This is a genomic window from Dysosmobacter sp. Phy (assembly GCF_054476235.1).
Genome location: NZ_CM136997.1, coordinates 2,033,812 through 2,477,462, shown reverse-complemented (window position 1 = coordinate 2,477,462; position 443,651 = coordinate 2,033,812). Strand labels below are relative to the sequence as shown.

The following is a 443,651-nucleotide window of genomic DNA, read 5'->3' as shown; positions in this document are numbered from 1 at the left end:
TACTCGATGCTGCCGAGCCGCCCGTTGGCGTTACGGACTCTTTCACGGATAATGTACCCCGCATCCTCCAGCTCCCGAACCGTAGCACAAATACTGTCCACTCCATCCCGGCATATCCGGGCAAGGCCTTTGGTGGTGTAGTCCCAATCCTCCGGCAAAGACAGCATGAGGGACAGCAGCCCCTTCGCTTTCAGCGACAGCGCCGTGTTCCGCAGATGATGGTTTGCCATCACCGTGTAGTCGCGGGTTTTCTCAATGCGAAATACCGCCATAATCTCACCTCCCTCCGGCGGTCTGGAAAAGTGTTCGTTTTCGGGGAAAAGATGACCTCTGTATCCAACGGATACCCGAAGGACAAATCACCTGCGCCTGCTTTCCAACAGACAGCACAGGAAGAAAATAGAGGGATTTTCGCCCCTAATTGGCACACTAAATTTTAGGCGTAAAAAAGGGCGGCTGCCTTAAAACAGTCGCCCTAATGTGGGGAGATATACAAGATATTTTTCTGTTCGGATGCCCGAAAACCATTGATATTACTGGGTTTTTCAAAAAGTTCTGTATCGCCACTCGTACCAGTCAGAGTGTCCAGATTTGGGCACTCTGATTTTTTATTCCTGTTTTGTTGCGGCACTCCAAACCGATCTTCCTCTGTCCGTCTGTTGCCGGTTTTGTTCCTTTCAGCAGACGAATATCCCATAACCGCAAGCCAGCTTTCCGGCACACCTGTTTAAAAGCGCTGCATAACTGCGTTCATACCGAAACTTTTCCAGGAAAACACGCTCGATGAAATATATGGAAAGAAAAGGCCTTAAGGTTTGCTAAGATTTGCCCACAAAGCGGCGGGAATATGCTACAATAGGCCGAATTTTGCGGTTATTGCCGCAACAGGAGGTTATTATGGTCAAAAAAATTCCACCGCTGCACAGTCTGACTTGGCTGTGGGGCAGCCTGCTTGCATACAGCTTTCTGTTCGGGCTCCTGCAAAAAATCCTGTTCTTCATTCCCGGAGTGTCGGAGGGTACCGTACTGCTCCTCAGCAGCACGGTATCATCGGCGGTCCCCTTGATCTGGTCCGCCTCAACAACAGGCGGCGGAACTCCGCCCTTTCCCGCCTCTAAAGCCTCCCCGGGGCTGCTGGTCTTTCTCATGAGCATATCGCTGAGCGGTAATCTGGCCATCTCGCTTTTTACGCCGGTTTTGGAACAAATATGGAAACTGGTGGGCTTCACTGCCCTGCCCGCAGGAGACGCAACCGCCACACCGCTGCTGGTACTGTACATCTGCGTGGTCGCCCCTATTTTAGAGGAGCTGGTCTACCGGGGGGTGGTACTGCGCCGCCTGCTGCCGGGCGGAGAACGGCAGGCAATTTTACTGTCGGCCCTGTGCTTTGCGTTCATGCATCACGATCTCTATCAGGGGCTGGCCGCCTTCTGGGGCGGCCTGATCTTTGGCTACGCCGCCCTGCGCCATGGGCTGCGGGTCTCTGTCGGCCTGCATGTCGCAGGGAACTCCATCGCCATGGCGCTGACGCTGCTGCAGCAGGCCGGCGCTCCCGGCGACCTGGCTGCTCTGGCCGCGGCGGCCGTACCGGTGGTGATTTCAGCCGCAGGAATCTGCCGTCTGATGCTGAAGAGACGGCGCCAAAGCCCCGGAACAGGCCCATCCGGAGGGAACGGCGATATATGGCGCAATCCCGCCCTGTGGGTACTGCTGACCTTTGAAACGGTCTATCTGATCGCGGCCTCCTTCTCCCGCCTTTGATCCAATCGCAGGCGCAACTCTGCACCGGATGTTGCGCTGCGAAAGGATTGCCCCGCCTGCCGGCGCAGTCCATGGCTCCGCGCCCTCTTTCGGGCATAAAAACCGGGCGGCTGGTCCACACTAGCTTCATCTCAACGAGGGGGCTGAAGTTTCCATGGTTGAACAAGACACCGTCAAGCTGCTGCGGGAATGCGACGCCGGCGTCAAAATGGGCATCGCGTCCCTGGATGATGTTCTGGAGCAGGCGCACAGCGCCGCTCTCCGGCAGTCTCTCATCCAGTGCAAAAGCGCCCACAGCCAGCTGGAAAACGAGATCGAGTCGCTGCTGGACCGCTATCACGACGACGGCAAGGAGCCGAATCCCATTGCCAAAGGGATGTCCTGGATCAAGACCAACGTGAAAATGGGTATGGACAACTCGGATCAGACCATCGCGGAGCTGATTACGGACGGCTGCAATATGGGCGTCAAATCGCTGAACCAGTACCTCAATCAATACAAAGCGGCGGATGAGGTCTCCAAGGACATCGCCAAACGGCTGATCCAGCTGGAAGAGCGGCTGGCCGTGGACATCCGCAAATTTTTATAGTGCGCGGAGAGAGCTCCGTCTCTTCTCTCAAAGCAGAATGACAGCCGCGCGCCCGTCGGAAAAATCTTCCGGCAGGCGCGCGGCTGTTGTCAGCACTGGCAGAATCCGGATGCGGACCCTTACGGCAGGATCATGTCGATCCCCTGCTGCAGCGCCTCGGCGCTGAGGGCGCCCACGCCCCGGGCCACGGCGTAGCCCTCGGCGTCGATGAAATAGGTGGTGGGCAGCGAATAGGCCCCGTAGGCCAGGGCGGCCTCGCTCTCCGTGTCGTAAAACACCGGGAAGGTGAAGCCCTGCTCTGCCACATAGGCCGAGGCGGTGTCCACGGTCTCCCGGGACCCGTCGGTCATGTTGATCATCAGGAACTGGACGTCCTCCCCCAGCTCCTGATGAGCCGCGTCAAAGTCCGGCATCTCGCTCTTGCAGGGGCCGCACCAGCTGGCCCAGAAGTTCAGCACCACCGGCTTTCCCGCGTAGTCGCTGAGCCGGACGGCGTTGCCCTCGGCGTCGTAGACGGTGAAGTCCGGCGCCAGGGGCTGCTCCTCCGTCTCATCGGCCTGACCGGCCTCCTCCGTCTCCTGTGCCGCCAAGGCCCCGGTATCCACCCCGGCGGACAGCCGGCCGTACAGCACATAGGCCCCGCCCATGACCAGCACCAGCGCCAGCAAAATCAAAAAGAGCGCTCTTTTTCCTCGCATGTCCATTCCTCCTCAGCTCAGCAGGTTCAGCAGACGGCCCATGGTGCCGGTGGCCATCAGGACACCGATGGCGATCAGCAGTCCGCCGCAGATCTTGTTGATGACGCCGTAGTGGCTCTTGATGAAATTCAGCGCGGATTTCAGCCGGTCGATCAGCAGCGCGCTGAGCAAAAACGGGATCCCCAGGCCCAGGGAGTAGACCAGCAGCATCCCCATGCCCTCCAGCACATGGCCCCGCTGGGAGGCCAGGATCAGCGCCGATCCCAGGAAGGCCCCCACGCAGGGGGTCCAGCCCACGGAGAAGATGACGCCGAACAGCATGGCGGAGAAGAAGCCCAGGTCCCGGGTGTCCACGCTCCGGCTGCTGCCCCGGAACAGGTTCACCTTCACAAGGCCCAGGAAGTGGAGGCCGAAGAAAATCACGATCAGGCCGGAGACGATGTTCACCGCCGTCTGGTGGCTTTTGAGGAAGCCGCCCACGGTGCCCGCCAGGGCGCCCATGGCCACAAACACGGCGGTGAAGCCCAGCACGAAGCCCAGGGCGTTGGTCAGGGTCCGCCGGGTGCTCCGCTGCCCTCCCCCGGCGAAGTAGGACACGTACACCGGCAGCATGGGCAGCAGACAGGGCGAAATGAAGGTGATGACGCCCTCCAGAAAGGAGATCAGGTACTGCATCTCACCGCTCCCTTCCCGCAGCGGCAAATAACGCGGAGCAAATCCGCAGGAATGATTCGATCTGGCGCATGATGTGGTCCTCCTGTTTGGAATTCCCCGGCGGCGCCGGGGGAGTGTGTTCAGTATATCCGATGAAGCCGGAATCTTCTGTGATGATATCACCTTTTGACATCCCATGCAAATTCCGCTATACTGGCTCCAGGAAAAAAGGAGGCGGCAGGATGGAACTTTCCGGAGGATTTCCCATCTGGGATAAACTGACGGCACAGCAGCGGGAGACCCTCACCGCTGCCGCTGCGGTGCGCTTTGCCAAGCGCGGCACCCTGCTCCACGGGGGCAGCAGCGACTGTCTGGGACTGCTGGTGGTCCGGGAGGGACAGCTGCGGGCCTATATTCTCTCGGAGGAGGGGCGGGAGATCACCCTCTACCGCCTGTTCCAGCGGGACATCTGCCTGTTCTCCGCCGCCTGCGCCATGGGCTCTTTGCAGCTGGACATCGCCCTGGAGGCGGAAAAGGACACGGAGTTCTTCCTGATCCCGCCGGAGGTGTACCGCTCCGTCATGGAGGCCTCGGCCCCCCTGGCCAACTACACCAACACACTGATGGCGGAGCGGTTCTCCCAGGTGATGTGGCTGATGGAGCAGGTCATGTGGCACAGCTTTGACCGGCGGCTGGCGGCCTTTTTGCTGGAGGAGAGCGCTCTGGAGGGCTCCGCCCGCCTGGAGCTGACCCACGAGCGGATCGCCGCCCACCTGGGCACCGCCCGGGAGGTGGTGACCCGGATGCTGCGCTACTTCCAGAGCGAGGGGCTGGTGCGCCTGTCCCGGGGCGCGGTGGAGCTCACCGACACCGCCGGCCTGCGCCGTCTGAGCGCCTGATGCGCGTCCCCGCCCGCCGTCCTGGCGGCCGGGGACGTTTTTCGCCGCCCCGGCCCGCTTGGGGCGCTTTTCCTTGACTTCGCCGCCGCCAGGGCGTATCATCGGGCCGGACGGGAGGGATACGCCCCTACCCTGCTGATGTTGGGAGGCGGTCTCTTGCAGCTTTTCATCCTGCTCTCCGGCAGCTTTTTGGCGGCCATGATCTCCGGCGCCGCGGGCTTCGGCGGGTCTCTCCTGCTGCTGCCGGTGGCCTCGGCCTGCGTGGGCGCCCGGACGGCGGTTCCGGTGCTGACCATCGCCCAGCTGATGGGCAACATCGCCCGGATGAGCGCCGGCTGGAGTCAGATCCGCTGGCGGGAGGCGGGGCTCTTCTCTCTGACGGCCCTGCCCCTGGCGGCCCTGGGCGCCCTGGGCTTCACCCTGCTGCCGCCGGAGGCGGTCAGCCGCTTTGTGGGCGCGGCGCTGATATTGCTGGTGGTGCTGAAGCTGGCGCTGAAGAAGGAGCTGCCCCGGGGCAGGGGAACGCTTTTGATCGGCGGTGCCCTGACCGGCGGGCTGTCGGGTCTGTGCGGCAGCGGCGGGCCCATCGGCGCGGCGGTGTTTTTGTCCCTGGACCTGCCGCCGGTGGCTTACATCGCCAGCGAGGCGGCCACCGCCACCGCCATGCACATCCTCAAGATCTTCGTTTACAGCAAGCTCTCCGCCCTGGACGGGCGGGCGCTGCTGATTGGCCTTGCCATGGGCGGGTGCATGGTGCTGGGCACCTACGCCGCCCGCCGCTTCATCCGCGGCATGGACAAGGGCCGCTTTCAGCGGTACGTGGCGGTGCTGCTGTGCGCCGTGGGCGTGTACATGGTACTGACCGGCGGCGGCTGAGCCGTTCCATCAAAAGAGCCTCTGCCGGTCCGGCAGGGGCTCTTTTCTCTTCAGTCCCGGCGGAGGAAGTACCGCACGAACACCACACCCAGCAGGGCCGCGATGCCCATGTACGCGTTCAGCAAAAACAGCTCCGCCGTCCCCTTGCCGCCGCCCCAGTTGTCCTGCACGGAATCGTCCCGGTACTCCTCCGTCACGTCCCGGCCCTCCCGGTCCAGCAGCGCGATCTGTGTATACGCCGCCCGGGCCTCCGTCTCCTCCGGGATGCCCAGGTCTTTTTTCAGCTCCGCTTCCCCCAGGAGCCACAGAAAATCCGGCTCCGTCACCGGATAGGTCTTTTCATAGGGGGACAGGGTCTTGGCACCGTTCAGCGCCATGTACCAGGTGACCCGGATGCCGTAGATCTCCCGGCAGGTGTCTCCCGCCAGCAGATAGAGCGCCGTCCCGTCGCCTGCCGTCAGCTCCGTCTCCAGCACCCCCGCCGTATAGGGGAAGGGGGCCATGGAGGCGCTCAGAGTCCGGTACTTCCCGTTCCACCCTCTCTCCAGGCGGACCACACCATGGACCCGGTCGGCGTTGTCGGCGGCATAGGCCACATACAGCTCATTGCCCCGCGTCCGGGCAGCGAGGACCCGCAGGGGCGTATCCGGCTCGATGCGGTGGGAGCTGGTGCTGTCCGCCGGTGAGGGGATGTAGTCCTCCACGGCCGCCAGCCAGCCGGCCTCCGTATCGGGATAGTGGTACTCCCGGTCATAGAGCCACCACATGCACCACAGCGCCACCAGCGCGGACAGCAGCGCGGCGATCAAACGGGTGCGCCGGACCCGCCTGAGGAACCGCAGCGCTCGCCGGGGCGCCTGCCGCAGGGGGACATCCTGCCGCATATGAGCCTCCATCTCCCGGCAGGCGGCGCACTCCGCCAGATGGGACCGCACCTGCTCCGCCGTCTCCGGCTCCGTCAGCTCCTCCACATAGGCGGGCAGCAGATCCCGCACCACGCAGCAGTCCAGTTTATTGCCCTCCATGTCCGTCACCTCCCATTTTCCGCGCCAGGGCCTCCTTGCCTCGGTAAAAGCGCACCCGGGCCCATACCTCGCTGCGGCCCAGCAGGTCCCCGATCTCCCGGAAGGAGAACTCGCCTGCCAGGCGCAGATAAATGACCTCCCGGGTCTCCGGATCCAGCCGCTGCATGGCCCGGTACAGGGCCAGCCGTTCCTCCCGGCTCTCCAGCTCTGCCGCAGGATCGTCCGGGGCTTCCAGCCGGCTCAGTGCCTCCTCTTCCAGCGGCGACGCCCGCTGGCGGCGCCGGCACTCTGCAAACCACAGCCGCTTGGCAATGGCACACAGCCACACCAGAGGCGTGCAGTCGCCCCGGAAGGTATCCAATCCCCGCAGCGCCTGACAAAAGGTCTCCTGGGTCAGTTCCTCTGCCGTGTCCGCCTCTCCGCACAGGGAAAACAGATACCGGTACACGCTCTGTGCGTGCTGCTCATAGAGGTCCTCCCCCCGGTGGGCCATGTTCCATCACCTCCGTTCTGTCTGTTAGTTGACGGGGCTGTGCATTCGTTACAGCTTTTTTCGCGTCTTTATCGGGTGCTGCCGCACATCCCGCAAAAAGCGGGCCGTTCCGTTTGGAACGGCCCGCTTTCAGGCTTTGTAAAGGGAATTTACTTGGCAGCCTTGACGGCCTTGATGGCCTCGATCAGCATGGGAGTGACCTTGAACAGGTCGCCGCAGATGCCGTAGTCGGCGATCTCGAAGATGGGAGCGGTGTCGTTCTTGTTCACCGCGATGATGCACTCGGAATCCTGCATGCCGGCCTTGTGCTGGATGGCACCGGAAATGCCCAGAGCGATGTACACCTTCGGATGCACGGTCTTGCCGGTCTGGCCCACCTGGTGGTCGGCGGACAGCCAGCCGGAGTCGATGGTGGCACGGGAGCCGCCAACGACGCCGCCCAGCACCTCAGCCAGCTCCTCAGCCAGCTTGATGCCGCCCTCGACATCCTTGCTGATGCCGCGGCCAACGGACACGATGTAGTCGGCGCCGATCAGGTCCACCAGCTTCTTGGCGGCCTTGACCACCTCGGTGACCTCGGTGTGGATGTCGGCCTCGGTCAGGGAGAAGGCGGGCTTGACGATCTCGCAGGCGTCGGCCTTGGCCTGATCGAAGGGGTTCTTCTTCATGACGCCCGGACGCACCGTCGCCATGCAGGGACGGAAGCGGGGGCAGATGATGGTGGCCATCAGGTGACCGCCGAAAGCGGGACGGGTCATCTTCAGGTTCCGGTCCTCCATGTCCCACTTGGTGTTGTCCACGTCCAGAGTGGAGGACTCACGCAGGAACTGGATGTAGTTGGCCACATCCACGTCCAGGTGGGTGCAGTCAGCGCACAGGCCGGTGTGCAGACGGGCGGCGCACCGGGGGCCCAGGTCACGGCCGATGTTGGTGGCGCCGATCAGGAAGGCCTCGGGCTTCATCTCCTCGATGACGTCGCAGATGACCTTGGCATAGGCGTCGGTGTTGTACACGGCCAGCAGCGGGCTCTCGCACACGATCACCTTGTCGGCGCCGTAGCCGCCCAGCTCCTTGGCAACGCTCTCGATCCCCTCGCCGCCCAGCAGCAGGCCGCACAGGTTCACGCCCAGCTCGTTGGCCAGGTCGCGGCCCTTGGAGATCAGCTCGAAATCGGTGGGCATCAGCTTGCCCTCGCGCTGCTCACAGAACACCCATACGTCCTTGAAAGCAGCGATATCAGCACTGTTGAAATTAGACATCGTTTCTCTCCCCCTTCTCAGATGATGTGCTTCTTGGCCAGGATCTCAGCCAGCTGCTCGCAGGTGGCCTTGTCCGCACCTTCCAGCATCATGCCGGCACCCTTCTGGGGCGGGGTGAAGCTCTTGAAGATGTTGGTGGGAGAGCCCTTGAGGCCGATGGTGGTGGCGTCGATCAGAGGATCGTCCTTCAGAGCCTCGTAATCGTAGGTGGTCAGGGGCTTGCCATAGGCCTCGAACACGCCGCCGACGCTCATGTAACGAGGAGTGTTCAGCTCCTTGATGCAGGTGATCAGGCAGGGGGTCTGGACCTTGATGGTCATGTAGCCGTCCTCCAGCATGCGCTTGACGGTGATGGTGTTGCCGTCCTTGACGATCTCGGCGGCGTAGGTCACCTGAGGCAGGTGCAGCTTCTCGGCGATCTGGGGACCGACCTGAGCGGTGTCGCCGTCGATGGCCTGCCGGCCGCACATGACGATATCGTCGGCCTCCACGCCGATCTTGTTGATGGCGGCGGCCAGGATCTGGGAGGTGGCGTAGGTATCGGAGCCGCCGAACTCGCGGGCGGACACCAGGACGGCCTCGTCGGCGCCCATGGCCAGAGCCTCACGCAGCATGCCGGCAGCGGGGGCGGGACCCATGGTGACCACGACGACCTTGCAGCCGGTGGCGTCCTTGAGCTTCAGGGCGGCCTCCAGGGCGTTCATGTCGTCGGGGTTGGTGATGGTCTGCATGGACGCACGGTTCAGCGTACCGTCGGGATTCACCGCCACCTTGCCGGAGGTATCGGGAACCTGCTTGATAGAAACAATGATCTTCATTTTAACCTTTACCTCCTATGTTACTTCACGCCCAGGTGGCTGGCGATGACCATGCGCTGGACCTCGGATGTACCCTCGTAGATCTCGGTGATCTTGGCGTCGCGCATCATGCGCTCCACGGGATACTCACGGGTGTAGCCATAGCCGCCGAAGAGCTGGACGGCGCGGCGGGTAACGTCGGAGGCAGCCTCAGCTGCGAAGAGCTTGGCCATGGAGGCGTCCATGGAATAATCCTCATGGAGCTGCTTCTTGCAGGCGGCGGCATAGACCAGATACTGGGCAGCCTGCATACGGCAGTGCATGTCGGCCAGCTGGAACTGGGTGTTCTGGAACTGGCTCAGGCGCTTGCCGAACTGCACGCGCTCCTTGGTGTACTTGACAGCCTCGTTCACGGCGCCCTCGCCCAGGCCCAGGGCCTGCGCGGCGATGCCGATACGGCCGCCGTCCAGGGTCATCATGGCGATCTTGAAGCCCTTGCCCTCTTTGCCCAGCAGGTTCTCCTTGGGGACGATGCAGTCCTCAAAGATCAGGTCGCAGGTGGAGGAGCCGCGGATGCCCATCTTCTTCTCGTGCTTGCCGGTGGAGAAGCCGGGGAAGCTCTTTTCCACGATGAAGGCGGAGATGCCGTGGTTGCCCTTGGACTTGTCGGTCATGGCGAACACCACGAAGGTGTCGGCCACGTTGCCGTTGGTGATGAAGCACTTGGAGCCGTTGAGGACGTAATGGTCGCCCTCCAGCACGGCGGTGGTCTGCTGGCCGGAGGCGTCGGTGCCGGCGTTGGGCTCGGTCAGGCCGAAGGCGCCGATCTTGCGGCCGGAGAGCAGGTCGGGCAGATACTTGCGCTTCTGCTCCTCGGTGCCGTGCTCAAAGATGGGGGCGCAGCACAGAGAGGTGTGGGCGGAGACGATAACGGCGGTGGTGCCGCAGACCTTAGCCAGCTCCTCCACGCACATGGCATAGGACAGAACGTCGCCGCCGGCGCCGCCGTACTCCTTGGGGAAGTAGATGCCCATCATGCCCAGCTTCGCCATCTTCTCCACGGTCTCCATGGGGAAGCGCTCCTCTTCGTCGATCTCCTCGGCCAGGGGCTTGACCTCATTCTCGGCAAACTCCCGGTACATCTTACGGAGCATCAACTGCTCGTTTGTCAGATGAAAATCCATTACCATTTACTCCTTTACTTCTTTGCTGAGGCGGTTTACTTGGAATAATCGTAGAAGCCCTTGCCGGTCTTGCGGCCCAGCAGGCCACCGCGGACCATCTTCCGCAGCAGCAGGGCAGGGCGATACTTGGAATCGCCGGTCTCGTTGTACAGGGTCTCCATGATGGCCAGGCACACGTCCAGGCCGATGAAATCGCCCAGAGCCAGGGGGCCCATGGGATGGTTGGCGCCCAGCTGCATGGCCTTGTCGATGTCCTCGACGGAGGCGACGCCGGTCTCCACCAGGCCAACGGCCTCGTTGATCATGGGGATCAGGATCTTGTTGACGACGAAACCGGGAGCCTCGGCGACCTCAACGGGGTCCTTGCCGATCTCCTTGGACAGGTTGTAGATGAAGTCGAAGGTCTCCTGGGTGGTGTTGGCGCCCCGGATGATCTCCACCAGCTTCATGCTGGGCACGGGGTTGAAGAAGTGCATGCCGATGACGGGGTGATTCAGGCCGTTGCCCATCTCGGTGACGGACAGAGAGGAGGTGTTGGTGGCGAAGATGGCCTCGGGCTTGCACATGGCATCCAGCTCGCCCAGCAGCGCCTTCTTGGTGGCCATGTCCTCCTTGACGCACTCGATGATGAGATCGGCGTCAGCGCAGGCGGACTTCTCCTCCACCAGCACGTTGGCAAGCAGAGCGTCCACGGCCTCCTGGGTCATCTTGCCCTTGGCCACGCGCTTGGCAAGAGACGCAGCCAGCTTGTCCTTGTGCTTCTGAGCGGAAGCGACGGAGCTCGCATACATCAGGGCGGTGTGGCCCTTGGCCGCAAAGACCTGCGCGATGCCGCTGCCCATGGTGCCAGCGCCAAAAATAGCAACCTTCATGATAATTCCTCCTGTATTTTGTTTCATTTTAAATGGACTGGTTCATGCCATTGGTTTTCCGGGGTTCTGCAGGGGAAATCGAGAGCAAACGCCGACATTGCTAATTTACTCACAATGTCTATTATAGGTGGCCGTAATCCATTTATCAAGTCTAAATTGCTGCCGGACCCCCTGTTTTTTGCTTTTTTACACTTCCGACAAAATACTCGTTAAATTTTATACAATTTTGTTAAGGTATTAACAGGATGCCTCCCGCAAAGCCCGCCGGCAACGGGGGTGCGGGGCGGAAAAATCCATTTACACCGTCCGGTTCCTGTGGTAGAATAGGCGGGACACCACAAGTTCTTGTGGAATATGACGATCTCACCGCCGGCGGGCCGGGAGGGTTCCCCTCCCCTGCTCCGCCGGCGCGCGGACCTGGGAGGGCCCCTTATGCGGATGCGAAAGAAAAAGAACCTGATCCCCCGGATGGAGCGCTGCGGCGACCGTCTGATCCGGGATCCCTACGACCGGCGGGGGCACTGGCGGGACCTGATGCCCCAGGCAAAGGAAGTCTGGCTGGAGCTGGGCTGCGGCAAGGGCCGCTTCACCGCCGGCACCGCCGCCGCGGCGCCGGACGTGCTGTATCTGGCGGTGGAGATGGTGCCGGACGCCATGGTGGTGGCCATGGAGCGGTGCGTCAGCGCCGGGCTCACCAACACCTTCTTCGTGGACGCCAACGCTGACCAGCTGCCGGCCTTCTTCGCCCCCGGCGAGGTGGACCGCATCTACATCAACTTCTGCGACCCCTGGCCCAGCAACCGCCACGCCAAGCGGCGGCTGACCCACGGCAACTTTCTGCGGCTGTACCGCCAGGTGCTGAAGGAGGGCGGCCAGATCCACTTCAAGACCGACAACCGCCCTCTGTTCGAGTTCTCCGTGGAGGAGCTGCCCCGGTTCGGGTTCGAGCTGTCCGAGGTATCCTGGGACCTCCACGCCAACGGACCCGTGGGCATCATGACCGACTACGAGGCCAAGTTCTACGACCTGGGCCAGCCCATCCACCGGTGCGTGGGCACCATGGTGCCCTGGGTGGAGCCCTTCCCCACGGAGATCAAGACGGTGAAAAACCGCTGGCTGGACACCTTCGCCGCCGGCGTGTCGGAGAAGGACCTGGGCGAGCGGGTGCTGGCGGAGGGGAATTTCCTCTGGCACCTGTTCTCCTGGGAGCTGGTGCCCCACCTGACCGGGGACGCCGCCCAAAAGGCCCTGGCGGAGCATGCCGGAGAGGAACTGTACCTCTTCTATTATGAGTACCCGCCGGAGGGCGCGCCTCTGGTGCGGCGCGTCAGCGGTCCGGCGGACCTGCCGCCGGAGCAGGACAGCCTCATGGGCGCGGACTGGTACGTGGTGGACAAGGACTTCACCTGGACCTACGCCCACACGCACGAGGACAGCTGCGGCCCCTATTTCTGCACGGCGCCCCAGGCATAAAATAACGAACGCGCTTCCCCGGCGGGGGAGCGCGCTTTTCATTGCGCAGAAAATGCCCCGCCCCAATACAGGGACGGGGCATGAAACGCCACGGTATGGACTTACGCCTTCTTGGCGATCTCGGTCAGCTGGGTGAAAGCGGCGGGATCGCTGATGGCCATTTCGGAGAGCATCTTGCGGTTGATCTCGATGCCGGCGACCTTCAAACCGTGCATGAAGCTGGAGTAGTTCATGCCGTTGAGCTTGCAGGCGGCGGAGATCCGGGTGATCCACAGGGAGCGGAAGTCACGCTTCTTCAGCCGGCGGCCGGTGTAGGCGTAGCTGAGGGACTTCATCACCGCCTGGTTGGCAACGCGGAAATGCTTGGACTTGGAACCCCAGTAGCCCTTGGCCATCTTCAGGGTCTTATTTCTTCTCTTGCGCGTCATCATCGCGCCTTTAACTCTAGCCATTGTAAAAGCCTCCTATTTGAAACGTCTCGTTATCTTACTTGTAGGGGATCATCTTGCGGACGGCGTCCATGTTGGTCACGTCCGCATAACCGCCGGCGCGCAGACGACGAGTGCGCTTGGTGTCCTTCTTGGTGAGGATGTGGCTCTTAAAGGCCTTGGCGCGCTTGACCTTGCCGGTCTTGGTGAGGTTGAATCTCTTCTTTGCACCGCTATGGGTCTTCAGCTTAGGCATCGTAATAGCTCCTTCCGTGTGTTTGAAAATCTCAGGTATTATTTGTTGGGCTTGGGAGAGAGGAAAATGGACATCATCCGGCCCTCCAGCTTGGGACTCTTGTCCAGATTGGCGGTCTCGGCACATTCAGCGGCAAAGCGCTCCAGCAGATCCCGGCCAATGTCGGTGTGCGCCATCTCGCGGCCCCGGAAACGAACGGACACTTTGACCCGGTTGCCGTCGGCGATGAACTTCTGCGCGTTCTTGAGCTTCGTGTTGAAGTCTCCAACGTCGATCCCCGGAGACATCCGGATCTCCTTGATCTCCACCACATGCTGGTTCTTTCTGGCCTCTTTTTCCCGCTTGCTCTGCTCGAACCGGAACTTGCCGTAATTCATCAGCTTGCAGACCGGGGGAACGGCCTGGGGCGAGATCTTCACCAGGTCCAGACCCTGCTCATCGGCGATCTTCAGAGCCTCTGCCGAGGACATGATGCCCAGCTGCTCGCCCTGTTCACCGATCAGACGGATCTCCCTGTCGCGGATGTCCTCGTTCAGTTCATGCACTAACTTAGCTATGGTCGAAGCACCTCCATTCAAAAATCACAAAACGCGGATACCATCCTTGGCATCCGCGCAACAACAAACCACCTGTACGGCGGTCTGATAACGACGTTGTTGACCTCTTTGCCTTGGGCGGGAGGTGAGGCGGATGCGATCAGCCTTCTTTGTTTTGCTGATTTAGTATACCAGGGACAGTTCCGTTTGTCAACCATATTTTTTTCCTGGAAGGTGAATATTTTCCGCCGGTCCGGCCAGAATACATCCGTACTCAAACAGGCGAAAGGAGGTGTCCCCATGCCCAACGAGAACCGGAACAACAACCAGAAGGAAAACCGCACCCAGAACCAGCAGCCCCAGAAGGAAAACCGCAATCAGAAGGAGAACCGCAAGTAACCACTCCCCTTCCCTTTTGTGAACAGCGCCCGGAGGCGATACCTCCGGGCGCTGTCTGTTCGCGCTCACCAGTTGAAGCGGATGTTGGCGTCCACCTTGGTGGTCCTGCCGTCGCCGATGCCGGCGATGGCGCAGCTGCTGGAGAACTGCCAGTAGTCCATCCGGTAGTAGAGGGTCGGGTACAGCTTTTCAGAAGAGGCGCTCTTGTACTCGGGATACCAGCTCAGGTACGGTGCCAGGGCGCCCTGGTCGTACTTGACATAGCTGACGTACTGCCCGGCGTAGACCATGGCCTTGTAGCCGGCCTCCTCGATCCGCCGGCAGAAGGCGATGGCGCAGGCGGTGGCCATCTCCGGCGTGGTGCCGTAGACACGGTAGCTGGAGTCGTGCATCTCCCAGTCGTAGGCCACGGGGCCGTTGATCTGGTGGCCCTCCAGCAGGCTCAGTACGAAGTCCGCCTCCTCGATGGCCTCCTCCACGGTGATGGCCTGGGCGAAGAAGTACACGCCGGTCTGGATCCCCGCCGCCATGGCGCCCTCGATGTTCTGCTTGTAGAAGGCGTCGGCATGGATGGCACCGGTGGAGGTGCCCCGCAGGCCGATGCGGACCATGGCGAACTCCACGCCGTCGTTGCGGACGGCCTGCCAGTCGATGGTGTTGTTCTCACACTCCCGGTTCTGGTAGGCGGACACGTCGATGCCGAAGCTGGTGGAACAGGCTCCGCCCACGTACATCAGCCGGTCGGGATGGACCGGATCCCAGATAAAGTCGTTCTGGGCAAAGCGGTTGGGCTCCACGCCCGCATAGACCGGGTACTGCTTGCCGCTGTATGTGATGTACTCCCCGGTGGTGGGAGAGGGGGTGTAGACCTCACTGGGCTGGATGCCGGCGGACGGCTGCTGGCCGGTGGACCCGCCGGGGGTCTGCTCCGGCTTGGAGGTATCGGCGATAACGGTGAGTTCCACATTGCTGAAGTTTCGAACCGTGCCGCCCACGGTCACATATTCCAGCACCACAGGTCCGGTGACGCCCGGTGCCACGATCAGATCGCCGGAGATGGACATACCTTTTAAATAAGCGCCTTCGCTGGCGTTGATCATCAGCGTCCCCTCCACCGGAGCGGAGTAGACGGCGGAGGTCTGCACCAGCACCGTGACCATGTTGTTGAGGATGTTGACGATCTCCGCCCGGGTGATGGGCTCCGTGGGACGGAAGCGGCCGTCGGCACAGTCGGTGATGTAGCCCCGGGCGGTCATCTCCGCCAGCGGCGCCTGAGCATAGGAGGCGATATCGGCGGCGTCGGCATAGGGCAGCGCCGTGGAGGTGCCGGTGACGTTGAAGGCCCGGGCGATCATGGTCACCGCCTGCTGGCGGGTGATGGTGTCCCCGGCCAGAGCCTGGCCGTTGTTGCCCAGATACACGCCCGCTGCGTGGAGCTTGAGGATCTGCTGCTCCCAGTAGGTCCCGACGGTGTCGGAAAAGGTCTCCGCCGGGGAGACGGCCTGGTACTTCAAAAAGCGGTCCAGAATACCGGCGAAAGCGCCCCGGGTGATGGAGGCGTCGGGCCGGAAGGTGCCGTCCTCATAGCCGTTGATGATGCCGTACTGCTCACTCCACTTGGTAATGGCCCCCTCGGCCCAGTGGCCGGCGGTATCGGTGAAGGCGGCCTTCGCCGGTACTGCCGTCAGCCCCGCCGACAGGGCCAGGGCGGTCAGCGCTGCCAGAATTCGCTTTTTTCTCATGCTCTTCCGTGTCCTTTCGTCATCATTCGACGCTGCGCGCCTGAAAAAAAGGGCTTCTCCCGGAGGAGAGCCCTCATTGGAACTGGTTTACATATTATCATAGCCGCTTTTCCCTGTCAACCGCAGACGCCTCTCCGTCGGAGATTTCCAGGGAAAAGATGCGAAAACGATGCAAAAAGCCGCCCGCGCAGAAAACGCGGGCGGCTTTTGGGCTTATTCCACCGTGACGGACTTTGCCAGGTTCCGGGGCTTGTCGATGTCGCAGCCCCGCTGCAGCGCGCCCCACAAAAGCGCCGCTTTTGCGGGGACCCCGCATGGAACTCAAATCGGCCGAAGTGAATTCGCCCGATTTCAAGGTTTTGCTCCGCAAAACGCTTGACGCGCCATCCGGCGCGCTGTGGCGCTGCGGCCTTCGGCTTATTCCACCGTGACGGACTTTGCCAGGTTCCGGGGCTTGTCGATGTCGCAGCCCCGCTGCAGCGCGCCCCACAAAAGCGACGCTTTTGCGGGGGCCCCGCATGGAACTCAAATCGGCCGAAGTGAATTCGCCCGATTTCAAGGTTTTGCTCCGCAAAACGCTTGACGCGCCACCCGGCGCGCTGTGGCGCTGCGGCCTTCGGCTTACTCCACGGTGACGGACTTTGCCAGGTTCCGGGGCTTGTCGATGTCGCAGCCCCGCTGCAGCGCCACGTAGTAGGAGAACAGCTGCAGCGGCACCACGCCCAGGGAGGGCTGCAGGACCGGATGCACCTCCGGCACGGCGATGATGGCGTCGGCGTTCTTCTCCATCTTGGACCGGAAGGCCTCGGTGGTCAGCGCCAGTACCTCGGCGCCCCGGGCCTTCACCTCCACCACGTTGCTCATGGCCTTGTCGAACAGCGGCGCATAGGTACCCAGGGCCACCACCAGCGTCCCCTCCTCGATCAGGGAGATGGTGCCGTGCTTGAGCTCGCCGGAGGCGTAGGCCTCGGAGTGGATATAGCTGATCTCCTTGAGCTTCAGGGAGCCCTCCAGGCCCATGGCGTAGTCCAGGTTCCGGCCGATGAAGAAGATGGAGTTGTGATTGAAGTACCGGGAGGCAAAATAGGGGATGTCCTCGGTGTGATCCAGGAACTGCTGCATCAGGTCCGGCAGGGTCTGGACCTGGGAGACGATGGTGTCGTACTCCTTGGGATCCACGGTCCCCAGCTTTTCCGCCAGGTACAGGCCCACCAGGTCCATCAGCACCAGCTGGGTGGTGTAGGCCTTGGTGGTGGCCACGGCGATTTCGGGGCCGGCCCAGGTGTAGAGCACGTCGTCGGCGTCCCGGGCGATGGAGGAGCCCACCACGTTGACGATGGCCAGGGTCCGGCCGCCCCGGCGCTTGGCCTCCCGCATGGCGGCCATGGTGTCCAGAGTCTCGCCGGACTGGCTGATGACGATGACCAGGGTCTTTTCATCCACCAGCGGGTCGCAGTAGCGGAACTCGCTGGCCAGCACCACCTCCACCGGGCGGCGCATCAGCTTTTCCCAGTTGTACTTGCTGACCATACCCACGTGATAGCTGGAGCCGCAGGCGATGATGAAGATGCGGGAGATCTCCCGGACGTAGTCCTCGGGCATGTGCAGGTCGTCCAGCACCACCCGGCCGTCCCGGATGCGGGGAGAGATGGTCTTGCGGATGGCCTCGGGCTGCTCCATGATCTCCTTGAGCATGAAGTGGGGGTAGCCGCCCTTCTCGGCGGCGGACACGTCCCAGTCCACCTGGCTGTGCTTCTTCTCCACCGGCACCAGCTCGTCGTCGAACACATCCACGGTGTCGGCGGTCAGGACGGCGATCTCGCCGTCGTCCATATAAGTGACCTCCCGGGTGTACTTCAGCACGGCGGTCACGTCGGAGGCGATATAGTTGCCGCCCTTGCCGTAGCCGATGATGAGGGGACTGTCCTTCCGGGCGGCGATCAGGGCGTTGGGATAGTCGGCACAGATGATGCCCAGGGCGTAGGAGCCCTCGATCCGGCGCAGGCAGCGGCCCACGGCCTCCAGCATATTGCCGCACTCGTTGTAGTGGAACTCCAGCAGCTGGGCCACCACCTCGGAGTCCGTATCGGAGTGGAAGGTGACGCCCAGCTTCTGCAGGTGCTCCTTCAGCTCCAGATAGTTCTCGATAATGCCGTTGTGGACCAGGGCGATCTGGCCGTTCTCGCTGACATGGGGGTGGGCGTTGGCGTCGTTGGGCTCGCCGTGGGTGGCCCAGCGGGTATGGCCAATGCCCAGAGTGCCCTCCAGATCGGCGCCGCCGTGGATCATGTCGGAGAGCACCTGGAGACGGCCCTTGGCCTTTTTCACCTGGAGGCCGCGGGTCTCAGAGCGCACCGCCACGCCGGCGGAGTCGTAGCCCCGGTACTCCATCCGGGCAAGGCCCTCCAGCAAGATCGGGGCGGCCGGCTCCCGGCCCACAAATCCAATAATTCCGCACATATCAAAGAATTCCTCCTGAATATTCAAAACTTCATTTCGCGGGGGCCGGACGCGCAGCCGTCCCTTCCCCTTCCGCGGTCGCGGTCCCTTTGTTGCGCGGTCGCCCGCGTTTTTCCGGACCGTGTCACGCGCCCCGCGGGCGCGGAGGGGCATCCGCCGAGTGGTTCGATACTCCCCTCTCCTCGTCATCCTGTAAAGGTTTTATCCATTACAGGACCAGGCGCTGTTGATGGGCAAGCCCATAGTCCTCCTTTCCTTCTGCGCTTGTGGTGAGATATGAAAACGCCCCTGTGGGGCCGTATCCCCGTATGGAAATTTCCCGCCGGCACATACTATCCGGCAGGAGGTGACCGCCTGTGATGACCGCCTTTGCCCGCTCCTGCATCCTGTACTTTCTCATCATGATCGGCCTGCGGCTCATGGGAAAGCGGCAGATCGGCGAGCTGGAGCCCAGCGAGCTGGTCCTGACCATGATGATCTCGGACCTGGCCACTGTCCCCATGCAGGACTTCGGGATCCCGCTGCTGGCGGGCGTGGTGCCCATTTTGACGCTGCTGTCCCTCTCTCTCCTGTTAAGTCAACTCTCTTTACACCATTTGCGGCTCCGGGCCTTGATCTGCGGAACGCCCGCCATTCTCATCGAAAAGGGCCGCATCTGTCAGTCGGCCATGCGGAAAAACCGCTACACCCTGGACGAGCTCCTGGAGGAGCTGCGGGAGCAGGGATACAGCCGGGTGGCGGACGTGAAATACGCGGTGCTGGAAAACTCCGGCCAGCTGTCGGTCTTTCCCTGGACGGCCCAGCAGCCCCCCACCGCTCAGCAGCTGGGGCTGGACCTCAAGGACGACGTAACGCTGCCCACGGTGCTCATCAACGACGGCCGGCTCCTCCGGCAGAACCTCGCTGCCTGCGGCCGGGACGAGCAGTGGCTGAAAAAGCAGCTGTCCCGGGAAAAGGCCGCCTCCCCCCGGGAGGTGTTCCTGATGACCCTGGACGAGGACGGCACTGTATTCTGCGTGAAAAAGGAGCCGACGCCATGAAAGCCTACCTCAAGCCTCTGGCGGTGCTGGCGGCCATCCTGGCCTTCGCCCTCTGGAACGGCGCCGCCATGACCGCCCACACGGACCGCTGGCGCGCCCAGGTGGAGCAGGCCGACGCCCTGGCTCAGGCGGAGGATTGGAGCCGGGCCGTGGAGATCCTGGCGGACAGCTACGCCGACTGGTCCGGCAAGCAGACCTACCTCCACATCGTCACGGAGCACGACGCCGTGGACGACGCCGAGGCCATGTACCGGCGGGCCCTGGCCTTTGCCGCCACCCGGGAACTGACGGAGTTCCGGGCGGAGCTGGCGGACCTGCGGGATCAGCTGCGCCTGCTGGCGGAGATGGAGCGGCTCAATGTGAAGAACGTCCTGTGACTGTCAGCGGTTGTCGGCCAGGAGCTTGTTCAGCTCCGCCATGAAGGTGTCGATGTCCTTGAACTGGCGGTAGACGGAGGCAAAGCGCACATAGGCCACCTGGTCCACGGCCCGCAGCCGCTCCATGACCTTCTCGCCGACGATCTCGGTACTGATCTCCCGGTCCATGGAGTTTTGCAGGTCCTGCTCGATCTCCGCGGCAATTTTCTCCAGCTCCGCCAAGGGGACCGGCCGCTTCTCACAGGCCCGGATCATGCCGCCCAGGACCTTGCGCCGCTCAAAGCTCTGACGGCTGCCGTCCTTCTTCACCACCACCATGGGCAAACTCTCCACCGTCTCATAGGTGGTGAAGCGCTTGCCGCAGGACAGGCACTCCCGCCGGCGGCGGATGCTGCTGTTCTCGTCGGCAGGGCGGGAATCGATGACCTTGCTCTCACTGTATCCGCAATAGGGGCATTTCATGGCTGACCTCCCGATGTTCGCCGGCGGGCGCCGGCGGTCTCGCTCCGGGACGATCCGGAGCGGCCCGGACCAAGCGGCCGCTCCGCCGGTGGGGCGGAACGCAACATATGGTGGCCGCTTCTGCGTTATTATACCACACCTTTTTTTAATATGGTATACATAATTTGCGTCCGGCACATCTTTTTCCTGATTTTCACAGCACCGGCCGCTCCCGGCTGTCAAAGGCATACACCCAGTACCGCTCACCCCGAACCCGGCAGGGCCTGGCGAAGCAGAACAGGCCCGTCAGCGGCACCGGCCGCCGGGGGTCATAGGGCACCGCCAGCAGCAGCGTCTGCCCCTCCCGCCGCCACAGAAGGCCGGGGACCTCCCGCAGTCCGCGGCGCAGCCAGGGGGAGCGGAACAGCGCCTCGGCCTCCGCGGGAGCCCAGTCCCCCGCCGCCTCCTCCGGCGGCGAGGCGGGCCGCACCTCTCCCCGCAGCAGCCGCCCCGCCGGGGCGGTCATCCGGTGGGAAAAGCGCCGCCGCAGCACCGCCGCGTCCCCCTGGGGCTCCAGGACCCCCAGCCGCAGCTCTCCCCGGTCCCCTACGGCCCAGGCGCACCAAAGTCCCTCCCCCGGCAGGGCGCAGCGGACGGAAAAGCAGGTGTACAGCGCCTCCCGCTCCGCCGTCAGCTCGCCCACGGACCGCTCCTTCCACAACAGCGGAAACTTGTCCATACCCCCGCTCCCTTCCGCGAAAACGCCCGTCTGCGCAATCCTATGCGCAGACGGGCGCGGGTATGCCCACACGCGGTCAGGCGATGGTATAGCTTCCCCGGACCAGCAGCTTGGTGGTGGCGGCGGTGGCCTTGACGCCCCGTCCCTCCACGGTCATCATATACAGGTGGTTCTGCACCAGAGCGGCCCCGCCGGCCAGGGTGGTGGCGGCGCTCTCGTCGATCAGGCCCGGGCTGGAGGGGGCCACGCAGGTGGCGGTGCCCACCCGCAGCATCACCTCGCAGCCGATGTCTCCGGTGAGAACCTGGCCGCTGGAGAGGGTCACCACCGTGAAGACGGAGGCCGTGGTGGTGCCGCCGGAGGTAGTCTGGCCGCCCAGCTGCTGGACGATCTGACTGTTGCGCTGGGCGATCTTGGCGTCCACCTTCTCCAGGATCTGTCCCAGGAAGGTGTCGTTGAGGTAGCTGAGGGTCACCAGGGGATCCTGGGAGGACCCGGCCTCCGCCGCCAGGGACACGGTGCAGCTGAGCACCAGGCTCAGCGCCAGCATGGCCGCCATCCGCAGATACCAACGATTTTTCTTCATATGTACCATCCTTTCCGCCCGACGCCGGGCCTGTCCGCCTTTGCGGCAGAAGGCCGCCGCGCCGGGTAGACGCTTATTCTGACGTTCCCCTGAAAAGGGGCCGCCCTTTTCAGGGGAACCATCTCTCAGACCAGCTGGTCGTGAGGCAGTCCGAAGCTCACTGCGATCGCCAGGTCCACCCGCTCCATCACGCCTTCCTCCACATGGCCCATTTTCTCCCGCAGCCGCTTTTTATCCAGGGTCCGCACCTGCTCCAGCAGGACCACGGAATCCCGGCTCAGGCCGCAGCTCTGTTCCACGGGGAGGTCGATATGTGTGGGCAGCCGGGCCTTCCCGGTCTGGGAAGTGATGGCCGCCGCGATCACGGTGGGGCTGTAACGGTTTCCGGTGTCGTTCTGGATGATCAGGACCGGCCGGACGCCGCCCTGCTCACTGCCGACCACCGGGGAGAGATCGGCATAGTAAATATCGCCGCGCTTGACACTCGTATCCACAAAGTTCACACTCCGCCGAAATGAAGTACCCATCACCGGACGCTCTGTCCGGTGAGGCCACTTTCATTCTCCCACGCAGGATCGGAATTTATTCCGTCAAGTGGGTAAAATTCCGGCGTCCTCGCCCCGCAGTATCCTATGCGGCGGCGGTGCGAAGTGTGACTTTACTGGAGGCGCAGGGCCCGTTCCACCACCTGTCCGTCCCGCAGGTAGACCCGGGGCACCCGCTTGCTGACGGCGCAGAGCAGCTCGTAGGAAATGGTGTCCAGCAGCTGCGCCAGATGGTCCACGCTCTGGCGCCGGCCGAAGATCTCCACCTCGCTGCCCACCTTCACGTCGGGCAGGCCGGTCAGATCCACCATGGTCATGTCCATGCAGATCCGACCCCGGATGGGGGCGGGCCCCTGGTCCGTCACCACGGCAAGGCGGTTGGAAAGCCCCCGGAACAGCCCGTCGGCATAGCCGATGGGCAGCACGCCGATGCGGGCCTTGTCCGCCGCGCGGTAGGTGCGGCCGTAGCTGATGTCGGTGCCGGGGTCGAAGATCTTGATGGTGGAGACGCTGGACTTGAGGGTCATCACCGGCCGCAGGCCCAGCCGCTTGGCGTCGGCTCCCACGCCGTACAGGGCGATGCCGGGCCGGACCATATCCAGGTACATCTCCGGATACCGGGCCAGGGCGCCGCTGTTGGCGCAGTGGCGGATGGGGAAGGTCCGCCCCCGCTCCGCCAGGGCGTTCACCACCCGCAGGAACAGGGCGAACTGCTCCCGGGTGTAGGCCTCGCTGTCCGTATCGTCCTCGTCGGAGACGGCGAAGTGGGTGAAGATGCCCTCCGCCTCCAGCCCCGGCAGGGCGCAGGAGGCGGCGATGGCCTCCACGCCGCCGTCAAAGTGTTCGTCCCGCACCAGGAAACCCAGCCGGGACATGCCGGTATCCACCTTGATGTGGACCTTCAGCCTCCCGCCGCAGGCAGACGCCGCGGCATTGTACTCCTCCGCCTTGGCCCGGGCGGACACCGCCTGGGTGATGTGGTAGCGGATCAGCTCCGGCACCATCTCCGGCGGGGTGTGCCCCAGGATCAGGATGGGGGCGTCGATGCCGCCGTGGCGCAGCTCCCGGGCCTCGTCCAGACTGGACACCGCCAGGTAGTCGGCCCCCAGCTCCTCCAGTTGGGCGGCCACCTGGATGGCACCGTGGCCGTAGGCGTCGGCCTTCACCACGCCCAGATACCGCACGCCGGGCCCCGTCAGCTCCCTGGCCCGGCGGTAGTTGTGGGCCAGGGCGTCCAGGTCGATCTCCGCCCAGGTGCGCCGTAAGATCGTATCTTCCATACTTGTTGGGTCACCTTCTGACTGTATGTGCCTCTCAGGCGGCGGGAGAAGCCTCCTGCCCCGCCTGATCGTCGGCGTCCATTGTATCATAAAAGAGGAACTCCGTAAAGTCCGCCGTCAAAATGATTTCGTCCTCCACGGCGATCTCCCCCCGGACCGGGGTGCCGTCCTCCGTGCGGAGCCAGACCGTGGAGAGGATCTTCCCGTCCTGGGGACCGCTCTGGTCCACGGTCAGCCGCAGGCAGGGTGTGCCGTTCCAGTCCTCGGTGTTCTCCTCCAGCAGCCACCCGTCCCGCAGGGCGCTCATCAGCCGGGGCAGGCAGGCAAGAGGGCTCACCTCCTGGGAGCTGAGCGTCCCGGCCCCCAGGCACAGGTCCTCATATTCCAGGGACAGTTCCTCCCCGGTGATGACCGCCCGGACCCCGGCGATGGTCTCCGGAGAGAGCACCTCCACCGTGGTCTCCCCGCCGGGGACGTAGGTGCACAGGACCTCCGCCTGCCACAGCTGCTCCCCCTCGCTCCAGGCGACCTCCGCGGTCATCTCGCAGCCCGCCATGTCGGCGTAGGGCCGGCGCAGCGACGCCGCGTCGGGCCCGGCTTCCCCGCCCGCTCCGCCGCAGCCGGCCAGCAGCAGGCACAGGGTCATCATTGGTACGCACATCCACTTGCGCACCCGCAAAACCTCCGTTACTCCAAAATCTCCCGGAATGCCTCCGGCAGGGCGGACACCACGTCCTCCGGGGCGGCGCCGTAGGCGGTGAGCCGCCCCTCCGCCACTTCCCCGGCGCGGCCGTGGAGCCACACGGCCCCCGCCGCCGCCTGGACCGCCGGGGCCCCCTGGGCCAACAGGGCGGCGATGAGCCCCGTCAGCACGTCGCCGCTGCCGCCCTTGGCCAGGGCGGAGGTGCCGGTGGTGTTCACCAGCACGTTGCCCGCCGGCGACGCCGTCACCGTCCGGTGGCCCTTGAGCACCAGCACGCAGCCGTGGGCGGCGGCGAAGTCTCTGGCGGCCCCCACCCGGTCCCCGCCGGTCAGGTCCCCGCCGATCCGGGCGAACTCCCCGTCGTGGGGCGTCAGCACCGTGATCCGATCCCGCCGGGCGTCCAGTACATCCATATGCCCGGCCAGGGCGTTTATGCCGTCGGCGTCCAGCACCACCGGGCACTGCGCCTCCGCCAGCAGCGCCCGGGCCAGCTCCGCCGCCTCCTTCTCCCGGCTCAGGCCCGGCCCCAGGGCCAGCACGTCGCACGCCTTCACCCGCTCCCGCAGTTCCTCCAGGGCCTTGCGGGACAGCGCACCGTGCCTGTCCTCCAGGGGGAAGGGCATGGCGCCGGTGCACTTGGCGGCCTCCACGGCCCAGATGGCCGCCGGCACGCCCAGGTACACCAGCCCGGCGCCGCCCCGGACCGCGGCGGAGGCCGAGAGGTACGGCGCGCCGGTGTAGCCCACGGCGCCGCCTGCCACCAGCACCTTGCCGAAGGTGCCCTTGTGGCCGTCGGCCCTCCGGGGCGGCAGGGCCGCCCGGACGAAGTCCCGCTCCACGGTCTGGGCCGGGCACCGGAGCCCGCGCACCAGGTCCGCCGGGATGCCGATATCGATGACGTCCACCCTGCCGGAATGCAATGCCCCGTCCCCCGCCGCCTGGCCGATCTTGGGCAGGGTGAAGGTGACGGTCCGGTCCGCCCGGACGGCGGCGCCCAGGATGCGGCCCGTGTCCGCCTCCACGCCGCTGGCGATGTCGGCAGCCACCACAGCCCCCCGGCTTTCGTTCATCCACCCGATGGCGGCGGCATAGGCGCTGTCGGGGGCGACGGGACGGCTGAGGCCCACACCGAAGAGGGCGTCCACGCACACGTCCGCCCCCAGCACGAAGCGCCGTTGGTCCGGATCCGCCGGATCGAAGGGCTCCAGCTCCACGCCGCACTCGCTGAGGCGCCCCGTCTCCTCCAGGGCGTCGGGAGTCAGCTTTTCATAGCTGCCCGCCAGAAACGCCCGGACCCGGACGCCCTTCAAAAACAGATGCCGCGCCGCGCCGATGCCGTCCCCACCGTTGTTCCCGGCGCCGCACAGCACCGCCGCCGTGCACCGGCCCGGCCGGTCCGGCAGCAATTCCAGCGCCGCGCCGGCCACCGCCTTTGCCGCCCGCTCCATCAGGCCGATGGAGGGGATGCCCCGGTCCTCGATGGCCTGCCGGTCCAGTTCCCGCATCTGGGCGGATGTGGTCAGTTTCATAGGGTGGCACCTCCGTTTTTCATGATCGTCTCTGCACACATTATAAAAAAACGGCACTGTCTTTGCAATCCCTCCCGGCCGCCCGGCAAAAATTGACGACGGGGGGATTTTTCTCTTGCATTTCCCAACTTTCTGTGCTATAAGTGGTAATTGTATCAGCGATGAACGGGAAAATGACCGTGAAACGCCGCCAAGAGAGGGTCGGTCACCGGCTGCGAGCCGACCTGCGGAACGTCCGGCCTGGTTCGCCCGGGAGCCGCCGTGGAGACACGGACGGGTGCCCTCCGTTACCGGGGCGTCAAGTGCGCATGGGGAGCCATGCGAATTTGGGTGGTACCGCGGAAGCTTCGCCTTTCGTCCCAACGGGGACGGAGGGCGTTTTTTTGTTGCCCGCCCTTCCCCTCACATCACGAAATCCTTGAAAAGGAGTTATCAGGAATATGAAAGAACAACTGGAAGCCATTCGCAAACAGGCCCTGGCGGACTTTGCCGCCGCCGGCGACGCCGCCGGACTGGACGCCCTGCGGGTGAAGTACCTGGGCAAGAAGGGCGAGCTGACGGCTTTGCTCAAGCAGATGGGCAAGCTCTCCGCCGAGGAGCGGCCCGTCATGGGCCAGCTGGCCAACGCCGTCCGGGCCGACCTGGAGTCCGCCCTGGAGGCCCGGGCCGCCCAGCTGGAGGAGGCGGCCCTGGAGCAGCGGCTCCGGGACGAGGCCCTGGACATCACCATCCCCGGCAAGGCTCCCAAGCTGGGCCGCCGCCATCCCATGTACCAGGCTTTGGACGAGCTGAAGGACATCTTCATCTCCATGGGCTTCACCGTGCTGGACGGCCCCGAGGTGGAGCTGGCGGAGTACAACTTCGACCGCCTCAACGCCGAGGAGGGCCACCCCTCCCGGGACTGGTCCGACACCTTCTACTTCGACGCCGACAGCCGGGTGATGCTCCGCTCCCAGACCAGCCCCATGCAGGTCAGGGCCATGGACTCCATGGAGCTGCCCATCCGCATCATCGCCCCCGGCCGCGTCTACCGCAAGGATGAGGTGGACGCCACCCACTCCCCCATGTTCCACCAGGTGGAGGGCATGGTCATCGACAAGGGCGTCACCATGGCGGACCTGAAGGGCACGCTGAACACGCTGGTGGAAAAGCTCTACGGCAAGGGCACCAAGACCCGCTTCCGCCCCCACCACTTCCCCTTCACCGAACCCTCCTGCGAGATGGACGTCCAGTGCCACAAGTGCGGCGGCGTGGGCTGCCCCACCTGCAAGGGCGAGGGCTGGATCGAGCTGCTGGGCGCCGGCATGATCCACCCCAAGGTGCTGAAGATGGCCGGCATCGACCCGGAGGTCTACTCCGGCTGGGCCTTCGGCATCGGTCTGGAGCGCACGGCCATGCGCCGGTTCAAGATCGCCGACCTGCGGCTGATCTTCGAGAACGACGTGCGGTTCCTGGAACAATTTTAAAGAGGGGTCTGCGTCCCCCCTTTAGATTCCCCCCACCAGTGACGTCGGTCACTGGTGCGCGCGCCCCAAGGGCGCGCAGGTCGGGGTATTTTCGCCACGTACACGCCGCGGCGAAAATGATTTGAATTTCTTCGCGCGGGGCGCGGAGAGGCGGAACGGCAGGTTTCGCCGATCAATCTGAATATGTCCATCCCAATGGAAGGAGTTTCAATATGTTATTAAGCAGAAAGTGGCTCAGCGAGTTTGTGGACGTTGACGCCAATGACAAGGAATTTGCGGAGGCCATGACCCTGTCCGGATCCAAGGTGGAGGTCACCGAGGACCTGGGGGCCGAGATCTCCAACGTGGTGGTAGGCCGGGTGCTCTCCATGGAGCGCCACCCGGACAGCGACCATATGTGGGTGTGCCAGGTGGACGTGGCCCAAGACCAGCCGGTCCAGATCGTCACCGGCGCCTGGAACGTCCATGTGGGCGATCTGGTGCCCGTGGCTCTGCACAAGTCCACCCTCCCCGGCGGCAAAAAGATCGAGAAGGGCAAGCTGCGGGGCGTGGAGTCCAACGGCATGCTGTGCGGCCTGTACGAGCTGGGCCTGGACGAGCGGGACTTCCCCTACGCCGCCATCATCCCCGCCGCCCTGCTGAACGACTACAAGCCTCTGGATCCGGCCAAGCCCTCCATCCCCGCCGATGTCCAGCCGGGCCACAAGATCTACGGCCCCGTGGTGGCGGCCGGCGTCAAGGAGGTCATTCCCCACCAAAACGGCTGGACCGTTACTCTGGACCTGGGCGACGGTCACATCGCACCGCACGACACCGCACTGCCCAACATTCACGTCGGCGACATGGTCGCGTACAACACCGACAAGGCACTGATCTGCACCCTGGCCGATCTCCACGCCCAGCAGGCGGAGTTCCCCCACTGCATCCCCGACGGCATTTTCATTCTCCGCGAGGACTGCAAGCCCGGCGACGACCTCAAGCCCGTCATCAACGCCGACGACCACGTGGTGGAGTTTGAGATCACCCCCAACCGGCCCGACTGCCTCAGCGTCATCGGCCTGGCCCGGGAGGCGGCGGCCACCTTCGACAAGCCCCTGCAGCTCCACGAGCCCGTGGTCAAGGGCGGCGCCGAGGGCGTGCTGACGGACCTTCTGGACGTGGAGACCCCGGACGCGGACCTGTGCCCCCGGTACACCGCCCGGATGGTCCGCAACGTGAAGATCGCCCCCTCCCCCAAGTGGATGCGGGAGCGGCTGCGGAGCATGGGCGTGCGCCCCATCAACAACATCGTGGACATCACCAACTACGTCATGCTGGAGTACGGCCAGCCCATGCACGCCTTCGACTACCGCTATGTCAAGGGCGGCAAGATCATCGTCCGCCGGGCCGCCGACGGCGAGGAGCTAACCACCCTGGACGGCAACGTCCGCAAGCTGACGGGCAACATGCTGGTCATCGCCGACGAGACCCGGGCCGTGGGCCTGGCGGGCGTCATGGGCGGCGAGAACAGCGAGATCGTGGCGGACACCGCCGACGTGGTGTTCGAGTCCGCCTGCTTCGACGGCACCTGCATCCGCAAGACCGCCCTGGCTCTGGGCATGCGGACCGAGGCCTCCGCCAAGTTTGAAAAGGGCCTGGACCCCCTGAATACCCTCCCCGCCGTCAACCGCGCCTGCGAGTTGGTGGAGCTGCTGGGCGCCGGTGAGGTGGTGGACGGCATCATCGACGTGCTGAACTTCGTGCCCCAGCCCCGGGTGCTGAAGCTGGAGCCGGAGAAGATCAACGGCCTGCTGGGCACCGACGTGGCAAAGGACGAGATGGTCCGCATCCTCCGGAAGCTGGACTTCACCGTGGAGGGCGATCAGGTGACCGTTCCCTCCTGGCGCGGCGACGTGGAGGGCATGGCGGACCTGGCGGAGGAAGTGGCCCGGTTCCACGGCTACAACAACATCCCCGTCACCCTCATGCGGGGCCAGACCACCCTGGGCGGCTTCGGCGCCGAGGAGCTGCTGGAGCGCCGCTGCGGCGCTGTGTGCCGCGCCATGGGCTATGACGAGATCATCACCTACTCCTTCATCTCCCCCACCCAGTACGACAAGATTCTCTGGCCGGCGGACTACGCCCGCCGGGAGTCCTTCAAGATCCTCAACCCCCTGGGTGAGGACACCTCCATCATGCGCACCACCACCCTGCCCTCCATGCTGGAGATCCTGACCCGGAACTACAACTACCGCAACCAGGATGTGAAGCTCTACGAGGTGGGCCGGGTCTACCTGCCCGGCGGCGAGGACGGCCTTGCCGACGAGCGCAAGGTCCTGACCCTGGGCGCCTACGGCGGCGATATGGACTTCTACGCCATGAAGGGTACCATCGAGGCCATTTTGAAGGACCTGCGGGTGGACGAGATCCGCTTCCAGGAGCCCACCGGCGCCCCCAGCGACGCCTCCTACCACCCCGGCCGCTGCGCCACCGTCTGGGCGGGCAGCAGCTGCATCGGCATCTTCGGCCAGATCCACCCGCTGGCGGCCCGGAATTACGGCGTGGACACGGAGTTCTACTGCGCGGAGCTGAGCCTGGACCAGCTGGGCCAGGCCCAGGGTCCCGATCCCGAGTACGTGCCCCTGCCCAAGTTCCCCGCCGTGGAGCGGGACATCGCCGTGGTCTGCGACAAAACCGTCACCGTGGGCGCGCTGGAGGACTGCATCCGCAAGGGCGCCAAGGGCCTTTTGAAGGACGTGGCCCTGTTCGACATCTACACCGGCGCCGGCATCCCCGAGGGCAAGAAGTCCGTGGCCTTCAGCCTGACCCTCCGGGCCGACGACCGCTCCCTGACCAGCGAAGAGGCGGACGCGGATGTGAAGAGCATTCTGGAGACGCTGGAGAAGGACCTGGGCGCCGTGCTGCGCTGAGGCTGCCGCCGCCTCTTCGGGGCCCCCGCACCGCGGGGCGCGCGTCAGCGCGTACAAGCGTCCCGGCCTTGCCGGGACCTTGGCGCCAGGCGGAATTCACTTCCGCCGCGCAAGTGCCGGTGGGCCCCCGCAAGCGCCCCGCGCTTGCGGGACCGGCGGATGCGGATGTGAAGAGCATTCTGGAGACGCTGGAAAAGGACCTGGGCGCCGTGCTGCGCTGAGGCTGCCGCCGCCTCTTCGGGGCCCCCGCACCGCGGGGCGCGCGTCAGCGCGTACAAGCGTCCCGGCCTTGCCGGGACCTTGGCGCCAGGCGGAATTCACTTCCGCCGCGCAGGTGCCGGTGGGTCCCCGCAAGCGCCCCGCGCTTGCGGGACCGGCGGACGCGGACGTGAAGAGCATCCTGGAGACGCTGGAAAAGGACCTGGGCGCCGTGCTGCGCTGAGCGGCATCCCTCTGCGGAAAATCTTTTGTAAATTTCCCCGGGAAACGCTTTACAGCCTTTCAAAAAGCGAGTATACTAGGTCTTGTATTGGGGCTGGCTTTGCCTCACAAGAAAGGCGGTGTCTGCATGGACGATTTTACCCGGAAATTCAATATTGCGATGGAGAAGGACGCGGAACTCCACCAGATCCTGTCCACCGTCTATCAGGCACTGGAGGAGAAGGGCTACAATCCCATCAACCAGATCGTGGGCTATATCCTCTCCGAGGATCCCACCTATATCACCAACCACAACAACGCCCGGACCCTGATCCGCAAGATCGACCGGGACGAGTTGCTGCAAGTGCTGGTGCGGAAATATCTGGGCCAGTGACCGTGTAAGATCCGAAACCGGGGAGGCAGCAGTCTCCCCGGTTTTTCCTGCGGTCCCCTCCGCCCCGCCTGTTTTCGCCCCATGCCCGCCGGCCTGTGCGCCTCTTTGCAAAACGCGGAGGGCGGTATCCTCCCCTTTCCGCACTTCTTGACATTGCCGCCGCAGTGCGGTAAAATTTTTCCACCATCGACACAACAGAGGAGAGAGAAACACAATGGGTTATATCATTGCCATCGGAGCGTACCTGCTCCTGCTGATGATCTACGGCATGGTCATCGCGCACAAGAAAGTCAAGACCGCCGACGACATGGTCACCGGCGGCCACCGCATTCCCTTCATCGTTCTGGTGGGCACGCTGCTGGCCACCTGGTGCGGCGGCGGCGGCATCACCGGCTCCGCCAGCGTGGTGTACACCGGCGGCCCCTGGGTGGGCCTCATCACCTTCGCGGCGCCCCCCATCGGCATCATCCTGCTGTACTTCATCGCCGGAAAGGTCCGCAAGTCCAATAAGGTCACAGTGCCGGAGATCATGGAGGCCCGCTACGGCAAGGCCGCCAGCATCATCTCCGCCCTGTGCGTCATGCTGGCCTACGTGGGCGTGCTGGCCACCCAGCTGAAGGCAGCGGCGGACATCATCGTGCTGCTGTGCTCTTCCAGCGGTGTGGAGATCTCCCACGGCGTGGCGCTGGCCATCTGCACCATCATCATCGCCGTGATCACCGTGGGCGGCGGCCTGGTGTCCGTGGCCTACTCCGACGCTGTCAGCGCCCTGCTGATGGTGGGCGGCTTCTTTGCCGCCATCCCCATCCTGATGGCGGCAGCCTCCGCCCAGGGCGCTACCCTGCCTCCGGAGAAGATGACCCTTACCGGCGGCATGTCCGGCTGGGAGCTGCTGGGCTACTTCCTGCCCTCTCTGGCGCTGATGCTGGGTGACCAGAACATGCTGCAGCGGTTCGCTTCCGCCAAGAACAGCGACGAGGCCAAAAAGTCCAACATCGGCATGTTCATCGGTGAGATCCTGGTCATCATCAGCATCGTGCTGATCGTCACCCAGGCGGCCAAGCTGTATCCCACGCTGGAGACGCCCTCCAACGTCATCTTCCAGGTGGCTGTGGATTATCTGCCCCTGGTATTCGGCGCGCTGGTGATGTGCGCCTGCATGGCCTTCATCGTCACCACGGCGGACAGCTATCTGCTCTCCTCCGCCACCAACCTGACCAACGACGTCTATCAGCGGTACATCAACACCAAGGCCACCGACAAGCAGAAGATGCTGGTCCTGCGGGCTACCATCGTGGTGTTCAGCTTCATCGCCGTGGCGCTGACCCTGTACTTCCCCACGGTGCTGTCCCTGCAGATGACGGCATATACCATGTACGGCGCCGCCATCACCCCGGCCATCCTGTTCGCCCTCTTCTCCAAGAAGGTGACCCCCGCCGGCGGCATGGCCGGCATCCTGGTGGGCGGCCTGGCCACCATCATCTGGACCCTGATGGGCACGCCCTACGGCATCCAGTGCGCCATCGTGGCGGTGCCCGCCTCGGTCATCGCCATCCTGGTGGTCAGCGCTGTGACCCGGTGCAACGATCCCAAGCGGTCCCTGGAGGCCCTGTACCAGGACAACTGATCCCACGCGGGGCGGAAGACGATCTTCTGCCCCGCTTTTTCTTATGTGCGGACATCCGCAACGACTGAAAGGAAAGTGAGGAACACACCATGGAAGATCCCCGTATTCGAAAATTCGCCAAGTTCCTGATCCGCAGCGCCGTGGGCCTGGAGAAGGGCGAGAAGATCCTGATCGAGCTCCACGGCAGCGAGACGGGCCTGATGAAGGCCCTGGTCCAGGAGGCCTACGCCGTGGGCGGCAAGCCCTTCATCCACATCTTTGACTACACCGTGGAGGGCGCCCTGGTCCAGGGAGCCGACGACGCCCACATGGAGGAGATCGCCGCCTATGAGCTGGCGCGCATGAAGGACATGGACGCCTATATCGACATCCGCGCCACCCCCAACATCAGCGCCTGGCACAACGTCTCCGACGAGGCCCAGCGCCGCTACCGGCAGTTCTACTGGGGTCCCATCCACCTGGCGGAGCGGTGCAACCACACCAAGTGGTCCGTCCTGCGCTACCCCAACGACGCCATGGCCCAGCTGGCCGGCATGTCCACGGAGGAGTATGAGGACTTCTACTTCCGGGCCTGCCTGGTGGACTACGACAAGATGGGACGGGCCATGGAGCCGCTCCAGAAGTGGATGGCCCGGACCGACAAGGTCCATATCCTGGGCCCCGGCACCGACCTGACCTTCTCCATCAAGGGCATTCCCAGCTTCGGCATGCACGGCAACCGCAACATCCCCGACGGCGAGATCTACACCTCCCCGGTCCGGGAGTCCGTCAACGGCCGCATCACCTACAACTGCCCCTCCCCCTACGACGGCTTCTTGTTCCGGGACGTGTGCCTGGAGTTCCGGGACGGAAAGATCGTGGAGGCCACCAGCAACAACACCCCCTACATGAACGAGATCTTCGACATCGACGAGGGCGCCCGCTACGTGGGCGAGTTCGCCTTCGGCGTCAACCCGGTCATCACCAAGCCCATCGGCGACATCCTCTTTGACGAGAAGATCGCAGGCAGCTTCCACCTGACCCCCGGCAACAGCTATGACAACGCCTCCAACGGAAACCACTCCGCCGTCCACTGGGACCTGATCCAGATCCAGACGCCGGAGTACGGCGGCGGCGAGATCTGGTTCGACGACGTGCTGATCCGCAAGGACGGCCTCTTCGTGCCGGAAGAGCTGCAGTGCCTGAACCCGGAAAACCTGCTGTCCGACAAAGAATAAGGAGGGACTTCTCGTGGACAATGTTGTGGACCGCCTGATCCGCTACGCCAAAATTTATACCGAGAGCGACTACCACGCCCCCGCCGACGCCGCCCCCAGCACCCGGCGCCAGTTCGATCTGGCCCATCTGCTGGTGGAGGAGCTGCGGGGCCTGGGCGTGGACAACGCCCGCTGCGACGAGACCTGCTACGTCTATGCCACCATCCCCGCCACGCCGGGCTGCGAACACCTGCCCGCCATCGGCCTCATCGCCCACATGGACACCACTCCCGACATGACCGGCAAGGACGTCAAGCCCCAGGTGCTGCACTACGACGGCGGCGACCTGGTGCTCAACCGGGAGCAGAACATCGTCATGGAGGCCGCCAAGTTCCCCGAGCTGCAAAAATTCGTGGGCCAGGATCTGGTCTGCACCGACGGCACCACCCTGCTGGGCGCCGACGACAAGGCCGGCGTGGCCATCATCCTCCAGGCGGTGGAGGAGCTTCTGGCCGAGGGCGCTCCCCACGGCAAGCTCTGCCTGGGCTTCACCCCCGACGAGGAGATCGGCCGGGGCACCGACCACTTCGACGTGGCCGGCTTCGGCGCCGACTTCGCCTACACCCTGGACGGCGGCGACATCACCGACTATGAGTACGAGACCTTCAACGCCGCCAAATCCGTGGTCACCATCAACGGCTTCAGCATCCACCCCGGCACCTCCAAGGACAAGATGAAAAACGCCATCCTCATCGCCCAGGAGTTCAACGGCCTGCTGCCGCCTCTGGAGACCCCGGCCCACACCGAGGGCTATCAGGGCTTCTTCCACCTCCAGGAGATGCACGGCGTGGCGGAGAAGGCCGTGATGGAGTACATCGTCCGGGACCACAGCATGGAGCGGTTCCTCCAGCGCAAGGCCGCCCTGGATCAGGCCGCGGAGCAGATCGACCGCCGCTACGGCCCCGGCACCGCCGTGGTGGACACCCGGGACCAGTACTACAACATGTATGAGGTGCTCAAGGATCACATGGAGATCGTGGCCCTGGCGGAGGCGGCCATGAAGGCAGCCGGCATCGCCCATCCCACCCACTCCCCCATCCGGGGCGGCACCGACGGGTGCATGCTGACCTACAAGGGCCTGCTGTGCCCCAACCTGCCCAGCGGCGGACACAATGCCCACGGCCGGTTCGAGTTCGCGCCGGTGGAGTCCCTCAAGACCGGCGTGCGGACCGTGAAGGCCCTGGTGTCCCCGGCGCTGGTGGAAACTGTGATCTTGAAAAAGGAGGAGAACTGAACCATGTATGAAAAGCGCATCCAGCGGGTTCTGGAGGCCCTGGAGGCCATGGGGCTGGAGCAGATGATCGTCTCCGACCCGGACAGCATCTGGTATCTCACCGGCTACTATGTATACCCCTTTGAGCGGCTTTTCGCCCTGTACCTGCGGCGGGACGGGAACCACAAGCTGTTTTTGAACCGTCTGTTCCCGGTGCCGGAGGCGCCCTGGGAGCAGGTGTGGTTCTCCGATACCGACGATTACCTCTCCATCCTGGCCCAGCACGTGGACGGCACAAAGCCCATGGGCGTGGACAAGGACTGGCCGGCCCGGTTCCTGCTGCCTTTGATGGCGGCCCATCCGGGGTGCCGGTGCGTGGTGGCCTCCGACTGCGTGGACGACGCCCGGGCCTGCAAGGACGCGGCGGAGCGGGACTTGATGCGCACCGCCTCCGCCATCAACGACACCGTCATGGAGCGGGCCATGGCCTTCATCCGGGAGGGCATGACGGAGCGGGAGATCGCCGACTACATCGTCGCCCAGTACGCCGTGGAGGGCTGTGACACCATGGCCTTCCAGCCCATCGTCTCCTTCGGCGCCCACGCCGCAGACCCCCACCACGAGGCGGACCAGACCCGGCTGAAGGCCGGAGACTGCATCGTCATCGACATGGGCTGCCGGAAGGACCGGTACTGCTCCGACATGACCCGCACCTTCTTCTGCGGCCAGCCGGCGGCCAAGCACGCCGCTATCCACGATCTGGTCCGGGAGGCCAACGAGCGGGCCGAGGCCCTGATCCGGCCCGGCGTGCCCCTGCGGGACCTGGACAAGGCCGCCCGGGACCACATCGCCGCCGCCGGCTATGGGGAGTTCTTCACCCACCGTCTGGGCCACTTCATCGGCCAGACCGAGCATGAGAAGGGCGACGTCAGCTCCGCCACGGACCTGATCGCCAAGCCCGGTATGGTGTTCTCCATCGAGCCCGGCGTATATCTGCCCGGCGAGTTCGGCGTCCGGGTGGAGGATCTGGTGCTGGTGACGGAGGACGGCTGCGAGATCCTCAACCACGTGGACAAGCACTGGCGCAGCGTTGGCTGACCGGCACTATTTCAAAAAAACAGCGGACGGCGAAACTGCCGTCCGCTGTTTTCTTTTTTTCAGGCCTCCGACACCAGCCGGTCCAGATCCGCCTGGGCGGCAGAGAGCTGGTGCTCCGCCTCCGCCAGCTCCCCGTTGAGCCGGTCCTGGATGCCCCGGATGCGGCTTTGCAGGCCGTACATCTCGTTCTGGGACCGCTGGATCTGATCCCGGACCATCCAGTCGCTGAAGATGTTGTCGAAAAAGATATCCACCGCCTGCATCATGCCGCCGGGCCGGACGTCGAACTGCTCCAGCCGTTCCACATCCGCCAGTTCCGCCTGATAGCGGCGCAGATCGCCCCGCAGCGCTTCGATCTGATTCTGGGCCTCGTCCAGGCGGCTGTACTTCATCATATCCGCCACCAGGCCGCCGCCCAGGAGATCCCAGGTGCTCCAGCCGCCGGCACTGTCCAGCTTGTCAATGGCCCCGCTCAGCCGCTCCAGAACCCGGTCGCCGGCGGTCAGCGCCTCCCGCAGCTCCCGGCGGCGGGCGATCAGAGCGGCGATGCGGTTCTCCAGACTGCCGATCCGCTCCCGCAGATCCGGGTCCGCGGCTTTCAGCGCCTCCTGACGGCTGCGGAGGAAGGCCTCGTACCGCTCCGGACAATCCGCCGAGGCCCGGATGCGGTCCTGGCAGGCCTCCAGTTCCCGCTGTACCTCCTCCAGCTGCCGCTGGGCGCTCTGGTACTGCAAGCGGGCCGCCAGGGCCTCCGCCTCCTCCTGCTCCAGCCGCTCCTCCTTCCGGCCGGTGAGGCTGGCCAGCAGAGCGGACAGACTCGCCCCCTCCAGCCGGTCCACGTCGGCCTGCTCCTTGTCCCAGGCCTGCCGCAGCCGCTCCGCCTCCCGGCGGCACTGCCACTCCTGCTGCCGCAAAGTCTCCAGCAGGGCCTGGTCCCGCCGCAGAGCGGCCAACTCCTCCCGCAGGCGGGCCAGCTCCTGCCGCGGGTCTGTCAGGTGCTCGGTCATCGTCCTCTCCTCCTTGTCGTCCGCTCATCATTTTTCATCCGATTGATTTAACGCTATTGTAGCACTCCGGCAGCTATTTCGTCGTTACAATTCTGTGACAAGCAGATTTTTCCGGCGAAAAAACGGAATATTCCCCTTTCTTCGAGTCAAACTAGGCTCGCGATACCCAGCAAGAACCCAAACAACAAAACCGATGATTTAGGAAAAGGAGAACATCAACATGTCTGCTAAGAATAACAACAAGATCAACGTCCCCGAGGCCCGTGCCGCTATGAACAAGTTCAAGATGGAGGCCGCCTCTGAGGTGGGCGTCAATCTGAAGGAAGGCTACAACGGCGACCTGACCTCCCGTCAGGCCGGCTCCGTGGGCGGCCAGATGGTCAAGAAGATGATCGAGTCCTACGAGAAGAGCCTGTAAGCTCCCTCTGAACCCAAAAAGGCGGCCCGGCAAATGCCGGGCCGCCTCAGCGCGGCGAAAAAACTTTTCACCGCGCTGAGCAAGTTTTTTGAACCTTCAAAAAGGTCAAAAAACGGATGATTGAAAACGAAAGACACCCCTCCTGGGTTTCTTTCGTAGCTATCTTCCTTCCCGTTGCGTAAGACTTTCTTTTCCCCCCGGATAGACCAAGGCGGCCCGGCAAATGCCGGGCCGCCTTTACGCGCATAACCCATACGGGATTCAGTTGGTGGGAGCGGGACCGATGATGTTGGCCCACCACTCTTCCTGGCTCCCGCCGGTGCCGTCTCCGCTCTCCGGCGTCTGATTGGCCGGATTGTTGGGGTCGTCGTCGATAAAGGGCGCGTCGGGGTCATTGGGGTCCACCGGGACGTTGGGATCCACCGGAACCACCGCCGCGGTGGTGTGGACAGGGCATCCGCCGCTCTCTTCCGCGGCCTTTTCCAGCGAAGAGATGAGATAGGCGTCGTCGTCGGCCTTAATGCTCTCGCCGTAGTCCTCCCGCACATAGTCCAGATAGCCCTTCTGCACCACAGAGGTCTCCGGACAGAATTCACCGGCCAGGCAGTTGCCCTCGGTGCAGATGTTCACCAGTTTGTGGAGCGTGCACTCCTCTTTTGGCTCTGTCCCGGTAGCCACCGTCACCTGAACGGCCCGGTCACCCCGGGAATCGGCGTGGCAGGCGTCGGTACAGAGCAGGCCGCTGTCGGCACAGATGGTGACCGTGGTCAGGCCGGTGGAGGGCTTGGCAAAGGACTTATTCTCCAAATCGGCGTGGACCTGCTGCATCACCTGCTTCCACAGCGACGCCGCCGGGTTCACAGAGTAGCTGATGCGCTCGTTCTCCTTGTAGCCGACCCAGACCGCCGCCACATAGTAGGGCGTGTAGCCCACGAAGTAGCGGTCGAAGTTGTCGTTGGTGGTACCGGTCTTGCCGGCGATGCTCATGCCGTTGAAGCGGGCGGCACCGCCGGTGCCGTTGCTGACGGCCTTTTGCAGCATGGTGGTCATGAGGTACGCCGTGGACTCCTTCATAGCCACGTGCTGTTCGCCGGTGTTCTCCAGGATCACTGTGGAGTTGTCCTCACCCAGTACCTTGAGATAGGTCTTGGGCTCGTTGTAAATGCCGCTGTTGGCGAAGGAGGCGTAGGCCGCCGCCATCTCCACGGTGGAAAGGCCGTAGGTCAATCCGCCCAGGCCCAGAGGACTCACATCCATATCCTCGGGCGACAGACTCAGCCCCAGCTTCTCCGTGGCAAAGGCGTAGGCGTTGGTGACGCCGCCCTTCTGGAGCGCCTGGACCGCAATGGTGTTGATGGATTTCTGGATACCCATGCTGACGCTGGTCCAGCCGGTGTAAGTGTTGGGCGAGTTCTTGGGCCAGGGAGACCCGTTCATCAGCTGGACAGGATAGTTGTCAAAGGTGGTGCCGGGATTGATGGCACCGGAGTCCAGCGCCGGGGCATAGGCCGTCAGGGGCTTGATGGAAGAGCCGGGCTGCTGGATATCCGTGGCGTAGTTCCACAGGAGGTTGCCCTCCTTTGGACCCATATCGCCCACCATGGCCACGATATTGCCGGCATAGGGGTCGATGATGGTGATGCCGGAGTGGATCAGCTGGCCGGAGGCGGAGGTCAGATTGTTCAGACTCCCCCGATCCTCATAGACCGACTCAGCGATGGACTGGATCTCCGGGTCCAGCGTGGTGTAGATGTGATAGCCGCCGTTGTAGAGGAGCGTCTCCGCCTCCTTGGTGGAAATGCCCTTCTCCTCCACCAGGTCCGCCGTCACGTCCCGGATCACCTGATCCACGAACCAGGAGTTATACATGCTCTCTCCGGTGGCCTCCGCCACCACGTCGTCGGCGGAGGTGGAGCCGTCGGTGAACTGGAGGATCTCATCCTTGGCGGCCTGCGCCTGCTCCTCGGTCAGATAGGTGCTCCAGCTCTCCGGGTCGCTCAGGTCATCCTTCATGGTAGCGGGGCCCTTGACCTCCGCCATCTTGTTGAGAATGTTCTCCTGGCGCTCCTTGTTCAGTTCCCGGGGCGTGGTGGTGGTTCCATCCTCCCGGGTGATGGTGATGTCGTACATGGGGCCGTACATGGAGGGGTTGTTGGTGATGGCAATAAGGCTGGCGCACTCCGCCACGTCCAGCTCGCTGACATCCTTGCCGAAGTAGAACTGCGCGGCGGTCTGGACGCCGTAACAGCCCTGACCCAGGTAGATGAAGTTGAGATAGAGCTCCAGAATATCCCACTTGGTATAGTTCTTCTCAAACTCCAAGGCGCGGAAGATCTCCCGGACCTTCCGGTTGACGGTGCCGTCGTTGTCCTTGGTCATGTTTTTGAGCACCTGCTGGGTGATGGTGGAACCGCCGAAGGTATCCTTCGTGTCGGTCACCAGGTTCACCGCGGCGCCCAGGGTCCGTTTCCAGTCCACGCCGTTGTGCTCGAAAAATCGCTGATCCTCAATGGCCACCGCCGCCTGCCACAAAGCGTCCGGCATGTCCTCGATGTCCACCCAGATGCGGTTTTCCGTGCCGTGGATGGTCTGATACTCCACCCACTCCCCGCTCGCCTTATCCTGATAATAGATAAAGGAGCTGTAATTCATGGTGTAATCGTCGGCGTTCACCTGGAGCACCGGAGTCAGCGTAGTCTCCGCGTACTTCATAAAAATCCAGGCCATCATGGCCGACGTGCACACGCCGATCAGCACCAGCGTCATCAGGACGAACAAGAACCGCTTGACGATTCTTCCCGCGCCGCCGCGCCGCTTGGGCTTGGGCTCCCGGCGGGGCGGCGTTTTGGGCGCTTCCTCCCGTCTGCCGTGTTCCATGGCGGGCACCTCCTTCTTTCGTGTGATGTTTGCGAAAAAGCGTTCTGCCGCACCGCCGCTCCGGCGGCCGCATAGGCTCACAACTCGCCATAATACTTACTATTGTACCACCGCGTGTCAACACTGAAAAAGTCGCTTTTTATCGGTAAAAAGTTCCCACTCCCTGCAATTTTTTTCTTTTTGGCCTGGAAAATTCCTGCTGATCCATGCATCTTTTCGTCATTTTCCAAAGTTCCCCCCCTTGCAATCCGGTGCGAACTCGTGTAAAATGACAATACCCAAGAAGAGAAGGAGGACCGACCATGAGCGAAGAGTTCGGCCCCACGTTCATCACCGTTACCGACGAGGATGGGAAAGAGCTGGTGCTGGAGTTTGTGGATACCCTGGAGCACAACGGCCAGACCTACCAGGCCTTTTTCCCCGCCGAGACCGAGGGCGAGAATGAGGACGACCCGGACAACGGCCTGGTGATCCTGAAGGTGATCCACGAAGACGGGGAGGACCTGTTCTCCACACTGGACAGCGACGAGGAGATCGACACGGTCTACGAGCTGTTTATGGAGCAGCTGTTTGCCGACGAGGAGGAGGACCCCTCCTGAGCGGAGGATCGTTTTTGTTGTATGATACCCTGCGGGGTGCGTGATAGGTCTTTTTTTAACCCACATTTCGTTATAAGGGATGCCAGATCAGTTCGTGGTTCGCAGGCCTCCCGGCTGCCGTCTGCGGCTGGAAGTTGGAAGCGATAAAGCGCGCTGGAGGCAACCCACCTGGCCGTGAAGGTGCAGGTTATAACGAGCCCTACACGGCCGCCGCGGGGTGTCTTTATGCGAAGCAGCAACGCTGCTTCATTTTTTTGTCATTTTTCCTCCGCTCCCCCTGCTTCCGCCCCATATTTCCTCGGCTTTCCGCCGGGAATCCACATTTTCCACTTGCACAATGGCGCCATATCCGGTATAATGTGCAAGTGCGTAATTTCCGGATCCACGCCGCCCTTCGCGGCGGCGCACCGTGCACTTGAAAACTTGAGAGGACTGAACACAAATGAGCGCATCGAGAGAAAAGAAGAACCGTCAGGATCAGGCCGGCTCCGGCTGGGTCGATCCCAAGACCGCCCGGGAGGCCAAGCAGCGCAAGGAAGAAAAGCGCAACAACCTCCTCTACGGCACCATTTTTGTGATCTTCCTGCTGGTGGCCGCGGCCGCCATCGTCTGGAAGTCCAACATCATCCAGCGGACTGCCACCGCCGTCACTATTGACGGAGAGAAGTACACCGCCGCTGAGGTGAACTACTACTACCAGAACCTCTACCAGACCTTCCTCCAGAACAATTACAGCTATCTCAGCTATATCGGCATCGACACCACCACCTCCTTGAAGGACCAGACCGTGTCCTCCATGGGCACCATGTTCACCGGCGCTGAGGAGGGCACCACCTGGCACGACTACTTCCTGGACCAGGCCCTGGACCAGATGGCCGACACCCAGGCTCTGGAGGCTGCCGCCGAGGCCGACGGCTACACCTGGACCGAGGAGATGCAGGCCAGCCTGGATGAGTCCATGGAGGCTCTGTCCTCCAATGCCGCCACCTACGGTTATACCGAAAAGCAGTATCTCAGCATGATTTTCGGCAGCACCATGACCAAGAGCGTCTATGAGGAGCAGACCAAGCGCTCCATCCTGGTCAGCAGCTATATCACCGACTATCAGAACTCCCTGACCTATACCGAGGACGAGCTGGAGGAGGCCTATGAGGCCGACCGCAACAGCTACGATCTGGTTTCCGCCCAGTATGTCCGCGTCAGCGGCGCCGCTGCCACCACCGATGACGAGGGCAACGAGATCGAGGTCACTGAGGAGATGTCCGCCGAGGCCATGGCTACCGCCAAGGAGATTGCCGACCAGATCTATGCTGACTGGCAGGCTGGCGGCGACCTGCAGGAGCTGGCGGACGCCAGCGAGGGCAGCGCCACCTATACCGACACTGACAGCGCCACCTATGCCAGCTCCACCCTGAACGACTGGCTCTTTGACGACGCCCGCGAGGCCGGCGACTCCGCCGTGCTGGAGGACGAGTCCGGTTCCGCCTACTATGTGGCGGTGTTTGAGAGCAAGTCCCGCAACGACTACGACACCGTGGATGTGCGCCACATTCTGATCCAGCCCGAGGCCAGCGAGCTCTCCAGCGACGACGAGGGTTACGAGGACGATGTGGCCGCCAAGAAGGCCGAGGCTCTGGAGAAGGCCGAGGCCCTGCTGGAGGAGTGGAAGGCCGGCGAGGCCACCGAGGACTCCTTCGCTGAGCTGGCCAAGACCAACTCCTCCGACGGCTCCGCCTCCGAGGGCGGCCTGTACACCGAGGTCTACAAGGGCCAGATGGTGGCCGAATTTGAGGACTGGTGCTTCGATCCCGCCCGTCAGGCCGGCGACACCGGCGTGGTGGAAACCACCTACGGCGCCCATGTCATGTACTTCGTGGGCTATGACACTCCCTACTGGCAGGTCCAGGTCCGGAACAACCTGCGCACGGACGCCGTGAACCAGTGGTACGAGGAAAAGACCGGCGAGCTGACTGTGGAGCAGGGCTCCGGCATCAGCTACGTGGGCTGAGCCTCCGGTCCACCGGGATCAGACAGATGACGACCCGCGGCCGGCTTTGAAGCGTTTCAAAGCCGGCCGCGCTTTTGCCCTTCTCACAGGGCCGAACTCCGGGAGGTATGACCGTGGAACACCCCTTTCTGCGCAATGAAATGATATGGGGCCAGGAGGCTCAGGCGCGGCTGGCCGCCGCCCACGTGATCCTCTTCGGCCTGGGCGGCGTGGGCAGCTACGCCGCCGAGTGTCTGGCCCGCTCCGGCATCGGGGAGCTGACCATCGTGGACAGCGACACCGTGGCCCTGACCAACCTGAACCGGCAGCTGGAGGCTCTCCATTCCACCCTGGGCCAGCCCAAGGCGGAGGCGGTGGGACGGCGGCTGCTGGACATCAACCCCGCTCTGAAGCTCCACGCGGTCCACGGGCTCTACGATGCGGCCCACCGGGACCGCTTCTTTCCGGAGGGCTGCCGGTACGACTACATCGTGGACGCCATCGACCTGGTCAGCTGTAAGCTGGATCTGGCAGAGACCGCCCGGCGGCTGAGCATCCCCCTCATCATGGCCCTGGGCACCGGCAATAAGCTGGATCCTGCCCAGCTGCGTCTGGCGGACATCGCCGAGACCTACGGCTGTCCCCTGGCCCGGGTCATGCGCAAGGAGCTGCGCCGCCGTGGGATTGAACACCAGCGGGTGGTGTTCAGCCCGGAGGAACCCCTGTCTCCCGTCTCCCAGCCGGAGGCACCTCCGCCGGGGCGGCGCAGCGTTCCCGCCAGCAACCCCTGGGTCCCCGCTGCCGCCGGACTGCTGCTGGGCAGCGCCGTGGTCCGGGACCTGATCCAACAAGAAAGAGAAGATCGACTATGCTGACTGGTACCATCGTCAACGCCCTGGCCATTCTGGCCGGTTCTGCCGCGGGCCTGCTCATCAAATGGCTGGCGGGCAAATTTTCCAGCTCTCTGATCGGGGCCAACAACCTGGGGCTGCGGCTCCAGGACATCATTATGAAGGGCGTGGCCCTGTGCGTGCTGTACATCGGCATCGACGGGTGTCTGGCCGGGGAAAACACCCTGGCGGCCATCCTCTCCATGGTCCTGGGCGCCGTGATCGGCGAACTGCTGGACCTGGACCGGCGGATGCACACCCTGGGCGACCTCGTGCAGAAAAAGACGGAGAACCTGATCCAGCAGGACGGCGGCGCCTCCGTGTCCGAGGGCTTTGTCACCGCCAGCCTCCTGTTCTGTGTGGGGGCCATGGCCATCGTGGGCTCCCTCCAGGACGGCCTGACCGGAGACCACACCACCCTCTTTGCCAAATCCCTGCTGGACGGCATCAGCGCCGTGGTGTTCGCCTCCTCCCTGGGGATCGGCGTGGCCTTCTCCGCCGCGGCGGTGTTCCTGTACCAGGGCGCCATCGCCCTGATGGCCTCCTTCATCTCCCCCTTCCTGGGGGAGGCGGTGATCGCGGAGATGACCTGCGTGGGTTCACTGCTGATCATCGCCCTGGCGCTGAATATGCTGGGCATCACCAAGATCAAGGTCATGAACCTGGTACCCGCCTGCATCCTGCCCATCTTTTTGTGCATGGTCATGTGAGGCGTATATACGGAAAAAAAGAGACGGCGCTGCCGTCTCTTTTTTTCCGTGGATCAGATGCCGTTGAGGGCCGTCACCAGCGTCTCCATAGCCTGCTCGGCCTGCCCTGGCAAATACAGCACATCGACGGAGTAGAGCACCTGTTCCCTGGCGAGGAAGCCGCAGGCCATGCCGCCGCCCTGCCGGCTCTGCGCAAGGACGAGCTGGGCGGTCTCCCCGCCGGCGGTGGAGATCGTCTCCTGCTCTATGACCTCCAGATCGTAGAAAAAGTAGCAGTTGCCCCGGTCCTCGGTGCAGGACTCCGTAAAGAAGGACGCCGTATACGTGCTGACGGCAGGCGTATTCTGGTAATCAAATCCTGCGGAGCTGCCGCCGGCACGAAGGCTCACCTGCGCCACCCTTCCGTTTTCCAGCGTCACCGTCACGTCGGTCTGGCCTGCCGGACCGGACGCCTCTACGCCCGCATAGGCCATCGCCTCTTCCCAGGTGTCAAAGGAGCGATACCGCTCCCCTGCGGCGGCATCCTCCAGCAGCTGGTCGGAAAACGCCTCTACCGGCGTGTCCTCCACCTGCCCCGCCACCTGAAAGACCGCGTCCGCCTCTGCCGTCAGCTTTCCGGACGACGCATAGGTCTCCGGGTCCGCCGCATCCAGCATCCGGATCTCCACCCCGCAGAACACCGCCACCGCCGTGCCCGCCAGCAGCAGCGCCGCGCAGGCCGCGATCACCGCCGGCCGTCTCCAGATCCGCCGCTGCCGGGGCGTCTCCGCCGCCGCCTCCAGCATGGCCGGATCCACATGGCTCAGCGCCTCATACAAGTCCTGCCCCCTCATTGCCAAAGCCCCTCCTCCTGTAAAAATGCCCGCAGCTTTTTGCGGGTCCGGTGCAGCGACATTTTCACCTTGCTCTCGCTGACGCCGCAGGTCTTTGCCACCTCTCGCACGCTCTCGGCGTACCAGTAACGCCGCAGGAAGAACCGCCGGTTCTCCTCCCCCAGGCCCGCCAGGAAGCGGCCCAGAGCCTCGCTCAGCGCCCGGCTGTCCGTCTCCCGCTCCCGCTGCCGGTCCGGGATGCACTGCTCCAGCTCCTCCGTCAGGGCCACCACCTCGCCCCGCCGCTTGGCGGCCCTCTCCCGCTCCAGGTATGTCAGGGCCTTGTTCCGGCATATGGCGGCCAGGTAGGCGAACAGATACACCGGCTCCTCCGGCGGGATGGCATTCCAGGCGGCGAGGTACGTGTCGCTGACGCACTCCTCGGCGTCCTGGGGACAGCCCAGCAGCCGCCCCGCCAGGGTCCGCAGCCGGGCGCCGTAGCGCTCCTCCAGCGCCGGAATGGCCCCCTGGTCCCGCTGGCGAAGCAGCGCCAGGATCTCCCGGTCCTCCATGGCCTCACCTCCCTCTCACCCTTATAGACAGGATTTTACCCCGGACAGTCACTCAATGACACTCAATTTTTTGCAGATTCCTCGCCCTTATGAAGCCGGGGCGTACATCCCGCGACCGCTCGGCAGTGCTCCGTTGACTTTGCATACCGCGTATGATAAGCTGGGGCAATCACAGGGCGAACTTGTGAAGGAGGGCTCTGCCATGAGCTTGAAACCCGCCAGAGCCCTTCTGCTTGCTTTTTGCGGTTTGATGTGCATTTCCCTTCTGCTCTGTTCTGCCACCAAGGAAGTCTGGCTGGGATACCTGGGAATCGGATTTGCTATGATGGGCGCAGCCCTCTGGGTGATTTTCGGCCGCTGTCCCAGCTGCGGGCATTTTCTGGGGCGGATCTATGGGCGATACTGTCCTCATTGTGGGGCGAAGATTCCGTGGTAATCCCGCTGTTCTCTCTGACAGAGAAACCCCTCCTGACTGGAATGGCTTCCGTCAGGAGGGTCCTTTTTTTGCAGATTCTATGCTGTCTGCCTAAGTTCAGTTCAACGGGATCTCCACATCCCCGAAGCGGAGGGCCGCGACTTTGCTCAGGTCCACCGGCATCCGCCAGTACCAGACGCTGCTCCACTGGGTATACGCCTCATCCCGGAAGCGGCTGTTACCGCTGGACCAATTCACCGTACTGCCATCCTCCAGCACCAGGGCACACTTGGAGGGTGTCCATTCCTGATCCTCCGCAGGCTGGACGTAAGAGATATCCGTGGCGGTAATCTTCACATCCCGCAGAGAGATGGTCTTTGTCTCCCGGGTCTCCAGCTTCTGGGCGGGTACTGAAATTTCCTCCAGGGTCAACACGCTCCCAAGCTCCCCGGCCTCCAGGGAGAACGTCAGGGTCCAATGCCCCTCCGCCAAGGTCACGTCCTCGTCGCCGCTCTCGGTCATATCATTGCACACCAGGTCGTCCAGAAGCAGCGTGGCCTGCCGGGACTGCGTCAGCAGGGAGGTCTGCCCCGCAAGGTCAATGGTGTACCGGACCAGCAGGGTCAGCGCACCGTCCTCCGTGACGCCGCCGTAGGGGAATTCAAAGCCATACCCGCCGGGGGTCTCCACCTCGTCCGGGTCCGGGTCCAGCGTCAGGTCGATGCTGTCAAAGTGGTATCGGAGGGCGGAGTCCTCCGCATATTCCCCACTGACCTTCAGCAGCATCCAGACCGTGCTGTTCCCCACGGTGACGGAGTCAACCGTCACCGTGGTCCCATTCTGGGTGTCACTGACACCCACGGGCCGCGTCAATTTGTCGATCAGAGCCAGCTGCTCCGCGTCCATGGCCGTCCCGGTGGTCTCCTGCCACTCCTGGGCGAACCAGCCCCGCAGGGTCCCCGGCATGCCCACGGCGGCCACCGCCGTGCCCGCCAGCACCACCAGCACCGCCGCGGCCAGCAGCGTCTTTTTTGGAAGGCGCCGCCGGGCGGGCCTTTGTTCCATCTTCGTCATCCGCGTTACCTCCTCACGCAAGCGGCTGGAGGAGCGCACCTCGTCAAACATCTCCCGATACTGTCGTTCCATGGTTCATTCCTCCAATTCCTGTTTCAGCTTCGCCCGGGCCCGGGCCAGCCGGGTCTGGACGGTGGAGGGATTCAGCCCCATCAGCTCCCCCACCTCCGCCACGGCGTAGCCCTCGAAGTAGTAGAGGTACAGGGGCAGCCGGTACTTGGCCGGCAGGGCCATCACCGCCTGGTACAGCTCCCACCGCTCCGGTGTGGAAAACGCCGGTTCCCGGCAGCTCTCCAGGGGCACCGTACGCTTGCGCCAGGGGCTTCGGGAGAAGTCCCGGCACACGTTCAGCGTCACCCGCACCAGGAAGTGGCGCAGGTGCTCCTCCCCTTCAAAGTCCGTGTCGGCCCGCCACAGCCGCAGCATGGCCTCCTGGGCGGCGTCCTCCGCGTCCTGGGGATGGCGGAAATAGTTCAGCGCGATGCGGTACACCATGTCCAGGTATCGCTCCGCGGCGCGGTGGAATTCCTGCTCGGTCAGCATGGGCGTCTCTCCTTGAAAAGCTTTTCACCTGTAATACGGAGGGAACGGGAAAAATATCTCACGGAAGTATGCGCGGAACCAAAAAAATTCCCTGCCCGGGTGGACAGGGAATTTTTTCAGGTTATGGAAGTAACTTACTTCAGCTCGACCTTGGCGCCGGCCTCTTCCAGCTGCTTCTTCAGAGCCTCGGCGTCGTCCTTGGACACGCCCTCCTTCAGGGTCTTGGGAGCGCCCTCGACAGTGGCCTTGGCCTCGGCCAGGCCCTGGCCGGTGATCTCGCGGACGACCTTGATGACCTTGATCTTGGCAGCGGCGTCGAAGCCAGCCAGGACCACGTCGAAGGAGGTCTTCTCCTCAGCGGCGGGAGCGGCAGCGCCGGCAGCGGGAGCAGCCATGGCGGCGGCAGACACGCCGAACTCCTCCTCCAGAGCGTGCACCAGCTCGCTCAGCTCCAGAACGGTCAGGGCCTTGATCTCTTCGATCATAGCAGTAACTTTCTCAGACATGTTAGTTAGCCTCCTGATTGTAAAATTTAAAAATAGATGTTGCCGGCCGGATTACTCGGCGGCGGGAGCGGGGGCAGCCTCCTCAGCGGGAGCGGCCTCCTCGGCAGCGGGCTCGCCGTTCTTCTCGGCGATCTGCTTCAGGACAACAGCCAGGCCGGTGATGGGCGCCAGCATGGTGCCCAGGAACTGGGCCTGCAGCACGGGCAGAGCGGGAATGGAAGCCAGGGACTGGATAGTGGCCAGGTCCACGGGCTTGCCCTCCATGAAGCCGCCCTTGATCTCAAACTTGTCGTTGAGCTTCTTGGCGTAGTTGCTCATGACGCGGGCGGGAGAGACGACATCGCTGTCGCACAGGGCCAGAGACGTGGTGCCGTTGAGCAGACCGTCCAGCTCGCTGAGGCCGGTGTTGTTGAACGCGAAGCGCAGCAGCGTGTTCTTCACAACGGCGTAGTCGATGCCGTTCTCGCGGCACTCCCGGCGCAGCGCGGTGTCTTCTTCAACGGTAATACCCTTGTAGTCGACAATCACGCCCGCCTGGGCCTTCTGGATCTTCTCGGTCAGCGCGGCGACGATGGCCTGCTTCTCGGATAAGACCTTTGCGTTGGGCATTCTTGTGTTCACCTCCATAGGAATTGTAGGTGCGTTCTAAAAAGGAAACCGTCCTTATGCCGCAAAGACACAAGGACGGATAGCAAATCATGTTTGCCGCCCTCGGCAGGACTTACGAGGGTCACCCCTCACCTGCTGTCTTTGGAACGCATCTAATATTATATTCAAGGGCATCACAAATGTCAACCCTCAAATATCATTTTCCCCAAAAAGTTCCCGCAAATCGGGAAAAGGGGCCAGGGGAAAACCTACGGTTTTCACCGGTTGATTTGCCGAAGGCAAATCAAGAAATTCAAATCATTTTCGGCAGGACACCCTCCAGAGGGGGCCTCTCTTGCCCCGTTGGGGCAATTCACCTTCTGCGCCTGCCGAAAATACCCCGACCCGCGCGCCCGAGGGGCGCTCACACCAGTGACCGACGTCACTGGTGGTGGGGTGGTTCGGAGGGGAGCCTGCTCCCCTCCGAGAGTCCTCAGATCAGCTTCGCAGTGTTCATCTTCACGCCGGGGCCCATGGTGGAGGCGGCGACGCAGCTGCGGATATACTGGCCCTTGGCGGCGGCGGGCTTGGCCTTGACGATAGCGCCCATGAGGGCGTTGTAGTTGTCGGTCAGCTTCTCGGGGCCGAAGGACACCTTGCCGATGGGGCAGTGGATGATGTTGGTCTTGTCCAGGCGGTACTCGATCTTACCGGCCTTGACCTCCTTGACGGCCTTGGCCACGTCGGGGGTGACGGTGCCGGCCTTGGGGGAGGGCATCAGACCCTTGGGGCCCAGGACCTTACCGAGACGGCCCACCACGCCCATCATGTCGGGGCTGGCGACCACCACGTCGAAGTCGAACCAGTTTTCCTTCTGGATCTTCTCCACCATATCCATATCGCCCACGTAGTCGGCGCCGGCCTCACGGGCGGCGTCAGCCTTGTCGCCCTTGGCGAACACCAGCACGCGGACGCTCTTGCCGGTGCCGTGGGGCAGCACGATGGCGCCGCGGACCTGCTGGTCGGCGTGCCGGGAGTCAACGCCCAGCTTCACATGCAGCTCGACGGTCTCGTCGAACTTGGCGCTGGCGGTCTTGCAGATGAGAGCCATGCCGTCGGCAGCATCGTACAGGGTGTTCTTGTCGATCTGCTTGGCACTTTCCTGATATTTCTTGCCTCTAAACAATGTTACTTCCTCCTCATAGTGGTTCTTCGGAATTGTTTCCTCCCACTGTATGGAGCGGCTGGAACCCGCCGCTCATTGGGTTGATGTCAGATCTCAGTCGCCCACCACGACGCCCATGGAACGGGCGGTGCCGGCGATCATGCTCATGGCGGCCTCCAGGCTGGCGGCGTTCAGGTCCTTCATCTTGATCTCGGCGATCTTCTGAACGGAAGCCTTGGAGATGGTGGCCACCTTGGTCTTGTTGGGGACACCGGAGCCGGACTCGATGTTGCACTCCTTCTTGATCAGGACAGCGGCGGGCGGCGTCTTGGTGATGAAGGAGAAGGAACGGTCGGCGTACACGGTGATGACCACGGGGATGATCATGCCGTTTTCATTCTTGGTGCGCTCGTTGAACTCCTTGGTGAAGGCGGCGATGTTCACGCCGTGCTGGCCCAGAGCGGGACCGACGGGGGGCGCGGGAGTCGCCTTGCCAGCGGGGATCTGCAGCTTCACATAACCAGTAATCTTCTGTGCCACTTCAGTAGCACCTCCTAAATCTATAAATGTGGTGTGGGACAGGATGTCCGTCCTTGGCGGGGCTTGAGGCCCCTCCCACTGTTGCCGGGACCGCCCGGCGGCGCCCCGTAGGGCGCGGGATGCTCAAAATTTGCGTCAGCTCTGGACCTCGACCTGGTCCAGCTCCAGCTCCACCGGGGTCTCCCGGCCGAACATGGAGACCATGACGCTGACCCGGTTCTTCTCGGGCTCGATCTCCTCCACCACGCCGGTAAAGCTGGCGAGGGGGCCGTCCACGATCCGGACGTGGTCGCCCACATTGTAGTTGACCACGATCTCGTGCTTCTCCATACCCATGGCAAGCACCTCTTCCTCCGTCAGGGGGATGGGCTTGTTGGCGGAGCCCACGAAACCGGTGACGCCGCGGACGTTGCGCACCAGGTGCCACGTGTCGTCCGTCATGACCATCTTCACCAGCACATAGCCGGGAAAGACCTTCCGCTCCACCTCTTTGGTGGTGCCGGACTCCGTGACCTCGGTGACCGTCTCCAGGGGGATCTCGATCCGCAGGATCATATCCTCCATGCCGCGGCCGTTGACGAATTTTTCAATGCTGGTCTTGACGGCGTTCTCATAGCCGGAATAGGTATGAACGACATACCACTTCGCGCTGTCTGACATACCGTCCGCTCCTTAACCCAGAACGCTGATGATCATCTGGACGGCGGTGACCGCCACGAAATCGAAGATCCAGATGCAGGCGCCGATCAGCAGGGAGCACAGCAGCACCGTGCCGGTGTTGGCCATCACGGTCTTGCGGGTAGGCCACACGACCTTCTTCAGCTCGCTTTTCATCTCGCGGAACCAGAGGCCGCGGTCCTTCTTCTTCTTGACTTCTTCTGCCATTTACGTTACACGCCCTTTCCTTTTTTCGTAAGTGGGATCACTTGGTCTCGCTGTGGAGCGTGTGCTTCTTGCAGAAGGGGCAATACTTGTTCAGTTCCAGCTTGTCCGGCGTGTTCTTCTTGTTCTTCATGGTATTGTAGTTTCTCTGCTTGCACTCGTTGCATCTCAAAGTGACTTTCACGCGCATCTAACGGCACCTCCTTATTATTGGTATCCTTCCCGGCTGGCCGGGGATACCGACTGCCTCCCTGCGTTGGAAAAGGCGCCTCTTGCCGCGGCTGAAAAGCGAAAAAAGCGCACAACAAAAAAGCCCTTTTTCACAGGTAACAAAGATTGTAGCACAGTTCCCGCCGCCGGTCAACTGTTTTTTCCGAAAAATTGTCAGACTTTTCAGGGTCTTTCCAGAGGGCCGGAAAAGTCCGCCAAAACCGCCTCTACCTGCGGACGCGGCAGCGTGTCCAGGGGCACCGGCAGCAGCGGAGACGCCCCCCGGGGCGAGAGCTCCCTTACGTACCACAGCACGTCGTGCCAGTCTCCATTCTTATAGCCTGCCCGGTCCTGTACCGCCAGCAAACGAAAGCCCATGGCAGTGTGGAGGGCCTGGCTGGCGGGGTTGGGAGAGGTCACCAGGGCGTGGGCCGTCAAGACTCCCTGCATGGTCAGAAGTTCCATCAGCGCCCCGTACAGCCGCTGCCCCAGGCCCCGGCGGCGGACCGCACGGTCCAGGTACACCGACAGCTCCGCGTTCCACTGGTAGGCCGCCCGCTCCATGTGGCGGTGGGCGTAGGCGTAGCCCAGGATCTGCCCATCCTCCTCCCACACCAGGTACGGGTATATCTCCAGGATGCCCGTGATCCGGGCGGCGAATTCCGCCTCGGTGGGCAGGGTATATTCAAAGGTAATGGATGTATCGATATACTGGCCGTAGATGGCCAGCAGTGCCGCCGTGTCGGCGGTGGTTGCCATGCGGATGCCCATGGGCGGGTCCTCCCTTTCCACACATGAAAATATACTTCCCCGTTTTACCACAGTCCGGCCGCCAATGCAAGCGTCTTGCACCGGGGCGGGGGGTGTGGTATCATGAAACCGACCTACCCGCGCCCACTGGAAAGGAGGCCCGCCATGAGACGGCACATCCTCCCCCTGCTCCTGGCCGCCGCGCTGCTGGCGGCCGGCGGCTGCACTTTGCGGGCCCCCGCTCCCCCGGAGCCGGAGGAGCCCGCGGAAATCATACAGGATACGCCGGAAATCCCGCCGGAGCCAGCTGATCCCGCGCCGGATGCGCCGGAGCCCGGCGACTTCGTGCGGGTCCGGGACTACCTGCCCCAGGTGGGCGTGGACCTGCGCTACGCCGGGACGGACAACTTCACCGGCCAGGTCATCTACGGGTTCACCGACGCCTGCCTCCGGTACGGCACCGTGGAAAAGCTCTCCCGGGCCCAGGAGGCCCTGGAGGAACAGGGGTTCTCCCTGCTGATCTGGGATGCCTTCCGGCCCGTGGAGGCCCAGTTCCGCCTCTGGGAAGTCTGCCCCGACCCGGTGTACGTGGCCGATCCCGAGACCGGCTTCTCCTCCCACAGCCGGGGCAACACCGTGGACGTGACCCTGACGGACCTGGAGGGGAACGATGTGGAGATGCCCAGCGGCTTTGACGACTTCTCCCCTCTGGCGGACCGGGATTACAGCGATGCCTCTCCAGATGCCGCCGCCAACGCAGCGCTGCTGGAGGACGTGATGGAGGAATGCGGCTTCCGGCCGTACAGCGGCGAGTGGTGGCACTTCACCGATACCGACGACTACCCCGTGGAGGAGGACTTCTTCCCGGGCTGAGAAAGGAACGAGCAACTATGCGCATCATGGCCATCGACTACGGCGACGCCCACACCGGCGTGGCCGTCTCTGACCCCACCGGCTTCCTCACCGGCTTCACCACCGTCATTGACGCCTACCGCCCGGAGGCGGTGGCGGAGCGGATCGCCGCCCTGGCGGCGGAGCACGGGGCGGAGGAACTGGTGCTGGGCCACCCCATCAACATGGACGGCACCCAGGGCCCCCGCTCCGAAAAAGCCCATGCCATGAAGGCGCTGCTGGAGCAGGCCACCGGCCTGCCGGTGGTGCTGTGGGACGAGCGGCGCACCACCATCGACGCACACCAGATCCTGATGGGCGCTGGCAAAAACGCCAAAAAGCGCAAAAAGGTGGTGGACGCCGTGGCGGCGTCGCTGATCCTGGAGGGATACCTCACCTATAAAAAGAGCCACGGATAAGGAAGAGCGGCGGCCCGCTGGGCCGCCGCTCCGTCTGTTTTTGCCCGTACCGCGAGGCTCTCACATCCGCTTCTCATAGTAGAGGTTGGTGCCCAGCAGGATCAAAAACGCCGCCAGCAGCACCAGACACAGCGTCAAAAGCGCCGCGGCCACCAGCTGGGAGCGCCAGAGCCCGTAGGCCGCCATCAGCGCCACCGCCGCCAGCATGCAGCCATCCACCAGCAGCTGATACGCCCGCCAGGCGCTTTTGCGGCTTACCGCCCGGTCCCGCTCGTCAGGCGCCGCGGCACGGCACATCTGCCGGTCCGCGGAGCGGACGAAGTCCGCCCATCCCAGCGCCAGCATCAGCACCATGCTCACCGCCAGCTTCACCGAGACGCCCCGCAGCGCCATGGTCACGCCGCAGGCAGCCGCCAGGATCACGCATATCAGTCCCCCGACAAAGCTCCTGCGGTCACAGATCTTCTTCATATTCCCGGTCCTCCCGTTCCCTGTTCTCCGCCAGGCAGTACAGATCCTCCACCGTGGTGCCGAACAGCTGCGCCATCCGGTAGGCCAGCAGCAGCGAGGGGTTGTACTGCTCCTTTTCCAGGGAGATGATGGTGCGGGCAGACACATGGACTGCATCCGCCAGCTGCTGCTGGGTCATGCCCGCCGCCGTGCGCAGCTCCCGCACGCGGTTTTTCACGGCGCATCCCTCCCCTTTCCCTGTTTATGAAGTTTCCTTCACGTGAAGTTTGCTTCATATTACACCCATACCGCCTTTCTGTCAAGCCCCGGAGCGACGCGGCCGGACAGAAAAAAAGGCCGCCCGGCGGGCGGTCTTTTTCTCTCGCTGTCTCAGGCGCTCCGGTCCCGCTGCCACAGCAGCGGTTCGAACATCCGCTCCAGGGCCTTCACCGCCTCGGCGCCGCCCTTGACCAGCACGTCTCCCTGCCCCGGCAGGCTGCTGAGCATGACGCTCTTCTCCACGTGCAGGTCCGCCTTGAGCTGCTCCAGCATGGTCTGCCGGGAGGCGGACTTCTCGTAGACCTTCAGATAGCTGAACCCCGGGTACTCCGGCGCCGCGTCCAGCCGCACCTTCACCTGCTCCGTCAGGCCCGCCGCCGCCAGGGCATCGTACAGGGCCCGGATCCTCTCTGTCCGGTCCACGCCCATGAGGTAGAGGATGGGGCACTCCTGAAAGTACTCCCGGCTGACATAGTTGCGGTAGGGGGACACCCGGCACTTCTCGTACACGTCCCGCTCCGCCTCGTTGCGCAGCTCCCCGTAGTAGATCAGCAGCACGTCGTCCTGGACGCCATTGAGGAAGCAGTGGACCCCCTGCTCCTCAAAGACCCGGCAGCAGGCCATGGCCAGGTCCTGGGGCAGCAGCAGGGTGTGAAGAAAGGTCTTTTTTTCCAGGTCAAACATGGCGGCGCCGTCCATGACGATCACCGGCAGCCGCAGCCGCAGACCCTGGGCCGCCTCCCGGACGGAGGCGGGGGTCCGGACCGTGGACACGGTGAACAGCAGACCGGCGTCCAGCATCCGGTTCAGCCGCACCCGGCTGGCGGGCGCCAGGGTCTCGCCGCCCACATCCATCAGCACCCCGTCCAGCCCGGAGACGAACAGGGTGTCCCGGCACTTGCGCCGGGGCAGCTGGAAGGCGTTGACGCCGATGCCCACGGCGATGCCCAGCAGGGTCTCCACCACGCGGTTCCACACGAAGATCCAGGGGTTGGGGTCGGTGATGTGGGTGACGGTGATGCTCAGCAGCACCACGCAGGAGAGGGACGCCGCGTTGGCCGCCTTCAACGCCACGGACCCCCACAGGGTGGGCAGGATCAGCGCCGCGATCAGCACATAGCCCGCCAGGGTCCCCCGGATGTCCAGCAGGTAGACCTCGATCAAAATGGCCAGAGCGCCGGCGGCGGAGCCGATGAAGGTGCCGGTGATCCGCTGGAGAGCCATGCGCCGGGTGTCCTCCACATAGGGCTGGACGCACAGCAGCGCGGCGATGGAGGAGTAGATCCGCATCTCCTCCCGGTTCACCAGCATGGACACCAGCAGGCAGATCAGTACCGCCGCCGCGGACTTCACCATCCGCAGTCCCACATGGGGCAGAGCGTGGTCGTGCATAGGCCCTCCCTTCTCTCAGTCCTGGTCCCGCTCCACCTTCTCCGGCGGCCGGTCCAGCTGCCAGGGGTCGTGGAGCAGGGCGTGGAGGCAGCGCATGGCGGCGGCGTAGTAGAAGCCGTCCACGATGCGCTCGTCGGTGACGTAATTGCAGTCCACATACTTGCGCAACACCACGGTGCCGTCCCGCCGGGTCTCGTAGACCTTGCGCTTGCGGCCCATGGAGCAGAACACCGGCACGTTGCCGAAGTCATAGAGATGGTGGTAGATGGGCGGGATGCCCAGCGACGCCATAGAGGTGATGTACAGCGACCCGTGGAAGGGGGACAGGTCCGTCAGGGACCGGGGCAGGCAGCCGAAGTAGTCCGCCGTCTGCAAGATCGTCACCAGGGCTTTCAGGGCCAGTCCCGGCACCAGGTTGAAAATGCCTGCCAGGGCGTCGAAAGAGGTGTCCTGGGGGGCGTTTTTCACCTCCAGTACCTTTTCGTGGAACCGGCGGTAGACGGTCTCCGCCGTGTCGGCGGCGTCAAAGGTCACCTTGATGACCGTATCCGGGGAGTCCGTGGACATCTCCTTCTTCACAGTCATGTTCACCTGGATCTCCCGGTCCCGGGCGTAGATCTTCTGCCCGGCGATGAAGCGGTTGAGGCCCGGATAGGCGGCGCAGGTGCGCACGTAGGCCGCCAGCAGCGCGTGGAGCAGGCCGAAGCCCTCCAGTCCCGCCTGGCGCTTTTCCTGGATGTAGCGCTCCAGATTGGTGACCTCCAGGGTGTCCTCCAGGAAGTTCTGGGAGGTGTTGCGGGTCTTCATGATGTAGGGGGACACGGAAAAGATGGGCGACAGGGTCCGCACCCGGCGGCCGTCGCTGCGGTCCCCGAAGCGGCGGACATACTCCCCCTCCGCCGGGATATGGCGCCGCATCCCCAACGAGGCGCACAGCAGCGACGCCATGCAGCACAGCACGCTGACCTCCGGCAGCCACGCGTGGAGGGGCCAGCCCTGCTTGCCCAGCAGATCCTCCACGATCAGGTGGTACAGCAGCGGCAGGCCGAAGAGGAACCAAAGGGGGATCTGGGTGGGCACCCGGCCCGTCACCGTGGCGGTGTACAGCACGGCCACCAGGGCATACAGGCACAGGCACAGCACCGTGTGGATGAGGGAGGGGAACGTGAATGCCTTAACGGCGAAAAACACGCACCCCAGCCACACCGCCGCGGCGGTGCGGTAGATCCGGTCCCGTCCGGAACCCAGAAGCGTCAGCGCGAACAGCACGTTTGCCGCGATAGGCAGGAGGATTTGGAGCCAGAGCGTCGGGCGGGAGACCGCGACCTCCCCGCAGGCCCAGACGATGCGCACCACTGCCGAACAAACCATCAGCAGCGCCGACAGGACCGCCGGGAAACTCTGCCCCGGCAGCCGGTAAACCACTCGTTTCGACATATTCATAAAAATATTATATCACAATCTGGGAAATTTGGGAAGAAAGGAGAGGCTCCCTCTGGCTTTTTTGCGCCGGGCGCTGTATAATATCCCACGGCGGCCCGCCCCGCCCCTGATCCAAACACCGGAGGGATGACCCATGGATATTCCGCTGATCCTGTATATCTTCGTCTGCATCACGGTCTCGTTCATCATCAAGGGCCTGGTGGGCTTCGGAGATCCCCTGCTGTACACGCCGCTGCTGTCGGTGTTCCTGCCCAACAGCACCATCACCCCGGGCATGCTGCCGGTTTCCCTGGTGCTCAATGCCCGGGTGGTATGGAAAAACCGCGCCCACTTCTCCCCCCAGCTGGTGCTGCCCATCGCCGCCTTCGTGATGCTGGGCATCATCCCCGGCACGCTGCTGCTGCGCTACGGCTCCCCCTCCGTGCTGAAGCTGCTGCTGGGTCTGGTGATCATCGCCATGGGCGCGGAGATGCTGACCCGGAAGCCCGGGACCGGAAAGCCCAGCGCCCTGCTGCGCAGCGTCATGTCCTTCCTCTCCGGCGTCACCGCCGGGCTCTTCGGCATCGATCTGCTGTTCCTGGCCTATCTGGAGCGGGTGACCCAGCGGCGGGAGGAGTTCCGGGGCAATGTGTGCTTCGTCTTTATCATCGAGGGCGTGTTCCGCACCGTCCTGTACATCTGGAGCGGGATGTTCAGCCGGGAGAGCCTGCTGCTGAGCCTGATCGCCCTGCCGGCCTCCCTCCTGGGCATGGGGATCGGCGCGCTGCTGGACAGACGGGTCAGCGACCGGCTGTCCCACCGGTTCATCATCTATGTGTTCATTCTGGGCGGCGTCAGCACCTCCGTGTACGCCCTGCTGCAGCTGCTCTGATAAAAAGAAAAGAGGGCCCCGCGGCCCCCGGTAAAACAGCGCGCCGTTCCGAAAGGAACGGCGCGCCTCTTTTTATTCCTTCACAGTGCCGTCGGCGTTGAACACCGGCAGCTTCTCCAGGAAGCGGATATCGGAGCGGTCCGCCGCGGCACCCTCGGCCAGCACGGCCACCCGGCCGGTCACGGTGCCGCCGGCCTGCTCTACCAGAGCCTCCATGGCATGGAGGGAGCCGCCGGTGGAGATCACGTCGTCCATCAACAGGACCCGCTTGCCCCGGATCAGGTCCGCATCGTCCCGGCCCAGGTACAGCGCCTGCTCACCGGCGGTGGTGATGGACTTGTCCACCACCCGCAGGGGATCCGGCATATAGGCCTTGGGGCCCTTCCGGGCGATGAAATACTTTGCCGCTCCGGACTGACGGGCCATCTCATGGATCAGGGGGATGCTCTTGGCCTCCGCCGTCAGCATGTAGTCATAGCTGTCCGCCGGGACCAGCTTCAAAAGTTCCCGGGCACAGGCCACGGTCAGCTCCGCGTCGCCGAAAACAATGAATGCACCGATGTACAGATCATCGGTGACCTTACAGATGGGCAGTTCCCGTTTCAATCCCGCCACCGTCATGGGATAGGTATGCATAGCCGATCCTCCCTCAATGTGTTTCCTCACAGAACATAGGGCGCCCGCAGGCTGCCAGAAATATTATACAATGCCTGCCGGGAAAGTCAAGGATGAGCCGTGGGAATCTCACGCAGCCGATGTCTGTTGTCTGATGCCAGCAGATTGCACAAAACAACAGGTTCTTTTTTTCTGTCAAACGGCATGTAATTGTTTGATTTGCCGAAATCAGCCCTTGTTTCCGGTTAAGATTCGTGCTAAACTATCTAATAGAAGGTTACAGGAAAAACGTGCGCGACCAGCAATCGCCAAATTTGAGGAGGTTATCGCATATGAACGCCTATCTTGCCAGTGTGATTGAGAACGTCAAGACCAAGCATGCGGGCGAGCCTGAATTTGTCCAGACCGTGGAGGAGGTCTTTTCCTCCCTGGAGCCTGTGATCGAAAAGCATCCGGAGTATGAGAAGGCCGACCTTCTGAACCGGATGGTGGAGCCGGAGCGGATGTTCACCTTCCGCGTGGTGTGGATGGCCGACGACGGCTCCTGGCATACCAATATCGGCTACCGCTGCCAGTTCAACGGCGCCATCGGCCCCTACAAGGGCGGCCTGCGGTTCCAGAAGAACGTATACCCCGGCATCATCAAGTTCCTGGGCTTTGAGCAGATCTTCAAGAACTCCCTGACCGGCCTGCCCATCGGCGGCGGCAAGGGCGGCTCTGACTTCGACCCCGCCGGCAAGTCCGACGCCGAGGTCATGCGCTTCTGCCAGAGCTACATGCAGGCGCTCTATCGCTATATCGGGCCCGACGTGGACGTGCCCGCCGGCGACATGGGCGTGGGTGCCCGGGAGATCGGATATCTCTACGGCGAGTACCGCCGCCTCAAGGGCAGCTTTGAAAACGGCGTCCTCACTGGTAAGGGCTTCTCCTACGGCGGCAGCCTGATCCGTCCCGAGGCCACCGGCTACGGCGCGGTGTACTATCTGGAGAACGTCCTCAAGCACGAGGGCGAGGATATCAAGGGCAAGACCATTGCCTGCGCGGGCTTCGGCAACGTGACCTGGGGCATCTGCAAGAAGGCCACGGAGCTGGGCGCCAAGGTGGTCACCCTCTCCGGCCCCGACGGCTACATCTACGATCCCGACGGCGTGGCGACGCAGGAGAAGATCGACTATCTGGTGGAGATGCGCGGCAGCGGCCGGAACCTGGTGAAGGACTACGCGGACAAGTTCGGCGTGGAGTTCCACCCGGGCGAGAAGCCCTGGGGCGTGAAGGTGGATATCTGCATGCCCTCCGCCATGCAGAATGACGTCCATATGGAACACGCCCAGAAGATTGCCCAGGCCGGCGTGAAGTATTACATCGAGGTGGCCAACATGCCCACCACCAACGACGCGCTGAAGTTCCTGATGGACCAGCCCGGCGTCATCGTGGCGCCCAGCAAGGCCGTCAACGCCGGCGGCGTGGCGACCTCCGCCCTGGAGATGGCCCAGAACAGCGAGCGGCTGGTGTGGACCGCCGAGGAGGTCGACAAGCAGCTCAAGCAGATCATGAACACCATCTATCAGATGAGCGTGGACGCCGCCGAGAAATACGGCCTGGGCTACAACCTGGTGGCCGGTGCCAACATCGCGGGCTTCCAGAGAGTGGCCGACGCCATGATGGCCCAGGGCATCTTCTAAACGCTTCCCCCAAACCTGTTATGGACCGCAGCCGGGCCGCCCCGAAAGGGGCGGCCCGGCTTTTGTACGCCTCTTGTCCGCCGATCCCCCGGGGCGTCCTGTGACTTTGTCACGGTCCCGGACGGAGGCGGGCGCATATAATGGGACCATCAAGTTTGGGAGGGCGTTTATGGAGACGAGACAGCGGAGACGGCGGAAGGCCTTTGTGGAGGAGCGGGACTGCGTGGCCTGCGGGTGCTGCGTGAAGGTGTGCCCCCTGGGGGCCATCTCCGTGCGGCGGGGCGTGGCCGCCCAGGTGGACGTGGAGAAGTGCGTGGGCTGCGGCAAGTGCGCCCGGGAGTGCCCCGCCTCCGTCATTTCCATTCAGGAGGTGCAGGTATGAGCAGGCACTGGTACGACTACCTTTGGATAGCGTCTCTTACTTACCTGGTTTTGGGCTTTTTCAACATTCTCTTCGCCTGGCTGGGACTGCTGTGCTTCTTCATCCCGCTGCTGATCGCCCTGGTCAAGGGCAGCAAGGGCTACTGCAACCGCTACTGCGGCCGGGGGCAGCTGTTCGCCCTGCTGGGCGGGCGGCTGGGCCTGTCCCGGAAGCGGGACATCCCCGGCTGGATGAAGAGCAAATGGTTCCGCTACGGTTTCCTCATCTTCTTTTTCATCATGTTCTTCCAGATGCTCTGGACCACGTATCTGGTCTTTTCCGGTGCGGCGGACCTGCGGCAGGCGGTGACGCTGCTGTGGACCTTCCGTCTGCCCTGGCACTGGGCCTATCACGGCACGCTGCTGCACCCGGGCGTCGCCCAGTTCGCCTTCGGGTTTTACAGCGTGATGCTGACTTCCACGGTGCTGGGTCTGGTGACCATGGTGCTGTTCAAGCCCCGCAGCTGGTGCGTCTACTGCCCCATGGGCACCATGACCCAGCTGATCTGCAAGGCAAAGAGCGGAAAACAGTAACGCTCTATACACAACAAGGAAGCGGGCGGTCCGCCGGGGACCGCCCGCTTCAAAAACGCCCCGGGACGCGAAAGCGCCCCGGGGCGTTCGGTTTATTCCACTACCACGCCGTGCTCGGCGAAGGCTTTGAGCAGCAATTCCATGTCGGAGGGGATGGAGATGGGTTCCCCGGCGGCCTTGATGGCGTTGGCCACGTCCTTGAGGCCGTTGCCGGTGACCACGGACACCACGGTGTCGTCCTTCCCGATGACGCCCTGCTCGCAGAGCTTCTTCACACCGGCGGTGCCGGTGACGCCGGCAGGCTCGCCGAACACGCCGCAGGTCCGGCCCAGCAGCTGCTGGGCGGCCATGATCTCCTCGTCGGTGACGTTGACGGTGAGACCACCCGACTCCCGGATGGCCATGAGGGCCTTGTCGGCGTTGCGGGGCACGCCCACGGCGATGGAGTCGGCCAGGGTGTTCTCCTCCGTGGGATGCCAGGGCTCCCCGGTCTCGATGGCGCGGTTCAGGGGGCAGCAGCCCGCCGCCTGGGCGGAGATCAGCCGGGGCAGGCGGTCGATGAAGCCGATGGCGTACAGGTCCTTGAGGCCCTTCCAGAGACCGGCGATGGTGCAGCCGTCGCCCACGGAAATGGCGATGTAGTCCGGCACCTGCCAGTCCAGCTGCTCCATGATCTCCAGGGCCACGGTCTTTTTGCCCTCAGAGAGGTAGGGGTTGATGGCGGCGTTGCGGTTGTACCAGCCCCACTTGTCGATGGCCTGCTTGGACAGTTCAAAAGTCTCCTCGTAGCTGCCCTGGACGGAGATGACGGTGGCGCCGAAGGTCATCAGCTGGGCCACCTTCCCCTTGGGGGCACGGGAGGGCACAAAAATATAGGTCTTGAGACCTGCCGCCGCGGCGTTGCCCGCCAGGGACGAGGCGGCGTTGCCGGTGGAGGAGCAGGCGATCACCTTGGCCCCGGCCTCTCTGGCCTTGGCCACGGCCATGGCGCTGGCCCGGTCCTTGAGGGAGGCGGTGGGGTTCTGGCCGTCGTCCTTGACCCACAGCTGCTTGAGGCCCAGCTGCGCCGCCAGACGGGGCTCCTCATAGAGGGGGCTCCAGCCCACCCGCAACGGCGTGGGCTCGGTGGTCTCCTCGATGGGCAGCAGCTCCCGGTAGCGCCACATGGTCCGCTCCGCCCGGGCCGCCAGCTTCTCCTTGGTCAGCTGAGACTTGATGTAGTCGTAGTCGTAGGTGATATCCAGGATGCCGCCGCACTCGCAGGTGGTGAGGTCCGGCGTGGCCGGATAGGTCTTGCCGCACTTGACGCACTTGCCGTATAAGACGTTTTTCATAAGGTTACTCCTCTTTTATAACTCGATCATCTTCCGGAAAATTTTTGAGTGGATTCGTATGCTGGAAAGTATCATTTCTTATTCTGTAAGCGCATAAATGCGCACCACGCCAAGGCAGGTACCGTCAAAACCAGCCAGCACAGTGCCCCAATCCGGGCCTTATCCTGCTGTTCCTCCGTCGGTACCGATTCAAATGAGCCGTGAAACAACCAAATCAGGCCAAACAGCACCAAAAAGCCAACCAACATGATGGAGACATCCCAGAAGGCCCGCTTCCACGGCATTCTCCTCATACATACTCCTTCCTCCAAAAGAAGCAGAGGGCGGGGCAAAAGCCCCGCCCCTGAGGCGTTCTCTGTGCGCTTTTACAGGTTCTTCAGCAGTCCGGTGGCCTCGTTGAACTCGTTGATGAGGTCGTCCAGATCCTTGGCCTGCTTGTGGACGGCGTCCCAGGTGCCCTCGGTGTCGTACCACAGGGCGTTGAGCTCCTTCACGTCCCGGGCCTGCTGCTCCACCCAGGTGTAATACTTGAGGTTGTGGACCCGCTTGCGGTCGGCGTAGGTCAGCTCCATCAGGTTGTCGGTCTTGAGGCCCAGCATATGCAGGGCGTGGTCCAGGGCCGCCTCATGGGCGTTGTAGGCGCCATACTGCTCATTGAGCTCGTCGATGCGGCTGCGGTACATGACCGCGGAGTCGGTCAGGACCGTGCCCACCACATCGTGCTCGGTCAGCTCGTAGTACTTGGCCATCTTGATGCAGCACAGGACATTGGCAATGCCGGAGATGCCAAGCCACGTGAGCTTCTCGATCAGCGCGGGGTCCAGCTTCAGAACATCCTTCAAATAGGCCTGGCCCTCGGGGGTGTTGAACAGGCGCAGCAGGCGCTGGGAGTCCTCGTCGTCGATGGCGATGGCCATGTCGGTGTTCTTGACGTTGTGGATCCAGGGGATGTGCTTGTCGCCGATGCCCTCGATCCGGTGGCCGCCGAAGCCGTTGTTGAGAATGGTGGGGCACTGGAGCGCCTCGCCCACGGCCAGCTTCAGGTGGGGATACTTCTCCTTGAGCAGGTCGCCGGCGCTCATGGTGCCGGCGGAGCCGGAGGTGAAGGCAGCGGCGGCGAACCGGTCTCCGGGGCGTTTGATGGCCTCGAACACGTCCGCCAGGGCGTTGCCGGTGACATTGTAGTGCCACAGGGGATTGCCCATCTCCTCGAACTGGTTGAAGATCATGTACTGGGGATCCTGACGCAGCTCCCAGGTCTTGTCGAAGATCTCCTTGACGTTGGACTCGCAGCCGGGGGTGGCGATGACCTCGGCGCCGATCTCGTGGAGCCAGTCAAACCGCTCCTGGCTCATCTCCGCCGGCAAAATGGCAACGCCCTGAGCGCCCAGCAGCGCGGAGTTGAAGGCGCCGCCGCGGCAGTAGTTGCCGGTGGAGGGCCAGACCGCCTTGTGGATGTTCACGTCAAACTGGCCGGTGACCAGACGGGGGGCCAGGCAGCCGAAGGAAGCGCCAACCTTGTGGCAGCCGGTGGGGAACCACTTGCCCACCATGGCAATGATCCGGCAGGGCACGCCGGTCAGCTCGGAGGGAAGCTCGATGTAGTTGGGCACCGCCTGGAAAAGGCCCCCGCTCTCCTTGGCCTCGTTCTTCCAGGTGATACGGAACAGGTTCAGAGGATTCACGTCCCACAGGCCCACGTTCTTGAGCTTTTCCTGGATCTTCTCGGGGATGGTCTCCGGGTGCTCCATCTGCGCGATGGTAGGAATGATGATGTTGTTCTCCTTCGCCTTGGCAAGGTTGTGCTCCAGGCCCGTCTTGTTGATAGTCAGATCGATCATACTTCACTTGCCCTCCTGTTGTTTCGTGTCGATATAGGAATATAAGGTGTACTTGGAGATGCCGAAATACTTGGCGATCTTGTCGCCGGACTTGGTGATGAGGAATGCCCCGTTTTCATTGAGGAACCGGATGGCCTTCACCTTATCCTCCTTGTTCATCAGCGCCGCGGGCTTGCCCACCAGCGACACCGACTGCTGGATCAGCTCCTCCAGCAGGTCGCTGACGTTGACGATCCGCTCCGGCTCCGGCTGGGGCTGATCCCCGGTGGACACCAGCTCATGGAGCGCGTCATCCACCATCAGCAGGCGGGAGATGTCGTAGTTGATGGCCAGGATGCCGGACACCTTTCCCTTGCTGTTGCGGATATAGATGGTGGAGGATTTGAGGATCTTCCCATCCGGAGTCTTGGTCAAATAGCACAGGTGGTCCCTGGGCTGGGGATCGTTGGTGGCCAGCTGTTCGATCACCACATAGGAGGCCCCGTCGCCCACCTTCCGGCCGGTGACGTGCCCGTTCTCGATGGCCACGATGGTATGGTCCGCATGACGGCTCAGGTCGTGGACCACCACCTCGCAGCTGCTGCCGAACTGCGCCGCGATGCCCGCCGCCACCTGCTTGAGCAGTTCCAGTTTTCCGCTTTCTATGGAGCGCCCCTCCTTTTCGTGTTTTTTCGTAAAATACATCCAATAAACCATTTTCATCATACCACAGTTTTTTCGGAAATCAACCACTTTTTCAAAAAAATTTTTTGGTTTTCAAATTTTTTGTTTGACAAGTGAATTTCTTATGCTATGATAGAGACAGATAGAGGAAGAACCAACCAGGGACAAACCATACATACATTATTTTAATGGAGGGCAGCGTTATGGATTTCGAAGCGATCAAGCGTGCGGCAGAGGGCTACAAGGCGGAGATGTCCCGCTTCCTGCGGGATATGATCTCCCACCCCAGCGAGAGCTGCGAGGAGAAGGACGTCGTCATGTGCATCAAGGCCGAGATGGAGAAGCTGGGCTTTGACAAGGTCGAGATCGACGGCCTGGGCAACGTCATCGGCTGGATGGGCGACGGCGAGAAGATCATCGCCATCGACTCCCACATCGACACCGTGGGCATCGGCAACATCAACAACTGGGAGGCCGACCCCTACAAGGGCTACGAGACCGACGACGTGATCTACGGCCGCGGCGGCTCCGACCAGGAGGGCGGCATGGCCTCCGCCGTGTACGGCGCCAAGATCATGAAGGATCTGGGCCTGATCCCCGCCGGCTACAAGATTATGGTCGTGGGCTCCGTCCAGGAAGAGGACTGCGACGGCATGTGCTGGCAGTACATCGTCAACAAGTACTTCTCCAGCAAGGAGGAGGCTCAGAAGAAGATCGAGTTCGTCATCTCCACCGAGCCCACCGACGGCGGCATCTACCGCGGCCACCGCGGCCGTATGGAGATCCGCGTGGACGTGAAGGGCGTCTCCTGCCACGGCTCCGCTCCCGAGCGCGGCGACAACGCCATCTACAAGATGGCCGACATTCTCCAGGACGTCCGCGCCCTGAACGAGAACGACGACGCCGACGCCACCGAGATCAAGGGCCTCGTCAAGATGCTCAACCCCAAGTACAACCCCGAGCACTACGAGGACGCCCGCTTCCTGGGCCGCGGCACCTGCACCACCAGCCAGATCTTCTACACCTCTCCCTCTCGCTGCGCCGTGGCGGACAGCTGCGCCATCTCCATCGACCGCCGCATGACCGCCGGCGAGACCTGGGACTCCTGCCTGCAGGAGATCCGGGACCTGCCCTCTGTCAAGAAGTACGGCGACGACGTGAAGGTCAGCATGTACATGTACGACCGTCCCGCCTGGACCGGCACCGTCTATGAGACCGAGTGCTTCTTCCCCACCTGGATCAACAAGGAGAGCGCCGCTCACGTCCAGGCTCTGATCGACGCCCACCACGCCCTGTACGGCGACGAGCGCATCGGCCACGCCGACGCCGAGCCCAAGTACGACGCCATGCACCTGCGTCACCGTCCCCTGACCGACAAGTGGACCTTCTCCACCAACTGCGTGTCCATCCAGGGCCGGTACGGCATCCCCTGCGTGGGCTTCGGCCCCGGCGCCGAGTCTCAGGCTCACGCCCCCAACGAGATTACCTGGAAGCAGGATCTGGTCACCTGCGCCGCCGTGTACGTGGCCGCTGTGAACCTCTACAAGGAGGAGAACAAGACCGCCGACGTCACCGAGTTCCGCCAGAGTCTGACTGATAACGTCATCCAGTGAGACGTTCTCGAGGGGGAGCAGGCTCCCCCTCGACCTCCCCCACCACCAGTGACGCCGCGTCACTGGTGTGTGCGCCCAAGGCGCACGGGTCAATGGATTTTTGCCACGTACACGCCGCGGCAAAAATGATTGAACTCCCTTGATTTGCCTGCGGCAAATCAACCGGGAGAACCCTTAGGTTCCCCCTGGCCCCCCTCCGGAGAAAACGGGGCGGAGATCCACATACCGGCCATTTGCTGTAATATTCACTGTAATTACATACTTGATAAGGAGAGCTGACTATGTCTAAGACCATCGAGCTGGCCAAGCATCTGGAAACCCTGCACATCAACAACATGTACAAGTCCGACTTCTACTGGACCTGGGACAAGACCGACGAGGAGCTGGACGCCATCTTCACCGTGGCCGACGCCCTGCGGGACCTGCGTGAGCGCAACAAGTCCACCCGGATCTTCGACTCGGGCCTGGGCATCTCCATCTTCCGCGACAACTCCACCCGCACCCGCTTCTCCTTCGCCTCCGCCTGCAACCTGCTGGGCCTGACCGTCCAGGATCTGGACGAGAAGAAGAGCCAGATCGCCCACGGCGAGACCGTCCGTGAGACCGCCAACATGGTCTCCTTCATGGCCGACGTCATCGGCATCCGGGACGACATGTTCATCGGCGAGGGCCACAAGTATCAGAAGACCTTCATGGACGCCGTGAAGGAGGGCTACCGCGACGGCATCCTGGAGCAGCAGCCCACCCTGGTGAACCTGCAGTGCGACGTGGACCATCCCACCCAGTGCATGGCCGACATGCTGCACATCATCCATGAGTTCGGCGGCGTGGAGAACCTCAAGGGCAAGAAGATCGCCATGACCTGGGCCTACAGCCCCTCCTACGGCAAGCCCCTGTCCGTGCCCCAGGGCGTCATCGGCCTGATGACCCGCTTCGGCATGGACGTGGTCCTGGCCCATCCCGAGGGCTATGACGTCATGCCCGAGGTGGAGGAGATCGCCAAGAAGAACGCCGCCGCTACCGGCGGCAGCTACAAGAAGGTCGCCACCATGGAGGAGGCCTTCGACGGCGCCGACATCGTCTATCCCAAGTCCTGGGCTCCCTTCGCCGCCATGGAGCAGCGCACCAAGCTGTATCAGGCCGGCGATCAGGCTGGCATCGACGCCCTGGAGAAGCAGCTGCTGGCTCAGAACGCCCAGTTCAAGAACTGGAGCTGCACTGAGGAGATGATGAAGCGGACCAAGAACGGCAAGGCCCTGTACATGCACTGCCTGCCCGCCGACATCACCGGCCTGAGCTGCAAGGAGGGCGAGGTGGACAACTCCGTGTTCGACCGCTACATCAACCCCCTGTACAAGGAAGCCAGCTACAAACCCTATATCATCGCCGCCATGATCATGATGAGCAAGGTGAAGGACCCCGTGTCCGCCCTGATGGCTCTGGACGGCGCCGACAAGCGCAAGCGCTTCTAAGATTCTGAAATATTTTCGAGACTTTTCGGTTTTGGCGGGAATAGCATGCTTATTCCCGCCAAAACTATCAGATAGTCTGACTATGTAAAGGGGATACACCATTATGGGCAAACGGATCGTCATCGCCCTGGGCGGCAACGCCCTGGGCAACAACCTGCCGGAGCAGATGGCCGCCGTGAAGCACACGGCCAAGGCCATCGCCGACCTGATCGAAGAGGGCCACGAGGTCGTGGTGGCCCACGGCAACGGCCCCCAGGTGGGCATGATCAACATCGCCATGACCACTCTGTCCCGCGAGGACAAGAGCCACCCCATCGCCCCCATGTCCGTGTGCACGGCCATGAGCCAGGGCTATATCGGCTACGACCTGCAGAACTCCCTGCGGGAGGAGCTGCTGGACCGGGGCATCCACAAGCCGGTGGCCACCATCCTGACCCAGGTCCAGGTGGACCCCCAGGATCCGGCCTTCCAGAACCCCACCAAGCCCATCGGCACCTTCATGACCGAGGAGGAGGCCGAGGAGATGCGCCGCCGCGGCAACGCCGTGATGGAGGACGCCGGCCGCGGCTGGCGCCGCTGCGTGGCCTCTCCCAAGCCCAAGGCCATCGTGGAGATCGAAACCATCCGGGCCCTGGTGGACGCCGGACATGTGGCCGTGGCCTGCGGCGGCGGCGGCATCCCGGTCTACAACACCGAGGGCAACCACCTCAAGGGCGCGGGCGCTGTCATTGACAAGGACTTCGCCTCTGAGCTGCTGGCGGAGGAGCTGGACGCGGACGCACTCATCATCCTCACCGCCGTTGAAAAGGTGGCTGTCAACTTCGGCAAGCCCGACCAGCAGTGGCTGGACCACCTGACCCCGGCCGAGGCCAAGAAGTACGAGGCGGAGGGCCAGTTCGCCCCCGGCTCCATGCTGCCCAAGGTCCAGGCCGCCGTGAAGTTCGCCGAGTCCAAGCCCGGCCGCACGGCCCTGATCACCCTGCTGGAGAAGGCCAAGGACGGCATTGCCGGAAAGACCGGCACCTCGATCTCCCAGTGATCTGCGCCGCCCTCCGGGCGGAAAGGTCGATCTGTGAGATTTCTACAAGGAGAGCGGATCATCCGCTCTCCTTTTTTGTTTTTTCAATTTATTTTTTGTCGATTTTTAACAAAGGTTAACCTATCTGAACGGATTTTTTATGGTCCATCCAACGATAAAAATCAAAAATTTAGTTGAATTTTTTTCCGGGAACTTGTATGATGTCAGTAGGCAAAGTCATCCCTGTAAGTCCCTACAAGCTGTTCCAACGATTTTGAAGGAGGAAAACAGAATGAAGAAGTTTCTTGCACTGCTTCTCGCCCTGCTGATGGCGCTCTCCCTGGTAGCCTGCGGCGGCGGGGACGACACCGCGACTGAGGAAGAAACCACTACGGACGACACCGCCACCGAGGAGACCGCCGTCGACGTGAAGATCGGCCTGATCTGCGTTCACGACATCAACTCCGGCTACGACGCCGCCCACATCGAGGGCCTGACCGCCGCCTGCGAGGCCATGGGCATCGACGTGGACAGCCAGGTGATCATGAAGTACAACATCGCCGAGGACCAGAACTGCTACGACGCCGCCGTGGACCTGGCGGAGCAGGGCTGCAACATCATCTTCTCCGACTCCTACGGCCATCAGACCTACATGCTCCAGGCCGCCCGTGAGTACAGCGATATCACCTTCGTCTCCTGCACCGGCGACCAGGCCGGCGTTGCGGGTCTTGACAATTTCAAGAACATCTTCCCCTACACCTATGAGTCCCGCTATGTCTCCGGCGTCGTGGCCGGCATGAAGCTCAAGGAGCTGATGGACGCCGGCACAGTCACCGATCCCTATGTGGGCTACGTGGGCGCCTTCCCCTACGCCGAGGTGGTCTGCGGCTACACCGCTTTCCTGCTGGGCATCCAGTCCATCGTCCCCGAGGCCCACATGGACGTGCAGTACACCAACTCCTGGTATGATCCCGTGGCTGAGGGCGAAGCTGCCAACACCCTGATGGCCCGCGGCTGCGTCATCATCGGCCAGCACGCCGACTCCACCGGCGCTCCCTCTGCCGTCCAGGAGGCTCTGGACAAGGGCACCGTGGCCTACTCCGTGGGCTACAACATCGACATGCTGTCCGTGGCTCCCACCGCCGCCCTGACCTCCGCCCAGAACAACTGGTCCGTCCTGTACCAGGCCACTCTGGAGAAGTTCGTGGCCGGCGAGGAGATCCCCGCCGACTACGCCACCGGCATTGCCGACGGCGCCGTCATGATCTCCGCTCTGGGCGAGAGCTGCGCCGAGGGCACTCAGGAGGCCGTTGACGCCGCCTGGGCCGGCATTACTGACGGCAGCCTGAAGGTGTTTGACACCTCCAAGTTCACCGTGGGCGGCGAGACCGTCACCGAGTATGAGGTCAACTTCTCCATCATCGACTTCGCCACCGGCGACGTGGTGTTCGAGGGTCCCACCGAGAACGTCATCGCCGACGGCGCCTTCCAGGAGTCCGTGTACCGCAGCGCTCCCTACTTCGACCTGCGCATCGACGGCATCACCGAGCTCAACAACAACTAAATTCCGACCGAAAAGGGGGCTGCCCTGGGGCAGCCCCTTTTTCCAAACTCCCTTCGCGGCAGGCAGGCCGCCGGGGTCTTTTCCCTTTTCTTTTCCCTCCGGAGGGCACGCCTGAACTAAAAGAAAGGAAGATTCGCTTGGAACAAACCTACGCCATTCAAATGAAGCACATCACCAAGCGGTTCGGCAAGGTGGTCGCCAATGACCACGTCTCGCTGGACATCAAACGAGGAGAGATCCTGTCTCTGCTGGGCGAAAACGGCAGCGGCAAGACCACCCTCATGAACATGCTGGCCGGCATCTACTTCCCCGACGAGGGCGAGATCCTGGTGAACGGCCAGGCCGTCACCATCGCCTCCCCCAAGGACGCTTTCGACTGCGGCATCGGCATGATCCACCAGCACTTCAAGCTGGTGGACGTGTTCACCGCCGCGGAAAACATCGTCCTGGGCCTGGAGGGCAGGCAGAAGCTGGACCTGAAGGCCGCGGCCGCCAGGATCAACGAGATCTGCGACAAGTACGGCTTTGTGATCGACCCCAATAAAAAAGTCTACAATATGTCCGTCTCCGAAAAGCAGACCGTGGAGATCGTGAAGGTTTTGTACCGGGGCGCGGACATTCTGATTTTGGATGAGCCCACCGCCGTGCTGACCCCTCAGGAGACGGACCGGCTCTTCGACGTCATGCGCAACATGAAGGCCGACGGCAAGGCCATGGTCATCATCACCCACAAGCTCAACGAGGTCATGGAGGTCTCCGACCGGGTGGCGGTGCTGCGCAAGGGCCAGTACATCGGCGACGTGGCCACCGCCGACACCAATCCCCAGAAGCTGACCGACATGATGGTGGGCCACGCCGTCACGCTGAACATTGACCGGCCCCTGGTGGAAAACCGCCACCTGCGGCTGGAGGTCAAGGACCTGACGGTGCTGAGCGCCGACGGGGTCAAGGCCCTGGACCACGTGTCCTTCGAGGCCTTCGGCGGCGAGATCCTGGGCATCGCGGGCATCGCGGGCAGCGGCCAGAAGGAGCTGCTGGAGGCCATCGCCGGCCTCCGCCCCACCCAGCCCGGCTCCCACGTCATCTACCATCCCCCCGCGCCCGACGAGCCCATCGCCGGCACCCACGCCCCCGTGGACCGCGCGGGCGAGGAGCTGCTGGGCAAGACCGCCCGGCAGATCCACAGCATCGGCGTGTCCATGGCCTTCGTGCCGGAGGACCGGCTGGGCATGGGCCTGGTGGGCTCCATGGGCATGGTGGACAACATGATGCTCAAGACCTACCGCTCCGGCGCCGGTCCCCTCCTCAACCGCAAGCCCCCCCGGGAGCTGGCGGAGAAGGTGAAGACGGAGCTGGACGTGCTGACCCCCAGCCTCAACACCCCTGTCCGCCGCCTCTCCGGCGGCAACGTGCAGAAGGTGCTGGTGGGCCGGGAGATCGCCCAGGAGCCCTCCGTGCTGATGACGGCCTACGCCGTCCGGGGCCTGGACATCAACACCTCCTACACCATCTACAACCTGCTGACGGCGGAAAAGCTCAAGGGCGTGGCCGTGGTCTACGTGGGCGAGGATCTGGACGTGCTGCTGGAGCTGTGTGACCGGATCCTGGTACTCTGCGGCGGACAGGTCAGCGGCGTCGTGGACGCCCGGACCACCACCAAGGAGGAAGTGGGTCTGCTGATGACCAAGTTCAGAAAGGAGGGCGCGGCGGTATGAGCCAGGTCAAGCAACACAAGGAGCCTCTGCTCCGCATCGCCAAGCGGGACGCCATCGCCACGCCCAAGGCGTGGGGCATCCGCGTGATCGGCGTGATTTTGTCCCTGGTGGTCAGCGGCCTGTTCATCTTCGCGGTCACCAAGCTGAACCCCGTGCAGGTGTATGAGGCCATCTTCGACGGCGCCTTCGGTACGGAGCGCCGGTCCTGGGTCACCATCCGGGACGCCATGATGCTGCTGTGCATCGGCGTGGGCCTGGCCCCCGCCTTCAAGATGAAGTTCTGGAACATCGGCGCCGAGGGTCAGATCCTCATCGGCGGCGTCATCACCGCCGGCATCATGCGGGCCTACGGCAGCGCGCTGCCCACCCCCGCGCTGCTGGTGGTCATGGCGGTGGTGAGCCTGCTGTGCGGGTGCCTCTGGGGCGTGATCCCCGCTGTGTTCAAGGCCGTCTGGAACACCAACGAGACCCTGTTCACCCTGATGATGAACTACGTGGCCATCCAGATCACCAGCTACTGCGTGGCCATGTGGGAAAACCCCATCGGCTCCAACACCGTGGGCGTCATCAACCAGATGACCGGCTACGGCTGGTTCCCGGCGGTGCTGGGCCAGAATTATGGGCTCAACGTGATTTTGGTGCTGGCCCTGACCGTGGGCATGTACATCTACCTCAAGCACTCCAAGCAGGGCTATGAGATCTCCGTGGTGGGCGACTCTGAGAACACCGCCCGCTACGCCGGCATCAACGTCCGGAAGGTCACCATCCGCACCATGGCCATCTCCGGCGCCATCTGCGGCCTGGCAGGCTTTATGGAGGTGGCGGGCGTCAGCCACACCATCTCCACCGCCACTGCCGGCGGCCGGGGCTTCACCGCCATCATCGTGGCGTGGCTGGCCAAGTTCAACACCTTCGTCATGATCCTGATCTCCTTCCTGCTGGTCTTTTTGCAGAAGGGCGCCATCCAGATCGCCTCTCAGTTCAACCTCAACGACTACGCCTCCAACATCATCACCGGCATCATCCTGTTCTTCATCCTGGGCAGTGAGTTCTTCATCAACTACCGGGTCATCTTCCGTGGCAGAAAGGAGGCCGAGGAAAAATGAATGAAGTGGTCATCCGTCTGCTGCAATCCTCCATCTGCTTCGGCACCGTCATCATGTACGGCGCCATCGGCGAGATCCTGACGGAGAAATCCGGCAACCTGAACCTGGGCGTCCCGGGCATCATGTACCTGGGCGGCATCTCCGGTCTGGCGGCGGCCTTCTTCTACGAGGGCAGCACCGCCTCTCCCTCCGCCATCCTGTGCGTGCTGATCTCCCTGGTGGCGGCCTTCGCGGCCTCGGCCCTGGGCGGCCTGCTGTACAGCTTCCTGACCATCACCCTCCGGGCCAACCAGAACGTCACCGGCCTGACCCTGACCATCTTCGGCGGGGGCCTTGCCAACTTCTTCGGCGGCAGCCTCAACACCATGGCCGGCGGCGTGGGCCAGATCTCCGTCTCCGCCACCAGCGCCGCCTACCGGGCCACCATCCCCGGCCTGTCCGGCCTCGGGGTCGTGGGAAAGCTGCTGTTCAGCTACGGCTTCATGGTGTATCTGGCCATCATCATCGCCGTCGTCATGCACGTGTTCCTCAACCGCACCCGCCGGGGCCTGAACCTGCGGGCCGTGGGCGAGAACCCGGCCACCGCCGACGCCGCCGGCATTGACGTCACCCGCAACAAGTACCTGGCCACCTGTATCGGCGCCGGTATCTCGGGTCTTGGCGGATTGTACTACACCATGGACTACATCAAGGGCACCTGGGCCAACGACGGCACCATCGAGTCTCTGGGCTGGCTGGCCGTGGCCCTGGTCATCTTCGCCACCTGGCGCTCCGTCAACGCCATCTGGGGCTCCTATCTGTTCGGCTTCTTGTTCTGGGTATACCTCATCATCCCCGGCCTGGCCCGGAAGGACATCGAGCTGTTCAAGATGCTGCCGTACCTGGTCACCATCGCGGTGCTGATCATCACCTCCCTGCGGAAAAAGCGGGAGAACCAGCCCCCCGCCAGTCTGGGCCTTGCCTACTTCCGGGAGGAACGCTGACCCACGCAAAAGAGAGCCGCCGCAAGCGGCTCTCTTTTTTTGCGCCAAAGGGGTTAAAACCGCCGGGCGCCGGGCATCCTCTCTTCAGGACTGTTCAAAACGTTCACAATTTCTTTGCGGATTGTTCACGGAGCCGCTGGAAATCTGTGCTACCGTAGAGAAAAAAAGGAGGGGACACCATGAAACGGCTGCCGGAACGCAGGCTCGCCTATCTGCGGGAGCTGCGCTATGCCCTGTGGGTACCGGTGTATCTAATCTGCTTCTTCCTGCTGGAGCGGCTCATCACCGACGGATACTGGGCCACTCAGCTGCCTCTGGACCGGCTGATCCCCTTCTGCCCGCCTTTCGTGGTGTTTTACTGCCTGTGGTATCCCCTGCTGGTGGCCGTGGGCCTGTATCTGCTGGCGGCGGACCGGGCCGGGTTCCGGCGGTACATGGCCTTCCTGGCGGCCAGCTTTTTCCTGAGCCTGCTGATCTGGTTCCTGCTCCCCAGCGGCCAGGACCTGCGGCCGGACCTGACGGGCCGGACGGATCTCTTCTCCCGCTGGATCGCCGCGCTGTACACCGTGGACACCAACACCAACGTGTTCCCCTCGGTCCATGTGGTGGGGTCCATCGGCGCCGCCTGGGCCGTGTGGGACTGCCCCTCCCTGCGGCGCCGCCGGTGGCCCGGCGTCGCCGCCACGGCACTGGCCGTGTTGATCTGCCTGTCCACCGTGCTCATCAAGCAGCACTCCCTGCTGGACGCCGCGGGCGGCGCGGCTCTGGCGGCGGCGGTGGGCGCGGCGGTCTACCACCGCCAGCTGGTCCGGATCCGGCGGCGGGTCCGCGCCAACCTGCGTCTGCGGCGGGCGGCGGACGGCGCATGACGTCCTCCCCTGTTCCGATCCCGCATCCTGCGGCGGAACGGAGGCTGTATATAGAAAGAAGCGGCTGACGATCTCGTCAGCCGCTTCTTGTTGCCTGTTCTCCCTCACGCCCCGTGATTGCGGGCGGCGGTGAGGATGTTGGCCATCAGCATGGCCCGGGTCATGGGTCCCACGCCGCCGGGGACCGGGGTGATGTAGGAGGCCTTCTCCGCTACGGCGGCGTAGTCCACATCGCCGCAGAGCTTTCCCTCGGCATTGCGGTTCATGGCCACGTCGATGACCACGGCGCCCGCTTTCACCATATCGGCGGTGACCAGGCCCACCCGTCCCACGGCGGAGACCAGAATGTCCGCCTCAAGGGTGACGGCCGCCAGGTCCGGCGTCCGGGAGTGGCAGACAGTCACGGTGCCGTCCGCCTGGGTCAGCAGCATGGCCATGGGCTTGCCCACGATGTTGCTGCGGCCCAGCACCACGCACCGCTTCCCCGCCGGGGAAATGCCGTACTCTCTCAGCATCTCCATGACGCCGGCAGGGGTGCAGGGCAGAAACACCGGCGCGCCGATGGACAGCCGCCCCACGTTCACCGGGTGGAAGCAGTCCACGTCCTTGTCCGGGGCGATGGCGTTCAGGACCGCCTCCTCATCCAGGTGCTTCGGCAGGGGAAGTTGACATAAAATCCCGTCCACCGCATCGTCCCGGTTGAGCCGGTCCACCAGGGCCAGCAGCGCCTCCTGAGAGGTGCCGGCGTCCAGCTTGTGCTCAAAGCTGAGGAAGCCGCACTGGGCGCAGTCCCGCTCTTTTCCGTTTACATAAACACGAGAGGCCGGGTCGTCTCCCACCAGGATCACCGCCAGGCCGGGCCGGCGCCGCAGGCCCTCCGCCGCGGCCGCTGTCCGCTTTTTGACCTTCTCCGCCAGGGCCTTTCCGTCAATGATGGTCGCCGCCATGGGTGCCCTCCTTCTCCCGCTCGTCCGCAGAGCCGGCGGGGACTTCCTCCGCTTTGCTCTCCGGGGCCTCGGAGAGCTCCTCCGCGGGGACCGCCGCCTCGCCGGAGATCACCTCTTCTTTTGCAGAGGACGGCTGATCCGCCTGGGTGGAAGTCACCTCCGTCTCTGCAATCACACCGACGGGGTCGTTCTCACCGGCCTCCATGGCTCCGGCCACCTCGGCCTCCAGGGCGGCTTCCTCCGCCGCACGGGCCACCACGTTCACCAGCAGGTCCTCGGCGCTGCGCTTTTTGATCTTGATGTTGTAGAACAGCATCACCGCCGCCACGACCACCATGACCATGCTCAGGGCCTGGGACACCCGGATGGGAGAGCCCATAAAGGTCCAGTCGAAGAGGTACAGGCTGTCGGTCCGCAATCCCTCGATCCAGGCCCGGCCCAGGCCGTACCACAGGAAGTAGAACCAGGTGTTCTCGCCGTCGAACCGGCGGCCCTTGGAGATGATGAACAAAATCAGCATCAGCCCCACGAAGTTCCACAGGCTCTCATAGAGGAAGGTGGGGTGCACCTCGATGGACTGATAGCTGCTGATCCAGATCTTCATCCGCCAGGGCAGGTCCGTCAGTCCGCCGAAGGCCTCCCGGTTGATGAAGTTGGCCCAGCGGCCGATGCACTGGCCCGTCAGCAGTCCCAGCACCGCCAGGTCCGTCATGGCCCAGAAGTTCAGCTTCTTGTGCCGGGTGTAGAAGAAGGCCACCAGCACGCCGGCGATGACCGTGCCGTAGATGGCAAGCCCGCCGTCCCAAATGGCGATCATCTCGCCCCAGTTGAGGCTGCCGTCGGCGTTACGGTACAGGTCCAGGTAGAAGATCACGTAGTACAGCCGGGCGCCGATGATGCAGCAGGGCACCGCCCAGAGCACCATGTCCAGCACATTGTCCTCCGTGAGCCCGTAACGCTTGGCCTGCTTCATGCACAGCAGCAATCCCGCCAGCATGGCGATGGCCAGAATGATGCCGTACCAGTAGATCCCGTGGCCGATGTGGATGGCGATGGGGTCCGGATTGAACTCCCAATCCCCAAAGAGGCCCGGGAAGCTGATGGGCATGTCCGTTAAACCTTTCAAGATCAAGTTCCTTCTTTCTCTGTGTCTGCGCCGTCCCTGGGCGTGATCTCACTGAGGACCGCGCGGTCCTCGGTGATGTTGCGGGCCAGGAAGTCCGCGATGTCCTCCTTGCCGATGGTGTCGAACACCTGGGGGAAGCGGAGGGGATCGTAGCCGTGGAAATAGCCCTCGGTCAGCGTCACGGCGATGTTCTCAAAGGAGTTCAGGCCCCGCAGGTTCTCGCCGAAGGCGGCCTTGCGCACCCGCTGGTAGAAGTCCTCGTCGATGCCCTCCGCGGTGAGCCGCCGGGCCTCCTTCCGGATCTCCGCCGCCACGGTGCGGGCGTCCTTGCTGTCGCCGCCGGCGTAGAGGTAGGCAACACCTGGCATCATCTCGAAGGCACCGCCGAAGCTGGTGTTGATGAGGCCCTGGTCGTAGAGCCGGTGGTACAGGGGGCTGGAGTCCCCCAGCAGGATGTCGCAGGCCATGTCGCCGATGGCGGCCAGGCGCAGATACGCCTCCCCCTCCGGCGCCGGATCGCACTTGAAGCCCGTGAGGAACTGGGGCGCAGCCACCTCCATGGCCATGGCCGTCTCCTTCTCCGCCACGGCGGCGGGCTCCTGGCCGTAGTCCCGGGGGATCACGGGGCCGCCCTCCCGGGGCAGGATCCGCCGGGCCAGGTCCACCACGTGGATGGGATCCACGTTCCCCACCACCGTCAAAATCATGTTGGAGGGGGTGTAGAAGGCCTTGTGGCAGTCGTAGAGGGTCTGGGCGGTGATGTGGGAGATGCTCTCCACCGTGCCGGCGATGGACTCCCGGGCGGCGTGGGCCTGATACAGGGCCTTCATCATCCGGGTGTAGAGCTGCCAGTCGGGGTTGTCCTCGATCATGCGGATCTCCTGGCCGATGATGCCCTGCTCCTTGGCCACGCTCTCGTCGGTGAAGTAGGGGATGGAGACGAAGGAGAGCAGGATCTCCAGGTTCTCCTCAAACTTCTCCGTGGAGTCGAAGTAGTATCCGGTCATGGCGTTGGAGGTGAAAGCGTTGGGCTCCGCCCCGTTCTGGGCCAGCTGCTGGAGGGCGTTGCCCTCCTTGGTGTCGAACATCTTGTGCTCGAGATAGTGGGCGATGCCGGCGGGGGTATCCAGCCACTTGCCGTCCAGGCAGAAGCGGGTGTCCATGCCGCCGTACCGGGTGGCGAAGAAGGCGTACTTCCGGGCGTGCTCCGGCTTTGGCACCACGCAGATCTGGAGGCCGCTCGGCAGCTTCTCCCGGTAGACGGACTCGCCGATCCGCTCGTAAAAGGTCTGCTTCATTCCGCGGCCTCCTTTCCCTTGAGGAAATACACGGTGTCCAGCCCCACGGTCTCCATGGCCCGGAACACCCGCTCGTCGGTCACGTCCCGCAGCTGGGCCGCCAGATCCTCCGGAGACTCGGTCTGCCCCGTGGCCGCCTGGCCCAGGTAGAAGTTCTCCAGCTTGCCCTGGGAGTCGCCCATGGAGGCGTAGGCATTGAGGAGGGTGGAGCGGGCGCCGCCCATCTCCCAGTCCTCCAGCCGGCCCTTCTGCACCGCCTCCAGCTGGCGCAGGATCTCGTCATAGGCCCGCTGGTAGTCCGCGAACTCGATGCCGGAGGACACGGTGATGAGCCCCTTCTGCCGGTGATAGGCGGAGGAGGCGTAATAGCACAGGGACAGCTTCTCCCGCACGTTCAAAAACAGCTTCGAGTTGCTGCTGCCGCCGAAGAGGGTGTTGCCCAGCAGCAGCGCGGTGTGGTCGCTGCTGCCGCAGGTGAAGCCCATGCACAGCTTGCCCTGGGTCACGTCCAGCTCCTCGGTGATGGTGCGGACCTCCGCCCGGGCCGGGTGAGGCGCGGCGGCGGCGATGTCCCGGATGCCGTCCCGGGGGAGCGTGGCAAAGGCGTTGGCCAGAGCCCGGCGAACCCGCTCCAGCTGGGCGCTGCCGATATAAAAGAGCTCCAGCCGGGCGGTGGAGATCAGCTCCCCGTACTGGGCGTAGAGCTTTTTCATCTGGAGCTTCTCCGCCGTTTTCTCGTCGCCCAGGCGGCTGACGCCGTAGGGCTCCCCGGCGCACATCTCCTGGAGCAGCCGGGCGGCGGCGTAATCCCGCTTGTCGTTGATCTGGCTGCGGATGGCGTCGATCAGGTTGGTTTTTTCGCTGTCAAAATAGGCGCCCACAAACCGGCCCCGCTCGGTGACCGGGTCGCAGATCAGCTCGCCCACCAGGTCCGCCGCAGGCTCCAGCAGCTTCTCCCCGCCGGGGGCGAAGCTGTCGTCGATGAAGCTGGCCACAAAGCCCACGCACTGGTTCTCGCCCTTTTTGCGGATGGTGTACTCCACGCTGGCGCCGTACAGCCGGTCCAGCTGGGCGGACAGGGTCTCCAGGTCCGGATAGCGGACCGTGCCCCGGCGCAGCACCGCCGGCAGCAGCGCCCAGGCGGAGGCCGTCTCCTGCCGCAGGGGCGTCACGAACTGGGCGGAGAGCAGGCTGGTCTTGAATTTTCGCGCCGGCAGGTACGTCAGATAGACGCCGTCCGCCAGCTGCACTCTCGTTGCTTGCAAGGTCTCAACTCCTTTGGGGAGGGAAGGGCCCTCCCGTTTCAACAGGGATTTCAGAACATATAGACGATATTATAGTATATCTTCCCTGATAATTCAAATTCTATTTTTCCGCGTCCCCCGGGGCTTGACGCCGGGCCGGCTTTCCGCTACAATAGCACCCGGGAATGAAGTTCTCCCGCGGCGGGCCGATGGCCCCCGGAACCGCTTTTGAAAGCTGATGACTTCTGTGATGATTTTCGTCGCAGGAGGCATCGGCTTTTTGCGTCGTAAGGGAGGAAATTTGATATGGTCACATCTCTGGCGCTCATCTTTTTGCTGGGCCTTGCCGCGGCGGCGGTCTGCCGCCGGGCGGGGCTGCCCCGGATCATCGGGATGCTGCTGACGGGCATCGCCCTGGGCCCCTTTGCCCTGGACGCCCTGGCCCCCAACCTGCTGGCGGTGTCCGCAGACCTGCGGCAGATCGCTCTCATCATCATTCTCCTGAAGGCGGGCCTGTCCCTGGACCTCTCAGAGCTGCGGGCGGTGGGCCGGCCGGCGGCCATGATGTCCTGCGTGCCAGCCTCCTGCGAGATCCTGGCCTTCGTGCTCTTCGCCCCGTCCATCCTGGGCGTGGACCGGGTGGAGGCCGCGGTCATGGGCGCTGTGCTGGGGGCGGTGTCCCCGGCGGTGGTGGTGCCCCGGATGGTGGAGCTGATGGAGGCCCGCCGGGGCACCGGCAAGGGTATCCCCCAGATGATCATGGCGGGGGCCTCCTGCGACGACGTGTTTGTCATCGTGCTGTTCTCCACCTTCCTGGGGATGGCCCAGGGCGGCGCTGCCGACCTGGGTGCTCTGGCGGATATTCCGGTGTCCATCGTTCTGGGCATCATCCTGGGCGCCGGAGCGGGGTGGCTGCTCAGCGCCTTTTTCGAGACCGCCTACGCCCGCCGCAACTATGTCCGCAACAGCATGAAGGTCATCATCGTCCTGGGCGCCGCCTTTTTGCTGATGGCGGTGGAGACCTGGGCGGAGCCCGTCGTCTCCGTCTCCGGGCTGCTGGCAGTGGTGGCCATGGCCTGCGTGCTGCGAATTCGGTGTCCCCAGCCGGTATCCCGGCGGCTGTCGGAAAAGTTCGGCAAGCTGTGGCTGGCGGCGGAGGTGGTGCTGTTCGTGCTGGTGGGCGCCGCCGTGGACGTGCGCTATACCCTCGCCGCCGGTCCCGCCGCCCTGGCCATGATCTTCCTGGCTCTGGCTTTCCGGTCCCTGGGGGTGCTGGCCTGCGTGGCGGGCACGGCGCTGAACCGGCGGGAGCGGCTGTTCTGCGTCATCGCCTACCTGCCCAAGGCCACGGTCCAGGCGGCCATCGGCTCCGTGCCGCTGGCGGCGGGCCTGCCCTGCGGAGCGCTGGTGCTGTCCGTGGCGGTGCTGGCCATTCTGGTGACGGCGCCTTTGGGCGCCCTGGGAATGGACATCGGCGCGCCCCGGCTGCTGACGGTCAGCCCAGAAGCCGCAGGAAGTTCTCCCGGGCGATCAGCGCCCGCTCCCGGGCCGTCAGACCCATCCGCTCCAGACAGTCCAGCAGGTTCCTGACCTGCCCGGCGTCCTCCACCCCCTCCGCCGACTCGTTGCCGGGCCCCATGAAGTGGCAGAAGTCGAAGCCGCAGCCCACGTGCTCCACCCCCATCACCTCGATCATGCGGGCCGCGTGGCGGGCCAGGGTCTCCACGGTCTGTCTCTCCCGGTCGGCGTGGACAAAGCCGTGGTAGCTGTTGAGCCCCACCACGCCGCCCCGGTCCCGGATGGCCCGGAGCTGGTCATCGGTCAGGTTCCGGCGGACATCGCACAGCGCCCGGCAGTTGGAGTGGGAGGCGATCACCGGGCCCTGGGAGGCCTCCAGCAGGTCCCAGAAGCTCTTCTCCCCCAGATGGGACACGTCCGGCACCATGCCCAGGCGCTCCATCCGCCCCACCGCCTGCCGTCCCAGGGCCGTGAGGCCCGTGTCCGGCGCCCCGGCCCCTGCGGCCAGGGCGTTGGATTCGTTCCAGGTCAGCATGGCGGTGCGGACGCCCAGGGCGGCCAGGCGGTCCAGGCCGCTCAGGTCCGTGCCCAGGGGCGCCAGGCCCTCCACGCCCAGAAAGACGTAGATCTGCTCGGCGGCGCGGGCCTCTGCCGCCTCCGCCGCGGTGCGGACCAGCCGGACCTCCCCGCACTCCGCCATCTCCTCCCGGGCGCAGGCGAGCATCACCTCCAGCCGCTGGGGCGCCGCCTCCGGCGCGGCCCAGGCGGTGTCCCGCCAGAAGGTCTGGCCCTGACCAATTCCCGTCCAGAGGGACAGCACCAGCCCCTCCACCCCGCCCCGGCGGAGCCGGGCCAGATGATACCGCTCCAGCACGCGGCTCTCCCCCGCAAGGCGCCGGCAGGTCACGTCGTACAAAAGATCCGAATGGGCGTCAAATACCATGGTCTCCCCTCCTGTTCCGCTCCATTCTATGCCGCCTCTGCCCTGCCCGCAAGATTTTTTCAGGCGGGCAGAATTTTTTTGGATTTTTCCCCACTTTCCCCTTGACTTTTCTGCCGGTTTCCTGTAAACTGATTGTCGTTGTAAAGCGGTATAACTTTACAGAAGGAGGCGGTCCCATGAAAAATCAGACCTACCGCATGACCATGCTCTTTGATTTTTACGGGGAACTGCTGACCGAACGGCAGAAGGAGTTCTTCGACCTCTATTACAATGAGGACCTGTCCCTGGCCGAGATCGCGGAAAACGCCGGCATCTCCCGTCAGGGCGTCCGGGACGTGATCGTCCGGGCGGAGGGCATCATGCAGGAGGTGGAGGACAAGACCGGCCTCATCCGCCGGTTTGAGGCCCAGCGGGCCCATCTGGACGCCATCGCCGCCGCGGCGGCGGAGATCCGCACCATCAACTACCGCCAGTACGAGGACCAGCGGCTGTCGGAGCTGACGGATCAGATCCTGGAACAGACCAGTGCGTTGAAGGAGTAACCCATGGCATTTGAGGGACTGACCGAAAAACTGAATGCCACGTTCAAGCGCCTGCGGGGCAAGGGCCGCCTGACGGAAAACGACGTCCGGGAGGCCATGCGGGAGGTCCGCCTGGCCCTGCTGGAGGCCGACGTCAGCTACAAGGTGGTCAAGGAGTTCGTCTCCACCGTCACCGAGCGGGCCGTGGGCTCCGATGTGCTGGACAGCCTGACCCCCGCCCAGCAGGTGGTGAAGATCGTCAACGAGGAGCTGACGAACCTCATGGGCGGCGGCACCGCCCGGCTGGCCTCCGCCAATAACGGTCCCACCGTTGTGATGATGGCGGGCCTCCAGGGCGCCGGCAAGACCACCACCACCGCCAAGCTGGCGGGTTTATTGCGGCGGCAGAACGGCAAGCGGCCCTTGCTGGCCGCCTGCGACGTGTACCGGCCCGCCGCCATCGAGCAGCTCAAGGTCGTGGGCGGACAGCTGGACCTGCCCGTCTTTGAGGAGGGCCAGGGAGACCCGGTACAGATCGCGCAGGACGCCCTGCGCCACGCCCGGGACCACGGCAACGACATCGTCTTTCTGGATACCGCCGGCCGTCTCCACGTGGACGAGGAGCTGATGGACGAGCTCAAGCGGATGAAGGCCGCCGTCCATCCCAACGAGATTTTGCTGGTGGTGGACGCCATGACCGGCCAGGACGCCGTCAACGCGGCCGCCGCCTTCGACGAGGCGCTGGGCATCGACGGCGTGGTCCTCACCAAGCTGGACGGCGACGCCCGGGGCGGCGCGGCCCTCTCCATCCGGGCCTCCACCGGCAAGCCCATCAAATTCGTGGGCACCGGCGAGAAGCTGGACATGATCGAGCCCTTCCACCCCGACCGGATGGCCTCCCGGATCCTGGGCATGGGCGATATGCTCTCCTTCATCGAGAAGGCCCAGCAGAACTACGACGAAAAGCAGGCCGCTAAGCTGGAGGAAAAGCTCCGCAAGAACCGCTTCACTCTTCAAGACTACTACGAGCAGCTCCAGCAGCTGCGGGGCATGGGCGACCTGAGCCAGATCGCCGGGATGCTGCCCGGGGGCCTGGGCAAACAGCTCTCCGGCGCCAGCATCGACGAAAAACAGATGGCCCACACCGAGGCCATCATCCTCTCCATGACTCCCCTGGAGCGGGAAAATCCCCAGATCCTCAACGCCAGCCGCAAGCGGCGCATCGCCGCCGGCTGCGGGCTCCAGGTGGTGGATGTGAACCGCCTGCTCAAGCAGTTCGAGATGATGCAGCAGCTGACCAAGCAGCTGTCCAAGGGCGGCCGGTTCCCCGGGATGCCGGGGCTTGGCAGCCGGATGCACGGCTTCGGCCGGAAGAAGCGGTTGAAATAACAGCGGTCCCCTTTGATACGGATATAAGTGCTCTCGCATTTATAGATACAAAAACTTTTTTACATTTCGGAGGTAACAATCATGGTTAAGATCAGACTGCGCCGCCTGGGCGCCAAGAAGGCTCCTTTCTATCGTGTCGTCGTCGCCGACTCCCGCTTCCCCCGGGACGGCCGCTTCATTGAGGAGATCGGCACCTACAACCCCTGCGTCTCCCCCGCTGAGATCAAGATCGACACCGAGCGGGCTCAGGCCTGGATCAAGTCCGGCGCTCAGCCCACCGACACCGTCAGAGCTCTGCTGAAAAAAGTAGAGGTCCTCTGATCCGGAGGGCGGATCATGAAAGACTTGCTGCTCTATATCGCCAAAAACCTGGTCGACGATCCCGACGCCGTCTCCGTTACGGAGGTCCAGGGCGCGCAGGAACTGACGTTGGAGCTGCGCGTCGCCCCTGACGACATGGGCAAGGTCATCGGCCGGCAGGGCCGCATCGCCAAGGAGATCCGGACGGTGATCCGGTCTTACGCCCAGCGCACCGGCGTAAAGGTTTCCGTGGATATCGTGGACTGAACCAATCTGTCCGGCCCGTTTTCGTCTCAGCCGGACGCGGAAGGAGGGCGCCCCAGGCACCCTCCTTTTCTCACTTTTCCCTGCCGCAGCCGGACCGCACACGCCTCTCCTCCCCTTCCGGCGCGCCCACCAGTTTCCTCCATTACCTGCGGCGAGAGGATCGTTTTTTGAGATCCCCGCCGGATCGGAGGCCCCATTGTCTACTGAAAGAAAGAAAAAATTCATTGTGGATGTCCTGTATCTGGCGCTGATCCTGGCACTGGGCTACCTTTTGCTGCAGTATGCGCTGCCGCTGCTGACGCCCTTTGCCCTGGCGTTCGTCATCGCCTATCTGCTGCGGCGGCCCATCGTGTTTCTGTCCCGGACGCTCCATGCGCCAAAGGGGCTGACGGCGGTGCTGCTGGTGGTGCTCACCTACGGGATCATCGGCCTGCTGCTGACCCTGGCGGGTATTCGGATCGGCATTGCCGTCACCTCCCTGGTCCAGCAGATCCCCTCTCTGTATACCTCCTACATCCTCCCGGAGCTGACCGATATGTTCACCTGGCTGGAGGACCTCTTTGCCCGGCTGGACCCCTCCCTGCGCTCGGCGCTGGAGGAGCTGCAGGCCCAGCTGATGGATGTGCTGTGGCAGCTGGTCTCCGGCCTTTCGGTGCTGGTGATGGGCGGCGTGTCCGCAGCCACCTCCCTGGCCGCCTCCCTGCCGGGCTTTTTGATCCGGCTGCTGCTGATGGTGATTTCCACCTTCTTCATCGCCGTGGACTATGACAGGATCGTGGGATTCTGCCTGGGCTGCCTTCAAAGCAGCACCCGGCGGGTGGTCCTCCAGATCAAGTCCTATGTGGTGGGCACGCTGTTTGTGTGCATCCGCTCCTACGCCCTCATCATGTGCATCACGTTTTTGGAGCTGTCCGTCGGCCTGAGCCTCATCGGCGTGGAGCGGGCCATGCTGGTGGCTCTGCTGATCGCCATTTTCGACATTCTCCCCGTGCTGGGCACCGGCGGCATCATGATCCCCTGGGTGATCCTCTCGGCGCTGCAGGGGAACTTCTCCCGGGCGCTGGCGCTGCTGGTGGTGTATGTGGTCATCACTGTCATCCGCAACATCATCGAGCCCAGGATCGTGGGCAAGCAGATCGGCCTGCATCCGGTGCTGACGCTGATGAGCATGTTTGTGGGCACCCATCTTTTCGGCGTGACGGGCCTGTTCGGCCTGCCGATCCTTCTGTCCCTGCTCCGCTACCTCAACGACACGGGGACCATCTCTCTGTTCCCCGTTTTCGCCGAGGCGGACGCCGCCGGGGATGAGGCTCCCTAGGAAGCGCGCAGGCGGGGCGGTTCGCCCCGCCTGCCGTTGCCTTCCGGGCGCCGCCGCTCCGGCCTCCACCTTTTGTAAAGGAGTATCCCATGAAACTGGAAATCATCAACGTCGGCCGCATCGTCGGCGCCCACGGCATCCGGGGCGAGGTCCGGGTCCAGCCCCGGGATGGCGACCCGGCCTTTCTCACGCAGTTTTCCACCTTCCTGCTGAAGGGCCAGCCCGTCTCCCCCACCGCCAACCACGTCCACAAGAGCCTGGTGCTGATGAAGTTCCCCGGTGTGGACGACATGAATGCCGCTCTGGACCTGCGGGACCAGGACCTGTATATCCGCCGCGCCGACGCCCATCTGCCGGAGGGCGAGTGCTTCGACGACGAGCTGCTGGGCATGACCGTCTGCAACGCCGCCACCGGCGAAGAACTGGGCGAGCTGGTGCGGGTGGACCCCTACCCCGCCCATAAGGTCTACACGGTCCGTGGGACCCGGGAATACCTGATCCCGGCAGTGAAGGGGGCCTTCATCCAGTCGGTGGATCTGGAGCAAAATCGCATGGAGGTCCATGTGTGGGAGGGGATGGCCACCGATGAGAATTGACATCCTGACCCTCTTCCCCGACTCCGTGGACGCCATGCTGAACGTCAGCATCCTGGGCCGGGCCCAGGAGCGGGGCCACATCGCCATCCAGTCCCACCAGATCCGTGAGTATACCACCAACAAGCAGATGCAGGTGGACGACTACCCCTACGGCGGCGGTCGGGGCGCCGTCATGCAGGCGGACCCCCTGTACCGCTGCTGGAACCACGTGGTCACCACCTACGGTCCCGGCCGGACCATTTTCATGTCCCCCTGCGGCCGGACCTTCACCCAGGCGGTGGCCCGGGAGCTGAAAGAGCGCTACGACCACCTGATCCTGGTGTGCGGCCACTACGAGGGCGTGGACCAGCGGTTTTTGGACGAGTGCGTGGACGAGGAGATCTCCATGGGCGACTTCGTCCTCACCGGCGGGGAGATCCCCGCCATGGCAGTGTGCGACGCCGTGTGCCGCATGGTGCCCGGCGTCCTGCCGGACGAGGAGTGCTTCCAGGAGGAGTCCCACTGGAACGGCCTGCTGGAGTACCCCCAGTACTCCCGCCCCGCCGTGTGGCACGACCGGGCAGTGCCGGAGATCCTGCTCTCCGGGGACCACGGCAAGGTGGCTGCCTGGCGGAAGAAGGAGAGCTACAAGCGCACCATGGCCCGGCGGCCGGACCTGTTCGCCCGGTTTGACGAGAGCCAGCTGACCACCAAGGCCGAGCGGAAGATCCTGGCCGAGGCCAAGGCGGAATTTGCCGCGGAGCAGGAAGCAGCGCCGGAAGAGGTCTGATTCCCCCACTTCCCATCCAAATATTTAAAGAGGCGGAGCCCAAGTGCTCCATCTCATAGGGAAACGAACTGAACCCCCAGGGGCACTACCGGTACGGAGCAAATGAAACAGCCGCAAGTCATCGAACGATGACTTGCGGCTGTTTCATTTTCAAAGAACTTCTCCCACCTTAGTCAACATAGAATCCAGATTGCAGTATAGAATCGAGCATTTGCATACGGGTAGTAGGAGCGAACTCACGCACCTTGCGGCACTGGACCCTAAAGGTGATGTCACCTCAGTGATCGATGTTTTTATGGGTGCTGCGGCTCAGCAGCTTCACCTGTGCTAAACACACACCCCCGGCATTCTGCCGGGGGTGTTGGCATGTCCCGCTTGAGCTATGCGCTGGTCACTCGTATGCCAGTGCTGTCATGAACGACTGTAAAGGAGAGGGTCTGATAGCCAGGCACCGTAATCTCTACAGCATAGCTTTTCCGCTCTTTAAAGCAGTCTTCATGGTAGTCCATGAAGCAAAGCTGGTCGGGATGCAAACTGGAACTGTCTTCTTCAACCCTATATTCCAGTCCCTCTCCCCAGGAAAATCCGGCTTTTGTGCAAGGTTTTCCATCGATCGTTACCGTCATGTTCTCTTGGCTCAGATATGTATGCAGGGCATCTGCGCCAAATTCAGGATGAAAGGAAAGACGGTAATATATCTCCCACCCATAAAACTCATCGATCTCGTTCATAGCCTGGGGTTCTGGAGCAGCATTGCCTTCCGGCTCCGGTGTGGGCTCCTGCTCGGTTTCTACAAATTCGATCTGATACTTACTGGTGAGCTTAAATGTGATGGTACCGGTACCATCTGTCAGCTCAATGATGCTGACATCCTGCTTATCCAGCGTTTTGCAGCCTAAATAGATTTCCTGTCTCGCCGAATTAACATAGAAGACATTATTGCAGTTTACTTCATAGGCATATTCTGCCTTGGTATAGACGGTATTATTTACCTTCAGTGCAGTAATGGTGTCCATCCAGGCCATGACCTCTTCCCGGTCATAAGCCGCATAATTCAGCTTAGAATCATACCGGTAATAGCGTGCCGCCACCGGCAGATTCTCACGAGGATCAAAGCTGGATACATCCGGAGTCTCGGACTTGGTGATGGTTACGGTCAGGGGGCTGTAGCCACCCACCTTGTCGATGACGATGGTGTTTTCACCGTTTGCAAGGCCGTCGGCTGTCAGCAGCAGCATACCGTCCTCCACAGAGAAAGCGTGCTTATGGGAGGTGGTAAGAGCCGCCTGATAAGTGTAGTTCACAGTATCTTGGCCGTGCTGCACGGAAACCTGTGTAAAGGCGTCCACTCTGCCCAAATACTGGGCAACATCATCTCCGGACAGATGGATCCGATAGTGATCGGGCTTTCCGCTCATGGATGCAACCGGCTCGGTGGAAGAAACCGCAGGGGGATCGGCAGGATCTGGCATGGTATCTCCATCGGTGATGACCGCATATCCGGTGACCTTGTCCACCAGGATTTTTACCGGGGAATATCCCTCCAGGGTGATGAGGATCTGGTTGACATCCTTGGTAAAGCCGTCGGGATGGAGGTACAGTACCGGTGCACCGGAATTCCTGCTGTCCCAGCGGAATTCATGTGTCTGAAGCGTGTTGGATGTAGTTTCCTCCGTGTACTGTGTCCCATTGACGGTCAGCTTGTAGTTTTTGAGACGCCATGTACCGGCAGCTTCTGTCAGTGCAATGCGATAGCTTCCGCTTTCCACATCCCGGGAGCCTGCTGCCGTATGGACTCCCAGGGAGGGCAGAGCGCCTGTCAGTGTGACCTCAGTCTGGCGCATACCGTAATACCGGGCGGTGACACGAACGGTATACACGCCGTTTTGCTTAAAGGCGCCGGGCTGGATGCCAATGGAGGTATTGCCGCTGACGGTATACCAGTCGTTGCTGGAATCACCGCCCTGCTCCTTGGTAAGCAGCTGGATGACTTCTCCCTTGGGGTCTACCAGCTCTACCTTTTGCAGATGCTTCATAAAGTCGCCCTGGGTGTTGGTCAGGCGAACAAAGACCGACTCACTGTGGGTAAACTCGTCTTTCCTTGCCTCCAGCCCCACGTTCTGTTCCAGATCCTTGCCGTAGACGATGTTGAGATAAATGCGGCGGTATCCGTCGGCATCCAGAGTGATGCGTCTTGCACCAAATCCGAAGGATTTAATAGCGTCACCGCGAATCATCAGCTGTTCGCCGTTGATTGTATAGTCTACATCCTCTTCCAGACGGGGATACTGGTGGTCGTCTATCATGATGCCGGTGACTGCATTCAGATAGGCGGCATCCGGGCAGGACAGGATCAGATCCTCGCCTTCCTGTACCAGCGTTCCGTCCACCGGCTCGCCCGATGCATCGACGCGGGTCAGCGCAGGAGGACGCTTACCCAGATAGACGCCGCCCATCTGAGTCTCACCCAGCAGTCCGTCTTCCAGTACCTCCTTGATGGCATAGGGATTGCCACCGTTGAGCACGCCGTGTGCAGCATAGGCCTCAAAAGTCAGATATTTGCCAGCTTGTTTGGCCTGCTGTACCGCATTTATGTAATGCTGCCAGTCGTAGCCGTGGCGGCGGTCGGCGTCGTACACTGCGTCATGCTTTCCACTCATCATCTCACTCCAGCGTTTGTGAATGCTGGCGGTTGCGGCAGTGCCAAGTCCCAGTTTGTTGAGGATCATGGCATTGCTCAGCAGATCTTCATTGAACAGCAGATTGGCCGGCATAACCTGACTGCCTACACCGCCTCCGCCACTGCTGCTGGTGGCATGGGTCACGGCATCCACATGGGAAGTAGCCGCAGGCGTTACGGCAATGGGCTTTCGATCCTCATATCCTGGGATCGGCTCCCCCTCCTCCATCTCAAAGGTGCAGGACATATCTTTGAATCCGGTAGAATGGACTGTCAGCGTATAGGTTCCCAGCTGGGTAAACAGTGCCTCATCGCTGTCGTTATACAGTACAAACAGGTTGCCAATCAGATACCAGTCTCTGATCACGGTCAGGGCGCGGACGGTGCCGTCGGGGTAGGTCAGCTCCGCTGCATAGGCCGGCATCAGCACGCCGTAGGTCATATCCGACACATCAAAAAATGCCTTGGGCTCCGTTGTCCACACCGTGTCAAGCTGTGGCTTGATGGTGGGAGCTTTTTCATTTACCACATGGATGGGGACAAGGGCCGTGTCCTTGCCGGCGGCACGGACACGGACGTAGTACCGGCCGTTGGTGTAAAAATTGGTCTGCCCCAACGGAATCGTCAGCTTGGCTGCGGTACGGGTTCCGTTATCGGTTGAAACATCTTTTTCCAGCGTATATTGCAGGGCATCGTTGAGCAACCGTTTGTTCTCATCAAAGGATACCAGCTGGACACTGTTGCCGCTGTCGGAGGAAATGGCGTCTACCCAGGCCTTTTCGTCTTCGCTCATGTAGGAAAAGAAGATCTCAACTGATCCGCTGACGCCGTAACCGCCGCCGTCGGTTTCCTTCAGTATGGCGTTTGGCGAATAGTAGGCCGGGATGCTGCTAAGCTCCTGCTCCCCTTTGGGGGCAAAGGTGGTTCGGTCCGGGGAGACCCGGATGTTGCCGTTGTTGTCGTAATTGGTGAGATGGTAGTCCCAGATATACAGGGAATCATGTCCCATCAAATCGGCGGGGGCAGCCAGTGCCGTTCCGCTGACCAACGCACACACCAGCGTCATCGCCGCAGCTGAGCGGCAAAGCTTTTTTTTATTCATGCGTCCTGTCCTCCTTTCGCCTGTCCCAGGGGATGCACCACCAGAGTCTGCTGTTTGCCATCGGTCCGGCGTGTGACTGTGATGGTATGGGACTCATTCAGCTTCCAACCATTTTCAGGCTCCCACTTGACGATCCGGCCGCTGTGATCCACTTTACGCAGCGCTGCTTCGTCCACGGCCGTTCCGTCTATGGCTACTGTGTAGTCCGTTACGGTTGAGCCCTCTGCAAAGGTAAGTACCACATATTGGGCATAGGACAGATCGATCATACGGGCAGTGCAATACTGCGTGGTCTCGGTCGTTCCTGTGTCGCCTGGATGTGAGGAACTGCCACTTCCGGCGTTTCCGCTGTTCCCGCCGGAAACACTGCCGGAGGCGGTGGTTTGCACTGTCTGTCCGGCGGAGATTTGTTTACCGCCTACAGTGACACCCACAACATCTTTGGAAACCACTACTTTCGTATTGGGCGTGGCAACTGCCAGATTATCTGCATTGGCTTGTACGGTTTTCACCGTGCCTTTGCCATCTACCCGTGCAGAGGGACCGTTTACCGTGAGATGATCCACCTGGGCGCCCTTCTCTACGGTAATCTGGACATCAGAGGCTGCTTCCGCAATGTGCAGAGCTCTCACCTTACCGCTGCGCACCGTTATGGAGGCTGTGCCAGCCACATGGACTTCATCCATATCACCTTCCACAATCAGGGCGCTATGGACTTCAACAGGACCCAAAGAGCTGTCCTTTGTCACAATACGAGTGGGCGTGTTGGCGTTGGTCAGCACCACACCATCGGCAACCTCGACACCGGTCAGATAAATTGATTCCTCGCCGCCTCCACGTACCAAAAGTCGGCCCTGTACCTTTACCTGCTCCAGCGTGATTTCTCCGGCTCCCAGCCCATCACCCAGTACCAGATCACCATCTACGGTCAAATCACGCAGAGTCGCTCCTGCTGTCCGAACCATCAGATTTCCAGCTTCCGCCTGCGTCACCGTTTCAGGCATACTGACATACATTCCTACCAGATTACACATTACCTGTGCAAATTCAGCCCGGGTAATGCCGCTCCGGGGATTCAGTTTGCCGTCAGCACCATGAATATATCCTCCCTCAACGAGGGCCGCAACGCTGCTTTGAGCCCAAGGGGATACCCGGTCACCATCTGAAAATGCATTCAGATGCGCAGGATTACCTGCCGGCATCAGAAAAGCCCGTGCAAGGACGGTAAACGCCTGTTCTCTGGTAATCTCTGCATCAGGGAATAGCTGATTGCCGCTTCCTTGAAAAGTACCCATCTGTACCGCTTTGGCCATTTCCGTATAATACCATGCCTGGTCCGGTACGTCTGTATAAGCGTCAAGAGATGCCATTGCCGATGCCCCAAAGGCGCGATTTACAATTGTAGCCATCTCAGCCCGGGTCAGTTTACCATTACCGTTGATTTTTCCACCGGTACCCGTCAAAAGCCCATCCTCTACGGCACGCGTCAAAGGTGCTGCGGACCAATCCGATGGAAAATCTGAGAAATCAACTGCGGCTACATGTGATTGCAGCGCCAGTGCAGTTGCCAACACCATGAGCGCCCACTTTTTTTGCTTCAACTGTGTTCCTCCTTCAATACTCATGCTACTTCATACTTTTTGCCAAAGGTTCTACACCCAAATGTTGCATTGTGATAGTTAGCAATGACTAACCGCTTTGCATGCTACAAAGTATAGCATTTGAAAGGAGTCTTGTCAATCTCTTTACGGTACGATTTTTATTGCATTGCACTATGAGCGAACATCCACATCAGGTCCTCTGGGGAAGCGTAAATCAAAATCGGCTTCTTCTTCTCCCTGCTCCAATGCGTCGCTGAATATCTCATGGACATGGATCAGCGAAACAACTTCACAGAGAAACCGCTCTGCCAGTTCTTTTTTGTTGAGCCAGGTGATCTGCGGCGGCACATAGTAACCGGAATCAGCCTCTGCATCCGTCCTGGCCCTGTGAATGGCTTTCTGGATGGAGAGCCACTGACCGTAAGCGCCGCCGTTCAACTGCTTTTTCAGTTTCCGGATGGCGCTTTTGTATGCTTTCTCCGCACCGCTGGGGCCGTTATAGTTGAGCCGGATGGCCAGTTCCTGAAAGGTCATGCCCTGTTCGTTGGGCTGACCGATTCCCAGATAATAGCGCACCAAATTCAGTTCTCTGGGGCTCAGAATCTCCTCCATACGCTGGAGGATCAGCGTCCGGCGCATGAAGCGGTCGTAGACCCTGGCGGGGTCACCTCCACACCCCAGGTCAAAGACACGCTCGCCCAGAGCCTCGATCTGAAACACGGTGCGGTATTCTTCCAGCAGACGCTTGGCTACTTTGACGGAGACTTCCAACTTCTCTTGAATGGCAGTCAGCAAATCTTCTTCGGCACCCTCCTGCTCGTGTGTGGCATAGAGGAACGCCACCTGGCGCAGCTGGCGGTAACGGTCCAGCGGGAGCGACAAGGAGAAAGAACCCTGGGCGGCGCAGTCCCGCATGGCCGTCTCAATAGCGGAGGTCGCATAGGTCAGCAGCTTAGTCCCCATGGATGGGTCAAACCGCCGCGCCGCGTCCAGCAGTGCCAGCGCCCCCTCCTGCTTGAGGTCGTCCACCAGAAAGTCCTGAGAAAACTGCTCGCAGTAGCTTGTGGCCAGCATGGTCAGGTATCCCTCATTCTGGGAAAGCAGGAGCGGTGCGGCCTGCGGATCGCCGTCCTGTATGCGCTGGGCCAGTTGCTCGTTGCTGGGGCAGGGAGTGTCACAGTGGTACATGCTCATGGCCGGTTCTCCCGGGCAATGCGCGCTCTCGCCTGAACATAGATCGATTCCTGCTCCATGTCCTTTGCATAGCCGTTGGCAGCATAGTCGTTATCCATGAGCGCCTTATCCCGCAGGCTCTCCGCTACATACAGTGCTTCATTGCGCAGCTCGTCGGAGATCTTTCCTCTCTGGTGATGCTTGCGGATGGTGTTGGTGCGGGTGGTGAACAGGCGGTAGACCGGGTGCTGTTTGTTTTGCTCCTTCTGCCGCATCATGGCGCCGTACTGCCGGCAGGTCATGCGGGGATCCTGGGGCGCAATGCCATCGCAGTATTTTGGCATATGGCCGTTGGTGGTGAGAAAGTATGTTCCACAGCCACAGCACCGGCTGGGCGCATGGCCGTGCTGCAGTCCGTTCATCAGATCAAAGATGTAGAAGCTGATGACATGGTCAAAGAAATACCGGTTCACAAATACGGTTTCCTTTTCCTGTTTCGGATGTCGGGCAAAGACATAGGAGGATCTCAGATCCGGCGTGATGGTAAATGGCTCAATATCCGGTACCGGCAAATCACGCATCATATTCCAGAACCATTCGCTGTTGAAGCAGTCGTGGGCAGCCATGGCAAAGAAGGTCTCTGTCCGTTTCTTCAGCCGCCGCAGATAGCCCTCCTCAAAATATCGTGCCGCCACGGCGAAGTGCTGGATGCCCAGGGGGATACTGAAGGCAGCGACCAGATAGCGGAAGAAAAATTCCCGGACGGGCGAAGCCGGCTTCAGCAGGTCGTTGTGGGACGCCGGGGAAAACAGCACCTCCAGTGTGTGCTGTTCCTGCCCTTTGTCCATCAGGCTGTACGGCGGGCAGTGCCACAGGGCGTCCAACAACTTCTCCAGAGAGGCGCGGGTCCCGTCCAGCAGGTTGATAAATTCACCTCGCCCGGCCAAAGCCAGGGCCTCCACCTGATGGCTGATGGCACCGCCGTGGGTGACCAGTTCTCGTATGGTTTCCTCGGGAACATTCAACAGTTCGGCGGCAAAGTGGCCGGCCGGGTAGACGGTCTCGTTGAAAAAGATCTGATCCTGCCAGACATCCATTGTCAGATGCAGAAAATTGTTGTTCTGCCTGATTCCCAGTGGCATAGGGCCACCTCCTCTGTCCTATATCTGTTTTCTGCCTGTCTTGCGATATTCTCATTTTATCAAAATTCCCCCAATAATCAAGTGAAAGGACAAGAGCCACGGTGGCCGCGTGGTCTCTGTCCTTATCTTTTTACAAGGGGATGATCCTATGAGTAAAACAAAACGACTGCAAACCATTGACGGCGAGAGCCTGATGAGCCTGCCGCTGACGCCGCTCAACTTCGTGGTAGACACGCTTCTGTCTCAGGGGCTGCACCTCCTGGCCGGCTCTCCCAAGGTGGGCAAGTCCTGGCTGGCCCTGTGGCTGTCCGTCATGGTGGCCAAGGGCGAAACCGTCTGGGGGATGTCCGTGAAGCAAGGTACCACCCTCTATCTCTGCTTGGAGGATTCCGTTCTCCGTATCCAGAACCGGCTCTTTGAGATCACCGAGGACGCACCAAGCAGCGTCCACTTCTGCACGGAGTGCGCCCTCATTGGACAGGGGCTGGAGGAGCAGGTGGAAACATTCCTCACCGCCCACCCGGACACGGTACTGGTCATCATCGACACGCTGCAGATGGTTCGTCCAGCTCGTGACGCAACCTACGCCAACGACTACCGCGACCTCTCTGCGCTGAAACGGATCGCAGATGCCCACGGCATCGCCATCCTGCTGATTCATCATCTGCGCAAGGAAACCGCTGACGATGTGTTCAACCGCATCTCTGGTACGACTGCTATCAGCGGTGCGGTGGATTCCAGCTTCACGCTGGTGGAGGAACGGCGGGGCAGCGGCAGAGCAAAGCTCTCCTGTATTGGCCGTGACATTGAATACCGGGAGCTGACACTGGAGCGCAACGGTGAAAATGTATGGGAACTGGTGTCGGACAGCCGGACACAGCCGGAGCTGCTGGGCGACCGTATCGTTTATCTCCTCTCCGAACTGATGAGTGACCGAACTGAATTTATCGGCACTCCCACAGAGCTGTCTGAACGAATCGACCCTTTGGGTGTGGAGCGTATCTCGCCCAAGAAAGTGTCCAGACAGATTCTGCAAAACCTGGACGCACTAAGGAAAATCGGCATTTCTGCTGTGGTGCGCCGCAGCAACGGAAAGCGGCTCATTGAGCTGCACCGTGCCGAAAGTGACGATACCCAGGGTATCCCGGCGGTCGACCCTGTTGACCCTCTCGGGGTGCTGTGCGGCGATTTGCAGGCGGTTTCCAGGTGCGGCGAGTAAACTCCCGCAAGGCAAAAGAAACGCCGTGTGGGGCCGTTTGTGGCTGAAGGTGGAACGCGGGTGTTTGGCGCGGGAGAATCACCTCCTTGGAGGTGGCCAGCATCGCGTTTGTCTGGTCACCGGCAAAGCCGCCGCCCGCCTTCCGCATAATTTCCGGGCAGAAGCCCGGGCCCACTTTATCTGCAATATGGAGGAAACGACATGAAAAAGGATATCAAGTTCAGTACCCGGATGGCATCCGCAGACCGGGAGGCCATCAAGGAATTGGCGAAACGCTCCGGAATGTCCATGAGCGACTATGTGACAGCCTGCTGTCTGGGAAAGCAGGTTGTGGTCGTCGATGGACTGAAAGAAGTGCTCAAGGAGCTGAAGTCCATTGGCAGAAATCTGAATCAACTCGTCACCCTGGCGCACATGGGGCGCGTCACGGTGGTCAATCTGGACAGTGTGCGCCAGGCGTTCTCTGAACTCTGCGCTGCTGTCCGGTTGATCCTGGAACGAAAGCGGTGGTGAGGAATGGCGATCATCAGCTTCACCAACTACAAGCGGGGCCAGACCACCGGATGTATGGGAGCCGTAATGCGGTACACCATGCAGAACAAGAAAACTGAGTTCGAGGGGCAGCAGTTGATCACAGGCATCAACTGCCAGCCGGAATCTGTCTACGCGGACTTCATGACTACCAAGCGGCTCTATCACAAAACCGATGGCGTGCTGTTCTACCACATGGTGCAGAGCTTCCCGAAAGGCGAAGCGGTCGACCCGGTCACCGCTCATGCGGCGGCGCTGAAGCTGGCTGAGTACTATGAGGGATATGAAGTTCTGGTCTGCACCCACACAGACCGGGAACACATCCATTCCCACTTCCTCATCAACTCCGTCAACTTCGATACCGGAAAGAAACTGCACATCGCAAAGGAGCAACTCCAGCAACTGAGGCAGCGCAACGATCAGGTCTGCATGGAGTTTTCTCTCCCTGTGTTCCAGCCTAAAGACAGGAAGCAGAAAACCAAGACCATGACAGTCGGTGAGTATCACACCGCGGCCCGTGGCCAGAGCAAGAAGCTGCAGCTCATGAATCTCATCAACGTCTGTATGCGCCACGCCTCCACCCGTGAGGAATTCATTGCACTGATGGAGAGCGAGGGCTGCAAGGTCTGCTGGGAAACCTCCCGGCGGAACATCACCTACACCACACCCAGCGGCTGGCAGTGCCGTGACCGCCTGCTGTTCGGGGAGAAATATCTGAAGGAGAAGATGGAATATGAATTCAGGATCAGAGCAGAAATTATCCATGGACGAGCTGTTAGAGAAGAACCGGCCCGCGCAGATGGTACAGACCACGCCGCAGCCCCCGGCACAAGAGCCGACACCGCCTCCCGAAGTGCATCCCACGAAAGCGGAGTGGGAGGATCTGCTGAGCGACCTCTGCGCACTGGGGTACCACACCGAGAGACAGACTGGCTATCTGAAGAAGGTCAACGAACTGCTTGTGCAGCTCCCGAACCGGACGCAGATGGACGAACTGCTGAAAGCGGTGAAGCATCTGGAGCAGATGAGCGAACAGGCTGGGAAGCGGAACGAGAAGCGTTTTTCTCTGCCCAGTATCAGGCTGCCCAGACTGAGTCTGCCGGACATTCCATGGACCAGTCTGCTGTTGGGACTGGCGGCCCTGGCGCTGACTGGGCTGGTGCTGTGGGTGGTGTGGTCCAGCTTGGACACGCTTTGGAGCGCGGCCAGGGGCCTGCTCCCGTGAAGGATGCCACCACGCACTACCACGCAGACAGCAAGGCCCTCCGGAAAGAACGACAAAAGAAAATCGCCCTCGGTCACAAGGAGGACGATCACGAAGAAGAACAGACTTGGCAGCAGACCATGTGACGGTCTGCTTTTTTGTTGCCCGAATTGGTTTTGGGAGAAAGGAACGCTATGAAAAGTGAATTCGAAGTGTATATGGAGACAGGTATTCTGGGTGGTTATATTCCGGAGCGAGCGATCGGCTACCGGGATGAAAATACAATCACGCCAATCTACCGGGATACATCTTATCACGAAACAGAACATGGTATGGAACTTCGCCGGGAGATGATCGTGGGCGGACGAACATTCTTCGTCCGTTCCATCTTCTCTACCGCAGAGGAAGCAAAAACGCCTACGGAGCAGATGCTGCAAATCATCGACAGTGATTTAGAAAAAGGTTCGCTTTGAGGATAGACATTGGGCAGGAGATACGGTATGTTTGTTGTTACCGTATCGGCTTGCCCGGAAAGGAGTAGCAATGGCAAGCAACGAAAAATATACCGTCCTCTATGGCCGACTGAGTCAAGAGGATACGCAGAAAACAAATAAGACGGATGACTCGAACAGTATTCAGAATCAAAAACTTCTGCTGGAGAAGTATGCAGCCGAGAAAGGATTCACCAACACCCTCTTCCTGTATGACGACGGTTACTCTGGAACGAACTTTGCTGGGGTTAGATAGCGATACTTTTTACATCTACCATGTTGCGGCGGTCATGGTTGACAACTTGCGTCGGCTCCTGCTCGGTATCAACCTGTCCGACAAAGCTATAATGGATTTCGATTTTCCGGGTGTTGGTTTCCCGGTCTAATTCATGTATCAAAATACGGTCGATAAACTCATGGACGTTTTCATAGGTCAATTCCTGTATGTCGCTGTATTTCCCGACAATCTGAATAAACCTTGATATATCCCTTTTTCGCTCGGTAACGGTTGCGATCTGCTGTTGTAACTCGTCTATCCTTGCGGCAAGGGATTTCTTTTCGTCCTCATAGCCGGAAGTTAGAAACACAAACCGTTCATCTGTCAGTCTGCCTAATGCGTTGTCCTCATACAGCTTGCGGAAAAGCGTGTCAAGTTCGGTCATACGCGCCTGTGCTTTGAAAAGTTCCTTTTGCTGCTGCGCTAATGCCTTTCTCGCTTCCATGTCGCCGTACTCGGTAGCTTTACAGATAAAGTCCTGTTCGTGTTCCTTAACATACCGCAAAACCCGCCGCATATCTTCCAGCACTAAATCAAGAAGTACGTTTTTGCGGATATAATGAGAGGTACACTCGCTGCCTGTCCTTGCCCTGTTGCGCCATGCGCCGCAAGAATAGGAAAACTTGCGCGGCTCGATATTTACGCCCTGTTGGTAATACATCTTATGTCTGCAACCAGCGCAAAACAGCAAGCCGGAAAAAATATCAATCTCCGCTGCTTTTGTCGGGCGGTGGCGGGTAGCAATCCGCTTTTGCGCAAGTTCAAAGGTTTCCTCGTCAACAAGCGGCTCATGGGTGTTTGGGAAGAAATAGCGTTGTTCTTCTTCGTTCTTCCGGGTCTTTTTCGACTTGTAGGATACCTTGTGAGTTTTCGCGGTTATGGTATGCCCTAAATATTCCTGCCTTGCTAATATGTCATAGAGCGTTTTGTCCGGCCAAGTATAGGGGGCGATCATTGCCCGCTGATACCGCGCCTGTCCTGTACGCTGATAGCGCAACGCTCCAATCGTCAAGACTTTGTTTTCCGCAAGCCATTTTTGGATTTCGCACATACGCACGCCGCTAACAAACATAGCGAAAACCTGTTTGACAATCGGCGCGGTTTCCGGGTCGGGTATAAGGTGGTGGCGGTTGTTCGGGTCTGGGATATAGCCGTATGGATATTCCCCGTTGACGCGCTCGCCTTTTTGCGCCTGTGCCTGTTTAACTGCGCGGATTTTCTTGCTTGTGTCGCGGGCGTAAAACTCGTTAAACCAGTTCCGCAAGGGGGTAAACTCGTTATCCTCCCGCGCTGTGTCAACTCCGTCGTTGATCGCGATATAGCGTACTCCGTTTTCGGGAAATACAATCTCTATGAGTTCGCCCGTTTTCAGATAGTTTCTGCCAAGACGGGAAAGGTCTTTGGTAATGACCGTCGCCACTCGTCCGGCTTCCACTTCCTGCAACATCGCTTGCAGCCCCTCGCGCTCAAAACTCACGCCGGAAAATCCGTCGTCCACAAAAAACTTTGTGTTCAAAAAATGGTGTTCGTCCGCATAGCGTTGAAGTATCATTTTTTGGTGCTGTATGCTTCCGCTTTCTCCGGCTTGCATATCCTCTTGACTTAAACGGCAGTAAAGGGCGGTGATTTTATTCGACTGTAACATTAGTCCTCCTTTCCGACAGCCGAATAAACAGGTATAATGTGTTGCTATCATTATACCATATCCCGCCGCCTAATGCACTACTCGGACGCTAAAAATCCCGGATTTCCGGGCTTTTTCTGCAAATCCTTTACAATGAGTTTCTCAATCTTTTTATGGATTGTATCGGTTGCCTTTTCACTCGGCAACGCTTGAACAAGATAGGTGATTTTCCCTATTTTGCGTTCGGTTGTAATTGTCTGTTTTTTATCCATTAGAAAAACCTCCTTTTCCTGTATGGATAAACTATATTCGTCAAAAGGCAAAAACGGGCGGTTGTTAGCTGCAACCTCACGGGAGTTTCACCCCGGCCCATGCTTATGGGTGCGCCGCGCAATACTTTGAGGGTGTTCAACGCGGGAGTATCATTGTGCCGCCTTGTATGTCGTCGCCCACAAGCTGCTAAACCTGTTTTACGGCGCGGTAGTTCTCGCTCGGCTTTTCCCCTATGGGGAAAAGCTGTCATGGCGTACCCGCCGACTGGCTCGGTACAGACGGAATGTACCCGTTTGCCTGTTATGCTGCGCACCAAAGGCCGCTTTCTTTGTCAAAGAACAATAGGCTTTGTCGGCCTGCAAAAGCACATCAACAGCGGATATGCTTTTGCGGAACGACAAATAGCCCATAACGGGAAGCGTGGAAAGGGGACACGCTCCCCGCATGGGCTAAAAGATTATCCTACATGAAAAGCAAGGGTGCGGGTAATAAGGCGCACTTGCAGCCTGTTACGCATTTCCTCGTCCACATAGGAATAGGTATTGCCCGCGTCGTCTTTCAGCGTGCGGGTACAAAGTTTCGCTATGTAACCCTCGTAGTGCTTCAAGATCGCGCACATGGCGGTTGTGTCGCCGTTTGCCGCTGCGGAAATGACAGGGAACGGCAACAGATTTTCAGACTTCCTAACGGTATTCATCATCTGCTTTTCCCTCCAAATACTGTTTGATTTTCGCAAGCGCGGATTTCCTGTGCCGGAAAACCGTCGTGCGTACAACATTCAGCAGTTCGCCAATTTCCGCGTCGCTCATATCCAAGAAGTAGGACAAAAGGATAATGTCGCGTTTCCTTTCGGGCAAAGCGTTAAGGGCTTCGGCAAGCAGTTCATTTTTGACGAGTACATCAAAGCCGGACACTTGAAAACGGAAATAATCGCTTTCGTATTCGTCCGTTGTGAAAAGCTGCGCGAGTTCGCTTTCGCTCAAATCCGAAAAAGTAACTTCGCGTGCTGCGCGTTTCGCAAGAGTGCGGCGGTGGCTTTTCGCTTCGCCGACCAAAGTTTTCTTTGCTAATGCGTCGTACTGATGTTGTATTCTTTCCTTGTCGGAAGAAGATAGCTCCATAGAGTTCACCTCCTTCCCGCGTGGAGTAGAGGACGGGAGTTAAGGGCTTGTCCTCTCTGCCCCTTTCGCTCCGTACCCGTTCGGGAGATGGCTCTTGAGTGCGCTTTTCAGAAAAAAGTTGAAAAAAGCAAAATGCGCCCGTCCGCAAGACGCGGACGGGCGCAAAGGAAATGTAAGCAGTAGCTAAATGTATTGACAGTTCACATTCATAGCCGGAATATCCCGCTTGCGGAGCATAGCTTTTTTTGACCGCAAAGCATTAGGCGGGTTACAGTAAATAAAAATGGACACGGCGATACCTCCCCGATACCGCCGTATCCTTAAAAAAGGGCGACTTTAATACACTACCCGCAATCCATTCTATAATAGGGAACAGCGGCTTTTGCGCAATATTAAATAAAAAAGCCGATAACACATAGGTTTTTTGACCTAATGCGTTATCGGCTCTGCGTCTATGCGTCTGGCACTTTTAATCATTTTTTTTTGAATTTATTATATGTGTTAGCTAACTGTCCACAAGCCGCGTTAATCTCTCTGCCATGAGAAACTCTCATAGTAACTTCAAGTCCTGCTTGCTCTAATTGATGTTTGAATGCAACTATTTCCCGTTTCTGTGGTGCTTTAATTCTTGAATTGCTTGTTGGGTTGTATTGTAACACGTTAATCATAACTTTTTTGCCCCGAAACCATTTTGCAAGTTGTCTTACATCTGAGGGCCGGTCATTTATACCCGGTAAAAGCAAATACGCAAAGACAATTTTGCGATTATGCCTTTCAGAATAGGATAAGGCTTGCTTAACAACATCTTCAATAGCATATATGCGCATGTGAGGAATAATACGATTTCTTGCAGATTGTGTTGCTGCGTGTAAAGATATTGTCAACTGAATTTTAAGATGTTCCTCGCGCAATTTTTTTAATTGATCGACCGGACCAACTGTTGATATGGTAATGCCGTCGGTTGGAAAGTTGAGCCCATATCTATCTCGGAGAATATGGATTGCTTTTATCAAGTTGTCATAATTGAATAAAGGCTCTCCCATACCCATAAAAACGATACGGTTTACTTTTCGACGCAACAATATAATCTGTTGTACGATTTCTGACGATGTTAGATTACGAACAAAGCCATTTCGCCCGGACTCACAAAAAATACAACCAACAGGACAACCGACTTGTGTGCTCACGCAAACAGTTCCACCATCTCGCCGCTTGATAAAAACCGTTTCAATGTATTTGTTGTCTTTCAGTTCGTAAACATACTTTTCAGTATCACTGCTTTTGCAAATATTTTTTACCAACATTGATAGATTTTTTTTGCGTGGTAATTGCTTATATAATTCTTCATATAAGGCTTTTGCTTCATTCTCGCCAATAACTTCCGACATTTCTTTGTAAGTAAATCCGTATGGATCATTCCGTACTTCCGCAGGCGTATATTTAGGTAAACGTTTCATTTTTATATCCTTTCTTCTAAATAATAAAAGTTTGTTTTTCTGTATTTTTGATTACAATCTCTAATTTTTCTACATCAATGATATGCGTCAATTTGCATTTAGGGCAGAAAAGAGGAAAATCTTTTAATACAGTATTATGAAATACTTGAACTCTCGTCTTTCCGTTACAAATCGGACATTTTATCCAATATTTTTTAAGCATTATATTTCACTCGTCCTTTTTACACAAAAAAATGCAGGTCAATCCTCAACATGAGCATTGACCTGCATTTATAATGCACAGAGCAGTACAACAAAACTAAGGCATAGCTTGCACTATGTCTATACTATATCTATACGTCGTTAGTTTTTTGTATAGCATCCGCAAAATAAGCATGACAAAAAAGCCCATGTTGAAAATGGGAAAATCCTTTTTTTCAATGCTTATCTAATACGCATGCTATGCAACATAAACGCCGCCTCCTTTTACATAAATTTTATTTTATCAGAAAATCAGTCTACTGTCAATACACAACAGGAAGTATTTAACCTAATGATATGAATTGTGTGGACATATCCAAAAAGAAAGGTGAACTGTAAAATGTAACAGGGTGAATGAAAATGGCAAAAAGACCCGTACCATTGTACGACTTTAAGGCTTTCGGGGCAGCTATAAAAGCCGCGAGAAATGAATACGGCGAGAGCCGCAAAAAGGTAAGCGACGAGTTATATATTTCCCCGCGCTACCTTGCGAATATCGAGAACAAGGGACAACAGCCGAGTTTACAGGTATTCTATGACCTTGTAACCCGGTATCATATTTCGGTAGATCAATTTTTCTTCCCGAACAGCAATGCGGAGAAATCCACCGGGCGGCGGCAGCTTGACGCGCTGCTGGACGGTATGAGCGATAAAGGCATACGGATTGTAACCGCAACAGCAAGGGAGATAACGGAAGTCGAAAAAGCAGAGGATTAACCTCACAATATGAGAAATCGGGAGATTGCAGCGCATGGCGGCTGCAATCTTTTTTTGCGTCCAAAATCAAAGGAACGCGCAACAAATACCGCCTTTCGGTGGGGGTATGGAGTAGATAGCAAGCACAGCAAACGAGTACCCGTTTGCGGAAAATGCTTGTTGGGATAATCCCAAACCCTTATACCGAAAGGCGGTGCGGAAATGGAAAACCGAAAGAGAAATATACAGATGAAGTTTTACGTTACGGAAGAAGAAAAGCGGCTGATCGACGAGAAGATGAAGCAGCTTCCCATAAAGCAGTATGGGGCATACTTCCGTAAAATGGCGATAGACGGGTATATTCTTGTCGTTGACCGAAGCGACACAAAAGCATATATCCGGGAACTGCAAGCGGTGAGCCGGAACATCAACCAAATTGCAAAACGCGCCAATGCGACGGGGACGGTTTACAGGCAGGATATAGAGGACATTAAAAAGGCGGTGGACGAGATATGGCGGTTACAAAGACGCACCCTATTAAATCAACCTTAAAGGCTGCGATAGACTATATCTTAAATCCCGAAAAGACAGACGGGAAGCTGCTTGCGTCCTCTTTCGGCTGCGGGCTGGAAACCGCCGATATTGAGTTTGCATGGACGCGGGAAGCTGCCGGAGATCGCGGCACACATTTAGGGCGGCACTTGATACAATCCTTTGCGGTGGGAGAAACCACACCGGAAGAAGCGCACAAAATCGGCATGGAACTTGCCGGGGCGGTATTAGGCGGCAAGTATGAGTTTGTTTTGACAACTCACGTCGATAAAGACCATCTGCATAATCACTTGATTTTCAACGCGGTTAGCTTCGTTGACTACAAAAAGTACCATTCCAACAAGCAAAGCTATCACTTTATCCGGCGCACCAGCGACAGGATATGTAAAGAGCATGGGCTATCCGTCGTCGTACCGGGACAGGACAAGGGAAAAAGCTATGCAGAATACACCGCCGAAAAGCAAGGGACAAGCTACAAAGCAAAGCTGAAAACGGCGATAGATACTCTCATTCCCCAAGTGAAAGATTTTGACGAACTGCTGCGCCGCTTGCAGGAAATGGGGTATGAAATCAAACAGGGCAAATACATTTCCTTTCGCGCTGCCGGACAGGAACGGTTTACCCGCACAAAGACGCTCGGCGCGGCCTATACGGAAGAAGCGATAAAGGAGCGTATCAAGGGCGTGTATGTTGCCAAAACAAAAACGCTGCGGGAAGATAAGAAAATCCGGCTTGTCGTCGATCTTGAAAACAGTATCAAAGCCCAACAGTCGGCGGGCTATGAACGGTGGGCAAAAATCCATAATCTGAAACAGGCTGCTAAAAGCATGAACTTCCTAACCGAAAACAAGATTGAGTATTATAGCGAACTTGAAAGCAAGATAGCCGATATTATGACCGCTCATGACGCGGCGGCAAAGGCGGTTAAGGAAGTGGAACAGCGTATGTCTGATTTGTCGCTGCTTATCAAGCACACCACCACATACCGACAGTTAAAACCGATTTACGATGAATACCGAAAATCGCCGGACAAGGAAAAGTATCTGCGGGGGCATGAAAGCGAAATTATCCTGTTTGAAGCTGCGGCAAGGGCATTAAAGGAAATGCAGATAAAGAAGCTGCCCGATCTCGCCGCGCTGCGCAAGGAGTATAGAAGCTTAAACGACAGGAAAACCAAATTGTATGAAGATTATCGGCAAGCCAAGAAGCAAATGCAGGAATACGGCGTTGTCAAAAAGAACGTCGATAGTATTCTTTACCCGTCCCAAAGCAGGGCGCGGGAGCAGGAGCGATAAGGCGCAAAACATGGGGTGGCAAGTGGAATGTTAAGGGCTGAAAACGCCTGTGTTTCTGCGGCTTCCAGCGCATGAAAACGACATAGACGATAAAGTATATTCAAACCCGCAAAAACGGCTTTCTAATTGTCCACGCAAGGACAAAAAAAGAACAGGGGCGCGGTGCCGGAAATCGGCAACCGCGCCCCTGTTCTCTATGGGCTATTCCTCGTCGGTCAAGATAAACTCCCTTTCGGAAAACTCGCTGTCCGTCATGGCTTGCAGCTTGTTCACCGCTGCGGCGGCAAGCTGGCGCATATCCTCGTCCATGTAGGGCATGGCGGCAAGGATATTTTCAAGCGTTGTTTCCCGGCTGTCCTCGGCGTAGATCGCAACAATGTTTTCTTCCTCAATGGTAAAGCGGGTATTCATGCTATCAAACCTCCAAATCCTTTTTATGCTCTTTCTGTTTATCTTTCGGCTGCTGCGCCGCCTGTTTCTTGTATTCGTCCAGCTTCTTCAAAATGGACGGTTTTTTCTGCGGCTGTTCCCGTTTCTCGGCTTTTACCGCTTTTGCAAGGTCGGTAACGGAAATCGCTTCCCCCGCCTTTGCCCGCTGCTCAAAATCTGCAACGGTGGGCGTTTGCGGCGTATTGTTGATAAGCCCGTCAAAATTGTTGTCGTTCTGCTCTATGGTGTCCTCGACGTGCTTTAAGGGATTATCCCGCTGCGGCTGCTCGGCGGCTATGGCATAAGCCTGTGTGCCATTCCCCATAATGAGATACTTCCCGTCCTCCGACGCATGGTGAAAACCAAATCCCGCCGCTTCGATCTGTTCACGGCTCATATCGGTAATATGAAAATTGCCCCTCGGCGTTCTAACGGTTTCACCCGTCAAAAGGCTGTCGGGGGTCGCTTCCGGCTGCTGCTTTTCAAGCTGCCCGTCCTTGTAGGAATATCCTTGCGCCGCGATTGCTTCAAGGGTCTTGCCCGTAACGTCGCCATAAATCCGCTTGTCTGCGTCAACCAGCATTTGCAAAGTGTCTTGTACGGTGTCGGACAAGGCTTGCTGCTGTTCGGGCGGCAGCTTGTCAAATACGGGGGTCTGCTGCTCCTGCAAAAACTCCGGCACTTGCTGAAAACCGATACTGTCTACATAGTGGGCGGTGTCCTCGTCGTTCTGATGAAGCACAACAATGTCGGAAACGGAAAGGCTATGCCCCTTAAAGTCGGCGGGGTGGTCGATATTAAACCTTTCCCAAATGTCGCCCAGCGTCATATCCTTTGTAAGCGGTGCAGTATAGACGAGTTCATAATTTACCCGGTCAATGGTAAGTCCAGCCGCTTGCAGACGGTCATAAGGCTCAAAGCGCAAGTCCCTTGTTTCGTCCCCGCGCTTTAACTGATAAATGGAAAAGGTATCGCCCTGCTCCTGCTCGGCTTGCCGCTGCTGCTGCAACTCGGTAAAATGCCCCTCAATCTCGGTAATGAGTTCCTTTGCGGTGGTCTGTATTGTTTCAAGGGACGCTTTTAACTCGGTCATTTCCTTGCCGCTGCTCCAACCAGCCACATAGCCGAAAGAGTAATCGGAAGTATCAAGGCCGAAATGCTGGCAAACCGTATAAGCGACGCTTTCCGCTTCTACCTCGCAGGTATGGCGGTCAACGCGGTTTTGCTGCTCCGGCGGGGCGTTTAAGTCTACGTCGTGCAGCTTCGCATGGGCGATTTCGTGAATGGCGGTCTTTACCGCCTGTAATTCACTCACGCCCTCTTTGATTGCAATACGCTTGTCGGTCAAACTGAAATACCCATTTGCGCCGTTTGTGATCTGCTCAAATGCAATCGGGACGGGGGACGCTTTTTCAAGGGCGGCGAAAAAATCCTCGTACTGCTCCACATCGGCAAGCAGCGGTTTAACGGAAAGGTCGGGAAACTCCTTGCCCTCGGTCTGCGAAATATCAAAGACGGTTATAACCTTAAAGGCGGGGACGGTGATTTCCTTTTCTTCCTTTACCACTTTTCCCTCGCGGTCAAGCATGGGCTTTCTCGTTTCGGGGTCGATTTTATCAACCAGCTTTTTCACCTTGTAGGGCGCGGGGGCAAAGATTTTAATGCCTTTCTCGCCTTTCTTTACATGGCGGTCAAACTCCTTTTCCCATTGACGGAAGCCCATTACCAAATTGCCGCCCTGCATAGCAATTAGGATAGTGTTATTCAAACTATAATCATGGAACTTTGACATAGCGGTTAGAAACTCTTTGTAGCGGTCGCTGTCAAAAATCGCCTGTACGCCCTGTTCCAAACGCGCGGTGATCTCCTTTACCTTTTCGGCGGGCTTTTCGGAAGTAAGGATAATGGGGACGACGGGGCGGGGCTGCTGCGGCTCTGCGGCCTGTGCGTCTGCTTGCTGCGTTTCGGCTGCGTCCATATAGGCTTTGTCCTGTTCGCCGCGCTCCGGCTGCGGGTAACTCATAATGCGGTATTCTTCCGGCACTTCGCGCCCCTCAAACTGCCGTTCCCACTCGTCGCCGCTTTCCACGATATAGCCGTACTCGGTAAACGCGCCTTTTTCCTGCGCGGCAGCGTTCCTGCCAAAAGTAGAAAGGTCAATGCCGCCTTTCCATTCTTCGGGCATTTGTACCATGCCGGATTGATTTAAGTAATAGTCGCCCAAATCGTGGTAGTTATGTACTTCGGGGATATGGACGTAAAAATCCACGTTGTAGGTGAAGTCAATTACCTGTCCAATATTTGCAAGCCCGTTTTTCTGCTGCAAAGCTGCGTTCAGCTTGCCAACCTCGGCGGGGTCAAGCTGTTCGAGCCGCGCCGCAAGAAAATTGAGTTCGTCCACGTCGGCGGCGCATACCATTTCATAAGGCAAGGCAATATGTTTCTCCGGGTCGTCGGAATAGCCGCGAATGGAAAAATCCTGCGGGTTGTCGGCGGTAATGCCGACGTTCCGCATAGCTTCGTGCAACTGCTCCTTTGTGGCGGGCATATCCAACCAATAGCCGCCGGGGTCGCCCGCGTCAAAGCGGCTGCGGTTGCCTATCATAATAGAAAACTGTTCGCTCATGTGTTCACGCTCCTTTTCCTGCCCGGTATTTTCGGGGATAGCTGCCGCCTGTTGCTGCTGCGGGGGTTCTTCGCCCTCTATGGTGTAGTCCGGCATGAGCATACCGTTTACTTTGAAATAGTCGGCGTACTCCTGCGGGATAGGCGGGGAGATTTCCGTAAACAAGCGGTCATACGCTTTGATACGCCCATTCAGATACTTTTCCATAGCTGCCTTGTCGGTGAAAACCTTTCTATCTTGTCCGGCAATCTTCGCTTGGGTTCTGCTTGGGCTGTTGGTGCGCACGCTCCATGTAAGCGTCCATGAATACGGGATAGATTTCTGCGCTTCTTTGTCGTAGCGGGTATTCTCGTAAATGTAGTAATTCATCTGATATACCCGATTGCTGCGAATATGGCGGTTATGCTCGGTGGTCTGCCACTCGTTAGCGGTGTGCTGGACGTGCGGCGTTCTCACATATTCAAGTGTTTTATCCAGCAAAAGCGTTCTTCCCGCCTGTTCTTCCCATGCGGCGGCGCGTTCTTTAAGGTCGTCAAAAATCGCCTGTTCTGCCGCCGCGCTTTCGCTGCGCATGGAAAGTAGCTGCGCAATCGGCAAGGAAGCATAAGGGGCAATCTCCCTGTCCTTTGCTTCAAAATATATCCGGCGTTCTATCCGCATGGTTTCGGCGGCTTCTAATTTGTCATGGTCGTATGAGGAATACGGCATATTCTTTCATCACGTCCTTTCTCGGTCATATAAGGGTTTGGGACTATCCCAACAAGCAAAATGCCCGCGCTCTCTATGGGAAGCGCGGGCATTTCTCGCAAACGGGTACTCGTTTGCTGTGCTTGCTATGTAGTTGTTTTTATCCGTAAACGCCTGTTTCTCTCGCTTTGGGCTTTCTGTCTGCGGCGTATCTTTGCCGCGCAATCGGGGCAGTATTTCGCCCGGTTGCTGCCCGCCGCAAACGTGCTGCCGCATACCGCGCAACGCTTCAAATCGGTTTCCCCGCTGCGGGTGATCTGTTCGCAAAGCTGCCTGTCGGCGGGTAATACCGCTTCGCGGAAATAGCGGCATAGCAGCGAATAGCTGATACTCTGCACACAAACGCAAGTTTCCCCGTCGTCCAGCAGCAGACAATTCCCGCAATCGTTGTTTGCACAAGCGGCGCGGGTCATTTTCTTTACGGCGCGGTATTGCTTTTCATCAAGCCTTATCATTTTCGGTTCTGCTCGACGCGGAAGTTTACATACTTGCCGCCTGTGTCGGCAAGCAGCACAACTCCGTCAAAGGTCTTTCCCGTCTTGGTCGAGTACATACCTTTGATTTTTACCTTTCCGTCTTTCAAAAGGGCGGCGGCAATCGCCTTTGTGAAAGCCTTTTTGCGCTGCTCAAAAAAGCGGTCATTCTTCCACATCACAAAGCTGCAAGCCCTGTCGGAGCAGTAAAAGTTTTTCTTGCCCTCGTAAACCGCCGCGCCGCAACGGGGGCAAGTGCCGATTGCTTCCCGCTGCGGGGTAAACAGCTTCGCTTTATCCTCGGAAATCGCGGAATAGGTCTTGACAAGCCCCGCTGTCATTTCCTCAATCCCGCGCATGAAGTCGGCGGGGCTGTCGCTGCCCTTTGCAATCCCGGTAAGGCGCGTTTCCCATTCTGCCGTAAGCTGCGGGGACGTAAGGCTGTCGGGCAGAATAGCGACAAGGTTATACCCGTCCTTTGTGGGGATTAGCTTTTTGCCCTTGCGCTCGGCAAAGCCCGCGCTAATGAGTTTTTCAATGATACCCGCCCGCGTCGCGGTGGTGCCTAACCCTTTGCGCTCCGCGTCCTCCGGCGTGTCCTCCTTTCCCGCACTCTCCATAGCCGAAAGTAACGTATCTTCGGTAAATGCCTTTGGGGGCTGCGTGTAACGTTCGGAGATCTCCGCTGCCGGATTGTCAAAGGTCTGCCCCTCGGCAAGCGGGGGTAAAACCGCTTCCGGCTCTGCGTCCTCGTCCTGTTCCCCGGACGCGGCGCGGGATAGTCTTTCAATCTCGCGCCAACCCTCGCAAAGCGTCGTCCTGCCCTTTGCGGTAAAGGTATAGCCGCCGCAAGTGAAAACCGCCGTAACCGCTTCATACTCATAGGGCGCGGCAACGGCGCAAAGCAGTTTTGCGCACACAAGGGTCATTAGCTTTTTCTCACTTTCGGCAAGGGAAGAAAAGCCCGTTTTCACAAACTCCGCTGTCGGCAAAATGGCGTGATGGTCGGTTACTTTGCTGTTGTCGCAAATCCTCGCAAGGTCGGCTTGCAGCTTCACGCCCTGCATAAAGGGGAGAGCAGCGCAAAGGCCGGTGATAAGTTCCTTTGTGCTGCCCTCCATATCGGAAGTGATATATTTGCTGTCGGTGCGGGGATAGGTCAAAAGCCGTTTTTCATAAAGGGCTTGCGCATAGTCAAGGGTCTGTTTCGCCGTAAACCCATACAAACGGTTTGCTTCCCGCTGCAAGGCGGTGAGGTCAAACAGTTTCGGCGGGGCTGCGGTCTTTTTCTCTTTTTTAAGGGAAGTACAAACGGCCTGCGATTTCTCGCAAGCCGCTTTCATCTGCCGCGCCGCCGCTTCGTCGTCCTGCCTTTCGGAAAGGGCGGCAACGCCGCCAACGTCCAGCCGGACGACATGATATTTCTCTTTCTTAAAGCTGCTGATTGCATAGTCGCGGTTTACCAGCATAGCAAGGGTGGGCGTTTGCACTCTGCCGACATTCAATGTTTTATGGTAGAGGATAGAGAAAAGGCGGGTCGCGTTAATGCCAATGAGCCAATCGGCCTTTGCTCTGCAAAGCGCGGATTGATAGAGGTTGTCATAGCCGCGCCCGTCTTTGAGATTTGAAAAGCCCTCGCGGATTGCACTTGCTTCCATGCTGCTAATCCAAAGGCGGGAAAAGGGCTTTTTGCAATTCGCCTGTTCATAGACAAAGCGGAAAATGAGTTCCCCCTCGCGCCCGCTGTCGCAAGCATTGATAATCTCGGTAACGTCGCTGCGGTGCATAAGGTCTTTGAGAATGGAAAACTGCTGCTCCTTGCCGCTGGCAACAATAAACTGCCACTCCTGCGGGACAATGGGAAGATCGTCGTACTTCCATTTACGGAATTGTTCATTGTAGGTCGCCGCGTCTGCAAGGCTAATCAAATGCCCGATACACCACGACACAAGGTAGCCGCCGCCCTCAAAATATCCGCTGCGCTTTTCATTCGCGCCCATAACGGCGGCAATCGCCGCCCCGACGCTCGGTTTTTCTGCAATTACAAGTTTCATAGATTATCGTCCTCCTGCTCGGTCTGTTCGGTTTCGACTACTTCCGTTTCCTCGTCGTCCTCGTCAAAATCAAGGTCGTCAAGGCTGCTGCTGCCTTTCGCCGCGTCCTTTTTGGGCTTCAAAATCTTAAAGTAGTAGAACGCGCCGCCGCCCGCTGCGGCAACAAGCAGCACGACAAGCAGAATACCCATGCCGCCGCCTTTTTCTTCTTCCGGCGGCTGCTCGGTTTCTTCCGGCTCCGGCTCGGCTTCCACACCCGCGCACTCGCTCATGTTGACGCTGCAAACCGGGCAAGCGGTGTTGACGCTTCCGGCAACGCATTTATCGGTGCAGCTACAAACGGGGGCTTCGGTCTGCCCGTCCTCCATAAGGGCGGTTAAATCCGCTTCGTCCACTTGGTTAAGGAAATGGACGGTATTTTCCCCGTCCTCGGCGCGGTCAATGATGATGTAAAAATAGTTGCCACTTTTGGTAACGACGGTGATAAACTGCTTGTCGCCGGACGCTTCACCCGTTATATCGTCCACAAGGGACATATTCCCGTCCGGGGTAAGGGGCTGCGGCTCATAGCCGCCCGTCGTTTCTTCCGGCTCGGTTTCCGGCGCGGGGGTTTCCTCGGTTACGGGGGTAGGCGTGTCGTCGCTTTCATCGCCACCGCCCGCATAAGCGGTAACAGAAAAGCCGCACATGATAACCAGTGCGGCAAGCAATACGGTAAACTTTCGGATTATCTTTTTATTCTTCATTGTCGTTGTCCTCCTGTTCGGCGGGGTAAGTGGCTTCCGGCTGCGGCAAGGTGATTTCGCCGCTGGCGTAAGCGGAGAGGAACGCGGCAAGCTGCGTCCCGTCAAGGTGTACCGCCTTTACCATTTGCACGATCTGCGCGTTTTCTTCCTCGACTTTCTGCGCTTCAAGGTCTTTCAGCTTCTTTTGCTGTTCAAGGATTTTTGCCCTCGTTTTCTCAATATCCCTTTCGATACGGTCAAGTTTCGTGTTCGCCATAGTCATTTACTCCTTTCCAAACTGTTCTTTCCATGAATAGCTGCGCCCCAATCCCTTAACGGTTTTAAGATAGGGCATAGCGTTTTCTTCCAAAGTCGCCGCCCGGTTAAATAGATCGGGATAGTGTTCTTTGAGATATAAAATCTCTTGTTTCTTCATGCTCGGACAAAAGAAACAGGACGATTTACCCGGCTGCGGCAATCCTGCCGCTTTGATTTCCCGGATACAATCGTCCCTGTTCCAGCCCCATTCTTCAATGAGGGGGTAGCGGTTATGATATTTTTTGTCGGCTTCGTTGTACTTGCGGGAATGTTCATACCGTTTCACTTCTCCCGCGTCATAGCCGATATAGCGGTTGACTTTCTCGCCGCGCTGCCATACTTCGCGGCAAGGCGCATAGTGGTTGCAAAACTTTTCCTGCGGTGCGATTTTGTGTTTCTGCGAACAACGCTTATGCCCGTAGGCAATCGACGGGAGCGTATGAGAGCGCAAGCACTCGGTTTCAAGAGATAGGCGGTTGCCGTAGCGGTCAACATACTGCACAACGGTAATCTGCGGCATACCGTGTTCCGCAAGCCATTGATTGATTATCTCGATAAATTGATAGGTATGCGGGTGTTCCGCGCCCGTATCGGCAAAGGTGATAAGGTCAATCGGGATTTTGTGCTTGTATAGGCCAATAAGTAAGGCGGCACTATTCGTGCCGCCGCCAAAAGATACAATATTCATTTTTCAACTCCTTTTAATTGTAATTTAACCGCCCGTAGGCGTAAAAGTGGGATTGCCAATAGCTGGTGTCCAGCTTTGAATACTGGATAGGGTCGCCACAATGCAGCATGACGGGGCTTCCGTCCCCGTCCTCGCCCACATAAATCCCCACATGGGAAACGCCGGGGGTGTCGTATGTACCCGTAAAGAACACCAAATCCCCCGGCTGCGGGTTAGAAACAGGGGTTGAGATGTTGTAAAGCCCTTGCGCCCCAAGTCTGCCCGTATTGTATAGGCCGCTGTTCGTCAACACATAACTCACAAAGCCGCTGCAATCAAAAGAGGTTTCCGGGGTGCTGCCGCCCCACACATAGGGAAAACCGACGTATTTATCTGCTTCCTCCATGAGCCGCGCAAACTTTTCATCGGAACCCAGCAGCGCGGCGGGTACTTCATAATCGGCGGGCGGGTTTTCATAGTATTTAGACACATAGCCGGATTGCGGGAAAAGGTCGGGTCTGTTTCCCAGCGACGACATATACATAGCGTACATGGATAGCTGTTCTTCGCCCATGATGTAAACGGGGACATGGGAGAGGTTGAAGTTTTCCAAATCCACATGAAGAATGTAATAGTTATAGGGGACTTCAACCGTATAGGGGTTGCCCTCGCTGTCCGTCCTTGTTTCGGTGCGGTAGCGTACCTGTACTTCTTCCTCGACCGTCAAGATATACTGTTTCTCAAAGAGCATTTCAAGGGTGCTTTGCACTTCATCGAGTGTAAACACGCCCTCATGCCACGCGGAAAGGATAGAAATTAGCACATAGGGGTCATGCTCGATCTCGTCCGCGTTTACCCGGTATTCGTCATAGCCGGGGTATTCGCTTTCGATATTGTCCAGCATATCTTGTAACTCGGCTTCCATAGCGGCATACGCGCTTTCCGCGCCCGTTATATCCGCGTCCTCGGAGAGATAGGACGACGCAATCAAGCCGCTGCCGCTGTTGCCGCCAAAGAGGGAGCAAGAGGACAGCCCGCCGAAAAGCAGCAGCACGATAAAGGCAATCCCGCCCACAATCAAGCAGCCTTTCCAATGCCGGACAACAAAGAACGTCGCCCGTTTGGTTTCCTGCGCGGTTTTCTTCGCCGCCTTTGCGGTGGCTTCAGCGGTTTTTTTCGCTTTGCCGCCCGCTTTCAGCGTTTTTGCATACTGCTTTTTAATGCGCTGCTTCTGCCAAAAACGGGAAATGGGGTTGGAGTGCGCAAGCGCGGGGTTATCGTGCAACGCCTTTTGATAGAGAAAATCTGCGTTTGCCTTTACCGCTTGTTTTTCCGCTGCCGCCGCTGCCCGGTAGGGTTTCAGCTTATGGCGGCGTATGCCGCCCTTAACTGCCCGCGCCGCCATGCCGCCCGCTTTCTCTCCGGCAAGTTCTACCCGGTGCCCGCTTTCCACACCGACGTTTTCTTTCTCTACCTCGTAGATTTTCCCATGTACGGTACTGTTTAACTCCTGTGCCGGACGGGATAAGGGGTTATGCCGCAACTTGCCGTTTGGGGGCTTATCCGTCTTTTCAAAGGAAAGGCGCGTCTTTGCCTTGCCTTTCGCTTCGTCAAAAACGCGCTCTTTCTTGATTTTGGTCTGCTTGGGGATAGCCGCCCGCGCTGCGTCTAAACAGTCTGCCGCCTTATCCGATTTCTTGATCGCTTTTTGAAGTTCCGGCGTTGCCCGTTCCGCTTCGGAAAACTGCAAGCGGGAAGAATGGGTTTTAGGCTGCGTCGCGTCAAGGGCTTTTTTCTCCGCGCCTTTTGCTGCGTGTCGCTCAATCTCTGCGCCGATATGCTGCACAACCTTTTCCGCTGCCACCCCTGCGGGGGCTGAATAGTTTTCTTCCTGCGGCCTTTCGCTGATACTGGACGTTTCGCCCGTCGTGAGGTTTTCCGCAACCGCACCGTCGCGGGTCATTTTTTGCGTTACCTTGTCGGGGGCTTTCAGTTCCTTGCTCAATCTTCATCACCTCCAATCCGCTGTTTTGCAAGTTCGCAATAGTCGGGGTTTAACTCAATGCCGATATAGCGGCGGTTAAGCCGTTTTGCTACCATGCCCGTCGTGCCGCTGCCGAAAAAGGGGTCAAGGACAATCCCGCCGATGGGACAGCCCGCCAAAATGCACGTTTCCGCAAGTTTCGGCGGGAACGCTGCGAAATGCCCGCCATGATAGCCGACATTGTTAATCTGCCAAACGTTGCGGCGGCTGCGGACGGGAGAAATCAACTCGTCGGCGTATGCGCCCTTTTCGCGGGGGCGGTTGATTTTCTGCGGTTGGTTTTGCCCCGGAACAGTAACGTTATACTTATTTCCTTTGCTAACTCCGCTTTTCAGCCGCCCCGCCGTTGTGGGGGCTATCGGCTCGGCTACTGCTTGCCAATCGTAATAATACTTCTTTGACTTGGTAAGCAGAAACACATATTCATAGCAGCGGGTCGGCCTGTCCCGCGTGCTTTCCGGCATGGGGTTTGTTTTGTGCCAAATGATAGAACTGCGCAAATACCAACCGTCGCCCCGCAAGGCGAGGGCTACAAGCCACGGAATACCAATTAAATCTTTGGGCTTGCAGCCGGGGGCGCGGTGGTTAAACGCCACTTGCTGCCCGTTCCTGCCTTTGGGGTATTTGGGGTCTTGGTGGTCGGCTTTGCTGCCTGTGCCGCAATAAGTGTCCGCGATATTCAGCCAACAAGTACCCTCCGGCGTAAGCACCCGCTTTACCTCATGGAATACCGCCGTAATACGGGAAACATATTCCTCCGGCGTTGCTTCCCGTCCGATCTGCCCGTCTGCGCCGTAGTCCCGCAAGGCATAGTAGGGTGGGGACGTTACGCAACAATCAACTGCATTTTCCGGCAAGGTTTGAAGCACCTGCAAGCTGTCGCCGCAATAGATTTTGTCCATTTCTATCCTCATGCCGACACCTCGCCGGGTTTGGTCGTCATTACACGATAGAGTTCCGTATCTTGCGGGAAACGGTCAATAAAGGGCAAAATCACGTTGCCATAGAAGATAAGCCCCTCGCCCGCGTCGGAATGGGTTACATAGGTCATTTGCTGCTGCGAAATGTTAAGCTGCTTTGCAAGGATTTCCCTGTCGCCCTGGGCTTGGTTGAGCATATACACAAAATCGCTGTTTTCAAAAATGTTCTCCACCTCGCGGGACGATAACAAATCTTTCACGTTTTGGGTGATACCTGTCGGAATACCGCCCCATTTTCTAAAACGCTTCCAAATCTCAACGCTGTACGCTGCGGTCTGTTCCTCTTTGAGCAGCAAATGAAACTCGTCGATATAGTACCGCGTCGCCTTGCCTTCGCTGCGGTTTATGGTAACTCTGTTCCAAACTTGATCTTGGACAATGAGCATACCGAGTTTTCGTAGCTGGGTGCCGAGTTCTTTAATATCAAAGCAGACAAGGCGGTTGTGAATGTCAACGTTTGTTTGGTGGTTAAACACGTTCAAACTGCCATTTACATAGAGTTCCAATGCCGACGCGATACGCTGCGCTTCCTTTTCCGGCTGCTTCTTGATTTCATTGTAGAGGTCGCCCAAAATCGGCATATTCTCCGGCTTCGGGTCTGCAAGGTAGCTGCGGTACACGCTGATAACGGCGCGGTCAATCAAAGTCTTTTCAACCGCTTCCAGCCCGTTTTTGCCGCCCATAATCAACTCGCAAAAGGAAAGGATAAAATCGCTCTTTAAGGCTATGGGCGTGTCGCCCTCGCTGTAATTGAGGTTTATATCCATCGGGTTAATGTACTGCGTGCTGTTCTGCGAAACCTTGATAACCTGCCCTTTCAGCCGTTCCACAAGGGGGTAATATTCCGCTTCCGGGTCGCAAATGATAATATCGTCTGCGGTAATGAGAAAAGCGTTGGTGATCTCGCGCTTTGCCGAAAAACTCTTGCCGCTGCCGGGTGTGCCGAGTATCAAGCCGTTAGGGTTCTTCAGCCTTTTCCTGTCGCACAAAATCATGTTATTCGATAATGCGTTTAAGCCGTAATACAACGCTTCGCCGCTTTGGAACAGCTCTTGTACCGTAAAGGGGACGAAAATGGCGGTGCTGGAAGTCGTCAAGCCCCGCTGGATTTGGATTAGGTTTTCGCCCAATGGGATAGAGGACATAAGCCCCTGTTCCTGCCGGTAGTCAAGGCGGGTGAGCATACAGTTGTATTTCTGTGCGATACTTGCGGCCTGAAATACGTCGTTGTCCAATTTCTGCTTTGTGTCTGCCACATTCAAAACTAACAGCGTAAGCAAAAACATTCGCTCGTTCCGGCTCTGCAAATCCCGCAAAAGGTTTTTCGCTTCGCCGCCGTAGGTGGCAAGGTCGGACGGAATTATATCCATATCGTAGCCGCTGCGGATTGCCTTTTTCTGTTCCTCGATTTTCATACGGTCAAGGTCGGTGATTTTCCGCTTGATCGTCTTGATCGCTTCGTTGTGGTCGATACTCTGAATGTGCAGATTGACGACAATCCCGTTTTCCGCTTCCATGAAGTCGGCAAGCATACGGTCTGAAAGTTCCGGCGCGGCAATCTGCAAAAAGGAAACCGCGCCAAACTTCCCGCCCATTTGAAACATTCGCCCGTCGCCAAAACGGAAAGAGGACGGGGCAATAAAGTCTTTGACGGAAAGGCCGCTTACGGGTAGCCATTCCCACGCAAAGTTGAAGCGTTCCCCGTCCGGGTGGAAAAGCCCATGCAGCACTTCAAGCCGCTGCTTCCCGTCCAATACCCGCGCCGCCGCGCCGATCACCTTAAAATGGTTGAGGGTGTCCGTTTCGATACGGGCAAGCCGCGCCCGCGCCGATTTAATATCTTTTGCTTCAATGGTAAAGGTGAGAAACTTTGTCTTGATAAGCCCGTTGTTGCCGCGTTCAAGCTGTGTTTGCAGCATTTCGGTGTATTCGGCTCTGATACTGTCAAAGTCGTCATTCTGTGGGGCAATCGTGATACTGCTCTTGAAATCCTCCTTGTTCGCATGGCGGCTGATTAAGGAAAGCTGCACACTGATAGAAGCGTCAAAAGAGTTATACATATCGCAAAGGGCTTCAAAAATGGCGGTCTTGTCGTCCGGCTGCGCAAGCTGATAGTTAATATCTTCAAACTCAATGCACTTGGAATACCGCCCGTTTGCAAGGCGGCAAATCCCGTCCTTATACATTCGTTCAAACGGTATGCTGTCCTGCGCCGTATGGGGCTTCCCGTCGCCCTTTGACTGCCGGATAAGCGCGTCGATCTGTTTCTTTTCCTGCCGCGTAAGTTTACGCTTTTTGTTTTGGGTCTTTCCCTTTTCCTTTGACAATCGCCCGTACCTCCTTATCTAATCGCTCCTGCCGCGCAAGGGCGGTATAAAAATTGTTGGTCTGATAAGGTCGCTCTTTGGGGCGAAGAAACTTCACTTCCACAAATTGCCGTATAATCACTTCCAGCGGTTGCCCGTTCTTCTCGTACATAGCGAGTAGGAACATGGGCAGCATGGCAAGCACCATGCACAAAGCCGCCGTTGTCGTTCCCGCGCTGTCCTTTGTCAAAAAGAATAGCGGTAGCCCGATAGCCACCGCCGCGCCGAAACAGAGTAATTGTCTTTTGGTAAGGTTGAACATTACCTTGCTCTTGATTTTGGTTAAATCCTTTGGGACGGTTACATACGCCATTTCAAACCTCCTTTCCGGCAAACCGTATGTCGCTTTTGATTTCATTTCCCCATACGTCCCAACCAGGGGTATGCTGCCTTGCAAACAGTTCAATACGCGGTAGGTCGCCCATAAGGGCAAGTATCTTTTCCCGCGTTATATCCGGCTTTTTGCTGTGCTGCTCAACAGGGGAAATAATAAATTGATGTACCTTGTTTGATTGTCGCTTCGGGTGTCCTTTGGTAGCAAGCAAGCAGATTTCCGCATTTCCTCGCGTCCAAAAGCCCAAGCCATAAAACCAAGTGGGCGATTTCCGATTTTGCTTTAACCATACAAAGGCAACGGATTTATAGGTAAATCCCCAAGCCTTGATTAACTGCAACGCTTCTTTAAGCTGCGGGAACGTCGCCCATAGGAATAAAATACAGTCCTTATCCGCAATTTCTTTGACGGGTAAAGCGCAAAGTTCCTCAATACTCATAGTGGGATAGTGCTTTTCCGCTGCGCCCTGTACCTTGCTTCTCGCGTATCTCCAAGGGGGATCGGCGTAAATGATTTTGTATTTCTTCATCTGCACCCCCTTAATGCGCGCTGAATACGGATTTTGCAAGGCTTCCCGTTTTGAAAAGCGTAAAACACAAGAGGACGGTATAGCCCATGCAAGACCAGATCGCGCCGGATATGTCATCGGTTGCTGCGATTGTCTGTATCAAAACCGCATAAATACCGACGCACACAAGAATTAGAAAAGCCTGAAAACCGAGGGCAAGCAAGGATTTTAAGTAGTTCTGTCCCATGCCGCCCCATTCACGATTTACCATTGTCGCAACGGGGATAGGGGCGATACTCGTTACAAGGTATATTTCAATCATGCGCCCGTACACCACCAGCATGATACAGATAGACAACGCTTTCATGGTAAGCCCCACAAAGAGTGATTGAAACCATAGCCCCAAAAGCCCGCCGACGCTCATAGCGTCCAGCTTTGCTTCTATATCGGTGATAACGGTTGCAATATCTATGCTTGTGTCGGATATGATAACGCCCGCGCTGTCGTTGACGACGCTCTGTGTAATGTCAAATACGCCCATGACGATGTTCCAAGTATTTGTTACCAGCAGCACCGCAACAAAGGTTTTGAAAATCCACTTGAAGAAAATCCAAGTGTCGAGATCGTGCAGATTGTTTTTCTCAATTACAAGCTGGATTAGTTCGTAGCACATGACAAAGGTAATGATAACGCCCGCAATCGGCACAATGACGTTTTCCGATAGGCTGCGTATCATATTGAATATGCCCGCGTTCCACCCGGCGGGGGTTGTGCCGACTTGCGTTGCGATTTCTCCAACCTCTGTATTTACGCTGTCGAACAGCCCGGAGAGATTAGAGAGTATTCCGTCTGTCAAAATGCCGCGAAACCAATCTTCAATCATCTGCCATATCAAAAGCTAATCCCTCCTTTCCCGCGCCCTCCCGCGTGAAGCGGGAGAGCGCGGCGGGTAGTGTTAGTTTGTGGCATTATCCAAACAGGCCGGAGAGCAGCGGGACAAGGGTAAGGCCGATAAGGGCAACGCCGCCGCCCGCCATCAACTGTTTCATGCCCTGCGACTTCGCGCCGGGGTTATCGTTGCCGTACCCCTCCATGAGGTTAATGCCGCCCCAAATGCCAAGTCCTGCGCCAAGCGCGATTACCAAAGTCTGCAATACGTCAACTGCGCTGTTGAAAAAATCCATATAAACCTCGCTTTCTGCCGCTAAAACGGCTCAAAAAATGTTGTTGGAAATAAAAATGCCGCCGTTTTTATTCGGCGGCTGCGTCCTCGTCGGACAAATCTATTTCGTATATGTCAAAGGGTTCGTCGGGCTTTACGATTGCCGGACGGGTGGACATATACCGTTCAACGTCAAAAGCGTTTTTCTTGTCGAAGTCGGAAAGGTATTTGTAGTTCGGGTGCTGCGTTATATCGTACTTATCGCTGAAAAAGGGGCGCACGCCGCGCAACTGCAAAATACATTTTCCTCCGTCCATAACTGCGATTTCGTCCTGTGTCATCAACTCCTTTCCCAATTTCTGATAATTGAGGCCATGAGAAACCTGCGTGCCGCGATTTTCGGAAGTGTTGAAACTGTCGATTGTTTCACGTCCCAAGTTCTCCGAAATATCCTTTGCATTTTTCCCGCGCCCTCCCAAAAACAAGGTGCTGTCGGCATTGTCAAGTATGATTTCTGCCGCGTCCTTGTAAATGGCTTTTAGCTGGCTCTGCGATTGCAGAATGATAGAAGCCGAGATTTCCCGGCTGCGGATTGTGGCAATCAATTTTTCAAACTGCGGGATTTGTCCAATGTTTGCAAACTCGTCTAACAGGCAGCGAACATGAACCGGCAGCTTGCCGCCGTATTCGTCGTCGGCCTTGTCGCACAAGAGATTAAATAACTGCGATTGCAGCATAGCGATAACAAAATTAAACGTGCTGTCCGTATCGCTCATAATCAAAAACAAAGCTGTTTTTCTGTCGCCTAACGTGTCAAGTTCTAATTCGTCGTAGGACATAAGATCGCGCAATTCCTTTATATCAAAAGGAGCGAGCCTCGCACCGCAAGAAATGAGGATTGATTTTGCGGTTTTGCCCGCCGCCAATTTATATTTTCGGTACTGCTTCACCGCGAAATGGTCGGGGTCGCGTTCTTCCAAGTCGGCAAACAGCAAATCGACGGGGCTTTGATATTCCTCGTCGTCCTCGCGGGCTTCGCTGGCGTTGATAAGTTCCAACAGGGTAATAAAGTTCATTTCCTCGGCGGGGGCTTCGTACCAGATGTAGCCCACCAACGCGCAATACAAAAGCCGTTCTGCCTTTACCCAAAAATCCTCCGCGCTTTTTTCTCCCTCACCTTTGGTATTCGCTATCAACGTATTTACCAGCTTCAAAATATCTTTCTCGCTGCGGATATACACAAAGGGGTTGTAGTGCATAGATTTTTTGAAGTTAATCGTATTCAGTACCTTAATGCGGTAGCCCGCCCGTTGCAGCAGCTTCCCGCACTCAATCAAAACCGTACCTTTCGGGTCGGTTAAGACGTAAGAGGAATGAAGCTGCATTAGATTAGGTTTGACAAAAAATCTTGTTTTTCCGCTGCCGCTGCCGCCGATCACGACGACGTTCTTATTTCTCGCGTACTTCGGCTGCTTCGGGCGGCTGTTCATGGTAAGCCGTTCCGTCTGCGTCAAAATGATGTTGTTTTGGAAATCCGGGTCTATGTAGGGCTTTATATCTTCGGCGTTTCCCCATCGGGCAGAGCCGTACTCCGCGCCCTTGCGGTATTTCTTCGCGTTTTTCCCTTTGACATAGACTATCAAGCGGATAATCACCGCACCGACAATGCCGACAAGCAAATCCAACGGGTAAACGCTCGGCAAGGCGTTTTCAAAGGCTGCGGAAAATCCTTGTGTGATATTCAGTATCTTTGCAGAAATATCCGCGCCGGGGGCAAGCCGCACCGCCTGTCCGACTTTATCAAAGAGATAGACAAAGAACACATAGGGGATATTCGGAAGTATCAGCTTTTTGTAGTTGATCTGCTTCATATCTCGCGCCCCCTGTCCATTTTCTTTACCTTGTCGCGGGCGGCGTTAAGCTGCTTCGCCTTGTCCTTTGCAGCGGCAAGGGCTATGCGGATAGAGGGCTTTTTCTCCCGGTTCAGCTTCTTTGCGGAAAACTCTTGAAACGCTGCGGTCATAACGTCCGCGTCCCGGCCTTTGAAAAACACAAGGTAACGGGTCTGCTCGCCCTTAACCTTTTTTAGCGAAAAATCTATGTTGTATTTCTTCGCCGTACTCTCAAAGGCTTTAATATTGCTGTCGGTGATCTCGATGTTGGAAACACCCGCGTTCTGCTTCATAAGCTGCCGCATGGTCTGTTTCCCATGCGCGGGTTTGCTTTTCTGCTCCAAAAACTTTTGGATTGCTTTCTGTAACGCCTGTTCGGTAAGCCGCGCCGCGCCTTTTCCCACTTTGACGTATAGGGCAATCGTTTTTTGGGTTACTTCCTCCTGCAAGGTATCAACTCCTTTCCCGGTAAAGTGCGGCTATGCTCATTCGCCGCCGTATAAGTCGTGATTGACAAGGGCGGTATAGTAGCTGTCAATGGTACTCGGCGCGTTGAACAGCACCGCTTTTAGATACTGCTTGATGTTGCGCACTTTGGTTGTGTTCTCCCTCATGCAATCCAAAACAAACTCAATATGGCTGCTGTTCAGCTTCAAAAACTTGGATTTCACCAATTCGGCGGGGTAGTCGTCCCCGGCAATACGGATTGTCTTTCGGGCTGTGCAGACGGTTTCCAGCATAAGGTCAACAATCTCGTCCAAACGGTCTTTGTCAATTTTGCAGTTTTGAATGAGATGGTCGTATTCGATATTGTCCTTGATAATCTCCCTGTAAATCTCTACTGCGCTATTGCTTTTCGCTTCCGTTCTTTTCCTTTCCGGCGGCGTAGCCGCTTCGCCATGCGCAAAGGGCAAGGGGTTTAGGGAATGGAAAGGAATGGAATCGGTACTTGATAAATCAGTAATTGATTGTTCTTTACTTAATATATCTTTATTTAATTGCGTTGGATTTTCCAACGTAGGTTTTTCCTGCGTAGGTTTTTCCAACGTTGGATTATCCAATGTTGGATTTTCCAATGTAGGTAAATCCAATATAGGCGGCTGTCCGCCGCTGGTAGCTGCTTCCGGCTCTCGCGGCTGCGGCTGCTCGTATATGACGTAATCTGCGCCCCGCAAGCGTCCCTTTTCGTCGCGCTCCCGGCTGCGCACGATATATCCGGCTTTTTCGAGTTCCTTTACCGCTTCGCGGATTGCGTCGATCTTCTCCCGGTTGATATGGGATAAGCCCGCAAGGGTATAATCCCAATCTTCGGGCAGCGAAAGCATTTGCGACAACAAGCCCTTTGCCTTTAAGGACAATTCCTTGTTTCGCAAGTGGTGGTTGCTCATAACGGTATATCCCGTATTTCGCTCCACTCTGAAAACTGCCATATTTCCTCACTTCCTCTCTTGGTATGCGTGGACAATTAGAAAGCCGTTTTCGGCTGTTTTGGTATTGCAATATGCCCTTTGCCGTTTTCGCGTCTGCAAAGCCGCATGGCACAAGGGCTTTTGCCCGTCTATTTGTCCATGCTGGCGTGCGTTTTCCGCGTCCTTTTGCCGGGGCAATAGGGACACTCTTTGAAAACGCAAAACTCATATTTCCACCCGGGGCGGTAGAAACGGCAAGTGCCGCAATCTTCATCATCTCCGGCACAACCGGATTGATAGCGGTCAAATCCCGGCTTCTGCTGCATGAGCAATTCAAACGCCCGCTGCTTGCCCTTTGTGAAATACATTCCGGCTGCACCTCCTTTCCTGCGGGCATAAAAAAACGGCGTTACTTTCTCCCCCAAAGGGGTTAAGGTAACGCCGTTTGTGTGCGTATTCAGTTTTTAACACATTCCCTGTCTATCCGCTGTCCGCAAAACCATTGATTTTATTAGCTTTTTGCCGCTATCGCTATCACACCTCATTATTCAACCGCCCTGGCTGGCAGCAGGTCATGGAGCTGATGGAAAACGGTCAGGTGGAAACACTGATCGTCAAGGACATGTCCCGACTGGGCCGTGAGTACCTTCAGGTAGGTCAGTACACGGAACTCATCTTCCCAAGCTATGGTGTGCGCTTTATCGCCGTCAACGATGGCGTGGACAGCCTGTACGAGTCCACCAATGACTTCACGCCCTTCCGGAATCTGATGAACGAGTTCTATGCCAAGGACTGTAGCAAGAAGGGACGCTCTGTGGTTCGTCTCAAGGCTGAGACTGGCGCCAGGGTCTCCTCCCGACCCCGCTATGGGTATATGAAGGACCCGGCAGATCCCAAACGACACATGGTGCCTGATCCTGAGACTGCTCCGGTAGTACGGTACATCTTTGACCTCTGCGTTTCTGGAAAGGGTCCTGCCCAGATCGCAAAGCAGCTCAAGAAAGATAAAATCCCCACGCCTGGATATTCCTACTACCAGAAGCACGGAGTAGAGCTGACCGGAGTGGACATCACCCAGCCATACAACTGGTCCACCAACACCGTCGCTGGCATTCTGGAGGATGAGACTTACCTGGGTCACACCATCAACCTGAAGTCCACCACCCTGTCCTTCAAGAACAAGAAGCGCATTGAGCGTCCCGAGTCTGAGCAGCTCCGCTTTGAGAATACGCATGAAGCACTGGTTACGCAACAGACCTGGGAAATCGTACAGGATATCCGCAAGCACAAACGGCGCAGAGCCAATATGGCTGAGCAGAATATCTTTTCTGGACTGGTCTACTGCCTGGACTGCGGAGGCACCATGGTACTGCACCGGGCGCACACCATGGATGCGGTGAAAAACAACTTTATGTGCTCCACCTACAAGAAGAAAGGCAAAGACATCTGCTCCGCTCATTACATCCGGGAACAGGAACTCAATGCTATCCTGTTGGATGACATACGCCGTGTCACGCACTTCGCTCGTCAGAATGAGCTGCGGTTTGCGGAGCATATCCGCAAGAAGCAGGGCAAGGAGGCACAGCAGGAGATCGCTATGCTCCAAAAGAAGATCGACACCATGCAAAAGCGCCAAGCCGAGCTGACGAAGCTGTTCAAACGGCTCTACGAGGACAGTGTACTTGGACGCATCCCGGACGAGCAGTATCGCATCCTGTCTCAGGAGTACACCACCGAGCAGAAAGAGATTCAAGAACAGCTCCCCGCCATGGAAGTAAGGCTTCAGGAACTGAAAGACTCCAGCTCCAATATTGCCCGGTTCATTGAGAATGCCAAGCGATACAGCGAGATCCCGGAGCTGACTGCTGAGATCCTGCGCATCTTCATCAAGCGAGTGGAGGTCGGTGAGCGTGCGGAGAAATACTCCCGCACAGCACCGCAGGAGGTACGCATCTACTATCGTGACATTGGCCTGGTGGATGAACTGCCTGAGAATGTAGCTGATTCCTTGAAAGAAGAAATCCCGAACGAAGTCGCATGAGCAGAAAAAGGAGGCTGTGCCTAAACACAGCCTCCCTCCACAGGAACAAATATTAAGTTATATGGGTAGGTTCACAAATTGTCCCTATGGAACGCCGGAGAATGCTCCGCCTCTTTTTTGTACTAAAATTATTTACAAATATTTAATCGTTTTCTATTAAATTTTCCATATTTTTTCAGAAGTTATTGACAGAGAAGCAAAAGAACGCTATCATCAGGGAAAAAGCGCCCCGCGCCGCGGGGCACCCAAGGGATAAAAGGAGGACTCTCCATGGATCAGCAACTCCATCGGATCGGAATATTGACCAGCGGCGGCGATGCCCCCGGCATGAACGCCGCCGTCCGGGCCGTGGTGCGGACGGCCCTGGACCAGGGCATCAGCTGCGTGGGCATCCGGCGGGGCTGGAACGGCCTGATTGCCAGCGACTTCGTGCCCCTGGACGCTTCCAGCGTCAGTCATATCATCGACAAGGGCGGCACCATGCTCTACACCGCCCGCAGCCAGGAGTTCATGACGGAAGAGGGCCGGGACAAGGCCCTGGCCACCTGCAAGCTGCTGGGGCTGGACGCCATCGTGGCTGTGGGCGGCGACGGCACCTTCCGGGGGGCCCTGGCCCTGAGCCGCCAGGCCGCCGCCAGAGGGTACGGCAGCCTCCGGGTGGCCGGCATCCCCGCCACCATCGACAACGACATCGGCTGCTCCCACTACACCATCGGCTTCGACACCGCCTGCAACACCGCCGTGGAGTGCATCGACAAGCTGCGGGACACCATGCAGTCCCACGAGCGCTGCTCTGTGGTGGAGGTCATGGGCCGCCATGCAGGACATCTGGCGCTGTATGTGGGCATCGCCGTGGGCGCCACCGCCGTGCTGATCCCGGAGCGGCCCGTGGACTTTGACGCGGACATCGTGGAAAAGATCCGCCGGGCCCGGCTGGCCGGCACCACCCATTACATGGTGGTGGTGGCGGAGGGCGCCGGCAGCGCCGCCGAGATCGGCGCGCGCATCCACGAGGAGCTGGGTCTCGACCCCCGGGTGACCGTGCTGGGCCACATCCAGCGGGGCGGCTCCCCCACCGTCCGGGACCGGGAGACCGCCAGCCGCATGGGCTACGAGGCGGTGATGGCCCTGGCAGCCGGCAAGGGCAACTGCGTCATCGCCACCAAGGACGGCCGGATCGTGGATCTGGACATGGAGGAAGCCCTCCAGATGAAAAAGCCCTTCCCCATGGAGCGCTACCAGGTCCTGGAGGCCCTGACCCTCAGCGGCAGCCGCTGACAGCGCCATACATAATAAAAAAGGAAGGCCGCGTATGCGGCCTTCCTTTTTTGCGTTCATCAGACGGTGGGATACTCGCCATCCCACAGCACCTTGCGGAACTTCATGGGGTCGGTGTTGCCCTCGGTGGAGAACAGCAGCACCTGGCTGAACCGGTCCAGGCCCAGGTGATCCCGCAGGTCCTTGTACTCGTCGGTCTCCATGATGGCAGCCAGCAGACCCATGCCCACGGCGCCGGACTCGCCGGAGATGACGGTGGGATCGCCCTTGACAGGCACGCCCAGCATCCGCATGCCCCGGGCGCTGACCCAGTCGGGGCAGGAGACAAAGGCGGAGACGTGGTTGCGCAGGATGTCCCAGGAGAGGATGTTGGGCTCGCCGCAGGCGAGGCCCGCCATGATGGTCTGCAGATCGCCGTCTACGATGCGGGGATTGCCGTCGCCGGCCAGAGCGCCCTGGTACAGGCAGTCCGCCGCCCGGGCCTCCACCACCACGAACTTGGGGGGATCATTGGGGAACAGGTTGGTGAAGAAGCCCACCACGGCGCCGGCCAGAGAGCCCACGCCTGCCTGGACGAACACGTGGGTGGGGCGGTTGATGCCCATCTGCCGCAGCTGGTCGGCAGCCTCGCCGGCCATGGTGCCGTAGCCCTGCATGATCCAGGAGGGGATCTCCTCGTAGCCCTCCCAGGCGGTGTCCTGCACCACCACGCCGTGCTTGGTTTCGGCGGCCTCGGCGGCAGCCATGCGGACGCAGTCGTCGTAGTTGACCTCCTCGATGGTCACCTGGGCGCCTTCCTTGGCAATATTGTCGTAGCGGGGCTTGCTGCTGCCCTTGGGCATGTGGACTACAGCCTTCTGGCCCAGCCGGTGCGCGGCCCAGGCAACGCCACGGCCGTGGTTGCCGTCGGTGGCGGTGAAGAAGGTGGCGTGGCCGAACTCCCGGCGGAAAGCCTCGCTGGTGAGATAGTCATAGGTCATCTCGCTGACGTCCCGGCCCATCTCCTTGGCGATGTAGCGGGCCATGGCGAAGGAGCCGCCCAGCACCTTGAAGGCATTGAGGCCGAAGCGGAAGGACTCGTCCTTCACGAACAGGCCGCCCAGGCCCAGATACTTGGCCATGCCGTCCAGCCGGGCCAGGGGCGTGATGGAGTACTGGGGGAAGCTGCTGTGGAAGAAGCGGGCCTTGGCCACATTGGCCAGAGACATCAGCTCCAGGTTCTTGTCCTCGCTCTTGGGCATGCGGTTGGCGGTCCATTTGATCTGCTCTTTCATCGTCATCACCTGCATACAAAAATTTTTAGCCAGAAAAACTTTTTGTTTGATTTCTTAAGGCCATCATACCACAGTTCCCTTGGAAGTCAAGGGCTTTCGGGAATTTTTCCCGATGGGAGGAGAAGATTTTTCCCGGGGCTTGACAAATACCCCCCATGGGTATATACTGTGTCTCAGATAAAATACCCCCCAGGGGTATTCCCTGGAGATCGGAGGTCCCCATGCGGGAAGAGCGCTATGACATCAGCGGCATGCACTGCGCGGCGTGCAGCGCCTCGGTGGAGCGGGTGACCCGGAAGCTGCCCGGCGTGGAGCGCAGCGACGTGAACCTGACCACCGGCGTCATGACCATCTGCTACGATGAAACGCAGGTGACACCGGAGCAGATCGTGGCCAAGGTGGAGAAGGCTGGCTTCGGCGCCGCTCTGAAGCCGGAGCGGCGGGAACAGGCGGCGGCCGCGGCCCCTGCCCAAGAGAGCGGCGAGGAGGCGGAGCTGAAGCGGCAGAAAACGGAGCTAATCGTCTCCGCTGTGCTGTCCGCGGCGCTGCTGTACGTGTCCATGGGTCAGATGCTGCCCTTTGGCCTGCCGGCCCTGCCCCTGCCGGACATCGTGTCCATGCACACCCACGGCGTCAACTTCGCCCTGGTGCAGCTGCTGCTGGCGGTGCCGGTGCTCTACTGCGGCCGGCGGTTTTTCACGGGCGGCTTCAAGGCGCTGTTCCACGGCAATCCCAACATGGACTCCCTGGTGGCCATCGGCTCCGCCTGCTCCTTTGTGTACAGCGTGGTGATGACCTTCCTGATCTCCGACAATCCCGGGCAGGTCCACAGCCTCTACTACGAGTCCGCCGCCGTGGTGCTGACCCTGGTGTCCCTGGGCAAATTCCTGGAGAGCCGGAACATGCAGAAAACCAAGGGCGCTATCACCGCCCTCATGCGCCTGGCGCCGGACACCGCCATCCTGGCGGACACGGGCCGGGAGGTGCCCACCTCCTCCCTCCAGGTGGGCGACGTGGTGCTGGTGAAGCCCGGCGCCCGGATCCCCGCCGACGGCGCCGTCACCGGCGGCGAGAGCAGCGTCAACGAGGCCATGCTGACCGGCGAGAGCCTGCCGGTGGAAAAGGGAACCGGCAGCGAGGTCATCGGCGGCAGCGTCAACCTCAACGGCGCGCTGTATGTGAAAGTCACCCGCACCGGTGAGGACACCACTCTGGCCCGGATCATCCGCTTCGTGGAGGACGCCCAGGGCCGTAAGGCCCCCATCTCCAAGGTGGCGGACCGGGTGGCCGGGGTGTTCGTGCCGGTGGTCATGTCCATCGCGCTGATCGCCGCCGTGGTCTGGGCCATCGCCGGGCAGGAGCTGCCCTTCGTGCTGCGGGTGTTCACCTCCGTGCTGGTGATCGCCTGTCCCTGCGCGTTGGGTCTGGCCACGCCCACCGCCATCATGGTGGGCACGGGACTGGGCGCCAAACACGGCATCCTGATCCGCTCCGGCGAGATCCTGGAGATCACCCACAGCGTGGACACGGTGGTGCTGGACAAGACCGGCACCGTCACCGAGGGCACCCCCGCCGTGACGGAGGTGGTGCCGCTGGGCGGCGCGGAGGCGGAGCTGCTGGAGGTGGCCGCGGCGGTGGAGGCCGTCAGCGCCCACCCGCTGGCCGCCGCCATCACCGCCTACGCCCGGGAGAACGGCTTCGTACCGTCCGTCCGTCCGGAGGACTTTGAGAACCTCTCCGGCCGGGGCCTCCGGGCCCGGCTGGACGGCGCGGAGGTCCTGGCGGGCAACCGCCGCCTCCTGGAGGAGGGCGGCGTGGACGTCTCCGCCCTCGCGGAGCAGGCAGACCGCCTGGCCGCCCAGGGCCAGACCCCCATGTACTTCGCCCGGGACGGACGGCTGCTGGGCCTGATCTCCGTGGCGGACCCGGTGAAAGACACCAGCGCCGCCGCCATTGCCAAGATGAAAGAACTGGGCATCCGCACCGTGCTCCTCACCGGCGACAACCGGGCCGCCGCTGACCACATCGGCGCCCTGGTGGGCGTGGACGAGGTGATTGCCGAGGTGCTGCCGGAGGAGAAGGCCGGAGTGGTGGAGCGGCTCCAGGCCCAGGGCCGCACGGTGATGATGGTGGGCGACGGCATCAACGACGCCCCTGCCCTCACTGCCGCCACCGTGGGCTGCGCCATCGGCAGCGGCAGCGACATCGCCATCGAATCCGCTGATATCGTGCTGATGCGCTCGGACCTCCAGGACGTGCCCCGGGCCCTGCGGCTGAGCCGTCTGACCCTGCGGGACATCAAGGAGAACCTGTTCTGGGCCTTCTGCTACAACACCGTCGGCATCCCCATCGCGGCGGGGCTGCTGGTCCCCTTCGGCGGCCCCCTGCTCTCCCCCATGTTCGCCGGAGCGGCCATGAGCCTCAGCTCTGTCTGCGTGGTGGGCAACGCCCTGCGGCTGAGCCGGGCCAAGCTGTGACGCCGCACCTTGGAGAAAAAAGGAGGATCGCTATGGAACACGAGATCACCCCCCCGGCGGAGGAGTGCCTCTGCCGCCACAAGCACCGCCAGCAGGCGGAATACGACGCCCTGATCCGGCGCCTGAGCCGCATCGAGGGCCAGGTCCGGGGCGTCCGGGGCATGGTGGAGAAGGACGCCTACTGCGTGGACATCCTCACCCAGGTGTCCGCCATCCAGTCCGCCCTCAACGCCTTCTCCCGGGAGCTGCTCAGCAGCCACATCCACACCTGCGTGGTGCAGGACATCCAGTCCGGCAAGCTGGAGGTGGTGGACGAGCTGGTGACCACCATCCAGCGCATGATGCGCTGAGCCGCGTTTCACCGTCATTCATTTATTTGATATAGGAGGAATTTCAAATGACTGTCATTTCCGTCCCCGACATGATGTGCGAGAACTGCGTCAAGCGCATCACCAACGCCCTGACCGCCGCCGGCCTGAAGTTCCAGGTGAGCCTGGAGACCAAGACCGTCACCATCGACGGCTGCGACAACTGCGTCAAGACCGCCCTGAGCGAACTGGAGGACCTGGGCTTCACCCCCACCGTGGCCTGACCCGGTCCCTCCTGCCGCCCCGACAGAGTCGGGGCGGCTTTTTTCGTTTCCAGGTGTTATTTTTTTGTTACACTTTTGTATTTTTGTGGAAATCGTTTTTGAGAAGGAATTGTCGAAAAAGTGTCCGAGGTGGGAGACATAACATCTGTTTCCCGGCAAAAACTTGACAAGAGTGGGAGTTGGGTGTATACTAACCCCAGTTTTCCAAACGGTAACAAAAGTTACAAAATGTTTTTTCTCTGAGAGAGCCTTGTATGGGCTCTCCTCATTTGGGAAAAAATGAGAGAGAGGAAGACTATTCAGGAGGTAACACTTTGAACAGAACAAACCTGCTCAAAAAACTGCATCACCTCAAGCGGCGCTATGGCCTGCCCCTGTTTGTGGCGGCCACGGTGGTGAGCGTCAGCTGGATCACCATGGATCACGCCAACGCTCTGTATATTCTCACCGGCGCCGAGGACTCCGCCATCATTCTCGATGACGCGTCCTCCCAGGTCAGGGAGATCTCCTCCCAGCTGGTCTACTTGTCCAGCGGGCAGGAGGGTTACGATCTGACCCTGACCTCCAAGCAGACGGTGGTGGTCCGCCACAACGGCGAGGTCCTCACCACCCAGGCCCGAAGCGAGACCGTCTCCAAGCTGCTCAGCCGTCTCCACATCACCCCCGGCCCCCTGGAGATGGTGGCCGTGGACGTGTCCGGGGATCAGGTAGAGGTCACCGTGGGTTCGGAACTGACCTACTATGAGGAGGTCACGGAGGATGTGCCCTATGAGACCATCCGGGTGTCCAACCCCTCCATGAAGGAGGGCACGGAACAGGTGGTCCAGGAAGGCGCCAACGGCGTGCGCACCTCCATCTATGAGATCGTCTGGTCCAACGGCCAGGAGCTGTCCCGCCAGTTCGTGGAGGAGCTGGACAGCACTGTGGTCAATGAGATCATAGAGTACGGCACCGCCTCTGAGACTGCAGCCAACATCAATGAGGGCATCGCCAGCGTGGCGAAAAATGCCGACGGCAGCGGTACCCTGACCCTGACGGACGGCACCGTCCTCTCCTTCTCCGGCGTCAAGTCCATGACCGCCACCGCCTACACCGCCGGACACGGCGGAGCGGACTACACCACCGCTACCGGCACCTTCGTGCGGGTGGGCACCGTGGCCGTGGACAAGAGCGTGATCCCGCTGGGTACCCGGATGTATATCGTCTCCAACGACGGCTCGGTGGTCTACGGCCTGGCCGTGGCCGAGGACACCGGCGTCCGGGGCAACATCGTGGATCTGTACTACGAAACCTATCAGGAGTGCATCAACTTCGGTCGGCGGGGCTGTACCGTCTATATCCTGGAGTGATCCTCCCCGATGCAGTTTTCTCCCCGGCAGCTTTGGCTGCCGGGGAGTTTTTCTGTCCGCGGCGCTATGCAACCGGCTCCGTTTCTGGTATACTGTACTCAAACAGTCCACTTTACGGAAAGGCGGAACCACCATGAACCTCTGTGACCGCGACGAGATCCGGGCCCTGCTGGGCCGCCACGGATTTCACTTCTCCAAATCCATGGGCCAGAACTTCCTCATCGACCCGGCGGTACCCGCCGCCATCGCGGAGGCCTCCGGCGCCGACGGAAGCTGCGGCGTGCTGGAGATCGGCCCCGGCATCGGCCCCCTGACGGCGGAGCTGGCCCAGCGGGCCGGAAAGGTGGTGGCCGTGGAGCTGGACCGGGCGCTGCTGCCGGTGCTGGCGGAGACCATGGCCCCCTTCCCCAACGTGGAGATCGTGCCGGGCGACGTGCTGAAACTGGACCTCAATGCCCTGGCGGCGGAGAAGTTCGCCGGCCTGACCCCCATGGTCTGCGCCAATCTGCCCTATAACATCACCACGCCGGTGCTGGAAAAGCTGGCACTGACAGACTGCTTCCGCGCCGTCACCGTCATGATCCAGCGGGAAGTGGCCCAGCGGCTGTGCGCGTCCCAGGGCTCCGGCCAGGGCGGCGCCTTCTCCTTGTTCCTCCAATACCGGATGGAGACGGAGTACCTCTTTGACGTACCGCCGGAGAAATTCCTGCCGCCGCCCAAGGTGACCTCCGCCGTCATGCGCTGTGTCCGCCGGGACCAGCCCGCCGTGACCGTGGCCGACGAGGACTTCTTCTTCCGCTGCGTCCGGGGCGGCTTCCTGCTGCGGCGCAAGACCCTGGCCAACTCTCTCTCCTCCGCCCTGCCCGGCATCAGCCGCCAGCAGGTCCAGCAGGCCCTGGCGGAGTGCGGCCTTCCCGCCGACGTCCGCGGCGAGCGGCTGACTTTGGAGGAATTTGCACGTCTATCGGAGATTTTGTCAAAATTTTTGATATAATCACGAAAGCAATCGTTTTTTTGCTTGCATTTTTAGGAAATCCGCTGTATAGTAAGTTTTAACTATCGAATTTCCAAACCTTAGAAGGAGGAGTTGTTATGTCTACCAAAGCCTATTATCCCAGAACCGAGATCGGCCCCGGCAAGGTGGGGTTCTCCAAGACCCGCTCCATCATCGAGGCCCCCTTCTACGGCAACAACGTCATCAAGGTCAACACCCTGCGTGAGGCCTATGAGCTGGCAAAGAACTCCCCCGGCACCGTGGTCACCGACATGCCCGTCTACCGGGGCGAGGAATTCGGCCTGGAGCCGGACGCCAAGGTCCTGCTGTTCAACGACGGCTCCATCACCGGCCGGTACGCCCCTGCCCGTCGGATCACCGGCAAGGAGGGTGTCAATACCGCCGCGCTGGACAAGATCCTCATGGACGCGGTCTACGACACCCGCTGGAAGACCATGTACCACGCCCAGGTCTACATCGGCCTGGATCCGGAGTTCATGGTGAAGGCCCACCTGCTGATCCCCGAGGGGGAGGAGAACCTGCTGTACAACTGGATGCTGAACTTCCAGTACATGTCCGATCAGTACACCAAGATGTACAAGGCCTCCAAGCCCATCGGCGACGGCAAGGAGCCCGACGTGTACATCTTCTCCGATCCCCAGTGGACCGGCGCCCCGGGCCAGGAGGCCGTGTGCGACCCCAAGTGCCTGTGCTACTTCAACACTGACACCAACTGCGCCGCCATTCTGGGCATGCGCTACTTCGGCGAGCACAAGAAGGGTACGCTGACGCTAGCCTGGGCCATCGCCAACCGCAACGGCTACGCCTCCTGCCACGGCGGCCAGAAGGAGTACACCCTGGACGACGGCAGCAAGTACGTGGCGGCGGTGTTCGGCCTCAGCGGCTCCGGCAAGTCCACCCTGACCCACGCCAAGCACGACGGTAAGTACCCCTCCATCAAGGTCCTCCACGACGACGCCTTCATCATCAACACCGATACCTGCGCCTCCATCGCCCTGGAGCCCACCTATTTCGATAAGACCTCCGACTATCCCGTGGACGCGCCGGACAACAAGTATCTGCTGACGGTGCAGAACTGTTCCGCCACCCTGGATGAGGACGGCAAGGTCGTCTGCGTCACCGAGGACATCCGCAACGGCAACGGCCGGGCCATCAAGTCCAAGCTGTGGTCCCCCAACCGGGTGGATAAGATCGACTCCCCGGTCAATGCCATCTTCTGGATCATGAAGGATCCCACCATCCCCCCCATCGTCAAGCTCAAGGGTGCCTCCCTGGCCTCCGTCATGGGCGCCACCCTGGCCACCAAGCGCTCCAGCGCCGAGCGGCTCAAGGAGGGCGTGGACCCCAACGCCCTGGTGGTGGAGCCCTATGCCAACCCCTTCCGCACCTATCCCCTGGCCAACGACTATGAGAAGTTCAAGAAGCTGGTGGCGGAGAAGAACGTGGCCTGCTACATCATCAACACCGGCGACTTCATGGGCAAGAAGGTCCAGAAGGAGGACACTCTGGGGATCCTGGAGGCCGTGGTGGAAGGCAAGGCCCAGTTCAAGCCCTGGGGCCCCTTCGAGGATATCGAGATCCTGGAGTGGGAGGGCTTTGTGCCGGACCTGACCGACAAGGACTATGTGGCCCAGCTGAAGGCCCGGATGCAGGACCGGCTGAACTATGTCACCGGTCTGGAGAGCGCCGAGGGCGGCTTCAACAAGCTCCCTGCCGACGCCGCCGACGCCATCCGCAAGGTGGTGGACGAGGCCAACAGCCTGTAATATCGCTCCCCATATATGCCAAAAGGCCGCTCCGTTTCACGGAGCGGCCTTTTCCTGTTCAATCCTCCGCCGTTCCCAGGGCGGGATAGGGGCCGTAGAAGGAGGCCAGGGCGTATCCGGTGTCCGTCTCCAGGAGGCGGGCGGCATAATAGCTGCCGTCGGCGCGGCAGGCGACGTACCGGTCCTTCTCATACCGCTCCTGGGGATCTGCCGCCACCGTCAGCACCTGTCCGTCGCAGAAGAGGGGCAGATCGTCCCAGCAGGTGTTTTTCAGCCACTGCTCCGGGGCTGTGATGGAGGCGGGCAGATGGCGGGCCTGGGAAAAAACCAGGGGCGACCAGTCCGCCTCCTCCTTCCAGACGATGGAGAAGCCGGAGAGGAAGCCCTCCCCACCGTACCGCTTTCCCCAGGTCACATTGTAAAAGCAGTTCTCCCCATCCTCTGTGTAAAAGCCGACTCCGTCCTTTCCGGCGGCGCAGAGGGCACACTCCAGCTTCAGCCCCGTCAGGTCGTACAGGGTCTGGAGGGCCAGCAGCGCCTGCTGGCGGTGGGTGGTGCGGACTGTGCCGTTGTCAATGACCGTGTCCGGGTCCTTCCCGTCGGAGATCTCCGCTTCCGTCAGAAAGGTCAGCGCCGTGCCCGCCGCGTCCGGGTAGTCCCGGAGGGAGAAGGACAGGACCGGCTGGCGCTTCAGGCAGTTCTCCTCCAGCAGATACCGGGCCATGACGGCGGCATCGTCCGTGACCACGAAGCCCTCCTCCGGGGAGAAGCTGAGGGGCACGGTGCCATAGCCGTCCTGATCCAAGGTGTAGGCCACGCAGCGGCCGGAGGCGGTGGTGTCGTAGATGGTCCAGGCCATGGGAAGGCCGAAGGTGGTCACCACCTCCAGCTCCCCGTCGCCGTCCACGTCACACTCCTCCGCCGCGCCGGTCCCGCTGGCGCTCAGCAGCAGGCGGACTATGCCGGTGTCCACGTCCGCGGTGAAATACCAGCTCATCACGCAGGCCGCGCCGCAGGAGAGGCTGATCTTCCAGCAGTCATACCCCAGGACGTTCTCCACATACGCCGCATCGTCCAGGCCGTCCCCCACATAGTGGTTGTAGCCGATCAGGCTGCCCAGCTGCACCGGCTGATCGTCGAAAATGGAGCGAAGATAGCTGGCGTACACCTCATAAAAAACGGTGTTGTTCTCCTTGATGGGGTTGGCCCGGACAATCTGCAGCCAGGAGGAGTGGGGAAACTGGTCGATAAACACCGTCTCCGCTGTTCCGCCCTCCGCTGTCGGAGCATCGACCCCGCTGCCGGCGGAGAGGGGAATATCCCCGAAGTCCTCCACCTGTTTCGCGGAGAGTTCCAGCCGCTGCGGGAACATATAGGAGGTGTCTGCGGGAAGCAGCTGTTCCTCCTGCTGTGCCGCCTCCCCCTCTGGGACAGGGCCCAGTAAGCACCACAGCAGGACCCCGTCCGCTGCCAGGGACAGGCACAGCAGCACCGCCAGGACCGCTGCCCGCCGCCGCCAGCGCCGGGCAGCGCGCACCGCCGGGGCCTCCTGCTCCGCGGCCCTCTCCGCCGCTGCGGCGGCCCAGGCCTCCGGTGGGATGCCCAGCACCTCCGACAGCCCCGCCTGCTTCTCCGCCGTGGGTCTTGCCTTGCCGGCCTCCCACTTCCCCACCGCCTGACGGCTGACGCCCAGCCGCTCCGCCAGCTGCTCCTGGGTCATAGATGCAGCCTCCCGGCCTCGCCGGATCAATTCCTCACAGGTCAAATACGCCGCCTCCCCGCTGTTTCTGGCCTCCAGTATAGCCCGAAGCCGGCGTTATGACAACCAACCGGAGGCAACTTTCGCCGGTTGCCCCGCATTTTTCTAAAAAAACACACCGCCGGACGAACCGGCGGTGTGTTTCTCTGCCGTTGCAGAATGCACTTATTGCTCCGCAGGCGCTTTTTTCGCCCGTCGCCGGGCGTCCAGGGCCTGCTCCATCTCCTGGATCAACCGGGCGTGGAACCAGCAGGCGGTGTAGCACACTGTCAGCACCACGTCGAAGTCGAACCAGGCCACCAGGCACTCGGTCCCGGCCTCCAGGGTCTCCTCCGCCGCCACCTTCTCCAGGCGGTTGGTCCGGGCCGCGCCAAAGAAAAACCCCGGGCCGGCGGTCTCGCCGGTGTCCAGTCTCCCCGTGCCCCGGAGGAGGCACCCGATGCGGCCCCGGGTATCCCGGCGCTGCCCCGGAGCCAGGGTCTCAAATTCCAGGTCAAAGCAGCTTTGCAGCACCTGGTCCGCCCGCTGGGGCATCCAGGGAAAGCAGCCGCTTGAGGCAAATACAGACGCTTCTTCCATGGCCGCTCCTCACACCCGGTCGGGGAACTTGGCGCAGAGCCGGTCCAGCTCGTCGATCAGTTCCGACAGCTGCTGCCGGGTGAGGACGCACTCGATCTCGGCGGTGTCCTCACCGTCCATGGTGTTGGGCAGGAAGAAGCGGACCCAGGTCCGGAAGGCGTCCTCTCCCTCCGCCCGGAGGTCCAGGGAGAAAAAGGGCTCCACGAAGTCGCTCTCATAGGCGGTCTTGATGCCCGCCCGGACCACCTTCAGCCCGGCGGTCATCTCCCGCAGCTCGTAGGTCAGCAGACAGCTGTTGGAGTCCTTGCGGATGTCGCCGTCCTCGGTCCAGGTGCAGCGCAGCACCAGCCAGTTGCGGTCGTCACTGTCGGGGGCGCCGCCGTCGGCGGGCAGCTCATAGTTGAATACCTCCAGCTTCAAACTGGAGTCCTGATTTTGAAACAGCATGGGGGCTCCTTTCGCGGGTCAGTCGTTGTGGTGGACGGCGTAGAATTCGTCGTAGTCCTTCAGCATCTTCTGCAGCAGGGTCGGGGTGTCCAGCCCGTAGGGACAGCGGGACTTGCAGGCGTCGCAGTGGATGCAGTTCTCAATTTGGTGCATCTTGGCGTGCCACTCATCGCTCATGTAGGGCTGATAGGGGGAGCGGCGCAGCAGGGCGCTCATCCGGGCGGCCTGGGGGATGTCGATGCCGACGGCGCAGGGCAGGCAGTAGCCGCAGGAGCGGCAGAAGTCCCCGGCCAGCTCCTGCCGGTCCTTGTCGATGACCGCCTGGAGCTCCGGCGTCAGGGCCGGGGGATCGGCGGCCAGAGCCAGCCACTGGTCCAGCTCCTCCTCCCTCTGGATACCCCAGATGGGCACCACGGTGGGATACTGCTCCATGAAGGCGAAGCAGGCGGCGGCGTTGTTCAGCAGGCCGCCGGAGAGGCCCTTCATGGCGATGAAGCCCATGTCCGCCGCCTTGCACTGCTCCACCAGCTCCAGATCCTGGGGCGCCGCCAGGTAGCAGAAGGGAAATTGCAGCGTCTCAAAATTGCCGGAGGCGATGGCCTCCCGGGCCACGCCCAAGCGGTGGTTGGTGATGCCGATGTGGCGGATGTAGCCCTTCTGCTTGGCCTCCAGCACCACGGAAAAGACGCCGTCGGGGTCGTTGATGTCCGGCAGAACGGCGGGATTGTGGAACTGGAACAGGTCGATGTAATCCGTGCGGAGGCTCCGCAGGCTTTGCTCAATGTGGGCTCGGACCGTTTTTTTATCTTTTCCGGCACTCTTGGTGGAGATCACCACCTGGTCCCGGATGCCGTTCAGGGCCTCGCCCAGCTTTTCCTCGCTGTCGGTGTACATATTGGCGGTGTCGAAGTAGTTGATGCCGCCATCCACGGCCCGGCGGACCAGCTTCACCGCGTCCGCCTTGGGGATCCGCTGGATGGGCAGGGCGCCGAAGGCTGTCTTGGTGACGTACAGCTCCGTGCGGCCCAGTCTGACTTTTTTCATGGTCCTCTCCTCTCTCCGCCGCCGGGCGGCGGTGTTCCCCTCTGGATGCCGCCCTCTCCGGACGGCTGCTTGACAGTTGTTATTCTATCATATTTTTCGGCCTTTGCAAATTGGCCTCCGTGTGATAAGATAAAAAAAGAGCCCGGTCCGGGCGGAGAAAGGGAGGGTATCCCATGGACAAGGACCTGCATCTGAAGCTGACCATCCGCATGTACACCGATGACAACCAGCGCTGCTTCGGCCCCGGCATCGCCACGCTGCTGGAGCGGGTGCGGGTACACAAGTCCCTGCGGGCGGCGGCGGCCTCCATGGAGATGGCCTACTCCAAGGCCTGGCGCATCATCCGCACGGCGGAGGGCGTGTTCGGCTGCAAGCTGCTCTCCTCTACCATCGGCGGCAGTCACGGCGGCGGCGCCGTGCTGACTCCCCAGGCAGAGCGGCTCCTGGCGGCCTATGCGGACTACCAGGCCCAGGTGGAGGCCTTTGCCCAGGAGAAGTTCCGGGAGTCTTTCGCCTTTTACAAGGAACTGGACAAGGATCTGTGACGGCAGAAACGGCCGGCCCTCTTTTGAGGACCGGCCGTTTTTTGTTTCGGGCTGCGCTCAGCCTTGGGTGGGATCCACCTCAGTGGGGCTGGAGATGGGATACTCCTTGTGGGCCACCATAGCCTGGATCAGCTCCACGGTACGGCCGAGACCCAGATAGCTGCTGTTGATGCAGAAGTCGTAGCTGTCCACGGCGCCCCACTTCTGAGAGGAGTAATACTCGTAGTAGGAGGCGCGGCGCTTGTCGGTCTTGATGATCAGCTGGCGGGCCTTCTCCGGCGTCAGGTTCTGACGCTTGGCCACCCGTTCGATCCGGTCCTCCAGAGGCGCGCAGATGAACAGGCTCAGCAGATTGGGATTGTCCGCCAGGGCATAGTCCGCGCTGCGGCCAATGATGACGCAGGGGCCCTGATCGGCGATGTGGCGGATGGTGTTGAAGGTGGCCAGATACACCTGCTGCTCCAGAGAGTCCCCGGCGCCGGCGCCCGGCAGGGAGAACATATAGGAGTCCATGGCGATGGAGTACAGCAGGCTCTTGGGCCGCTCGTCAAAATTTTCAAAGATCTTCTCGCACAGACCGCTCTTCTTGGCCGCCTCCTGAAGCAGCTCCTTGTCGTAGAAGGGGATGCCCAGCTCCTTGGCCACGCGGATACCCACTTCCTTGCCGCCGCTGCCGAACTGTCTGCCGATGGTGATGATGGTTTTCATAGAGAACCCTCCTCTCTTCAGTTTTATTATAATCCTTTTGGCGGGAGCCGTCAAACAAAAATGGGGAGGCCCCTTCCGGGGGCCTCCCCTGTTGAACCGTTTCAGCTCTGGGGCAGTTCCTTGCCCAGGCGCTTGTACATGGTCTTTTTCACCGCCCGCAGGATGTTCTCATAGCCCGTGCAGCGGCACAGGTGTCCGGAGAGCAGCTTGCGCAGCTCCGCGTCGGTGTACTCCTTCCCGCTCTCCAAGATCTCCCAGGCGGTCAGGATGAAGCCCGGGGTGCAGAAGCCGCACTGGATGGCCGCCTCCTCCACGAAGGCCTGCTGAATGTCGGAGAGCTCGCCGTTGGGCCCCAGAAGGCCCTCCAGGGTGGTGATGTGCTTGCCCTCGGCCCAGACTGCCAGATAGATGCAGGAGTTGAAGGCCTCCCCGTCGATGATGACGGTGCAGGCGCCGCACTCCCCCACCTCGCAGCCCTTCTTCACAGAGGTCATGCGGTAGTCGTTCCGGAGCATATCCGTCAGGCTGGCCCGGACATCCACCGTCCGCTCCACAGCCTTGCCGTTGAGGGTGAAGTGGACCGTCTGATACTGCATCACATGATTTTCCATTACAGCGCACCTCCCGCCCGTTTCACCGCTTCAATAAAGGCCCGCTTGGCGCTCTCCACGGCGATGTGCATCCGGAAGTCTCTGGCGGCGCGCCAGGAATCCCGGGGATTGATGTCCTCCTTCACGGCCTGGCCGAACCGCTCCGCCAGGTCCTCCGAGACCATCTGGCCGGCGGCCAGGGCCTCTGCCGTGGCCGCCCGCAGGGGCACGGGGCCCGCCACGCCGAAGGCCACTCTGGCCCGCTCCACCGTCTTTTTGTCGGCGGAGAGGCGCACGTTGACGGAGGTCCCCAACGTGGCGATGTCCATGGCGTTGCGCATGGCATACTTGATGTAATAGCCGTGGGTATTCTCGTAGCTCTCCCTGGGGATCAGGATGGCGGTCTGGATCTCCCCCTCCCGGATATCCACCTTGCCGGCCTTGATGTAGAAGTCGTGGATGGGCTGGTGGCGGACGCCGTCAGGCCCGGTCAGCTCCACGATGGCGTCATAGGCGTGGAGGGTGGAGGCGGAGTCGGCGGAGGTGACGCCGTTGCAGGTGTTGCCGCCGATGGTGCCGATGTTGCGGATCTGGGGGCCGCCCACCTGGTCCACGGCCTCCCCCAGCACCAGCAGGTACTGCTGGATGAGGGGGTCCCGGGTGATGTGGGAGAAGCTGGTGAGCGAGCCAATGCGGATGGTGCCGTCGGCCTCCATGGTCACGCCCCGGAGCTCGTCAAGGCCGTAGATGGAGATCAGCTCCTTGCCGGCCCGCTTGCCCTCCCGCATCTGGACCAGCACGTCGGACCCGCCGGCGATGATCTGGGCCTCGGGATGGGCCAGGCGGAGGGCCACGGCGTTGGCCACAGACTGGGCCTGATACAGTGCTTTCATGTCATACATACGTGGTTCCCTCCCTTATTCTGCAATGAGTCCGGCTTCCTTGAACTTCCGGTACAGCACATGAGGCGTGATGGGGCAGGCGTCGAAGGCAACGCCCGTGGCGTCCAGGATGGCGTTGCGGATGGCCGGCGCCGGCGAGCAGGCCGGCGGCTCGCCCAGGGCCTTGGTGCCGTAGGGGGACGTGGGCTCCGCATTCTCCACGAAGCCCGCCTGGAGCGTGGGGTGGTCCATGAAGGTGGAGAGCTTGTAGTCCAGCAGGTTGTTGTTCAGCGGCTTGCCGGTCTTTTCGTCGAACTTCAGCTCCTCGCTGAGGCCGTACCCGATGCCCATGGACATGCCGCCGTGGACCTGGGCCTCCGCCAGGGCGGGGTTGATGAGACGGCCGCAGTCGTGGACGTTGACGATGTTCAAAAGCTTCACCTTGCACATGGGGATATCCACCTCCACCTCGGCAAGAGAGCAGCCGAAGGAGTAGGCGTTGGACTTGATCTGGGCCGTGGTCTCGGCGGTGATGTGCTGGCTGTGCTCCGTAGAGTACAGGCTCTCGGTGGCAAGATCACCCAGGGACTTGAGCACCCGGCCGTCGCTCTTGCGGACGATCTGGCCGTCCACCAGGTCCAGGTTGCTCACCGGCATCCGGGTCTGCTCGTGGGCGATGTCCAGGATCCGCTCCCGCAGGGCCTTGGCGGTCTGGACGATGGAGAAGCCGCCGATGTAGGTCTGCCGGGAGGCGTAGGCGCCGGTGCCGTAGGGCGTGATGTCGGTATCCTGGGAGGAGACCACGTGGACGTCGCTCAGGGGCACGCCCACCGCGTCTGCCACCATCTGGGAATAGGCGGTGTCGCAGCCCTGGCCGATCTCCGTCTCGCCGGTCTGGAACTGGAGGGAGCCGTCCTGGTTGAGCACCATGCGGCAGGAGGAGGACTCCAGAGAGATGGGCCAGACAGCGGTGTTATACCAGAACACCGCCATGCCGATGCCCCGGCGGACGGGGCCGGTCTGGTTTTTATACAGTTCATGCTTACGGTGGTAGTCGATGGCCTCCATGCCCTTGTCCAGGCACTGGTTGAAGGTGTCGCTGTACAGCTCGTTCTTGGAGAAGGCGTCAGTGTAGCCCACGGGCATCAGATTCTTCCGGCGGAAGTCCTCCGGCTCCATGCCGAGGCGTAAGCAGATATCGTCGATGTGGCTCTCCCCGGCGAACATGGCCTGGGGGATGCCGTAGCCCCGCATGGCGCCGGCTGCGGGGCGGTTGGTGAACACGCTCCAGCAGTCGCACTCCACGTTGTCGCAGGGGTAGAGCTGGGGGAAGGCGCCCATGCCCTTGGCCACCACGCCGTGGCCGTGGGAGGCGTAGGCCCCCTGGTTGGAGAAGGCCTCGAACTTCCGGGCCACCAGGGTGCCGTCCTTGCGGACGTAGGAGATGATATGGGTGCGGATGGCGTGGCGGACGCGGTTGGAGACGAAGGTCTCCTCCCGGCTGCACTCCAGCTTCACCAGGCGGCCGCCCACCTGAGTGGAGAGCCACGCGCAGAGGGGCTCGTACAGCGCGTCCTGCTTGTTGCCGAAGCCGCCGCCGATGTAGGGCTTGATGATGCGGACCTTGCCCCAGGGGAGGCCCAGTGCCTGGCCCACCACCCGGCGGACGATGTGGGGGATCTGGGTGGAGGTCACAACCACCACGCGCCCGGCCTCCATATAGGCAAAGCAGCCGTGGTTTTCGATGTGGCAGTGCTGGACGGTGGGGGTGTCGTACCAGCCCTCCACCTTGATGAGGCCCGGCTCCTGGCGGGCGGCCTCATAGTCGCCCTTGCGGATGCCGGTGTGGGCCAGGATGTTGTTGGGGTACTTCTCGTGGAGCTGGGGCGCGTCGTCAGCCATGGCCTTCTGCACATCCAGCACGAAGGGCAGCTCCTCGTACTCCACCTTCAGCGCCCGGACCGCCTGGGCGGCGGCCACCTCGTCCTCGGCCACCACCGCGGCCACCTCGTCGCCGTAATAGCGGACGTGGCGGTTCAGCAGCAGCCGGTCGGCCACATCCTGATGGGCTGGGTCCGTGGACCAGGGATGGCCCGCCGTGGGGAAGGGGATGTCCGGCACGTCAAAGCAGGTGAGGACTTTGACCACGCCCGGAACGGCCTCCGCCGCGGCGGTGTCGATGGACTTGACATAGCCGTGGGCGATGGTGGAGTGACAGATCTTCACTACCAGGGCCTCCCGGCCGCAGAGGTCGTCCATGTACTTGGCGCGCCCGGTGGCCTTTTCATAGGCGTCCACCCGGACAACGCTTTTGCCGACACTGTTGCTCATAGGGGTTTCCTCCTTTTTCAATGGGAAGTTTCAGCCTGGCCGTTGACTGGGCCGGGCGAAAGCGGATATACTAACACCAGCGAGGTGAGGTACACAATGGAGCAGAGGCTGAAACTGGGCTGCGTGGTCATGGCTGCCGGCAGCGCCACGCGCTTCGGGGCCAACAAGCTGGCCGCCCAGCTGCGGGGCCGCCAGCTGATCCTGCGGAGCCTGGAGGCCGTGCCGCCGGAGGCCTTCTACAAGACCGTGGTGGTGACCCAGTACCCGGAGATCATGCGCCTGGCGGCGGATTTCCACTTTGCGGCCATCCTCAACGATCAGCCCCAGGAGGGCCTCAGCCACACCATCCACTTGGGGCTCACGGCCCTGCGAGACTGCGACGGCGTGCTGTTCCAGGTGTCGGACCAGCCCCTTCTGCGGCGGGAGAGCATCCTGGCGCTGACGGAGCAGTGGCGCCTGCGGCCGGAGGGCATCGCGGCCCTGGGCCACGGCGGCGTGCGGGGCAACCCCTGCATCTTCCCCGCCGCCCTCTTTCCGGAGCTGATGGCGCTCACCGGAGACCGGGGCGGCAGCGCCGTGATCCGCCGCCACGAGGAATTGCTGACGCTGCTGGAGGTCGCCGCGCCGGAGCTGAGCGACGTGGACACCGCGGCGGCGCTGGAGGCGCTGGAGCGCAGATCGGTCGATTAAGGGAGCGGACGGGAGGTTTCCGTCCGCTCCCCAATTTTGCAGCTATTCCAGCAGAAGCGACATATAACCGGGGATGCCGGCAAGCACCATGGGAAGCCCCGCCAGAACTGCGATCATATTCACCGCCGCGATCAGCCAGGGCAGCCGGTCCCGTTTCCGGCACCGCCGTCTCATCCTCCACAGCCAGACCGCGCTCATGACCGTCCCGGCACCCATCAGCGGGAGCACCAGGACCGAGAGGACAAACATGCCCTCGCCGTCGGACGCGGCAGACCCGCACAGGAGAAAAAACAGCACCCATGCCAAGGGGACCACGCAGGCGCTGGCCGCTCCCCAGCACAGAAACCCCTTTTGGCTCATACCGGCAGCATCACTTCCGGCTGTACGGCGTCCCCTCCAGAGGCAGGGAGTTGCGGCGGATGCCGTCGTAGCGGTAGTAGGCGTCCGCAATGGCGGGAGCCGTGGGGATGGAGGTGATCTCGCCGACACCGATGGCGCCCATGGCCACGTTCAGTCCGGCCTTCTCCACCACGATGGGGGTCAGCTCGGGGATCTGATTGGCCTTGAACAGGCCCAGCGTACCAAATTTGGCGGTGGGCTTGCAGTCCGTCAGGGGGTATTTCTCCGTCAGGGCGAAGCCCATGCTCATGACCACGCCGCCCTCGATCTGGCCCTCCACGGACAGGGGGTTCACGGCCTTGCCCACGTCGTGGGCCGCCACGATCTGCTTGATGCGGCCGTCGTCGTCCAGGATGCAGACCTGGGTGGCGTAGCCGTAGGCGATGTGGCTGACGGGGTTGGGCACGTCGGCGCCCAGGGGATCCGTCTTGCCCAGGTACTCGGCGTAGAACTCCCGGCCGTTCAGGCCGTCCAGTCCGCCGCTCTCGGCCAGGGCCGCCTTCAGGTCCTGGCAGGCCCGGCGGCAGGCCTCGCCGGTGAACAGGGTCTGGCGGGAGCCGGAGGTGGTGCCGGAGTCCGGCGCGGCGTAGGTGTTGGACCGCTCGTAGACGATCCGCTCCGCGTCGATGCCGGTCTGGTCGTAGACGATCTGGGTCAGGACCGTACCCAGGCCCTGGCCGATGCAGGAGGCGCCGGCAAAGATGTGCACCTTGCCGTCCTCCACCACCAGCCGGACGCGGCCGGTGTCGGGGATGCCCACGCCCACGCCGGCGTTCTTCATGGCGCAGGCCAGGCCCACATATTTGTTGGCGTCCACATAGGGCTTCACGGCCTCCAGGGTCTCCACCAAACCGGTGGACTCGTCCACGATCTGCCCGTTGGGCAGCTCCTGGCCGGGGCGGATGGCGTTGCGGTAGCGGATCTCCCAGGGGGAGATGCCCACCAGGTCCGCCATCTGGTTGAGGAGGCTCTCGATGCAGAAGCAGGTCTGGGTCACGCCGAAGCCTCGGAAGGCACCGGCGGGGGGATTGTTGGTGTAGAAGGCCCAGCCGTCGATCTCGAAATTCTGATAGTTGTAGGGTCCGGCGGCGTGGGTGCAGGCCCGCTCCAGAACGGGGCCGCCCAGGGAGGCGTACGCGCCGGTATCGGCGATGACCTCTGCCGCCACGCCCTGAATGATGCCGTTTTCATCGCAGCCGATGGAGAATTCCATCTCCATGGGATGGCGCTTGGGGTGGATCAGCAGGCTCTCCGCCCGGGTCAGCTTGACCTTGACGGGCCGCTTGGTCAGATAGGCGATCAGGGCGGCGTGGTGCTGGACCGTCACGTCCTCCTTGCCGCCGAAGCCGCCGCCCACCAGGCAGTTGCGGACCTTCACCAGCTCCGCGGGCAGGCCCAGCATACCCATGATCTCATGCTGGGTGTCGTAGGCGCCCTGGTCCGTGGAGAGGACCATGACCCCCTCCCCGTCCGGATACGCCACGGCGCACTCCGGCTCCAGGAAGGCGTGCTCCGTCCAGGGGGTGGAGAAGCGCTGAGTCAGGATGTGCTTGGACTTGGCAATGGCCTCCGCCGGGTTGCCCCGCTGGATGTGCCGGTGGGCCATCAGGTTCCCGTCCCGGTGGACCAGGGGCGCGTCGGTCATCATGGCCTCCCGGGGGCTGCGGACCATGGGCAGCTCCTCATAGTCCACCTTGATCAGCGCCTTGGCCTGGGCCAGGATCTCCTGGCTCTCGGCGGCCACCAGGCAGATGGCGTCGCCCAGATAGTGGGTGATATCGCCCACGGCGATCATGGTGTCCCAGTCCTTTTTCAGGTGGCCCACCTTGTTCTCACCGGGAATGTCGGCAGCGGTCAGCACGCACACCACGCCGGGCAGTGCCTTGGCCTCCTCCGTGTGGATGGCCAGGACCCGGGCCCGGGGATAGGCGCTGCGGACGGCGCTGCCGTAGATCATGCCGTCCAGATACACGTCGTCGGGATAGACGCCGGTGCCCGTGACCTTCTCCCGCACGTCCACCCGGGGGACCCGGGCGCCGAAGGACCAGTCCGAAGAGGCCTGGGGGATCTCCCCGGCCCGCAGCGCCTCCGCCGCCAGCAAAATGGCGTCGATGATCTTCACATAGCCGGTGCAGCGGCAGATGTTGTTGCGGATGGCATAGGCCGCCTCTTCCCGGGTGGGATTGGGGTTGCTGTCCAGCAGGGCCTTGGCGCACATGACCATGCCGGGGATGCAGAAGCCGCACTGCACCGCGCCGGCGGTGCCGAAGGCGTAGGTATAGAGATCCTTCTCAAAGTCGCTGAGCCCCTCCACGGTGAGGACGGTCTTTCCCTCCAGCTTGTCGGTCTGGGGGATGCAGGCCCGGGTGGGCTTGCCGTCGATCAGCACCGTGCAGGTGCCGCAGGCACCCTCGCTGCAGCCGTCCTTGACGCTGGTCAGGTGCAGCTCGTCCCGCAGGTAGCGGATCAGCTTCTGATTCTTCTCGACCGATACGGTTCGGCCGTTTACGGTAAATGTCGCCATGGCAAAATACCTCCTAAACTGCCCGTGCCCGCCCTCGGTCCCACGGTCCTGCTGTCGGAAAGGTCGACCTTTCCTGTGTCCTTATTATACAATAAAACAGGGGGCGATGCAACAAAACTTTGGGCGGTACGCTATTCTATCTGGGGGATAACGTCTCGGCCGACGGCAGCTGCCATCCCACTGCCAGAGCCCCCTGCCGGACGGTAATCCGGGCCTTGGGCTCCAGGATGTGGTTGCTGACGCCCAGGGGAAACGCCGCCGTCAGCACGGCGTCCCGCAGGGGATACTGGACCCCCTCCTCGTCCACGCCGGAGGCGTCCGCCCCCAGGCAGAAGGCCGACAGCAGGCCCCACTCCACCGTCCGCTCCACGGTCAGGGTCTCGTTTTCGATCACGGTCCAGAGAAAATCCCGGTCGTACATCCACCCCCGGGCACCCCGGCGCCGCAGATACAGCAGCGACTGGAGGTTGGCCAGGGTGTGGTCAAGCCGGGCGCCGCCGGTGCCGCCGTAGAGGAACACCTCCCGGCAGCCCTCCTCCAGGGCAGTCTTGACCGCCAGCATGGTGTCCGTGTCATCCTTCTCCACCGGGGAGCGGACCACATTGGCAAAGTCCGCCGGCTGCTCCATGGAGTCAAAGTCCCCCAGCAGCAGATCCGGCGTGATCCCCGCCGCCCGGCAGGCCCGGTAGCCGGCATCGGCGGCGATGACCAGATCGCCGGGTGCAGGGGGCAGGCGCAGGCCGTAAAAGGTGCCCGCGGCGAAAATAAAGCAGCGTCTCATGGCGTCACATCCTTGTATTCCGTTCTTTTGCAACAGTGTACCACAGTTTGTCCGCCGGAGCAATGAAAACGGGCCCCGCCGCAGCGGGGCCCGTTGGGACGGGACTACTGGATGTGCTCTTGACAGCAGTCGTCCAGCACCCGAAAGCCCATTTCCTCCGGCGGAGCCACCGGGAAGGTGGCCACAGACGCGTCGTCGAAAATGGGGCAAAGCCGCTTCTCCGGCTCCAGCCGCAGACACGGCATCTGTCCGGGGCGTTTTTCCGGTTTTTTCAAGGCACTCACCCCGAAAACAGTGTGCGCCCTTTTTGTCGATTTATACAAAACAACGCCGGCGGCACAGGAGCCGTCCTGCGCCGCCGGGCACTTCCGGCTCCGGTCTGTTTTCAGGCGCGCTCCATCAAGCGCAGTCCGTCCTCCTTGTCGCCGGCAATCAGCAGATGGGAGTCTTTTTCAAAGCGGTAGGTGGGATCCAGCAAAGGCTCCACCTCATCCCCGGTCTTGACGCCCAGGATGTTGACGTTGTAGCGGCGGCGTACATCCACCTCCACCACGGTGTGCCCCTCCCACTGCTCCGGGGTCTCGATCTCGAACACAGCGTATTTGGGCGTCAATTCGAAGTAGTCGAACACATTGTTGGCGGAAAAACGCATAGCTACCCGGTGGGCCATGTCCATCTCCGTGTGGATCACATGGTCGGCGCCGATCTTCTTCAAAAACTTGATCTGCTGCTCCCGGTCCGCCCGGGCCACCACATACCGGGCGCCCAGGTCCTTGAGAATGGCGGTAGCCTCCAGAGAACACTGAAAGTCATCCCGGACACAGACAAAGCAGGCGTTGAAATTCCCGATACCCAAAGACGCCAGCACCTGCTCGTCCTGACAGTCTCCCACGCAGGCGGCCGTTACAGTTTTTGCCAGACGGGCCACCCGCTCCTCGTCCCGGTCCAGCACCATCACCTCATTGCCCAGCTCTTGCAGCCGAATCGCCAGATGGCGGCCGAAGCTGCCCAGGCCGATCACCAAAAAGGACTTCATATCTGCTTCCTCCCTATTTTATCCGATCAGGATCTTCTCCGGTACGTTGCGCACCTTGGCCTGGGGCCGGTCCCTGGTCATGGCCATGGCCACAGACAGGCTGCCCACGCGGCCGGCAAACATCAAAAGCGTGATCGCCACCTTGGAGGCGGTCTTTAAGGTGGGCGTCACGCCGTGGGTCAGGCCCACAGTGCCGATGGCCGAGACGGCCTCGAACAGGGCGTCGTCCACACGCACCCCCTCCACACACAGCACCAGGCAGCCCAGCAGGCACGTCAGGCCGAAGATGCTGACTGAAGAGAACGCCTGCTGGATGGTATCCTCATCCAGGCGCCGGCGGAACACGTTGACATCGTCCTTGCGCAGCATCCTGGCCCGGATGCCCAGCAGCAGCACCGCAAAGGTGTTGACCTTGATGCCGCCGCCGGTGGAGCCGGATCCGGCGCCGATGAACATCAGCGCCATGCTGATCAGCACGCCCGCCTGGCTCAGGGCCATCAGATCCGCGGTGTTGAAGCCGGCAGTGCGGCAGGTCACTGACTGGAAGGCCGCCATCAGCAGCCGCTGCCCCGCAGGGACGCCGGCAAAAGCGTGGTCTCCCTCCACGACATAAAACAGCGCCGTGCCCACCACCAGCAGCACAGCGGTGCCGGTCAGCACCAGCTTGCTGTGGAGCCGGTAGCGGCGGAAATCCAAGCGGTGGACCAGCACGTCATCCCACACCAGAAACCCAATGCCCCCAGATATGATCAGTGCCATGATCACCAGATTCAAAAGGGGCTCACCGGCCTCCGTGGTCAGAGAGGCGCCGGTACCCAGCAGGTCAAAGCCCGCGTTGCAGAAGGCCGACACCGCATGGAATACCGACATCCAAAGTCCCCGCCCCACGCCGTACCGGGGACAGAACCAAAGGGCCAGCAGCACCGCGCCGCTGCCCTCGCAGGCGGCGGTCACCGCCAGAGCCCGGCGGGTCAGCCGCACCACGCCGCCCACCTGAAGAGCACCCACGGTGTCCATCAGCACGGAGCGCTGATGCAATCCGATGCGCCGGTGAAGCAGGATCGCCACCAGAATGGAGATCGTCATAAAGCCCAGGCCGCCAATCTGAATCAGCAGCAGAATCACCGCCTGGCCGAACAGGGTGAACTGGGTCCAGGTGTCGTAGAGCACCAGGCCCGTCACGCAGGAGGCGGAGGCGGACGTAAACAGCGCGTTGATAAACGGGATGGACTCCCCGGACCTTGAGGAGATGGGCAGCATCAGCAGCACCGCTCCCGCCAGGATCAAACAGGCGAAGCCGATGGTCAATGTCTGAACAGCATTGAGATGAACGCGGCGGCGAATCATAAGCACCTCCGAAAACGCGCAGAGCGCGTGTGGCCCCGATGCGGGGCGCGGGGACGGCGCGGCTACGCCGTCCCCTCTTTACACTGTGGGTATTATATCCCCCCGGACATGGTTTTGCAATGATGAGACGCGTAAAAAAAACGCTCTCCCGAAGCGGCATATAAAAAAGAGGGCGGCGGGCAAGTCCCGCCGCCCTCCGCAGCTCACGGATCCAGATATTCCGTTCGGAGCAATTCCGTGGGGATCAGCACAAAGGGCGCCTGGTCCGGATCGTCCTGCCAGTATGGCATGCAGCAGATCCCCGCCTGAACGCCGAAAGCCTCCATCTGCGCCGTCAGGCTCCGCAGCTGATACTGGGAAACGCCCCGCACTTCAAAACGGTCCCTGTCGGGCAGCTTCTCCAGCAGCTTTTCCGCCATGGTCCGGGAATAAAAAAGCGGCACCACCGGCGGCTTTTCTCCCGGCAGAGCATAATAGGTCCCGGTGACCTCGTCCTTCCGTACCTCCATCAGTGTCCAAAAGGGCGCGCCGCGAACGGTTTTGTCCGGGAGAAAACCGTTTTTGATCACGCCCGCCACGATGGATGTGAAGGTGGGCAGATCTTTCTCCTCCAGCAGCTCGATCCCCTTTCCCCGGGCGTACTGCCGGGCGCCCGCCTGATAGCCGGACCGGGACACCATCATGCCGGAGACCCAATTCAAATCCTCCAGCTTTCCGCAAAAATCCCGCACCTCTCCAACGGTGACCGGGGTGCGCCAGTCCTTGCACTCAATGGCCACGGCGTGCTTGAGATTGAGATGGGTAAATTCATAGTAGACGTCAAACTCATGCCGGGCGCCGGTCTTTCCCACAATGGAGACATTGGTGGGCACCAGCGTCCCCTCCTCCATGAACTCCAGCAGCTTTTGATAGACGAACTGCACGTAGCTCTCCAGGGATCGTCCCGCTTTCATGGCCGCTCCTTCCCCGGGTCCCATCCGCCGCACTTCGGACGGGCACTCCGATCAAATTTTCTCATAGGCCTCCAGGTGCTCCCGCAGCCGTTCCACAGCGCCGCACATCCGCATCTGGCTCCATCCCAGGCTGCTGCGGGCCTCTTCCAGGGAGTCCCGGTCCAGCAGGCAGCGGGCCAGGTCATGGAGGTCCCTGGGCAGACGAAACAGGAAATCCCGAAAGGCGGTGCCGTTGGTGAAATCCCCCTGCACCGGAAGAAAGTCTCGGAGCGTGGCGCCTTGCTCCCCCAATGGGGCATCCATGGAGAGCATCTGGTAAAGATAGAGGCTGCGCACCCGCTTTTCCCGCTGGATGGCCCGGTTCATGCGGGAGACAGCACGAGGTCAGAACAGCGCTCCGTTCCAGGGCTGCCTGTGGCTTTGGTGCAGTTCCTCAAAGGCCTCCCAGGCGGCAGAGCGATACTCCGGATCTCTCGGATCAATGCAGTTTTCCGCGCAGAGATCGCTGACCAGACAGTCCACCCACTGGATCTCCAGCTGTGTCAGGCGGCGCATACGTCTCATCTCACGCCTCCTTCTTCTGCCGCTTGGCGGCGGCCTGCCGGGCAGGGCGAACCGGCGGCGCACTGAGCCCGTCATAGACGCCCAGCCACCCGTGCAGATCCTCCCGCCAGACAAACTGGTAGGAGATCGGCGGTTCCAGCTTCCGCTGCCGCAGCAGGTCCCCGAGAGGGTGGTGCATCCGGACACCGTTGGGCGTAAACGTTAAATTATAGGGCTCCTCCAGTCCCAGAAACAGCTGACGGCCGTCGGGGCTGATGCGCAGGCGGAAGCCCGGGCAGTCCTTGGTCTTTTGCCGGAAGGCCTCGTTCTGCATCAGCTGGTCCTCCTTGGAGATGGACAGCCGGCAGATGTTCTGGCAGGACTGGGGCGGCGGGACCTCTTCAAATGCCGAAAGGTCCGCGGGAATATCAAACAGCATATCGCGCAGCGCCTCCTTTCATCCAGAAGTGCAGCAGAGCGTGCGGCTGCGCGATAGGATGATATCGCATAAACTTTGTCAAAATTCCCGGAAAAGGGTCATGAAAAGAGGAAATGTATTTAAAATTTCAGAATTGATATAATAAAATGTTATGCTTTTCCCCTTACCAGCAATTGTCCACTTCCTGCCGTCGGCATATCTCCGGCAAAAATTCCGGGCTTTGTAGCACCGCAGTCTCCCCGCAGGTTTCCCCACGGAAAAAAAGATAAAACTTTTTAAAAAAAGTCCTTGACAAAAAGCTGCATTTCTGTATAATAATATCTGTTCGACAGGACACAGCGGGTTTGTGTAAAGGTAGCACAGCAGACTCTGACTCTGTATGTGAGGGTTCGAATCCTTCACCCGCTGCCAAGTAAGTTGACCGGCTTCGAAAGAAGCCGGTCAACTTTTTTCTGTCCAAAGTCAGGCAGGGCCGCCGGAGGATCCGATGCCCGCGGAAGATCTGTGCACGAGCGCCAAAAATGCCAGGAAGCAGGGGGCAGGGCGATATACGCCTGCTCCCTGCTTCCATTCTGTATGTACCCACTGAAAAAGCGCCGCGATGCGCAATGAAACCGCTTCACCGGTCTTTGCGGCCGCCGCCCAGGAGCCCCCGCAGGAAGCCGCCCTTTTTGCCGCCGGCGCCGGCCAGGCGGTCCGCCGCCTCCCGGGCGCCCTCGTAGTCCTGCTCCGCCGCGGCCGCGTACAGCTCCCGGGCGCGGACCGGATCCTGGGGCACACCCTTGCCGTGCTCATAGCACCAGGCCAGGTTGTACTGGGCCCGGGCGGAACCGGCCTCCACCGCCTGGGTGTACCACTTCACCGCGTCGGCCCAGCTCTGCGCCACGCCTACGCCGGTCTCATAGAGATACCCCAGGTTGCAGGCGCCCACCGGGTCCCCCTGCTCCGCCGCCTTGCGGTAGAGCCAGGCAGCCTTGGCAGTGTCCTTTGCAACGCCCCGGCCGAACTCGCAGCAGACGCCCAGGTTGCACTGGGCCCGGGAATAGCCCTGGTCCGCCGCCGCCTTATACCAGCGGGCAGCCTCGCCCCAGTTCTGCTCCACACCCCGGCCGGACTCGTACAGATAGCCCAGATTGCACTGACCGGCGGCGTCCTCCCGCTCGGCGGCCATCCGGTAGAGCTCCGCCGCCCGGGTCAGGTCCTCCGCCACGCCCTCGCCGTTTTCATAGCACACGCCCAGGTTGCACATGGCGGGGACGGAACCGGCCTCCACGGCCTTTTCATACCACGCCACCGCCTGGGCGGGGTCCCGCTCCACGCCGATGCCGCGCTTGGCGCACACGCCCATGCAGAACAGGCCCCGGGCGTCCCCCTGCTCCGCCGCCTCGGCGTACCAGTGGACCGCCCGCTTCTCGTTTTTCTCCACGCCCTTGCCGTGCTCGTAGCACCAGCCCAGGTTGCACTGGGCCCGGGGCATCCCCTGGCGGGCGGCGGCGCCGTACCACTTCACTGCCTCCGTCCAGCTCTGCTCCACGCCCCGGCCGATCTCATAGAGGAAGCCCAGGTTGCACTGGCCGGCGGCGTTCTCCCGGTCCGCGGCCTTCCGGTAGAGCTCCGCCGCCTTCTCCCAGCTCTGCTCCACGCCCTCGCCCCGCTCGTAGCACACGCCCAGGTCGCACATGGCGGCTGCGGAACCGGCCGCGGCAGCCTTTTCGTACCAGCGGACCGCCTCGGCCGCATCCTGCTCCACACCCAGGCCGTAGTCATAGAACCGGGCCACGCTGAACAGGCCCCGGGCGTCTCCCTGCTCTGCGGCCTTTCGATACCACGCCAGGGCCTGGGCAAAATCCTGCTCCGTGCCCTTGCCGTTTTCCAGGCACCAGGCCAGATTGCCCTGGGCCCGGACGGAGCCGGCCTCGGCGCCGCGGCGATACCAGCTCACCGCCTCCGTCCAGCTCTGCTCCACGCCCTCGCCCACCTCGTACAGGTAGCCCAGGCAGCACATGGCGTCCTCGTCTCCCAGCTCCGCCGCGGCGCGGTAGAGCCGGGCGGCCTCAGTCTTGTCCACCGGGACGCCCCGGCCCCGCTCGCAGCAAAGACCCAGGCACAGCAGGCCACGGGGATACTCCTGCTCCGCCGCGGCCCGGTACAGCCGGACCGCCGCCTCCAGGTCCTGTTCCACGCCCTCGCCGTGCTCATAGCACCAGGCCAGGTTGCACTGGGCCCGGGGATAGCCCTGCTCCGCCGCGGCCCGATACCAGCGGATGGCCTCGGCCCAACTCTGGTCCACGCCCTGGCCGCTCTCGTACAAAAAGCCCAGGCAGCACTGGCCCGGCGCATGGCCCTGCTCCGCCGCGGCGGTGTACCATTTCACCGCCTGGGAAAGGTGCTTTGCAATGCCGGTGCCGAACTCCAGACACCGCCCCAGCTCCGTCTGGGCCGCGGGATACCCCAGCCAGGCGGCGGACTGATACCACTTGGCGGCCTCCTGGTCGCCCTGGTCCACGCCGTCACCCCGGCGATACATCTCCCCCAGCAGGAACTGGGCCCGGGGAAAGCCCTTCTCCGCGCCCTTGCGGAAGCACTCCAGCGCCTTAGCCGGGTCCCGGTCCACACCGGTGCCGCTGAGATAGCAGTAGCCCAGATTCGTCAGGGCGGGCAGATAGTCCCGGGCGGCGGCCTGGGCGTACAGCAGCACCGCCTGGGTGGGGTCCGCCGGCACGCCGGTGCCGCTCTCCAGGCACCAGGCCAGATTGGTCAGGCCCAGCAGGTCATCCAGAGCGGCGGCACGCTGGTAGCAGGCCAGGGCCTCGGTGCCCTTGTCCTCGTCCACGGCCCGGTTGCCCAGCTGCACCCAGTCGGCACCGGTCAGCTCCTCCTCCGGCAGGGAGAGGAAAAAGGTGCCCCCGCACCGGGGACACACGTCCGGCTCCTCCTCCGCCATATAGCCGCAGTCGGGATTTTCACAGCGAAAATAATTCATAGACGTCACTCCTCGTTTCCATCGGCGTCCTCCGCCCCGGTCCCGCCCAGGGGATCACCGGGAAAGTCGTAGTAATCCAGGAAAGAATGGGCCGCGCCCCGGTACTTGAAGCCGGGAAAGGTGTCCAGCTGGACGCCGTGGACGGCCCGGAACATACTCTTTTCAATGTTGGGGTTGCCCTGCTTCAGCTGCCGCAGCAGCACCTTCATCTCCTGGCGCTTGCTGTCCCCCACGCCGTCCTCCGCGGCGTCCCGCCCCTCGGTGAAGCGGCAGGCGCACTGGAGGAAGCGCAGGTGGTTGTAGTTCTTCCAGGCGATGATGGCGTCCTCGTGGACGCAGTACAGCGGGCGGATCAGCTCCATGCCGGGGAAGTTCTTGCTGTGGAGCTTGGGGGGCATGGTCTGGAGCTGCGCCCCGTAAAAAAGGCCCAGCAGCGTGGTCTCCAGTACATCGGACATGTGATGGCCCAGGGCGATCTTGTTGCAGCCCAGCTCCCGGGCCTTGCTGTACAAAAATCCCCGGCGCATTCGGGCGCAGAGATAACAGGGGTTCTTCTCCACCTGGACGGTGACGTCGAAGATGTCGCTGTCAAAGATGGTGATGGGAATGCCCAGCCGGGCTGCGTTTTCCTCGATCAGCGCCCGGTTGGCGGCGTTGTACCCCGGGTCCATCACCAGAAAGGTCAGGTCAAAGGGCTGCTCCGTGTGGCGCCGGAGCTCCTGCATCAGCTTGGCCAGGACCATGGAGTCCTTGCCGCCGGAGATGCACACGGCGATCCGGTCCCTCGGCTCCACCAGCTCATACCGCTTCACGGCGGCGATGAAGGGGTTCCAGAGGCTCTTGCGGTAGGTTTTGATGAGACTGCGCTCGGCAATCTCCTGAGGGGTCAGTTCTCGGGCCATGAGGTCCTCCGTTTTTCTCAAATCGTTCCCCGGCCCGCGGGCCCGGGGATATTACAGCCAGATGGCGAACAGCCGCAGCAGCGAGGCGAAGAACCGCCGCAGCCAGGGCCGCTTGTTCCACTCCTCCAGAGTGTACTGCGCGCTCTGGGCCATGACCTGGTCCAGATCCTCCAGCAGCTCCTCCACCACCGGCATGTGGTAGAGCAGCACGCCGCACTCATAGTGGAGCTGGAAGGTGCGGTAGTCCATATTGGTGCTGCCGATCAGGGCCACCTCCCGGTCCACCATGACGCTCTTGGCGTGGAGGAAGCCGGGTGTATACCGGTAGATGCGCACGCCGTGGCGCAGCAGCTCGCCCCAGTAGGTCTCCGCCACCACATAGGCGTACTTCTTGTCCGGCACCGCCGGTACCAGCAGCCGCACGTCCACCCCGGCGTCCGCCGCGATGCACAGGGCCTGCTGCATGGACTCCTCCACGGCGTAGTAGGGCGTGGTGATATACAAAAACCGCTTGGCGGAGGAGATCAGCTGGAGATACGTCTCCTCGATGGGGTTGTCCGGATTGTTGAGGGGGCCGTCAGTGAAGGGCTGGCACCAGCCGGGTCCGCCCTCGGCCACGTGGCGGGGGCGGTAGTAATCGTCCTCGTTGGGCAGGGTGCGGCCGATCATCTTCCACATCTGGATAAACTGGGAGGCAAAGCCCCAGGCGCCGGCGCCCTCGATACACACGCCGGTGTCCTTCCAGTGGCCGAAGCGCACCACCAGGTTGGCGTACTCGTCCCCCACGTTGATGCCGCCGGTGTAGGCCCACTGCCCGTCAATGACAGCGATCTTCCGGTGATCCCGGTAATTGAAGTAGATTCGGTTTACATAACGATGCACCGGGTTGAATACCTCTACCTCGATGCCCGCATTCTGCATGGCCTGGAGGGTGTCGTCGGACAGCCGGGTGAGATTGCCGAAGTCGTCGAAGATGATGCGAACCTCCACTCCGGCGGCGGCGCGCTCTTTCAGCACGGCAAACATCTCGTCCCAGATCCGGCCCTCGGCCAGGATGTAATACTCCAGGAAGATATAGACCTCCGCCCGCTCCATCCGGGCGATCAGGTCCCGGAAGAACTCCGCGCCGTCGGAGAAATACCGGGCCCGGGTGTTGCGGTAGAGCAGAAAGCCCCGGCGCTGGAGATAGGAGGCCAGGCGCCCCCAGGCCGGGGACTGGCGGCTCAGGCGGGCCACATTGTTCCCGCTCTCCATCCACACGCTCTCCCGCTCCGTGGGCGGCGCGACCTTGCGCAGGCTCAGATTCTTTGCCTGGTGAGTTCCGCCCCACAGGCAGAAGAGGATCATGCCCGACACCGGCAGCGCCAGCAGCAGACACATCCAGGCCAGCTTGTAGGAGGGGCTGCCCGGCCTCTGGTATACCCGAATGGCCACCAGGGCACCGGCCAGGCCCAGCACGAAATAGGCATAGTTGGCCTGCTCCCGCAGGAACCGGGTCAGCAGCAGCGTGGTGGCGATCTGAGCGATCACCGTCAGCGCGCACATGGACAGGCTGGTGGCGGCGGAGATTCTCCGTTCGGTCCGCTCCTGGGTATGGGGCAGATTTCTATGCATGACCTTCACCTCCCGGTGTGTGCAGTCTCAGCAGCTTATCGTAGTATTATACCGAAAACGACGCTGCTGTTCAACCATGATTCTCAAACGAATCACCCCCGCGGGCCGCAGCATACGCGGTCCGCGGGGGCTCGGTTTCACCGGCTCTGGCGCAGCAGGGCCTGCTTGATGTCCCAGAGCTTCTGGCTCAGGTCCACATAGTAGGTGTGGGGATTCTCAAAGCGCTTCACCTCGTCCCACAGGGCATCCGCCTGCTCCCGGCAATAGGCCTGGATCGCCTGGAGGGAGGGCCGCTCATAGACCAGCTTTCCGCCCTGGAACACCGGCACCTGCAGGGGCCGGACGACAAAGTCCGTATAGGTCTTGCGCTTCCAGGTGGCCCGGGGATCGAACAGCTCCAGAGGCTGCTTGTCGTCCACAGTCTCGTCGTACACGGCGATATAATCCGCCTCCGCCTTGCCGGTGACCCGGTCAAAAATGCGGTAGACTTTCTTAAAGTGGGGCAGGGTGATCTTGTCCACATTCTCGCTGACCTTGATCTTGGGAACGACGGTCCCCTTCTCATCCTCCACCGCCGCCAGCTTGTACACGCCGCCGAACACCGGCTCGCTGCGGGCGGTGATCATCCGCTCGCCCACGCCGAACAGGTCGATCTGCGCTCCCTGGCGCAGCAGGTCCTGGATGATATACTCATCCAGGGAGTTGGAGGCGGAGATCGCGCAGCCGGTCCAGCCGGCCTCGTCCAGCATCCGCCGGGCCTCCCGGGTCAGATAGGCGATGTCGCCGGAGTCCAGCCGGATGCCGCACTTGGTGATGCCCCGGGGCCGCAGGACCTCGTTGAAGGCCCGGATGGCGTTGGGCACGCCGGATTTGAGAACATTGTAAGTGTCCACCAGGAGCGTTGCGTTGGTCGGATAGATCTCACAGTACGTTTTGAAGGCCTCGTATTCCGACGGGAACATCTGGACCCAGGAGTGGGCCATGGTGCCGCCGGCGGGCACACCGAAGAGCTGGTCGGAGATGGTGCAGGCCGTGCCCTTGCAGCCGCCGATAAAGGCCGCCCGGGCGCCGGCAATGGCGCCGTCGGTGCCCTGGGCCCGGCGGGAGCCGAATTCCAGCACTGTCCGCCCCTGGGCCGCCCGGACGATGCGGTTGGCCTTGGTGGCGATGAGGCTCTGGTGGTTGATGGTCAGCAGGGTGAAGGTCTCGATCAGCTGGGCCTGGATGGCCGGGGCCCGGACCGTCACCACCGGCTCCCGGGGGAAGATGGGCGTCCCCTCGGGAATGGCCCAGATGTCGCCGGTGAAGCGGAAGTCCTTCAGATAGCGCAGGAATTCCTCAGAGAACAGTCCCTTGCTCCGCAGGAATTCGATGTCCTCCTCGTCAAAGTGGAGATCCAGAATATAGTCGATCAGCTGGTCCAGACCGGCGCAGACGGCAAAGCCGCCCTTGTCCGGCACGGTCCGGAAGAACACATCAAAATAGGTGATCCGGTCCTGAAGGCCCGCCTGGAAATAGCCGTTGCCCATGGTCAGCTCATAGAAGTCGCACAGCATGGTCAGATTCAGCTTGTCTTTGCTCTGCATGGTACGCACCTCGAATTTCTTCAGTGATGGGGATGCTGTTTTCTCGATTATAAGCGGACGGGGCGGGAATTGCAACGCTTTTCCCAAAAAACTCGTCAAAAATTTATCAATTTCCCGTTGACAAGCCCTCTCCCCTCCCCTATGATGAGAGCAGCAACAGGCGGTACAGCCGCCGGAAGGATGGGAATTTCATCATGGATGTGATTTTAGGCATTGACATCGGCGGCTCCACCACCAAGATCGTGGGGCTGGACACCCGGGGGAACGTGCTGTCCATGCTGCGGGTCCGGGCCGAGGACCAGGTCACCAGTCTGTACGGTGCCCTGGGCAACTACCTCACCAGCAACCGCCTGGCCCTGTCGGATGTCAAGCGGGTAGTGCTGACCGGCGTGGGCGCGTCCTATGTGGAGGGAGACATCTACGGCCTGCCCACCTATAAGGTGGACGAGTTTTCCGCCAGCGGCACCGGCGCCCTGGCCCTGTCGGGCCAGTCCTCGGCGGTGGTGGTCACCATGGGCACCGGCACCGCCTTCCTCCACGCGGGACCGGAGGGCGTGCGCCATCTGTGCGGCAGCGGCATCGGCGGCGGCACTCTGGGCGGGCTGTGCCACAAGCTGGTGGGCATGGAGCGCTTCGGCCAGATCAAGCGCCTGGCGGAGTGCGGCAATCTCAAGCAGGTAGACCTGACCATCGCCGATATCTCCAAATCCGCCGCCGACAGCCTCCACCCCGACATGACCGCCGCCAACTTCGGCAACCTGGCCGAGGACGCCTCCCCGGCGGACCTGGCGGCAGGGGTGGTGAACCTGGTACTCCAGGCCATCGGCACCATGACGGTGCTGGCCTGTCAGAGCAGCGGGGCCGATACGGTGGTCCTCATCGGCTCCATGACCACCCTGCCCCAGGCGGAGACCAACTTTCAGCTCTTTGAAAAGCTCTATGGCTTCCGCTATATCATTCCCGAAAACGCCACCTTTGCCACCGCCATCGGCGCGGGGCTGTGCAGCCTGCGGAAAAAGGCGGTGGAGTGATGGAGGGGCCGGGCCTGTGGCCCATCTACCACCCCCGGATCCCGCCGGTGCTGCGGCACCTGTCGGCCACGCCGCCCATGGCGCGGCTGCGCCATGTAGGGATGAACTGCGGCTGCGAGTACACGGACTTCCCCCGGTTCCGCCATCTCGCCCCCTACTCCCGGTTCCGCCACAGCGTGGGGGTGGGACTCATCGTCTGGCACTTTACCCATGACGCTGCCCAGGCGGCGGCCGGTCTGCTCCACGATATCTCCACTCCGGTGTTCGCCCATGTGGTGGACTTTCTCCGGGGCGACCACCTGACCCAGACCGCCACGGAGCATGGCACCGCCGCCCTGATCGCTGCCTCTCCGGAGATCTGCCGGGTACTGGCAGCCCACGGTCTCACACCCGAGCAGGTCTGCGACTACCACCGCTACCCCGTCGCCGACAACGACGCTCCCCGCCTCTCGGCTGACCGGCTGGAGTATACCCTGGGCAACGCCGTGAACTACGGCTTTCTCTCCATGAACCGTGCCCGGGCCCTGTACCGGGACCTGACCGTGATCCCCAATGAGGACGGCGCGCCGGAGCTGGCCTTCCGCACCCGGTCGGCCGCCTCCGCTTTCACGGCGGCGGCGCTGAACTGCGCCCGGGTGTATGTGGCCGACGAGGACCGCTTCGCCATGGAGGCACTGGCGTGGCTGCTGCGCCGTGCCCTGGACCGGGGCGTACTGGATCCGGCGGACCTGATGGCCACGGAGCCGCAGGTCATCGCCAAGCTCCTGGCCGACCCGGTCTGCGGGCCGTTGTGGAGCCGGTTCCGGTCCTTTGCCCGGCTGCGCCGGGCGGCGGAGCGGCCGGCTGGAGGCGAGTGGTACCAGGTGGCGGCAAAGCTGCGGTGGATCGACCCCCTGGCCGCCGGCGCGGGCCGGGTCTCCCGGTGGGACACGGACCTGGCGGCGGAGATGAAGGCCTTCCGCCGGACGGATTTCAGTCCGTGGCTCTCCGGCGAACCGCAGAGGTAACCCCACATTTAGCAGTCAGCAAACGCAAAAAAGCGGCGGCGCCTTTCGGCGCCGCCGCTGATGGTCTCCGGATTATTCCTCGTCCTCGGGCTCCTGGGGCTCTTCCTCCATGCCGGTCAGATCGAACTCCAGCTTCTCGCCGCAGTTGGGGCAGATCACCTGGCCGTCCTCCAGCACGGACTCGTCGAAGTAGATGGTCTCCTCGCAGGTGGGGCAGGTAGTGGCGTAGCAGTCCTCGTCCTCATCCAGCTCGTCGTACTCGTAGTCGTCCTCATCCTCGTCGTCCTCGTCATCCTCTCCGAAGACCACGTCCTCCACGTCCTCCAGATCGTCGCTGACGGCGTCCAGACCGTCGCCCAGCTCCTCCTGAGCGTCCTTGAGATCCTCGATCTCCAGGGCCATGTCGTCCAGCACGTCGATGATGGCGGAGAGCAGCTTGCCGATCTTCTTATCGGTATCCAGTTCCATGCCCTCGGCCAGGCCCTTGATATAAGCGACCTTCTCAGTGATTTCCATAGCGGTAGCTCCTTTCATATTCAAGCTTTGCAGGCACTTCACCTGCGGTGTGGGAAAGGGGGGACGAAAGTCCCCCCTTTTTTACATTACTCCTTGCTGCGGCCCAGATACTCGCCGGTGCGGGTGTCGATCTGGATCTTCTCGCCCTCGTTGATGAAGATGGGCACCTTGATCTCGGCGCCGGTCTCCAGGATGGCAGACTTGGTGACGTTGGTGGCGGTGTCGCCCTTCACGCCGGGCTCGGTCTCGGTGACCACCAGGTCCACGAAGTTGGGCACTTCCACGGTGAACACGCTGCCCTTGTAGCTGAGCAGAGAGCACATGGTGTTCTCCTTGACGAACTGGAAGGCGTCGCCCAGCACGTCCTTGTTCAGGGGGACCATGTCAAAGGTCTCGGGATCCATGAAGTAGTACAGATCGCCGTCATTGTAGCTGTACTCGGCGTTCTTCCGCTCCACAGCCACCTGCTCGAACTTGGCGCTGGGGTTGAAGGACTCCTCACGGATGGTACCGGAGATGACGTTCTTGTACTTGGTGCGCACGAACGCGGCGCCCTTGCCGGGCTTGACGTGCTGGAAATCCACGACCAGCATGGGCTTTCCGTCCATCTCAAAGATCATACCCTTGCGAAAATCGCCGGCAGTAATAGTAGGCATTGATTTTTCCTCCTCACAAATCTACGAGAAAACGACCTGCGGGAGGACATTTTCTCTGTTTTTTGATCGTTCTACAAAATACCGTAGATATTTTATCCTATGTTGTCCGCTATTGCAAGTATTTTTCAGCGGTTCTCCCGATTTTTTCCGCCGCTTTTTTCCATCCGGCGGCGGCAGACGGCCTTGAAGGGAGCCTGGAGGGCGTGAAGCACCTTCTGCCAGGCCGTCACGGCGCCGCCGGCAGGCTCCACCATCAGCGCCAGAACGCCGCAGCGGTTGGCGGCCAGCATATCGGTCAGCAGCTTGTCCCCCAGCATGGCAGTGCGGCGCCGATCTGCCCCGGCCCTGCGCATGGCGGCCTCCAGTCCCTTGGGGCTGGGCTTGCGGGCGTGGCCCTGATAGGGCACCCCCAGCTCGGCGCAGAACTCCGTCACCCGGCGGCCGGAGCGGTTGTTGGAGACGATCATGAAATCGATCCCCTCCGCCTCCAGGGCTGCGATCCAGGTCCGCAGGGCCTTGTCCGGCCGGCGGACGGACTTGGGCGCCAGAGTGAAATCCAGATCGCTGAGCAGCAGGGTGATCCCCTGCCGGGACAGCCAGGCGGGATCGACCTGGTCATAGCGGTCGAACAGATGGTCCGGGATCAGAGAAACGGGCATAGGCGGCTCCTTCATCGCATACTCTGCTTGTAGTATACCAGCTTCGCGGAAAAACCACAAGGGGGGAGATCGTTTGCAGGTGTATCTCGCCGTCACGCCGGGACAGCTCCAGGAGGCCGCCCGCCACTGCCGGAACCTGGCCCATGTGGCCTACCGGGTGGGAGAGGGCTCCGTGCTGCTGCGCCAGAGCGTGCTGCTCCAGGCCAGGGGCGGTCTGCTGGCCGTCACCGACCAGGAGGCGCCGCCCATCGACGACCCGGAAAAGCTCTCCGCTGCGGCGGTCCGGGAGTGCGGCCGCCGGGGCTATACCGGCGTGCTGCTGGACTTTCAGTCCCGCTCCCCCGACCGCCTGGCCTTCGCCCGGCAGCTGGCCGCGGTCCTGACCCAGACCCGCCGCACGCTGTATGTGCCGGAGGAGTATGGCCCGGCGGTGCCCGGCGCCGTGACGCTGATCTGCACGGCCCTCTCCGGCGGGGACTTCGCCCAGCGGCTGCGGGAGGCGGCCTCCGCCGCCGGCGGCGCCGGGAAGCTGGCTCTGGACGTACAGCGGCTGCGGATGGACTTCACCCTCCCCGCCCGGACCGGCGAGGGCCGGCCTCTGACGGCGGAGGAATTCCAGGCCCTGACAGAACGGGAGGACCCGGCGGTGTTCTTCTCCCAGGAGCTGTGCGCCCGGTACTTCACCTACACCCACGAGGGGCAGACCCATTTCGTCCTCTTTGACGACGCCGGGACCATCCGGAAGAAATTGCAGACCGGCACCGCTCTGGGCTACGCCGCCGCCTTTTTGATGTTTCCCGAGGTCCGGGACCTGCTGGACGATCTGTTTCCCCTCCGTCCCGGACGCTGAACGCCCGAAACCGCGGCTCCTTCAGCGGCTCCTGTCCCGGCAGAATGAACCCCCTCCCCGCACTCTGGCCGGTGCGGGGAGGGGGCATTGCATGTATGGTCTCAGCCGTTCATCAGCATCCCGCCGTCACAGTTGAGGTTTTCGCCCTGGATGAAGCTGGCCGCGTCGGAGGCCAGGAACAGCACCGCGGAGGCCACCTCCTCCGGAGCCGCCGGCCGGTGGAGGGACATGGCCTCCAGGACTCTCTGCTCCTTTTCCTCCGTCAGGATGCTGACCAGGGGCGTCTTGGTATAGGCCGGGCAGAGGCTGTTGCAGTAGATGTTCTTGCCGGAGCCCGCCTTGGCGATGCTCTTGGTCAGGGAGATCACGCCCGCCTTGGCGGCAGCGTAGGCCGCAGTCCCCAGGTAGCCGCCGCCCACCTTGGCGGCGATGGAGGCCACGTTGACGATCCGTCCGCCGCCGTTTTGCGCCATGTGGCGGAAGAGGATCTGGCTGGCCAGGAACACAGCGGTCAGGTCGATGGCGATGACCCGGTTCCACTCCGCCAGGGTCAGCTGATCGAAGTCCGCCACACTGACGATGCCCGCGTTGTTGATGAGGATGTCCACCCGCTGCTCCTCCACGATCTGTCCGAACACCCGGGGCACCTGCTCGGCATCGCCCAGATCCACCGTGTAATACACCGCGTTTCCCAGCTCCTCGCAGGTCTTTTTTGCCGTCTCGGGATTGATATCCACGATGACCACCTTTCCGCCCAGGTCCACGAACTGTCTGGCGATCGCCTTTCCGATCCCCTGGGCCCCGCCGGTAATGATCCCGGTCTTTCCGGCAAAGGACACGCCGCAAAGATCCATACTGATGCCTCGCTTTCTTTTTGATTGAATGGTTGAACCATTTGACAAAATAGTAGTCCAACATCGTTTCCCTGTCAATGCGCAGAATCCATGATTCCCGCCGTGTTTTCTGCACAAAATCACGAAGATCCGGTGCGAGCTCCCGGCGTCTGCCCCCTCCGCCGCGCCTTGACGGGGTTCGGAAAACATGGTACATTACAAGAAAAACGACGGAGACAGGAGGTGGCGGATACGGACATGCAGGCATTCTCTCCGGCGCAGACCCAGAAGGCGCCCGACGTGATCTATGACCAGATCTACCAGCGGATCGTCAGCGGAAAGCTGAAGCCGGGAGACCGGCTGCCCTCCGAGCGGGTCCTGGCCGAGCAGTTCCAGCGCAGCCGCCACATCATCCGGGAGGCCCTGCGGATGCTCCAGCAGGACGGGCTCATCACCATTGAGGTGGGCAGCGCCGGCGGCGCCATCATCCAGGGCATCTCCATCGACATGCTCTCCGCCCCTTTGAAAAAGTACCTCTCCAGCGGAGACCTGGACCTGCGGGAGCTGACGGAGTACCGCTATCTCAATGATTTCGGCTGCGCCCGTTTCGCCGCCCTCCACCGCACGGAGGCGGACATCCGGGCCATGGCGGAGGCCCTGGAGCGGGTGAAGGCCAGCATCGAAAATGACGACGCCTTTTTGCAGCACGACATCGACTTCCACCATGCCCTGGCGGCGGCCAGCCACAACCGCCTGGCCATTCTGGTCAACGACGCCGTCATCCTCCTGGCCACCGAGCGGGTGGAGCGCTCCGTACGCACCGCCTCCCGTCAGCAGCGGGCGGAGCTGAACCGGAAGATCTACGAGAGCCACAACCGCATCTTCCAGGCCGTGGTGGCCGGCGATGTGGCGGAGGCCGGCCGCTGCGCGGACGCCGTGGTGGACCTGTTCCGCGCCCAGAACCCCGCTTCCGGCACGCAGAACAGGATACTTGACTGAACAGCGTCCGGGCTGTACACGCTGGCAGATCGCGCTGCAAACCGTCAGCCGCCCGCCCCGGTCCAAAAAGATCCGGAGCGGACCGTCCTCCCCCGGCAAACAGGAAAAACCAGCACTGCGGCTGAGCAATCAGCCGCAGTGCTGGTTCGTTTTTGGTGGTACCAAAGGCAACCCCCGGCTAAGCCGGGGGTAAAAAATAGCTTAAAGCGAGGAGAAAAGTAGAAAAAGAAAAAACTCCCTGATAAGGTAGAAGTGGTTTGCCGACCACACAACTACGATAACAGGGAGGTCTTCATCGTGAAAGACAAAGACATAAGTAGTTTAGAGCATACGAGTTGGAGATGTCAATATCACATCGTATTTGCACCAAAATATCGGAGGATGGAGATATATGGACAAATAAAACAGGATATAGGAGTGATATTGAGGAAACTGTGCCAGCAGAAGGGGGTAGAAATAATAGAAGCCAGAGCGTGTCCGGATCATATCCATATGCTGATAAGTATCCCACCCAAGTACAGCGTGTCACAGATTATGGGGTATTTAAAGGGGAAGAGCAGTCTGATGATATTTGACCGACATGCGAATCTAAAATATAAGTATGGGAATCGGCACTTTTGGGCGAGAGGATATTATGTGGATACAGTGGGACGGAATAAAAAGCAGATAGCAGAGTATATCCGAAATCAACTGGCATCGGATCAAATAGCAGACCAGATAGGGCTGAAAGAGTTTGTTGACCCGTTTACGGGTCGCGAGAACAAGAAGGCATAAGAGGAACCCCTTAAGGGGTAGCCCGAGAAAGAAATGCAGTCGGCAAACCTTTCGGGGCCCCTTAAGGGGCTTCGTCCGTATCTGGCCCTTATAGGGCCTACTCAAGCCTCCGGCTCAGCCGGAGGTTTTGACTCACCCGTACGACACATGAAAGGATCCGGGCAGAGCCTGCCCCGTCTCACATGGCGGCGTTGATGGCGGCGATGGCACCGTCGGCCACGGCAGTGGCCACCTGGCGCACCTGCTTGACCCGGATGTCTCCGGCGGCGTAGACGCCGGGGATGGACGTCTCCATCTTCTCGTTGGTAGGGATATATCCGTCCTCCAGGGCCAGCTCCGTGTAGAGGGACGTGTTGGGGGTCACGCCGGCGTAGACGAAGATCCCACAGCCGGGGTCCTCCACGGTCTCGATGGTACCGTCGTGCTCATTGGCGATCTCCAGCCGCTCCACCCGGGTCTCCCCATAGACGGCGCGGAGCCGGGAGGCCAGCCGCAGGGAGATGTTTCCGGCGGCGGCCACTTTCTGGCGGAACTCGGCGATGCAGCCCAGCTGGTCCTCGAAGTGGATGATGGTCAGCTGCTTTGCAAAGGAGGCCAGGTACAGCGCCTCCTTCACGGCGCCGTCGGCGCCGCCCACCACGTAGACGTTTTTGCCGGTATAGGCGGCGCCGTCCCGGGCGGCGTTCATGCCCATGCCCCTGCCGGCCAGCTCCGCCTCGCCGGGGATACCCAGCTTCCGGGGCGTGCCGCCATTGGCCAGGATGATCCGTTTGGCTTCATAGGTGCCCTTGTCGGTGACGACGGTCTTGACCGCCCCCGTCAGCGTCACGCCGGTGACGTCGGCGTAGACGATCTCCACCCCGGCCCGGAGGGCCTGCTCCTTCATGCGGGCGGCAAAGGTGGCGCCGGTCTCCTGGGTCTCGATGGCGGTGTAATGGGTGACAGTGGACACCTTGCCGATGATGCCGCCCACCTGGGCCTTCTCCAGAACCAAGGCCCGTTTGCCCCGGCTGACGGCGTAAATGCCCGCGCTGATGCCCGCGGGACCCGCTCCGATGATGAGGATGTCGTACATAGCGATCCGCTTCCTTTCTGTTTTTCAGCGATGTGGAAAAGTTTTACAGGAGCCCCTGGAGATGCTGCATGATGAGGCTGGCGCAGGTGATGCCCGCCCAGCAGCAGGCGCCCATGAAGATGGGCTTGCCGCCGGATTTCACCAGCTTGACGATGTCCGTATTGAGGCCGATGGCCGCCATGGCCAGGATGATGAAGAACTTGGACAGCTCCTTGAAGGGCTTGAACACGCCGGCGTCTACGCCGGACATGGTGGCCACGGTGGTGATAACGGAGGCCAGGACGAAGAAGAGGATGAAGAAGGGGAAGATCTTCTTGATGTCGAAGGAGCCGCTGGAGGCGCCGCCGCCCCGCTTGGCCTGCCAGGTCCTCCAGACAGCCAGCACCAGCGTGATGGGGATGATGGCCAGGGTCCGGGTCAGCTTGACGATGGTAGCGTACTCCAGCACCGAGCCGTTGGTGCCGTGGAGAGTGTCCCAGGTGGAGGCCGCCGCCGTGACGGAGGAGGTGTCGTTGATGGCAGTGCCGGCAAAGAGGCCGAAGCCCTCGTTGCTCATACCCATGGCGCCGCCCAGGGTGGGGAAGGACAGCGCCGCCAGGATGTTGAACAGGAAGATCACGGAGATGGCCTGGGCGATCTCCTCATCGTCGGCTCCGATGACGGGAGCGGTGGCGGCGATGGCGCTGCCGCCGCAGATGGAAGAGCCCACACCCACCAGCACGGAGATATTGGCGGGAATCTTCATCCACCTGCGCAGCAAAAACGCGATCACCAGAGATATGGTAATCGTGGTGCAGATAATGGGCAGGGACCGGGCGCCCACCTTGGCAATCTCGGAAAGATTCAGTCCGAAGCCCAGCAGGATCACCGCGTATTGCAGGATCTTTTTGGAAGTGAAGGCGATGCCGGCCTGGTAGCGGGTACGGTCCCGCAGGATCAGGGACACCACCATGCCCAGCAGGATGGCGATGACCGGTCCGCCGATCACCGGGAAAGCGCGCCCCAACAGCCAGCTGGGGATAGCCAGAACCAGGCACAGCAGCAGTCCGGCTCCCGTTTTTTTCAAAAAGTTCATGTGATTCCTCTCTCTTTCTCAGCGTATTGGGCTTGTCTGTTCTTGATTATAGCCCGGTTTATTGATAAAATAAAATGAAGAATTATTATATATCAATAATTTTACATAATAGGTGATGTGCAATGCTGGATCCGCGCTGGAACACATTTCTCACTCTGTGCGAAACCATGAACTATACCCGCGCAGCGGAGCGGCTGTGCCTGACGCAGCCCGCGGTGACCCACCATATCCACTATCTGGAGGCGCACTATGGCTGCCGCCTCTTTTCCTACGAGGGGAAAGTCCTGAGGCTGACAGAGGCGGGGGTCCGGCTGCGGGAATTCACCCGCTCCATGGCCTATAACAGCCGGAAGATCGAAACCGTCATGGCGGCGGCCGCCCCCATCTCCCTGCGGGTGGGCGCCTCCAAAACCATTGGGGAATACGTCATTGCCCCGCAGGTGGAGCGTTTCCTGCGCTCCCAGCCGGAGGCCTCCTTTTCTCTGTTGGTGGACAATACCCAGGTGCTGCTGCAGGCGCTGGAGGAGGGCCGGCTGGACTTTGCTCTGGTGGAGGGCTACTTTGACCGCAGCCGCTACGATGCCCGGCTCTACCGGCAGGAGGCGTTTTTCGGCGTCTGTGCCCCCGACCACCGGCTGGCAGGCCGGGCGGTGGCGCTGGACGAGCTGGCCGGTGAGCGGCTGATCCTGCGGGAGCCGGGCTCCGGCACCCGGGCCATCTTCGAGGAGGGCCTCCACCGCCGGAACTGCTCCCTGGACAGCTTCCCCGGCGTGGTGACCATCAGCGATTTTTCCACCATCAAATCCCTGGTGGCAAATGGGCTGGGCATTTCTTTCCTGTACGCACCGGTGGCGGCCAGGGAGCTGACAGCAGGAACTCTGGCCCGGTTCGATCTGGCGGAGATCCCTATGAGCGGGTCATTCCACTTTGTGTGTCTCAAGGACAACCTCTTTGCTGCCAACTGGATCCACTGGATGGAGTAAACGCATCCTTGCCGGACCTCGCAGCAGCTGCTCTGCAATCCAGCCGGCGAAATCCCAGATCTTTTAATTTCAAAAGGTATCCTTTGAAATCTCCGGCAGAAAAAGCCATCGCAAGCAGTTTGCTTGCGATGGCTTTTGTTATGTCTGCACGCTCTATAATACGGTCAGCCAGCCCCAGTTCTGCGTGAAGCAGCGCGCTTTTGCAACGTACAAGCGTTTTGGCAGCCGTCAAAGCCTTTGCGGAGGGCAAATTCATTCCATCTGAGCCGTTCAGCGCCCGGCTGAATTCAAGCCAGTGGCCTACAGAGTCGGAGTCTTCAGGCGGTCAAACGTGAAACCGTTGGGGCCAATGGTTTTGTGGGTTTTGGACAGATTTGCAAGGTTTTACAGAAAATCCCCGGAGGCATTGCGAAGCAATGCCTCCGGGGATTTTTTCGATAGTAGTCAAATAGTAGTCTGCGTCAAAGGCGGAACAGTTCGGACCTCCGGCTCTATTTCATGCTTCCAGATAGCGCTCAGCCAGGGCGGTAAGGGGTCGATATAGCGATGCTGATATCCGCAACGACCTGAGCCGCCTGCGCGTCATCGTACATGTGAGCGGTGATATTGCGGGAGGCCAGCATATCCAGCCAGACCTGCTGGTCACTGATGATCTGCGCGGCATAAGCGGCCTTGAATACCTGCTTGGAGAAAACGATCCCGCTCATGTCGGCCCCTGGTCTTCCAGGTATTCCCGCAGGAACTTCTAGGCCAGCTCAAAGGTGAGCTCAAAACGCTGGATCACGCCGTTACGAATGACGGTGGAGTCCGAATTTTGGGCGAAATCGGACAGGGCCTCCCTGAGCCGCTCTACAGCCTTGCGGTAATTTTCAACTTTCTGCAGCATAAAGGATCACACCGTCCTTTTCGATGTTCGATAAGAATTCAGAGTCCATATCAGAGGCCACATGGACGATATCCAGCATCAGGAGCGTCGGGAGGTCCTCCGCATCCAGCCAGAAGGAGGTCCGATTTTCCGGGGGCATTCCGTACACCGCCAGGTCAATATTGCTGCGCTCACGGAAATCCCCCCTGGCCCGGGAACCAAAGAGGACCAGCTTCCGGGCTCCATACCGGCGGGCCAGCTCACCGAGCTGACGATAGATCTGTTCCATGGATACCTCCTTGGCCGCTCCCCTGCCGGGCAGTATTTTCGCTGTGAGGGAATTCTCTGTAGACATACACCGGGCAGTTAGATATCCTGCCGCGATCGCACCTGGAATGCCGACCATCTCGTTTTTGTTAACATAGCACAGAACAAACAGGAATAAAAGGCAATCTTCCCACAGGTACTGAAAATATCCTTTTTGCCACAGATGTCAGTAAATTCCGTTTATTGGCATAAACTCCCGTTGTCAGAGATTTTTAGCTTTATTTTAAATATGGAAGCAAACTGTAATGGCTATTTCCAATGAACTCTTGTCGTCAGTTGACACAAGGAGTCAATCCAAGTTGTGTTTTTTGTAATTCATAACTATCCCGAAAAACTCTTACCAAAATATTCTGTTATCGGGCTTCGGCTTGCCGCAAAGCAAGATCAGTTATGTGTTCAAGTTTTCTCACATATAGAGGGACACGGTTTAATCATCAACTGTTTTTTCTTGTGCCGGAAATTTAATTGGAATCTGAAACTTAACCAAAATTGTACTGTCACTATAATCATATATTGACGTTTTAGCCAAAACCTCTCCCAAATAATCTCCAGTAATTTGATAGTGATTATCTCGAATGAACAGGAGAAGTTGATCAAGCCCAACCGATTCAGATTGACCATCCAACGCGCAATAATTTCGATAAAGACACGCATAAGTCCCGGATTGCACAATTTTTTGAGGAAGTACAGTCTGTATAGGGGCATCTGTAAGAAGCAATGCTCCGTTACAAACGTACCTCCCTTCTATTAGATTCTGCTTTGTAATGGTACAGCAAGCCTGATACAGGAGGGAGGGAGAAAGATGATGATTAAGCAAAGTGCCTCTTATTTGACCTAAGGCCTGTTCCCAGGGTGAGCCGTTGGAGTAATCCTCTTTCAAATCATACGCATCAATTTGAAAATCAAGGGCAAAGCGCTTAGGAATAAATTCAATAAAAGCAGAATCCAAAACCGGTGGATTTCGCAGTTTTGCACAGCTATTTAGTTGCTTGATAAGAATATCCCGTGACGCCGTATCTTGAGCAATCTTCTCATTCAGTCTATCAATACGCTCGTTCAAAAGCGCTTCAAACAAGGACAGATCCTTTTGCTCAAGCATGGTTTTTATTTGCTGCAATGACAATCCCAGAGATTTCATTTGCAGTATTTTTTCCAAACGGGAGAATTGACTCTGTGCATAATAGCGATAGCCATTACTGTCGTTTATATACTGGGGAATCAACAATCCCATATCGTGGTATAGTCGCAGAGTCCTTGGAGAAACTTCAAAAAGTTCAGCCATTTCACCAATACTTATTTGTGTGTCTTTCCTTTGAAAATACTCCTTCAAAAATAAGCACTCCTTCCCTTCATATCTCTTATGATGCAGCAGCAAACTGTATTGATTATAAAACCGTGCCTATCTGGCTCGGCATTTGTAATCCAGGAATTTTTTACATTTTTAATAAAAACTTCTCCGCACGAAAGCGAATATTCTTACAGAGAAAAAGCACTTTAATCCTCACAAAAATTACCCATATTGAACCATTATAAGAACTTATTCTACAAACCGTTTTTTCGTTGTCCCACTCCGAAAAACTTTAACGCAGCGAGATAGGAAGGAAAGGTGTTTTCTCTGCGAAAGCACTTCACCGGCCACCAATTTACGCATTTTTTTGACAAATTAGAATAAATTCCCCCCAAATATTTGCGATTGACATTGACGCAATGTCAATCGCTACAATTTTCTTATAATCGGTGAACAAAAAGCGATTCATTGTTCAAATTATATACTGAATTCGCATTATTTTCACCGAAAAACACTTAATTTCAATTAGGAGGAACCGGACTACTATGAGAAATGCGAAATTTGACGGAGTCATGACGGCATTATGTACAATGTACAATCGTGACGGCAGTGTTAATGCAGACATGGTCAAAGCCCACACCGATTTTTGTATTCGGGGTGGCGTAAATACGGTACTTGCCTCCGCAGGTAGCGGTCAATACGTAAATATGACCGCGAAGCAGCGAGAAGATACAATTAAAGCTGTTGTAGAAGGCGCCGCAGGTCGCGTCCCTGTTCTGGCGGGCGTGTTGGAACCCGGTTTGGGCGCTGCTTTAGAAAATGCTAAGCTCGCAGAAGGATCCGGCGCAGAAGCCCTGGTAGTTCTTCCTCCCTACTACGTCACCGTCACACAGGAGGGCATTTATGATTACTTTGCAGAACTGGCGCAGACTGTCAGCCTTCCAATTATCGTGTACAATTATCCCGGGCGCATTTTAACCAACGTACTGCCTGAAACTCTGGCAAAAATGATGCGGGAGATCCCTTCGGTTATCGGCGTAAAGGAATGCTCTGACTACTCGCAATTCCTCAATGCCGTCCGCCTGGTCGGTAATGATGGCGCTGTATTCAGCGGCTCTGATCTGGCCTTTGCCGATCAGGTCCTAGCTGGCGCCAAAGGCGGCGTTATCGCTGCTTCCTGTGTTCTGCCGGCCGAGTACGCAAAAATTTTCCGCCTGGCCAAGGCTGGCGACACCAAAGGTGCCCACGATTTGATTTTCCGGTATTATGCCTTGGTAAAGGGTCTGTTTGGAAACGGCATGCATCCGTCTCCCCTCAAGTATGCTATGAGCCTGATGGGCCAGGAAATCGGTGAGTGGACCACTCCCATTTGTGAGCCTGATGACGCCACTAAGTCTTTGCTGTACAGTGAACTGGAAAAACACGGCATGCTGGCTCACTGATCCCTATTGAAAAGGAGCGACAATCATGAAGTCTGATCAACTGCCTGTCCTCGGCTTTCTTGGGGCCGGCGCTATTGTCAGCGCTATGGTGCGCGGATTCTGTGAGCGTGCGCAGGACACCCCCTATCACCTGGTCGTATCTGATATGCGCCCGGAAGCATGTGAAGCCCTGCGGAACCAATATCCCGAAAGAGTTTCAGTCGCATCCAGCCTGCAAGAATGCGTGAATCAATCGGATTGGGTTATAATCGCTGTTTGGCCCCAGGCAGGTGAAGAAGTAATACGATCCTTGCAGTTCCGCCCGGACCACAAAATCATTAACGTGATGTTCGATAAAACGGTGGAAGAAATTCGCAGTTGGATGAATACAGATGTCAGCATTATGCTGCACATGATCCCTGGAACATACCTAAGTTTCTACCCTGGCCCCATTGTTCAGTGTCCCGCCATCCCGGAAGCAGCCGAAATATTTGGCCACATCGGCAGAATTGTCAATGTAGACAGTCGTTATCAGGCCGCTGTATTTGGCTCTGTCACCGGTCTGTTCGCCCCTATTTTTGCCGTCATGGATCATGTAATTGATTGGGTCATTGCACAGGGTGTTCCCGCTGACGCAGCGACTACATATGTGACCAATATGTTTGCGGCCGTATGCCAAGAGGCCTGCGGAATGGACAAAGAGGGCGTGCACCACATGGCAACCGTCAGCACCCCCGGAGGAATCAACATGCAGGCGCTGGAACTGTTGGATGCCGCCGGAGCCTTCACCGCCTGGCAGCAGACGCTGGACCCTATTATGGTCCGCACGTCTTTCGGCATTTTCAAAGGTTGAAAGGAGCACGCACATGGAACACACCGTAGTTTTGATTCACCCTACCATCCATCAAGCTGGTGTTGATTATCTCAAGGAACGCTGCAAGGTCGTAATGGCCCCCGATGGGGAAGAATCTACATTAATTCGCGTAATTAATGAAAACCAAGCGACAGGCATGATTGCCCGCCTAGAACCAATTTCCCGTCGTATCTTTGAGTCCTGTCCTACCCTGAAAGCCATCCAGGAGCCCGGCGTCGGCCTGGACAATGTAGACGTAGTCGCCGCATCCGAAAACGGAGTCATGGCCCTCAATGTCCCTGATGGAAACTATACCACCGTCAGCGAACACGCAATGCTGTTTATCCTTGCATGTGCTCAGAACTTGTTGCGAGCTGACAAGAATGTCCGTATGGGAAACTGGAGTTATCGCGACACCAACCTTCCCTGTGATGTGCAAGGCAAAAGCCTTTTGCTTATTGGTTTTGGTCGTATCGGCAAAAGTGTTGCTGAGAAGGCCCGAGTTTTTGGTATGAATATACTCGCTTATGATGCTTATGTCCCCGCCGATGTTATGGAAGCACAGGGCGTCCAAAAAGTGAACCATCTGGAAGACGGCTTGCGGGTTGCGGATTTTGTCACGCTCCATCTGCCCCTCACCGATCAGACCCGAGGCATGATGAAAGCTGCTCAATTCCGGTCCATGAAAAAGACCGCCTATATCTGCAATCTTGGACGAGGCCCCATGCTGGATGAGGGAGATCTCTACCAAGCTCTCATCAATGGGGAAATTGCAGGCGCAGCACTGGACGTGTTTGACCCGGAACCCCCTTCTAAAGATAATCCTCTGTTCCAGCTGGACAATGTAATTGTTACACCCCACACAGGTGGAGACACTCTCGAGTCCAGAAAACGGCTAGCCATTATGGCAGCCAAATCTCTACTCTCCGCCATGGACGGTCAACCGCAGAAAGCCAACTGGGCAAATTGCCGCAATATAAAGCAATTAAGGACATAATCATTAACGCCGTCGTACAGGTACACAAGCGTTCTCTTTCCCTCAACCCTGCCAACTCTTTTATCAGACAACACCCCAAAAAATGGAGGATACATATGAAAAAGTTGATTTCTTCCGTAGTAGCACTATCACTGCTGAGTGCTCTTCTCACTGGCTGCAATGTTGTCACCAATACCCCTAGCAGCACCGTATCTACCCAAACCAGTGAGTCTTCTCAGCCTGCTGAGCCACTGGAAGGCGCTTCCATTGTTCTTCGAATGAGCCATGGCGACAATGACACCAGCATGCTAGAGAATACTTGGAATGCTTATGCCCGTGTATTCAAAAAGTCTTTGGAACTGTACTCTGGCGGTGAAATGACTGTTGAAATTTTCCCCAACGATCAGCTAGGCGGCACTACTTCCTGCCTGGAGCAATGCTCACAGGGCACGCTGGATATTGCACTGTCTGCATCCGTGGGTGCCCTGTCCGGTTGGATTCCTAATGCCTGCATTTTTGACATTCCCTATCTGATTGACGATATTGACGTGTGTAACCTCGTCTGCGACGGTGAAATTCTTCAAGAATTGAGTGCGGAACTGCAAGCGGCAGCCAACATGCGGCTTTTGACCATGGTTCAAACTGATTTCCGCAATGTGGACACATGGAAAGCCCCTGTGTATTCCATTGATGATATGGCTGGTTTGAAAACCCGCGTTCAGGAACTGGACCCACACATCGCCATGGTGGAATCCTGGGGTGCCATACCTACTTCTGTCGCCTTCACAGAGTTGTATTCCGCTGCCTCTACAGGCGTCATTGACTGCTTTGAAAACTGCAATTATACCTTGTTTATGAACAATCTATACGAAACCGTCAACTATATCACTGATACGCAGCACGCCGCAAATGTCTGCGTGTGCGTCATGAATGAAGACTCGTGGAATAGCCTGACGGAAGACCAGCAGGCCATTATCGAACGCGCAGCCAGAGACGGCAAGCGCGCAACCATGGGTGTTGTTACCGCCAACAATGTCAATATCATCAATCGTCTGGAGGAAAGCGGTGTAGAGATGATCTCTCTCACCGACGAAGAACGCCAGGCTTTTAAGGACGCATGTTCCGAGCAGGTGCAGAAAATCATTGATAGCACCATTGACTCAGATTTTTATGAACAGTTTATGCGTGCCTATGCTGATGCTGAAAACATACTTGGAAGGAATTAAGCCTGTGGATCTAGCGCCAATCATGGTCTGTTAGGAGAAAGAAAATGAATACTGTAAAAAAAATACAAAAGGGCATTTCAGTTGTATCGCTCTCCCTGGCATCTGTACTGCTTGCAACGATCGCGGTAGCCGTTTTCATTTCCGTACTGGGCCGCTATGTATTTGGAACTAACACCATGTGGGTAGAACAATACACTCGTTATGCTCTGATTTGGGCGGTGTTTCTCACCGGGAACGTTTTGATTCAGCAAAACGAATTGGTCCGCGTGGATTTCTTGGATCATCTCTATCCAAAAGCATTTATAAGAGGCCGGGATATTTTCTACACAATTTTGTTTGTCGGGATTCTTGTGGTTTTGTTTTGGTATGGCTGGCTACAGGCTGTCAGCTACTGGGGTGTCGCAATTTCCGGTTTTCCCCTGGACAAATTTTGGATCTATTTAAGCGTTCCTATTGGGGCTGCACTGATGTTGATTCAATATTTTTTAAATCTCATTGTTTTGTTTTTTGAAAAGAAAGGAGGGGCAGCAGAATCATGAGTGTTGCTTTAATCACGGTTATCGCCACTTTGTTAATTTTGCTGCTGATTGGTGCACCAGTCGTCATGGCTATAGGTACCGCCGCCATGAGTTATTTTTTGGTGCAACCCGATATGCTTAGCAATTTGATTATGTACGCTCACCGCATGTTTACCGGCATGGACAGCTTCATCTACATCTGTATTCCCCTATTCATGATTTCCGGTGAATTGATGGGCCGTACAGGTCTAATGGACCGTATAGTTAGTTTTTGTAGAATATTCGTTGGAAGGCTGCGAGGTGGCGTCGCATATGTGACGATTTTAGCCAGCATGATTTTCGGCTGCATTTCCGGTTCCGGTCTTGCCTGTATTGCCGCTCTTGGTCCCATTGAAATCTCCATGATGAAAGAAGAGGGATATAAAAAAGAATTTGCTGCAGCTCTCACCGCTACCGCCGCAATTCAGGGGCCGGTTATCCCGCCGTCTATTCCCGCTGTAATGTTCGCAGGCTTGGCGTCTGTGTCAGTGGGCTCTATGTTCACCGGATGCCTGGTTCCCGGCATTCTCTTGGGCGTGGCACAGATGATTGTAGTCGCAATTATGGCAAAAAAGTATGGATTTCCCAAAAGCGACGTGCACTATTCCAAGAAAGAAGCCTTGCAGATCATTTTGAATTCCTTTGGTGCGATTTTCATGGTACTGATTGTTCTCGGCGGCATTCTCTCTGGCGTTTTCACTGCTACTGAGGCATCAGCAATCGCAGTGGTCTATGTCCTGTTGCTGGATATTCTGATGTCACATAAATTAAAGGCAGCAGACATCTGGGCAGCTCTAAAATCCACAGCCAAAGGAAGCACCTCCATTTTTTTAATCATCGGTTTTTCTTCTGTCATCAGTTGGATTCTGGCAATGGAAAGTGTTCCTATCATGATCAGCAACTGGTGTACAGCAGCAAATATTTCTCCGTATCTTCTGCTGTTTATTTTTAATGTATTCTGCCTGTTCAATGGCATGTGGATTTCAGATTCGGCCCAATTGGTACTCTTTGCTCCGATTTTTGTCCCGATTTTCTCCAGCATGGGCGTGAGCCCTGTGCATATTGGAGTGGTCATGGTAGTTAATGTCATGATCGGCATGTTGACCCCTCCCTTCGGTATGGCACTGTATACTACCGCCAGCGTCAGCGGGTGTGATCTGAAAAAAATAGTAAAGGCATCCCTGCCGTTTACTGCTGTCTGCGTAGCCATTCTTTTCATCGTCACCTATTGTCCCACGTTGACGATTGCGTTGCCGCAGTTCTTAGGTTACACCACTTGAGTTATCCATTATCATTGGGGAACGCCATAGAGGTTTCGTCCTATGGCGTTCCTCATTTCGTCTTTTGCTCCTTTTGTCGTTACATCAGGCGCAATAAAGCTGGTTGCAAAGCCGAAAAGTAAAGACTTGTCTACCCACTTTCTATGAAGGGGATATTACACTTTCTTTGCCAAATACCAGCCAGTCTCTGAACCAGAGCAGCAGAGCAATTCCTCCGGAGTTCCAGCGAACAGCACCTCGCCTCCCTGTGTTCCTCCCCCCGGACCCATGTCGATGATCCAGTCTGCGGCGGCAATCAGCTCCATGCGGTGCTCTACTACTACGACTGTATTCCCGCGACTCACCAGCCGCCGAAGCAGTCCCAGCAGCTGCTTCACATCCTGGCTGTGGAGACCGGTGGTGGGCTCATCGAGCACGTAGATATTCCCCGTCTTATGCAACTCGCTGGCCAACTTCAGCCGCTGAATCTCTCCGCCAGACAGGGTGCTGGTGGGCTGCCCCAGCGTCACATAGCCCAAGCCCACTTCCCGGAGCGCCTGGAGTGGAATTCGGATGTTCGGCTGTTCAAAGAATGCCACCGCCTGCTCCACGGTCAGCTCCATCACCTGCTCGATCGTCTTCTCCCGATAGGTATAGCTCAGGGCGGTGGGGTTATACCTCCGTCCGCCGCATTCCTCACAGCGGATGGTCACCGGGTCCGCAAACGCCACATCCGGGGTGATCTCCCCCTTCCCCTTGCAGACCGGGCAGGCGCCTTTGGAGTTGAAGCTGAACCACTGCACACTGACGCGGTTAGCTTTTGCAAACAGCTTGCGAATCTCGTCCATCACGCCGGTATATGTGGCGGGAGTGGAGCGGGAAGATGTCCCGATGGGCCTCTGATCCACCACAACGGTCCGAGGATACCGTGCCACAAATTCATGGCAAATCAGGCTGCTTTTCCCGGAACCAGCCACACCAGTCACGGCGGTAAGGACTCCCTTTGGAATGGTCACCGTCACATCCTTCAAATTGTTCAGCGCCGCATGTTCGATCCGATATCCCTCGGTCCAGGGCCGGGGACGGGTATTGATGGCATACTGCTCCCGAAGAGATGCCGCCGTCAGTGTACTGCCATCCCACAGAGCCTGCACGGACCCCTGGTAAACGATCCTTCCCCCTTGCTCGCCGGCATTCGGCCCCAGTTCGATCACATGGTCCGCCAGCTCCAGGATCTGCCGGTTGTGCTCCACCACCAGGACCGTGTTGTGGTGGTCCCTGAGTTCCAACAGCAGGTCCCCGATGCGCCTGGCGTCCGCCGGATGCAGGCCCGCCGTGGGCTCATCGAAGATATAGGTGATGTTGCTGAGACTGCTCCCCAGATGCCGCACCATTTTCAGCCGCTGCGCCTCACCACCGGAGAGCGTGTCCGTCCGGCGGGACAGGCTCAGATAGTCCAGCCCCACTCGAACCATCCGCCGCAGGCACTGGAGGAGCTGGCCGGCAATGGGCCGCCCCAGGGAATCGTCAATCTTCTCCAGAACGCGGATCAGGTCGCTGACCTGCATCTTTTCGCATTCCGCAATGTTAAAGCCGCAGATCCGGGAGGCCAGTGCCTTGGGATTCAGTCCGCTGCCGCCGCAGGTGGGGCAGGGTGAGCGCCGCATGAACCAGGCCGCCTCTTCACGGACACCGCGCTGCAGCCCGGAGATGTCGCGGTTCAGGTACAGCCGGTTGAAACGGGAGACCACACCCTCGTAGGGGAGCTTTGACACCTGTCCGGTGTTGTTGCGGGCATAGTCCATGACCAGCGGCGTGTCCGGCCCGATCCGCAGGATCTGCCACTCCTCCTCGGTGAAGTCCCGCAGCTTCTTGTCAGGGTCCAGCAGCGGGTTGTTGTAGTAGTAAAAGGACTGCCAGCTCCCTGTGGAAAACTGACTGAAGCGAATGGCCCCTTCCCGAATGGATTTCTCCCGGTCAAACATCCTCTCCTCGTCCAGCTGGACCCGCACACCCAATCCGGTACAGTCTGGACACATCCCGTGTGGATGGTTCATGGAATAGGCCATGGAGCCTCCGGCGCTGGGCCGGCCCACTCTGGAAAACAGCAGACGCAGCAGCGGCGCAACGTCCACTGCCGTCCCAACCGTGGAGCGGGCGTTGGCGCCGATGGGTTGCTGGTCCACCACCACACAAGGGGTCAGATTCCGGATGTCCTCCACCGTCGGCCGTTCGTACCGGGGCAGTCGGTTCCGCAGATACAGCGGATAGGTGGCCTGCCATTGCCGTCCGCTCTCCGTTGCAATGGTATCAAATGCAAGAGAACTCTTTCCCGATCCAGAGACACCTGCCAGCACCACCAGCTTTTCCTTTGGAATCTCCACGTCAATGTGCTTGAGGTTGTTCACACAGGCCCCTTTGATCTCGATCTGTTCTCTATTCTGCATATTCTCCCCCTTATCCTCTCAACGATGCGGACTCTCCGCCCTGCCCGCAGGTAGGCGGGCAGGCACCGACCTCCGCCGCAAAATCAACCAATAGAGAATCAGCACCAACAAAACGCACACCCAGCTCACAGGGAACGAGGCGTACACCCAGGCCACATCCACCGTGCCGACCTCCAGAAGGGAGATCCAGGCCAGACGCACTCCGCAGGTCCCCAGCAGGTTGATGACCATGGGAGCCACCGACCTTCCGTATCCCCGGATCCCGCCCATGAGGACATCGGCGATCCCCCACAGGGTATAGACGGAGGCCACGGTCCAGAGACGGTGCACACCGGCGGCGATCACCGCCGGGTCCTCGTTGTAAAGAGCGATCAGTCGACCGGACAGCGCCAGAGCCGCACCGCTCTGGGCGATGCCCAGGAGCACCGTGCAGGAAAGGCAGATGCGCATGACCCTCCCGATGCGTCCGTGCTCCCCCGCCCCCAGGTTCTGGCCGGTGAAGGTCTGGCACGCCTGCTGAAAGGCGTTCATGGAGAGGTAGAGAAAGTTCTCCACGCTCATGGCGGCGCTGCATCCCGCCATCACCACGCTGCCGTAGGCGTTGATCGCCCCCTGTATGGCGATGTTGGCGATGCTGAACAGACTGGCCTGTATCCCGGCCGGAACGCCGATGCGGGCGATCTCCCACAGGCGCCGCCGGTCCAGACACAGCTGCCTCCAGGAAAAGTGGAAGGCGTCCCGCTCCCGGGACAGCGAGCGCAGGATCAGGCCGGCACTGACCCCTTGGCTGACCACCGTGGCCAGGGCCACACCCGCCACATCCATTTCCAGGGCGATGACAAAATATAGGTTCAGTCCCAGGTTCAGCACCCCGCTCAACAGCAGAAACAGCAGCGGCCGCTGGGTGTCTCCCTTTGCCCGCAGCGCAGCCGCGCCATAGTTGTACAGCATGGTAAAGGGCGTCCCCAGGAAGTAGGTGCGGACATAGAGCAGCGCCAGAGGCCGCACATCCGCCGGGACCGACATCAGCCGCAGCGCCGCGTCGGCGGCAAGGACCCCCACGCCCCCCAGCAAAACGCCTCCGGCCAACGCCAGGGTCACGGCGGTGTGCAGCGTCCGGGAGATCTCTTGGTCGTGCCCCGTCAGTCCCAGGTAATGGGCGATGACCACATTGACGCCCACGGACGCTCCGATCAAGAGGTTGACGAACAGCGCGATGATGCTGACGGTACTGCCCACGGCGGCCAGGCTGGCATGGCCGGCGAACCGGCCCACCACCACGCTGTCCGCCGCGCTGAAGAGCATCTGCAGGATGTTGGACGCCATCAGCGGAAGGCTGAATTGCAGGATCTTGCCCAGCAGCGGACCGTGGGTCATATCGATGGAAAACCGGTCCCTCATGCTCCCAGCCCCGCCCCGGAGAGCCGCCGCTCCGCCGCCTCCAGTGAGGGATAGCCGCAACGGTCGACCGTATCCTCCAGGATCATGCGGTTCATATTCCGCCCCGCTTTCCGCAGCTTTTCCACATAGGCGGCATACAGTCTCAAAGTCTCCACGGAGTAGGTCAGAAGTTCCCCCCACAGATAGGTCTCAAAGGAGGCGGCGTTCTGACGGTCGGCGGAGCGGGAGATGCCCCGCCCCCGGCTGGCCAGTACAGGGTACTGTGCGGCCAGTTCCTCCTGCCAGAGGACATGCTCCCGGCAGATCCAGTCCGCCAGCCACTCTTTTTCCAGAGAGGGCACCGGCAAAAAGCCCCGCAGCGCGGCGTACTCTGCCGGGCTGGTCCGCTCCATCATATAGGCGTATTTCTCACACAGCAGGTTCCTTCCCTCCGTCTGAGCGCTGCGCAAATCGTCCAGATAGCTGTCCAGCATGGGCTGGTTCCAGGCATGCATCTGACTGGTACGCATCAGGCGGAAGGTCTCCCAGTCATCCTGGCAGTGGGCACGACCGCCGCAGTTCTGGACCTTGTCCATCATCTCCCATTCAATGCTCAAAATGGTCCCGATGGTCTCTTCTCTTCTCTCCATAGTCTTCATTCCTCCATCACATGGCTCTTCCGCAGAACCGGATCATGGATCCCGTCCCGCACCTTCTCCGCATGGGGCAACAAAAAGTTGTCTCCTCCCGAAGACAATCCCTGTCTCCCCAGTTCCTCCGCTGTATTCCGGCAGATCGTCTCCACCAGTTCCGCCCGCTCCGGGCCGTCCGGCGCGGCCGCCAGCGCCCCGAACCGCTCATAGGCGTCCGGCAGCCGCTCCATGTCCCGCAGTCCCCGGTGCCGCCACTTGTAAAAGGGCGCGTAGCGGCGGTTCAGCAGGTACACCGCGGACATGGCGGCGTCCGTAAAGGCCGCCAGTGCCAGCTGCGCCGCCACCGGTTCCCCCCTCCGCAGGCAGCGGGGGTAATTGTACTGTCCGGCCTGGGCCATCACCGCCAAACGGGCCGCCAGCTTTTTCCGCCGCACATCCTCCGGATAGAAGGCGAGAAGGCGCTCCCGCACTGCGGAAAACGCCCCCAGAGGGTCCTGAAACACGGCACCGTTGACTGCCGCGGCCAGGAAGGCCTCTGGCGCCCGGCGCCACTGCTCCAGTGTCTCCGGCCCGTGGGGACAGCCTGTGTAGCGGGCGTACCAGCGCGGGATGCACAGGCAGCCCACCCGGTCTGCGCCGCCGGGCGTCTGCCGCCGCGGCGGCCAGCCCTCAAACGCGGGAGGAAGGGAGCGGTAGAGCTCCTGCACCGCCGCTCCCAGCTGGGCATGGTCCGTCTCCGTCAGCCAGATGCAGAAGCCGGGCCCCCAGTCGTGGTCCCGGGAGAGGGCATCGTCAAAACCGAAGCACTCGGACCCCTCGCCCGCCAGGCCCACCGCCGCCCGCTCCAGCGCCTCCGGCAGCCGCGCCTCAAACGCGGGCAGTCCCGCGCGCTTCCAGTAAGCCCGGGCCAGCGCGAGACCGTTCACAGGGCGGCCTCCGCCCGCAGGCGCCGCAGATCCTCGGCCACCGCTCTGGCGCGGTCGCTCTCCACTCCGAACAGGCGGGTGTAGACCGCCTCTGCCCGCTCCAGCGCAGCCACCGCGCCCTCCCGGTCTCCCAGCCGCTCATAGACCCAGCGCATGTTCTGACATGTGATCCCGTATTCCTCGTTCTCACCGAAAAACCGGCGGGTATACTGGGCGGACTGCCGGTACAGCGCCAGCGCCCGCCGCAGATCCCCCTGCCCGCACAGAAACCCCGCTAAGCTGTTCAGGACCGCCGCATAGTGGACCCGCTGTTCCTCCGGGCACTTTTCATATTCCTGCAGGGCCCGGTTCACGCACAGCAGCGCCTTGTCCCGGTCCCCGGCGGCCTGATACAGCGTGGTGAGGTTGTTGTAGGTGACGGCCAACTCCGCCCGTCGGTCCCCGCGCCCTTCCAGCCGCTTCAGCGCCCGGAGCAGATAGTCGATGGCCTTTTCCAGGTCCCCGGTCTCCCGGTATACCAGAGAGAGGTTGTTCAAAACGCTGGTATAGGCGTCGCTGTCCTCCAGGCCCGCCTGCCGGTAGCACTCTATGGCCCGCAGGAAAAGACTCTCCGCCTCCGAGGCCTTGTGCAGCAGGCGGCAGGTACCCGCCATGTTGTTGAGGACAGTGGCATAGCCCCCGCTATCCCGTCCCCGCAGTTTTCTAGCCAGGTCCTCTGCCCGCCGGAACGCGGAAAGGGACTCTTCATACCGGCCCGTGCCCCGGAAAAAGGAGCCCAGCTCATTCCAGACGGCCAGTTCCAGCGCCTGGTCCGTCTCCCCTTCCGCCCGGCAGAGGCTCTCTTGCAAAAACGCCTCCACGGCCTCAGGAAATCCCTGCCGGTAAACACTGTCCAACTGTTCAAAAAAGGGACTCAGTCTCTCTTCCATACCGGCTCCTCTCTCCGAAAACCCCTAGTTTTCTACAATTAGGAATTATAAGGAAACCGCAAGCCGGATGATTTGCATAAACTCATGTGATTTTTGCCTGCCGTCGGTACCCATGTGCACGTGAGAGATTGCAAAAAACAGACGAGGTCAGGCACACTCTCCCCTCCGGTATGCCGCTATAATCTTAAGTAAGCTGAATGGTCTGTTGCCGGCTGTTCCCATGCCGCGGCCATCTCAAACACACAGGAGGTCATGTTATGGAAAATTTTGAGTTCTACAGCCCCACTTACTTTGTCTTTGGCAAGGGCACCGAAAACGAAACCGGCAAATTCGTGAAGAAGTACGGCGGCCACAAGGTGCTGATCCACTACGGCGGCGGCTCCGTGGTCCGCTCCGGCCTGCTGGACCGGGTGAAGGCCTCCCTGGACGCCGAGGGCATCCAGCACGTGGAACTGGGCGGCGTCAAGGCCAGCCCCCACAGCGATCTGGTCTATCAGGGCATCGAGCTGGCCCGGAAGGAGGGCGTGGACTTCGTCCTGCCCATCGGCGGCGGCTCCGTTATGGACTCCGCAAAGGGCATCGCCCTGGGCGCCGTCTACGACGGGGATTTCTGGGACTTCTACTGCGGCAAGGCCGGCCCCGTCACCAAGGCCCTGCCCGTCGGCTGCGTGGTCACCATCGCCGCCTCCGGCTCCGAGGGCTCCACGGACTCCGTGGTGACTCTGGTCACCGAGGACGGCAAGCAGTATAAGCGCTGCGCCGACGGCGACATCCTGCGTCCCCTGTTTGCCATCATGAACCCTGAGCTGATGATGACCCTGCCTCCCTATCAGACCGCCAGCGGCATCGCCGACATCATGGCCCACTGCATGGAGCGCTATTTCTCCCACACCAAGGAGAATGAGCTGACGGATCGGCTGCTGGAGGCCGTGATGCTGACCATGATCAAAGAGGGCAAGCGCGTCATGAAGGACCCCTCCAACTACGACGCCCGCGCCAACATCATGTGGGCCGCCATGGTGGCGCAGAACAACTCCACCGGCGTGGGCCGTGCGCAGGACTGGGGCACCCACCACATGGACAATGAGATCGGCATCCTCTACGGCGCCTCCCACGGCGCGGGCCTGGCCCTACTGTTCCCTTACTGGATGGAATACGCCATGAAGACCCAGGGACCAGAGCTGTTCGTCAAGTACGCCACCCGGGTCTGGGGCTGCCAGAACGACTTCGAACACCCGGAAGTGACCGCCAGAGAGGGTATCCAGCGGTTCCGCGACTTCATGACGGAGATCGGCATGCCCGCCACCATCAGCGAGCTGGGCGGCAAGGAGGAGGACATCCCCGTCATGGTGGAGAATATGTTCTACGGCGCTCCCAACCACGGCAACTTCGTGAAGCTGACTCCGGAGATCGCCGCGGAGATCTACAAGATGGCTCTTTGATCCCATTGCCCATATCACTTCTCTTCTTTTTCATAAACAAGGCAGTCCAGGCAACCGAAGTTGCCTGGACTGCCTTTTATTGCGCCTCAGCGAGTTTCCGCTTTGCAGGTCTTCTTCCCCAGTTTGCCGATCCGGTCAGGGCCTCCCGCCCCTCCCCCGGGCGGACCGCCGAAGGGGCAGGAACCTCTTTGCGTTTCCGCAAAATGGGCTCTGCAAAATAGCAAAATAATTTTGCACAAACCCGCCCATGGCCGCCGCTGCCGCCGTCCGCCCCGCTCTCCCCCCGTTTCTCCGTTTTGTAAAAATGACTTTGCAGTTTCTCATGTGCGTCCTCCAAACAGCCGAGGCGCAGCACATATTTTGGTGTCTTTGCACAATTACCAGGCGCAGGCTATTTTCTTTTTTGTATTGTGGCACATTTTTTGCTACATAGTGTGGCAGTTGGGCGCCCCCTGAATGACCGCAAAAAAGGAGAAAGGCATCATGAACTATGCTAAACGTAAATTCAAACTCGGCATGCACAGCTACACCCTGCACCTCAGCGGCTGCGGAGAGAGCTGGGGTTTTCAGTCCTCCGGCGAGATCCATGCGTTTGAACGGGTTTTGACGCTGGATAAGCTGATGGAATTTGCCGTGCAGGAAGGGATCGACGTTCTCCACATCACGCTGGTGGATCTTGACAACGACACCTCTCCGGAGCATCTGGCCCATGTTAAGGAGCTGTCCGAGCATCTGGGAGTGGAGCTGGAGCTGAACGTCTCTTTCAACGCTCCCTGCGATCCCCGCGTCAACACTACCATCGATCAAGCCATTGAGATCGGCCACGCTATCGGCGCGAAGCTGGTGAAGTTCAGCACCGATGTAGAGCACGGAGAAAAGTTGTCCCATTCCTGCATGAGCCCCGAGGCTATGGCGCAGTGCGCCAAGCTGGTGACGGAATTCAAAAAGAATCTGCCCCTCATCAAAAAGTACAACATGAAGATCGCCATCGAGAACCACTGCGATCTGTGGTCAGATGAGGTCATCTGGATGGTGACGCAGATCGATCATCCCCTGGTGGGAGCCTGCCTCGACACCATGAACTCCCAAAATCTGATGGAGGGCATCGCCTCCTGCATCGAGAAGATGGCGCCCTACACGTATTGCTGCCACTTCTGCGACACCAAAATCATCGTTGATCCTGACGGCGTGCACTCCTACGGCTGCACTCTGGGCGAGGGCAGCATCGATCTGGTCCGGGTCATGAACACCCTTCGCCGTGTGGCGCCTCCCGAGCTGGACACCATTGACCTGGAGATTGAAATGCCCCTGTCCATGTACACCCTAGAAGAAGGCCGGGCAGAGGAGATCAAAGCCATGCGCAAGAGCATCCAGTATCTGCATGACGTATTGGACGTCGGTGTCCGGGGACGCTAAAATAGCTCTGCGGTATACACCGATGAACCTCAGCGTCGAAAAAATAAAAGAAAAGAGTAGAGAAAGGAAAAGGCTATGGCAAACTTTATCAATACATTGAACGGCCTTGTCTGGGCGACCCCTCTGATCGCATTGACCTTCGGCGGAGCCCTGCTCTATACCATCATCCTGAAGTTCTGCAATATCAAAAACGTCAAACTGCAGTGGAAGCTACTCAAATCTGGCGGCGGCTCTCAGGAGGGCATCTCCCCCTTTGAGACCTTCTGCTCCGTCGTGGCCTACCGCGTCGCCGTGGGCAACATCGGCGGCGTGATGGTGGCCATCTTGTACGGCGGCCCCGGCGCCGTGCTCTGGATGCCCATCACGGCCCTTGTGACCTCCGCCATCTCCTACGCGGAAAACAGCCTTGGCCAGGTCTACAAGGTCCGGATGGACGGTCAGTACCGCGGCGGCCCCTACTTCTACATGGCCAACGGCATCAAGTGGAAATCCCTGGGCAAGGCCATGGCGGTCATCTTCGCCTTGTTCGCCACCATCGGTGTCCCCTTCATGGTGACCGGCCCCAGCGCCAGCAACATCTCCATGGCGTTTGAAAACAGCCTGGGCGTGGCCCCGATCATCTCCGGTATCGTGATCGCGGTCCTGCTGTTCCTGGTGATCTCCGGCGGCATCCGCCGCATCGCCTCCGTCTCCACCATTATCGTCCCCTTCATGACGGTCGGCTACCTGCTGCTGACGATCATCACCCTGGTCGGCAACGCTTCTGCCGTCCCCGACGCCATTGCCACCATCTGCACCAGTGCCTTCAACGGCAGCGCCATGTTTGGCGGAATGATCGGCGCCGCTTTCTCTTACGGCGTCAAGCGGGCAGTCAACTCCTCCGGTGCCGGTTTCGGTGAAACGCCCGCCTCTGCGGCGGCGGCTGAGACGTCTCATCCCGCCACCCAGGGTCTGGTCACGGCCTTCTCCGTGTATATCGATGTTGCCGTCTGCATCTGCTCTGGCCTAATGGCCATCGTCACCGACTGTTTCAACGTTATGGGACCTGATGGCTCCACCTATCTCCACATCGGCGAGGGCTCCGCCAAGATGGCCGAGCAGGCCGCCACCAACACCGCCGGCGTCGTGTGGGTCCAAGAGGGTGCCAATACCGCCCTGCCCATCGGCGGCATCTTAGTAGCCATTATGCTCGCCTGCTTCGCATACTCCACTTGCATCGCATATTACTACGAGGGCGAGGCCGGCCTTGCCTACCTGTTCCGAAACAAATCTGCCGAATTCCGCAATAAGCTGATTTGGATCATCCGCATTGCAATGCCCATCTTCTTTGCGCTGTGGTCCGTTGTCCCTGCCTCTACTGTATGGGCTGTCAGTGAAATCATGTTCGGTCTGATGGCTTGGTTCAATCTGATTGCCTGCATCCTGCTGATCCCCACGGTCAAAAAGGTCAATGACGACTACTTCTCGCAGCGCAAGGCCGGGGTAGATGATCCCTATTTCGATCCCAAAAAGCTGGGCATTGAAAACGCCGATATCTGGCTGGACATCAATGCTGACCGGATCAAAGCTGGAAAATAAAGCAAACGAACAAATCTTGCATGTTTAAAAACAATATCGTACAATAAATTTCAACAAACTCTGTGCGGATGAGGGGGGGGGCGCGCCATGAACTGCAAGGATATTTTTGACGTTCTGTCTCAGTGCGGCCTTGGTGCGCTCCTACTCTCCGGCGACGGAAAAATCCTGGATATCAATATGGTTGGAGACCAGCTTCTCCTCGGAAACGGTAAGCTGATTGGGAAGTATCTGAGCCGCATCGCTCCGGCCCTCTGTGAGCCTGTCGAAAAAAAGAAATACGAGAATGTCGCTTTCGGGAAATATGTGATGCGTTGTCCTGCACCCCAGGCCAGTGATCTTCCGCTCCGCGCCCAACTAGTGGCCTTCCAGGATGCCTCCGACAGCGTACAGCGGGATATGCTGCTGAGTATCGTCAATCAGAGCACAGAGGGCGTAATCCTGTGTGACGAGAAAAGCAGGATCTGCCTTCTTAACGACGCTGCAGTCAAAATGGACTCCATCGTCGCCTCCGAGGTGATCGGAGACGACATCCGAAACGTCTACTTCACCCACGATCACTCCGATCTGCTTGTTCCCACGGTCATCCGCGACAAAACGCCCATGCGAAATGTCCGCCAGTACTACACCACCCGGTACGGCCGCGATGTGGACATCGTGTCCAACAGTTTCCCGGTCCTCCGAGGGGAACAGACGCTGGGTGGGTTCAGCCTCATGGAGGACTGGGCCATGGTGGATCAGCTGCACAAGCAGATCATCGACTTGCAGGAGAAGCTGACGGATCTGACCTCCTCGGGAAACAAGCGGAGCACCAAGAGCACGCTGACCGCGAAATACCATTTTCAGGACATCACTCATGTCAGCACGGCCATGCACGACCTCATCACCCACTGCAAGCAGGCCGCGAAATCGGACTCCTCCGTGATGATCTACGGCGAGACAGGCACCGGCAAGGAATTGATCGCCCAAAGCCTGCACAACGCCAGCAAGCGGGCAAACGGCCCCTTCCTGGCCATCAACTGCGCCGCCCTGCCGGAGCCTTTGCTGGAGAGCCTTCTGTTCGGCACGGAGCGCGGCTCTTACACGGGAGCGGAATCCCGGGCAGGCCTTTTCGAACAGGCCAACCACGGCACGCTTCTGTTGGATGAGCTCAATTCCATGAACATCAGCGTCCAGTCCAAACTCCTGCGGGTGCTGCAGGACGGGATGGTCCGGCGGGTGGGCGGCGTCTCCGAGACCCACGTGGACGTGCGGGTGCTCTCCAGCATCAATGTCCCGCCGTATCAGGCCATTGCGGAGGGAAATCTCCGCCAGGATCTGTTTTACCGTCTGGGCGTGGTGAACATCACCGTTCCGCCCCTGCGGGAACGGCGGGAGGACATTCCCCTGCTGGCCAAGCAGTTCATCATGGAGTTCAACAAAAAGCTGGGCAAAAACGTCTCCAACCTGCATCTGGACACCCTGAATCTGTTTCAGGAGTACCAGTGGCCCGGCAATGTGCGGGAGTTTCAGCACGTGATCGAGCACGCCATGAACATCATCCCCGCCGACTGCTCCGTGCTCACGCCGGAATACATCTTCATGCCGGCGGTCGTCCAACATCCTCCGGCGGCAAGCAGAACTCCGCTCCCGGGCACCCCTCAGATGCCGAAAAAGCGCGCTCCAGCGGAGGAGGTCTCCCTGAACGGTCATATGCAGAATGTGGAGCGGGAGGCGATCTGCAAGGTCCTTCAGGCCTGCGGCGGCAACGTGACCAAGGCCGCGAAGCTGCTGAAAATGAGCCGCCAAAGCCTACAGTACCGCATCAAGCGCTATCAGATCGACCTCCAGGAGCTGATGCGGGATGCTTTCCAAAATCTGGATTTTTAATGAATGCCTTTCCCTTTCACTGTGCGTGAAAACGCACACTTCCTTAAAGGAAGAGAGCTGATGCCGACACATCAGCTCTCTTCCGCATTTTTTCTCGACAACTGCGCCGGCGGCTCACCAGCCCAGCTTCGCCAGGAATTTAATCTTGCTTCTTGGGGCCATGGGCTCTCCGTTGTCCGGTGCGTCAGCCACCTCGGGCTCCGGCTCAAACATGCCGTCCGCCCTCCGCGGCCGCTTCAAAATAAATCGGATGAAGCCAAGCATGCAGGCCAGGCAGATGAAGCACATGGGGATGCCGGCAAAGGACTTGATGGTCTTGACGCCATCGATTCCACCCAACACAACAAATACCGCCGCCACCACGGCAAAAACGGTGCCCCAGAACAGCTTCATCCAAACGGGGGCCTCCGTGGTCTCATCGGAGTCGTCCATGCACATGCCGGCCAGCGTCACCGCCATGGAGTCGCACTGGGTGACGAGGGAGATCGTAATGATCACCAGCATGACGATCTTGGCGATCGTACTGATCGGCAGCACATCGAACAGCGCCAGCGTCAGCGCCTCGGCGCCCTGGGTGTTGTAGATGGTCAGGAAGTCCATGCTGCCCTCCCACAGCTGGGCATGTAGGATCGTGCCGCCAAAGACCGTGAACCAGACGATGCCGAACAGGGCGGGCAGCAGCCACTCGATCAGAACGAACTCCCGCAGCGTACGGCCGTTGGCGCAGCGGACCATGAACAGGCCCAGTAACGGCGCATAGGCCATCCAGTCCACCCACCAGTACATGTCCCAGTTCTGGGGCCACATACCCGCATCGGGATAGGGCGCGGTATTCAGGCTGTTGGCAAAGAACTCGGTGAAATAGCTGCCCAGGGTCTCCGTGAACAGGTTGCAGAGATAGGTGGTGGGCCCGGCCAGGAACACGAACAGCAGCAGGATGAAGAAGAGCTGAACGTTCCGGTTGGAGAGCCAGGTGATGCCGGCCCGCAGGCCGCTGATGGCGGAGGCGTTGTAGCACACGAACATCACGGCAATGATCGCCACGTAGATGATCATGCTGGGCTCGATGCCTGCAAACGCCTTGACGGCGGTGGACAGCTGCATGGCGCCGTATCCCAGGCCGCCCGCCACAGCGGCGGTCAGGGCGAAGGCGGACCAGGCGTCAAAGGCGTTGGCCCATTTGCTGTGGATCACATCTTTGCCGAAGATCGGGATCAGCATGGTGCTGGTCCGGAAGGGCGCCCGCTTGTTCAGGATCAGATAGGCCAGAATGACGCCGGTGACCACGCAGGTGGCGTAGGGCGTCAGGCCCCACTGCATGAAGCAGCGCACCATGCTCCAGAGGACGGCCCCGTTGCTGCCGGCCTCCAGGCCGGTATACGCCGGGGGCTCCATTGCAAAGATCAGCGGCTCCGCAGCGCCCCAAAACACCACGCCGGCGCCGATTCCGGTGCACAGTGAAATGCCGAACCACTGCATCATGGTGAATTTTGGCTTGGCATTGGGGCCACCCAGCTTTACTTTGCCCAGAGGCGTAACCATCACCACAACACAGAAAATGACCATGGCCAGGCACACCAGGCTGGAGAACCAGCCAAGGCCCCACATGGCATTGTTCATCACCAGGTTATACAGGACGTCGTAGAACGCCTCGGCATTGATGACGATCGCAGCCAGCATCAAGATGAACAGGACCACCGTCACCGACATGACGGACCATTTGACTTTCGCTTTCTCTTTCACTTTTTCTTCCTCCCTAAGTATTGGCAGTTTTCCGGGAATTTGCTTGATTCGACCCTCCTCCTATACGGTTGATTTTGTGTGCGGGGGGATGTGGATGAGATGAGAAAATAGGTATCGGGGCACGGCCGTCCGGCTCCAGCCCCGTTATCCCAGACGTTTGAAGCATGGGCACTCCCGGTAGGCCTTGGGGGTCATACCGGTGATCGAATGGAAGGCGCGGGTAAAGGTGGAATTGCTGCTGTATCCCACCATCACCGCGATCTCCATGACGCTGAAATTGGTCTCCACCAGCAGATCCTTCGCCCGGTTCACCCGGATGTGACGCAAATACAGGCTGGGAGAACAGCCGGTCTGCTGTTTGAACCAGTCGTTGTAATAAGTGACGTTATAGCTCTCCATCTCCGCCAGCTGATTGACGGTGATGGGCAGGTCATAGTGTTCTCCGATGTACCGAATAGAGGGCGCAGCGCAGTTTTCGCACAGTTTGCTGTATAAGTAGCTATAGAGGTGGCGGACGGACTTGCTGTCCGGGTTCTGCCGCAGTTCACTCTGGATCAGCTCCACCAGCTGGGTGATCTGGCCGTGCATGGACACCACGGTGGGATAGCACAGCGCCGCCACCTCCCGGTTGTCCAAGACCTCCAGCGGCAAATTGAGCACCAGCAGCCGCCCGCGGTAGTTGCAGCGGTGGTTCATGCCGGGCGGGACGAAAAACAGCTCCTGGAGCTTCACCTCATACTCCGTCTCCTCCGCGCGGATCCGCATGGTCTCCTGCAGAGGCACCAGGATCTGGGGATACGGATGGCTGTGCTCTCCCGTGCACTCCTGAAAGATCTGAATACAGACGTGCTCGCTCATGATGTTACCTCCTCGCTGCGCTCACCGTACGGTCTTCACATACCGCCGGACCACGTTCCGGCAGGCCTCCATCTGCTCCGGTGTGGGGGTGGGCACATGCCCCAGCAGATAGGGGCGGCCCAGCTTCTCGTAGGTCGCGGTGCCCAGCTTGTGATAGGGCAGCAGCTCCACATGGTCCAGCCAGTTCAGCCGGGCGCAGAAACGGCCGATGTCCTCCAGCTCCCGGGGATCGTCGTTGATCCCCGGTATGATGGGCGTTCGGACCACCAGGCGGGGGCATTTTTCCAGCTGATTGGTCCGCAGCAGATTGTCCAGGATCACCTGATTCTTGGCGCCGCAGTACTGCTGGTGCAGTCCGCTGCTGAAAAACTTCAGATCCACATAGGCGGTATTGATGTGGGGCAGAAGCGGCTCGATCTTCTCCCAGGGGGCAAAAAAGGAGGTCTCCACCGCCGTGTTGATGCACTCCATCCTGGCGTTCTTCAGCAGCGCCAGGGTGAACTCCGGCTGCGCCAGGATCTCCCCTCCGGAGAGGGTCAACCCCCCGGTGGAGATGAAGTAGAACAGCGAGTCCTTGCGGATCTCCCGCATCACCTCGCCCACGGTCATCCGGGCGCCGTAGGTGTTCTCCCCGGCCCTTTCCACCTGGAAGGACTGGCTCTCCGGGGTGGAGCACCACTGGCAGCGGAGGGGACAGCCCTTCAGAAACACCACGGTCCGCAGGCCCTCTCCATCGTGGATGGAGGAGCGCTCGATCCGCAGCACGACGCCCTCCCGGTCCTTGTCAAAAGTCTCCAGCATTACACGGTACGCCTCCTTTCCCATCGACGGGCTGCGCCATGTCAGGCGCGCGGCCCTTCTCCGGATATTCCTGCGGCCCCGGCTCCCCCAGCCGCGCCGCCCGGTCTCTGCGTCCGTAATACAAAAGAGAAAAAAGGGCGGACGCGATGCCAAACGACTCGCTGAGAACGCCGGAGTACGAACTGACATAGAGGTTGTAAATGATCCAGCCCGGACCGACAACGGCGATCTTTCCCAGACGGATGACCGTCTCCCGGCATGTCCAGTTGGTCAGGACAAAGAACACCGCGGCGACACACGGCAGCAGGCTGTACAGATCCTTCCACGTGGCCATGCAGGCAAGGGCGGCCAGCAGGCAGAACAGCCAGCGCCAGCCGGCCCAGGCAGCCCACTTTTTCCCGTTCATGAAAAACAGGAGCACAATGTTGCTGCAGACCGCGATGGCGATGTTGATGCAGCCGCTGTACGCTCCCAGCATCAGGAAATGGACGATAAACAGCCCGTTTCCCACCACCTGCAAAAACACGATCCAATTGCTTCTCTTACAGGCAAAGCTGCTGATGCAAAGGCCCATCCCCGCAAAGCCGATCACCTGCGTGAGTATATCGTACATATCGGATTCCTCTTCCAGAAAAAGTAAGGGCATCCCCGCCGCGGCCGTCCGGCCATTCTTGTGTCAACACACAGTCGCCGGGCCGGGGACCCGCCTGCGGAGGGGAGCTTCCTCTCCACAGGCACAGGTCCTCCCGCGGCAGGGACCCCTTACCGCAGTCTTATCTTCCGCAGCAGCCGCCGACCCAGCTGTTGATCTCCGTGCGGCCGATGATCTCGTCCTGGGTCTCCTTGCCCAGCTCCACAAAGAAGGCGGTGTAGCCGGCCACCCGGATCAGCAGATCCCGGTGCTTGTCGGGATTCACCTGGGCGTCGATCAGGGTCTCGCGGTCCACGCAGTTGATCTGTGCGTGATACACGTCCAGCATGCACATGGTCTTGAGCATATTCATGCCGTGGGCGATGCCGTCCTCGCCCTTGAGCATCTCCGGCTCGAACTTCATGTTCAACTGGGTGCCCTGGGTGAAGCGGGCGTGCGGGATGTGGCTGACGGACTTCAGCAGGGCCGTGGGGCCGTTGACGTCGGTGCCGCCGGTGGCGCCGATGCCATCGGTCAGCGGCGTGCGGGCGTTGCGGCCGGAGGGCAGGGCGCCCACCCACTGACCGATGGGCGTGTTGCCGGAGACTGGCAGCATGCCGCAGGTCATCTTGCCGAAGAGCGTATCATATTTCTCGAACTGATCCACCACATGGGTAAAGATCTCGCCTACGCAGAAGTCGGCCCGCTCATCGTCGTTGCCGTACTTGGGCGCCGCCAGGCACATGGCCTGTACGTCCTCATACCCCACGAAGTCGGCATCCAGCGCCTGGATCAGCCGCTCCATAGTCAGCTTCTTTTCGTCGTAGACCAGGTGCTTCACCGCTGCCACGGAGTTGATGATGTCCGCCTGGCCCACGGTAATCACGCCGCCGCCCACGGTGTACTTGGCCGCGCCCGGCTGGCTGTAATCCTTGCCCACCTCCATGCAGTGGGGGAAGCCCAGGGACAGCACCGGCACAGGGCGGTAGTTCATGCTGAGGTAGTCCAGCAGCTGGTTGCCGGAGGTGATCACATCCACGGCGTGGTCGATATGGGCCTTGACAGCGTTGAAGAAGTCGTCAAAGGTCTTGAAATCCCGTGGATTACCGGTGTGAACGGAGACCTGTTCGCCGGTGATGCGGCTGCGGCCATCGTTCAGGGCCAGCTCCACCATGGCGCCCATGTTGATGTCGGCGATGTCGGTGTATTCCTTCAGCTTGCCGGAGAGGTTGGTCTCCACACAGCCGCAGGGGTTCCAGTCCCAGGCCTCGCTGAGGGGAACGCCCTTGTTCAGCATCATGCGGATACCCACATCGTTGGCGTACACCGCCGGCATGGTCAGGCCCATGCCGATGCATTCAACTGCCTTATGCAGCAGAGAATCCGGGTTCTTGGAAATACTGTAGGTCACAGAGAGGTTGGGCTCTTTGAACTTTACGTCTTCTGTGGCCTGAATCATCATGTAGCTGAGCTCGTTGGTGGCATCGTTACCGTACTGGTCGATGCCGCCGCAGCTGGTCTGAACGGTGATGCAGTAGCCGGCCGCATACTGCGCAGTGACCTCGTCCTGGAACAGCGACATCTCCGCCACCTTGATCCACAGGCAGTCCAGCAGCTCCTGGGCGTCGTCATCCGTGAGGATGCCGGCGGCCTTATCGGCCTTGTAGTAGGGATACAGGTACTGGTCCAGACGGCCCAGGTTGTAGGATGAGGCGTTCTGCTCCATGTAGCAGGCGTACTCGTAGGACAGGATAGACTGGCAGGCCTCATAGAACGTGCGGGCGGGATGCTCGGGCACCCAGCGGCAGACCTCTGCGATTTTCAGCAGCTCCGCCTTGCGGACGGGATCGGCGCACTCCGCCGCCTTCTGCTCCGCCAGCTCCGCGTGACGGTGGGCCAGGTGGATGACGGCATCCGCCACCATGATCTCAGCGCGATAGAAGAAGGACTTCTCCAGGTCGCCGGGCACCGCGTCATCCAGCTTGGCCAGGGCCACCTCCGCCTCTTTCTTGATGCCGCCGATGCCCACCTTCAGCAGCCGGCGCCAGTCCACGGTGGTCTCTCCGTAGCCCCGGACGGCCTTGCGGTCGATGAAAATGATGCCGTTGGTGCGCAGGGTCTCCATATCCTTGGGGGCCATCAGCCGCCAGCGGTCCAGGACGCACTTGTTCTTCCAGTAGTCCTTGACCTCCTCCAGATAGATCTTCTTGCCCTCCTCGCTGAGATAGAACGGGTCGAAGGGGCGGGTGCTGATGGTATCCACTTCCTTCTCAATGACTCCAGAGGCGCTATCCGGGTTCAGAATACCCGCCCGGGGCTTGAAGCCCACGCCGCCGACCAGCAACTCGTGGTCCTGGATGTAGATCTGCTTCTTCTCGCAGGTCCTGGCATAACCTGTGGCCTTCTGAAGGATCCAGGGCTGACCCTCTGTCTCCTTGAATCCCTCAGTGACGTATTTGGCGTTGTAGACATCCATATCCACCCGGGTATTCAGATACTGCTGCCGCAGCGCCTCAATGCGCTCCATATAAGCTTTTGCCATGTCATGTTCCTCCCCAATCAATTATTCGGTTTTACCGGATTTCAGTTCTCTCTTTGTTGGCTGCTCTTTTCGCCATGATATTAAAGCAAAATATATGCCAAAATAGCAATCTTCCAATTTTTTACCGGACATGCCGCCTTCATTCCTGTGCAGTCTGTACAAACTTTGCCGTTCCTCTGCCGTTTTTGCCCAACTTTCGTCTGCAAGTTTTTCTCTTTCCCACAAAGGCGGGATCTCCGGCATCCAGCCCGCTCTCACCGGTGCAAAAAGGATGGGTGCAAACTTTTTTGCGGCTCTTTTGCACCCCCTGCAAAAAATATTTGCTCCCCACATTTGCCTTGTCACTTTTGCACAAGTTTTCTCTTCCAATCCTCTGCATCTGTCGTTTGATGGAACAACAGCGCTCTCCCGGGGGAAGGCCCCTCTGCCGGCCCTCTTCTCCTGCGCAAAAAAGTTCTGCGGACCGCGGCTTGCCGCGGTCCGCAGAACCAGGTATAAGGAGGTAAGGGGATTCAGATCATTTCGGGGTGAACACGCCCTGGCGCAGATAGGCCTGCAGCTGCTCATGGGTCATGTGGCCGATCTCCAGATAGTCCAGCGTGTACTTGCTCTGGCCGGCCAGATCCCGCTTGAGCATGGTGCTGGCCAGCAGGATCATGGAGTCGATGATGGGAGTCTCCACACCGTACTTCTTGCCCAGCTGGCTCATGAGATAGCAGCCCACGGGCACATCCTCGGTGATGTAGCGGTTCTCCAGATCGAAGGGACCGTCGCCGAAGAAGTTCTCATACTTCTCCGTGAAGGGAACGGCGAAGTCGGGGCCCATGTACTCCTTGCCGTACATGGTGGTACGGGAGAAGAAGTCCTCATAATTGACCGTGCACAGGCCCACTTCCATGGCCTTGGCCAGGGCCTTCTCCTCCTCCCAGAACCGGGCCTGGACCTCGGCGATGGCCGGGCACAGGGCGAAGCCGTACAGGGAGTAGTTCTTCTTCTCCTGGCCCAGGACAGTGTCGAAGTTCTGCATGACAGCGGCACCCAGGACGGCGCCGGGCACGTGGATGACCGGGTTCACGTTGGACAGGTTGATATCCAGCACGGTGTTGCCCCGGACGAAGCCGTGGTGGAACTCCTCGCCCTTCTTGGAGATGGTGACCTCGCCCTCTGCGTCCATGATGGCGCCGAAAGCGGGAATGTACCAGGCGGAAGCCATGAAGTCATCGGTGTCGGTATCGGGCAGAGCGCAGCCGCGGATGGTGGTGATGCGGTCCTCCACCTTGCACTCGTTGGTGACCACACCGCCACGGCGGACGACACGGATGCCGTAGGGGGCGGTGTACCAGGCGCCCACGATGACCTTCTTGGTGCAGCCCATCTCCCGCATCAGCTTCCGGCAGATGAAGGTGCCGCAGTTGTCAGGCAGGATGTGGATCACCTGGCCGTCCTCCAGCAGGGGGATCAGCTCGCGGAAGATGTCCTCATGGGCGATGGCGACGGCGGCCACGATGATGATGCCGGCGCCCTTGACGGCCTTGGCCATATCGTCGGTGGCCATGGCGATCTTCACCGTGCCCTTGCGCTGATAGCCGAAGTAGCTGAACTGGGCGCCGGAGAGGGTGATGCCGGTCTTCTCAATGTTGGTAAAGTTGATCTTGGCGAAGCGGGGCTGGTCCCACAGGCGGACCTCCTTGCCCTCCAGGGCGCAGTCCGCGGCCATGGTCTTGCCGACGGCGCCGGCGCCCAGGATCGCGATGGGCATATCCTTCAAATAACTCATATCCATAGTGACATCCTCCTTTAATTTTTCCGCTGGTATCAACGCCAGCGCTTGCTTGGTTTTCTGCTGCTCTCGTCCACTGAGGCCATTGTAGCTAAGGGCAAAACGCCGTGCTTTGCTGAATCTGTCTGGTTTTTTGCAGACTTTCGGATTGTTTTCCGCTGTTTTTCCGGTCCGCGCCCCCTCCATCTATAATAGAAGAACCGCTCCAGGGAACAGGACAGAAACAGCAAAAAACATGCGAAAAGAGGCAAATTCTCCTCTTGCCGCCTCCGATACAATGGAACCGGAAATGGACCGGCGGACCCTCCGCCTCTGTCCGCAAAGGAGTAACCTATATTGACACCTGACAAGGGGGAAATCGTATGGCAACTAAAATCGAGATCATGGACGGCAACCAGGCAGCGGCGTACATCTCCTACGCCTTCACGGAAGTGGCGGGCATCTTCCCTATCACGCCCTCCTCTCCCATGGCGGAGTACGTGGACGAGTGGGCCGCCAACGGAAAGGTGAACCTGTTCGGCCAGCCGGTCCAGGTGGTGGAGATGCAGTCTGAGGGCGGCGCCGCCGGCACGGTCCACGGCTCCCTCCAGTCCGGCGCCCTGACCACCACTTATACCGCCTCCCAGGGCCTGCTGCTGATGATCCCCAATATGTACAAGATCGCCGGTGAGATGCTGCCGGGCGTGTTCCACGTCTCCGCCCGCACCCTCTCCGCCCATGCTCTGTCCATCTTCGGCGATCACTCCGACGTGATGGGCGTCCGCAGCACGGGCTTTGCCCTGCTGGCCTCCTCCTCTCCTCAGGAGGTCATGGATCTGGGCGCCGTGGCGCATCTGACCGCCATCCACTGCCGGATGCCCTTCCTGCACTTCTTTGACGGCTTCCGCACCTCCCACGAGATCCAGAAAATCGAGGCCCTGGACTACGAGGACCTGCGTCCCCTGGTGGACATGGAGTCCCTGAAGGCCTTCCGGGCCCACTCCTTGAACCCGGAGCACCCCGCCACCCGCGGCACCACCGTGAACCCCGATATCTTCTTCCAGTGCCGGGAAGCCTGCAATCAGAAGGTGGACGCCATCCCCGCCGCCGTGGAGCAGTACATGGCAGAGATCAGCCGCATCACCGGCCGTCCCTATCACCTCTTTGACTACTACGGCGCCCCCGACGCGGAGCGGGTCATCATCCTCATGGGCTCCGCCGCCGAGACCGCCAAGGAGACCGTGGACTACCTGACCGCCCGGGGCGAGAAGGTGGGCCTCATCAATGTCCATCTGTACCGCCCCTTCTCCGCCGACCACTTCCTCGCCGCCGTGCCCGCCGCCTGCAAACGGCTGGCGGTGCTGGACCGGACCAAGGAGCCCGGCGCCATGGGCGAGCCCTTGTATCAGGACGTGTGCGCCGTCTATCAGCGCCGGAACATCCCCATGGAGATCGTGGGCGGCCGGTACGGTCTCTCCTCCAAGGACACCACCCCGGGCCAGATCCTGGCGGTGTTCGAGAACCTGAAGGCGGAGACGCCCAGGCACAACTTCACCATCGGCATCGTGGACGACGTGACCCACACCTCCCTGCCCGCGGCAGAGGAGATCGAGACCTCTCCCGCCGGCCAGACCAGCGCCGAGTTCTGGGGCATGGGCTCCGACGGCACCGTGGGCGCCAACAAGAACTCCATCAAGATCATCGGCCACTCCACCAGTCTCTACTGCCAGGCCTACTTCGTCTATGACTCCAAGAAGTCCGGCGGCCTGACCCAGAGCCACCTGCGCTTCGGCAAGGTGCCCATCCGCTCCCCCTATCTGATCTCCTCCGCGGACTTCGTGGCCTGCCACACCCCCTCCTATGTCCACAAGTACGACATGGTGAAAAACCTCAAGGAGGGCGGCACCTTCCTGCTCAACTGCCCCTGGGACCAGGCAGGTCTGGAGAAGAACCTGCCCGCGGCTATGAAGCGGGCCCTGGCGGCCAAGCACGCTAGGCTCTATACCATCGACGCCATCCGCATCGCAAGGGAACTGGGTCTGGGCAGCCGGACCAACACCATCCTGCAGGCCGCCTTCTTCACCCTCACCGGGGTCATCCCCATCGACCAGGCGGTCTCCGAGATGAAGGAGGCCATCTACAAGACCTACTACAAGAAGAAGGGCCAGGCGGTGGTGGACATGAACAACGCCTCCATCGACCACGGCATCAACGAACTCCAGGAGGTCCCCATCCCCGACAGCTGGCTGGACGCCCAGGACGCGCCCCAGGAGAGCAGCGCCCCCGCCTTCATCCAGGACGTGGTGGCTGTGATGAACCGCCAGGAGGGCGACAGTATCCCCGTGTCCACCGTGGTGAAGTACGGCATGGAGGACGGCACCTGGCCCGCCGGCACCTCCCAGTATGAAAAGCGCGGCGCCGCCGTGGAGGTCCCGGAGTGGGACCCTGCCAAGTGCCTCCAGTGCAACCAGTGCGCCCTGGTGTGCCCCCACGCCGCCATCCGGCCCATCCTGCTGGACAGCGCCGAGGAGGCCGCCAAGCCCGCGGGCTTCCGCACCGTGGACGCCAAGGGCATGGGCGGCAAATACACCTACCGGCTCCAGGTCTCTCCCTATGACTGCACCGGCTGCGGCAGTTGCGTGAACGTATGCCTGGCCAAGGAGACGGCCCTGACCATGCGGCCTCTGGAGAGTCAGCTGGATCAGGCGGACAACTGGACCTACGGCGTGGACGCAGTCTCCATCAAGACCGACGCCGTCAGCGACAAGAACGTGAAGGCCTCCCAATTTGCCAAGCCCTACTTCGAGTTCTCCGGCGCCTGCGCCGGCTGCGGCGAGACCCCCTACATCAAGCTGGTGACGCAGCTGTTCGGTGAGCGGATGTACATCACCAACGCCTCCGGCTGCTCCTCCGCCTACGGCGGCTCCACCCCCTCCTCCCCCTACTGCACGGACTGCAAGGGTCACGGCCCCGCCTGGGCCATGAGCCTGTTCGAGGACAACGCCGAGTACGCCTACGGCTATCTGCTGGGCCAGGACGCGGTGAAGCGGCAGCTGAAGGCCGCCGCGGCGGCCCTGGCGGAACGGGGCGTGGCTGCCGAAGCTTGCCAGGCATACCTGGACAAGGCCGATGACGCCGCGGTCTCTCGCCAAGTCAGTGACGCGCTGCTCTCCGCCCTGGAGGGCGACACCAGTGCCGAAGCCGCCTTCATCCGTCAGAACGAGGAGTTTTTGACCAAGAAGAGCGTGTGGGCCTTCGGCGGCGACGGCTGGGCCTACGACATCGGCTACGGCGGACTGGACCACGTGCTGGCCTCCGGCAAGGACATCAACGTGCTGGTGCTGGACACCGAGGTCTACTCCAACACCGGTGGCCAGTCCTCCAAGTCCACCGCCGCGGGCGCCATCGCCAAGTTCTCCGCCGGCGGCAAGGAGGTCAAGAAGAAGGATCTGGGCCTGATGGCCATGAGCTACGGCTACGTGTACGTGGCCCAGGTGGCCATGGGCGCCGACCCCAACCAGACCCTGAAGGCCATCCGGGAGGCGGAGGCCTATCCCGGCCCCTCCATCGTGATCTGCTACTGCCCCTGCATCGAGCACGGCATGAAGGTCAGCATGGGCCTGAGCCAGCTGGAGGAGAAGAAGGCCGTGGAGTGCGGCTACTGGCACCTGTACCGCTACGATCCCCGCCGGAAGACGGAGGGGAAGAATCCCTTCCAGCTGGATTCCAAGGAGCCCACCGGCGACTTCCAGCAGTTCCTGCTGGGTGAGAACCGTTACGCCTCCTTAAAGCTGGCCTTCCCGGAGAAGTCCCAGGAGCTGTACGAGAAGGCGGCGCGCGACGCGAAGGAGCGTCTGGAGAGCTATCAGCGCCTGGCCAAAGACTGACACCCATTCCAGAAAAACCAGAGGAGCCCGGAATCCGCCGGGCTCCCCTGCGATCTGATGATTTTCAGGAGGAAAAAAGAATGGCTTTGATGACCGCACAGGAATACGTTGAGAGCCTGCGCAAGCTGAACACCCGGGTGTACATGTTCGGCGAGAAGATCGACAACTGGGTGGATCACCCCATGATCCGTCCCTCCATCAACTGCGTCGCCATGACCTACGCCCTGGCTCAGGACCCCCAGTACGCGGAGCTCATGACCGTCAAGTCCAGCCTGACCGGCCACACCATCAACCGCTTCACCCACCTGCATCAGTCCACCGAGGACCTGATGAACAAGGTGAAGATGCAGCGCCTGCTGGGACAGAAGACCGCCAGCTGCTTCCAGCGCTGCGTGGGCATGGACGCCTTCAACGCCGTGTTCTCCACCACCTATGAGATCGACGAGAAGTACGGCACCCACTATCACGACAACTTCAAGAAGTTCCTGACCATGGTCCAGGACAACGACCTGACCGTGGACGGCGCCATGACCGACCCCAAGGGCGACCGGTCCAAGGCCCCCAGCCAGCAGGCCGACCCCGACATGTATGTCCATGTGGTGGAGCGCCGGCCCGACGGCATCGTGGTCTGCGGCGCCAAGTGCCACCAGACCGGCTCCATCAACTCCCACTGGCACATCTTTATGCCCACCATCTCCATGGGCGAGGCCGACAAGGACTGGGCTGTGAGCTTCGCCTGCCCCACCGACGCCGAGGGCATGTACATGATCTACGGCCGTCAGTCCTGCGACACCCGGAAGCTGGAGGAGAACGCCTCCATCGACGTGGGCAACGCCAAGTTCGGCGGCCAGGAGGCCCTGGTGGTCCTGGACCACGTGTTCATCCCCAACGAGTACATCTTCCTCAACGGCGAGTATGAGTTCGCCGGCATGATCGTGGAGCGCTTCGCCGGCTATCATCGCCAGAGCTATGGCGGCTGCAAGGTCGGCGTGGGCGACACCCTGATCGGCGCCGCGGCCCTTGCCGCCGAGTACAACGGCGTGGAGAAGGCCAGCGCTGTCAAGGACAAGCTCATCGAGATGACCCACCTGAACGAGACGCTGTTCTGCTGCGGCATCGCCTGCTCCGCCCAGGGCTTCAAGACCAAAGCGGGCAACTATCAGATCGACCTGCTGCTGGCCAACGTCTGCAAGCAGAACGTCACCCGCTTCCCCTATGAGATCGTCCGTCTGGCCGAGGACATCGCCGGCGGCCTGGTGGTCACCATGCCCTCTCAGACCGACTTCAACTCCGACACCGTGGTGGGCCGCAACGGCGAGACCATCGGCGAGATCTGCAACAAGTTCTTCGCCGCCCGCGAGGGTGTCAAGACTGAGGACCGCCAGCGCATCATGCGCTTCATCGAGAACCTGTGCCTGGGCGCTGCCGCCGTCGGCTACCGCACCGAGTCCATGCACGGCGCCGGCTCTCCCCAGGCCCAGCGCATCATGATCGCCCGCCAGGGCAACATCCAGGGCAAGAAGCAGCTGGCTAAGGACATTGCCGGCATCAAGGACTGAATTCTCTTCCCTCCCCGCAGAACAAGGGGCCGCCGGATACAGGAAACCTGTACTCGGCGGCCCTTCTTTGTTGATCACAGTTCCGGCTCACCCAGTAGCTTTTTCAAATCGATCTGATAGCGTTTGATGCGGTACTGCAAATTCTGGCGGCTCATATGAAGGCTCTTGGCGGCTGCGGAAATATTGCCGCCGCTGGCCCGCAGAGCCTGACATACGGCATGATACTCCATATCCTGCACAGCGCTGCTGAGGGAGTGCCGGACCGGTATTCCCTCAGGCAGCCGCCCATTTTCAGCCAGGATCAATTCTGGCAGATACTCCGGTGTGATGACAGACATGGTATCCGGCAGGACGTTCATGGCGTGTTCGATGGCGTGCTGCAATTCGCGGACGTTTCCGGGCCAGTCGTAATTCTGAAACCGCTCCAGTGTCTCCCGGCTGATGTCCTTTACATTTTTCACCAGGCGCTTGTTATACTGGATAATAAAGGTCTTGGCCAGGAGCGGGATATCCTCCTTCCGCTCCCGCAGCGGCGGGATGCTGATATTAACCACGCCCAGCCGGTAAAAAAGATCCCGGCGCAGCTTGTTCTCCTCAATCGCCTGGTACGGCGGAATATTGATGTTGGACACGATCCGGACATCTGCCTGAATCTCCGCGGATCCGCCCACCCGGCGGAACGTACCGTCCTGCAGCACCCGCAGCAGCTTGGACTGGAGGTTGGGGTTCATGGAATTCAGCTCATCCAGCAGCAGCGTGCCGGAGTTTGCCTGTTCGAAAAGACCGGCCCGGCGCTCCGCCCCGGTGTAAGCCCCCCGCTCCGTGCCGAACAGCAGCCCCTCCAGCAGATTTTCCGGGATTGCCGCACAGTTGATGGCCAAGAAGGGCCCGTCCGCCCGACGGCTGGCGTTGTGGATGCTCTGTGCAAACAGCTCCTTGCCCGTGCCGGTTTCCCCGCAGATCATGACGGAGGAATCACTCTTGGCCACCTGTCGGCACTGCTCCACAACTCTGTGCATACTGGCGCTGGTATAGCAGATATCTTTGAAACGGTATTTTGCCGGAAGGGCGTTGGTACTCTGCTTGCTGGTGCATCTCTCCAGCAGGCGGCCCTGCAGTTCGATAATCTGACGATGGAGGTCATCCACCATATGCCAGTCCTCCATCACTGTAAACGCCCCCAGCAGCTGCCCGTTCTGCGTAATCGGATAGGTGTTGGACATCACATCGATATTTTTCCCGTACCGGGTGGTATAGTACTGCCGGTTATTGAGAAGAGGGCGTTTGGTGTGCAGAACTTCCGGGATTGTCAATTGGGTCCCGTCCCGCATTTCATAGATATCCTCTACAGCCTCACCCAGCACATCTTTGGTGACCACAGATTCCATTTTCACCACAGCGTCATTGAGCATATACACCCGGCCCTTGGCATCATACAACGCCACAGCTTCGGTGATCTGGTTCATGACACTGATAAGCATATCATGACAGGCATCATCGGCCGCATTGCGGAACACCACTAAATGCGTTCTCTCAGGGAGGTCATCCACCTGTGGCGTGGGGCAGCGCAGCAGGTACTCTCCAAAAGCGATATTGGCATAGAGGGGTTCCTCCGACTCCAGGCAGAGCTGAGGGGCAATTTCATCCAACAGTTTTCCCGTCAGGCCATCTTCTCCATGAAGCAGATGTATACCTGTCTCGTTGACCTGGAGGATCCGGTCCCGGTCCGAAAGCAGCACTGCGCCCAATCCACATTGGGAGAGAATGTCCATTATTTCCCGATAGTCCACAGCCTCACCTTCACTTTCTGTCCCGAACTTAATATACCACATTTTATATTGGTAAGTAAACACGATTTAGCTGACCGATCTATTATAAAATTAACTATATCTTCTATTCGGTACCATGCAGCATATTTGGAATAGGCTTCAGGGAATCCAGAATAGCAGCTTGAACGACGTTATCATCAAATATTATATAAGGTTATAAAATCTCCCATATGTTAAAATACCCAAACCAGTTTAATAATCCGACATAAAATGTCTTGATAACATCTGTAAACCACATTATAGTATCGCTTTTTCCATGCGCAAGGCCTCTTTTTCATTTCTCAATTTCAAGTGGGTCATGCAAAAAACAGTCGCTATTTCCGATAACCTATGCTATTGTGTCTTGCTGCAAGGAGGCGAGACACATGAACGAAACTTTGAAATCATTGTACGACCAATTCTATACCCCACTGCCCTTGGCAGAGTACGAGCAGCAAGTCGAGGCCTGCCACCACCAGCTGATCGAGCGGCTGGAAAAGCCAGAGAGGAAACTGGTGCTGCAGATCATCGACACCCAGAACCATATCATCGAAGAACGGTCCCTGGACAGTTTTCTCTGCGGATTCCGTCTGGCGTGGGAACTGGCCGGCGAACTGGATCATTACGAGGAAAACAGGCATCTGTCATCAGCCGAAGAAGCTGAGACAGGTGCCTGTTCCATACCCTGAACGAAGTCTCAGGGCAACGCATTGGGCAAAAGCTATCTCACGTCTACCCACACATCCCGCATCAGCCGGAAGGCCCTGCGCCAGCGGTACAGGGCGCTGCTGGGATATCGCTGGCGCAGATGCTCCAGTGCAGTCCTCCGGGCCTTTGTCACCCCGTCGGGAGAGAGCATTTCCCGCAGCCCCAATTCGTCCGCGGACAGCTTTTCATAGCCGTAGACGCCAAAGGTATGCCCCAGGATGGAGCGGTCCCTGGAACTCAGTGTCTGAAACAACTGCTCCAGCAACTCCAAACCGACCTTCCGATAGACGATCTGCTCCGCCGACGCGCCCTGCCGGTCAGGGAGCAACCGCTCAAAGGGATCTTCCTCTTCCTCACTGCCCTGCAGATCAAACACAGAGAGAAAATGCGTATTATAGCCGACCAGTCTTGCGGTGGCCTCATCTGAAAGATGCAGTGCCGCCGCGATCTCTTCAGCGGACTTTCCCTCCACGTGGTAGAACCGCTGAACCAGCCGCACCCGCTCCATCTCGTCCTTGCTCAGGGACATCACTCCCAGATTGGTCTCCAGATAGCGGTACATTCTTCCCCGCAGAAAAGGATAGAGATAGGTGGTCAATTTTCCGGCACGCTCGTCATAGCCGCCGCTACGGATGCGTTCCCACAGTTCTAGGCCGCCCTCGGCACAGAGGTCCTCCAGCAGCAATGCAGCTGCGGAATCTGAACAGCCGAAGTGCCTGCACGCCTCCAGGGCGATGGAGCGAATGAAGTTCCCAAGCTGCTTGTGAAGCCGCTCAAACGCATCAGCGTTACCGCGCTGTGCCTGCCCATACAACTCTTCATTTGTCATGCGCCACCACCCTCTTTCCCTTTGGAAATCAGCTTTCTTTCTTTGGCCGTCCCCTGGGACGGCTCTTTCTCTCAACGCCGCAGCGCGGGTACAGCCGCTCCGCAGCCAGGGAAGTATTGAAAGCCTCGTAAGTCGTGCCCGGTTTGGTTCTCGCCTGGTGGTACAGTTCCTGCGCCTTCTCCCGCAGTCTGGTCCGCTCCTCCGCCGTGATCACACCGCGGGAACGATCCTTGTCGATCCGCTGATAACAGCGGTAAAGGGCTTGAGCAAGCGGACTTCCTTCCGCATCCTCTTTGATACCGCGGAGACGGTAACCCATCTGCGCGCAGGTGTACTTTGGATTGGCCGGATTGGGCAGGTCGCAGTATTTGGTGTGGTACCCCTTCTGCAGCAGAAAGTATCGTCCGCAGTTCTGGCATTTGCGGATGATGTGTCCAGCTTCCAGCGCCTTGTAAAAATCCAGCTTCAGCATGGTCTGAAGACGCGCCGCCTCGTAATATTCATAGACCTTGAATGTCTCAGAACCCGGAGATGTCTCGCGGGGGACCAACTGCAGCCGCACGTCATCAATGGCGGTGTAAAATCCCGTCCCCTCCAGGGGATTGGCGATCCATTTGTAGGACCGCTCGCTATACAGGAAATCGTGCAGTGCCGCCAGATAGTTGTCAGGCGTCAGCTTATCCAAGGAGGAAATGCCCATATGGATGAATTCCTGCAAGGTCTGGCAAACCGAAGAAATGTCTTCCAGAAGATCGTCATAGCACATACAATACTGCCGGTAATACACCCACTTGGCCTGCAGGTTCCCCGGGCAGATCAAAAGGGCTCTGGTCTTTTCCGGCGGCTTTGGCGGGATGGGCGAACGCGGTACCGGGATCTCATAGAATCCATCCTCCATCTGAGCACTGACAAAATCATCGCCGCCATACTCCTCCGGATGCTCAAGATAGTCTTCGTAGTCTCCGATCGCAGCTATGATCTCCAGATCCCGATCCGTTGGCTCCAGGTCCTCCGGCTCCTGAAACAAAGAGTACTGCTCTGTCAGTACCCGCGCCTCTGACAAAATCTCTTCCTGCTCCTGAAGCAGCTGAAACACCCGATGCCGTACCAGGGAACGATGGAGCTTGATCATCTGCTCATTGGCTTCAAACCAGTCCTGTATCTGACGGCTCTTTTCATAATCCGCCATCTTACGGACAGCTTTGGTCAGCATCCGGCGCAGCTTGTGGTACTCATCCGGAGTGATATTCAAAACCTCAGCAGTCAGCTCACCCAGTGGAAACGCACAGCCATTCAGATCCAGTGTCTTCTCTCCGATGTAGAATGCGATAGACCGGAACATCCGGATCACCTCTTTTTTGTCAGCAAACAGTTTTTATTTGTCTGTTGTTTCTCTGAGTGTATCAAAAAAGTCTCCACAATACAAGTAGAGAGACGAGGATCGAAGGCGGGCGATCCTCGTCTCTTACTTTTTTTGAAAGGAGATTTTTGATGAAAAAACTCAACACCATAGACGCCGATACCCTGCAAACCATCGCCTACGAGCCGCTCACCTTCCTTGTGGAGGATCTGCTGCCTCAGGGACTGCACCTGCTGGCCGGCGCGCCGAAGATCGGAAAGTCCTGGCTGGCGCTGTGGCTGTGTCTCCGGGTGGCGCGGGGCGAACCCCTCTGGAATTTTCCCACGCACCCGTGCGAGGTCCTCTACCTCTGTCTGGAGGACAGCTTCCAGCGCATCCAGAGCCGGCTCTTCGATCTCACCGAGGACGCGCCGCCCACGCTGCACTTCGCCGTCATGGCGGAGCAGCTCCACAGCGGGCTGGTGGAGCAGATCGAGCAGTTCCTCAAAGAGCACCCGGCCACGGGGCTGGTGGTCATTGACACGCTGCAGCGCATCCGCACCGTGGGCAATGACGTGAGTCCCTACGCCAACGACTACCGGGACATCGGCGTACTCAAAGCACTGGCAGACCGGCACCGCATTGCCGTGCTGCTGATCCATCACCTGCGTAAGCTCAACGATGACGATCCCATGAACATGATCTCCGGCACCACGGGTCTCAGCGGCGCCACCGATTCCAACTTCGTGCTCCGCAAGAGCAAGCGGCGGGAGAACACCGCCACCCTCTACTGCATCGGCAGGGACATCGCCTACCGGGAACTGTCTCTGAAGTTCAGCGGAGAGACCCACATTTGGAATCTGCTGGCGGACGATTGTGAACAGGCCGATGGATCGCACGGACGCATTCTGACACTTCTCTCCCCGCTGCTGCGGGAGCAGCAAGAGATCTGCGCCCCTGCCAAGGCGCTGCTGGAAAAGATCGACCCTGCCGGTCTGGAGGGCCTGACGCCCAACAGCTTCTCTCATCAAATCCGCAAAAGCGTTGACGCCCTAAGGCAAAGCGGCATTACTGTGTCCTTCCGCAAGAGCAACGGAGAGCGGCTCATCTGCCTGCGGAGGGCCGATGGTGTCGATGATCACGCTGCCGTGAAGAGCGTCCCCATCGACCCTGTGGCGGCCGCTGCGGCCCCTCTGAGGAGCTTTCCCGCCTGACGGAACTCGTTTCCCCGTCCCCGGCGGAAGGGCCGCTGTTGGCCCTCAAACCGCCGGAAAACGCGGGAGATGTGGGGGACGGGTCTCCGCCGCCCGCTGCCTTGCAACAGGAGGATTGGCGGAGAGCAAGCATCGCCTTTGGCTGTTCACGCCCACCCACAGGCGGCCGCGAACTGCCTTCGGCATCTCTTTGCGGGCGGAAGCCCTGCACCCACTTTGCTGAAAATCAGAGAAGGAGGATCAACTTGAGCAAGAAACCCAACCGAACGAAATCCGTTCCTCTGACGTTTTACGTGACCGAGGCGGACTCCCGGCGCATCCACCAAAAGGCGGAAGCGTGCGGCATGAGCCTCACCCAATATCTGACCGACTGCGCCGTCGGCAAGGAGATCGTCCGGATCGACGCGCTGGCGGAGTTTATCAGGGCTCTGAAAGCCCAGGGCAACAACCTCAACCAGCTGACCACTCTGGCCAACATGGGACGGATCACCGCCGTGAATGTCCGGGAGGCCTGCGCCCTCTACGCCGACATCCTGCGTTCCCTCAAGGCGCTGCTGGAGAGGACGGTGTGATTCATGGCCATCGTCACAGCTGTCAACCGTCCCCGTGGTCAGACCCGCGGCGGCATGAGCGCGGTGCTCCAATACGTGATGAAGGAGGAAAAGACCGCTTATCAGGGCCGCCATCTGGTGACCGGTGTGAACTGTCAGGCAGACTCCTGCTGCACCGAGTTCATCAGCACCAAGCTGCAATACGGAAAAGACGACGGCCGCATGTACTATCACTTCGTCCAGTCCTTCCATCCGGAGGAACCGGTCACACCGGAGCTGGCGCACCAGATCGCACTGGAGCTGGCACAGCAGTGGAAGGACTACGAGGTCATCGTGGCCACCCACACGGACCGCGAGCACATCCACTCCCACTTCATCGTCAACTCCGTCAGCTTCCAGACCGGCAGGAAGCTCCACTTTGAAAAGGCAGACCTGACGCAGCTCCGCCAAGTCTCAGACACGCTGTGCATGCGGTACGGTCTGTCCGTTTGCCAGCCAAAGCGTCAGCAGACGGTCTCCCGCCCCACCCAGGCGGAGTACCGGATCGCTGCCAGAGGGCAGAGCTGGAAGGTGCGGCTTGCCACGCAGATCAACGAGGCCATGAAGTACGCCGTCTCCCGGGAGCAGTTCCTGGAGCTGATGGAGAGCGAGGGCTACACGGTCCGCTGGTCGGCAAGCCGCAAGAGCATCACCTACACCACCCCCGACGGCTACCGCTGCCGGGACTGCAAGCTACACGACATGAAATATCTGAAAGGAGCGATGGAAGATGAGTTCCGCATCCGAGAAAAACTCTTCGCCCATGGACGAGCTGCTGGCCATGCAGCAAAGCGCGCTCCAGGCGAATTTGAACAAGGCATCCAATATCCAGAAAGCCGTCACACTGACGGAGGCCAACTGGATCGGTCTGACCCGCGCCATGGAGCTGACGGGGAACTCCATCCTCAAGGCCCAGGAGACGCTGGAGCGTCTCCCCACCGCGCAGGAGATGGAAACGCTGCTGGCAGGGCAGGCTGGCAATCTCACGGCGGCGCACACCGAAGCGGTGCAGCAGATCCGGCAGACCGTACAGGAGCTGCTGGAAACCAGCAGAGAGAACCTGCGGTGGATGCAGGAAGAAATGCAGGAGACCCGCGCCGCCAGCCAGCGGGAGAGCGAGAAGCTGCTGAAGGAATTCCAGTCACAGGCTGGGAAGATCAGCGAAACATACTCCTCGCGTCTTTCCAGGGCAGAGGATACGCTGCGAGAGTCCGCCAACTCTATCAGATGGAAGATGTACATCCCCACCATCATCCTGGTGCTGTGGGAATTGGTGCGGCATCTGTGGCTGCGGGGATGAGTCTGCTGGAGGACTCCAGTGATGACCCGGAGGAGCGCCGCCGGCAGATGGAGGCCCGGGAGGCCGCGCAGAATCTGGGCGCTGTCATCGGCCTGGCCGCTGGAGCCGTCGGCGCGGCAGCTCCGGAAGGATACACCCAAACCGGACAAGCCGCAGATGAAACAGACGCTGGGGTGACACCCCGCTCGGAAAATTGGAAGAAAGGAATCAAACACAGCTATGGCAAGTATCAAGCAGCTTCAAATGCGTAAATATTAAGATCACCGTCAGCAACGGGTACCGGCCCGACGGGAGAAAGATCAGCCGAGCCAGGGCCATCACCGTACCGGACACCGTCCGCAAACAGCAGATCCCCCAGTATGTGGCGCACGAGGCGGAGGAATTCGAGCGGCTGGTGAAGAACGGCTTCTGTGAGGACAGCAGCATGCGCTTCGAGGAATTCGCCCGCCGGTGGCTGAACCGTCAGTCCCGGTACGCCCCCAGCACACTGGCCTCCTACCGCCGGATGCTGGAGGTGGTGTTCCCCTACATCGGTGCCATCCCCCTCTGCCGCCTGCGGCCCATCCACATGGAGAACCTATTCGCGGAGCTGCGGAAGCGGACCTGTCACGGAAAACCTGTAAAGGAGACAACCGTCCAGAAGTATCTGACGGTGGTGTCCGCTGTCCTCAGCGACGCCAAGCGGAACGAGATCCGGGAAAAGAACCCGGCTCGCATGGTGGCACTGCCACACACCCAGCGGGCCATCCAGCGCGTCCCCTCCTAGGCCGAGGTGCAAAAGCTCCTGGACGCCCTGGCGCGGGAGCCCCGGCACTACCGGCTGTTCTATCTGCTCTCCCTGTACACCGGCTGCCGGCGGGGTGAGCTGTGCGCCCTGCAATGGTCCGACTTCACCTTCGGAAAAGAGTCCCTGCTTCTCACCATCAGCCGCTCCCGCAGCAATGTAGCCGGCAAGGGCATCGTGGAGGGCGCCACCAAAAATGGCCGCAGTCGGGAGATCTATCTCTCCGGCGAGCTGTGTGGGATCATCCGCAGCTACCGCCACCGCAAAAAGATGGAGGCCGAGCGGGCCCACCGCAAGCTCAGTCCCTATCTCTTCACCGATGAACACGGGCAGCTCATCCACCCCGACACCTTCACCAAGCGTCTGCGGAAGATCTACGAGTCTATCGGCTTCCCCAGGGAATACCACCTCCACACCCTGCGCCACTATTTCGTGACTGCGCTGCTCCACTGCGGCGTGGACAAGCAGACCGTCGCCGATCTGGTGGGCCACGGCGACACAGGCTTCCTGGAGCGCACCTACTGCCACCCCCAGCAGGCGCAAAAGGAACAGGCGGCAGACACTATGCTCACGGTGCTCCGCCCTGACGGCAGCCCCATTTTCAACCTGGCCGCGGCGTGTATGGCAAAGCGGCGTGGTGCGTGATTGTCGGTTTCGTAGAAAAATGGTGTTTGCAAAAATTGTGATGGCTTTTGGCGGTTGCTTTCGGTATGTTGTGTTTGCCAAACAGGCCTCAGCTGGAATGAGGCCAAGGAAAGAGAGGTCAACACCATATGGCAAGCATCCGAAAACGGGGAAACAGCTATCTCATCGTGGTCTCCATGGGCTACGACTACAAGGGCGCGCATCAAGCCCCGGCAGAAAACCGTCCATCCACCCCAGGAACTGACGCCAAAACAGCGAGAAAAATGGCTCCAGGAGCAGGCAGTGCTCTTCGAGCGATCCTGCCGGGATACCCCGGAGGAAACTACAAAGCCCATCACCTTGGCCGCCTACATCGATCTGTGGCTGCGGGAGATCGCCCCCGGCAAGCTGGCCAAGTCCACCATCCGCCGGGACCGGCAGGACATCGTCCGCATTCTCCCTGCCCTGGGCCACTACAAGCTCACAGAACTGCGGCCGGAGCATTTCCGGGCCTTCTACGCCCAGCTCCGTGAGACCGTCAGCACGGAAACCAAAAAGCCACTCTCCGAGTACACCGTTGAGGGCGTGCACGCTACGCTGTGCAGCATCCTCTCCGATGCCGTGGAGGGTGGCTTTCTGCGTCATAACCCCGCCTGGCGCACTTACCGTTATTCGGGACGAAAGACAGAGAAGAAAATTGCTGACGCGGAGACTGTGGGAAAGATCATTGCCGCTCTGGAGGACGAGAGCATCAAGTATGAGACTTATTTCAAGCTGGTGATCGCCACGGGCATGCGCCGGGGCGAGTGCTGCGCCCTGCAATGGGGCGATATTGACTGGGAACGGCGCTCCATCCACATCCGCCGGAACGCGGTGAAGGTGACGGACGAGGAGATCTTCACCAAGGCCCCCAAGACCATCTCCGGGGATCGGTATGTCTTCTTCTCTCTGGAGATGGAATCCCTGCTGCGGGATTACCGCCGGGAGTGCGCATGGGAGACGGAGACCTATGACGGCAGAGCGCTGGAGGACGGGGACTTTCTGTTCCGCCGTAAGGGCTGCCGCCTTCCCATGACGCCCTCCACCTTCACCTGGCGGTTCAAGCTGATCCTGAAAAAGCACGGTCTGCCAGAATATCTGAACGTCCACTCCCTGCGGCACACCAACGCCAGCCTGCTCATCGCAAACGGCACGGACGTGGCCACGGTGGCGGGCCTCCTGGGCCACAGCCAACCATCTACTACACTGGACATCTATACCCACGCGTTTGACAGGAACAAACAGGCGGCCAGCAGGGCGCTCCAGGAGGGGCTGGAGATCTGAGCATGTGGCCTGGAATGATTAAGAGGCAGGAACCGAATCGGTTCCTGCCTCTTTTTTGCTGTAACATGAGATGATCACAGTTCCTCAGCCTTGAAGGCCGTATAGCCCTCATAGTAGTAGCTGTGGTCAATGCCTTTCATATAGACGTCCCGGCTGTCGATCTCGTCCGTAAGCGCGTTTTTCAGGATATGCTTGATCTCGGTATCCCGAATCGGGCTGCGTTCCATGGCCAGCAGATAATCCTCTTTATCCACGCGGCTCCAGTCGACCACCTGATGAAGCTCTGCTTTCAGCAGCAGATCCAGCCAGATGCGGGTGCTGCGTCCGTTGCCTTCCCGGAAGGGGTGGGCGATGTTCATCTCCACATATTTCTCGATGATCTCATCAAAGGTGGACTGCGGCATCTTTTCAATATTGGAGAGGGCCGCTTCCAGATACATCACCGGAGCAAACCGGAAATTGCCCTTGGCGATGTTGACGGTACGGAGCTCGCCGGCAAAGTCGTAGATGTCCTCAAAGAGGTACTTATGGATGAATTGCAGAGAGGAAAAAGTCCCCGCCTCCAGCCGATCCAGCAGGCCCTTCTCAAACAGTTCGACCGCTTTCTTTTTGCTGATCCGCTCCTCCTCGCGGGCAAGGTCGGCAGAGGATGTGAGTCCCAGTTTATTCTCGAGCGCCATGACAATCCCTCCTTTGCCTAAATGAAAACAAAAGGCACTTGCAAAAGCAAGTGCCTTTTGTTGGTACGCCCGGCTGGATTCGAACCAGTGGCCTACAGAGTCGGAGTCTGTCACTCTATCCAACTGAGCTACGGGCGCATATTCACTTGCAGGGGATTTGCGGTTGCGGGGAAACAGTGGTCAAATAGTAGTCAACGGCGGCGCTTTCGCTTGGCTTCCCAGCCGCGATCCCAGTGACCACGGGGCTTTGCGCTGTATCTCAACTGGAACCGCCGGAAATGTCGGAGTCTGTCACTCTATCCAACTGAGCTACGGGCGCATATCTAATTTTCAGATGTACTCCAGCACATCTCTTGGTAGTATAGCAAGGTTTCCCCAAATTGTAAAGCCCCTTCTCGAAAAAATTTTCTGTCCAAAAGATTGTTAAAAAATTTGACAAGTTGGCCGTTATGGTCTAAACTAGAGATTAAGAAATTTTTAACGATCCTCATGGTTCGTGATTATAGGAGTGATCACATTGAAAAAGGAGAACATCTCCGACGCCGTGATCCGGCGCCTTCCCCGGTACTACCGCCAACTGACAGACCTGTGCGCCCGCGGTGTGGTACGGATCTCCTCCCATTCCCTGGGGCAGGAAATGAATATCACCGCCTCCCAGATCCGGCAGGATTTCAGCTGCTTCGGTGAGTTCGGCCAGCAGGGCTACGGCTACAACGTGGAAGAGCTGCGATCTGAGATCGGCCATATTCTGGGGGTGGACAACGACCACCACCTCATTATGATCGGCGTAGGCAATCTGGGCCACGCGCTGCTTCAGAACTTCCCCTTCTCTCAGACCGGTTTCACCGTAGACGCCGCTTTCGATATCAACCCTCAGCTCTCCGGCACCGTCATCAACGGCGTGCCCGTCTATCCCATGACCCAGCTGGACGAATTTGTCCGCAGCCACAGCGTGGACGTGGTGGTCCTCACCATCCCCCAGTCCGTGGCCCAGGACACCGCCACCCACCTGATGGATCTGGGCATCCGGGGCTTCTGGAACTTCACCAACATGGAGCTGTCCAGCCCCTCCCCCGACGTGAAATTTGAAAACATTCACTTCGCCGACAGTCTGCTGACCCTCAGCTACCGCATCGCCAACCGCTGACGGGAACAGTCCACGAAAGGATACTTCCATGAAGAAAAAACGCTTCCTGCTGCCCGTCCTCTGTCTGCTGATCCCTCTGGCACTGATGGTCTCGGCCCTGGCTGCCGGCGGAGATCTGTCCGATCCCCTGGCCTCGCTGTCCTACCTGACCGGCATCTTCACCGACACGGTGAACAAGCGGGTGGATGAAAAGCTGAACGCCTCCGACCAGGCCCTGCTCTCCGGGAATCTGGAAGCTGTCTCCGGAAGCTCCACCGCCACCTGGACGGAAACCCGCCTGAAAGAGGGTGACGTTCTGACCGGCTCCACCGGCACCAGCGTGCTGGTGCTGGCCGGCGGTGCCCGGGTCACCTTCTCCGGCGCCGTGGTGGACGTGACCACCGGCACCGCCGTCACCAGCGGCAGCGCTCTGGCGGTGAACCACCGCTATCTCGTGGCTGAAAACACCACTGCCGATTTTACCGTTACCTCCAAGACAGCGGTGGTGGACTACCAGGGTCCCTACGCCTTCCGCTATTCCAACGCCACCGATTACAACGCCATCGCCGCCGCCCTCAAAACGCTGAACCTCTTTAAGGGCAGCTTCACCGGCTATGGCGAGGGTTACGATCTGGAGGTAGCCCCCACACGGCTCCAGGCCCTTATCATGTTCATCCGGGTCCTGGGCGAGGAGGACGCCGCCCTGGCCTACACCGGCCCCATGCCCTTCACCGATGTGGCCGCCGGTTCTCAGAGTGAGAAATACGTGGGCTACGCATACAGCAAGGGCTACACCAACGGGTACAGCGCCACTACCTTCCGGCCCAGTCAGACCGTCACAGCGGGGCAGTACATGGAGTTCATGCTGCGGGCCCTGGGATACAGCTCCGCGGCCAACACGGATCTGTCCGGCACACTGGACAACGCCTACGCCAACGGCGTCATCACCTCCGGGGAACTGACCGCTCTGCAAAGCGGAACCTTCCTGCGGGCGGATCTGGTCTATGTCTCCTATTACGCGCTGGACGCCACTATGGCCGGTACCGGCATCACCCTGCGGGACACCCTGATGAACAAGGGCACCTTTACCTCCGCCCAGGTAAGTACGGCTGCCGCTCTGGTCCCCGGCGCGAGAAAATAAGAGGAACCCCTTTCCCGGGGCCGCATACTATGGATTGAGACCGGTTCGGACGGTCTACGAATTCATAGGAGGTTCCGGTATGTGCAATAACGGTTTTGGCGGTGGCAACTGCTGCTGGATCATCATTCTGCTGATCATCATTTGGTGCTGCTGCGGCAACGGCAGCTGGGGTGGTTCCGGCTGCGGCGGTAACTGCGGCTGCAATCCCCCGTCCTGCTGCTGATTTTTCATAAGAGACCCGGCGCCCCGTGTCCTGTGGGACACGGGGCGCCTCGCTGTCTGTCCGGAAAAAAGTCCGCGCCGGCAAGCCTGCCGGCGCGGACCGCGGGAGGGAGGGATCGTCTGCTGCTCAGTCGTCCTCCTCCGGAGCCAGCTCCGTGGTACGGACCTTGGGCGGACAGAGCAGGGAGAACACCAGGAAGAACACCAGGCCCACCACAAGACCGGGGATAATGGGCTGGCTCAGCTTCACGCCGAAGAGTACACCGCCGGAGATCTTCTCCAGATACACCACCACGATGGACCCGGAGATCAGAGAGGCGATGGTGCCCGCCAGAGAGGCGCCCTTCCAGTAGTGGCCCAGCACATAGGGGAAGAAGGCGCCCGCCGCCCGCAAGGTGAAGCAGAACATCAGCAGCGTCACGATACCAGAGGTGTTGAACAGGGCGATGAACATGGATGCCACACCTACGATGCCCATGACGATCTTGGTGACGTTCATGACCTCCTTGCTGGTGGCATCGGGCTTAAGGACTGCGCGGTAAATGTCGTTGGCGAAGATGGAGCCCGCGCCCAGCAGGTCGGAGTCCGAGGAGGACATGGTGGCGGAGATGATGCCGGCGAAGAGCAGTCCGCAGATGACCGCAGGCATAGCCTCCATAGCCAGCACCGGCAGGGCATAGCGGGCGCCAACAGACTCAAAGTCAGCGGCGGAGAACTTGCCCATGGAGATCAGGGCCAGGACGATGACGCCCAGCACCGCCGGAACGAAGGCATAGACGAAGTTCAAAACAGCGGCCAGGACGGAGCCCTGCCGGGCGGCCTTGCCGTCCCGGGCGGCGTAATAGCGGGAGACGGCCTCCTGGCCCACGGTGAAGGTGGCGACGTACATGACCGTCAGGGACAAGATACCCATGGGAGTGTAGCCGGAGAACATATCGAAGGTCTCCGCGGGCACATTGGCCACTACCGCGTCCCAGCCTCCCGCCAGATTGACGGCGAAGGGCACGGCGATGATCATACCGATGATGATGAGGAACACCTGGACAAAGTCCGTCAGCGTCACGCTCCAGAGGCCGCCCATGACGGAGTAGATGGTGACCACCACCGCCACAATGATGACGGCGGTCTTGTAGCCGATGCCCAGCATGGTGGAGAGGATGACGGAAGAGGCAATGAACTGGCCCGCCGTCAGGCCCACCAGGGGCAGCAGCATGATGATCGCGGTGATAAGGCCGGCGCTTTTGCCGTACCGGCGGCGGAAATACTCCGGCACGGTCTTGACCGTTGCCGCCCGGAACTTGGGCGCCAGGAAGGTCAGGATCACAAAGGCGAAGCCCATGGTGATGATGTACCAGGCGGAGCTGATGCCGTAACCGGACATGCCGTTTTCCACGACGCCCAGAGAGCTGCCGCCGCCGATCTCCGTGGCGGCCAGGGTGCCGGCCATCAGGAAGGGTCCCAGCCGCCGGCCCGCCACCATGAAGTCGGTGTTGGAGGTGATCTTGGTGGAGGAATACCAGCCGATGAACAGCATTGCCAGCAGATAGAGCACGACGATGACGGTGACTGTCAAATTGAATTGCATAGCATTCTCCCTTCTTTCTGCACCCGGCCCCGGCCCATCCGGGGCCCTTTGTCTCATCATACAGGATTTCTCTCCAGGTGTAAAGATTTTGTTAAGAATTTGGAACATGAAAAGCGCCGGGCAGTGCCCGGCGCTTTTTCGATACGCTTACAGGATCCCCAGGTGTTCCAGCAGAATCTTGGCTCCCAGCAGAATCAGCACGATGCCGCCGGTCAGCTCCGCCCGCTTCTTGTAGCGGGTACCGAAGAAATTGCCAACCACCACGCCGCCCAGGGAGATGCAGAAGGTGGTCAGGCCGATGATGGTGACAGCCGGCAGGATCTTCACCCGGAAAAAGGCGAAGGTCACACCCACGGCCAGGGCGTCGATGCTGGTGGCGACGGCCATCATGAAAAGACGCTTGAGGTCCAACCGGTCCGCAACGGCGCAGGCAGTCTCCTCCTCTTCCTCCGGGGACATCGCCTCCCGGACCATGTTACCGCCAATGAGGGCCAGCAGGCCGAAGGCCACCCAGTGGTCCACATTCTCGATGTACCGGGCGAACTGGGAGCCCAGCACCCAGCCCAAAAAGGGCATCAGCGCCTGGAACCCGCCGAAGAACAGGGCGATCACCGTGCCGTGCCGCAGGTTCAGCTTCGGCATACACAGGCCCTGGCACACCGCCACGGCAAAGGCGTCCATGGACAGGCTGACGCCGATGAGAAACAGCTCCAAAATCCCCACAATACCAGACTCCCACTCACAAGATCACCGGCACCGGCCGGCGGACAGCGATGCTCTCTGGGGTCACCCGGCAGTCATACGCCTGCACATGAACACCCCGAGACACAGCAAACCGCAGCGCTTCCCCAAAGGCTGGATGAGTCTCGTCGTTGGGGGAAACGCTGTGGATATCTTCCATTTGTACCACAAAGAACAGCGTGGCGTCAAGCCCCTCCTCCACAGCCCGAGCCAGCTCCAGGATGTGCTTCACGCCCCGCTCCGTTGGCGCGTCGGGAAAGCGGGCGGCACCGCCGTCCTCCAGGGTCACGCCCTTTACCTCCACCAGATGAGGACCGTGAAGCGTCTCCAGACAGAAGTCCAGCCGGGAATCCCCCCAGCGGACCTCCCGCCGCACGTCCGTCACCTCCGGAGAAAAGCCGCCGGCGCGAGCCCACTCCTCAAAGACGCGGTTGGGGGCCTGAGCGTCCATATTAATGAGCCGATCCCCCTTCTCCACGGCGATCAGGTCAAAGGCCGTCCTCCGCCCCGGTGTGCGCCCCGGCTCCAGATATACGGTGGCGCCTGGCACCAGTAGCTCCCGACAGCGGCCGGTGTTCTTCACATGGCAGACCTGGACCCCCTCTGCTGTCTCCACGTGGGCGATGAAGCGGTTGGGCCGGACCAGGAACCGCCCGGATAAAACGTTCTGATATTGCATAAAGCTCCTTTCCGGAACCCGGGAAACCGCGCATTTTGTGCCCTCTCCCGGGGCTGTATCTCCTTTTATCATTATCTGTGTCCGCTCACATTTTTGTCACCCAAGCAGAAACAAACGATTTCTTTTGCTTCCGCTTTGTGTATTTTGACAAATATTTACGCAAATTTTTTCGGTGTACCGCAGCCAAAAGCGGCACAATCCGCATTGTGTTCTTTCAAAAAAATTGATACAATGTACCTAAAAATCGCCCAAGGAGGGAATCTATGGACTACAATCATCTGTTTGTGTGTCTGATGGGCATGGGGACAGTGTTCTTCGGCCTGATCTGCCTGGTGGCGCTGAGCACACTGATGAGCGCGGTGCTGCGCTCCGTCGGAAAGCAGCCGGCGGTCTCCGCTCCGCCTGTCCCGGCGCAGACAGTACCGGCCACGGGCGCCATCACGCCGGAGCTGATCGCCGCCATCTCCGCCGCTGTTGCTGAGGACCTGGGCACCGATGTCACCGGCATCCGCATCCTGTCCGTCAAACCCTTATAAATCGTCTGTGCGAAAGAATGGGGAGGTTTCCATGAAGAAATACAAAGTGACCGTCAACGGCGTTGCCTATGAAGTAGAACTGGAGGAGCTGACCGGCGCGGCCCCTGCGCCTGCGGCCGCGGCTGTTCCGGCGCCGCCCCCGCCTCCGGCACCTGCCGGCGGCGAGCAGGTGACCGCTCCCATGCCCGGCACCATCCTGTCCGTGAATATTGCGGTAGGCGACAGCGTCAAGCGGGGTCAGGTGCTGATGATCCTGGAGGCCATGAAAATGGAAAATGAGATCATGTGTCCCCGGGATGGCCGGGTGGCCGCCATCCAGACCGCCAAGGGCGCTGCGGTGGAGTCCGGCACGCCCCTTTGCACCATCCAGTGACGGGGTAACGGCCTATGGACGCTGTTTTGAATTTTATCACAAGCACCGGCTTTTATCAATTCACCCAGGGCGGTAACTGGAAATGCCTCATCATGATCGTCATTGCCTGTGTCCTGCTGTACCTGGGCATTGCAAAAAAGTTTGAGCCGCTGCTGCTGGTGCCCATCGCCTTCGGCATGCTGGTGACCAACCTGCCCGGAGCGGAGATGTACCATGAGATCCTCTTTGCCGGGGGCCATATCCACTGGGACCTCTTCGGAGGCGCCCCAATCACGGCGGAGTTTTTGTCGGAAATGAGCGCTGCCGGGGTATCCGAAGCCGTGCTGGCCACGGCAGCGGTAGGCGAGACCATCTCCGTGGGACTGCTGGACGTGCTGTGCCTGGGCGTAAAGCTGGGTATCTACCCCTGCCTGATCTTCATGGGAGTGGGCGCTATGACCGACTTCGGTCCCCTGATCGCCAACCCCAAGAGCCTGCTGCTGGGCGCGGCCGCGCAGCTTGGCATCTTCATGACCTATGTGGGCTGCCGCCTGATCGGCTTCACCGGCCCGGAGGCAGGCTCCATCGGCATCATCGGCGGCGCCGACGGTCCCACGGCCATCTTCGTCACCGTCATGCTGGCCCCGGCCCTGCTGGGCCCCATCGCTGTATCGGCCTACTCCTACATGGCCCTGGTGCCGGTGATTCAGCCGCCCATCATGAAACTGCTGACCACCGAGGAAGAGCGTAAAATCGTCATGAAGCCCCTGCGGGAGGTCTCCAAGAAGGAGAAGATCGTCTTCCCCATCGTGGTGACCGTATTTGTTGCCCTTCTGGTGCCCTCCGCGGCACCGCTGATCGCCTGTTTGATGCTGGGGAACCTCTTCCGGGAGTGCGGTGTCACCGACCGTCTCAGCAAGACAGTGCAGAACGAGCTCATCAACATCGTCACCATTTTCCTGGGGGTCTCCGTGGGCGCTACCGCCACCGGCACCACCTTCCTCAGCCCCCGCACCCTGGCCATCCTGGCCATGGGCATCGTGGCCTTCAGCTTCGGTACCGCCGGCGGCGTACTGCTGGCCAAGTTCATGAACCTGTTCCTCAAGGAGAAGATCAACCCCCTCATCGGCTCCGCCGGCGTGTCCGCCGTGCCCATGGCCGCCCGGGTGTCCCAGAAGGTGGGCCAGGAGGCCAATCCCGGCAACTTCCTGCTGATGCACGCCATGGGCCCCAATGTGGCCGGCGTCATTGGCTCCGCCATCGCCGCGGGCGTGCTGATCTCCCTGTTCGGCTGATTCTTTTTCTTGAAAGAAAAAGAACCAAAAAGAACGTTATCTCGCCACCGGGCCCGGCAATCCTCACAGCCGCAGCGGCGGCGACCGGCCCCGGTGCGCAAGTGGAGGCTTTCTATGGAATTTCTATCGAACAAACCGCTGTATCTCACCGATACCATCCTCCGGGACGCCCACCAGTCCCAGGCGGCCACCCGGATGCGTCTGGAGGACATGCTGCCCGCCTGCGAGGTGCTGGACTCCATTGGCTATTGGTCGCTGGAGTGCTGGGGCGGCGCCACCTTTGACGCCTGCATGCGCTTTTTGAACGAGGACCCCTGGGAGCGCCTGCGGGCCCTGCGCCGCGCTCTGCCCCACACGAAGCTCCAGATGCTCTTCCGCGGCCAGAACATCCTGGGCTACAAGCATTACGCCGATGACGTGGTGGACGCCTTCTGCGCCAAGAGCATTGAAAACGGCATCGACATCATCCGCATCTTTGACGCCCTCAACGACGTGCGGAACCTGGAACAGGCCATCCGCTCCACCAAGAAGTACGGCGGCATGGTGGAGGCCACCCTCAGCTATACCATCTCCCCCATCCACGACGAGGCGTACTTCGTGAAGCTGGCAAAGGAGCTGGAGCAGATGGGGGCCGACGTCATCTGCATCAAGGACATGGCAAACCTCCTTCTGCCCATGGACGCCTATTCCCTGGTCAAGCGATTGAAGGAGACGGTGTCCGTGCCCATCCATCTGCACACCCACAACACCACCGGCACCGGCGATATGGTGTATCTCATGGCGGCCTACGCCGGGGTGGACATCGTGGACACGGCCCTGAGCCCCCTGGCCAACGGCACCTCCCAGCCCGCCACGGAGTCCCTGGTGGCCACGCTCCGGGGCACCGTCCGGGATACGGGGCTGGATCTGAACAAGATGAGCGAGGCCGCCGTGCACTTCCGCAAGGTGGCCCAGCGGCTCAAGGACGAGGGGTCCCTGGACCCCAAGGTGCTGAACGTGGATACCAATACCCTTTTGTATCAGGTGCCCGGCGGTATGCTCAGCAACCTCATCTCCCAGCTCAAGCAGGCCGGGAAAGAGGACCAGTACTACGACGTGCTGGCGGAGATCCCCCGGGTCCGGGAGGACTTCGGCTACCCGCCCCTGGTGACCCCCTCCAGCCAGATCGTGGGCACCCAGGCGGTGATGAACGTCATTATGGGGGAGCGGTACAAGACCTTCCCCAAGGAGTCCAAAGCCATGCTGCGGGGCGAATACGGCGCCCTGCCGGGCAAGGTCAACGAGGATGTCCGGGCCAAGGCCGGCATTGCTCCGGAGGAGGTCATCACCTGCCGCCCGGCAGACCTGCTGGAGCCGGAGCTGCCCAAGTATCGGGAGGAGTTCCGTGGTCTCGCCAAGAGCGACGAAGACGTTCTCTCCCTGGCCCTGTTCCCCCAGGTGGCGCCCAAGTTCCTTGCCTGGCGGGACGGCCCCCGCGAAGCTCCCAAACCGGAGCCGCCGAAGCCCGCGGCGCAGGCCGCGCCTCCCAACCCCGCCGACCCCAGCGCCGTGCGGGAGCTGTATGTGGAGTACAAGTTTTAATGAAAGAAGGACGGTATCGAATGATACCGTCCTTTTCTCTTGCCGCTCACCGGTCCGCGCCGCCGGGAAAGGAGTTCCACAGCTCCTGCTCCCAGGTCCCCAGGACCTGCCCCGCCGCGTCATAGAAGGTCACGGAGAGCTCCGCGGCAAAATCCGTTCCCACGACGCGCCGTCGGATGTTGTTGTAGGAGCGCAGGGCGCTCTCCTCCGCCATGGTCTTTGTCCGCAGGGCGGCTTCATTTTCCTCGTTGGGATATTTCAGCGTGATGGAAAAGCAATAGATACCCTGGGGGCTGGGGACAGCCTCCATCACATAGGTCTCATCCCAGTCAAAGTGATCGCTGGCGGAGGTCCCGGCGCTCTCGTCCGTCCAGGATGCCTGGATGTCCGACCGCAGCCGCAGGCGGCACTCCGCCCGGGCCGCCTCCGGCTCGTCCGACCAGAAATACACCGTATCCGCAGGCGTCCCAGTCTGGGCCTGGAACAGCACGGCGCCGCCGTCCTCCGGCTGGGCGAAGCAAAACTCCCCCACGCTGCGGCTCCCCAGCCACCGGTAGCACCGGGAGGAGGCCAGCCGGCCGTCCTCCCACTGCAGCAGCAGATCGGCCCGGTCCCTCTCCCATTCGGAGCAATACAGGATCTCCGGCGCCGCCAGGCCGTACTCCTCCGCCCGCCACCGCACCGCCAGCGCCACCGTGGGCGGGGCAAAGTCCCGCAGGGCCCAGATGAACAGCAGCAGTGCCACCACGGTCAGTAGGTTCCGAAAAATGCGCCCCTTTCGGCTCAGACGGGGCAGGTATTTCCTGCAAATCTTCATGGCACCGCCTCCTCTCCGCCCGGCAGCTGGACTCGGATGGTCCACCCGGCGGCCAGATGAGTGATGTCCACCCACTCCGGGGCATTTTCGATGCCGTCCAGTTCGATCCAGCCGTATGTTCGGACGGGCCGGTCCCCGGAGACGCTCCCTGTGATCCAGGGATAGCGGTAGCTCCTGTACACGGTGCCGTTGCTGTCCACCGCCTCCAGGCAGTCCATCAGCTCCGGGCCGTCCAGCCAGAATTTCAGCGTGGTGCACCGCAGGTCCAGGTGCAGCTGCCCCCTGCCGGTCTCCTGGTTGTCCACATACCGAACCTGTGTCACCTCCAGGCGGTAGGGGCCCGCCTGCACCGGCGGCGGGCAGGCCAGCTCTACGCCGATCCCCTCCCAGCTGTTGGAGATCTGCGCGCTCCAGTCCGGCCAGCCGCGATACAGCAGCGTCAACAGCGTCAGGGCACAGGCAACCCACACCAGCGCCCGGCTGAGCTGCCACAGCCGCCCCAGCCAGGGCTTGTGGACCCGGTCCAGGGCCTTCCCGATGGTCTCCGGGTCCCCCATAGCCGTGAGCGCCCGCTGCCGGGCCAGCTCCGGCGGGTAGTCCAGCCGCTCCAGGTCCCGGACATGGTCCTCATAGTGAGCGGACAGTTCCTGTTCAATGGCCGCCCGATCCGGTTTGAAGCGCACCTGGGCCGTCACTGCGGCCCGCCAGTTCCGAAAGTCCTCTCCCATGGCCTCCTCACGCCGGGGAGGTGCCGCAGACCACGGCGTTGACCTTCTCCGTGAAGGCGGTCCACTCGGCCTTTTTCTCCTCCAGGACCTTCCATCCCTTTTTGGTGATGCGGTAGTACTTGCGCACCCGGCCCGTCTCCGCCTCCTTCTCCCGCACCGTCACCAGCCGGTCCGCCTCCAGGCCGTGGAGGATGGGATACAGCGTCCCCTCCTTCAGCTCGAAGGTGTGGTCGCTGCGGCGGGCCAGCTCTGTGATCATCTGGTAGCCGTACATCTCCTCCCGGCTCAGCAGGGACAAGACCAGCAGCGTGGTACTGCCCGCCATCAAACTCTTGTCGATCTTCATACCGTCTCCTCCTCCGGCCATCCCAGGCCAATGTCCTCCAAATACCCCATGGTCTTTTCAGCCGTCATCCGTCCCGCCCCATCATAGAGCCGCAGGACCGTCTGATAGGTGAACCCCGGGCCCTCCCCGGCAAAAAACGCCCGCTCCATCTCCGCCTCGGCGCTGGTATCCGCCTCGGAAAAGCAGGGCTCCAGCTGGAAGGTGAAGCAGTAGGGATTATGCCGGATGCCCTGGGCCGTGTACGTCCTTTGCGTGTCCCAGTCCCTTCCGCCGAAATTCCCCTCCCAGTGGATGTCCACCTCGATCTCCGCCCAGGCTGCATCCTCCAGCGAGCCGAAGGCCATGATCTCCAGGGGCCACAGGTCCCTGCTGGAACAGTGGATACCGTCGCTCTCCTCCCACAGCAGCGACTGGAAGTACTGTTTTCCGAGGATGGTCCTGCCGTATGTCACGGTCAGCAGCAGATTGCCGTTTCTGCCATAGAGCATACCGGCGTTGTCCTCCCCGGCGGTGAAGAGAAGCTCCGTGTTTTCCAGCAGCCAGATCCGTTCCGCCCGCCGCAGCAGAGCGGCGTCGGTCAGCGCGGGAAATTCCAGAAGCCACTCCGTCAGAAACAGGCAAAGCAGGACCAGCACCAGATTTCTCACGATCTTCTGCTTCCGGCTGAACCGGATCCTTGGGAAAAGCTTTCTCATGAAAACGCCTCCTCAAACTCCACCCGGAACGTGAAGCCCTCTCCGAAGGGATAGTTCAGCTCCACCCACTGTGGGGAAACTCCATCCAGCGCACAGCTGATCCGCAGTTGGGTAAACCCGGCCCGCTCCTCCGTGGTGCACAGATAGCGGCCTGCCCCCGGAAGATAGCGGTTCCCCATATAACCCGAGCTGTACATCTCCCCGGCATCCGTCGTCAGGCGCAGCATGGACAGCAGGGGGCCTTTCCGCCAAAAGGCGTCTGTCTCAGCCGTCACCACAGCGGAGAAGAAATACCTCCCGTCTCCGGAACGCCACAGGGCCGCATAGGGCACCCGAATGGTATATCCGCACCGCTCCGCCGACTCCGGCAAGGACGTCCGGGTCAAGCGACTAAGCTCCTCCGATTTCTCCGCCTCACCGGCAAAAAACATCCCGTCGGCTTCATAGACCGGTTGTTCCGCCCGAATGGCCTGGATCCCCTTTTCGATCCGGTAGGAATAGACATCGCCCACGGAAAGCCCGGTCAGCACAAGCACCACTGCCGCCACCAGCGCGGCCGCCTTACTGATGATCCACAGCCACCCCAGCCAGGGCTTGTGGACATGGTCCAGGGCCTTCCCGATGGCCTCCGGGTCGCCCATGGCCGTGAGCGCCCGCTGCTCCGCCAGCTCCGGCGGGTAGTCCAGTCTCTCCAGGTCCCGGACATGATCCTCATAGTGGGCCGTCAGCTCCTGTTCAATGGCCATCCGGTCCGGCCGGAAGCGTACTTGCGTGATCACCCGATCCCGCCAGTTTCGAAAGTCCTCTCCCATAGCCGTCTCATGCTGGTGAGGCGCCGCAGGCCACGGCGCAGACCTTCTCCGTAAAGGCGCCCCACTCTGCCTCCTTCTCCCGCACCGTCACCAGCCGGTCCGCCTCCAGTCCGTGGAGGATGGGATACAGCGTCCCCTCCTTCAGCTCGAAGGTGTAGTCGCTGCGTCGGGCCAGCTCCGTGATCATCTGGTAGCCGTACATCTCCTCCCGGCTCAGCAGGGACAATACCAGCAGCGTGGTGCTGCCCGCCATCAAACTCTTGTCGATCTTCATACCGTCTCCTCCAGTCCGCTCCGTTCCAGTTGGATTTCCCATAGTGCGTCTCCGTTCTGCCCGTAAGCAGTCAGCGTATAGGACAGCTGCCGGGGCCAGCGGTTGCGAAAGGTTCCTGTGGAGGCAGGAGCTCCCACGGGCTCTACGGGAAGGGAGAACACGCCCGGAGAGACTGCCTCTCCGGCGGCGGTATATACCCCGTCCACGGTCCCGTCCAGATCGCCGTCCACCCGGATCTCCACCTCCATGCGGACAGCGTCTCCCGTGTCTCCCAAAACCAGCAGCCGGTCCTCGCCTCCAGCGGGCAGGCAGAGGATTCCCTCTGTTGGAACGTACATCTGTGCACTGCCCGCGATCCGCCAGAGCAGTCCCTGGCGGTAGACGGGCGCCTCCAAAAAGCAGGCTCCGCAGCGAAGGTACATCCTGCTGAACGCGCCTTCCCGCTCTATGTAGAGGATCTCCGGGTCGGAGAGCAGATTTTCCCGGGCGATCTGTCGGGCCAGCATAGCCCGGCTCCAGGCCGGAAAGCCCAGCATGACCCAGAGTGCTCCCGCCATCAAACCGGACAGCAGCAGGTTTCGAATGATCCGGACCCTGCGGTTGGTCCGCTTCTTCACCTGTCTCATGAGGGCCCCTCCCATGTGATTCGAAAGGCCCAGTTGTTGTCTCCGTAGGGAAAGGACAGCTCCGTCCATTCTACCGGCTCACAGGCAGTCATGGTCAGGCAGAGATACCATCCGCCCAGATCGCGGCTGTCCTCCAAGCGGTAGCTGTCCGCATCACTGGAGAGGGGAATGGCGTTGGCGGACTCGGAAATCAAAAACCAGTTGTCTGTCTCTCCGCTGTGAAAGGGGTTGTATTTTTCATTCTGGAACGGAACCTCCCCGCTGCCAAGCAGGCTCAGGTCATCCAGAACGTCGTCCGGCAGCCCGTACCACAGGTGCTCCGGCTCCAGACGCAGCAAACACTCCGCTCTGTAAAATCCGCCGTCATTTTGCCACCATTTTCCTTCCAGGAGCGAGAGCGTGTAGCCTGGCAGCTGCGCGGGCTGCGCTTCCAGCGTTCCCATGAAGTGCCAAGCGGTGACGCCCTCCTGTTCATTCAGCAGTTGATAGCTGCCCACGATGGCCTGATATCCCCCCGGATCCTCCGGCGGAAACAGGGTATTTCCCGCCATATGAAAAAAGTCGCCGGTCCCGGGCAGGGACAGCAGACACGCAACCGCTGTCAAGACCAGCACAGCCCGGCTGGCCACCCACAGCCACCCCAGCCAGGGCTTGTGGACCCGGTCCAGGGCTCTTCCGACCAGTTCCGGGTCGCCCATGGCCGTGAGCGCCCGCTGCTCCGCCAACTTCGGCGGGTAGTCCAGCCGCTCCAGGTCCCGGACATGGTCCTCATAGTGGTCCGTCAGCTCCCTGGCGATAGAGTTCCGGTCCGGCCGGAAACGCACCTGTGCCGTCACCTGGTCCCGCCAGTCAGTAAACGCGCTCATTCTCACACCCCCCGGGAGCAAATACCTCGGCCATCTATGTTTATCATACATAGATGGCCGAGGTTTGTCAAGCAGTTTCCGGGTCAGTAGTTTCGTCAAGCGATGAAGCCATGTCTCATTCAGCTCCACAGTTGGTTGATCTGCATCCGAGCAGCCGTCTGGCAGGGGCAGCTTCGGTGCGCAGGGTAAAAAAGCAAAAAAGAGACACACTCATGCGAGTGTGTCTCAGTGTTGGCGCTACCTATTTTCCCGGGCCGTCGCCAGCCAAGTATTGTCGGCAGGAACGAGCTTAACTACCGTGTTCGGAATGGGAACGGGTGGACCCTCGCCCTAATCAGCACCAACTTCTGTCTTCCGGTCTTGCCGGAGAACATCCTGTATTATATTGTCTTTCGCTCTCTTTGTCAAGAAGAGTTTGGTGACCCGTACCGGATTCGAACCGATGTTAACGGCGTGAGAGGCCGCTGTCTTAACCACTTGACCAACGGGCCATGGTGCACCTTCACGGACTCGAACCGGGGACCCACTGATTAAGAGTCAGTTGCTCTACCAACTGAGCTAAAGGTGCATACTCTTCTTTTCACGAGCGTGCGCTTTTCGCTGCACCCTCAAAACCGAACAATGTGACATCCATTCCTTCAGGCCGCCTGCTTTCTTCTTGTAGGTCAAGCCCTCGGGCTATTAGTACCGGTCAGCTGCATGCATTACTGCACTTCCACCTCCGGCCTATCAACCAGGTAGTCCTCCTGGGCCCTTACCCTCTTTCGAGGTGAGAGATCTCATCTTAGGGGGAGTTTCACGCTTAGATGCTTTCAGCGTTTATCTCGTCCGTACTTAGCTACCCAGCTATGCCCTTGGCAGAACAACTGGTGCACCAGAGGTACGTCCATCCCGGTCCTCTCGTACTAAGGACAGCTCCCTTCAAATCTCTTACGCCCGCAACAGATAGGGACCGAACTGTCTCACGACGTTCTGAACCCAGCTCGCGTGCCACTTTAATCGGCGAACAGCCGAACCCTTGGGACCGAATTCAGCCCCAGGATGTGACGAGCCGACATCGAGGTGCCAAACCTCCCCGTCGCTGTGGACGCTTGGGGGAGATCAGCCTGTTATCCCCAGGGTAGCTTTTATCCGTTGAGCGATGGCATTTCCACTCACATACCACCGGATCACTAACTCCAACTTTCGTTACTGCTCGACCCGTCGGTCTCGCAGTTAGGCTGGCTTCTGCGTTTACACTCACTGCACGATTTCCGTCCGTGCTGAGCCAACCTTTGAGCGCCTCCGTTACACTTTAGGAGGCGACCGCCCCAGTCAAACTGCCCGCCTAACAGTGTCCCCCGACCGGATTCACGGCCGCAGGTTAGAAAATCAGCAATCCAAGAGTGGTATCCCACCGGCGACTCCACCCAAGCTGACGCCCGGGCTTCCATGTCTCCCACCTATCCTGTACATGAATTACCGATTTCCAGTATTAAGCTGCAGTAAAGCTCCATGGGGTCTTTCCGTCTAGTTGCGGGTAACCGGCATCTTCACCGGTACTACAATTTCGCCGGGCGGGCTGTTGAGACAGTGCCCAAATCATTACGCCTTTCGTGCGGGTCAGAACTTACCTGACAAGGAATTTCGCTACCTTAGGACCGTTATAGTTACGGCCGCCGTTTACCGGGGCTTCAATTCAATGCTTCACCTTGCGGCTGACATCTCCTCTTAACCTTCCGGCACCGGGCAGGCGTCAGCCCATATACGTCATCTTTCGATTTAGCATAGACCTGTGTTTTTGGTAAACAGTTGCTTGGGCCTTTTCACTGCGGCCTCTTTCGAGGCTCCCCTTATTCCGAAGTTACGGGGTCAACTTGCCGAGTTCCTTAACAACCCTTCTCCCGTTGGCCTTAGGATTCTCTCCTCATCTACCTGTGTCGGTTTGCGGTACGGGCACCTTAGTATACCCCAGAGCTTTTCTCGCCTCCAAGCATCGCCGACTTCGCTACTATATTTCGCTCCCTTTCGCCCGGGTCAACCAACGCCCGGGTTCGGCTATCTCAAAGTGTCCCTCTGGCTTAAAGTTCGGTGGTTACGGAATTTCTACCGTATGTGCATCGACTACGCCGTTCGGCCTCGCCTTAGCTCCCGACTTACCTTGGGCGGACGAACCTTCCCCAAGAAACCTTAGATTTTCGGCCATTATGATTCCCACATAATTCTCGCTACTCATTCCGGCATTCTCACTTCTGTACAGTCCACCGCTGCTCCCGCTGCGACTTCGCCCCGTACAGAACGCTCCCCTACCACTGTCTTTCGACAATCCCAAGCTTCGGTTATACGCTTAGCCCCGTTACATTTTCCGCGCAGAGTCACTCGACCAGTGAGCTATTACGCACTCTTTTAATGAGTGGCTGCTTCTAAGCCAACATCCTGGTTGTTTTCGCAATTCCACATCGTTTTCCACTTAGCGTATATTGGGGACCTTAGCTGTGGGTCTGGGCTGTTTCCCTTTTGACAATGAAACTTATCTCACACTGTCTGACTGCTATGCATCAATTAGCCGGCATTCTTAGTTTGATAGGCGTCGGTAACTTTATCAGCCCCTAAACCATTCAGTGCTTTACCTCCGGTAATCTAACATAACGCTAGCCCTAAAGCTATTTCGGGGAGAACCAGCTATCTCCGAGTTCGATTGGAATTTCACCGCTACCCACAAGTCATCCGCCACCATTGCAACGGGGGTCGGTTCGGTCCTCCATGGGGTTTCACCCCCACTTCAACCTGCTCATGGGTAGGTCACCCGGTTTCGGGTCTATGGCAACGAACTTTACACGCCCTATTCAGACTTGCTCTCGCTTCGCCTCCGGTACTGAATACCTTAAGCTTGCTCGTTACTATAACTCGCCGGACCGTTCTACAAAAAGTACGCCATCACGCATTAACGCGCTTTGACTGCTTGTAAGCACAAGGTTTCAGGTTCTCTTTCACTCCCCTCCCGGGGTCCTTTTCACCTTTCCCTCACGGTACTGCTCCTCTATCGGTCATCAGGTAGTATTTAGGCTTGGATGGTGGTCCACCCGGTTTCCCACGGGGTTTCACGTGTCCCGCGGTACTCTGGATCCGATCGAGTGCACATCGCCTTTCGCCTACGGGGCTCTCACCCTCTGTGGCGGGCCTTCCCAGACCCTTCGGCTAAACTAGTGCACCGTATGATCGTCCGCAACCCCGGAGAATAAATCCTCCGGTTTGGCCTTCTCCGCGTTCGCTCGCCACTACTAGCGGAATCTCGGTTGATGTCTTTTCCTCGCCCTACTTAGATGTTTCAGTTCAGGCGGTTCCCCGCGTACGCCTATTTGATTCAACGCACGCTACACAGGTATTGCCTGTGTGGGTTGCCCCATTCGGAAATCTCCGGATCACAGGATATTTGCTCCTCCCCGAAGCTTATCGCAGCTTATCGCGTCCTTCGTCGGCTCCTGATGCCAAGGCATTCCCCTTGCGCTCTTTTCAGCTTGACCTTTCAGTCAGAGAAATCTTGGTTCTCTTAAGAATTATGCAGGCTTCACAAAGATTGAAATTGTAATCGTTACCCTCATCTTTTCAGATGTGTTCCACAATTAAAATTTGCTTGCCGCGTCTTTTGACGCAGCAACCTCTCTGTTGCCTTACTTCATACATGTCACATTGTTCAGTTTTCAAGGTGCAGCTTTTCCAGCCTCGTTTGAAGCCAGATCTCAAAGTCCAATCCATTGGGCTTTGAGATCCGACAGCAAATGCCGTCTTCTGGTGGGCCCGAGTGGGCTCGAACCACCGACCTTACGATTATCAGTCGTACGCTCTAGCCAGCTGAGCTACGGGCCCGTCTCTCTCAGATCTTACGACCTGTTGAAAGCGCCTTATTAAAGTTTTCTTTGCCTACTTTCTTTTTCAAAAGAAAGTATGGTGGAGATAGTCGGGATCGAACCGGCGACCTCCTGCTTGCAAGGCAGGCGCTCTCCCAGCTGAGCTATATCCCCTCGTATCCCCTAGGGCGTGTACCCTCTAAATTAAACAACGTAACTACTCGACGCTCCAAACGTCTGACCAGGATGTTACGACCAGATATCTCACTGATCGAGGTCTCCTTAGAAAGGAGGTGATCCAGCCGCACCTTCCGATACGGCTACCTTGTTACGACTTCACCCCAATTATCGAACCCACCTTCGGCCGCGCCCTCCTTGCGGTTAGGCTACGGACTTCGGGTGTTCCCGACTCTCATGGTGTGACGGGCGGTGTGTACAAGGCCCGGGAACGTATTCACCGCGGCATGCTGATCCGCGATTACTAGCGATTCCGACTTCACGCAGGCGGGTTGCAGCCTGCGATCCGAACTGGGACGGCTTTTAGGGGTTCGCTCTGCCTCGCGGCTTTGCCTCCCTCTGTTGACCGCCATTGTATTACGTGTGTAGCCCAGGACATAAGGGGCATGATGATTTGACGTCGTCCCCACCTTCCTCCGTTTTGTCAACGGCAGTCTCGCTAGAGTGCTCTTGCGTAGCAACTAACAATAGGGGTTGCGCTCGTTGCGGGACTTAACCCAACATCTCACGACACGAGCTGACGACAACCATGCACCACCTGTCTCTGCTTTCCCCGAAGGGCACCTGATGTATCTCTACTTCGTTAGCAGGATGTCAAGCCCTGGTAAGGTTCTTCGCGTTGCTTCGAATTAAACCACATAATCCACCGCTTGTGCGGGCCCCCGTCAATTCCTTTGAGTTTCAACCTTGCGATCGTACTCCCCAGGTGCAATACTTATTGTGTTAACTGCGGCACGCAGGGGGTCAGTCCCCGCACACCTAGTATTGATCGTTTACAGCGTGGACTACCAGGGTATCTAATCCTGTTTGCTCCCCACGCTTTCGCGCCTCACCGTCAGTTGTCGTCCAGTAACCCGCCTTCGCCACTGGTGTTCTTCCTAATATCTACGCATTTCACCGCTACACTAGGAATTCCGGTTACCTCTCCGATACTCAAGACCGACAGTTTCAAATGCAGTTTGGAGGTTGAGCCTCCAGATTTCACATCTGACTTATCAGCCCGGCTACACGCCCTTTACACCCAGTAAATCCGGACAACGCTTGCCACCTACGTATTACCGCGGCTGCTGGCACGTAGTTAGCCGTGGCTTATTCGTCAGGTACCCTCTTCTACTGTTCCCTGACAAAAGAAGTTTACAACCCGAAAGCCTTCTTCCTTCACGCGGCGTTGCTGGGTCAGACTTGCGTCCATTGCCCAATATTCCCCACTGCTGCCTCCCGTAGGAGTCTGGGCCGTATCTCAGTCCCAATGTGGCCGGTCAACCTCTCAGTCCGGCTACTGATCGTCGCCTAGGTGGGCCGTTACCCCGCCTACTAGCTAATCAGACGCGAGGCCATCTTCCAGCGATAAATCTTTGGCATGTCCGGGATGCCCCGGTCATGCATCATGCGGTATTAGCAGTCGTTTCCAACTGTTGTCCCCCTCTGGAAGGCAGGTTCCTCACGCGTTACTCACCAGTCCGCCACTAAGCATTCCCTTCACTTGGCCGAAACCTCGATCAGGGGTGCTCCGTTCGACTTGCATGTGTTAAGCACGCCGCCAGCGTTCGTCCTGAGCCAGGATCAAACTCTCTATAAAATGGTATCAACACGAGCCGTAGCTCGAGCTAATCTTTCATAGAGCTATTTTCCATAGCTTCATCTTTTGCCTCCGCGACCGGTAATTGACTCAACCCGGTCCTTCAGCTTCTTTGGTTCTTCTTCCGTGATCTCTCACAAAAGAAGCGTCCGTCTGGTGCTTTCTTTTCGTTACGTTGTTTAATTTACAAGGTGCACGCCGCTCCCGGCGGGTGAGAAATACTGTACCACAAAGTTCGTGGCTTGTCAACACTTTTTTCGGAATTTTTTGTTTTCCAGTGTTGCGCTCCGTATCACTCGTGCCGGACAGCTTTGTTAGAATACCAAAGGCCTTCGGAAAAGTCAACCCTCTTTTTCCCGGTTTGTGGATATTTTTCGAGGTCCGATCTATTTTTTCCACATTTTGGTTTTTCTCGCTGTCATGCGCTAATGTCGATTATATCTATCATTAGTTTTACTTATTGATTTGCGCGGATTTTACACCGGTCTTTCGTCATTTTAACCGGAAGCCCTAAATATGTGGAAAAACCGGCGGCATTTCTCCACAGGAAATGCCGCCGGTACAACTGCGGTTTCAACGGTGCTCCGCCAGGAAGAACAGCGTCACAAGGCCCGGACCAGTGTGTGCGCCGATGATGGGGCCCAGGTCGGCGATCAGCACCTCTCCGGGGTGAAAGGCCGAGCGGATCTGCTCCGCCAGGGCCTGGGCCTCCGGCAGGCAGTCCGCGTGGTTGATGAGGACCGTCTCCTGGTCCGGCAGGGCAGTCTCCTGCATATGGCGAAACAGGGCCTGGATGGCCGCCTTGCGGCCCCGCACCTTCTCCATGGGGATCAGGTGGCCCTCATTGTCCACATGGAGCACCGGCTTGATGGTGAGCATGGTGCCCACCACGGCCGCTGCTGAGGACACCCGGCCACCCCGTTTCAGGTACACCAGATCGTCCACGGTGAACCAGTGGCCCACGTGGAACTTGGTCTCCTCGGCAAAGTCCCGGACATCCTCAATCGTCGCCCCGGCCTTTCGTTTCCGGCCCGCCAGCAGCACCAGCAGGCCCTGCCCGCCGGAGGCGGCCAGCGTATCTACCGTGTAGATCTTCCGGTCCGGATACCGCTCCCGCAGGTCCTCCGCCGCGATGGCGCAGGCGTCCCGGGTGCTGGAGAGGCCGGAGGAAAAGCACAAAAACAGCACGTCCCGGCCCTGGCGCAGATGCTTTTCCATCCCCTCGGTCAGCTCCACCACGTTGGCAGCGGCGGTGACGGCCACGGCCCCCTCCCGCATTCTCTGATAGAAATCTTTGATCGGATAGGCCCGGGCATCGGGATAGTGGGGGTAGTTCTTCCCGTCAATGGTAAAGGACAGGGGCAGCACCTCTACATCCGCTTCGGTCACCAGTTCCGGCGACAGATCACAGGAGGACTCCGTCAGGATCACGTACTCGCTCATGTCGGCTTTGTTCCTTTCCTCAGTCCCCGCCATTTTCCCGGCGGAAACGTTTTTCGTTATGATACCACAAATGGTCCGCTATTTCCATATACAATTCTGACAATCGCAGGCGGACGAAAAAAGCGGGAGGGACCTCCCTCCCGCTTTCTTCACCGCAGCAGCACCGGCTGGATCTGCTCGCCCCGGAGGGCGGCATCCACCGTCTCCGGGATCTTGGAAAAGTCCGCCACCAGAGAGCTGGGCTTCGCTTGGGCATTGTCCTGGCCGAAGGGCACGAAGTAGTAGTTCTTGCGCACCAGCAGCTCCCCGATGTTCCGGGCTCCGGCCGCCAGACCGTCGTTGCTGGCCATGGCGATCACCACCGGCCGGTCGTTGCGCAGGTGGGCCTTGGCCGCCATGGTGACGGCGGTGTCGGTGATGCCCGCCGCCAGCTTGGCGATGGTGTTGCCGGTGGCCGGCGCGATCACCAGCACATCCAGCAGCCCCTTGGGGCCGATGGGCTCCACCGCCGGGATGTCGCACAGGACCTCCTGCCCCGTCAGATCCTCCAGGCGCTCCATCAGGGCGTCGGAGGTACCGAAGCGGGTGTCGGTGAAGGCGGTCAGCTCCGAGGCGATGGGGATCACCGTCTCATAGAGTTCCGTCATCTGCTCCAGGGCCTCCAGGACCTGGGCGTGGGTACAGAAGGAACCGCACAGCGCAAATCCGACCCGTTCTTTTCTCACACTGAGTCACCTCGTTCTTCCATCATGTAATAGACCGCGTCCCGGATGACCGCCGCCGCGGTGCGGGGCACCAGCCGCCCCGGCAGGGAGCGGGCCCACACCCAGGGCAGCCCCAGGGCCGCCGCGGCGGTCTGGTCGATCCCCGGGACCGAGGCCAGATCCACGCACAGGCAGTCCCCGGGCAGCTGACGCAGCAGCGGTCCGTCCAGGACCGGGGAGGGGACCGTGTTGAACACTGCGCCGAAAGCCTCCAGACGGCCATCCAGGTCCCCGGTCTCCAGGGCCCGCCAGCCGTAGGCCCGAATCCAGGCCAGGTCCCCGGGCCTGCGGGCGGTGGCAGTCACATGGGCGCCCAAGCCGTGGAGCCGGTGGCTCAGGAGCTTTCCGATGCGGCCGAACCCCAGCACCAGGCAGTCCAAGCCCAGCAGCGTCCGGGCCAATCGCTCCATGGCCACCTGGACGGCGGCCTCTGCCGTGGCGGCGGCGTTGGCCACGGTCAGCTCCTCCCGGAGGAAGTAGTCCTCCAGCCGGAGCCCCCGCTCCTCCGCCTCCCGCCGCTGCTGAGGCTTCACCTGCCCGGCCAGCAGCAGCTGTCCCCGGCGGAACCGCCGGAACAGGTCAGCGGTGGGCATGGGCGCGTCCTCGCAGTTGAGGACTCCGTCCCCCCGGCACAGCGGCAGGGGCAGGATCACCGTCTCCGCCGACACGGCCCGGTCCAGGGCCTCCGGCCCCGTGCCGGCGCCGCCGACGCCGTAAGTAAAAACGGTATGTCCGTCCGCTTCCAGCAGCCGCACCAGCTCCGCCTGCCGCCGGTCTCCGCCGATCACTCCAAAGGTCTTGTTCATCCGGCATTCCCCCTCGCACCATGTTATGGCGGGAGGGCCGCGGAGGTGATTGCCAGGCGCGGATCATTGTGGTAGGATAAACTTGACAAATCACCCCGAAAGGACACCCAGCCATGAAGTATCCCTACCTGCTCTTCGACGCCGACGACACCTTATTTGATTTTCCCCGGGCCTCCGCCCGGGCCTTCTCCATCATGTGTGCCCGGCACGGCATCCCCGACACGCCGGAGGTCTATCAGATCTATCACGAGATCAACCTGGAGCTGTGGACCGCCTTCGACCGAGGGGAGGTCACCAAGGAGTTCGTGACGCTGGAGCGGTACGTCCGCTTTCTCCGGGCCCTGGGCTCCGCCGAGGACCCGGCCCGGTGCAACGCCGACTATCTCTCCGCCCTGGGGGAGGGCGTCTACCCCCTGCCCCACGCGGAGGAGGTCTGCCGGACCCTGGCCCAGCGGGGCCACCGGCTGTACATCGTCACCAACGCCGTGGCCTCCGTTCAGCGCAGCCGCCTGAAGGGCAGCGTCTTTTCCCGCTATATCACCGACGCCTTCATCTCCGAGGACGCCGGGGCCTCCAAGCCCAGCGCCGCCTACTACGACTATGTCCGCCGGTGCCTGCCGGACCTGACGGTGGAGAACAGCCTGGTGATCGGGGACTCCCTGGCTACGGACATCCGGGGCGCCAACAACGCCGGGCTCCAGTGCTGCTGGTTCAACCCCGGCGGAAAGTCCCGGCCGGAGGATCTGCGGATCGACTACGAGATCTCCGACTTGCGGGAACTGCTGGAGATCGTGTGAGACAACCCACAACTATATAAAACACGGCGCCGGGAGAAATCCCGGCGCCGCGCCCTTTTCAAAATACCTGCCACCCCGCCTCAGGAGCTTGGGTGTCCGTCTCCGGGGTGTACAGATAGCACTGCCTGTCCCGGAAGGACAGGGCAAAGGCGCTGCCCCAGTCGTCCCGGAACACGCCGTCGGTCCCCAGGCTGCCGGAAAAATAGTTCACGCAGTAGGCGTAAACCGTCTCCCCCTGGAGGCTCAGGACCACGTACTGGTCCGGCGCGCCCGCCTCGTCCGTCAGGGCCAGTACACAGTCGGTGCAGCCGTCGCCGTCCACATCCAGCCAGGTAAGCCGGGAGAGCGTCTGCGGGCTCTCGGCCCAGGGGTCCACGCCGCCAGGGGCCAGGTAGTCCCCGAGGGCCATCTCCCCGGTGTCGCCGCCAAAGCCGTCGGCGCTGACGCCCACCAGGGGCCGCTCCCCCGCCAGCACCGCCTCGATCGCGGCCCGGGCCGTCTCCGAGGCCGTCTCCGCCGTCCGCTGGCGGCCATAGTCGTCGATGGGCAGCGTCAGGGGCTCCACCGGGACGGTCCCCGTCTCCTCCTGCATCCAAAGTCCCAGGGTGGTACGGGCCTCCCAGAGATACCGGCTGCCGGGGACGATGTCCGTCATGTCCGTATATTCCGCGTCCGGGTCTGTCAGAGTCTCTTCGAACACGGTCTCCTGTTCCAGTGTACCGTCCGCCAAACGCAGCTCCTCCACATAGTGTGCGCCCATGTGGCCCCAGTTCCATACCATGGCGTTCTCACCGGGGCTGGTATAGAAGCTGGTGTCGCCGGAGGGCAGGTCCCCCGCCAGCGCCATTTCCCCATCCCGGAAGGTGTAGATCTGCGTATGATCGGCCGCCTCGCAGTTGCCGAAGCGGACCAGCAGCTCCGGCACGCCGTCCTTGTCGATGTCGTAGAGCACATAGCCGCTGCTCAGAGCCCCCACCTCGCCGGGGTAGGCATTGGGGTCGTAGTCCGGCCGGTCTGTATCCCGCACCGCCGCCTCCTGAGTGCACAGCTCCGTGAGGAACGCCTTGTATGCACTCCGCCAGGGCTCCGCTTTTGTCTGCTCCGCCGCCGGGGCGTCTGAAGTCGTCCCCGCAGGGGCGCACCCTGCCAGCAGGCCGCAGACGGCCAGGGCTGCCAGCAGCTGTACGTTCCGCTTTCCGTTCAAAAAAAGCACCGCCCTTTCACCGTTTGACAACAGTGTAAGGGCGGTTCGGCTTTATGTCAACTTCATTTCAGTTACAATTTTTCTCCGCCTGGGACTTTCCCGCAGCGGCGGCGGGCATACTCCAGCTGGGCGGCGCGGTCGTTGGGAAGACGCTCTTCGATCACCGCGTCCAGCAGCGCCTCCAGGGTCTCCCCCACCGCCGGGCCGGAGAGGCCCAGGGCCAGCAGGTCTCCGCCCCGGACCGCCAGCTGATCCAGGGACACGCAGGCTCCCTCGGCCAGCAGATGATCCAGGATGGCTTCCGCCCTTCCGACCTGCTCCTGCATGGCCCGGTAGGCCGGGTCCTGGGCCAGGTTGTCCGCCCGCTTGATGCGCAGCAGCCGCCGCAGGTCCGTCTCCCCCAGCTGCCGCAGGGCCGACGCCACGCCGGGCCGGGTCCGGGGGATGTTCCGGTCGTGCCACGCCACCAGCCGGACCACTGTCTCCCGGGTGGCGTTGTCCGCCCGGAGACGGCGGAGCATCTCCTCCGCCAAGGCGGCGGAGCGGGCCGGGTGGCCCTTGAAGTGGCCGCAGCCGGCCTCGTCGATGGTGCAGCAGCCGGGCTTTCCGATGTCGTGGAGCAGCATGGTCAGCCGCAGCTCCAGCTCCGGCGGCACCTGTGCCAGGGCGTGGAGCGTGTGCTCCCACACGTCGTAGCAGTGGTGGCGGTTGCGCTGGGGAAAGCCCACCATGTCCAGCACCTCCGGCCAGAACACGCCGATGACCTCTGGGTACGCCCGCAGGGCCTCCGCCGCACCGGGGGCGGTCAAAAGTCCTTTCAGTTCGGCCCAGATCCGCTCCGGGGCGATCTGGGTCAGCAGAGCCCGGTTGGCCCGGAGGCTCCGGTCTGTCTCCTGCTCCACCGCAAAGCCCAGGGCCGCGGCGAACCGCACCCCCCGGAGGATCCGCAGCGCGTCCTCCCGGAACCGCCGGTTCGGCTCCCCCACGCACCGCAGCAGCCCGGCGTCCAGGTCCGCCCGGCCGCCCAGGGGGTCCGCCAGTTCACCCCGGAGGTCCAGAGCCATGGCGTTGACGGTGAAGTCCCGGCGGCACAGGTCCTCCTCCAAAGAGTCGGTGAAGGTCACGGACTGGGGACGCCGGTGGTCCCGGTAGGTCCCGTCCCGGCGGAGGGTAGTTACCTCCACCACTCCGCCGGCGGTCCTGACGGTGACGGTGCCGTGGGCCAGGCCCGTGGGCACGGCCCGGTCCCCGAAGATGGCGAGGACCCGCTCCGGCACCGCGGCGGTGGTCACGTCCCAGTCCTGGGGCGTCCGGCCCAGGAGACTGTCCCGCACGCAGCCGCCCACGCACCAAGCCCCAAAGCCCGCCCCCTCCAGGGCCGACAGCACCTGCGCCGCGTGTTCCGGGATCTTTACCATGTCCGCACCGCCTCTCTTTCTCTCAGGCTTTGATGGGCGCCGGAGTGCCCGCCGCTCCTCCGCGAAAGCAGGGTCCTCTTCAGAACCAGTTAAAGGGGTTCAATATCTCCAGGTAAAACGTGTAAAATGTGCGTTTAAAGTTCTCTTTCCGCTGTTTCCTGTCAGAAAACAGCGCGCGGATAAAAGCAATGGTCAGCGACGCGAAAAGGTATACAGCCACCGCCAGCAAAACCACGACCACAGCTTCCGCCATCTGACCGCCTCCCTATCCGCCAGGCCGGCATCTGCGCCAACCGTACCCAGCCCTTTTTGCGGGTTGCATTTCCGCAGTCTCCGTACTATAATAATGTGTTCGGACCGGGCACTGCATTTTTTGCCCCTACGGCCCGGTTTTCTTCGATTATACAATGATTTTTTCATGTTTGCAACGCGCCCGGCGCGCCGCGGACAGTAAGGAGTTTTTCCATGATGAACAATGCGCATCCCATCCGGGACTACATCGTCCCCGGTAAGCGGGCCCATCTGGTTGGCATCGGCGGCGTCTCCATGTGCCCCCTGGCGGAGGTGCTCAAGGGCATGGGCCTGGAGGTCCAGGGCTCCGACATGACCGAGAGCGACACGGTACAGCACCTGCGGTCCCTGGGCATCCCCGTGTCCATCGGCCACAGCGCCGAGAACCTGGGGGACTGCGACTTCGTGGTCCGCACCGCCGCCGTCCACGACGGCAACCCCGAGATCGCCGGGGCCATCGCCCGGAAGATCCCCGTCTACGAGCGGGCCCAGGCCTGGGGCGCCATCATGCGCCGCTACCCCAACGCGCTGTGCGTGGCGGGCACCCACGGCAAGACCACCACCTCCTCCATGTGCACCCACATCTTCATGGCTGCGGAGCAGGACCCCACCGTCATGATCGGCGGCACGCTGCCGCTGCTGGGGGCCGGGTACCGGGTGGGCCAGGGGGACACCATCATCCTGGAGTCCTGCGAGTACTGCAACAGCTTCCTGAGCTTCTACCCCACCGTGGCCGTGATCTTGAACGTGGAGGAGGACCACCTGGACTTCTTCAAGGACCTTCAGGACATCCAGCACTCCTTCCGCTCCTTCGCGGAGCTGGTGCCCGCCGCCGGAGCCGTGGTGGTCAACGCTGACAACGCCTCCGCCATGGAGTCCGTGGCGGGCCTGGACCGCCGCCTGCTGACCTTCGGCCTGGACCATCCGGCGGACTGCACCGCCGTGAACCTCCGGGAGGAGGACGGCTTCCCGGCCTTCGACATCGTGATCCGCGGCAAGACTTACGCCCACGCCGCCCTGCGGGTCCACGGGCACCACAACGTCCTCAACGCCCTGGCCGCGGCGGCCTCCGCGTATGTGCTGGGCCTGCCCGGCAGCGCCGTGGAGGCGGGTCTGGCCGCCTTCACCGGCGCCGGACGGCGGTTCGAGTTCAAGGGCACCTGGAACGGAGCCGACATTTACGACGACTACGCCCACCACCCTGACGAGCTCCACGCCCTGCTGTCCACCTGCCGGGAGCTGTCCCAGTACAAGCGGCTGGTGGTGGCCTTCCAGCCCCACACCTACTCCCGCACCGCCAAGCTCTTCGACCGGTTCGTGGAGGAGCTGAAGCTGGCGGACGTAGCCATCGTGGCGGAGATCTTTGCCGCCCGGGAGCAGAACACCCTGGGCATCTCCTCCGCCGACCTGTGCCGGGAAATTCCCGGCTCCGTGTACTGCTCCACCCTGGACAAGACGGCGGCGGAGCTGCGGAAAGTGGTCCGGCCCGGGGACCTGGTGCTGACCGTGGGCGCCGGGGACATCTATCGGGCCGGGGAAAAGCTGCTGGAAGGAGACAAATAAAGACATGGAGATCTCACAGCTGTACCACAACACCCGGCCCGAGGGGGAGCTGCTGCCCCAGGAGGCCGCCGCCTTCGACGCTCTGGAGCGCCTTGGCATCGACTACGACCGGGTCTCCAGCGAGCCCGCCGACAACATGGAAAAGTGCGCCGCCGTCAGCGAGGTTCTGGGTATGCCCATCTGCAAGAATCTCTTCCTCTGCAACCGGCAGAAAACCCAGTTCTATCTTCTGGCTATGGGTCCCGACAAGCCCTTTCACACCAAGGACCTCAGCCACCAGATCGGCTCCGCCCGGCTCTCCTTCGCCCCGGAGGAGGAGCTGTGGGAGCTGCTGCACTGCACCCCCGGCTCTGCCACGGTGCTGGGCCTCATGAACGACACGGACCACCGGGTGCGCCTCCTGATGGAGCGGGAGGTCTACGAGGCGGAGTGGTTTTCCTGCCACCCCTGCATCTGCACCAGCAGTCTGAAGCTGAAAACGTCCGACGTGCTCCACAAGTTCCTGCCCGCCACCGGCCACGATGTAACGGTGGTGAACCTGTAAGCGCAAAGCGTCCCCCGGCGGAAAGTCCGCCGGGGGACGTCTGTTTATCAGGAAACGGTCGCAAAATCCTCCTGGGAGATCTCCACGGGCAATTCCTCGGGAAACCGCTCCGCCAGTTCCGGCGGCAGATGCACCCGGATCCGCTCCATGGTCCGTTCCTCCTGCTCCAGGTCCGGGATGCCCACGTCCACCCGGTTCTCCGCCACATTCACGCCCACGCTGGCAAAGACGATCTCCGGCGTGTCCACGATGGCGTCCTGGAGGGCCCGCAGGTCGTTACAGCCGTAGTCCACTTTCCGGAACCGCAGGATCTCCGGATCGCCCGACAGGGCCAGGTACTTCTCCTGCATCTGCTCCGAGCCGTCCGTCAGGCAGACCCAGAGATAATTGTCCTCCAGGTAGGCGTCCCCGAACTCCGCCGGGTACGTCCCGCCGCCGAAAGACTCTATGATCCGTTCATAAGCCACAATGGCCCGGTCCTGGCCCGCGGGGGACTCCGCAGCTTCCTCCGACACCGTCCGCGCTTCCTCCGGCCCCTGCTCCGCAGGGGCGGCGCAGGCAGCCGTCAGCAACAGCAGCGCGGCCAGCGCCCACAGTCCCCGTCTCACAAAAACGCCTCCCTTTCAAATGGATCGGCGCATTTTCTGTGAAAAGGTTCCCGCTACCTTCCCAGCAGGCGCAGCCCGAAGGCAAAGCCCCACCGGTAGGTCCAGCCCAGGGAGAGAAGCAGCAGCACCGTCAGCCCGTAGCCGAAGAGGAGCCCCGTCACCAGCCGCCGGTAATTGCCGCTCTCATAGGGCGTGCACAGCTGGGCAAAGCCGTCCGCCAGCATGGGGATCAGCAGCACAGCGGCCACCGCAGCCGTGGGGTGGCCGAGCCAATAAGTGGCGGCCGCCGTCAAGATACCTCCCAGCTCCCCGGTGCACCGGGCACAGATGGGAAAGGGCGTGCCGTCCCGGAAATGAAAAGAGCGGTCCGGCCGGCAGTGGCAGCCGAAGATGACCGGCAGCCACCGCCACAGCCAGCGCCGCAGCTTAATAAGAGGCATACAACAAGGCCGAGCCGACACCCGCCACAGCCGCCACCACGTACAGCAGCACATAGGCGATCACGCACACCAGGGCGCCGATGCCCGCCGCCTTGGCGGTGCGGGGCTTGGTGTCCTTCCACACCAGGAACAAAATCAGGCCCACGATGGGGATGCAGCAGCCCAGAAGTCCCCACAGAAAACCGCCGTTGTCCACCACGGGCGGCGTATCCGGGGCACTGTTCTGGGCGGCGCCGCACTCGGGGCAAACCGACGCATAATCGCTGATCTGCGCACCGCATTTTCTGCAATAAGCCATGATCCTTCTCCTTCCAACACAAAATAGGATAATTCGATGATAAGGCACCCCCTCGTCCCTGTCAAGGCGGATCGGCCAAATTTTACAGGAATGAAAAGAAAGCAGACGGCTGTGCCGTCTGCTTTCTCTGTCCAGTTGCTTATTTGGCGCTGAGCTGCTCGTCGATGGCCTTGGCGGCGGTCTTGCCGGCGCCCATGGCCAGGATGACGGTGGCAGCGCCGGTGACGGCGTCGCCGCCGGCGTAGACGCTGTCTCTGGAGGTCAGGCCGTCCTCGTTGACCACGATGCCGCCCTTCTTGTTGATCTCCAGGCCCTTGGTGGTGGACTTGATCAGGGGGTTGGGGCTGGTGCCCAGAGCCATGATCACGCAGTCCACGTCGATGTCGAACTCGCTGCCGGGGACCTCGATGGGACGGCGGCGGCCGGAGGCGTCGGGCTCACCCAGCTCCATCCGGATGCAGCGGATCTTGTTGACGTTGTCGTTCTCGTCGGCGAAGATCTCCACGGGGTTGTTGAGGGTCTTGAAGATGATGCCCTCTTCTTCAGCGTGCTCCACCTCTTCCTTACGGGCGGGGAGCTCCTCCATGCCGCGGCGGTAGACGATGTAGACCTCGGCGCCCAGGCGCTTGGCGCAGCGAGCGGCGTCCATGGCCACGTTGCCGCCGCCCACAACGGCCACCCGCTTGGGGTGGATGATGGGGGTGTCGGAGTCGGGCAGATAGGCCTTCATCAGGTTGATACGGGTCAGGAACTCGTTGGCGGAGTAGACGCCGCGGTAGTTCACACCGGGGATGTTCATGAACATGGGCAGGCCTGCGCCGGAGCCGATGAACACAGCCTCGAAGCCCTGCTCCTCCATCAGCTCGTCGATGGTGATGGTGCGGCCCACCACGGTGTCGGTGGCGATGGTGACGCCCATGGCCTTCAGGCCGTCCACTTCCTTCTGAACGATGGACTTGGGCAGACGGAACTCGGGGATACCGTAGACCAGCACGCCGCCAGCCAGGTGCAGGGCCTCGAACACCGTGACCTCGTAGCCCTTGCGGGCCAGGTCGCCGGCGCAGGTCAGGCCCGCAGGGCCGGAGCCCACCACAGCCACGCGGTGGCCGTTGGAGGCGGGCTTTTCGGGGGCGGCGGTGGCGTGGGCATTGTGCCAGTCGGCCACGAACCGCTCCAGACGGCCGATGGCCACGGGCTCGCCCTTCTTGCCCCGGACGCAGTACTTCTCGCACTGGCTCTCCTGGGGGCAGACGCGGCCGCACACGGCGGGCAGGGCAGAGGTGGCGGAGATGATCTGATAGGCCTCCTCAAAGTTGCCCTTGGCCACCTCGGCGATGAATTCGGGGATATGTACCATGACCGGGCAGCCGGTCATGCAGGGCTTGTTCTTGCAGTGCAGGCAGCGCTGGGCCTCGTCCAGAGCCTGCTCCTCGGTATAACCCAGAGCCACCTCGCTGAAGTTCTTGTTGCGGACCTCGGGGTCCTGAGAGGGCATGGGGTTCTTCGTCAAAGACATATTGGCCATGGTTATTCGGCCTCCTTCTTGAACAGGTTGCAGGTCTCCTCGTACTTGTGGGCCTCAAACTCCCGGTACATCTGGTTGCGCTTGACCGCCAGATCCCAGTCCACCTTGTGGCCGTCGAAGTCGGGGCCGTCCACGCAGGCGAACTTCATCTCGCCGCCCACGCTCAGGCGGCAGCCGCCGCACATGCCGGTGCCGTCGATCATGATGGGACTCATGGAGACGGTGGTGGGGATGCCGTAGGGCTCGGTGGTCTTGGAGACGAACTTCATCATGACCATGGGGCCGATGGCGAACACCTCGTCATACTGGTTGCCGGCATCGATCAGCTCCTTCAGGGCGTCGGTGACCAGGCCCTTCTGGCCGTAGGAACCGTCGTCGGTGCAGATCTTCAGCACGCTGCTGGCGGCACGGAACTGATCCTCCAGGATCACCAGGTCCTTGTTCTTGAAGCCGATGACCGCGTGGACCTCGGCGCCGGAGTCGTGGAACTTCTTCAGCACAGGGTACGCGATGGCGCAGCCGACGCCGCCGCCCACCACGCAGACCTTCTTCTTGCCCTCGGTCTCGGTGGCCTTGCCCAGGGGACCCACGAAGTCCTGGAGGAAGTCGCCCTCCTTCATGTGGCTGAGCTTCTCGGTGGTGGCACCCACGGTCTGGACGATGATGGTGACGGTGCCCTTCTCAGGGTCATAGGCGTTGATCGTAATGGGGATACGCTCTCCGTTCTCGTCCACCCGCAGGATGATGAACTGACCGGGCTGGGCCTTCTTGGCCACCAGCGGCGCCTCGATCTCATAGAGGGTGACGGTGGGGCGGAGAGCCTCTTTTCTTACGATGCGATACATATCCTTCCTTCTTTCCCGAATCCTCGAATTTTTCCGCATCTGCCGCCGCTTGTCCAGCGGCACATTGTTTACATTTTAACATATACAGGATACGCAGTCAATGCGTTTTCCAGAGATTTTCCGGGAAATCCCCCGGGCTTTTTGGTACTTTTGCAAAGGATCTCTCCGTCATACCAGCAGCGTGAAGCGCCGTCCGTCGGAGCGGAGCAGGCCCTCCTCCCGCAGCCGCTTGAGCTCCCGCATCATGGCGCTGCGGTCCGTGGCGATGTAGTCGGCCAGGGTGCTGAGGGAAAAGGGCAGCGTGAAGGTGTCTCCGCCGGCCTTTTCCGACAGCTGGCGGAAGTAGCACAGCAGCTTTTCCCGGATGGACCGGCGGGAGAGCACGTCCACCCGCTCGCTGAGGCTCTGGGCCTTCTCGGAGATCAGCCGCAGCATGTTCTGCACCAGCATGCTGTGGTGGGCGCAGGCGTTCTCGCACCGCCTGAGGATGTGGGGATAGTCGATGTAGGCCACATCGCAGGGCGTCCGGGCCACCACCTCCAGGCTGTCCCGCCGGGAGCCGGAAAACGCCAGGCTCCGGCCAAACACGCCGCCGGGCCCCAGCTCCTCCAGCACGGTGGTGACGCCCTCCTCGTCGATGCGGATCAGCGCGGCCGTGCCCCGCTCCAGAATGCCCACAGAGTTGCTGCGGGGATCGGTGAAATCGTAGAGCACCTCGTCGGGCCGGTAGCTTTTCTGCACCGCCTGGAAACAGGTCAGCATCTGCAGATAGCTCTCATAGGTGATGTCCTGAAACAGCGGGTTCTTCTCCAGCTCCTGCCGGGTCAGCACAGTGACCGCCTCCTTGTTGTTGCATATATCACGCCCTCATGATACCAGTCCCTTCCGCAAATGTAAAGCCTCACTTCCGGCAGATTTCATAGATTATTCACCAATTCCCCGCCGGGTCCTGTATACTATATAATAGAAAGGCCGGAGGGGCCCATTACGGGCGGCGCGCCGCCCCAGAAAGGAAGCAGCGAAGTGAACATTGCCTATTTTCTGCTCCCCAAAAGCACCGTCGCTTACCTGTACGATGACTACACCTTCCGCCAGGGCCTGGAGAAGATGCGCTACCACGGCTATACCGCCATTCCCGTCATCACCCGGGAGGGGCAGTACGCAGGCACCGTCAGCGAGGGGGATTTCCTCTGGCGGCTGCTCTCTCAGGAGGACACCCGCCGCCCCCTCTCCATGAAGGAGCTGGAGGACCTGCGGATCCGGGATATTCTGAACCGTGACGCGTATCCCCCCGTCCGCATCACCGTCACCATGGAGGAGCTGGTCAACAGCGCCATGCAGCAGAACTTCATCCCGGTGGTGGACGATCTGGGCAATTTCACCGGCATCGTGACCCGAAAGGACATCATCCGTTACTTCTCGGAACAGAAGGACGCGGCTCAGCCCCGTCTCCTTCGCAAGATCGTGTAGACCCAAGCGGCAACGGAACAGGCGGCAGGGCGAATGCCCCGCCGCCTGTTATTTCTTTCCGCTCAGGTGATCTCGTCCAGGGTATAGCGCCGCAGGGGTGACGGCGGCCCTCCGCCCCGGGTGGACACTCCCGCCGCATAGCCGGGAAAGGTATCCAGCTCGTAGAACTGCTCCCCCCGCTGGAGAGGCTCCTCCGCCGTCAGCATGGTTCCAACGCCGGCGCCGCTGCGCTTGGAGCGGGCCTCCCGCCGGACCCAGCTCTCGAAAAAGGCCCGCTCGGTCTGGACGTCCGCCAGGCGCCGCATGGTCCGGGGGCTCACCGGCCGGATACGCTCGATATCCACCCCTACGGGCCGGTCCGACAGGGCCACCAGCACCGCTCCGGCGGTGTGGCTGAGGTTGAAGTGGACATCCGGGTGATCCGGAAAATAGGGCTTGCCCAGAGAGGTGGTCCGGATGGGCGGCAGGGTCCGCCAGCGGTACTGCTCCCACAGGGCCCGGCACAGGATCAGGTAGGCGCACAGGGGCTCCCGCCGCTTTTCCGGCTGCCGCAGCCGCTCCAGCCGCTCCCGCCGCTCCGGCGGCAGCAGGGCCAGCATGGCCGCATCCTCCTCTGCCGTCAGGTGCCGCTCCAACCGGGCGGCCCAAAGCTCGATGGGCATAATCCGCGCCTCCTCCCTGCCGGGCCAGTTTCCGCGCCCGGCGTTTTTTCTTCATTTTACGCATGCCCTCCCGGTATGTAAAGGCACACCGAAAAAACTTTTTGAAAAAAATTTGAGAAAAAAAGAGGAAATGCGGCAGCGGCGGGGTATATCTAAATTGTCTCGTTTCGAGCGCGCCGCGTTTCTCCCGGTATGGCCCGGGGGAAAACCGGCAAAACTGAGCGAAAGGAAGGACGGAAGATGGCGTTTCCCCAGGCTTTTCTGGACGAATTGCTCGCCCGCAGCGACATCGTGGACGTGGTGGGCAGCTATGTCCAGCTCCAGCGCAAGGGCGCCAATCTCTTCGGCCTTTGCCCCTTCCACAGTGAAAAGACCGGCTCCTTCTCCGTCTCGCCGGACAAGCAGATCTACTACTGCTTCGGCTGCAAGCGGGGCGGGGGCGTCATCAACTTCATCATGGAGGAGGAGAACCTGTCCTTCCCAGACGCCGTGCGGTTCCTGGCCAAGCGGGCCGGGCTGGAGGTGCCGGAGGAGGAAGGCGACCGGGAGGCCGGACGCCGCCGCCAGCGGCTGCTGGACCTCAACCGGGACGCCGCCCGCTTCTACTACCAGCTGCTCCAGCAGCCGGAGGGCGCGGCGGTGCGGGCGTACCTGGAGCGGCGGCAGATCAAAAAGTCCACCGCCGTGAAGTTCGGCATGGGCGCCTCCCCGGACAGCTGGGACACCCTGCTGACAGAGATGACCCGCCGGGGCTACTCCAAACGGGAACTGCTGGACGCGGGGCTGGTGGTCCAGAACAAGAACGGCCGCCTGTACGACAAGTTCCGAAACCGGCTGATGCTGCCGGTGGTGGACACCCGGGGCGACGTGGTGGCCTTTGGCAGCCGGGTGCTGGACAAGTCCGAACCCAAGTACATGAACTCGTCGGAGACGCCGGTCTATTCCAAGCGGCGGGTGCTGTACGGGCTGAACTTGGCAAAAAAGACCAAGCGGCCCAATATCATCCTCTGTGAGGGCAACCTGGACATCGTGACGCTGCACCAGGCGGGGTTCGACAACGCCGTGGCCTCCATGGGCACGGCGCTGACCGTGGAGCAGACCCGGCTCCTCTCCCGCTTCACCAAGGAGCTGGTCCTCTGTTACGACAACGACAACGCCGGCAAGATCGCCACGGAGCGGGCGCTCCAGATCCTGAACAACTCCGACTTCTCCGTGAAGGTCCTCCAGCTGCCAAAGCGCCTGGTGGACGGGGAGTATGTCAAGCAGGACGCCGACGACTTCATCAAGTTCCAGGGCCCCGACGCCTTTGAGCGGCTGCTCAGCGGCAGCGAGAACGGCATCGAGTTCCGCATGGCCCAGGTGGCCGCCAAGCACGACCTGACCAACGACGAGGGCCGGGTGGCCTACTGCGAGGAGATCAGCCGCCTGCTGTCCACCCTGGAAAACGCCGTGGAGCGGGAGATCTACACCGGCCGGGCGGCGGAGGCCGCCAAGATCACCCCGGAGGCCATGAAGCTGGAGGTCCAGCGTGCCTTCCGCCTACGGACCCGGCAGGAAAAGCGGGCGGAGCTGCGGCGGGAACTGAACCCGGCGGCCTCGCTCCAGCCCCGGGAGCGGACCCTGCGCTACGACAACGTCCGCTCCGCCCGGGCCGAGGAGGGCGTGCTGCGGCTTCTGGTCAAGGACGCCACCGTCTTTCCGGACGCGCCGCCCCTGACGGAGGAGCAGTTCTCCTCCCCCCTGCTGGGCAGGGCGTTCACGCAGCTCTGGAACCAGCGCCGGGTGGGACGGGATCCCTCGATCCCCCTGCTGGCGGAGTTCTTCTCTCAGGAGGAAATCAGTCACCTCATCGACGTGACGGAGCGGCCGGAGTCCCTATCCAACGCCGCGCAGGCACTGGCGGACTACATACGCATCATTCAGTCGGAGTGGCGCAAGCGCTCCGGCGGAGACGACGTGGACCCCCTTCTGGCGGCCACGGAAAAATACAAAGACAAAAAGGGTAATGGAGGAAAGCAGCATGGCTAAGAAACAGGAATTCACCCCCGAGGAGCTGGAGCAGCAGGCGGACGCTCTGCTGGCCGCCGCCGAGGAGGCCGCGGAGAGTTCAAAAGCGGACGGGGGGCCGGCTGCCAAGTCCGGGAAAAAGTCCGCCAAGAAAAAGGCCGCCGAGGAGCCGGAGGCTCCCCGCCTGCTGACGGACGAGGAGGCCAAAAAGGCCGGCATCCTGCGGCTGGACGACAAGCAGGTGGCGGCGCTGCCCGCCGCCGGCTGGCTCATGGGCAACGAAAAGCTGCGGGAGCTGCTGGCCCGGAGCAAGAAGAAGGGTAAGCTGGAGTCCGCCGAGCTCATGGACGCCGTGGACGACCTGAACCTGGAAGGCGAGCAGATGGACCAGCTGTACGACTCCCTGGAGGCGCTGAACATCGACATCAGCGCCGACGAGCCGCTGCTGACGGACCTGCCCGACGACGAGCCCCCCGCCGAGGAGATCGCCGACGTGGAGGAAGAGGAGCTGGTGGACCCCAACACCCTGGTCAACAACTTCTCCATCGACGATCCCGTCCGCATGTACCTCAAGGAGATCGGTAAGGTGCCCCTGCTCTCCCCCGATGAGGAGATCGCCCTGGCCCAGGTCATGGGCGAGGGCAACGAGGCCGAGCGCCGCCTCCACGAGATCCGCCGTCTGAAGGACGCCGGGGAGCCGGTGCCTTACACCGACGAGGAGATCGCCGCCTGGAAGAAGGCGGAGAAGAAGGGCGAGGCCGCCAAGCAGAAGCTGGCCGAGGCCAACCTCCGTCTGGTGGTGTCCATCGCCAAGCGGTATGTAGGCCGGGGCATGCTGTTCCTGGACCTGATCCAGGAGGGCAACTTAGGACTCATCAAGGCCGTTGAAAAGTTCGACTACACCAAGGGCTACAAGTTCTCCACCTACGCCACCTGGTGGATCCGGCAGGCCATCACCCGGGCCATCGCCGACCAGGCCCGGACCATCCGCATCCCCGTCCACATGGTGGAGACCATCAACAAGGTCATCCGGGTCAGCCGCCAGCTGCTCCAGGAGCTGGGCCACGATCCCTCCCCCAACGAGATCAGCGCCGAGATGGGCATGCCGGTGGAGAAGGTCCGGGAGATCCTGAAGATCGCCCAGGAGCCCGTCTCCCTGGAGACCCCCATCGGCGAGGAGGAGGACAGCCACCTGGGCGACTTCATCCCCGACGAGGGCGCCAGCGAGCCCAGCGAGGCCGCCAGCTTCACGCTGCTCAAGGAGCAGCTGATGGACGTGCTGTCCACCCTGACCCCCCGGGAGGAGAAGGTCCTCAAGCTGCGCTTCGGCATCGAGGACGGCCGGACCCGCACCCTGGAGGAAGTGGGCAAGGAGTTCAACGTCACCCGGGAGCGCATCCGCCAGATCGAGGCCAAGGCCCTGCGCAAACTGCGCCACCCCAGCCGCAGCAAGAAGCTGAAGGACTTTTTGAACTAAACAGCTTTTCCGGACGCAGCTCCCTTGGGGCGCAGTTTTAGGGTCCCCGCGGGAGCCCAGCTCAGCGGGTCCCGCGGGGAGAGCCGGAGCGACGGAGCGAGAGCGCTTTTGCCGCCGGCAGAAGCGAGGGATGCGGAGTCCGCGACGGCGACGCGCCACCCCAGCCGCTCCAAGAAGCGGAAGGATTTCCTGAACTGAACACATGGCAAAAGCCCCGCTGCGGATTGCAGCGGGGCTTTTTTCGTATTCCCGGGACGCCCGTTTACAGCGCCAGCAGCCAGCTGGCCATCTGGAAGTAGATCAGCAGGGACAGCGCATCCACGATGGTGGTGATCAGGGGGCTGGCCATGACCGCCGGGTCGAAGCCCAGCCGCTTGGCCCCCAGGGGCAGCAGCCCGCCCACCAGGTCGGACAGCACCACCGTGGCGATCAGGGTCAGGCTGACGGTGGCTGCCACGCTGAAATTCACGCCGGAGAGCAGGATCAGGCGGAAGAAGTTCACCGCCGCCAAAGCCGCGGCGCACAGGCCGCTGACCCGGATCTCCCGCCACAGGACCCGGCCCCAGTCGGAAAAGTGGATCTCACCCAGGGACAGTCCCCGGATCACCATGACGGAGGACTGGCTGCCGCAGTTGCCGCCGGTGTCCATCAGCATGGGGATGAAGGCCGTCAGGACCACCTGGGCGGCCAGGGCATCCTCAAAGTGGGAGATGATGCCGCCGGTGACGGTGGCGGAGAGCATCAGCAGCATCAGCCACACCACCCGGCTGCGGAACAGGCGGAAAATGGAGCTTTCAAAATACGGCTCCTCCGAGGGGGTCATGGCGGCCATGACCTCCATGTCCTCCGTGGCCTCCGCCTGGAGCACCGTCATGGCATCCGCGGCGGTGACGACCCCCACCAGATGGTTGCCGGCATCCACCACCGGCAGCTCCGGCAGGTCGTACCGCTCCATCAGCTGGGCGGCCACCTCCCGGTCGTCCTCCGGCTGGAGGGTGGCGAAGGGGTGGGTCATCACCGTCTCCAACCGCACGCCGCCCCGGGTCAGCAGCAGCGTCCGCAGGCCCACCAGGCCCAGCAGGACGCCCTCCTCCGACACCACAAAGCAGCTGTTGAGCCCGGCGTCGGGCAGGCCCACCTGCCGGATCCGCTCAATGGCCTCGTTGACCCGGCACCGGGGAGAGAGCACCGGGGGATCGATCCACATGACGGCGGCCACGGCGTCCTCCGGAGCGTTCAGGTACAGCATATCATTCTTTCTCATCAGCATCGTTCGCACCTCCTGTTTGATCGGGGAGCCGAAGCTCCGTTCGTGACAGGGAGGCCGGACGCGCGCCTAGGCAGGACGGATGCCCGCGAGAGCTCCGTCAGCAGCACAGGGCTGCTTTTTCCAGACGCGTGTGTCTGGCCATCGACTGCCGGCATCCATTCCATTCACCTCACTTTTTTGAAAGAAATCCGCAAAAAACGCGCCCCCGAACGGTGGGGGCGCGCAAAAGAGCCATCGTCACCGTTCAAGCTTCAACTCCGCCGGGCGGTGAAATCGCGTTAGGTCATGCCTTGTTGTTCGACAAGCCCTGTTCAAACCAGCGCGGGATGTCTCCATCCCTTTGCGGCAGCGATCCGTATCCCTGCGGTAGCCTTACCTACCGGACACATATTTGCTTACAGTAACATTTTATCCCGGAACAGGGCCTCTGTCAACCCACAGATGTGCGCTTGGTCCCATCTCCTATCGCGAAAATCCGTTCTTGACATATCTAAAGTAGGTGCTATACTATCACAGTAGCACCTACTTTAGAAACAAACTCACAGGGAGGCGGTTTCCATGCGGCTCTATTCCAACTACACCCCCAACGAATTCAGCGATGTCTGTCAGATGGCCCAGGAACTGGGCTTTACGCCGTCGGCCTTTCAGCACTACTGCGTGATGCTCCAGGCCGGCCGGCAGAGCGGCGCCCCGCCTTTGGCCACGCTGGTCGCCACCATGCTGCAAAATCTGGACCGCAGGCAGCACGGCGAGACCTTCATCGTCTCCTCCCTGCTGCCGGATGAGTGGCCGTGCCTGTCCCGCAGCGAGAAAATGACCCTTGCCAAGCAGCTTGCCCGCCATGTCAAAACGCACCCGGACCGCTTCGCCCCCTACAAGGTGGCAAAGGGGAGCACCACCGTCTATCAGGTGCTGTAAACAGGCGGAGGGAGCGTCTCACGCTCCCTCCGTAAAGGCGGCGATCTCCGCCAGGAAGGCCCGGCCGTAGCGCCGGGCCTTTTCCTCGCCCACGCCGCCCACGTCCAGCAGCTCCTCCATGGAACCGGGGCGGGTCAGGGCCATCTCCCGCAGCGTCTTGTCGGAGAACACCACATAGGCCGGCACGCCCCGGATCCGGGCCGTTTTGGCCCGCAGGGCCCGCAGGCGGGCAAACAGCTCCGCCGCCTCGCCCTCCAGCTCCCCGGAGGAGGCCTGCCGCGCCGGGGCCGAGCGGTCGGAGCGGAAGGTCCGCATCCACAGCTCCCGCTGGTCTCCCAGGGCCTCCAGGCCCCGGTCCGTCAGCTCCAGCACCGGATAGGGGCCGGTGCTGACCGTGAGATATCCCTCGTCCAGCAAGAATTCCATCCGCTCCCGGACCTCTCCCTGGGTCAATCTCCCCAGGGCGCCATAGTCCGGCTCCCGGTCCATGTGATATTTGCGGACCTTCTCCGTGTCCGCGCCGCAGAGGGTCCCAGCGATGACGGCGGCGCCGAAGTGGCCGCCGGTGCGGTGGATGCAGCCCAGGATGATCCTGGCCTCCCGGCCCACCTCGATGTCCTGGTGGGACCGCAGGCAGTTGGCGCAGGTGCCGCACTCCTCCGGAGCCGTCTCCCCGAAATAGGAGAGGATGTACCGCCGCAGGCACCGGCGGGTGGCGCAGTAACCGGTCATGATCCGCAGCCGCTCCAGCTCCCGCCGCCGCAGCTGCTCCGCTGTCCCGGCGTCCAGTTCCTCCCGGGCCTCGCTGTTGTCGATCAGATACTCCTGGATCTGCACGTCCCGCCGGGAGAAGAGCAGGATGCAGCTGGCGGGGGCGCCGTCCCGGCCGGCCCGGCCCGCCTCCTGATAGTAGCTCTCCAGGTCCCGGGGCATGTTGTAGTGGATGACATACCGCACGTCGGACTTGTCGATGCCCATGCCGAAGGCGTTGGTGGCCACCATCACCGCCGCTCGGTCGTAGAGGAAGTCCTCCTGGTTCCGGCGGCGCTCCTCCATGTCCAGCCCCGCGTGGTAGCGGGTGGCGGCCACGCCCCGGCTCTGCAGCAGCTCGCAGGTCTCCTCCACCGCCCGGCGGGTGGCGCAGTAGACGATGCCTGCCTTGCCGGGGCGGCTCTTCACCAGCTCCAAGAGGGCCCGGTCCTTCCGCTCCGGCCGCTGGACCTCGAAGAAGAGGTTCTTCCGGTCAAAGCCGGTGACCGTTTCCGCCGGGGTCTGCAGCCGCAGCAGACGGCGGATGTCGTCGCGCACCCGGGGCGTGGCGGTGGCGGTGAAGGCCCCCACCGGCGGCCGGTGGGGCAGAGCGTCCACAAAGTCCGGGATCTTCAGATAGGACGGCCGGAAGTCCTGGCCCCACTGGGAGATGCAGTGGGCCTCGTCCACCGCCACCAGGGAGACCTCCGCCTGGCGGACGAACGCCAGGAACCCCTCGTTTTCCAGCCGCTCCGGCGCCACATAGATGATCTTGTACCGCCCCGCCCGGGCCCGCTCCAGGGCCAGCAGATACTGGCGGTAGGTCAGCGTGCTGTTGAGGTACGCCGCCGGGACGCCCATCTGCACCAGAGCCGTCACCTGGTCCGCCATCAGCGACACCAGGGGCGAGATCACCAGGGTGATCCCCGGCAGCAGCAGCGCCGGGATCTGGTAGCACACGGACTTCCCCGCTCCGGTGGGCATGATGGCCAGGGCGTCCCGGCCGGAGAACAGCGCATCCACAACGTGCTCCTGTCCCTCCCGGAAGGCGTCGTAGCCGTAATAGGTTTTCAGGGCCTCTTCCTTGGTCATGGTCTCGCCCCCATCCGCAAACTCAAAATCGTCCTTTATTCTAACAAATCCATCTCCGCCCAACAAGAGCGAAAGCACGCAAAGTTTTTCTTGCCAAGTTCTCCCGGTTGTGCTATGATTCACACTTGTATGAAAAATATGATTTTCGAAAGGGGTGGTTCCATGCCTGGCGGCAAGCACATGCTGGGGATGGGCAAAAACCGTGTCTTTGGCACCGCCAAGGTGGGCGACCGGGGACAGATCGTCATTCCCCAGGAGGCGCGGCGGTTTTTCGGCATTTCGCCGGGGGACACACTGCTGATCCTGGGCAATGAAAAAAGCGGCCTGGTGGTCACCAAGCCGGAGGTCCTCCACGATCTGGCGGACAAAATTCTGGGAGAGAAGGACGAGACTGATGGAACTTGAAAAGATGTATGAACAGCTGGGCATCAGCCGGGCTGTGTATGAATACGGCGAAGCGGTGCTGCGGGAGCTGCGGCAGCGGTTCGACGGCATCGACGCCGTGGCGGAGTACAACCAGGGCAAGGTCATCGCCGCCATGCAGAAAAACCGGGTCAACGCCACCCATTTCGCCGCCACCACCGGCTACGGCTACAACGACGACGGCCGGGACAATCTGGAGCGGGTCTACGCGGACGTGTTCCACACCGAGGCGGCCCTGGTGCGGCCCCAGATCACCTGCGGCACCCATGCGCTGACCGTGGCTCTTTCCGCCAACCTCCTGCCGGGAGACGAGCTGCTCTCCCCCGTGGGCGCCCCCTACGACACGCTGGAGGAGGTCATCGGCATCCGGGAGAGCAAGTGCTCCCTGAAGGAGTACGGCGTCACCTACGCCCAGGCGGACCTGAAGGCCGACGGCACCTTCGACTACGACGCCATCCGCCAAAAGATCAACGAGCGCACCAAGCTCATCACCATCCAGCGCTCCAAGGGCTACGCCACCCGCCCCTCCTTCTCCGTGGCTCAGATCGGGGAACTGATCGCCTTCTGCAAGAGCGTGAAGCCGGGCGTGAAGGTCATGGTGGACAACTGCTACGGCGAGTTCGTGGAGATGAACGAGCCCTCGGACCTGGGAGCCGACATGGTGGTGGGCAGCCTCATCAAGAATCCCGGCGGCGGCCTGGCCCCCATCGGCGGCTACATCTGCGGCACCAAGGAGTGCGTGGAGCGGTGCGCCTACCGGCTCTCCGCCCCGGGCCTTGGGCAGGAGGTGGGCGCCAACCTGGGGCTGATGCCCGCCCTCTACCAGGGATTGTTCCTGGCGCCCACAGTGGTGTCCGGCGCCCTCAAGGGCGCCATCTTCGCCGCCAACATCTATGAAAAGCTGGGCTATCCCTGTGTCCCCAATGCCACGGAGAGCCGCCACGATATCATTCAGGCGGTGACTCTGGGCAACGCCGAGGCCATGGTGGCCTTCTGCAAGGGCATTCAGGCAGCGGCGCCGGTGGACAGCTACGTGACCCCGGAGCCCTGGGCCATGCCCGGCTATGACTCCGACGTCATCATGGCGGCGGGCGCCTTTGTCCAGGGCAGCTCCATTGAACTCTCCGCCGACGGCCCCATCCGTCCCCCCTACGCCGTGTATTTCCAGGGCGGGCTCACCTGGTATCACGCGAAGCTCGGCATCCTCATGAGCCTGCAGAAGCTGGTGGAAGCGGGACTGACCCGCCTGCCGGAATAAATCAAAAATCTGTTTGTTTTGGGAGAATTTGAATTATGTGGTTTTGGCTTTCTATCATTGCCCTGCTGTGCTGGAGCGGCTCCGACCTGTTTTCCAAGATCGGCTGCCGGGACGCATCTGACAAGTACAGCCATTTGAAAATGGTCATGGCCGTGGGTGTGGTCATGGGCCTGCATGCCGCTTTCGAGATCTTTGTGGGCGGCACGGAGATCAGCCTCTCCATCCTGCTGACCTACCTGCCGGTGTCCCTGCTGTACATCGGCTCCATGACCCTGGGGTATCTGGGCCTGCGGTACATCGAGCTGTCCATCTCCTCCCCCATCTGCAACTCCTCCGGCGCCCTGGTGGCGGTGCTGACGCTGCTGTTCGTGGGCGGCGAGGACTACTCCCCCCTGGCGCTGTTCGCCGTGGCGCTGGTGTGCGTGGGCGCCATCGGCCTGGGCGTTGTGGACGCCTGCGAGGACGAGACTCTGCGGGCCCAGCGGCAGGAAGCCGGCAACTATAAGTACGCCAAGAGCTTTCTGGCCCTGGCCCTGCCGGTGGCCTACTGCCTGCTGGACGCCGCCGGCACCTTTGCCGATAACCGGGTGCTGGAGACCCTCAACGAGGACAGCGCCAACGTGGCCTATGAGCTGACCTTCCTGCTGGCAGGTATTTTGTGCTTCATGTATGTGGTCCTCATCAAGAAGGATAAGCTGATCCCGAAGATGGAGGCCCCCAAGTACACCGGCGCCATCTTCGAGACCGCCGGCCAGTTTGCCTACATCTATGCCATCGCGGACACCGAGCACCTGGCCATGTCCGCCCCCATCATCTCCGCCTACTGCGCCGCCTCCGTGCTGTGGAGCCGGCTGTTCCTGAAGGAGAAGCTGTCCTGGAAGCACTACGCCATGATCCTGCTGGTCGTCATCGGCATCGTGATTATGGGTGTGTTCGACATGTGAGCGGCCACCGTACCCAAAAGACAACACCAAGGCCCCGTCCCTGTTTGGACGGGGCCTTGGTGTTTTGAAGAGAGGATTTCTTTATTTCATTTTACTGCTCAACGGGGAACTCCAGGATCCCGGCTACGCCGGCGGCGATGGAGTACTCCGGGAACACCAGAACGGGGTCGCCGTTTTCGTTGATATAGAAGCTGGTGGTCTCATCCACCGTGGTGAAGCCGCCCTGCTCCGCCGGGAAGAAGTAGTCGAAGCCGTCCGCCTCGATCTGAGCGGCCATGCCGGCCTTCACGGCGTCATTGCAGATCTCCACCCAGTTTTCACCCAGCAGGTCCTCCAAAGTGATGTCCCGGTCATTCTCCAGATCCAGGTTGTAGCAGAACCGCTGCTGGTTGGCGGCGACCCAGCCCTCACCGAAGTCCACCACAAAGGACACAGTGGTATCGGTCTGGCTCTTGATCTCGTAGTCGACGATCACGTCCATCTTCCGGTCGCCCAACTGCTCCTCGGTGCCGCCGGTGGCGAAGAACGCCTCCTGATAATCCTCCCAGTCCTGCTGGGCCTTCTCCATGTGGGCATCCACGCGCTCCTGGATCTCGGCGTTGATCCGGTCGGCCACAGCGCTGTCGGCCTCCACCTCGGGAACAGAGACATCATAGTCGATGCTGTCCCGGACCGTATCATAGCTGCGGACCGTCAGTACCTGGAACAGTCCGCCCAGCACCGGCACATCGGACGCTGCCGCTGCGAAGGTGGGGGAGATGTTCAGCGCACCCACCAGCACCGCAAGGCATGCGGCGCAGGTACCCAGTGTGCGGACCAGCGGCCGGCGGGATGCGCGGCGATGGGCTTCCCGGCCCTGTCGGATGCCCGCCTGGACGCGATCGTTCAGCTCCTCGGGGATGGGCGTGGACTCATAGTTCTCTCTTGCCTTATCAAACTCTTTCATGCTTCATTTACTCCTTCCATTGATACCCGTAATTTCTTCAGGCCAGTGTACAGCCGTGTCTTGACCGTGCTGAGGTTGCAGCCGGTGACGGCACTGATCTCCTTGAGGGACAGATCCTCGTAAAACCGCAGCTTCACGATGGTGCTCACCTCCGGAGGCAGCGCCTCCACCCGTCTGGCAAGGTCCCCGTCCGCCGGCAGCGGATCTTCATAGCTGCCGGTGTCCAGCGCCTCCGGCGGCACCAGAGTCACCAGTTTCCGCCTTCGCAGAGCATCCATGCACACATTGACCAAAATGCGGTAAAACCAGGTGCGCATGGCGTCTGCTTCCCGAAGGCTTTCCTGTCGTTCCAGTGCCCTGCAGACAGCGGTCTGTACCGCGTCCAGAGCCTCTTCCCTGTCTTGGAGATAGCTGTAAGCCAGACGATAGAACCGCGCCTGATTTTCCACAAGAAAGCCGGTCAGCTGTTGTTCCGATACTCGTGTCACGTTCATGGTCCTTTCTGTTTCGTTCTGCCTTACAGACGCGGCAAAGGGGCGAAAAGTTTTGGGGGGAAGGAAAAATTTTTGAAATGAGTGCCGCCCGTCCCGAAAGGGACGGGCGGCCGGTCGCTTATTCGTAGCGCAGGGCGTCGATGGGGTTGAGCTTTGCCGCCTTGTTGGCGGGCAAGTAACCGAACAGGATACCGATACCCACGGACACACCGAAGCTGATAGCAATGTCCCCGGCGCTGGGCGCGGCGGTAAAGGTGGCGCCGCCCATACCGGAGGTCATCAATCCGCCCACCAGAGCCGTGGCCACGGCGGCCAGAGCCACTCCAAAGAGAATCCCCAGCACGCCGCCCACGGCGGAGGTGGTGCCGGCCTCGATGACGAACTGGCTGCGGATATCCCTCTGTTTGGCGCCCAGGGACTTGCGGATGCCGATTTCCCGGGTCCGCTCCGTGACGGACACCAGCATGATGTTCATGATACCAATGCCGCCCACCAGCAGGGAAATGGCGGCAATGGCCACCAGCACGATCATCATGGTGTTCATCATGGTGTTCATGGCGTCCATCATCTCCGCGGAAGTCATGACCATATAGTAGTCCGTGGACTGGTAGGTCTTTTGCAGCCGGTTTTCAATGATGCCCTTGGCGGCCGCGGCCGTGTCCCGGCTGGTGCTGGTCATCAGGTACATATCCTGATAGGACCCTCCGCTGAGACGGCTGGCGTTCTCATAGGGGATATAGACCTTGTCGTCGCCGCTGCCCTCGGTGTTGTCGGCATTCTCCGAAAGCACACCCACCACCGTATAGGGGATCCCGCCGATGGACAGGCTCTTTCCCAGGGCGTCGCCCCGGAAGGCCTCCAGCTCCAGATAGGACCCGATCACGCAGACATTCTGATGCCGCTCCACGTCGATGTACCGCAGGAAGCGGCCCTTGGACAGGCTCTCGCCCTGCATGGTCTTTTGGGTATCGCTTTTGAAGAAGGATTCGCTGACGCCGTAGACGCTGGTGCGGTCAAAGCTCTCCGTGCCGCTGCGCACCTTGGCGCTGGCGGAGACATAGGGCGAGACGCCGGTGAGGTACTGGGGGTACTGCTCCACCAGATCGTACAGATCGTCGGCGTCCACATCCCGGGTGCCGCCCTCGCCCCGGGGCCACACCATCACCTGCACCAGGTTGGCGCCCAGGGTCTCGAACTGCTCGTTCATCATGTTGGTCATGCCGTTGCCCAGGGACAATATCACAATGACCGCGCCCACGCCGATGATGATGCCCAGCATGGTGAGGAAGGCCCGCATCTTGCTGGTGCGCAGGGAATTGAGAGCCAGCTTGAAGGACTGTGTGAAATTCATAGGCCCGCCTCCTCTGTCTCCTCGTCGTACTCATGGGGCTGGACCAGAGCCTGGGGGTCACCCGCATCCCCGTCATAGATGATCTTGCCGTCCTGGAGGCGAACGATCCGCCGGGCCTTGACGGCGATGGAGTTGTCGTGGGTGATGAGGACCACCGTGTCCCCCTCCCGGTTGAGCTGCTGCAAAAACCGCAGCACCTCCCGGCCGGTGCGGGAGTCCAGGGCGCCGGTGGGCTCGTCGGCCAGGATGACCGAGGGCTTGCCCGCCAGGGCCCGGGCGATGGACACCCGCTGCTGCTGGCCGCCGGAGAGCTGGCTGGGCAGGTTCTTCCGCTTGTCGGCCAGGCCCACCCGCTCCAGGGACTGCACCGCTCGGCGGTGACGCTCCTCTGCGCTGACGCCGGCATACAGCAGCGGCAGCTCCACGTTCTCCTGGACCGTGAGCTTGGGGATCAGGTTGTACTGCTGGAAGATGAAACCCAGCATCTTGTTGCGGACCTCCGCCTGCTGGTCGTCCTCCATAGTGGACACGTCGATGCCTCCCAGGTGATAGGTGCCGGAGGTGGGCACGTCCAGGCAACCGATGATGTTCATGGCCGTGGACTTGCCGGAGCCGGAGGAGCCCACGATGGCCACGAACTCCCCCGGATCCACCGTCAGGCTGACGCCGTCCAGGGCGTGGACCGTCTCCTCGCCCATCTGGTAGATCTTGTAGACGTCCTTCAGTTCAATGAGGTGCTCCATGGGCTCAGCCTCCCGTCGACATCATCATATCCATCAGACTGGAGGCCTGGTTCTCGATCAGGACGATGTCGCCCTCCTCCAGGCCGCTCGTCACCTCGATGTACATATCGTCGTTGCGGCCCAGGGTCACCTCCCGGGTCTCCAGCTTGGTGATGTCCGCCACGGCGGTGTTGTCGGCGTTCATGGCGCCCTCTCCCGGCACCGTGACCACATTCCCCCGGCCCACAGCGTCCACGGGGATACACAGGGCGTTGGGGATCTCGTCGCCGATGATCTTCGCGGAGACGTTCATGCCCGGGCGCAGATCGCCGTAGTCCTCCAGGATGATGGTGACCGGATAGCTGGTGGCGCCGTTCACCGTGTTGCCGCTGATGCTGATGGTGTCTACCACGCCGGTGAAGGTCTGGCCCTCCAGGGCGTCGGCGGTGATCTCCACCTGCTGGCCCACTTCCACCTTGCCGATGTCCAGTTCGTCCACGGCCACCTCCAGCTTCAGATAGCTCAGGTCGTAGATCACCGCCAGGGTGCCGGAGGCGGCGCCGTCCACCTTGTCCCCGGCCTTGAAGTTTTTCTCAATAACGGTGCCGGCGATGGGGGAGGTGATGTTGTAGTCGTCCACGGTCCCCTGGGCCGTACCGGCGGAGAGCTGGGCGGAGGCCAGGGCCAGCCGGGCGTTTTCGATCTGGTTCCGGGTGGTCTCGGACTCCACGGTGCACAGCACGTCGCCCTTGGAGACGGTGTTGCCGGAGAGCATGTTGAGATCGTTGATGGTGCCGGAGGCCGTGGCATAGACCACGGCGGAGGCGGGCATGGCCACCGGCGTCTCGCCGTAGCTGCTGTAATTACCGATGACAGCGGAGGCGGTGAAGGCGTCGGAGACGGCGCCGGGGTTATTGAGCCGCACCCGGACGGAGACGGCCTCCTTGCCGTTGGCCGTGATGGCGCTGGAATTGGAGACATAGGTCACCGTGCCCATCTGGGAACCGTCAAAGCCGTCGATGAACACTGTGGCCTGCTGGCCGATGTAGAAGTCGGCGGGATCGGCAAAGGCGAACAGGAAGTCCATGGTCAGCTCCGTACTGGCCACCACCTTGGCGATCTGAGTACCGGCGGTGACGCTCTGGCCGTTGTGGACATAGACCTCCCCGATGATGCCGCTGAGGGGCGCCGTGGGGTGCAGGGCCTCCTGGGCCTGCTCATAGCTGAGCCGGGCCTGCTCCACGGAGATCTCCGCCCGGGACACGGAATCCTGGGCGTCGCTGCTGTCCATGGCGTAGAGCAGCGTATCCTTGCTGACCAGGTCTCCCACCTCGAAGGGGGAGTCCAGGATCTCGCCGGAGATCAGCGTGGTGACATTGTAGGAGTCCGCGGGCTCCAGCGTGGCGGTGCCGGAGACGCTGACCGTCAGATCCTGCCGGGTGGCGGTGGCCACCAGATACGCCCCCGCCAGTGTACTGTTGACGTTCTTTTTCAGGCTGGACATGCATCCGCCCACAATGGCAGCCACAATCACCAGTGCCACGCCGATCTTCAGCCAGCGCCTGCCCTTTTTGCTCTTGGGCAGATGGGGCTTCCATTTCTGCTTGGTCTCCGGCGTCTGAACCGGCGCCGGGTCCTGAACGGCCTCTTCCTTCATCAGTTCTTCCATAATGCGCTCCTTCTCTCAGTGTTCCTGCGGCTTCTTTCCCATGCCCCGCCGCAGGATCTCCAATACATTTTCCAGCCGCTCCCGGCTGCCGGGAGCGGCGCCGGCCTGCAGGCCGGCATAGACCATGGGCACCGTGGTGCTCAGCAGCACGCCCAGGATATCTCCAAGGTCCCGCTCCCGCCGCAGATCCAGCAGGTCCGGGTTCACCGCGTCCTTCAGCCGTTCCAGGATGGCCCCGGGATCCAGCATCCCCAAAAGGCCTGTTTTCTGCATTCCCTGGTTGCAGTGGAGGATGCGGGCCATAGCCCCCATCTCCCCCAGGTGCTGGGCGCCGCCCTTGGCGGCCAAGTAGTCGTACAGGTCCAGCAGGGCCTGGAAGATGTCCCCCTTCCGGCGCAGCAGCAGCTCCTCGATGACCATGACCATCTGGTCCACATAGCCCCGCAGCAGATACCGGAACAGTTCCTCCTTGTCCTGGAAGTACATATAGAAGCTGCCCCGGGGGATACCGGCCTCCTTGATGATCTGGTTGATGGAGGCCTCGTTGAAGGGCCGGCTGGAGAATTCCCGGGTGGCGGCCTCCAGCAGCTTTTCCTGTTTTTCCGGCGGCAGGTTCATAAACGTGCTGCTCGGCACGGCGCTCCCCTCCTCTCAAACAATACGATATGACGGCGCCGCTTTCTTCATCCCGCGGACATTCTGCGCCTTCCACCAGGGGGAAGGTCAAGAGAAATTTTCCGGCGGAGGAAAAGAAATATGACAACCTGTCGCTTATCATAGCCGACAGGTTGTCATATTGCAAGCCCTTCCGCGAAAATTCACAATTCCTTCACACTTCCCCGGTCTCGTACAGGGGCCTTGTCCGCTGGTAGGACTGGGGCCGGTAGGTGACAGAGGAGATCCGTTTGCCCGAGACGCCGTACTTGGGGTGGGTGCCGAAGAGGTCGATGTACCGGTCCAGATCGTCCCGCTCCGCCTCCATGGCGCCCAGCAGGGCCAGGGCCGCCCGGGCGTCGTCCACGGCCCGGTGGCTGTTGACCGCCGCGTCCTCCAGATGGAAGGCCTCGATGGCGTTGCAGAGCTTGTGGGGGTAGTCCCGCCGGTCCCGGTACACGGTCAGCAGATCCAGGAACCGGGGCGGCCCCAGCACCGCCGCCCAGCCCAGAGGCCGCAGCAGATAGTAGAGAAAGCTCAGGTCGAACTGGGCGTTGTAGGCGGCCAGCAGCGGCCGCTCCGCCCCCTCCAGCAGACGGCAGAACCGCTCCGCGGCGGCGGATTTCTCCACGCCTTCCATCTCCAGCTGCTGCGGCGTGATGCCGGTCAGGTCCGTGATGAAGGGCGGCAGGGCTCGGCCCGGGGACAGGCGGATCAGATCGTCCATGGCGCCGGTCTCCCCCTCCGCCGTCAGGCACACGGCCCCCAGTTCGATGATCTCGTCCTGAACAAAGTCGATGCCGGTAGTCTCGGTGTCGAATACGATGATGCGGTCGAACCGCTCCAGCAGCCGTGTGGTCATGGGGCCCTCCTGTCGAAAATCATTTTTTTCAGGATAGGGCGGCGGGGCGGGTTTGTCAAGGGGCGGCGTTGACTTCCGCCCCGCCGCTTTGATAAAATGGGGCCATCTTCAGGAGAGGGGGGAATCTCTGTGAAGCGCGGCCTTGACACGGCCTCCTGAACCGATCCATTTTGATTTCAGGAGGCTTTTATGAATACAAACGCAAACCTGCCCGCACACACCATAGTCGATCTGAGCGTCTGGGATCGCGGTCCGGTGTTCCGGCATTTCATCGATGACCTGCGCTGCGTCATGAGCATGACGGTGGATCTGGACGTATCCCGGCTGCTGAACAGTCTGCACAAACGAGGCCTTTCCTTCTATCCCGCCATGATCTGGATGGTGACCAGGGTCCTCAACGCCCACGACGAATTCCGGTACGGCTGGGATGATCGGAACCGGCTGGTCCTCTGGGAGCGGATCGAGCCCTATTATGCCGATTTCCGCCCGGACAGGCAAACTTTCGTCAAGCTGGTGACACCCTTTGACCCGGATCCGGCGCTCTTTCACCGCCGTTTCCTGAAGGATCGGAAGCGGTATGCGGCTCTGGACCACTTCGATCAGATGGATGTGCCGCCCAACACCTTTGACATATCCTGCCTGCCCTGGATCCGGTACCGCAGCTTCGATATGCACATTTTCGACAGCGGCACCTACCTGGGGCCGGTGGTCACCTGGGGAAAGTACGAGCCCGTGGGGGAGCGGGTCCTGATGCCCCTCTCCCTCAACATTCACCATGCGGTGGCGGACGGGTTCCACCTGTCCCGGTTTTTCCTGGAGCTTCAGGAGCTGGCGGACTGTATGTAAGCTGAAACAGGGCGGGAGGCCATAGGCCTCCCGCCCCGTTTTCTGCTCAGTAGTTGAATTTGTCGATGGCGACGCTGGCGCAGTAGTCCGCCTTCAGCGCCTGGAGCTTGGCGAACAGCTCCGTCTGGCAGTGGGCCTGCTGAAGCTCCGGCGTCTCCCAGGTCTCCACCAGCAGCAGCGCGTCCGGGTCCTGGGCGTCGAAGTAGTAGTCGTACTTAACGTTGCCGGCCTCGCTGAGGGAGTTGGCCCGGACGCCCAGGTCCGTGACCGCCTGATAGAAGGCCTCACGCCGGCCGGGCTTGCAGTGGTAGGTGACGTTCCAAGTTAACATAATATTCCTCCTCATGCGCTCCCGCGCTTAAAAAATCATTGGGTGGTCGTCCTCCGGCGGCGGGACCAGCCGTGCCATGTCCGGCGGCAGCGGCGCCGTCAGATGCAGGCGCTCCCCGGTGACGGGGTGGGTCAGGGCCAGGGCGAAGGCATGGAGGGCGGGCCGGGGGATCAGGTCCGGGTCCTCGGTGCCGTAGAGCCAGTCCCCGGCCAGGGGACAGCCCAGGTGGGCCATGTGCAGGCGGATCTGGTGGGTCCGCCCGGTCTCCGGCACCACGGCCAGCAGACTCATCCCGTCCGCCCGGGCCAGAGTGCGGTAGGCCGTTCGGGCGGAGGCGCCGTCGGGCCGGATACAGCGCCGGACCGGCGAGGGCTCGTCCCGTCCGATGGGGGCGTCCACGGTCCCCTCCGGCGGCACCGGGCACCCCAGGCATACCGCCCGGTACTCCCGGCGAAAGTGGGGCGTATGGAGCTGCCGGCGCAGCAGGTCGTGGACATAGCCGCTCTTGGCCACCGCCATAAGGCCGGTGGTGCCCTTGTCCAGCCGGTTCACCGGGTGGAAGATGAAATCGCTCCCCCGCTGCCAGGCCAGGGCCCCGGCCACGGTGGGCGTCTCCGGCACGAAGCTGGAGGCGTGGACCGCCATGCCGGCGGGCTTGTTTACCACCAGCAGGTGGCCGTCCTCCCACACCACCGGCAGCGGCCAGTCCCCGGGCACCGCCACGGCTCTGGGCGGACGGTGGTCCCCGGTCTCCACCGTCAGCACATCGCCGGTCCGCAGGACCTGGGTGGTGCGGGCGTGGAGGCCGTTGACGGTGATGCCGTCCGGCGCATGGGCCAGGCGGGAGACGCCGTGGGAGGAGAAGTGCAGCTGCGCGCGGAGGATGTGGCGGACCGTGGCGCCGTCCTGCTCCGGCGGCAGGGTGTAGGAGATGGTCTCCATCACACCCGCCTCCTCTCCCGCAGCAGGGCCAGCCCGAAGGCCAGGCAGACGCCGCCCAGCGCCGAGAAGCCGCCCCAGAGACCGTTCCAGTACCAGGCGCCGGTATCAAACATGGCACCCAGCAGCCGCCGCCAGGCCGGCAGCCCCGCCATGATGGCAAACAGGTCGAACAGCACATATCCGCCGCCCAGCAGATAGGCCCACCGCCACCAGCGCCGCTGCCGGAAGCAGCGGAAAAACAGCGCAAGCCCCGCCAGGCACAGTCCGCCCAGCGCTGCCATGAGCCCCCAGTAGAGCGGCCCCCGCTCCGTCAGCAGCCCCATCCAGAAGCCCGCGTAGCCGGACCGGTCCAGCAGGCCCCAGATCCGGTGCAGGTGGAACAGGCCGAACAGAATAAAAAACCAGGGCTCGAAGCCCCTGATATCTTTCATGGACGCTCCTCCGTTTCACCGCTATTGTACCCTGCCGCCCCCGGCATTGCAAGGCTTTTCCCACTGGTAAAAGCCCGGCCCCCGTGGTACAATGGAACCAGTTTTGACAGGAGGAATCCCCTATGCTCTTATCCGCGGAACATCTCTCCATCAACTTCGGCAGCCGCCAGCTGCTGGATGATGTGAACCTCTACCTCAACGAGGGGGACAAGATCGGCGTCATCGGCATCAACGGCACCGGCAAGTCCACCTTTCTCAAGGTCCTCTCCGGAGCTCTGGAACCGGACGGCGGCACCATCGCCCGGAACCCCAACGTGCAGATCAGCTTCCTCTCCCAGAATCCGGACATGGACCCGGATGCCACGGCCCTGGAGCAGGTGTTCCTCCATTATCCGGCGGAATTTCGCCAGCTGAACGAATATGAGGCCAAGGCTATGCTGGACCGGCTGGGCATCCCGGACTGGAATCAGCCGGTGAGCACCCTCTCCGGCGGCCAGCGCAAGCGGGTGGCCCTGGCGGCGGCCCTGATCCACCCGGCGGACGTGCTGGTGCTGGACGAGCCCACCAACCACCTGGACAGTGAGATGGTGGCCTGGCTGGAGGAGTGGCTGCGCCGCTTCAAGGGCGGGCTCATCATGGTGACCCATGACCGCTATTTTCTCGAGCGGGTGGTCAACCGCATCACGGAGCTGGACCGGGGCAAGCTCTACCACTACGAGGCCAACTACTCCAAGTACCTGGAGCTGAAGGCAGAGCGGCTGGAGATGGCCGAGGCCAGCGAGCGCAAGCGCCAGGCCATCCTGCGGGGGGAGCGGGAGTGGATCATGCGGGGCTGCCGGGCCCGGACCACCAAGTCCAAGGAGCGCATCCAGCGCTACGAGGACCTTCTGAACCGGGATGCCCCGGAGACTGACAGCGCCGTGCAGATGGCGGCGGCCTCCAGCCGGCTGGGCAAAAAGATCATCGAGCTGACCGATGTGACCAAGTCCTTCGGGGACCGGACTGTGGTGTCCGGCTTCTCATACAATCTCCTGCGCCGGGACCGCATCGGCATCGTAGGCCGCAACGGCGCCGGCAAGACCACCCTGCTGCGGCTCCTCACCGGAGAGCTGGCCCCGGACAGCGGCACCGTGGAGATCGGGACCACGGTGAAGATCGGCCACTTCTCCCAGGAGGGCAGGGAGCTGGATCTCGAACAGCGGGTCTACGACTTCATCCACGACATTGCCGACGAGGTGAAAACCGACCAGGGCACCTTCTCCGCCAACCAGATGATGGAGCGGTTTTTGTTCCCCGGCGATCTCCAGTCCGTGCCCATCGGCCGCCTCTCCGGCGGGGAGCGGCGGCGGCTGTACCTGCTCTCCGTGCTGATGGCGGCGCCCAACGTGCTGGTGCTGGACGAGCCCACCAACGACCTGGACGTGACCACACTGTCCATTCTGGAGGACTATCTCCAGGACTTCCCCGGCCCGGTGCTGGCGGTGTCCCACGACCGCTTCTTCCTGGACAAGCTGGCGGAGCAGATCTTTGAGGTCACGGGCAGCGGCGAGGTGCGCCGCTACAGCGGCAACTGGTCCGACTGGGAGCGGGACCGGAGGGCGGAGGAGGCCCCCGCCCGGACAGAGGCGCCGAAGGAGCGCCCCCAGGCCCGCCCCCGGGAGAAGAAGCTGAAATTCAGCTTCAAGGAGCAGCGGGAGTTCGAGACCATCGACGCGGACCTGGCGGACCTGGAGGAGCAGGTGGCCGCCTGCCGGGCGGAGGAGGCTGCCTGCGGCAGCGACTATGTGCGGCTTCAGGAGGTCCAGGAGCGCCTCGCGGCGCTGGAGGCCGCCCTGGAGGAAAAGACGGAGCGGTGGATCTATCTGAACGAACTGAAGGAGCGAATCGACGGCGGTATCATGTAGGAGTCCATTCGATTTCCCGAATATAGGAAAAACAACGTGACAAATGTGACCCATTTATGCTATAATTTTTATTTGAATTTAAGACGCTTATGCCTTTGAAGGATAAATCTTCCTTTTAGGCCGTGAACCATAGGGCCGCAACCAAAATAAGAGGGTGTTTTTCATGCGCAACAATCTCACCTTCGGCGTTGAAACCATACAAAGTGAATACCGCCGCATCGATGAGAAATGGCTGCGGATCCAATACCGGCTGCTGCTGTGGCTGACCGCCTTTACCCCGGTGGCAGAAGTATTCGTGTTTCTGCTGATGTCCCATCTGGGCAGCACGAACAGTTCGCCCGGCGAGTTCCTGCTGAAGTACGTGCTGGCGCCCTGCCTCTATAACGGAATCGTCGTCCTCATAGCCACCTTCTTTATGCGCGGGTCCCTTTCCGAGCGGAAAAAGATCTACGGCCTGTCGTGCCTGATGGTGGCGATGGCTTTCGGCGTATATACTTTCCACTCCACCTTCCCTGCTCTGTACGTAATCTTTGCCATCCCCATGGTGGTGACCGTCATTTACGGCGACCGCCATCTGACCACCATTGTCAGCGCTCTGTGCCTGGTTGGCAAGGCGGTGTCCGATCTGTTTTTGTTCTGGGACCCCGCGCGGATCAGTGTACTGGCCACTGCCACCACTACTACCAATTTCTGCGTGTCCCTGCTGCTAATCGTGCTGTTTTACGTGATCTGCTGGCTGCTGCTGCGCACAGAGCAGGACAAAAACAACGTCAGCCTGAATCTGGAGCAGGAGCGGCTGCGCTATCAAAAGCGCTCCATGACCGACGCCCTGACCCAGGTGGGCAATCGCCTGGCGCTGCGGTCCGCTTTCCAGTCCATGGAGGAGCAGCAGCATCAGTATACCTTCTACCTGGCCATGATGGATCTGGATGCCTTCAAGCAGCTCAACGACACCTTCGGCCATAATCAGGGCGACCAGTACCTGCGGGCACTGGGTCTTGTTCTGCTGAATCTGTCCAACCAGAATGTTCAGTCTTTCCGCTTCGGCGGAGACGAGTTCTGTATTCTCTTCTCCGGCCTCAACCTGGTGGAGGTCCGGGACGTGTGCCAGAAATTGCAGGACAGCTTTGCCAAATCGGAGATTCACCAGCGCTGTCAGCCCGTTACCGTCAGCATCGGCATTGCGGAGTATCGTCCGGGTGAAAAGCCCTCGCTTCTGCTGGAGCGGGCCGACCGGGCCCTGTACCAGGCCAAGCAGGAGCGGGGCAGCATCGCCTTCTGCGAGTGAGAAAGTCAAAACCTCCGGCTAAGCCGGAGGCTTGAGTAGGCCCTAAAAGGGCCTGATACGGACGAAGCCCCTTAAGGGGCCCCGAAAGGTTTGCCGACTGCATTTCTTTCTCGGGCTTACCCCTTAAGGGGTTCTTTTTACGCCTTCTTGTTCTCGCGACCCGTAAACGGGTCCACAAACTCTTTCAGTCCTATCTGGTCTGCGATTTGATCTGATGCCAGTTGGTTTCGGATATACTCTGCTATCTGCTTTTTATTCCGCCCCACTGTATCCACATAATACCCTCTGGCCCAAAAGTGCCGATTTCCGTACTTATATTTCAGATTTGCATGCCGATCAAATATCATCAGACTACTTTTTCCTTTCAAGTACCCCATAATCTGTGATACACTGTACTTGGGCGGGATACTTATCAGCATGTGTATATGGTCTGGGCACGCTCTGGCTTCTATGATTTCTACACCTTTTTGCTGACACAGTTTTCTCAATATCACTCCTATATCCTGTTTTATCTGTCCATATATCTCCATCCTTCGATATTTGGGCGCAAATACGATGTGATATTGACATCTCCAACTTGTATGCTCTAAACTACTTATGTCTTTGTCTTTCACGATGAAGACCTCCCTGTTATCGTAGTTGTGTGGTCGGCAAACCACTTCTACCTCATCAGGGAGTTTTTTCTTTTTCTACTCTTCTCCTCGCTTTAAGCTATTTTTTACCCCCGGCTTAGCCGGGGGTTGCCTTTGGTACCACCAAACGGCAAACAGCGGAGCGCCTTTCGGCGTTCCGCTGTTTTTCCTTTTATTCAGGCCAGCAGCCGCAAAACCATGGTCAGTCCGTACAGCACCGGCTGGTGCAGCATATACACCAGCAGCGACCGCCGCCCCAGGGCCTCCAGCGGAGCGCACCGGCCCAGATCCGGCGCCGCCGCCAGGTGCTTCCCGGTCAGGCGGAAGAGGAAATATCCTGTGAGAAACAAAAACAGCCACGGGACCAGGGAGAAGTAATCCGTGGAGCGAAATCCGGGAAAGGGAAAGCCCAGGTAGGCGGTAGCCATGTTCCGGTAGAGCTCACCGGGAAGCGCCGCCAGACGCAGGCCCTCAAAGCCCAGGTATCCCCGGTTCACGCTCCGGGTCAGGACAAACAGCGCCGCGCTCAGCACCAGTCCCGCCCCGGCGGGCACCCGGCCCAGAGGCCGCTCCAGCAGGGCCCCCAGCAGCATGCACGAGCCCAGCAGCGTCAGCACGCCGAACCAGATCTCCTGTCCCGGCATCACCACCAGCGTCACCGCCGTCACCACGGCGCCGCAGCCGAACACCAGCCGCCCCCGCCGCCAGTGGCGGCGGCCCAGGGAGAAACTGAAGCCCGAGAGCAGGATGAAGGTCCAGCAGATGCTCTGCTGCCAGAGATAGGCGCCGCTGCTTTGGTACCAGGGCCAGTCGGCCCCCAGGATGTACACCATGTCCCAGCAGCCGTGATAGGCGATCATGCTGAGCAGGGTCAGCCCCCGCAGGGTATCCGGCAGGGCATACCGGGTCTTGTTGGGCGCGGTATTGGACACGGCCATGGGCATTCCTCCTCCGGCGGAACCTCTCACAGAGTCCGCCGGGGTCCATTATACCCTCCGCGCCCTCTCCGGGTCAAGCAGCGCACGCGCCCAAGGGCGCCCGCTCAGTCTGCGCCCCGGCCGGTCGTTCGGTCCAGCTTGTCCAGAAAGGAGGCCAGTGCGTAGCCCCCGGCGCAGCACAGCGCGGAGAGCGCCACCTCCCACCAGCCAAGATAGTCCGTAGGGACGATCACCAGAGTGGAGGCCAGTACGATGCCCAAAATACCATGATAGGCCACGGCGTAGTGGCGGCGGAAGAACCAGCTGACAAGGCGGGCCAGCAACAGCATGGTGATCACCATGCCGGGCAGACATGCCGACAGCACCAGCAGATCCAGCCGGGCCAGCCCCTCCAGCATGGGCTGGTAGAGCCCCAGTGCCATCATCACCGAGGAGGAGGTCAGGCCCGGGATCACCACGCTCATCCCCCACAGGGCCCCGCAGAAGTTATACCACCAGAAGCTGGGCTCCACCGTCACCGACAGCACCCGGCCCACATAGAACAGCCCCGCGAACACCGCTGCGGCACACGCGAAAAGGCTCACCCAGGCGGAGGTGCGGCGCCCCTCCTTTCCGGCCTCCCGGAACAGGGAGGGCACCGTGCCAATAATAAGTCCGATGAACAGCCATGTAGTCACGGCGGCGGACCAGTCCAGACACACCGCGATGCCCTTGGCCACCCCCAGAAAGCCTACGGCCCATCCTAGACCCAGGGCCGGCAGGAACCGCCAATATTGAGGGATGGCAGTCCGCGGACGGGTCAGCATCTCCATCAGCGGGCGGTAGATGCCGAACACCACCGCCAGCACGCCGCCGGAGACGCCCGGCAAAATGGCGCCGGCCCCGATCAGCACGCCGCAGAGGAAGTCCCGCAGGGCGCGGGTCTTTTCCCCTTTGTTCCACGGCTCCCCCACCGGCCTCGCCTCCGCTCCTTCAAAAATCATACAGGTATGATAGCAGTTTTGCCGGGCAGTTGCAATCCGATGCAAAGTCTGGCTGTGAAATTTCTGCCGAAATCCTTTGTCAGCGCAGTGTTTTTGTGCAAATCATCCTGAATCCAACTGGAGTTTCGACCTCTTTCTGGGCGAAAATACCCGTTGACAGAACAGACATCGCCGTGTAAACTGAAATGCAACTGAACGCCAAACAACGCAAAGACGATGAAGAGAAGAGTAGCCGGGCAGATACGGCACAGAGAGCCTCCGATGGTGGGAACGAGGCGCGGAAGGGCCCGGGGAACATGGTCTTGGAGTCGCGTGGCCGACCGCGCATGCATAGGTCACGACGGGAGCGCCCGTGACAGCGCAGAAGTGTGATGGCACTTCCAAAGGCCGTCTCCGCGAGGAGACGCGCGAATCAAGGTGGTACCACGGCGCGTACGCGCTCGTCCTTGAAGCATCTGCTTCAAGGGCTTTTTTGTTTTCCGCCTCAGTTCCCATTTTGGAAAGGAGCTTCGATACCGTGAGCGAATCCATCATCCAGATCCGAAATCTCACCAAGACCTTCGGTCAGGACGAAGGCGCTGTCCACGCTCTGGAGGACATCAGCCTGGACATCCGCCAGGGGGAGATCTTCGGCATCATCGGCCTCTCCGGCGCCGGCAAGAGTACCCTGGTCCGGTGCATGAACCTGCTGGAGCGACCCACCAGCGGCACCGTCATCGTGGACGGGAAGGACATGACGGCCCTGTCGGAGACCGAGCTGCGTCAGGCCCGCCGGTCCATCACCATGATCTTCCAGAGCTTCAACCTGCTGATGCAGCGGACGGTTTTGCAGAACGTATGCCTGCCCCTGTCCCTCAGCGGTCTGCCCAAGGCGCGGCAGAAATCCCGCGCCTTGGAGCTTCTGGACCTGGTGGGCCTGGCCGACCGGGCCGACGCCTATCCCGCCCAGCTCTCCGGCGGCCAGAAGCAGCGGGTGGCCATCGCCCGGGCCCTGGCCACGGACCCCAAGGTCCTGCTGTGCGACGAGGCCACCTCCGCCCTGGACCCCACCACCACCGCCTCCATCCTGGGCCTTTTGAAGGACCTGAACCAGAAGCTGGGGGTCACCGTGGTGGTCATCACCCACCAGATGAGCGTCATCGAGGAGATCTGCGGCCGGGTGGCCATCATCTCCGAGAGCCGCATCGTGGAGAGCGGCGCCGTCAGCGACGTGTTCCGCCATCCCAAGACCTCCGCCGCCCGGCAGCTCATCATCCCCGGCAGCGAGGCCGCCCGGAACTTCACCGGCACGGGCAAGGTCTACCGCATCACTTTCGACGGCACCACCTCCGACCAGCCGGTGGTGGCCGGCATGGTGCTGGCCTGCGGGGAGCCGGTGAACATCTGGTTCGCCGACACCCGGGACATCGACGGCAAGGCATACGGCCACATGCTGGTCCAGCTGCCGGAGAGCGAAGTGACCGCCGGACGGATGCTGTCCTATCTGGACGAGATCGGCGTCACCTACGAGGAGGAATCACAACATGCTCAGTGCTGAATTTTGGATCATGTTCGCCCAGGGCCTGTGGGAGACCGTTTACGTGACGGTGCTCTCCACCCTGTTCGCCTACATCATCGGACTGCCCCTGGGACTGCTGCTGGCGGTGACCGACGCCGACGGCCTGCGGCCCAACCCCGCTGTCAGCAAGGTGTTCGGCACCGTGGTGAACCTGCTGCGGTCCGTGCCCTTTTTGATCATGGTCTTTCTGCTCAACGGCCTTACCCGCCTCATTATCGGCACCACTGTGGGCAGCCCCGCCATGATTCCGCCCCTGGTCATCGCCGCCTTCCCCTTTGTGGCCCGGCTGGTGGAGGCCTCCGCCCGCGAGGTGGACCGGGGCGTCATCGAGGCAGCGGAGTCCATGGGCGCCTCTCCCCTTCAGATCGTGACCCGGGTGATCCTGCCGGAGGCCACCCCCTCCCTGATCACCGGCGCCACCACCGCCACCGTCACCATCCTGGGCTACTCCGCCATGGCCGGCATCCTGGGCGGCGGCGGCCTGGGCGCCATCGCCATCAACTACGGCTACTACCGCAAGGAATCCGCCATCATGTGGGTGGCCGTGGTGCTCATCGTGGTCCTGGTGCAGATTCTCCAGGGCGCGGGCAACCGCATCGCCGCCCGGTCCGACCGGCGCATCCGCTGACAGTCCGCCGCCCGAGAGCGGCTGATTGATAGATCATCCCCTGACACCATCGTTTTTTGAAAAGGAGTATTGGACATGAAGAAGTTTTTCACCCTGACCCTCAGCGCCCTGCTGGTGCTGTCCCTGCTGGCCGGCTGCGGCGGCTCTGACACCGCGTCTGCCGGTGATGCCGCCGACGGCGGCGACGCTGCTGCGGAGACCACCACGTTGAAGGTGGGCGCCAGCATCACCCCCCACGCCGAGATCCTGGAGCAGTGCAAGCCCATTCTGGCCGAGCAGGGCATCGAGCTGGAGATCGTGGAGTACACCGACTACGTCCAGCCCAACGAGGCTCTGGAAAACGGCGATCTGGACGCCAACTACTTCCAGCACATCAACTACCTCAACTGGTTCAACGGTGACTACGGCACCCACCTGGTCTCCGCCTGCTCCGTCCACTATGAGCCCTTCGGCATCTATCCCGGCAAGGCCTCCTCTCTGGAGGAGCTGAAGGACGGCGATGAGGTCATCGTCCCCAATGACGGCTCCAACGAGACCCGGGCCCTGCTGTTGCTGCAGCAGGAGGGCATCATCACCCTGAAGGACGGCATCACCGCCGCCTCCAACGCCACCGTGCGGGACATCGACTCCTACAATGTGGACATCACCATCCGCGAGATGGACGCCGCTCAGCTGACCTCCTCCCTCCAGGATGTGGCCCTGTCCGTCATCAACGGCAACTACGCCCTCCAGGCCGGCCTCAACGCCGGCACCGACGCCCTGGCCGTGGAGGACTCCCAGGGCGACGCCGCCCAGGAGTACGCCAACGTTCTGGCCGTGAAGGAGGGCAGCGAGGACAACGCCGCCATCCAGGCCCTGGTGGAGGCCCTGCACTCCGACACCGTTCGGGAGTACATCGAGAGCACATACAGCGGCGCTGTGGTGCCCCTGTTCTGATCCGGTACGGCTCTGGAAGCAGCCCGGGAAAGGCATTGCCTTTCCCGGGCTGTCTTTTATGGAGGACGCATGAAATTCCCGTAAAGTATTCGTAAAATTTTTCTGTCGGAACCGGTGGTATTTTCTTCATAGCCGTGCTAGAATGAAAAAACGTCCTCCATTGGAGGACAAATCTGAAATCATAGGAGGTCTCTGGTATGGCAGCCCGCAAGGGAACCCAATATGAGATCGATATGTGCAGCGGTCCCATTCTCTCCAAGATGCTGCTGTTCTCCGTGCCGCTGATGTGCTCAAGTATTTTGCAGCTGCTGTTCAACGCCGCGGACATCGTGGTGGTGGGCCGCTGGGCCGGGGACAACTCCCTGGCGGCGGTGGGCTCCAACACAGCTCTGATCGGCCTGCTGACCAACCTGTTCGTGGGCCTGGCCGTAGGCGCCAACACCCTGGCCGCCAAATACTACGGTGCCCGGGACCGGATGGCCCTGTACAAGACCGTCCACACCTCCATGCTGCTGAGCCTGCTGAGCGGCCTGCTGCTGGCCCTGGTGGGCGCCCTGGGTGCCCGGACCATCCTCATCTGGATGCAGACCCCGGCCAACGTGCTGGATCTGGCCACGCTGTACCTGCGGATCTACTTCCTGGGGATGCCGGCCACCATGGTCTATAACTTCGGCGCCGCCCTGCTGCGGGCAGAGGGCGACACCCGCCGCCCCCTGTATTTCCTGACACTGGCGGGCGTGGTGAACATCATTTTGAACCTGTTCTTCGTCATCGCCATGAAGCTGGACGTGGCCGGTGTGGCCATCGCCACGGTGATCTCCCAGTGCATCTCCGCAGCCCTGGTGGTCCGGTGCATGGTGAAGGACACCGGCCCCCTGCACCTGAACCTGCGGAAGCTGCACATCTACCGGGACAGCCTGGGCCAGATCCTGCGGGTCGGCCTGCCGGCTGGGTTCCAGGGCATTCTCTTCTCCATCTCCAACGTGATGATCCAATCCTCCGTCAATACCTTCGGCGAGGTCATCATGGCCGGAAACTCTGCCGCCGCCAATATCGAGCAGTTCGTCTATGTGGCCATGAACGCCCTGTATCAGGCCAACATCTCCTTTGTCAGCCAGAACCTGGGCGCCGGCAACTACCACCGCATCCGCCGGATCGTCATTCGCGCCCAGCTGTGTGTGCTGGCATTGGGGCTGGTGTTGGGCAACGCCGCCTGGCTTTTCGGCAGCACGCTGCTGGGTATCTATTCCCGCAGCGAGGCCGTGATCCAGGCGGGGCTGATCCGCTTGGGCATCTGCGCCCGGACTTACGCCCTGTGCGGCGTCATGGACGTGATGGTGGGCGGCCTGCGGGGCATCGGCTACTCGGTCATGCCCATGATCGTCTCCCTGGTGGGCGCCTGCGGGCTGCGGCTTTTGTGGATCGCCACCATCTTTCAGATCCCCCGGTTCCACACCATTCAGATGCTCTACTGGTCCTACCCCATCTCCTGGGCCATCACCGCCGCAGTTCATATCCTGTGCTTCCTGTGGGCCATGAAGCGGCTGCGCCGCCATTTCCTGCCGGAGGAGACACTGCCGGACCCCGCTTTGTAACACACGTAAAAAGACCGGCGCCGCATTAGCGGCGCCGGTCCTTTTTCACCTCACAGGCCCAGCCATTCTTTGACAGACAGCACAGCACAGGCGCACAGCATCAGCGTCACCGCCCCCTGGCCCCAGGCCAGGGAATAGCCCACGACGCCCTTCTCCCGTCCGGCCACCAGCACCAGTGACCAGAACACATACAGTGATACCCCGGCAAACACCAGGGCCACCCATCCGGACAGAGCCGGCACCAGGGCAGAGGCCGCCACGAACAGTGCAAAGCCCGCTGCGGAGACGATGGCACCCTTTTGCAGCTGCGGCACGGTGGTCAGGAAAAAGCCTTTTTTCATATATGCGCTCCTTTTGCATCAGTATCCGTTGACAATGACGTTCAGCACTTTTCCGGCCACGGTGCCCGCCACGGAGCTGCCGCCGCCGCCGTTTTCCACCAGCACCACGAAGGCGTAGGGGGCCTCCTCATTCCGCAGGAACCCGGCAAACCACGCGTGAGGCTGCTGGTCCGCGCCCACCTCGGCGGTGCCGGACTTGGCGCAGATATCCATGTTGGGAAAGCGGCTGGTGCCGTAAGTGGCCTCCACATTGTGGGCCATCATATCCGCCAGGGTGGCCGCCGTGTCCGCGGAGACCAGCCGTCCGGTGCGGCCGGTGAGATGGGGCAGGGACGGCAGGCCCAGGACGCCGGTGGTCTTGAGGATCAGGTAGGGCTCGGCGGCCTTGCCGCCGTTTGCGATGGCTCCCATGTACACCATCAGCGCCGCCGGGTTCACCAGGTCCTGATGCTGGCCCACGCCGGCCCAGCCCAGCTCCCCGGCGGTGATGCCGTCAAAGGAGAAGGTGCCGGAGGCGGTGGGCAGGCCGCTGACGGAGTAGCTGTCCGTCAGGCCCGCCTGCTCCGTGTACTTCTTCAGCGTGGAGCCGCCCAGCTCCTGGGCGATCTGGGCGAAGGCCACGTTGCAGCTGTTGGCGAAGGCGGCGTTGATGTTCTGCTGGCCGTGGGTGCCGGAGCAGATGATGGTCTCGTCCCCGATCTGGACGCTGCCCTGGCAGTCCCAGGTACGGTCGAACAAGTCCGGGATCTCCTCGATGGCCGCCGCCAGGGTCACGGTCTTGAACACAGACCCGGGGGTAAAGGTGGAGGAGAGGAAGCGGTTGAGATACGCGCCCTTGTAGCGGTCGTTGGTCAGGATGTCCTCCGGCACATTCAGAGGATCGTAGCTGGGGGCGGAGACCATGCACAGGATCTCGCCGGTCTTGTAGTTGTACACCGCCACAGTGCCGGCCTTTCCGTTCAGCGCCTCATAGGCCTCGTAGTTGTAGCGGGCATCGATGGTGAGGTACAGCTCCCGTCCCTGCTGGGCGCCGAAAGCGCCGTTGAGGAGGCTGTACCCGGTCAGCTTGTCGGCAAAGGCGTTGAGGGCGCCGGTGCCGATGTTGCCCTGGAGGTCTCCCACCGCGTGGAGGGTGGCCTTGCGGACGGTGGAGCCGTCGTAGTAGGTGCGCTTGCCGTTCTCCACCCAGCTCAGGGCGTCCCCGTCCCGGTCCAGCACCGTGCCGCTGGCAAGCTCGCCGCTGGAGTTGTACAGGTGGCGGTTGAAGGCCGAGGAGGCCCAGCTGCCGCCGCTAATGAAATACTTCACCAGAAACACACCCAGCCCCGCCGCCAGCAGCAGCGCCAGGATCAGGCACAGGATGGCCCGGCGTTCAATTTTCTTCATGGCCGTCCTCCTTTTCCGCATCCGCCCCGAAGGGATCCCCCACCGGCTCTGTCCGGCGGCGGGCCTTCTGGGTCAGCCGCCGCTGCTGGAAGCGCCGGATGGCGAAGCTGGCGTTCTCCCGGGTGTCAGTGGCCTTCAAAAAGGCCAGCAGGCCCCAAGCCGACAGCATGGCGGAGCCGCCGTTGGAGACGAAGGGGAAGGTGACGCCGGTCAGGGGCAGCAGGTCCACGGAGCCAAACACGTTCAGGCAGGTCTGGAACACCAGCAGCGACGCCGCCGCGCAGGCGGCGATGGTATAGAAGCTGGACCGGCCCACCCGGACTGCCCGGGCGGCGAAGAAGGCCAGGGTCACGATGGATCCCACCGCCAGCACGGCGATCAGCAGTCCCCACTCCTCGCACAGCATCCCGAACACCAGGTCCGTGTCCGCCGCGGCCACATTGTGGAGCCAACCGTTGCCGGCACCCATGCCCAAAAGGCCGCCGGAGGCAGCCGCCGACATGGTGCGGGTCTGCTGGTAGCCGGTGGTAGAGGCCGCCTCCCAGGCGTGGCCCCAGGTGGCAAAGCGGCTGAGGATGTAAGGCTTGAACTTGACGATGATCCCGGCGCCGAACACCGCCGCGCCGCAGATCAGCGACAGCGTGGCAAAGTCCCCGGACCGGAGGTAGGCGATCACCAGGAAGGTGACGAAGAAGATGGCCGCCGTGCCGAAGTCGCTCATGAGGCCCAGCAGCCCGATGCAAACGCCGGTCAGCACGATGAACAGCGTCAGGTTCCGCCGGCGGAACAGCCGCTCCAGCGTGGCGGAGCCGGCAAAGATATAGCAGATCTTGGCGATCTCCGAGGGCTGGAAGGAAAAGCCGCCCAGGGAGATCCAGTTGACGGCGCCGTATTTACGGCTGCCGATCACCAGCGTGATGCCCAGAAGCCCGATGGCCCCGGCGGCCATGAGCCAGCGGATCTTCTGCACCCGGCTCAGGTCCCGCAGAAACAGCCCCACCACCAAAAACAGCACCAGCCCCAGCAGCACCGCCAAAAACTGCTTGAACAGGCTCCCCGGCGCGCTGGAGGCCGTCACCGACAGCGACAGCGTGGAGAGGAAGAAGGCGATGGTCTCCAGCTCGAACCCCACGCAGCGGGTGGCCCGCAGCGCGGCGAAGTACACCCACATCACCGCCGTCAGCCCCAGAAATGCCAGGGGAATGGCGGCGGAGGCCTCCTGGCCCGCCGCCGCGATCAGCTGCAGGCAGGCCAGGACCTGGAACACCGTCAGCCACAAAAAGGAGGGCCAGATGGCCGCGGGCCGCTCCGCCTTGCGTCGGGCCTCCAGATTCTCCCGCTCCGCCACGGTCTGGGGCAAAAACACCAGGGGCACACCGCCCAGAGAGATGGTGTCTCCCAGCTTCACCGGGGCGGAGCCCTCCACCCGCTCGCCGTTGACGGCGGTGCCGCCCTTGGAATCCAGGTCATAGAGGGTCCAGCTCTCGTCCTCCCCCCGGCACAGCGCCGCGTGCTGGCGGGAGACGCTGGGGTAGTTCAGCTGCACATCCGCCGTCTTGCCCCGGCCCAGGATGTTCTCCCAGTGGGTCAGGGGCAGGGCCGTGCCGTTGGGCAGGCTCAGCTGGGCCCAGGTCTCGGGGGTGTGGGGGATCCGCAGCAGCGACTGTACCGCCCGGAACAAAATCAAAATTGCCAGCGCGGGAAACAGGAAGCGGACAAAGGCCATGTACCACTCCCCAATCATCGGGTGCGCAGCCAGCAGGCCCGTCGCCGCATCCAGAGCCGCCTGAAAAGGCGCCGTCAGCGTGGCTTCCATGCTGCATCCGCCTCCTTTCTGTAATTCATGGTATTATAGCATTTTTCCCGATGGCTGTACAGTCCCTCCTTTCCGGTCGGAATTTCCGGAATTTTGGGAATTTTCCAGGGGGGAATTTCTCTTTTTCTCTTGACCTTCCGAAAAAAATCCATTAAAATAATTAACCGGCCATAATATTTACGGGCATCCGCCCGTTCTATTTTTAAGACCGTACAACCACTTTTAGGAAAGGCCGATGGATCATGACACATCCCTACAAGACGCGGGAAGGCGGCGCCACGGTGACGATCTTCGTCCCCTATGACTGCAAGAACAACTGCCCCTTCTGCATCAATAAAGGCGAGTACGCGGACCTGACCGGCTTCTCTGCGGAGAAGATCTGCCGGAGCATCCGGCGGATGGACGCCATCACTCCGTACTGCGACTTCGTCTTTACCGGAGGGGAGCCCTTCGCGGACCTCAAGTCCCTGCAGACCATGCTGGACTGCATCCCCACCACCCACAAGGTCTATATCAACACCACCCTGCCGGTGTCCGAGCACCAGTCCGAGGCCGACATCCTGGCCTTTGCCGAGCGCAACAAGCACAAGATCACCTGCATCAACGTCTCCCGCCACATGCAGCACTATGTGGTGGAGTCCAACGACGGATTGCTTGCCAAGCTCCCGGTGCCCTTCCGGATCAACTGCGTGCTGTACAAGAATTACCCGGCCAAGAATCTGGTGCCCTATATGGAGCGGTTCCACCAGATCCCCGGCGCCTCCATCCAGTTCCGCTTTGACTACACCGCCACCACGCCGGAGAACCTCTACGACGAGGACGGCGACAAGATCCTCCAGGATCTCAAGCAGGTGGCCCGGTACACGGGGCTGGACGGCTGCCGGATGCGCTGCGGCTTCCATTTCGACTATAAGGGCATGGAGCTGACCTATCACAAGACCCTGCCCTACTCCACCATCGTGGAGACCGACCCTGTCAACGGTGTCACCTACGACATTCTGTACGATATCCTCATCAAGCAAAACGGCGACATCCACTCCGACTGGGACGGCACCCCGCTGGATGTGGACGCCTATGAAAAGGTGGTCTTTGAGCCCTACGACCTGAAGTGGCTGGCCCGGATCGCGTAAACACCAAAAGCGGCGGAACACCCGCCGCTTTTTTCTTCACAAAGGAGGCAATCATATGAAACCCATCCAAACTGTGGGCGTCATCGGCCTGGGCGCTTTGGGCGTGCTGTACGCCGACCAGCTCACCCGCGCCCTGGGAAAGGACCGCGTCCTGGTGCTGGCGGACCATGACCGGACCGAGCGCTACCGCCGGGAGGGCATCTGGTACAACGGCAATCTGTGCGACTTCCAGTACGCCGACGCCGCTCAGGTCACAGAGCCTGTGGATCTGCTGCTCTTCGCCGTGAAGTTCGGCGGGCTGGACGCGGCCGTGGAGACCTGCCGCCATCTGGTGGGGCCGGACACCCTCGTGCTGTCGGTTCTCAACGGCATCGCCAGCGAGGAGGTGCTGGGCCGGGCCTACGGCGCGGAGAAGGTAATCTGGTGCGTGGCCCAGAAGATGTCCGCCAAAAAGGAGGGCAACCGGGCCTTCTGTGATCCCACCGGAGAGCTGGCCGTGGGCCTGCCTGCCGGCGCGGACCGGGCGCCGCTGGAGCGGCTCACCGCCTTCTTTGACGCCATCGGCTTCTCCTACTCCCTGCCCGCGGACATCCGCACCCACATGTGGAGCAAACTCCTGTGCAACACCGGCTGCAACCAGGCGGCCCTGGTGTTCCAGTGCGGCTACGGCGGACTCCAGGCCCCCGGCAGGGCCCGGGACACCATGACCGGCGCCATGGCGGAGGTGGTGGCAGTGGCCGCCGCCGAGGGCGTGGCCCTGTCCCAGGCGGATATCGACAGCTGGGTCGCCATCATCGACAGCTTCCCGCCGGACGGGGAGCCCTCCATGCGCCAGGACGGCAAGGCCCGCCGCCCCAGCGAGGTGGAGCTCTTTGCCGGCACCATCCGCCGTCTGGGGGCCCGGCATGGCGTCCCCACGCCGGTGAACGACTGGCTCTACGAGCAGATCAAGGCCATGGAGGCTGCCTATTAAGCCGCAGTCTGGTCCATACAGCCCATTCTATGCACAGCGCGGAGGGGAAAATGCCCTCCGCGCTGTTTCTTACGCTTCCTCTTCTTCCGGCCGGTGCTTTTTCCGGCCCCAGCGGAACCCCCGCTTCCCCGACTCCTCCTGGATACCCTCCAGGGTCAGCAGCAGGTTGCTGCGGAACAGCAAGCCCATGAACTTCAGCAGGCCGTCCCGGGTCTCCTTGTCCAGGTCCTTCATAGCCCGGACCATGGCGCCCACGGCCTTGAAGCTGTCCGCCTTCAGATCCGTCAGCGTAGCGGCGCCGGAGGCGGAGAGCACCGTGAACATGGCTTCCACGAACTTCCCCCGCTGTTCCGGCGTCATGGTCCGGACCCAGGCGCGAAGCTCCAGGTCGCTGAGGTGGGCCTGCCGGGTCACCTGCCGCAGCGTGAGGAAATGGTCTCCCATCACCTGCCAGGAAAAGCCGTCGTGCTGGAGAAACCCCAGCTGGTCGCTGTCCACCACGGTATAGTCCTCCTCGTGCTCCAGCAGCATCCCCACCACCGAGGACTTGGGCACGATGGAGACGATCCTGTCCCCCAGCCGCCGGTGCTGGGGCAGGTCCAGGAAATCGTCCCGAAAGCCGGGGCCGTCGTTGGACCAGACGGTGTCGATCCGCCGCTGGACTGCCGCCGGGCAGAACACCCCGGCGTACACCGCCAGGTTGCCGCCCTTGGAGTGGCCGCCCAGCAGCAGACGCCGCCGGGGATACTGCCGGGCCACCTCCGCCGTATACTGGGCGGCCTTTTTCTGGGCGGGCACCTCCGGCAGCCAGGACAGGTCAAAGTCCTCCTTCCAGCCCGCCAGGGTATCGTCGGTACCCCGGAAGGACAGGTACACCCGCCCGTCCCCGGTCTCCACAGCCAGGGCGGCGAACTGCTCTCCCCGCTCCGCGTCCAGCCAATCCACAAAGCAGTTGAGACCCATGTCCCCAAAGCGGCGGGACTCCGCCATCTTCCGCAGCATCTCCGGGATGGCGTCGGGCACCAGGACCCCCATGTCGATTTTTTCGCCCTGGGAAAAGCGGGCGAAGAAGGCCTCTGCCGCCGTCCGCAGCGGTACGCTCTCCCCCATGCCCGGCGGCGGCACGATGCCGCCAAAATCCACAAAGGACACCTCCGCCAAAATGAGATTGTCCACCTCGTTGAAAGGGGCCTGGGCCAGGGTCAGGTCCCCCCGCCAGTCCAGATAATCCAGCAGATTCGCCATGGGCGGTCGTCCTCCCGTGTTTGATGATGGCTGTATTATATCCGCAAATCCGCCTCCGTACAACCCCGGGCCGGGCGGAAAATTTCCGGTCTATCCGGGACGGGCTGTTCATACAATGGACCATCACAAACGAGAGGTGGACCCCATGACAACTGAGACCTGCAATGAAGTCCTGCTGGCGGGCACGGCCCAGGACGCCCCCGCCCTGTCCCACGAAAACCACGGCGCCCGGTTCTATCGCTTTTCCCTGGAGGTGCCCCGCCTCTCCGGCCAGGCGGACGTGCTGCCGGTGCTGCTGCCGGAGGACCGGCTGCTGCCGCTGGGACCGGGGGACCCGGTCCGGATCCAGGGCCAGCTGCGCTCATTCAACAACCGCAGCGGCGTGGGCAGCCGCCTGGTACTGACGGTCCACGCCCAGGAGGCGGAAGCGGGAGACGGCGGGCCCCAGAACCACATCCGGCTCTGCGGTGCCGTCTGCAAGCCGCCGGTGTACCGGCGGACGCCTCTGGGCCGCAGCATCTGCGATTTGATGCTGGCGGTGCCCCGGCGGTACGGCCGGGCGGACTATCTGCCCGCCATCGCCTGGGGACAGGTGGCCGCCCGGTGCGCCGGGCTCCAGGTGGGGGACCCGCTGTCCCTGGAGGGCCGGGTCCAAAGCCGCCTCTACCGCAAGGTCACAGAGTCCGGCATCCAGGACCGGGTGGCCTACGAGGTGTCCATCATGCACCTGCTGGAGGAAGAGGACGCGTAAAAGAACGAGGAACGGCTTTTGCCGTTCCTCGTTCTTCATGACCGCAGCGCCCGCAAGAGCGCCGGGCGGGGATCCTCCGCTGTCTCTCCGGTGAGGTAGGCCAGGGCCTGCTCCCAGCTCTTCCGGGAAAACGCCTTCACCGGCACGGTCTCCAGCGTCCATGCCAGCCGCTGCCGGCAGACGTACCGCAGATCAGAGAGGCAGAGACACCCGCAGCGGAATGCCAGGTAGTCCAGCAGGGAGAACCCCAGCAGACTGTCCACCGTGGCCCTCTCAGCCTCCGCCGCCATGGCTCGCCTCCTCCGCCGGTGCAGGGGCGGCCTGTCCCATGAACATTCGTCGCGACCGCATCTTGTCCGCTCCTTTCCTGATGGCTCCACCGGGTCCGCCGGAAGGGGGCCGCGCCCCCCTCCGGCTCTCCGGCAGAAATAATAGACGCAGCGTATGAGTGTTCCCCATACACCACGTCTTGTCAGGTAGACAAAATGCGACCGCAGCAAAATCAAGTGCCTTTTCCCGCTTGTAAAAAGCGGACAAAGCCACTATAATGTACTTGCGGAGCAGCTTTTGCTGCTATGTATGAGTGCGTGCACACTCTACGTATGGCCGTGGGGTGTGCCAGCACGCCACGGCCGCCGCATTTATTATTTCCGTTCCTATCATATGACAAATTTCGACAAAGTGCAAGAGAGAATCAGGGGGCGCCGCGGCAGACGGCACCCCCTGATTTTTATTTGGTGGGGAAGCCGAAGGTCCCCCGCATATCGAACAAAAACCGCAGGAAGCTCTTGGGATAGACGATGAACTCCCCGTCATCCAGCATCCGCTCTACCTCCGGCCAGTCCGCCCAGCGGACCTGGGCCACCTCCTCTTCCTGGAGGCGCAGGGCGGAAAGCTCCACCTCCCGCTCCAGCAGGAAGAAGTCGTCGAAGCCGCCGTCGAAGTTCACCGTCACCGAGGGCCGCAGGCCGCTCAGGTCCAGGTCCAGGCCCAGCTCCTCCCGGACCTCCCGCTCCGCGCCCTTGCGGCTGGTCTCTCCGGCGTCCACACCGCCGCCCACGGTCACGTCCCACTTGCCGGGCCAGATGTGCTTGCTCTGGGTGCGCTGCTGGATCAGCAGCTGCCCCGCCTGATTGAACACGCACACATGCACCACCGTCCGGTATTCCCCCGGGCCTTTTCTGCCGTAGCGCTCCGCAGTCTTACCCAGGGGCACACGGTTTTCATCGTACAGATCCACCAGTTCCATGCTCTTCTCCTTAGCTCACTGCCGCCGGGCAGTTTCGTAGTCGTCCCCGCGCCGATAAAAGGGACAGGCGTCGTTGACGCCCCGGAGGAACCGCTCCATCTCGTCCTCGTCCAGGTCCATGGTACAGCAGTATGCCTCCAGCTCCTCGTCGTAATCGTAATAGACGCACTCGTCGCAGTTGGCCGCCATGAGGCCACCTCCTTCACATCATCACGGAATAGATGCCGTCGATCGGGATGCCCTGCTCAATCACCAGCTCCTCCAGAGCCGTCCGGCTCTCCGGCGGTGCCGCCCAGCAGATGCCGCAGCCGGCGGTGATGGCCCGGGGGACCGGGATCAGCCGCCCCGGCGCGCCCGCCGCGGCGCAGGCGCTCTCCATCTCCATGGCCGCCGTTGTGGTGGGAAAGGTGATGACGCACCGCTCACATCTCTGCCGCATCAGCGGGCCTCCTCCGCCAGGGCGGCCACCGCCGCGACGGCGGCGTCGGTCTCGGCCTCGGTGTTGAACCAGGACCAGGAAAAGCGGACGGCCCCCTGGTCCTCGGTGCCCAGGCACCGGTGGAGCCGGGGCGCACAGTGGGCCCCGGGGCGGGTGGCGATGGAGAACCGCTCCGCCAGCTCGTCGGCGATCTCGGAGGAGTCCTCCTCCCCGATGTTCAGCGACACGATGGCCGCCCGCCGGGGCGCGGCGAAGTCGCCGTATACCTTCACGCCGGGCAGGTCCCGCACGCCCGCGTAAAACCGCCGGGCCAGGGCGTCCTCATGAGCGCGGATGGTCTCCGGTCCGGTGGCATTCAGGAAATCCAGGGCGGCGCCCAGGCCCGCCAGGCCATGGCTGTTGAGGGTACCGGCCTCCAGCCGGGTGGGATACTCCATGGGCTGGGTCTGGGAAAAGCTCTGCACCCCGGTGCCGCCCACGGCGAAGGGCCGGATCTCCACGCCCTCCCCCACGCACAGCCCGCCGGTGCCCTGGGGGCCCATGAGGCCCTTGTGGCCGGTGAAGCACACCGCGCTGATGTGCTGGCCCGCCATGTCGATGGGGAACACCCCCGCCGTCTGGGAGGCGTCCAGAATGAACAGCAGCCCGTGTGCGCGGCAGAAGTTCCCCACAAAGTCAATGTCCACCATGTCCCCGGTCAGGTTGGAGGCGTGGGTGCAGACCACGGCCCGGGTCTGGGGCCGCAGCAGCCGTTCGAAGGCGCCGTAGTCCAGGCGGCCGCTGCGGTCCGCGGGCACGAAGTCCACCGCCGCCCCCTGCTCCTCCAGTCGGTACAATGGCCGGAGGACGGAGTTGTGCTCCAGGTCCGTGGAGAGCACGTGGTCCCCGGGCCCCAGCAGGCCGGAGATGGCGGTGTTCAGGGCGTGGGTGGAATTCTGGGTGAAGGCCACCCGGTCCGCCCGGGGACAGCCGAACAGGGCCGCTGCCTTCCAGCGGACGGCGTAGACGGTCCGGGCGGCGGAGAGGGCGTCGTCGTGGGCGCCCCGGCCGCAGTTGCCGTAGTCGGCCATGGCCCGGACCACCGCCTCAGCCACACCCGGCGGCTTGGGACGGGTGGTGGCGGCGTTGTCCAGGTAGATCACGGCTTGACCACCTTCCCGGCCCCGGCCAGCTTCTCCACGATGGTGTACATATTGGTGACGCCGCCCACGGCCAGCTTATCGGTCAGTCCGTAGTGATTGAGGCAGGTGCCGCAGGTCAGGATCTCCACCCCCTGGGCCTCCAGGTTCTTCAGGTCCTCCAGGCAGGCGGAGCCCTCTACGGTCAGGTGGGCACCGCCATTGTAAAACAGCATGGTCTTGGGCAGCACCGGCAGCTGGCTGACGGCAAAGAGGAAGCCCTTCATCAAGGTCTTTCCCAGCTCGTCGCTGCCTCGGCCCATAACATCGGTATCCACCGCCACCAGGAAGTCTCCCCGGGCGTCGGGCGTGCAGCTGAGCTCCGGCTCCTCCAGCACCGCGGCACCGGCAGACGGGTCCGCCACCTCCACGGTGACGGAGAACCGGCCCTCCCCCAGCTTCTCGGCCTTGGCCGTCAGGTGGCGGCCTGAGGCCATCCGCTGGAGGTTCTGCACGGCGATCTCATTGTCCACCAGCACCTCCAGCGTCCCCGGCTCGGTCATCTCATTCAGGGCCCGGGTGGCCTTCACCACGGGGATGGGGCACTGCCGGCCCAGGGCGTCCACGGTGATCTTCTTCACGGTTCATTCCTCCCATGCGTTTTTCTTGACGGTTTTCATTGTAATACGGCCCAACGGTGAAAACAAGGGCTGTTTTTTGGGGAGAATAGCCCTTGTCCCCGGCAGAGCGGCTCCTTGCCGGAAAATTTGCTCCCCTCTCCGCCATTTTTCACCAAATTTCTTGACAGCGGCAGCATCCGCACCGTAAAATAAAAGTCTGTTCGCGGCCGCCGCGGCCGCCACTTCTCATCAAAGATTCGAGGTCGTTCCCATGAAAACACCCTTTGTCACCAAAGATCAGCTGGAGGCCATCGCCGCCCGGTACCCCACTCCCTTTCACATCTACGACGAGCGGGGCATCCGGGAAAACGCCCGGCGGCTGAAGGCCGCCTTCGCCTGGAATCCCGGCTATCGGGAGTACTTCGCCGTGAAGGCCACCCCCACTCCCGCCATTTTGAAGCTCCTGAAGGAGGAGGGCTGCGGCTGCGACTGCTCTTCGGAAGCCGAGTTGCTGATGGCGGAGAGGTGCGGCGTCACCGGGGAGGGCATCATGTTCTCCTCCAACAACACCCCCGCCGGGGAATTCCAGCTGGCCCACCGCCTGGGCGCCGTCATCAACCTGGACGACATCACCCTGGTGGACTATCTGGCCGAGGCCATCGGCACCATCCCCGAGAAGATCTGCTGCCGCTACAACCCCGGCGGCGTGTTCACCCTGGGCGAGACCCGGGAGGGCTTCCAGGTCATGGACAACCCCGGCGACGCCAAGTACGGCATGACCCGCGCCCAGATTGCCGAGGCCTTCACCCGCCTTTCCGAAATAGGTGCCAAAGAGTTCGGCATCCACGCCTTTCTGGCCTCCAACACCCTCTCCAACGACTACTATCCCGCCCTGGCCCGGATCCTGTTCCAGCTGGCGGTGGATCTGAAGAAGGAGACCGGCGTCCACATCACCTTCATCAACCTCTCCGGCGGCATTGGGATCCCCTACCGGCCGGAGCAGCCGGAAAACGACATTGCCGCCATCGGCGAGGGCGTCCGTAAAGCTTACGAAGAGATCCTGGTGCCCGCCGGCATGGACGACGTGGCATTGTACACGGAGCTGGGCCGGTTCATGCTGGCCCCCTACGGCCATCTGGTCACCCGGGCCATCCACGAAAAGCACATCTACAAGGAGTATATCGGCGTGGACGCCTGCGCCTGCAACCTGATGCGGCCCGCCATGTACGGCGCCTACCACCACATCAGCGTCTGCGGCAAGGAGACCGCCCCCTGCGACCACAAGTACGACGTGGCCGGCGGCCTGTGCGAGAACAACGACAAGTTCGCCGTGGACCGGATGCTGCCCAAGATCGACATGGGGGACCTGCTGGTGATCCACGACACCGGCGCCCACGGCCACGCCATGGGCTACAACTACAACGGCAAGCTCCGCTCCGCCGAGCTGCTGCTGAAGGAGGACGGCTCTGTGGAGCTGATCCGCCGGGCGGAGACCATCGAGGACTATTTCGCCACACTGGTGTGGTAAATCTGCTGCATCTGCCCAAAGGGGCGGGGCCTGACGGCCCCGCCCCTTTTTCCACAGTTTGACACCGGTCCGCCGCCGCGGTATACTGGCGGCAAAGAGATCGGGAGGGATGTCTATGGAACGCACTGCCATCACCCGCGCCGTCATCGCCGGAAGCGGCACCATGGGGGTCCAGCTGGCGGGGATCTTCGCCGCCGGAGGGCTGGAGGTCATCCTCTGGAACCGCAGCGCCCGGGGCCTGGAGCGGGCCGCCGCGCTGAAGGGCCGGGTCCGCCTGACCACGGACGACGCCGTGTTCGCCTTCGCCCCGTTCATTCTGGAGAGCATCGCGGAGGACCTGGACGCCAAGCGGGACTTCCTGGGCCGGATCAGCCGTCTGGCGCCGGAGGACTGCCTCATCGCCACCAACACCTCGGGCCTCTCCGTCACCGCCCTGGGCGAGGCCGTGGCGCAGCCGGGCCGCTTCGTGGGGATGCACTGGATCAATCCCCCGGCCCTGATCCCGCTGGTGGAGGTGGTCCAGGGGGACCTGACCGCGCCGGAGACGGCGGAGGCCGTCTTTCAGCTGGCACAGGCTCTGGGCAAGCGGCCCATCCGCACCCGGGACGTGCCGGGATTTCTGCTGAACCGGCTGCAGTTTGCTCTGCTGCGGGAGGCTTTCCACCTGGTGGAGAGCGGCGCCGCGGGCATCCGGGACGTGGACGACGCCGTCCGGTACGGCCTGGGGATGCGCTACGCCTGCGGCGGGCCCTTCCGGTCGGCGGACCTGGGCGGGCTGGACGTGTTCCGGCAGATCGCCGCCTACCTCTTCCCGGACCTGTCCAACAGTACCGGCGTGCCGGAACTGCTGGAGCACCTGTGCATCCAGGGGGACCTGGGCGCCAAGACCGGCCGGGGCTTCTACGACTATGCCGGCGGGGGCGCCGCCCGGGCCGCGGCGGAGCGGGACCGGATGCTGCGGGCCCTGGCGAAGCTGGCGAAGGAGCCAACGGACCCGTGATCCCCCGCCGCCTGTCCCAAACGGCAGCAGCGCCGCCGCAGATCTGCGGCGGCGCTGCTGTGTTCTCTCAAACGGAGGCCGCTGTGTCCTCCCGGGCGGTGAAGTAGACGAAATAGGCGTCTCCCGTATCGCCCTCCTCCGTACCGTCCTCGAAGATCTCCAGATACCCGATGGAGAAGTCCGCCTGGCCGGCCGGGACCTCATACACCAGCTCACCGGTACGCTCCTCGTCCACAGCCAGCTGATAGGTGCCGGGCAGCTGCGCCTCACCCACCGGCTCCAGCTCCTCATAAGTCTCCGGGTCCGTGGTAATGGGGTAGCAGTAATCCTCCTCCGCGTCTCCCCATCCCAGCTGGAAGTCCGTGTCGTACATCTCGATGCTCTCCCGGTAGGTATTCTTCACCGTCACCTCCACCACCAGCAGCGCGTTCCCCGGCTCCGGCGTGCGGCCCGCGTATTCGCCGGTCAGACTGGCGCTGTCGATGGTAAAGTCAAAGAAATAGGTCTCCATCGTGTCTCCGATACGGCCTTCGGAAGAGACCTCCCCTCCGCCGCAGGCGGTCATCCCCAGAGCCATTGCCGCAGCGAGCATCAGCACAAACCCTCTTTTCATCGTTCTCTCTCCTCTTTATCTGTTATGGACGCCCACACAAATTTCCCCTGTATCCTTTTTCAATGTAACACATACCGTCTGCCCGCGCAATCCGAAAAACGCGGGAGCGCTGCCGCTCCCGCGTCCTATTTACCGTGTGGGAATGATCTCGATCCAATAGCCGTCCGGATCAGAGATGAAATAGATCCCCATGGCCGGATTCTCAAAGCAGATGCATCCCAGCTGGGCATGGCGGGCATGGGCCGCCTCATAGTCGTCAGCCCGCAGGGCCAGATGGAACTCGCACTCTCCCAGATCGTATTTCTGGGGGTGGTCCCGCAGCCATGTCAGCTCCAGACGGAAATCGGTCTTGCCATCGCCCAGAAAGACGATGACATAGCTGCCGTCGGCCGCCTCCTTCCGGCGCACCGGCTCCAGATCCAGCGCCTCTTTGTAGAAGGCCAGGGACTTGTCCAAATCAGACACATTAAAATTAAAATGATTGAATGTCAGCATATCGTTCACCTCTTCGTCAGTATACCATGGCGGCGCCGGGTGCTGTCAAGACAAAACCGGAGGTAGCTATGGAAGTTGCACAATTCCTGCCGCCAAGTTTCTCCGCATTTGTGCCCATTCCCGCTTGTCCCAGGGAGTTAGCAGTGGTAAACTCAAAGTGTTAGAGCAAGCTAACTTTTGGGAGGAATACCATATGACACTGGATATGCTGCCTCTTGGGCAGGAGGCCGTCATCACCGCCGTGGGCGGCGAGAATTCCCTTCGCTGCCATCTGCTGGATATGGGGCTGATTCCCCGGACTGTGGTCCGGGTGGAGAAGGTAGCCCCGCTGGGTGACCCCATCGAGCTGCGGGTCCGGGGCTATTCCCTGTCCCTGCGGAAAGAGGACGCCCGGAACATTACCGTGGAGGTGAGCAAGCCGTGATCTTCGCGCTGGCCGGAAACCAAAATTGCGGCAAGACCACCCTCTTCAACCAGCTCACCGGCTCCAACCAGCACGTGGGCAACTTCCCCGGCGTCACCGTGGACCAGAAGTCCGGCGCCATCCGGGGGCAGAAGGACTGCACGGTGGTGGACCTGCCGGGCATCTACTCCATCCGGCCCTACACGCCGGAGGAGATCGTCACCCGGGACTTCATCCTGAACCAGCGGCCCGACGGTATCATCAACATCATCGACGCCACCAACATCGAGCGGAACCTGTATCTGACCTTGCAGCTGATGGAGATGCGGATCCCCATGGTGCTGGCCCTGAACATGATGGACGAGGTCACCGGCAGCGGCGGCACCATCGACGTCAAGGGCCTCAGCCAGGCCCTGGGCATCCCGGTGGTGCCCATCTCCGCCGTGAAGAACCAGGGCGTGGACGAGCTGGTCCGCATCGCCGTGTCCACGGCGAAAAACCGCGTCTACCCCAAGGTATACGACTTCTGCTCCCCCGGACCGGTCCACCGCTGCATCCACGCGGTGGTCCACCAGATCGAGGACCACGCCGAGGCCTCCGGCATCCCGGTGCGCTTCGCCGCCACCAAGCTGATCGAGGGCGACGAGGACATCCGCGCCCGGCTGGAGCTGGACCAGAACGAGCTGGAGCTGATCGAGCACAGCGTCCAGGAGATGGAGGCGGAGCACGGCATGGACCGCAACGCCGCCCTGGCGGATATGCGGTATAATTTCATCGAGAGTGTCTGCGCCGGCACGGTGGTCAAATGCCATGCCTCCCGGGAGCGGCAGCGCAGCGAAGCCATCGACCGGGTCGTCACCAACCGCTGCCTGGCTCTGCCGCTGTTCTTCGGCATCATGCTGGCCATCTTTTTCCTGACCTTCAACGTCATCGGCGCGGTGCTGTCGGACCTGCTGGCGGCGGGCATCGACGCCCTGACCGCCGCCGTGGACGCAGGGCTCACGGCCTACGGCCTCAACCCGGTGGTCCACAGCCTGGTCATCGACGGCGTGTTCGCCGGAGTGGGCAGTGTATTGAGCTTTTTACCCATTATAGTGGTTCTTTTCTTCTTCCTGTCCATTCTGGAGGACACCGGATACATGGCCCGGGTGGCTTTCGTCATGGACCAGCTGCTGCGGAAGATCGGCCTGTCCGGCCGGAGCATCGTGCCGCTGCTGATCGGCTTCGGCTGCTCCGTGCCCGCCATCATGTCCACCCGGACCCTGGCCTCGGAGCGGGACCGGCGGATGACCATTCTCCTGACCCCCTTCATGAGCTGCTCGGCCAAGATCCCCATTTACGGAGTGTTCACCGCCGCCTTCTTTCCCCGGTACGCCGCTCTGGTGATGATCGGTCTGTACCTGCTGGGCATCCTGGTGGGCATCATCGCCGCCAAGGTCCTGGGCGCCACCGCCTTTAAGGGAAACCCGGTGCCCTTCGTCATGGAGCTGCCCAACTACCGCTTCCCCTCCCTCAAAAGCGTGGGACAGCTGTGCTGGGACAAGGCCAAGGACTTCCTGACCCGGGCCTTCACCATCATCTTTGTGGCCACCATCATCGTCTGGTTCCTCCAGACCTTCGACACCCGGCTGAACCTGGTGGCCGACAGCGCCCAGAGCCTGCTGGCCACGGTGGGCGCCGTCCTGGCGCCGGTGTTCACGCCCCTGGGCTTCGGGGACTGGCGGGTGTCCACGGCCCTCATCACCGGCTTCATCGCCAAGGAGTCCGTCATCTCCACCCTGGGCATCCTCACCGGCTCCGGCACAGATGTGGGCGCCGCCGCCCTGGGGACGCTGTTCACTCCGGCGGCCGCCGCGGGCTTTTTGGCCTTCACGCTGCTGTACACCCCCTGCGTCGCCGCCATCAGCGCGGTGCGGCGGGAGCTGCGCTCCGGCTGGAAGGCCGCGGGCGTGGCCCTGAGCCAGTGCGTGATCGCCTGGGCGGTGGCCTTCATCGTATACCGGCTGGCGCTGCTGATCCTGTAAGGAGGGAACCCGATGGAACTTCTGATCCTTCTGGCCCTGGGCGTGTGGCTGTTCTTCGCCCTGCGGTCCTGCCGCCGGCATCCCGGCTGCGGCGGGGACTGCGCCCACTGCCGGGGCTGCAAAAAATAGATCGGCGTCAAAACAGGCCGCCCCGACGGGGCGGCCTGTTTTTCTGTGAGAGGGAACCGGCGGGGGCAGCGCTTACCGCACCGCGCTGCGGCTCACCCGCTCCAGGGCTTTGCTGACTGCGGGCACCTTCAGCACGATGACCGTGATGATCCCCTCCGCCAGCAGGTAGCTGTAATTGTAGACGATGGGATACACCGCCTTCAGGGACTGGGGGAAATTCTCCGGCATGTAGTCCATCCAGTAGAGGTATCCGCCCAGGGAGTGGAAAAAGCCCCGGGCCAGCACCGCCGCGATGTAGCCGATCACCAGGCCGTTTTTCTTTCCCCGGAACAGGCCGGAAAGGCCCAGGGCGGCAAAGGCGAACACATAGTCGCAGCAGACCTGGAACAGCGTCAGGAAGTAGGGCTCCTGCAAAAATTGCAGCACACCGTAGGCAAGGCCCACCAGCACGCCGGTGCGGACGCCGTACCAGTAGCCGATCAGCACGATGAACAGCATGCTCAGCAGGGTTACGGACCCGCCGTAGGGCATCTCGGCGAAGGGCTTGATGAAGGACGTGACATAGGCCAGGGCCACCGCCATGGCGCAGTAGGCCAGGTGCCGGGCGCTCATACCCCGGGTCTCCTTCCCGCCGGACAGGGCCAGGCCCGCCAGCAGGAACAGGGCCATCAAAGCCCCGCTGAGGACGTATCCGGCGGTGGTGAGGCCGCCCTCGGCATTGACGAACAGTTGCAGCATGATGAACTTCCTCCTTGTCGATCTGACCGCGGACCGGCGGGCGGCATGAAAAAAGCGCCCTCCCGGGCTGCCGGGAAGGCGCTGGTACGCGGAGATCTCCCCGCGCGTCGATCATTGACGGCTCCCTACGTTGGCATTACCCACATCAGGTCACGGGTCGGCGCTCTCAGCGCCCTCTCAGCCTGTTGCAACAAGCTCCCCGGTCCACAATCTATGAACTTGATGGGCTCATCCTACCACGTTTCGACCAGCTTTGCAAGGCCTCACAGCCACTTTTTCCGCTTGAACCACCACAGCAGCGCCCCCACGATGACCGCGCTCAGGCCGATCACCGCCGGGTAGCCGTAGCGCCACCGCAGCTCCGGCATGGCGGCGAAGTTCATGCCGTACCAGCCGGTCAGAAGGGTCAGGGGCAGGAACACCGCCGTCACCACCGTGAACACCTTCATCAGGTCGTTCTGCCGGATGGACAGCTGGGACTGGTAGGCCTCCCGCAGGTGGGACACGGACTCCCGCAGGTCCTGGACGGTATTAAGATACCGCTCCGTCCGGTTGCCAAGGTTGGAAAAGCGGCGGGCGGTCTCCTGGCTCAGCAGGCTGTTTTCATTGTCCGCCAACTCCCGGAAGATGGAGTCCAGCTGCTCATAGTACCGCCGCAGCCGCAGCAGCTCCCGCCGCCAGGCGGCGATCTGCGCCAGGCAGTCTCCGTCGGGCCGGGCCAGGACGGCGTCCTCGCCGTCGGCGATCTCCCCCTCCAGGGCGTCCAGGTGGTCCATGTCCCCCATCAGCAGCCGGACGAAGAAGCGGTGGAGCAGCTGCTCCCGGGAGAGCGGCTCCTCCTCCAAAGCGGCGAAGATCTCCCGGGCCCGGGTCAGGCCCCGCTCCTCCCCGCAGAAGCACAGGAGGCGCTCCCGGTCCAGATACAGCAGGAACCGGGCGTCCTCCGTCCGGTCGCTGCGGACGTCGTACCAGTCGAAGGCGATCAGGTCGAAGCCCTCGAACCCCTCGAAGGCCTCACTCTGTCCCTCGTGGATATGGCGCAGGACCCGCGGGTCCATGTACGCCTGCATCTCCTCCAGCCGCGCCAGAGGCAGCACCGTCTCCATCCGATCGCTTCCTTCCCGTCGTCAGTCCATAGCCGCGCCGCCGGGAGGCGGCAGGGCCTCAAAGAGCTTCCGGCTGCGCCAGAGGGCGGCCAGGAACCAGACGATGCCCACCAGGCCCGCGATCACGCCTATCAGCGCCAGCAGGGAGCCCAGGATCGCCAGGATCCAGGAGGCAACCTGGGCCACGGCCAGCACCGTCCAGCCGGTTTTCAGGGAGGCGCTGTTCAGATCCGCCCCCCGGCGCCCCTCCGTATCCCGGATGGCCTGGACCACCGCCCAGGACACGTACAGCGACACCGCCAGAGCCGCGAGGCCCAGCAGCACCGTCAGCCAGCTGCCCTGACCGGTGACGGCCAGCAGGTCCCCCAGCCACAAAATACCCGTATACACGGCCATGCCCAGGGCGAAAGGCCGGATGGAGGCGAAGAGGCTACTCTCCCCCTCCAGCTCCCGGCAGCCCTTCATCACCAGCAGATACCCCGCAAAGGGCGGCAGCAGGTTCAGCACATGGCCGTTCACCGTCAGATTGAAATTCACAAATACCAGGAAAAATCCCCAGAAGATCGAGCTCATTCCTGTCCCTCCTCCCGCTTCACCTTTTCCGCGTACCGCTTTCCGTAGTGAAGCACCAGAACGCCTGCCACAATCTTCAGCGCCGCATACACCACCGGGATCAGAAGGATGGTCCCCATCCCCAGCATGCCTCCCATCGGACTCATCTGTACCCCATCCTCCTTTACCAGAATATAAAGTTCAGTACGCCCAGGCCCATCAGCGCCAGGGCCAACAGGTCCAGCGCGCCCCAGGCGATCAGCACCCAGCCCAGAAGATAGCCCTTGGTCTTGACCAGATACCCCAGGCGGCTGATGGTATCCCGCTGAGCCTGGGTGGGGCCGCTGCGGGGCGGATGCTCCTCTGCGGACGGCTGCTCCGCAGCCTGGGGCCGCAGCAGATAGTCGGTGGTGACGCCAAAAATGTCCGCCAGGACCACCACCTTGTCTGTCTCCGGCATGGTCTCGTCCCGCTCCCAGCGGCTCACCGCCTGACGGCTCACATCCAGCCGCTCCGCCAGGGCGTCCTGGCTCATGCCGGCGCTCTGGCGCAGGGCCTGCAACTTTTCTCCGAATGTCATGGGTTCGCTCCCTTCAGTTTGGATGGTTCCATGCTACCAAACGGACCGGTTGCTGTCCAGCAACCGGCTATGGAAGTTCCGCAATCTCAGGTTGCTCCCCCTCAGGATAGCATATCCGCCCTGCCGCCGCAAGCCCCGGTCCGGGCGCAAAACAGCGCCGGGCGCGATCACCGCGCCCGGCGCCTGCCGTGCCGTTCATGTCCGCGTCCCTGTCACAAGCCGCTCCCGAAAGAACTTTGGGACATCCGCCTCCGATCTGCCCCTTTCGCCAGAGCGCGACACGGCGTCACAACGGACAAGCACAGCCGCGCGCTCCCTCCCATCGTTCCCCGGAAAGACGTGTATCCGGAAGGCACCCGGAAAAGCCCCTGGATCCGCCGGGTATTTGACGTTTCGGGCCGAAGCGGCTGCGCCGCCCGGAATTGGCCCGGCAGGGATCGTTCCTCCTGTCACACTTCTGCTCAACCCGGCGTACAGGAACGGTCATTCCGATTTTACACCTTCCCTGTCAGAATCTATCGTCACCGGCAGATCCGCGATATCCAGTCCACGGCTCATGGCATACTGCACCGTATACTGTGTGCCCCCGGGGGAGCCGTCAAAGGCGGCGATCAGCAGTGAAGCGTGGTCCACCATGTACCGGTCCCGCCGCTGCATGCAGCTGGAGGTGTATTTGGCCGACACCACCGTCTCATAGTCGCAGGCGGCCACCAGCCGGGCGTACCGCTCCCGCTGGTCCGCTGGCCAGGCGTCCGCCTGGGTGGGACAGGGGATGGCAGCCTCCACACTCACGTCGGGATGCCCTTCCCGCAGCGCCAGCACACACTCGCAAAAATACAGATCACACCCCATTGCCATGCCGCAGAGGAAATGCCGGTAGCCCTCGGCATAGGCGGCCTCCACCGCGTCGCGAATACGCCTCTTCAGGGCAACGCAGCGGGGGTCATCCTCATCATGGCGCCAGGGCAGCTTCGCAGGCCGGTGGCCGGTGAAGCAGCAGCTGACGGGCCTTCCCCGCATAGCGCTTCCCTCCTTTCAGCATATTTTCTCCAGTATAGAACATCCGTTCCGGTTTGTAAAGGCCGGGGCGGAATTTTCCCCCGGGGAAAACTTTTGGAAAATGGGGGTTGCATTTTCCCGCGCACTGTCGTATACTGTCCCACAGAGAAAGCAACTGAATACTTTGTCTTCAGGGCGGGGTGCAATTCCCCACTGGCGGTACAGTCCGCGAACGGATGCCTTCGGCGTCCGCCGACCCGGTGAAACTCCGGGACCAACAGTAACAGTCTGGATGGAAGAAGATGAGTGCGGCAAAGCCGCGCGTGTTGTCGCGCGCTCCTTTGTTGCGGGTTCACCTTGGAGAAGTCAAAGGATCCAGGGTGTTTTCCAGCAACAAAAAGGAGTGTGTTTTTTTATGTCCGATCCCACTGTCAACGCCATCAAGTCCGGTGCCCGCCCCCGCATGGGCGTCAAGACCATGACCTCTCTGGCTATGCTGACCGCCGTCGCCTATGTGGTGATGATCCTCAGCAAAATGCTGCCCCAGGTGGTGGGCTTTTTGCAGATGGATCTGAAGGATACCGTCATCTGCATCGGCGGCTTCATCTTCGGGCCTTTGGCCGCCGCCGTCATCGCCATCGTGGTGGCCGTGGTGGAAATGTTCACCGTCAGCGACACCGGCATCATCGGCCTTATCATGAACGTGCTGGCTACCGTGGCCTTCTGCTGCACCGCCTCCTTCGTCTATAAGAAGGTCCACAGCAAGAAGGGCGCTGTCATCGGCCTGGCTCTGGGCACCGTATGCCTGACCGTGGTGATGCTGCTGTGGAACTACCTGATCACCCCCATCTACATGGAGTTGGACCGGGCTGTGGTGGCCGCCATGCTGCCCACCGTGTTCCTGCCCTTCAACCTGGTCAAGGGCGGCCTCAACATGGCCGTGATCCTGCTGCTGTACAAGCCGGTGGTCACCGCCCTGCGCCGGGCCCGCCTGGTGCCGGAGTCCCAGACCATCGTCCAGCCCGGCGGCAAGGTGAACGCGGGCTTCCTGCTGTTCTCCCTGGCCCTGCTGGCCACCTTCGTGACGCTGACCCTGGTGCTCATGGGTATTCTGTAATCCAAAAATCCATCCATTTTACTCCGGGGAAGGCGGCGTGCCTGAGGCACGCCGCCTTCCCTTTTCCGCCCCTTTTCAAAGGCGAACAAATGTGCTATACTGAGTGCAGAAAGGGGGCAGCGCCATGGAACGGATCATTCTGCACTGCGATCTCAACAGCTTTTACGCCTCCGTGGAATTGCTGAGCCACCCGGACCTGCGGCAGACACCTGTGGCGGTATGCGGCGATCCCACCTCCCGCCACGGCATCATCCTGGCCAAGAACGAGCCAGCCAAGCGCTTCGGCGTCCAGACGGCGGAGACCATCTGGCAGGCCAAGAAGAAGTGCCCGGACCTGGTGCTGCTGCCGCCTCACCACCACCTGTACCGGGAGTACTCCCGGAAGGTCAACGACATCTACGGCCAGTACACCGACCTGGTGGAGCCCTTCGGCATCGACGAGAGCTGGCTGGACGTGACCGGCACGCTGCACCTCTTCGGCGGTGACGCCCGCGCCCTGGCGGACACCCTCCGCCGCCGGATGCGGCAGGAGCTGGGGCTGACGCTGTCCGTGGGCGTCAGCTTCAACAAGGTCTTTGCCAAGCTGGGCAGCGACTACAAAAAGCCCGACGCCACCACCGTCATCTCCCCGGAAAACTGGCGGGAGATCGTGTGGCCGTTGCCGGTGGGAGATCTATTGTACGTGGGCGGCGCCGCCCGGAAGCTGCTGGGCCAGTACGGCGTGGACACCATCGGCCAGCTGGCCGCCTGCAAGCCGGACATGCTGGAGCAGCTCATGGGTAAGATGGGCCTCCAGCTTCACAGCTACGCCAACGGCCTGGATGCAGACCCGGTCCGCTCCCGGTTCGAGAAGGAGCCGGTGAAATCCGTGGGCAACGGCACCACCTTCCCCCAGAACCTGACTACCCGGGACCAGGTGCGCCAGGGCATCGCCATGCTGGCGGACTCCGTGGCCAGCCGGCTGCGGCATCTGGGCCTCTACGCCGGCGGCCTCCAGGTGACGGTCCGGGACCCCCAGTTCCGGGACCGGTCCCGGCAGACCCGGCTCTCCGCCCCCACCCACCTGATCCGGGAGGTGACGGAGACGGCCATGGACCTGACGGAGCAGATCTGGAAGCCCCCGTCCCCCATCCGGGCCCTGACTGTCACCGCTATCCATCTAATGGAGGCGGAGGATACCTATGAGCAGGTGGATCTGTTCAGCGGCTCCGCCGCCACCCGGCAGCGCAGCGAAAAACTGGAGGCGGCCATGGACCGCATCCGCGGAAAATACGGCAGCAGCGCCATTGCCTACGGCGCCGCCGCGCCGGAGAAAGAGGAGGATCCCCTGCCATGACGAGAAAAGAGGAAAAGCAAGCCCTGCGGACCACCCTGCGCCGCATGGCGGAGGGCCTGCCCCAGAGCTACCGGGAAAAGGCGGACGCGGCCATCACCGCCCACCTGCTGGCCATGCCAGCCTATCAGGAGGCGGAGACGGTGTTCTGCTTTGTGGGAACCGGCTGGGAGATCGACACCCGGCCCATCCTGACCCGGGCCCTGGCCGACGGGAAACGGCTGTGCGTGCCCCTTTGCACCGGGCCGGGCATCATGGAACTGCGGCAGATCACCTCCCTCAGCCAGCTCTCCCCCGGGGCCTACGGCCTGCCGGAGCCGCCGCCGGATACCCCGCAGGTGGCGGTGGATGCAGTGGACCTGGCGGTGCTGCCCTGCATGGGCTGCAACCACCTGGGGCACCGGCTGGGCCGGGGCGGCGGATACTACGACCGCTTCCTCTCCGTCTACCGCTCCGCCGCCGTGCTGATGTGCCGGGAGCGGCTGATCCGGGAGGAGATCCCCCTGGAGCCCCACGACATGCCCATTCCCTGGGTCCTGACGGAGCGGGGCCTCTACGAGGACGGCACCCCCGCCCGGCTGGGCTGACGGAGGTAGTTCCTCCGCAGATATCGCCGAGGCAGATGGCTGTCAGAAGAAGAAAGTAATACCTATCTCCAGATTTTCCCTTGACATCAGGGAGTAAGTCTGCTAGTGTGAAAAAAAGAGGGGGATATCCCTCTGCAAGTTCATATCTGAATGAACGGTACAGGAAAGTTCGCCCTCCGGGCGGCGCCGAAGGTCCCGCGCGCGGCGGGACCAGGCAGACGGGACTGTACCGGGACAGAACTCTGGAGAGCAGCAATGCACCGAAGGGGCAACCGGGCGTCGTTCGCCGGGAATCTCTCAGGTCACAGAACAGAGGCGTAAGGAATCCCCCAACAGCGGGGCCTCCTTATGCCTCTGTCTTTTTTGTGCCGGAAACCACGGAAATCCCACTATGATACAGGAGGCGCAGATATGGAAAAACGAACTCCCCTCTACGACACCCACGTGGCCCTGGGCGGCAAAATGGTGCCCTTCGGCGGATACCTGATGCCGGTCCAGTACCCCGCCGGCGTCATCGCCGAGCACATGGCGGTGCGGGAAAAGGCGGGACTGTTCGACGTGTCCCACATGGCGGAACTGCTGCTGGAGGGGCCGGACGCCCTTGCCAATCTCCAATGGCTGGTGACCGCCGACCTCAGCAAGATGACCGACGGCCAGGTGAAGTACGCCATGCTCTGCAATGAGCGGGGCGGCATCGTGGACGATCTGGTGGTCTGCCGCCAGGGGCCGGAGAAATATCTGCTGGTGGTCAACGCCGGCAACCACGAGAAGGACGCGGAATGGGTCTCCTCCCGCCTGACCGGCGGCGTGCGCTTTTCCGACATTTCCGACCAGGTGGCCCAGCTGGCCCTTCAGGGCCCTAAGTCCGGGGACATCCTGAAAAAGATCTGCGCCGAGGCCGACATCCCAGAGAAATACTACCGCTTCAACGACCACGTTACCCTCCGCTGCAAGGGCGGCGATGTGGAGGCCCTGGTGTCCCAGACCGGGTACACCGGCGAGTTCGGTTTCGAGCTGTATTGCCCGGCTGACCGGGCCGCGGACCTGTGGAACACGCTGCTGGAGGCGGGCGCGCCTGAAGGGCTCCTGCCCTGCGGCCTGGGCGCCCGGGACACCCTGCGGCTGGAGGCCGCCATGCCCCTCTACGGCCACGAGATGGACGACGACGTCTCCCCCAAGGAGGCGGGATTGCCCTGCAAACTGGACGGCAAGGACTTCCTGGGCCGGGAGGCCATCATCGCCCGGGGCGCCCCCGCCGTCAAGCGGGTGGGGCTGAAGGTCACCGGCCGGGGCATCGTCCGGGAGCACTGCGACCTCTACTACCCCGGCGGAGACAAGGTGGGCCGCACCACCTCCGGCACCCACTGCCCCTTCCTGGGCTATGGCGCGGCCATGGGCTATGTGGACCTGACCGCCGCTGAGCCCGGCACCGCCCTGGAGGCCGATGTCCGGGGCCGCCGGATCCCCGTGGAGGTGGTCCCCCTGCCCTTCTACAAGATCACCCGCTGATGAGACGGCGGTTTCCCCATGCGGACCACATCAACCTGATATATTTTGTAAGGAGGAACGATCCATGAACTTCCCCGCTGAACTGCTGTATGCCAAGACCCACGAGTGGGTCAAGATGCTGGACGACACCACCGCCCTGGTGGGCATCTCCGACTTTGCCCAGGACTCCCTGGGCGACCTGGTGTTCGTGAACCTGCCCATGGCGGGCGACAGTGTCGCCGCCGAGGAGCCCCTGTGCGACGTGGAGTCCGTGAAGGCCGTGTCCGACATCATCTCCCCGGTCAGCGGCGTCATCGCCGAGGTCAACGAGGAGCTGCTGGACGCCCCGGAGAAGCTGAACGAGGATCCCTACGGCGCCTGGATCGCCCGGATCGAGCAGGTCACCGACCAGGCCGATCTCATGGACGCCGCCGCCTACGAGGCCTTCACCCAGACGGAGGGCTGAGCCCATGGGCAGCTACGTACCCAACTCCCCGGCGGTGCGGCAGGAGATGCTGGAGGCCATGGGCGCCTCCGGCATCCGGGACCTGTACGCCAACGTGCCGGAGGAGATGTTCGTCAAGGAACTGGACCTGCCTGCCGGGAAGAGCGAGCTGGAGGTCCGCCGGGCCGTGACCGCCATGGCGGAGAAGAACCATGTGTTCCGCACCTGCCTCCGGGGCGCCGGCGCCTACCGGCACTATATCCCCGCGGTGGTCAAGTCCATCGCCTCCCGGGAGGAGCTGGTCACCGCCTACACCCCCTATCAGGCGGAGATCAGCCAGGGCATCCTCCAGTCCATCTTCGAGTACCAGACCATGATCTGCGAACTGACCGGCATGGACGTGTCCAACGCCTCCGTCTACGACGGGGCCACCGCCGCGGCGGAGGCCATCACCATGTGCGTGGACCGCAGGCGCCGCCGGGCACTGGTGTCCGCCGCCGCCCATCCGGAGGTCATCGAGACCATGCGGACCTACTGCTTCGGCTCCGGCGTGGAGCTGACCGTGGTGCCCGCCCCCGGCGGCCGCACTGACAAGGAGGCCCTCTCCGCCGCCCTGGGCGACGACGCGGCCTGCTTCTACCTGGCCCAGCCCAACTACTTCGGCCTGATCGAGGACGCCGCCGAGATCGGCGAGATCGTCCACGCCGCCGGGGCCAAGTTTGTCATGGGTGTGAACCCCATCGCCTGCGCCCTGCTGGAGACCCCCGCCGCCTGCGGCGCCGACGTGGCCGTGGGCGACGGCCAGCCCCTGGGCCTGGACACCGCCTTCGGCGGGCCGTACCTGGGCTTCATGGCCGCCACCAAAAAGCTCATGCGCCAGCTGCCCGGCCGCATCGTGGGCCGGACCCACGACGTGGACGGCAAGGTGGGCTACGTCCTGACCCTGACTGCCCGGGAGCAGCATATCCGCCGGGAGAAGGCCAGCAGCAACATCTGCTCCAACCAGGCCCTGTGCGCCTTTACTGCCGGGCTGTACCTCAGCGCTATGGGCGCGGAGGGCCTTGCCCAGGCCGCCCGGCAGTCCCTGTCCAAGGCCCATTATCTGGCGGAGCGTCTGGCCCAGGCCGGACTGCCCCTGGCCCACGAGGGCCCCTATTTCCACGAGTTCGTCACCGCCTGCACCCCGGAGACTGGGGAGCAGATCCTCAGCGCCCTGGCCCGGGCGGACATCCTGGGCGGCCTGCCCGTGGAGGGCGGCCTCCTCTGGTGCGCCACGGAGCTGGTGAGCCGGGAAGATCTGGACAGGGCTGCGGACATCGTGAAGGAGGTGCTGGCGCAGTGAAAACCATCTTTGAAAAGGGCCACCCCGGCCAGGGGCTGAGCCTGCTGCCTCCCTGCGACGTGCCGGAGGTCCGCCTGGACCGGGAGCGGACCGATCCGCCCCGGCTGCCCCACGTGGGTGAGAACGAGCTGACCCGTCACTACAAGCAGCTGTGCGACCGGGTCCACGGCGTCAACGACGGGTTCTATCCCTTGGGCTCCTGCACCATGAAGTACAACCCCAAGATCGACGAGGAGCTGGCGGCCCTGCCGGGCTTCACGAAGATCCATCCCCTCCAGCCCGTCTCCACGGTCCAGGGCTGCCTGGAGGCGTTGTGGACGCTGGAGCAGTCCCTGTGCGCCGTCACCGGCATGGACGCCGTGACCCTCCAGCCCGCCGCCGGCGCCCACGGGGAATTCACCGGACTGCTGCTCATCAAGGCCTATCACACCCACCGCGGCGACAGCGCCCGCACCAAGATCATCGTCCCCGACTCCGCCCACGGCACCAACCCCGCCTCCGCCCGGATGGCCGGGTTCGACGTGGTGAACATCCCCTCCGGCACCGACGGCTGCGTGGACCTCGCCGCCCTCTCCGCCGCCGTGGGACCCGACACCGCGGGACTGATGCTGACCAATCCCAACACCGTGGGCATCTTCGATAAGAACATCCTCTCCATCACCCGCATCGTCCACGAGGCCGGGGGCCTTTGCTACTACGACGGCGCCAACCTCAACGCCGTGGCCGGCGTGGTGCGGCCCGGCGACATGGGCTTCGACGTGTGCCACCTGAACCTCCACAAGACCTTCGCCGCCCCCCACGGCGGCGGCGGGCCCGGCTCCGGCCCCGTGGGCTGCAAGGCGCTGCTGCGGGACTTCCTGCCGGGGCCCCAGGTGGAAAAAACGGAGGACGGCTACGGCTTCTTTACCCCCGCCCACTCCATCGGTCGGGTCAAGGGCTTCTACGGCAACTTCACCGTGACGGTGAAGGCCCTGGCGTACCTGCTGACTTTGGGCCGGGAGGGCGTGCCGGAGGCGTCGGAGAACGCCGTGCTCAACGCCAACTACATGATGTGGAGACTTGCCAAAACCTACGACATGGCGTACAATGGCTGGTGTATGCACGAATTCGTCATGACGCTGGAAAAGCTCCGCAAGGACACCGGCGTCAGCGCCATGGACATCGCCAAGGGCCTGCTGGACCACGGCATCCATCCGCCCACCATGTACTTCCCCCTCATCGTCCACGAGGCGCTGATGGTGGAGCCCACGGAGACGGAGAGCAGGGAGACCATGGACGAGGCCTGCGCCGTGTTCGAGCAGCTCTATCAGGACGCCCTGCGGAACCCCCAGTCCCTCCGCGAGGCGCCCCGGCGCACTCCCGTCCGCCGGTTGGACGAGGTGGGCGCCGCCCGGAACCCGGTGCTGCGGTATGAGTTCCCCGTCGGAGACGGGGAAGCCGCCCATTCTTAAATCGAGACAGAGGAGAGACTTGCCATGATCCAGGAGACAATGAAGTTCATCGCCCAGGCGGACCCGGAGGTGGGCGCCTCCATCCAGGAGGAGTTCGCTCGGGAGCGCCGCAACATCGAGCTGATCGCCTCGGAGAACATCGTCAGCGAGGCCGTCATGCTGGCCATGGGCACGTGCCTGACCAACAAGTACGCCGAAGGCTATCCCGGCAAGCGGTACTACGGCGGCTGCTACGCCGTGGACGTGACCGAGGACATCGCCCGGAACCGGGCCTGCGAGCTCTTCGGCTGCAAGCACGCCAACGTCCAGCCCCACTCCGGCGCCAACGCCAACCTGGCGGCCTTCATGGCCCTGGTGCAGCCCGGCGACACGGTGCTGGGCATGAACCTGGCCCACGGCGGCCACCTCAGCCACGGCAGCCCCGTCAACATCTCCGGCAAGTACTTCCACATCGTGCCCTACGGCCTCAATGATGAGACGGAGATGATCGACTACGACCAGCTGATGGCCGTAGCCAAGGAGTGCAAGCCCAAAATGATCATCGCCGGCGCCAGCGCCTATCCCCGGACCATCGACTTCGCCAAGTTCCGGGAGGTGGCGGACGCCGTGGGCGCCTATCTGATGGTGGACATGGCCCACATCGCCGGTCTCGTGGCCGCCGGGGTCCATCCCTCCCCCATCCCCTACGCCGACGTGGTCACCTCCACCACCCACAAGACCCTGCGGGGCCCCCGGGGCGGTCTGATCCTGTGCAATGACGACGAGATCTTCAAGAAGATCAACTCCGCCGTGTTCCCCGGCTCCCAGGGCGGCCCTCTGGAGCACATCATCGCCGCCAAGGCCGTGTGCTTCGGCGAGGCGCTCAAGCCCGAGTTCAAGGAGTACGGCAAGCAGGTGGTGAAGAACGCCGCCGTACTGGCGGAGGAGCTGCAGAAGCAGGGCTTCCGCCTGGTCTCCGGCGGCACCGACAACCACCTGTGCCTGGTGGACGTGCGGAACTTCCACATCACCGGCAAGGAGTTCGAGCACCGGCTGGACGAGGTCCAGATCACCGTCAACAAGAACGCCATCCCCAACGACCCGGAGAAGCCCTTCGTCACCAGCGGCATCCGGGTGGGCACCCCCGCCGCCACCACCCGGGGCTTCAAAGAGCCGGAGATGGTGAAGATCGCGGAGTGGATGGCCATGGTGGCCCGGGACTTCGAGGGCTGCAAGGATCAGGTTCGTTCCGAGGTGGACGCCCTGTGCCGTCAGTTCCCCATCTACAACTGAGCTGCTAAAAAATCCCCCGGCTCTTGTATGAGCCGGGGGATTTTCCATGTTCAAAACAGTTCCAGCATCTGCTCAAGCGCCGCTCTGGCCGCTCCTCCGCTCTCCCTGCCGGGGGAAACTGCGTGCAATGCATACAAACCATTTTCCAGGATGAAAAACGCATCCGCACTGGAAAAATCATGATAGTATTCATTCTCCGGCGTTTCCGTTACCACCAGGGAATAGGGAACCTTGCTGCCGGTTACGCCAGAGGTCAGGGTGAAGTCCGCCTCTCCAATCCATACGGCCCCGGTCCCCGGGTCCAGAAAGCTTCCCTCCGGATAGAGATTTACAGACATCTGAATCCGAATTTCGCCCATAAGATAGCCCGCATCTACCTGAACACTCTGCAATTCTCCGTTGGCAGAGCCGTTTAAAGTGACGGCGCAGTGCCGCCTGCTGTTCTCGTCCAGTGTCTGCGCATCTCGGGGGATGGCAGCGTAATTGGCCATCTCCAACAACTCCGCCTCCTCCAGAGGGTTGCGCAGGGGGAATCCCACAAAGTCCTCACATTTTGTCCAGCTGTCAAACGTTCCAAACCAGTATCCCGGCGTTGTGCTCATCAGGAGAGGATTTTGCCCTGCCGCCTTTTCAGGCACTCTTTCCATAATGGCCCAAATCTCACGAGAGAAGGACTCCAGTGGAACAGCGGGAATGTCTCCGTCCACCCGATAGCTGGACTCCTCCTGCCCCACTGAAATCTCTTCGATCCGCAAGTGCCACAGCTCGGCTGCCAGCACGGACGCTGACAGAACCGCCGCGGCTGCCGCTAGCAGCAATGTCCGGCGGCCCAGTTTCCGGCGGGGACGTCGCTCCTTACCTCCGCGGATCTCCCCCTCCAGCCGGTCCAACAGGGCCCCGCACTCCGGCGGCAGGGGCACCGCTTCTCTGTAGGCCATGGCCCGCAGACGCAGATCCAGCTCATCCATCCCGTTCCACCTCCAGCCATTTCCGCAGCTGCTCTCTCGCCCGGCTCAGCCGCACCCGCACCGTGCCCGGCGCGGCGCCCACGATCCGGGCGATCTCCTCCGTGGGCAGGTCCTCCCAGTAAAACAGCACCACCGCCTCCCGCTGGTCCCGGGGCAGGGCCTGGACCGCCTGCCAGAGGCTGTGGTCCTCCGGCTCCCTCTCCGGGGCGGCGGGCTCTGTCCCCAATGCCTCCAGCGGCACGGTCCGCTCCCGGCGGCGGCAGAGCTGCCGGGCCTCGTTGGCGGCGATCTTCAGAAGCCAGGAGCGGAACTTCTCCCGCTGCCGCAGCTGCCCGAAGCGGGCCCAGGCCAGGTAGGCCGCCTGGGCCATGGCCTCCTGGGCGTCGGCGTCGCTGCCGGTGATGCTGCGGGCGAGCCGGTACAGACTGGTCCAATTCTCCCGCAGCCGGTCACAGAACCAGTCCCGGTCCGCCTGGGAAATCGCCATGGGCCTCGCCTCCTCTCTGTACGCATGATGCGGAAAAGCCGGAAATTGTTACAGGGTAAAAAAATATTTGCCGGGCGCCGGTCTCTCCCGGCGTCCGGCAAATTCAGATCCCGATGCCAAAGCCCAGCCACAGCAGGTTCCGCACCGCGCAGTTGGCCAGAAACAGCCCCACCAGCATGGCGGGCCACCGGGGGTCGTACCGCAGGACCCAGCCCCGGCGGCCCCTCAGGCGCCACACGGTCTGGGAGACCAGGTACACGCCCCCCAGCGCCGCCAGCACCGGCACCGCCGGGTGGTAGTACAAAGCCTTCAGCAGCTGTCCGTGGGCCAGGGCGATCACCGTACGGGTGCCGCCGCAGCCCGGGCAGTAGAGCCCCCAGTGCTCCCACACCCAGCACCGGCTAACCGTGGGGCTGCCCAGGGCGTACCGCCAGATGAGATACGCCAGGGCCAGCATCCCCACCAGGATCCAGGCGGCGGGGTAGACCTCCCGGTCCGTCATTCTGCGTCGTTCGTCCATCGCTCCTCCATGAAAAGAGGCCGCGCCCCGGGCGCAGCCTCCGCTTACTTCAGCAGCTTGATCCTGCCCAGCAGGGGAACTTCCTTCTCCTCGCCGTTGATGGCGGCGATCAATCCCATGAGGGCGCAGACGAAGCAGAAAATGCCCCAGATCCAGCCGATGCAGGGGATCACGCCGAACAACCCCGCAATCCAGATCACCAGCGCCTGGTTCAGATGGAACTTGGCCCCCTCCCGGTCGCCGGCTACCAGCGCGATGACCAGACCGATCCAGGTGATGTAGGCCACAATACCTGTGGTCTTAGAATCCATGAAAACACCTCACTTATTTATTTTCCTGCGGTAAATCGCCGCTTTTTACACAGTATACCATTTTTCCTGCCGATTAACAACCCTCCGCTTCCTCCAGCAGAGGGCTGTACATCATGATGGCGTCGTTGGCAAAGAGGAACTGCTCCTCCACCAGCCGCCCGTCGCGGTCCCACAGCCGCCGGTACAGGGCGTTGTGCCGGACGTAGCCGCCCCAGGCGGCCTGGTCCATCCGGTGGTCCCGCTCTACGATTTCATACCGGCAGACCGGGGGGCGCAGTGCCCGCCACTGCCCCTCCAGGCAGGTCTCCCCCACCCGCAGGCACAGCTGGAAGGGCTGGTCCGTGTCGTTGCGGATCATCAGGTCCCGGTGGGGATAGGCGCAGGTAGCGCCGCTTCCGAAGGGCTGGGTACGATTGGCGTCGGGAAACACGTCGTGAGAGTGCCGGTACCGCTCTACCACCGTCAGGGGCGTGTGGAGCGTCATCCAGAAGATCAGGTTGGAAAGCTGACATAATCCACCGCCGACATCGCTGCCCACATGGCCCAAAAACAGCACCATCCCCTCCTTGTAACCCTTGCGGCGGGTGGGCTTTCCGATCAGACGCCAATAACTGAAGGTCTCCCCCGGCGCCAGCACTAGCCCGTTCAGCCGGGCCACAGCCAGCCGCAGATTCACCACCTTGTTCTCCTGGAGAACCATCTCCTCCCCCCGCAGATGGCGGTACAGGGGCGTGGCGTGGGCAAACTGGACCTGAGGCAGCTGCTCTGTCCGCTGCTCCTTGGCCCAGCGGAATTTGGGAGAGCACCACAGCAGATACCGCAGTCCCGCATAGTACGCCTTGCCCAGCCGCAGCCGTAGCCAGCTGCGGCGAATAGGCGGACGGAGCTGCTTGTTGTTGGGGTCCACCACGTCCAGTCGCCTCCTTTCGCCTTTTATTTTCTTGAAAAAAGGAGAGATGTGCCACCTCAAACGGCTACAAAGTGGTTACGAAACAAGTCAAAACCTCCGGCTGAGCCGGAGGCTTGAGTAGGCCCTATAAGGGCCAGATACGGACGAAGCCCCTTAAGGGGCCCCGAAAGGTTTGCCGACTGCATTTCTTTCTCGGGCTACCCCTTAAGGGGTTCCTCTTATGCCTTCTTGTTCTCGCGACCCGTAAACGGGTCAACAAACTCTTTCAGCCCTATCTGGTCTGCTATTTGATCCGATGCCAGTTGATTTCGGATATACTCTGCTATCTGCTTTTTATTCCGTCCCACTGTATCCACATAATATCCTCTCGCCCAAAAGTGCCGATTCCCATACTTATATTTTAGATTCGCATGTCGGTCAAATATCATCAGACTGCTCTTCCCCTTTAAATACCCCATAATCTGTGACACGCTGTACTTGGGTGGGATACTTATCAGCATATGGATATGATCCGGACACGCTCTGGCTTCTATTATTTCTACCCCCTTCTGCTGGCACAGTTTCCTCAATATCACTCCTATATCCTGTTTTATTTGTCCATATATCTCCATCCTCCGATATTTTGGTGCAAATACGATGTGATATTGACATCTCCAACTCGTATGCTCTAAACTACTTATGTCTTTGTCTTTCACGATGAAGACCTCCCTGTTATCGTAGTTGTGTGGTCGGCAAACCACTTCTACCTTATCAGGGAGTTTTTTCTTTTTCTACTTTTCTCCTCGCTTTAAGCTATTTTTTACCCCCGGCTTAGCCGGGGGTTGCCTTTGGTACCACCAAAAACAAAGACACACTCATGCGAGTGTGTCTCAGTGTTGGCGCTACCTATTTTCCCGGGCCGTCGCCAGCCAAGTATTGTCGGCAGGAACGAGCTTAACTACCGTGTTCGGAATGGGAACGGGTGGACCCTCGCCCTAATCAGCACCAACTTCTGTCTTCCGGCTTTGCCGGAGAACATCCTGTATTATATTGTCTTTTGCTCTCTTTGTCAAGAAGAGTTTGGTGACCCGTACCGGATTCGAACCGATGTTAACGGCGTGAGAGGCCGCTGTCTTAACCACTTGACCAACGGGCCATGGTGCACCTTCACGGACTCGAACCGGGGACCCACTGATTAAGAGTCAGTTGCTCTACCAACTGAGCTAAAGGTGCATACTCTTCTTTTCACGAGCGTGCGCTTTTCGCTGCACCCTCAAAACCGAACAATGTGACATCCACTTCTTCAGGCCGCCTGCTTTCTTCTTGTAGGTCAAGCCCTCGGGCTATTAGTACCGGTCAGCTGCATGCATTACTGCACTTCCACCTCCGGCCTATCTACCAGGTAGTCCTCCTGGGCCCTTACCCTCTTTCGAGGTGAGAGATCTCATCTTAGGGGGAGTTTCACGCTTAGATGCTTTCAGCGTTTATCTCGTCCGTACTTAGCTACCCAGCTATGCCCTTGGCAGAACAACTGGTGCACCAGAGGTACGTCCATCCCGGTCCTCTCGTACTAAGGACAGCTCCCTTCAAATCTCTTACGCCCGCAACAGATAGGGACCGAACTGTCTCACGACGTTCTGAACCCAGCTCGCGTGCCACTTTAATCGGCGAACAGCCGAACCCTTGGGACCGAATTCAGCCCCAGGATGTGACGAGCCGACATCGAGGTGCCAAACCTCCCCGTCGCTGTGGACGCTTGGGGGAGATCAGCCTGTTATCCCCAGGGTAGCTTTTATCCGTTGAGCGATGGCATTTCCACTCACATACCACCGGATCACTAACTCCAACTTTCGTTACTGCTCGACCCGTCGGTCTCGCAGTTAGGCTGGCTTCTGCGTTTACACTCACTGCACGATTTCCGTCCGTGCTGAGCCAACCTTTGAGCGCCTCCGTTACACTTTAGGAGGCGACCGCCCCAGTCAAACTGCCCGCCTAACAGTGTCCCCCGACCGGATTCACGGCCGCAGGTTAGAAAATCAGCAATCCAAGAGTGGTATCCCACCGGCGACTCCACCCAAGCTGACGCCCGGGCTTCCATGTCTCCCACCTATCCTGTACATGAATTACCGATTTCCAGTATTAAGCTGCAGTAAAGCTCCATGGGGTCTTTCCGTCTAGTTGCGGGTAACCGGCATCTTCACCGGTACTACAATTTCGCCGGGCGGGCTGTTGAGACAGTGCCCAAATCATTACGCCTTTCGTGCGGGTCAGAACTTACCTGACAAGGAATTTCGCTACCTTAGGACCGTTATAGTTACGGCCGCCGTTTACCGGGGCTTCAATTCAATGCTTCACCTTGCGGCTGACATCTCCTCTTAACCTTCCGGCACCGGGCAGGCGTCAGCCCATATACGTCATCTTTCGATTTAGCATAGACCTGTGTTTTTGGTAAACAGTTGCTTGGGCCTTTTCACTGCGGCCTCTTTCGAGGCTCCCCTTATTCCGAAGTTACGGGGTCAACTTGCCGAGTTCCTTAACAACCCTTCTCCCGTTGGCCTTAGGATTCTCTCCTCATCTACCTGTGTCGGTTTGCGGTACGGGCACCTTAGTATACCCCAGAGCTTTTCTCGCCTCCAAGCATCGCCGACTTCGCTACTATATTTCGCTCCCTTTCGCCCGGGTCAACCAACGCCCGGGTTCGGCTATCTCAAAGTGTCCCTCTGGCTTAAAGTTCGGTGGTTACGGAATTTCTACCGTATGTGCATCGACTACGCCGTTCGGCCTCGCCTTAGCTCCCGACTTACCTTGGGCGGACGAACCTTCCCCAAGAAACCTTAGATTTTCGGCCATTATGATTCCCACATAATTCTCGCTACTCATTCCGGCATTCTCACTTCTGTACAGTCCACCGCTGCTCCCGCTGCGACTTCGCCCCGTACAGAACGCTCCCCTACCACTGTCTTTCGACAATCCCAAGCTTCGGTTATACGCTTAGCCCCGTTACATTTTCCGCGCAGAGTCACTCGACCAGTGAGCTATTACGCACTCTTTTAATGAGTGGCTGCTTCTAAGCCAACATCCTGGTTGTTTTCGCAATTCCACATCGTTTTCCACTTAGCGTATATTGGGGACCTTAGCTGTGGGTCTGGGCTGTTTCCCTTTTGACAATGAAACTTATCTCACACTGTCTGACTGCTATGCATCAATTAGCCGGCATTCTTAGTTTGATAGGCGTCGGTAACTTTATCAGCCCCTAAACCATTCAGTGCTTTACCTCCGGTAATCTAACATAACGCTAGCCCTAAAGCTATTTCGGGGAGAACCAGCTATCTCCGAGTTCGATTGGAATTTCACCGCTACCCACAAGTCATCCGCCACCATTGCAACGGGGGTCGGTTCGGTCCTCCATGGGGTTTCACCCCCACTTCAACCTGCTCATGGGTAGGTCACCCGGTTTCGGGTCTATGGCAACGAACTTTACACGCCCTATTCAGACTTGCTCTCGCTTCGCCTCCGGTACTGAATACCTTAAGCTTGCTCGTTACTATAACTCGCCGGACCGTTCTACAAAAAGTACGCCATCACACATTAACGTGCTTTGACTGCTTGTAAGCACAAGGTTTCAGGTTCTCTTTCACTCCCCTCCCGGGGTCCTTTTCACCTTTCCCTCACGGTACTGCTCCTCTATCGGTCATCAGGTAGTATTTAGGCTTGGATGGTGGTCCACCCGGTTTCCCACGGGGTTTCACGTGTCCCGCGGTACTCTGGATCCGATCGAGTGCACATCGCCTTTCGCCTACGGGGCTCTCACCCTCTGTGGCGGGCCTTCCCAGACCCTTCGGCTAAACTAGTGCACCGTATGATCGTCCGCAACCCCGGAGAATAAATCCTCCGGTTTGGCCTCCTCCGCGTTCGCTCGCCACTACTAGCGGAATCTCGGTTGATGTCTTTTCCTCGCCCTACTTAGATGTTTCAGTTCAGGCGGTTCCCCGCGTACGCCTATTTGATTCAACGCACGCTACACAGGTATTGCCTGTGTGGGTTGCCCCATTCGGAAATCTCCGGATCACAGGATATTTGCTCCTCCCCGAAGCTTATCGCAGCTTATCGCGTCCTTCGTCGGCTCCTGATGCCAAGGCATTCCCCTTGCGCTCTTTCCAGCTTGACCTTTCAGTCAGAGAAATCTTGGTTCTCTTAAGAATTATGCAGGCTTCACAAAGATTGAAATTGTAATCGTTACCCTCATCTTTTCAGATGTGTTCCACAATTAAAATTTGCTTGCCGCGTCTTTTGACGCAGCAACCTCTCTGTTGCCTTACTTCATACATGTCACATTGTTCAGTTTTCAAGGTGCAGCTTTTCCAGCCTCGTTTGAAGCCAGATCTCAAAGTCCAATCCCTTGGGCTTTGAGATCCGACAGCAAATGCCGTCTTCTGGTGGGCCCGAGTGGGCTCGAACCACCGACCTTACGATTATCAGTCGTACGCTCTAGCCAGCTGAGCTACGGGCCCGTCTCTCTCAGATCTTACGACCTGTTGAAAGCGCCTTATTAAAGTTTTCTTTGCCTACTTTCTTTTTCAAAAGAAAGTATGGTGGAGATAGTCGGGATCGAACCGGCGACCTCCTGCTTGCAAGGCAGGCGCTCTCCCAGCTGAGCTATATCCCCTCGTATCCCCTAGGGCGTGTACCCTCTAAATTAAACAACGTAACTACTCGACGCTCCAAACGTCTGACCAGGATGTTACGACCAGATGTCTCACTGATCGAGGTCTCCTTAGAAAGGAGGTGATCCAGCCGCACCTTCCGATACGGCTACCTTGTTACGACTTCACCCCAATTATCGAACCCACCTTCGGCCGCGCCCCCCTTGCGGTTAGGCTACGGACTTCGGGTGTTCCCGACTCTCATGGTGTGACGGGCGGTGTGTACAAGGCCCGGGAACGTATTCACCGCGGCATGCTGATCCGCGATTACTAGCGATTCCGACTTCACGCAGGCGGGTTGCAGCCTGCGATCCGAACTGGGACGGCTTTTAGGGGTTCGCTCTGCCTCGCGGCTTTGCCTCCCTCTGTTGACCGCCATTGTATTACGTGTGTAGCCCAGGACATAAGGGGCATGATGATTTGACGTCGTCCCCACCTTCCTCCGTTTTGTCAACGGCAGTCTCGCTAGAGTGCTCTTGCGTAGCAACTAACAATAGGGGTTGCGCTCGTTGCGGGACTTAACCCAACATCTCACGACACGAGCTGACGACAACCATGCACCACCTGTCTCTGCTTTCCCCGAAGGGCACCTGATGTATCTCTACTTCGTTAGCAGGATGTCAAGCCCTGGTAAGGTTCTTCGCGTTGCTTCGAATTAAACCACATAATCCACCGCTTGTGCGGGCCCCCGTCAATTCCTTTGAGTTTCAACCTTGCGATCGTACTCCCCAGGTGCAATACTTATTGTGTTAACTGCGGCACGCAGGGGGTCAGTCCCCGCACACCTAGTATTGATCGTTTACAGCGTGGACTACCAGGGTATCTAATCCTGTTTGCTCCCCACGCTTTCGCGCCTCACCGTCAGTTGTCGTCCAGTAACCCGCCTTCGCCACTGGTGTTCTTCCTAATATCTACGCATTTCACCGCTACACTAGGAATTCCGGTTACCTCTCCGATACTCAAGACCGACAGTTTCAAATGCAGTTTGGAGGTTGAGCCTCCAGATTTCACATCTGACTTATCAGCCCGGCTACACGCCCTTTACACCCAGTAAATCCGGACAACGCTTGCCACCTACGTATTACCGCGGCTGCTGGCACGTAGTTAGCCGTGGCTTATTCGTCAGGTACCCTCTTCTACTGTTCCCTGACAAAAGAAGTTTACAACCCGAAAGCCTTCTTCCTTCACGCGGCGTTGCTGGGTCAGACTTGCGTCCATTGCCCAATATTCCCCACTGCTGCCTCCCGTAGGAGTCTGGGCCGTATCTCAGTCCCAATGTGGCCGGTCAACCTCTCAGTCCGGCTACTGATCGTCGCCTAGGTGGGCCGTTACCCCGCCTACTAGCTAATCAGACGCGAGGCCATCTTCCAGCGATAAATCTTTGGCATGTCCGGGATGCCCCGGTCATGCATCATGCGGTATTAGCAGTCGTTTCCAACTGTTGTCCCCCTCTGGAAGGCAGGTTCCTCACGCGTTACTCACCAGTCCGCCACTAAGCATTCCCATCATTTGGCCGAAACCTCAGTCAGGGGTGCTCCGTTCGACTTGCATGTGTTAAGCACGCCGCCAGCGTTCGTCCTGAGCCAGGATCAAACTCTCTATAAAATGGTATCAACACGAGCCGTAGCTCGAGCTAATCTTTCATAGAGCTATTTTCCATAGCTTCATCTTTTGCCTCCGCGACCGATAATTGACTCAACCCGGTCCTTCGGCTTCTTTGGTTCTTCTTCCGTGATCTCTCACAAAAGAAGCGTCCGTCTGGTGCTTTCTTTTCGTTACGTTGTTTAATTTACAAGGTGCACGCCGCTCCCGGCGGAACATTGCTATTATATCAGGTCTCTCTTCATTTGTCAACCACTTTTTTCTTCTTTTTTTCGAAGTTTTTGTGGCTCACATCCGGTCGTCCCGAACAGCTTGCTTAGAATACCACTCCTGCCACCACTTGTCAACACCTTTTTTCGATCTTTTTCAAAAAAAGTCGGCCGCGCTATTCACGCGGCCGGCTTTAGCAAATTTGCTATTTATTTATAATGTTTACCCTTCAGTTGGCCCAGACCTCATCAAAGATCTTCTCAATCTCAGCATCGGGCTTGGCGGTCAGCAGGCTCACCACCACGATGGCAACGGAGGCCACGATGAAGGCAGGCAGCAGCTCATAGATGGCCCAAGCGCCGCCTCTGGGGGCGATCAAGTACTTCCAGATGAACACCATGGCGCCGCCGGCCACCATACCGGCCAGAGCGCCCCATTTGGTAGAGCGCTTCCAGAACAGCGCAAAAAGCACGGTGGGGCCGAAGGCCGCGCCGAAGCCCGCCCAGGCGAAGGACACCACCCGGAACACGGAGCTGTCGGGATCGCGGGCCAGGAAGGCCGCCAGCAGAGACACGCACACCATGGTGGCACGGGCCACAAACACACTCTTCTTCCCGCTGATCTTCAGGTGGAAGAACTCCACTGCCAGGTTCTGGGATACGGAGGAGGAGGCAGCCAGCAGCTGGGAGTCCGCCGTGGACATAGTGGCAGCCAGGATGCCTGCCAGGATCACACCGGCCACCAGGGCCGCAAAGACCCCGTGGTTGCCGATGAGGCTGGCGATCCGGACGATGATGGTCTCGGAATCCGCCAGCTGATCCAGGGTGCCGGCCTTGGTCATACCGCTGCCCACTACGCCGATGATGATGGCGACCCCCATAGAGATGACCACCCAGGTAGTCGCTACCCGGCGGCTGAGGGTCAGCTTCTTCTCCTCTTCAATAGCCATAAAGCGCAGCAGAATATGGGGCATGCCGAAGTAACCCAGACCCCAGGCCAGCAGGGAGCAGATGGTCAGCAGGCTGTATGGATTGGAGCCGCCGGTGGCGGGGTCGTAGATGTTGCTCAGGGACAGGTAGCCGGCCATGGAGCGGGCGTTGTCCAGCACGGCGTCCATGCCGCCGGCGTTGACCACGCCGAAGCCCAGCACCACGACCAGGGCCACCGTCATGATGATGGACTGGATCAGGTCGGTAAAGCTGGCCGCCAGGAAGCCGCCCATGACGGTATAGACCACGATGACGGCGGCGGAGATCAGCATGGCGGTGATGTACTCCACGCCGAAGAGGCTGGCAAAGAGCTTTCCGCAGGCGGAGAAGCCGGAGGCCAGATACGGCACGAAGAAAATGATGATTACCACGGCGGCGATGGCGGACAGAAGGTTCCGCTCATCGCCCCAGCGCTTGGAGAAGAACTGGGGCACGGTGATGGCGTCCAGACGGTTGGAATACCGGCGGATGCGGCGGGCCACGATCAGCCAGTTGATGTAGGTGCCGATAGCCAGGCCGATGGCGGTCCAGCTGGCCTCAGCCAGGCCGGTCAGGTAGGCCACGCCCGGCAGGCCCATCAGCAGCCAGGAGGACATGTCGCTGGCCTCGGCGCTCATGGCGGTGACGAAGGGGCCCAGCTTCCGGCCACCCAGGTAGAAGTCGTCCACGGAATTGTTGCGCTTGGCGAACCAGACGCCGACGCCCAGCATGGCGATCAGGTAGATCGCGATGGCCAGGCAGATGCAGATTTGTGCGGTAGTCATACTCTCTCTCCTTTTGACATTCAATGAGCAAGATGATACCACACTCGAAACCAGAATGAAATACAGAACAGAGTATAGAATTTAGTCTATACTCTGTTCTCATAAAAAATCGTTTTTTCATTGATACTAAAAGATTTTTTATATAGACGATTTTCAAAATAGAAAACAGTCCAAAATAAAAAATCAGTTTTGGGCCCGATAGCTCTCCAGAAACATGGGGGTCACGCTGTCTGTGTAGGACACCAGGGAGTAGTCCCCGCCGCACAGGCACCAGTCGTACAGCAGCGCCCGCTCCCAAAGGGCATAGGCCTTGACAATGTCGTTGACCGTCCGGTCCCGGCGCAGCTCCCCCGTCTCCTGGCCGGCGGAGACGATCTGCCGCAGCAGCTTGAAATAGTACCGGTTCCGGTCCAGCAGGTGCTTTTCGCCCCGGGCCAGAAGCTGCGTGGACAACAGCCGGGCCAGCAGGTCCATGGACACGCCGCCGTCGATCATGGCAAAGAGCTCGTGGTTGAGGTAGATCAGCTTGTCCATGGCGCCCATGGCAGGATCCATGACCTCCATGAGCTGTTCATACTTCTCATCGAACACATAGGCCAACGTGCCCAGCAGCGCGTCCTTGCCGTCGAAATAGTGGTAGAAGGAGCCCTTGGAGGTCTCCGACTCGAACACGATATCCTCCACGGTGGTGTCCTCGTAGCCCTGCTCGTAGAAGAGCTTCCAGGCGGCGGAGATGATGCGTCCGCGGGTGTTTCTGGCGGATTTTCTGGGCATGAGAGGCCCCCCTTTCCCGGTCTTTTCCCCAGCATACCACACCCGGGGCGCCGGTGCAAATCCTATCTCCGAAGCAGCAGCGCAGGTTTTGCATGCTTTTCGGCACATTCTCTGTTGCGCTTTTCCGCTTTATGCTGGTATAATGTGAAAGCAAAGGAGGGATGCTCTTGAAATTCTGGAAGATGAACGGCGCCGGGAACGACTTTCTGGTGCTGAACAATCTGGAGGAGCACCTGCCGGTGGACCGCCTGCCCCAGATCGCGCGGACGCTGTGCGAGCGGCGGCTGTCCATCGGAGCCGACGGTCTGATGGTGGTGGACGCCCCTCAGGCGGGCGGCGACTACCGGATGCTGTTCTACAACTCCGACGGCAGCGTGGGCGAGATGTGCGGCAACGGCGCCCGGTGCATCTGCCGGTACGGCTTTGAAAACGGCCTGGCCGGGGAGAAGCAGACTGTGGAGACCACCGCCGGCATCGTCACAGGACAGCGCATCGACCGCCGGCGCTACCGGATCCGCCTCAACGATCCCACCACCATCCAGCTGGACGCGGCGGTGGAGGTGGACGGCGTGCGGTACGCCTGCTCCTATGTGGAGTTGGGCAACCCGGGTCTCCCCCATGCGGTAGTACCCTACCACAATCTGAAAAATGCCGATGAAAACGAGCTGCGGGAGCTGGGCCGGGCCATCCGCTGGCACAAGTCCTTTCCCAAGGGAGCCAATGTCAATTTCTACGAGATGACCGGGGAGGACACCATCTTCGAGCGGACCTTCGAGCGGGGCGTGGAGGACTTCACCTACGCCTGCGGCACCGGCACCGGGTCACTGGTGGCGGTCCTGACCCTCCAGGGCAAGGTCAGCGGCCACGACGTCAAGGTGGATATGACCGGCGGACAGCTGGTGATCGACGCAGAGCGGGAGGGCTCCCGGATCACGGCGCTGTACCTGACCGGGCCCACCAACGTGGTCTGCAAGGGCGAGGTCACCGACGAGGACCTCCAGCTTTAACCGTATGTAAGGCCGTCCGGCCATACAGAACTTCCAAACCATTTGCGAGAAGGAGAGAGAATATGAGTGAGAAACTGACCAAGAAATCCGTGGCCCGCAACTACGCGTTTCTGGCCGTGATGCTGGGGTCTATGATCCTGGGCTCCATTGTGGGTGCCTTCTTCCCCCAGGTGAAGGAGGGCGACGAGGTCGTCAAGGCCGGCGCCACCGTCCTCAAGCCCCTGGGCACGCTGTTCATCAACATGATGTTCTGCATCGTGGTGCCCATGGTGTTCGCCTCTATTGCGGGCTCCATCGCCACCATGCGCAGCCGCAGGCGGGCCGGCAAGATCATGAGCACCACCATTCTGACCTTTATCATCACCGGCGCCATCGCCGCCGCCATCATGATCGTGCTGATGAAGATCATCCCCCCCGTCCTGGTGCCCTGGAGCGACCTGGCCGAGGGCGTGGTGGACGATCCCATCTCCATCCCCAACCTGATCGTGAACTTCTTCACCGTGGGAGACTTCTCCTCCCTGCTCAGCCGCAGCGCCATGCTGCCCCTGATCGTGTTCGCCATCCTGTTCGGCTTCGGCGTGAACCTGGGCCCCGGCCCCGACAGCCCGGTGGCCACCCTGCTGGTGAGCCTGTCTGAGGCCATGATGAAGGTGGTCCAGATCGTCACCTACTACGCTCCCATCGCCTTCTTCGGCTTCTTCGCCGACCTGGTGGCCACCTACGGCTCCCAGATCACCCAGGATTACGCCCGGGCTCTGGCAGTCTACTATCCCCTGTGCTTCATCTACATCTTCACCGCCTTCCCCCTGTTCGCCTGGTTCGGCGGCGGCAAGGGCGCCATCGGCGAGATGTTCCGTCACATCGCCCGTCCCGCCATCACGTCTCTCGGCACCTGCTCCTCCGTGGCCACCATCCCCACCAACATGGAGGAGGCTGAGGCCACCGGCATCTCCAAGGACGTCAGCGAGATCGTGCTGCCTCTGGGTGCCACCATGCACATGGACGGCTCCTGCTTCTCCTGCGTGCTGAAGATCGCGTTCCTCTTCGGCGTGTTCGGCAAGCCCTTCAACTCCATCGGTGACTTCATTCTCATCATCCTGGTGGCGGTGCTGTCCTCCGTGGGCATGAGCGGCGTCCCCGGCGGCGGCTACATCGGCGAGTTCATCATGTGCTCCGTGTTCTTCCCGGACCAGCTGGCCGTGGCCTACCCCATCGCCATCACCATCGGCAACCTGGTGGATCCCCCCGCCACCATGATCAACTCCTCCGGCGACTATGTGGTCTCCTACATCGTCTCCCGGTTCGTGGACGGCAAGGACTGGTATCAGAAGATCCGCGCCTCCCACTGAGAAACCGCTTCCAACAGACAACGGAGCCCCCGCTTTTCAGCGGGGGCTCCGTATTTTACTGGATTTTCATGGGAGCTCCTCACCGGCGCAGGGGCACTCCCGCTTTTGCTCCATGGACTCCTTGACGCTCTTTCCGAAGGGCGTGGCGGCAAGGCCGCCCAGGGCCGTCTCCCGGAACTCCACCGGCAGACGCCGGCCCACCTCGCCCATGCAGTCGATGACCTGGTCCACCGGCACCCGGCTCAAAATGCCGGCCAGGGCCATGTCGGCGCTGGAGACGGCGTTCACCGCGCCGATGACGTTGCGCTTGACGCAGGGCACCTCCACCAGCCCCGCCACCGGGTCGCACACCAGGCCCAGCAGGTTCTTCAAAGCCATGGCCACCGCCTGGCCGATCTGGTCCGCCGTGCCGCCCCGCAGGTCCACCAGAGCCCCCGCCGCCATGGCGGAGGCGGTGCCGATCTCCGCCTGGCAGCCGCCGGAGGCGCCGGCGATGCAGGCCCGGTAGCCGATGACGGCGCCGATGCCGGAGGCCACATACAGGGCCCGGACGATGGCGTCCTCATCTACGGCGCCCCGGCGGAACAGGGGCACCAGTACCGCCGGCAGCACACCGCAGGCCCCCGCCGTGGGGGCCGCCACGATCCGCCGCATGCAGGCGTTGGACTCGCCCACGCACAGCGCCGTGGCGATGACCTGCTGCATATACTCGCCGCAAAGGCTCTCGTGTTCCGCGCCGTAGTCCCACATCTTCTGGGCGTCGCCGCCCACCAGGCCGCTGACGCTGCGGCTGTCGCTGCGGTAGTTGTCCACCGACTCCAGCATGGCCCGCCAGGCGGACCGCATCTTCTCAAAGGAGGCCTCCGCCGTCACCTGGCGCTCCTCCACGTCGGTGTCCAGCACCACCTTCCAAAAGGGCTTTCGCCCCGCTTCGATCTTGTCGAAGATCTCCTGCATGGAATCCAGGGCCATGGGTCAGTCCTCCTTCTCATAATAGGTGACGGTCAGCACGCCGTAGGCCGCCCGCAGCCGCTCCAGGGCGTCGGCGGGGACGCGCTGGTCCGTCTCCACCACCGTCAGGCCGTCGCCGCCCCGCCGGTCCCGGCAAAGGCGCATATTGGCGATGTTGATGCCGCTGACCGACAGCTCATTGAGGATGCGGCTGAGCTCCCCGGCCACGTCCTGATGGCGGATGACCAGGGTGTTGAAGATGCCGGTGAAGTTCACCTCCACCCCGTCCAGTCGGTCCACCCGGATGCGTCCGCCGCCGGTGGAGGCCGCCTGGAGCGTCAGATGCTTCCCGTCGGCGGACCATACCTCCACCACAGCGGTGTTGGGGTGGGCCTCCCGCAGGGAGACCGTGTGAAAATGGAAATCCAGCCCCTGGTTGTCCGCAATGGCAAAGCTGTCCGGGATGCCCAGGTCGTCGGGCTTCATGCCCAGCAGGCCCGCCACCAGGGCCCGGTCCGTACCGTGGCCCTGGCCGGTCTCGGCGAAGGAGCCGTGGAGGCCGATCTCCGCCCGCACCGGCTCTGCTCCCAGCAGCGTCCGGGCCATGCGGCCGATCCGCACCGCCCCGGCCGTATGGGAGCTGGAGGGCCCCACCATCACCGGGCCGAGAATGTCAAAAATATCCAGCATGGATATCAAGCCTCCTTAAGCATCCGAAATCTCTCCCAGCGTATCATACCGCTGTAAATTGTTCAAGAAGTTTTCCCGGGAAAGTTGACCTTCTCCCCCGCATCCCCTATACTGGAGGAAAAGAAAGGAGCGTGACGCCATGGCCTCTCTGCTGCTGCGCAATCTGAACACGGTGGTCACCTGCGACGACGCCGACACCATTTTGGACCATGTGGACCTGTACTGCGAGGACGGGGTCATCCAAGCCATCGGCCCCGATCTGCCTCAGACTGCCGACACGGTGCTGGAGGGCACCCACTACTGGTGCTATCCCGGCCTTATCAACACCCATCACCACCTCTATCAGGTATTCTCCCGGAATTTGCCCCAGGTGCAGAACCTGGAGCTGTTCCCCTGGCTCACCGCCCTGTACGAGATCTGGAAGGGCCTGGACCGGGAGGTGGTCCGCTTCAGCTCCCTGACCGGCATGGGAGAACTGATGAAGCACGGCTGCACCACCTGCTTTGACCATCACTACGTGTTCCCCGCCGGGGCCGGGGACCTGCTGGGCGCCCAGTTCGCCGCGGCGGAGGAGCTGGGCATCCGGATGGTGGCCTCCCGGGGCAGCATGGACCTCAGCCGCAAGGACGGCGGCCTGCCGCCGGACAGCGTGGTCCAGACGGTGGATGAGATCATGGCCGACTCTCTCAAGGCCATCGAGACGTATCACGATCCCCGGCCCGGATCTATGCGCCAGGTGGTGCTGGCCCCCTGCTCTCCCTTCTCCGTGAGCAGCGAGCTGCTGCGCCAGAGCGCCATCCTGGCCCGCCAGTACGGCGTCCGGCTCCACACCCACCTGTGCGAGACGAAGGACGAGGAGCGCTGGACCTTGGAAGCCCACGGCGTCCGGCCTCTGGAATACATGGCCCGGCTGGGCTGGACCGGCAGCGACGTGTGGTACGCCCATGGCATCCACTTCAATGACGAAGAACTCCGCGAGCTGGCCCGGACCGGGACCGGCGTCGCCCACTGCCCCATCTCCAACATGAAGCTCTCCTCCGGCGTGGCCCGGGTCCCGGAGATGCTGGCTCTGGGCGTCCCGGTGGGCCTGGCGGTGGACGGCTCCGCCTCCAACGACGGGTCCTCCCTGATGGAGGAGCTGCGGGTGTGCTACCTGCTTCACCGGCTGACCTCCAGCGACAAGGCGCCGTCGGGCTATCAGGTGCTGAAGCTGGCCACCCGGGGCAGCGCGGCGCTGCTGGGCCGGGAGGACATCGGCCAGCTGGCCGCGGGAAAGCGGGCGGACCTGTTCCTGGTGGACGCCCGCCGTCTGGAGCTGGCCGGGGCGGAGTACAGCCCCGCCGACGTACTGGCCACCGCGGGCCTCCGGGGCCCGGTGGACTACACCGTGGTGGAGGGCCGGATCGTGGTGAAGGAGGGCCTTCTCGCCGGCGTGGACGAGGCTGCCGTGGCAGAGCGGGCCAGAGCGGTCTGCAAAGCGTATCTGGACCGGGCGTGATCTCTTCACCACTCGGGAACCCGTCAAAAAGAAAATCTCCGCAAGAAAGGAGGGCCGCCCGGCCCTCCTTTTCACATGCCAGGGGGGCGCAGATCGCCCCGAAAAGGACCCGATATCCTCCCGGACTTCCGGCAGAGGTTTCCGCGTCTCTCAGAGTTTTTTTATCTCCCCTATGGACGCCGGGCCACAAACCCTCTATAATGGCTTCATATCGCGCCCATTTGGGCCCAAGAAAAACTGACGCAAGGGTGGAGATGACATGATGAGTATTCCCTCTGATATCGAAATCGCGCAGTCCTGCCAGTTGCAGCCCATTGACAAGATCGCTGAGACAGCCGGTGTGGACGCCGATTATCTGGAATCTTACGGCCGCTACAAGGCCAAGGTGGACCACCGCCTTCTGCGGGAATCTACCCGTCCCTACGGCAAGCTGATCCTGGTGACCGCCATCAACCCCACGCCCGCCGGCGAGGGCAAGACCACCACCACAGTGGGCCTGGGCGACGCCCTGCGGCGCATGGGCAAAAACGCCGTCATCGCCCTGCGGGAGCCCTCCCTGGGTCCTGTGTTCGGTGTCAAGGGCGGTGCCGCCGGCGGCGGCTATGCCCAGGTGGTCCCCATGGAGGACATCAACCTCCATTTCACCGGCGACCTCCACGCCGTCACCGCCGCCAACAACCTTCTCTCTGCCATGGTGGACAACCACATCTTCCAGGGCAACGCCCTGGGCCTGGACCCCAAGCAGGTAGTGTGGCGCCGGGTGCTGGACATGAACGACCGCCAGCTGCGCTCCATCGTGGGAGGCCTGGGCGGCAAGAACAACGGCGTTCCCCGGGAAGACGGCTTCGACATCACCGCCGCCTCGGAGATCATGGCGGTGCTGTGCCTGTCCAGCTCCATCGCGGACCTCAAGACCCGGCTGGCCCGGATCATCGTGGGCTATACCTTCGACGGCAAGCCCGTCACCGCCGGGGATCTCCAGGCCGCCGGGGCCATGGCCGCCCTGCTGAGGGACGCCCTCAAGCCCAATCTGGTCCAGACGCTGGAGGGTACCCCCACCTTCATCCACGGCGGCCCCTTCGCAAACATCGCCCATGGCTGCAACTCCGTCATGGCTACCCGCATGGCCATGAAGCTGGGCGACTACGCCGTCACGGAGGCCGGCTTCGGCGCCGATCTGGGCGCGGAGAAGTTCCTGGACATCAAGTGCCGCATGGCGGGCCTGCGGCCCGACGCCTGCGTGGTGGTAGCCACGGTCCGGGCGCTGAAGCACCACGGCGGCGCCGCCCGGGCGGACCTGGGCAAGCCGGACACGGCGGCGCTGGAGCGGGGCCTGCCCAACCTGCTGCGCCATGTGGAGAACATGACCCAGGTCTACGGCCTGCCCACAGTGGTGGCCATCAACCGCTTCCCCACAGACTCCGCCGCAGAGCTGGACCTGATCCGGGACCGGTGCCGGAACCTGGGCGTCCAGGTGGCCCTGTCCGAGGTCTACGAAAAGGGCGGGCAGGGCGGCCTTCAGCTGGCGGAAGAGGTGGTGAGCCTCTGCGACAGCGGCGAGGGCCGGTTCACCTTCGCCTACGACAGCGACCAGACCATCCAGGAAAAGCTGGACGCCATCGTCCGCAAAGTCTACCGGGGCAGCCGGGCGGTGCTGACGCCGGAGGCCCAGCGGCAGGCGGCCCACCTGACGGAGCTGGGCTTCGGCGGCTGCCCGGTGTGCATCGCCAAGACCCCCTACTCCTTCTCCGACGACCAGTCCCTGCTGGGAGCCCCCTCCGGCTTCCAGGTGACGGTGCGGAACATCAAGGTCTCCGCGGGCGCCGGGTTCCTGGTGGCGCTGGCCGGAAACGTGCTGACCATGCCGGGGCTTCCCAAGGCCCCCTGCGCCCAGCAGATCGATCTGGACAACAACGGAACAATCACCGGCCTTTCCTGAAAGACAAACAGCCCGGGAACGCACTGCGCCCCCGGGCCGTTTTGCTTTATCGCTGTTCTTCCAGCCGCTGCAGCAGCCCCTGGCAGCCGGACAGTACATCCCGCCAGGTGGCATTGAAATCCCCGGTGTACCAGGGGTCCGCCACATCCTCCCCGCCCCGGCCGGCAAACTCCAGCAGGGCGTGGACCTTGCCCGTCGGATCACCGTTCCACATCCGGCGCATGTTGGCGAGGTTGGCCCGGTCCATGCCGATCAGATAGTCGTACCGGTCATAGTCCTCCCGGCGGATGCGGCGGGCGGCGTGACCGGCGCATCCGATGCCGTGCCGGGCCAGCTCCTGCCGGGCAGGGGGATAGACGCCGTTTCCGATCTCCTCGGCACTGGTGGCGGCGGAGGCGATCTCGAACCGGTCCGCCGCTCCTGCGGCGGCCACCAGGTCCTTCATCACAAATTCCGCCATAGGGCTGCGGCAGATATTGCCGTGGCATACGAACAGGATTTTTACCATTTCTTCCCCTCTCTATTTCTCGAAAATATGAGCCTGATTTTCAATATTTCCGCATTTTCAGAACTTTTCAAGCAGCTTCTGTTTTCACCCTCTCCATAACTCTACAAGAATCTACACCACTGTTCACAAATTTGGTGTAAATCTGGTGTACGGCTCAGCCGTCCCCCACCGCTTTCCGCATGGCGTTTTCTGCCGCCTCATAGCTGGCGTGGGTGTAGACATTGAGGGTCACGCCCGCGTCGGAGTGCCCCATGAGATATTGCAGGCTCTTGAGGTCGATCCCGCTGTTGGCCATCTCGGTACAGAAGGTGTGGCGCAGGACGTGGGGCGTGATGGAGGGCAGCTTGTCCTCGTGGGCGTCGTTGTACCGGTCCACGATCCGCTTCATCACATGCTCCAGGTGCATGGCCACCTTGGGCTTCCCGTCCTTGTCCAGGAACAAGAAGCCGGTGTGCCCGTCGATCAGCAGCTCCACCTTGGGCTGTTTGCGGCGCTGGACGGCGTTCTGAAAGGCCCGATATACCTCGTCCGTCATAGGGATGTACCGCTCTCCGCTGGCCGTCTTGGGCTTTTCCACATAGTACTCGCAGTGCCTGGTCCGGGTCAGCTGTCGCTCCACCTTGATTCGCCGGGCCTCAAAGTCCAGGTCCGCCCGGGTCAGTCCGTAGAGTTCGCTGACCCGCATTCCCGTCCCCAGCAGAATGATGATCTCGTCGTAGTACTGGGAGTAATGCCTGCTCTCCCGGATAAAGGTCAGGAACCGCTCTTTGACCTCCCCGGAGATCGCCTGGCGGGTCTTGGAATCGTTGGGCACCACATCGGTGATCTGGAAGGAAAACGGATTGCGCCGGATGATGTCATCCTCCACCGCCATCTCAAAGGCCGGACGCAGGACGCCACGGACGCTGGTGATGGTGCTGTATCTCCGGCCATCCTGATACAGTTTGATGAACCACTGTTTGGCGTCTGAGGGCTTGATGTCCCGGATCTTCAAGCAGCCAAAGTTCTCCTTGCTCACCAGGTTCAAGACGAACTGATACCCCACCTTTGTGTTATAGCGCACGCCGGTCTTGGTGGCGATATACCGCTTCAAAAGGTCAAGGACGATGATCTCCCCGGCGGCGTAGTCGATCCCGTCGTTGAGTTCCTTCTGGATCGTCTGCTCCTTGACCCGCAGATCTTCCAGGGTGCGGGCGTAGACGCAGACACGCTTGCCCCTGACGTCGGTGTAGCGGTACATATAGGTGCCGTCCTTGCGTTGGCTCTCTCCGTTCCGCAGGACACGGTTTTTGCTGTCTTTTCTCCTTTCAGCCATTCAATATCGCTCCTTTTCAAAAGGAGCCCTGACATGAAGTATTATACCATATCAGGGCCCCGATTGCCACTACAGTCAAACAGAATACAGACCTTCCAGATACTTCTCGAAGGACTTGCGCTTGATGAGCCGTTTATTGCCCACCCACAGCACAAAGGGACAGCGATCTGTATCTGTCAGGGCCCGGAGCTTGTTGATCCCGATCCCGTAGTAGGCCGCCGCTTCCTCCAAAGAGAGGTTTGCCTTCTCCCAAATGGGAATCGTCAGCATGGAAAACACCACCTTTCCGAAAATTCCTGAAAACTCAGGTGGCTTATCATAGGCAAGTGTTTTCCCGACTATCAGGGGACGGCTATTCCGTGTAGTTGTAGTGAGAAAAGACGATCTCCAGCCGGTTGTGACCCATGGCCCCGCTGACGGCGGCGACCACCTGGGTGGGGTGTCCCCGGTAGGTGTCGCCGCTCTTTGCGTCCCGGCCGGAAAGGTGAATGTAATTCTTGGGGTTAAGATCGCCGCCGAACCAGAGCTTTCCCTGGGCTTCTTCCTGCTCCAACTGGCGGAGCAGAGCAGCGCAGTACTCAGCCCGGAAGCGGTGGTTGTCAATGTGGCTGTCATAGGCCGCAAACAGGGGCCTGGCGGCCTCTGGAGCCCTGTCCACGATGGAGGTCACCCGCTCCTTAAAATCGTTGAGAACGGGCGCTATACGCTCCTTTCCGCCCTTTTCCACCAGCCTGATCCCCACCACCTGGCCCTTTTCATTCCGCACGCAGTCATTGGGGGTGATCCTGGTAACAGAAGCACGGCGGCACCCGCAGGCTTTGGCAACGGTGATCTGATCCTGAAACTTGGAAAACCGCCGCCTGTCGTTCTCCGTCTCCTCCCGGCTGCGGCTGATCTCTGACTTCTTCCGGGAGCGAAGCCCCAATTCCTGCTTGGATAGATCGAAGCCCAATGCCTTGTTGATGGCGGCCATGTCCCGGCTCACCGTCCAGGAGGACAGCCCTTTAGCCTCCCGTTCCAGCAAGTAAGCGGCGGCATGGGCCCTGGTGATTTGAGCGGCATTTTTCATCTTGTGGGCGGAACACCACTCCGCGAAGGGCTGCATAGCGGCCCGGTAGGTCTCCATGGTGCCGATACTAAAGATCCCATCCACCTTGGCCGGGTTGTAGCCCTCCAAATTTCCATGTTCCTTTATGTAGGCTTCCCGTGCTTCTTGCTTGGCTTCATGCTTGCTTTGGCCGAACCGGGCCAGTTTAGACAGCCTGTTTTGAAGGCCGCCAAAGATCCGCTTCGCCGCCCCTTTCAACTTCTTCATACAGGTTCCCCCTTTTGCGCATAGCAAGTAACCGTGCGTGCATTTCATGCCCGCCCGTTTACTTGCCGCCCTCCCGATCTAAAAAAGAAACTTTCACACGAATCCAAAAGCGTAAGGTGTTGAGACAAGCGCGTTTTTTCAGATGGTTGCGCTTCCATCATGGCCCGCTCCCGTGCCCGTTTTCCCGGCTGGCAGCCGGGAGAAACGGGACACGGCAACGGCTTTGGGGGTGTATCGCCCCCACCGTCAGCGGTTTCCGGTTGGAAACTGCGTGACCCTCGTTGTCCTGGGGGTTCTCTGTCCCTCCACGGCTGGCTGCCGTGTGGTGGATCTCCCTGCCGTCTCTGCACCTCTGCTTTTGTGGAAACCTGCTGCTTGCTCACCCTCCTTTTTTACTTCCAAGATTGGTGCGGCACCCTGCCGCCCTGGTGTCGATGTGGCCTGTCCTATCTTGCGATATAGGATCGTCCTGTGCTTGTACCCTGGTTTCGTATGGCCTTAAATATGGCTGACTTACTATATACAAATCCAGAAAAAATTATCAGCACCCATGTCGAAATTTTCCGGCATGGGTCCTGTTTCGCTTTTGACAATGCAGTTGATTTTATTCGCTTTTTCGACTATAATATACTCAGTGCAACTGAATGTCCAAGGCCCAGGAGGTTCTTATGAAATACCTTTCCATCAAAGAAGTCTCGGAGAAGTGGGGCATCTCCACCCGCCGCATCCAAATCCTCTGCAAAGAGGGGCGCATCCCCGGCATTATCATGATCGGACGCACCTGGGGGATACCGGAGGACGCCGAGAAACCGGCGGACGCGAGGATCAAGAGCGGGAAGTATGTTAAGAAAACCACATCGGACAAAGATTGCAATAATCACAATATATGAAGAAGGAATAGGAGGATATATGGATACTTATCTAACAGCATTGAAAGACATTGTAATTGTGCTGGCACCTATTATTGTTGCCTATATAAGTTATAAAAGTAATAAGAAAACCCGGAGAGATATTAAATTAGAGATTGAGAAAATTTCTAAAGAAAAAGAAGCCGAAACGAAACAAATTCTCGAAAAAATCAGCGCAGAATTGGAAAGTCAGAAACAGTTAATGTCATGGCAAAATTCTATGCCGCAAACCAATGAATATACCAAATTGATTGAAGTAAAACGATTTGGAAATGTTTCGGCGCTGCCAGCTCTCTGCGAAAATATCGATAAAATTATAAATAATAACCCATCGTTAGATGTACTTGTTGAGTTAAAAGATATGCTTGAACTGATTGACCTTCCATCTGAGAAAGATGAACTGTTTCCGCATGAAGTGCCAATTCTTTTAAACTACAGAGTGACAAAAAAGCAATTACAATGGAAGATTGATTTACTTCGTGCCGCAACAGAAAATCAGGAGGACACACACCATGCCGACGCTTGAATGGATCGGAAAAGATAAAGTCATCAACCACCACCAGGAGGTGCCTTTCCGGGTGCTGGAGCGCCGGTACAGCTATGACGAGGCCGGGCAGCATGACGAGGACAACGGTAGCGAGAACATGATTATCCGGGGGGACAACCTGGAGGCGCTGAAGGCTCTGCTGCCCCGGTACGAGGGCCGGGTGAAGTGCATCTACATCGATCCGCCCTATAACACTGGCAACGAGGGCTGGGTATATAACGACAATGTGAATGACCCCAGAATCAAGAAGTGGCTGGGGGAGGTCGTGGGCAAAGAGGGGGAGGACCTGACCCGCCACGACAAATGGCTGTGCATGATGTATCCACGGCTAAAGTTACTTCAAAAACTACTGGCAGAGGATGGAGTTATCTTTATCAGTATCGATGAGATTGAGCATCGTTATCTGGAACTGATTATGGACGAAATTTTCGGAGCATCTAACCGCATAGATACATTTGTGTGGCAGAACAACTATGGCGGAGGAGCCAAAAGCAACTATGTTGTCCATTTACATGAGTACGTTTTATGTTTTGCTAAAAATCTTTCTACTGTTGGAAAAATTGAACTTCCACCAGATGAGAATATTCTAAAATATTATAAATATAGAGATGACAAATTTGATATAAGAGGACCTTATAGATTACAACCTCTAGCCACAACAAGCATGGATGATCGTCCAAACTTGCGCTATCCATTGTATTATGAAGGGCATGAAATTTGGCCTGCTAAACAGTGGTTTTGGGCAAAAGAAAGAGCTTTGGAGGCTCAAGCCAATAATGAACTCGTATTTTCAGAAAAAAACGGAAAATGGACTGTAAACTATAAGCAATACCTAAATGGTGCTGACGGAACGCAAAGAAAGAGTAAGCCATATTCAATTATAACTGGAATCTATACACAGGCGGGAACAAAGGCAATTAAAGAGATTATGGGAAGTGGAAAGGCGTTTGATTTTCCTAAGCCGCCTGAACTCATTTCGTATTTTTTACAAATGATTACAGGTGAAAATGATATTATCCTTGACTCTTTCGCCGGTTCCGGCACTACCGCCCACGCCGTCCTCAACATGAACAAGGCAGACGGCGGACACCGCAAGTTCATCCTGGTGGAGATGATGGACTATGCCGACAGCATCACCGCCGAGCGGGTGAAGCGGGTGATCCAGGGCTACGGCGAGGGGAAAAAAGCGGTAGAGGGCACCGGCGGCAGTTTCAGTTTTTACGACCTGGGGGAGCCGCTGCTGGTTGGCGACTGCCTCAACGAGTCCGTGGGCCCCGAGAAGATTCGGGAGTATGTCTGGTTCATGGAGACCCGGGCACCCTATGCCCCGGCCACGGGGGAGAACCCCTATTATCTGGGGACCTGCAACGACACCGGCTATTATTTCTATTACGAGCCGGAGCAAGTGACGGTACTGGACTATCCGTTCTTGTCCACAATCACGGAGAAAAGCGGCAGTACGGTCATCTACGCCGACCGCTGCTCCATCGGGGCGGACAAGCTGGCCCAGATGGGGATCGTGTTCAAGAAGATCCCCAGAGACATCAGCAGACTGTGAGGGGCAATTATGTTTGAGACTATAATGGGGGTCATTGGCAACATAATATCTTCGATCGTATCCAAAGACAGGAAGTCAGGATTCAGAGAAAACTATGAAGCTATTCGTTTTGAAATTGCAACCACATTGGCGCTGTATGCCAAATATTATCACAATCCTGTCGATCTTGCCCAGATGTCTGACCTGAAATTGCCAAAGGACTATGCCGAGGCATCAGAGAAAATTCGTGCACTTGCGTCCAAAACACGGGCACTCTCTGAGATACTGCCTGACAAACCTAAACATGCGGAAACAAAATCCAGATTAAATGATGTTTCAGCATGCTTATTCGGACTCTCCAATAGTCTTACAACACCGTTCGACTGTGGAATAACGGGGGAGCATCAACAGGTTGTTGATGAGTATGAACGTCAAATCAAAGAATTACTCAAACTATCTTCTGGGAGGTAACGACTCTCATGGAATTAAAAAACTACCAGAAAAAGGCCATCAAGGACTTGAACCGCTATTTGCAGCTTTTGAACGAGACCCGGAACTATGCCGCCGCATTCCGGCTCTTCTGGCAGGAGCAGAGCGCCCCGGCCCTGGGACACTATCAGGACATCATGCCCGGCGTGCCCAACCTGTGCTTCAAGGTGCCCACCGGCGGCGGAAAGACCTTCCTGGCCTGTAACGCGGTCAAGCCGATCTTTGACACCCTTCCCTTTACCAAGGCCAAGGTGGTGGTGTGGCTGGTGCCGTCCGACGCCATCCTCTCTCAGACGGTGAAGGCGCTGAAAGACCCGGCTCACCCATACCGGCAGAAGCTCAATGCGGATTACGGGAGCAGCGTGGTGGTCTACACCAAACAGGAACTGCTGAACGGGCAGAACTTCAACCCCACCGCCGTGACAGAGCAGTTGTCCGTGATGGTCCTTTCCTACGACTCCTTCCGGGGCCGGGGCAAGGAGGCGCTGAAAGCCTATCAGCAGAACAGCGCCCTGGAGCCCTTCTCCAAGGCCCTGGGTAAGCCGGAAGCGCCCATTGAAAAGGCGGACGAGACCGCGCTGTTCCAGGTCATCAACCAGCTCTCCCCCCTGGTCATCGTGGACGAGAGTCACCATGCCCGGTCGGAGCTGAGCCTGGAGATGCTGAAAAACTTCAACCCCTGCTTTGTACTGGATCTCACCGCCACGCCCAAGGAGGAGAGCAATATCATCTCCTATGTGGACGCGGTTCAGTTGAAGAAAGAAAACATGGTGAAGCTGCCGGTGATCGTTTACAACCGGGACAGCCAGAGCGAGGTGCTAGCCGACGCCATCGACCTGCGAAACCGGCTGGAAGAACTGGCCGAGTCCAGGCCGGAGCAGGCCCGGCAGTACATCCGCCCCATTGCTCTGTTCCAGGCCCAGCCCAGGGGCAAGGAGGAGAGCACCACCTTTGAGAGGCTGCGGGACAAACTGGTGGAGATCGGCATCCCCGTCGAGCAGATCGCCATTCGCACCGCCGACGTCAACGAGCTGAAAAACCAGGACCTGCTCTCCCGTGACTGCCCTATCCGTTACATTATCACGGTCAACGCGCTGAAAGAGGGCTGGGATTGCCCCTTTGCCTATATCCTGGCCTCTCTTGCCAATAAGACCAGCCGGGTGGACGTGGAGCAGATCTTGGGCCGCATTCTCCGCCTCCCCCACACCGCACAGCACAGCCAACGTGCGCTCAATCTGTCCTATGTTCTGACTTCTTCCAACGATTTTGACAAGACGGTGGATCAAATCGTCAAGGGCCTAAACAGCGCAGGTTTCAGCGACAAGGATTACCGCGTCTCCGCCCCGCTTCCGCCCAAAGAGCCGGAGCCCGAGCCGGAACAGCTGACGATCCCCCAGCCTGTCCCGGAGGTCCCTGCCGATACCGAGGAATTTCTGGATTTCGACGCTCAGACGGTCAGCCGGGAACTGGAACGCCGACAGGCAGAGGGGGCCTCCCCCGTACTGCCGCGAAGCGACGCCATGCTGGAACAGGCGGAGCAGGCCGGGCAGGAGTACGCCGCTGCAGTGGAACAGTCCGACCAAGACCCCTATATGCAGAATCTGCCGTGGGAGGTGCGCGATCAAGTGACGACATTCCAAGTGAAACCGGAATTTCAGCAGGACATCGAGACCTTGGAGATCCCCCAGTTCTTCCAGGTCGTTCCGCCCTCCTTGTTTAGCGATGGGGTGTATGAACTTCTGGAAAAGGAGCAGTTGGCCGACGAGTTTACCCTGAAAGGGAAGGCCTATGACATCGACTTTACCGCCGCCGACGATGAGATCGCGGAGATCGATGTACGGGAAAAGGAGGGCGGTCTGCCCAAAGCGTTCAAGATGGACGATACCGCACAGCGGTATTTCAAAGAACATTTCCGCTCCCTGCCCCCTGAGAGCCGCATCCGCCAGTGCAAGGATGTGATGTTCCACCAGCTCAACAAGTTGAACATGGTGGACTCCGTCGAGCTGAGAAATTATATTGAGCGCATTGTGGACGACATGGACAAGGATCAGTTGGCGGGCATGGAAAAGGCCCCTCTGGGGTACGCTGCGAAGATCAAGGACAAGATCGACTTCCTATTGACCCAGCACTACAAGGACACCTTTAAACGCTGGCTGGAGACTGAGCGGATCGTCTGTAAGCCATCTTATAAACTCCCCTTGAACATCCATCCCACGACCCACACAAACGTCTACGGCGGCTCTCTGTACCAGGCGGAAGAAGGCAACATGAATAAGCTGGAATCGGCATTGGTCCGGGAGTTTACCGCCTTGCCCAATATCAAGTGGTGGCATCGAAATATTTCCAGGCAGGGATTTTGCATCAACGGCTTCATCAATCACTACCCGGACTTCATTGTGATGACCCAGAGTGGGCGGATCATCCTGGTGGAGCCCAAAGGAGAGCAACTGAAAAACGACAACAGCCGGGAGAAAATCGAGTTGGGGGACGCATGGCGGCACGCCGCCGGAAATCAGTACCGCTACTATATGGTTTTTCAGGACGGGGACAACCTCTTGCCCGGCGCGGTGAGTGTGAGCCAGTTTGTGGATACCGTAAAAGCCTTATGAGGAGGAATTACTGTTGGGAGACATCAAAGTCTATTTTTCAGACTACTTTGATATTGATGAAGATGTCATCGAAAGCTATGGGGCGGTAAATATTTCGCTGATCAATGATCTGCCATTGTTTATTGATCCTTTTCTTCTTTTTAACAGTACAGATTCAGAATATCAGAAAATTCATCATGAGATGATTGACTATCTTTTGTTCCTTCAAAGACAATCCGAAAAGCATCCAAAACTACCTTCAGGAATGAGAAAAGCTTGGTATTCATTTTCAGAAATAAAACAAACATGGTTAGGATTTAGTCTTTCAGGAAACGCGGGGCGGGGGATGGGCAGTGATTTTGCGGTAGGGCTTCATGCTGGTTTAAATTCTATATTCAAAGATTTTGGCAGTCAAACAGTCACAAAAGGACGCCACATGGAGAAGTTATGCCTAATTAGTTCACGAGTAGGCAGAGATAAAATCAGCGATTTCACGGCCAATTTTGCAAAGAAATATTTGCTGGAATATACACAATCTTTTGCAAAGCAGTATTTATCCGCCGACCAATGCCAGGAGTTTTCAGTTGCCAAAGCCTATTTCAACTGGGATACAAAAACATGGGCATCGCAAAAATACTATCTACCTTCTTTTAATGGCGATTATGTTTTACTAACGCCAAAAGCAATGCTAACCAGGGACGATACTTTTATTAATCGCAACGACATGATTCACAATTTACAACAAATTGCCCCATCAATCCCTGATGACGCGTTAAGGTTTGAACTTGAAACTTATTTCCGAGATGTCTTATCAAAAAAGAAAAAGGAAATGAGCAGAACCGAGAAGGATTCTGCTGCAACACGCCTTATTAAAGAGCATCCAGAGCTGATCGATTATTACATTCGATATAAAGAAGATAACGAAGCGCAGGCCACTTCTATTAGCAGGGAAAAAGTTCGTGAAGTAGAACTGCTTTTTAACACTCAAATTTCTCAGTTAATAAGCCTGTTGAATGCGAAAACAGAGTTTTATGACATTATTCCAGACGCACATGATGAAGCAAAGAAAAGAGTCATATTTCTTAAAAAAGTTATCGAAGATCAAGACGGGTACAGGCTATTTTACTCCAACGGTCAACCAATAAAACGAGAGGCCGATTTACAAGTTATTTATAGATTGGTTTGGTATGGCAGTCCTCTCGATGTTAACAGAGAGGTAAATAACGGTAGAGGCCCCGTAGATTATAAGATTTCGTATGGGAGCAAAAATTCAACTTTAGTAGAATTTAAGTTAGCATCTAATTCAAAGTTGAAGCAAAATTTGGCTAAACAAGTGGACATATACAAGGCAGCCTCAAGTACAGAGCGTGCAATAAAGGTGATTCTTTTCTTTTCAGAAGCAGAGGAAAAGAAAATCTTTGAAATCCTAAATGAGTTAAAATTAGCCGGTAATGATGATATTGTTTTGATTGATGCGAGGAATGATAATAAGACGTCAGCATCTAATGTCAAGTTGTCACAATAATTGTTCCCCAAACACCTTTTCACAAACCAGAGGCGAGCACCAGAAAAACGCTGATAATGCCGCACTGTATCAGGCTTTATCGGCATTTATGAGAAATCGTGAAGATTGCAAGCACCACATGTGAGTTTCACATATGGCATAAGGAAGCCCCAGATCTGACCGGCAGTACCGGCCCGACCTGGGGCTTTTGTCAGGGCTCCATGTGGTTGATTTTGGTGTAAGTGTGGTGTAAATCAGGAGGGCACAGACTTGAAAAGTGCTGAAATCACAGGGGGTCCCGGTTTTCCGTCCTAATCCTGCCGTGGCAGACAAACAGGATCCTTGTCATCTCTTCAAGTTCCTTTCCCAATCACTTCCGCCGTCAAACTGCGGCGGTCCATACCGGAACAGCAGCCGTTCTCTCACAGGCACCTGGAAATGGCGATCGCCAATCCCGCGGGATTCTCCCACGCCATGGAATGGCCCGCGGACGGCACGGTCTCAACGCGGATACCATGCCTCCGCAGCTCCTCATAATCCGCATCCGGCAGAGACCGCTCTCCGAAAATAAATCCCTTTTGCACCGGCAGTTCATACAGTGCCGTCCATCACGGCGGGTCTCCGCCGCGGAGCGCGCATCTGGGCAGCCGGTGCACCGCGCAGGGAGCGCAACGGAACAGTGCGGCAGCCCACATGGTATTTCCGTACGCCTTGCTTTCCGCGATCAGCGCATCCATTCCGCCCCCGGCAAATTCCTCCTCGGGCAGCTGTGCGATCTGATAGCTGCCGCTGCCCGCCCGGCTGGGATCCAGATTGGCCTCGCTGAGGACCAGAGTGCGCATACGGTCCCGCAGAGCTTCGCCAATTCGATCGCTACCGGGCCGCCCAGACTGTGTCCGAACAGGACAACGTCCCGCACGCCCAGACCATCAACAAATTCTTTCAGATACGCCGCATGAGCAGGCATGCTGTAATCAAACTCTGGGGGGCTGCCGCTGTACCCCGCCCCCAGCAGATCCACCAGGATCCGCCGGTGCTTTGCAAGCACAGCCTGTGCCGCGACCTCCGGATAGTCAAACGATCCCGCGCAGCCCAGACCATGAATGAGGTCTCCTCCCCAGGAAGGTCAACATAGCGCAGGCAGCAGCCGAACCCAGGAACCCGGCAAGCTGGTATTCTCTCATCGCTTTTTCATTCAGGCAGCCGGAGTCCGTTCGATCCGGGACCAGTCAAAACGTCTGCCGGTGCTGCTCCATGATCTTGGCAAACAGCGCGCCGTTGGTGGGCGGCGTATAGGTCACTGCATTGGCGCCGGCCCGGATGGTGCGCAGGATGCTCTCCTCCGTGGGGCCGCCGGTGGCGATGATGGGCACCTCGGGAAAATCCCGGCGGATCTCCGCCACGATCTCCGGGGTGGCCGCGGCGCCGGAGACGTTCAGGATGTCCGCTCCGGCCTCCAAACGGCTGCGGATGTCGGTGTGGGCGGAGACCACCGTCACTACCACCGGCAGGTCCACCTCGCCCTTGATCTCCCGGATCACCTCGTTGGAGGTGGGGGCATTGAGGACCACCCCATAGGCGCCCTGGTGCTCCGCCTGGACCGCCAGCCGTACAGACCGCGTTCCTGTTGTGATGCCGCCGCCTACGCCCACGAACACCGGCACGTCCGACACACTGATGATGGCCTGGGCAATGACCGGCTGGGGCGTGAAGGGGTAGACGGCGATGATGGCGTCGGCGTTGATATTCTTGATAATGGCCACGTCGGTGGAAAAGGCCAGGGACTTGATCCGCCGCCCAAAGATCCGAATGCCGCTGCACTCACTGATACATGGCGGCAGCGTCAATGAGTGGCTGCGGAGCGTCCCGGTATAGGAGGGAACCTGTTTTGCCATAAGATCTCCTTTCTTCCCGCTGGGCCTGTCTGCATTTCCGGTCCCATCATACCACATTCGACTTCGGTGCTCAAGATTTTCCCTTGTTTTTCCCGCCGGGGCCGGTATACTGAAAGAAACGCAAGCCGCTTCCCAGCGGCAGGATGGAGGTATTTTTATGAGACGGTTCGATATCATCGTTGGCGATATCACCCGCTCCGACGCGGAGGCCATCGTCAACGCGGCCAACACCACGCTGCTGGGCGGTTCCGGGGTGGATGGCGCCATCCATGCCGCCGCAGGTCCCGAGCTGCTGGCAGAATGCCGGACCCTGGGCGGCTGCGAGACGGGCCAGGCCAAGCTGACGAAGGGCTACCGCCTCCCCGCTAAATACGTCCTCCACACCCCCGGCCCCATCTGGCGGGGCGGGGAGCGCGGCGAGGCAGCGGCGCTGGCCTCCTGCTACCGCGCCTGCCTGACCCTGGCCCGGGACCACGGGATTGAGACGGTGGACTTTCCCTCCATCTCCACCGGCGTCTACGGTTACCCCATGGCCCAGGCAGCCACCGTGGCATTGCGGGCCATCATGGACTTTCTGTCGGAAAACGACCTGCCCCGACAGGTACGCATGGTCTGCCACACTCCCCAGGCAGCAGAGGTTTACCGGCAGACCTGGAACCTCTGGTACGCAGAAGAAAAGGACGGCCGGCTGTAACTCTCTCCTCAAAAAATGCCGCCCCGACGGAGTGGCATTTTTTGTCATTCTTGTTTCTTTTGTTATTTTTCAGCCTTATTTTGTATCCGTTTTGTCCTGATTTCCTCTGTCCCTTTCGGTATGATAAAGTCGAAATCTGACGAAAGCGGGTCTGCGACCATGAAACAACTCCTCTCTCTTTTCCTCGTTCTATCCCTGACCGCCTGTGCCGCAGGCCCTCACGCATCCACCAAACAGACGGTCCTGGCAGCCGAAGAATCCTATACCGCACCTGCTCAGAAGGCGGAGCACGATCCGGACGCAAGACCCCCGCTGGAACCGACGCTCCCTTCCCCGAAGCCCGCTTCTCCGGAGGCCTCCCCTCCGGACGCCTCCTCCCCGGAGCCTCCCACTCTGGCAGAAACAGAGGAAGCCCTTCCCTCCCAGCGGGTGGTGGACCCCAGCCGTCCCATGGTGGCCCTGACCTTTGACGACGGTCCCCACGCCGAGTACACGGACCAAATTCTGGACATTCTGGAAGAACATCAGACCGTGGCCACCTTTTTTGAAGTGGCTGTAAATCTGCATAGGGATCCGGACGCCGTCCGGCGGGCGGTGGACATGGGCTGTGAGATCGGCAGCCACTCCTATCGCCATGCAGACCTGGGCAAAATGAGCCAAGAGGCCATTCAGGCAGATCTGGCGGCAGCGGACGAGCTGTTTACCCAGGTGCTGGGCCAGGCCCCCACGCTGCTGCGTCCACCCTACGGGTCTATCAATCAGGCGCTGAAAACCAGCTCCGGGCGGGCTCTGGTCACCTGGTCCATCGATACCGAGGACTGGCTGAACCGGAACACGGAAAAGATCGTATCCTCCGTACAGAACTTCGGAAATTTGGACGGACAGGTGATTCTGCTCCACAGCATCTACGATACCACCGTGGAGGCCACCCGGATTCTGGTGCCCTGGCTGCTGGAGCAGGGATATCAGCTGGTGACGGTCAGCGAATTGCTGACGCTCCGCTTCCGACAGGAGGTCCAAACCAATCACCTCTACGGATACAGTCTCTTCCGCTGGCAGGTACCGCCGCTGGCGGAGACTCCCGTCACTCCGGAGGCCCCGGAGGTCCTGTCGGCGGAGCCGGTCTCCAAGGCGCCCATAAAGGTAAAGCTGGTTCTGCGGGAAACGGTCCCCGGCGAATCCGTCAGAACGGAATTGCTGGGAAAAGATCTGCTCAGCCTGCAGGCCAGACGTCTTTGAGCGTACATCAGAAAAAGGGCCCGGACAGCTGCTTGGCTGCCCGGGCCCTTTTTATTGTCACCGAAGGAAGATCCGCCTGCCGCCGCCGTGGGGCAGCACGGTGCCGATCCGCTGGGCGCTGGGGACGCACGCTTTCAACTCCTGATAGAGGGCGTCGGCGTCCGCCGGGTCCACGGCCATCAGCAACCCGCCGGCGGTCTGGGGGTCGTACAGCAGGTCCTGCTGCCACAGCTCCGTCTCCCCCGGGTCCACCTCCGGCTCCGCGAAGGTCCGGTTGCGGTACATACCGGCAGGGAGAATGCCCATCTGGGCCAGGGACGCCGCCTCTGGGATCAGGTCGATGTCCGCCACACGGAGCTCCAGGTCCACGTCGCTGCCCTGGGCCATCTCGCAGGCGTGGCCCAGGAGGCCAAAGCCGGTCACATCGGTACAGGCGTGGACACGGTACTTCACCATGGCGTCCCGGGCGGACTTGTTGAGGGTGGTCATGAGCCGGTAGGCCAGGACCTCCCCTTCGGGAGAGAGCATCTCCGCCTTCTGGGCGGTGGAGAGCACGCCGATGCCCAGAGGCTTGGTGAACAGCAGCACGTCCCCGGGCTTTGCCCCGGAGTTGGTCAGCACCCGGTCCGGGTGGACGAAGCCGGTAACCGCCAGGCCGTACTTGGGCTCGTCGTCCAGGATACTGTGACCGCCGGTGATGAGGGCCCCGGCCTCATAGACCTTGTCGTAGCCGCCCCGGAGCATTTGGTGGACGGCGTCTTTGGGCATGGACTCCGGCACTGCCATGATGTTCAAGCACAGCTTGGGCTCGCCGCCCATGGCGTACACGTCGCTGAGGGCGTTGGTGGCGGCGATCTGTCCGAAGAGATAAGGGTCGTCGGCGATGGGCGGGAAGAAGTCCACCGTCTGGACCAGGGCCAGATCGTCGCTGACCTTGTAGACGCTGGCGTCGTCGCTCTTGTCAAAGCCCACCAGCAGATTGGGGTCCTGGTGGACCCGGATGCCCTCCAGCAGCTGGGACAGCACCCCCGCTCCCACCTTGGCGCCGCACCCGGCACACTTGGCCAGTTTCGTCAGCTTCACTTCGTTCTCAGCCATCATCGTTCTCCTTTCCAAAGGCGCAGATACGCCGTCTCGATCTCTTCCTCACAGACCGGCCACTCCGGCCGGTGATGGTACAGGCCGCGCCACAGCAGTCCGGTCAAATTCCGGCGGGCATACGCGTCCATGGCACCGTATCCCCGCTCCCGGACCAGCCGCTCCGTGACGGCCTCCAACACCAGAAAACGGCGGTTCTGCTCCTCTGCGTCCTCCGTCCAGCAGTCCAGGCCATAGAGAGACCGGAGGATCTCCGGCTGGGGTGCGATCACGGTGACGGTGCTGCTGTCCTCGGAGTAGATCTCCAAAAACGCCAAAGGATGCTGGGGCAGCAGGTGTTCCCGCAGGCAGCGGCTGCGGCCGTCCGTATCCCAAAAGTCCGGCATGGGATGGGAGAGGATCTCCTCCCGGGGATACCGGACCGGAATGGCGGAGAAGATTCCCCACACGAACTGCATGTCCCGGGCCTCGATGTCCCGGAGCAAATCCTCGTTGGGGATGAGCGCCGTCTCCTGCTGCCACTTCTCACAGCCCGGCCATCCCGAAGCCTGGTAGCACTCCAGCCCCGTGATGAGCCACCGGCAGTCCCAGGCAGAGGCGCCCAGCAGACGGAGGATCTCCCGAAGATAGCCGCCCCGTTCGATCAGAATGCCGGCCATGCTCTCACCGTACCTCTTTCAGCGCTCCGGTCAGAGCCAAAACCGCCTCCAGCACGCCGCCGCCCACCGCCAGGGCCTTGTCGCTGGCGCAGTAGCAGTGTTTGATCTCACACCGGGGGTCGATGTCCCCGGCCTTCATGCCCTTGTGGACCGGCGTGCCGTCAGCCAGGATGCCCCGCAGCACCCCGTCCAGGGTGCAGATCATGGGGACGCCCTCCACCGTGGCGGCCACGTCCCCCATCTTCACCTGGGCGCCGATGTCCAGCAGCTGACGGAACACACCGTCCGCCGGGGCGCGCAGCACCCGCTCTCCGGCGAAACCGCCGATGAGACCGGGGATGCCGGTATTGGGAATGGCGCTCCCCTCATGGATCACCCGGCCCAGGTAGTGGCCCCGCATGGTCTCCACCACCGCGTGGCAGTCCTCCCCGGCAGTGAACCCGGGGCCCACACCGATGACCACCGGCGCGTCGGTAATCTTGGTGCCTAAGTTTTTCTTGGCCAGGATAGCGTCCACCACCGCGTCCGGCTTCAGCACCGGGATGCAGGCCCCCGCCGGGTCCGCCAGGACCGGGATGACGCCCATCTCCAGCAGCGCCAGGGCCTCCTCCGGCCCCTCCGCCCGGCGGGCCGTCACATCCTCCACCGTGGTCTCCCCGTGGACGATGGCCTGGGAAAAGCACACCGTCCGCCGGATGGCGGTGGGGGCGGGGATGTCGGTCATCACCACCCGGATATGGGCCCGCCACAGCCGCAGGGCCACGCCGGTGGCCAGATCTCCGGCGCCCCGAATCACTGTCAGCATGGAAAATACTCCCCTCTCTGTAAGCTGCCCGCCAGGACCGGGCAGTCCAGCAGCGCCGCCAGGGCCTTGGCGTCCGCCAGGTCCCACAGCGTCTCCACTTGGTTGACATAAACTCTCGTGTGCAGGGCCTCCGCCCGCAGCACCGCCGCCTCGGTCTCCGGCGTGGCCTCCGCCGTCTCCGCCGCGCCCGCCAGGGCGGCATACCGCTCCGGCCGGTGGGCGGCGTCGGCGATGGGCTGGCCGAATCCGGAGGCACCCACCACGCAGATGGTCTGGTTCGCCTCCGCCGGGATCACCGGCTCGTGGGGCGCGTGGGCCTTCAGGGGCCGGCGGGCGGCGCCGTCGGCCTCCACCAGCACATAGCCGAACCGCGCCGCCAGTTCCGCCATGGGTGTCTCCGGCGCGGTCAGCTTTTCCGTTCCGGGGACCGGGGTCCCGGCGCACAGCAGCCGGTGTTCCCGGCGCAGGGCCTCCAGCTCCTCCCCCGTCCGGGCGCAGGGCAGACCGGGAAAGGGCAGGATCTTGGTGGTGGTGCACAGCAGCACCTGCTTTCCGCCCGCCGCCAGCTCCTCCCCCAGGGTCCGCAGCAGCGTGGTCTTGCCCCCGCCGCCGATGACGGCGGTGACGCCGGGCCGGATGCCCAGCAGCTTTGCCAAAGCCATGGCAGCGCCTCCCCGTTCTTTTTTTCATAGAATAACACCCCCGCCCCGCCCCGTCAAGGCGAGGGGCCTTTTTCCGGGGGTGCAACCGGCGGTTGCTAAATTTTCAAGGCCCCTTGGTGGACTTCCGCCCTCACATTCTCTATACTGAGGGGGAACAAAAGGAGGATCAACCATGAGCCTTGGAACCAACATCAGCCGCCTGCGGGCGGAAAAGCACCTGTCCCAGGGGGACCTGGCGGAGCTGCTGGACGTGTCCCGCCAGTCCGTCAGCAAGTGGGAGACGGACGGCAGCGTCCCGGACCTGGACAAGCTCGTCAAGCTGAGCCGGGTCTTTGACGTGACCCTGGACGAGCTGGTGACCGGGGAGGCACCGGCGGCAGCCCAACCGGCTGCGGCTCCGCAGTCCTTTCACGGCTACTCCGGCGGGAAAATCGCCGGCACCATCCTGCTGTGCATGGCCTTTTTGGCTGTGCTGGTCGGCACCGTGGCAGGCGGGCGCCTGACAGGGCTGTTTGTGTGTATTCCCTTTTCCATCTGTGGCGTCATCTGCTTTCTGGCGCAGAAACACCCCGGTCTCTGGTGTGCCTGGGCCGTGTATCTGACATTGGAGCTGGATATCCGCTGGGCAACAGGCATCTCCTGGCAGCTGACCCTGCGCACGTTCTCTCTTCAAAACTACACCTGTCTCCTCATCGCCTGGGTCCAGCTGATCGCGATGCTGGTGATGTTCACGGTGACCCTCCACTCTTTCCGCCATACCCGTTTCCCGCTCAATCGCCGCAATTTCCTTCTTCTGGGCGGCGGCTGGGCGGTGCTGGCCGGGCTGTATGCCCTGAAAATCTGGGGGTACTGGCAGATGATGCAGATCCCCAACCTCAACCACGGACTGGGGCAGCGCCTTCTGCTGCGGTGTATCGACCTGACGTTCCTGGTTGGTTTCGCCGCGCTGCTGACCGCGACCGTCTGCGCCCTCCGCTCCTGGCGGCGTCGCCGCAAGGGAACATTCTGAACGCCCCTTTTCCTTGACCTGCCGGGCCGGACCTCCTATAATGGGATCAATGGCCGCCGGCTCCGGCGGCTTCCCGGCGGAGCGGACCGCCGTTCACAGTACAAAGGAGGAATCCCCATGTTCAAAGCGGCGGTGTTGACCGTCAGCGACCGCAGTTCCCAGGGCCAGCGGCCGGACACGGCGGGCCCGCTGGTGGCGGAGCTTTTGCAGGCGGCCGGGTACGACGTGACCCGAACGCTGATCGTGCCCGACGAGGGTCCCCGGATCGAGGCCATTTTGCGCCAGTGGAGCGACGAGGGGGTAGCGGACCTGATCCTCACCACCGGCGGCACCGGATTCTCTCCCCGGGACGTGACACCGGAGGCCACCATCGCCGTGTGCCAGCGCCTCACGCCGGGTATCCCCGAGGCCATGCGCTATGCCTCTTTGCAGGTGACGCCCCGGGCCATGCTGTCCCGCGCGGCGGCGGGCATCCGTGGAAAGACCCTGATCGTCAATCTCCCCGGCTCTCCCAAGGCGGCCAGAGAGAACCTGGAGGCAGTGCTGCCCGCCCTGGCCCACGGGCTGGAGATGCTGACCGGCGGCCCGGCCGACTGCGCCTCCCTGCCAGGGTGATTTCAAAAAGACAGCGCCCCGGACGGCATCTGCCATCCGGGGCGCTGCTGATTCTTCAAAGAGCAGCCATCCCATTTTTCTCCCTGGCCGTCCGGACCAGGTCTGCCAGAGTGAAACGGTCCACATATTCGTTGACCACGGCATACAGTCCCGCCCAGAAGTCCCTGGCGGCGCAGATGTTGCACCGGCCGCAGACGTTGTCCGCCTTCTCTTCCAGACAGGCCACCGGCGTCAGTTCCCCCTCCGTCAGCCGCAGGATGCTGCCCACGGTGTACTCCACCGGGTCCCGGGTCAGGCGGTAGCCGCCCTGAGCGCCCCGTCCGCTGCGGAGGAATCCGGCCTTCCCAAGAAGGCCCGCAATCTGCTCCAGATACTTGACCGACAGCTCCTGCCGGGCCGCCACGTCTTTCAAGGAGACATACCCCGCTCCTCCGTGCAGCGCCACATCGGTCATCAGCCGCAGGGCGTACCGCCCCCGTGTGGAAATGCGCATATGGATCCCTCCTTTTCTCTATTTTGCCATGGAAGATCCTGGATTACAAGGTTTTTTTCCAAATACACAGGTATTTTTCCCTCACGCCGCCGGAAAGCAGCTGGTACGAATTGACATCCCCCCGGCTTTTTCGTAAAATGGAGAAAACTCAGCGGCCTTCGCCGCCGGCAATTCTTGAGCAGGAGGAGCAACACGAATGGATTACGCGAAAGAATCTCTGCGTCTGCACTATGAATGGAAGGGCAAACTGGAAATGGTGCCTCGGGCGGAGGTCAACTCCAAGGACGCCCTGTCCCTGGCCTACACCCCCGGCGTGGCCCAGCCCTGTCTGGAAATCCAAAAAGATGTCACCAAAAGCTATGAGCTCACCCGCCGATGGAACACCGTGGCCGTGGTCACCGACGGCTCCGCCGTGCTGGGGCTGGGCGACATCGGGCCCGAAGCCGGTATGCCCGTCATGGAGGGCAAGTGCGTGCTGTTCAAGGCCTTCGGCGGCGTGGACGCCATCCCCCTGTGCGTCCGCAGCCACGACGTGGACGACATTGTCAACACCGTGGCGCTGCTGGCCGGCTCCTTCGGCGGCGTGAACCTGGAGGACATCTCCGCCCCCCGGTGCTTTGAGATCGAGCGCAAGCTGAAAGAGCGCTGCGACATCCCCATCTTCCATGACGACCAGCACGGCACCGCCGTCATCACCCTGGCGGGCCTGACCAACGCCCTGAAGGTGGTGAACAAGAAGCTGGAGGAGGTCCGCATCGTTATCAACGGCGCCGGTGCTGCCGCCGTCTCCATCACCAAGCTGCTGCTCTCCGCCGGGGCCCGGGACGTGACGCTGTGCGACCGCAGGGGCGCCATCTACGCCGGACGGGAGGGCCTCAACTGGATCAAGGAGGAGATGGCCCAGGTCACCAATCCCGCCGGCCGCACCGGCTCCCTGGCGGAGGTGCTGCGGGGCGCGGACGTGTTCATCGGCGTCTCCGCTCCCGGCGTCGTGACCCGGGAGATGGTGCAGACCATGAACCGGGGTGCCGTCATCTTCGCCTGCGCCAACCCCACGCCGGAGATCTTCCCCGATGAGGCCAAGGCCGGCGGTGCCGCGGTGGTAGCCACCGGCCGCAGCGACTTCCCCAACCAGATCAACAACGTCCTGGCCTTCCCGGGCATCTTCCGGGGCGCTCTGGACGCCCGGGCCAGCGACATCAACGACGAGATGAAGATCGCCGCCGCCCACGCCCTGGCAGACCTGATCGGACCGGACAAGCTCTCGGCCGACTATATCATCCCCGCCGCCTTCGATCCCCGGGTCAAGACCGCCGTGGCCGCCGCTGTCAAGCAGGCTGCGCACAGCTCCGGCGTGGCCCGGATCTGAGCCGTTTTCCCTTGCAAAGCAGCCGGGGCTTGTGGTAGAATAGATAAACTCAAATCCAGCCGAAAGGAAGTCGCCGTCGTGAAGATCCAAGAATCCGCTGAAAACTATCTGGAGACCATCCTGATCCTGCGGGAACGCAACGGCTATGTCCGCTCCATCGACATCGCGGCGGAGCTGGAGTTCTCCAAGCCCAGCGTCAGCGTGGCCATGAAAAACCTGCGGGAAAACGGCTGCATCGAGGTAGACGAGCTGGGACACATCACCCTCACCGCCGCCGGAGAGGAGATCGCCCAGCGGATCTACGAGCGGCACACCTTCCTCTCCACCTGGCTGACGGCCCTGGGCGTGGATCCCAAGGTGGCGGCGGAGGACGCCTGCCGCATCGAGCACGTCATCAGCGCCGAGAGCTTTGCCGCCATTCGGGACCACGTAGACCGGATGCAGAGCCGCTGAACGGTCAACTGCCGCGCCGCGGGAGCGTTGCTCCCGCGGCGCTTTTCCGCCCAAATTCCCCGTTGAGGCCCCGGGGCTTTTCTGCTATAATCGGCAGAGAAAAAAGAGCGCCCGCCGGGAGGCGGAGCAGAGGGAGGATCCCCATGAAAAAGAAATTGCTGATCGGCTGCGGCGCGCTGGTGCTGGCCTGTCTGCTGGCCGCCGTGCTGTACATCCAGACCCGGCCGGAGACGGCGGAGGGCGCCAAAACCATCGACGTGGTGGTGGTCCACGGGGACGGCACTGAGGCCGCCTTCCAGTATCAAACCGACGCGGAGTACCTGGGGGAAGTGCTGGTGGAAAATGAGCTGGCAGAGGGCACGGAGAGCGCCTACGGCCTGTTCATCACCACCGTGGACGGCGAGACGGCGGACGACAGCCTACAGCAGTGGTGGTGCATCACCCGCTCCGGGGAGATGCTCTCCACCGGCGCGGACCAAACCCCCATCGCCGACGGGGAGCAGTACGAGCTGACCCTGACGGAAGGGTACTGAGTGGGCGGCCCGAACGCCCGGCGGCTGGCCCTGCTGGGGATCCTGACGGCGGTGCTGCTGGGGAGCCAGGTGGCCCTGGCGGCCCTGCCCAATGTGGAGCTGGTCAGCCTGCTGGTGATCCTGTACGCGCTGCTGCTGGGGCGGCAGGTGTTTTGGATCCTCTATGCCTTCGTGCTGCTGGAGGGATGCCTGTACGGCTTCGGCCTCTGGTGGGTCAGCTATCTCTATGTGTGGGCCGCTCTGGCGGGCGCCGTCCTGCTTCTGCGGCGGACGGAGGCCCCCGCCCTGTTCTGGGCGATCGTCTCCGGCTTCTTCGGGCTCTCCTTCGGCGCCCTGTGCGCCCTGCCGTACCTGGCTGCTGGCGGCGCCGCGGCGGCGGTGAGCTACTGGCTGGCAGGCCTGGGGTTCGATCTGATCCACTGCGGTGGGAACTTTGTTCTGTGCCTGCTGCTCTTCCGCCCCCTGTACCGGCTGCTGGACCGGCTGCTGCGGCGGTACGGCGCCCAATAGACGCAAAACACCGGACATGCCAGGCATGTCCGGTGTTGTTTTTGGTGGTACCAAAGGCAACCCCCGGCTAAGCCGGGGGTAAAAAATAGCTTAAAGCGAGGAGAAAAGTAGAAAAAGAAAAAACTCCCTGATAAGGTAGAAGTGGTTTGCCGACCACACAACTACGATAACAGGGAGGTCTTCATCGTGAAAGACAAAGACATAAGTAGTTTAGAGCATACGAGTTGGAGATGTCAATATCACATCGTATTTGCACCAAAATATCGGAGGATGGAGATATATGGACAAATAAAACAGGATATAGGAGTGATATTGAGGAAACTGTGCCAGCAGAAGGGGGTAGAAATAATAGAAGCCAGAGCGTGTCCGGATCATATCCATATGCTGATAAGTATCCCACCCAAGTACAGCGTGTCACAGATTATGGGGTATTTAAAGGGGAAGAGCAGTCTGATGATATTTGACCGACATGCGAATCTAAAATATAAGTATGGGAATCGGCACTTTTGGGCGAGAGGATATTATGTGGATACAGTGGGACGGAATAAAAAGCAGATAGCAGAGTATATCCGAAATCAACTGGCATCGGATCAAATAGCAGACCAGATAGGGCTGAAAGAGTTTGTTGACCCGTTTACGGGTCGCGAGAACAAGAAGGCATAAGAGGAACCCCTTAAGGGGTAGCCCGAGAAAGAAATGCAGTCGGCAAACCTTTCGGGGCCCCTTAAGGGGCTTCGTCCGTATCTGGCCCTTATAGGGCCTACTCAAGCCTCCGGCTCAGCCGGAGGTTTTGACTTTCTCAAAGCCCTGGACCGCAGGGCTTTTCTTTTTTGCACTGCCGGCTGGGCTGAGGCACGGGGGCTGGGAGCGCCCAGCGGTATTCACGCGCCATCGGAAAGAACAGCCGCCAGGGCTGCTTTGATGCGGCTGATGTCAATGGGTTTTGCGATGTGGCCGTTCATGCCGGCCGCCCGTGCGGCAGCGATGTCATCCTCGAAGGCGTTGGCGGTCATGGCCAGGATGGGAATGGAGCCGGCGTCGGGACGGTCCAGCTGACGGATCTCCCGGGCGGCGCCATAGCCGTCCAGCTGGGGCATCTGGATGTCCATGAGGATGGCGTCAAAGGTGCCGGGAGGATTCTTGGAAAAAAGCTCCACAGCCTCTCGCCCGTTTTCGGCGGCGGTGACGACGGCACCCTCCAGACCCAGCAGCTCCAGGGCGATTTCGCGGTTCAAAAGGTTGTCCTCCGCCAGTAAGAGACGGACGCCTTTCAGAGTGAAGGCGGTTGGGATGGGAGCTTTTTCAAAGGCTGACTCCGCCTCCGGCAGACCGCAGGGAATGGTGACCACGAAGCGGGAGCCCTTGCCCTGCGTGCTCTCTACATCGATTTTTCCGCCCATCATCTGGACGATGTTCAGCGTGATGGCCATGCCCAGGCCCACGCCGCTGGTCTGACCGGTCATGGAGGTATCCTCCCGCTCGAAGGGGAGAAACAGCTTGTCCAGGAACTCCGGTGCCATACCGATTCCGTTGTCGGTCACGGTGAAGCGGCAGAAGCACTGATCCGGCCGGCTGCCGGGCAGCTGCTCGGCCAGCAGGGAAATAGCGCCGCCGGCCGGGGTATACTTCACGGCGTTGGACAGGAGGTTGTTGAGGATCTGATCCAGCCGGCTTCCATCGGTGAGGACCAGCCGGTGAGGAAGGTCCAGGGGTTCCAGCGTGAAGGACTGCCGCTGGGCCCTGGCCTGGAGCTGAAACAGCGAGGCGGTCTCCTCCAGCTGACGGGCCAGATCTACCGGGGCGATCCGCAGCTCCATTTTGCCCTGCTCGATTTTGGCGGTGTCCAGCACCTCGTTGATCAGGTGCAGCAGCTGGCGGGAGGCGGCGGAGACCTTATCCAGGCATTCTGCGGCCTTTTCAGGCTGGTCCAGGCTGCGGCGGGCCAAATCCGCAAAGCCGATAACAGCATTCATCGGGGTGCGCATATCGTGGCTCATGCGGGAGAGAAAGTCGCTCTTGGCTTGATTGGCCCTGCGGGCACTGTCCAGAGATTCCAGCAGCATTTGGCTTTTTGCCAGTTCCTGAGTCTTGCTGTCATGGATCAGCCGGAAGGCCAGAATGACTTGCTCCCGGTGTTCATCGCCCGGGACGGCAAAGGCCTCGGCGCTGACCCAGCGGGGCCCCCCGGGAAAACAGGACTCGTATTCCAGGTACCGCCGGTCCAGATCGCCGTCATGGGGATGCAGCTGGGTCGGAGAGAATTGCTCCAGGAACGGGGGCCAGTCGGAGTTGCGGTACATATGCGACTCCACCTGCTGCAGGAATTGCTCATAGGTGCGGATATCCTGCCCCGGTGTAATGCCGGGGATGGAAAACTTGGTGATCTCACAGGTATTGAGGGCTGGATTTACCAGGGCGATACAGAAATAGGTCCGTCCCAGGGCTTCAAAGCAGCTGAGCGTCAGCCGCCCGCGGCGTTCGGCCCGATAGCTCCGCATAAAGAGATACAGAATTACCAGCAGGAAAGCCAGCTCCAAAATCAGCTGAGAGTAGAAAATGTTGGTGGCGTCCTCGGTAATGATGGAGCGGGGAATGGTGATGATGCATGTCCAGCCGTCCTGGCCGACGATGTAATAGACCTGATAGCTGTCCTGTATGCCATCCCAGCGAATTGCACCCCGAGTCCCATCAAAGCGGGACATCAGATCGGCATAGTCCTGATTGTCAAACGCATCCATTTCGCAGCGGATGTGCACCTGACCGATCTGCTGGTGAAGCAGTACGTTTCCGGCCTGGTCCACCACCGTGGCGGTGCCGGGAAAAACATCGCTGCCCTCCTGCCACTCCACCTCGACATCGCCCACCCGAATGTCCAGGGCCAGCACACTTTCCCCGTCAGAGAGCAATTTCGATAGGCTTACCATGCGGGTGCCGGTCCGGGCATCCAGATATACCATGGAGCGGGCGCTGGCACCGCCGGCGGCCTTGGCTTGCAGATACCAGGGGCGCTCAAAGATGTTATACTGCGCTCCGGGACGCCAGCCGCTGCTGTATACGCCTTCTCCGCGGATCACACCGTAGAGGCCGCTTTCATCGTATTGCATCGTCTCATCATACTGCTGGGAAAAGGAGGTGATCCAGGTTTGGATCTCTTCCGCCTGCGCACCCTGGTCCAGCATGGCGTCCACCATGTAGGCCGCGTCCTCCAGAATCTGCTGGTATTGGCCCATGAAGGCGTTTACCTGCAGGTTCAGGTAATCGGAGGTCATCGCCCCCAATTCGTCGGCAGAGCGGTAGGCGCTTCGGCCGGAGGCATATACGCCCGCAAAACCGAACGCGCTCATCAAAAGAAACAGCACCAGGTTTTGCAGCAGGAATCGCCGGCTGGATTTCGAAAATCCCCGCATTGCCTGCCTCCTTTCTCCGTCTGTCAGTACGAACGGCTTGATCTTTTCCTCATTATACCCGGTTCCCGGGGCGGTTGGCAAGAAAAACAGCCTGGCTGTGCAGCTTCGGCCCGGACGGGATACCCGACGTCCATGAAGGCGTCACATCAAACGGGGGGCGAAGCCCGGAGAAAGATGGACAGGATTTGCCTCCGGAAAAGACGATTTCCGCTTTTGAGGCGACCGTATTTTGAAAAAAAGCTGGTTGCTCTTGATTTATCCCTGCCAGCAGCAGTAAAATAGTTCCAATTATGAATCAACGGAGCAAATACGGGAAAAGAGGCTGATCGACCATGCGTATTTCCGAGATCTTACAGCGGGACGCCCTGTCCCTGTCTTTTGAGGTGTTCCCCCCCAAGACCACCAGCGCCTTTGCAGGCGTCAAGGCCGCCACGGAGGCCATCGCCGCCCTGGGGCCCGCCTTCGTCAGCGTCACCTACGGCGCCGGCGGCGGCACCAGCAAATACACCCTGGAGATCGCCCGGAACATCCGGGAGCGCTACGGCGTGTCCACCATCGCCCATCTGACCTGCGTCTCCTCCACCCGGGAGCTGGTGCGCCAGCGGATCGCGGACATGAAGGCGGCGGGTATTGAGAACGTCATGGCCCTGCGAGGCGACCTGACGCCGGAGCTCAGCCAGGGGGACCGCAGCGGCTGGGCCTACCACCACGCCGTGGAGCTGGTGCGGGAGCTGAAAGAGAGCGGCGCGGACTTCTGCATCGGCGGCGCCTGCTATCCGGAGGTCCATCCGGAGAGCGCCAACCAGAAGGAGGACATCCTCCACCTGAAGGAGAAGGTGGACGCCGGGTGCGAGTTCCTCACCACCCAGATGTTCTTCGACAACAACCTGTTCTTCAATTTCCTCTATAAGATCCGGGAGGCGGGGATCACCGTGCCGGTGCTGCCGGGCATCATGCCCATCACCAAGGCCACCCAGGTGGAGCGGGCCATCCAGCTGTCCGGGTCCTTCATGCCCCAGCGGTTCAAGAGCCTGGTGGACAAGTTCGGCGACAACCCCGACGCCATGAAGCAGGCGGGCATCGCCTACGCCACGGACCAGATCATCGATCTGTACGCCAACGGCATCAAGACCGTCCACGTCTACACCATGAACACCCCCGACGTGGCCGCCAAGATCCTGGACAACCTCTCCCACATCCTGGGCTGAGGCCATGGTGCAGGTCAGGACGTTTTCCCTCCCTCCGGCGGACCGGGGGGAGGTCCTGCGCTACGCCGGGTGCCGCCGCCCCGGCCAGGCGGAGCGGCAGCTGCTGGACGGCTGCCTGGAGGAACTGGGGGACCGGCTCACGGGCCGGGTCTGCTGGGAGACCTTCCCGGTTTTCGCGGCGGAGGGCGGCCTGGACCTGGGCTTTGCCGTGACGGGCTCACGGGGCCTGGGGCGGCGGCTGTGCGGGTGCCGGAGGTGCGTGCTCTTCGCCGCCACCGTGGGGCTGGAGATGGACCGGCTCATCGCCCGGTACGGCGGAACCTCCCCGGCCAGGAGCCTCTTCTTCCAAGCCATCGGCGCCGAGCGGATCGAGGCGCTGTGCGACGCCTTCTGCATCTGGATGGCGGAGGAGCTGGGGCGGGAGGGCCGGGGCGTCACGGAGCGGTTCAGCCCCGGCTACGGGGACCTGCCCCTGGCCCTGCAGACGGATATCTTCCGGGCGCTGGACTGCCCCCGGAAAATCGGGCTGACCCTGAACGGGAGCCTTCTGATGAGCCCCTCCAAGTCCGTCACCGCCCTCTTCGGCGTCACGGACGGGCCGGGGCGGACCGGCGCCGGGGCGGGCTGCGCCGCCTGCGAAAAGCAAGACTGTGCATACAGGAAGTGAGAAAGACGCCATGGGCATTTTGGAACTGTTGAAGCGGGGGATCGTGTATCTGGACGGCGGCATGGGCACGCTGCTCCAGGACCGGGGCCTACGGCCGGGAGAGAGCCCGGAGACGTGGAACCTGACCCACCCGGAGGAGGTCGCTGCCATCCACCGGGCCTATTTTGACGCCGGCAGCCACGTGGTCTGCGCCAACACCTTCGGCGCCAATCCCCTGCGTTTTGAAAAGGACCGGCTGGAGCAGATTGTGGCGGCGGCGATGGACAATGTCCGCGCCGCCCGGGACAGCTCCATCGGAACGCAGGAGAAGTTCGCGGCATTGGACATCGGCCCCTCCGGGCGGCTGCTGAAGCCCTACGGTGACCTGGACTTCGAGGACGCGGTGGCGGCCTTCGCCGAGACCGTGCGCCTGGGCGTGAAATACGGCGCGGACCTCATTTTGATCGAGACCATGAACGACAGCTACGAGACCAAGGCGGCACTGCTGGCCGCCAAGGAGAACAGTGATCTGCCGGTGTTCGTCTCCAACGCCTACGGAGAGGACGGCAAGCTCATGACCGGCGCCACCCCGGCGGCCATGACGGCCATGCTGGAGGGCATGGGGGCCGACGCCATCGGCGTCAACTGCTCCCTGGGCCCCAGGGCCCTGGCCCCGGTGGTGCGGGAGTACCTGCGCCGGGCCTCCGTGCCGGTGCTGCTGAAATCCAACGCGGGACTGCCCCGGGAGGAGAACGGCTGGGCGGTCTACGACGTGCCGCCGGAGGAGTTCGCCGCGGAGACGGCGGCCCTGATGCGGGAGGGCGTGCGCCTGGCCGGCGGCTGCTGCGGCACCACCCCGGCGTATATTGAGACGCTGGTGCGGCGGACGAAAGACCTGGTGCCGCCGCCGGTGGAGCCCAAGCACCTGACCTGCGTGTCCTCCTACACCCACGCCGTGGACTTCGGAGACGACCCGGTGCTGATCGGCGAGCGGATCAACCCCACCGGTAAGAAGCGGTTCAAGGAGGCCCTGCGCGCCGGCGACATGGACTACATCCTCACCGAGGGTATCCGACAGCAGGACAAGGGCGTCCAGGTGCTGGACGTGAACGTGGGTCTGCCGGAGATCGACGAGCCCGCGGTGCTGGAGGAGACGGTGTGCCGTCTCCAGGCGGTGGTGGACCTGCCGCTCCAGATCGACACCTCCGACCCCATCGCCATGGAGCGCGCCCTGCGCCGCTATAACGGCAAGGCCATGCTGAACTCCGTCAACGGCAAGGAGGAGAGCATGGCGGCGGTATTTCCCCTGGCCAGGAAGTACGGCGGCGTGGTGGTGGCCCTGACCCTGGACGAGAGCGGCATCCCGGAAACGGCGGAGGACCGATTGACCATCGCGGAGCGGATCCTCGCCCGGGCGGCGGAGTACGGCATCGGCCGGGAGGACATCGTCTTCGACCCCCTGGCCATGGCGGTCAGCGCCGCGCCGGACGCCGCGAAGGTGACTCTGGAGTCTCTGGGCCTGATCCGGGACTATCTGGGCTGCCGGACCTCCCTGGGTGTATCCAACGTGTCCTTCGGCCTGCCGGGCCGGGAGGGCGTCAACGCCGCCTTTTTCGCCCTGGCGCTGGGCCGGGGCTTGTCGGCGGCCATCATGAACCCTTTCTCCGCCGCCATGCTGCGGACCTACCACGCCAGCCGGGCCCTGCTGGGCCTGGACGAGAACTGCGCCGGCTATATCGGCTTTGCCGCGCAGGACGTGCCGGAGGCTCCCGCGGCCGCCCCGGCTGCCGCCGCCGCGCCCCGGCAGCCGGACGAGTTCCGCTCCGCCCTCCAGCTGGCGGTGGTGAAGGGCCTGAAGGACCAGGCGGCGGCCGCCACCCGGTCCCTGCTGGAGACCGTGGAGCCCCTGGAGATCGTCCGGCAGGAGATCATCCCGGCCCTGGACATCGTAGGCAAGGGCTTTGAGGACAAGACCATTTACCTTCCCCAGCTGCTCATGAGCGCCGAGGCTGCCAAGGGCGCCTTCGAGGAGATCAAGACCGCCCTGTCCGCCCGGAAGGGGGAGACGGCGGCCAAGTGTCCCTTCGTCATCGCCACGGTCCGGGGGGACATCCACGACATCGGCAAGAACATCGTCAAACTCCTGCTGGAAAACTATGGCTTCGCCGTCACGGATCTGGGCCGGGACGTGCCGCCGGAGACGGTGGTGGAGGCGGTGCAGCGGCTCCACGCGCCCCTGGCGGGTCTCAGCGCCCTGATGACCACCACGGTGCCCGCCATGGAGGAGACCATCCGGCTGCTGCGCCGGGATGCCCCCTGGTGCAAGGTGGTGGTGGGCGGCGCCGTGCTGACCCAGGAGTACGCCGACCGCATCGGCGCCGACAAGTACGCCAAGGACTCCATGGAGACGGTCCGCTACGCCGAGGAGATCGCCGCGTCCCTGGAAGAGGCGTAAGCATAGTCAAAACCTCCGGCTGAGCCGGAGGCTTGAGTAGGCCCTATAAGGGCCAGATACGGACGAAGCCCCTTAAGGGGCCCCGAAAGGTTTGCCGACTGCATTTCTTTCTCGGGCTACCCCTTAAGGGGTTCCTCTTATGCCTTCTTGTTCTCGCGACCCGTAAACGGGTCAACAAACTCTTTCAGCCCTATCTGGTCTGCTATTTGATCCGATGCCAGTTGATTTCGGATATACTCTGCTATCTGCTTTTTATTCCGTCCCACTGTATCCACATAATATCCTCTCGCCCAAAAGTGCCGATTCCCATACTTATATTTTAGATTCGCATGTCGGTCAAATATCATCAGACTGCTCTTCCCCTTTAAATACCCCATAATCTGTGACACGCTGTACTTGGGTGGGATACTTATCAGCATATGGATATGATCCGGACACGCTCTGGCTTCTATTATTTCTACCCCCTTCTGCTGGCACAGTTTCCTCAATATCACTCCTATATCCTGTTTTATTTGTCCATATATCTCCATCCTCCGATATTTTGGTGCAAATACGATGTGATATTGACATCTCCAACTCGTATGCTCTAAACTACTTATGTCTTTGTCTTTCACGATGAAGACCTCCCTGTTATCGTAGTTGTGTGGTCGGCAAACCACTTCTACCTTATCAGGGAGTTTTTTCTTTTTCTACTTTTCTCCTCGCTTTAAGCTATTTTTTACCCCCGGCTTAGCCGGGGGTTGCCTTTGGTACCATCAATGTGAGGTCCGCTTTTCGGCAAAGGAGCTCGAAAAGCGGACCTCTTCATATGGAATATCGCAACACTATAGATGCTGCGGCTTCCGGGTCTACCTCCGAAACCAAATCGAAGCCCAGCGCAGGCGGGTTCAATTTGGAAAAGGAGCCGCGAACAATACGGTGTCCTCAGCAACATGGTGGAGCGTCCTGACCCAAATAAGAACTATATCTGCTTTGTGTGGGGCTTTGCTTTAGTAATTAAGATTCGTTGGTCACTTCTTCTTCTGCGATATCTTCATCCAAAAGGTCGTCTAATACATTTTCGTCATCTTCGGGAAGATCCGGTAGATTATGCTCGGCACTTTGGATTTGCAGATAACCAAATGTATCTGCGAGAGCAGTTGCAGAGGTCTCAACTTTTTGGGTGTCTACACCAAGGGCTTTGAGTTTCTCAAGAATAGCTAATTTCTTTTCAACGCCTCATGAAATGCCATCACAGCTGAGAATGAAAATATAGTCTGTGCGTTAACCGAAGGATTTGCTAAACTGAAAACAGCAGGCGTAGTCCGGTTGCACCTTGGTGGATTTTCACCCCGTTTGTTCAACGTGGACGAGTTGCCCAAGAGAACAGCAGTATGTTGCGTCACGTAAGTGAAGAGCACGAGTAGCAAAGTTCGGATAACCCACCCGGGCAATTCCCAGCCTGCATAATTCAGGGAGGGATTTGATGCAAGACATATTGACCTGCGCCATGGGACTGGATATTCATCGTGACGTTATTGTTGCCTGTCTTGCCAAAGGTGAGCTGGGCACCGATCCGGAAATCGAGATTCGCTCCTTCAGCACACTTATCCCGGAAATGCGGAAACTGCGGGATTGGGTGTTGGAAGCAGAGTGCCGCTATGTCGCTATGGAGAGTACCGGGATCTACTGGCAGCCTATTTACGAAATGCTGGAGCCATGTTTTGATGGGCAGATCAGCATTCTGGTCGTGAATGCCCGCCACATGAAGAATGTGCCTGGGCGCAAAACGGATATGAGGGACGCGCAATGGATCGCCACATTGCTCCGTGCCGGATTACTAAAGGGAAGTTTTATCCCAGATAAGACCTTCCGGGAACTGCGGCATCTGACCCGGTATCGTAAGAGCATCGTTCGCGACATTACCGCCCAAAAGAATCGCATCGATAAATTTCTGCAAAGCTCCGGTTTCCGCTTCACAGCGTTTCTGGCGGACGCATTTGGCGCTTCCGGGCGAAACATCATCCGTCATCTCATGGAATACGGAAATATTTCGCGGGAAGCTCTGGACCGGTGCCTGAAAACGCAGACCCGGAAACGTATCGACGAAATACTGATTGCCTTGAACGGTTCGCTTTCGGAGCACCAGCGCGACTTTCTTCGCATGATATTTGGGCACTTGGAAGCGCTTGAACAGCACCGCCATACTGTGGAGGACGCTATTACGAAAGAGATCACAAAGCACGAAGAGGCATTGAGCCTCCTGTGCTCCATACCGGGCATTGATGTAACTGCGGCAGCGGCCATTATCGCGGAGATTGGTACCGATATGAGTGCCTTTCCGGATTCACAGCATATATGCTCCTGGGCCGGTTTGAGTCCCGGTAACAACGAGAGTGCCGGAAAACGCAAGAGTGCTCACATTAACAAAGGTAATCCGTATCTGAAGAGTATGCTCTGCGAGGTGGGATGGGTCATCTCCGGAAAACGAAGCTTGTACCTCTCCGGTTGGTACTGGAGGATAAAACAGCGGAAGGGCGCTAAACGTGCAACGATTGCTTTGGCTCGCAAACTGCTGGCGCTGATTTACACGATGTTGAAGACAGGTTCTCCATACAACGAAGACTGTTTTGAGATCCGCAGAAAACAAAGTGAGCGCAAACGGGCCAGCCGTATGGTGAACGAACTGCAAAAGCTGGGGTACTTTGTGGTGGCACCAGGCTGAGTCCCACTGCTCCATACTTCGGCCGGCGACAGGTTTTGGCCTGCCGCTTTTTGTGCTGCGATGGTTTTTCATGAGGCGTTGAAAGCCTGTTTGTCAAGGTTCACACCCTCGCTACTTATTTTCGTAGCAAGGTTATTAAGTTCCTGCTCCTCAACATCCAGAGAGAGTTTCCGTTCTTCTTTTTCAAGTTGTAATTTTTCTCGTTTTGCGGCAATATACTCTCGATTTACTTCTGCTGGGAGCGAGAAAAGGCTTTTTAGAAATGTAGGTATCGCTTCTGGTTTCACCACAGAAATAGCGCCAATCGTCAATCCTGCTAAAACTTTTGCGGCATCTATGAGTTGCGGGATAGCTTCTGCAATCTGAAAATCGACTGGCCCAGGAGATGCTATGTTTACTTGGGCTGAAATTTTATCTTCATTTACGATTTCGCACCAACAGTCCGTGGCCGCCCATAATAACTTTGAAAGTGTTCTTGGGCCAACAGGTGTTACACGGCCAATATGATATACAATATTTAGATTTTGTTTATAACTATGTACATCATATAATAGGCCAAGAATATTACGCCAATAATCATCAAAATTGCTTATACCGTGATAATTCGAGATAGCTTTAAATAATCTTCCGTCTATTTCAGTAGACTTTACTGTTCGCAAGGGGGTAATTTTTCGACGTTTACGATATGGGCAAGACACCTCATTTATCTGAACATCTTTTTTCTCAATGCGGGAAATTACTTCTTTCTCAATCTCATACGTTTTGCTTTCTTCCTCATAATACTCTCCCGCAAGCGCAATTGTAATGCGCTCCGAACCTGCATTGGGTATTACAATATAATCCCCTGGCTTTACATCGTGAATAAAACTGTTGCACTTGTTTATGACAGTAGTTGGTCGCTTGATTTCGCTATAATTAAGCAAAATCTGGTCTTTTAAGACATCCTGTGATTCTTCGGAAAAATCAGTGGCGGATGTAATTGTATTCCACGCCAATGCAATAAAATTGTTTGAAATAAATTCGTTGTAAAAGTACCCTTTTTTAGTACGAATCATCCAAAATCTTGTTTCGCTATCAATTGCTCGGATTTCATAATTAAGGATGGTATCGAAAAAGATTTGTTCTTGCAAAAGCTGTTCAATTTTTTCCACCGCGCAGACCTTCTTTCTTTTGAACTCCAAGCATTTTCTCCTGTATATTAGCAAAAAATGCCGTTATTTGCAAGAATAGAACGGATAATATCTGCACCAATAATCCTATATTATCTAATCCTTTATAATGGAGTTGGATATCTACATTTTAACTACACCATTAGAAAGGAATGATAAGGATGAAAAGCAGAAACTACTCGGAATCTGAAAAATCTGCAGCGATTGAACGCTTCTTAGTCGGTGGCGAATCCGTATCGACAATTGCTGCTGACACTGGTATCTCCAGAAGTACTCTCTATGCTTGGATCAAGTCCGCACAGATTGAGCCGGTTACGTTAGATTTTACTCTCAAAAATTTTCGGATGCTGGAAACTAAGGCAAAGCGACTGGAGGGAATTGTGGAGATTCTGCAAATAGCTAACTGTACTGCCAACGCACCTCTCAATGAAAGACTCCAAGCGTTAGAAGAACTCCATGGCCAATACAATGTGCATATGCTCTGTGACGCGTTGAACGTTCCCCGCGGAACTTTCTACAATTATATCTTCCGGAGCAAACGGGACAACACTTGGTATGCAAAGCGAAGAGAGGAACTTCGGATCAGGATTCAACAAATCTATGATGAAAGCAAGCAAATCTTTGGGGCAGGAAAGATTACCGCTGTTATGAAAGAGGAAGGTTACAAAGTCAGTCAGGAAATGGTCCGGGAACTCATGCGGGATATGGGCCTGCTAAGCATTCGACAGGATGCTAAAAAGGTTTATGCCAAAGAGCGCCGCAGTTTGAAAAATCATTTAAACCAGCAATTTGAGGTAACGCGGCCAAACGAAGTGTGGGTCAGTGATGTTACATATTTTCTTTGCAAAGATATTAAGTACTACATCTGTGCCATTATCGATTTGTATGCCAGGCGAATTGTAGGCTATCGAATTGGAAAGCGTAACAGCACACAACTTGTGAAAAGTACATTCAAGCAAGCATACGAATCCCGCAAGCCTGTGGGACAACTGCTATTCCATACAGACCGGGGGAGCAATTATCGCTCTTATGCCATGTGCTCGTATCTTAGGGAGTTGGGCGTGATACAATCATTTTCAAAGGCGGGAGTTCCCTATGATAATTCCGTAATGGAGTCCTTTTTCTCCTCGTTGAAACGAGAAGAACTGTACCGAACAAAATACCGCTCTGAAGCGGAATTCAGAGCGGCAGTAGATGCGTATATGGTGTTTTACAACGAGCGCAGACCTCACGCTAAAAACGGTTACAAGACACCAGTGAAACTGGAATCTATCTATTTTGGCGAGCAAAAGGAGCCAGAGACCATGTCCTGAACAAAGGGGTTCAGATTGATTGTTTTCGCTGTTTTACGGCCTAAAATTCAACGATTTATCAAGAATGTCCGAAAAGGAGATTGCTCCTCGAAGCCCTGAATCCCTTGTAAATCAAGGGAAACAAGAAAAACACCATTGATGTCCGAACCTTGGGGGGTTCAGATGTCAATGGTGTTTTCATATGGTGGAGGTGGGGGGAGTTGAACCCCCGTCCGAAAGCACTTTGACAGGACCTTCTCCGGGCGCAGACGGTTATTGCGGGAGTCTCGCTCTCCCCGTTCCCCTTCCGGTCGGCAAGCCGTCACGCCGGCCGGTCAGGTCAGAGTCATCATTCATGGGCGGGTCAACTCTTTCCCGCCGCACGGACGCCACATCAACGACGCCTTCCCCGGCCTGTGGCCTCTCCGGTTCAGACGGCTGCCTTTAGTTAGGCAGCAACAGCAACAGTGTTGTTGTTATTTAATTTATAAATTGCCCGTTTTATGGCGGTCAGGCGCCGCCGCCCGCTAGTCCGGCCTCCATACCCCCGTCGAAACCGGTACACCCCCAGGTGTGTGAGATCGGAACCTGCTCCGGCGCGCAATCAGTGCCGGAGCAGGAACCGTGTTTAGAATCATATCACAATCCGTCTGCAAAGTGTGTTACAATTCCGTGAAATCCGCCTCAGGTGCCGGTGATCTTCACCATCAGCTTCACCGGCACCACCTTGGCCAGCACCCGGTAAAACTTATAGAACAGTCGGGGCGTATAGATGGTCCTTCCCTCCCGGGCCGCCCGCAAAGCGCCGCCGGCCACCCGTACCTGATCGCAGTAGGGCAGCATAGCGAAGGCCCTGGAGTTGCCGGTGATGCCGCCCACATCCAGGAACTCCGTCCGCATGGGGCCGGGACACACCGCGGTAACGGTGATGCCGCGGCGGCGCAGTTCCTCGCTGAGGCCCACGGTGAAGGAGGAGACGTACGCCTTGGTGGCACCATACACCGTCATCCGGGGCGTGGGACAGAAGGAGGCAATGGAGGACACGTTCAGGATGCGCCCGCCGGAACCCATATAGGGCAGCACCAGATCCGTCACCGCCGTCAGCGCCCGCAGGTTCAGGTCAATCATGCGGGTCTGCTGGTCGGTGTGGCCCTGGCCCAGCTCTCCCAAAAATCCGCAGCCAGCACAGTTGACCAGAAGAGACACCTCCGGTTTCTCCGCCTCCAGCCGGGCCTTGAGCACCTCAAAGCTGATGGGGCTGCAAAGGTCGAGATCCAGGCACTCCACCGTCATGTGGGGCAGGGACTGGGCGATCTCCTCCAGCCGGTCCCGGCGGCGGGCGATGAGCCAGCAGCTGCCGATTTCCGGGAACACGTCCGCCATCTGGCGGACGATCTCCCGTCCCAGGCCCGAGGAGGCACCGGTGATAATGGCCGTTTTCATGGCCGCCTCCCGCGCTCAGCGCTTCTGGGGCGCAGGATAGTCCACGCCCTGGGTATCCACCCGGATGGACTGGATCACCACCGGGGTCTTGGGCTTGTCGTTGCGGTCCGTGGGGACCTCGGAGATGCGGATGGCCTCCTCCACACCGCCGGTCACCTGGCCGAAGGCGGCGTACTGGCCGTCCAGATGGAGGGCCGGGGCCACCATGATGAAGAACTGGCTGCCGGCGCTGTCGGGATGCATGGCCCGGGCCATGGACAGCACGCCGGTGGTGTGGCGCAGGTCGTTCTGGGTGAAGCCGTTGCCGGCGAACTCGCCCCGGATATCGTAGCCGGGGCCGCCCATGCCATTGCCGTTGGGACAGCCGCCCTGGATCATGAAGCCGGGGATGACCCGGTGGAAGATCAGCCCGTCATAAAAGCCGCCGTTGGCCAGGGCGATGAAGTTGTTGACGGTGTTGGGCGCCTTCTCCGGGTACAGCTCACCGGTCATGACGGCGCCGCTTTCCATAGTGATGGTGACGATGGGATGTTTCACTTCAGACATATTCATCGGTTCCTTTCTCTCAGGGTACGGTCGATCTCCCGGCGGGCGTCCCGCTGGGCGGCGGCCGCCCGTTTGTCGTAGTTCTTCTTGCCCTTGCAAAGGCCGATCTCCAGCTTCACCCGGGCGTCCTTGAAGTACACCGACAGGGGGACCAGGGTGTATCCCTCCTGCTGGATAAGCGCGTGGAGTTTGCGGATCTCCCGCTTGTGCATCAGCAGCCGCCGGGACCGGACCGGGTCCTTGTTGAAGATGTTGCCCTTTTCGTAGGGGGAGATGTGCATGCCGTGGACGAACAGCTCCCCATCCTTGACCGTACAGTAGGAGTCCTTCAGGTTCAGCGTGCCGGCCCGGATGGACTTGACCTCCGTGCCGAAGAGCTCCACGCCGGCCTCGTAGCGGTCCTCTACAAAATAGTCGTGAAAGGCCTTGCGGTTCTGGGCCGCGATTTTGATGCCCTTTTTCTCCGTGGGGCTCACCTCACTTTCCTGGGAAGTTTTTTCAGTATACCATGATTCTGCCCGTTCTTCAAGAGAAAGAAGCAGTTGGCTTTTCCAGGTGGACATGATATAATAAGATATTACCGAATGTGCATTTCCCCGGTCCGCCCACTGCGGCGGCCGAATCTCTGATACGAGGTGTTTTTTCATGAACCAGCCCTTGGATCTGACCGAGCGGACGCTCAGCCGGAAGGACCTGTATGACGGGCTCCTGTGCCGCGTCCATGTGGACGAGGTGCTGCTGCCCAACGGCCATACCTCCCAGCGGGAGGTTGTGGACCATGTGGACGGCGTGGCGGTGCTGCCTCTGGACGAGCGCAACAACGTGCTGACCGTGACCCAGTACCGCTATGTGTTCGGCAAGCTGCTGCTGGAGATCCCAGCCGGCAAGCTGGACGAGGGCGAGGACCCGGTCTCCGGCGCCCTGCGGGAGCTGGAGGAGGAGACCGGCGCCGTGCCGGACAGCCTGCTGCCCCTTGGCGTGATCCTGCCCGCCCCCGGCTGCTACGGGGAGAAGCTGCACCTGTTCCTGGCCCGGGGCCTGCGGATGAAGGACCAGCACCTGGACCCGGACGAATTTTTGAACGTGGAGCGGATCCCCTTCTCCGAGATGGTCCACCGCGTCATGGACGGAGAGATCGAGGACGCCAAGACCATCGCCGCCGTGCTGAAAACCAAGATCCTGCTGGATCTGTAATCTTCTGCGGGAGGGTGCTATGAACACTCAGAAAACCGTCCTCATCGTGGAGGACGAGAAAAATATCGTGGATATCCTGCGCTTCAACCTCCAGCGGGAGGGGTATCAGACCTGCGAGGCCTACGACGGGGAGGACGGCCTGGCCAAAGCCCTGTCCGTGAATCCGGACCTGATCCTGCTGGACGTGATGCTGCCCAAGATGAACGGCTTCGACGTGTGCCGCCGCCTGCGGGACAAGGGGGACAACGTGCCGGTCATCATCCTCACCGCCCGGGAGGAGGAGGCCGACAAGGTCCTGGGCCTGGAGATCGGGGCCGATGACTATATCACCAAGCCCTTTTCCATGCGGGAACTGATCGCCCGGGTGGGGGCCAACATCCGCCGCACCGCCATGGCGGCGCCGGTATCCGCCGCCGCCACAGCCATGCCGGTGGCCGGGGACCTGTCCATCAACACCGACAGCCACCAGGTGTTCCGGGCCGGAGAGGCCATCGATCTGACCACCCGGGAGTACGAGCTGCTGACCTTCCTGGCCAGCCACCCCAACAAGGTCTACTCCCGCATCGATCTGATGGAGCAGGTGTGGAACTACGGCTATGTGGGCGACGACGTGCGCACCGTGGATGTGACCGTCCGCCGCCTGCGGGAGAAGATCGAAGCCGACCCCGCCAACCCCGTCTATATCCTGACCCGCCGGGGCGTGGGATACTACTTCTCCGCCACATAAGGCCCCGCCACTTCCCTCCGAAAGAAGGTGAGTCCGCTTGTTCCGCAGCCTGCACATGAAGCTGATGCTGATTCTGCTGCTGCTCATCACATCGCTGATGGCTGTGGTGGGCGCCTTTTTGACCACCAGCGTCTCCAGCTTCTATATCGATACCTTCTACCAGCAGATGAGCGACGTGTTTGGAGAGGGCAACGGCGACTTCATCGCTACGCTCCGCAGCGACGCTGAAGCGCCGGACGGCGCGGAGCAGATCCGCCTTCTGCTGGACGCCCGGGCCGGCGAGCTGGGCATCGACTACCGCACCCGCAACTACTTCGTGCTGGACGGTGAGACCGGCGCCTTCCTGGCCGGCTCCACCGACGCCTCGGAGCTTCCCCGGGAGCAGACCGCCAACCTGCTCTCTGCCCGCAACGCCGTGGCCACCGGGGACGCCTCCCTGGTGGGCGACGAGAGCGACATCACCGCCAGCTATATGGACGTGGCCATCCCTATCTTTGGCGGAGACAACGCCTACATTATTTATGTGCTGGATAACAAGGACACCGTGTCCGGGCTGAACAGCCAGCTGTTCCTCATCATCATGCAGGCGCTGATCATCGGCCTTCTGATCTCCGTGCTGCTGAGCTTTCTGCTGTCCAAGACCATGGTGGGGCCCATCGAAAAGCTGACTGCCAGCGCCGAGAAGGTGGCCGCCGGGGACTTCGACAGCCGCCTGACCGTGGAATCCACCGACGAGATCGGCATTCTCACCGGCACCTTCAATGAGATGGCAGGGGTGCTGCAAGCCACTCTGGCCGCCGTAGAGAACGAGCGCAACAAGCTGGACACGCTCTTCCTCCACATGACCGACGGCGTGGTGGCCTTTGACCACGACGGCGTGCTGATCCACTGCAACCCCGCCGCCACTTCCATGCTGCAGCGGACGGTCCCGGCGGAGAGCACCTACGACCAGCTCTTCGGCTCCGTGTATCCCTTCCGGGAGATGCTGGCCCTCCAGCGGCCCAACTATGCCGAGGGCGAGATGCTGGTGGGCGACCGGACCCTGGAGCTGTATCTGGCGCCCTTCTCCGACCAGGCCAGCGGCGGCGTGCTGATCGTACTCCACGACGTCACGGAGCAGCACCGCAATGAGGAGCGGCGCAAGGAATTCGTGGCCAACGTGTCCCATGAGCTGCGCACCCCCCTCACCAACGTCCGCAGCTATGCTGAGACACTCCGGGACGGCGGCGGCGAGATCCCGCAGGACACCGCCAACAGCTTTCTGGACATCATCATCACTGAGACGGACCGGATGACCCATATCGTTCAGGACCTGCTGACCCTCAGCCGCCTGGACGCCGGCAACGCCGAGCTGGTGCTCTCCCGTTTCCCCTTTGGGGAGGCCATCGAGAGCGTCACCCGGGCAAACGCCCTGGCCGCCAAGCAGCGGCTCCACACCCTGGTCTACCAGCCGCCGGAGAGCCTGCCGCTGATCGTGGGCGACCGCAGCCGGCTGGAGCAGGTGATGATGAACATTATCAGCAATGCCATCAAATACACACCCAACGGCGGACACATCACCATCACCGCCGGCTCTTCCGAGTCGGAGGTATGGATGGAGGTCTGCGACGACGGCATCGGCATCCCGGAAAAGGACCGGGAACGGATCTTCGACCGGTTCTACCGGGTGGACAAGGCCCGCTCCCGGGAATCCGGCGGCACCGGCCTGGGCCTGTCCATCGCCCGGGAGATCGTTCAGCGCCACCACGGCACCATCGAGCTGGCGCCCCACCAGGGGCCCGGCACCACCGTGCGGCTGACGCTGCCCATCGGCGGCCCCCGGCCCCTTCCCAACTGACCCACCCCGCCTGAGAGGAGGTACGCCCCATGGAGGACAACGCCCGGCGCAGCCGCCGCGACCTGATCCAGAATATCGCCATCGTGGCGCTGTCTCTCTCGGCGGTGCTGCTGTTCGCTCAGTCCCAGATCTACAATCTCATCTCCGGACAGGATCCCTTGGGCGACCAGTTCTCCGGTTCAGCTTCCGTAGATGCCACCCTTCAGCAAACACCCCTGACCGCACCGGTCCGGGTAGCCGTCACCGGAGCCTATACCCGCTATGGCGCCTGCCTCACTACGGATGCAGAGTCCTTTTCCGACCTGGGTCTGCTGCTCAAAGAGTCCCTGGGCTCCGCCGGCAGCCTGACTGCCTGCCGGGGACGGGATTTCCTGACAGCGCTGAACAGCACCAGCGTCTATTACGACTTTCTCTCTCCCCTCCCTCTGTCTATTCTGGCGAAGCTGGTGGGTGGAGACAGCGCTGCCGACTCTGTCAGCGCGCGGCACCTGGTCCTCTCTGTCGGGAGCGGTACCGTGAGCCTTTACACGTGGGACGGCGAAGATGATTTCCGCTTCTGCCAGGTTCCCCCCGTCTCTGCGGACGATATGACGGCAATCGCCTCCAACTGTACGTTCGGCGCAGCGGCCTTTGCCATGGACCAGGAGGACCCGACATACAGCCGGATTGCTCCATGCTCCCTGCTTCTGGAAGAACATCCAGACCTGCCGGTGCTCTCCGCGGCCAATCCCCTGTCCTCCACGGACCAGGTGCTGACCAGCCTGGGCTTTAACCCCAGCACCAAAAACCGCTACACCGACTCCGGCGGGACGGAAATCATTCGGGAGGCGGACCGCTCCCTCCAGATTGAGCCCGACGGAACCGTGATCTATCAAAGCAGCGGCGTCTCTCTGGGAATCAGCGCCGCAGATGACGTCCCCACTCTGTCCGAGGCCGTGGACGGCTGTACCGCCCTGCTGCGGCGGCTCCTGGGCGATCAGTCCGGTGAAGCCGCCTTATATCTGGAGGCGGTCAGCCAGGCGGGAGAGACCACCGTTCTGCGTTTCGGCTATCATGCAGACGGCGTCCCCATCTACTTTTCCGACGGCGGTGCAGCCGCGGAAGTGACCCTTGCCGGGGTCTCTGTGACAGAGCTGTCCCTGCGGTTCCGGCAGTACACCGACTCGGGCGAGACCTCCCTGCTGCTGCCCCTGCGGCAGGCTCTGGCCATCGCCGCTGCCGGCCGGGAAGGCGCGGAGCTGTCCATCGGCTACGCCGACGGCGGCGCCAGCGTCAGCGCCCAGTGGCTGGCGGAGTAAATCCCAAAAAAGGAGGAGGCCATGGAACGCTACCGGCTGAAAAACATCATCATTTTGATCCTGGCCCTCCTGAACGCCTGCCTGCTGGGGATTCTGGCTCTGCGGGCCAACGAGGAGCACGCCTCTCTTCGGCAGGCCCGGGAGCAGCTGGTATCCCTGTTTGCCTCCGCGGGCGTCACCCTGGATGCCGGCCTCATTTCCGACGAGACACCCCCCGCCTCCCTGACGCTGAACCGGGACGAGGCAGAGGAGCAGTCTCTGGCAGCATACCTTTTGGGCGGCACGCCCGTCCGCTCCGATCAGGGCGGCGGTATTTTCATTTACACCGGGGAGACCGGCGCCGCCCAGTTCCGCTCCAACGGCGGCTTCGATGCGGTGTGCAGCCGCACCCTGGAGGACCCGGAGGCCTTTTTCCGGGAATTCTGCAAGACCTTCGGCTATGTGCAGACGTCTGTCCCGCAGGAAGAGGGCACCTTCACTGCCGTCCAGTACTATCTGGATTATCCAGTGGTGGACTGCACCGTCACCTTCACCGTGGAGGACGGCGTGCTGAAGCGGGCCATCGGGACCCATCTGCCCAACAGCTCCGCCACCCCGGCGGCCGGTGAGGAGCCGCTGTCCGCCCTGTCGGCCCTGACGGCCTTCCGCAACACCATCCGCGAAGGCGCTGTGGGCACCGCCGTGACGGACGTCTACCTTTGTTATGAGCTGCAAAGCACCACCACTGCGCTTATGACCCTGGTCCCCGCCTGGTGCGTGGTCACTGATACGGCCGTTTATTATGTAAACTGCATAACCGCAGTTGTCACTCCGGCATAAAGTACCTGTTTCCCCTGATTTTTTTGTTTTTTGTTGAATTTGATCTTTATTTTATGTAAAAACAGGAATGATTTGCATTTCTACTTCAGGTATGGTATAGTGAGAGTGTGTGAGCTTTGGCCGGTATTTTTCTCCTGCCCGTGATTTTACTGCGGGTATGAAGCGCCGCTGGCCGGGTAAACTGTCTGCAAAGACGGTTCGCCGCCGCAAATGATAGCGCCTTTTGAAGAGAGGGTAACGAATTTGACAAAATATATTGTACAGGGTGGTCATCCCCTGTTTGGCGAGGTGGAGATCAGCGGTGCCAAAAACGCCGCCGTCGCCATTCTTCCCGCCGCGCTGCTGGTGGAGGGAAGCTGCCGTATCGAGAACATCCCCCAGATCTCCGACGTGACGCTGTGCCTGCGTATTCTGGAACAGCTGGGCGCCGGCATCCGCATGGTCAACCGCCACACGGTGGAGATCGACTGCAGCCGTATCCACTCCACCCGCACCTCCTACGAGCTGGCCCGGAAGATCCGCGCATCCACCTACTTTATCGGCGCCCTGCTGGGGCGCTTCGGACAGGCGGAGGTGGCCATGCCCGGCGGGTGCAACTTCGGCGTCCGCCCCATCGACCAGCACGTCAAGGGCTTTACCACCCTGGGCGCCAAGGTGGTGGTGGAGGGCGGCTTCATCCATGCCTCCACGGAAAGCGGATTGCTGCGGGGTGCCAACGTCTATCTGGACGTGGTCTCCGTGGGCGCCACCATGAACATCATGATGGCTGCCGTCCGGGCGGAGGGTACCACCATCATTGAAAACGCCGCCAAAGAACCCCACATCGTGGACCTTGCCAACTTCCTCAACTCCATGGGCGCCAACATCCGGGGCGCCGGTACGGACACCATCAAGATCCGGGGCGTGGACCGCCTGCGTGGCGGCAGCTACGCCATCATTCCGGACCAGATCGAGGCGGGCACCTACATGGCCGCCGCGGCCGCCGCCGGCGGGCAGATCCTGGTGAAAAACATCATCCCCAAGCATATGGACTGCATCACCGCCAAGCTGGTGGAGATGGGTGTGGAGGTGGAGGAGCATGAGGACACCCTTCTGGTCCGCCGCACCGGCCCCCTCCAGCGGGCCAACGTCAAGACCCTGCCCTATCCCGGCTTCCCCACGGACATGCAGCCCCAGATCACCGCAGTCCTCTCCCTGGCGGAGGGCACTTCCCTGGTGACGGAGAGCGTGTGGAACAACCGCTACCGCTATGTGGATGAGCTCAAGCGCATGGGCGCCAACATCCAGGTGGACGACAAGACCGCCGTGGTGGAGGGCGTGGACCATCTCACCGGCGCACCGATCCAGGCCTGCGACCTGCGGGCCGGCGCGGCGCTGGTCATCGCTGCCCTTGCCGCCCATGGCGAGAGCGAAATCAGCTGCGTGCAATACATCGAGCGGGGCTACGAGAACATCGTATCCAAGCTCCAGGGACTGGGCGCGGACATCCGCTCCGTGGAGGAGCCCGGCGAGTCTGAGGAGCTGGAGGCCCACATCGGCTGAGCGCGCTTCTGAAAAGAACTGCACATGTCATCAGCGTCCGCGATGGAGGGCGGCCCTCGTCGGCGGCCCCTGCCGCGGACGCGATCCTTTCTATGCGAGGTCGTTTTTCTTGACAGTCGTACATACTCTGGCCAGCGGCTCCTCCGGAAACGCGCTGGCAATTCTCTCCGGCGGGACGCGGATCCTGCTGGACGCCGGCATCTCCTGCCGCCGCATTGCCGCCTCCCTGGGGGAGCTGGGCCTGGGCCCGGGGGATCTGGACGCCATTTTGATCACCCACACCCACTCCGACCACATCTCCGGTCTGCGGACCCTGCTCAAGCGCACGGACGCGCCGGTCTGGGCCACAGCCCGGGCGGGCCGGGAGCTGCTGTACCGGCTGCCGGAGCTGGAGGACCGGCTGTGCCAGCTGGAGACCGGCGTCCCTTTCTCCGTCGGCGCCTGTACCGTCACCGCCGCGGAGACCTCCCACGACGCCCCCGGCAGCTGCGGCTACCGGCTGGACACCGCCGACGGCAGCGTCGGCGTCCTGACGGACACCGGCTATGTCACCGACCAGGCGGCGGACCTGCTGAGCGGCGTGGACCTGGCGGTGCTGGAGGCCAACCACGACGTGGAGACCCTGCGCAGCGGTCCCTACCCCTACTATCTGAAAAAGCGCATCCTGGGGCTGGAGGGCCACCTCAGCAACGGCGACGCCGGCGCTTTCGCCGCCCTTCTGGCGGAGCGGGGCGCATCGGAGATCGTGCTGGCCCACCTGAGCCGGGAGAACAATACCCCCGCCATGGCCCGCACCGCCGTGGAGACGGCTCTGGCCGCCGCCGGGGCGGCCCCCGTCCTCTCCGTGGCGCCCCGGGACACCCTGGGCCCCGCCCATGTGCTGGTCAGGAGGGCCGTATGCAGAAGATAACCGTTTTGTGCGTGGGGAAGCTGAAGGAGAAGTTCTACACCGAGGCCGCGGCGGAGTACGCCAAGCGCCTTTCCCGGTTCTGCAAGCTGGAGATTTTGGAGCTGCCGGAGGAGCGGCTGCCGGAGGATCCCTCCCCGGCCCAGATCGCCGGAGCCCTGGAAAAGGAGGCCGCAGCGGTCCGGGCCAAGCTGCCCGCCTCCGCCTATATCGTGGCCCTGTGCGTGGAGGGGAAGCTCCGCTCCAGCGAGGAGCTGGCCCGGATGCTCTCCGCCAGCGCCGGCCGGGGCCAGTCCCAGGTGGTATTTCTGATCGGCGGCTCCTTCGGCCTGGATCCCTCCCTCAAGGCCCTGGCGGCGGAGCGGCTGTCCATGTCCCCCATGACCTTCCCCCACCATCTGGCCCGGGTCATGGTGCTGGAGCAGATCTACCGGGCCTATCAGATCAACGCCGGAACCCGCTATCACAAGTGACGTACCCCGGAAAGGAGGCCGTGCCCATGGATCCCCAGGATCTGAGCGGAGCCCTGTCCCACGAGGAGCTGCTGCGCCGCTGGCCGAAGGACGCGTACGGTGATCCGGAGGAGCCGGCCTTCCTAGTCAATCTCCGGGAGGACGGCGGATTGTGGGCGGAGATGACCGCGTCGCGCCTGGAGGCCTGCGGCATCCCGGTGCTGCGGCAATACCCCTGGGGCGGCGCCGCGGTCCGGCTTTATCTGGGCACCGCCCACTCGGGAGTGGACCTGTACGTCCCCGCCTCCCGGCTGGACGAGGCCCGGCAGCTGCTGGAGCCGGTCCCGGAGGAAGATGCGCCCGCCCCCTGACGGCCGGGCTTTGCCCATCTGTCTTGGAAAGCGAGGGAAACGCCATGCAGCCAAACGCCCCCTTCACGCCCCGGCCCAACCTGACGGTCGAGGAAAAGACCCGCCTGGCCCGGCGGTTCCGCCGCAGAGCCAATCTGACGGACGTCATCGGTCTGGCGGCGATCCTGCTGATGGTCATTGCAGCTTTCCTGGGGCGGCAGGATTTTGACCGGGGATACCCGTATCTGACGGCCGGGGGCGCTTTGTTCGTCGCCTTTGGCTTGGTCAGTGCCCTAACCTATCACCGCTGTCCCTGCTGCGGAAACCGCACCATCAGAGGCTCTCTGGGGGAAGACAGGAATCTGGGCCCCTTTGTCTGGCGCATGTATGAGTGCCCCGTCTGCGGCTTCTCCCCAGACTGGAGCCGGTGAACCGCCCCCCGGTTTGATTGAGATTATTCAGTACATTTTTATAGCAGGAGGAAACGTGTATGGATTTCATGAAGGAATATGAGAAGTGGCTTGCCAGCCCCGTCCTGAGTCCCGAGGAGCACGAGGAGCTGGAGGCCATCCGCGGCGACGCGAAGGAGATCGAGTCCCGGTTCTACGACCAGCTGGCCTTCGGCACCGCAGGTCTCCGTGGCACCATGGGCGTGGGCCTCAACCGCATGAACATCCACGTGATCCGCCACGCCACCCAGGCCTTCGCCCAGGTCATCCTGGAGGAGGGGCCCGAGGCGGTGCAGCGGGGCGTGGCCGTGTGCTTCGACTGCCGCAACAACTCCGACCGCTTCGCCCGGGAGGCCGCCTGCGTCATGGCCGCCAACGGCATCCCCGTTCGGCTGTTCGAGGCCCTGCGCCCCACTCCGGAGCTGAGCTTTGCTGTCCGGGAATACGGCTGCATCGCCGGCATCAACGTCACCGCCAGCCACAATCCCAAGGAGTACAACGGCTACAAGGTCTACTGGCAGGACGGCGCCCAGCTGCCCCCCAAGCACGCCGACGAGGTGGCGAAAAAAATGCGGGAGCTGGACGTGTTCGACTGCGTGAAGCTGGTGGACTACGATCTGGCCGTGTCCGAGGGGCTCATCACCCTCATGGGCAAGGAGACCGATGAGAAGTTCCTCTCCAACGTCATGGCCCAGGTCAATGACAAGGCCGTGGTGGAGCAGGTGGCCGACACCTTCAAGATGGTCTACACCCCCTTCCACGGCACTGGCTACCAGCTGATCCCCGAGGCTCTCAAGCGCCTGGGGCTCAAGCACGTGATCTGCGTGCCGGAGCAGATGGTCATTGACGGCAACTTCCCCACCGTGGTCTCCCCCAACCCGGAGAACCCCGAGGGCTTCTATCTGGCCGTGGACCTGGCCAAGGCCAACAACGCCGACTTCATCCTGGGCTCCGACCCCGACGCCGACCGGGTGGGCATCATGGTCAAGACCGGCGACGGCGAGTTCAAGGTCATCTCCGGCAACCAGACCGGCGTGCTGCTGCTGGACTATCTGATCGGCGCCAAGCGCCGCACCGGCAAGATGCCGGAAAACCCCGTGGCCCTCAAGACCATCGTCACCACCGAGATGGCCCGGAAGGTGGCCGAGGAAAACGGCCTCCAGTGCTACGACACCTTCACCGGCTTCAAGTTCCTGGCGGAGAAGAAGGACAAGCTGGAGGCCGCCGGCGAGGGCAAGGTCATCTTCGCCTACGAGGAGAGCTACGGCTACATGCTGGGCGACTACGTCCGGGACAAGGACGCCGTCTCCGCCTCCGTGGAGCTCAGCGAGATGGCCGCCTGGTACGCCGCCCAGGGCATGACCCTGTACGACGCCATCCAGGCCCTGTACAAGAAGTACGGCTACTTCGCCGAAAAGACCTACAATCTGGTCATGCCCGGCCTGGACGGTCTCAAAGACATGGCCAACCTGATGAAGTCCCTGCGGGAGAACCCGCCCGCCGAGATCTCCGGTGTGAAGGCCGTGACCTTCAAGGACTACGCCGACGGGTCCGTGGTGGACTGCGCCACCGGCGCAAAGAGCACCATGGAGCTCTCGGGGTCCAACGTGCTGCGCTTTGAGATGGCCGACGGCACCTCCGTCATCGTCCGTCCCTCCGGCACGGAGCCCAAGATCAAGGTCTACATCCTGACCCAGGGCAAGGACGCCGCCGACGCCCAGGCCAATCTGGACAAGTACGGCCAATGGGTGGACGGCCTGCAGAAGTAACAAAACTCCCATTGTGCGCCCCCTTCCGGGGGCGCACATTTTTTGCGAATTATACTTGACATATGTCCAAAACGTTTTATAATGGGCATATGTTCAAAACAAGGAGGGACACCCATGCCCCGCAGCGCCAAATGCCGCCGGGTCTGCCAGATGCCGGTCCACTGCCGATTTGCCCCGGAACAGCCCTCCCGGGAGGAGCCGCTGCTGCTGACCGTGGAGGAATATGAGGCCGTGCGTCTGATGGACCACCTGGGCCTCAATCAGGAGGAGGCCGCCGCCCAGATGGACGTGGCCCGGACCACGGTCCAGCGGATCTATGCCCAGGCCCGCCGAAAGCTGGCGGCGTTTCTGGTGGAGGGACGGCCATTGCAGATCGTGGGCGGCAGCTACGCCATCTGCCCCCGGCACAGCGGCGGATGCAGCCGCGGCGGCTGCGGCCGGTGCCACCCCCAAGACGGAAAGGAAGATCGCACATGAAAATCGCAGTCACCTATGAAAACGGCAGCGTGTTCCAGCACTTCGGCCACACGGCCCAGTTCAAGCTCTATGAGGTAGAAAACGGTGCCGTGGTTTCCGCTCAGGTGGTGGACACCAACGGCAGCGGCCACGGCGCCCTGGCAGGCCTGCTCAGCCAGCTGGGCGTGGACTGCCTGATCTGCGGCGGCATCGGCGGCGGGGCCCAGATGGCTCTGGCGGAGGCCGGCATCCGGCTGTACGCCGGCTGCTCCGGCGACGCCGACCAGCGGGTAGCGGAGCTGCTGAACGGCTCCCTGCAATTCGCCGAGGCCGCCACCTGCGACCACCATCACGGCGAGGACCACGCCTGCGGCGACCACGGCTGCGGCGGCCACGGCGAGGGGCATACCTGCGGCCACCACTGCTGAGCACTTCTTTTTTCACGGCCCCAAAAGCGCCGCCTCTTGGCAGAGGCGGCGCTCAGCATGTGAAAACGGCCGCCGCACACCTCCGCCAGGCATCCCCATCTCCTCCTTGGGATAGGAGCGCCGGATGCGGCGCACACTGAGCCGGGGCGCTGTTCCGGGCCAAAAATCAACGTGCATTTCCCTTTCTTTTTATCGGTTCTGCCGGGGGAAAATCCGTTGACAAGCGGCAGCCCTTTGGATATTATAATATGTTGAACAAACACGCAAAAGGAAGGAGAGACACCATGAGCTTGCTGCTGACCGGCGGTACCGTTTTCCACGGCGGCACTTTTCGCCAGATGGATGTGGCCGTTGACCAGGGCCGCATTGTTTCCGTTTCCCCCTCCCTTCCCAAGGAAGGCTTTTCCGTAATTGAATGTTCCGATTGTATGATCGTTCCAGGTTTCGTCGATGTTCACGTCCATCTTCGAGAGCCTGGATTTTCTTATAAGGAGACGGTCTTCTCCGGCACCTCCTCCGCCGCCGCGGGCGGCTACACGGCGGTGTGTGCCATGCCCAATTTAAAACCCGTACCCGACAGCCGGGAACATCTGGATGCTCAGCTGGACATTATTCGCCGGGATGCCAGGGTCCATGTCTACCCCTACGGCGCCATCACCTGCGGCGAGGCCGGGCAGACGCTGGCGGACATGGCCGCCATGGCCCCGGATGTGGCCGGCTTCTCCGACGACGGCAAAGGCGTCCAGTCCGGGAGCATGATGCGCCGGGCCATGGAGCTGGCAAAGCAGCTGGACAAGCCCATCGTGGCCCACTGCGAGGACGAGTCCCTGCTCCAGAAGGGCTGGAGCGTCCACGACGGAGCCTTTGCCCGTGCCCACGGTCTGGTGGGCAACGCCTCCGAGAGCGAGTGGCGCCAGGTGGAGCGGGATCTGGACCTGGTCCGGGAGACCGGCTGCCGCTATCACGTCTGCCACATCTCCACCAAGGAGTCCGTGGCCCTGATCCGCAAGGCCAAGGCGGAGGGCCTGCCGGTCACCTGCGAGACCGGCCCCCACTACCTGGTGCTGTGCGACGAGGACCTGCTGGACGAGGGCCGGTTCCGCATGAACCCCCCCATCCGCTCCGCCGCCGACCGGGACGCTCTGCTGGAGGGACTGCTGGACGGCACCGTGGACTGCATCGCCACGGACCACGCCCCCCACAGCGCGGAGGAGAAAGCCCGGGGCCTGGCCGGGAGCCTCAACGGCATCGTGGGTCTGGAGTGCGCCTTCCCGGTGCTGTACACCCAGCTGGTGCGCACCGGCGCGGTGCCCATCGAAACCCTGCTGAACGCCCTGTGCGTCAATCCCCGGCGGATCTTCCGCCTGCCCGGCGGCGACATCGCCCCCGGCGAGGCAGCGGATCTGGCCGTGCTGGATCTGAACCGCCCCCACGTCATCAACAGCGCCGACTTCCGCTCCCTGGGCCGGGCCACCCCCTTCGACGGGTGGGGCGTGGCCGCCGCCGTCGCTGCTACCATCTGCGGCGGGGAACTGGTCTACACCGATTTCAAACGGGAGGAGGAACCCTTCGCATGAAACAGTCCCTCTTTACCATGGAACACGCCCGGCAGCTGACGGAGGACACCTATGAGCTGATCCTCTCCGGCGACACCTCCGCCATCACCGCTCCGGGCCAGTTCGTCAACATCTCCCTGCCGGGGAAGTTCCTGCGCCGGCCCATTTCCATCTGCAACTGGGACAAAGATGCCCTGATGCTGCTGGTAAAGGTGGTCGGCGGCGGCACCCACGACCTGGTCCGCTGCGTGCCGGGGGAGGAGCTGGACGTGCTCAGCGGCCTTGGCAACGGGTTTGACACCGCCTTCGGCGGCGAGGACCCGGTGCTGGTGGGCGGTGGCATCGGCATCGCCCCCATGTACGGCCTGGCCCGGCACCTGCTGGCCCAGGGCCGGACCCCCACGGTGGTGCTGGGCTTCCGCTCCCGGAAGGACGCCTTCTATCTGGAGGAGTTCGCCGCCCTGGGCTGCCGCCTGATGATCGCCACGGAGGACGGCAGCATGGGAACGAAGGGCTTTGTCACCGACAGCCTTTCCAAGCTGCCGGACCTCTCCTATGTGTTTACCTGCGGCCCCCTGCCCATGCTCAAGGCCGTCCACGGCCTGCCGGGCCTCACCGGCGGCCAGTACAGCTTCGAGGCCCGGATGGGCTGCGGCTTCGGCGCCTGCATGGGCTGCACCGTGCCCACCAGGGACGGGTACAAGCGGGTGTGCAAGGACGGCCCCATCCTGTATCAGGAGGAGATCGTATGGTAGATTTGACCGTTTCCCTGGCGGGTGTGGAGCTGAAAAACCCCGTGATCCCCGCCTCCGGCACCTTCGGCTACGGCCGGGAGTACGCCGAACTCTATGACCTGAATGTTCTGGGGAGCTTCTCCTGGAAGGGCACCACCGGTTCGGCCCGGCTGGGCAACCCCCAGCCCCGGATCGCCGAGACCGAGGGCGGCATGCTCAACGCCGTGGGCCTCCAGAACCCCGGCATCGACGCGGTGATCGCAAACGAGGTACCCCACATCGCAAAGATCTTCCAGGGTCCCGTCATCGCCAACGTGGGCGGCTTCTCCCTGGAGGAGTACGCGGACAACTGCCGGAAGCTGAACGGCGTGGACCAGGTGAAGATCCTGGAGGTCAACATCTCCTGCCCCAACGTCCACGCCGGCGGGCAGAACTTCGGCTCCGATCCCCAGGGCGCCGCGGCGGTGACGAAAGCCGTCCGGGCCGTGACGGACAAGCCGGTGTTCATGAAGCTCTCCCCCAACGTCACCGACATCGCCGCCATCGCCCGGGCCTGCGAGGCCGAGGGGGCCGACGGCATCTGCCTCATCAACACCCTGCTGGGGATGCGCATTGACCTCAAAACCAAGCGTCCCCTGCTGGCCAACCGCACCGGCGGCCTCTCCGGCCCCGCCGTATTCCCGGTGGCAGTGCGGATGGTGTGGGACGTGTACGAGGCGGTGAAACTGCCCATCATCGGCTGCGGCGGCGTTTCCTCCGCCGAGGACGTGTGCGAGATGATGCTGGCCGGGGCCACCGCCGTGGAGGTGGGCGCAGCCAACCTCCGGGACCCTTACGCCTGCAAGACCATCATCGAAAAATTGCCCGCTGTCAGTGCGCAGCTGGGCGTGACCAACATTTCTGAATTGACAGGAGGCGCCCACCATGGCTAACGACGTGATCATCGCTCTGGACTTCCCCACCAAGGAGGAGACCCTCTCCTTCCTGGACCGCTTCCCCGCCGGGGAAAAACCCTTCGTGAAGATCGGCATGGAGCTGTTCTATGCCGAGGGTCCCCAGGTGGTCCGGGACATCAAGGCCCGGGGCCACAGGATCTTCCTGGACCTGAAGCTCCACGACATCCCCAACACCGTGAAGCGGGCCATGGCGGTCCTCTCCCGGCTGGACGTGGACATGGTGAACCTCCACGCCGCCGGTGCCTCTGAGATGATGAAGGCCGCCCTGGAGGGCCTGACCCGGCCCGACGGCACCCGCCCGATGCTGATTGCCGTGACCCAGCTGACCTCCACCGACGCCGCCGCTTTGAAAAACGAGCTGCTGATCGACGTGCCCATGGCGGACACCGTCATGTCCTATGCCAAGAACGCCGCGGCCTCCGGCCTGGACGGCGTAGTCTGCTCTCCCCTGGAGGCGGCTCTGGTGAAGGAGCACTGCGGTGCGGGCTTCGTCACCGTCACCCCGGGCATCCGCTTTGCCGACTCCGCCGCCGGGGACCAGAAGCGCATCATGACCCCGGAGAAGGCCGGCAAGTCCGGCTGCGACTACATCGTGGTGGGCCGCCCCATCACCCAGGCCGAGGACCCTGTGGCCGCGTACCGCCGGGCCGTGAAGGACTTCCTGGGCTGAGCGCCCTGCCTGATCTTCGTATTCTACCAAGGAGGATTTTGATATGAACCTGGAACAGACCATCGCCCATGACCTGCTCTCCATCGGAGCGGTCTTTCTGCGGCCCGACGAGCCCTTCACCTGGGCCAGCGGCATCAAGAGTCCTATTTACTGCGACAACCGCCTGACCCTGACGGCTCCCGCCGTCCGCACCCACGTGGAGGAGGGGCTGGTGGACCTGATCTGCAAGCACTATCCCGACGTGGAGGTCCTGATGGGCACCTCCACCGCCGGCATCGCCCACGCCGCCATCGTGGGCCACCTGATGGGCCTGCCCATGGGCTACGTCCGCTCCGGCAACAAGGACCACGGCCGGGGCAACCGCATCGAGGGCAAGCTGGAGCCGGGCCAGAAGGTGGTCGTGGTGGAGGACCTGATCTCCACCGGCGGAAGCTGCATCGAGGTGGTGGAGGCCCTGCGGGAGGCCGGCGCCCAGGTGCTGGGCATCGTGTCCATCTTTACCTACGGGCTCCAGAAGGGCCTGGACCGCCTGGCAGCCGCCAATGTGACCAACTACTCCCTGTCCAATTTTGACGCCGTGTGCGCCGTGGCCGCCGACGAGGGCAAGATCCGCCCCGAGGACATCGACCGGCTGAAGAAATTCCGTGCAAATCCCTCCGACGAGAGTTGGATCGGTTGAGAAAGGAGCTATCATGCCTCGTAATATCCTGGATGTCGTAGACCTGAGCGTGGAAGAGATCGACCAGCTGATCGCCACCGCTGAGGACATTATTGCAAACCCCGCCAAATACCAGAACGCCTGCGCCCACAAGCAGCTGGCCACCCTCTTTTTCGAGCCCTCCACCCGCACCCGCCTGAGCTTTGAGTCCGCCATGCTGGCCCTGGGCGGCAGCACCCTGGGCTTCTCCGAGGCCATGTCCAGCTCCACCGCCAAGGGAGAGACCGTGGGCGACACCATCCACACCGTCAGCTGCTATGCCGACATCATCGCCATGCGCCATCCCAAGGAGGGCGCCCCCTATGCCGCCGCCCAGTTCTCTGAGGTGCCGATCATCAACGCCGGTGACGGCGGCCACAACCACCCCACCCAGACCCTGACGGACCTGCTGACCATCCACCGGGAGAAGGGCCGGCTCAACGGCTTCACCATCGGCTTCTGCGGCGACCTGAAATTCGGCCGCACCGTCCATTCCCTGGTCAATGCCCTGAGCCGCTACACCGATATCAATTACGTGCTGATCTCCCCCCTGGAGCTCAAGCTCCCCCGGTATGTCAAGGAGGAGGCCTTCAAAAAGAAAGGCATCCCCTACACCCAGACCACGGATCTGGAATCCGTCATCCCCCAGCTGGACATCCTGTACATGACCCGGGTCCAGAAGGAGCGGTTCTTCAACGAGGAGGACTACCTGCGGCTGAAGGACAGCTACATTCTCAATCCGGAAAAGCTGGTGAACGCCAAGCCGGACCTGTCTATCCTCCATCCCCTGCCCCGCGTCAACGAGATTGCTGTGGCCGTGGACAAGGACCCCAGGGCCGCCTACTGGAAACAGGTGAAAAACGGCAAGTATATCCGCATGGCGCTCATTATGAAGCTGCTGGGCATTGAGGTTTGAGGAGGTCACATCTATGAATATCGACAGCATCCAAGACGGCGTGGTCCTGGACCACATCCAGGCCGGCAAGAGCATGGACATCTACAAGTACCTGCATCTGGACGAGCTGGACTGCTCTGTGGCCATCATCAAAAACGTCCGCAGCGGCCGCATGGGCAGGAAGGACATCATCAAGATCGACTCCCCCATGGAAGTGGATCTGGACGTACTGGGCTACATCGACGCCAACATCACCGTCAACATCATCCGCAACGGCGTCCGGGTGGAGAAGAAGCACCTGGAACTGCCCAAGAAGCTGGTGAATATCATCCACTGCAAGAACCCCCGCTGCATCACCGTGGCGGAGCCGCAGCTGGATGCCATCTTCCTGCTCAGCGACCCCGAAAAGCACACCTACCGCTGCGCCTACTGCGACACCGCCAAGGACAAACGCTTCTGAAAGGAACGGAATATCAAACGGCCTCCGCCCTTTTGGGCGGAGGTTTTCCGCGAAAAAATACCATGAACGAAACAAAATCCCATCTTCTGCGGGGAAGCCTTTGCACCATGCTGGGCGGCGTGTGCTGGGGCTTCTCCGGCACCTGCGGCCAATACCTCTTCACCCGCTACGGCGTCAGCAGCCTGTGGCTGACCTGCCTGCGGCTGCTCTCCGGCGGCGTCATCATGCTGGCCCTGGCCGCCGTCCGCCACCGACGGGAACTGCTGCGCATCTGGCGCTCTCCCGCCGACGCGGCCATGCTGGTGGGCTACGGTGTGTTCGGACTGATGATGTGCCAGTACGCCTACATGACCTCCATCTCCTACTCCAATGCCGGCACCACCACGGTCCTCCAGACCCTGAGCCTGGTAATCATCATGCTGCTGACCTGTCTGCGGCTGCGGCGCCGGCCCAACCGGGTGGAGACCGTCGCCCTGGTCCTGGCCCTGCTGGGTACCTTCCTGCTGGCCACCGGCGGAGATCCGGCCCACATGGTCCTCTCGCCCCAGGGGCTGTTCTGGGGCCTGGCCACCGCAGTGGCCGTGACCGTGTACACCCTGCTGCCCCGGCGGCTTCTCGCCCGCTGGAACCGGGAGGCGATCAACGGCTGGGGCATGCTGATCGGCGGCGCGATCCTGAACCTGGGGGCCCGCAGCTGGACGCTCCACACCGACCTCCCCCTCCAGGGCTGGCTGGCGGTGGCGGCCATCGTGCTCTTCGGCACGGTCCTCTCCTTCACGCTGTTCATGCAGGGCATTCAGGACGTGGGCCCGGTAAAATCCTCTATGCTGGCGGCCACGGAGCCGGTCTCTGCCACCGTTTTCTCCGCTGTGTGGCTGGGCACCGCCTTCTCGGCGGTGGACCTTATGGGCTTCGCCGCCATCATCGCCACCATCTTCCTGCTGGCAAGATCCGAGTGACAGGCCGCTGCCGAAAGCCGAAAAAGGCGGTGACGAACCATCCCCGCCGCCCTGCATCCCGACCGTCTTTTTCGCCCGGCTTCGCCCGCTTTTTTACCAATTCTGCATTGCAGGAAAGTTTTCCTGCAATGCAGAAGTTTTTTTGCATTTTTTCTTGCATTTCGCCGGAGAACGCGGTATACTGCGGGCCGAACGAAATCGATTTCGGAGGAACGCACATCGCCATGGAACACCCTACTTGGAACACCCTGCGCAGCTACGGCGCGGTGGCGGGCCTGGCCTGCGTCATGGGCCTGAGCTACCAGTTGTTCGTCTTTCCCAATGCCTTTGCCCCGGCCGGCATCAATGGCCTTGCCACCATGCTGCAATACCTGCTGCACGTGAGCATCGGCTATCTCTCTCTGCTGATCAATCTGCCGCTGATTTTGCTGGCGTGGAAGAAGGTGGACCCGGACTTTGCCCGCAAGACACTGACCTTCGTGCTGGCCTTCTCCGCCGTAAACCTGATCCTGGGGCGGATGGATCTGAGCGCCCTGGCCTATCACACCGGCTCCTCCGCCATCCTGGGTCCCGTGGCCGCCGGCGTGGTCAGCGGCGCGGTGTACGGCTGGGTCATCCGGCGCAACGGCTCCACCGGCGGCACGGACATCGTGGCGGCCTGGGTGCGGAAAAAGCGGCCGGAGGCCAGCCTGGTGTGGGTGATCTTCACCCTCAACGCCTCGGTGGCGGTGCTGTCCTTCTTCGTCTACGGCTGCCAGTTCGAGCCGGTGATCCTGTGCCTGATCTACTGCTACCTCAGCTCCAGCATCAGCGACACCATCCTCAAGGGCGGCAAGTCCGCCATGAAGTTCGAGGTTATCACCCGCCAGCCGGAGGAGCTGTCCCGACAGCTTTTGCAGCAGCTCCACCACGGCGTCACGGTGCTCCAGGCGGAGGGGATGTACTCCGAGACGCCCCGGTGCCTGCTGATCTGCGTGGTGAACCGCCATCAGGTGGTGCGGTTCCAGGAGATCCTTGCCCGCTTCCCGGACACCTTCGCCTACGTCTCCAGCGTCAGCGAGACCCTGGGTAATTTCAAGCACGTGGCATGAAAAAACCGGACCGCGAAATAGCCGCGGTCCGGTCTTTTTTTGCTTTTACAGGCCCCGCCACTCCTCAGGGCGCAGGCGGCTGAGGTCGTGCTCGGCCCGGTCGATCTCCGAGAGCATGGCGGCCTTGTCCCGGTTCAGCGTGCCCTTGAGCACCAGGTAGTTGCTGGCGTGGTTCATGCGGAACACGCTGCCGGGGCTGTCCAGCTTCTCCACCAGAAGGCGGGTCTCCTGGAGGACCTGGGGCTGGGTCAGCAGGCGGAAGCTGCCGTCCCGCACCCAGTCGTACAGAGGCGTGCCCGGCTCCACCATCAGCGTCAGCATGCCGATATACTCCGGGTTCATGGCGTTGAAGGCCTCCGCCGTCTCCACGGCGTGGCGCTCCAGCAGTTCCGGCCCGCCCAGGCCCGTGATGGCCGTAACGGAGAGGGCCATGCCGCTCTGGCGTGCCTTACGGCCCATCTCCACGATCTCCGCGGACAGGTGGCCCTTGCGCATGAGCTTCAGCACATCGTCGCAGCCGGACTCCAGGCCCATGTAGACCATGGTCAGACCCTTTTCCCGGAGCGTTTTCAGCTCCTCCATGGTGCGGATGCGCAGGGACGCGGGGGAGGCGTAGCTGGTGACCCGCTCACACTCCGGGAACAGTTCCCGGATGGTATCCAGGATCGTATACAGCTCCGAGGCCTTGCGGACCAGGGCGTCCCCGTCCGCCAGGAACACCCGCTCCACCCGGCGGTAGGTCTGCCGGGCCAGGCGGAAGTCCTCCAGCACCTCCTCCAGGGGCCGGAGGGCGAAGCGCTTCTCCTTGTACATGCTGCAAAACGCGCAGGTGTTGTGGCTGCACCCGTAGGTCACCTGGACGATGAGGCTGTACGCCTCGGAGGGGGGGCGGTAGACGCTGCCCAAGTATCTCATACGCCCAGCTTCTCCAGGGCGGCCATCTTCAGGCACACGCACAGCACCGCGATGGCCTGCTCCAGCTCCTCCACAGGAGGCAGAGAGGGGGCAATGCGGATGTTGCTGTCGGCGGGGTCCTTGCCGTAGGGGAAGGTGGCACCGGCGCCGGTCATGGTGACGCCCGCCTCCTTGCAAAGGGCCAGGGTCCGCTTGGCGGTGCCGGGCATGGCGTTGAGGGAGACGAAGTAGCCGCCCTTGGGACGGCGCCAGGAGGCGATCTCCAGGGGGGCGATCTCCCGGTCCAGGGCGTCCACCACGCAGCGGAACTTGGGGCCCATGATGGCGGCGTGCTTGCGCATCAGCTCCAGGGTGTGGGCCTTGTCCTTGAGGTAGAGCACGTGGCGCTGCTGGTTCACCTTGTCGAAGCTGATGACCTGGACGGTGAGGAGCTTCTCCATATAGGCCATGTTGGCCTCGGAGCAGGCGAAGCAGGAGATGCCGGCGCCGGGCAGGGTGACCTTGGAGGTGGAGGCGAACTCAAAGACCATGTCGGCGTTGCCGTACTTGGCGCACTCGGAGAGGATGTCCGGGAAGGGCACGTACTCCCCCTCGAACTCGTGGATGCAGTAGGCGTTGTCCCACATCAGCAGAAAGTCCGGCGCGGCGGGCTTCATGGAGGCGATGCGGCGGATGGTCTCGGCGGAGTAGATGATGCCGTCGGGGTTGGAGTACTTGGGCACGTTCCACATGCCCTTCACCGCAGGGTCCGCGATGTATTTCTCCACCACGTCCATGTCGGGGCCCTCGTCGGTCATGGGGACGGTGATGAGCTCAAATCCAAAGGACTCGGTCACCTTGAAGTGGCGGTCGTAGCCGGGGGCGGGGCACAGCCACTTCACCACAGGCTCCTTGCACCAGGGCCGCTCGCTGTGGAGCAGGCCATGGGTATAGGCCTTGGAGACGGTGTCGTACATCAGCTGCAAGCTGGCGTTGCCGCCCACGAACACCTGCTCGCTCTTGCAGTCCAGGATCTCGGCGAACAGCTGCTTGGCGGCGGGCAGGCCGGAGAGCTCGCCGTAGTTGCGCACGTCCACACCGTCGGACACATAGTCCTCGGGCCTCTGCATCAGCTGGAAGATGTCGCTGACCAGGTCCAGCTGGGCCTTGCCGGGCTTGCCCCGGGCCATGTTCAGCTTCAGGCCCCGGGCCTTCAGGTCCTCGTACTCCTTCATCAGGCGGGCGTACTCCTCTTTCCGCTCCGCGGGGCTCATCTGGGGATAAGCGGTCATATGGATCATCCTTTCCGTGTTGTTCTCATTCAAATATCAATTCAGTATACCGGCTTTTCGGGAAAGTTGCAAGCCTATTTTCCCCCGAAAAGGCGCGTCCCCCGCCGGAAAACCGGCGGGGGACATCCATTTTCGTCAGCAGCGGCAATGGCAGCTGCCCGTACCACTGTCAGCGCAGGCGATGGTGACCTCGCCGGTGGCTATGGACACACCGTAGCACACCGGGATGGACACGCACACCTGCTGCGTCAGCGTCACGGTGCAGTAGGTCTTGTCGGAACTGGTGACGCAAGTAACGCTGGGGCTTCCCTGACAAGTGACCGTGGGGCTCCCCAAAGACGCGGTGGGGGCAAGAACCACCGGCGCCGAGACGTCTACACACTGAGTACTGACCTTGCTGCATCCATTGATCGGGCAGGTGGTCTCCTCGGTCTGGCAGGACCGAAGGGCCTCGTGCTCGTATGCTTCATTAATTCGCAAAGCAAACTCCCTCGTTTCCTAGAGATTGGCCTCTCCCGCGGGGCCTCTGAGGCCGCACCGGCGGCCCCGGCCGCTCACCGGGAGATGCAGTCCATTCTATGCGCCTGCGTCTCATCAGGCGCCTGACCCGAAACACTGGAGCAGCGGGCTTTCTCTGGCAGAAAGGCTTTTCCTCTCATAAATATCGTGTTATAATTTCGTTAACGATTGCGTAATTCTGAGAAAGGCGGCGACGGCCCTATGGAGGACAAGCAGGAACAAAAATTTCACCACCTGACAGAGGATCCGGTCAGCTCTCTGATTTGCCGGCTGGCCCTTCCCTGCATCATCAGTATGCTGGTGACCGCCTTCTACAACATGGCGGACACCTTTTTTGTCGGGATGCTGAACAGCAATCCCGCCACCGGCGCCGTGGGCGTGGTATTCTCCCTCATGGCCATCATCCAGGCGGTGGGTTTCTTCTTCGGCCACGGCAGCGGCAACTTCATCTCCCGGGAACTGGGCAAGCAGCACACGGAGACTGCCTCCAACATGGCGGCCACCGGCTTTTTCGCCGCCCTGGCCACGGGCCTTGTCATCTGCATTCTGGGCCAGATCTTCCTGACGCCCCTGGCCAACTTCCTGGGCTCCACGCCCACCATTCTGCCCTACGCCCGGGACTACATGCGGGTGATCCTCTTCGGTGCCCCCTGGATGACCGCCTCCCTGGTCCTCAACAATCAGCTGCGCTTTCAGGGCAGCGCTGTGTACGGCATGGTGGGCATCGTCAGCGGCGCCGTGCTGAACATCGGGCTGGATCCACTGCTGATCTTCGTGTTCGACATGGGCATCGCCGGGGCCGCCTGGGCCACCATTTTCAGCCAGTTCGTCAGCTTCTGCCTGCTGCTGGTGGGGTGCACCCGGGGCGGCAACCTCCACATCCACATCTCCCGGGTCCAGCTCAAGCCCAGCTACTACCTGATGATCCTAAAGGGCGGCCTGCCCTCCCTGGCCCGGCAGGGCCTGGCCAGCGTAGCCACCATCTGCCTCAACTGGGCCGCCCGGCCCTATGGCGACGCCGTCATCGCCGCCATGGGTGTGGTCCAGCGGATCATGATGTTCGGCGGCTCGGCCATGATCGGCTTCGGTCAGGGCTTCCAGCCGGTGTGCGGCTTCAACTACGGGGCAAAGCTCTACGGCCGGGTGCTGGAGGGGTTCCGCTTCTGCTTCCGCAGCTCCACTGTCTTTCTGATGGCCGTGGGCGCCCTGGGATTTGCTTTCGCGCCCCAGATCGTGGCGGTGTTCCGGGATGACCCGGAGGTTATCGCCTGCGGCGCCGCGGCGCTGCGGTTCCAGTGCGTCACCTTCTGCTTCCAGGGCTGGATCGTCATGAGCAACATGATGCTCCAGACCATCGGCCGCACCGGCCCTGCCACCTTTCTCGCCATGGCCCGGCAGGGCATCTTCTTCATCCCCCTGGTGGCCATCCTCTCCCTGACCCTGGGGGTCCTGGGCATCCAGATGGCCCAGGCCGTGTCGGACCTGCTGACCCTGCTGTGCGCCGTTCCCCTGCAAAAGAGGGTCCTGCGGGAGCTGGCGGCGGAGATCCCTGCGTCAGCCTGACGCATCCCACATCCCGGCCGGAGGTCCACAGGACCTCCGGCTTTTCCAATGTTTTCAAATTGTATCGAATTGTTGCTGCTTTGTGGTTTATCCCCGGGAAATCCCGCTGCTATAATGTTGTTATCATGAAACGGCACTTTCGCCGACACACATTTTCCGAAAGGAGCTGTCCGCCATGAGACGATCGTCCCTCCTGCTGAGCATCTGCCTGGTGTTCGCCCTGGCCGCCCCGGTCTCCGCCGCCGAGACCTTCCGCCTGGAGACTGTGGACTTCTCCCTGACGGTCCCCGGCCTCTCCGACGAAGAGATCACTGTAGAGACCGGAACAGGAACCGTATCCTTCTATCACACGGCCTCCCGGGAAAACGGCGGCCTCATCGGCACGCTGGTGACGGTCACGCCACGCTGCGCGGTCTTTTCCCCAGCCTATACCCAGCCGGCGTACCGCATCGTGGCCATGGGGACGGACCGGGCCTTCTTGTGGAGATCCCCCGGCGGCGGGGTGAACTGCGGCCCGGAGACCCTGGAGGACTTCGTCCGGGCGGCGGAGGCTCTGTCGGTGGAGCAGCTGCGCAGGTATCTGCGGCCCGCCAAGCCCGACGACCTGCCGGTGCTGCGCACGGAACGGCACCTGGCCTACCTCACGGCGGAGGACGGCCTGGTGCGGCCGGACGATCCCCTGACCCGGGGAGAGCTGGCGGAGATACTCTATGCCCTGCTGGAGGCGGACAACCAGCGCAGCCGCTACCAGGGCCCCTTCTGCGACATCCCGGACGAGGCCCAGTGCCAGGCGGCCAGCTATCTGGCCAGCTACGGCATGTTCACCGGCTACGCCGACGGCGCCTTTCATCCGGAGGCCCCGGTGACCCGGGCCCAGCTGGCGGTGCTGCTGCACCGCTGCCAGTTCGCCCCGCCGGTGGGCCTCTACGGTGACACGGAGCCCTTTGCCGACGTACCGACGGACCACTGGGCCGCCGGGTACATCCACAGCGCCACGGTCCTGGGCTGGATGCAGGGCGGGTCCGACGGCCTGTTCCGCCCGGAGGCTCCGGTGACCCGGGCCCAGGCGGTGACCGCCGTCAACCGGATGCTGGGCCGGGATGCGGCCCAGAACCCGGTGGGCCTGGGTATGAGCCCCTGGTCCGATCTGACCGCCGGCCACTGGGCCTACGGGAACCTGCTGGAGGCCGCCGGGGTCCTGACAGACACCCTCGACGCCCCCTTCGCCCCGGAGGCGGACGCCCTGCCGGAGGCGGCCGATGCCAGCTCCTTCTTCAGCGAGACGGGCGGCTGGGCCGTCAGCGGCGCCCGGCTGCTCCGCACCGCCGACGGCGGCAGGACCTGGACGGAGGCGGGCAGCCCGCTCTCCGTCAGCGTCCGGGCACTGTGGGCGTACAGCGCGGAGGGCGCCGTCCTGCTGGGCGGCGGCGGAGACGCGCCCTGGATGCTGCTGCAAACGGAGGACGGCGGCGAAACCTGGCGCGACTGCTGGGCGGGCCCGGAGGTCCTGGCGGCCTGCCTGCCGGTGGAGCAGTTCGGCTCGGCCAGGGCGGCCTGGTCGGCCGTCCGCTCCGTGGAACTGCGGCCCGCCGGGGTCAACGGCGCGTATCTGCTGGTCCGGTACACCCCCTACGACAGCGTCTACACCCTGGATCTGACCGCCGTCCGCCAGACGTTCCTATCCCCCGCCGCGCCCAGCGCCGCGCTGACGGCGGCCGCCGTGTCATAAGCGGAGCCCAAAGGACGGAGCACACCGGGGATGTGCTCCATCCGCCCCTTTTCCGCAAATAACGAAAGCAGCCCGGCTCCCTCTGGGGAGCCGGGCTGTTTATCTGTGCGTCCGGTATCTTGAGCAGACTCAGAAGAATTCTTTCATGTAGGCCTCCACGTCGGCCCGGGTGCCCTGGAAGGGGCCCGGGGTCTCCATCTTCAAAGAGACCAGGGCCGTGGCGGTGCGGAGTGCGGTGGGGGTGTCGGCAGTCAGCCGCTCATTGATGTAGCCAGCGAAGGTAGTATCGCCCCGGCCGGTGCGGCCGGAGAGGTTCCGGGCCTTGATGGGGCAGGTGTAGATCTCCTTGCCGTCGTAGACCAGAACCTCGGTGTTGTGGGTGATGAGGACCTCCTTGGCACCCCAACCGTAGAGGATCTTGGCGGCCTCGGCCCGGTCGGTCAGGCCCGTCAGGATCTCCGCCTCGGCGGCGTCGGTCTTGAGGAAGCGGACGTAGGGCAGCATCTCCTTCTTCTCGGCCCAGTCGTGGTAGACCATGCCGCCGTTTTCCACCCAGCGCAGCATGCACTGGACATCGATGGCCACCATGGCGTGCTGGGCGGCGAAGGGGATCATCTCGTTGGGGATGTCCCCACCCACCAGGCCCGCCAGATGCCAGATGGCGGCGTCGATCTGGGGCACCTCGTCGGTGCGGTAAGGGGTGATGACGCTGTCCACGGTGGAGGTGCGGCGCTCCCGGTCGGCGGTGTGGTAGACGTTCTTAGTGACGAAGGACTTCTCGCTGACCAGGGGGTAGACCGTGGCGTTGGGGGCCTTGGCAAAGGCCTCCTTCAGATCCACCTCCGGGTCCGCCTTGGGCAGCACGGCGATCTTGTGGCCGATATTGGCGGCGGCATAGCCGGAGTAGTACACGGCGCCGCCGATGGCCTTGACAGTGGTGCCGTCATAGTCCACGTTGGTGTCCCGGGCCACCTCACCAATGATGAGGGAATCGTACCGGCTCATTTCCCGCTCTCCTCTCTGATCTTCTCATCCGCATCCACGAAGGACTGGAACTCCGGGCTCCACAGGTGGAACCGGCCGCTCTCGATGATGGCCTTGTATGCGTAGGAATCCTTGACGCGCTCCGGCAGGATCACGCCGGCCCGGGCCTCGTCCTTGTCCCGGTGGGTGTCAGACCCGGCCAGACGGTAATACTCCGGATGCCGCAGGCACAATTCCAGAGCCTTGTCGTTGTTGTTTTCGTGGCGGGGGTTGCCGTTGATGATCTCCGCCCCGTGGACGGCGGTCTCCTGAACCGGAGCGCTGCCCTTGCGGAAGGGGTGGGCGTGGATGATGAGCACCTGGTCATGGAACTTGTCGTAGAACTCCTGCGCGCTCATGCAGCACATATAAGGGTTGGAACGCAGCCACTGCTCGTCGATGCCGTAGACCAGGTAGTCGTTATCGTTTTCCGGGAACCGCAGTTCTGCGCCCAGGATCACGTCCAGTCCCACCTCGTCGCCCCGGGCCTTGGAGGCATGGTAGCCGGAGAGGTAGTGATCCATCACATGGTCCCAGTTGTGGTCCGTGTCGATGCGGGACAGGTACTCCGGATGCAGGTGGTCCGTGACCACCAGGCCGGAGAAGCCGTTGCGTACATAGCGGTCCACCACATCGGCCGCGGGCAGGTGCCCGCAGCGGCTGGTCTCCGCCGTATGGGTATGCGGGTCGTACAGGTATCCGTTCATAACTTAGCCTCTTTCTATCAGTATTTGCTGGATCGAACCGTCCGGCGCCTCAGCGCAGGCCGGCGCAGGTCTCTCGTTTCACCAGCGCCGGCATGAGGATCTGGTGGGCGTAGCCCTGGGTCCCGTTTTCGATCCGGTCCCGCAGCATCTCCACCGCCTGGACCGCCATGGCCCGCTTGGGCTGCTCAATGGTGGTCAGTTCGATCCGGGGCAGCGCCGTGGAGGGAATGTCGTCAAAGCCGATCAGGCTCAGCCGGTCGGGAATGGCAATATGCAGCTCGTCCGCGGCCTTCAGGATGCCCAGAGCGTTGGAATCCGTGGAGGCAAAAATGGCGGTATAGTCGATGGGTTGAGAGAACAGTTCCTTGGCCATCTGGTATCCGTTTTCAATGGAGGAGCGGGAATACTCGCTGTTAAAAAACCTCTGCCTGAGGCCCAGCTCCTGGCAGGCCCGCATGTACCCCTCCGCCCGCAGCTGGTGGGTGGTGGAATGGCGGCGGCCGAAGTACAGAATGTCCCGGTGGCCCAGTTCCCAGAGGTAGCGGGTACCGATGTAGGTGCCCCAGCTGTTGTCCGCGGCCACGTAGCTCTGGGGCTGATCCCGCAGGTTCTCCCCTAAAAACACCGTGGGCACCTGGCTGGTGTAGGCCTGGATGTTTTCGTAGGTCTTGGGGCTCTGGGGCACGATCAGGATGCCATCCACCTGGCGGCCCAGCAGCAGCTTCACCACGGTCTTTTCCTGCCGCAGGTCCGGGCCCGAATTGCACAGCATGATATTGTATCCGTGGGCCCGGGCGCTCATCTCCGCGTAATATGCCAGCTGGGACATGAACTCATTGTCAATGGCCGGCACCACCAGGCCGATCAGATCCGTTTTCTTCATCACCATGGACCGGGCCACATAGTTGGTGGTGTAGCCCATCTCGTCGCACAGCTTGATGATCCGCTCCCGGGTGGCACCGCTGATCTGGGGACTGCCGGAGAGGGCCCGGGACACAGTGGCGTAGGACACGCCTGCTGCTTTTGCCACATCCTTCAGCGTTACGTTTTTCATAGGGCATCGTCCTTCTTCCATGAGCCGCAGAGGGCGCCTCGGGAGGTCTCCCATGTCGCAAACGTTTCCGATTGCCTGGAAGCGGCGGCCACAGGGGGCGTCCCCCTGTGGCCGCCTACCCACAGAATATACGATTACATTGTCAATGTCAATATCTTTTTGGTATTTTTGTGCCATTTTCGCAATCAATAGGACAGATCTTTCTTTTTGTTTCAACAGCGTCAGTTTCTCAGAAAAATCCTGATTCTCATAAAAAAATGCCGAAAAAATCGCAAACGTTTCCGTTTTGGTCAAAGAAGCCTTCCTGCCTGTGGCGCCGGCCCCTTTCTTTCGCCCTCAATCGTCTGGGACCGTTGGGAAAATAGATCGTTAAAAAGTAAATTGTCATTGACGCGGCCCCTCAAGCTGCTGTAGAATACAAGGTAGGACAGGTGCGCCCTTTGGACCGCGCCCGTGCCTTGCCCGGCTCCGTTTCCGCTTTCGCCGCACAAGGGCAGAAAAAGCGGTTTTGGATATTGAGAGTGGATAGTTACATCTTTGTGTGAACGTACACGCTTTGCCGGACCTGTTCTTTCCCCAGGCGCCCCCCTCTGCGGGAGGGAGGTCTTTTCCGATGTGAAACTGGCGCCGTGCCGCCTGCGGCGGCCCGGTGCTCAAAAATGAAAAGGAAAGGAAGAAACACCTGATGAACGAGAAAAACTGCAAGGTTCTGGCGGCGCAGATCCGGCTGGAAACGCTGAAGGTCATCCACTCCCGTGGATTCGGCCACGTGGGCGGTTCCATGGACCTGGCCGACCTGATGGCCGTCCTGTACGGAGAGGTCATGAAATTTGATCCCAAGAATCCCCGGTGGGAGGACCGCGACTGGCTGGTGCTCAGCAAGGGCCACGCCGGCCCCGTGGCCTACGCCACCTTCGGCCTCATGGGTTATTACCCGATGGAAGAGGCCTATACCCTGAACCATCCTCACACCAAGTTCCCCAGCCACACCGACCGCAAGCTGACCCCGGGCGTGGATCTGACCACCGGCTCTCTGGGCCAGGGCGCCTCCACCGCCACCGGCGCGGCGCTGGGCAATAAGATTGACGGCCGCAACAACCACGTCTTCTGCGTCATCGGCGACGGTGAGGCGGACGAGGGACAGGTCTGGGAGGCCTTCCACTTCGCCTATGCCCACAAGCTGGACAACATCATCTACTTCATCGATAACAACGGCTATCAGCTGGACGGCCCCACCGACGACATCCTGGCCCACGGCGACATCGCCAAGAAGGCCGCCTCCTTCGGCCTGTTCACCCAGGAGATCGACGGCCATGACGTGACCGCCATCTACGACGCCATCCAGAAGGCCTACGCCACCAAGGGCGTTCCCAGCTGCATCGTGCTGGACACCTGCAAGGGCAAGGGCGCCACCTTCGCCGAGCCCAAGCACGACCACTCCTCTCAGCCCAACGAAGAGCAGTGGGCCGAGGCGCTGGCCGCCGCTGAGAAGGCGTATGAAGACGCCAAGAACGCTTAAGAGGAGGGTGAGATCATGAACGTGAAACTGATTGGTGAGCACAAGAAAGATTCCCGGGCCTGCCGGGACGGTCTCGCTCTGACGCTGAACGAGATGATGGCGGAGGACAAGTCCATCTGCTACGTGGACTGCGACCTGATGGGCTGCATCAACACCAAGATGCTGCGCAAGAACTACCCCGACCGGGCCTTTGAGGCCGGCATCGCCGAGGGCAACGCCGCCGGCGTGGCCGCCGGCCTGGCCGCCACCGGCAAGAAGGTGTTCTTCCACTCCTTCGGCACCTTCTCCTCCCGCCGCTGCTATGACCAGATCTACATGTCCGCCGCCTACGCCGGGCTGAGCGTCCGGGTGCTGGGCTCCGACGCCGGCGTCACCGCTGCCTTCAACGGCGGCACCCATATGCCGCTGGAGGACGCGGCCATGTACCTGTCCATCCCCGAGACCACCGTGCTGGATCCCGCCGACTATGACCAGCTGGCCAGCATCACCCGTCAGCTGGTGAACGTGGAGGGCGTCAGCTACACCCGCTTCGTCCGCAAGGGCATCATCCAGGTGTACGGCGAGGGCTCTGAGTTCGAGATCGGCAAGGGCGTGGTGCTGCACGAGTCCAACAAGGATGTCGCCACCATCATTACCTCCGGCATCATGGTGGACGAGAGCCTGAAGGCCTACGAGGCCCTGGCTGCGGAGGGCATCTCCGTCCGGGTCATCGACATGTTCACCTGGAAGCCGCTGGACGAGGAGCTGGTGATCAAGGCCGCCAAGGAGACCGGCGCCATCGTCACCGCTGAGAACCACAACGTCACCTGCGGTCTGGGCAGCGTGGTGGCTAACTGCCTGGCCAAGAACGCCCCCACCATCCAGGAGTTCGTGGGCGTCCAGGACCAGTTCGGTCAGGTGGGTCCCCAGGACTTCCTGATGGACGAGTACGGCCTGCGCGCCGCCAACATCGTGGCGGCCGTGAAGAAGGCCGTCGCCCGCAAGTAAATCGGATATCCGGCAGGGTCCCGATCAGGGACCCTGCCTGTATCGCCATTATTTAAAAATTTTGAAAAGGAGAACCAGATATGGATGCTTTTTCCGCTGCCCTGATGGCCGATAAGAGAGAGATCATCTTCGCGCCCACCGTGTACAAGTTCCAGACCTTCGCCGACATGGCCAAGGAGTTCGATCTGAACGAGCGGGACGTGGTGCTGACCAACGAGTTCATCTACACCCCCTTCATGAAGGACCTGGGGCTGAAGTGCAACTACGTGTTCCAGGAGAAGTTCGGCGCCGGCGAGCCCAGCGAGGAAATGATCCAGATCATGTACGACGCCATCCCCTACGACAGCTATGACCGCGTCATCGCCGTGGGCGGCGGCGCCATCATGGACCTGTGCAAGCTGCTGGGCTGCAAGCGCCCCGACACGGTCCACAACCTGTACTTCAAGCGCTTCCCCGTGATCCACGAGAAGGACGTCATTGCCATCCCCACCACCTGCGGTACCGGCAGTGAGTGCACCAACATCTCTGTGGCCATCGTCAAGGACGAGAAGGACGGCGTGCTGACCGGCGGCGAGACCAAGCTGGGCCTGGTCTCCGACGACATCATCCCCAACAAGGTGTGCCTGATCCCCGACCTGCTGCGGACCCTGCCCTACAAGCCCTTCGCCTGCTCCGCCATCGACGCTCTGGTCCACGCCACTGAGTCCTTCCTGAGCCCCCACCGCAAGACCATCACCTCCGAGCTCTTCAGCGAGAAGGCCATGGACATGATCCTCAAGGGGTTCAAGCTGATCGACGAGAAGGGTCCCGACGCCCGGTTCGACTATATGCTGGAGTTCGTGACCGCCTCCTTCTACGCCGGCATCGCCTTCCTGAAGGCCGGCTGCGGCCCTGTCCACGGCATGAGCTTCCCCTTGGGCGGCACCTATCACGTGCCCCACGGCGAGAGCAACTATATGCTCTTCGGCGCCATCATGGACTACTATGACGAGAAGAACCCCACCGGCGAGATCATGAAGTTCAAGGAGCTGGTGGCCAAGATCCTGGGCTGCAAGGTGGAGGACGCCATCCCTGAGATGAACGCCCTGCTCCAGCGCATCCTGCCCCTGCGTCCCCTGCGCGACTGCGGCTTCACCGAGGCCGACTTCAAGGCCTTCCCCCAGTCTGTGGAGGCCAACCAGCAGCGCCTCATGACCAACGCCTACTATCCCTTCGACCTCGAGAGCGAAGAGGCCATCTATCGCAAGTGCTACTAAGCCGATTTCTCCGAAAAGGACCGCCCGGACGGGCGGTCCTTTTTCTGTCAGAGAAGTCTGCTGTTTTTTTCATACCGCATTTGTGTAAAGATAGTGTTAAGAAGCAGCCTCATTTTTTGTATCTCTTTATTCAATTTGTGCATAACGCATAATATTCCCCAATATATTGTGTCTTTTCTGTGAATTATCCAAGCAAAACGCCCGTTGACTTTACTGCTTTTACCCGGTAAAATGGTACACAACTTCCAGCAGAAAGGAGCCAGCGCCATGATGTACACTTCCATGAGCAAGTCTTTCATGATGATGTCTCTCAGCGCGTCTGCCGATCAGGCAGAGGCTTCTTCCTGCGCGCACTCTGCCTGCGCCAATATCGCTCTGTCTGTGGACGCCATGATGATGGCGTCCATTCTCATTATTTGCGCCCTGGTATGCCTGGTGGTATTGCACATTTCCATTCTGGTACTGGGCCTGGTGATTCTGCTGGTAGTTTTGTTGATTAAAGTGTCCCCTCATACGCCAAGGAAGCGAACACGCGCATATTGCTGAGATACAGCAAAGCGGCTGTGCCTTCCGGGCGCGGCCGCTTTTTTGTATAATTTATTCCCAAAAGGAGCAGATGAGATGAAAAAGAAGTTTTTTGCAATGGTTCTGACCCTGGCCATGGTTCTCAGCCTGGCCGCCTGCGGCGGTAACGACACCGCCTCCGACGACACCGCTTCCACCGATTCCACTACCGAAGAGGATGCCGGCTCTGCTTCCGGCGCCGCCTTCAAGATCGGCACCATCGGCCCCCTGACCGGCGACACCGCCATCTACGGCACTGCCGTTGCCAACGGCGCCAAGATCGCCGTGGATGAGATCAACGCCGCCGGCGGCGACATCCAGTTCGAGATCAAGTCCGAGGACGACGTGGCCGACGGCGAGACCTCTGTCAACGCCTACAACACCCTGATGGACTGGGGCATGCAGCTGCTGGTCGGTCCCACCACCACCGGTGCCGCCGTGGCCGTCAGCTCTGTGGTCAACTCTGACCGCACCTTCATGCTGACCCCCTCCGCTTCCTCCACCGATGTTATCGACGGCAAGGACAACGTGTTCCAGGTCTGCTTCACCGACCCCAACCAGGGCACCGGCGCCGCTGACTACATCGCCGAGAACATGCCTGACGCCAAGGTCTACGTCCTCTATCAGAATGACAGCGCCTACTCTCAGGGCATCCGCGACACCTTCGTCGCCGAGGCTGAGGTCAAGGGCGTGAACGTCGTGGACGAGGGCACCTTCACCAAGGACACCGCCACCGACTTCTCCGTGCAGCTGACCGCCGCCCAGTCCGCCGGTGCCGACACCCTGTTCCTGCCCTTCTACTATCAGGAGGCCTCCGTGGTCCTGAACCTGGCCAGCCAGATGGGCTACGCCCCCACCTTCTTCGGCGTGGACGGCATGGACGGCATCCTGACCATGCCCAACTTCGACACCTCCCTGGCTGAGGGCGTCATGCTGCTGACCCCCTTCTCCGCTGATGCCGAGGATGAGCGGACCCAGACCTTCGTCAAGACCTATCAGGAGCAGTTCGGCGAGACCCCCAACCAGTTCGCCGCCGACGCCTATGACGCCGTTTACATCCTGAAGGCCGCTCTGGAGGCCGCCGGCTGCACCCCTGACATGTCCGCCGCTGACATCTGCGAGGCCCTGATCCCCGTGATGCCCACTCTGTCTGTGGACGGCCTCACCGGTGCCGGCATGACCTGGGACGCCTCCGGCGCCGTGTCCAAGGCCCCCATGGCCGTGGTCATCAAGGACGGCGCGTACGTCCTGCCCTGACTCCACTGAGAAAACCCAACTCCGCCGGGAGGGCTTCCCTCCCGGCGGACCCCCGCGCTTCTGCGGCGCAAACGGAAGCGGGAGGGTTTCTCCCGCCTGCGTTTGTGCCACAGGATGAAAAGAAAAAGAGGTGTGTCTCTGTATGGAATTTCTCTCTTACCTGATCAGCGGCATCAGCCTGGGCAGCGTCTACGCGCTGATCGCCCTGGGCTATACCATGGTCTACGGCATTGCAAAAATGCTGAACTTCGCCCACGGTGACGTCATTATGATCGGCGGTTATGTGTCCTTCTGCGCCGTCAGCTACCTGTCCCTTCCGGTGTGGCTGGCGGTGATCCTGGCCGCTGCGGCCTGCACGGCATTGGGCGTGGTCGTGGAGCGGCTGGCCTACAAGCCCCTGCGCTCCGCCCCCTCCCTGGCGGTGCTGATCACCGCCATCGGCGTCAGCTATTTCCTGCAAAACGCGGCCCTGCTGACCTGGGGCGCCGCCAGCAAATCCTACCCGGCTCTGATCTCCGGCACGCTGGAGCTGTTCGGCGGGCAGCTGTCCATCCCCTACGTGTCTTTGGTGACAGTGGCGGTGTGCCTGATCATCATGGCGGCCCTGACCACCTTCATCAGCCGCACCAAGCTGGGCAAGGCCATGCGGGCCTGCTCCGAGGATAAGGGCGCCGCCCAGCTCATGGGCATCAATGTCAACGCCACCATCTCCATGACCTTTGCCATCGGCTCCGCCCTTGCGGCTATCGCCGGCGTGCTGCTGTGCTCGTCCTACTTCACCCTCTCTCCCACCACCGGCTCCATGCCCGGCATCAAGGCCTTTACCGCTGCCGTGTTCGGCGGCATCGGCTCCATCCCCGGCGCCTTCCTGGGCGGATTGCTGCTGGGCGTCATCGAGGCCCTGGCCAAGGCGTATATCTCCATGAACCTGGCCAACTCCATCGTCTTTGCCGTGCTGATCGTGGTGCTGCTGGTGAAGCCGGCGGGTCTTTTGGGCAAGTATGTGCCTGAGAAAGTGTGAGGTGGCGGAGATGACAAAACCCATTTTTAAAAAGCGGTCCTATACGGATCTGTTTACTTATCTGGGCGTGATCCTGGCCTTCGCCGTCATGACCATCCTCAGCCGCCAGGGGCTGCTGAGCCGGTCTCTGACAGGCCAGCTGGTGCCCATCTGCTGCTACATGTCCATGGCGGTGTCCCTGAACCTGACTGTGGGCATCCTGGGTGAGCTGAGCCTGGGCCACGCGGGCTTCATGAGCGTGGGCGCCTTTTCCGGCGTCATCGCCGCCATGAGTCTCCAGAGCGCCATCCCCTCCGAGCCGGTCCGCCTGGCCGTGGCCATGGTGATCGGCGCCATCCTGGCGGCGGTGGTTGGCACCCTGGTGGGCATGCCGGTGCTGCGTCTGCGGGGCGACTATCTGGCCATCGTCACCCTGGCCTTCGGCGAGATCATCAAGGAGCTGGTCAACTGCCTGCTGGTGGGCTACGACGAGACCGGCCTTCACATTGCCCTCAACCTCAGCGGTGACAAGTCCGTGGACTCCCTGGGCCTGAGCGAAAACGGCACGGCCATCATCAAGGGCGCCCAGGGCGCCGTGGGCACCGCCACCATCGCCACCTTCACCGCCGGCTTCCTGCTGGTGATGGTGACCCTGGCCGTGGTGCTGAACCTCAAGCACAGCCGGGCCGGCCGGGCCATCATGGCTCTGCGGGACAACAGCATCGCCGCCGAGAGCATCGGATTGAACCTGACCAAGTACAAGATGATGGCCTTCGTCACCTCCGCCGCCCTGGCGGGTGCCGCCGGAGCCCTGTACGGTCTGAACTTCTCCTCCCTGCAGGCCACCAAGTTCAATTTCAACACCTCCATTTTGGTGCTGGTGTTCGTGGTGCTGGGCGGCCTGGGCAACATCTGGGGCTCTTTGATCGCTGCGGCAGCCCTGACCATTCTGCCGGAGGCTCTGCGCAGCTTTTCCGACTACCGGATGCTGGTCTACGCCATCGTGCTGATCCTGGTGATGCTGGCCACCAACAATCCCACCATGCGGTCCATGCTGGGACGACTGGGGCTGCGCCGCCGCGGAAAGGAGGCTGTCTGATATGTTTTCCAAACTGATTCCCGTCCCCTCCGGCGCCATGGTGCCGGACCGGGATGCCGACAAGTCTCCCATTCTGGAGTGCATCAACCTGGGCATCACCTTCGGCGGCCTCAAGGCCGTGGAGGACTTCAACCTCACCATCGGCCGCACAGAGATCGCCGGCCTCATCGGCCCCAACGGCGCCGGCAAGACCACCGTGTTCAACCTGCTGACCAAGGTGTACCAGCCCACCAAGGGCACCATCCTCCTGGACGGCCGGGACACCCACGGCATGGACGCCATCCACGTCAACCGGGCCGGTATCGCCCGGACCTTCCAGAACATCCGGCTGTTCTCCAACCTGTCCGTGGAGGACAACGTGAAGGTTGCCATGGACACCCAGATGCACTACACCATGTGGAGCGGCATCTTCCGGCTGCCCTCCTTCCGCCGGGAGGAGAAGATCGTCCGGGACCGGACCATGGAGCTGCTGTCCCTGTTCGATATGCAGCACCTGGCCTCCGCCCGGGCCGGCAGCCTGCCCTACGGCGCCCAGCGCCGCCTGGAGATCGTCCGGGCCCTGGCCACCAACCCCAGCCTGCTGCTGCTGGATGAGCCCGCCGCCGGCATGAATCCCTCGGAGACGGCGGAGCTGATGGACAATATCCGCAAGATCCGGGATACCTTCCACATCGCCGTGCTGCTGATCGAGCACGACATGAACCTGGTCATGAACATCTGCGAGGGCATCTGCGTGCTGAACTTCGGCCGCGTCATCGCCAAGGGCTCCCCCGCGGATATCCAGTCCAACCCGGCGGTCATCGAGGCGTACCTCGGCAAACAGAAGGAGGCATGAGCATGGAGACGATTTTGAAAGTGGACGACATCAACGTCTACTACGGAAGCATCCACGCCATCAAGGGTGTCTCCTTTGAGGTGGCGCAGGGAGAGATCGTCACTCTGATCGGCGCCAACGGCGCCGGCAAGTCCACCACGCTGAACACCATCTCGGGCCTGCTGCACTCCAAGACCGGCTCCGTCACCTTTTTCGGCGAGAACCTCAACCGGGTGCCGCCCCACAAGATCGTGTCCAAGGGCCTGGCCCTGGTGCCGGAGGGACGGCGGGTGTTTTTGCAGATGACCACCCAGGAGAACCTGGAGATGGGCGCCTACACCCAGCCCGGCGGACATGTGGCCGATGATCTGGACCGGGTGTTCCAGCAGTTCCCCCGGCTGAAGGAACGGCGGCGGCAGATCGCCGGTACCCTCTCCGGCGGTGAGCAGCAGATGCTGGCCATGGGCCGTGCTCTGATGAGCCATCCCAAGCTGCTGATGCTGGATGAGCCCTCCATGGGCCTGGCTCCCATTCTGGTGGAGCAGATCTTTGAGATCATCCGGAACCTGCACCGTGCCGGCACCACCATTTTGCTGGTGGAGCAGAATGCCCAGGCGGCCCTGTCTGTGGCGGACCGCGGCTACGTTATGGAGACCGGCAAGGTAGTCACCACCGGCACCGGCGCGGAGCTGCTGGCTTCCCCGGCCATCAAGAAAGCATATCTGGGCGGTTGAGAGCGCCCTTGTCTTCCCCTCTGAAAAGAGACGGCTATTGGCCGTCTCTTTTCTTTACAGATGGGTGCGGGAAATGGTATACTGCTGTCATGACAGCTTCAAAGGAGGGGACCTTATGCACGCTCAGCAGCGCCGTCAGGCCATTTGGGACATTCTTCGACGGTCCGGCGGGCCGGTCAGCGCCTCCGCGCTGGCAGAGCGGTTTTCTGTCAGCCGCCAGATCATCGTGGGGGATATCGCCCTGTTGCGGGCCGCCGGGGCCGAAATTTCCGCCACGCCCCGGGGCTATGTGATCCTGCCCGCCGCTACGGGCTTGGTACGGCAAGTGGCCTGCCAGCACGACGCCGCCGGCATGGAGGCGGAGCTCAACGCCATGGTGGACAACGGCTGCACCGTGGTGGACGTCATCGTGGAGCATCCGGTCTACGGTCAGCTGACGGGGCCGTTGCAGCTGGCAAACCGCTACGATGTGGCCCAGTTTCTCTCCCGCTGCGCCCAATCCGAGGCCCGGCCCCTCTCCGCCCTGACCGAGGGCATCCATCTCCACACCCTCTCCTGCCCCGATGAGGCCGCCTGGCAGCGGGTAGTGGCGGCTCTGCGGCAGCTGCACGTTTTATTGGAAGCGTAATTTCAGATCTCCAAGGAGGTTGTATGGGATTTCTGGATAGATTTCGCAAGAAGCCGGCGGTCAGCCCCGGCGGTTCCTCCATCTACCGCTACGAAACGCCGGAGGACCAGGGCTGGCGACCGCCCCAGGCCTACGGCGTTTACGCCGAGGCGGTCTGCGCCCACTTTGAAAAGCTCTTTCCCGGGAGGGAGACGTTCGTCTTTCACGAGATCCTCTCCGATCTGGTGCACATCGACGTGAACATCATGCGGCCCAGGGGAGAGGGAGACCACTATGTCCTCTTTACCTCCGGCATGAGCGACCTGCCCATGACCCTGCCGGAGGAGATCGCCGACCACGAGGAACTGCGATACGCCGAACTCTACCTTTTCCTTCCCGGCAGCTGGGATCTGGGAAAGGAACTTACCCTCTCGAATGATATGCCCGCATCCTCCTACTGGCCCATCCAGATGCTGAAATTCCTGGCCCGCTTCCCTCATGAGTACCACACCTGGCTGGGCTGGGGACACACCATCCCCAACGGCCCGGACTACACGCCCCTGTATGAGGAGGTTCCCTTCGGCGGCGTCGTTCTGGACCAGCTGGGACAGGATCTGGAGGCGGTGCCGGTAGAGGACGGGAAGCAGGTGAACCTGCTGCTGGCCATCCCCGCCTACCGGGAGGAGATCGAGTACAAGCTGAAATACGGCATGGAAGCCCTGGGCGATCGCTTTTCCAAGGGGGAGCTGCCGCTGGTACTGGATATCCGCCGTCCCAATCTCTGCGCCGATTTCCGGGAGGTCCTGGACTGCTGAAAAAGCGCCTTGACAGACACACACAATCCGTGTATGATACGGTAGACAGGTGTCAAGACACCTGTCTACCGTATTGTCATATTTTCTCAAACTTACGAAAGAAACAGGTGTCTCCCATGGAACAGTTCAAGGCCTTCCTGAAACGGAAAAACATCGTCATTTCTGCCAAGCGGTACGGCATCGACGCTCTGGGCGCCATGGCCCAGGGCCTCTTTTGCTCCCTGCTGATCGGCACGATCCTCAACACCCTGGGCACCCAGTTCGGCATCCCCTTTCTCACCGCCCAGGTCATCACCATCAATGACGTACCCTATACCATCGGCGGGCTGTGCTCCTTCATGAGCGGCTCTGCCATGGCGGTGGCCATCGGCTACGCCCTCCAGGCGCCGCCCATGGTGCTGTTTTCCCTGGTGACGGTGGGCTATGCCTGCAATGCCCTGGGCGGCGCGGGAGGCCCGCTGGCGGTGCTATTTGTAGCCATCATCGCCGCAGAGTTCGGAAAGGCCGTCAGCAAGGAGACCAAGGTCGATATTTTGGTGACCCCTATCGTCACCATCCTCGTCGGGATCGGCGCCGCCTGGGTCATCGCCCCGCCCATCGGCGGCGCGGCGGACGCCTTCGGCCAGCTTATCATGAGGACTACCCTGCTCCAGCCCTTCTGGATGGGAATTCTGGTGTCGGTGCTGGTGGGCATCGCTCTGACTCTGCCCATCTCCTCCGCCGCCATCTGCTCCGTGCTGGGCCTGACGGGCCTGGCCGGCGGCGCCGCCGTGGCGGGCTGCTGCGCCAACATGGTGGGCTTCGCCGTTCTGAGTTTCCGGGAAAACCGCTGGGGCGGCCTGGTGAGCCAGGGCATCGGCACCTCCATGCTGCAAATGCCCAACATCGTGAAGAACCCCCGGATCTGGCTGCCCGCCATTCTGACCTCCGCCATCACCGGCCCCATCGCCACTTGTCTGTTCAAGCTGGAGATGAACGGCGCCCCCATCAACTCCGGCATGGGCACCTGCGGGTTCTGCGGTCAGCTGGGCGTGTGGACCGGCTGGGTGGCCCCCAGTGAAAAGGCCCTGGTCAACGGCGCCGCGGCCATTGTCCCGACGGCCTTTGACTGGGCAGGGCTGCTCCTCATCTCCTTTGTCCTGCCCGCCGTGCTGTGCTGGCTGTTCGGGCTGTTCTTCCGGCGGATCGGCTGGATCCGGGAGGGCGACCTGACCCTCTCCTGAGCCCTTGCGCCCCGGCGGCAGATGTGCTATGCTGGTAAAAAATCAGGCGGTGCCGCCGCAAAGGAGAATCAGTACATGGAATACCGCAAATTCGGCGATACTTACGTGGTCCGCATGGACAAGGGCGAGGAAATCCTGGAGCAGGTGAAGGCCCTGGCCCTGGCGGAGCATATCCAGCTGGCCTCGGTCCAGGCCCTGGGCGCGGTGAACGACATCACCGTGGGCGTGTTCGACACGGTGAAGAAGGAGTACCGCGCCAACCACTTCCAGGGGGCCTTTGAGATCGTGTCCCTCACCGGCACCATCGACACCATGAACGGCGAGTTTTACACCCACCTGCACATGAGCGCCGGAGACGACCAGGGCCGGGTATTCGGCGGGCATCTGAACCGGGCCGTGATCAGCGCCACCTGCGAGATGATCGTCCGGGAGATCCCCGGCACCGTGGACCGGGCCTTCAGCCCCGAGATCGGGCTGAACCTGCTGAAATTCTGAATACTGGCAGAGGGCCGGGGAACATTCCCCGGCCCTCTCTTTTCGCGCGCCCATTGACAGTCTGTCCTTTATGTGATATATTTTTATCGTAAAGAGCGAATTAGTTCACACTTGTGGAAAAGGAGGCCTCTATGAAACAGCGGCGCAATCCCCTGTCCCATCTGGGCTGGCTCGGGTTCCTGGGGATCCTCGGCATCCTCTCCGGCGCGGTGACCATGCTGGTCTTTTTCCTGTTCTTCTTTTTCTTCACCTATCGGGCCAAAATCCCCGACGAGCTGTTTTGGGCCAATGTACACAAGGCCGCGGCCAGGACCCTGGCAGTGAATCTGACCCTGACCTGTTTGGTGATTCTGGGCATTTACGCCCGGGGGATGCACTACCGGCTGGGGATCCCGGTGGAGGAAAACGGCGTTTACCTGGTACCGGCCGTCCAGTGGAAGCAAGCCCTGCTGTTCGCGGGCTTTGCCAACTGGGTCCTCATCATCACCATCTGCACGTTCGTCTTTACGCTGATGTATCTGAATCACCGGGAGCGCCGCTTCGCGGGGCCGGAGGACGACCCATGCTGAGGACGCGGCTGAAGGAGTACCGGGCCCGGTTCGGACTGAAGCAGGAGGACCTGGCCAACCTGGTGGGCGTCCGGCGGGAGACCATCGGCAACCTGGAAAACGGCCGGTACAACCCCTCGCTGAAGCTGGCCATGGACATCGCCAAGGTGTTTCACACCACGGTGGAGGAGCTGTTCTGCTTCGAGGAGGAGTAAGGACAGGACACGGGCGCGCTGCCGGAGGGCCGTGCAGCCCCCTTCCCCAGCGGAAGCCTGAAGAGATGACGGGCGAATATAGACTCCGCCCCTACGGGTGCTCCCCCGGAGGCCTTGGAACAGCGGGCGGTCCATATCACCTGTCATAAGACGCGCAAAAAAGCCTTCCCGAACGGGAAGGCTTTTTCATTGGCGCTTATTCCTTTTCCGCCAGGTCCCGCAGGGTCTGCCCGGCGATGCGGTACACCGTCCAGTCGCTCATGGGCTCCGCCCCCAGGGAGCGGTAAAAGGCGATGCTGGGCTCGTTCCAGTCCAGGCACCACCACTCCAGCCGCCCGCAGCCCCGCTCCACAGCCAGGGCCGCCAGACGCTGCAAAATGGCCTTTCCCACGCCCCGGCCCCGGACCTCCGGCAGGACGAACAGGTCCTCCAGATAGAGGCCCGCCCGGCCCAGGAAGGTAGAGAAGTTGTGGAAGAACAGGGCGAAGCCCACCTCTCTCCCCTCCAGCACGGCGAAGAGCACCTCCGCCTTCTGCCGGTCAAAGAGCCACTCCTCCAACGTGGCCTCGTCGGCCACCACCTGATCCGCCATGTGCTCATAGTCGGCCAGGGCCCGGATGAACTGTAAGATCAGCGGCACGTCCGCCCGCTCTGCGCTGCGGAAGGTCACGGTAGTTTCCATGGAAATTCTCTCCTTTTTTCAAATCAGCGGGCCGGTGGCAAAGGTCCGCAGGGACAGGGTCTGGAAGATCTCCGCCTCGATGGCCTCGTAAGCCGCCGGGCCCCGGGACCGGCGCAGCTTCTTGTCCAGCTTGTCGCCGTTTTCAAAGAGGTGGATCAGGTAGAACCAGACCTCCTTCATCCGCTGGGCCGCGGGCTGGGGCTGGCCGTAAAACTCCCGGTACTGCCGGTACAGCTCCGCCGTGAAGGCCTCCAGCTCCTGCCGGGCGGCAGGGGCGCCGCCCCGGAGCTTTCGGAACAGAGCCGGGTCCGCCACGCCGCCCCGGCCGATCATCACCGCCTCCACCGACGGGTAGTCCCGTTCAAAGGCGGCGCAGTCCTCCACGGTCAGCAGGTCCCCGTTGTAGCACACGGGGCTGCGGCTCCCTTCCGCCGCCAGGCGGAACTGGTCGAAGTGAATGGGGCCCCGGTACTTCTCCTTGCGCACCCGGGGGTGAACGGTGAGGCAGGCGATGGGATAGCGGTTATAGATCTCCAGCAGGCGGGCAAACTCCTCCGGGGTCTCGTAGCCCAGCCGGGTCTTGACGGACACCGGCAGCTTCACAGAGGCGAACACCTGGTCGAAAAAGCGGTCCAGGTCCTCGGGATGGGCCAGAAACCCGGAGCCCTTGCCCTTGGCGGTAACGGTACCGGAGGGGCAGCCCAGGTTCAGATTCACCTCATCATAGCCCAGGTCCTCCGCCACCTCCGCCGCCCAGAGGAAGTCCTCCGCCCGGCGGGTCATTACCTGGGGCACCAGGGGCAGATCGCCGTTGTTGGCCCTCTCCAGCTCCCGCCGGTCCCGCTGGGTCAGGATGTGCTGGTCCGTGGGGGAGAAAAAGGGGATGAAGTACCGGTCCGGCCCGCCGAACATCCGATGGTGGACCCGGCGGAACACCACCTTGGTGATGCCGTCCAGGGGGGCGAATTCGTAGCGGACGATCACAGCAGCCGCTCCTCCCACTCCTTGGGGCGGAAGCCGGTCAGCACAAAGTCCTCCCCCACCAGCAGCGGCCGCTTGACCAGCATGCCGTCGGTGGCCAGCAGGGCGATCTGCTCGTCCTCACTCATGGCGGGGAGCTTGTCCTTCAGGCCCAGGGCCTTGTACTGGAGGCCGCTGGTGTTGAAAAACTTCTTCAGGGGCAGACCGCTCAGTTTCCACCAGCGGGTCAGTTCTTCGGCGGTGGGGTTTTCCAGCTTGATGTCCCGGAAATCGTAGGTGATGCCCTTCTCGTCCAGCCAGGTCCGGGCCTTCTGACAGGTGGAGCACTTGGGATAGCAGATGAACAGCATGGCGGTTCCTCCTTTATTTTAATACGCGCTGATATCCAGGGAGGCGTCGTCGGAGCCCTTTTCGATGGCACGGACCTCCACCTGGTATTTCATGGCCGGGCTCACCTCCACGGTGACCCGGTCCCCCACCCGGCGGCCCAGCAGGGCCCTGCCCACAGGGGACTCCTTGCTGATGAGGCCTTTCAGGGCATCCTGGCGCAATGTGGTGACGATGCGCAGGGTCATCTCCCCCTTGGTCATCTCGTTGTAGATGGTGACCTTGTCAAACAGGTTTACGGCATCGTCCTTCGACTCCGGTGCAATGACCTTGGCGGTACGGATCATCCGCTCCAGATAGCGGATGCGGCTGTCGTTGCGGTTTTTGGCCTGCTTAGCGCAGCGGTACTCAAAGTTCTCGCTGAGGTCACCGAAAGCCCGGGCAGTCTGGACCTCCTCGATCAGCTGCGGCCGCAGGACGCGAGTGCGATAGTCGATCTCCTCTTTCATCTTCCGGATATCCACTTCCGTCAGTTCGTCATACATAGGTCCTCCTTTCGCCGGAACACCGGCGGTCCCTTCAAGCAACATGCAAAAAAGCGCCGGAGCAAAGCGAACTTTGCTCCGGCGTGGTGACCCGGCGGGGATTCGAACCCCGGACCCACTGCTTAAAAGGCAGTTGCTCTGCCGACTGAGCTACCGGGTCAAACATGCTCTCGCCGCCGGGGCGGCAGGAAAAATGGCTGGGACGGCTGGACTCGAACCAGCGGATGAGGGAGTCAAAGTCCCTTGCCTTACCACTTGGCGACGCCCCAATGTGGAAGGAAAACAGGGGACCGGGGCAACCCCGATCCCCTGTTTGTCTGGGGTGGGAGATGGGACTCGAACCCACGACACCCGGAACCACAATCCGGTGCTCTAACCAACTGAGCTACACCCACCACATATTTTGCCGACGGCAGCCCCCGCAGGGGGCTTGGTACGCCAGAAGGGACTCGAACCCCTGGCCCACTGCTTAGAAGGCAGTTGCTCTATCCAGCTGAGCTACTGGCGCGAATTTGATTGGAGCAGGTGACGAGAATCGAACTCGCATCCCCAGCTTGGAAGGCTGGTGCCCTGACCATTGTGCTACACCTGCGTCTGCCCTCCGTGGAAATCGTCAGCTTAGATATGATATCATGAACCTTCCTTCCTGTCAATACCAAAGTACGGTTTTTTTCGCGCTTCTCAGCGGCAGCGTTCCAGGAAGGCCCCCAGCAGCCGCCCGCCGTCGGCTGCGCCCGCAATGGCCAGCGGCCCCGTCAGCCGCTCCGGGTGCCACTGGACCGCCCAGACCGGCAGCGTCTCGTGGCAAAAGGCCTCCACGGTGCCGTCCGGCGCCCACTGAACCGCTTGGAGCCCCATGCCCAGCCGGTCCGCCGCCTGGTGGTGGGCACTGTTGACCACCGGCCGCGTTCCCCAGAGGGAGCCAAAGGTCCTGGGCGCGGCGGCCACGGCGTGGAGCCGGTCCCGGGATACAGCACTGTGTCCCGGGAGGTCCTGTACCAGGGTGCCGCCGAAAAAGACGTTGATGGTCTGGAGCCCCCGGCAGATCCCCAGCACCGGCTTCCCGCACGCTGTGAACTGCTCCAGCAGTGCCAGTTCCGCATCGTCCCGCTCCGGCTCCAGGTCCCGGCAAGCAAAATTCTCCTGGCCATAGCGCCAGGGCTCCAGATCTCCGCCTCCCGGCAGCAGCAATCCGTCGCAGTCCGCCGCCTCCGAGGTCTCCTCAGAAAAGCGCAGCAGCCCTCCGGCTGCCATGATCGCCGCTGTATAGTTCTGATAGCGCGCACGCTGCCCATACGCAAAAAGCACCGGTACACGGCCCATGAAAAGCGCCTCCTTTTCCCTATCATGCTATGCGTCTCCGCTCCTTGTCAACCCACCGTCCCGCGGATTTTCCGCCAGACACTTGCATCGGGACAGAAAATATGGCATAATACGAATCACGGCCCGGGCCCATTCTGGAGATGTACCCAAGTGGTTGAAGAGTCCGCACTCGAAATCGTCACTCATGAAGGCGTGGCAAAAAATCGCGAATCCTTGTGCCGCAAGGGATTGCAGGATTTAGAAAAAGTGCAAAAAACGCAAAACGCTAACAGAATGCTAACAGTTTTCCCGAAAAGTGAATAAAGTAGGTTGTAAATCGGGCGACCGATTTTCAATAAATGGAGGTGTACCCAAGTGGTTGAAGGGTCCGGATTCGAAATCCGGTAGGTCGGCTTCGCCGGCGCAAGAGTTCGAATCTCTTCACCTCCGCCATAACATGGAGCAGGAGTCGATCATTTATGGTGATCGACTCCTGCTCTTTTACATGCTATAATTTAGAAAAGATTGGATCGAGTAATTGAATCGTGTTGCATACAGTAACTAATCATTTTTAGGGGGGAGAAATATGCCAAAAAGAAGAAATAGATCCAATATAGTTTTCGCAAAAGATTACCCACCCCGAATTGCTTGGTATGATTCATTGGCTGTATACAGAGACTTAGTAATCCTATTTGAGTACGCAAATAAAAACTTGCTCCACAAAGATTTTGACTTGATTCAACAAGATGTGTCTGAAAGAACGGTTTGCGCAAATCTTATGCTACATTTGAACCGCTCTTTGTGGGGAACCCCATTTCGTTCATATTACACTGATGTAGAGTATAATCGAAATAAAAATGGTATAGTAAAAACCATAATAGATCGAAATGAGGTTATCACTAATATTACATGTGATCTAATTATGCATAGTAGAGGGAAATATATAGAACAAGATAATTTGCTTGCTCTGGAAATGAAGAAATCCAGTCGACCAGATAGCGAAAAGCAAAAAGATAAGAACCGCCTCATTGCGCTAACCAGAGACGGGTATTCAGCTTGGTCCTTTGATGGGGTAACATTACCAGATCATGTTTGCCGATATATTCTTGGTATATATTATGAAATTGATTTTGATCATCATCGTATTTATTTAGAATATTATCGACACGGTGAATTGATAGACTCAAAAATTATTGTTTTATAGATGATTCCATGGAATAAAAATCTGTTCAAAGGTTTGGAGAAAATGGCTCTTTGCGTGTAGCACATTTTAAGACAGCGGCACGAGATTAGACTCCATGCCGCTGTCTTTTTCTGTTATTCTTCATGATTTGATGTATCGCTTCAACTGCTGGTAAAAGTTCTCCCGGGTACCGGCCAGGATGACCACCACCAACTTGCCGTCCTCCTCATAGATGCGGTAGGCGATCTCGTAATTGGTCTTGTTGTAGTAGACATCGTAGCCATAAATTCCAGACAAGTCTCCGGTCTTGCTTTCCCCGGTGTAGGGATCTTGGGCGATGGCTTCCAAGGCCTTGCGAAAGGCGTCCTTCAAGCCTTTCTCCTTCAGCTTCTTGAAAAACCGCTCCGCGCCGGGCAGGTACCACAGCTCATACATGGCTCAGTCCTCCCCGAACAGTTCATCCAGAGATGGGCCGCTCTGACCGGAGGCTACCAGGGTATCCGCCTCCTCGATCATGCGCTCCACAGCGGGGCGCACTTTTTTCTGCTCTGCCTTAAATCGTTCCAGCAGCTGCTCTCCGCTGTATCCCTGGGCAATGAGATCGGCCAGGATGTACTCGGAAAACTCCCCGCCGCTCTGGGCCTTGACAGGACGGATCACCAGCTCATCTCCCCGGAGAATGCACTCCGCCTCCTCATCAAAGCCCAGACGCTCAAAGTACCGCTGGGGAATGGTGACCTGCCGTTTGGATGAAATGCGGATTGTCTTACGCTCCATACGCCGCTCCTTTGCCGCTGTTGGCATTTGCTTCTCCCTCCTATCCTATGCCGCATTCAAAAATTTTATACCATTTTCTTTGTTTCTTGATTTCTTTGATTTTAGTATAACACAGGGAAAGGAAATGTCAAGTTACACCCTATCATAGTGACAGCGGCATGGAGTCTGGCCCCATGCCGCTGTTCTGCTCCTCTGCCTGAAACTCCTTTATCCATTCCTTGTGCTGCTGGGAGGGTACGGCAATGGCCTGCCCTTTGGCGGACGCCAGCCAGCAGGCCAGAGATTCCTTGGAGTACTGCAGTTCATTCCGGTATTTCAGCCCCTGAATCTTCCCCAACTTCCACCAGCGGTTGAGAGCATTCACACTGTACCCACATAGTTCCGATGCCTGTCGGGTTGTCAACATATCGGGCCAGTCCTCCCAGCACTCCAACAGGTAGGCGCAAAGCTCGACCTCATCCAGCAAGGGACTGGTCGGACGGACTGGGCGGGATCTATCACTGGAGAAGATCCCCTGTGGAATGACATCATCCAGCAGTCCCGCATCCCGCTGTTCCAGAAAGCAAATCATATCCTCCAGGCGGATGGAAAAACGCCGCGTCTGTTTGCCGGAGTCCTGACAGGGAATTACTCCATGTTCCAACAGCCAGCGGGCTTTTCGTTTGCTGATGTGGCAGATCCGATAGAGTTGATCCATGGAGATGGTTTCAGGGTATTCTTTCCAAAAATAACTGTAGTCCATCCCGTCACCTCACACGGATAGGCCCATACCAAAGCCATCCTCTTCCTGCTCCTCTGCCGTTTTCTCCTCGGCAAAGGCTGCGGTGATGGCGTCCGCCGATTCCAACTTGGAGTTGAAATCCAGGTGGGAGTAGATGTCGGCGGTGGTGGCAAAGGTGGAGTGTCCCAGCCACTCCTGGATCTGCTTCATGGGGATACCCTGGCTGAGCAGCAGACTGGCACAGCTGTGGCGCAGGTCATGGAACCGGATGTGCCGCAGGCCGTGCTGCTTCAGCAGCAGTTTGAAATGGTCGGTAATGTAGTTGGGCCGAAACAGTTTGCCCATCTCGTCGGTGCACACATAGTCCAGGTAGTCGGTGCAGTAGGACTTCTTGAACAGTTTCTGGTACTTCTGCTGCCGGGTACGCTGCTCCTTCAGCAGAACCCGCACTGGCGGGATCAGAGGCAGCGTGCGGAAACTGGACTTGGTTTTCAGCTTGTCCTCGGTGTAGAGCCGGACCTTACCGTCCACGATGCCCTCGGTGACCTTGTGGTTGATGGACAAGGTGCCCTTCTCAAAGTCGATGGCGCTCCAGCGGATACCCAGCACCTCGCTGCGCCGCAAGCCGTAGTAGGCGGCCAGTTGGATCACCACAGAGATGGAGTCATCCTTGGTGGCCTCAAACAGGTCAGCCAGCTCCTCCTTGGAGTAGAACGCCGCCAGATATTTTCCCTTTTTGGGCCGGTCCACCCGGTCGGCCACATTTTCGTTTACCAACCCGTTTTTCACCGCATACTGCAGCGCCTTGCGTACCACAGCGTGATAGTGGATCACGGTGTTGGCGTTGCAGCCGTCCTTGAAGATGGACTGGTGCAGCTCCCGGATGTGCTTGGGCTCCAGTTCCTCCAGTCGCAGTCCACGCTCCCGGAAGAATGCGTCCAGCCGGGCGTCGATGAGGCCCTTGTAACTCTGATAGGTGGTACGCTCAATGGTGGGAGCCGTGATTTTCAGCCACTCCCGCAGGAAGTCCGCAAACAGCGGGGACTCCTCCTGTGGGGGTTCCGGTTCCATGATCCCGGAACTGTACTCCTTCTTCAATTCCTCCAGGCGGGCCTGGGCCTTGCGCTTGTTGCCCTTCACCGGAATACCAAGGGCAACGGATTTCTGCCTGCGTTTTCCGTTTTTGTCATACAAATTCAAAACAGCGGTGTAACGGCCGTTTCGTTCGAAGAGACTTCCGGTAACTTCTCGGTTGCTCATAGGAACCATCCATTCCTCCTCTCAAATCAACAGCGTCCATTCAAGGTCTTGTGATGTTACCTTGCGTGGACGCTGTTTTCAAGTCTTTTCTGCATGATCTACCGCGCAGAGGTAGTCAATGACCGTGATCTTGGGTATACGGTACAGCCGTCCCATGCGGACACTCTGGATCTCTCCCCTGCGTAGCAGTCCGTAGACCATCCGTCTGCCAATCCCCAGCATCTCCTGTACTTGGGCCGGGGTCAGGGCATCTGGATAATGCCGGAACATGGCCCGGTAACGGGTCGCCCCTTTTTCTTCTCTGGGCATGGTCTCACCCCCTTGACTTTTATTTGTAATTGATTATAATAATTACTTAAATTACACCGCCTATTATATAGACGGTGAGACGGCCAAAAACGGAACCAGGGAGGTGAGAAACTTGAAGAAGACCATGTGGGACCTGAAGGAAGAGAGATTAGAGCAGCGATTACAGGCGTTAGCCCAGCAGGGAGATTGGGATGGAGTGGTGCAGGCGTTGGATGACTACGACAAAAACAATGACCGCAGGTACGAGGATCACAGGGATGATTTTGATCTATCCTGTTTGAACGGAGGGATTAGTGCGGATGGACACTACCAAATTCCAGAAAATCTGAAACTGTATGAAGAGGATGACTGGCTGGACATCATCTTTTCACAGCAGGCAGAGGATCTGCCTAATCTGGTGGCGGAGTATCCCGTCAGCGGGGCCATGCGGGAACTGACGCCCCAGCAGCAGGAAATTTTGAGGTTGAATATCGTCTTTGGCATCCCAACCAAGGACATCGCCAAACAGATGGGGTGTACCACCCGGAACATCACCAAGCAGCGGCAGAAGGCACTGGAGAAGATCTGCTTTCTGGTCACGGGCCAGCGGAAACCAGAAGATATCTGACCGTACTTATCCCTTAACAAAAAGAAAACGGGGTGCTTGCTTGCACCCCAAAACGAAAGATGATATATTGATTACAAGTATTACAACGGAGGAATAACCATGGAACTGAAAGCCATGTTTCCCAACCTGAATGTCATGTGGACCCGGTGGTCGGACTATGAGATCACGACGTTTGACCATGTGGAGTATCTGGTTCCGGCAGAAAAGGCAACCCCTCTGGCGTATGACTGCGCAGAGCAGGCTGAACAGTTAGTGGCGGACGCTCTGGAACTTGGGCGGCAGCTGCGTATGGGAACACCAGATAAAAACCGCCTATGTGCCGCTTTTGCAGCCCGTCACGGGCTTTTGGGGCTGGCCAGGGTAAATGCTGGAGGGCCCGTGTCGGAGGCGCTGGACAGCCGTCAATACGGAGAGCCTGTGGACGAACTCAACAGAGAATTTCAGAAGTTATACTACCATTTCCTCTACACAAGGGCGGATGTTCCGCCACCTGAGGCACCGGCTGTGATGCTGGATTTGGAGGGCACCTTGCACTATCGGGTGACTGGTGGACTGGTCCCCCAACTAATCTGGGAGGCCCACAGCATGTATGAGGTGCTTAGGCTGTCCTATGCCATGCTGATGACTCAGGAAAAGCCCGCCCTGAAGGTCTGCAAAAACTGCGGAAAGGTGTACTACAACACCCACGCAAAGAGCGAATTCTGCGGAACCAAGTGCCGGAATTACTATAATGTGAGGGTATTCCGGGAAAAAGCGCCAACTTGAGTGCAAAACATATTTGAAGGATGACTCGATTTCCGCTATAATACTCAATATATAAGCATTTTGGAGGAATTCTCATGGCACATATAAGAAGTGAAACAGAAACTGTAATAAAAAAGATATTACCTTATTTGAGCAGACGTGGATATGATATAGAAAAAGATTTTGACTTTGAGACCATGTCCACCCTTACTGATAGCTATTCGAAAGGATTTGTAGATATTCTTGTTACTTTGGGCAAGAAAAACGCTGCATTTCTTATAGAAGCAAAGAGAATTTCTAAAAAGCTTACAAATAAAGATAGAGATCAGGCGATTTCTTATGCCAGAGCAAAAGAAATAAGAGTTCCGTTTGTCATCGTAACTAATGGCGTAGATATTCACTGCTTTAATACCAAAAACAAAAAAAGAATTCTTTGGGATGGGAAACCTATAGACAAGATCCCCAGTAGAGATCAACTTCCCAAAGTATTAAAAGAACTAAAGAAAGATCCTGACGCTACAATTATTCCTATTTCCAACGACAGTAGTTTGCCTTATCGCCCAGGTTTGCCACTCAGACAGTTAAATGCTCTGTTTTATAAAGGGCATAGTACTATTAGAAAAATAGAAAAGAATGAAGAATTTGCTTTCTCTGACTTTTCAAAACTACTATTTTTACGACTTTTGGAAGAAAAAAGTGATTTGGATGAGACATTTGAGCTGCCTTATTCTTATCGCTTTTTTGAATTGGCAGAAGTCCCAGCAAAAAACGCTGATCAAGTTAAAGTGGCAATTCACGCAATGATTGAAAGTATCGTGGAAAATACCCCCTATGGCGAAGTTTTGGAAGATGAGATTCATCTTAAAAATCCAAAGACCTTTTTAAGCCTTGTCAAAGATTTAGCGTCTGTATCATTTTGCGATTGCAGTGTTGACTCAAAAGGAGCCGCTTTTGAATACTATGTTCGTGCTACCTTGAAGGGGAAAAAGCTTGGGCAGTACTTTACCCCCAGAGAGTTAGTACAGGTAATGAATGCGCTTGTTGGCGAAAACAAAATTACTAACGCATTGATGACTGGTGCAGATATAAAAGTTCTTGATCCAGCTTGTGGAACAGGGGGATTTTTGGTTTATCTATTACAAGACTCTTTATCTAAGTTGTATAAAAAATTACAGAGTAGAGAAATTACTCAAGCTACATATAATGTTCTTGTGAAAAAAGTAAAAGAAAATGTCTTTTTTGGCTCGGATGCAAATGAAGGTGTTGCCGCTTCAGCTAAAATGAATATGATAATTGCAGGTGACGGACATACTAACATTAGAAATGAGGACAGTCTATCCTCTCAAGCACAAAATTGGAATACATCTGAACCGGATTGTGATTTGATAATAACCAATCCTCCCTTTGGAACGGCCGAAGGAGATTCTTTGTCAAAGGACGATATGCAACAGTATGCTGTATCATCTACTAAAGGCCAGTATCTTTTTATCCAAAAAATGATCGCATCTACCGTTCCTGGAGGGGAAATCTGTACCGTTATTGATGAAGGTTTACTAAATACAGAGACTGGAGCAGGCTTGCGGAAATATATTTTGCAGCAATGTCGCGTTAAAGCAATTATAAATCTCCCAAGTGAAACTTTTAAGCCCAACAAAATCAATGTCAGATCAAGTGTTTTGTATATGGAAAAACGCGAAAATCCAGATATTGACTTTGACGACCACTACAATATTACATTTTGTAAATTGGATAGTTTGGGATATGTCGGTTCCGGAGATAAAGTGCGCGGATTTGATTCGCAAAAATTATATAGTGAAATGGCTTGCCAAGTAATGGACTCTACAATAGGATCTCCCAGAAGAGGATATAATTGGACAGCTTATGATGTAGATGCTTGCCTTATTGGAAAAAGCACAACTATTCGTTTAGACTATAAGTATTGGGATGTAGATATACGGAAAAGAATAGAATCGCTAATAGAAAAGTCAAATCCCATGATCAAGGATATAAATCAAATAGAAACTATGCGCGGAAAAAGCCCAAGCGCGGATAGCTATGTTGATGAAGATGAAGGATTTGCTGTTGTAATTAAAGCGGGTAGTAATATTAGCCGGTTTGGAAATCTGATACTTGAAGGAGCGGACTGGATTGAGAAGTCTGCATATGATGAATATGTAGACAAAGCTAAGAAGGAGGGAAGTAACCTTAATTTGGTCCAAAAAGGGGATGTTTTGTTGGCTTCTACTGGAGATGGAACCCTTGGCAAAGCATGTGTTTACGACGCAAAATACCCTGCTATTGCAGATGGACATGTGACTATTATTAGAGTAGATTCTAAAAAAATATATCCGTATTATTTGGCAGATTATCTACGCAATGGGTTTGGTGCTCAGCAGATTAACCGTCTTTTTACAGGAGCCACAGGTCTAATAGAGCTTACACCAGAGCAAGTGGATAGCATAGTTATTGAATTGCCAGCAGATATCTCTCAGCAGAAAGCACTTTCAAAGAAAATGCGTACATTTGAGAAGCGTTATAATACAAAAATTGACGAAGCACAAAAATTGTTGGCACAAGCACAGCAGGTAATCAATTAATAAAAATAAATAGTAGATTTATTCTATGAAATATGCTATTGTGTCTTGCTACAAGGAGGCGAGGCACATGAACGAAACTCTGAGATTGCTGTACGACAGATTTTATACCCCTCCGCTTATGGTAGAGTCTGAACAGGAAGTGGAAACCTGCCACCGGCAGCTCATTGAGCGGCTGGACAAGCCGGAGCGGAAACTGGTGCTGCAGATCATCGACGCCCAGAATCTGATGATAGAGCAACGCTCCATGGACAGTTTTATCTGCGGCTTTCGTCTGGCGTGGGAAATGGCAAACGAACTAAATCACTACACGGAAGAGCGCCCGGAGCCGGAGGATGATCTCGGCCCGGACGCTCTTGCTTAATCATCTGATCAGTCCAGTTGCTCCGCCCTCTCCCAGCGGATATAACCGTTGGACTTCTTCCGGTAGGTGCAGTGCCAACGGGAACCGTCAAACACCTCGTCGGCAAAATTGATTAGGGTTTTCGACGGAGAGTAATTCACACCCCAGCTCTGCCACCAGACGGACAGCTTGATCTTGCGGCCGTCATCCGCATCAAAAAAGCATAGGAGCATGGGCTTGCTCCTGTGCCAGCAGCGGAAAGTCAGTGTCCCGGTGAAAGAACCGCCCTCCTCTGGATAGCGGTAGTCATTCATCGGTGCGGCATCTCGGTCCGCTTTGCAGCGGATGATCTGTGCCCGACAGGGATAGTCCTGCTCAAATGTGGATGTGTACTCATTACGCATGTTGATTACCTCCTCAATATCTGAATTGCTGTTCCTGCTCTAACTGCGCCTCATAGCGCTCCTTCAGTTGCTCCCGGAGATCCTGGGGGATGGAGTCAATAAAATCCTGACACTCCTGTAGCTCGTAGATGAGAGACATCTTCTCCTGGTGCTCCTGATGCTGTTCCCACCTGGCCCGCTCTGCATCTCGCCGGTCGCTCAACGCGTTCTGTTTCAAAATCCGAATTTGATCATCGTAGGGTTTCAGTTTTGCTTCAAAGGCGTTGACCTGGGGATACCACTGCTCCAGCAGCTTTAGAATTTTTTCCCTCTGCCGTTTGGCATTCAGCGTCCCGATCTGCTCCAGCTCGGTGCGGATCTGTTTCATTTCGTCGGTGAGCCGGTGGGACTGTTTGTAGAGCCAGGTGGGAATGTGTTTCCGTCTGGTAACGGCGGCGGACTGACCCCGTTCCAGGTCCTGGAACTCAGCCGTCATGTGATCGTGGAACTTGTCCTGCCACTCCACCAGCTTGTCCCGCCCTCCAATCACCTCCTTGGCGGATAGCCGGTTGTCTTTCGTCAGCGGCACAAAGCACAGGTGCATATGTGGGTTGCGCTCATCCATGTGGACCACGGCGGAAAAGATGTTCGCTTCTCCAACCTCTGTCTTGAAAAAGTCCAGCGCCCGTTCAAAGTAGCGGCGCACCTGCTCCGGGGGTAGGTGATCCAGATACTCGGGAGTGGCCGTGACGATGGTGTCGATGAACTTCACACTGTCCTTGCGCACCTTGCATTTGGGATTCTCCCGCTGGGCGCGCTCGATACGGGATTGGATCTCAGCGTAGTACTTGTGCTGTGGCTGGATGAGATGGTAGTTGAGATGGGAGCGGTCGGTGTCCACATCCGGGTTGCTGGCGTATCGCTCCTTTTTCCGTTCGTGGTGTTTCTCAATGGCGGAGGCCGGTCCGCCTTTTCGTTTCTCAAAGCGCATAATGGCGTAAGGCATCACACAAAACTCCTTTCGTTAAAATGATGGGTCTGCGGTGGACGAGGGCTTTTTCACATACCGCCCTGCCATGTGGAACCCGCCGCAGGAAAACTGCTGCTGAACCCAGCAGGCTGGCGTGGCGGCGGTTTCCTCGCCCACGAGAAATGCCCGGCCCCTACAAGGCGGGCCGGGCATTTTCGCGTGCGGTTGTCAGGGCGGTATAACGCACTATACCTTGCCGCCCCGTGGGGGCTGCAAGGCGTGCGCCCGGGGACACCCCGGGACCCCGTTTTGCGGCTTCGGCTGCGCTGGAAACGGGCCTTGACTGGCCCGCAAGCATGCGCCCCTTTGCCGCCGTTTTTGCCGCCTCTCACTGGGGGGTAGGGGTGTACCCCTCCTGGGCGGCAAAAACGCGCCTGCGGGCGGACGAGGGACGAAGGACGGGGGTTATTGCAGAGACGAAAACAGCGCCTGCGATTCCTCGCAGACGCTGTCATACACGGGATGCTATTTGTTGTGAGTACATGTAAGAGTGTCTGAGTACTCCCGTCAGGTATCCAAAAGAAAGTCTGTCAGTCTAATGATCTTGATACCGTCTTCCGTTATGGGGTGATTGCAGTTTCCAGCAATCACAATCTTCTCGTAGTTGTCCCGGATCATTCGCAGAGGAGCCAATTCCCGCTCGCGGGTGGTTGGCTCATTCATGGACTCGGTCACTTGGATATACCGTTTCTGTTCCGTATTGGCAGCGATAAAATCTACTTCCTTGTTGTCCACCTTGCCGATGGACACATCGTATCCCCGGCGGAGCAATTCAAAGTAAACGATGTTCTCGATGATGTGTCCGGTATCCATGTCCCGGAAACCCAACAGATAGTTGCGCAGACCGATGTCCACAATATAATATTTGCCCAGGGTGCGTAGATACTCCTTACCCTTGATATCGAAGCGCTTGATCTCGTAAAAGATATAAGACTCCAGCAGTGCGCCTACATAGGCCTGAATGGTGTGAACAGAGGGATTTCCCTTACGGCTTTGGTCCAGCAGCTTTTCGTTTACGAGGGTATTACTGATGGATGTGATGGAGGTGCTGTTGCCAATATTGTCGGCCAGGAACATGATGATCTTCCGCAGCAAATCTGGATCTGTGATCTGCCGTTGACCACGGCGGCGTTCCCGTTCCAGAATATCCCGCACCACCACCGTGGAATAGATCCCGTCCAGCAGGGCCAGCGCTTTATCGGTATCCAGCCCCACATCTGCGATGCCCGGCATCCCGCCAAAGCGCAGATAAGCATCCAGCAGTTCTTGCGGCTCATAACTTTCACCATCGGTATCATAGATCCGCTTCCGCATTCCTCCGGTGGGGCTTTTGCTCTCCCTAACTACATAGCCATGAAAGTCCAGAAACTCCCGGAAAGAGAGAGGAAGTACCTTGATTTCCACGCTTCGTCCAGCCAGGTAGGTGGCATACTCGGAGGACAGAAGATACGCATTGGAGCCGGTCACATAGATGTCGCAGTCAAAATCCACCCGGAAGGAATTTACCGCATCCTGCCACTGGTCGATGCGCTGGATCTCGTCAAAAAACAGGTAGGCACGCTTTTTCTCCGGCAGCCGCTCCTTCACATACCGGTACAGTTCCTCTGCGGTCATTCGGCGGAAGTCCATGGATTCAAAATTCATCTCGATGATCTGATCATCGCTCACCCCGTTCTGACGCAGATGAAGGACCATAAGTTTCATCAAACTGGATTTTCCACAGCGCCGGATGCCTGTGATGATCTTGACCGGCTCGGTATCCTGAAACGCGATCAGTCGATTCAAATAAAGATCACGGCGGCGCAGTTCACTTCCGCTTTTCAGCATCGTATCACCTCTGGTTGGAGTGTAGCATAAAGAAAGTGAAAAATCAAGTTTGTGCTATCAATAGCACAAACTTTCTCAAAAATTGATATTTTTGCTCTGATTTCGACACTCCCAGAAATGGGCTCCATACAGAGTCAACACGGTTTGCGCTCACAAAACGCTAACAGAATGCTCACACTTTTCCGGAAAATCTGCTTTGACAGGAAAAATCCCCAAAGCCTTGTGCCAACAGCGAAAACTCCGGAAACCCCAGTAAAATCAAGGGTTTCCGGAGTTCTGAAAGACGCAGAGAAGCGCTCAAAATGCTCCAAAAGACACCCGCTTCCAAGGACTCGAAATGCGGTAGGCGTGTAACAGCGCGCGAGAGTTCGAATCTCTCCATCTCCGCCACGTCGGAGCAAGCAAAAATGCTTGCTCCGACGCTTTTTTCACAAAACGACACCGGCATCCGCTTTGCAGCAGCTTTTCTGTATATCGGCCTCGTCTGCGCGCATTTACATTCTTTCGAAAATACAGTATACTGTAACATACAGCCGTTCTCTCTGACCGGCTCTCACTTCCGCGACGGAGAAAGAGGGATCCAATGTCCGCTACCAGAAAAATCTATTTTGCCAGGCTGGCAGGCCGCTGTCTGGTCCTTGTCCTGTGCCTCCTGCTGTGGGCATACCGACGGGACGCTTTCACGGTGCTGGACGGGCTGAACTTCTTCAAAACCCTCTCTCCCCTGCATCTTCTGTGGATCATATGGGTGGGGGATATGTTTCTCCAGATCGTCCCCGTCAGAAACAAGGTTCCCATCGGTTCCCAGAAGCTCTTTGCCAACCACTTCCGGCCCATTCGGGAAAAAATCAATTACAGAGCTCTGCGCAGCTATATCGTATCCACCACCAAGGCCGCCTACAAGGTATTTCTCCTCTGGTGCGTGCTGATCGCCGCCATTGGGGTCCTGTACAGCCTCGGGGTGATCGATCAGATCGGCCTGTTCATGATCTCCGTGCTGTTTTACGTCTGCGACCTGATCTGCGTGCTGATCTGGTGCCCCTTCCGGCTGATCATGAAAAACCGCTGCTGCACCACCTGCCGGATCTTCAACTGGGATCACCTGATGATGTTCTCCCCTCTGATTTTTATGCGCGGCTTCTACGCCCGCTCGCTGGTTCTCATGGCCGCGGCGGCGTGGCTGGTGTGGGAGCTGTGCGTGATGATGTACCCGGAGCGATTCTGGGAATATTCCAACGCGGCGCTGCAGTGCTGCGAGTGCACCGACAAGCTCTGCACCCAGTATTGCCACAAGCTGCGGCGGTAATAAAAGGGCACCCCGGGTCTTGCGGGGCGCATCCTGCAAATAAGCAGCGCCTCCGGGAGCAAGAAGCTCCCGGAGGCGCTTTGTTTCATTCCCTTACAGCTCCCCCGCTGCCAGGGCGGTACGGAGGCTCTCCACTACATCCCGGCATTGGACACCATAACGGGTCCGCAGAGCCTCCGGCGCATTCTCCATAATGACGGGGCATCCCACCAGATCCAGCATGGATACGTCGTTGAAGTTGTCCCCGAAGGCCATGACCTGCCGGGGCGTGATGCCCAGCTCCCCGCACAGCAGCTCCACTCCGGCGCCCTTGGAAGCGGTCGAAAAGTCGATCCAGTGTTCCCCGGCCACGGTCACGTTGACCCGCTCCGCCCAGCGGGCGGAAAGCGCCGCATAGGGCGCCTGCGTATCCGGCTGGCAGAACGCGGAGATCTGGACGATCTCGTCCTCGATCTGCCCGGCGCTCTCCACGGATATAATCCGGCTGCCAAGATACGGCCGTATTTTCTCCAGAGAGGCCGGATCCCTCAGCAGCAGGTAGCTGGTATTCAAGCCGGAAAACAGGATCTCACACTCCGGCCGGTCCTGAATATCCGCAGCCAGCGCCCTGATCAGCTCCCGGGTGAGGACGATCTTTTTCAGCGGCCGGTCCGGCGCGCCCTTTCCAAACACCAGGGCTCCGTTTTCACAGACGTAATAGATCCGCCCGGCAGAGGGGCCGAACAGCGCATGGAGGTTGGAAAACTGGCGGCCGCTGGCCACACAGAAGGCCACGCCCCGCTCCTCCAGCTGCCGGATCAGGGGATGGATGGCCGGGGGCAGGGTCTCCTGCCCCGCTTGCAGCAGCGTCCCGTCAATATCACAGGCGATCAGTCGAATCATGGCAATCCCCCATCAGCCGCGCCGGAGCGGCGTGCTTACGCCTTGGCCAGCTTGCTCTCCAGCTCCGCCCGGCGGTCCTCGTAGCCCGGCTTGCCCAGCAGGGCGAACATATTCTTCTTATAGGCCTCCACACCGGGCTGGTCGAAGGGGTTCACGTCCAGCAGGTAGCCGGAGAGGCCGCAGGCGTACTCAAAGAAATAGATCAGCTGGCCCAGATCCCGGGCGGACTTGCCGGCGGTCTCCACGATCATGTTGGGCACGCCGCCCTCGGTGTGGGCCAGGAGGGTACCGTCCATGGCCCGCTCCCGGATAAAGTCCATGGACTTGCCGGCCAGGAAGTTCAGACCGTCGCCGTTGCTCTCCTCGAAGGGCACCTCCAGCAGGGCGTCGGACGCGCCCAGGCGGACCATGGTCTCAAAGAGGATGCGGCGGCCGTCCTGGATGTACTGGCCCATGGAGTGGAGGTCGGCTGTGAACTCCACGCTGGCGGGGAACAGGCCCTTGTGGTCCTTGCCCTCGCTCTCGCCGTAGAGCTGCTTCCACCACTCGGTCATGAAGCGGAAGGCGGGGTCGTAGCAGCCCAAAATCTCCACCGGATAGCCGGCCTCGTACAGAGCGTAACGGGTGGCGGCGTACAGCCAGGCCGGGCAGTCCAGGGAGTCGGCGCTGTCGCAGGCCTTCATCATGTCGGCGGCGCCGCCCATGAGCTCGTCGATGTCGATGCCGGTGACGGCGATGGGCAGCAGTCCCACGGCGGTCAGGACGCTGTACCGTCCGCCCACATTGTCAGGCACCACGAAGGTCTCCCACCCCTCGGCGTCGGCCAGGGACTTCAGGGCGCCCCGGGCTTTGTCGGTGGTGGCGAAGATCCGCTCCCGGGCGCCCTCGCGGCCGTACTTGTCCTCCAACAGCTTGCGGAAGAACCGGAAGGCCACGGCGGGCTCCGTGGTGGTGCCGGATTTGGAGATGACGTTGACGGAGAAGTCGTCGTCCCCCAGCAGCTCGATGACCTCCTGCATGGAGTCGGCGCTGAGGCCGTTGCCCAGGAAGTAGATGTTGGGGGTGTCCTTCTTCTTCAGGTTGTAGTTGGGAGAGCGCAGGCACTCCACCACGCCCCGGGCGCCCAGATAGGACCCGCCGATGCCGATGACCACCAGGGCCTTGGAGTTGCTCTGGATCTTGGCGGCAGCGGCCTTAATGCGGGCGAACTCCTCCTTGTCGTAGTCCCGGGGCAAATGGACCCAGCCGATGAAATCATTGCCCTTGCCGGTGCCCTGCTGCAGCTTCTGCTGGGCGTCATTCAGACGGGGCAGCAGTTTCTGGGCATAATCAGCAGGCAGAAAGTTCTCCATTTGAAAGGTTTTTACAGTCAGCATGTACGTTTCCTCCCTAAAATATGGTTCAACCGCCTCCGGTCATGCCGGAGGTCCCGGACCGTTCCATCTTTGTTCCATCATAGCACGCCGGCGGTTTTACCGTCAACACAGGATGAACGGAGCGCAGGAAAAAAAGTTCCTGTTTTAAGAAAAACGGCTCTTCCTCTGTCGGAACGACAAAAAAGGCTCCGCCGCGCGGCGGAGCCTTTTTTTCTTGATTCGCTGTATCGGACGCCCATATCACGCCTTGGCGGCCACGGCCAGGGCCCGGTACACGTCCAGGATGCGGGTGAAGAGGGGGTGATCCGGCTGGATGCCGGTGTAGGCCGTCAGAGCCGCCTCCACGCCCTCCTCCCGGATCTTCTTCTGCACCTCCACGCTCTGGGCATCGTCGGCGCAGTCATAGCGCAGGGCTGCGGCGGCGCCGAAAATCAGGTGATCCACCGGCAGGCCATAGGAGTAGGCGGTCATCAGGGGCTTGATGAGCCGGTCGGCGGGATCCAGCTTGCGGATGGGCTCCCGGCCCACCCGGATGGTCTCGTCCTCCAGATAGGGGTTCTGATAGCGGCGGAAGATCCGGTCGATATAGGCATGGTGGGCATCGGCGTCGAAGTGGAACTCCCGGATCAATCCCTCGCCGCTCTCCCAGATGGCCTTGTAGACGATGTCGCCGATGGCGGGGTCGTTGATGCTGTCGCGAATGGTGGTGTAGCCCTTGAGGCTGCCGAGGTACGCGCAGATGGCGTGGCCGCTGTTGAGGGTGAAGAGCTTGCGCTCCAGGTAGGCCAGCAGATCGTCCACATAGGTCAGGCCCGGGACATCCGCCAGCTCGCCCTTCCAGGCAGAGCGCTCCACGTCCCACTCGGAGTAGCTCTCCACGGCGGCGTCGATGGGGCTTTCAAAGGAGGGCTTGGGGCAGATGCGGTCCACGGCGCAGTCGGCAAAGCCCACGTACTGTTCGATGAAGTCCAGATCCTCCTGGCCCAGATGGGTGACCACCTCGTTCTTCAGCCGGGTGGTGGTCCGCAGGCCGTTCTCGCAGCAGATGATGTTCATGGGGCTGGTATTGCCGGCGGCTCTACGGGCCCGGAGGCCGGCGGCGATGGTCTTGGCGATGATGGGCAGCACCCGGGGGCCCACGGCGGTGGTGATCAGGTCGCACTGAGCGATGCGGTCCAGAAACTCCGGGCTGTTGGAGAGGACGCCGTCAATGTTCCGAATGACGATCTCCGCGCATTCCCGGTCCTGCACATGGACGGTGTAGCACTTCTTGGTATTGATCTCCGAGATGATGGACTCCACCACGTCGGCGAAGGTCACGTGCCAGCCGGCCTGCTCCAGCAGCGCGCCCATGAAGCCCCGTCCGATGTTGCCCGCGCCGATTTGAATTGCCTGTTTCATCTGAAAGCACTCCATTCTCAAATAAAGTATTTTGATTGTGCCGCGCACAAATGGTTCACCAGGGAAAATCTGCCCGCTCAGAGGAAAAAATCAGGTCTCAATCGTATTTTACTGGCTAGTTTCGTGATTATTCACAAAAACAGGCCACACTTTTTATATACTTAATTTGATTGAAAATGATTGATTTTGACTGATTTTTATGATACCTTAAAATCCAGAAGATGTCAATGGATTTTCGTCACAAAGGAGGGTAAAATTCATGCTGGCGGAACAGCGGGCCGATATCATTCTGCATGAGCTGTCTGCGCTGCGGACGGTCAGTGTCTCCTACCTGTGTCAACTGACCGGCGCGTCGGAGGCCACCATCCGCCGGGATCTCAACACTCTGGCCAATTTGGGTAAGCTCAGCAAGGTCCGGGGCGGCGCCACTCTGGCCGAGACCGAGGAGGTCTTTGGGAAAATGCCGGAGTCCAGCCGTCTGCATCTGGCGGAAAAGGACCGGATCGCCCGGTACGCCGCCAGTCTCATCACCAACGACGATGTCGTCTATCTGGATGCAGGCAGCACGGTGATGCAGATGGTGGAATACCTTCAAAACTCCAGGGCGCTGTTCATGACCAACAGCATCGAGGCAGCCTGCCGGCTCACCTGGTACAATCTCCAGACCCGGGTGCTGGGCGGCACCTTGAACCCCGGCGCCGTGAACCTGGTGGGAGCCGAGGCCCTGGCCTCCCTGGGGCGCTACAACTTTACCAAGGGCTTTCTGGGTATCGACGGCATCACCGTCAAGCAGGGTTATACCGCCGCCGACCCGGAGGTGGCCGCGGTCAAGACCCTGGCGGCCTCCCGGTCCCAGCAGGTCTATGTGCTGGCGGACTCCAGCAAGTTCGGCCAGGTGGCGGCGGTGGCCGTGGCGCCGCTGAACACCGCCCGCATCGTTACCAACCATCTCAGCGACCCGGCCTTCCGGGACTATACGGCGGTCATTGAGGTCTGACCGCCTCTTTCCCGCGCCTGCGCCGGGGTATCCGCAAACGGATCGTGATCCCAGGCGCGGCATTGCCGCGCCAATCAATAAGCATCCAAAAACAAGGAAAAGAGAGGAAGTATCATCATGGTATCTGCAAAGGTGAAGGTCATCAATCCCCAGGGCATGCACATGCGTCCCGCTCAGGTGTTCGTGGCAGAGATGGCCAAGTACAACAGCGACGTGACCATCGTGTTCGGCGGTAAGAACGTCAACGCCAAGAGCATCATGCACCTGATGGCCGCCTGCATCAAGCAGGGCAGCGAGCTGGAGATCCGCTGCGAGGGCGAGCAGGAGGCCGAAGCCCTGAAGGCCGCCGTGGCCCTGGTGGAAGCGGGCCTGGGCGATCTGTAAGCTGTCTTGGCACGGACAATCATTGTAATAGGGAGGGACGCAAGATGATCCTGCGGGGAATCGCCGCCTCGGACGGTATCGGCCTTGGCCGGGCGGTGTGTGTACGGGAAGAAAATCTGGACTACTCGGACGTGGCATACTCCGGCAAGGAATCAGAAAAGGCCCGCCTCCAGGCGGCCATCGAGGAATTTGAGCAGCGCACCTCCGCCATGGCGGAGCATATCCGTCAGCAGGTGGGAGACAAGGAATCCGAGATCCTCACCGGGCAGATCGCCATGCTGGCGGATCCCTTCATGCGTTCCCAGATGCAGGACGCCATTGACGGCGGCGCCTGCGCCGAGGCGGCGGTGGACAACGTGTGCACCATGTACGCCGACATGTTCGCCGCTGTGGAGGACGAGATGATGCGCCAGCGGGCCACGGACGTCAAGGACATCCGCAGCCGCCTGCTGGGCATCCTGCTGGGAGCTGCCAGCGTGGATCTTTCCAACCTGCCCGCCGGCACCGTACTGGTGACCCGGGAGCTGACCCCCTCCATGACCGTGGGGCTTCAGAAGAAGAATGTTGCGGCCATCATCACCGCCACCGGCGGCAAAACCAGCCACTCCGCCATTTTGGCCCGGGCGCTCCAGGTGCCCGCGGTCCTCAGCGTGACCAAGGTGCTGGAGGTGGTCCAGGATGGGGACGGCCTCATTGTGGACGGCGGCGAGGGCATCGCCATCCTCAACCCCGATGAGCGCACCCGCAGCGAATATCTGACCCGGCAGAAGGACTATCAGGCCCGGATCGCCTCTTTGAAGGTCTATCAGAACCGCCCCACTGTGGACGCCGACGGCAAGCGCTACCAGCTCTTTGCCAACATCGGCTCCGCCGCCGAGGCGGAGGTGGCCGCGCAGTCCGGCGCCGAGGGCATCGGCCTGTTCCGGACGGAGTTTTTGTTCATGGACCGCACCAGCCTCCCCGACGAGATGGTGCAGTATGAGGCCTACCGGGCCGTGTCCCAGACCATGGCCGGGAAAGAGGTCATTATCCGCACCCTGGACGTGGGCGGAGACAAGGCCATCGAGTACCTGGGCATGGAAAAAGAGGAGAACCCCTTCCTGGGCCACCGGGCCATCCGCTACTGCCTGGACCGGCCGGACCTGTACAAGGTCCAGCTGCGGGCGCTGCTGCGGGCCGGCGCCGAGGAGCACAACATCAAGATCATGCTGCCCCTGGTCACCTCCGCGGACGAGGTCCGCGCCGCCCGGGAGCTGCTGGAGCAGTGCAAGCAGGAGCTGTCCGAGGCCGGGCTGCCCTATGACAAGGACATCGCCCTGGGCGTCATGATCGAGACCCCCGCCGCCGCCCTGACCGCGGACCTGCTGGCCCGGGAGAGCGATTTCTTCTCCATCGGCACCAACGACCTGACCCAGTACACCATGGCCGTGGACCGGGGCAACGCCCAGGTGGCGTCTTTGTACACTCCCTTCCAGCCGGCGGTGCTGCGGTCCATCCGCAGCGTCATCACCGCCGCCAAGGAGGCGGGCATCCCCGTGGGCATGTGCGGCGAGGCCGCCGCGGACCCGGGGCTGATCCCGCTGCTGATGGCCTGGGGGCTGGACGAGTTCTCCGTCAGCACCTCCTCCGTGCTGGCCACCCGGGCCAGCATCCACCGCTGGCGGGAGGACGAAGTCAAGCGCATCGCCCAGGAGGCCCTGGGCCTGTCCACCGCCTCCGGCGTGGAGGGTTACTTAAAGAAGGTCTCCGCTCCGGAGAAATGACCCCGGAGCGCTGTCCTGCGCGAATCCCATTTTATAAAATCTGTGTGTGAAAAGAGTAAGGAGACTCCGCCATGAAAGAACGAGTACAAAAGTTTGGTCGGTTCCTCAGCGGCATGGTCATGCCCAACATCGGCGCCTTCATCGCCTGGGGCTTCATCGCCGCTCTGTTTATCGCCGACGGCTGGTTCCCCAACGAGGCCATCGCCACCATGGTCAGCCCCATGCTCAACTACCTGCTGCCTTTGCTGATCGGCTACACCGGCGGTAAGATGGTGGGCGGCCAGCGGGGCGCCGTGGCCGGTGCCATCGCCACCCTGGGCGTCATCGTGGGCGCCGACATCACCATGTTCATCGGCGCCATGATCGCCGGTCCTCTGGGCGGATTGCTGATCAAGTGGTTCGACAAGGCCATGGAAAACCACATCCCCGCCGGCTTTGAAATGCTCATCAACAACTTCTCCGTCGGCATCCTGGGCGGCGCCCTGTCCATCGTGTGCATGTTCCTGATCGGCCCCGCCTGCACCTTCCTGACCAACGCCCTGGGCGCCGGTGTGGAGGCCCTGGTGGACCACGGCCTGCTGCCCCTGACCGCCATCCTGGTGGAGCCCGCCAAGGTCCTGTTCCTGAACAACGCCATCAACCACGGTGTGTTCACCCCCATCGGCACGGAGCAGGCCATGGAGGCCGGCAAGTCCATCCTGTTCATGATCGAGTCCAACCCCGGCCCCGGCCTGGGCCTGCTGCTGGCCTACTGCGTGGCCGGTAAGGGCAACGCCCGCTCCTCCGCCGCCGGCGCCGCCCTGATCCAGTTCGTGGGCGGCATCCACGAGATCTACTTCCCCTACGTCCTCATGAACCCCATCCTGATCATCGCCCCCATGGTGGGCAACATCTGCGGCATCCTGACCCTGTCCGTCCTGGGCGGCGGTCTGAAGGCAGCTGCCTCCCCCGGCAGCATCATCGCCGAGATGCTGATGACGCCCAAGGGCTCCTACTTCGCCAACATCGCCGGCATCACCGTGGCCGCCGTGGTCAGCTTTGTACTGGCGGTGATCCTGCTGAAGATGTTCGGCAAGGACGGCGACCTGGAGGCCGCTCAGCAGCAGGTGGCTGCCAGCAAGGCCGCCTCCAAGGGCCAGGCCATCCCCGCCGCCGGCGGCACCAAGGTCTCCGCCTCCGACGTGCGGAAGATCGTCTTTGCCTGCGACGCCGGCATGGGCTCCTCCGCCATGGGCGCCACCATGCTGCGCAATAAGCTGAAGGATGCCGGCGTCACCGGCATCGAGGTCATCCACTCCCCCGTCTCCGAGATCCCCGGGGACTGCCAGATCGTCGTGACCCACCACGAGCTGGCCGCCCGGGCCGCCTCCAGCAACCCCAGCGCTGAGATCATTCCCATTCAGAACTTCATGGGCGCACCGGAGTATGACACCCTGGTGGCCCGCCTGGCCGCCGGCGCCGAGGCCCCCAAGGCCGCGCCCGCCGCGGAGCCTGCCCCCGCCGCAGAGGCCGCCGAGACCGGCAGCGAGCTGCTGGAGCGGAAGAATATCCTGCTGAACTGCAAGCCCGTCACGCCTGAGGAGGCCATCCGCCGCTGCGGCGAGCTGATGGTGGAGAGCGGCTATGTGGAAGAGGCGTACATCCAGGGCATGCTGGACCGGGAGGCCAGCTTCTCCGTGGCCATCGGCAACCACGTGGCCATCCCCCACGGCACCAATGACGTCAAGCCTCTCATCAAGCGCAGCGGCATGGTGGTCATGACCTATCCCGAGGGCATCTCCTGGAACGGCGACACCGTGAAGCTGGTGGTGGGCATCGCCTCCAAGGGCGACGAGCACCTGGAGATCCTGGGCCGCATCGTGGCCATCGCCGCCAGTGACGCCGACACCGACGCCCTGGTAGCCGGTGCCGACGCCGAGGACCTGTTCAAGAAGCTCAACGGCCTGGAATAACCCTCCTGACGCGGACAGCCGCTGCCGTCCATCCCCCATACACAGTTTTTTCCCGCCCCCCGATAGCCGGGGGGCGGGATCTTTTATTCCTCTTTTTGGAAAGCGCTTTCCCCGCCTTCAGAAAGATCCACCTCTGAAATGCTTCCATCGGATATCACAGAATCTCCCCGTTCGGCCGGGCCAAAGTTGCAAAAAATCGCCAAAGATGTGCTGCCAGCAGACAAAAGTCGTTGACGGGAGGACGTTTTTTGTGGTACGATTTTCTCCGTTAAAGCGCTGCGGTGGCAAAGAATTTGCCGCCGGGCAGAATTGTTTGGAGGGAAGAAGCATGAGTATTCAGAACGCGTATCTGAACGACCTGATGGATCGGGTCATTCAGCGGAATCCGGCCGAGCCTGAGTTCCACCAGGCAGTCCGGGAGGTCCTGACCTCCCTGGTCCCCGTGGTGGAAGCCCGCCCCGAGTATATCAAAGAGGGCGTCATGGACTGCCTGGTGGAGCCTGAGCGCATCATCAAGTTCCGTGTGCCCTGGGAGGATGACCAGGGCAACGTCCACGTCAACCGCGGCTTCCGCGTCCAGTTCAACAGCGCCATCGGCCCTTACAAGGGCGGTCTGCGGTTCCATCCCTCCGTCTACGAGGGCATCATCAAGTTCCTGGGCTTTGAGCAGATCTTCAAGAACTCCCTGACCGGCCTGCCCATCGGCGGCGGCAAGGGCGGCAGTGACTTCGACCCCAAGGGCAAGTCCGACGCAGAGGTCATGCGCTTCTGCCAAAGCTTCATGACGGAGCTGTTCAAGTACATCGGCCCCGACACCGACGTGCCCGCCGGCGACATCGGCGTGGGCGCCCGGGAGATCGGCTACCTCTTCGGCCAGTACAAGCGCCTGCGCAACGAGTTCACCGGCGTCCTCACCGGCAAGGGACTCAGCTACGGCGGCAGCCTGGCCCGCACCGAGGCCACCGGCTACGGCCTGTGCTACTTCACCGACAATATGCTCAAGGCCGCCGGCCGCAGCTTCGACGGCGCTACCGTGGTAATCTCCGGCTCCGGCAACGTGGCCATCTACGCCTGCGAGAAGGCCACGTCCTTCGGCGCCAAGGTGGTGGCCATGTCCGACTCCAACGGCTACATCTACGACAAGAACGGCATCGACCTGCCCCTGATCAAGCAGCTCAAGGAAGTGGAGCGCAAGCGTATCAAGGAATACGTCAACACCCACCCCGAGGCCGAGTACCACGAGGGCTGCTCCGGCATCTGGCAGATCCCCTGCGACATCGCCCTGCCCTGCGCCACTCAGAACGAGCTGAACCTGGACTCCGCCAAGGCCCTCATCAAGAACGGCTGCTTCGCCGTGGCCGAGGGCGCCAACATGCCCAGCACCCCCGAGGCCGTGGAGGCCATCCAGGCCGCGGGCCTGCTCTTCGCCCCCGCCAAGGCGGCCAACGCCGGCGGCGTGGCCACCTCCGCCCTGGAGATGAGCCAGAACTCCATGCGCTTCTACTGGACCTTCGAGGAGGTGGATGAGCACCTCAAGGAGATCATGACCAACCTCTACCACAACGCCTCCAACGCCGCCGCCCAGTACGGCAGACCCGGCGACCTGGTGGCCGGCGCCAACATCGCCGGTTTCCTGAAGGTGGCCGACTCCATGCTGGCCTACGGCCTGGTGTGAGGAGGGACCGGTATGAGCGACTATGTTTCCAGCGTGTCCGCTGCCCTGCGGCAGCGGTACGCCGATCAGCCGGAGTATCTCCAGTCCGTCCTGACGTGGCTGGAGATGATTACCCCGGCCCTGCAGGACAGCGACGTCTATGAGCGGCTGGACCTGCTGACCCGCATGGTGGAGCCGGACCGGATGCTGTCCTTCACCGTGCCCTGGGTGGACGACAAGGGCTTTGCCCATACCTGCCACGGCTACCGTGTCCAGTTCAACAGCGCCATCGGCCCATACAAGGGCGGATTGCGGTTCCACCCCTCCGTGAACCCCTCCGTGGTGAAGTTCCTGGGCTTTGAGCAGACCTACAAAAACGCCCTGACCGGCCTGCCCATCGGCGGCGCCGCCGGCGGCGCGGACTTCGATCCCCGTGGCAAGAGCAACCGGGAGATCATGCGCTTCTGCCAGAGCTTTATGACCGCCCTGTACCGCCACATCGGCGCCGACACCGACATCCCCGCCGGCGACATCGGCGTGGGCGCCCGGGAGATCGGCTACCTCTTCGGCGAGTACAAGCGTCTGACCGGCCGGTCCGAGAGCAGCGCCCTGACCGGCAAGGGCCTCACCTACGGCGGCAGCAAGATCCGCCAGGAGGCCGCGGGCTTCGGCACCGTGTACTTCACCGCACGGATGCTGGAGCACCAGGGCGAGACCATGGAGGGCAAGCGCCTGGCGGTCTCGGGCTTTGGCAATATGTCCTGGGGCGTGTGCCGCAAGAGCGCGGAGCTGGGCGGCAAGGTGGTCACCCTCTCCGGTCCCGACGGCTACGTCTACGATCCCGACGGCATCACCACCCAGGAGAAGTTCGACTTCATGCTCCAGATGCGCGCCAGCGGTCAGGATAAGGTGGAGGCCTATGCCGACCGCTTCGGCGTGGAGTTCTATGCCGGCAAGAAGCCCTGGGAAGTTCCCGTGGACATCGTGATCCCCTGCGCCACCCAGAACGAGCTGGACGTGGAGGACGCGGTCCGCATCGTGGCCAACAACGTCCGCTACTACGTGGAGGGCTCCAACATGCCCGCCACCTCCGACGCCCTGAACCTGCTGCGCCTCAGCCCCCGGGTCCTGACCGCCGGCTCCAAGGCCTCCGGCACCGGCGGCGTGGTGGTCTCCGCCCTGGAAATGGTCCAGAACAGCCTGCGTTACAGCTGGACCCGCCGGGAGGTGGATGAGCGCCTGAAGAAGATCATGGGCGACATCTACGACTCCTCCGCCGCAGCGGCCGAGGAGTACGGCCTGGGTTATGACCTGATCGCCGGCAACGACATCGCCGCCTTCAAGAAAATCTCTCAGGCCATGATCGCCCAGGGTCTGTGAGTCCTCTTCCTGTCTGTGATCCGAAAGGCGTCCCGAAGGTTACTTCGGGACGCCTTTTTTGCGCGGCCGGACGGAGGCTCTATTGAAAGAGATCGCGCTTTATGGTAGAATAAGGTCGAAAGTGGGGCCGGATACCGGCCCAAATATCATGAGATACGCAGGAGGAACAGCCTATGGATTCCAACAAGCGCCCCGAGACCATGGAGCGGATCACCACCCCCGCTCTGGCGGAAGCCTTTATCGCCGAGCAGGTGAAGGCTCTGCGGACCCAAATCGGAGAGAAAAAGGTACTGCTGGCCCTCAGCGGCGGCGTGGACTCCTCTGTGGTGGCCGCACTGCTCATCAAAGCCGTCGGCAAGCAGCTGGTGTGCGTCCATGTGAACCACGGCCTGCTGCGCAAAGGCGAGCCGGAGCAGGTGGTGAAGGTATTCCGGGATGAGATGGACGCCAACCTCATCTACGTGGACGCCGTGGACCGTTTCCTGGATAAGCTGGCCGGCGTGGAGGAGCCGGAGACCAAGCGCAAGGTCATCGGCGCCGAGTTCATCCGGGTGTTCGAGGAGGAGGCCCGGAAGCTGGAGGGCATCGAGTTCCTGGCTCAGGGCACCATCTATCCCGACATTCTGGAAAGCGGCGGCGTCAAGGCCCACCACAACGTGGGCGGCCTGCCGGAGGATCTGAAGTTCGAGCTGGTGGAGCCCCTGAAGCTCCTGTTCAAGGACGAGGTCCGCGTGGTCGGCAAGGCCCTGGGCCTGCCCGACGGCATGGTGTACCGTCAGCCCTTCCCGGGCCCCGGCCTGGGCGTGCGGTGCCTGGGCGCCATCACCCGGGACCGGCTGGAGGCCGTGCGGGAGTCCGACGCCATTTTGCGGGAGGAGTTTGCCAAGAACGGCCTGGAGGGCAAGGTGTGGCAGTACTTCACCGTGGTGCCCGACTTCAAGTCCACCGGCGTGAAGGACGGTAAGCGCAGCTTTGACTGGCCGGTGATCATCCGCGCCGTCAACACCGTGGACGCCATGACCGCCACGGTGGAGGATGTGCCCTTCGCCCTGCTGCAGCACATCACCGCCCGCATCACCGCGGAGGTTAAGGGCGTCAACCGCGTCCTCTACGACCTGACCCCGAAGCCCACCGGAACCATTGAGTGGGAATAAGCAAAAAGTGGATATGAGGGCCCGCAAACCCTTGAAAATACTGACTTTTTGATTTTTCAAATCCCCATTTGATAGCAGATTGATAGCACTCGTCAAATCCCGATTTATTGAGTTTGAAACAAAAAATCGGGTGGCTTGCGAGTAGCCTAAAAATCCTCATCTTTTTATTCATAAGTAAAAGGTCTAACTGATTTTTGCTGATCAGTTAGACCTTTTTATTTTGCTCTCATTTATCTGAATTTTCTGATTTTGCGCAACAAATGGCCTCTCCCGTGGCCTACAAGTGAGAGATTCAGATCAGGCCCTCCGGCGGCACCTTGGCGCGGATCTGGCTGCTGTCGTACTCTGGGTAGTGGTAACGCCAGTGGTCGTATTCCTCCTGAGAGATCTCACCGGCTTCCAATTTGGCCGCCTGTTCCCGCCAGGCCCAGAGCATCTCATGCAGCCGGGCAGCATCCTTGTTTTTGCGGAAATCCACCTGCAAGGCAAGTTCGCCGTCCTGCTCCGTGATCTTCAAACCGTAGTTATCCTCCAGGGTAAACAAGGTATGCATGAGCCCCACATAGGAGTCTATATCCGGGACAGAAAGTGCATGGGGCGAGACATCCAGTACCTGCGCCAGGGCGGCAGTTAGATCCGCCTTAGGGGTCCTTGATCCAGTTTCATACTGTGCCAGGCGCACATCGGCAGACTTCTCCGGGAAGCCCAGCGCCATGCCAAGATATTTCTGAGTCATCCCCCGCAGGAGACGGAAAAAGTGAATCCGTTCGCCAATCGCCATACATTCAG

The 443,651-nt window shown here is 60.7% G+C and carries 442 protein-coding genes, 16 tRNA genes, 6 rRNA genes, 2 other RNA genes, 1 pseudogene, 5 riboswitches and 1 other annotated feature (1 of these 473 running past the window's edge); of the genes and pseudogenes, 210 read left to right on the top strand and 257 right to left on the bottom strand.

Going from position 1 to position 443,651, the window contains the following annotated elements:
- A protein-coding gene (locus tag ACVDHE_RS12245) for a DUF6017 domain-containing protein (protein ID WP_458884723.1) crosses the window boundary here: on the bottom strand, positions 1–272 show its beginning. It extends 628 nt beyond the left edge of the window; only the first 272 of its 900 coding nucleotides appear in the window; it begins with the start codon at positions 270–272; the stop codon falls past the left edge of the window.
- Positions 273–825: 553 nt separating this feature from the next.
- Here ACVDHE_RS12245 and ACVDHE_RS12240 point away from each other — a divergent pair.
- Both ACVDHE_RS12240 and ACVDHE_RS12235 read left to right on the top strand, forming a co-directional pair.
- A complete protein-coding gene (locus ACVDHE_RS12240) occupies positions 826–1,761 on the top strand; it encodes a CPBP family intramembrane glutamic endopeptidase (RefSeq protein WP_458884722.1) in 936 nt (311 codons plus the stop codon).
- A gap of 154 nt (positions 1,762–1,915) precedes the next feature.
- A complete protein-coding gene (locus ACVDHE_RS12235; RefSeq protein WP_213038288.1) occupies positions 1,916–2,350 on the top strand; it encodes a hypothetical protein in 435 nt (144 codons plus the stop codon).
- Positions 2,351–2,469: 119 nt separating this feature from the next.
- Here ACVDHE_RS12235 and ACVDHE_RS12230 read toward each other — a convergent pair whose 3' ends face one another.
- On the bottom strand, positions 2,470–3,048 hold the full coding sequence (locus tag ACVDHE_RS12230) for a TlpA family protein disulfide reductase (RefSeq protein ID WP_458884721.1): 579 nt from the start codon (positions 3,046–3,048) through the stop codon (positions 2,470–2,472).
- A gap of 12 nt (positions 3,049–3,060) precedes the next feature.
- A complete protein-coding gene (locus ACVDHE_RS12225; RefSeq protein WP_458884720.1) occupies positions 3,061–3,723 on the bottom strand; it encodes a cytochrome c biogenesis CcdA family protein in 663 nt (220 codons plus the stop codon).
- A gap of 221 nt (positions 3,724–3,944) precedes the next feature.
- Here ACVDHE_RS12225 and ACVDHE_RS12220 point away from each other — a divergent pair, with 221 nt between their 5' ends.
- Both ACVDHE_RS12220 and ACVDHE_RS12215 read left to right on the top strand, forming a co-directional pair.
- Positions 3,945–4,601, top strand: coding sequence for a Crp/Fnr family transcriptional regulator (locus ACVDHE_RS12220; protein WP_458884719.1), 657 nt, complete (start codon positions 3,945–3,947; stop codon positions 4,599–4,601).
- 156 nt (positions 4,602–4,757) lie between these two features.
- Positions 4,758–5,477 carry a TSUP family transporter gene (locus tag ACVDHE_RS12215; RefSeq protein ID WP_458884718.1) on the top strand — a complete coding sequence of 240 codons (720 nt, stop codon included), beginning with the start codon at positions 4,758–4,760 and terminating at the stop codon, positions 5,475–5,477.
- A 50-nt stretch (positions 5,478–5,527) separates the two neighbouring features.
- Here the strand turns inward: ACVDHE_RS12215 and ACVDHE_RS12210 are convergent, their stop codons facing one another.
- The 6 genes from ACVDHE_RS12210 to ACVDHE_RS12185 form a co-directional block, all read right to left on the bottom strand.
- A complete protein-coding gene (locus ACVDHE_RS12210; protein WP_458884717.1) occupies positions 5,528–6,502 on the bottom strand; it encodes a zf-HC2 domain-containing protein in 975 nt (324 codons plus the stop codon).
- A complete protein-coding gene (locus ACVDHE_RS12205) occupies positions 6,489–6,995 on the bottom strand; it encodes an RNA polymerase sigma factor (protein ID WP_458884716.1) in 507 nt (168 codons plus the stop codon). The genes ACVDHE_RS12210 and ACVDHE_RS12205 overlap by 14 nt, the downstream gene beginning before the upstream one ends.
- Positions 6,996–7,144: 149 nt before the next feature.
- The gene (acrA, locus tag ACVDHE_RS12200) at positions 7,145–8,254 is read right to left on the bottom strand and encodes an acryloyl-CoA reductase electron transfer subunit beta (protein WP_458884715.1); all 1,110 of its coding nucleotides are present in this window, start codon (positions 8,252–8,254) and stop codon (positions 7,145–7,147) included.
- 17 nt (positions 8,255–8,271) lie between these two features.
- Positions 8,272–9,072: an acryloyl-CoA reductase electron transfer subunit gamma gene (gene acrB / locus ACVDHE_RS12195; protein WP_213038280.1), complete on the bottom strand. Its 801-nt coding sequence runs from the start codon at positions 9,070–9,072 to the stop codon at positions 8,272–8,274.
- A 20-nt stretch (positions 9,073–9,092) separates the two neighbouring features.
- Complete coding sequence (locus tag ACVDHE_RS12190) at positions 9,093–10,235, bottom strand: acyl-CoA dehydrogenase (protein WP_458884714.1); 1,143 nt, start codon at positions 10,233–10,235, stop codon at positions 9,093–9,095.
- Positions 10,236–10,270: 35 nt separating this feature from the next.
- On the bottom strand, positions 10,271–11,107 hold the full coding sequence (locus ACVDHE_RS12185; protein ID WP_213038278.1) for a 3-hydroxyacyl-CoA dehydrogenase family protein: 837 nt from the start codon (positions 11,105–11,107) through the stop codon (positions 10,271–10,273).
- A 432-nt stretch (positions 11,108–11,539) separates the two neighbouring features.
- Here ACVDHE_RS12185 and trmB point away from each other — a divergent pair, with 432 nt between their 5' ends.
- Positions 11,540–12,580 (top strand): tRNA (guanosine(46)-N7)-methyltransferase TrmB, encoded by a 1,041-nt coding sequence (gene trmB, locus ACVDHE_RS12180; protein ID WP_458884713.1) that lies wholly within the window; start codon positions 11,540–11,542, stop codon positions 12,578–12,580.
- Between the two features lie 101 nt (positions 12,581–12,681).
- Here trmB and rplT read toward each other — a convergent pair whose 3' ends face one another.
- From rplT to glmS, 5 genes are all read right to left on the bottom strand, one after another.
- The gene (gene rplT / locus ACVDHE_RS12175) at positions 12,682–13,032 is read right to left on the bottom strand and encodes a 50S ribosomal protein L20 (protein ID WP_325225904.1); all 351 of its coding nucleotides are present in this window, start codon (positions 13,030–13,032) and stop codon (positions 12,682–12,684) included.
- 34 nt (positions 13,033–13,066) lie between these two features.
- On the bottom strand, positions 13,067–13,264 hold the full coding sequence (rpmI, locus tag ACVDHE_RS12170) for a 50S ribosomal protein L35 (protein WP_187015059.1): 198 nt from the start codon (positions 13,262–13,264) through the stop codon (positions 13,067–13,069).
- A 38-nt stretch (positions 13,265–13,302) separates the two neighbouring features.
- Positions 13,303–13,809, bottom strand: coding sequence for a translation initiation factor IF-3 (gene infC, locus ACVDHE_RS12165; protein WP_213038275.1), 507 nt, complete (start codon positions 13,807–13,809; stop codon positions 13,303–13,305).
- Positions 13,810–14,264: 455 nt separating this feature from the next.
- On the bottom strand, positions 14,265–15,941 hold the full coding sequence (locus ACVDHE_RS12160; RefSeq protein ID WP_458884712.1) for a GH25 family lysozyme: 1,677 nt from the start codon (positions 15,939–15,941) through the stop codon (positions 14,265–14,267).
- 621 nt (positions 15,942–16,562) lie between these two features.
- Positions 16,563–18,401, bottom strand: a complete 1,839-nt coding sequence (gene glmS, locus ACVDHE_RS12155; RefSeq protein WP_213038273.1) for a glutamine--fructose-6-phosphate transaminase (isomerizing) — start codon at positions 18,399–18,401, stop codon at positions 16,563–16,565.
- A gap of 359 nt (positions 18,402–18,760) precedes the next feature.
- On the opposite strand from glmS, the gene ACVDHE_RS12150 reads away from it, so the two are divergent.
- Positions 18,761–19,441 (top strand): DUF421 domain-containing protein, encoded by a 681-nt coding sequence (locus ACVDHE_RS12150; protein ID WP_325225914.1) that lies wholly within the window; start codon positions 18,761–18,763, stop codon positions 19,439–19,441.
- Complete coding sequence (locus ACVDHE_RS12145; RefSeq protein ID WP_213038271.1) at positions 19,438–19,818, top strand: DUF4363 family protein; 381 nt, start codon at positions 19,438–19,440, stop codon at positions 19,816–19,818. The genes ACVDHE_RS12150 and ACVDHE_RS12145 overlap by 4 nt, the downstream gene beginning before the upstream one ends.
- 3 nt (positions 19,819–19,821) lie before the next feature.
- On the opposite strand, the gene nrdR is transcribed toward ACVDHE_RS12145, so the two are convergent.
- The 7 genes from nrdR to ACVDHE_RS12110 all read right to left on the bottom strand — a co-directional run bounded on the left by nrdR (position 19,822) and on the right by ACVDHE_RS12110 (position 25,641).
- Positions 19,822–20,280, bottom strand: a complete 459-nt coding sequence (nrdR, locus tag ACVDHE_RS12140) for a transcriptional regulator NrdR (RefSeq protein WP_213038270.1) — start codon at positions 20,278–20,280, stop codon at positions 19,822–19,824.
- 193 nt (positions 20,281–20,473) lie between these two features.
- A complete protein-coding gene (locus ACVDHE_RS12135; protein ID WP_213038269.1) occupies positions 20,474–20,998 on the bottom strand; it encodes a hypothetical protein in 525 nt (174 codons plus the stop codon).
- Positions 20,999–21,074: 76 nt separating this feature from the next.
- Positions 21,075–21,584, bottom strand: coding sequence for a hypothetical protein (locus tag ACVDHE_RS12130; protein ID WP_458884711.1), 510 nt, complete (start codon positions 21,582–21,584; stop codon positions 21,075–21,077).
- A 125-nt stretch (positions 21,585–21,709) separates the two neighbouring features.
- Positions 21,710–22,078: a type II toxin-antitoxin system PemK/MazF family toxin gene (locus ACVDHE_RS12125; protein ID WP_325225455.1), complete on the bottom strand. Its 369-nt coding sequence runs from the start codon at positions 22,076–22,078 to the stop codon at positions 21,710–21,712.
- Positions 22,079–22,242: 164 nt separating this feature from the next.
- Positions 22,243–23,409 carry an alanine racemase gene (gene alr, locus ACVDHE_RS12120; RefSeq protein ID WP_325225457.1) on the bottom strand — a complete coding sequence of 389 codons (1,167 nt, stop codon included), beginning with the start codon at positions 23,407–23,409 and terminating at the stop codon, positions 22,243–22,245.
- 34 nt (positions 23,410–23,443) lie between these two features.
- Positions 23,444–24,082: a hypothetical protein gene (locus ACVDHE_RS12115; RefSeq protein ID WP_325225459.1), complete on the bottom strand. Its 639-nt coding sequence runs from the start codon at positions 24,080–24,082 to the stop codon at positions 23,444–23,446.
- Between the two features lie 14 nt (positions 24,083–24,096).
- Positions 24,097–25,641 (bottom strand): NAD(P)H-hydrate dehydratase, encoded by a 1,545-nt coding sequence (locus ACVDHE_RS12110; protein ID WP_458884710.1) that lies wholly within the window; start codon positions 25,639–25,641, stop codon positions 24,097–24,099.
- A 440-nt stretch (positions 25,642–26,081) separates the two neighbouring features.
- Here ACVDHE_RS12110 and ACVDHE_RS12105 point away from each other — a divergent pair, with 440 nt between their 5' ends.
- From ACVDHE_RS12105 to ACVDHE_RS12065, 9 genes are all read left to right on the top strand, one after another.
- Complete coding sequence (locus tag ACVDHE_RS12105) at positions 26,082–27,107, top strand: phenylalanine--tRNA ligase subunit alpha (protein ID WP_213038263.1); 1,026 nt, start codon at positions 26,082–26,084, stop codon at positions 27,105–27,107.
- 212 nt (positions 27,108–27,319) lie between these two features.
- Positions 27,320–30,016, top strand: coding sequence for a phenylalanine--tRNA ligase subunit beta (gene pheT, locus ACVDHE_RS12100; protein ID WP_458884709.1), 2,697 nt, complete (start codon positions 27,320–27,322; stop codon positions 30,014–30,016).
- Positions 30,017–30,084: 68 nt separating this feature from the next.
- Positions 30,085–30,237 (top strand): hypothetical protein, encoded by a 153-nt coding sequence (locus tag ACVDHE_RS12095; RefSeq protein WP_418725085.1) that lies wholly within the window; start codon positions 30,085–30,087, stop codon positions 30,235–30,237.
- A gap of 68 nt (positions 30,238–30,305) precedes the next feature.
- Positions 30,306–30,458, top strand: a complete 153-nt coding sequence (locus ACVDHE_RS12090; RefSeq protein ID WP_418725085.1) for a hypothetical protein — start codon at positions 30,306–30,308, stop codon at positions 30,456–30,458.
- 126 nt (positions 30,459–30,584) lie between these two features.
- Positions 30,585–30,830, top strand: a complete 246-nt coding sequence (locus ACVDHE_RS12085) for an IreB family regulatory phosphoprotein (RefSeq protein WP_213038261.1) — start codon at positions 30,585–30,587, stop codon at positions 30,828–30,830.
- A 214-nt stretch (positions 30,831–31,044) separates the two neighbouring features.
- The gene (locus ACVDHE_RS12080) at positions 31,045–32,457 is read left to right on the top strand and encodes a sodium:solute symporter family protein (RefSeq protein ID WP_458884708.1); all 1,413 of its coding nucleotides are present in this window, start codon (positions 31,045–31,047) and stop codon (positions 32,455–32,457) included.
- An 89-nt stretch (positions 32,458–32,546) separates the two neighbouring features.
- Complete coding sequence (locus ACVDHE_RS12075) at positions 32,547–33,674, top strand: aminopeptidase (RefSeq protein ID WP_458884707.1); 1,128 nt, start codon at positions 32,547–32,549, stop codon at positions 33,672–33,674.
- Between the two features lie 13 nt (positions 33,675–33,687).
- The gene (pepT, locus tag ACVDHE_RS12070; protein ID WP_458884706.1) at positions 33,688–34,947 is read left to right on the top strand and encodes a peptidase T; all 1,260 of its coding nucleotides are present in this window, start codon (positions 33,688–33,690) and stop codon (positions 34,945–34,947) included.
- A 3-nt stretch (positions 34,948–34,950) separates the two neighbouring features.
- Entirely contained in the window at positions 34,951–36,024 is a 1,074-nt protein-coding gene (locus tag ACVDHE_RS12065) for a M24 family metallopeptidase (RefSeq protein ID WP_418725088.1), read from the top strand.
- A gap of 59 nt (positions 36,025–36,083) precedes the next feature.
- Here ACVDHE_RS12065 and ACVDHE_RS12060 read toward each other — a convergent pair whose 3' ends face one another.
- Positions 36,084–37,031 carry a hypothetical protein gene (locus tag ACVDHE_RS12060; RefSeq protein WP_458884705.1) on the bottom strand — a complete coding sequence of 316 codons (948 nt, stop codon included), beginning with the start codon at positions 37,029–37,031 and terminating at the stop codon, positions 36,084–36,086.
- Between the two features lie 220 nt (positions 37,032–37,251).
- On the opposite strand from ACVDHE_RS12060, the gene ACVDHE_RS12055 reads away from it, so the two are divergent.
- On the top strand, positions 37,252–37,449 hold the full coding sequence (locus ACVDHE_RS12055) for an alpha/beta-type small acid-soluble spore protein (protein WP_213038256.1): 198 nt from the start codon (positions 37,252–37,254) through the stop codon (positions 37,447–37,449).
- A gap of 261 nt (positions 37,450–37,710) precedes the next feature.
- On the opposite strand, the gene ACVDHE_RS12050 is transcribed toward ACVDHE_RS12055, so the two are convergent.
- Together ACVDHE_RS12050 and ACVDHE_RS12045 are read right to left on the bottom strand one after the other, a co-directional pair.
- The gene (locus tag ACVDHE_RS12050) at positions 37,711–40,326 is read right to left on the bottom strand and encodes a transglycosylase domain-containing protein (RefSeq protein ID WP_458884704.1); all 2,616 of its coding nucleotides are present in this window, start codon (positions 40,324–40,326) and stop codon (positions 37,711–37,713) included.
- A 77-nt stretch (positions 40,327–40,403) separates the two neighbouring features.
- A complete protein-coding gene (locus tag ACVDHE_RS12045) occupies positions 40,404–40,556 on the bottom strand; it encodes a hypothetical protein (RefSeq protein WP_458884703.1) in 153 nt (50 codons plus the stop codon).
- A 72-nt stretch (positions 40,557–40,628) separates the two neighbouring features.
- Between ACVDHE_RS12045 and ACVDHE_RS12040 the strand changes: the two genes are divergently transcribed.
- From ACVDHE_RS12040 to ACVDHE_RS12020, 5 genes are all read left to right on the top strand, one after another.
- Positions 40,629–40,925 carry a DUF1292 domain-containing protein gene (locus tag ACVDHE_RS12040; RefSeq protein WP_213038253.1) on the top strand — a complete coding sequence of 99 codons (297 nt, stop codon included), beginning with the start codon at positions 40,629–40,631 and terminating at the stop codon, positions 40,923–40,925.
- A gap of 23 nt (positions 40,926–40,948) precedes the next feature.
- Positions 40,949–41,148: non-coding RNA, 6S RNA (ssrS, locus tag ACVDHE_RS12035), on the top strand.
- Positions 41,149–41,367: 219 nt separating this feature from the next.
- Positions 41,368–42,933 (top strand): peptidylprolyl isomerase, encoded by a 1,566-nt coding sequence (locus ACVDHE_RS12030; RefSeq protein ID WP_458884702.1) that lies wholly within the window; start codon positions 41,368–41,370, stop codon positions 42,931–42,933.
- 113 nt (positions 42,934–43,046) lie between these two features.
- Positions 43,047–43,787, top strand: coding sequence for a tRNA threonylcarbamoyladenosine dehydratase (locus tag ACVDHE_RS12025; RefSeq protein ID WP_458884701.1), 741 nt, complete (start codon positions 43,047–43,049; stop codon positions 43,785–43,787).
- Positions 43,784–44,512, top strand: a complete 729-nt coding sequence (locus ACVDHE_RS12020; protein WP_458886179.1) for a DUF554 domain-containing protein — start codon at positions 43,784–43,786, stop codon at positions 44,510–44,512. The genes ACVDHE_RS12025 and ACVDHE_RS12020 overlap by 4 nt, the downstream gene beginning before the upstream one ends.
- A gap of 53 nt (positions 44,513–44,565) precedes the next feature.
- Here ACVDHE_RS12020 and ACVDHE_RS12015 read toward each other — a convergent pair whose 3' ends face one another.
- The gene (locus ACVDHE_RS12015) at positions 44,566–45,351 is read right to left on the bottom strand and encodes a hypothetical protein (protein ID WP_458884700.1); all 786 of its coding nucleotides are present in this window, start codon (positions 45,349–45,351) and stop codon (positions 44,566–44,568) included.
- Positions 45,342–45,896: an RNA polymerase sigma factor gene (locus ACVDHE_RS12010; protein ID WP_458884699.1), complete on the bottom strand. Its 555-nt coding sequence runs from the start codon at positions 45,894–45,896 to the stop codon at positions 45,342–45,344. The genes ACVDHE_RS12015 and ACVDHE_RS12010 overlap by 10 nt, the downstream gene beginning before the upstream one ends.
- A gap of 202 nt (positions 45,897–46,098) precedes the next feature.
- Between ACVDHE_RS12010 and ACVDHE_RS12005 the strand changes: the two genes are divergently transcribed.
- The gene (locus ACVDHE_RS12005) at positions 46,099–46,332 is read left to right on the top strand and encodes a hypothetical protein (protein WP_458884698.1); all 234 of its coding nucleotides are present in this window, start codon (positions 46,099–46,101) and stop codon (positions 46,330–46,332) included.
- Positions 46,333–46,428: 96 nt separating this feature from the next.
- Here the strand turns inward: ACVDHE_RS12005 and ACVDHE_RS12000 are convergent, their stop codons facing one another.
- The 10 genes from ACVDHE_RS12000 to ACVDHE_RS11955 all read right to left on the bottom strand — a co-directional run bounded on the left by ACVDHE_RS12000 (position 46,429) and on the right by ACVDHE_RS11955 (position 52,590).
- Positions 46,429–47,457: a hypothetical protein gene (locus ACVDHE_RS12000; RefSeq protein WP_458884697.1), complete on the bottom strand. Its 1,029-nt coding sequence runs from the start codon at positions 47,455–47,457 to the stop codon at positions 46,429–46,431.
- A gap of 3 nt (positions 47,458–47,460) precedes the next feature.
- Positions 47,461–47,928 carry an RNA polymerase sigma factor gene (locus tag ACVDHE_RS11995; RefSeq protein WP_458884696.1) on the bottom strand — a complete coding sequence of 156 codons (468 nt, stop codon included), beginning with the start codon at positions 47,926–47,928 and terminating at the stop codon, positions 47,461–47,463.
- 134 nt (positions 47,929–48,062) lie between these two features.
- The gene (rplL, locus tag ACVDHE_RS11990; RefSeq protein WP_213038246.1) at positions 48,063–48,434 is read right to left on the bottom strand and encodes a 50S ribosomal protein L7/L12; all 372 of its coding nucleotides are present in this window, start codon (positions 48,432–48,434) and stop codon (positions 48,063–48,065) included.
- 51 nt (positions 48,435–48,485) lie between these two features.
- Positions 48,486–49,043 carry a 50S ribosomal protein L10 gene (rplJ, locus tag ACVDHE_RS11985; RefSeq protein ID WP_213038245.1) on the bottom strand — a complete coding sequence of 186 codons (558 nt, stop codon included), beginning with the start codon at positions 49,041–49,043 and terminating at the stop codon, positions 48,486–48,488.
- 33 nt (positions 49,044–49,076) lie between these two features.
- Positions 49,077–49,206: a sequence feature (ribosomal protein L10 leader region), on the bottom strand.
- Positions 49,207–49,515: 309 nt separating this feature from the next.
- Positions 49,516–50,208 carry a 50S ribosomal protein L1 gene (gene rplA, locus ACVDHE_RS11980; RefSeq protein ID WP_213038244.1) on the bottom strand — a complete coding sequence of 231 codons (693 nt, stop codon included), beginning with the start codon at positions 50,206–50,208 and terminating at the stop codon, positions 49,516–49,518.
- Between the two features lie 93 nt (positions 50,209–50,301).
- Positions 50,302–50,727, bottom strand: coding sequence for a 50S ribosomal protein L11 (gene rplK / locus ACVDHE_RS11975; protein WP_213038243.1), 426 nt, complete (start codon positions 50,725–50,727; stop codon positions 50,302–50,304).
- A gap of 135 nt (positions 50,728–50,862) precedes the next feature.
- Positions 50,863–51,387 (bottom strand): transcription termination/antitermination protein NusG, encoded by a 525-nt coding sequence (gene nusG, locus ACVDHE_RS11970; protein WP_213038242.1) that lies wholly within the window; start codon positions 51,385–51,387, stop codon positions 50,863–50,865.
- A 12-nt stretch (positions 51,388–51,399) separates the two neighbouring features.
- Positions 51,400–51,612, bottom strand: a complete 213-nt coding sequence (gene secE / locus ACVDHE_RS11965; RefSeq protein ID WP_213038241.1) for a preprotein translocase subunit SecE — start codon at positions 51,610–51,612, stop codon at positions 51,400–51,402.
- A gap of 37 nt (positions 51,613–51,649) precedes the next feature.
- Positions 51,650–51,799 carry a 50S ribosomal protein L33 gene (gene rpmG, locus ACVDHE_RS11960; RefSeq protein ID WP_213038240.1) on the bottom strand — a complete coding sequence of 50 codons (150 nt, stop codon included), beginning with the start codon at positions 51,797–51,799 and terminating at the stop codon, positions 51,650–51,652.
- Between the two features lie 203 nt (positions 51,800–52,002).
- A complete protein-coding gene (locus ACVDHE_RS11955; protein ID WP_458884695.1) occupies positions 52,003–52,590 on the bottom strand; it encodes a GNAT family N-acetyltransferase in 588 nt (195 codons plus the stop codon).
- A gap of 144 nt (positions 52,591–52,734) precedes the next feature.
- Between ACVDHE_RS11955 and ACVDHE_RS11950 the strand changes: the two genes are divergently transcribed.
- Both ACVDHE_RS11950 and ruvX read left to right on the top strand, forming a co-directional pair.
- Complete coding sequence (locus ACVDHE_RS11950) at positions 52,735–53,442, top strand: M15 family metallopeptidase (protein WP_458884694.1); 708 nt, start codon at positions 52,735–52,737, stop codon at positions 53,440–53,442.
- 17 nt (positions 53,443–53,459) lie between these two features.
- Entirely contained in the window at positions 53,460–53,879 is a 420-nt protein-coding gene (gene ruvX / locus ACVDHE_RS11945; protein ID WP_418725599.1) for a Holliday junction resolvase RuvX, read from the top strand.
- 60 nt (positions 53,880–53,939) lie between these two features.
- Here ruvX and ACVDHE_RS11940 read toward each other — a convergent pair whose 3' ends face one another.
- The 4 genes from ACVDHE_RS11940 to ACVDHE_RS11925 form a co-directional block, all read right to left on the bottom strand.
- Positions 53,940–54,350 (bottom strand): hypothetical protein, encoded by a 411-nt coding sequence (locus ACVDHE_RS11940; RefSeq protein WP_213038236.1) that lies wholly within the window; start codon positions 54,348–54,350, stop codon positions 53,940–53,942.
- The gene (locus ACVDHE_RS11935) at positions 54,334–54,567 is read right to left on the bottom strand and encodes a helix-turn-helix transcriptional regulator (RefSeq protein ID WP_213038235.1); all 234 of its coding nucleotides are present in this window, start codon (positions 54,565–54,567) and stop codon (positions 54,334–54,336) included. Before ACVDHE_RS11935 ends, ACVDHE_RS11940 begins: the two co-directional genes overlap by 17 nt.
- Before the next feature lie 152 nt (positions 54,568–54,719).
- Positions 54,720–56,000: an FUSC family protein gene (locus ACVDHE_RS11930; protein ID WP_213038234.1), complete on the bottom strand. Its 1,281-nt coding sequence runs from the start codon at positions 55,998–56,000 to the stop codon at positions 54,720–54,722.
- A gap of 15 nt (positions 56,001–56,015) precedes the next feature.
- The gene (locus ACVDHE_RS11925) at positions 56,016–57,437 is read right to left on the bottom strand and encodes a hypothetical protein (RefSeq protein ID WP_458884693.1); all 1,422 of its coding nucleotides are present in this window, start codon (positions 57,435–57,437) and stop codon (positions 56,016–56,018) included.
- A gap of 139 nt (positions 57,438–57,576) precedes the next feature.
- Between ACVDHE_RS11925 and ACVDHE_RS11920 the strand changes: the two genes are divergently transcribed.
- The gene (locus ACVDHE_RS11920) at positions 57,577–58,314 is read left to right on the top strand and encodes a sulfite exporter TauE/SafE family protein (protein ID WP_458884692.1); all 738 of its coding nucleotides are present in this window, start codon (positions 57,577–57,579) and stop codon (positions 58,312–58,314) included.
- Positions 58,315–58,386: 72 nt separating this feature from the next.
- Here ACVDHE_RS11920 and ACVDHE_RS11915 read toward each other — a convergent pair whose 3' ends face one another.
- A complete protein-coding gene (locus ACVDHE_RS11915) occupies positions 58,387–58,950 on the bottom strand; it encodes a phosphoribosyltransferase family protein (protein WP_213038231.1) in 564 nt (187 codons plus the stop codon).
- 311 nt (positions 58,951–59,261) lie between these two features.
- Between ACVDHE_RS11915 and gdhA (ACVDHE_RS11910) the strand changes: the two genes are divergently transcribed.
- The 3 genes from gdhA (ACVDHE_RS11910) (at position 59,262) to ACVDHE_RS11900 (ending at position 61,565) form a co-directional block, all read left to right on the top strand.
- Entirely contained in the window at positions 59,262–60,611 is a 1,350-nt protein-coding gene (gdhA, locus tag ACVDHE_RS11910; RefSeq protein ID WP_458884691.1) for an NADP-specific glutamate dehydrogenase, read from the top strand.
- Between the two features lie 169 nt (positions 60,612–60,780).
- Complete coding sequence (locus ACVDHE_RS11905; RefSeq protein WP_213038229.1) at positions 60,781–60,993, top strand: 4Fe-4S binding protein; 213 nt, start codon at positions 60,781–60,783, stop codon at positions 60,991–60,993.
- Positions 60,990–61,565, top strand: a complete 576-nt coding sequence (locus ACVDHE_RS11900) for a 4Fe-4S binding protein (RefSeq protein WP_458884690.1) — start codon at positions 60,990–60,992, stop codon at positions 61,563–61,565. The genes ACVDHE_RS11905 and ACVDHE_RS11900 overlap by 4 nt, the downstream gene beginning before the upstream one ends.
- A gap of 92 nt (positions 61,566–61,657) precedes the next feature.
- Here the strand turns inward: ACVDHE_RS11900 and ACVDHE_RS11895 are convergent, their stop codons facing one another.
- From ACVDHE_RS11895 to ACVDHE_RS11880, 4 genes are all read right to left on the bottom strand, one after another.
- On the bottom strand, positions 61,658–62,899 hold the full coding sequence (locus ACVDHE_RS11895; protein WP_458884689.1) for a threonine synthase: 1,242 nt from the start codon (positions 62,897–62,899) through the stop codon (positions 61,658–61,660).
- Positions 62,900–62,970: 71 nt separating this feature from the next.
- Entirely contained in the window at positions 62,971–63,192 is a 222-nt protein-coding gene (locus ACVDHE_RS11890) for a hypothetical protein (protein WP_418724749.1), read from the bottom strand.
- Between the two features lie 72 nt (positions 63,193–63,264).
- A complete protein-coding gene (locus ACVDHE_RS11885) occupies positions 63,265–64,740 on the bottom strand; it encodes a pyridoxal-phosphate dependent enzyme (protein WP_458884688.1) in 1,476 nt (491 codons plus the stop codon).
- A gap of 3 nt (positions 64,741–64,743) precedes the next feature.
- Positions 64,744–65,424: a helix-turn-helix transcriptional regulator gene (locus ACVDHE_RS11880; RefSeq protein WP_458884687.1), complete on the bottom strand. Its 681-nt coding sequence runs from the start codon at positions 65,422–65,424 to the stop codon at positions 64,744–64,746.
- A gap of 182 nt (positions 65,425–65,606) precedes the next feature.
- Between ACVDHE_RS11880 and ACVDHE_RS11875 the strand changes: the two genes are divergently transcribed.
- The 8 genes from ACVDHE_RS11875 (at position 65,607) to ACVDHE_RS11840 (ending at position 75,743) form a co-directional block, all read left to right on the top strand.
- The gene (locus ACVDHE_RS11875) at positions 65,607–67,016 is read left to right on the top strand and encodes a YgeY family selenium metabolism-linked hydrolase (RefSeq protein WP_213038223.1); all 1,410 of its coding nucleotides are present in this window, start codon (positions 65,607–65,609) and stop codon (positions 67,014–67,016) included.
- Between the two features lie 281 nt (positions 67,017–67,297).
- Positions 67,298–68,488 (top strand): knotted carbamoyltransferase YgeW, encoded by a 1,191-nt coding sequence (gene ygeW, locus ACVDHE_RS11870; protein WP_458884686.1) that lies wholly within the window; start codon positions 67,298–67,300, stop codon positions 68,486–68,488.
- Positions 68,489–68,591: 103 nt separating this feature from the next.
- Complete coding sequence (gene arcC, locus ACVDHE_RS11865; protein WP_213038221.1) at positions 68,592–69,527, top strand: carbamate kinase; 936 nt, start codon at positions 68,592–68,594, stop codon at positions 69,525–69,527.
- A gap of 271 nt (positions 69,528–69,798) precedes the next feature.
- Positions 69,799–71,070 (top strand): BMP family ABC transporter substrate-binding protein, encoded by a 1,272-nt coding sequence (locus ACVDHE_RS11860; protein WP_213038220.1) that lies wholly within the window; start codon positions 69,799–69,801, stop codon positions 71,068–71,070.
- A 137-nt stretch (positions 71,071–71,207) separates the two neighbouring features.
- The gene (locus tag ACVDHE_RS11855; RefSeq protein ID WP_458884685.1) at positions 71,208–72,785 is read left to right on the top strand and encodes an ABC transporter ATP-binding protein; all 1,578 of its coding nucleotides are present in this window, start codon (positions 71,208–71,210) and stop codon (positions 72,783–72,785) included.
- Positions 72,782–73,891 carry an ABC transporter permease gene (locus ACVDHE_RS11850; RefSeq protein ID WP_325224983.1) on the top strand — a complete coding sequence of 370 codons (1,110 nt, stop codon included), beginning with the start codon at positions 72,782–72,784 and terminating at the stop codon, positions 73,889–73,891. Before ACVDHE_RS11855 ends, ACVDHE_RS11850 begins: the two co-directional genes overlap by 4 nt.
- Complete coding sequence (locus tag ACVDHE_RS11845) at positions 73,888–74,874, top strand: ABC transporter permease (RefSeq protein ID WP_213038217.1); 987 nt, start codon at positions 73,888–73,890, stop codon at positions 74,872–74,874. The genes ACVDHE_RS11850 and ACVDHE_RS11845 overlap by 4 nt, the downstream gene beginning before the upstream one ends.
- 179 nt (positions 74,875–75,053) lie before the next feature.
- The gene (locus ACVDHE_RS11840; protein WP_325224987.1) at positions 75,054–75,743 is read left to right on the top strand and encodes a phosphatase PAP2 family protein; all 690 of its coding nucleotides are present in this window, start codon (positions 75,054–75,056) and stop codon (positions 75,741–75,743) included.
- A 104-nt stretch (positions 75,744–75,847) separates the two neighbouring features.
- On the opposite strand, the gene folD is transcribed toward ACVDHE_RS11840, so the two are convergent.
- The 4 genes from folD to yfmF are packed head-to-tail and all read right to left on the bottom strand — an operon-like array spanning position 75,848 to position 80,379.
- Positions 75,848–76,690, bottom strand: coding sequence for a bifunctional methylenetetrahydrofolate dehydrogenase/methenyltetrahydrofolate cyclohydrolase FolD (gene folD / locus ACVDHE_RS11835; RefSeq protein ID WP_458884684.1), 843 nt, complete (start codon positions 76,688–76,690; stop codon positions 75,848–75,850).
- Positions 76,671–77,798 carry a prolipoprotein diacylglyceryl transferase gene (lgt, locus tag ACVDHE_RS11830; protein WP_458884683.1) on the bottom strand — a complete coding sequence of 376 codons (1,128 nt, stop codon included), beginning with the start codon at positions 77,796–77,798 and terminating at the stop codon, positions 76,671–76,673. Before lgt ends, folD begins: the two co-directional genes overlap by 20 nt.
- Positions 77,799–77,818: 20 nt before the next feature.
- Positions 77,819–79,114 (bottom strand): EF-P 5-aminopentanol modification-associated protein YfmH, encoded by a 1,296-nt coding sequence (gene yfmH / locus ACVDHE_RS11825; RefSeq protein ID WP_458884682.1) that lies wholly within the window; start codon positions 79,112–79,114, stop codon positions 77,819–77,821.
- On the bottom strand, positions 79,111–80,379 hold the full coding sequence (gene yfmF, locus ACVDHE_RS11820) for an EF-P 5-aminopentanol modification-associated protein YfmF (RefSeq protein ID WP_213038212.1): 1,269 nt from the start codon (positions 80,377–80,379) through the stop codon (positions 79,111–79,113). Before yfmF ends, yfmH begins: the two co-directional genes overlap by 4 nt.
- 151 nt (positions 80,380–80,530) lie before the next feature.
- Positions 80,531–80,613, top strand: a riboswitch (Fluoride riboswitch).
- A 51-nt stretch (positions 80,614–80,664) separates the two neighbouring features.
- Here yfmF and ACVDHE_RS11815 point away from each other — a divergent pair.
- A complete protein-coding gene (locus ACVDHE_RS11815; RefSeq protein WP_458884681.1) occupies positions 80,665–81,948 on the top strand; it encodes a cation:proton antiporter in 1,284 nt (427 codons plus the stop codon).
- Here ACVDHE_RS11815 and ACVDHE_RS11810 read toward each other — a convergent pair.
- Positions 81,854–82,819: a dipeptidase gene (locus ACVDHE_RS11810; protein ID WP_458884680.1), complete on the bottom strand. Its 966-nt coding sequence runs from the start codon at positions 82,817–82,819 to the stop codon at positions 81,854–81,856. The genes ACVDHE_RS11815 and ACVDHE_RS11810 overlap by 95 nt on opposite strands.
- Positions 82,820–82,995: 176 nt before the next feature.
- Here ACVDHE_RS11810 and ylxM point away from each other — a divergent pair, with 176 nt between their 5' ends.
- From ylxM to trmD, 7 genes are all read left to right on the top strand, one after another.
- Positions 82,996–83,361, top strand: coding sequence for a YlxM family DNA-binding protein (gene ylxM / locus ACVDHE_RS11805; protein WP_213038209.1), 366 nt, complete (start codon positions 82,996–82,998; stop codon positions 83,359–83,361).
- Positions 83,362–83,364: 3 nt separating this feature from the next.
- On the top strand, positions 83,365–84,729 hold the full coding sequence (ffh, locus tag ACVDHE_RS11800) for a signal recognition particle protein (RefSeq protein WP_213038208.1): 1,365 nt from the start codon (positions 83,365–83,367) through the stop codon (positions 84,727–84,729).
- An 81-nt stretch (positions 84,730–84,810) separates the two neighbouring features.
- Positions 84,811–85,050: a 30S ribosomal protein S16 gene (gene rpsP, locus ACVDHE_RS11795; RefSeq protein ID WP_021749089.1), complete on the top strand. Its 240-nt coding sequence runs from the start codon at positions 84,811–84,813 to the stop codon at positions 85,048–85,050.
- 15 nt (positions 85,051–85,065) lie between these two features.
- Positions 85,066–85,296 (top strand): KH domain-containing protein, encoded by a 231-nt coding sequence (locus tag ACVDHE_RS11790; protein ID WP_213038207.1) that lies wholly within the window; start codon positions 85,066–85,068, stop codon positions 85,294–85,296.
- A 226-nt stretch (positions 85,297–85,522) separates the two neighbouring features.
- Positions 85,523–86,614 (top strand): sporulation integral membrane protein YtvI, encoded by a 1,092-nt coding sequence (gene ytvI, locus ACVDHE_RS11785; RefSeq protein WP_418726025.1) that lies wholly within the window; start codon positions 85,523–85,525, stop codon positions 86,612–86,614.
- Between the two features lie 89 nt (positions 86,615–86,703).
- Positions 86,704–87,210, top strand: a complete 507-nt coding sequence (gene rimM / locus ACVDHE_RS11780; protein WP_458884679.1) for a ribosome maturation factor RimM — start codon at positions 86,704–86,706, stop codon at positions 87,208–87,210.
- Positions 87,200–87,979: a tRNA (guanosine(37)-N1)-methyltransferase TrmD gene (gene trmD / locus ACVDHE_RS11775; RefSeq protein WP_458884678.1), complete on the top strand. Its 780-nt coding sequence runs from the start codon at positions 87,200–87,202 to the stop codon at positions 87,977–87,979. The genes rimM and trmD overlap by 11 nt, the downstream gene beginning before the upstream one ends.
- 380 nt (positions 87,980–88,359) lie before the next feature.
- Here the strand turns inward: trmD and ACVDHE_RS11770 are convergent, their stop codons facing one another.
- The 4 genes from ACVDHE_RS11770 to ACVDHE_RS11755 all read right to left on the bottom strand — a co-directional run bounded on the left by ACVDHE_RS11770 (position 88,360) and on the right by ACVDHE_RS11755 (position 95,677).
- The gene (locus tag ACVDHE_RS11770; RefSeq protein ID WP_458884677.1) at positions 88,360–91,761 is read right to left on the bottom strand and encodes a hypothetical protein; all 3,402 of its coding nucleotides are present in this window, start codon (positions 91,759–91,761) and stop codon (positions 88,360–88,362) included.
- Positions 91,758–93,362, bottom strand: coding sequence for an S-layer homology domain-containing protein (locus ACVDHE_RS11765; RefSeq protein ID WP_458884676.1), 1,605 nt, complete (start codon positions 93,360–93,362; stop codon positions 91,758–91,760). Before ACVDHE_RS11765 ends, ACVDHE_RS11770 begins: the two co-directional genes overlap by 4 nt.
- A gap of 171 nt (positions 93,363–93,533) precedes the next feature.
- Positions 93,534–94,556 (bottom strand): sigma-70 family RNA polymerase sigma factor, encoded by a 1,023-nt coding sequence (locus ACVDHE_RS11760; protein WP_458884675.1) that lies wholly within the window; start codon positions 94,554–94,556, stop codon positions 93,534–93,536.
- Positions 94,553–95,677, bottom strand: coding sequence for a DUF6076 domain-containing protein (locus ACVDHE_RS11755; RefSeq protein WP_458884674.1), 1,125 nt, complete (start codon positions 95,675–95,677; stop codon positions 94,553–94,555). The genes ACVDHE_RS11760 and ACVDHE_RS11755 overlap by 4 nt, the downstream gene beginning before the upstream one ends.
- Positions 95,678–95,825: 148 nt before the next feature.
- On the opposite strand from ACVDHE_RS11755, the gene ACVDHE_RS11750 reads away from it, so the two are divergent.
- From ACVDHE_RS11750 to ACVDHE_RS11730, 5 genes are all read left to right on the top strand, one after another.
- Positions 95,826–96,896 (top strand): AAA family ATPase, encoded by a 1,071-nt coding sequence (locus tag ACVDHE_RS11750; protein WP_458884673.1) that lies wholly within the window; start codon positions 95,826–95,828, stop codon positions 96,894–96,896.
- Positions 96,897–97,097: 201 nt separating this feature from the next.
- Complete coding sequence (locus tag ACVDHE_RS11745) at positions 97,098–97,409, top strand: plasmid mobilization protein (protein ID WP_087262051.1); 312 nt, start codon at positions 97,098–97,100, stop codon at positions 97,407–97,409.
- Positions 97,410–97,412: 3 nt separating this feature from the next.
- Entirely contained in the window at positions 97,413–98,777 is a 1,365-nt protein-coding gene (locus ACVDHE_RS11740) for a relaxase/mobilization nuclease domain-containing protein (protein WP_458884672.1), read from the top strand.
- A gap of 48 nt (positions 98,778–98,825) precedes the next feature.
- Positions 98,826–99,104: a hypothetical protein gene (locus tag ACVDHE_RS11735; protein WP_458884671.1), complete on the top strand. Its 279-nt coding sequence runs from the start codon at positions 98,826–98,828 to the stop codon at positions 99,102–99,104.
- Positions 99,105–99,174: 70 nt separating this feature from the next.
- Complete coding sequence (locus tag ACVDHE_RS11730) at positions 99,175–99,378, top strand: recombinase family protein (RefSeq protein ID WP_458884670.1); 204 nt, start codon at positions 99,175–99,177, stop codon at positions 99,376–99,378.
- Here ACVDHE_RS11730 and ACVDHE_RS11725 read toward each other — a convergent pair.
- From ACVDHE_RS11725 to ACVDHE_RS11700, 6 genes are all read right to left on the bottom strand, one after another.
- A complete protein-coding gene (locus tag ACVDHE_RS11725) occupies positions 99,371–101,044 on the bottom strand; it encodes a recombinase family protein (protein ID WP_002604471.1) in 1,674 nt (557 codons plus the stop codon). The genes ACVDHE_RS11730 and ACVDHE_RS11725 overlap by 8 nt on opposite strands.
- Before the next feature lie 77 nt (positions 101,045–101,121).
- Positions 101,122–101,295, bottom strand: a complete 174-nt coding sequence (locus ACVDHE_RS11720) for a transposon-encoded TnpW family protein (protein ID WP_002604472.1) — start codon at positions 101,293–101,295, stop codon at positions 101,122–101,124.
- 458 nt (positions 101,296–101,753) lie between these two features.
- Positions 101,754–101,996: a helix-turn-helix domain-containing protein gene (locus ACVDHE_RS11715; RefSeq protein WP_002604473.1), complete on the bottom strand. Its 243-nt coding sequence runs from the start codon at positions 101,994–101,996 to the stop codon at positions 101,754–101,756.
- Positions 101,980–102,417, bottom strand: coding sequence for a sigma-70 family RNA polymerase sigma factor (locus tag ACVDHE_RS11710; protein WP_002604474.1), 438 nt, complete (start codon positions 102,415–102,417; stop codon positions 101,980–101,982). Before ACVDHE_RS11710 ends, ACVDHE_RS11715 begins: the two co-directional genes overlap by 17 nt.
- Before the next feature lie 473 nt (positions 102,418–102,890).
- Positions 102,891–103,874 carry a 23S rRNA (adenine(2503)-C(2))-methyltransferase RlmN gene (rlmN, locus tag ACVDHE_RS11705; RefSeq protein ID WP_002584956.1) on the bottom strand — a complete coding sequence of 328 codons (984 nt, stop codon included), beginning with the start codon at positions 103,872–103,874 and terminating at the stop codon, positions 102,891–102,893.
- A gap of 16 nt (positions 103,875–103,890) precedes the next feature.
- On the bottom strand, positions 103,891–104,076 hold the full coding sequence (locus ACVDHE_RS11700; protein WP_003431289.1) for a cysteine-rich KTR domain-containing protein: 186 nt from the start codon (positions 104,074–104,076) through the stop codon (positions 103,891–103,893).
- Positions 104,077–104,474: 398 nt separating this feature from the next.
- On the opposite strand from ACVDHE_RS11700, the gene ACVDHE_RS11695 reads away from it, so the two are divergent.
- The 3 genes from ACVDHE_RS11695 to ACVDHE_RS11685 all read left to right on the top strand — a co-directional run bounded on the left by ACVDHE_RS11695 (position 104,475) and on the right by ACVDHE_RS11685 (position 106,657).
- On the top strand, positions 104,475–104,831 hold the full coding sequence (locus ACVDHE_RS11695; protein WP_002584957.1) for a helix-turn-helix transcriptional regulator: 357 nt from the start codon (positions 104,475–104,477) through the stop codon (positions 104,829–104,831).
- Between the two features lie 201 nt (positions 104,832–105,032).
- On the top strand, positions 105,033–105,362 hold the full coding sequence (locus ACVDHE_RS11690; protein WP_002584958.1) for a plasmid mobilization protein: 330 nt from the start codon (positions 105,033–105,035) through the stop codon (positions 105,360–105,362).
- Entirely contained in the window at positions 105,323–106,657 is a 1,335-nt protein-coding gene (locus tag ACVDHE_RS11685; RefSeq protein ID WP_002584959.1) for a relaxase/mobilization nuclease domain-containing protein, read from the top strand. The genes ACVDHE_RS11690 and ACVDHE_RS11685 overlap by 40 nt, the downstream gene beginning before the upstream one ends.
- A gap of 201 nt (positions 106,658–106,858) precedes the next feature.
- On the opposite strand, the gene ACVDHE_RS11680 is transcribed toward ACVDHE_RS11685, so the two are convergent.
- The 17 genes from ACVDHE_RS11680 to ACVDHE_RS11600 all read right to left on the bottom strand — a co-directional run bounded on the left by ACVDHE_RS11680 (position 106,859) and on the right by ACVDHE_RS11600 (position 125,412).
- A complete protein-coding gene (locus ACVDHE_RS11680) occupies positions 106,859–107,068 on the bottom strand; it encodes a transposon-transfer assisting family protein (RefSeq protein ID WP_002584960.1) in 210 nt (69 codons plus the stop codon).
- Positions 107,069–107,072: 4 nt separating this feature from the next.
- Positions 107,073–110,420 (bottom strand): YodL domain-containing protein, encoded by a 3,348-nt coding sequence (locus ACVDHE_RS11675; protein ID WP_002584961.1) that lies wholly within the window; start codon positions 110,418–110,420, stop codon positions 107,073–107,075.
- 125 nt (positions 110,421–110,545) lie between these two features.
- Positions 110,546–110,914, bottom strand: coding sequence for a cysteine-rich VLP domain-containing protein (locus ACVDHE_RS11670; RefSeq protein WP_002584962.1), 369 nt, complete (start codon positions 110,912–110,914; stop codon positions 110,546–110,548).
- Positions 110,911–112,986, bottom strand: a complete 2,076-nt coding sequence (locus ACVDHE_RS11665) for a type IA DNA topoisomerase (protein WP_002584963.1) — start codon at positions 112,984–112,986, stop codon at positions 110,911–110,913. Before ACVDHE_RS11665 ends, ACVDHE_RS11670 begins: the two co-directional genes overlap by 4 nt.
- Positions 112,983–113,732, bottom strand: coding sequence for a DUF4366 domain-containing protein (locus ACVDHE_RS11660; protein WP_002584964.1), 750 nt, complete (start codon positions 113,730–113,732; stop codon positions 112,983–112,985). The genes ACVDHE_RS11665 and ACVDHE_RS11660 overlap by 4 nt, the downstream gene beginning before the upstream one ends.
- Positions 113,722–113,988 (bottom strand): DUF4315 family protein, encoded by a 267-nt coding sequence (locus ACVDHE_RS11655; RefSeq protein WP_002584965.1) that lies wholly within the window; start codon positions 113,986–113,988, stop codon positions 113,722–113,724. The genes ACVDHE_RS11660 and ACVDHE_RS11655 overlap by 11 nt, the downstream gene beginning before the upstream one ends.
- A gap of 6 nt (positions 113,989–113,994) precedes the next feature.
- Positions 113,995–114,717: a phosphoadenosine phosphosulfate reductase domain-containing protein gene (locus ACVDHE_RS11650; protein WP_002604475.1), complete on the bottom strand. Its 723-nt coding sequence runs from the start codon at positions 114,715–114,717 to the stop codon at positions 113,995–113,997.
- Between the two features lie 13 nt (positions 114,718–114,730).
- Positions 114,731–116,659 carry a C40 family peptidase gene (locus tag ACVDHE_RS11645; protein ID WP_425516017.1) on the bottom strand — a complete coding sequence of 643 codons (1,929 nt, stop codon included), beginning with the start codon at positions 116,657–116,659 and terminating at the stop codon, positions 114,731–114,733.
- A 38-nt stretch (positions 116,660–116,697) separates the two neighbouring features.
- Positions 116,698–117,654 (bottom strand): DNA-methyltransferase, encoded by a 957-nt coding sequence (locus ACVDHE_RS11640; RefSeq protein WP_002604477.1) that lies wholly within the window; start codon positions 117,652–117,654, stop codon positions 116,698–116,700.
- On the bottom strand, positions 117,651–120,047 hold the full coding sequence (locus tag ACVDHE_RS11635) for a VirB4-like conjugal transfer ATPase, CD1110 family (RefSeq protein WP_002604478.1): 2,397 nt from the start codon (positions 120,045–120,047) through the stop codon (positions 117,651–117,653). The genes ACVDHE_RS11640 and ACVDHE_RS11635 overlap by 4 nt, the downstream gene beginning before the upstream one ends.
- Positions 120,007–120,399: a PrgI family protein gene (locus ACVDHE_RS11630; protein ID WP_002604479.1), complete on the bottom strand. Its 393-nt coding sequence runs from the start codon at positions 120,397–120,399 to the stop codon at positions 120,007–120,009. The genes ACVDHE_RS11635 and ACVDHE_RS11630 overlap by 41 nt, the downstream gene beginning before the upstream one ends.
- A gap of 1 nt (position 120,400) precedes the next feature.
- Positions 120,401–120,949, bottom strand: coding sequence for an MT-A70 family methyltransferase (locus tag ACVDHE_RS11625; protein ID WP_002604480.1), 549 nt, complete (start codon positions 120,947–120,949; stop codon positions 120,401–120,403).
- 10 nt (positions 120,950–120,959) lie between these two features.
- Positions 120,960–121,823 carry a VirB6/TrbL-like conjugal transfer protein, CD1112 family gene (locus tag ACVDHE_RS11620; protein WP_002604481.1) on the bottom strand — a complete coding sequence of 288 codons (864 nt, stop codon included), beginning with the start codon at positions 121,821–121,823 and terminating at the stop codon, positions 120,960–120,962.
- 73 nt (positions 121,824–121,896) lie between these two features.
- Positions 121,897–122,112 carry a Maff2 family mobile element protein gene (locus tag ACVDHE_RS11615; protein WP_002604482.1) on the bottom strand — a complete coding sequence of 72 codons (216 nt, stop codon included), beginning with the start codon at positions 122,110–122,112 and terminating at the stop codon, positions 121,897–121,899.
- A gap of 67 nt (positions 122,113–122,179) precedes the next feature.
- On the bottom strand, positions 122,180–123,961 hold the full coding sequence (locus ACVDHE_RS11610; protein ID WP_002604483.1) for a VirD4-like conjugal transfer protein, CD1115 family: 1,782 nt from the start codon (positions 123,959–123,961) through the stop codon (positions 122,180–122,182).
- The gene (locus tag ACVDHE_RS11605) at positions 123,958–124,431 is read right to left on the bottom strand and encodes a PcfB family protein (RefSeq protein ID WP_458884669.1); all 474 of its coding nucleotides are present in this window, start codon (positions 124,429–124,431) and stop codon (positions 123,958–123,960) included. Before ACVDHE_RS11605 ends, ACVDHE_RS11610 begins: the two co-directional genes overlap by 4 nt.
- A gap of 36 nt (positions 124,432–124,467) precedes the next feature.
- Complete coding sequence (locus ACVDHE_RS11600; protein WP_002604485.1) at positions 124,468–125,412, bottom strand: DUF6017 domain-containing protein; 945 nt, start codon at positions 125,410–125,412, stop codon at positions 124,468–124,470.
- Between the two features lie 71 nt (positions 125,413–125,483).
- Between ACVDHE_RS11600 and ACVDHE_RS11595 the strand changes: the two genes are divergently transcribed.
- The 3 genes from ACVDHE_RS11595 to ACVDHE_RS11585 all read left to right on the top strand — a co-directional run bounded on the left by ACVDHE_RS11595 (position 125,484) and on the right by ACVDHE_RS11585 (position 128,710).
- The gene (locus tag ACVDHE_RS11595) at positions 125,484–125,825 is read left to right on the top strand and encodes a hypothetical protein (protein WP_068914282.1); all 342 of its coding nucleotides are present in this window, start codon (positions 125,484–125,486) and stop codon (positions 125,823–125,825) included.
- Positions 125,826–125,836: 11 nt separating this feature from the next.
- Complete coding sequence (locus ACVDHE_RS11590; protein ID WP_458884668.1) at positions 125,837–127,432, top strand: recombinase family protein; 1,596 nt, start codon at positions 125,837–125,839, stop codon at positions 127,430–127,432.
- A 270-nt stretch (positions 127,433–127,702) separates the two neighbouring features.
- Positions 127,703–128,710 (top strand): ATP-dependent 6-phosphofructokinase, encoded by a 1,008-nt coding sequence (locus ACVDHE_RS11585; RefSeq protein ID WP_213038203.1) that lies wholly within the window; start codon positions 127,703–127,705, stop codon positions 128,708–128,710.
- A gap of 59 nt (positions 128,711–128,769) precedes the next feature.
- Here ACVDHE_RS11585 and dpaL read toward each other — a convergent pair whose 3' ends face one another.
- Entirely contained in the window at positions 128,770–129,984 is a 1,215-nt protein-coding gene (gene dpaL, locus ACVDHE_RS11580; RefSeq protein ID WP_458886178.1) for a diaminopropionate ammonia-lyase, read from the bottom strand.
- Positions 129,985–130,205: 221 nt separating this feature from the next.
- Between dpaL and ACVDHE_RS11575 the strand changes: the two genes are divergently transcribed.
- From ACVDHE_RS11575 to ACVDHE_RS11550, 6 genes are all read left to right on the top strand, one after another.
- Positions 130,206–132,461 carry a heavy metal translocating P-type ATPase gene (locus tag ACVDHE_RS11575; RefSeq protein WP_458884667.1) on the top strand — a complete coding sequence of 752 codons (2,256 nt, stop codon included), beginning with the start codon at positions 130,206–130,208 and terminating at the stop codon, positions 132,459–132,461.
- Between the two features lie 32 nt (positions 132,462–132,493).
- Positions 132,494–132,811 (top strand): metal-sensing transcriptional repressor, encoded by a 318-nt coding sequence (locus ACVDHE_RS11570; RefSeq protein ID WP_325225018.1) that lies wholly within the window; start codon positions 132,494–132,496, stop codon positions 132,809–132,811.
- A gap of 47 nt (positions 132,812–132,858) precedes the next feature.
- Positions 132,859–133,053 carry a heavy-metal-associated domain-containing protein gene (locus tag ACVDHE_RS11565; RefSeq protein WP_213038200.1) on the top strand — a complete coding sequence of 65 codons (195 nt, stop codon included), beginning with the start codon at positions 132,859–132,861 and terminating at the stop codon, positions 133,051–133,053.
- Positions 133,054–133,367: 314 nt separating this feature from the next.
- Complete coding sequence (locus tag ACVDHE_RS11560; RefSeq protein WP_458884666.1) at positions 133,368–134,402, top strand: G5 and 3D domain-containing protein; 1,035 nt, start codon at positions 133,368–133,370, stop codon at positions 134,400–134,402.
- 133 nt (positions 134,403–134,535) lie between these two features.
- Positions 134,536–135,396 carry a 16S rRNA (adenine(1518)-N(6)/adenine(1519)-N(6))-dimethyltransferase RsmA gene (gene rsmA, locus ACVDHE_RS11555; protein WP_458884665.1) on the top strand — a complete coding sequence of 287 codons (861 nt, stop codon included), beginning with the start codon at positions 134,536–134,538 and terminating at the stop codon, positions 135,394–135,396.
- Between the two features lie 98 nt (positions 135,397–135,494).
- Positions 135,495–137,183 carry a phosphoenolpyruvate carboxykinase (ATP) gene (locus tag ACVDHE_RS11550; RefSeq protein WP_458884664.1) on the top strand — a complete coding sequence of 563 codons (1,689 nt, stop codon included), beginning with the start codon at positions 135,495–135,497 and terminating at the stop codon, positions 137,181–137,183.
- Positions 137,184–137,241: 58 nt separating this feature from the next.
- Here ACVDHE_RS11550 and ACVDHE_RS11545 read toward each other — a convergent pair whose 3' ends face one another.
- The 4 genes from ACVDHE_RS11545 to ACVDHE_RS11530 form a co-directional block, all read right to left on the bottom strand.
- Entirely contained in the window at positions 137,242–138,933 is a 1,692-nt protein-coding gene (locus tag ACVDHE_RS11545; protein ID WP_458886177.1) for a helix-turn-helix domain-containing protein, read from the bottom strand.
- Between the two features lie 174 nt (positions 138,934–139,107).
- Positions 139,108–139,521 (bottom strand): hypothetical protein, encoded by a 414-nt coding sequence (locus ACVDHE_RS11540; protein ID WP_458884663.1) that lies wholly within the window; start codon positions 139,519–139,521, stop codon positions 139,108–139,110.
- 9 nt (positions 139,522–139,530) lie between these two features.
- Positions 139,531–139,968, bottom strand: coding sequence for a WapI family immunity protein (locus ACVDHE_RS11535; protein WP_458884662.1), 438 nt, complete (start codon positions 139,966–139,968; stop codon positions 139,531–139,533).
- 18 nt (positions 139,969–139,986) lie between these two features.
- Entirely contained in the window at positions 139,987–141,012 is a 1,026-nt protein-coding gene (locus tag ACVDHE_RS11530; protein WP_458884661.1) for an aldo/keto reductase, read from the bottom strand.
- A gap of 173 nt (positions 141,013–141,185) precedes the next feature.
- Between ACVDHE_RS11530 and ACVDHE_RS11525 the strand changes: the two genes are divergently transcribed.
- Complete coding sequence (locus tag ACVDHE_RS11525) at positions 141,186–141,557, top strand: winged helix-turn-helix domain-containing protein (protein WP_213038192.1); 372 nt, start codon at positions 141,186–141,188, stop codon at positions 141,555–141,557.
- Positions 141,558–141,614: 57 nt separating this feature from the next.
- Here ACVDHE_RS11525 and ACVDHE_RS11520 read toward each other — a convergent pair whose 3' ends face one another.
- From ACVDHE_RS11520 to xdhA, 4 genes are all read right to left on the bottom strand, one after another.
- Positions 141,615–142,265, bottom strand: coding sequence for a cytidylate kinase-like family protein (locus tag ACVDHE_RS11520; protein WP_458884660.1), 651 nt, complete (start codon positions 142,263–142,265; stop codon positions 141,615–141,617).
- Between the two features lie 101 nt (positions 142,266–142,366).
- A complete protein-coding gene (xdhC, locus tag ACVDHE_RS11515; RefSeq protein WP_213038190.1) occupies positions 142,367–142,876 on the bottom strand; it encodes a xanthine dehydrogenase subunit XdhC in 510 nt (169 codons plus the stop codon).
- Entirely contained in the window at positions 142,876–143,757 is an 882-nt protein-coding gene (xdhB, locus tag ACVDHE_RS11510) for a xanthine dehydrogenase subunit XdhB (protein ID WP_458884659.1), read from the bottom strand. Before xdhB ends, xdhC begins: the two co-directional genes overlap by 1 nt.
- 15 nt (positions 143,758–143,772) lie before the next feature.
- Complete coding sequence (xdhA, locus tag ACVDHE_RS11505; RefSeq protein WP_458884658.1) at positions 143,773–146,067, bottom strand: xanthine dehydrogenase subunit XdhA; 2,295 nt, start codon at positions 146,065–146,067, stop codon at positions 143,773–143,775.
- A gap of 96 nt (positions 146,068–146,163) precedes the next feature.
- Between xdhA and ACVDHE_RS11500 the strand changes: the two genes are divergently transcribed.
- Positions 146,164–146,757 carry a nucleotidyltransferase family protein gene (locus ACVDHE_RS11500; RefSeq protein WP_213038187.1) on the top strand — a complete coding sequence of 198 codons (594 nt, stop codon included), beginning with the start codon at positions 146,164–146,166 and terminating at the stop codon, positions 146,755–146,757.
- Between the two features lie 42 nt (positions 146,758–146,799).
- On the opposite strand, the gene ACVDHE_RS11495 is transcribed toward ACVDHE_RS11500, so the two are convergent.
- From ACVDHE_RS11495 to ACVDHE_RS11450, 10 genes are all read right to left on the bottom strand, one after another.
- Complete coding sequence (locus ACVDHE_RS11495; RefSeq protein ID WP_458884657.1) at positions 146,800–147,117, bottom strand: hypothetical protein; 318 nt, start codon at positions 147,115–147,117, stop codon at positions 146,800–146,802.
- Between the two features lie 10 nt (positions 147,118–147,127).
- A complete protein-coding gene (gene xdh / locus ACVDHE_RS11490; protein WP_213038185.1) occupies positions 147,128–149,680 on the bottom strand; it encodes a selenium-dependent xanthine dehydrogenase in 2,553 nt (850 codons plus the stop codon).
- Between the two features lie 136 nt (positions 149,681–149,816).
- Positions 149,817–150,461: a thiamine diphosphokinase gene (locus tag ACVDHE_RS11485; protein WP_458884656.1), complete on the bottom strand. Its 645-nt coding sequence runs from the start codon at positions 150,459–150,461 to the stop codon at positions 149,817–149,819.
- Between the two features lie 104 nt (positions 150,462–150,565).
- Positions 150,566–150,736 carry a hypothetical protein gene (locus ACVDHE_RS11480; RefSeq protein ID WP_325225053.1) on the bottom strand — a complete coding sequence of 57 codons (171 nt, stop codon included), beginning with the start codon at positions 150,734–150,736 and terminating at the stop codon, positions 150,566–150,568.
- A 110-nt stretch (positions 150,737–150,846) separates the two neighbouring features.
- Complete coding sequence (locus ACVDHE_RS11475) at positions 150,847–151,497, bottom strand: potassium channel family protein (RefSeq protein WP_325225057.1); 651 nt, start codon at positions 151,495–151,497, stop codon at positions 150,847–150,849.
- An 18-nt stretch (positions 151,498–151,515) separates the two neighbouring features.
- The gene (locus ACVDHE_RS11470) at positions 151,516–152,844 is read right to left on the bottom strand and encodes a TrkH family potassium uptake protein (protein ID WP_418725256.1); all 1,329 of its coding nucleotides are present in this window, start codon (positions 152,842–152,844) and stop codon (positions 151,516–151,518) included.
- Between the two features lie 203 nt (positions 152,845–153,047).
- Positions 153,048–153,797, bottom strand: a complete 750-nt coding sequence (locus tag ACVDHE_RS11465; protein WP_458884655.1) for a restriction endonuclease — start codon at positions 153,795–153,797, stop codon at positions 153,048–153,050.
- A gap of 51 nt (positions 153,798–153,848) precedes the next feature.
- Positions 153,849–154,163 (bottom strand): hypothetical protein, encoded by a 315-nt coding sequence (locus tag ACVDHE_RS11460; RefSeq protein ID WP_458884654.1) that lies wholly within the window; start codon positions 154,161–154,163, stop codon positions 153,849–153,851.
- Positions 154,164–154,181: 18 nt separating this feature from the next.
- Positions 154,182–154,361: a hypothetical protein gene (locus ACVDHE_RS11455; RefSeq protein ID WP_458884653.1), complete on the bottom strand. Its 180-nt coding sequence runs from the start codon at positions 154,359–154,361 to the stop codon at positions 154,182–154,184.
- A gap of 1 nt (position 154,362) precedes the next feature.
- The gene (locus tag ACVDHE_RS11450) at positions 154,363–154,779 is read right to left on the bottom strand and encodes a hypothetical protein (protein WP_213038179.1); all 417 of its coding nucleotides are present in this window, start codon (positions 154,777–154,779) and stop codon (positions 154,363–154,365) included.
- Positions 154,780–155,116: 337 nt separating this feature from the next.
- Between ACVDHE_RS11450 and ACVDHE_RS11445 the strand changes: the two genes are divergently transcribed.
- Positions 155,117–155,190: transfer RNA gene (locus ACVDHE_RS11445), tRNA-Gln, on the top strand.
- A gap of 208 nt (positions 155,191–155,398) precedes the next feature.
- On the opposite strand, the gene ACVDHE_RS11440 is transcribed toward ACVDHE_RS11445, so the two are convergent.
- The 4 genes from ACVDHE_RS11440 to ACVDHE_RS11425 form a co-directional block, all read right to left on the bottom strand.
- Positions 155,399–157,762: an SEL1-like repeat protein gene (locus ACVDHE_RS11440; RefSeq protein WP_458884652.1), complete on the bottom strand. Its 2,364-nt coding sequence runs from the start codon at positions 157,760–157,762 to the stop codon at positions 155,399–155,401.
- Between the two features lie 5 nt (positions 157,763–157,767).
- Positions 157,768–158,664, bottom strand: a complete 897-nt coding sequence (locus tag ACVDHE_RS11435) for a tRNA 2-thiocytidine biosynthesis TtcA family protein (protein WP_325284710.1) — start codon at positions 158,662–158,664, stop codon at positions 157,768–157,770.
- A 51-nt stretch (positions 158,665–158,715) separates the two neighbouring features.
- Positions 158,716–160,278 (bottom strand): cardiolipin synthase, encoded by a 1,563-nt coding sequence (gene cls, locus ACVDHE_RS11430; protein ID WP_213038176.1) that lies wholly within the window; start codon positions 160,276–160,278, stop codon positions 158,716–158,718.
- A 137-nt stretch (positions 160,279–160,415) separates the two neighbouring features.
- Entirely contained in the window at positions 160,416–161,864 is a 1,449-nt protein-coding gene (locus ACVDHE_RS11425) for a nicotinate phosphoribosyltransferase (protein ID WP_458884651.1), read from the bottom strand.
- A 194-nt stretch (positions 161,865–162,058) separates the two neighbouring features.
- Here ACVDHE_RS11425 and ACVDHE_RS11420 point away from each other — a divergent pair, with 194 nt between their 5' ends.
- Positions 162,059–162,895, top strand: a complete 837-nt coding sequence (locus tag ACVDHE_RS11420; protein WP_213038174.1) for a BadF/BadG/BcrA/BcrD ATPase family protein — start codon at positions 162,059–162,061, stop codon at positions 162,893–162,895.
- Positions 162,895–163,902, top strand: coding sequence for a hypothetical protein (locus ACVDHE_RS11415; RefSeq protein ID WP_458884650.1), 1,008 nt, complete (start codon positions 162,895–162,897; stop codon positions 163,900–163,902). Before ACVDHE_RS11420 ends, ACVDHE_RS11415 begins: the two co-directional genes overlap by 1 nt.
- Positions 163,903–163,974: 72 nt before the next feature.
- Here ACVDHE_RS11415 and ACVDHE_RS11410 read toward each other — a convergent pair whose 3' ends face one another.
- The 3 genes from ACVDHE_RS11410 to ACVDHE_RS11400 form a co-directional block, all read right to left on the bottom strand.
- Positions 163,975–164,418 carry a CD1247 N-terminal domain-containing protein gene (locus ACVDHE_RS11410; RefSeq protein WP_418725454.1) on the bottom strand — a complete coding sequence of 148 codons (444 nt, stop codon included), beginning with the start codon at positions 164,416–164,418 and terminating at the stop codon, positions 163,975–163,977.
- Between the two features lie 86 nt (positions 164,419–164,504).
- A complete protein-coding gene (gene efp, locus ACVDHE_RS11405; protein WP_213038171.1) occupies positions 164,505–165,074 on the bottom strand; it encodes an elongation factor P in 570 nt (189 codons plus the stop codon).
- Positions 165,075–165,199: 125 nt separating this feature from the next.
- A complete protein-coding gene (locus ACVDHE_RS11400; protein WP_213038170.1) occupies positions 165,200–165,733 on the bottom strand; it encodes a YqeG family HAD IIIA-type phosphatase in 534 nt (177 codons plus the stop codon).
- A gap of 79 nt (positions 165,734–165,812) precedes the next feature.
- On the opposite strand from ACVDHE_RS11400, the gene ACVDHE_RS11395 reads away from it, so the two are divergent.
- A complete protein-coding gene (locus tag ACVDHE_RS11395; RefSeq protein ID WP_418725461.1) occupies positions 165,813–166,583 on the top strand; it encodes a hypothetical protein in 771 nt (256 codons plus the stop codon).
- A 101-nt stretch (positions 166,584–166,684) separates the two neighbouring features.
- On the opposite strand, the gene ACVDHE_RS11390 is transcribed toward ACVDHE_RS11395, so the two are convergent.
- Positions 166,685–167,437, bottom strand: a complete 753-nt coding sequence (locus ACVDHE_RS11390) for an SDR family NAD(P)-dependent oxidoreductase (protein WP_458884649.1) — start codon at positions 167,435–167,437, stop codon at positions 166,685–166,687.
- Between the two features lie 237 nt (positions 167,438–167,674).
- Between ACVDHE_RS11390 and ACVDHE_RS11385 the strand changes: the two genes are divergently transcribed.
- Together ACVDHE_RS11385 and tnpA (ACVDHE_RS11380) are read left to right on the top strand one after the other, a co-directional pair.
- The gene (locus ACVDHE_RS11385) at positions 167,675–168,415 is read left to right on the top strand and encodes a FadR/GntR family transcriptional regulator (protein WP_458884648.1); all 741 of its coding nucleotides are present in this window, start codon (positions 167,675–167,677) and stop codon (positions 168,413–168,415) included.
- A gap of 294 nt (positions 168,416–168,709) precedes the next feature.
- A complete protein-coding gene (tnpA, locus tag ACVDHE_RS11380; protein ID WP_087270007.1) occupies positions 168,710–169,189 on the top strand; it encodes an IS200/IS605 family transposase in 480 nt (159 codons plus the stop codon).
- 178 nt (positions 169,190–169,367) lie between these two features.
- On the opposite strand, the gene ACVDHE_RS11375 is transcribed toward tnpA (ACVDHE_RS11380), so the two are convergent.
- Together ACVDHE_RS11375 and ACVDHE_RS11370 are read right to left on the bottom strand one after the other, a co-directional pair.
- Positions 169,368–170,264 (bottom strand): NAD(P)/FAD-dependent oxidoreductase, encoded by an 897-nt coding sequence (locus tag ACVDHE_RS11375; protein ID WP_458884647.1) that lies wholly within the window; start codon positions 170,262–170,264, stop codon positions 169,368–169,370.
- Positions 170,265–170,307: 43 nt separating this feature from the next.
- Positions 170,308–171,339 carry a YeiH family protein gene (locus tag ACVDHE_RS11370; RefSeq protein ID WP_458884646.1) on the bottom strand — a complete coding sequence of 344 codons (1,032 nt, stop codon included), beginning with the start codon at positions 171,337–171,339 and terminating at the stop codon, positions 170,308–170,310.
- Between the two features lie 122 nt (positions 171,340–171,461).
- Here ACVDHE_RS11370 and ACVDHE_RS11365 point away from each other — a divergent pair, with 122 nt between their 5' ends.
- Positions 171,462–172,322, top strand: coding sequence for a LysR family transcriptional regulator (locus tag ACVDHE_RS11365; protein WP_458884645.1), 861 nt, complete (start codon positions 171,462–171,464; stop codon positions 172,320–172,322).
- A 515-nt stretch (positions 172,323–172,837) separates the two neighbouring features.
- Here ACVDHE_RS11365 and ACVDHE_RS11360 read toward each other — a convergent pair.
- From ACVDHE_RS11360 to ACVDHE_RS11345, 4 genes are all read right to left on the bottom strand, one after another.
- Positions 172,838–173,029, bottom strand: coding sequence for a nucleotidyltransferase substrate binding protein (locus ACVDHE_RS11360; RefSeq protein WP_418503985.1), 192 nt, complete (start codon positions 173,027–173,029; stop codon positions 172,838–172,840).
- A gap of 38 nt (positions 173,030–173,067) precedes the next feature.
- Positions 173,068–173,208, bottom strand: coding sequence for a nucleotidyltransferase substrate binding protein (locus ACVDHE_RS11355; protein ID WP_458884644.1), 141 nt, complete (start codon positions 173,206–173,208; stop codon positions 173,068–173,070).
- On the bottom strand, positions 173,192–173,476 hold the full coding sequence (locus ACVDHE_RS11350) for a nucleotidyltransferase family protein (protein WP_418503987.1): 285 nt from the start codon (positions 173,474–173,476) through the stop codon (positions 173,192–173,194). Before ACVDHE_RS11350 ends, ACVDHE_RS11355 begins: the two co-directional genes overlap by 17 nt.
- A gap of 465 nt (positions 173,477–173,941) precedes the next feature.
- Positions 173,942–174,844 (bottom strand): MerR family transcriptional regulator, encoded by a 903-nt coding sequence (locus ACVDHE_RS11345; RefSeq protein WP_458884643.1) that lies wholly within the window; start codon positions 174,842–174,844, stop codon positions 173,942–173,944.
- Positions 174,845–175,347: 503 nt separating this feature from the next.
- Here ACVDHE_RS11345 and ACVDHE_RS11340 point away from each other — a divergent pair.
- From ACVDHE_RS11340 to ACVDHE_RS11315, 6 genes are all read left to right on the top strand, one after another.
- The gene (locus tag ACVDHE_RS11340; protein ID WP_458884642.1) at positions 175,348–176,244 is read left to right on the top strand and encodes a dihydrodipicolinate synthase family protein; all 897 of its coding nucleotides are present in this window, start codon (positions 175,348–175,350) and stop codon (positions 176,242–176,244) included.
- A 25-nt stretch (positions 176,245–176,269) separates the two neighbouring features.
- Positions 176,270–177,076: an NAD(P)-binding domain-containing protein gene (locus ACVDHE_RS11335; protein ID WP_458884641.1), complete on the top strand. Its 807-nt coding sequence runs from the start codon at positions 176,270–176,272 to the stop codon at positions 177,074–177,076.
- Between the two features lie 13 nt (positions 177,077–177,089).
- Positions 177,090–178,073 (top strand): hydroxyacid dehydrogenase, encoded by a 984-nt coding sequence (locus ACVDHE_RS11330; protein ID WP_458884640.1) that lies wholly within the window; start codon positions 177,090–177,092, stop codon positions 178,071–178,073.
- 95 nt (positions 178,074–178,168) lie between these two features.
- Positions 178,169–179,278, top strand: coding sequence for a TRAP transporter substrate-binding protein (locus tag ACVDHE_RS11325; protein ID WP_418503992.1), 1,110 nt, complete (start codon positions 178,169–178,171; stop codon positions 179,276–179,278).
- A 44-nt stretch (positions 179,279–179,322) separates the two neighbouring features.
- The gene (locus ACVDHE_RS11320) at positions 179,323–179,817 is read left to right on the top strand and encodes a TRAP transporter small permease (RefSeq protein ID WP_418503993.1); all 495 of its coding nucleotides are present in this window, start codon (positions 179,323–179,325) and stop codon (positions 179,815–179,817) included.
- Positions 179,814–181,115, top strand: coding sequence for a TRAP transporter large permease (locus tag ACVDHE_RS11315; protein ID WP_458884639.1), 1,302 nt, complete (start codon positions 179,814–179,816; stop codon positions 181,113–181,115). Before ACVDHE_RS11320 ends, ACVDHE_RS11315 begins: the two co-directional genes overlap by 4 nt.
- A 155-nt stretch (positions 181,116–181,270) precedes the next feature.
- Here ACVDHE_RS11315 and ACVDHE_RS11310 read toward each other — a convergent pair whose 3' ends face one another.
- From ACVDHE_RS11310 to ACVDHE_RS11290, 5 genes are read right to left on the bottom strand one after another with little or no spacing between them, the layout of a single operon-like run.
- Positions 181,271–183,541, bottom strand: coding sequence for an ATP-binding cassette domain-containing protein (locus ACVDHE_RS11310; RefSeq protein WP_458884638.1), 2,271 nt, complete (start codon positions 183,539–183,541; stop codon positions 181,271–181,273).
- Positions 183,542–183,559: 18 nt separating this feature from the next.
- Positions 183,560–184,942, bottom strand: a complete 1,383-nt coding sequence (locus ACVDHE_RS11305; protein WP_458884637.1) for an MATE family efflux transporter — start codon at positions 184,940–184,942, stop codon at positions 183,560–183,562.
- A complete protein-coding gene (locus ACVDHE_RS11300) occupies positions 184,939–185,571 on the bottom strand; it encodes a DUF4125 family protein (RefSeq protein ID WP_458884636.1) in 633 nt (210 codons plus the stop codon). Before ACVDHE_RS11300 ends, ACVDHE_RS11305 begins: the two co-directional genes overlap by 4 nt.
- A 5-nt stretch (positions 185,572–185,576) precedes the next feature.
- A complete protein-coding gene (locus ACVDHE_RS11295; RefSeq protein WP_458884635.1) occupies positions 185,577–186,500 on the bottom strand; it encodes a DUF4037 domain-containing protein in 924 nt (307 codons plus the stop codon).
- The gene (locus ACVDHE_RS11290; protein WP_458884634.1) at positions 186,497–187,429 is read right to left on the bottom strand and encodes a tetratricopeptide repeat protein; all 933 of its coding nucleotides are present in this window, start codon (positions 187,427–187,429) and stop codon (positions 186,497–186,499) included. The genes ACVDHE_RS11295 and ACVDHE_RS11290 overlap by 4 nt, the downstream gene beginning before the upstream one ends.
- A gap of 257 nt (positions 187,430–187,686) precedes the next feature.
- On the opposite strand from ACVDHE_RS11290, the gene ACVDHE_RS11285 reads away from it, so the two are divergent.
- From ACVDHE_RS11285 to ACVDHE_RS11270, 4 genes are all read left to right on the top strand, one after another.
- Complete coding sequence (locus tag ACVDHE_RS11285) at positions 187,687–188,871, top strand: iron-containing alcohol dehydrogenase (RefSeq protein WP_458884633.1); 1,185 nt, start codon at positions 187,687–187,689, stop codon at positions 188,869–188,871.
- A gap of 483 nt (positions 188,872–189,354) precedes the next feature.
- The gene (locus ACVDHE_RS11280) at positions 189,355–190,287 is read left to right on the top strand and encodes a sugar phosphate isomerase/epimerase family protein (protein ID WP_458884632.1); all 933 of its coding nucleotides are present in this window, start codon (positions 189,355–189,357) and stop codon (positions 190,285–190,287) included.
- Positions 190,288–190,362: 75 nt separating this feature from the next.
- Positions 190,363–191,865 carry an alanine/glycine:cation symporter family protein gene (locus ACVDHE_RS11275; protein ID WP_458884631.1) on the top strand — a complete coding sequence of 501 codons (1,503 nt, stop codon included), beginning with the start codon at positions 190,363–190,365 and terminating at the stop codon, positions 191,863–191,865.
- Between the two features lie 396 nt (positions 191,866–192,261).
- The gene (locus ACVDHE_RS11270; RefSeq protein WP_458884630.1) at positions 192,262–193,731 is read left to right on the top strand and encodes a sigma-54 interaction domain-containing protein; all 1,470 of its coding nucleotides are present in this window, start codon (positions 192,262–192,264) and stop codon (positions 193,729–193,731) included.
- A gap of 114 nt (positions 193,732–193,845) precedes the next feature.
- Here the strand turns inward: ACVDHE_RS11270 and ACVDHE_RS11265 are convergent, their stop codons facing one another.
- The 7 genes from ACVDHE_RS11265 to ACVDHE_RS11235 all read right to left on the bottom strand — a co-directional run bounded on the left by ACVDHE_RS11265 (position 193,846) and on the right by ACVDHE_RS11235 (position 202,089).
- Complete coding sequence (locus ACVDHE_RS11265) at positions 193,846–195,474, bottom strand: BCCT family transporter (RefSeq protein ID WP_458884629.1); 1,629 nt, start codon at positions 195,472–195,474, stop codon at positions 193,846–193,848.
- A 144-nt stretch (positions 195,475–195,618) separates the two neighbouring features.
- Entirely contained in the window at positions 195,619–196,332 is a 714-nt protein-coding gene (locus ACVDHE_RS11260; RefSeq protein ID WP_458884628.1) for an AraC family transcriptional regulator, read from the bottom strand.
- Between the two features lie 21 nt (positions 196,333–196,353).
- Entirely contained in the window at positions 196,354–197,133 is a 780-nt protein-coding gene (locus tag ACVDHE_RS11255) for a glycyl-radical enzyme activating protein (protein ID WP_458884627.1), read from the bottom strand.
- On the bottom strand, positions 197,117–197,746 hold the full coding sequence (locus ACVDHE_RS11250) for a YgjV family protein (RefSeq protein ID WP_458884626.1): 630 nt from the start codon (positions 197,744–197,746) through the stop codon (positions 197,117–197,119). Before ACVDHE_RS11250 ends, ACVDHE_RS11255 begins: the two co-directional genes overlap by 17 nt.
- A gap of 160 nt (positions 197,747–197,906) precedes the next feature.
- Positions 197,907–200,306 carry a glycyl radical protein gene (locus ACVDHE_RS11245; RefSeq protein ID WP_458884625.1) on the bottom strand — a complete coding sequence of 800 codons (2,400 nt, stop codon included), beginning with the start codon at positions 200,304–200,306 and terminating at the stop codon, positions 197,907–197,909.
- A 21-nt stretch (positions 200,307–200,327) separates the two neighbouring features.
- On the bottom strand, positions 200,328–200,675 hold the full coding sequence (locus ACVDHE_RS11240; RefSeq protein WP_458884624.1) for a hypothetical protein: 348 nt from the start codon (positions 200,673–200,675) through the stop codon (positions 200,328–200,330).
- A gap of 148 nt (positions 200,676–200,823) precedes the next feature.
- Positions 200,824–202,089 carry an NAD/NADP octopine/nopaline dehydrogenase family protein gene (locus ACVDHE_RS11235; protein ID WP_458884623.1) on the bottom strand — a complete coding sequence of 422 codons (1,266 nt, stop codon included), beginning with the start codon at positions 202,087–202,089 and terminating at the stop codon, positions 200,824–200,826.
- 359 nt (positions 202,090–202,448) lie between these two features.
- Here ACVDHE_RS11235 and nifJ point away from each other — a divergent pair, with 359 nt between their 5' ends.
- Both nifJ and ACVDHE_RS11225 read left to right on the top strand, forming a co-directional pair.
- Complete coding sequence (nifJ, locus tag ACVDHE_RS11230; RefSeq protein ID WP_458884622.1) at positions 202,449–205,952, top strand: pyruvate:ferredoxin (flavodoxin) oxidoreductase; 3,504 nt, start codon at positions 202,449–202,451, stop codon at positions 205,950–205,952.
- Between the two features lie 80 nt (positions 205,953–206,032).
- Positions 206,033–207,511, top strand: coding sequence for a 4-hydroxyphenylacetate 3-hydroxylase family protein (locus ACVDHE_RS11225; RefSeq protein ID WP_458884621.1), 1,479 nt, complete (start codon positions 206,033–206,035; stop codon positions 207,509–207,511).
- Positions 207,512–207,585: 74 nt separating this feature from the next.
- Here the strand turns inward: ACVDHE_RS11225 and ACVDHE_RS11220 are convergent, their stop codons facing one another.
- Positions 207,586–209,343 carry a sigma-54 interaction domain-containing protein gene (locus ACVDHE_RS11220; protein WP_458884620.1) on the bottom strand — a complete coding sequence of 586 codons (1,758 nt, stop codon included), beginning with the start codon at positions 209,341–209,343 and terminating at the stop codon, positions 207,586–207,588.
- Positions 209,344–209,705: 362 nt separating this feature from the next.
- Here ACVDHE_RS11220 and ACVDHE_RS11215 point away from each other — a divergent pair, with 362 nt between their 5' ends.
- Positions 209,706–210,008: a DUF6809 family protein gene (locus ACVDHE_RS11215; protein WP_458884619.1), complete on the top strand. Its 303-nt coding sequence runs from the start codon at positions 209,706–209,708 to the stop codon at positions 210,006–210,008.
- A 32-nt stretch (positions 210,009–210,040) separates the two neighbouring features.
- Here the strand turns inward: ACVDHE_RS11215 and ACVDHE_RS11210 are convergent, their stop codons facing one another.
- Together ACVDHE_RS11210 and ACVDHE_RS11205 are read right to left on the bottom strand one after the other, a co-directional pair.
- The gene (locus ACVDHE_RS11210; protein ID WP_458884618.1) at positions 210,041–210,856 is read right to left on the bottom strand and encodes a sigma-70 family RNA polymerase sigma factor; all 816 of its coding nucleotides are present in this window, start codon (positions 210,854–210,856) and stop codon (positions 210,041–210,043) included.
- A gap of 28 nt (positions 210,857–210,884) precedes the next feature.
- The gene (locus tag ACVDHE_RS11205; protein WP_458884617.1) at positions 210,885–212,198 is read right to left on the bottom strand and encodes a DUF6076 domain-containing protein; all 1,314 of its coding nucleotides are present in this window, start codon (positions 212,196–212,198) and stop codon (positions 210,885–210,887) included.
- A 149-nt stretch (positions 212,199–212,347) separates the two neighbouring features.
- Here ACVDHE_RS11205 and ACVDHE_RS11200 point away from each other — a divergent pair, with 149 nt between their 5' ends.
- From ACVDHE_RS11200 to ACVDHE_RS11165, 8 genes and pseudogenes are all read left to right on the top strand, one after another.
- Positions 212,348–213,409, top strand: coding sequence for an AAA family ATPase (locus tag ACVDHE_RS11200; protein ID WP_458884616.1), 1,062 nt, complete (start codon positions 212,348–212,350; stop codon positions 213,407–213,409).
- Positions 213,410–213,654: 245 nt separating this feature from the next.
- Positions 213,655–213,981: a plasmid mobilization protein gene (locus tag ACVDHE_RS11195; RefSeq protein WP_458884615.1), complete on the top strand. Its 327-nt coding sequence runs from the start codon at positions 213,655–213,657 to the stop codon at positions 213,979–213,981.
- Positions 213,982–213,984: 3 nt separating this feature from the next.
- Positions 213,985–214,431 (top strand): annotated as a pseudogene (locus tag ACVDHE_RS11190) (relaxase/mobilization nuclease domain-containing protein); the annotation flags it as partial.
- 298 nt (positions 214,432–214,729) lie between these two features.
- Positions 214,730–215,299 (top strand): hypothetical protein, encoded by a 570-nt coding sequence (locus tag ACVDHE_RS11185; protein ID WP_458886195.1) that lies wholly within the window; start codon positions 214,730–214,732, stop codon positions 215,297–215,299.
- Positions 215,296–215,550, top strand: a complete 255-nt coding sequence (locus ACVDHE_RS11180; protein WP_458886194.1) for a hypothetical protein — start codon at positions 215,296–215,298, stop codon at positions 215,548–215,550. Before ACVDHE_RS11185 ends, ACVDHE_RS11180 begins: the two co-directional genes overlap by 4 nt.
- The gene (locus ACVDHE_RS11175; RefSeq protein WP_458884614.1) at positions 215,493–216,065 is read left to right on the top strand and encodes a phage integrase central domain-containing protein; all 573 of its coding nucleotides are present in this window, start codon (positions 215,493–215,495) and stop codon (positions 216,063–216,065) included. The genes ACVDHE_RS11180 and ACVDHE_RS11175 overlap by 58 nt, the downstream gene beginning before the upstream one ends.
- Before the next feature lie 6 nt (positions 216,066–216,071).
- Positions 216,072–216,728 carry a site-specific integrase gene (locus ACVDHE_RS11170; RefSeq protein WP_458884613.1) on the top strand — a complete coding sequence of 219 codons (657 nt, stop codon included), beginning with the start codon at positions 216,072–216,074 and terminating at the stop codon, positions 216,726–216,728.
- Positions 216,729–217,010: 282 nt separating this feature from the next.
- Positions 217,011–218,030 (top strand): tyrosine-type recombinase/integrase, encoded by a 1,020-nt coding sequence (locus tag ACVDHE_RS11165; RefSeq protein ID WP_458884612.1) that lies wholly within the window; start codon positions 217,011–217,013, stop codon positions 218,028–218,030.
- Between the two features lie 74 nt (positions 218,031–218,104).
- Here the strand turns inward: ACVDHE_RS11165 and fic are convergent, their stop codons facing one another.
- Positions 218,105–218,710, bottom strand: coding sequence for a protein adenylyltransferase Fic (fic, locus tag ACVDHE_RS11160; protein WP_458884611.1), 606 nt, complete (start codon positions 218,708–218,710; stop codon positions 218,105–218,107).
- A 61-nt stretch (positions 218,711–218,771) separates the two neighbouring features.
- Positions 218,772–218,848: transfer RNA gene (locus tag ACVDHE_RS11155), tRNA-Arg, on the bottom strand.
- Between the two features lie 379 nt (positions 218,849–219,227).
- Here ACVDHE_RS11155 and ACVDHE_RS11150 point away from each other — a divergent pair.
- From ACVDHE_RS11150 to ACVDHE_RS11140, 3 genes are all read left to right on the top strand, one after another.
- A complete protein-coding gene (locus ACVDHE_RS11150; protein WP_213038156.1) occupies positions 219,228–219,857 on the top strand; it encodes a redox-sensing transcriptional repressor Rex in 630 nt (209 codons plus the stop codon).
- A 28-nt stretch (positions 219,858–219,885) separates the two neighbouring features.
- On the top strand, positions 219,886–220,977 hold the full coding sequence (locus ACVDHE_RS11145) for an S-layer homology domain-containing protein (RefSeq protein WP_458884610.1): 1,092 nt from the start codon (positions 219,886–219,888) through the stop codon (positions 220,975–220,977).
- Positions 220,978–221,056: 79 nt separating this feature from the next.
- Positions 221,057–221,200, top strand: a complete 144-nt coding sequence (locus ACVDHE_RS11140) for a hypothetical protein (RefSeq protein WP_213038154.1) — start codon at positions 221,057–221,059, stop codon at positions 221,198–221,200.
- Positions 221,201–221,326: 126 nt separating this feature from the next.
- Here ACVDHE_RS11140 and ACVDHE_RS11135 read toward each other — a convergent pair whose 3' ends face one another.
- The 3 genes from ACVDHE_RS11135 to sfsA all read right to left on the bottom strand — a co-directional run bounded on the left by ACVDHE_RS11135 (position 221,327) and on the right by sfsA (position 224,204).
- Positions 221,327–222,784, bottom strand: a complete 1,458-nt coding sequence (locus ACVDHE_RS11135; protein WP_418725918.1) for a sodium:solute symporter family protein — start codon at positions 222,782–222,784, stop codon at positions 221,327–221,329.
- A gap of 147 nt (positions 222,785–222,931) precedes the next feature.
- The gene (locus tag ACVDHE_RS11130) at positions 222,932–223,465 is read right to left on the bottom strand and encodes a manganese efflux pump MntP (RefSeq protein WP_458886176.1); all 534 of its coding nucleotides are present in this window, start codon (positions 223,463–223,465) and stop codon (positions 222,932–222,934) included.
- 58 nt (positions 223,466–223,523) lie between these two features.
- A complete protein-coding gene (gene sfsA / locus ACVDHE_RS11125; protein WP_418725920.1) occupies positions 223,524–224,204 on the bottom strand; it encodes a DNA/RNA nuclease SfsA in 681 nt (226 codons plus the stop codon).
- A 263-nt stretch (positions 224,205–224,467) separates the two neighbouring features.
- Between sfsA and ACVDHE_RS11120 the strand changes: the two genes are divergently transcribed.
- The 4 genes from ACVDHE_RS11120 (at position 224,468) to ACVDHE_RS11105 (ending at position 227,968) form a co-directional block, all read left to right on the top strand.
- Entirely contained in the window at positions 224,468–224,740 is a 273-nt protein-coding gene (locus tag ACVDHE_RS11120; protein ID WP_325224065.1) for an OadG family protein, read from the top strand.
- Positions 224,741–224,771: 31 nt separating this feature from the next.
- A complete protein-coding gene (locus tag ACVDHE_RS11115; RefSeq protein WP_418725921.1) occupies positions 224,772–225,113 on the top strand; it encodes a biotin/lipoyl-containing protein in 342 nt (113 codons plus the stop codon).
- 14 nt (positions 225,114–225,127) lie between these two features.
- A complete protein-coding gene (locus tag ACVDHE_RS11110) occupies positions 225,128–226,387 on the top strand; it encodes a sodium ion-translocating decarboxylase subunit beta (protein WP_458884609.1) in 1,260 nt (419 codons plus the stop codon).
- A 114-nt stretch (positions 226,388–226,501) separates the two neighbouring features.
- Positions 226,502–227,968 carry a pyruvate carboxylase subunit B gene (locus ACVDHE_RS11105; protein WP_458884608.1) on the top strand — a complete coding sequence of 489 codons (1,467 nt, stop codon included), beginning with the start codon at positions 226,502–226,504 and terminating at the stop codon, positions 227,966–227,968.
- Positions 227,969–228,014: 46 nt separating this feature from the next.
- Here the strand turns inward: ACVDHE_RS11105 and ACVDHE_RS11100 are convergent, their stop codons facing one another.
- The 19 genes from ACVDHE_RS11100 to ACVDHE_RS11010 all read right to left on the bottom strand — a co-directional run bounded on the left by ACVDHE_RS11100 (position 228,015) and on the right by ACVDHE_RS11010 (position 241,788).
- The gene (locus ACVDHE_RS11100; RefSeq protein ID WP_458884607.1) at positions 228,015–228,785 is read right to left on the bottom strand and encodes a hypothetical protein; all 771 of its coding nucleotides are present in this window, start codon (positions 228,783–228,785) and stop codon (positions 228,015–228,017) included.
- Complete coding sequence (locus ACVDHE_RS11095) at positions 228,782–229,513, bottom strand: permease prefix domain 1-containing protein (protein WP_458884606.1); 732 nt, start codon at positions 229,511–229,513, stop codon at positions 228,782–228,784. Before ACVDHE_RS11095 ends, ACVDHE_RS11100 begins: the two co-directional genes overlap by 4 nt.
- Positions 229,514–229,520: 7 nt before the next feature.
- Positions 229,521–229,859 (bottom strand): PadR family transcriptional regulator, encoded by a 339-nt coding sequence (locus tag ACVDHE_RS11090; protein ID WP_325225342.1) that lies wholly within the window; start codon positions 229,857–229,859, stop codon positions 229,521–229,523.
- Positions 229,856–230,554 (bottom strand): hypothetical protein, encoded by a 699-nt coding sequence (locus tag ACVDHE_RS11085; protein WP_458884605.1) that lies wholly within the window; start codon positions 230,552–230,554, stop codon positions 229,856–229,858. The genes ACVDHE_RS11090 and ACVDHE_RS11085 overlap by 4 nt, the downstream gene beginning before the upstream one ends.
- Positions 230,551–231,366 (bottom strand): permease prefix domain 1-containing protein, encoded by an 816-nt coding sequence (locus ACVDHE_RS11080; protein WP_458884604.1) that lies wholly within the window; start codon positions 231,364–231,366, stop codon positions 230,551–230,553. Before ACVDHE_RS11080 ends, ACVDHE_RS11085 begins: the two co-directional genes overlap by 4 nt.
- A gap of 7 nt (positions 231,367–231,373) precedes the next feature.
- Positions 231,374–231,640: a PadR family transcriptional regulator gene (locus ACVDHE_RS11075; protein WP_458884603.1), complete on the bottom strand. Its 267-nt coding sequence runs from the start codon at positions 231,638–231,640 to the stop codon at positions 231,374–231,376.
- On the bottom strand, positions 231,637–232,266 hold the full coding sequence (locus ACVDHE_RS11070; protein WP_458884602.1) for a hypothetical protein: 630 nt from the start codon (positions 232,264–232,266) through the stop codon (positions 231,637–231,639). The genes ACVDHE_RS11075 and ACVDHE_RS11070 overlap by 4 nt, the downstream gene beginning before the upstream one ends.
- Positions 232,263–233,132 (bottom strand): permease prefix domain 1-containing protein, encoded by an 870-nt coding sequence (locus ACVDHE_RS11065; protein ID WP_458884601.1) that lies wholly within the window; start codon positions 233,130–233,132, stop codon positions 232,263–232,265. The genes ACVDHE_RS11070 and ACVDHE_RS11065 overlap by 4 nt, the downstream gene beginning before the upstream one ends.
- A gap of 229 nt (positions 233,133–233,361) precedes the next feature.
- Positions 233,362–233,477, bottom strand: a 5S ribosomal RNA gene (gene rrf, locus ACVDHE_RS11060).
- A gap of 71 nt (positions 233,478–233,548) precedes the next feature.
- Positions 233,549–233,623 (bottom strand) — tRNA-Glu (locus ACVDHE_RS11055).
- Position 233,624: 1 nt separating this feature from the next.
- Positions 233,625–233,700 (bottom strand) — tRNA-Lys (locus ACVDHE_RS11050).
- A gap of 93 nt (positions 233,701–233,793) precedes the next feature.
- A 23S ribosomal RNA gene (locus tag ACVDHE_RS11045) occupies positions 233,794–236,635 on the bottom strand.
- 266 nt (positions 236,636–236,901) lie between these two features.
- Positions 236,902–236,978, bottom strand: a tRNA-Ile gene (locus tag ACVDHE_RS11040).
- 79 nt (positions 236,979–237,057) lie between these two features.
- Positions 237,058–237,133: transfer RNA gene (locus ACVDHE_RS11035), tRNA-Ala, on the bottom strand.
- A 112-nt stretch (positions 237,134–237,245) separates the two neighbouring features.
- Positions 237,246–238,775, bottom strand: a 16S ribosomal RNA gene (locus tag ACVDHE_RS11030).
- The 16S, 23S and 5S rRNA genes sit together here with 4 tRNA genes alongside, the layout of an rRNA operon.
- A 90-nt stretch (positions 238,776–238,865) precedes the next feature.
- A complete protein-coding gene (locus tag ACVDHE_RS11025) occupies positions 238,866–239,174 on the bottom strand; it encodes a hypothetical protein (protein WP_458884600.1) in 309 nt (102 codons plus the stop codon).
- A gap of 174 nt (positions 239,175–239,348) precedes the next feature.
- Positions 239,349–240,218, bottom strand: coding sequence for a DegV family protein (locus ACVDHE_RS11020; protein ID WP_458884599.1), 870 nt, complete (start codon positions 240,216–240,218; stop codon positions 239,349–239,351).
- A 149-nt stretch (positions 240,219–240,367) separates the two neighbouring features.
- The gene (locus ACVDHE_RS11015) at positions 240,368–240,943 is read right to left on the bottom strand and encodes a dipicolinate synthase subunit B (RefSeq protein ID WP_458884598.1); all 576 of its coding nucleotides are present in this window, start codon (positions 240,941–240,943) and stop codon (positions 240,368–240,370) included.
- Positions 240,940–241,788, bottom strand: a complete 849-nt coding sequence (locus ACVDHE_RS11010) for a dipicolinate synthase subunit DpsA (protein ID WP_458884597.1) — start codon at positions 241,786–241,788, stop codon at positions 240,940–240,942. Before ACVDHE_RS11010 ends, ACVDHE_RS11015 begins: the two co-directional genes overlap by 4 nt.
- Positions 241,789–241,901: 113 nt before the next feature.
- On the opposite strand from ACVDHE_RS11010, the gene ACVDHE_RS11005 reads away from it, so the two are divergent.
- On the top strand, positions 241,902–242,585 hold the full coding sequence (locus tag ACVDHE_RS11005) for a YjjG family noncanonical pyrimidine nucleotidase (RefSeq protein WP_458884596.1): 684 nt from the start codon (positions 241,902–241,904) through the stop codon (positions 242,583–242,585).
- Positions 242,586–242,643: 58 nt separating this feature from the next.
- Here ACVDHE_RS11005 and ACVDHE_RS11000 read toward each other — a convergent pair whose 3' ends face one another.
- The 3 genes from ACVDHE_RS11000 to ACVDHE_RS10990 form a co-directional block, all read right to left on the bottom strand.
- On the bottom strand, positions 242,644–243,789 hold the full coding sequence (locus ACVDHE_RS11000; protein WP_458884595.1) for a hypothetical protein: 1,146 nt from the start codon (positions 243,787–243,789) through the stop codon (positions 242,644–242,646).
- Positions 243,790–243,860: 71 nt separating this feature from the next.
- A complete protein-coding gene (locus ACVDHE_RS10995) occupies positions 243,861–245,207 on the bottom strand; it encodes a CCA tRNA nucleotidyltransferase (protein WP_458884594.1) in 1,347 nt (448 codons plus the stop codon).
- Between the two features lie 79 nt (positions 245,208–245,286).
- The gene (locus tag ACVDHE_RS10990; RefSeq protein WP_458884593.1) at positions 245,287–245,460 is read right to left on the bottom strand and encodes a hypothetical protein; all 174 of its coding nucleotides are present in this window, start codon (positions 245,458–245,460) and stop codon (positions 245,287–245,289) included.
- A gap of 212 nt (positions 245,461–245,672) precedes the next feature.
- On the opposite strand from ACVDHE_RS10990, the gene murC reads away from it, so the two are divergent.
- Together murC and ACVDHE_RS10980 are read left to right on the top strand one after the other, a co-directional pair.
- Entirely contained in the window at positions 245,673–247,061 is a 1,389-nt protein-coding gene (gene murC / locus ACVDHE_RS10985; RefSeq protein WP_458884592.1) for a UDP-N-acetylmuramate--L-alanine ligase, read from the top strand.
- 4 nt (positions 247,062–247,065) lie between these two features.
- Complete coding sequence (locus ACVDHE_RS10980) at positions 247,066–247,605, top strand: prolyl-tRNA synthetase associated domain-containing protein (protein ID WP_458884591.1); 540 nt, start codon at positions 247,066–247,068, stop codon at positions 247,603–247,605.
- 47 nt (positions 247,606–247,652) lie between these two features.
- Here ACVDHE_RS10980 and ACVDHE_RS10975 read toward each other — a convergent pair whose 3' ends face one another.
- The 6 genes from ACVDHE_RS10975 to ACVDHE_RS10950 form a co-directional block, all read right to left on the bottom strand.
- On the bottom strand, positions 247,653–248,213 hold the full coding sequence (locus ACVDHE_RS10975) for a hypothetical protein (protein WP_458884590.1): 561 nt from the start codon (positions 248,211–248,213) through the stop codon (positions 247,653–247,655).
- A gap of 53 nt (positions 248,214–248,266) precedes the next feature.
- Positions 248,267–248,653 carry a DUF2085 domain-containing protein gene (locus tag ACVDHE_RS10970; protein WP_458884589.1) on the bottom strand — a complete coding sequence of 129 codons (387 nt, stop codon included), beginning with the start codon at positions 248,651–248,653 and terminating at the stop codon, positions 248,267–248,269.
- Positions 248,640–248,951, bottom strand: a complete 312-nt coding sequence (locus tag ACVDHE_RS10965) for a zinc-ribbon domain-containing protein (protein WP_213038130.1) — start codon at positions 248,949–248,951, stop codon at positions 248,640–248,642. The genes ACVDHE_RS10970 and ACVDHE_RS10965 overlap by 14 nt, the downstream gene beginning before the upstream one ends.
- Positions 248,952–249,090: 139 nt before the next feature.
- Positions 249,091–250,476 carry an NADPH-dependent glutamate synthase gene (gltA, locus tag ACVDHE_RS10960; RefSeq protein ID WP_418724741.1) on the bottom strand — a complete coding sequence of 462 codons (1,386 nt, stop codon included), beginning with the start codon at positions 250,474–250,476 and terminating at the stop codon, positions 249,091–249,093.
- A 2-nt stretch (positions 250,477–250,478) separates the two neighbouring features.
- Positions 250,479–251,321 carry a sulfide/dihydroorotate dehydrogenase-like FAD/NAD-binding protein gene (locus ACVDHE_RS10955; RefSeq protein ID WP_213038128.1) on the bottom strand — a complete coding sequence of 281 codons (843 nt, stop codon included), beginning with the start codon at positions 251,319–251,321 and terminating at the stop codon, positions 250,479–250,481.
- A 168-nt stretch (positions 251,322–251,489) separates the two neighbouring features.
- Complete coding sequence (locus ACVDHE_RS10950) at positions 251,490–252,152, bottom strand: Crp/Fnr family transcriptional regulator (protein ID WP_458884588.1); 663 nt, start codon at positions 252,150–252,152, stop codon at positions 251,490–251,492.
- Positions 252,153–252,344: 192 nt separating this feature from the next.
- Between ACVDHE_RS10950 and ACVDHE_RS10945 the strand changes: the two genes are divergently transcribed.
- Positions 252,345–252,791, top strand: coding sequence for a CBS domain-containing protein (locus ACVDHE_RS10945; protein ID WP_213038126.1), 447 nt, complete (start codon positions 252,345–252,347; stop codon positions 252,789–252,791).
- A gap of 62 nt (positions 252,792–252,853) precedes the next feature.
- Here ACVDHE_RS10945 and ACVDHE_RS10940 read toward each other — a convergent pair whose 3' ends face one another.
- Positions 252,854–253,453 (bottom strand): 4'-phosphopantetheinyl transferase family protein, encoded by a 600-nt coding sequence (locus ACVDHE_RS10940; protein ID WP_458884587.1) that lies wholly within the window; start codon positions 253,451–253,453, stop codon positions 252,854–252,856.
- 240 nt (positions 253,454–253,693) lie between these two features.
- Between ACVDHE_RS10940 and dnaG the strand changes: the two genes are divergently transcribed.
- Positions 253,694–255,481, top strand: a complete 1,788-nt coding sequence (gene dnaG, locus ACVDHE_RS10935) for a DNA primase (RefSeq protein ID WP_458884586.1) — start codon at positions 253,694–253,696, stop codon at positions 255,479–255,481.
- 250 nt (positions 255,482–255,731) lie between these two features.
- The gene (rpoD, locus tag ACVDHE_RS10930) at positions 255,732–256,937 is read left to right on the top strand and encodes an RNA polymerase sigma factor RpoD (protein ID WP_458886175.1); all 1,206 of its coding nucleotides are present in this window, start codon (positions 255,732–255,734) and stop codon (positions 256,935–256,937) included.
- A 262-nt stretch (positions 256,938–257,199) separates the two neighbouring features.
- Here rpoD and mgtE read toward each other — a convergent pair whose 3' ends face one another.
- Complete coding sequence (gene mgtE / locus ACVDHE_RS10925; RefSeq protein WP_418724737.1) at positions 257,200–258,207, bottom strand: magnesium transporter; 1,008 nt, start codon at positions 258,205–258,207, stop codon at positions 257,200–257,202.
- A 232-nt stretch (positions 258,208–258,439) separates the two neighbouring features.
- Positions 258,440–258,598, bottom strand: a riboswitch (M-box (ykoK) riboswitch).
- Positions 258,599–258,765: 167 nt separating this feature from the next.
- On the opposite strand from mgtE, the gene ACVDHE_RS10920 reads away from it, so the two are divergent.
- Entirely contained in the window at positions 258,766–259,125 is a 360-nt protein-coding gene (locus ACVDHE_RS10920) for a hypothetical protein (protein WP_213038122.1), read from the top strand.
- Positions 259,126–259,143: 18 nt separating this feature from the next.
- Here the strand turns inward: ACVDHE_RS10920 and recQ are convergent, their stop codons facing one another.
- Positions 259,144–260,967, bottom strand: a complete 1,824-nt coding sequence (gene recQ, locus ACVDHE_RS10915) for a DNA helicase RecQ (RefSeq protein ID WP_458884585.1) — start codon at positions 260,965–260,967, stop codon at positions 259,144–259,146.
- Between the two features lie 129 nt (positions 260,968–261,096).
- Between recQ and ACVDHE_RS10910 the strand changes: the two genes are divergently transcribed.
- From ACVDHE_RS10910 to ACVDHE_RS10900, 3 genes are read left to right on the top strand one after another with little or no spacing between them, the layout of a single operon-like run.
- Entirely contained in the window at positions 261,097–261,372 is a 276-nt protein-coding gene (locus tag ACVDHE_RS10910; protein ID WP_213038120.1) for an AbrB/MazE/SpoVT family DNA-binding domain-containing protein, read from the top strand.
- Positions 261,362–262,648: a methionine gamma-lyase family protein gene (locus ACVDHE_RS10905; RefSeq protein ID WP_458884584.1), complete on the top strand. Its 1,287-nt coding sequence runs from the start codon at positions 261,362–261,364 to the stop codon at positions 262,646–262,648. Before ACVDHE_RS10910 ends, ACVDHE_RS10905 begins: the two co-directional genes overlap by 11 nt.
- 35 nt (positions 262,649–262,683) lie before the next feature.
- Positions 262,684–263,592, top strand: coding sequence for an EamA family transporter (locus tag ACVDHE_RS10900; protein WP_213038118.1), 909 nt, complete (start codon positions 262,684–262,686; stop codon positions 263,590–263,592).
- Between the two features lie 91 nt (positions 263,593–263,683).
- Here ACVDHE_RS10900 and ACVDHE_RS10895 read toward each other — a convergent pair whose 3' ends face one another.
- The 7 genes from ACVDHE_RS10895 to ACVDHE_RS10865 all read right to left on the bottom strand — a co-directional run bounded on the left by ACVDHE_RS10895 (position 263,684) and on the right by ACVDHE_RS10865 (position 270,290).
- Positions 263,684–264,538 carry a DUF3298 domain-containing protein gene (locus ACVDHE_RS10895; protein WP_458884583.1) on the bottom strand — a complete coding sequence of 285 codons (855 nt, stop codon included), beginning with the start codon at positions 264,536–264,538 and terminating at the stop codon, positions 263,684–263,686.
- Positions 264,535–265,032 (bottom strand): RNA polymerase sigma factor, encoded by a 498-nt coding sequence (locus tag ACVDHE_RS10890; protein ID WP_213038116.1) that lies wholly within the window; start codon positions 265,030–265,032, stop codon positions 264,535–264,537. The genes ACVDHE_RS10895 and ACVDHE_RS10890 overlap by 4 nt, the downstream gene beginning before the upstream one ends.
- 118 nt (positions 265,033–265,150) lie before the next feature.
- The gene (locus ACVDHE_RS10885; RefSeq protein ID WP_325226386.1) at positions 265,151–266,383 is read right to left on the bottom strand and encodes an ABC transporter permease; all 1,233 of its coding nucleotides are present in this window, start codon (positions 266,381–266,383) and stop codon (positions 265,151–265,153) included.
- Positions 266,380–267,126 carry an ABC transporter ATP-binding protein gene (locus ACVDHE_RS10880; protein ID WP_213038114.1) on the bottom strand — a complete coding sequence of 249 codons (747 nt, stop codon included), beginning with the start codon at positions 267,124–267,126 and terminating at the stop codon, positions 266,380–266,382. The genes ACVDHE_RS10885 and ACVDHE_RS10880 overlap by 4 nt, the downstream gene beginning before the upstream one ends.
- Positions 267,127–267,130: 4 nt before the next feature.
- On the bottom strand, positions 267,131–268,774 hold the full coding sequence (locus ACVDHE_RS10875; protein WP_458884582.1) for an efflux RND transporter periplasmic adaptor subunit: 1,644 nt from the start codon (positions 268,772–268,774) through the stop codon (positions 267,131–267,133).
- A gap of 15 nt (positions 268,775–268,789) precedes the next feature.
- Positions 268,790–269,410 (bottom strand): TetR/AcrR family transcriptional regulator, encoded by a 621-nt coding sequence (locus ACVDHE_RS10870; protein ID WP_458884581.1) that lies wholly within the window; start codon positions 269,408–269,410, stop codon positions 268,790–268,792.
- Between the two features lie 193 nt (positions 269,411–269,603).
- Entirely contained in the window at positions 269,604–270,290 is a 687-nt protein-coding gene (locus tag ACVDHE_RS10865; protein WP_458884580.1) for a 3'-5' exonuclease, read from the bottom strand.
- 189 nt (positions 270,291–270,479) lie between these two features.
- On the opposite strand from ACVDHE_RS10865, the gene ACVDHE_RS10860 reads away from it, so the two are divergent.
- Positions 270,480–271,136, top strand: a complete 657-nt coding sequence (locus ACVDHE_RS10860; protein WP_213038110.1) for a CatA-like O-acetyltransferase — start codon at positions 270,480–270,482, stop codon at positions 271,134–271,136.
- Between the two features lie 46 nt (positions 271,137–271,182).
- On the opposite strand, the gene ACVDHE_RS10855 is transcribed toward ACVDHE_RS10860, so the two are convergent.
- Genes ACVDHE_RS10855 through ACVDHE_RS10845 form a run of 3 tightly spaced genes read right to left on the bottom strand, consistent with a single transcriptional unit; the run spans position 271,183 to position 272,840 of the window.
- Positions 271,183–271,467 (bottom strand): putative quinol monooxygenase, encoded by a 285-nt coding sequence (locus ACVDHE_RS10855; RefSeq protein WP_213038109.1) that lies wholly within the window; start codon positions 271,465–271,467, stop codon positions 271,183–271,185.
- A gap of 27 nt (positions 271,468–271,494) precedes the next feature.
- On the bottom strand, positions 271,495–272,409 hold the full coding sequence (locus ACVDHE_RS10850) for an RluA family pseudouridine synthase (protein ID WP_458884579.1): 915 nt from the start codon (positions 272,407–272,409) through the stop codon (positions 271,495–271,497).
- Positions 272,409–272,840, bottom strand: coding sequence for a hypothetical protein (locus ACVDHE_RS10845; RefSeq protein ID WP_325226376.1), 432 nt, complete (start codon positions 272,838–272,840; stop codon positions 272,409–272,411). Before ACVDHE_RS10845 ends, ACVDHE_RS10850 begins: the two co-directional genes overlap by 1 nt.
- Before the next feature lie 122 nt (positions 272,841–272,962).
- Here ACVDHE_RS10845 and ACVDHE_RS10840 point away from each other — a divergent pair, with 122 nt between their 5' ends.
- Positions 272,963–274,744, top strand: coding sequence for an ABC-F family ATP-binding cassette domain-containing protein (locus tag ACVDHE_RS10840; RefSeq protein WP_458884578.1), 1,782 nt, complete (start codon positions 272,963–272,965; stop codon positions 274,742–274,744).
- Between the two features lie 163 nt (positions 274,745–274,907).
- Positions 274,908–276,032: a GGDEF domain-containing protein gene (locus ACVDHE_RS10835; RefSeq protein ID WP_213038105.1), complete on the top strand. Its 1,125-nt coding sequence runs from the start codon at positions 274,908–274,910 to the stop codon at positions 276,030–276,032.
- Between the two features lie 137 nt (positions 276,033–276,169).
- On the opposite strand, the gene tnpA (ACVDHE_RS10830) is transcribed toward ACVDHE_RS10835, so the two are convergent.
- From tnpA (ACVDHE_RS10830) to ACVDHE_RS10820, 3 genes are all read right to left on the bottom strand, one after another.
- On the bottom strand, positions 276,170–276,649 hold the full coding sequence (tnpA, locus tag ACVDHE_RS10830; RefSeq protein WP_087270007.1) for an IS200/IS605 family transposase: 480 nt from the start codon (positions 276,647–276,649) through the stop codon (positions 276,170–276,172).
- 191 nt (positions 276,650–276,840) lie between these two features.
- A complete protein-coding gene (locus ACVDHE_RS10825; protein WP_458884577.1) occupies positions 276,841–277,602 on the bottom strand; it encodes a heparan-alpha-glucosaminide N-acetyltransferase domain-containing protein in 762 nt (253 codons plus the stop codon).
- A 104-nt stretch (positions 277,603–277,706) separates the two neighbouring features.
- Positions 277,707–278,585 carry a DUF368 domain-containing protein gene (locus tag ACVDHE_RS10820; protein ID WP_458884576.1) on the bottom strand — a complete coding sequence of 293 codons (879 nt, stop codon included), beginning with the start codon at positions 278,583–278,585 and terminating at the stop codon, positions 277,707–277,709.
- Positions 278,586–279,102: 517 nt separating this feature from the next.
- Here ACVDHE_RS10820 and ACVDHE_RS10815 point away from each other — a divergent pair.
- The 4 genes from ACVDHE_RS10815 to ACVDHE_RS10800 all read left to right on the top strand — a co-directional run bounded on the left by ACVDHE_RS10815 (position 279,103) and on the right by ACVDHE_RS10800 (position 283,302).
- Positions 279,103–280,122 (top strand): methionine ABC transporter ATP-binding protein, encoded by a 1,020-nt coding sequence (locus ACVDHE_RS10815; protein ID WP_458884575.1) that lies wholly within the window; start codon positions 279,103–279,105, stop codon positions 280,120–280,122.
- The gene (locus tag ACVDHE_RS10810) at positions 280,109–280,771 is read left to right on the top strand and encodes a methionine ABC transporter permease (protein WP_325226365.1); all 663 of its coding nucleotides are present in this window, start codon (positions 280,109–280,111) and stop codon (positions 280,769–280,771) included. Before ACVDHE_RS10815 ends, ACVDHE_RS10810 begins: the two co-directional genes overlap by 14 nt.
- A 75-nt stretch (positions 280,772–280,846) precedes the next feature.
- On the top strand, positions 280,847–281,707 hold the full coding sequence (locus ACVDHE_RS10805) for a MetQ/NlpA family ABC transporter substrate-binding protein (RefSeq protein WP_458884574.1): 861 nt from the start codon (positions 280,847–280,849) through the stop codon (positions 281,705–281,707).
- 197 nt (positions 281,708–281,904) lie between these two features.
- Entirely contained in the window at positions 281,905–283,302 is a 1,398-nt protein-coding gene (locus ACVDHE_RS10800; RefSeq protein WP_458884573.1) for an MATE family efflux transporter, read from the top strand.
- Positions 283,303–283,352: 50 nt separating this feature from the next.
- Here the strand turns inward: ACVDHE_RS10800 and ACVDHE_RS10795 are convergent, their stop codons facing one another.
- Genes ACVDHE_RS10795 through ACVDHE_RS10785 form a run of 3 tightly spaced genes read right to left on the bottom strand, consistent with a single transcriptional unit; the run spans position 283,353 to position 286,845 of the window.
- Positions 283,353–283,643 carry a hypothetical protein gene (locus tag ACVDHE_RS10795; RefSeq protein ID WP_213038099.1) on the bottom strand — a complete coding sequence of 97 codons (291 nt, stop codon included), beginning with the start codon at positions 283,641–283,643 and terminating at the stop codon, positions 283,353–283,355.
- Between the two features lie 18 nt (positions 283,644–283,661).
- Complete coding sequence (locus ACVDHE_RS10790; RefSeq protein WP_458884572.1) at positions 283,662–285,029, bottom strand: penicillin-binding transpeptidase domain-containing protein; 1,368 nt, start codon at positions 285,027–285,029, stop codon at positions 283,662–283,664.
- Positions 285,016–286,845: an FtsW/RodA/SpoVE family cell cycle protein gene (locus ACVDHE_RS10785; protein WP_458884571.1), complete on the bottom strand. Its 1,830-nt coding sequence runs from the start codon at positions 286,843–286,845 to the stop codon at positions 285,016–285,018. Before ACVDHE_RS10785 ends, ACVDHE_RS10790 begins: the two co-directional genes overlap by 14 nt.
- Positions 286,846–287,087: 242 nt before the next feature.
- On the opposite strand from ACVDHE_RS10785, the gene ACVDHE_RS10780 reads away from it, so the two are divergent.
- The gene (locus ACVDHE_RS10780) at positions 287,088–287,975 is read left to right on the top strand and encodes a hypothetical protein (RefSeq protein WP_418725507.1); all 888 of its coding nucleotides are present in this window, start codon (positions 287,088–287,090) and stop codon (positions 287,973–287,975) included.
- Positions 287,976–288,030: 55 nt separating this feature from the next.
- The gene (locus ACVDHE_RS10775; RefSeq protein ID WP_458884570.1) at positions 288,031–288,948 is read left to right on the top strand and encodes a ketopantoate reductase family protein; all 918 of its coding nucleotides are present in this window, start codon (positions 288,031–288,033) and stop codon (positions 288,946–288,948) included.
- A gap of 69 nt (positions 288,949–289,017) precedes the next feature.
- Here ACVDHE_RS10775 and ACVDHE_RS10770 read toward each other — a convergent pair whose 3' ends face one another.
- Entirely contained in the window at positions 289,018–290,193 is a 1,176-nt protein-coding gene (locus tag ACVDHE_RS10770) for an Mbeg1-like protein (protein ID WP_213038094.1), read from the bottom strand.
- A 145-nt stretch (positions 290,194–290,338) separates the two neighbouring features.
- On the opposite strand from ACVDHE_RS10770, the gene ACVDHE_RS10765 reads away from it, so the two are divergent.
- On the top strand, positions 290,339–290,944 hold the full coding sequence (locus tag ACVDHE_RS10765) for a single-stranded DNA-binding protein (RefSeq protein WP_458884569.1): 606 nt from the start codon (positions 290,339–290,341) through the stop codon (positions 290,942–290,944).
- A gap of 35 nt (positions 290,945–290,979) precedes the next feature.
- Here ACVDHE_RS10765 and ACVDHE_RS10760 read toward each other — a convergent pair whose 3' ends face one another.
- The 6 genes from ACVDHE_RS10760 to yedF form a co-directional block, all read right to left on the bottom strand.
- A complete protein-coding gene (locus ACVDHE_RS10760; protein WP_213038092.1) occupies positions 290,980–291,234 on the bottom strand; it encodes a hypothetical protein in 255 nt (84 codons plus the stop codon).
- Positions 291,235–291,674: 440 nt separating this feature from the next.
- The gene (locus ACVDHE_RS10755; RefSeq protein WP_458884568.1) at positions 291,675–292,193 is read right to left on the bottom strand and encodes an NUDIX hydrolase; all 519 of its coding nucleotides are present in this window, start codon (positions 292,191–292,193) and stop codon (positions 291,675–291,677) included.
- Between the two features lie 15 nt (positions 292,194–292,208).
- Positions 292,209–292,382 carry a DUF6472 family protein gene (locus tag ACVDHE_RS10750; RefSeq protein WP_213038090.1) on the bottom strand — a complete coding sequence of 58 codons (174 nt, stop codon included), beginning with the start codon at positions 292,380–292,382 and terminating at the stop codon, positions 292,209–292,211.
- A gap of 13 nt (positions 292,383–292,395) precedes the next feature.
- Entirely contained in the window at positions 292,396–292,632 is a 237-nt protein-coding gene (locus ACVDHE_RS10745; RefSeq protein WP_458884567.1) for a DUF3343 domain-containing protein, read from the bottom strand.
- Positions 292,632–293,774 (bottom strand): aminotransferase class V-fold PLP-dependent enzyme, encoded by a 1,143-nt coding sequence (locus tag ACVDHE_RS10740; RefSeq protein WP_458884566.1) that lies wholly within the window; start codon positions 293,772–293,774, stop codon positions 292,632–292,634. The genes ACVDHE_RS10745 and ACVDHE_RS10740 overlap by 1 nt, the downstream gene beginning before the upstream one ends.
- Entirely contained in the window at positions 293,771–294,391 is a 621-nt protein-coding gene (gene yedF / locus ACVDHE_RS10735; protein WP_458884565.1) for a sulfurtransferase-like selenium metabolism protein YedF, read from the bottom strand. The genes ACVDHE_RS10740 and yedF overlap by 4 nt, the downstream gene beginning before the upstream one ends.
- Positions 294,392–294,641: 250 nt before the next feature.
- Here yedF and ACVDHE_RS10730 point away from each other — a divergent pair, with 250 nt between their 5' ends.
- A complete protein-coding gene (locus ACVDHE_RS10730; RefSeq protein WP_458884564.1) occupies positions 294,642–295,898 on the top strand; it encodes a diaminopimelate decarboxylase in 1,257 nt (418 codons plus the stop codon).
- Between the two features lie 115 nt (positions 295,899–296,013).
- Positions 296,014–296,898: a 3-hydroxyacyl-CoA dehydrogenase family protein gene (locus tag ACVDHE_RS10725; protein WP_458884563.1), complete on the top strand. Its 885-nt coding sequence runs from the start codon at positions 296,014–296,016 to the stop codon at positions 296,896–296,898.
- Positions 296,899–296,965: 67 nt separating this feature from the next.
- On the opposite strand, the gene ACVDHE_RS10720 is transcribed toward ACVDHE_RS10725, so the two are convergent.
- Together ACVDHE_RS10720 and ACVDHE_RS10715 are read right to left on the bottom strand one after the other, a co-directional pair.
- Positions 296,966–297,511 (bottom strand): DUF4352 domain-containing protein, encoded by a 546-nt coding sequence (locus tag ACVDHE_RS10720; protein WP_458884562.1) that lies wholly within the window; start codon positions 297,509–297,511, stop codon positions 296,966–296,968.
- A gap of 129 nt (positions 297,512–297,640) precedes the next feature.
- Positions 297,641–298,006 (bottom strand): VOC family protein, encoded by a 366-nt coding sequence (locus tag ACVDHE_RS10715; protein WP_213038084.1) that lies wholly within the window; start codon positions 298,004–298,006, stop codon positions 297,641–297,643.
- Positions 298,007–298,199: 193 nt separating this feature from the next.
- Here ACVDHE_RS10715 and ACVDHE_RS10710 point away from each other — a divergent pair, with 193 nt between their 5' ends.
- From ACVDHE_RS10710 to ACVDHE_RS10700, 3 genes are read left to right on the top strand one after another with little or no spacing between them, the layout of a single operon-like run.
- Positions 298,200–298,430, top strand: a complete 231-nt coding sequence (locus ACVDHE_RS10710) for a FeoA family protein (RefSeq protein ID WP_458884561.1) — start codon at positions 298,200–298,202, stop codon at positions 298,428–298,430.
- Positions 298,427–300,433, top strand: coding sequence for a ferrous iron transport protein B (gene feoB, locus ACVDHE_RS10705; protein ID WP_458884560.1), 2,007 nt, complete (start codon positions 298,427–298,429; stop codon positions 300,431–300,433). Before ACVDHE_RS10710 ends, feoB begins: the two co-directional genes overlap by 4 nt.
- Before the next feature lie 12 nt (positions 300,434–300,445).
- Positions 300,446–300,562, top strand: a complete 117-nt coding sequence (locus ACVDHE_RS10700; RefSeq protein WP_325225559.1) for a FeoB-associated Cys-rich membrane protein — start codon at positions 300,446–300,448, stop codon at positions 300,560–300,562.
- A 72-nt stretch (positions 300,563–300,634) separates the two neighbouring features.
- Here ACVDHE_RS10700 and ACVDHE_RS10695 read toward each other — a convergent pair whose 3' ends face one another.
- The 6 genes from ACVDHE_RS10695 to ACVDHE_RS10670 form a co-directional block, all read right to left on the bottom strand.
- Positions 300,635–301,300 (bottom strand): energy-coupled thiamine transporter ThiT, encoded by a 666-nt coding sequence (locus ACVDHE_RS10695; protein WP_458884559.1) that lies wholly within the window; start codon positions 301,298–301,300, stop codon positions 300,635–300,637.
- Positions 301,301–301,405: 105 nt separating this feature from the next.
- Positions 301,406–301,512, bottom strand: a riboswitch (TPP riboswitch).
- 51 nt (positions 301,513–301,563) lie between these two features.
- The gene (locus tag ACVDHE_RS10690) at positions 301,564–302,406 is read right to left on the bottom strand and encodes a magnesium transporter CorA family protein (protein WP_458884558.1); all 843 of its coding nucleotides are present in this window, start codon (positions 302,404–302,406) and stop codon (positions 301,564–301,566) included.
- Positions 302,407–302,427: 21 nt separating this feature from the next.
- The gene (locus ACVDHE_RS10685) at positions 302,428–302,979 is read right to left on the bottom strand and encodes a hypothetical protein (RefSeq protein ID WP_325225552.1); all 552 of its coding nucleotides are present in this window, start codon (positions 302,977–302,979) and stop codon (positions 302,428–302,430) included.
- Entirely contained in the window at positions 302,976–303,125 is a 150-nt protein-coding gene (locus tag ACVDHE_RS10680; RefSeq protein ID WP_418725286.1) for a hypothetical protein, read from the bottom strand. Before ACVDHE_RS10680 ends, ACVDHE_RS10685 begins: the two co-directional genes overlap by 4 nt.
- Before the next feature lie 17 nt (positions 303,126–303,142).
- The gene (locus tag ACVDHE_RS10675; protein ID WP_325225548.1) at positions 303,143–303,538 is read right to left on the bottom strand and encodes a helix-turn-helix domain-containing protein; all 396 of its coding nucleotides are present in this window, start codon (positions 303,536–303,538) and stop codon (positions 303,143–303,145) included.
- Between the two features lie 483 nt (positions 303,539–304,021).
- Complete coding sequence (locus ACVDHE_RS10670) at positions 304,022–304,558, bottom strand: SLOG family protein (RefSeq protein WP_213038076.1); 537 nt, start codon at positions 304,556–304,558, stop codon at positions 304,022–304,024.
- A 161-nt stretch (positions 304,559–304,719) separates the two neighbouring features.
- Positions 304,720–304,845, top strand: a riboswitch (FMN riboswitch).
- A gap of 107 nt (positions 304,846–304,952) precedes the next feature.
- Here ACVDHE_RS10670 and ACVDHE_RS10665 point away from each other — a divergent pair.
- From ACVDHE_RS10665 to glyA, 8 genes are all read left to right on the top strand, one after another.
- Entirely contained in the window at positions 304,953–305,654 is a 702-nt protein-coding gene (locus ACVDHE_RS10665) for an ECF transporter S component (RefSeq protein WP_458884557.1), read from the top strand.
- 124 nt (positions 305,655–305,778) lie between these two features.
- Positions 305,779–306,990, top strand: coding sequence for a DNA polymerase IV (dinB, locus tag ACVDHE_RS10660; RefSeq protein ID WP_458884556.1), 1,212 nt, complete (start codon positions 305,779–305,781; stop codon positions 306,988–306,990).
- Entirely contained in the window at positions 306,987–307,574 is a 588-nt protein-coding gene (locus tag ACVDHE_RS10655; RefSeq protein ID WP_325225541.1) for a 5-formyltetrahydrofolate cyclo-ligase, read from the top strand. The genes dinB and ACVDHE_RS10655 overlap by 4 nt, the downstream gene beginning before the upstream one ends.
- Positions 307,575–307,806: 232 nt before the next feature.
- Positions 307,807–307,897: riboswitch (glycine riboswitch) on the top strand.
- 88 nt (positions 307,898–307,985) lie between these two features.
- The gene (gcvT, locus tag ACVDHE_RS10650; protein ID WP_458884555.1) at positions 307,986–309,083 is read left to right on the top strand and encodes a glycine cleavage system aminomethyltransferase GcvT; all 1,098 of its coding nucleotides are present in this window, start codon (positions 307,986–307,988) and stop codon (positions 309,081–309,083) included.
- Between the two features lie 64 nt (positions 309,084–309,147).
- Positions 309,148–309,528, top strand: a complete 381-nt coding sequence (gene gcvH, locus ACVDHE_RS10645; RefSeq protein WP_213038071.1) for a glycine cleavage system protein GcvH — start codon at positions 309,148–309,150, stop codon at positions 309,526–309,528.
- A gap of 4 nt (positions 309,529–309,532) precedes the next feature.
- On the top strand, positions 309,533–310,849 hold the full coding sequence (gene gcvPA, locus ACVDHE_RS10640; RefSeq protein ID WP_458884554.1) for an aminomethyl-transferring glycine dehydrogenase subunit GcvPA: 1,317 nt from the start codon (positions 309,533–309,535) through the stop codon (positions 310,847–310,849).
- A complete protein-coding gene (gcvPB, locus tag ACVDHE_RS10635) occupies positions 310,846–312,300 on the top strand; it encodes an aminomethyl-transferring glycine dehydrogenase subunit GcvPB (protein WP_458884553.1) in 1,455 nt (484 codons plus the stop codon). The genes gcvPA and gcvPB overlap by 4 nt, the downstream gene beginning before the upstream one ends.
- 24 nt (positions 312,301–312,324) lie before the next feature.
- The gene (gene glyA, locus ACVDHE_RS10630; protein WP_458884552.1) at positions 312,325–313,572 is read left to right on the top strand and encodes a serine hydroxymethyltransferase; all 1,248 of its coding nucleotides are present in this window, start codon (positions 312,325–312,327) and stop codon (positions 313,570–313,572) included.
- A gap of 50 nt (positions 313,573–313,622) precedes the next feature.
- On the opposite strand, the gene ACVDHE_RS10625 is transcribed toward glyA, so the two are convergent.
- The 15 genes from ACVDHE_RS10625 to ACVDHE_RS10555 all read right to left on the bottom strand — a co-directional run bounded on the left by ACVDHE_RS10625 (position 313,623) and on the right by ACVDHE_RS10555 (position 325,789).
- Positions 313,623–314,540: a hypothetical protein gene (locus tag ACVDHE_RS10625; protein ID WP_458884551.1), complete on the bottom strand. Its 918-nt coding sequence runs from the start codon at positions 314,538–314,540 to the stop codon at positions 313,623–313,625.
- On the bottom strand, positions 314,533–315,027 hold the full coding sequence (locus tag ACVDHE_RS10620; protein ID WP_458884550.1) for an RNA polymerase sigma factor: 495 nt from the start codon (positions 315,025–315,027) through the stop codon (positions 314,533–314,535). Before ACVDHE_RS10620 ends, ACVDHE_RS10625 begins: the two co-directional genes overlap by 8 nt.
- A 103-nt stretch (positions 315,028–315,130) precedes the next feature.
- Positions 315,131–315,547 carry a DUF2752 domain-containing protein gene (locus ACVDHE_RS10615; RefSeq protein ID WP_458884549.1) on the bottom strand — a complete coding sequence of 139 codons (417 nt, stop codon included), beginning with the start codon at positions 315,545–315,547 and terminating at the stop codon, positions 315,131–315,133.
- Positions 315,548–315,591: 44 nt separating this feature from the next.
- Positions 315,592–315,858, bottom strand: a complete 267-nt coding sequence (locus tag ACVDHE_RS10610; protein WP_325225526.1) for a hypothetical protein — start codon at positions 315,856–315,858, stop codon at positions 315,592–315,594.
- 73 nt (positions 315,859–315,931) lie between these two features.
- Positions 315,932–316,768, bottom strand: coding sequence for a VanW family protein (locus ACVDHE_RS10605; protein ID WP_458884548.1), 837 nt, complete (start codon positions 316,766–316,768; stop codon positions 315,932–315,934).
- A 218-nt stretch (positions 316,769–316,986) separates the two neighbouring features.
- Positions 316,987–317,466, bottom strand: a complete 480-nt coding sequence (gene tnpA / locus ACVDHE_RS10600) for an IS200/IS605 family transposase (RefSeq protein ID WP_087270007.1) — start codon at positions 317,464–317,466, stop codon at positions 316,987–316,989.
- A 175-nt stretch (positions 317,467–317,641) separates the two neighbouring features.
- Positions 317,642–317,757: ribosomal RNA gene (gene rrf / locus ACVDHE_RS10595) — 5S ribosomal RNA — on the bottom strand.
- A gap of 71 nt (positions 317,758–317,828) precedes the next feature.
- Positions 317,829–317,903, bottom strand: a tRNA-Glu gene (locus ACVDHE_RS10590).
- Between the two features lies 1 nt (position 317,904).
- Positions 317,905–317,980: transfer RNA gene (locus tag ACVDHE_RS10585), tRNA-Lys, on the bottom strand.
- Between the two features lie 93 nt (positions 317,981–318,073).
- Positions 318,074–320,915 (bottom strand): 23S ribosomal RNA (locus tag ACVDHE_RS10580).
- 266 nt (positions 320,916–321,181) lie between these two features.
- Positions 321,182–321,258 (bottom strand) — tRNA-Ile (locus ACVDHE_RS10575).
- 79 nt (positions 321,259–321,337) lie between these two features.
- A tRNA-Ala gene (locus ACVDHE_RS10570) sits at positions 321,338–321,413 on the bottom strand.
- 112 nt (positions 321,414–321,525) lie between these two features.
- A 16S ribosomal RNA gene (locus ACVDHE_RS10565) occupies positions 321,526–323,055 on the bottom strand.
- A gap of 436 nt (positions 323,056–323,491) precedes the next feature.
- On the bottom strand, positions 323,492–325,015 hold the full coding sequence (locus ACVDHE_RS10560) for a sodium/proline symporter (RefSeq protein WP_458884547.1): 1,524 nt from the start codon (positions 325,013–325,015) through the stop codon (positions 323,492–323,494).
- A gap of 183 nt (positions 325,016–325,198) precedes the next feature.
- Positions 325,199–325,789 carry a TetR/AcrR family transcriptional regulator gene (locus ACVDHE_RS10555; protein WP_213038063.1) on the bottom strand — a complete coding sequence of 197 codons (591 nt, stop codon included), beginning with the start codon at positions 325,787–325,789 and terminating at the stop codon, positions 325,199–325,201.
- 167 nt (positions 325,790–325,956) lie between these two features.
- On the opposite strand from ACVDHE_RS10555, the gene dapF reads away from it, so the two are divergent.
- Together dapF and ACVDHE_RS10545 are read left to right on the top strand one after the other, a co-directional pair.
- Positions 325,957–326,796, top strand: a complete 840-nt coding sequence (gene dapF, locus ACVDHE_RS10550) for a diaminopimelate epimerase (RefSeq protein WP_458884546.1) — start codon at positions 325,957–325,959, stop codon at positions 326,794–326,796.
- Positions 326,797–326,858: 62 nt separating this feature from the next.
- Complete coding sequence (locus ACVDHE_RS10545) at positions 326,859–328,145, top strand: dicarboxylate/amino acid:cation symporter (RefSeq protein WP_458884545.1); 1,287 nt, start codon at positions 326,859–326,861, stop codon at positions 328,143–328,145.
- A 66-nt stretch (positions 328,146–328,211) separates the two neighbouring features.
- Here the strand turns inward: ACVDHE_RS10545 and sdaAA are convergent, their stop codons facing one another.
- A complete protein-coding gene (gene sdaAA / locus ACVDHE_RS10540) occupies positions 328,212–329,117 on the bottom strand; it encodes an L-serine ammonia-lyase, iron-sulfur-dependent, subunit alpha (protein ID WP_458884544.1) in 906 nt (301 codons plus the stop codon).
- Positions 329,118–329,120: 3 nt separating this feature from the next.
- A complete protein-coding gene (gene sdaAB / locus ACVDHE_RS10535) occupies positions 329,121–329,786 on the bottom strand; it encodes an L-serine ammonia-lyase, iron-sulfur-dependent subunit beta (RefSeq protein ID WP_458884543.1) in 666 nt (221 codons plus the stop codon).
- Positions 329,787–329,925: 139 nt separating this feature from the next.
- Here sdaAB and ACVDHE_RS10530 point away from each other — a divergent pair, with 139 nt between their 5' ends.
- Both ACVDHE_RS10530 and ACVDHE_RS10525 read left to right on the top strand, forming a co-directional pair.
- Positions 329,926–331,284 carry an 8-oxoguanine deaminase gene (locus ACVDHE_RS10530; protein WP_458884542.1) on the top strand — a complete coding sequence of 453 codons (1,359 nt, stop codon included), beginning with the start codon at positions 329,926–329,928 and terminating at the stop codon, positions 331,282–331,284.
- 262 nt (positions 331,285–331,546) lie between these two features.
- Positions 331,547–333,223, top strand: coding sequence for a formate--tetrahydrofolate ligase (locus ACVDHE_RS10525; RefSeq protein ID WP_458884541.1), 1,677 nt, complete (start codon positions 331,547–331,549; stop codon positions 333,221–333,223).
- A gap of 46 nt (positions 333,224–333,269) precedes the next feature.
- On the opposite strand, the gene ACVDHE_RS10520 is transcribed toward ACVDHE_RS10525, so the two are convergent.
- The 4 genes from ACVDHE_RS10520 to ACVDHE_RS10505 form a co-directional block, all read right to left on the bottom strand.
- Positions 333,270–333,731, bottom strand: coding sequence for a low molecular weight protein-tyrosine-phosphatase (locus tag ACVDHE_RS10520; RefSeq protein WP_458884540.1), 462 nt, complete (start codon positions 333,729–333,731; stop codon positions 333,270–333,272).
- A gap of 154 nt (positions 333,732–333,885) precedes the next feature.
- Positions 333,886–335,046: a tyrosine-type recombinase/integrase gene (locus tag ACVDHE_RS10515; RefSeq protein ID WP_458884539.1), complete on the bottom strand. Its 1,161-nt coding sequence runs from the start codon at positions 335,044–335,046 to the stop codon at positions 333,886–333,888.
- 75 nt (positions 335,047–335,121) lie between these two features.
- On the bottom strand, positions 335,122–335,316 hold the full coding sequence (locus tag ACVDHE_RS10510; protein ID WP_458884538.1) for an excisionase: 195 nt from the start codon (positions 335,314–335,316) through the stop codon (positions 335,122–335,124).
- Between the two features lie 82 nt (positions 335,317–335,398).
- Positions 335,399–336,361, bottom strand: coding sequence for a site-specific integrase (locus tag ACVDHE_RS10505; protein ID WP_458884537.1), 963 nt, complete (start codon positions 336,359–336,361; stop codon positions 335,399–335,401).
- A 668-nt stretch (positions 336,362–337,029) separates the two neighbouring features.
- Between ACVDHE_RS10505 and ACVDHE_RS10500 the strand changes: the two genes are divergently transcribed.
- The 6 genes from ACVDHE_RS10500 to ACVDHE_RS10475 are packed head-to-tail and all read left to right on the top strand — an operon-like array spanning position 337,030 to position 343,955.
- The gene (locus tag ACVDHE_RS10500; protein ID WP_458884536.1) at positions 337,030–337,251 is read left to right on the top strand and encodes a helix-turn-helix domain-containing protein; all 222 of its coding nucleotides are present in this window, start codon (positions 337,030–337,032) and stop codon (positions 337,249–337,251) included.
- Positions 337,252–337,270: 19 nt separating this feature from the next.
- Positions 337,271–337,795 carry a hypothetical protein gene (locus tag ACVDHE_RS10495; protein ID WP_458884535.1) on the top strand — a complete coding sequence of 175 codons (525 nt, stop codon included), beginning with the start codon at positions 337,271–337,273 and terminating at the stop codon, positions 337,793–337,795.
- On the top strand, positions 337,782–339,374 hold the full coding sequence (locus ACVDHE_RS10490) for a site-specific DNA-methyltransferase (RefSeq protein ID WP_458884534.1): 1,593 nt from the start codon (positions 337,782–337,784) through the stop codon (positions 339,372–339,374). The genes ACVDHE_RS10495 and ACVDHE_RS10490 overlap by 14 nt, the downstream gene beginning before the upstream one ends.
- 9 nt (positions 339,375–339,383) lie before the next feature.
- Positions 339,384–339,824, top strand: a complete 441-nt coding sequence (locus ACVDHE_RS10485; RefSeq protein WP_458884533.1) for a hypothetical protein — start codon at positions 339,384–339,386, stop codon at positions 339,822–339,824.
- A gap of 8 nt (positions 339,825–339,832) precedes the next feature.
- Positions 339,833–342,451 carry a DEAD/DEAH box helicase gene (locus tag ACVDHE_RS10480; RefSeq protein WP_458884532.1) on the top strand — a complete coding sequence of 873 codons (2,619 nt, stop codon included), beginning with the start codon at positions 339,833–339,835 and terminating at the stop codon, positions 342,449–342,451.
- 13 nt (positions 342,452–342,464) lie between these two features.
- A complete protein-coding gene (locus ACVDHE_RS10475; protein WP_458884531.1) occupies positions 342,465–343,955 on the top strand; it encodes a hypothetical protein in 1,491 nt (496 codons plus the stop codon).
- A 703-nt stretch (positions 343,956–344,658) separates the two neighbouring features.
- Here ACVDHE_RS10475 and ACVDHE_RS10470 read toward each other — a convergent pair.
- Positions 344,659–344,982, bottom strand: coding sequence for an alpha/beta fold hydrolase (locus tag ACVDHE_RS10470; protein ID WP_458884530.1), 324 nt, complete (start codon positions 344,980–344,982; stop codon positions 344,659–344,661).
- Between the two features lie 181 nt (positions 344,983–345,163).
- Positions 345,164–345,829, bottom strand: a complete 666-nt coding sequence (locus ACVDHE_RS10465; RefSeq protein WP_213038057.1) for a beta/alpha barrel domain-containing protein — start codon at positions 345,827–345,829, stop codon at positions 345,164–345,166.
- 157 nt (positions 345,830–345,986) lie between these two features.
- On the opposite strand from ACVDHE_RS10465, the gene ACVDHE_RS10460 reads away from it, so the two are divergent.
- A complete protein-coding gene (locus ACVDHE_RS10460) occupies positions 345,987–346,523 on the top strand; it encodes an O-acetyl-ADP-ribose deacetylase (protein WP_418724763.1) in 537 nt (178 codons plus the stop codon).
- A 120-nt stretch (positions 346,524–346,643) separates the two neighbouring features.
- A complete protein-coding gene (locus ACVDHE_RS10455; RefSeq protein ID WP_458884529.1) occupies positions 346,644–347,762 on the top strand; it encodes a polysaccharide deacetylase family protein in 1,119 nt (372 codons plus the stop codon).
- A gap of 57 nt (positions 347,763–347,819) precedes the next feature.
- Here ACVDHE_RS10455 and selD read toward each other — a convergent pair whose 3' ends face one another.
- Genes selD through yqeC form a run of 4 tightly spaced genes read right to left on the bottom strand, consistent with a single transcriptional unit; the run spans position 347,820 to position 350,986 of the window.
- Positions 347,820–348,860, bottom strand: a complete 1,041-nt coding sequence (gene selD / locus ACVDHE_RS10450; protein ID WP_213038054.1) for a selenide, water dikinase SelD — start codon at positions 348,858–348,860, stop codon at positions 347,820–347,822.
- Positions 348,860–349,519, bottom strand: coding sequence for a hypothetical protein (locus tag ACVDHE_RS10445; RefSeq protein ID WP_458884528.1), 660 nt, complete (start codon positions 349,517–349,519; stop codon positions 348,860–348,862). Before ACVDHE_RS10445 ends, selD begins: the two co-directional genes overlap by 1 nt.
- Before the next feature lie 4 nt (positions 349,520–349,523).
- Positions 349,524–350,324, bottom strand: coding sequence for a selenium-dependent molybdenum cofactor biosynthesis protein YqeB (yqeB, locus tag ACVDHE_RS10440; RefSeq protein ID WP_458884527.1), 801 nt, complete (start codon positions 350,322–350,324; stop codon positions 349,524–349,526).
- A complete protein-coding gene (gene yqeC, locus ACVDHE_RS10435) occupies positions 350,318–350,986 on the bottom strand; it encodes a selenium cofactor biosynthesis protein YqeC (RefSeq protein ID WP_458884526.1) in 669 nt (222 codons plus the stop codon). The genes yqeB and yqeC overlap by 7 nt, the downstream gene beginning before the upstream one ends.
- 172 nt (positions 350,987–351,158) lie before the next feature.
- Between yqeC and ACVDHE_RS10430 the strand changes: the two genes are divergently transcribed.
- Positions 351,159–351,995, top strand: coding sequence for a helix-turn-helix domain-containing protein (locus tag ACVDHE_RS10430; protein ID WP_325225380.1), 837 nt, complete (start codon positions 351,159–351,161; stop codon positions 351,993–351,995).
- Positions 351,996–352,112: 117 nt separating this feature from the next.
- Positions 352,113–352,610 (top strand): MogA/MoaB family molybdenum cofactor biosynthesis protein, encoded by a 498-nt coding sequence (locus tag ACVDHE_RS10425; RefSeq protein ID WP_325225382.1) that lies wholly within the window; start codon positions 352,113–352,115, stop codon positions 352,608–352,610.
- Between the two features lie 55 nt (positions 352,611–352,665).
- Here the strand turns inward: ACVDHE_RS10425 and ACVDHE_RS10420 are convergent, their stop codons facing one another.
- Entirely contained in the window at positions 352,666–353,103 is a 438-nt protein-coding gene (locus ACVDHE_RS10420; RefSeq protein WP_418724769.1) for an RrF2 family transcriptional regulator, read from the bottom strand.
- A gap of 196 nt (positions 353,104–353,299) precedes the next feature.
- Between ACVDHE_RS10420 and ACVDHE_RS10415 the strand changes: the two genes are divergently transcribed.
- The 5 genes from ACVDHE_RS10415 to tnpA (ACVDHE_RS10395) all read left to right on the top strand — a co-directional run bounded on the left by ACVDHE_RS10415 (position 353,300) and on the right by tnpA (ACVDHE_RS10395) (position 356,631).
- On the top strand, positions 353,300–354,472 hold the full coding sequence (locus ACVDHE_RS10415; RefSeq protein WP_213038047.1) for an NAD(P)-dependent malic enzyme: 1,173 nt from the start codon (positions 353,300–353,302) through the stop codon (positions 354,470–354,472).
- 78 nt (positions 354,473–354,550) lie between these two features.
- Positions 354,551–354,925, top strand: a complete 375-nt coding sequence (locus ACVDHE_RS10410; RefSeq protein WP_213038046.1) for a metal-dependent transcriptional regulator — start codon at positions 354,551–354,553, stop codon at positions 354,923–354,925.
- 143 nt (positions 354,926–355,068) lie between these two features.
- Complete coding sequence (locus ACVDHE_RS10405) at positions 355,069–355,458, top strand: DUF4430 domain-containing protein (RefSeq protein WP_458884525.1); 390 nt, start codon at positions 355,069–355,071, stop codon at positions 355,456–355,458.
- Positions 355,459–355,968 (top strand): hypothetical protein, encoded by a 510-nt coding sequence (locus tag ACVDHE_RS10400; RefSeq protein ID WP_458884524.1) that lies wholly within the window; start codon positions 355,459–355,461, stop codon positions 355,966–355,968.
- A 183-nt stretch (positions 355,969–356,151) separates the two neighbouring features.
- A complete protein-coding gene (gene tnpA, locus ACVDHE_RS10395) occupies positions 356,152–356,631 on the top strand; it encodes an IS200/IS605 family transposase (RefSeq protein WP_087270007.1) in 480 nt (159 codons plus the stop codon).
- A 218-nt stretch (positions 356,632–356,849) separates the two neighbouring features.
- Here tnpA (ACVDHE_RS10395) and ACVDHE_RS10390 read toward each other — a convergent pair whose 3' ends face one another.
- The gene (locus ACVDHE_RS10390) at positions 356,850–359,375 is read right to left on the bottom strand and encodes a hybrid sensor histidine kinase/response regulator (protein ID WP_458884523.1); all 2,526 of its coding nucleotides are present in this window, start codon (positions 359,373–359,375) and stop codon (positions 356,850–356,852) included.
- A 332-nt stretch (positions 359,376–359,707) separates the two neighbouring features.
- Between ACVDHE_RS10390 and metF the strand changes: the two genes are divergently transcribed.
- Genes metF through ACVDHE_RS10375 form a run of 3 tightly spaced genes read left to right on the top strand, consistent with a single transcriptional unit; the run spans position 359,708 to position 363,684 of the window.
- On the top strand, positions 359,708–360,583 hold the full coding sequence (metF, locus tag ACVDHE_RS10385) for a methylenetetrahydrofolate reductase [NAD(P)H] (protein WP_325225407.1): 876 nt from the start codon (positions 359,708–359,710) through the stop codon (positions 360,581–360,583).
- Between the two features lie 4 nt (positions 360,584–360,587).
- Positions 360,588–361,250, top strand: coding sequence for a Vitamin B12 dependent methionine synthase activation subunit (locus tag ACVDHE_RS10380; protein ID WP_458884522.1), 663 nt, complete (start codon positions 360,588–360,590; stop codon positions 361,248–361,250).
- Between the two features lie 10 nt (positions 361,251–361,260).
- Entirely contained in the window at positions 361,261–363,684 is a 2,424-nt protein-coding gene (locus tag ACVDHE_RS10375; protein WP_458884521.1) for a homocysteine S-methyltransferase family protein, read from the top strand.
- 137 nt (positions 363,685–363,821) lie between these two features.
- Here ACVDHE_RS10375 and tnpA (ACVDHE_RS10370) read toward each other — a convergent pair whose 3' ends face one another.
- Positions 363,822–364,301 (bottom strand): IS200/IS605 family transposase, encoded by a 480-nt coding sequence (tnpA, locus tag ACVDHE_RS10370; RefSeq protein WP_087270007.1) that lies wholly within the window; start codon positions 364,299–364,301, stop codon positions 363,822–363,824.
- Positions 364,302–365,149: 848 nt separating this feature from the next.
- On the opposite strand from tnpA (ACVDHE_RS10370), the gene ACVDHE_RS10365 reads away from it, so the two are divergent.
- On the top strand, positions 365,150–366,388 hold the full coding sequence (locus ACVDHE_RS10365; protein WP_458884520.1) for an IS110 family RNA-guided transposase: 1,239 nt from the start codon (positions 365,150–365,152) through the stop codon (positions 366,386–366,388).
- Between the two features lie 68 nt (positions 366,389–366,456).
- Here ACVDHE_RS10365 and ACVDHE_RS10360 read toward each other — a convergent pair whose 3' ends face one another.
- On the bottom strand, positions 366,457–367,569 hold the full coding sequence (locus ACVDHE_RS10360; RefSeq protein ID WP_458884519.1) for a hypothetical protein: 1,113 nt from the start codon (positions 367,567–367,569) through the stop codon (positions 366,457–366,459).
- Between the two features lie 149 nt (positions 367,570–367,718).
- Between ACVDHE_RS10360 and ACVDHE_RS10355 the strand changes: the two genes are divergently transcribed.
- Positions 367,719–368,870, top strand: coding sequence for an IS3 family transposase (locus tag ACVDHE_RS10355; protein ID WP_458884518.1), 1,152 nt, complete (start codon positions 367,719–367,721; stop codon positions 368,868–368,870).
- 182 nt (positions 368,871–369,052) lie between these two features.
- Here ACVDHE_RS10355 and ssrA read toward each other — a convergent pair.
- The 4 genes from ssrA to smpB all read right to left on the bottom strand — a co-directional run bounded on the left by ssrA (position 369,053) and on the right by smpB (position 371,314).
- Positions 369,053–369,418, bottom strand: a transfer-messenger RNA (tmRNA) gene (gene ssrA, locus ACVDHE_RS10350).
- A 115-nt stretch (positions 369,419–369,533) separates the two neighbouring features.
- On the bottom strand, positions 369,534–370,292 hold the full coding sequence (locus ACVDHE_RS10345) for an SDR family NAD(P)-dependent oxidoreductase (protein ID WP_458884517.1): 759 nt from the start codon (positions 370,290–370,292) through the stop codon (positions 369,534–369,536).
- A gap of 15 nt (positions 370,293–370,307) precedes the next feature.
- On the bottom strand, positions 370,308–370,829 hold the full coding sequence (locus ACVDHE_RS10340) for a peptidylprolyl isomerase (protein ID WP_458886174.1): 522 nt from the start codon (positions 370,827–370,829) through the stop codon (positions 370,308–370,310).
- Between the two features lie 11 nt (positions 370,830–370,840).
- Positions 370,841–371,314, bottom strand: a complete 474-nt coding sequence (gene smpB, locus ACVDHE_RS10335; RefSeq protein WP_325225132.1) for an SsrA-binding protein SmpB — start codon at positions 371,312–371,314, stop codon at positions 370,841–370,843.
- A 169-nt stretch (positions 371,315–371,483) separates the two neighbouring features.
- Here smpB and ACVDHE_RS10330 point away from each other — a divergent pair, with 169 nt between their 5' ends.
- The 21 genes from ACVDHE_RS10330 (at position 371,484) to ACVDHE_RS10230 (ending at position 389,993) form a co-directional block, all read left to right on the top strand.
- Positions 371,484–372,032, top strand: coding sequence for an NUDIX domain-containing protein (locus ACVDHE_RS10330; RefSeq protein ID WP_213037979.1), 549 nt, complete (start codon positions 371,484–371,486; stop codon positions 372,030–372,032).
- A gap of 19 nt (positions 372,033–372,051) precedes the next feature.
- Positions 372,052–372,759 (top strand): response regulator, encoded by a 708-nt coding sequence (locus ACVDHE_RS10325; protein ID WP_213037978.1) that lies wholly within the window; start codon positions 372,052–372,054, stop codon positions 372,757–372,759.
- Positions 372,760–372,814: 55 nt separating this feature from the next.
- Positions 372,815–374,596 carry an ATP-binding protein gene (locus ACVDHE_RS10320; protein ID WP_458884516.1) on the top strand — a complete coding sequence of 594 codons (1,782 nt, stop codon included), beginning with the start codon at positions 372,815–372,817 and terminating at the stop codon, positions 374,594–374,596.
- Positions 374,597–374,625: 29 nt separating this feature from the next.
- Entirely contained in the window at positions 374,626–375,894 is a 1,269-nt protein-coding gene (locus ACVDHE_RS10315) for a hypothetical protein (RefSeq protein WP_458884515.1), read from the top strand.
- Between the two features lie 21 nt (positions 375,895–375,915).
- The gene (locus ACVDHE_RS10310) at positions 375,916–376,713 is read left to right on the top strand and encodes a two-component system regulatory protein YycI (protein ID WP_418725829.1); all 798 of its coding nucleotides are present in this window, start codon (positions 375,916–375,918) and stop codon (positions 376,711–376,713) included.
- A 243-nt stretch (positions 376,714–376,956) separates the two neighbouring features.
- Positions 376,957–378,255 carry a UDP-N-acetylglucosamine 1-carboxyvinyltransferase gene (locus ACVDHE_RS10305; RefSeq protein WP_458884514.1) on the top strand — a complete coding sequence of 433 codons (1,299 nt, stop codon included), beginning with the start codon at positions 376,957–376,959 and terminating at the stop codon, positions 378,253–378,255.
- 109 nt (positions 378,256–378,364) lie between these two features.
- On the top strand, positions 378,365–379,165 hold the full coding sequence (locus ACVDHE_RS10300; RefSeq protein WP_458884513.1) for an MBL fold metallo-hydrolase: 801 nt from the start codon (positions 378,365–378,367) through the stop codon (positions 379,163–379,165).
- Positions 379,153–379,635 carry a 23S rRNA (pseudouridine(1915)-N(3))-methyltransferase RlmH gene (gene rlmH / locus ACVDHE_RS10295; RefSeq protein WP_213037972.1) on the top strand — a complete coding sequence of 161 codons (483 nt, stop codon included), beginning with the start codon at positions 379,153–379,155 and terminating at the stop codon, positions 379,633–379,635. The genes ACVDHE_RS10300 and rlmH overlap by 13 nt, the downstream gene beginning before the upstream one ends.
- 26 nt (positions 379,636–379,661) lie before the next feature.
- Positions 379,662–379,985 (top strand): putative signal transducing protein, encoded by a 324-nt coding sequence (locus ACVDHE_RS10290; protein WP_458884512.1) that lies wholly within the window; start codon positions 379,662–379,664, stop codon positions 379,983–379,985.
- 44 nt (positions 379,986–380,029) lie between these two features.
- Entirely contained in the window at positions 380,030–380,395 is a 366-nt protein-coding gene (locus tag ACVDHE_RS10285; RefSeq protein ID WP_213037970.1) for a hypothetical protein, read from the top strand.
- Between the two features lie 59 nt (positions 380,396–380,454).
- Positions 380,455–382,182 carry a phospho-sugar mutase gene (locus ACVDHE_RS10280; RefSeq protein WP_458884511.1) on the top strand — a complete coding sequence of 576 codons (1,728 nt, stop codon included), beginning with the start codon at positions 380,455–380,457 and terminating at the stop codon, positions 382,180–382,182.
- A 114-nt stretch (positions 382,183–382,296) separates the two neighbouring features.
- Positions 382,297–382,659 carry a DUF134 domain-containing protein gene (locus ACVDHE_RS10275; RefSeq protein ID WP_213037968.1) on the top strand — a complete coding sequence of 121 codons (363 nt, stop codon included), beginning with the start codon at positions 382,297–382,299 and terminating at the stop codon, positions 382,657–382,659.
- Positions 382,656–383,066 (top strand): NifB/NifX family molybdenum-iron cluster-binding protein, encoded by a 411-nt coding sequence (locus ACVDHE_RS10270; RefSeq protein WP_213037967.1) that lies wholly within the window; start codon positions 382,656–382,658, stop codon positions 383,064–383,066. The genes ACVDHE_RS10275 and ACVDHE_RS10270 overlap by 4 nt, the downstream gene beginning before the upstream one ends.
- A gap of 284 nt (positions 383,067–383,350) precedes the next feature.
- Positions 383,351–384,643 (top strand): dihydroorotase, encoded by a 1,293-nt coding sequence (locus ACVDHE_RS10265; protein ID WP_458884510.1) that lies wholly within the window; start codon positions 383,351–383,353, stop codon positions 384,641–384,643.
- Positions 384,640–385,377, top strand: a complete 738-nt coding sequence (locus ACVDHE_RS10260) for a dihydroorotate dehydrogenase electron transfer subunit (protein WP_458884509.1) — start codon at positions 384,640–384,642, stop codon at positions 385,375–385,377. Before ACVDHE_RS10265 ends, ACVDHE_RS10260 begins: the two co-directional genes overlap by 4 nt.
- Complete coding sequence (locus tag ACVDHE_RS10255) at positions 385,371–386,288, top strand: dihydroorotate dehydrogenase (protein WP_458884508.1); 918 nt, start codon at positions 385,371–385,373, stop codon at positions 386,286–386,288. Before ACVDHE_RS10260 ends, ACVDHE_RS10255 begins: the two co-directional genes overlap by 7 nt.
- Positions 386,281–386,982, top strand: coding sequence for an orotidine-5'-phosphate decarboxylase (gene pyrF / locus ACVDHE_RS10250; RefSeq protein ID WP_458884507.1), 702 nt, complete (start codon positions 386,281–386,283; stop codon positions 386,980–386,982). The genes ACVDHE_RS10255 and pyrF overlap by 8 nt, the downstream gene beginning before the upstream one ends.
- 43 nt (positions 386,983–387,025) lie before the next feature.
- Positions 387,026–387,661, top strand: a complete 636-nt coding sequence (gene pyrE / locus ACVDHE_RS10245) for an orotate phosphoribosyltransferase (RefSeq protein ID WP_418725978.1) — start codon at positions 387,026–387,028, stop codon at positions 387,659–387,661.
- 13 nt (positions 387,662–387,674) lie between these two features.
- Positions 387,675–388,595 (top strand): aspartate carbamoyltransferase, encoded by a 921-nt coding sequence (gene pyrB / locus ACVDHE_RS10240; protein WP_213037962.1) that lies wholly within the window; start codon positions 387,675–387,677, stop codon positions 388,593–388,595.
- A gap of 13 nt (positions 388,596–388,608) precedes the next feature.
- The gene (locus ACVDHE_RS10235; protein WP_213037961.1) at positions 388,609–389,034 is read left to right on the top strand and encodes an aspartate carbamoyltransferase regulatory subunit; all 426 of its coding nucleotides are present in this window, start codon (positions 388,609–388,611) and stop codon (positions 389,032–389,034) included.
- A gap of 62 nt (positions 389,035–389,096) precedes the next feature.
- Positions 389,097–389,993 (top strand): DMT family transporter, encoded by an 897-nt coding sequence (locus ACVDHE_RS10230; protein ID WP_213037960.1) that lies wholly within the window; start codon positions 389,097–389,099, stop codon positions 389,991–389,993.
- Here ACVDHE_RS10230 and ACVDHE_RS10225 read toward each other — a convergent pair.
- A complete protein-coding gene (locus tag ACVDHE_RS10225) occupies positions 389,956–390,219 on the bottom strand; it encodes a hypothetical protein (RefSeq protein WP_458884506.1) in 264 nt (87 codons plus the stop codon). The genes ACVDHE_RS10230 and ACVDHE_RS10225 overlap by 38 nt on opposite strands.
- Between ACVDHE_RS10225 and ACVDHE_RS10220 the strand changes: the two genes are divergently transcribed.
- Positions 390,218–391,084: a YitT family protein gene (locus ACVDHE_RS10220; RefSeq protein ID WP_458884505.1), complete on the top strand. Its 867-nt coding sequence runs from the start codon at positions 390,218–390,220 to the stop codon at positions 391,082–391,084. The two genes, ACVDHE_RS10225 and ACVDHE_RS10220, sit on opposite strands and share 2 nt — an antisense overlap.
- Before the next feature lie 45 nt (positions 391,085–391,129).
- On the opposite strand, the gene ACVDHE_RS10215 is transcribed toward ACVDHE_RS10220, so the two are convergent.
- The 3 genes from ACVDHE_RS10215 to ACVDHE_RS10205 form a co-directional block, all read right to left on the bottom strand.
- Positions 391,130–391,999 carry a radical SAM protein gene (locus ACVDHE_RS10215; protein WP_458884504.1) on the bottom strand — a complete coding sequence of 290 codons (870 nt, stop codon included), beginning with the start codon at positions 391,997–391,999 and terminating at the stop codon, positions 391,130–391,132.
- Entirely contained in the window at positions 391,996–393,270 is a 1,275-nt protein-coding gene (locus tag ACVDHE_RS10210; RefSeq protein WP_213037956.1) for an aminotransferase class I/II-fold pyridoxal phosphate-dependent enzyme, read from the bottom strand. Before ACVDHE_RS10210 ends, ACVDHE_RS10215 begins: the two co-directional genes overlap by 4 nt.
- 135 nt (positions 393,271–393,405) lie before the next feature.
- Positions 393,406–393,750, bottom strand: coding sequence for a hypothetical protein (locus tag ACVDHE_RS10205; protein WP_213037955.1), 345 nt, complete (start codon positions 393,748–393,750; stop codon positions 393,406–393,408).
- Between the two features lie 240 nt (positions 393,751–393,990).
- Here ACVDHE_RS10205 and ACVDHE_RS10200 point away from each other — a divergent pair, with 240 nt between their 5' ends.
- On the top strand, positions 393,991–395,352 hold the full coding sequence (locus tag ACVDHE_RS10200; protein ID WP_458884503.1) for an MATE family efflux transporter: 1,362 nt from the start codon (positions 393,991–393,993) through the stop codon (positions 395,350–395,352).
- A gap of 175 nt (positions 395,353–395,527) precedes the next feature.
- Positions 395,528–397,081 (top strand): S-layer homology domain-containing protein, encoded by a 1,554-nt coding sequence (locus ACVDHE_RS10195; protein ID WP_458884502.1) that lies wholly within the window; start codon positions 395,528–395,530, stop codon positions 397,079–397,081.
- A gap of 129 nt (positions 397,082–397,210) precedes the next feature.
- On the opposite strand, the gene ACVDHE_RS10190 is transcribed toward ACVDHE_RS10195, so the two are convergent.
- The 3 genes from ACVDHE_RS10190 to ACVDHE_RS10180 are packed head-to-tail and all read right to left on the bottom strand — an operon-like array spanning position 397,211 to position 399,865.
- Positions 397,211–398,086, bottom strand: coding sequence for a PfkB family carbohydrate kinase (locus ACVDHE_RS10190; RefSeq protein WP_458884501.1), 876 nt, complete (start codon positions 398,084–398,086; stop codon positions 397,211–397,213).
- Positions 398,083–398,811, bottom strand: a complete 729-nt coding sequence (locus ACVDHE_RS10185) for a PHP domain-containing protein (protein WP_458884500.1) — start codon at positions 398,809–398,811, stop codon at positions 398,083–398,085. The genes ACVDHE_RS10190 and ACVDHE_RS10185 overlap by 4 nt, the downstream gene beginning before the upstream one ends.
- Positions 398,812–398,860: 49 nt before the next feature.
- On the bottom strand, positions 398,861–399,865 hold the full coding sequence (locus ACVDHE_RS10180; protein WP_213037951.1) for a LacI family DNA-binding transcriptional regulator: 1,005 nt from the start codon (positions 399,863–399,865) through the stop codon (positions 398,861–398,863).
- Positions 399,866–400,550: 685 nt separating this feature from the next.
- On the opposite strand from ACVDHE_RS10180, the gene ACVDHE_RS10175 reads away from it, so the two are divergent.
- The 15 genes from ACVDHE_RS10175 to ACVDHE_RS10105 all read left to right on the top strand — a co-directional run bounded on the left by ACVDHE_RS10175 (position 400,551) and on the right by ACVDHE_RS10105 (position 412,998).
- Positions 400,551–401,384, top strand: coding sequence for a transketolase (locus tag ACVDHE_RS10175; RefSeq protein WP_213037950.1), 834 nt, complete (start codon positions 400,551–400,553; stop codon positions 401,382–401,384).
- 15 nt (positions 401,385–401,399) lie between these two features.
- Positions 401,400–402,371 carry a transketolase family protein gene (locus tag ACVDHE_RS10170; protein ID WP_458884499.1) on the top strand — a complete coding sequence of 324 codons (972 nt, stop codon included), beginning with the start codon at positions 401,400–401,402 and terminating at the stop codon, positions 402,369–402,371.
- 80 nt (positions 402,372–402,451) lie between these two features.
- A complete protein-coding gene (locus ACVDHE_RS10165; RefSeq protein ID WP_325227268.1) occupies positions 402,452–403,627 on the top strand; it encodes a 4-hydroxybutyrate dehydrogenase in 1,176 nt (391 codons plus the stop codon).
- Positions 403,628–403,894: 267 nt separating this feature from the next.
- Positions 403,895–404,173 (top strand): hypothetical protein, encoded by a 279-nt coding sequence (locus tag ACVDHE_RS10160; RefSeq protein ID WP_325227269.1) that lies wholly within the window; start codon positions 403,895–403,897, stop codon positions 404,171–404,173.
- 75 nt (positions 404,174–404,248) lie between these two features.
- Entirely contained in the window at positions 404,249–405,448 is a 1,200-nt protein-coding gene (locus ACVDHE_RS10155; protein WP_458884498.1) for an ABC transporter substrate-binding protein, read from the top strand.
- Positions 405,449–405,590: 142 nt separating this feature from the next.
- The gene (locus ACVDHE_RS10150) at positions 405,591–406,469 is read left to right on the top strand and encodes a branched-chain amino acid ABC transporter permease (RefSeq protein WP_458884497.1); all 879 of its coding nucleotides are present in this window, start codon (positions 405,591–405,593) and stop codon (positions 406,467–406,469) included.
- Between the two features lie 10 nt (positions 406,470–406,479).
- A complete protein-coding gene (locus ACVDHE_RS10145) occupies positions 406,480–407,547 on the top strand; it encodes a branched-chain amino acid ABC transporter permease (RefSeq protein ID WP_213037944.1) in 1,068 nt (355 codons plus the stop codon).
- A gap of 37 nt (positions 407,548–407,584) precedes the next feature.
- Entirely contained in the window at positions 407,585–408,382 is a 798-nt protein-coding gene (locus ACVDHE_RS10140; RefSeq protein WP_458886173.1) for an ABC transporter ATP-binding protein, read from the top strand.
- 2 nt (positions 408,383–408,384) lie between these two features.
- Positions 408,385–409,095 carry an ABC transporter ATP-binding protein gene (locus ACVDHE_RS10135; protein ID WP_213037942.1) on the top strand — a complete coding sequence of 237 codons (711 nt, stop codon included), beginning with the start codon at positions 408,385–408,387 and terminating at the stop codon, positions 409,093–409,095.
- Positions 409,096–409,210: 115 nt separating this feature from the next.
- Positions 409,211–409,723 carry a transcription repressor NadR gene (locus ACVDHE_RS10130; RefSeq protein ID WP_213037941.1) on the top strand — a complete coding sequence of 171 codons (513 nt, stop codon included), beginning with the start codon at positions 409,211–409,213 and terminating at the stop codon, positions 409,721–409,723.
- Between the two features lie 23 nt (positions 409,724–409,746).
- Positions 409,747–410,517 (top strand): suppressor of fused domain protein, encoded by a 771-nt coding sequence (locus tag ACVDHE_RS10125; protein ID WP_213037940.1) that lies wholly within the window; start codon positions 409,747–409,749, stop codon positions 410,515–410,517.
- Between the two features lie 116 nt (positions 410,518–410,633).
- The gene (locus ACVDHE_RS10120) at positions 410,634–411,740 is read left to right on the top strand and encodes a PTS transporter subunit IIC (protein WP_458884496.1); all 1,107 of its coding nucleotides are present in this window, start codon (positions 410,634–410,636) and stop codon (positions 411,738–411,740) included.
- 75 nt (positions 411,741–411,815) lie between these two features.
- Complete coding sequence (locus ACVDHE_RS10115; RefSeq protein ID WP_458884495.1) at positions 411,816–412,235, top strand: PPC domain-containing DNA-binding protein; 420 nt, start codon at positions 411,816–411,818, stop codon at positions 412,233–412,235.
- Between the two features lie 131 nt (positions 412,236–412,366).
- Complete coding sequence (locus ACVDHE_RS10110; RefSeq protein WP_458884494.1) at positions 412,367–412,804, top strand: DUF3796 domain-containing protein; 438 nt, start codon at positions 412,367–412,369, stop codon at positions 412,802–412,804.
- Entirely contained in the window at positions 412,798–412,998 is a 201-nt protein-coding gene (locus ACVDHE_RS10105; protein ID WP_213037936.1) for a helix-turn-helix transcriptional regulator, read from the top strand. Before ACVDHE_RS10110 ends, ACVDHE_RS10105 begins: the two co-directional genes overlap by 7 nt.
- Before the next feature lie 196 nt (positions 412,999–413,194).
- On the opposite strand, the gene ACVDHE_RS10100 is transcribed toward ACVDHE_RS10105, so the two are convergent.
- The 10 genes from ACVDHE_RS10100 to ACVDHE_RS10055 all read right to left on the bottom strand — a co-directional run bounded on the left by ACVDHE_RS10100 (position 413,195) and on the right by ACVDHE_RS10055 (position 416,856).
- Complete coding sequence (locus tag ACVDHE_RS10100) at positions 413,195–413,680, bottom strand: GNAT family N-acetyltransferase (RefSeq protein WP_418724897.1); 486 nt, start codon at positions 413,678–413,680, stop codon at positions 413,195–413,197.
- 18 nt (positions 413,681–413,698) lie between these two features.
- Complete coding sequence (locus ACVDHE_RS10095; protein WP_458884493.1) at positions 413,699–414,664, bottom strand: tRNA dihydrouridine synthase; 966 nt, start codon at positions 414,662–414,664, stop codon at positions 413,699–413,701.
- Entirely contained in the window at positions 414,661–415,011 is a 351-nt protein-coding gene (locus tag ACVDHE_RS10090) for an arsenate reductase family protein (RefSeq protein WP_325227283.1), read from the bottom strand. The genes ACVDHE_RS10095 and ACVDHE_RS10090 overlap by 4 nt, the downstream gene beginning before the upstream one ends.
- 18 nt (positions 415,012–415,029) lie before the next feature.
- Complete coding sequence (locus ACVDHE_RS10085) at positions 415,030–415,533, bottom strand: GreA/GreB family elongation factor (RefSeq protein ID WP_213037932.1); 504 nt, start codon at positions 415,531–415,533, stop codon at positions 415,030–415,032.
- 84 nt (positions 415,534–415,617) lie between these two features.
- A tRNA-Lys gene (locus ACVDHE_RS10080) sits at positions 415,618–415,693 on the bottom strand.
- Between the two features lie 34 nt (positions 415,694–415,727).
- A tRNA-Gln gene (locus ACVDHE_RS10075) sits at positions 415,728–415,802 on the bottom strand.
- A 49-nt stretch (positions 415,803–415,851) separates the two neighbouring features.
- Positions 415,852–415,928, bottom strand: a tRNA-His gene (locus ACVDHE_RS10070).
- 36 nt (positions 415,929–415,964) lie between these two features.
- Positions 415,965–416,041: transfer RNA gene (locus ACVDHE_RS10065), tRNA-Arg, on the bottom strand.
- Positions 416,042–416,050: 9 nt separating this feature from the next.
- Positions 416,051–416,125, bottom strand: a tRNA-Gly gene (locus ACVDHE_RS10060).
- An 89-nt stretch (positions 416,126–416,214) separates the two neighbouring features.
- The gene (locus ACVDHE_RS10055) at positions 416,215–416,856 is read right to left on the bottom strand and encodes a gamma-glutamyl-gamma-aminobutyrate hydrolase family protein (RefSeq protein ID WP_458884492.1); all 642 of its coding nucleotides are present in this window, start codon (positions 416,854–416,856) and stop codon (positions 416,215–416,217) included.
- A 150-nt stretch (positions 416,857–417,006) separates the two neighbouring features.
- Between ACVDHE_RS10055 and ACVDHE_RS10050 the strand changes: the two genes are divergently transcribed.
- From ACVDHE_RS10050 to ACVDHE_RS10040, 3 genes are all read left to right on the top strand, one after another.
- Positions 417,007–417,159 carry a hypothetical protein gene (locus ACVDHE_RS10050; protein ID WP_458884491.1) on the top strand — a complete coding sequence of 51 codons (153 nt, stop codon included), beginning with the start codon at positions 417,007–417,009 and terminating at the stop codon, positions 417,157–417,159.
- A 37-nt stretch (positions 417,160–417,196) separates the two neighbouring features.
- Positions 417,197–417,288, top strand: a tRNA-Ser gene (locus ACVDHE_RS10045).
- A gap of 133 nt (positions 417,289–417,421) precedes the next feature.
- Positions 417,422–418,039 (top strand): hypothetical protein, encoded by a 618-nt coding sequence (locus ACVDHE_RS10040; protein WP_458884490.1) that lies wholly within the window; start codon positions 417,422–417,424, stop codon positions 418,037–418,039.
- 120 nt (positions 418,040–418,159) lie between these two features.
- Here the strand turns inward: ACVDHE_RS10040 and ACVDHE_RS10035 are convergent, their stop codons facing one another.
- The 5 genes from ACVDHE_RS10035 to ACVDHE_RS10015 form a co-directional block, all read right to left on the bottom strand.
- Complete coding sequence (locus ACVDHE_RS10035) at positions 418,160–418,453, bottom strand: type II toxin-antitoxin system RelE/ParE family toxin (RefSeq protein ID WP_458884489.1); 294 nt, start codon at positions 418,451–418,453, stop codon at positions 418,160–418,162.
- 3 nt (positions 418,454–418,456) lie between these two features.
- The gene (locus ACVDHE_RS10030; protein ID WP_458884488.1) at positions 418,457–418,795 is read right to left on the bottom strand and encodes an AbrB/MazE/SpoVT family DNA-binding domain-containing protein; all 339 of its coding nucleotides are present in this window, start codon (positions 418,793–418,795) and stop codon (positions 418,457–418,459) included.
- A gap of 142 nt (positions 418,796–418,937) precedes the next feature.
- The gene (locus ACVDHE_RS10025) at positions 418,938–419,537 is read right to left on the bottom strand and encodes a helix-turn-helix domain-containing protein (RefSeq protein WP_458884487.1); all 600 of its coding nucleotides are present in this window, start codon (positions 419,535–419,537) and stop codon (positions 418,938–418,940) included.
- A gap of 9 nt (positions 419,538–419,546) precedes the next feature.
- Positions 419,547–420,776 carry a tyrosine-type recombinase/integrase gene (locus tag ACVDHE_RS10020; protein ID WP_458884486.1) on the bottom strand — a complete coding sequence of 410 codons (1,230 nt, stop codon included), beginning with the start codon at positions 420,774–420,776 and terminating at the stop codon, positions 419,547–419,549.
- 78 nt (positions 420,777–420,854) lie between these two features.
- The gene (locus ACVDHE_RS10015) at positions 420,855–421,085 is read right to left on the bottom strand and encodes a helix-turn-helix domain-containing protein (RefSeq protein WP_458884485.1); all 231 of its coding nucleotides are present in this window, start codon (positions 421,083–421,085) and stop codon (positions 420,855–420,857) included.
- 112 nt (positions 421,086–421,197) lie between these two features.
- On the opposite strand from ACVDHE_RS10015, the gene ACVDHE_RS10010 reads away from it, so the two are divergent.
- The 4 genes from ACVDHE_RS10010 (at position 421,198) to ACVDHE_RS09995 (ending at position 425,394) form a co-directional block, all read left to right on the top strand.
- Positions 421,198–421,692: a sigma factor-like helix-turn-helix DNA-binding protein gene (locus ACVDHE_RS10010; RefSeq protein WP_458884484.1), complete on the top strand. Its 495-nt coding sequence runs from the start codon at positions 421,198–421,200 to the stop codon at positions 421,690–421,692.
- Positions 421,693–421,791: 99 nt separating this feature from the next.
- Positions 421,792–422,457, top strand: coding sequence for a hypothetical protein (locus ACVDHE_RS10005; RefSeq protein ID WP_458884483.1), 666 nt, complete (start codon positions 421,792–421,794; stop codon positions 422,455–422,457).
- 74 nt (positions 422,458–422,531) lie between these two features.
- Positions 422,532–425,033: an N-6 DNA methylase gene (locus ACVDHE_RS10000; RefSeq protein WP_458884482.1), complete on the top strand. Its 2,502-nt coding sequence runs from the start codon at positions 422,532–422,534 to the stop codon at positions 425,031–425,033.
- A 67-nt stretch (positions 425,034–425,100) separates the two neighbouring features.
- Entirely contained in the window at positions 425,101–425,394 is a 294-nt protein-coding gene (locus ACVDHE_RS09995; protein ID WP_458884481.1) for a DUF6809 family protein, read from the top strand.
- A gap of 8 nt (positions 425,395–425,402) precedes the next feature.
- Here the strand turns inward: ACVDHE_RS09995 and ACVDHE_RS09990 are convergent, their stop codons facing one another.
- From ACVDHE_RS09990 to ACVDHE_RS09975, 4 genes are all read right to left on the bottom strand, one after another.
- The gene (locus tag ACVDHE_RS09990) at positions 425,403–425,777 is read right to left on the bottom strand and encodes a hypothetical protein (RefSeq protein WP_458884480.1); all 375 of its coding nucleotides are present in this window, start codon (positions 425,775–425,777) and stop codon (positions 425,403–425,405) included.
- Between the two features lie 13 nt (positions 425,778–425,790).
- Positions 425,791–426,762, bottom strand: coding sequence for a MobV family relaxase (gene mobV / locus ACVDHE_RS09985; protein WP_458884479.1), 972 nt, complete (start codon positions 426,760–426,762; stop codon positions 425,791–425,793).
- 531 nt (positions 426,763–427,293) lie between these two features.
- Positions 427,294–428,571 carry an ATP-binding protein gene (locus ACVDHE_RS09980; RefSeq protein WP_458884478.1) on the bottom strand — a complete coding sequence of 426 codons (1,278 nt, stop codon included), beginning with the start codon at positions 428,569–428,571 and terminating at the stop codon, positions 427,294–427,296.
- 214 nt (positions 428,572–428,785) lie between these two features.
- Positions 428,786–428,995 carry a hypothetical protein gene (locus ACVDHE_RS09975; protein ID WP_458884477.1) on the bottom strand — a complete coding sequence of 70 codons (210 nt, stop codon included), beginning with the start codon at positions 428,993–428,995 and terminating at the stop codon, positions 428,786–428,788.
- A 201-nt stretch (positions 428,996–429,196) separates the two neighbouring features.
- On the opposite strand from ACVDHE_RS09975, the gene ACVDHE_RS09970 reads away from it, so the two are divergent.
- Complete coding sequence (locus tag ACVDHE_RS09970; RefSeq protein WP_458884476.1) at positions 429,197–429,919, top strand: hypothetical protein; 723 nt, start codon at positions 429,197–429,199, stop codon at positions 429,917–429,919.
- A gap of 93 nt (positions 429,920–430,012) precedes the next feature.
- Here the strand turns inward: ACVDHE_RS09970 and ACVDHE_RS09965 are convergent, their stop codons facing one another.
- The 3 genes from ACVDHE_RS09965 to ACVDHE_RS09955 all read right to left on the bottom strand — a co-directional run bounded on the left by ACVDHE_RS09965 (position 430,013) and on the right by ACVDHE_RS09955 (position 433,578).
- Entirely contained in the window at positions 430,013–430,801 is a 789-nt protein-coding gene (locus tag ACVDHE_RS09965) for an HAD family hydrolase (protein WP_418725644.1), read from the bottom strand.
- 35 nt (positions 430,802–430,836) lie between these two features.
- Positions 430,837–432,177 (bottom strand): glucose-6-phosphate isomerase, encoded by a 1,341-nt coding sequence (locus ACVDHE_RS09960; RefSeq protein WP_213037928.1) that lies wholly within the window; start codon positions 432,175–432,177, stop codon positions 430,837–430,839.
- A gap of 240 nt (positions 432,178–432,417) precedes the next feature.
- Entirely contained in the window at positions 432,418–433,578 is a 1,161-nt protein-coding gene (locus ACVDHE_RS09955; RefSeq protein WP_458884475.1) for a mannitol-1-phosphate 5-dehydrogenase, read from the bottom strand.
- A gap of 259 nt (positions 433,579–433,837) precedes the next feature.
- Between ACVDHE_RS09955 and ACVDHE_RS09950 the strand changes: the two genes are divergently transcribed.
- The 7 genes from ACVDHE_RS09950 (at position 433,838) to guaA (ending at position 442,862) form a co-directional block, all read left to right on the top strand.
- Positions 433,838–434,575, top strand: a complete 738-nt coding sequence (locus tag ACVDHE_RS09950) for a DeoR/GlpR family DNA-binding transcription regulator (protein WP_213037926.1) — start codon at positions 433,838–433,840, stop codon at positions 434,573–434,575.
- A gap of 117 nt (positions 434,576–434,692) precedes the next feature.
- A complete protein-coding gene (locus tag ACVDHE_RS09945) occupies positions 434,693–434,959 on the top strand; it encodes an HPr family phosphocarrier protein (protein WP_213037925.1) in 267 nt (88 codons plus the stop codon).
- Positions 434,960–435,003: 44 nt separating this feature from the next.
- Positions 435,004–436,722, top strand: a complete 1,719-nt coding sequence (ptsP, locus tag ACVDHE_RS09940; RefSeq protein ID WP_458884473.1) for a phosphoenolpyruvate--protein phosphotransferase — start codon at positions 435,004–435,006, stop codon at positions 436,720–436,722.
- Positions 436,723–436,793: 71 nt separating this feature from the next.
- Positions 436,794–438,674: a PTS mannitol transporter subunit IICBA gene (locus tag ACVDHE_RS09935; protein WP_213037923.1), complete on the top strand. Its 1,881-nt coding sequence runs from the start codon at positions 436,794–436,796 to the stop codon at positions 438,672–438,674.
- 328 nt (positions 438,675–439,002) lie between these two features.
- Positions 439,003–440,349 (top strand): NADP-specific glutamate dehydrogenase, encoded by a 1,347-nt coding sequence (gene gdhA / locus ACVDHE_RS09930; protein ID WP_418725648.1) that lies wholly within the window; start codon positions 439,003–439,005, stop codon positions 440,347–440,349.
- A gap of 12 nt (positions 440,350–440,361) precedes the next feature.
- Positions 440,362–441,708, top strand: coding sequence for an NADP-specific glutamate dehydrogenase (gene gdhA, locus ACVDHE_RS09925; RefSeq protein WP_458884471.1), 1,347 nt, complete (start codon positions 440,362–440,364; stop codon positions 441,706–441,708).
- 200 nt (positions 441,709–441,908) lie between these two features.
- Positions 441,909–442,862, top strand: a complete 954-nt coding sequence (gene guaA / locus ACVDHE_RS09920; RefSeq protein WP_325224759.1) for a glutamine-hydrolyzing GMP synthase — start codon at positions 441,909–441,911, stop codon at positions 442,860–442,862.
- A 292-nt stretch (positions 442,863–443,154) separates the two neighbouring features.
- On the opposite strand, the gene ACVDHE_RS09915 is transcribed toward guaA, so the two are convergent.
- Positions 443,155–443,643 (bottom strand): helix-turn-helix domain-containing protein, encoded by a 489-nt coding sequence (locus ACVDHE_RS09915; RefSeq protein WP_458884470.1) that lies wholly within the window; start codon positions 443,641–443,643, stop codon positions 443,155–443,157.
- Positions 443,644–443,651 lie beyond the last annotated feature (8 nt).

What these genes read in the sequence shown, in the direction of transcription:
- ACVDHE_RS10955 (WP_213038128.1), bottom strand. Translation starts at nt 251,321, where the DNA reads ATGTATCGCATCGTAAGAAAAGAGGCTCTCCGCCCCACCGTCACCCTC.
- arcC (WP_213038221.1), top strand. Translation starts at nt 68,592, where the DNA reads ATGGGCAAACGGATCGTCATCGCCCTGGGCGGCAACGCCCTGGGCAAC.
- ACVDHE_RS11665 (WP_002584963.1), bottom strand. Translation starts at nt 112,986, where the DNA reads ATGAAACTTGTAATTGCAGAAAAACCGAGCGTCGGGGCGGCGATTGCC.
- ACVDHE_RS12005 (WP_458884698.1), top strand. Translation starts at nt 46,099, where the DNA reads ATGAGCTTGAAACCCGCCAGAGCCCTTCTGCTTGCTTTTTGCGGTTTG.
- ACVDHE_RS10145 (WP_213037944.1), top strand. Translation starts at nt 406,480, where the DNA reads ATGACAAAACCCATTTTTAAAAAGCGGTCCTATACGGATCTGTTTACT.
- ACVDHE_RS10720 (WP_458884562.1), bottom strand. Translation starts at nt 297,511, where the DNA reads ATGAAAAGAGGGTTTGTGCTGATGCTCGCTGCGGCAATGGCTCTGGGG.
- pyrE (WP_418725978.1), top strand. Translation starts at nt 387,026, where the DNA reads ATGAACCTGGAACAGACCATCGCCCATGACCTGCTCTCCATCGGAGCG.
- ACVDHE_RS11385 (WP_458884648.1), top strand. Translation starts at nt 167,675, where the DNA reads ATGCAGGCATTCTCTCCGGCGCAGACCCAGAAGGCGCCCGACGTGATC.
- ACVDHE_RS10675 (WP_325225548.1), bottom strand. Translation starts at nt 303,538, where the DNA reads ATGACATTCGGAGAAAAGTTGCAGGCCCTGCGCCAGAGCGCCGGCATG.
- ACVDHE_RS10765 (WP_458884569.1), top strand. Translation starts at nt 290,339, where the DNA reads ATGACAACTGAGACCTGCAATGAAGTCCTGCTGGCGGGCACGGCCCAG.
- ACVDHE_RS10100 (WP_418724897.1), bottom strand. Translation starts at nt 413,680, where the DNA reads ATGGAAACTACCGTGACCTTCCGCAGCGCAGAGCGGGCGGACGTGCCG.
- ACVDHE_RS10290 (WP_458884512.1), top strand. Translation starts at nt 379,662, where the DNA reads ATGGATCCCCAGGATCTGAGCGGAGCCCTGTCCCACGAGGAGCTGCTG.
- ACVDHE_RS10180 (WP_213037951.1), bottom strand. Translation starts at nt 399,865, where the DNA reads ATGAAAAACGTAACGCTGAAGGATGTGGCAAAAGCAGCAGGCGTGTCC.
- ACVDHE_RS11755 (WP_458884674.1), bottom strand. Translation starts at nt 95,677, where the DNA reads ATGCCACTGGGAATCAGGCAGAACAACAATTTTCTGCATCTGACAATG.
- ACVDHE_RS11695 (WP_002584957.1), top strand. Translation starts at nt 104,475, where the DNA reads ATGGCAAAAAGACCCGTACCATTGTACGACTTTAAGGCTTTCGGGGCA.
- ACVDHE_RS10265 (WP_458884510.1), top strand. Translation starts at nt 383,351, where the DNA reads ATGAGCTTGCTGCTGACCGGCGGTACCGTTTTCCACGGCGGCACTTTT.
- rsmA (WP_458884665.1), top strand. Translation starts at nt 134,536, where the DNA reads ATGAACCTCTGTGACCGCGACGAGATCCGGGCCCTGCTGGGCCGCCAC.
- ACVDHE_RS10445 (WP_458884528.1), bottom strand. Translation starts at nt 349,519, where the DNA reads ATGGCCGGCATTCTGATCGAACGGGGCGGCTATCTTCGGGAGATCCTC.
- ACVDHE_RS11950 (WP_458884694.1), top strand. Translation starts at nt 52,735, where the DNA reads ATGAGACGGCACATCCTCCCCCTGCTCCTGGCCGCCGCGCTGCTGGCG.
- efp (WP_213038171.1), bottom strand. Translation starts at nt 165,074, where the DNA reads ATGCCTACTATTACTGCCGGCGATTTTCGCAAGGGTATGATCTTTGAG.
- ACVDHE_RS10840 (WP_458884578.1), top strand. Translation starts at nt 272,963, where the DNA reads ATGCTCTTATCCGCGGAACATCTCTCCATCAACTTCGGCAGCCGCCAG.
- ACVDHE_RS11330 (WP_458884640.1), top strand. Translation starts at nt 177,090, where the DNA reads ATGGAACACACCGTAGTTTTGATTCACCCTACCATCCATCAAGCTGGT.
- rimM (WP_458884679.1), top strand. Translation starts at nt 86,704, where the DNA reads ATGAAACTGGAAATCATCAACGTCGGCCGCATCGTCGGCGCCCACGGC.
- ACVDHE_RS10655 (WP_325225541.1), top strand. Translation starts at nt 306,987, where the DNA reads ATGACGAGAAAAGAGGAAAAGCAAGCCCTGCGGACCACCCTGCGCCGC.
- ACVDHE_RS10495 (WP_458884535.1), top strand. Translation starts at nt 337,271, where the DNA reads ATGGATACTTATCTAACAGCATTGAAAGACATTGTAATTGTGCTGGCA.
- ACVDHE_RS12230 (WP_458884721.1), bottom strand. Translation starts at nt 3,048, where the DNA reads ATGCGAGGAAAAAGAGCGCTCTTTTTGATTTTGCTGGCGCTGGTGCTG.
- ACVDHE_RS10190 (WP_458884501.1), bottom strand. Translation starts at nt 398,086, where the DNA reads ATGAGCCGGTACGATTCCCTCATCATTGGTGAGGTGGCCCGGGACACC.
- ACVDHE_RS10895 (WP_458884583.1), bottom strand. Translation starts at nt 264,538, where the DNA reads ATGAAAGAGTTTGATAAGGCAAGAGAGAACTATGAGTCCACGCCCATC.
- sfsA (WP_418725920.1), bottom strand. Translation starts at nt 224,204, where the DNA reads ATGCAATATCAGAACGTTTTATCCGGGCGGTTCCTGGTCCGGCCCAAC.
- ACVDHE_RS10800 (WP_458884573.1), top strand. Translation starts at nt 281,905, where the DNA reads ATGGCAGCCCGCAAGGGAACCCAATATGAGATCGATATGTGCAGCGGT.
- mobV (WP_458884479.1), bottom strand. Translation starts at nt 426,762, where the DNA reads ATGCCTTACGCCATTATGCGCTTTGAGAAACGAAAAGGCGGACCGGCC.
- ACVDHE_RS10820 (WP_458884576.1), bottom strand. Translation starts at nt 278,585, where the DNA reads ATGATTTTTGAAGGAGCGGAGGCGAGGCCGGTGGGGGAGCCGTGGAAC.
- ACVDHE_RS10760 (WP_213038092.1), bottom strand. Translation starts at nt 291,234, where the DNA reads ATGGCGGCGGAGGCTGAGAGGGCCACGGTGGACAGTCTGCTGGGGTTC.
- fic (WP_458884611.1), bottom strand. Translation starts at nt 218,710, where the DNA reads ATGGCGCTCGAGAATAAACTGGGACTCACATCCTCTGCCGACCTTGCC.
- ACVDHE_RS10785 (WP_458884571.1), bottom strand. Translation starts at nt 286,845, where the DNA reads ATGGAAGCCACGCTGACGGCGCCTTTTCAGGCGGCTCTGGATGCGGCG.
- ACVDHE_RS10015 (WP_458884485.1), bottom strand. Translation starts at nt 421,085, where the DNA reads ATGCCCAGAGAAGAAAAAGGGGCGACCCGTTACCGGGCCATGTTCCGG.
- ACVDHE_RS10690 (WP_458884558.1), bottom strand. Translation starts at nt 302,406, where the DNA reads ATGGAGACGGTGCTGCCTCTGGCGCGGCTGGAGGAGATGCAGGCGTAC.
- gdhA (WP_418725648.1), top strand. Translation starts at nt 439,003, where the DNA reads ATGAGTATTCAGAACGCGTATCTGAACGACCTGATGGATCGGGTCATT.
- ACVDHE_RS10225 (WP_458884506.1), bottom strand. Translation starts at nt 390,219, where the DNA reads ATGGCGATGTGCGTTCCTCCGAAATCGATTTCGTTCGGCCCGCAGTAT.
- ACVDHE_RS11065 (WP_458884601.1), bottom strand. Translation starts at nt 233,132, where the DNA reads ATGAGCGCGTTTACTGACTGGCGGGACCAGGTGACGGCACAGGTGCGT.
- ACVDHE_RS09935 (WP_213037923.1), top strand. Translation starts at nt 436,794, where the DNA reads ATGAAAGAACGAGTACAAAAGTTTGGTCGGTTCCTCAGCGGCATGGTC.
- ACVDHE_RS10090 (WP_325227283.1), bottom strand. Translation starts at nt 415,011, where the DNA reads ATGCTGTTCATCTGCTATCCCAAGTGCTCCACCTGTCAGAAGGCCCGG.
- ACVDHE_RS11185 (WP_458886195.1), top strand. Translation starts at nt 214,730, where the DNA reads ATGAGTTCCGCATCCGAGAAAAACTCTTCGCCCATGGACGAGCTGCTG.
- ACVDHE_RS10220 (WP_458884505.1), top strand. Translation starts at nt 390,218, where the DNA reads ATGGAACACCCTACTTGGAACACCCTGCGCAGCTACGGCGCGGTGGCG.
- ACVDHE_RS10790 (WP_458884572.1), bottom strand. Translation starts at nt 285,029, where the DNA reads ATGAAGAAAATTGAACGCCGGGCCATCCTGTGCCTGATCCTGGCGCTG.
- ACVDHE_RS11270 (WP_458884630.1), top strand. Translation starts at nt 192,262, where the DNA reads ATGCTGCTGAGTATCGTCAATCAGAGCACAGAGGGCGTAATCCTGTGT.
- ACVDHE_RS10110 (WP_458884494.1), top strand. Translation starts at nt 412,367, where the DNA reads ATGAAACAGCGGCGCAATCCCCTGTCCCATCTGGGCTGGCTCGGGTTC.
- ACVDHE_RS10365 (WP_458884520.1), top strand. Translation starts at nt 365,150, where the DNA reads ATGCAAGACATATTGACCTGCGCCATGGGACTGGATATTCATCGTGAC.
- ACVDHE_RS11485 (WP_458884656.1), bottom strand. Translation starts at nt 150,461, where the DNA reads ATGAGACGCTGCTTTATTTTCGCCGCGGGCACCTTTTACGGCCTGCGC.
- ACVDHE_RS11680 (WP_002584960.1), bottom strand. Translation starts at nt 107,068, where the DNA reads ATGAATACCCGCTTTACCATTGAGGAAGAAAACATTGTTGCGATCTAC.
- ACVDHE_RS10375 (WP_458884521.1), top strand. Translation starts at nt 361,261, where the DNA reads ATGGGCATTTTGGAACTGTTGAAGCGGGGGATCGTGTATCTGGACGGC.
- ACVDHE_RS10805 (WP_458884574.1), top strand. Translation starts at nt 280,847, where the DNA reads ATGAAGAAGTTTTTCACCCTGACCCTCAGCGCCCTGCTGGTGCTGTCC.
- ACVDHE_RS11675 (WP_002584961.1), bottom strand. Translation starts at nt 110,420, where the DNA reads ATGCCGTATTCCTCATACGACCATGACAAATTAGAAGCCGCCGAAACC.
- ACVDHE_RS11525 (WP_213038192.1), top strand. Translation starts at nt 141,186, where the DNA reads ATGGACAAGGACCTGCATCTGAAGCTGACCATCCGCATGTACACCGAT.
- ACVDHE_RS10140 (WP_458886173.1), top strand. Translation starts at nt 407,585, where the DNA reads ATGGTGCCGGACCGGGATGCCGACAAGTCTCCCATTCTGGAGTGCATC.
- ACVDHE_RS10885 (WP_325226386.1), bottom strand. Translation starts at nt 266,383, where the DNA reads ATGAATTTCACACAGTCCTTCAAGCTGGCTCTCAATTCCCTGCGCACC.
- selD (WP_213038054.1), bottom strand. Translation starts at nt 348,860, where the DNA reads ATGGCTGAGAACGAAGTGAAGCTGACGAAACTGGCCAAGTGTGCCGGG.
- ACVDHE_RS11450 (WP_213038179.1), bottom strand. Translation starts at nt 154,779, where the DNA reads ATGCTGTTTGATATTCCCGCGGACCTTTCGGCATTTGAAGAGGTCCCG.
- gdhA (WP_458884471.1), top strand. Translation starts at nt 440,362, where the DNA reads ATGAGCGACTATGTTTCCAGCGTGTCCGCTGCCCTGCGGCAGCGGTAC.
- ACVDHE_RS11335 (WP_458884641.1), top strand. Translation starts at nt 176,270, where the DNA reads ATGAAGTCTGATCAACTGCCTGTCCTCGGCTTTCTTGGGGCCGGCGCT.
- ACVDHE_RS11085 (WP_458884605.1), bottom strand. Translation starts at nt 230,554, where the DNA reads ATGAGAAAGCTTTTCCCAAGGATCCGGTTCAGCCGGAAGCAGAAGATC.
- ACVDHE_RS11470 (WP_418725256.1), bottom strand. Translation starts at nt 152,844, where the DNA reads ATGATTCGCCGCCGCGTTCATCTCAATGCTGTTCAGACATTGACCATC.
- ACVDHE_RS11105 (WP_458884608.1), top strand. Translation starts at nt 226,502, where the DNA reads ATGGAATTTCTATCGAACAAACCGCTGTATCTCACCGATACCATCCTC.
- ACVDHE_RS10355 (WP_458884518.1), top strand. Translation starts at nt 367,719, where the DNA reads ATGAAAAGCAGAAACTACTCGGAATCTGAAAAATCTGCAGCGATTGAA.
- ACVDHE_RS10000 (WP_458884482.1), top strand. Translation starts at nt 422,532, where the DNA reads ATGGCACATATAAGAAGTGAAACAGAAACTGTAATAAAAAAGATATTA.
- xdhB (WP_458884659.1), bottom strand. Translation starts at nt 143,757, where the DNA reads ATGTATGACATGAAAGCACTGTATCAGGCCCAGTCTGTGGCCAACGCC.
- ACVDHE_RS11400 (WP_213038170.1), bottom strand. Translation starts at nt 165,733, where the DNA reads ATGCCCGTTTCTCTGATCCCGGACCATCTGTTCGACCGCTATGACCAG.
- ACVDHE_RS10165 (WP_325227268.1), top strand. Translation starts at nt 402,452, where the DNA reads ATGGATGCTTTTTCCGCTGCCCTGATGGCCGATAAGAGAGAGATCATC.
- ACVDHE_RS10700 (WP_325225559.1), top strand. Translation starts at nt 300,446, where the DNA reads ATGGAACTTCTGATCCTTCTGGCCCTGGGCGTGTGGCTGTTCTTCGCC.
- ACVDHE_RS11225 (WP_458884621.1), top strand. Translation starts at nt 206,033, where the DNA reads ATGGCTTTGATGACCGCACAGGAATACGTTGAGAGCCTGCGCAAGCTG.
- ACVDHE_RS11570 (WP_325225018.1), top strand. Translation starts at nt 132,494, where the DNA reads ATGGAACACGAGATCACCCCCCCGGCGGAGGAGTGCCTCTGCCGCCAC.
- ACVDHE_RS10775 (WP_458884570.1), top strand. Translation starts at nt 288,031, where the DNA reads ATGAAACCCATCCAAACTGTGGGCGTCATCGGCCTGGGCGCTTTGGGC.
- xdh (WP_213038185.1), bottom strand. Translation starts at nt 149,680, where the DNA reads ATGGCGACATTTACCGTAAACGGCCGAACCGTATCGGTCGAGAAGAAT.
- ACVDHE_RS10845 (WP_325226376.1), bottom strand. Translation starts at nt 272,840, where the DNA reads ATGAAAGATATCAGGGGCTTCGAGCCCTGGTTTTTTATTCTGTTCGGC.
- ACVDHE_RS11710 (WP_002604474.1), bottom strand. Translation starts at nt 102,417, where the DNA reads ATGGAGCTATCTTCTTCCGACAAGGAAAGAATACAACATCAGTACGAC.
- ACVDHE_RS10420 (WP_418724769.1), bottom strand. Translation starts at nt 353,103, where the DNA reads ATGCGCATTTCCACACGGGGGCGGTACGCCCTGCGGCTGATGACCGAT.
- murC (WP_458884592.1), top strand. Translation starts at nt 245,673, where the DNA reads ATGATGAACAATGCGCATCCCATCCGGGACTACATCGTCCCCGGTAAG.
- ACVDHE_RS11585 (WP_213038203.1), top strand. Translation starts at nt 127,703, where the DNA reads ATGGATCAGCAACTCCATCGGATCGGAATATTGACCAGCGGCGGCGAT.
- ACVDHE_RS10665 (WP_458884557.1), top strand. Translation starts at nt 304,953, where the DNA reads ATGTCCGATCCCACTGTCAACGCCATCAAGTCCGGTGCCCGCCCCCGC.
- ACVDHE_RS10120 (WP_458884496.1), top strand. Translation starts at nt 410,634, where the DNA reads ATGGAACAGTTCAAGGCCTTCCTGAAACGGAAAAACATCGTCATTTCT.
- ACVDHE_RS10480 (WP_458884532.1), top strand. Translation starts at nt 339,833, where the DNA reads ATGGAATTAAAAAACTACCAGAAAAAGGCCATCAAGGACTTGAACCGC.
- ACVDHE_RS11325 (WP_418503992.1), top strand. Translation starts at nt 178,169, where the DNA reads ATGAAAAAGTTGATTTCTTCCGTAGTAGCACTATCACTGCTGAGTGCT.
- ACVDHE_RS10965 (WP_213038130.1), bottom strand. Translation starts at nt 248,951, where the DNA reads ATGGCTTATTGCAGAAAATGCGGTGCGCAGATCAGCGATTATGCGTCG.
- ACVDHE_RS10850 (WP_458884579.1), bottom strand. Translation starts at nt 272,409, where the DNA reads ATGGAGACCATCTCCTACACCCTGCCGCCGGAGCAGGACGGCGCCACG.
- ACVDHE_RS10725 (WP_458884563.1), top strand. Translation starts at nt 296,014, where the DNA reads ATGGAACGCACTGCCATCACCCGCGCCGTCATCGCCGGAAGCGGCACC.
- ACVDHE_RS09970 (WP_458884476.1), top strand. Translation starts at nt 429,197, where the DNA reads ATGTCCGCTACCAGAAAAATCTATTTTGCCAGGCTGGCAGGCCGCTGT.
- ylxM (WP_213038209.1), top strand. Translation starts at nt 82,996, where the DNA reads ATGAAAAATCAGACCTACCGCATGACCATGCTCTTTGATTTTTACGGG.
- sdaAA (WP_458884544.1), bottom strand. Translation starts at nt 329,117, where the DNA reads ATGGCCCTGGATTCCATGCAGGAGATCTTCGACAAGATCGAAGCGGGG.
- ACVDHE_RS10170 (WP_458884499.1), top strand. Translation starts at nt 401,400, where the DNA reads ATGAACGTGAAACTGATTGGTGAGCACAAGAAAGATTCCCGGGCCTGC.
- ACVDHE_RS11255 (WP_458884627.1), bottom strand. Translation starts at nt 197,133, where the DNA reads ATGCTGGAGACTTTTGACAAGGACCGGGAGGGCGTCGTGCTGCGGATC.
- ACVDHE_RS10465 (WP_213038057.1), bottom strand. Translation starts at nt 345,829, where the DNA reads ATGGCAAAACAGGTTCCCTCCTATACCGGGACGCTCCGCAGCCACTCA.
- ACVDHE_RS11845 (WP_213038217.1), top strand. Translation starts at nt 73,888, where the DNA reads ATGAATGAAGTGGTCATCCGTCTGCTGCAATCCTCCATCTGCTTCGGC.
- ACVDHE_RS10415 (WP_213038047.1), top strand. Translation starts at nt 353,300, where the DNA reads ATGGATTACGCGAAAGAATCTCTGCGTCTGCACTATGAATGGAAGGGC.
- ACVDHE_RS11420 (WP_213038174.1), top strand. Translation starts at nt 162,059, where the DNA reads ATGGATGTGATTTTAGGCATTGACATCGGCGGCTCCACCACCAAGATC.
- ACVDHE_RS12145 (WP_213038271.1), top strand. Translation starts at nt 19,438, where the DNA reads ATGAAAGCCTACCTCAAGCCTCTGGCGGTGCTGGCGGCCATCCTGGCC.
- ACVDHE_RS11205 (WP_458884617.1), bottom strand. Translation starts at nt 212,198, where the DNA reads ATGTTCCGGTCTATCGCATTCTACATCGGAGAGAAGACACTGGATCTG.
- ACVDHE_RS12220 (WP_458884719.1), top strand. Translation starts at nt 3,945, where the DNA reads ATGGAACTTTCCGGAGGATTTCCCATCTGGGATAAACTGACGGCACAG.
- ACVDHE_RS11415 (WP_458884650.1), top strand. Translation starts at nt 162,895, where the DNA reads ATGGAGGGGCCGGGCCTGTGGCCCATCTACCACCCCCGGATCCCGCCG.
- ACVDHE_RS10260 (WP_458884509.1), top strand. Translation starts at nt 384,640, where the DNA reads ATGAAACAGTCCCTCTTTACCATGGAACACGCCCGGCAGCTGACGGAG.
- ACVDHE_RS11815 (WP_458884681.1), top strand. Translation starts at nt 80,665, where the DNA reads ATGGTCACATCTCTGGCGCTCATCTTTTTGCTGGGCCTTGCCGCGGCG.
- ACVDHE_RS10875 (WP_458884582.1), bottom strand. Translation starts at nt 268,774, where the DNA reads ATGGAAGAACTGATGAAGGAAGAGGCCGTTCAGGACCCGGCGCCGGTT.
- ACVDHE_RS11885 (WP_458884688.1), bottom strand. Translation starts at nt 64,740, where the DNA reads ATGATCGATCTGACTATCAACAAGACGGGCCTGGAGCACAACCTTGCC.
- ACVDHE_RS11880 (WP_458884687.1), bottom strand. Translation starts at nt 65,424, where the DNA reads ATGTATTTTACGAAAAAACACGAAAAGGAGGGGCGCTCCATAGAAAGC.
- ACVDHE_RS10005 (WP_458884483.1), top strand. Translation starts at nt 421,792, where the DNA reads ATGGAACTGAAAGCCATGTTTCCCAACCTGAATGTCATGTGGACCCGG.
- ACVDHE_RS10150 (WP_458884497.1), top strand. Translation starts at nt 405,591, where the DNA reads ATGGAATTTCTCTCTTACCTGATCAGCGGCATCAGCCTGGGCAGCGTC.
- ACVDHE_RS11235 (WP_458884623.1), bottom strand. Translation starts at nt 202,089, where the DNA reads ATGGATATGAGTTATTTGAAGGATATGCCCATCGCGATCCTGGGCGCC.
- ACVDHE_RS10545 (WP_458884545.1), top strand. Translation starts at nt 326,859, where the DNA reads ATGAGTGAGAAACTGACCAAGAAATCCGTGGCCCGCAACTACGCGTTT.
- ACVDHE_RS11790 (WP_213038207.1), top strand. Translation starts at nt 85,066, where the DNA reads ATGAAAGACTTGCTGCTCTATATCGCCAAAAACCTGGTCGACGATCCC.
- ACVDHE_RS11280 (WP_458884632.1), top strand. Translation starts at nt 189,355, where the DNA reads ATGAACTATGCTAAACGTAAATTCAAACTCGGCATGCACAGCTACACC.
- cls (WP_213038176.1), bottom strand. Translation starts at nt 160,278, where the DNA reads ATGCATAGAAATCTGCCCCATACCCAGGAGCGGACCGAACGGAGAATC.
- ACVDHE_RS11760 (WP_458884675.1), bottom strand. Translation starts at nt 94,556, where the DNA reads ATGAGCATGTACCACTGTGACACTCCCTGCCCCAGCAACGAGCAACTG.
- ACVDHE_RS10430 (WP_325225380.1), top strand. Translation starts at nt 351,159, where the DNA reads ATGAGCCTTGGAACCAACATCAGCCGCCTGCGGGCGGAAAAGCACCTG.
- ACVDHE_RS10235 (WP_213037961.1), top strand. Translation starts at nt 388,609, where the DNA reads ATGAATATCGACAGCATCCAAGACGGCGTGGTCCTGGACCACATCCAG.
- ACVDHE_RS12085 (WP_213038261.1), top strand. Translation starts at nt 30,585, where the DNA reads ATGGACGATTTTACCCGGAAATTCAATATTGCGATGGAGAAGGACGCG.
- dnaG (WP_458884586.1), top strand. Translation starts at nt 253,694, where the DNA reads ATGGCGTTTCCCCAGGCTTTTCTGGACGAATTGCTCGCCCGCAGCGAC.
- acrA (WP_458884715.1), bottom strand. Translation starts at nt 8,254, where the DNA reads ATGTCTAATTTCAACAGTGCTGATATCGCTGCTTTCAAGGACGTATGG.
- ACVDHE_RS10310 (WP_418725829.1), top strand. Translation starts at nt 375,916, where the DNA reads ATGGAACGCTACCGGCTGAAAAACATCATCATTTTGATCCTGGCCCTC.
- ACVDHE_RS11465 (WP_458884655.1), bottom strand. Translation starts at nt 153,797, where the DNA reads ATGAAAGCGGGACGATCCCTGGAGAGCTACGTGCAGTTCGTCTATCAA.
- ACVDHE_RS10520 (WP_458884540.1), bottom strand. Translation starts at nt 333,731, where the DNA reads ATGGTAAAAATCCTGTTCGTATGCCACGGCAATATCTGCCGCAGCCCT.
- dpaL (WP_458886178.1), bottom strand. Translation starts at nt 129,984, where the DNA reads ATGAAAGAGCAGATCAAATGGACCGCCAACCGCATGCCCAAGAGCGAG.
- ACVDHE_RS11095 (WP_458884606.1), bottom strand. Translation starts at nt 229,513, where the DNA reads ATGGGAGAGGACTTTCGGAACTGGCGGGCCGCAGTGACGGCCCAGGTG.
- ACVDHE_RS12040 (WP_213038253.1), top strand. Translation starts at nt 40,629, where the DNA reads ATGAGCGAAGAGTTCGGCCCCACGTTCATCACCGTTACCGACGAGGAT.
- ACVDHE_RS12075 (WP_458884707.1), top strand. Translation starts at nt 32,547, where the DNA reads ATGGAAGATCCCCGTATTCGAAAATTCGCCAAGTTCCTGATCCGCAGC.
- ACVDHE_RS11375 (WP_458884647.1), bottom strand. Translation starts at nt 170,264, where the DNA reads ATGTACGACATCCTCATCATCGGAGCGGGTCCCGCGGGCATCAGCGCG.
- ACVDHE_RS10940 (WP_458884587.1), bottom strand. Translation starts at nt 253,453, where the DNA reads ATGCCCATCGAGCTTTGGGCCGCCCGGTTGGAGCGGCACCTGACGGCA.
- ACVDHE_RS10795 (WP_213038099.1), bottom strand. Translation starts at nt 283,643, where the DNA reads ATGAAAAAAGGCTTTTTCCTGACCACCGTGCCGCAGCTGCAAAAGGGT.
- ACVDHE_RS10085 (WP_213037932.1), bottom strand. Translation starts at nt 415,533, where the DNA reads ATGTATGACGAACTGACGGAAGTGGATATCCGGAAGATGAAAGAGGAG.
- ACVDHE_RS11285 (WP_458884633.1), top strand. Translation starts at nt 187,687, where the DNA reads ATGGAAAATTTTGAGTTCTACAGCCCCACTTACTTTGTCTTTGGCAAG.
- ACVDHE_RS10130 (WP_213037941.1), top strand. Translation starts at nt 409,211, where the DNA reads ATGCACGCTCAGCAGCGCCGTCAGGCCATTTGGGACATTCTTCGACGG.
- ACVDHE_RS10135 (WP_213037942.1), top strand. Translation starts at nt 408,385, where the DNA reads ATGGAGACGATTTTGAAAGTGGACGACATCAACGTCTACTACGGAAGC.
- ACVDHE_RS10610 (WP_325225526.1), bottom strand. Translation starts at nt 315,858, where the DNA reads ATGGATTCTAAGACCACAGGTATTGTGGCCTACATCACCTGGATCGGT.
- ACVDHE_RS11010 (WP_458884597.1), bottom strand. Translation starts at nt 241,788, where the DNA reads ATGAACAAGACCTTTGGAGTGATCGGCGGAGACCGGCGGCAGGCGGAG.
- ACVDHE_RS12190 (WP_458884714.1), bottom strand. Translation starts at nt 10,235, where the DNA reads ATGGATTTTCATCTGACAAACGAGCAGTTGATGCTCCGTAAGATGTAC.
- secE (WP_213038241.1), bottom strand. Translation starts at nt 51,612, where the DNA reads ATGGCAGAAGAAGTCAAGAAGAAGAAGGACCGCGGCCTCTGGTTCCGC.
- ACVDHE_RS09990 (WP_458884480.1), bottom strand. Translation starts at nt 425,777, where the DNA reads ATGCGTAATGAGTACACATCCACATTTGAGCAGGACTATCCCTGTCGG.
- ACVDHE_RS10280 (WP_458884511.1), top strand. Translation starts at nt 380,455, where the DNA reads ATGGATTTCATGAAGGAATATGAGAAGTGGCTTGCCAGCCCCGTCCTG.
- ACVDHE_RS11520 (WP_458884660.1), bottom strand. Translation starts at nt 142,265, where the DNA reads ATGAAAACCATCATCACCATCGGCAGACAGTTCGGCAGCGGCGGCAAG.
- ACVDHE_RS10325 (WP_213037978.1), top strand. Translation starts at nt 372,052, where the DNA reads ATGAACACTCAGAAAACCGTCCTCATCGTGGAGGACGAGAAAAATATC.
- ACVDHE_RS11070 (WP_458884602.1), bottom strand. Translation starts at nt 232,266, where the DNA reads ATGAGACAGGTGAAGAAGCGGACCAACCGCAGGGTCCGGATCATTCGA.
- ACVDHE_RS11140 (WP_213038154.1), top strand. Translation starts at nt 221,057, where the DNA reads ATGTGCAATAACGGTTTTGGCGGTGGCAACTGCTGCTGGATCATCATT.
- rlmH (WP_213037972.1), top strand. Translation starts at nt 379,153, where the DNA reads ATGCAGAAGATAACCGTTTTGTGCGTGGGGAAGCTGAAGGAGAAGTTC.
- ACVDHE_RS11350 (WP_418503987.1), bottom strand. Translation starts at nt 173,476, where the DNA reads ATGGAACAGATCTATCGTCAGCTCGGTGAGCTGGCCCGCCGGTATGGA.
- ACVDHE_RS11495 (WP_458884657.1), bottom strand. Translation starts at nt 147,117, where the DNA reads ATGAGCCAAAAGGGGTTTCTGTGCTGGGGAGCGGCCAGCGCCTGCGTG.
- ACVDHE_RS11245 (WP_458884625.1), bottom strand. Translation starts at nt 200,306, where the DNA reads ATGGCAAAAGCTTATATGGAGCGCATTGAGGCGCTGCGGCAGCAGTAT.
- ACVDHE_RS11425 (WP_458884651.1), bottom strand. Translation starts at nt 161,864, where the DNA reads ATGCAGAGCAAAGACAAGCTGAATCTGACCATGCTGTGCGACTTCTAT.
- ACVDHE_RS11890 (WP_418724749.1), bottom strand. Translation starts at nt 63,192, where the DNA reads ATGAGGAGAATGCCGTGGAAGCGGGCCTTCTGGGATGTCTCCATCATG.
- ACVDHE_RS10745 (WP_458884567.1), bottom strand. Translation starts at nt 292,632, where the DNA reads ATGCGGCAGAGATGTGAGCGGTGCGTCATCACCTTTCCCACCACAACG.
- ACVDHE_RS09955 (WP_458884475.1), bottom strand. Translation starts at nt 433,578, where the DNA reads ATGAAACAGGCAATTCAAATCGGCGCGGGCAACATCGGACGGGGCTTC.
- ACVDHE_RS10620 (WP_458884550.1), bottom strand. Translation starts at nt 315,027, where the DNA reads ATGGCGATTTCCCAGGCGGACCGGGACTGGTTCTGTGACCGGCTGCGG.
- ACVDHE_RS10030 (WP_458884488.1), bottom strand. Translation starts at nt 418,795, where the DNA reads ATGGAGCGTAAGACAATCCGCATTTCATCCAAACGGCAGGTCACCATT.
- ACVDHE_RS09945 (WP_213037925.1), top strand. Translation starts at nt 434,693, where the DNA reads ATGGTATCTGCAAAGGTGAAGGTCATCAATCCCCAGGGCATGCACATG.
- ACVDHE_RS11135 (WP_418725918.1), bottom strand. Translation starts at nt 222,784, where the DNA reads ATGCAATTCAATTTGACAGTCACCGTCATCGTCGTGCTCTATCTGCTG.
- ACVDHE_RS10195 (WP_458884502.1), top strand. Translation starts at nt 395,528, where the DNA reads ATGAGACGATCGTCCCTCCTGCTGAGCATCTGCCTGGTGTTCGCCCTG.
- ACVDHE_RS10730 (WP_458884564.1), top strand. Translation starts at nt 294,642, where the DNA reads ATGAAAACACCCTTTGTCACCAAAGATCAGCTGGAGGCCATCGCCGCC.
- ACVDHE_RS11730 (WP_458884670.1), top strand. Translation starts at nt 99,175, where the DNA reads ATGGCAAGCAACGAAAAATATACCGTCCTCTATGGCCGACTGAGTCAA.
- gltA (WP_418724741.1), bottom strand. Translation starts at nt 250,476, where the DNA reads ATGGCCAATATGTCTTTGACGAAGAACCCCATGCCCTCTCAGGACCCC.
- nusG (WP_213038242.1), bottom strand. Translation starts at nt 51,387, where the DNA reads ATGTCAGACAGCGCGAAGTGGTATGTCGTTCATACCTATTCCGGCTAT.
- ACVDHE_RS11275 (WP_458884631.1), top strand. Translation starts at nt 190,363, where the DNA reads ATGGCAAACTTTATCAATACATTGAACGGCCTTGTCTGGGCGACCCCT.
- ACVDHE_RS10215 (WP_458884504.1), bottom strand. Translation starts at nt 391,999, where the DNA reads ATGAGATACTTGGGCAGCGTCTACCGCCCCCCCTCCGAGGCGTACAGC.
- ACVDHE_RS10770 (WP_213038094.1), bottom strand. Translation starts at nt 290,193, where the DNA reads ATGGCGAATCTGCTGGATTATCTGGACTGGCGGGGGGACCTGACCCTG.
- ACVDHE_RS10920 (WP_213038122.1), top strand. Translation starts at nt 258,766, where the DNA reads ATGCGGCTCTATTCCAACTACACCCCCAACGAATTCAGCGATGTCTGT.
- ACVDHE_RS11745 (WP_087262051.1), top strand. Translation starts at nt 97,098, where the DNA reads ATGAAAAAGGATATCAAGTTCAGTACCCGGATGGCATCCGCAGACCGG.
- ACVDHE_RS11715 (WP_002604473.1), bottom strand. Translation starts at nt 101,996, where the DNA reads ATGATGAATACCGTTAGGAAGTCTGAAAATCTGTTGCCGTTCCCTGTC.
- ACVDHE_RS11300 (WP_458884636.1), bottom strand. Translation starts at nt 185,571, where the DNA reads ATGGAGAGAAGAGAAGAGACCATCGGGACCATTTTGAGCATTGAATGG.
- ACVDHE_RS12105 (WP_213038263.1), top strand. Translation starts at nt 26,082, where the DNA reads ATGAAAGAACAACTGGAAGCCATTCGCAAACAGGCCCTGGCGGACTTT.
- ACVDHE_RS11250 (WP_458884626.1), bottom strand. Translation starts at nt 197,746, where the DNA reads ATGTACGATATACTCACGCAGGTGATCGGCTTTGCGGGGATGGGCCTT.
- metF (WP_325225407.1), top strand. Translation starts at nt 359,708, where the DNA reads ATGCGTATTTCCGAGATCTTACAGCGGGACGCCCTGTCCCTGTCTTTT.
- ACVDHE_RS12010 (WP_458884699.1), bottom strand. Translation starts at nt 45,896, where the DNA reads ATGGAGGACCGGGAGATCCTGGCGCTGCTTCGCCAGCGGGACCAGGGG.
- ACVDHE_RS11115 (WP_418725921.1), top strand. Translation starts at nt 224,772, where the DNA reads ATGAAGAAATACAAAGTGACCGTCAACGGCGTTGCCTATGAAGTAGAA.
- ACVDHE_RS10490 (WP_458884534.1), top strand. Translation starts at nt 337,782, where the DNA reads ATGCCGACGCTTGAATGGATCGGAAAAGATAAAGTCATCAACCACCAC.
- ACVDHE_RS12210 (WP_458884717.1), bottom strand. Translation starts at nt 6,502, where the DNA reads ATGGAGGGCAATAAACTGGACTGCTGCGTGGTGCGGGATCTGCTGCCC.
- ACVDHE_RS11100 (WP_458884607.1), bottom strand. Translation starts at nt 228,785, where the DNA reads ATGAAGATTTGCAGGAAATACCTGCCCCGTCTGAGCCGAAAGGGGCGC.
- guaA (WP_325224759.1), top strand. Translation starts at nt 441,909, where the DNA reads ATGGAGCGGATCACCACCCCCGCTCTGGCGGAAGCCTTTATCGCCGAG.
- gcvH (WP_213038071.1), top strand. Translation starts at nt 309,148, where the DNA reads ATGAACTTCCCCGCTGAACTGCTGTATGCCAAGACCCACGAGTGGGTC.
- ACVDHE_RS10900 (WP_213038118.1), top strand. Translation starts at nt 262,684, where the DNA reads ATGTGGTTTTGGCTTTCTATCATTGCCCTGCTGTGCTGGAGCGGCTCC.
- ACVDHE_RS10890 (WP_213038116.1), bottom strand. Translation starts at nt 265,032, where the DNA reads ATGAACGTGACACGAGTATCGGAACAACAGCTGACCGGCTTTCTTGTG.
- ACVDHE_RS11075 (WP_458884603.1), bottom strand. Translation starts at nt 231,640, where the DNA reads ATGAAGATCGACAAGAGTTTGATGGCGGGCAGCACCACGCTGCTGGTA.
- ACVDHE_RS11500 (WP_213038187.1), top strand. Translation starts at nt 146,164, where the DNA reads ATGGAGCAGAGGCTGAAACTGGGCTGCGTGGTCATGGCTGCCGGCAGC.
- ACVDHE_RS11840 (WP_325224987.1), top strand. Translation starts at nt 75,054, where the DNA reads ATGAAACGGCTGCCGGAACGCAGGCTCGCCTATCTGCGGGAGCTGCGC.
- ACVDHE_RS09950 (WP_213037926.1), top strand. Translation starts at nt 433,838, where the DNA reads ATGCTGGCGGAACAGCGGGCCGATATCATTCTGCATGAGCTGTCTGCG.
- ACVDHE_RS11340 (WP_458884642.1), top strand. Translation starts at nt 175,348, where the DNA reads ATGAGAAATGCGAAATTTGACGGAGTCATGACGGCATTATGTACAATG.
- ACVDHE_RS10855 (WP_213038109.1), bottom strand. Translation starts at nt 271,467, where the DNA reads ATGTTAACTTGGAACGTCACCTACCACTGCAAGCCCGGCCGGCGTGAG.
- ACVDHE_RS10835 (WP_213038105.1), top strand. Translation starts at nt 274,908, where the DNA reads ATGCGCAACAATCTCACCTTCGGCGTTGAAACCATACAAAGTGAATAC.
- ACVDHE_RS11650 (WP_002604475.1), bottom strand. Translation starts at nt 114,717, where the DNA reads ATGAATATTGTATCTTTTGGCGGCGGCACGAATAGTGCCGCCTTACTT.
- lgt (WP_458884683.1), bottom strand. Translation starts at nt 77,798, where the DNA reads ATGCCCATCAGCTTCCCGGGCCTCTTTGGGGATTGGGAGTTCAATCCG.
- ACVDHE_RS11575 (WP_458884667.1), top strand. Translation starts at nt 130,206, where the DNA reads ATGCGGGAAGAGCGCTATGACATCAGCGGCATGCACTGCGCGGCGTGC.
- ACVDHE_RS11725 (WP_002604471.1), bottom strand. Translation starts at nt 101,044, where the DNA reads ATGTTACAGTCGAATAAAATCACCGCCCTTTACTGCCGTTTAAGTCAA.
- ACVDHE_RS09960 (WP_213037928.1), bottom strand. Translation starts at nt 432,177, where the DNA reads ATGCTGACTGTAAAAACCTTTCAAATGGAGAACTTTCTGCCTGCTGAT.
- ACVDHE_RS11290 (WP_458884634.1), bottom strand. Translation starts at nt 187,429, where the DNA reads ATGGAAGAGAGACTGAGTCCCTTTTTTGAACAGTTGGACAGTGTTTAC.
- ACVDHE_RS10680 (WP_418725286.1), bottom strand. Translation starts at nt 303,125, where the DNA reads ATGAGTCCGATGGGAGGCATGCTGGGGATGGGGACCATCCTTCTGATC.
- ACVDHE_RS10035 (WP_458884489.1), bottom strand. Translation starts at nt 418,453, where the DNA reads ATGTATGAGCTGTGGTACCTGCCCGGCGCGGAGCGGTTTTTCAAGAAG.
- ACVDHE_RS09965 (WP_418725644.1), bottom strand. Translation starts at nt 430,801, where the DNA reads ATGATTCGACTGATCGCCTGTGATATTGACGGGACGCTGCTGCAAGCG.
- ACVDHE_RS11565 (WP_213038200.1), top strand. Translation starts at nt 132,859, where the DNA reads ATGACTGTCATTTCCGTCCCCGACATGATGTGCGAGAACTGCGTCAAG.
- ACVDHE_RS10160 (WP_325227269.1), top strand. Translation starts at nt 403,895, where the DNA reads ATGATGTACACTTCCATGAGCAAGTCTTTCATGATGATGTCTCTCAGC.
- ACVDHE_RS10380 (WP_458884522.1), top strand. Translation starts at nt 360,588, where the DNA reads ATGGTGCAGGTCAGGACGTTTTCCCTCCCTCCGGCGGACCGGGGGGAG.
- ACVDHE_RS10040 (WP_458884490.1), top strand. Translation starts at nt 417,422, where the DNA reads ATGCCAAAAAGAAGAAATAGATCCAATATAGTTTTCGCAAAAGATTAC.
- ACVDHE_RS10670 (WP_213038076.1), bottom strand. Translation starts at nt 304,558, where the DNA reads ATGCGGGGAAGGCCCGTCAGCTGCTGCTTCACCGGCCACCGGCCTGCG.
- ACVDHE_RS11260 (WP_458884628.1), bottom strand. Translation starts at nt 196,332, where the DNA reads ATGAGCGAGCACGTCTGTATTCAGATCTTTCAGGAGTGCACGGGAGAG.
- ACVDHE_RS10530 (WP_458884542.1), top strand. Translation starts at nt 329,926, where the DNA reads ATGGCCTCTCTGCTGCTGCGCAATCTGAACACGGTGGTCACCTGCGAC.
- rpsP (WP_021749089.1), top strand. Translation starts at nt 84,811, where the DNA reads ATGGTTAAGATCAGACTGCGCCGCCTGGGCGCCAAGAAGGCTCCTTTC.
- ACVDHE_RS11955 (WP_458884695.1), bottom strand. Translation starts at nt 52,590, where the DNA reads ATGGGCATCCGCATGGCAACCACCGCCGACACGGCGGCACTGCTGGCC.
- ACVDHE_RS11120 (WP_325224065.1), top strand. Translation starts at nt 224,468, where the DNA reads ATGGACTACAATCATCTGTTTGTGTGTCTGATGGGCATGGGGACAGTG.
- rpmG (WP_213038240.1), bottom strand. Translation starts at nt 51,799, where the DNA reads ATGCGCGTGAAAGTCACTTTGAGATGCAACGAGTGCAAGCAGAGAAAC.
- ACVDHE_RS10715 (WP_213038084.1), bottom strand. Translation starts at nt 298,006, where the DNA reads ATGCTGACATTCAATCATTTTAATTTTAATGTGTCTGATTTGGACAAG.
- ACVDHE_RS10750 (WP_213038090.1), bottom strand. Translation starts at nt 292,382, where the DNA reads ATGGCGGCCAACTGCGACGAGTGCGTCTATTACGATTACGACGAGGAG.
- nifJ (WP_458884622.1), top strand. Translation starts at nt 202,449, where the DNA reads ATGGCAACTAAAATCGAGATCATGGACGGCAACCAGGCAGCGGCGTAC.
- ACVDHE_RS10990 (WP_458884593.1), bottom strand. Translation starts at nt 245,460, where the DNA reads ATGGCGGAAGCTGTGGTCGTGGTTTTGCTGGCGGTGGCTGTATACCTT.
- ACVDHE_RS10625 (WP_458884551.1), bottom strand. Translation starts at nt 314,540, where the DNA reads ATGGATGAGCTGGATCTGCGTCTGCGGGCCATGGCCTACAGAGAAGCG.
- ACVDHE_RS11090 (WP_325225342.1), bottom strand. Translation starts at nt 229,859, where the DNA reads ATGAAGATCGACAAGAGTTTGATGGCGGGCAGTACCACGCTGCTGGTC.
- ACVDHE_RS10860 (WP_213038110.1), top strand. Translation starts at nt 270,480, where the DNA reads ATGAATACAAACGCAAACCTGCCCGCACACACCATAGTCGATCTGAGC.
- ACVDHE_RS11810 (WP_458884680.1), bottom strand. Translation starts at nt 82,819, where the DNA reads ATGGTATTTGACGCCCATTCGGATCTTTTGTACGACGTGACCTGCCGG.
- ACVDHE_RS11905 (WP_213038229.1), top strand. Translation starts at nt 60,781, where the DNA reads ATGGAGACGAGACAGCGGAGACGGCGGAAGGCCTTTGTGGAGGAGCGG.
- ACVDHE_RS11860 (WP_213038220.1), top strand. Translation starts at nt 69,799, where the DNA reads ATGAAGAAGTTTCTTGCACTGCTTCTCGCCCTGCTGATGGCGCTCTCC.
- ACVDHE_RS10810 (WP_325226365.1), top strand. Translation starts at nt 280,109, where the DNA reads ATGCTCAGTGCTGAATTTTGGATCATGTTCGCCCAGGGCCTGTGGGAG.
- ACVDHE_RS10455 (WP_458884529.1), top strand. Translation starts at nt 346,644, where the DNA reads ATGATAAAGTCGAAATCTGACGAAAGCGGGTCTGCGACCATGAAACAA.
- acrB (WP_213038280.1), bottom strand. Translation starts at nt 9,072, where the DNA reads ATGAAGATCATTGTTTCTATCAAGCAGGTTCCCGATACCTCCGGCAAG.
- ACVDHE_RS10755 (WP_458884568.1), bottom strand. Translation starts at nt 292,193, where the DNA reads ATGGAACTGGTGGATCTGTACGATGAAAACCGTGTGCCCCTGGGTAAG.
- ACVDHE_RS11735 (WP_458884671.1), top strand. Translation starts at nt 98,826, where the DNA reads ATGAAAAGTGAATTCGAAGTGTATATGGAGACAGGTATTCTGGGTGGT.
- ACVDHE_RS11720 (WP_002604472.1), bottom strand. Translation starts at nt 101,295, where the DNA reads ATGGATAAAAAACAGACAATTACAACCGAACGCAAAATAGGGAAAATC.
- ACVDHE_RS10185 (WP_458884500.1), bottom strand. Translation starts at nt 398,811, where the DNA reads ATGAACGGATACCTGTACGACCCGCATACCCATACGGCGGAGACCAGC.
- ACVDHE_RS11310 (WP_458884638.1), bottom strand. Translation starts at nt 183,541, where the DNA reads ATGCAGAATAGAGAACAGATCGAGATCAAAGGGGCCTGTGTGAACAAC.
- glyA (WP_458884552.1), top strand. Translation starts at nt 312,325, where the DNA reads ATGATCCAGGAGACAATGAAGTTCATCGCCCAGGCGGACCCGGAGGTG.
- recQ (WP_458884585.1), bottom strand. Translation starts at nt 260,967, where the DNA reads ATGACCAAGGAAGAGGCCCTGAAAACCTATTACGGCTACGACGCCTTC.
- ACVDHE_RS11640 (WP_002604477.1), bottom strand. Translation starts at nt 117,654, where the DNA reads ATGAGGATAGAAATGGACAAAATCTATTGCGGCGACAGCTTGCAGGTG.
- ACVDHE_RS10330 (WP_213037979.1), top strand. Translation starts at nt 371,484, where the DNA reads ATGAACCAGCCCTTGGATCTGACCGAGCGGACGCTCAGCCGGAAGGAC.
- ACVDHE_RS10105 (WP_213037936.1), top strand. Translation starts at nt 412,798, where the DNA reads ATGCTGAGGACGCGGCTGAAGGAGTACCGGGCCCGGTTCGGACTGAAG.
- ACVDHE_RS10710 (WP_458884561.1), top strand. Translation starts at nt 298,200, where the DNA reads ATGACACTGGATATGCTGCCTCTTGGGCAGGAGGCCGTCATCACCGCC.
- ACVDHE_RS11305 (WP_458884637.1), bottom strand. Translation starts at nt 184,942, where the DNA reads ATGAGGGACCGGTTTTCCATCGATATGACCCACGGTCCGCTGCTGGGC.
- ACVDHE_RS11210 (WP_458884618.1), bottom strand. Translation starts at nt 210,856, where the DNA reads ATGACAAATGAAGAGTTGTATGGGCAGGCACAGCGCGGTAACGCTGAT.
- ACVDHE_RS09915 (WP_458884470.1), bottom strand. Translation starts at nt 443,643, where the DNA reads ATGGCGATTGGCGAACGGATTCACTTTTTCCGTCTCCTGCGGGGGATG.
- ACVDHE_RS12055 (WP_213038256.1), top strand. Translation starts at nt 37,252, where the DNA reads ATGTCTGCTAAGAATAACAACAAGATCAACGTCCCCGAGGCCCGTGCC.
- ACVDHE_RS10615 (WP_458884549.1), bottom strand. Translation starts at nt 315,547, where the DNA reads ATGGACGAACGACGCAGAATGACGGACCGGGAGGTCTACCCCGCCGCC.
- ACVDHE_RS12030 (WP_458884702.1), top strand. Translation starts at nt 41,368, where the DNA reads ATGAGCGCATCGAGAGAAAAGAAGAACCGTCAGGATCAGGCCGGCTCC.
- ACVDHE_RS11750 (WP_458884673.1), top strand. Translation starts at nt 95,826, where the DNA reads ATGAGTAAAACAAAACGACTGCAAACCATTGACGGCGAGAGCCTGATG.
- ACVDHE_RS10020 (WP_458884486.1), bottom strand. Translation starts at nt 420,776, where the DNA reads ATGAGCAACCGAGAAGTTACCGGAAGTCTCTTCGAACGAAACGGCCGT.
- pyrB (WP_213037962.1), top strand. Translation starts at nt 387,675, where the DNA reads ATGCCTCGTAATATCCTGGATGTCGTAGACCTGAGCGTGGAAGAGATC.
- gcvT (WP_458884555.1), top strand. Translation starts at nt 307,986, where the DNA reads ATGGAAAAACGAACTCCCCTCTACGACACCCACGTGGCCCTGGGCGGC.
- ACVDHE_RS12080 (WP_458884708.1), top strand. Translation starts at nt 31,045, where the DNA reads ATGGGTTATATCATTGCCATCGGAGCGTACCTGCTCCTGCTGATGATC.
- ACVDHE_RS11630 (WP_002604479.1), bottom strand. Translation starts at nt 120,399, where the DNA reads ATGGCGTATGTAACCGTCCCAAAGGATTTAACCAAAATCAAGAGCAAG.
- ACVDHE_RS10970 (WP_458884589.1), bottom strand. Translation starts at nt 248,653, where the DNA reads ATGCCTCTTATTAAGCTGCGGCGCTGGCTGTGGCGGTGGCTGCCGGTC.
- ptsP (WP_458884473.1), top strand. Translation starts at nt 435,004, where the DNA reads ATGATCCTGCGGGGAATCGCCGCCTCGGACGGTATCGGCCTTGGCCGG.
- ACVDHE_RS11925 (WP_458884693.1), bottom strand. Translation starts at nt 57,437, where the DNA reads ATGTCGAAACGAGTGGTTTACCGGCTGCCGGGGCAGAGTTTCCCGGCG.
- ACVDHE_RS10425 (WP_325225382.1), top strand. Translation starts at nt 352,113, where the DNA reads ATGTTCAAAGCGGCGGTGTTGACCGTCAGCGACCGCAGTTCCCAGGGC.
- ACVDHE_RS10825 (WP_458884577.1), bottom strand. Translation starts at nt 277,602, where the DNA reads ATGGCCGTGTCCAATACCGCGCCCAACAAGACCCGGTATGCCCTGCCG.
- ACVDHE_RS11440 (WP_458884652.1), bottom strand. Translation starts at nt 157,762, where the DNA reads ATGAATTATTTTCGCTGTGAAAATCCCGACTGCGGCTATATGGCGGAG.
- ACVDHE_RS11595 (WP_068914282.1), top strand. Translation starts at nt 125,484, where the DNA reads ATGCCCTTTGCCGTTTTCGCGTCTGCAAAGCCGCATGGCACAAGGGCT.
- folD (WP_458884684.1), bottom strand. Translation starts at nt 76,690, where the DNA reads ATGGCGGCGACCATCATTGACGGAAAGGCCCTGGCGGAGAAGGTCAAA.
- ACVDHE_RS11875 (WP_213038223.1), top strand. Translation starts at nt 65,607, where the DNA reads ATGGATTTCGAAGCGATCAAGCGTGCGGCAGAGGGCTACAAGGCGGAG.
- ACVDHE_RS11600 (WP_002604485.1), bottom strand. Translation starts at nt 125,412, where the DNA reads ATGGCAGTTTTCAGAGTGGAGCGAAATACGGGATATACCGTTATGAGC.
- ACVDHE_RS11770 (WP_458884677.1), bottom strand. Translation starts at nt 91,761, where the DNA reads ATGAATAAAAAAAAGCTTTGCCGCTCAGCTGCGGCGATGACGCTGGTG.
- ACVDHE_RS11410 (WP_418725454.1), bottom strand. Translation starts at nt 164,418, where the DNA reads ATGGAAATCACTGAGAAGGTCGCTTATATCAAGGGCCTGGCCGAGGGC.
- ACVDHE_RS10905 (WP_458884584.1), top strand. Translation starts at nt 261,362, where the DNA reads ATGGAACTTGAAAAGATGTATGAACAGCTGGGCATCAGCCGGGCTGTG.
- ACVDHE_RS10320 (WP_458884516.1), top strand. Translation starts at nt 372,815, where the DNA reads ATGAAGCTGATGCTGATTCTGCTGCTGCTCATCACATCGCTGATGGCT.
- ACVDHE_RS11550 (WP_458884664.1), top strand. Translation starts at nt 135,495, where the DNA reads ATGTCTACCAAAGCCTATTATCCCAGAACCGAGATCGGCCCCGGCAAG.
- ACVDHE_RS12000 (WP_458884697.1), bottom strand. Translation starts at nt 47,457, where the DNA reads ATGGAACGACAGTATCGGGAGATGTTTGACGAGGTGCGCTCCTCCAGC.
- ACVDHE_RS11915 (WP_213038231.1), bottom strand. Translation starts at nt 58,950, where the DNA reads ATGCATACCTATCCCATGACGGTGGCGGGATTGAAACGGGAACTGCCC.
- ACVDHE_RS10125 (WP_213037940.1), top strand. Translation starts at nt 409,747, where the DNA reads ATGGGATTTCTGGATAGATTTCGCAAGAAGCCGGCGGTCAGCCCCGGC.
- ACVDHE_RS10695 (WP_458884559.1), bottom strand. Translation starts at nt 301,300, where the DNA reads ATGCTGCAACTGTTCGTCAATGCCGAGGGCGGCCTCACCACCGCCGGA.
- yqeC (WP_458884526.1), bottom strand. Translation starts at nt 350,986, where the DNA reads ATGGCTTTGGCAAAGCTGCTGGGCATCCGGCCCGGCGTCACCGCCGTC.
- gdhA (WP_458884691.1), top strand. Translation starts at nt 59,262, where the DNA reads ATGAACGCCTATCTTGCCAGTGTGATTGAGAACGTCAAGACCAAGCAT.
- ACVDHE_RS11530 (WP_458884661.1), bottom strand. Translation starts at nt 141,012, where the DNA reads ATGAAAAAAGTCAGACTGGGCCGCACGGAGCTGTACGTCACCAAGACA.
- pheT (WP_458884709.1), top strand. Translation starts at nt 27,320, where the DNA reads ATGTTATTAAGCAGAAAGTGGCTCAGCGAGTTTGTGGACGTTGACGCC.
- alr (WP_325225457.1), bottom strand. Translation starts at nt 23,409, where the DNA reads ATGGAAGATACGATCTTACGGCGCACCTGGGCGGAGATCGACCTGGAC.
- ACVDHE_RS10210 (WP_213037956.1), bottom strand. Translation starts at nt 393,270, where the DNA reads ATGACCGCTTATCCCCAGATGAGCCCCGCGGAGCGGAAAGAGGAGTAC.
- sdaAB (WP_458884543.1), bottom strand. Translation starts at nt 329,786, where the DNA reads ATGCTGGATATTTTTGACATTCTCGGCCCGGTGATGGTGGGGCCCTCC.
- ffh (WP_213038208.1), top strand. Translation starts at nt 83,365, where the DNA reads ATGGCATTTGAGGGACTGACCGAAAAACTGAATGCCACGTTCAAGCGC.
- ACVDHE_RS11655 (WP_002584965.1), bottom strand. Translation starts at nt 113,988, where the DNA reads ATGGCGAACACGAAACTTGACCGTATCGAAAGGGATATTGAGAAAACG.
- ACVDHE_RS11540 (WP_458884663.1), bottom strand. Translation starts at nt 139,521, where the DNA reads ATGGAAGAAGCGTCTGTATTTGCCTCAAGCGGCTGCTTTCCCTGGATG.
- ACVDHE_RS11895 (WP_458884689.1), bottom strand. Translation starts at nt 62,899, where the DNA reads ATGAAAAACGTCTTATACGGCAAGTGCGTCAAGTGCGGCAAGACCTAT.
- rpmI (WP_187015059.1), bottom strand. Translation starts at nt 13,264, where the DNA reads ATGCCTAAGCTGAAGACCCATAGCGGTGCAAAGAAGAGATTCAACCTC.
- ACVDHE_RS12050 (WP_458884704.1), bottom strand. Translation starts at nt 40,326, where the DNA reads ATGGAACACGGCAGACGGGAGGAAGCGCCCAAAACGCCGCCCCGCCGG.
- ACVDHE_RS11370 (WP_458884646.1), bottom strand. Translation starts at nt 171,339, where the DNA reads ATGAACTTTTTGAAAAAAACGGGAGCCGGACTGCTGCTGTGCCTGGTT.
- ACVDHE_RS12205 (WP_458884716.1), bottom strand. Translation starts at nt 6,995, where the DNA reads ATGGCCCACCGGGGGGAGGACCTCTATGAGCAGCACGCACAGAGCGTG.
- yfmH (WP_458884682.1), bottom strand. Translation starts at nt 79,114, where the DNA reads ATGAAGCAGACCTTTTACGAGCGGATCGGCGAGTCCGTCTACCGGGAG.
- nrdR (WP_213038270.1), bottom strand. Translation starts at nt 20,280, where the DNA reads ATGAAATGCCCCTATTGCGGATACAGTGAGAGCAAGGTCATCGATTCC.
- ACVDHE_RS12160 (WP_458884712.1), bottom strand. Translation starts at nt 15,941, where the DNA reads ATGAGAAAAAAGCGAATTCTGGCAGCGCTGACCGCCCTGGCCCTGTCG.
- ACVDHE_RS11740 (WP_458884672.1), top strand. Translation starts at nt 97,413, where the DNA reads ATGGCGATCATCAGCTTCACCAACTACAAGCGGGGCCAGACCACCGGA.
- ACVDHE_RS10865 (WP_458884580.1), bottom strand. Translation starts at nt 270,290, where the DNA reads ATGACCACACGGCTGCTGGAGCGGTTCGACCGCATCATCGTATTCGAC.
- ACVDHE_RS10155 (WP_458884498.1), top strand. Translation starts at nt 404,249, where the DNA reads ATGAAAAAGAAGTTTTTTGCAATGGTTCTGACCCTGGCCATGGTTCTC.
- ACVDHE_RS10270 (WP_213037967.1), top strand. Translation starts at nt 382,656, where the DNA reads ATGAAAATCGCAGTCACCTATGAAAACGGCAGCGTGTTCCAGCACTTC.
- ACVDHE_RS10515 (WP_458884539.1), bottom strand. Translation starts at nt 335,046, where the DNA reads ATGGCTGAAAGGAGAAAAGACAGCAAAAACCGTGTCCTGCGGAACGGA.
- ACVDHE_RS12235 (WP_213038288.1), top strand. Translation starts at nt 1,916, where the DNA reads ATGGTTGAACAAGACACCGTCAAGCTGCTGCGGGAATGCGACGCCGGC.
- ACVDHE_RS11315 (WP_458884639.1), top strand. Translation starts at nt 179,814, where the DNA reads ATGAGTGTTGCTTTAATCACGGTTATCGCCACTTTGTTAATTTTGCTG.
- trmB (WP_458884713.1), top strand. Translation starts at nt 11,540, where the DNA reads ATGCGGATGCGAAAGAAAAAGAACCTGATCCCCCGGATGGAGCGCTGC.
- ACVDHE_RS10115 (WP_458884495.1), top strand. Translation starts at nt 411,816, where the DNA reads ATGGAATACCGCAAATTCGGCGATACTTACGTGGTCCGCATGGACAAG.
- ACVDHE_RS11930 (WP_213038234.1), bottom strand. Translation starts at nt 56,000, where the DNA reads ATGCACGACCACGCTCTGCCCCATGTGGGACTGCGGATGGTGAAGTCC.
- ACVDHE_RS09995 (WP_458884481.1), top strand. Translation starts at nt 425,101, where the DNA reads ATGAACGAAACTCTGAGATTGCTGTACGACAGATTTTATACCCCTCCG.
- ACVDHE_RS11360 (WP_418503985.1), bottom strand. Translation starts at nt 173,029, where the DNA reads ATGAGCGGGATCGTTTTCTCCAAGCAGGTATTCAAGGCCGCTTATGCC.
- ACVDHE_RS11610 (WP_002604483.1), bottom strand. Translation starts at nt 123,961, where the DNA reads ATGAAGCAGATCAACTACAAAAAGCTGATACTTCCGAATATCCCCTAT.
- ACVDHE_RS10255 (WP_458884508.1), top strand. Translation starts at nt 385,371, where the DNA reads ATGGTAGATTTGACCGTTTCCCTGGCGGGTGTGGAGCTGAAAAACCCC.
- ACVDHE_RS11320 (WP_418503993.1), top strand. Translation starts at nt 179,323, where the DNA reads ATGAATACTGTAAAAAAAATACAAAAGGGCATTTCAGTTGTATCGCTC.
- ACVDHE_RS10685 (WP_325225552.1), bottom strand. Translation starts at nt 302,979, where the DNA reads ATGAGCTCGATCTTCTGGGGATTTTTCCTGGTATTTGTGAATTTCAAT.
- ACVDHE_RS10345 (WP_458884517.1), bottom strand. Translation starts at nt 370,292, where the DNA reads ATGAAAACGGCCATTATCACCGGTGCCTCCTCGGGCCTGGGACGGGAG.
- rpoD (WP_458886175.1), top strand. Translation starts at nt 255,732, where the DNA reads ATGGGCAACGAAAAGCTGCGGGAGCTGCTGGCCCGGAGCAAGAAGAAG.
- ACVDHE_RS11660 (WP_002584964.1), bottom strand. Translation starts at nt 113,732, where the DNA reads ATGAAGAATAAAAAGATAATCCGAAAGTTTACCGTATTGCTTGCCGCA.
- ACVDHE_RS11940 (WP_213038236.1), bottom strand. Translation starts at nt 54,350, where the DNA reads ATGAAGAAGATCTGTGACCGCAGGAGCTTTGTCGGGGGACTGATATGC.
- ACVDHE_RS11460 (WP_458884654.1), bottom strand. Translation starts at nt 154,163, where the DNA reads ATGAACCGGGCCATCCAGCGGGAAAAGCGGGTGCGCAGCCTCTATCTT.
- ACVDHE_RS10390 (WP_458884523.1), bottom strand. Translation starts at nt 359,375, where the DNA reads ATGCGGGGATTTTCGAAATCCAGCCGGCGATTCCTGCTGCAAAACCTG.
- ACVDHE_RS11145 (WP_458884610.1), top strand. Translation starts at nt 219,886, where the DNA reads ATGAAGAAAAAACGCTTCCTGCTGCCCGTCCTCTGTCTGCTGATCCCT.
- ACVDHE_RS10175 (WP_213037950.1), top strand. Translation starts at nt 400,551, where the DNA reads ATGAACGAGAAAAACTGCAAGGTTCTGGCGGCGCAGATCCGGCTGGAA.
- ACVDHE_RS11920 (WP_458884692.1), top strand. Translation starts at nt 57,577, where the DNA reads ATGGATATTCCGCTGATCCTGTATATCTTCGTCTGCATCACGGTCTCG.
- ACVDHE_RS11180 (WP_458886194.1), top strand. Translation starts at nt 215,296, where the DNA reads ATGAGTCTGCTGGAGGACTCCAGTGATGACCCGGAGGAGCGCCGCCGG.
- ACVDHE_RS11215 (WP_458884619.1), top strand. Translation starts at nt 209,706, where the DNA reads ATGAACGAAACTTTGAAATCATTGTACGACCAATTCTATACCCCACTG.
- ACVDHE_RS12110 (WP_458884710.1), bottom strand. Translation starts at nt 25,641, where the DNA reads ATGAAACTGACCACATCCGCCCAGATGCGGGAACTGGACCGGCAGGCC.
- ACVDHE_RS12185 (WP_213038278.1), bottom strand. Translation starts at nt 11,107, where the DNA reads ATGAAGGTTGCTATTTTTGGCGCTGGCACCATGGGCAGCGGCATCGCG.
- ACVDHE_RS11435 (WP_325284710.1), bottom strand. Translation starts at nt 158,664, where the DNA reads ATGGCCCGAGAACTGACCCCTCAGGAGATTGCCGAGCGCAGTCTCATC.
- ACVDHE_RS11535 (WP_458884662.1), bottom strand. Translation starts at nt 139,968, where the DNA reads ATGCTGTTTCAAAATCAGGACTCCAGTTTGAAGCTGGAGGTATTCAAC.
- ruvX (WP_418725599.1), top strand. Translation starts at nt 53,460, where the DNA reads ATGCGCATCATGGCCATCGACTACGGCGACGCCCACACCGGCGTGGCC.
- ACVDHE_RS10910 (WP_213038120.1), top strand. Translation starts at nt 261,097, where the DNA reads ATGAAAAATATGATTTTCGAAAGGGGTGGTTCCATGCCTGGCGGCAAG.
- ACVDHE_RS11615 (WP_002604482.1), bottom strand. Translation starts at nt 122,112, where the DNA reads ATGGATTTTTTCAACAGCGCAGTTGACGTATTGCAGACTTTGGTAATC.
- ACVDHE_RS11005 (WP_458884596.1), top strand. Translation starts at nt 241,902, where the DNA reads ATGAAGTATCCCTACCTGCTCTTCGACGCCGACGACACCTTATTTGAT.
- ACVDHE_RS10525 (WP_458884541.1), top strand. Translation starts at nt 331,547, where the DNA reads ATGAGTATTCCCTCTGATATCGAAATCGCGCAGTCCTGCCAGTTGCAG.
- ACVDHE_RS12065 (WP_418725088.1), top strand. Translation starts at nt 34,951, where the DNA reads ATGTATGAAAAGCGCATCCAGCGGGTTCTGGAGGCCCTGGAGGCCATG.
- mgtE (WP_418724737.1), bottom strand. Translation starts at nt 258,207, where the DNA reads ATGCTGATGAGAAAGAATGATATGCTGTACCTGAACGCTCCGGAGGAC.
- ACVDHE_RS10510 (WP_458884538.1), bottom strand. Translation starts at nt 335,316, where the DNA reads ATGCTGACGATTCCCATTTGGGAGAAGGCAAACCTCTCTTTGGAGGAA.
- ACVDHE_RS11365 (WP_458884645.1), top strand. Translation starts at nt 171,462, where the DNA reads ATGCTGGATCCGCGCTGGAACACATTTCTCACTCTGTGCGAAACCATG.
- ACVDHE_RS11685 (WP_002584959.1), top strand. Translation starts at nt 105,323, where the DNA reads ATGGCGGTTACAAAGACGCACCCTATTAAATCAACCTTAAAGGCTGCG.
- ACVDHE_RS11700 (WP_003431289.1), bottom strand. Translation starts at nt 104,076, where the DNA reads ATGCTTAAAAAATATTGGATAAAATGTCCGATTTGTAACGGAAAGACG.
- ACVDHE_RS11625 (WP_002604480.1), bottom strand. Translation starts at nt 120,949, where the DNA reads ATGAAGAAATACAAAATCATTTACGCCGATCCCCCTTGGAGATACGCG.
- ACVDHE_RS10315 (WP_458884515.1), top strand. Translation starts at nt 374,626, where the DNA reads ATGGAGGACAACGCCCGGCGCAGCCGCCGCGACCTGATCCAGAATATC.
- ACVDHE_RS10275 (WP_213037968.1), top strand. Translation starts at nt 382,297, where the DNA reads ATGCCCCGCAGCGCCAAATGCCGCCGGGTCTGCCAGATGCCGGTCCAC.
- rplJ (WP_213038245.1), bottom strand. Translation starts at nt 49,043, where the DNA reads ATGCCCAACGCAAAGGTCTTATCCGAGAAGCAGGCCATCGTCGCCGCG.
- ACVDHE_RS10200 (WP_458884503.1), top strand. Translation starts at nt 393,991, where the DNA reads ATGGAGGACAAGCAGGAACAAAAATTTCACCACCTGACAGAGGATCCG.
- rplT (WP_325225904.1), bottom strand. Translation starts at nt 13,032, where the DNA reads ATGGCTAGAGTTAAAGGCGCGATGATGACGCGCAAGAGAAGAAATAAG.
- pyrF (WP_458884507.1), top strand. Translation starts at nt 386,281, where the DNA reads ATGGCTAACGACGTGATCATCGCTCTGGACTTCCCCACCAAGGAGGAG.
- xdhA (WP_458884658.1), bottom strand. Translation starts at nt 146,067, where the DNA reads ATGAGCAACAGTGTCGGCAAAAGCGTTGTCCGGGTGGACGCCTATGAA.
- ygeW (WP_458884686.1), top strand. Translation starts at nt 67,298, where the DNA reads ATGTCTAAGACCATCGAGCTGGCCAAGCATCTGGAAACCCTGCACATC.
- ACVDHE_RS11220 (WP_458884620.1), bottom strand. Translation starts at nt 209,343, where the DNA reads ATGTGGTATATTAAGTTCGGGACAGAAAGTGAAGGTGAGGCTGTGGAC.
- gcvPA (WP_458884554.1), top strand. Translation starts at nt 309,533, where the DNA reads ATGGGCAGCTACGTACCCAACTCCCCGGCGGTGCGGCAGGAGATGCTG.
- ACVDHE_RS12150 (WP_325225914.1), top strand. Translation starts at nt 18,761, where the DNA reads ATGACCGCCTTTGCCCGCTCCTGCATCCTGTACTTTCTCATCATGATC.
- ACVDHE_RS10405 (WP_458884525.1), top strand. Translation starts at nt 355,069, where the DNA reads ATGAAAAAGAAATTGCTGATCGGCTGCGGCGCGCTGGTGCTGGCCTGT.
- ACVDHE_RS10230 (WP_213037960.1), top strand. Translation starts at nt 389,097, where the DNA reads ATGAACGAAACAAAATCCCATCTTCTGCGGGGAAGCCTTTGCACCATG.
- ACVDHE_RS10555 (WP_213038063.1), bottom strand. Translation starts at nt 325,789, where the DNA reads ATGCCCAGAAAATCCGCCAGAAACACCCGCGGACGCATCATCTCCGCC.
- ACVDHE_RS11020 (WP_458884599.1), bottom strand. Translation starts at nt 240,218, where the DNA reads ATGAGCGAGTACGTGATCCTGACGGAGTCCTCCTGTGATCTGTCGCCG.
- ACVDHE_RS10285 (WP_213037970.1), top strand. Translation starts at nt 380,030, where the DNA reads ATGCAGCCAAACGCCCCCTTCACGCCCCGGCCCAACCTGACGGTCGAG.
- rlmN (WP_002584956.1), bottom strand. Translation starts at nt 103,874, where the DNA reads ATGAAACGTTTACCTAAATATACGCCTGCGGAAGTACGGAATGATCCA.
- ACVDHE_RS10505 (WP_458884537.1), bottom strand. Translation starts at nt 336,361, where the DNA reads ATGAAGAAGTTGAAAGGGGCGGCGAAGCGGATCTTTGGCGGCCTTCAA.
- trmD (WP_458884678.1), top strand. Translation starts at nt 87,200, where the DNA reads ATGAGAATTGACATCCTGACCCTCTTCCCCGACTCCGTGGACGCCATG.
- ACVDHE_RS10460 (WP_418724763.1), top strand. Translation starts at nt 345,987, where the DNA reads ATGAGACGGTTCGATATCATCGTTGGCGATATCACCCGCTCCGACGCG.
- ACVDHE_RS11670 (WP_002584962.1), bottom strand. Translation starts at nt 110,914, where the DNA reads ATGATAAGGCTTGATGAAAAGCAATACCGCGCCGTAAAGAAAATGACC.
- yqeB (WP_458884527.1), bottom strand. Translation starts at nt 350,324, where the DNA reads ATGCTGACAGTGATTCGGGGCGCCGGAGATCTGGCCACCGGCGTGGCC.
- rplL (WP_213038246.1), bottom strand. Translation starts at nt 48,434, where the DNA reads ATGTCTGAGAAAGTTACTGCTATGATCGAAGAGATCAAGGCCCTGACC.
- ACVDHE_RS10995 (WP_458884594.1), bottom strand. Translation starts at nt 245,207, where the DNA reads ATGGTAAAGATCCCGGAACACGCGGCGCAGGTGCTGTCGGCCCTGGAG.
- ACVDHE_RS12225 (WP_458884720.1), bottom strand. Translation starts at nt 3,723, where the DNA reads ATGCAGTACCTGATCTCCTTTCTGGAGGGCGTCATCACCTTCATTTCG.
- ACVDHE_RS12135 (WP_213038269.1), bottom strand. Translation starts at nt 20,998, where the DNA reads ATGGACAAGTTTCCGCTGTTGTGGAAGGAGCGGTCCGTGGGCGAGCTG.
- ACVDHE_RS12060 (WP_458884705.1), bottom strand. Translation starts at nt 37,031, where the DNA reads ATGACCGAGCACCTGACAGACCCGCGGCAGGAGCTGGCCCGCCTGCGG.
- ACVDHE_RS11130 (WP_458886176.1), bottom strand. Translation starts at nt 223,465, where the DNA reads ATGGACGCCTTTGCCGTGGCGGTGTGCCAGGGCCTGTGTATGCCGAAG.
- ACVDHE_RS11110 (WP_458884609.1), top strand. Translation starts at nt 225,128, where the DNA reads ATGGACGCTGTTTTGAATTTTATCACAAGCACCGGCTTTTATCAATTC.
- ACVDHE_RS11645 (WP_425516017.1), bottom strand. Translation starts at nt 116,659, where the DNA reads ATGACCCGCGACGGTGCGGTTGCGGAAAACCTCACGACGGGCGAAACG.
- ACVDHE_RS11900 (WP_458884690.1), top strand. Translation starts at nt 60,990, where the DNA reads ATGAGCAGGCACTGGTACGACTACCTTTGGATAGCGTCTCTTACTTAC.
- ACVDHE_RS10025 (WP_458884487.1), bottom strand. Translation starts at nt 419,537, where the DNA reads ATGGACTACAGTTATTTTTGGAAAGAATACCCTGAAACCATCTCCATG.
- ACVDHE_RS11200 (WP_458884616.1), top strand. Translation starts at nt 212,348, where the DNA reads ATGAAAAAACTCAACACCATAGACGCCGATACCCTGCAAACCATCGCC.
- ACVDHE_RS11390 (WP_458884649.1), bottom strand. Translation starts at nt 167,437, where the DNA reads ATGGATCTTTGCGGCGTGTCCTTTGCCGGAAAGACCGGGATCATTACC.
- ACVDHE_RS10055 (WP_458884492.1), bottom strand. Translation starts at nt 416,856, where the DNA reads ATGGGCCGTGTACCGGTGCTTTTTGCGTATGGGCAGCGTGCGCGCTAT.
- glmS (WP_213038273.1), bottom strand. Translation starts at nt 18,401, where the DNA reads ATGTGCGGAATTATTGGATTTGTGGGCCGGGAGCCGGCCGCCCCGATC.
- ACVDHE_RS11995 (WP_458884696.1), bottom strand. Translation starts at nt 47,928, where the DNA reads ATGCTGACCGAGCAGGAATTCCACCGCGCCGCGGAGCGATACCTGGAC.
- ACVDHE_RS10780 (WP_418725507.1), top strand. Translation starts at nt 287,088, where the DNA reads ATGACACATCCCTACAAGACGCGGGAAGGCGGCGCCACGGTGACGATC.
- ACVDHE_RS11475 (WP_325225057.1), bottom strand. Translation starts at nt 151,497, where the DNA reads ATGAAGTCCTTTTTGGTGATCGGCCTGGGCAGCTTCGGCCGCCATCTG.
- ACVDHE_RS10500 (WP_458884536.1), top strand. Translation starts at nt 337,030, where the DNA reads ATGAAATACCTTTCCATCAAAGAAGTCTCGGAGAAGTGGGGCATCTCC.
- xdhC (WP_213038190.1), bottom strand. Translation starts at nt 142,876, where the DNA reads ATGGAAAATCATGTGATGCAGTATCAGACGGTCCACTTCACCCTCAAC.
- ACVDHE_RS10980 (WP_458884591.1), top strand. Translation starts at nt 247,066, where the DNA reads ATGGAGATCTCACAGCTGTACCACAACACCCGGCCCGAGGGGGAGCTG.
- ACVDHE_RS11455 (WP_458884653.1), bottom strand. Translation starts at nt 154,361, where the DNA reads ATGAGACGTATGCGCCGCCTGACACAGCTGGAGATCCAGTGGGTGGAC.
- ACVDHE_RS11690 (WP_002584958.1), top strand. Translation starts at nt 105,033, where the DNA reads ATGGAAAACCGAAAGAGAAATATACAGATGAAGTTTTACGTTACGGAA.
- ACVDHE_RS11355 (WP_458884644.1), bottom strand. Translation starts at nt 173,208, where the DNA reads ATGCTGCAGAAAGTTGAAAATTACCGCAAGGCTGTAGAGCGGCTCAGG.
- ACVDHE_RS10560 (WP_458884547.1), bottom strand. Translation starts at nt 325,015, where the DNA reads ATGACTACCGCACAAATCTGCATCTGCCTGGCCATCGCGATCTACCTG.
- ACVDHE_RS09975 (WP_458884477.1), bottom strand. Translation starts at nt 428,995, where the DNA reads ATGGAGAGATTCGAACTCTCGCGCGCTGTTACACGCCTACCGCATTTC.
- ACVDHE_RS11080 (WP_458884604.1), bottom strand. Translation starts at nt 231,366, where the DNA reads ATGGGAGAGGACTTTCGAAACTGGCGGGATCGGGTGATCACGCAAGTA.
- ACVDHE_RS11850 (WP_325224983.1), top strand. Translation starts at nt 72,782, where the DNA reads ATGAGCCAGGTCAAGCAACACAAGGAGCCTCTGCTCCGCATCGCCAAG.
- ACVDHE_RS10485 (WP_458884533.1), top strand. Translation starts at nt 339,384, where the DNA reads ATGTTTGAGACTATAATGGGGGTCATTGGCAACATAATATCTTCGATC.
- ACVDHE_RS12130 (WP_458884711.1), bottom strand. Translation starts at nt 21,584, where the DNA reads ATGAAGAAAAATCGTTGGTATCTGCGGATGGCGGCCATGCTGGCGCTG.
- ACVDHE_RS10880 (WP_213038114.1), bottom strand. Translation starts at nt 267,126, where the DNA reads ATGGAGCACCTCATTGAACTGAAGGACGTCTACAAGATCTACCAGATG.
- dinB (WP_458884556.1), top strand. Translation starts at nt 305,779, where the DNA reads ATGGAACGGATCATTCTGCACTGCGATCTCAACAGCTTTTACGCCTCC.